General features: G+C 69.4%; 399 protein-coding genes, 1 tRNA gene, 1 pseudogene and 1 riboswitch (1 of these 402 running past the window's edge). Of the genes and pseudogenes, 256 read left to right on the top strand and 145 right to left on the bottom strand.

Going from position 1 to position 429319, the window contains the following annotated elements; translation table 11 throughout:
- Positions 1-217 carry the final stretch of a trans-sulfuration enzyme family protein gene (locus tag ACIOVG_RS08540; protein WP_400871567.1) on the top strand. 1004 nt of this gene lie to the left of the window's left edge, so only the last 217 of its 1221 coding nucleotides appear in the window; its start codon lies off the left edge, out of view; its stop codon occupies positions 215-217.
- 53 nt (positions 218-270) lie between these two features.
- The gene (locus ACIOVG_RS08545) at positions 271-819 is read left to right on the top strand and encodes a hypothetical protein (RefSeq protein ID WP_400871570.1); all 549 of its coding nucleotides are present in this window, start codon (positions 271-273) and stop codon (positions 817-819) included.
- 30 nt (positions 820-849) lie between these two features.
- On the opposite strand, the gene ACIOVG_RS08550 is transcribed toward ACIOVG_RS08545, so the two are convergent.
- Positions 850-1314 carry an acyl-CoA thioesterase gene (locus tag ACIOVG_RS08550; RefSeq protein WP_247628300.1) on the bottom strand — a complete coding sequence of 155 codons (465 nt, stop codon included), beginning with the start codon at positions 1312-1314 and terminating at the stop codon, positions 850-852.
- Between the two features lie 180 nt (positions 1315-1494).
- On the opposite strand from ACIOVG_RS08550, the gene ACIOVG_RS08555 reads away from it, so the two are divergent.
- Positions 1495-2109 carry a ClpP family protease gene (locus tag ACIOVG_RS08555; RefSeq protein WP_400871573.1) on the top strand — a complete coding sequence of 205 codons (615 nt, stop codon included), beginning with the start codon at positions 1495-1497 and terminating at the stop codon, positions 2107-2109.
- The gene (locus ACIOVG_RS08560) at positions 2106-2699 is read left to right on the top strand and encodes a ClpP family protease (RefSeq protein ID WP_400871576.1); all 594 of its coding nucleotides are present in this window, start codon (positions 2106-2108) and stop codon (positions 2697-2699) included. Before ACIOVG_RS08555 ends, ACIOVG_RS08560 begins: the two co-directional genes overlap by 4 nt.
- Before the next feature lie 163 nt (positions 2700-2862).
- Here ACIOVG_RS08560 and ACIOVG_RS08565 read toward each other — a convergent pair whose 3' ends face one another.
- The 5 genes from ACIOVG_RS08565 to ACIOVG_RS08585 all read right to left on the bottom strand — a co-directional run bounded on the left by ACIOVG_RS08565 (position 2863) and on the right by ACIOVG_RS08585 (position 6357).
- Positions 2863-3222 (bottom strand): helix-turn-helix domain-containing protein, encoded by a 360-nt coding sequence (locus ACIOVG_RS08565; protein WP_400871578.1) that lies wholly within the window; start codon positions 3220-3222, stop codon positions 2863-2865.
- A gap of 81 nt (positions 3223-3303) precedes the next feature.
- Positions 3304-4203 (bottom strand): helix-turn-helix transcriptional regulator, encoded by a 900-nt coding sequence (locus ACIOVG_RS08570; RefSeq protein ID WP_400871581.1) that lies wholly within the window; start codon positions 4201-4203, stop codon positions 3304-3306.
- Between the two features lie 56 nt (positions 4204-4259).
- Complete coding sequence (locus ACIOVG_RS08575; protein WP_400871584.1) at positions 4260-4754, bottom strand: MarR family winged helix-turn-helix transcriptional regulator; 495 nt, start codon at positions 4752-4754, stop codon at positions 4260-4262.
- Positions 4751-5410, bottom strand: a complete 660-nt coding sequence (gene ribA / locus ACIOVG_RS08580; protein WP_400871587.1) for a GTP cyclohydrolase II — start codon at positions 5408-5410, stop codon at positions 4751-4753. The genes ACIOVG_RS08575 and ribA overlap by 4 nt, the downstream gene beginning before the upstream one ends.
- A 56-nt stretch (positions 5411-5466) precedes the next feature.
- On the bottom strand, positions 5467-6357 hold the full coding sequence (locus tag ACIOVG_RS08585) for a DMT family transporter (RefSeq protein ID WP_400871590.1): 891 nt from the start codon (positions 6355-6357) through the stop codon (positions 5467-5469).
- A gap of 117 nt (positions 6358-6474) precedes the next feature.
- Between ACIOVG_RS08585 and ACIOVG_RS08590 the strand changes: the two genes are divergently transcribed.
- On the top strand, positions 6475-7311 hold the full coding sequence (locus ACIOVG_RS08590) for a sulfurtransferase (protein WP_400871592.1): 837 nt from the start codon (positions 6475-6477) through the stop codon (positions 7309-7311).
- Between the two features lie 13 nt (positions 7312-7324).
- On the opposite strand, the gene ACIOVG_RS08595 is transcribed toward ACIOVG_RS08590, so the two are convergent.
- The gene (locus tag ACIOVG_RS08595) at positions 7325-8236 is read right to left on the bottom strand and encodes a hypothetical protein (protein ID WP_400871594.1); all 912 of its coding nucleotides are present in this window, start codon (positions 8234-8236) and stop codon (positions 7325-7327) included.
- 327 nt (positions 8237-8563) lie between these two features.
- Here ACIOVG_RS08595 and ACIOVG_RS08600 point away from each other — a divergent pair, with 327 nt between their 5' ends.
- On the top strand, positions 8564-9235 hold the full coding sequence (locus ACIOVG_RS08600; RefSeq protein WP_400871597.1) for an acyl-CoA synthetase: 672 nt from the start codon (positions 8564-8566) through the stop codon (positions 9233-9235).
- Positions 9232-9594, top strand: coding sequence for a hypothetical protein (locus ACIOVG_RS08605; protein ID WP_400871600.1), 363 nt, complete (start codon positions 9232-9234; stop codon positions 9592-9594). The genes ACIOVG_RS08600 and ACIOVG_RS08605 overlap by 4 nt, the downstream gene beginning before the upstream one ends.
- A gap of 218 nt (positions 9595-9812) precedes the next feature.
- Here ACIOVG_RS08605 and purB read toward each other — a convergent pair whose 3' ends face one another.
- Together purB and ACIOVG_RS08615 are read right to left on the bottom strand one after the other, a co-directional pair.
- A complete protein-coding gene (purB, locus tag ACIOVG_RS08610; RefSeq protein WP_400872716.1) occupies positions 9813-11195 on the bottom strand; it encodes an adenylosuccinate lyase in 1383 nt (460 codons plus the stop codon).
- Positions 11196-11218: 23 nt separating this feature from the next.
- On the bottom strand, positions 11219-11668 hold the full coding sequence (locus ACIOVG_RS08615) for a low molecular weight protein-tyrosine-phosphatase (protein WP_400872719.1): 450 nt from the start codon (positions 11666-11668) through the stop codon (positions 11219-11221).
- A 200-nt stretch (positions 11669-11868) separates the two neighbouring features.
- On the opposite strand from ACIOVG_RS08615, the gene ACIOVG_RS08620 reads away from it, so the two are divergent.
- Positions 11869-12132, top strand: coding sequence for a hypothetical protein (locus ACIOVG_RS08620; RefSeq protein WP_400871603.1), 264 nt, complete (start codon positions 11869-11871; stop codon positions 12130-12132).
- On the top strand, positions 12129-13484 hold the full coding sequence (locus tag ACIOVG_RS08625) for a hypothetical protein (protein WP_400871606.1): 1356 nt from the start codon (positions 12129-12131) through the stop codon (positions 13482-13484). Before ACIOVG_RS08620 ends, ACIOVG_RS08625 begins: the two co-directional genes overlap by 4 nt.
- Here ACIOVG_RS08625 and ACIOVG_RS08630 read toward each other — a convergent pair.
- A complete protein-coding gene (locus ACIOVG_RS08630; RefSeq protein ID WP_400871609.1) occupies positions 13444-13848 on the bottom strand; it encodes a phage holin family protein in 405 nt (134 codons plus the stop codon). The genes ACIOVG_RS08625 and ACIOVG_RS08630 overlap by 41 nt on opposite strands.
- A gap of 124 nt (positions 13849-13972) precedes the next feature.
- Here ACIOVG_RS08630 and ACIOVG_RS08635 point away from each other — a divergent pair, with 124 nt between their 5' ends.
- The 4 genes from ACIOVG_RS08635 to ACIOVG_RS08650 all read left to right on the top strand — a co-directional run bounded on the left by ACIOVG_RS08635 (position 13973) and on the right by ACIOVG_RS08650 (position 18662).
- Entirely contained in the window at positions 13973-15055 is a 1083-nt protein-coding gene (locus tag ACIOVG_RS08635; protein WP_400871612.1) for a histidinol-phosphate transaminase, read from the top strand.
- Positions 15056-15082: 27 nt separating this feature from the next.
- A complete protein-coding gene (locus tag ACIOVG_RS08640) occupies positions 15083-16210 on the top strand; it encodes a thiamine pyrophosphate-dependent dehydrogenase E1 component subunit alpha (protein ID WP_400871615.1) in 1128 nt (375 codons plus the stop codon).
- Positions 16207-17187 carry an alpha-ketoacid dehydrogenase subunit beta gene (locus tag ACIOVG_RS08645; RefSeq protein WP_247628284.1) on the top strand — a complete coding sequence of 327 codons (981 nt, stop codon included), beginning with the start codon at positions 16207-16209 and terminating at the stop codon, positions 17185-17187. Before ACIOVG_RS08640 ends, ACIOVG_RS08645 begins: the two co-directional genes overlap by 4 nt.
- Positions 17188-17312: 125 nt before the next feature.
- Positions 17313-18662, top strand: a complete 1350-nt coding sequence (locus tag ACIOVG_RS08650) for a dihydrolipoamide acetyltransferase family protein (protein ID WP_400871619.1) — start codon at positions 17313-17315, stop codon at positions 18660-18662.
- Positions 18663-18812: 150 nt separating this feature from the next.
- On the opposite strand, the gene ACIOVG_RS08655 is transcribed toward ACIOVG_RS08650, so the two are convergent.
- Positions 18813-20033 carry an ROK family protein gene (locus ACIOVG_RS08655; protein ID WP_400871622.1) on the bottom strand — a complete coding sequence of 407 codons (1221 nt, stop codon included), beginning with the start codon at positions 20031-20033 and terminating at the stop codon, positions 18813-18815.
- Between the two features lie 100 nt (positions 20034-20133).
- Between ACIOVG_RS08655 and ACIOVG_RS08660 the strand changes: the two genes are divergently transcribed.
- The 16 genes from ACIOVG_RS08660 (at position 20134) to ACIOVG_RS08735 (ending at position 34931) form a co-directional block, all read left to right on the top strand.
- Positions 20134-21465, top strand: a complete 1332-nt coding sequence (locus tag ACIOVG_RS08660) for an ABC transporter substrate-binding protein (RefSeq protein WP_400871625.1) — start codon at positions 20134-20136, stop codon at positions 21463-21465.
- On the top strand, positions 21462-22433 hold the full coding sequence (locus tag ACIOVG_RS08665; RefSeq protein WP_400871628.1) for a carbohydrate ABC transporter permease: 972 nt from the start codon (positions 21462-21464) through the stop codon (positions 22431-22433). The genes ACIOVG_RS08660 and ACIOVG_RS08665 overlap by 4 nt, the downstream gene beginning before the upstream one ends.
- Positions 22433-23311, top strand: a complete 879-nt coding sequence (locus tag ACIOVG_RS08670; protein WP_247628279.1) for a carbohydrate ABC transporter permease — start codon at positions 22433-22435, stop codon at positions 23309-23311. The genes ACIOVG_RS08665 and ACIOVG_RS08670 overlap by 1 nt, the downstream gene beginning before the upstream one ends.
- A gap of 45 nt (positions 23312-23356) precedes the next feature.
- Positions 23357-25036 (top strand): glycoside hydrolase family 13 protein, encoded by a 1680-nt coding sequence (locus tag ACIOVG_RS08675; protein ID WP_400871631.1) that lies wholly within the window; start codon positions 23357-23359, stop codon positions 25034-25036.
- 122 nt (positions 25037-25158) lie between these two features.
- Positions 25159-26145: a metal ABC transporter solute-binding protein, Zn/Mn family gene (locus ACIOVG_RS08680; protein WP_400871634.1), complete on the top strand. Its 987-nt coding sequence runs from the start codon at positions 25159-25161 to the stop codon at positions 26143-26145.
- Entirely contained in the window at positions 26142-27005 is an 864-nt protein-coding gene (locus ACIOVG_RS08685) for a metal ABC transporter ATP-binding protein (RefSeq protein WP_400871637.1), read from the top strand. The genes ACIOVG_RS08680 and ACIOVG_RS08685 overlap by 4 nt, the downstream gene beginning before the upstream one ends.
- 23 nt (positions 27006-27028) lie before the next feature.
- Positions 27029-27880, top strand: a complete 852-nt coding sequence (locus ACIOVG_RS08690; RefSeq protein ID WP_400872722.1) for a metal ABC transporter permease — start codon at positions 27029-27031, stop codon at positions 27878-27880.
- A gap of 164 nt (positions 27881-28044) precedes the next feature.
- Positions 28045-28461: a Fur family transcriptional regulator gene (locus ACIOVG_RS08695; protein ID WP_141873431.1), complete on the top strand. Its 417-nt coding sequence runs from the start codon at positions 28045-28047 to the stop codon at positions 28459-28461.
- Positions 28462-28493: 32 nt separating this feature from the next.
- On the top strand, positions 28494-29513 hold the full coding sequence (locus tag ACIOVG_RS08700; protein WP_400871641.1) for a permease: 1020 nt from the start codon (positions 28494-28496) through the stop codon (positions 29511-29513).
- Complete coding sequence (locus tag ACIOVG_RS08705; RefSeq protein ID WP_400871644.1) at positions 29506-30297, top strand: TIGR03943 family putative permease subunit; 792 nt, start codon at positions 29506-29508, stop codon at positions 30295-30297. Before ACIOVG_RS08700 ends, ACIOVG_RS08705 begins: the two co-directional genes overlap by 8 nt.
- Positions 30287-32239 (top strand): hypothetical protein, encoded by a 1953-nt coding sequence (locus ACIOVG_RS08710; protein ID WP_400871647.1) that lies wholly within the window; start codon positions 30287-30289, stop codon positions 32237-32239. Before ACIOVG_RS08705 ends, ACIOVG_RS08710 begins: the two co-directional genes overlap by 11 nt.
- Before the next feature lies 1 nt (position 32240).
- Positions 32241-32990: a DNA-3-methyladenine glycosylase gene (locus ACIOVG_RS08715; protein WP_400871650.1), complete on the top strand. Its 750-nt coding sequence runs from the start codon at positions 32241-32243 to the stop codon at positions 32988-32990.
- 135 nt (positions 32991-33125) lie between these two features.
- Positions 33126-33362 (top strand): 50S ribosomal protein L28, encoded by a 237-nt coding sequence (gene rpmB, locus ACIOVG_RS08720; RefSeq protein ID WP_017203559.1) that lies wholly within the window; start codon positions 33126-33128, stop codon positions 33360-33362.
- Positions 33362-33532: a 50S ribosomal protein L33 gene (gene rpmG, locus ACIOVG_RS08725; RefSeq protein ID WP_017203558.1), complete on the top strand. Its 171-nt coding sequence runs from the start codon at positions 33362-33364 to the stop codon at positions 33530-33532. The genes rpmB and rpmG overlap by 1 nt, the downstream gene beginning before the upstream one ends.
- Positions 33533-33535: 3 nt before the next feature.
- Positions 33536-33841 carry a 30S ribosomal protein S14 gene (gene rpsN, locus ACIOVG_RS08730; RefSeq protein ID WP_017829734.1) on the top strand — a complete coding sequence of 102 codons (306 nt, stop codon included), beginning with the start codon at positions 33536-33538 and terminating at the stop codon, positions 33839-33841.
- A 400-nt stretch (positions 33842-34241) separates the two neighbouring features.
- Complete coding sequence (locus tag ACIOVG_RS08735; RefSeq protein WP_400871653.1) at positions 34242-34931, top strand: endonuclease domain-containing protein; 690 nt, start codon at positions 34242-34244, stop codon at positions 34929-34931.
- A 112-nt stretch (positions 34932-35043) separates the two neighbouring features.
- Here ACIOVG_RS08735 and ACIOVG_RS08740 read toward each other — a convergent pair whose 3' ends face one another.
- A complete protein-coding gene (locus tag ACIOVG_RS08740; protein ID WP_400871656.1) occupies positions 35044-35877 on the bottom strand; it encodes an alpha/beta hydrolase in 834 nt (277 codons plus the stop codon).
- Between the two features lie 178 nt (positions 35878-36055).
- On the opposite strand from ACIOVG_RS08740, the gene ACIOVG_RS08745 reads away from it, so the two are divergent.
- The 3 genes from ACIOVG_RS08745 (at position 36056) to ACIOVG_RS08755 (ending at position 39224) form a co-directional block, all read left to right on the top strand.
- Complete coding sequence (locus ACIOVG_RS08745) at positions 36056-36640, top strand: TetR/AcrR family transcriptional regulator (RefSeq protein ID WP_400871659.1); 585 nt, start codon at positions 36056-36058, stop codon at positions 36638-36640.
- A 181-nt stretch (positions 36641-36821) separates the two neighbouring features.
- Positions 36822-37109 (top strand): HU family DNA-binding protein, encoded by a 288-nt coding sequence (locus tag ACIOVG_RS08750; RefSeq protein ID WP_017203554.1) that lies wholly within the window; start codon positions 36822-36824, stop codon positions 37107-37109.
- Between the two features lie 114 nt (positions 37110-37223).
- Positions 37224-39224, top strand: a complete 2001-nt coding sequence (locus ACIOVG_RS08755; RefSeq protein WP_400871662.1) for a cytochrome c oxidase assembly protein — start codon at positions 37224-37226, stop codon at positions 39222-39224.
- 17 nt (positions 39225-39241) lie between these two features.
- Here the strand turns inward: ACIOVG_RS08755 and ACIOVG_RS08760 are convergent, their stop codons facing one another.
- Entirely contained in the window at positions 39242-40312 is a 1071-nt protein-coding gene (locus ACIOVG_RS08760) for a hypothetical protein (protein WP_400871664.1), read from the bottom strand.
- Between the two features lie 115 nt (positions 40313-40427).
- On the opposite strand from ACIOVG_RS08760, the gene ACIOVG_RS08765 reads away from it, so the two are divergent.
- Positions 40428-41840 (top strand): ATP-dependent RecD-like DNA helicase, encoded by a 1413-nt coding sequence (locus ACIOVG_RS08765; protein WP_400871667.1) that lies wholly within the window; start codon positions 40428-40430, stop codon positions 41838-41840.
- A 33-nt stretch (positions 41841-41873) separates the two neighbouring features.
- Here the strand turns inward: ACIOVG_RS08765 and ACIOVG_RS08770 are convergent, their stop codons facing one another.
- Both ACIOVG_RS08770 and ACIOVG_RS08775 read right to left on the bottom strand, forming a co-directional pair.
- Entirely contained in the window at positions 41874-42521 is a 648-nt protein-coding gene (locus ACIOVG_RS08770) for a heme oxygenase (biliverdin-producing) (RefSeq protein WP_400871670.1), read from the bottom strand.
- Between the two features lie 74 nt (positions 42522-42595).
- Positions 42596-42910: a DUF2470 domain-containing protein gene (locus ACIOVG_RS08775; RefSeq protein ID WP_400871673.1), complete on the bottom strand. Its 315-nt coding sequence runs from the start codon at positions 42908-42910 to the stop codon at positions 42596-42598.
- Positions 42911-42996: 86 nt separating this feature from the next.
- On the opposite strand from ACIOVG_RS08775, the gene ACIOVG_RS08780 reads away from it, so the two are divergent.
- Both ACIOVG_RS08780 and corA read left to right on the top strand, forming a co-directional pair.
- Positions 42997-44277, top strand: a complete 1281-nt coding sequence (locus ACIOVG_RS08780; RefSeq protein WP_400871679.1) for a serine hydrolase domain-containing protein — start codon at positions 42997-42999, stop codon at positions 44275-44277.
- A gap of 39 nt (positions 44278-44316) precedes the next feature.
- Positions 44317-45333, top strand: a complete 1017-nt coding sequence (gene corA, locus ACIOVG_RS08785) for a magnesium/cobalt transporter CorA (protein ID WP_400871682.1) — start codon at positions 44317-44319, stop codon at positions 45331-45333.
- A 30-nt stretch (positions 45334-45363) separates the two neighbouring features.
- Here the strand turns inward: corA and ACIOVG_RS08790 are convergent, their stop codons facing one another.
- Positions 45364-45591, bottom strand: a complete 228-nt coding sequence (locus tag ACIOVG_RS08790; protein WP_400871685.1) for a multidrug transporter — start codon at positions 45589-45591, stop codon at positions 45364-45366.
- A gap of 263 nt (positions 45592-45854) precedes the next feature.
- Here ACIOVG_RS08790 and ACIOVG_RS08795 point away from each other — a divergent pair, with 263 nt between their 5' ends.
- Together ACIOVG_RS08795 and ACIOVG_RS08800 are read left to right on the top strand one after the other, a co-directional pair.
- Complete coding sequence (locus ACIOVG_RS08795; protein WP_400871688.1) at positions 45855-46505, top strand: MIP/aquaporin family protein; 651 nt, start codon at positions 45855-45857, stop codon at positions 46503-46505.
- 129 nt (positions 46506-46634) lie between these two features.
- Positions 46635-47306, top strand: coding sequence for a GPP34 family phosphoprotein (locus tag ACIOVG_RS08800; protein WP_400871691.1), 672 nt, complete (start codon positions 46635-46637; stop codon positions 47304-47306).
- Positions 47307-47333: 27 nt separating this feature from the next.
- Here ACIOVG_RS08800 and ACIOVG_RS08805 read toward each other — a convergent pair whose 3' ends face one another.
- Positions 47334-48284, bottom strand: coding sequence for an NADP-dependent oxidoreductase (locus ACIOVG_RS08805; protein WP_400871694.1), 951 nt, complete (start codon positions 48282-48284; stop codon positions 47334-47336).
- A gap of 118 nt (positions 48285-48402) precedes the next feature.
- Between ACIOVG_RS08805 and ACIOVG_RS08810 the strand changes: the two genes are divergently transcribed.
- The 5 genes from ACIOVG_RS08810 to ACIOVG_RS08830 all read left to right on the top strand — a co-directional run bounded on the left by ACIOVG_RS08810 (position 48403) and on the right by ACIOVG_RS08830 (position 51812).
- Positions 48403-48996, top strand: a complete 594-nt coding sequence (locus ACIOVG_RS08810; protein ID WP_400871697.1) for a sulfite oxidase-like oxidoreductase — start codon at positions 48403-48405, stop codon at positions 48994-48996.
- The gene (locus tag ACIOVG_RS08815; RefSeq protein WP_400871700.1) at positions 48993-49718 is read left to right on the top strand and encodes a ferredoxin reductase; all 726 of its coding nucleotides are present in this window, start codon (positions 48993-48995) and stop codon (positions 49716-49718) included. The genes ACIOVG_RS08810 and ACIOVG_RS08815 overlap by 4 nt, the downstream gene beginning before the upstream one ends.
- Positions 49718-49993, top strand: a complete 276-nt coding sequence (locus ACIOVG_RS08820) for a DUF6510 family protein (RefSeq protein WP_400871703.1) — start codon at positions 49718-49720, stop codon at positions 49991-49993. Before ACIOVG_RS08815 ends, ACIOVG_RS08820 begins: the two co-directional genes overlap by 1 nt.
- Before the next feature lie 65 nt (positions 49994-50058).
- Positions 50059-50727 carry a TetR/AcrR family transcriptional regulator gene (locus ACIOVG_RS08825; protein ID WP_400871706.1) on the top strand — a complete coding sequence of 223 codons (669 nt, stop codon included), beginning with the start codon at positions 50059-50061 and terminating at the stop codon, positions 50725-50727.
- Positions 50724-51812 (top strand): zinc-binding dehydrogenase, encoded by a 1089-nt coding sequence (locus ACIOVG_RS08830; RefSeq protein WP_400871709.1) that lies wholly within the window; start codon positions 50724-50726, stop codon positions 51810-51812. Before ACIOVG_RS08825 ends, ACIOVG_RS08830 begins: the two co-directional genes overlap by 4 nt.
- Positions 51813-51899: 87 nt before the next feature.
- Here ACIOVG_RS08830 and ACIOVG_RS08835 read toward each other — a convergent pair whose 3' ends face one another.
- A complete protein-coding gene (locus tag ACIOVG_RS08835; RefSeq protein ID WP_400871711.1) occupies positions 51900-52901 on the bottom strand; it encodes an ROK family protein in 1002 nt (333 codons plus the stop codon).
- Here ACIOVG_RS08835 and ACIOVG_RS08840 point away from each other — a divergent pair.
- From ACIOVG_RS08840 to ACIOVG_RS08875, 8 genes are all read left to right on the top strand, one after another.
- On the top strand, positions 52891-53013 hold the full coding sequence (locus ACIOVG_RS08840; RefSeq protein ID WP_400871714.1) for a hypothetical protein: 123 nt from the start codon (positions 52891-52893) through the stop codon (positions 53011-53013). The two genes, ACIOVG_RS08835 and ACIOVG_RS08840, sit on opposite strands and share 11 nt — an antisense overlap.
- Before the next feature lie 172 nt (positions 53014-53185).
- Positions 53186-54346, top strand: a complete 1161-nt coding sequence (locus ACIOVG_RS08845) for a serine hydrolase domain-containing protein (RefSeq protein ID WP_400871717.1) — start codon at positions 53186-53188, stop codon at positions 54344-54346.
- 39 nt (positions 54347-54385) lie between these two features.
- The gene (locus tag ACIOVG_RS08850) at positions 54386-55396 is read left to right on the top strand and encodes a sugar ABC transporter substrate-binding protein (RefSeq protein WP_400871720.1); all 1011 of its coding nucleotides are present in this window, start codon (positions 54386-54388) and stop codon (positions 55394-55396) included.
- A 27-nt stretch (positions 55397-55423) separates the two neighbouring features.
- On the top strand, positions 55424-56500 hold the full coding sequence (locus ACIOVG_RS08855; RefSeq protein WP_400871723.1) for an ABC transporter permease: 1077 nt from the start codon (positions 55424-55426) through the stop codon (positions 56498-56500).
- Entirely contained in the window at positions 56500-57297 is a 798-nt protein-coding gene (locus ACIOVG_RS08860; RefSeq protein ID WP_400871726.1) for an ATP-binding cassette domain-containing protein, read from the top strand. Before ACIOVG_RS08855 ends, ACIOVG_RS08860 begins: the two co-directional genes overlap by 1 nt.
- A 60-nt stretch (positions 57298-57357) precedes the next feature.
- Positions 57358-58854 (top strand): hypothetical protein, encoded by a 1497-nt coding sequence (locus tag ACIOVG_RS08865; protein WP_400871729.1) that lies wholly within the window; start codon positions 57358-57360, stop codon positions 58852-58854.
- 84 nt (positions 58855-58938) lie between these two features.
- On the top strand, positions 58939-59751 hold the full coding sequence (locus ACIOVG_RS08870; protein ID WP_400871732.1) for a hypothetical protein: 813 nt from the start codon (positions 58939-58941) through the stop codon (positions 59749-59751).
- Between the two features lie 104 nt (positions 59752-59855).
- Positions 59856-60281, top strand: coding sequence for a cupin domain-containing protein (locus ACIOVG_RS08875; RefSeq protein ID WP_400871735.1), 426 nt, complete (start codon positions 59856-59858; stop codon positions 60279-60281).
- Here the strand turns inward: ACIOVG_RS08875 and ACIOVG_RS08880 are convergent.
- Entirely contained in the window at positions 60239-61216 is a 978-nt protein-coding gene (locus ACIOVG_RS08880) for an alpha/beta fold hydrolase (protein WP_400871738.1), read from the bottom strand. The two genes, ACIOVG_RS08875 and ACIOVG_RS08880, sit on opposite strands and share 43 nt — an antisense overlap.
- A gap of 63 nt (positions 61217-61279) precedes the next feature.
- Positions 61280-62758 (bottom strand): PucR family transcriptional regulator, encoded by a 1479-nt coding sequence (locus ACIOVG_RS08885; protein ID WP_400871741.1) that lies wholly within the window; start codon positions 62756-62758, stop codon positions 61280-61282.
- A 73-nt stretch (positions 62759-62831) separates the two neighbouring features.
- On the opposite strand from ACIOVG_RS08885, the gene ACIOVG_RS08890 reads away from it, so the two are divergent.
- Genes ACIOVG_RS08890 through ACIOVG_RS08920 form a run of 7 tightly spaced genes read left to right on the top strand, consistent with a single transcriptional unit; the run spans position 62832 to position 71920 of the window.
- Positions 62832-63938 (top strand): DUF917 domain-containing protein, encoded by a 1107-nt coding sequence (locus tag ACIOVG_RS08890; RefSeq protein ID WP_400871744.1) that lies wholly within the window; start codon positions 62832-62834, stop codon positions 63936-63938.
- Complete coding sequence (locus tag ACIOVG_RS08895) at positions 63935-65509, top strand: hydantoinase/oxoprolinase N-terminal domain-containing protein (protein ID WP_400871747.1); 1575 nt, start codon at positions 63935-63937, stop codon at positions 65507-65509. Before ACIOVG_RS08890 ends, ACIOVG_RS08895 begins: the two co-directional genes overlap by 4 nt.
- Before the next feature lie 41 nt (positions 65510-65550).
- A complete protein-coding gene (locus tag ACIOVG_RS08900) occupies positions 65551-67140 on the top strand; it encodes an ABC transporter substrate-binding protein (RefSeq protein WP_400871750.1) in 1590 nt (529 codons plus the stop codon).
- Between the two features lie 4 nt (positions 67141-67144).
- Entirely contained in the window at positions 67145-68188 is a 1044-nt protein-coding gene (locus ACIOVG_RS08905) for an ABC transporter permease (protein ID WP_400871754.1), read from the top strand.
- A 3-nt stretch (positions 68189-68191) separates the two neighbouring features.
- Positions 68192-69955 (top strand): dipeptide/oligopeptide/nickel ABC transporter permease/ATP-binding protein, encoded by a 1764-nt coding sequence (locus ACIOVG_RS08910; protein WP_400871757.1) that lies wholly within the window; start codon positions 68192-68194, stop codon positions 69953-69955.
- The gene (locus ACIOVG_RS08915; protein ID WP_400871760.1) at positions 69952-70722 is read left to right on the top strand and encodes an ABC transporter ATP-binding protein; all 771 of its coding nucleotides are present in this window, start codon (positions 69952-69954) and stop codon (positions 70720-70722) included. Before ACIOVG_RS08910 ends, ACIOVG_RS08915 begins: the two co-directional genes overlap by 4 nt.
- 13 nt (positions 70723-70735) lie before the next feature.
- On the top strand, positions 70736-71920 hold the full coding sequence (locus ACIOVG_RS08920; protein ID WP_400871763.1) for a M20 family metallopeptidase: 1185 nt from the start codon (positions 70736-70738) through the stop codon (positions 71918-71920).
- Between the two features lie 16 nt (positions 71921-71936).
- Here the strand turns inward: ACIOVG_RS08920 and ACIOVG_RS08925 are convergent, their stop codons facing one another.
- The gene (locus ACIOVG_RS08925; RefSeq protein ID WP_400871766.1) at positions 71937-72764 is read right to left on the bottom strand and encodes an SDR family NAD(P)-dependent oxidoreductase; all 828 of its coding nucleotides are present in this window, start codon (positions 72762-72764) and stop codon (positions 71937-71939) included.
- Positions 72765-72863: 99 nt separating this feature from the next.
- On the opposite strand from ACIOVG_RS08925, the gene ACIOVG_RS08930 reads away from it, so the two are divergent.
- The 7 genes from ACIOVG_RS08930 (at position 72864) to ACIOVG_RS08960 (ending at position 84580) form a co-directional block, all read left to right on the top strand.
- Complete coding sequence (locus ACIOVG_RS08930) at positions 72864-73124, top strand: hypothetical protein (protein WP_400871769.1); 261 nt, start codon at positions 72864-72866, stop codon at positions 73122-73124.
- Positions 73121-73567, top strand: a complete 447-nt coding sequence (locus ACIOVG_RS08935; protein WP_400871771.1) for a BLUF domain-containing protein — start codon at positions 73121-73123, stop codon at positions 73565-73567. The genes ACIOVG_RS08930 and ACIOVG_RS08935 overlap by 4 nt, the downstream gene beginning before the upstream one ends.
- Positions 73568-73878: 311 nt before the next feature.
- A complete protein-coding gene (locus ACIOVG_RS08940; RefSeq protein ID WP_400871774.1) occupies positions 73879-75399 on the top strand; it encodes a SpaH/EbpB family LPXTG-anchored major pilin in 1521 nt (506 codons plus the stop codon).
- Positions 75400-75478: 79 nt separating this feature from the next.
- Positions 75479-76471, top strand: coding sequence for a class C sortase (locus tag ACIOVG_RS08945; RefSeq protein ID WP_400871777.1), 993 nt, complete (start codon positions 75479-75481; stop codon positions 76469-76471).
- A gap of 124 nt (positions 76472-76595) precedes the next feature.
- A complete protein-coding gene (locus ACIOVG_RS08950) occupies positions 76596-80009 on the top strand; it encodes a SpaA isopeptide-forming pilin-related protein (RefSeq protein ID WP_400871780.1) in 3414 nt (1137 codons plus the stop codon).
- 141 nt (positions 80010-80150) lie between these two features.
- The gene (locus tag ACIOVG_RS08955) at positions 80151-81872 is read left to right on the top strand and encodes a sigma-70 family RNA polymerase sigma factor (protein ID WP_400871783.1); all 1722 of its coding nucleotides are present in this window, start codon (positions 80151-80153) and stop codon (positions 81870-81872) included.
- A gap of 164 nt (positions 81873-82036) precedes the next feature.
- Positions 82037-84580 (top strand): DUF6923 family protein, encoded by a 2544-nt coding sequence (locus ACIOVG_RS08960; protein ID WP_400871786.1) that lies wholly within the window; start codon positions 82037-82039, stop codon positions 84578-84580.
- A 12-nt stretch (positions 84581-84592) separates the two neighbouring features.
- Here ACIOVG_RS08960 and ACIOVG_RS08965 read toward each other — a convergent pair whose 3' ends face one another.
- Positions 84593-85276 carry an SGNH/GDSL hydrolase family protein gene (locus ACIOVG_RS08965; RefSeq protein WP_400871789.1) on the bottom strand — a complete coding sequence of 228 codons (684 nt, stop codon included), beginning with the start codon at positions 85274-85276 and terminating at the stop codon, positions 84593-84595.
- Between the two features lie 106 nt (positions 85277-85382).
- Between ACIOVG_RS08965 and ACIOVG_RS08970 the strand changes: the two genes are divergently transcribed.
- From ACIOVG_RS08970 to ACIOVG_RS08980, 3 genes are read left to right on the top strand one after another with little or no spacing between them, the layout of a single operon-like run.
- Complete coding sequence (locus ACIOVG_RS08970) at positions 85383-86555, top strand: MalY/PatB family protein (RefSeq protein WP_400871792.1); 1173 nt, start codon at positions 85383-85385, stop codon at positions 86553-86555.
- A 27-nt stretch (positions 86556-86582) separates the two neighbouring features.
- Entirely contained in the window at positions 86583-87383 is an 801-nt protein-coding gene (locus ACIOVG_RS08975; RefSeq protein WP_400871795.1) for a GAP family protein, read from the top strand.
- A gap of 50 nt (positions 87384-87433) precedes the next feature.
- The gene (locus tag ACIOVG_RS08980) at positions 87434-87892 is read left to right on the top strand and encodes a hypothetical protein (protein WP_400871798.1); all 459 of its coding nucleotides are present in this window, start codon (positions 87434-87436) and stop codon (positions 87890-87892) included.
- A 27-nt stretch (positions 87893-87919) separates the two neighbouring features.
- On the opposite strand, the gene ACIOVG_RS08985 is transcribed toward ACIOVG_RS08980, so the two are convergent.
- Positions 87920-88843, bottom strand: a complete 924-nt coding sequence (locus ACIOVG_RS08985; protein WP_400871801.1) for a DUF1295 domain-containing protein — start codon at positions 88841-88843, stop codon at positions 87920-87922.
- A 16-nt stretch (positions 88844-88859) separates the two neighbouring features.
- A complete protein-coding gene (locus ACIOVG_RS08990) occupies positions 88860-90722 on the bottom strand; it encodes an AMP-dependent synthetase/ligase (protein WP_400871804.1) in 1863 nt (620 codons plus the stop codon).
- Between the two features lie 175 nt (positions 90723-90897).
- On the opposite strand from ACIOVG_RS08990, the gene ACIOVG_RS08995 reads away from it, so the two are divergent.
- Positions 90898-91134, top strand: a complete 237-nt coding sequence (locus tag ACIOVG_RS08995; RefSeq protein ID WP_400871806.1) for a hypothetical protein — start codon at positions 90898-90900, stop codon at positions 91132-91134.
- Positions 91135-91455: 321 nt separating this feature from the next.
- Here ACIOVG_RS08995 and ACIOVG_RS09000 read toward each other — a convergent pair whose 3' ends face one another.
- A complete protein-coding gene (locus tag ACIOVG_RS09000) occupies positions 91456-92019 on the bottom strand; it encodes a TetR/AcrR family transcriptional regulator (protein ID WP_400871809.1) in 564 nt (187 codons plus the stop codon).
- A gap of 38 nt (positions 92020-92057) precedes the next feature.
- Between ACIOVG_RS09000 and ACIOVG_RS09005 the strand changes: the two genes are divergently transcribed.
- On the top strand, positions 92058-93230 hold the full coding sequence (locus ACIOVG_RS09005) for a zinc-binding alcohol dehydrogenase family protein (RefSeq protein ID WP_400871812.1): 1173 nt from the start codon (positions 92058-92060) through the stop codon (positions 93228-93230).
- 36 nt (positions 93231-93266) lie between these two features.
- Here the strand turns inward: ACIOVG_RS09005 and ACIOVG_RS09010 are convergent.
- Positions 93267-93340 (bottom strand) — tRNA-Gly (locus ACIOVG_RS09010).
- Positions 93341-93435: 95 nt separating this feature from the next.
- On the opposite strand from ACIOVG_RS09010, the gene dcd reads away from it, so the two are divergent.
- Genes dcd through ACIOVG_RS09025 form a run of 3 tightly spaced genes read left to right on the top strand, consistent with a single transcriptional unit; the run spans position 93436 to position 95076 of the window.
- Positions 93436-94041, top strand: coding sequence for a dCTP deaminase (dcd, locus tag ACIOVG_RS09015; RefSeq protein WP_247628231.1), 606 nt, complete (start codon positions 93436-93438; stop codon positions 94039-94041).
- A gap of 1 nt (position 94042) precedes the next feature.
- Positions 94043-94636, top strand: coding sequence for a hypothetical protein (locus ACIOVG_RS09020; protein WP_400871816.1), 594 nt, complete (start codon positions 94043-94045; stop codon positions 94634-94636).
- Positions 94637-94644: 8 nt separating this feature from the next.
- Positions 94645-95076, top strand: coding sequence for a GNAT family N-acetyltransferase (locus ACIOVG_RS09025; protein ID WP_400872725.1), 432 nt, complete (start codon positions 94645-94647; stop codon positions 95074-95076).
- Positions 95077-95138: 62 nt separating this feature from the next.
- On the opposite strand, the gene ACIOVG_RS09030 is transcribed toward ACIOVG_RS09025, so the two are convergent.
- Entirely contained in the window at positions 95139-95882 is a 744-nt protein-coding gene (locus ACIOVG_RS09030; protein ID WP_400871819.1) for a hypothetical protein, read from the bottom strand.
- 103 nt (positions 95883-95985) lie between these two features.
- On the opposite strand from ACIOVG_RS09030, the gene ACIOVG_RS09035 reads away from it, so the two are divergent.
- Complete coding sequence (locus ACIOVG_RS09035; RefSeq protein ID WP_400871822.1) at positions 95986-96540, top strand: MarR family winged helix-turn-helix transcriptional regulator; 555 nt, start codon at positions 95986-95988, stop codon at positions 96538-96540.
- Positions 96541-96699: 159 nt separating this feature from the next.
- Here ACIOVG_RS09035 and ACIOVG_RS09040 read toward each other — a convergent pair whose 3' ends face one another.
- Positions 96700-98106 carry an MFS transporter gene (locus tag ACIOVG_RS09040; RefSeq protein ID WP_400871825.1) on the bottom strand — a complete coding sequence of 469 codons (1407 nt, stop codon included), beginning with the start codon at positions 98104-98106 and terminating at the stop codon, positions 96700-96702.
- A gap of 182 nt (positions 98107-98288) precedes the next feature.
- Positions 98289-99176 carry an Lrp/AsnC family transcriptional regulator gene (locus ACIOVG_RS09045; protein ID WP_400871828.1) on the bottom strand — a complete coding sequence of 296 codons (888 nt, stop codon included), beginning with the start codon at positions 99174-99176 and terminating at the stop codon, positions 98289-98291.
- Positions 99177-99399: 223 nt separating this feature from the next.
- On the opposite strand from ACIOVG_RS09045, the gene ACIOVG_RS09050 reads away from it, so the two are divergent.
- The 5 genes from ACIOVG_RS09050 (at position 99400) to ACIOVG_RS09070 (ending at position 106416) form a co-directional block, all read left to right on the top strand.
- The gene (locus ACIOVG_RS09050; protein ID WP_400871831.1) at positions 99400-100722 is read left to right on the top strand and encodes an MFS transporter; all 1323 of its coding nucleotides are present in this window, start codon (positions 99400-99402) and stop codon (positions 100720-100722) included.
- Complete coding sequence (locus tag ACIOVG_RS09055; RefSeq protein WP_400871834.1) at positions 100719-102386, top strand: amidohydrolase; 1668 nt, start codon at positions 100719-100721, stop codon at positions 102384-102386. Before ACIOVG_RS09050 ends, ACIOVG_RS09055 begins: the two co-directional genes overlap by 4 nt.
- Complete coding sequence (locus ACIOVG_RS09060) at positions 102379-104022, top strand: thiamine pyrophosphate-binding protein (protein ID WP_400871837.1); 1644 nt, start codon at positions 102379-102381, stop codon at positions 104020-104022. Before ACIOVG_RS09055 ends, ACIOVG_RS09060 begins: the two co-directional genes overlap by 8 nt.
- A 54-nt stretch (positions 104023-104076) precedes the next feature.
- Positions 104077-105027 carry an agmatinase gene (speB, locus tag ACIOVG_RS09065; protein ID WP_400872728.1) on the top strand — a complete coding sequence of 317 codons (951 nt, stop codon included), beginning with the start codon at positions 104077-104079 and terminating at the stop codon, positions 105025-105027.
- Positions 105028-105228: 201 nt separating this feature from the next.
- Complete coding sequence (locus ACIOVG_RS09070; protein WP_400871839.1) at positions 105229-106416, top strand: MFS transporter; 1188 nt, start codon at positions 105229-105231, stop codon at positions 106414-106416.
- A 140-nt stretch (positions 106417-106556) separates the two neighbouring features.
- Here the strand turns inward: ACIOVG_RS09070 and ACIOVG_RS09075 are convergent, their stop codons facing one another.
- On the bottom strand, positions 106557-107462 hold the full coding sequence (locus ACIOVG_RS09075) for a helix-turn-helix domain-containing protein (RefSeq protein WP_400871842.1): 906 nt from the start codon (positions 107460-107462) through the stop codon (positions 106557-106559).
- Between the two features lie 100 nt (positions 107463-107562).
- On the opposite strand from ACIOVG_RS09075, the gene ACIOVG_RS09080 reads away from it, so the two are divergent.
- Positions 107563-108024, top strand: a complete 462-nt coding sequence (locus ACIOVG_RS09080) for a DUF3817 domain-containing protein (protein WP_400871845.1) — start codon at positions 107563-107565, stop codon at positions 108022-108024.
- Positions 108025-108050: 26 nt separating this feature from the next.
- Here ACIOVG_RS09080 and ACIOVG_RS09085 read toward each other — a convergent pair whose 3' ends face one another.
- The 4 genes from ACIOVG_RS09085 to ACIOVG_RS09100 all read right to left on the bottom strand — a co-directional run bounded on the left by ACIOVG_RS09085 (position 108051) and on the right by ACIOVG_RS09100 (position 111330).
- Complete coding sequence (locus tag ACIOVG_RS09085; RefSeq protein WP_400871848.1) at positions 108051-108719, bottom strand: hypothetical protein; 669 nt, start codon at positions 108717-108719, stop codon at positions 108051-108053.
- A gap of 71 nt (positions 108720-108790) precedes the next feature.
- Entirely contained in the window at positions 108791-109720 is a 930-nt protein-coding gene (locus ACIOVG_RS09090) for an NAD(P)/FAD-dependent oxidoreductase (protein WP_400871851.1), read from the bottom strand.
- 111 nt (positions 109721-109831) lie between these two features.
- Complete coding sequence (gene cobA / locus ACIOVG_RS09095) at positions 109832-110593, bottom strand: uroporphyrinogen-III C-methyltransferase (protein WP_400871854.1); 762 nt, start codon at positions 110591-110593, stop codon at positions 109832-109834.
- Positions 110593-111330: a sirohydrochlorin chelatase gene (locus ACIOVG_RS09100; protein ID WP_400871857.1), complete on the bottom strand. Its 738-nt coding sequence runs from the start codon at positions 111328-111330 to the stop codon at positions 110593-110595. Before ACIOVG_RS09100 ends, cobA begins: the two co-directional genes overlap by 1 nt.
- Before the next feature lie 392 nt (positions 111331-111722).
- Here ACIOVG_RS09100 and ACIOVG_RS09105 point away from each other — a divergent pair, with 392 nt between their 5' ends.
- The 17 genes from ACIOVG_RS09105 to ACIOVG_RS09185 all read left to right on the top strand — a co-directional run bounded on the left by ACIOVG_RS09105 (position 111723) and on the right by ACIOVG_RS09185 (position 129230).
- Positions 111723-113087, top strand: a complete 1365-nt coding sequence (locus tag ACIOVG_RS09105) for a DUF222 domain-containing protein (RefSeq protein WP_400871860.1) — start codon at positions 111723-111725, stop codon at positions 113085-113087.
- 134 nt (positions 113088-113221) lie between these two features.
- The gene (gene dnaK, locus ACIOVG_RS09110) at positions 113222-115087 is read left to right on the top strand and encodes a molecular chaperone DnaK (RefSeq protein WP_400871863.1); all 1866 of its coding nucleotides are present in this window, start codon (positions 113222-113224) and stop codon (positions 115085-115087) included.
- Positions 115088-115089: 2 nt separating this feature from the next.
- On the top strand, positions 115090-115728 hold the full coding sequence (locus tag ACIOVG_RS09115) for a nucleotide exchange factor GrpE (protein WP_400871866.1): 639 nt from the start codon (positions 115090-115092) through the stop codon (positions 115726-115728).
- Positions 115729-115735: 7 nt separating this feature from the next.
- Positions 115736-116719, top strand: coding sequence for a DnaJ C-terminal domain-containing protein (locus tag ACIOVG_RS09120; protein WP_400871869.1), 984 nt, complete (start codon positions 115736-115738; stop codon positions 116717-116719).
- Positions 116720-116752: 33 nt separating this feature from the next.
- Positions 116753-117181 carry a heat shock protein transcriptional repressor HspR gene (locus tag ACIOVG_RS09125; protein ID WP_400871872.1) on the top strand — a complete coding sequence of 143 codons (429 nt, stop codon included), beginning with the start codon at positions 116753-116755 and terminating at the stop codon, positions 117179-117181.
- A 61-nt stretch (positions 117182-117242) separates the two neighbouring features.
- A complete protein-coding gene (locus ACIOVG_RS09130; RefSeq protein WP_400871875.1) occupies positions 117243-117908 on the top strand; it encodes a GntR family transcriptional regulator in 666 nt (221 codons plus the stop codon).
- An 82-nt stretch (positions 117909-117990) separates the two neighbouring features.
- Positions 117991-118959, top strand: a complete 969-nt coding sequence (locus tag ACIOVG_RS09135; protein ID WP_400871878.1) for a tripartite tricarboxylate transporter substrate binding protein — start codon at positions 117991-117993, stop codon at positions 118957-118959.
- 82 nt (positions 118960-119041) lie between these two features.
- Positions 119042-119581, top strand: coding sequence for a tripartite tricarboxylate transporter TctB family protein (locus ACIOVG_RS09140; protein WP_400871881.1), 540 nt, complete (start codon positions 119042-119044; stop codon positions 119579-119581).
- Complete coding sequence (locus ACIOVG_RS09145; RefSeq protein WP_400871884.1) at positions 119578-121233, top strand: tripartite tricarboxylate transporter permease; 1656 nt, start codon at positions 119578-119580, stop codon at positions 121231-121233. The genes ACIOVG_RS09140 and ACIOVG_RS09145 overlap by 4 nt, the downstream gene beginning before the upstream one ends.
- Positions 121230-122099 carry a dihydrodipicolinate synthase family protein gene (locus ACIOVG_RS09150; RefSeq protein ID WP_400871887.1) on the top strand — a complete coding sequence of 290 codons (870 nt, stop codon included), beginning with the start codon at positions 121230-121232 and terminating at the stop codon, positions 122097-122099. Before ACIOVG_RS09145 ends, ACIOVG_RS09150 begins: the two co-directional genes overlap by 4 nt.
- A gap of 127 nt (positions 122100-122226) precedes the next feature.
- A complete protein-coding gene (locus tag ACIOVG_RS09155) occupies positions 122227-122667 on the top strand; it encodes a DoxX family protein (protein WP_400871889.1) in 441 nt (146 codons plus the stop codon).
- Positions 122668-122955: 288 nt separating this feature from the next.
- Complete coding sequence (locus ACIOVG_RS09160) at positions 122956-124272, top strand: ABC transporter substrate-binding protein (protein ID WP_400871892.1); 1317 nt, start codon at positions 122956-122958, stop codon at positions 124270-124272.
- 60 nt (positions 124273-124332) lie between these two features.
- On the top strand, positions 124333-125223 hold the full coding sequence (locus tag ACIOVG_RS09165) for a carbohydrate ABC transporter permease (protein WP_400871895.1): 891 nt from the start codon (positions 124333-124335) through the stop codon (positions 125221-125223).
- Complete coding sequence (locus ACIOVG_RS09170; RefSeq protein ID WP_400871898.1) at positions 125220-126110, top strand: carbohydrate ABC transporter permease; 891 nt, start codon at positions 125220-125222, stop codon at positions 126108-126110. Before ACIOVG_RS09165 ends, ACIOVG_RS09170 begins: the two co-directional genes overlap by 4 nt.
- The gene (locus ACIOVG_RS09175; RefSeq protein WP_400871901.1) at positions 126107-127609 is read left to right on the top strand and encodes an L-fuculokinase; all 1503 of its coding nucleotides are present in this window, start codon (positions 126107-126109) and stop codon (positions 127607-127609) included. The genes ACIOVG_RS09170 and ACIOVG_RS09175 overlap by 4 nt, the downstream gene beginning before the upstream one ends.
- The gene (locus ACIOVG_RS09180; RefSeq protein ID WP_400871904.1) at positions 127606-128262 is read left to right on the top strand and encodes a class II aldolase/adducin family protein; all 657 of its coding nucleotides are present in this window, start codon (positions 127606-127608) and stop codon (positions 128260-128262) included. The genes ACIOVG_RS09175 and ACIOVG_RS09180 overlap by 4 nt, the downstream gene beginning before the upstream one ends.
- An 8-nt stretch (positions 128263-128270) precedes the next feature.
- Positions 128271-129230, top strand: coding sequence for a ketose-bisphosphate aldolase (locus ACIOVG_RS09185; protein ID WP_400871907.1), 960 nt, complete (start codon positions 128271-128273; stop codon positions 129228-129230).
- A gap of 22 nt (positions 129231-129252) precedes the next feature.
- Here ACIOVG_RS09185 and ACIOVG_RS09190 read toward each other — a convergent pair whose 3' ends face one another.
- A complete protein-coding gene (locus ACIOVG_RS09190) occupies positions 129253-130050 on the bottom strand; it encodes a DeoR/GlpR family DNA-binding transcription regulator (RefSeq protein WP_400871910.1) in 798 nt (265 codons plus the stop codon).
- 202 nt (positions 130051-130252) lie between these two features.
- On the opposite strand from ACIOVG_RS09190, the gene ACIOVG_RS09195 reads away from it, so the two are divergent.
- From ACIOVG_RS09195 to ACIOVG_RS09215, 5 genes are all read left to right on the top strand, one after another.
- A complete protein-coding gene (locus ACIOVG_RS09195; protein ID WP_400871913.1) occupies positions 130253-131545 on the top strand; it encodes an ABC transporter substrate-binding protein in 1293 nt (430 codons plus the stop codon).
- 80 nt (positions 131546-131625) lie between these two features.
- Positions 131626-132591: a carbohydrate ABC transporter permease gene (locus ACIOVG_RS09200; protein WP_400871916.1), complete on the top strand. Its 966-nt coding sequence runs from the start codon at positions 131626-131628 to the stop codon at positions 132589-132591.
- Positions 132588-133460 (top strand): carbohydrate ABC transporter permease, encoded by an 873-nt coding sequence (locus tag ACIOVG_RS09205; RefSeq protein ID WP_400871919.1) that lies wholly within the window; start codon positions 132588-132590, stop codon positions 133458-133460. The genes ACIOVG_RS09200 and ACIOVG_RS09205 overlap by 4 nt, the downstream gene beginning before the upstream one ends.
- 27 nt (positions 133461-133487) lie before the next feature.
- Positions 133488-134321 carry an SDR family oxidoreductase gene (locus ACIOVG_RS09210; protein WP_400871922.1) on the top strand — a complete coding sequence of 278 codons (834 nt, stop codon included), beginning with the start codon at positions 133488-133490 and terminating at the stop codon, positions 134319-134321.
- On the top strand, positions 134315-135238 hold the full coding sequence (locus ACIOVG_RS09215; protein ID WP_400871925.1) for a dihydrodipicolinate synthase family protein: 924 nt from the start codon (positions 134315-134317) through the stop codon (positions 135236-135238). Before ACIOVG_RS09210 ends, ACIOVG_RS09215 begins: the two co-directional genes overlap by 7 nt.
- Before the next feature lie 22 nt (positions 135239-135260).
- On the opposite strand, the gene ACIOVG_RS09220 is transcribed toward ACIOVG_RS09215, so the two are convergent.
- Positions 135261-135851, bottom strand: a complete 591-nt coding sequence (locus tag ACIOVG_RS09220; protein WP_400871928.1) for a hypothetical protein — start codon at positions 135849-135851, stop codon at positions 135261-135263.
- An 83-nt stretch (positions 135852-135934) separates the two neighbouring features.
- Here ACIOVG_RS09220 and ACIOVG_RS09225 point away from each other — a divergent pair, with 83 nt between their 5' ends.
- The 4 genes from ACIOVG_RS09225 (at position 135935) to ACIOVG_RS09240 (ending at position 141421) form a co-directional block, all read left to right on the top strand.
- The gene (locus tag ACIOVG_RS09225) at positions 135935-136921 is read left to right on the top strand and encodes a LacI family DNA-binding transcriptional regulator (protein ID WP_400871931.1); all 987 of its coding nucleotides are present in this window, start codon (positions 135935-135937) and stop codon (positions 136919-136921) included.
- Positions 136922-137083: 162 nt separating this feature from the next.
- The gene (locus ACIOVG_RS09230) at positions 137084-138652 is read left to right on the top strand and encodes an FGGY-family carbohydrate kinase (protein WP_400871934.1); all 1569 of its coding nucleotides are present in this window, start codon (positions 137084-137086) and stop codon (positions 138650-138652) included.
- On the top strand, positions 138649-140280 hold the full coding sequence (locus tag ACIOVG_RS09235) for a fucose isomerase (protein WP_400871937.1): 1632 nt from the start codon (positions 138649-138651) through the stop codon (positions 140278-140280). The genes ACIOVG_RS09230 and ACIOVG_RS09235 overlap by 4 nt, the downstream gene beginning before the upstream one ends.
- A gap of 112 nt (positions 140281-140392) precedes the next feature.
- A complete protein-coding gene (locus tag ACIOVG_RS09240; RefSeq protein ID WP_400871940.1) occupies positions 140393-141421 on the top strand; it encodes a LacI family DNA-binding transcriptional regulator in 1029 nt (342 codons plus the stop codon).
- Here ACIOVG_RS09240 and ACIOVG_RS09245 read toward each other — a convergent pair.
- From ACIOVG_RS09245 to ACIOVG_RS09255, 3 genes are all read right to left on the bottom strand, one after another.
- Positions 141418-142710 (bottom strand): glycosyl hydrolase, encoded by a 1293-nt coding sequence (locus tag ACIOVG_RS09245; protein WP_400871943.1) that lies wholly within the window; start codon positions 142708-142710, stop codon positions 141418-141420. The genes ACIOVG_RS09240 and ACIOVG_RS09245 overlap by 4 nt on opposite strands.
- Before the next feature lie 31 nt (positions 142711-142741).
- Positions 142742-144094 carry a DUF2252 domain-containing protein gene (locus ACIOVG_RS09250; protein ID WP_400871946.1) on the bottom strand — a complete coding sequence of 451 codons (1353 nt, stop codon included), beginning with the start codon at positions 144092-144094 and terminating at the stop codon, positions 142742-142744.
- A 140-nt stretch (positions 144095-144234) separates the two neighbouring features.
- Complete coding sequence (locus ACIOVG_RS09255) at positions 144235-144822, bottom strand: hypothetical protein (RefSeq protein WP_400871949.1); 588 nt, start codon at positions 144820-144822, stop codon at positions 144235-144237.
- 131 nt (positions 144823-144953) lie between these two features.
- Here ACIOVG_RS09255 and ACIOVG_RS09260 point away from each other — a divergent pair, with 131 nt between their 5' ends.
- On the top strand, positions 144954-145604 hold the full coding sequence (locus tag ACIOVG_RS09260) for a GntR family transcriptional regulator (RefSeq protein WP_400871951.1): 651 nt from the start codon (positions 144954-144956) through the stop codon (positions 145602-145604).
- A 24-nt stretch (positions 145605-145628) separates the two neighbouring features.
- On the opposite strand, the gene ACIOVG_RS09265 is transcribed toward ACIOVG_RS09260, so the two are convergent.
- Complete coding sequence (locus ACIOVG_RS09265; protein WP_400871954.1) at positions 145629-146696, bottom strand: zinc-binding dehydrogenase; 1068 nt, start codon at positions 146694-146696, stop codon at positions 145629-145631.
- A 134-nt stretch (positions 146697-146830) separates the two neighbouring features.
- On the opposite strand from ACIOVG_RS09265, the gene ACIOVG_RS09270 reads away from it, so the two are divergent.
- From ACIOVG_RS09270 to ACIOVG_RS09305, 8 genes are all read left to right on the top strand, one after another.
- Positions 146831-147814, top strand: coding sequence for a phosphoglycerate dehydrogenase (locus ACIOVG_RS09270; RefSeq protein ID WP_400871957.1), 984 nt, complete (start codon positions 146831-146833; stop codon positions 147812-147814).
- A gap of 81 nt (positions 147815-147895) precedes the next feature.
- Positions 147896-149197, top strand: a complete 1302-nt coding sequence (locus tag ACIOVG_RS09275) for an ABC transporter substrate-binding protein (protein WP_400871960.1) — start codon at positions 147896-147898, stop codon at positions 149195-149197.
- A gap of 78 nt (positions 149198-149275) precedes the next feature.
- Entirely contained in the window at positions 149276-150214 is a 939-nt protein-coding gene (locus ACIOVG_RS09280; RefSeq protein ID WP_400871963.1) for a carbohydrate ABC transporter permease, read from the top strand.
- Positions 150211-151065 carry a carbohydrate ABC transporter permease gene (locus ACIOVG_RS09285; protein ID WP_400871966.1) on the top strand — a complete coding sequence of 285 codons (855 nt, stop codon included), beginning with the start codon at positions 150211-150213 and terminating at the stop codon, positions 151063-151065. Before ACIOVG_RS09280 ends, ACIOVG_RS09285 begins: the two co-directional genes overlap by 4 nt.
- Complete coding sequence (locus ACIOVG_RS09290; protein WP_400871969.1) at positions 151062-151802, top strand: SDR family oxidoreductase; 741 nt, start codon at positions 151062-151064, stop codon at positions 151800-151802. Before ACIOVG_RS09285 ends, ACIOVG_RS09290 begins: the two co-directional genes overlap by 4 nt.
- A gap of 39 nt (positions 151803-151841) precedes the next feature.
- Positions 151842-152711: a dihydrodipicolinate synthase family protein gene (locus ACIOVG_RS09295; RefSeq protein WP_400871972.1), complete on the top strand. Its 870-nt coding sequence runs from the start codon at positions 151842-151844 to the stop codon at positions 152709-152711.
- A 126-nt stretch (positions 152712-152837) separates the two neighbouring features.
- Positions 152838-154049: a glycosyltransferase gene (locus tag ACIOVG_RS09300; protein WP_400871975.1), complete on the top strand. Its 1212-nt coding sequence runs from the start codon at positions 152838-152840 to the stop codon at positions 154047-154049.
- Between the two features lie 2 nt (positions 154050-154051).
- Positions 154052-155287 carry a glycosyltransferase gene (locus tag ACIOVG_RS09305; RefSeq protein WP_400872730.1) on the top strand — a complete coding sequence of 412 codons (1236 nt, stop codon included), beginning with the start codon at positions 154052-154054 and terminating at the stop codon, positions 155285-155287.
- 16 nt (positions 155288-155303) lie between these two features.
- Here ACIOVG_RS09305 and ACIOVG_RS09310 read toward each other — a convergent pair whose 3' ends face one another.
- The 3 genes from ACIOVG_RS09310 to ACIOVG_RS09320 are packed head-to-tail and all read right to left on the bottom strand — an operon-like array spanning position 155304 to position 156588.
- On the bottom strand, positions 155304-155774 hold the full coding sequence (locus tag ACIOVG_RS09310) for a hypothetical protein (RefSeq protein ID WP_400871978.1): 471 nt from the start codon (positions 155772-155774) through the stop codon (positions 155304-155306).
- A gap of 37 nt (positions 155775-155811) precedes the next feature.
- Positions 155812-156444, bottom strand: coding sequence for a LysE family translocator (locus tag ACIOVG_RS09315; RefSeq protein ID WP_400871981.1), 633 nt, complete (start codon positions 156442-156444; stop codon positions 155812-155814).
- A gap of 9 nt (positions 156445-156453) precedes the next feature.
- On the bottom strand, positions 156454-156588 hold the full coding sequence (locus tag ACIOVG_RS09320) for a hypothetical protein (RefSeq protein WP_400871984.1): 135 nt from the start codon (positions 156586-156588) through the stop codon (positions 156454-156456).
- A gap of 87 nt (positions 156589-156675) precedes the next feature.
- Between ACIOVG_RS09320 and ACIOVG_RS09325 the strand changes: the two genes are divergently transcribed.
- Positions 156676-157641: a GlxA family transcriptional regulator gene (locus ACIOVG_RS09325; RefSeq protein ID WP_400871987.1), complete on the top strand. Its 966-nt coding sequence runs from the start codon at positions 156676-156678 to the stop codon at positions 157639-157641.
- Between the two features lies 1 nt (position 157642).
- Here the strand turns inward: ACIOVG_RS09325 and ACIOVG_RS09330 are convergent, their stop codons facing one another.
- On the bottom strand, positions 157643-158650 hold the full coding sequence (locus ACIOVG_RS09330; protein ID WP_400871990.1) for a LacI family DNA-binding transcriptional regulator: 1008 nt from the start codon (positions 158648-158650) through the stop codon (positions 157643-157645).
- 56 nt (positions 158651-158706) lie between these two features.
- The gene (locus ACIOVG_RS09335) at positions 158707-159426 is read right to left on the bottom strand and encodes an NRDE family protein (RefSeq protein ID WP_400871993.1); all 720 of its coding nucleotides are present in this window, start codon (positions 159424-159426) and stop codon (positions 158707-158709) included.
- A gap of 67 nt (positions 159427-159493) precedes the next feature.
- Between ACIOVG_RS09335 and coaBC the strand changes: the two genes are divergently transcribed.
- Together coaBC and ACIOVG_RS09345 are read left to right on the top strand one after the other, a co-directional pair.
- Positions 159494-160708 (top strand): bifunctional phosphopantothenoylcysteine decarboxylase/phosphopantothenate--cysteine ligase CoaBC, encoded by a 1215-nt coding sequence (gene coaBC, locus ACIOVG_RS09340; protein ID WP_400871996.1) that lies wholly within the window; start codon positions 159494-159496, stop codon positions 160706-160708.
- Between the two features lie 124 nt (positions 160709-160832).
- Positions 160833-163040 carry an ATP-dependent Clp protease ATP-binding subunit gene (locus ACIOVG_RS09345; RefSeq protein WP_400871998.1) on the top strand — a complete coding sequence of 736 codons (2208 nt, stop codon included), beginning with the start codon at positions 160833-160835 and terminating at the stop codon, positions 163038-163040.
- A 74-nt stretch (positions 163041-163114) separates the two neighbouring features.
- Here the strand turns inward: ACIOVG_RS09345 and ACIOVG_RS09350 are convergent, their stop codons facing one another.
- Positions 163115-163702 (bottom strand): nitroreductase family protein, encoded by a 588-nt coding sequence (locus ACIOVG_RS09350; protein ID WP_400872001.1) that lies wholly within the window; start codon positions 163700-163702, stop codon positions 163115-163117.
- 96 nt (positions 163703-163798) lie between these two features.
- The gene (locus tag ACIOVG_RS09355; RefSeq protein WP_400872004.1) at positions 163799-164707 is read right to left on the bottom strand and encodes a LysR substrate-binding domain-containing protein; all 909 of its coding nucleotides are present in this window, start codon (positions 164705-164707) and stop codon (positions 163799-163801) included.
- Between the two features lie 153 nt (positions 164708-164860).
- Here ACIOVG_RS09355 and ACIOVG_RS09360 point away from each other — a divergent pair, with 153 nt between their 5' ends.
- Positions 164861-168322 carry a proline dehydrogenase family protein gene (locus tag ACIOVG_RS09360; protein ID WP_400872007.1) on the top strand — a complete coding sequence of 1154 codons (3462 nt, stop codon included), beginning with the start codon at positions 164861-164863 and terminating at the stop codon, positions 168320-168322.
- A gap of 69 nt (positions 168323-168391) precedes the next feature.
- Here the strand turns inward: ACIOVG_RS09360 and ACIOVG_RS09365 are convergent, their stop codons facing one another.
- From ACIOVG_RS09365 to ACIOVG_RS09385, 5 genes are all read right to left on the bottom strand, one after another.
- A complete protein-coding gene (locus ACIOVG_RS09365) occupies positions 168392-169468 on the bottom strand; it encodes an ABC transporter permease (protein WP_400872733.1) in 1077 nt (358 codons plus the stop codon).
- 50 nt (positions 169469-169518) lie between these two features.
- A complete protein-coding gene (locus ACIOVG_RS09370) occupies positions 169519-170415 on the bottom strand; it encodes an ABC transporter ATP-binding protein (protein ID WP_400872010.1) in 897 nt (298 codons plus the stop codon).
- Positions 170416-170596: 181 nt separating this feature from the next.
- On the bottom strand, positions 170597-171787 hold the full coding sequence (locus ACIOVG_RS09375; RefSeq protein ID WP_400872013.1) for a benzoate/H(+) symporter BenE family transporter: 1191 nt from the start codon (positions 171785-171787) through the stop codon (positions 170597-170599).
- Positions 171788-171828: 41 nt separating this feature from the next.
- Positions 171829-172518 (bottom strand): response regulator, encoded by a 690-nt coding sequence (locus ACIOVG_RS09380; protein ID WP_400872016.1) that lies wholly within the window; start codon positions 172516-172518, stop codon positions 171829-171831.
- A complete protein-coding gene (locus tag ACIOVG_RS09385; RefSeq protein WP_400872019.1) occupies positions 172515-173789 on the bottom strand; it encodes a sensor histidine kinase in 1275 nt (424 codons plus the stop codon). The genes ACIOVG_RS09380 and ACIOVG_RS09385 overlap by 4 nt, the downstream gene beginning before the upstream one ends.
- A gap of 150 nt (positions 173790-173939) precedes the next feature.
- Here ACIOVG_RS09385 and ACIOVG_RS09390 point away from each other — a divergent pair, with 150 nt between their 5' ends.
- The 3 genes from ACIOVG_RS09390 (at position 173940) to ACIOVG_RS09400 (ending at position 177159) form a co-directional block, all read left to right on the top strand.
- Entirely contained in the window at positions 173940-174359 is a 420-nt protein-coding gene (locus tag ACIOVG_RS09390) for a VOC family protein (protein ID WP_400872022.1), read from the top strand.
- 10 nt (positions 174360-174369) lie between these two features.
- Positions 174370-175017: a dihydrofolate reductase family protein gene (locus ACIOVG_RS09395; protein WP_400872025.1), complete on the top strand. Its 648-nt coding sequence runs from the start codon at positions 174370-174372 to the stop codon at positions 175015-175017.
- 168 nt (positions 175018-175185) lie between these two features.
- Positions 175186-177159 (top strand): carboxypeptidase regulatory-like domain-containing protein, encoded by a 1974-nt coding sequence (locus ACIOVG_RS09400; protein ID WP_400872028.1) that lies wholly within the window; start codon positions 175186-175188, stop codon positions 177157-177159.
- Positions 177160-177175: 16 nt separating this feature from the next.
- On the opposite strand, the gene ACIOVG_RS09405 is transcribed toward ACIOVG_RS09400, so the two are convergent.
- Together ACIOVG_RS09405 and ACIOVG_RS09410 are read right to left on the bottom strand one after the other, a co-directional pair.
- Positions 177176-177985, bottom strand: coding sequence for a Cof-type HAD-IIB family hydrolase (locus tag ACIOVG_RS09405; RefSeq protein ID WP_400872031.1), 810 nt, complete (start codon positions 177983-177985; stop codon positions 177176-177178).
- Between the two features lie 22 nt (positions 177986-178007).
- Positions 178008-178856 (bottom strand): exodeoxyribonuclease III, encoded by an 849-nt coding sequence (locus ACIOVG_RS09410; protein ID WP_400872034.1) that lies wholly within the window; start codon positions 178854-178856, stop codon positions 178008-178010.
- 77 nt (positions 178857-178933) lie between these two features.
- Between ACIOVG_RS09410 and pyrE the strand changes: the two genes are divergently transcribed.
- Together pyrE and ACIOVG_RS09420 are read left to right on the top strand one after the other, a co-directional pair.
- Positions 178934-179494 (top strand): orotate phosphoribosyltransferase, encoded by a 561-nt coding sequence (gene pyrE / locus ACIOVG_RS09415; RefSeq protein WP_400872037.1) that lies wholly within the window; start codon positions 178934-178936, stop codon positions 179492-179494.
- The gene (locus tag ACIOVG_RS09420; RefSeq protein ID WP_247628168.1) at positions 179491-180393 is read left to right on the top strand and encodes an ROK family protein; all 903 of its coding nucleotides are present in this window, start codon (positions 179491-179493) and stop codon (positions 180391-180393) included. Before pyrE ends, ACIOVG_RS09420 begins: the two co-directional genes overlap by 4 nt.
- Positions 180394-180447: 54 nt before the next feature.
- Here ACIOVG_RS09420 and ACIOVG_RS09425 read toward each other — a convergent pair whose 3' ends face one another.
- Positions 180448-180744 carry a hypothetical protein gene (locus tag ACIOVG_RS09425; protein ID WP_400872040.1) on the bottom strand — a complete coding sequence of 99 codons (297 nt, stop codon included), beginning with the start codon at positions 180742-180744 and terminating at the stop codon, positions 180448-180450.
- A 200-nt stretch (positions 180745-180944) separates the two neighbouring features.
- On the opposite strand from ACIOVG_RS09425, the gene ACIOVG_RS09430 reads away from it, so the two are divergent.
- Positions 180945-182093: an anhydro-N-acetylmuramic acid kinase gene (locus ACIOVG_RS09430; RefSeq protein WP_400872043.1), complete on the top strand. Its 1149-nt coding sequence runs from the start codon at positions 180945-180947 to the stop codon at positions 182091-182093.
- A gap of 124 nt (positions 182094-182217) precedes the next feature.
- Here ACIOVG_RS09430 and ACIOVG_RS09435 read toward each other — a convergent pair whose 3' ends face one another.
- The 9 genes from ACIOVG_RS09435 to ACIOVG_RS09475 form a co-directional block, all read right to left on the bottom strand.
- Positions 182218-182388, bottom strand: coding sequence for a hypothetical protein (locus ACIOVG_RS09435; RefSeq protein ID WP_247628165.1), 171 nt, complete (start codon positions 182386-182388; stop codon positions 182218-182220).
- Complete coding sequence (locus tag ACIOVG_RS09440; RefSeq protein ID WP_400872045.1) at positions 182385-182951, bottom strand: YdeI family protein; 567 nt, start codon at positions 182949-182951, stop codon at positions 182385-182387. The genes ACIOVG_RS09435 and ACIOVG_RS09440 overlap by 4 nt, the downstream gene beginning before the upstream one ends.
- A 1-nt stretch (position 182952) precedes the next feature.
- The gene (locus ACIOVG_RS09445; protein ID WP_400872051.1) at positions 182953-183762 is read right to left on the bottom strand and encodes an HAD-IIA family hydrolase; all 810 of its coding nucleotides are present in this window, start codon (positions 183760-183762) and stop codon (positions 182953-182955) included.
- Positions 183763-183806: 44 nt separating this feature from the next.
- The gene (locus tag ACIOVG_RS09450; RefSeq protein WP_400872054.1) at positions 183807-184388 is read right to left on the bottom strand and encodes a hypothetical protein; all 582 of its coding nucleotides are present in this window, start codon (positions 184386-184388) and stop codon (positions 183807-183809) included.
- Positions 184389-184456: 68 nt separating this feature from the next.
- The gene (locus ACIOVG_RS09455; RefSeq protein WP_400872057.1) at positions 184457-186256 is read right to left on the bottom strand and encodes an alpha/beta hydrolase; all 1800 of its coding nucleotides are present in this window, start codon (positions 186254-186256) and stop codon (positions 184457-184459) included.
- Positions 186253-186558: a hypothetical protein gene (locus tag ACIOVG_RS09460; protein ID WP_400872060.1), complete on the bottom strand. Its 306-nt coding sequence runs from the start codon at positions 186556-186558 to the stop codon at positions 186253-186255. The genes ACIOVG_RS09455 and ACIOVG_RS09460 overlap by 4 nt, the downstream gene beginning before the upstream one ends.
- A gap of 105 nt (positions 186559-186663) precedes the next feature.
- Positions 186664-187293 (bottom strand): metal-dependent transcriptional regulator, encoded by a 630-nt coding sequence (locus ACIOVG_RS09465; RefSeq protein ID WP_400872063.1) that lies wholly within the window; start codon positions 187291-187293, stop codon positions 186664-186666.
- A 37-nt stretch (positions 187294-187330) separates the two neighbouring features.
- The gene (locus ACIOVG_RS09470; protein WP_141870490.1) at positions 187331-187633 is read right to left on the bottom strand and encodes a hypothetical protein; all 303 of its coding nucleotides are present in this window, start codon (positions 187631-187633) and stop codon (positions 187331-187333) included.
- 21 nt (positions 187634-187654) lie between these two features.
- Entirely contained in the window at positions 187655-189031 is a 1377-nt protein-coding gene (locus ACIOVG_RS09475) for an Nramp family divalent metal transporter (RefSeq protein ID WP_400872066.1), read from the bottom strand.
- Positions 189032-189101: 70 nt separating this feature from the next.
- Here ACIOVG_RS09475 and ACIOVG_RS09480 point away from each other — a divergent pair, with 70 nt between their 5' ends.
- The gene (locus ACIOVG_RS09480; RefSeq protein WP_400872069.1) at positions 189102-189746 is read left to right on the top strand and encodes a TrmH family RNA methyltransferase; all 645 of its coding nucleotides are present in this window, start codon (positions 189102-189104) and stop codon (positions 189744-189746) included.
- Between the two features lie 45 nt (positions 189747-189791).
- Here the strand turns inward: ACIOVG_RS09480 and ACIOVG_RS09485 are convergent, their stop codons facing one another.
- Entirely contained in the window at positions 189792-191114 is a 1323-nt protein-coding gene (locus tag ACIOVG_RS09485; protein WP_400872072.1) for an MATE family efflux transporter, read from the bottom strand.
- A 103-nt stretch (positions 191115-191217) separates the two neighbouring features.
- On the opposite strand from ACIOVG_RS09485, the gene ACIOVG_RS09490 reads away from it, so the two are divergent.
- The 3 genes from ACIOVG_RS09490 (at position 191218) to ACIOVG_RS09500 (ending at position 195036) form a co-directional block, all read left to right on the top strand.
- Positions 191218-191769: a DUF1992 domain-containing protein gene (locus tag ACIOVG_RS09490; protein WP_400872074.1), complete on the top strand. Its 552-nt coding sequence runs from the start codon at positions 191218-191220 to the stop codon at positions 191767-191769.
- Positions 191770-191823: 54 nt separating this feature from the next.
- A complete protein-coding gene (locus ACIOVG_RS09495; RefSeq protein WP_400872077.1) occupies positions 191824-193788 on the top strand; it encodes a M13 family metallopeptidase in 1965 nt (654 codons plus the stop codon).
- Positions 193789-194100: 312 nt separating this feature from the next.
- A complete protein-coding gene (locus ACIOVG_RS09500) occupies positions 194101-195036 on the top strand; it encodes a serine hydrolase (RefSeq protein WP_400872080.1) in 936 nt (311 codons plus the stop codon).
- Positions 195037-195064: 28 nt separating this feature from the next.
- Here the strand turns inward: ACIOVG_RS09500 and ACIOVG_RS09505 are convergent, their stop codons facing one another.
- Positions 195065-195481: a MarR family winged helix-turn-helix transcriptional regulator gene (locus tag ACIOVG_RS09505; protein WP_400872083.1), complete on the bottom strand. Its 417-nt coding sequence runs from the start codon at positions 195479-195481 to the stop codon at positions 195065-195067.
- A gap of 73 nt (positions 195482-195554) precedes the next feature.
- Between ACIOVG_RS09505 and ACIOVG_RS09510 the strand changes: the two genes are divergently transcribed.
- Both ACIOVG_RS09510 and ACIOVG_RS09515 read left to right on the top strand, forming a co-directional pair.
- Positions 195555-196499: a zinc-binding dehydrogenase gene (locus ACIOVG_RS09510; protein WP_400872086.1), complete on the top strand. Its 945-nt coding sequence runs from the start codon at positions 195555-195557 to the stop codon at positions 196497-196499.
- Between the two features lie 17 nt (positions 196500-196516).
- Entirely contained in the window at positions 196517-196918 is a 402-nt protein-coding gene (locus ACIOVG_RS09515; protein ID WP_400872089.1) for a hypothetical protein, read from the top strand.
- Between the two features lie 18 nt (positions 196919-196936).
- Here ACIOVG_RS09515 and ACIOVG_RS09520 read toward each other — a convergent pair whose 3' ends face one another.
- Positions 196937-198379, bottom strand: coding sequence for an MFS transporter (locus ACIOVG_RS09520; RefSeq protein ID WP_400872092.1), 1443 nt, complete (start codon positions 198377-198379; stop codon positions 196937-196939).
- 101 nt (positions 198380-198480) lie between these two features.
- Here ACIOVG_RS09520 and ACIOVG_RS09525 point away from each other — a divergent pair, with 101 nt between their 5' ends.
- Positions 198481-199170, top strand: coding sequence for a GNAT family N-acetyltransferase (locus tag ACIOVG_RS09525; protein ID WP_400872095.1), 690 nt, complete (start codon positions 198481-198483; stop codon positions 199168-199170).
- 6 nt (positions 199171-199176) lie between these two features.
- Here the strand turns inward: ACIOVG_RS09525 and ACIOVG_RS09530 are convergent, their stop codons facing one another.
- Both ACIOVG_RS09530 and ACIOVG_RS09535 read right to left on the bottom strand, forming a co-directional pair.
- On the bottom strand, positions 199177-199302 hold the full coding sequence (locus ACIOVG_RS09530) for a hypothetical protein (protein WP_400872098.1): 126 nt from the start codon (positions 199300-199302) through the stop codon (positions 199177-199179).
- A 30-nt stretch (positions 199303-199332) separates the two neighbouring features.
- Positions 199333-200803: pseudogene (locus ACIOVG_RS09535) on the bottom strand (peptide MFS transporter).
- 118 nt (positions 200804-200921) lie between these two features.
- On the opposite strand from ACIOVG_RS09535, the gene ACIOVG_RS09540 reads away from it, so the two are divergent.
- The gene (locus tag ACIOVG_RS09540; protein WP_400872101.1) at positions 200922-202307 is read left to right on the top strand and encodes a glycine--tRNA ligase; all 1386 of its coding nucleotides are present in this window, start codon (positions 200922-200924) and stop codon (positions 202305-202307) included.
- 119 nt (positions 202308-202426) lie between these two features.
- On the opposite strand, the gene ACIOVG_RS09545 is transcribed toward ACIOVG_RS09540, so the two are convergent.
- The 3 genes from ACIOVG_RS09545 to ACIOVG_RS09555 are packed head-to-tail and all read right to left on the bottom strand — an operon-like array spanning position 202427 to position 204801.
- Entirely contained in the window at positions 202427-202855 is a 429-nt protein-coding gene (locus tag ACIOVG_RS09545) for a DUF1801 domain-containing protein (RefSeq protein WP_400872104.1), read from the bottom strand.
- 2 nt (positions 202856-202857) lie between these two features.
- Positions 202858-203445 (bottom strand): HhH-GPD-type base excision DNA repair protein, encoded by a 588-nt coding sequence (locus ACIOVG_RS09550; protein ID WP_400872106.1) that lies wholly within the window; start codon positions 203443-203445, stop codon positions 202858-202860.
- Positions 203446-203496: 51 nt separating this feature from the next.
- A complete protein-coding gene (locus ACIOVG_RS09555; protein WP_400872109.1) occupies positions 203497-204801 on the bottom strand; it encodes a glutamyl-tRNA reductase in 1305 nt (434 codons plus the stop codon).
- A gap of 71 nt (positions 204802-204872) precedes the next feature.
- On the opposite strand from ACIOVG_RS09555, the gene hemE reads away from it, so the two are divergent.
- The 10 genes from hemE to ACIOVG_RS09605 all read left to right on the top strand — a co-directional run bounded on the left by hemE (position 204873) and on the right by ACIOVG_RS09605 (position 213585).
- The gene (gene hemE, locus ACIOVG_RS09560; protein ID WP_400872112.1) at positions 204873-205898 is read left to right on the top strand and encodes a uroporphyrinogen decarboxylase; all 1026 of its coding nucleotides are present in this window, start codon (positions 204873-204875) and stop codon (positions 205896-205898) included.
- Complete coding sequence (locus ACIOVG_RS09565) at positions 205891-207438, top strand: protoporphyrinogen/coproporphyrinogen oxidase (RefSeq protein ID WP_400872115.1); 1548 nt, start codon at positions 205891-205893, stop codon at positions 207436-207438. The genes hemE and ACIOVG_RS09565 overlap by 8 nt, the downstream gene beginning before the upstream one ends.
- 123 nt (positions 207439-207561) lie before the next feature.
- Positions 207562-208023, top strand: a complete 462-nt coding sequence (locus ACIOVG_RS09570; protein WP_400872117.1) for a hypothetical protein — start codon at positions 207562-207564, stop codon at positions 208021-208023.
- 1 nt (position 208024) lies between these two features.
- Positions 208025-208432, top strand: a complete 408-nt coding sequence (locus ACIOVG_RS09575) for a phage holin family protein (RefSeq protein ID WP_400872120.1) — start codon at positions 208025-208027, stop codon at positions 208430-208432.
- Positions 208419-208691, top strand: a complete 273-nt coding sequence (locus tag ACIOVG_RS09580; protein WP_247628142.1) for a hypothetical protein — start codon at positions 208419-208421, stop codon at positions 208689-208691. The genes ACIOVG_RS09575 and ACIOVG_RS09580 overlap by 14 nt, the downstream gene beginning before the upstream one ends.
- Positions 208692-208781: 90 nt before the next feature.
- Positions 208782-209459 (top strand): hydrogen peroxide-dependent heme synthase, encoded by a 678-nt coding sequence (gene hemQ / locus ACIOVG_RS09585; RefSeq protein WP_400872124.1) that lies wholly within the window; start codon positions 208782-208784, stop codon positions 209457-209459.
- 8 nt (positions 209460-209467) lie between these two features.
- Entirely contained in the window at positions 209468-210466 is a 999-nt protein-coding gene (gene hemC, locus ACIOVG_RS09590) for a hydroxymethylbilane synthase (RefSeq protein WP_400872127.1), read from the top strand.
- Positions 210463-211257 (top strand): uroporphyrinogen-III synthase, encoded by a 795-nt coding sequence (locus ACIOVG_RS09595; protein ID WP_400872130.1) that lies wholly within the window; start codon positions 210463-210465, stop codon positions 211255-211257. Before hemC ends, ACIOVG_RS09595 begins: the two co-directional genes overlap by 4 nt.
- On the top strand, positions 211254-212231 hold the full coding sequence (hemB, locus tag ACIOVG_RS09600) for a porphobilinogen synthase (protein WP_400872133.1): 978 nt from the start codon (positions 211254-211256) through the stop codon (positions 212229-212231). Before ACIOVG_RS09595 ends, hemB begins: the two co-directional genes overlap by 4 nt.
- Positions 212232-212262: 31 nt before the next feature.
- Positions 212263-213585 carry a glutamate-1-semialdehyde 2,1-aminomutase gene (locus ACIOVG_RS09605; protein WP_400872135.1) on the top strand — a complete coding sequence of 441 codons (1323 nt, stop codon included), beginning with the start codon at positions 212263-212265 and terminating at the stop codon, positions 213583-213585.
- A 6-nt stretch (positions 213586-213591) separates the two neighbouring features.
- On the opposite strand, the gene ACIOVG_RS09610 is transcribed toward ACIOVG_RS09605, so the two are convergent.
- Positions 213592-215007, bottom strand: coding sequence for a DUF222 domain-containing protein (locus tag ACIOVG_RS09610; RefSeq protein WP_400872137.1), 1416 nt, complete (start codon positions 215005-215007; stop codon positions 213592-213594).
- 158 nt (positions 215008-215165) lie between these two features.
- Here ACIOVG_RS09610 and ACIOVG_RS09615 point away from each other — a divergent pair, with 158 nt between their 5' ends.
- Positions 215166-215615, top strand: coding sequence for a hypothetical protein (locus ACIOVG_RS09615; RefSeq protein ID WP_400872139.1), 450 nt, complete (start codon positions 215166-215168; stop codon positions 215613-215615).
- A 78-nt stretch (positions 215616-215693) separates the two neighbouring features.
- Here the strand turns inward: ACIOVG_RS09615 and ACIOVG_RS09620 are convergent, their stop codons facing one another.
- Positions 215694-217769: an ATP-binding cassette domain-containing protein gene (locus ACIOVG_RS09620; protein ID WP_400872142.1), complete on the bottom strand. Its 2076-nt coding sequence runs from the start codon at positions 217767-217769 to the stop codon at positions 215694-215696.
- 110 nt (positions 217770-217879) lie between these two features.
- On the opposite strand from ACIOVG_RS09620, the gene ACIOVG_RS09625 reads away from it, so the two are divergent.
- From ACIOVG_RS09625 to ACIOVG_RS09635, 3 genes are all read left to right on the top strand, one after another.
- Positions 217880-218941: an enoyl-CoA hydratase/isomerase family protein gene (locus tag ACIOVG_RS09625; RefSeq protein WP_400872145.1), complete on the top strand. Its 1062-nt coding sequence runs from the start codon at positions 217880-217882 to the stop codon at positions 218939-218941.
- A 203-nt stretch (positions 218942-219144) separates the two neighbouring features.
- The gene (locus tag ACIOVG_RS09630; protein ID WP_400872148.1) at positions 219145-220872 is read left to right on the top strand and encodes an ABC transporter ATP-binding protein; all 1728 of its coding nucleotides are present in this window, start codon (positions 219145-219147) and stop codon (positions 220870-220872) included.
- The gene (locus tag ACIOVG_RS09635; protein WP_400872151.1) at positions 220869-223124 is read left to right on the top strand and encodes an ABC transporter ATP-binding protein; all 2256 of its coding nucleotides are present in this window, start codon (positions 220869-220871) and stop codon (positions 223122-223124) included. The genes ACIOVG_RS09630 and ACIOVG_RS09635 overlap by 4 nt, the downstream gene beginning before the upstream one ends.
- Positions 223125-223486: 362 nt before the next feature.
- On the opposite strand, the gene ACIOVG_RS09640 is transcribed toward ACIOVG_RS09635, so the two are convergent.
- The gene (locus ACIOVG_RS09640; RefSeq protein ID WP_400872154.1) at positions 223487-225067 is read right to left on the bottom strand and encodes a D-alanyl-D-alanine carboxypeptidase; all 1581 of its coding nucleotides are present in this window, start codon (positions 225065-225067) and stop codon (positions 223487-223489) included.
- 82 nt (positions 225068-225149) lie between these two features.
- A riboswitch (TPP riboswitch) is annotated at positions 225150-225261 on the top strand.
- Here ACIOVG_RS09640 and ACIOVG_RS09645 point away from each other — a divergent pair.
- From ACIOVG_RS09645 to ACIOVG_RS09655, 3 genes are all read left to right on the top strand, one after another.
- A complete protein-coding gene (locus ACIOVG_RS09645; protein WP_400872157.1) occupies positions 225252-225908 on the top strand; it encodes an ECF transporter S component in 657 nt (218 codons plus the stop codon). (Overlaps the previous riboswitch by 10 nt.)
- A gap of 2 nt (positions 225909-225910) precedes the next feature.
- Complete coding sequence (locus tag ACIOVG_RS09650) at positions 225911-227362, top strand: ABC transporter ATP-binding protein (protein ID WP_400872160.1); 1452 nt, start codon at positions 225911-225913, stop codon at positions 227360-227362.
- Entirely contained in the window at positions 227359-228138 is a 780-nt protein-coding gene (locus ACIOVG_RS09655) for an energy-coupling factor transporter transmembrane component T family protein (RefSeq protein ID WP_400872163.1), read from the top strand. Before ACIOVG_RS09650 ends, ACIOVG_RS09655 begins: the two co-directional genes overlap by 4 nt.
- On the opposite strand, the gene ACIOVG_RS09660 is transcribed toward ACIOVG_RS09655, so the two are convergent.
- On the bottom strand, positions 228135-228473 hold the full coding sequence (locus ACIOVG_RS09660) for a CHY zinc finger protein (protein ID WP_400872166.1): 339 nt from the start codon (positions 228471-228473) through the stop codon (positions 228135-228137). The two genes, ACIOVG_RS09655 and ACIOVG_RS09660, sit on opposite strands and share 4 nt — an antisense overlap.
- Positions 228474-228475: 2 nt before the next feature.
- Entirely contained in the window at positions 228476-229201 is a 726-nt protein-coding gene (locus ACIOVG_RS09665) for a phosphotransferase (RefSeq protein ID WP_400872169.1), read from the bottom strand.
- Positions 229202-229377: 176 nt separating this feature from the next.
- Between ACIOVG_RS09665 and ACIOVG_RS09670 the strand changes: the two genes are divergently transcribed.
- Both ACIOVG_RS09670 and ACIOVG_RS09675 read left to right on the top strand, forming a co-directional pair.
- Positions 229378-230136 (top strand): SDR family NAD(P)-dependent oxidoreductase, encoded by a 759-nt coding sequence (locus ACIOVG_RS09670; protein WP_400872172.1) that lies wholly within the window; start codon positions 229378-229380, stop codon positions 230134-230136.
- 46 nt (positions 230137-230182) lie between these two features.
- On the top strand, positions 230183-231013 hold the full coding sequence (locus ACIOVG_RS09675; protein ID WP_400872174.1) for an SDR family oxidoreductase: 831 nt from the start codon (positions 230183-230185) through the stop codon (positions 231011-231013).
- A gap of 182 nt (positions 231014-231195) precedes the next feature.
- Here ACIOVG_RS09675 and ACIOVG_RS09680 read toward each other — a convergent pair whose 3' ends face one another.
- The 3 genes from ACIOVG_RS09680 to ACIOVG_RS09690 form a co-directional block, all read right to left on the bottom strand.
- Positions 231196-231945, bottom strand: coding sequence for a sulfite exporter TauE/SafE family protein (locus tag ACIOVG_RS09680; protein WP_400872177.1), 750 nt, complete (start codon positions 231943-231945; stop codon positions 231196-231198).
- A 17-nt stretch (positions 231946-231962) separates the two neighbouring features.
- Positions 231963-232601 carry a bifunctional 4-hydroxy-2-oxoglutarate aldolase/2-dehydro-3-deoxy-phosphogluconate aldolase gene (locus ACIOVG_RS09685; RefSeq protein ID WP_400872180.1) on the bottom strand — a complete coding sequence of 213 codons (639 nt, stop codon included), beginning with the start codon at positions 232599-232601 and terminating at the stop codon, positions 231963-231965.
- A gap of 81 nt (positions 232602-232682) precedes the next feature.
- Positions 232683-233270: a hypothetical protein gene (locus ACIOVG_RS09690; protein ID WP_400872183.1), complete on the bottom strand. Its 588-nt coding sequence runs from the start codon at positions 233268-233270 to the stop codon at positions 232683-232685.
- Positions 233271-233341: 71 nt separating this feature from the next.
- On the opposite strand from ACIOVG_RS09690, the gene rlmN reads away from it, so the two are divergent.
- Positions 233342-234601 carry a 23S rRNA (adenine(2503)-C(2))-methyltransferase RlmN gene (gene rlmN / locus ACIOVG_RS09695; protein WP_400872186.1) on the top strand — a complete coding sequence of 420 codons (1260 nt, stop codon included), beginning with the start codon at positions 233342-233344 and terminating at the stop codon, positions 234599-234601.
- A 16-nt stretch (positions 234602-234617) separates the two neighbouring features.
- Here the strand turns inward: rlmN and ACIOVG_RS09700 are convergent, their stop codons facing one another.
- Positions 234618-235526 carry a LysR family transcriptional regulator gene (locus ACIOVG_RS09700; protein ID WP_400872189.1) on the bottom strand — a complete coding sequence of 303 codons (909 nt, stop codon included), beginning with the start codon at positions 235524-235526 and terminating at the stop codon, positions 234618-234620.
- Between the two features lie 92 nt (positions 235527-235618).
- Here ACIOVG_RS09700 and ACIOVG_RS09705 point away from each other — a divergent pair, with 92 nt between their 5' ends.
- From ACIOVG_RS09705 to ACIOVG_RS09715, 3 genes are read left to right on the top strand one after another with little or no spacing between them, the layout of a single operon-like run.
- Positions 235619-236389, top strand: coding sequence for a 3-hydroxybutyrate dehydrogenase (locus tag ACIOVG_RS09705; protein WP_400872192.1), 771 nt, complete (start codon positions 235619-235621; stop codon positions 236387-236389).
- On the top strand, positions 236386-237252 hold the full coding sequence (locus ACIOVG_RS09710; RefSeq protein ID WP_400872195.1) for an alpha/beta fold hydrolase: 867 nt from the start codon (positions 236386-236388) through the stop codon (positions 237250-237252). The genes ACIOVG_RS09705 and ACIOVG_RS09710 overlap by 4 nt, the downstream gene beginning before the upstream one ends.
- Positions 237249-238316: an alpha/beta fold hydrolase gene (locus ACIOVG_RS09715; RefSeq protein WP_400872198.1), complete on the top strand. Its 1068-nt coding sequence runs from the start codon at positions 237249-237251 to the stop codon at positions 238314-238316. Before ACIOVG_RS09710 ends, ACIOVG_RS09715 begins: the two co-directional genes overlap by 4 nt.
- A gap of 18 nt (positions 238317-238334) precedes the next feature.
- Here the strand turns inward: ACIOVG_RS09715 and ACIOVG_RS09720 are convergent, their stop codons facing one another.
- Positions 238335-238895: an NAD(P)H-dependent oxidoreductase gene (locus ACIOVG_RS09720; protein ID WP_400872201.1), complete on the bottom strand. Its 561-nt coding sequence runs from the start codon at positions 238893-238895 to the stop codon at positions 238335-238337.
- Positions 238896-238960: 65 nt separating this feature from the next.
- On the opposite strand from ACIOVG_RS09720, the gene ACIOVG_RS09725 reads away from it, so the two are divergent.
- Together ACIOVG_RS09725 and ACIOVG_RS09730 are read left to right on the top strand one after the other, a co-directional pair.
- Complete coding sequence (locus tag ACIOVG_RS09725; RefSeq protein ID WP_400872203.1) at positions 238961-239527, top strand: TetR/AcrR family transcriptional regulator; 567 nt, start codon at positions 238961-238963, stop codon at positions 239525-239527.
- 92 nt (positions 239528-239619) lie between these two features.
- Positions 239620-241254, top strand: a complete 1635-nt coding sequence (locus ACIOVG_RS09730) for a DUF4407 domain-containing protein (RefSeq protein WP_400872206.1) — start codon at positions 239620-239622, stop codon at positions 241252-241254.
- 37 nt (positions 241255-241291) lie between these two features.
- Here ACIOVG_RS09730 and ACIOVG_RS09735 read toward each other — a convergent pair whose 3' ends face one another.
- Positions 241292-241609 (bottom strand): hypothetical protein, encoded by a 318-nt coding sequence (locus tag ACIOVG_RS09735; RefSeq protein ID WP_400872209.1) that lies wholly within the window; start codon positions 241607-241609, stop codon positions 241292-241294.
- A gap of 52 nt (positions 241610-241661) precedes the next feature.
- Here ACIOVG_RS09735 and ACIOVG_RS09740 point away from each other — a divergent pair, with 52 nt between their 5' ends.
- The 3 genes from ACIOVG_RS09740 (at position 241662) to ACIOVG_RS09750 (ending at position 244756) form a co-directional block, all read left to right on the top strand.
- A complete protein-coding gene (locus ACIOVG_RS09740) occupies positions 241662-243119 on the top strand; it encodes a PLP-dependent aminotransferase family protein (RefSeq protein ID WP_400872211.1) in 1458 nt (485 codons plus the stop codon).
- A gap of 78 nt (positions 243120-243197) precedes the next feature.
- Complete coding sequence (locus ACIOVG_RS09745) at positions 243198-243689, top strand: hypothetical protein (RefSeq protein ID WP_400872214.1); 492 nt, start codon at positions 243198-243200, stop codon at positions 243687-243689.
- Positions 243690-243742: 53 nt separating this feature from the next.
- The gene (locus ACIOVG_RS09750) at positions 243743-244756 is read left to right on the top strand and encodes an aldo/keto reductase family protein (protein ID WP_247628111.1); all 1014 of its coding nucleotides are present in this window, start codon (positions 243743-243745) and stop codon (positions 244754-244756) included.
- Between the two features lie 66 nt (positions 244757-244822).
- On the opposite strand, the gene ACIOVG_RS09755 is transcribed toward ACIOVG_RS09750, so the two are convergent.
- From ACIOVG_RS09755 to ACIOVG_RS09770, 4 genes are read right to left on the bottom strand one after another with little or no spacing between them, the layout of a single operon-like run.
- Positions 244823-245728: a carbohydrate ABC transporter permease gene (locus ACIOVG_RS09755; RefSeq protein WP_400872218.1), complete on the bottom strand. Its 906-nt coding sequence runs from the start codon at positions 245726-245728 to the stop codon at positions 244823-244825.
- Complete coding sequence (locus ACIOVG_RS09760) at positions 245725-246672, bottom strand: carbohydrate ABC transporter permease (protein ID WP_400872221.1); 948 nt, start codon at positions 246670-246672, stop codon at positions 245725-245727. Before ACIOVG_RS09760 ends, ACIOVG_RS09755 begins: the two co-directional genes overlap by 4 nt.
- A 3-nt stretch (positions 246673-246675) precedes the next feature.
- Positions 246676-247986, bottom strand: a complete 1311-nt coding sequence (locus ACIOVG_RS09765) for an ABC transporter substrate-binding protein (protein ID WP_400872224.1) — start codon at positions 247984-247986, stop codon at positions 246676-246678.
- A gap of 54 nt (positions 247987-248040) precedes the next feature.
- Complete coding sequence (locus tag ACIOVG_RS09770) at positions 248041-249276, bottom strand: aminotransferase class V-fold PLP-dependent enzyme (RefSeq protein ID WP_400872226.1); 1236 nt, start codon at positions 249274-249276, stop codon at positions 248041-248043.
- Between the two features lie 164 nt (positions 249277-249440).
- Between ACIOVG_RS09770 and ACIOVG_RS09775 the strand changes: the two genes are divergently transcribed.
- Complete coding sequence (locus ACIOVG_RS09775; RefSeq protein WP_400872229.1) at positions 249441-250124, top strand: FadR/GntR family transcriptional regulator; 684 nt, start codon at positions 249441-249443, stop codon at positions 250122-250124.
- 108 nt (positions 250125-250232) lie between these two features.
- Here ACIOVG_RS09775 and ACIOVG_RS09780 read toward each other — a convergent pair whose 3' ends face one another.
- The 6 genes from ACIOVG_RS09780 to ACIOVG_RS09805 form a co-directional block, all read right to left on the bottom strand.
- Positions 250233-250748 (bottom strand): glycine cleavage system protein R, encoded by a 516-nt coding sequence (locus ACIOVG_RS09780; protein WP_400872232.1) that lies wholly within the window; start codon positions 250746-250748, stop codon positions 250233-250235.
- Positions 250749-250909: 161 nt separating this feature from the next.
- Positions 250910-251968 carry a PLP-dependent cysteine synthase family protein gene (locus tag ACIOVG_RS09785; RefSeq protein ID WP_400872235.1) on the bottom strand — a complete coding sequence of 353 codons (1059 nt, stop codon included), beginning with the start codon at positions 251966-251968 and terminating at the stop codon, positions 250910-250912.
- Positions 251969-251991: 23 nt separating this feature from the next.
- Positions 251992-252345 carry a cupin domain-containing protein gene (locus ACIOVG_RS09790; protein WP_247628103.1) on the bottom strand — a complete coding sequence of 118 codons (354 nt, stop codon included), beginning with the start codon at positions 252343-252345 and terminating at the stop codon, positions 251992-251994.
- 65 nt (positions 252346-252410) lie between these two features.
- Positions 252411-253259: a GntR family transcriptional regulator gene (locus tag ACIOVG_RS09795; RefSeq protein ID WP_400872238.1), complete on the bottom strand. Its 849-nt coding sequence runs from the start codon at positions 253257-253259 to the stop codon at positions 252411-252413.
- Position 253260: 1 nt separating this feature from the next.
- Positions 253261-253665 (bottom strand): D-ribose pyranase, encoded by a 405-nt coding sequence (rbsD, locus tag ACIOVG_RS09800; protein WP_247628101.1) that lies wholly within the window; start codon positions 253663-253665, stop codon positions 253261-253263.
- A 31-nt stretch (positions 253666-253696) separates the two neighbouring features.
- Positions 253697-254659, bottom strand: coding sequence for a ribokinase (locus ACIOVG_RS09805; protein ID WP_400872242.1), 963 nt, complete (start codon positions 254657-254659; stop codon positions 253697-253699).
- 123 nt (positions 254660-254782) lie between these two features.
- Between ACIOVG_RS09805 and ACIOVG_RS09810 the strand changes: the two genes are divergently transcribed.
- Complete coding sequence (locus ACIOVG_RS09810) at positions 254783-255445, top strand: transaldolase family protein (RefSeq protein ID WP_400872245.1); 663 nt, start codon at positions 254783-254785, stop codon at positions 255443-255445.
- Between the two features lie 114 nt (positions 255446-255559).
- Here ACIOVG_RS09810 and ACIOVG_RS09815 read toward each other — a convergent pair whose 3' ends face one another.
- Positions 255560-256237 (bottom strand): FadR/GntR family transcriptional regulator, encoded by a 678-nt coding sequence (locus ACIOVG_RS09815; RefSeq protein ID WP_247628098.1) that lies wholly within the window; start codon positions 256235-256237, stop codon positions 255560-255562.
- Between the two features lie 46 nt (positions 256238-256283).
- On the opposite strand from ACIOVG_RS09815, the gene ACIOVG_RS09820 reads away from it, so the two are divergent.
- Positions 256284-257252 carry an amidohydrolase family protein gene (locus ACIOVG_RS09820; RefSeq protein ID WP_400872248.1) on the top strand — a complete coding sequence of 323 codons (969 nt, stop codon included), beginning with the start codon at positions 256284-256286 and terminating at the stop codon, positions 257250-257252.
- 21 nt (positions 257253-257273) lie between these two features.
- On the opposite strand, the gene ACIOVG_RS09825 is transcribed toward ACIOVG_RS09820, so the two are convergent.
- Positions 257274-258056, bottom strand: a complete 783-nt coding sequence (locus ACIOVG_RS09825; protein ID WP_400872251.1) for an SDR family NAD(P)-dependent oxidoreductase — start codon at positions 258054-258056, stop codon at positions 257274-257276.
- Positions 258053-258913: a fumarylacetoacetate hydrolase family protein gene (locus tag ACIOVG_RS09830; protein WP_400872254.1), complete on the bottom strand. Its 861-nt coding sequence runs from the start codon at positions 258911-258913 to the stop codon at positions 258053-258055. Before ACIOVG_RS09830 ends, ACIOVG_RS09825 begins: the two co-directional genes overlap by 4 nt.
- A gap of 121 nt (positions 258914-259034) precedes the next feature.
- Here ACIOVG_RS09830 and ACIOVG_RS09835 point away from each other — a divergent pair, with 121 nt between their 5' ends.
- Genes ACIOVG_RS09835 through ACIOVG_RS09845 form a run of 3 tightly spaced genes read left to right on the top strand, consistent with a single transcriptional unit; the run spans position 259035 to position 261758 of the window.
- On the top strand, positions 259035-260330 hold the full coding sequence (locus tag ACIOVG_RS09835) for an L-fuconate dehydratase (protein ID WP_247628094.1): 1296 nt from the start codon (positions 259035-259037) through the stop codon (positions 260328-260330).
- The gene (locus ACIOVG_RS09840; protein ID WP_400872257.1) at positions 260317-261297 is read left to right on the top strand and encodes an aldo/keto reductase; all 981 of its coding nucleotides are present in this window, start codon (positions 260317-260319) and stop codon (positions 261295-261297) included. Before ACIOVG_RS09835 ends, ACIOVG_RS09840 begins: the two co-directional genes overlap by 14 nt.
- A 41-nt stretch (positions 261298-261338) precedes the next feature.
- A complete protein-coding gene (locus ACIOVG_RS09845; RefSeq protein WP_247628092.1) occupies positions 261339-261758 on the top strand; it encodes an RbsD/FucU domain-containing protein in 420 nt (139 codons plus the stop codon).
- A gap of 148 nt (positions 261759-261906) precedes the next feature.
- Here ACIOVG_RS09845 and ACIOVG_RS09850 read toward each other — a convergent pair whose 3' ends face one another.
- Positions 261907-262908: a LacI family DNA-binding transcriptional regulator gene (locus ACIOVG_RS09850; protein ID WP_400872260.1), complete on the bottom strand. Its 1002-nt coding sequence runs from the start codon at positions 262906-262908 to the stop codon at positions 261907-261909.
- Positions 262909-263101: 193 nt separating this feature from the next.
- On the opposite strand from ACIOVG_RS09850, the gene ACIOVG_RS09855 reads away from it, so the two are divergent.
- The 4 genes from ACIOVG_RS09855 to ACIOVG_RS09870 all read left to right on the top strand — a co-directional run bounded on the left by ACIOVG_RS09855 (position 263102) and on the right by ACIOVG_RS09870 (position 267850).
- Positions 263102-263971 carry a sugar phosphate isomerase/epimerase family protein gene (locus ACIOVG_RS09855; RefSeq protein WP_400872263.1) on the top strand — a complete coding sequence of 290 codons (870 nt, stop codon included), beginning with the start codon at positions 263102-263104 and terminating at the stop codon, positions 263969-263971.
- A gap of 202 nt (positions 263972-264173) precedes the next feature.
- Complete coding sequence (locus ACIOVG_RS09860; protein ID WP_247628089.1) at positions 264174-265676, top strand: sugar ABC transporter ATP-binding protein; 1503 nt, start codon at positions 264174-264176, stop codon at positions 265674-265676.
- Entirely contained in the window at positions 265676-266710 is a 1035-nt protein-coding gene (locus tag ACIOVG_RS09865) for an ABC transporter permease (protein WP_247628088.1), read from the top strand. Before ACIOVG_RS09860 ends, ACIOVG_RS09865 begins: the two co-directional genes overlap by 1 nt.
- A 144-nt stretch (positions 266711-266854) precedes the next feature.
- A complete protein-coding gene (locus tag ACIOVG_RS09870) occupies positions 266855-267850 on the top strand; it encodes an ABC transporter substrate-binding protein (RefSeq protein ID WP_247628087.1) in 996 nt (331 codons plus the stop codon).
- Between the two features lie 295 nt (positions 267851-268145).
- On the opposite strand, the gene ACIOVG_RS09875 is transcribed toward ACIOVG_RS09870, so the two are convergent.
- From ACIOVG_RS09875 to ACIOVG_RS09900, 6 genes are read right to left on the bottom strand one after another with little or no spacing between them, the layout of a single operon-like run.
- Positions 268146-268442 (bottom strand): putative quinol monooxygenase, encoded by a 297-nt coding sequence (locus ACIOVG_RS09875; protein ID WP_247628086.1) that lies wholly within the window; start codon positions 268440-268442, stop codon positions 268146-268148.
- 59 nt (positions 268443-268501) lie between these two features.
- Positions 268502-269449, bottom strand: a complete 948-nt coding sequence (locus ACIOVG_RS09880) for a phosphotriesterase (protein ID WP_400872268.1) — start codon at positions 269447-269449, stop codon at positions 268502-268504.
- Entirely contained in the window at positions 269446-270411 is a 966-nt protein-coding gene (locus ACIOVG_RS09885; RefSeq protein WP_400872271.1) for a shikimate dehydrogenase, read from the bottom strand. Before ACIOVG_RS09885 ends, ACIOVG_RS09880 begins: the two co-directional genes overlap by 4 nt.
- 9 nt (positions 270412-270420) lie before the next feature.
- Positions 270421-271374 (bottom strand): phosphoglycerate dehydrogenase, encoded by a 954-nt coding sequence (locus ACIOVG_RS09890; protein WP_400872274.1) that lies wholly within the window; start codon positions 271372-271374, stop codon positions 270421-270423.
- Complete coding sequence (gene xylB / locus ACIOVG_RS09895) at positions 271374-272864, bottom strand: xylulokinase (RefSeq protein WP_400872277.1); 1491 nt, start codon at positions 272862-272864, stop codon at positions 271374-271376. Before xylB (ACIOVG_RS09895) ends, ACIOVG_RS09890 begins: the two co-directional genes overlap by 1 nt.
- Before the next feature lie 9 nt (positions 272865-272873).
- On the bottom strand, positions 272874-273482 hold the full coding sequence (locus ACIOVG_RS09900; protein ID WP_400872280.1) for a glucose-6-phosphate isomerase family protein: 609 nt from the start codon (positions 273480-273482) through the stop codon (positions 272874-272876).
- 230 nt (positions 273483-273712) lie between these two features.
- Here ACIOVG_RS09900 and ACIOVG_RS09905 point away from each other — a divergent pair, with 230 nt between their 5' ends.
- Positions 273713-274078: a VOC family protein gene (locus tag ACIOVG_RS09905; protein ID WP_247628080.1), complete on the top strand. Its 366-nt coding sequence runs from the start codon at positions 273713-273715 to the stop codon at positions 274076-274078.
- A gap of 24 nt (positions 274079-274102) precedes the next feature.
- Here the strand turns inward: ACIOVG_RS09905 and ACIOVG_RS09910 are convergent, their stop codons facing one another.
- Positions 274103-274639, bottom strand: a complete 537-nt coding sequence (locus tag ACIOVG_RS09910) for a CGNR zinc finger domain-containing protein (protein WP_400872283.1) — start codon at positions 274637-274639, stop codon at positions 274103-274105.
- A 39-nt stretch (positions 274640-274678) separates the two neighbouring features.
- Here ACIOVG_RS09910 and ACIOVG_RS09915 point away from each other — a divergent pair, with 39 nt between their 5' ends.
- From ACIOVG_RS09915 to ACIOVG_RS09950, 8 genes are all read left to right on the top strand, one after another.
- A complete protein-coding gene (locus ACIOVG_RS09915) occupies positions 274679-275680 on the top strand; it encodes an EamA family transporter (protein WP_400872285.1) in 1002 nt (333 codons plus the stop codon).
- A 162-nt stretch (positions 275681-275842) separates the two neighbouring features.
- On the top strand, positions 275843-276685 hold the full coding sequence (locus ACIOVG_RS09920) for a hypothetical protein (RefSeq protein WP_400872288.1): 843 nt from the start codon (positions 275843-275845) through the stop codon (positions 276683-276685).
- A gap of 81 nt (positions 276686-276766) precedes the next feature.
- Positions 276767-277435 carry a GntR family transcriptional regulator gene (locus tag ACIOVG_RS09925; RefSeq protein WP_400872290.1) on the top strand — a complete coding sequence of 223 codons (669 nt, stop codon included), beginning with the start codon at positions 276767-276769 and terminating at the stop codon, positions 277433-277435.
- Positions 277432-278958 (top strand): MmgE/PrpD family protein, encoded by a 1527-nt coding sequence (locus ACIOVG_RS09930; protein ID WP_400872293.1) that lies wholly within the window; start codon positions 277432-277434, stop codon positions 278956-278958. The genes ACIOVG_RS09925 and ACIOVG_RS09930 overlap by 4 nt, the downstream gene beginning before the upstream one ends.
- Before the next feature lie 145 nt (positions 278959-279103).
- Positions 279104-280012, top strand: a complete 909-nt coding sequence (gene prpB / locus ACIOVG_RS09935) for a methylisocitrate lyase (RefSeq protein ID WP_400872296.1) — start codon at positions 279104-279106, stop codon at positions 280010-280012.
- 68 nt (positions 280013-280080) lie between these two features.
- On the top strand, positions 280081-281271 hold the full coding sequence (locus ACIOVG_RS09940; protein WP_400872299.1) for a bifunctional 2-methylcitrate synthase/citrate synthase: 1191 nt from the start codon (positions 280081-280083) through the stop codon (positions 281269-281271).
- Positions 281272-281542: 271 nt separating this feature from the next.
- A complete protein-coding gene (locus ACIOVG_RS09945) occupies positions 281543-284257 on the top strand; it encodes an alpha/beta hydrolase-fold protein (protein ID WP_400872736.1) in 2715 nt (904 codons plus the stop codon).
- Between the two features lie 64 nt (positions 284258-284321).
- A complete protein-coding gene (locus tag ACIOVG_RS09950; protein WP_400872302.1) occupies positions 284322-285413 on the top strand; it encodes a hypothetical protein in 1092 nt (363 codons plus the stop codon).
- Positions 285414-285447: 34 nt separating this feature from the next.
- Here ACIOVG_RS09950 and ACIOVG_RS09955 read toward each other — a convergent pair whose 3' ends face one another.
- Positions 285448-286467, bottom strand: a complete 1020-nt coding sequence (locus ACIOVG_RS09955) for a LacI family DNA-binding transcriptional regulator (protein WP_400872305.1) — start codon at positions 286465-286467, stop codon at positions 285448-285450.
- Between the two features lie 141 nt (positions 286468-286608).
- On the opposite strand from ACIOVG_RS09955, the gene ACIOVG_RS09960 reads away from it, so the two are divergent.
- The 12 genes from ACIOVG_RS09960 to ACIOVG_RS10015 all read left to right on the top strand — a co-directional run bounded on the left by ACIOVG_RS09960 (position 286609) and on the right by ACIOVG_RS10015 (position 303192).
- Positions 286609-287304, top strand: a complete 696-nt coding sequence (locus tag ACIOVG_RS09960) for a GntR family transcriptional regulator (protein ID WP_400872308.1) — start codon at positions 286609-286611, stop codon at positions 287302-287304.
- A gap of 237 nt (positions 287305-287541) precedes the next feature.
- Positions 287542-288522 (top strand): sugar phosphate isomerase/epimerase family protein, encoded by a 981-nt coding sequence (locus ACIOVG_RS09965; RefSeq protein ID WP_400872739.1) that lies wholly within the window; start codon positions 287542-287544, stop codon positions 288520-288522.
- Entirely contained in the window at positions 288519-290261 is a 1743-nt protein-coding gene (locus ACIOVG_RS09970) for a dihydroxyacetone kinase family protein (protein ID WP_400872311.1), read from the top strand. The genes ACIOVG_RS09965 and ACIOVG_RS09970 overlap by 4 nt, the downstream gene beginning before the upstream one ends.
- The gene (locus ACIOVG_RS09975) at positions 290258-290725 is read left to right on the top strand and encodes a ribose-5-phosphate isomerase (RefSeq protein ID WP_400872313.1); all 468 of its coding nucleotides are present in this window, start codon (positions 290258-290260) and stop codon (positions 290723-290725) included. Before ACIOVG_RS09970 ends, ACIOVG_RS09975 begins: the two co-directional genes overlap by 4 nt.
- Positions 290722-291675 (top strand): 3-hydroxyacyl-CoA dehydrogenase family protein, encoded by a 954-nt coding sequence (locus ACIOVG_RS09980; protein ID WP_400872316.1) that lies wholly within the window; start codon positions 290722-290724, stop codon positions 291673-291675. The genes ACIOVG_RS09975 and ACIOVG_RS09980 overlap by 4 nt, the downstream gene beginning before the upstream one ends.
- Positions 291676-291837: 162 nt before the next feature.
- On the top strand, positions 291838-293193 hold the full coding sequence (locus ACIOVG_RS09985; RefSeq protein WP_400872319.1) for an ABC transporter substrate-binding protein: 1356 nt from the start codon (positions 291838-291840) through the stop codon (positions 293191-293193).
- Positions 293194-293267: 74 nt separating this feature from the next.
- Complete coding sequence (locus ACIOVG_RS09990; RefSeq protein WP_400872322.1) at positions 293268-294212, top strand: carbohydrate ABC transporter permease; 945 nt, start codon at positions 293268-293270, stop codon at positions 294210-294212.
- Positions 294209-295087, top strand: coding sequence for a carbohydrate ABC transporter permease (locus ACIOVG_RS09995; protein WP_247628059.1), 879 nt, complete (start codon positions 294209-294211; stop codon positions 295085-295087). The genes ACIOVG_RS09990 and ACIOVG_RS09995 overlap by 4 nt, the downstream gene beginning before the upstream one ends.
- Positions 295088-295131: 44 nt before the next feature.
- Entirely contained in the window at positions 295132-296643 is a 1512-nt protein-coding gene (locus ACIOVG_RS10000; protein WP_400872326.1) for an alpha-N-arabinofuranosidase, read from the top strand.
- On the top strand, positions 296640-298040 hold the full coding sequence (locus ACIOVG_RS10005; RefSeq protein WP_400872329.1) for a glycoside hydrolase family 5 protein: 1401 nt from the start codon (positions 296640-296642) through the stop codon (positions 298038-298040). The genes ACIOVG_RS10000 and ACIOVG_RS10005 overlap by 4 nt, the downstream gene beginning before the upstream one ends.
- A gap of 53 nt (positions 298041-298093) precedes the next feature.
- The gene (locus tag ACIOVG_RS10010) at positions 298094-299350 is read left to right on the top strand and encodes an FAD-binding protein (RefSeq protein ID WP_400872332.1); all 1257 of its coding nucleotides are present in this window, start codon (positions 298094-298096) and stop codon (positions 299348-299350) included.
- Positions 299351-300078: 728 nt separating this feature from the next.
- Complete coding sequence (locus ACIOVG_RS10015) at positions 300079-303192, top strand: carbohydrate binding domain-containing protein (protein WP_400872334.1); 3114 nt, start codon at positions 300079-300081, stop codon at positions 303190-303192.
- A 461-nt stretch (positions 303193-303653) separates the two neighbouring features.
- Here ACIOVG_RS10015 and ACIOVG_RS10020 read toward each other — a convergent pair whose 3' ends face one another.
- Positions 303654-306557 (bottom strand): immunoglobulin-like domain-containing protein, encoded by a 2904-nt coding sequence (locus ACIOVG_RS10020; protein WP_400872337.1) that lies wholly within the window; start codon positions 306555-306557, stop codon positions 303654-303656.
- A gap of 14 nt (positions 306558-306571) precedes the next feature.
- Complete coding sequence (locus ACIOVG_RS10025) at positions 306572-309535, bottom strand: immunoglobulin-like domain-containing protein (RefSeq protein ID WP_400872340.1); 2964 nt, start codon at positions 309533-309535, stop codon at positions 306572-306574.
- A gap of 355 nt (positions 309536-309890) precedes the next feature.
- Between ACIOVG_RS10025 and ACIOVG_RS10030 the strand changes: the two genes are divergently transcribed.
- The 12 genes from ACIOVG_RS10030 to ACIOVG_RS10085 all read left to right on the top strand — a co-directional run bounded on the left by ACIOVG_RS10030 (position 309891) and on the right by ACIOVG_RS10085 (position 329272).
- Complete coding sequence (locus ACIOVG_RS10030) at positions 309891-310517, top strand: hypothetical protein (RefSeq protein WP_400872343.1); 627 nt, start codon at positions 309891-309893, stop codon at positions 310515-310517.
- A gap of 21 nt (positions 310518-310538) precedes the next feature.
- Entirely contained in the window at positions 310539-311618 is a 1080-nt protein-coding gene (locus ACIOVG_RS10035; RefSeq protein ID WP_400872346.1) for a hypothetical protein, read from the top strand.
- On the top strand, positions 311615-311845 hold the full coding sequence (locus ACIOVG_RS10040) for an LPXTG cell wall anchor domain-containing protein (protein WP_400872349.1): 231 nt from the start codon (positions 311615-311617) through the stop codon (positions 311843-311845). The genes ACIOVG_RS10035 and ACIOVG_RS10040 overlap by 4 nt, the downstream gene beginning before the upstream one ends.
- A gap of 113 nt (positions 311846-311958) precedes the next feature.
- Positions 311959-312984: a LacI family DNA-binding transcriptional regulator gene (locus ACIOVG_RS10045; RefSeq protein WP_400872352.1), complete on the top strand. Its 1026-nt coding sequence runs from the start codon at positions 311959-311961 to the stop codon at positions 312982-312984.
- Between the two features lie 513 nt (positions 312985-313497).
- Complete coding sequence (locus tag ACIOVG_RS10050; protein ID WP_400872355.1) at positions 313498-317070, top strand: RICIN domain-containing protein; 3573 nt, start codon at positions 313498-313500, stop codon at positions 317068-317070.
- 154 nt (positions 317071-317224) lie between these two features.
- Positions 317225-321589 carry a family 43 glycosylhydrolase gene (locus ACIOVG_RS10055; protein WP_400872358.1) on the top strand — a complete coding sequence of 1455 codons (4365 nt, stop codon included), beginning with the start codon at positions 317225-317227 and terminating at the stop codon, positions 321587-321589.
- Between the two features lie 126 nt (positions 321590-321715).
- Positions 321716-322735 carry a LacI family DNA-binding transcriptional regulator gene (locus ACIOVG_RS10060; protein ID WP_400872361.1) on the top strand — a complete coding sequence of 340 codons (1020 nt, stop codon included), beginning with the start codon at positions 321716-321718 and terminating at the stop codon, positions 322733-322735.
- Positions 322732-324276: a sugar ABC transporter ATP-binding protein gene (locus ACIOVG_RS10065; RefSeq protein ID WP_400872364.1), complete on the top strand. Its 1545-nt coding sequence runs from the start codon at positions 322732-322734 to the stop codon at positions 324274-324276. The genes ACIOVG_RS10060 and ACIOVG_RS10065 overlap by 4 nt, the downstream gene beginning before the upstream one ends.
- A gap of 181 nt (positions 324277-324457) precedes the next feature.
- Positions 324458-325459, top strand: coding sequence for a substrate-binding domain-containing protein (locus ACIOVG_RS10070; protein ID WP_400872367.1), 1002 nt, complete (start codon positions 324458-324460; stop codon positions 325457-325459).
- A 71-nt stretch (positions 325460-325530) separates the two neighbouring features.
- Positions 325531-327165: a sugar ABC transporter ATP-binding protein gene (locus tag ACIOVG_RS10075; protein ID WP_400872369.1), complete on the top strand. Its 1635-nt coding sequence runs from the start codon at positions 325531-325533 to the stop codon at positions 327163-327165.
- Complete coding sequence (locus ACIOVG_RS10080) at positions 327162-328238, top strand: ABC transporter permease (protein ID WP_400872372.1); 1077 nt, start codon at positions 327162-327164, stop codon at positions 328236-328238. Before ACIOVG_RS10075 ends, ACIOVG_RS10080 begins: the two co-directional genes overlap by 4 nt.
- The gene (locus ACIOVG_RS10085) at positions 328235-329272 is read left to right on the top strand and encodes a sugar ABC transporter permease (protein WP_400872374.1); all 1038 of its coding nucleotides are present in this window, start codon (positions 328235-328237) and stop codon (positions 329270-329272) included. The genes ACIOVG_RS10080 and ACIOVG_RS10085 overlap by 4 nt, the downstream gene beginning before the upstream one ends.
- Positions 329273-329392: 120 nt before the next feature.
- Here the strand turns inward: ACIOVG_RS10085 and ACIOVG_RS10090 are convergent, their stop codons facing one another.
- From ACIOVG_RS10090 to ACIOVG_RS10120, 7 genes are all read right to left on the bottom strand, one after another.
- On the bottom strand, positions 329393-329896 hold the full coding sequence (locus ACIOVG_RS10090; RefSeq protein WP_400872377.1) for a ClbS/DfsB family four-helix bundle protein: 504 nt from the start codon (positions 329894-329896) through the stop codon (positions 329393-329395).
- Between the two features lie 10 nt (positions 329897-329906).
- The gene (locus ACIOVG_RS10095; RefSeq protein ID WP_400872380.1) at positions 329907-330344 is read right to left on the bottom strand and encodes a hypothetical protein; all 438 of its coding nucleotides are present in this window, start codon (positions 330342-330344) and stop codon (positions 329907-329909) included.
- 84 nt (positions 330345-330428) lie between these two features.
- Positions 330429-331274 (bottom strand): NAD-dependent epimerase/dehydratase family protein, encoded by an 846-nt coding sequence (locus ACIOVG_RS10100; RefSeq protein ID WP_400872382.1) that lies wholly within the window; start codon positions 331272-331274, stop codon positions 330429-330431.
- A gap of 26 nt (positions 331275-331300) precedes the next feature.
- A complete protein-coding gene (locus tag ACIOVG_RS10105; RefSeq protein WP_400872384.1) occupies positions 331301-332479 on the bottom strand; it encodes a mandelate racemase/muconate lactonizing enzyme family protein in 1179 nt (392 codons plus the stop codon).
- A gap of 14 nt (positions 332480-332493) precedes the next feature.
- The gene (locus ACIOVG_RS10110) at positions 332494-333327 is read right to left on the bottom strand and encodes a carbohydrate ABC transporter permease (RefSeq protein ID WP_400872387.1); all 834 of its coding nucleotides are present in this window, start codon (positions 333325-333327) and stop codon (positions 332494-332496) included.
- Positions 333324-334244, bottom strand: a complete 921-nt coding sequence (locus tag ACIOVG_RS10115; protein WP_400872390.1) for a carbohydrate ABC transporter permease — start codon at positions 334242-334244, stop codon at positions 333324-333326. The genes ACIOVG_RS10110 and ACIOVG_RS10115 overlap by 4 nt, the downstream gene beginning before the upstream one ends.
- 74 nt (positions 334245-334318) lie before the next feature.
- Positions 334319-335575 carry an ABC transporter substrate-binding protein gene (locus ACIOVG_RS10120; RefSeq protein WP_400872392.1) on the bottom strand — a complete coding sequence of 419 codons (1257 nt, stop codon included), beginning with the start codon at positions 335573-335575 and terminating at the stop codon, positions 334319-334321.
- A gap of 128 nt (positions 335576-335703) precedes the next feature.
- Between ACIOVG_RS10120 and ACIOVG_RS10125 the strand changes: the two genes are divergently transcribed.
- The 8 genes from ACIOVG_RS10125 (at position 335704) to ACIOVG_RS10160 (ending at position 345245) form a co-directional block, all read left to right on the top strand.
- Positions 335704-336426, top strand: coding sequence for a FadR/GntR family transcriptional regulator (locus ACIOVG_RS10125; protein WP_400872395.1), 723 nt, complete (start codon positions 335704-335706; stop codon positions 336424-336426).
- Between the two features lie 80 nt (positions 336427-336506).
- Complete coding sequence (locus ACIOVG_RS10130) at positions 336507-337958, top strand: aldehyde dehydrogenase (NADP(+)) (protein ID WP_400872397.1); 1452 nt, start codon at positions 336507-336509, stop codon at positions 337956-337958.
- A 173-nt stretch (positions 337959-338131) separates the two neighbouring features.
- Positions 338132-339100 carry a fumarylacetoacetate hydrolase family protein gene (locus ACIOVG_RS10135; protein WP_400872399.1) on the top strand — a complete coding sequence of 323 codons (969 nt, stop codon included), beginning with the start codon at positions 338132-338134 and terminating at the stop codon, positions 339098-339100.
- Positions 339101-339179: 79 nt separating this feature from the next.
- Entirely contained in the window at positions 339180-340184 is a 1005-nt protein-coding gene (locus ACIOVG_RS10140) for a LacI family DNA-binding transcriptional regulator (RefSeq protein ID WP_400872402.1), read from the top strand.
- 232 nt (positions 340185-340416) lie between these two features.
- Positions 340417-341136 (top strand): L-ribulose-5-phosphate 4-epimerase, encoded by a 720-nt coding sequence (locus ACIOVG_RS10145; RefSeq protein ID WP_400872404.1) that lies wholly within the window; start codon positions 340417-340419, stop codon positions 341134-341136.
- Positions 341133-342734: a xylulokinase gene (locus ACIOVG_RS10150; RefSeq protein WP_400872407.1), complete on the top strand. Its 1602-nt coding sequence runs from the start codon at positions 341133-341135 to the stop codon at positions 342732-342734. The genes ACIOVG_RS10145 and ACIOVG_RS10150 overlap by 4 nt, the downstream gene beginning before the upstream one ends.
- Positions 342735-342763: 29 nt before the next feature.
- Positions 342764-344278 (top strand): L-arabinose isomerase, encoded by a 1515-nt coding sequence (gene araA, locus ACIOVG_RS10155; protein ID WP_400872410.1) that lies wholly within the window; start codon positions 342764-342766, stop codon positions 344276-344278.
- Positions 344279-344330: 52 nt separating this feature from the next.
- Entirely contained in the window at positions 344331-345245 is a 915-nt protein-coding gene (locus tag ACIOVG_RS10160; RefSeq protein ID WP_400872412.1) for an aldose 1-epimerase family protein, read from the top strand.
- Between the two features lie 133 nt (positions 345246-345378).
- On the opposite strand, the gene xylB (ACIOVG_RS10165) is transcribed toward ACIOVG_RS10160, so the two are convergent.
- Together xylB (ACIOVG_RS10165) and xylA are read right to left on the bottom strand one after the other, a co-directional pair.
- A complete protein-coding gene (gene xylB / locus ACIOVG_RS10165) occupies positions 345379-346686 on the bottom strand; it encodes a xylulokinase (RefSeq protein ID WP_400872414.1) in 1308 nt (435 codons plus the stop codon).
- 8 nt (positions 346687-346694) lie between these two features.
- Positions 346695-347885 carry a xylose isomerase gene (xylA, locus tag ACIOVG_RS10170; protein WP_400872416.1) on the bottom strand — a complete coding sequence of 397 codons (1191 nt, stop codon included), beginning with the start codon at positions 347883-347885 and terminating at the stop codon, positions 346695-346697.
- Positions 347886-348009: 124 nt separating this feature from the next.
- Between xylA and ACIOVG_RS10175 the strand changes: the two genes are divergently transcribed.
- Positions 348010-349173: an ROK family protein gene (locus ACIOVG_RS10175; protein ID WP_400872419.1), complete on the top strand. Its 1164-nt coding sequence runs from the start codon at positions 348010-348012 to the stop codon at positions 349171-349173.
- Between the two features lie 6 nt (positions 349174-349179).
- On the opposite strand, the gene ACIOVG_RS10180 is transcribed toward ACIOVG_RS10175, so the two are convergent.
- Positions 349180-349764, bottom strand: coding sequence for an antibiotic biosynthesis monooxygenase (locus tag ACIOVG_RS10180; protein ID WP_400872422.1), 585 nt, complete (start codon positions 349762-349764; stop codon positions 349180-349182).
- A 229-nt stretch (positions 349765-349993) separates the two neighbouring features.
- Between ACIOVG_RS10180 and ACIOVG_RS10185 the strand changes: the two genes are divergently transcribed.
- The 9 genes from ACIOVG_RS10185 (at position 349994) to ACIOVG_RS10225 (ending at position 364056) form a co-directional block, all read left to right on the top strand.
- Entirely contained in the window at positions 349994-354361 is a 4368-nt protein-coding gene (locus tag ACIOVG_RS10185; protein ID WP_400872425.1) for an isopeptide-forming domain-containing fimbrial protein, read from the top strand.
- Between the two features lie 107 nt (positions 354362-354468).
- A complete protein-coding gene (locus ACIOVG_RS10190; RefSeq protein WP_400872428.1) occupies positions 354469-356064 on the top strand; it encodes a SpaH/EbpB family LPXTG-anchored major pilin in 1596 nt (531 codons plus the stop codon).
- A gap of 180 nt (positions 356065-356244) precedes the next feature.
- Positions 356245-357213 (top strand): class C sortase, encoded by a 969-nt coding sequence (locus tag ACIOVG_RS10195; protein ID WP_400872431.1) that lies wholly within the window; start codon positions 356245-356247, stop codon positions 357211-357213.
- 284 nt (positions 357214-357497) lie between these two features.
- Complete coding sequence (locus ACIOVG_RS10200) at positions 357498-358097, top strand: LuxR C-terminal-related transcriptional regulator (RefSeq protein WP_400872434.1); 600 nt, start codon at positions 357498-357500, stop codon at positions 358095-358097.
- Positions 358098-358138: 41 nt separating this feature from the next.
- On the top strand, positions 358139-359323 hold the full coding sequence (locus tag ACIOVG_RS10205; RefSeq protein ID WP_400872437.1) for a thiolase family protein: 1185 nt from the start codon (positions 358139-358141) through the stop codon (positions 359321-359323).
- A 303-nt stretch (positions 359324-359626) separates the two neighbouring features.
- On the top strand, positions 359627-361126 hold the full coding sequence (locus ACIOVG_RS10210; RefSeq protein WP_400872440.1) for a CoA-acylating methylmalonate-semialdehyde dehydrogenase: 1500 nt from the start codon (positions 359627-359629) through the stop codon (positions 361124-361126).
- A gap of 26 nt (positions 361127-361152) precedes the next feature.
- Positions 361153-362334: an acyl-CoA dehydrogenase family protein gene (locus ACIOVG_RS10215; protein ID WP_400872441.1), complete on the top strand. Its 1182-nt coding sequence runs from the start codon at positions 361153-361155 to the stop codon at positions 362332-362334.
- Positions 362331-363218, top strand: a complete 888-nt coding sequence (mmsB, locus tag ACIOVG_RS10220; RefSeq protein WP_400872444.1) for a 3-hydroxyisobutyrate dehydrogenase — start codon at positions 362331-362333, stop codon at positions 363216-363218. The genes ACIOVG_RS10215 and mmsB overlap by 4 nt, the downstream gene beginning before the upstream one ends.
- A 61-nt stretch (positions 363219-363279) precedes the next feature.
- On the top strand, positions 363280-364056 hold the full coding sequence (locus tag ACIOVG_RS10225; protein WP_400872447.1) for an enoyl-CoA hydratase-related protein: 777 nt from the start codon (positions 363280-363282) through the stop codon (positions 364054-364056).
- Between the two features lie 94 nt (positions 364057-364150).
- On the opposite strand, the gene ACIOVG_RS10230 is transcribed toward ACIOVG_RS10225, so the two are convergent.
- The 3 genes from ACIOVG_RS10230 to ACIOVG_RS10240 are packed head-to-tail and all read right to left on the bottom strand — an operon-like array spanning position 364151 to position 365599.
- Positions 364151-364594, bottom strand: a complete 444-nt coding sequence (locus ACIOVG_RS10230) for a YdeI/OmpD-associated family protein (RefSeq protein WP_400872450.1) — start codon at positions 364592-364594, stop codon at positions 364151-364153.
- Positions 364591-365061 carry an SRPBCC family protein gene (locus tag ACIOVG_RS10235; protein ID WP_400872453.1) on the bottom strand — a complete coding sequence of 157 codons (471 nt, stop codon included), beginning with the start codon at positions 365059-365061 and terminating at the stop codon, positions 364591-364593. The genes ACIOVG_RS10230 and ACIOVG_RS10235 overlap by 4 nt, the downstream gene beginning before the upstream one ends.
- Before the next feature lies 1 nt (position 365062).
- Entirely contained in the window at positions 365063-365599 is a 537-nt protein-coding gene (locus ACIOVG_RS10240) for a MarR family winged helix-turn-helix transcriptional regulator (protein ID WP_400872456.1), read from the bottom strand.
- A gap of 140 nt (positions 365600-365739) precedes the next feature.
- Between ACIOVG_RS10240 and ACIOVG_RS10245 the strand changes: the two genes are divergently transcribed.
- Together ACIOVG_RS10245 and ACIOVG_RS10250 are read left to right on the top strand one after the other, a co-directional pair.
- Positions 365740-366516: an electron transfer flavoprotein subunit beta/FixA family protein gene (locus ACIOVG_RS10245; protein ID WP_400872459.1), complete on the top strand. Its 777-nt coding sequence runs from the start codon at positions 365740-365742 to the stop codon at positions 366514-366516.
- 1 nt (position 366517) lies between these two features.
- Positions 366518-367489 (top strand): electron transfer flavoprotein subunit alpha/FixB family protein, encoded by a 972-nt coding sequence (locus ACIOVG_RS10250; RefSeq protein WP_400872462.1) that lies wholly within the window; start codon positions 366518-366520, stop codon positions 367487-367489.
- A gap of 122 nt (positions 367490-367611) precedes the next feature.
- On the opposite strand, the gene ACIOVG_RS10255 is transcribed toward ACIOVG_RS10250, so the two are convergent.
- A complete protein-coding gene (locus ACIOVG_RS10255; protein WP_400872465.1) occupies positions 367612-367803 on the bottom strand; it encodes a hypothetical protein in 192 nt (63 codons plus the stop codon).
- 297 nt (positions 367804-368100) lie between these two features.
- Between ACIOVG_RS10255 and ACIOVG_RS10260 the strand changes: the two genes are divergently transcribed.
- A complete protein-coding gene (locus tag ACIOVG_RS10260) occupies positions 368101-369246 on the top strand; it encodes a cytochrome b/b6 domain-containing protein (protein WP_400872468.1) in 1146 nt (381 codons plus the stop codon).
- 163 nt (positions 369247-369409) lie between these two features.
- On the opposite strand, the gene ACIOVG_RS10265 is transcribed toward ACIOVG_RS10260, so the two are convergent.
- Positions 369410-369916 (bottom strand): GNAT family N-acetyltransferase, encoded by a 507-nt coding sequence (locus tag ACIOVG_RS10265; protein ID WP_400872471.1) that lies wholly within the window; start codon positions 369914-369916, stop codon positions 369410-369412.
- Between the two features lie 103 nt (positions 369917-370019).
- On the opposite strand from ACIOVG_RS10265, the gene ACIOVG_RS10270 reads away from it, so the two are divergent.
- A complete protein-coding gene (locus ACIOVG_RS10270) occupies positions 370020-370607 on the top strand; it encodes an acyl-CoA thioesterase (protein ID WP_400872473.1) in 588 nt (195 codons plus the stop codon).
- 36 nt (positions 370608-370643) lie between these two features.
- Positions 370644-372044, top strand: a complete 1401-nt coding sequence (locus ACIOVG_RS10275; RefSeq protein ID WP_400872476.1) for a hypothetical protein — start codon at positions 370644-370646, stop codon at positions 372042-372044.
- On the opposite strand, the gene ACIOVG_RS10280 is transcribed toward ACIOVG_RS10275, so the two are convergent.
- The 3 genes from ACIOVG_RS10280 to ACIOVG_RS10290 are packed head-to-tail and all read right to left on the bottom strand — an operon-like array spanning position 371999 to position 373844.
- Entirely contained in the window at positions 371999-372589 is a 591-nt protein-coding gene (locus ACIOVG_RS10280; RefSeq protein WP_400872479.1) for a hypothetical protein, read from the bottom strand. The two genes, ACIOVG_RS10275 and ACIOVG_RS10280, sit on opposite strands and share 46 nt — an antisense overlap.
- A complete protein-coding gene (locus ACIOVG_RS10285; protein WP_400872481.1) occupies positions 372589-373152 on the bottom strand; it encodes a hypothetical protein in 564 nt (187 codons plus the stop codon). The genes ACIOVG_RS10280 and ACIOVG_RS10285 overlap by 1 nt, the downstream gene beginning before the upstream one ends.
- On the bottom strand, positions 373149-373844 hold the full coding sequence (locus ACIOVG_RS10290; RefSeq protein WP_400872484.1) for a hypothetical protein: 696 nt from the start codon (positions 373842-373844) through the stop codon (positions 373149-373151). Before ACIOVG_RS10290 ends, ACIOVG_RS10285 begins: the two co-directional genes overlap by 4 nt.
- Positions 373845-374036: 192 nt before the next feature.
- Between ACIOVG_RS10290 and ACIOVG_RS10295 the strand changes: the two genes are divergently transcribed.
- The 6 genes from ACIOVG_RS10295 (at position 374037) to rocD (ending at position 381734) form a co-directional block, all read left to right on the top strand.
- The gene (locus tag ACIOVG_RS10295; RefSeq protein WP_400872487.1) at positions 374037-377741 is read left to right on the top strand and encodes a proline dehydrogenase family protein; all 3705 of its coding nucleotides are present in this window, start codon (positions 374037-374039) and stop codon (positions 377739-377741) included.
- Between the two features lie 82 nt (positions 377742-377823).
- Positions 377824-378258 (top strand): hypothetical protein, encoded by a 435-nt coding sequence (locus tag ACIOVG_RS10300; protein WP_400872490.1) that lies wholly within the window; start codon positions 377824-377826, stop codon positions 378256-378258.
- Positions 378258-378473 carry a helix-turn-helix transcriptional regulator gene (locus tag ACIOVG_RS10305; RefSeq protein WP_400872493.1) on the top strand — a complete coding sequence of 72 codons (216 nt, stop codon included), beginning with the start codon at positions 378258-378260 and terminating at the stop codon, positions 378471-378473. Before ACIOVG_RS10300 ends, ACIOVG_RS10305 begins: the two co-directional genes overlap by 1 nt.
- Before the next feature lie 35 nt (positions 378474-378508).
- Positions 378509-379507, top strand: coding sequence for an NAD(P)-dependent alcohol dehydrogenase (locus tag ACIOVG_RS10310; RefSeq protein WP_400872496.1), 999 nt, complete (start codon positions 378509-378511; stop codon positions 379505-379507).
- Between the two features lie 158 nt (positions 379508-379665).
- Positions 379666-380544 (top strand): dimethylargininase, encoded by an 879-nt coding sequence (gene ddaH, locus ACIOVG_RS10315; protein ID WP_400872499.1) that lies wholly within the window; start codon positions 379666-379668, stop codon positions 380542-380544.
- Positions 380541-381734: an ornithine--oxo-acid transaminase gene (gene rocD, locus ACIOVG_RS10320; protein ID WP_400872502.1), complete on the top strand. Its 1194-nt coding sequence runs from the start codon at positions 380541-380543 to the stop codon at positions 381732-381734. The genes ddaH and rocD overlap by 4 nt, the downstream gene beginning before the upstream one ends.
- Positions 381735-381926: 192 nt before the next feature.
- Here rocD and ACIOVG_RS10325 read toward each other — a convergent pair whose 3' ends face one another.
- From ACIOVG_RS10325 to ACIOVG_RS10340, 4 genes are all read right to left on the bottom strand, one after another.
- Positions 381927-382262: a hypothetical protein gene (locus tag ACIOVG_RS10325; protein ID WP_400872505.1), complete on the bottom strand. Its 336-nt coding sequence runs from the start codon at positions 382260-382262 to the stop codon at positions 381927-381929.
- A gap of 62 nt (positions 382263-382324) precedes the next feature.
- Positions 382325-384235 (bottom strand): BCCT family transporter, encoded by a 1911-nt coding sequence (locus ACIOVG_RS10330; protein ID WP_400872508.1) that lies wholly within the window; start codon positions 384233-384235, stop codon positions 382325-382327.
- A 31-nt stretch (positions 384236-384266) separates the two neighbouring features.
- Entirely contained in the window at positions 384267-385595 is a 1329-nt protein-coding gene (locus ACIOVG_RS10335; protein WP_400872511.1) for an MFS transporter, read from the bottom strand.
- 5 nt (positions 385596-385600) lie between these two features.
- Positions 385601-386041 carry a MarR family winged helix-turn-helix transcriptional regulator gene (locus tag ACIOVG_RS10340; RefSeq protein WP_400872514.1) on the bottom strand — a complete coding sequence of 147 codons (441 nt, stop codon included), beginning with the start codon at positions 386039-386041 and terminating at the stop codon, positions 385601-385603.
- A gap of 83 nt (positions 386042-386124) precedes the next feature.
- On the opposite strand from ACIOVG_RS10340, the gene ACIOVG_RS10345 reads away from it, so the two are divergent.
- From ACIOVG_RS10345 to ACIOVG_RS10365, 5 genes are all read left to right on the top strand, one after another.
- Complete coding sequence (locus tag ACIOVG_RS10345) at positions 386125-386862, top strand: copper homeostasis protein CutC (RefSeq protein WP_400872516.1); 738 nt, start codon at positions 386125-386127, stop codon at positions 386860-386862.
- Positions 386863-386894: 32 nt separating this feature from the next.
- Positions 386895-387764, top strand: coding sequence for an alpha/beta fold hydrolase (locus ACIOVG_RS10350; RefSeq protein WP_400872519.1), 870 nt, complete (start codon positions 386895-386897; stop codon positions 387762-387764).
- Positions 387765-387938: 174 nt separating this feature from the next.
- Positions 387939-388676, top strand: a complete 738-nt coding sequence (locus tag ACIOVG_RS10355; protein WP_400872522.1) for a DUF1684 domain-containing protein — start codon at positions 387939-387941, stop codon at positions 388674-388676.
- A gap of 44 nt (positions 388677-388720) precedes the next feature.
- Positions 388721-389770, top strand: a complete 1050-nt coding sequence (locus tag ACIOVG_RS10360; protein WP_400872525.1) for a lipoyl protein ligase domain-containing protein — start codon at positions 388721-388723, stop codon at positions 389768-389770.
- Between the two features lie 110 nt (positions 389771-389880).
- Positions 389881-390828 carry a DNA-methyltransferase gene (locus tag ACIOVG_RS10365; protein WP_400872528.1) on the top strand — a complete coding sequence of 316 codons (948 nt, stop codon included), beginning with the start codon at positions 389881-389883 and terminating at the stop codon, positions 390826-390828.
- 35 nt (positions 390829-390863) lie between these two features.
- Here the strand turns inward: ACIOVG_RS10365 and ACIOVG_RS10370 are convergent, their stop codons facing one another.
- The 3 genes from ACIOVG_RS10370 to ACIOVG_RS10380 are packed head-to-tail and all read right to left on the bottom strand — an operon-like array spanning position 390864 to position 393108.
- Entirely contained in the window at positions 390864-391211 is a 348-nt protein-coding gene (locus ACIOVG_RS10370; RefSeq protein ID WP_400872531.1) for a cupin domain-containing protein, read from the bottom strand.
- The gene (locus ACIOVG_RS10375) at positions 391208-392611 is read right to left on the bottom strand and encodes an NAD(P)/FAD-dependent oxidoreductase (RefSeq protein WP_400872534.1); all 1404 of its coding nucleotides are present in this window, start codon (positions 392609-392611) and stop codon (positions 391208-391210) included. The genes ACIOVG_RS10370 and ACIOVG_RS10375 overlap by 4 nt, the downstream gene beginning before the upstream one ends.
- Positions 392612-392640: 29 nt before the next feature.
- Complete coding sequence (locus ACIOVG_RS10380) at positions 392641-393108, bottom strand: Lrp/AsnC family transcriptional regulator (protein WP_141870660.1); 468 nt, start codon at positions 393106-393108, stop codon at positions 392641-392643.
- Between the two features lie 99 nt (positions 393109-393207).
- Between ACIOVG_RS10380 and ACIOVG_RS10385 the strand changes: the two genes are divergently transcribed.
- The 4 genes from ACIOVG_RS10385 (at position 393208) to ACIOVG_RS10400 (ending at position 398260) form a co-directional block, all read left to right on the top strand.
- The gene (locus tag ACIOVG_RS10385) at positions 393208-394641 is read left to right on the top strand and encodes a gamma-aminobutyraldehyde dehydrogenase (protein WP_400872538.1); all 1434 of its coding nucleotides are present in this window, start codon (positions 393208-393210) and stop codon (positions 394639-394641) included.
- Between the two features lie 220 nt (positions 394642-394861).
- Positions 394862-396004 (top strand): ROK family transcriptional regulator, encoded by a 1143-nt coding sequence (locus tag ACIOVG_RS10390; RefSeq protein WP_400872541.1) that lies wholly within the window; start codon positions 394862-394864, stop codon positions 396002-396004.
- A gap of 22 nt (positions 396005-396026) precedes the next feature.
- Positions 396027-396938: a polysaccharide deacetylase family protein gene (locus ACIOVG_RS10395; RefSeq protein WP_400872544.1), complete on the top strand. Its 912-nt coding sequence runs from the start codon at positions 396027-396029 to the stop codon at positions 396936-396938.
- Complete coding sequence (locus ACIOVG_RS10400; RefSeq protein ID WP_400872547.1) at positions 396935-398260, top strand: MFS transporter; 1326 nt, start codon at positions 396935-396937, stop codon at positions 398258-398260. The genes ACIOVG_RS10395 and ACIOVG_RS10400 overlap by 4 nt, the downstream gene beginning before the upstream one ends.
- A 3-nt stretch (positions 398261-398263) precedes the next feature.
- Here the strand turns inward: ACIOVG_RS10400 and galE are convergent, their stop codons facing one another.
- The 3 genes from galE to galT all read right to left on the bottom strand — a co-directional run bounded on the left by galE (position 398264) and on the right by galT (position 401729).
- On the bottom strand, positions 398264-399241 hold the full coding sequence (gene galE / locus ACIOVG_RS10405) for a UDP-glucose 4-epimerase GalE (protein ID WP_400872549.1): 978 nt from the start codon (positions 399239-399241) through the stop codon (positions 398264-398266).
- Between the two features lie 152 nt (positions 399242-399393).
- Complete coding sequence (galK, locus tag ACIOVG_RS10410; protein ID WP_400872552.1) at positions 399394-400572, bottom strand: galactokinase; 1179 nt, start codon at positions 400570-400572, stop codon at positions 399394-399396.
- Positions 400569-401729, bottom strand: coding sequence for a galactose-1-phosphate uridylyltransferase (gene galT / locus ACIOVG_RS10415; protein ID WP_400872742.1), 1161 nt, complete (start codon positions 401727-401729; stop codon positions 400569-400571). Before galT ends, galK begins: the two co-directional genes overlap by 4 nt.
- 164 nt (positions 401730-401893) lie before the next feature.
- Here galT and ACIOVG_RS10420 point away from each other — a divergent pair, with 164 nt between their 5' ends.
- Positions 401894-402850, top strand: coding sequence for a LacI family DNA-binding transcriptional regulator (locus tag ACIOVG_RS10420; RefSeq protein ID WP_400872745.1), 957 nt, complete (start codon positions 401894-401896; stop codon positions 402848-402850).
- A gap of 50 nt (positions 402851-402900) precedes the next feature.
- Positions 402901-404007 carry a glycerate kinase gene (locus tag ACIOVG_RS10425; RefSeq protein WP_400872555.1) on the top strand — a complete coding sequence of 369 codons (1107 nt, stop codon included), beginning with the start codon at positions 402901-402903 and terminating at the stop codon, positions 404005-404007.
- A gap of 55 nt (positions 404008-404062) precedes the next feature.
- Here ACIOVG_RS10425 and pgm read toward each other — a convergent pair whose 3' ends face one another.
- The gene (gene pgm, locus ACIOVG_RS10430; protein WP_400872558.1) at positions 404063-405724 is read right to left on the bottom strand and encodes a phosphoglucomutase (alpha-D-glucose-1,6-bisphosphate-dependent); all 1662 of its coding nucleotides are present in this window, start codon (positions 405722-405724) and stop codon (positions 404063-404065) included.
- A 67-nt stretch (positions 405725-405791) separates the two neighbouring features.
- Between pgm and pheA the strand changes: the two genes are divergently transcribed.
- Positions 405792-406742 carry a prephenate dehydratase gene (pheA, locus tag ACIOVG_RS10435; protein ID WP_400872561.1) on the top strand — a complete coding sequence of 317 codons (951 nt, stop codon included), beginning with the start codon at positions 405792-405794 and terminating at the stop codon, positions 406740-406742.
- Positions 406743-406764: 22 nt separating this feature from the next.
- Here the strand turns inward: pheA and ACIOVG_RS10440 are convergent, their stop codons facing one another.
- The 3 genes from ACIOVG_RS10440 to ACIOVG_RS10450 form a co-directional block, all read right to left on the bottom strand.
- A complete protein-coding gene (locus tag ACIOVG_RS10440) occupies positions 406765-406974 on the bottom strand; it encodes a methyltransferase (RefSeq protein ID WP_400872563.1) in 210 nt (69 codons plus the stop codon).
- 183 nt (positions 406975-407157) lie between these two features.
- Complete coding sequence (locus tag ACIOVG_RS10445; protein ID WP_400872566.1) at positions 407158-408207, bottom strand: LLM class flavin-dependent oxidoreductase; 1050 nt, start codon at positions 408205-408207, stop codon at positions 407158-407160.
- 58 nt (positions 408208-408265) lie between these two features.
- Positions 408266-408751, bottom strand: a complete 486-nt coding sequence (locus ACIOVG_RS10450; protein WP_400872569.1) for a MarR family winged helix-turn-helix transcriptional regulator — start codon at positions 408749-408751, stop codon at positions 408266-408268.
- Positions 408752-408829: 78 nt separating this feature from the next.
- Between ACIOVG_RS10450 and ACIOVG_RS10455 the strand changes: the two genes are divergently transcribed.
- From ACIOVG_RS10455 to ACIOVG_RS10465, 3 genes are all read left to right on the top strand, one after another.
- Positions 408830-410014: an FAD-dependent oxidoreductase gene (locus ACIOVG_RS10455; RefSeq protein WP_400872571.1), complete on the top strand. Its 1185-nt coding sequence runs from the start codon at positions 408830-408832 to the stop codon at positions 410012-410014.
- A gap of 47 nt (positions 410015-410061) precedes the next feature.
- The gene (locus tag ACIOVG_RS10460; protein WP_400872574.1) at positions 410062-411792 is read left to right on the top strand and encodes a cation:proton antiporter; all 1731 of its coding nucleotides are present in this window, start codon (positions 410062-410064) and stop codon (positions 411790-411792) included.
- Positions 411793-411971: 179 nt separating this feature from the next.
- Positions 411972-412322, top strand: a complete 351-nt coding sequence (locus tag ACIOVG_RS10465) for a YbjQ family protein (RefSeq protein ID WP_400872577.1) — start codon at positions 411972-411974, stop codon at positions 412320-412322.
- A gap of 189 nt (positions 412323-412511) precedes the next feature.
- On the opposite strand, the gene ACIOVG_RS10470 is transcribed toward ACIOVG_RS10465, so the two are convergent.
- Genes ACIOVG_RS10470 through ACIOVG_RS10485 form a run of 4 tightly spaced genes read right to left on the bottom strand, consistent with a single transcriptional unit; the run spans position 412512 to position 414773 of the window.
- Entirely contained in the window at positions 412512-412748 is a 237-nt protein-coding gene (locus ACIOVG_RS10470; RefSeq protein ID WP_247627986.1) for a helix-turn-helix transcriptional regulator, read from the bottom strand.
- Entirely contained in the window at positions 412745-413515 is a 771-nt protein-coding gene (locus tag ACIOVG_RS10475) for a hypothetical protein (RefSeq protein ID WP_400872581.1), read from the bottom strand. Before ACIOVG_RS10475 ends, ACIOVG_RS10470 begins: the two co-directional genes overlap by 4 nt.
- Positions 413515-414156, bottom strand: a complete 642-nt coding sequence (locus ACIOVG_RS10480) for a hypothetical protein (RefSeq protein WP_400872584.1) — start codon at positions 414154-414156, stop codon at positions 413515-413517. Before ACIOVG_RS10480 ends, ACIOVG_RS10475 begins: the two co-directional genes overlap by 1 nt.
- On the bottom strand, positions 414156-414773 hold the full coding sequence (locus ACIOVG_RS10485) for a hypothetical protein (RefSeq protein WP_400872587.1): 618 nt from the start codon (positions 414771-414773) through the stop codon (positions 414156-414158). The genes ACIOVG_RS10480 and ACIOVG_RS10485 overlap by 1 nt, the downstream gene beginning before the upstream one ends.
- Positions 414774-415005: 232 nt before the next feature.
- Here ACIOVG_RS10485 and ACIOVG_RS10490 point away from each other — a divergent pair, with 232 nt between their 5' ends.
- The 4 genes from ACIOVG_RS10490 to ACIOVG_RS10505 all read left to right on the top strand — a co-directional run bounded on the left by ACIOVG_RS10490 (position 415006) and on the right by ACIOVG_RS10505 (position 419547).
- The gene (locus tag ACIOVG_RS10490; protein WP_400872590.1) at positions 415006-417534 is read left to right on the top strand and encodes an ATP-dependent Clp protease ATP-binding subunit; all 2529 of its coding nucleotides are present in this window, start codon (positions 415006-415008) and stop codon (positions 417532-417534) included.
- A 95-nt stretch (positions 417535-417629) separates the two neighbouring features.
- Positions 417630-418133 carry an amino-acid N-acetyltransferase gene (locus ACIOVG_RS10495; RefSeq protein ID WP_400872593.1) on the top strand — a complete coding sequence of 168 codons (504 nt, stop codon included), beginning with the start codon at positions 417630-417632 and terminating at the stop codon, positions 418131-418133.
- 9 nt (positions 418134-418142) lie between these two features.
- Positions 418143-418793, top strand: a complete 651-nt coding sequence (locus ACIOVG_RS10500; protein WP_400872595.1) for a hypothetical protein — start codon at positions 418143-418145, stop codon at positions 418791-418793.
- Positions 418794-419136: 343 nt separating this feature from the next.
- The gene (locus ACIOVG_RS10505; RefSeq protein WP_363555984.1) at positions 419137-419547 is read left to right on the top strand and encodes a dehydrogenase; all 411 of its coding nucleotides are present in this window, start codon (positions 419137-419139) and stop codon (positions 419545-419547) included.
- 108 nt (positions 419548-419655) lie between these two features.
- Here the strand turns inward: ACIOVG_RS10505 and radA are convergent, their stop codons facing one another.
- Positions 419656-421023 carry a DNA repair protein RadA gene (gene radA / locus ACIOVG_RS10510; protein WP_400872599.1) on the bottom strand — a complete coding sequence of 456 codons (1368 nt, stop codon included), beginning with the start codon at positions 421021-421023 and terminating at the stop codon, positions 419656-419658.
- Positions 421024-421123: 100 nt separating this feature from the next.
- Here radA and ACIOVG_RS10515 point away from each other — a divergent pair, with 100 nt between their 5' ends.
- The 5 genes from ACIOVG_RS10515 (at position 421124) to cydC (ending at position 427684) form a co-directional block, all read left to right on the top strand.
- Positions 421124-421768, top strand: coding sequence for a helix-turn-helix transcriptional regulator (locus tag ACIOVG_RS10515; protein WP_400872602.1), 645 nt, complete (start codon positions 421124-421126; stop codon positions 421766-421768).
- Positions 421769-421858: 90 nt separating this feature from the next.
- Positions 421859-423274: a cytochrome ubiquinol oxidase subunit I gene (locus ACIOVG_RS10520; RefSeq protein ID WP_400872605.1), complete on the top strand. Its 1416-nt coding sequence runs from the start codon at positions 421859-421861 to the stop codon at positions 423272-423274.
- A gap of 14 nt (positions 423275-423288) precedes the next feature.
- Positions 423289-424317, top strand: coding sequence for a cytochrome d ubiquinol oxidase subunit II (gene cydB / locus ACIOVG_RS10525; RefSeq protein ID WP_400872607.1), 1029 nt, complete (start codon positions 423289-423291; stop codon positions 424315-424317).
- A complete protein-coding gene (gene cydD / locus ACIOVG_RS10530; protein WP_400872610.1) occupies positions 424314-426017 on the top strand; it encodes a thiol reductant ABC exporter subunit CydD in 1704 nt (567 codons plus the stop codon). The genes cydB and cydD overlap by 4 nt, the downstream gene beginning before the upstream one ends.
- Complete coding sequence (gene cydC, locus ACIOVG_RS10535; RefSeq protein WP_400872612.1) at positions 426014-427684, top strand: thiol reductant ABC exporter subunit CydC; 1671 nt, start codon at positions 426014-426016, stop codon at positions 427682-427684. Before cydD ends, cydC begins: the two co-directional genes overlap by 4 nt.
- 253 nt (positions 427685-427937) lie before the next feature.
- Here the strand turns inward: cydC and ACIOVG_RS10540 are convergent, their stop codons facing one another.
- Positions 427938-428714 (bottom strand): hypothetical protein, encoded by a 777-nt coding sequence (locus ACIOVG_RS10540; protein ID WP_400872614.1) that lies wholly within the window; start codon positions 428712-428714, stop codon positions 427938-427940.
- Positions 428715-429319: the final 605 nt, after the last annotated feature.

Here is a 429319-nt window from a genome sequence, read left to right on the forward strand (position 1 = left end):
GGTGTCGCTGGGAGGCGTGGACTCGCTGATCCAGCATCCGGCGGCGCTGACCCACCGGCCCGTGCCGCCGGAGGCGCGACCGGCCGCGGATGTGCTGCGCCTGTCGATCGGTCTCGAGAACGTCGACGACCTGATCGCCGACCTCGCGCAGGCGTTCGCGGCGCTGCCCGCCGCCGTCGGCACTTCGCCGCTGTCGGACGAGGTCGTGCGGGCCTGAGTGCCCGTTCGGCGGTCTTGTTGCTCCCTGCAGACCTCGCCTAGGGTCGGACCGTGCCCCACCAGCCTTTCGCCGACCTGCGGGTAGCCGGGCGGCCATCGCTCTCCCATGTCGACCTCGTGGAGCTCGACGGCCTCCGCTTCGCAGACGGACTCGGTTTCCCGCCGTCGTACCGGGGATACATCCGTCACGCGGGCTGGGCGCGTCTCGTCGGACTGTGGTTGATCTACCCGCCCGTGCTCGCCGGCTGGGCCGATGGTCTGTCCGGGCGCGGCGGCGTGCTGACGCGGCGGTTCCACGAGGCCTATGAGGACGGCCGCGTCGAGGAGTTCGATTGGATGATCGAGCCGGACGGTTCGTGGGGGCTCGTCGCCTCCCTCGAAGTGTTCGGGTGGAGCGAGAACGGCGACTACCTGCTGTGGGATACCTCCTCGCGCACACCAGACGGTGAGTTCCCCGTCTGGGTGTCGTGGGGCGGCAACGCGCTTCACCGCGCGGGTGCGGATCTCCGCGAGGCTCTCCTCATGATCTGCGGTCGCGTTGCGGGCCGGACGAGCGCATCCGGGGACGAACTGCACCCGCTGGAGCCGTCGCCTCTGTGACGGGCCGCTCGACGACACGCCGATTCCGCGTCAGCCGGGAAGGCGGATGGTGCCCGTCGCCAGACGCTCGGTGGGCATGCGGTCGCGGTTGTAGGTGATGTCGCTGTAGCCGTGCGGGGTCGGCACGCCATCCTCGTCGAGGCTCACGAACACGATCTTCTCGATCGTGAGGATGCGCTTGCGCGTGATCATGTTCCGCGCCACCGCCCGCATCGTGAGCGAGGTGTTCCCGAAGTGCGTGGCCTGCAGGCCGATCTCGATCAGGTCGCCCTGCACCGCCGACGCCTCGAAGTTGATCTCGGAGATGTGCTTGGTGACCGCGCGGTAGTTGCCCAGCTGCACGATCGCGTAGATCGCGGCTTCCTCGTCGATCCATTTCAGCAGGCTGCCGCCGAACAGCGACCCGTTCGCGTTGAGGTCCTCGGGGCGCACCCACTTGCGGGTGCGGAAGTTGAGTCCGTCTTCCGACCACGCCGGTGCCTTCTGCTTCGCCATGCGTCCGAGCGTAGGAGCGGCATGAGTCCACGGTGTTACGACGAGTTTTCGCGGAGGTGCGCGGGCGCGCGCGGGGTGCGCGGGGGTGAGGGGGCAGGGGTCGGCACCCGTCTGCTGGGGGCAGAACAGCCCAGGGCAGAATCGGGTGCGCTGTCGCTGATGGCGGCGGATGCTGAGGGCATGAGCGAAGACAACCCCATCCCGCAGTTCGGGCCCGAGGCCCGCCGCGCACTCTTCCACGAGCGGGTGCTCGTGCTCGACGGCGCCCTCGACGACGACAACGGCACGCTGCTCATGACGCAGCTGCTCACGCTCTCGGCCGAGGACCCCGCCACCGACATCGCACTCTGGATCCACTCGCCCGGCGGCTCCGTGCCGTCGATGCTGGCGATCCGCGACATCATGCGGCTGATCCCCAACGACGTCGCCACCCTCGCGCTCGGTCTCGCGTGCAGCGCCGGTCAGTTCCTGCTGTCGGCCGGCACGCACGGCAAGCGGCGGGCGCTGCCGCATGCGCGCATCCTGATGCACCAGGGCTCGGCGGGCATCGGCGGCTCGGCCGGCGAGATCGAGACCCAGGCCGATGACCTCCGCCACATGCGCGACACCGTGCTCGGACTCATCGCCGCCGATACCGGACAGCCGGTGGAGCGCATCTTCGAGGACTCGCTGCACGACCGCTGGTACACGGCGGGGCAGGCGCAGGACTACGGGTTCATCGACGGGATCGTCACATCGATCGACGAGGTCATGCCGCGACGGCGAGCCCGCGTCGGACTGGGGGTCGGCGCATGAGCGGCTACACGATCCCGAACGTGATCGCGCAGCATCCGCGTGGGGAACGCATCATGGACGTCTACTCGCACCTGCTCGCCGAGCGGGTCATCTACCTGGGCACCGGCATCGACGCGGGGGTCGCGAACGCCCTGATCGCCCAGCTGCTGCACCTCGACGCCGACAGCCCCGAGGTCGGCATCCAGTTCTACATCAACAGCGAGGGCGGCGATCCCGGTGCCGCGCTCGCGATCTACGACACGATGCAGCACATCCGTCCGGCCGTCGCGACGACCTGCGTCGGGCAGGCGATCGGGCCTGCGGCGCTGCTGGTCGCGGCGGGTGCGCCGGGGGAGCGGGCGGCGCTCGCCCATGCCCGGATCGTGCTGCACCAGCCGGCCGGTCAGTCGCGCGGCGCGATCCCCGACCTGATCCTCGCGGCCGACGAGGTGGTGCGGGTGCGCAGCGACATGGAGGAGATCCTCGCCAGGCACAGCGGGCGCACGGCGGCAGAGCTGCGGGCCGACACCGACCGCGACCGGGTGTTCACGGCGGCGGCGGCGCGGGAGTACGGGCTGATCGACACGGTGCTCGGCGTGCGGGGGGCCTGACGTCTCGCCGATCGACGCCGTGCCGTGCGCGACCTGCAGGACCGTTCGCGACGTGCAGGACGACTCGCCGGGGATCGGTCCTGCACGTGGCCGATGGTCCTGCAGGTCGCGCGCCGGTACCCCGCCGAGAAGCCCGCGAGAGGCGGAGAGCGGATGCCGTGGCTCAGGCCGCGAGTGCGAACGCCCCGCGCGACACCGACACCGACACCGCAGCGGACGCCGGGACCGCGGTGGATCGCAGCTCGTCCGCCACGGCGCTGGTCAGCTCGATCAGGCTGGTGTCGAGCGCTCCGGCGATGGCGGCGATCATCTCGCTCGATGGCTCCTTGCGGCCGCGCTCGACCTCCGAGAGGTACTGCGGCGAGACGCCGGCTTTCTCGGCGGTCTCGGTGAGCGTCTCGTCGCGGTCGTGTCGTCGACGGCGCAGCTGGTCGCCGAGCAGGTGGCGCCACAGCGGCTCGGGATCGCTGAGGCGGGGGCGAGCGGGGTGCGGTGCGCGGGAGAACGGGACGATGTCGGCCATGCCTCACGATAATCCGCGGTATCCGGCGGGTTCGAGGGTTTCTGCTCAGAGCAGAACGACCGCGGCGCCAGCGCAGAACGCTCAGACCTCGGAGCGATCCGGGGTGGACTCTGCCTGGCCGGCGGACGAGGCCGTCGCGGTATCCGTCGCCGCCCAGCTCGCGAGCATCTTCAGCTTGTCGGCTGAGGCGCTGCCGGGCTCTGCCGTGTAGGTCGACAACTGCAGACCGGGGTCGGCCGGCAGTTCGAACGCCTCGTAGGTCAGCTCCATTTCGCCCACCACCGGGTGGTTGATGCGCTTGACGCCGGAACGGTGATAGCGCACATTGTGCGCGGCCCACAGTGTGCGGAAGCGCTCGCTGCGGGTCGACAGCTCTCCGACCAGATCGCTGAGCTTGCGGTCGTAGGGGTTGCGTCCTGCCTCGCCCCGCATCGCCGCGACGAGCTCCTGGGTGTTGCGGTCCCACTCGGGATAGAAGTCCTTCGCGGCCGGGCTCAGGAATGCGAAGCGTGCGCTGTTGGGATGCGGCTCCGCGAGCAGCGGCGCATACAGGGCGCGGCCCAGCGCGTTGGCGGCGAGGTAGTCGAAGTAGTTGTTGCGCACGGCGGCCGGCGCTTCGGTGATGGCGTCGAGCAGGCGGAGGATGCTGGGCCGCAGCTCCTCCGACTTCTTCCGCGGTTTGCGGGCCATCGGCGAGGTGTTCGCGGCACGAGCCAGGTCGAACAGGTGCGCGGTCTCGGCGTCATCCAGCTGGAGTGCCCGCGCCAGCGCGTCGAGCACGCTCTCGGAGGCGCCGGACAGGTCGCCGCGCTCGAGGCGCGTGTAGTAGTCGACGCTCACGCCGGCGAGCAGCGACACCTCCTCACGGCGCAGGCCGGGGACCCGGCGGTTCCCGCCGAACGCGGGGAGTCCCGCCTGGTCAGGGGTGAGGCGTGCGCGCCGCGTCGAGAGGAACTCGCGCACTTCGCTCCGGGTGTCCATGGCTTCGACGGTACGCGGTTAGGCCGCGCGAAGGGAGGTACTGCCAGTACCGGGGATCACAGCGCCGCGGCCACGCCGGGCAGCAGCTTGCCGAGGATCGCGCCGAGCTGGTCGCGCTCGTCCTGGCTGAGGGGGTCGAGCACCAGCTCCCGCACCTGGTCCACATGCACGGGCGCGGCCGTGCGCAGCATCTCCCTGCCCTCCGGCGTCAGGGTCGCCGAGAGCGTGCGCTTGTCGGTGCTGCACGACGCGCGGCTGACCCAGCCGCGCTCCTCGAGCGAGTCCAGCGCGTGGCTCAGGCGCGACCTGCTCAGCCCGGCGATGCGGGCGAGCTCGGTCATGGTCACGACGCCGTCGTTCTGCCCGGCGAGGGTCACCATGATCGCGTAGCGGGCGTGGTTCAGGCCCACCTCGTCCTTGAGCGTGCGGTCGAGCACCTGCGGCAGCAGCTGGACGAAGCGGATGACGGGGAGCCAGGTCGCCATCTCGGTGTCGTCGAGGCGACGCGGGTGCCGCGGCTCCGCGATCATGGTCTCCTCCAGAAGTGTCACGCTGCTGACAGGTCGAGCGTGTGTGCCGTGTGGTCCCGCTTGGCCTGCAGGTAGCGGGAGTTCGACTCGGACAGGTGCACCTCGGTGCGCACCCGCTCGGTGACCTGGATGCCGAGCGCCTCGAGCTGCACGGCCTTGTCGGGGTTGTTACTCAGCAGGCGGATCGCGTCGGTGCCCACCGCACGCAGCATCTGCGCGGCGACCGTGTAGTCGCGCTCGTCCTCGCCGTGCCCGAGGGCGACGTTCGCCTCGTAGGTGTCGAGGCCCGCATCCTGCAGTGCGTACGCGTCGAGCTTCGCGTACAGGCCGATGCCGCGTCCCTCCTGACGGAGGTAGAGCAGGAAGCCGCCATCTGCCGCGATCCGCTCCACGGCTTCGCGGAGCTGGGGGCCGCAGTCGCAGCGCTCTGAGCCGAAGACGTCGCCGGTCAGGCACTCGCTGTGGGGGCGCACGAGGGGTGCGTCGCCGCCGTCGGCCGCGCGATCGAGCGCGGCGCGCCAGTCGCCGAGTCCGAGCAGCAGGTGCTCACGTCCGTCGACCAGTCCGTCGAAGGTCACGACGTCGGCCGTGGTGGAGAAGCCATCGCCGAAACGCAGCGGCACGCGGACGCGGGTGCGCTCCGTGGCGACCGGAGCGACGGTTGAAGTTTCAATCATGTGGGGTGAAACGCGGCATCCGCCGGAGTATTCCCGGACGCGCCGAGATTCGGAGGCTACTCCCGCGCGCGCCGACGCACGAGCTTCAGCTCGCTGGCGAGGATGCCGAGCACCACGAGCGCCCCGCCGATCAGCGCCGTGGCGGGCAGGCGCTCGCCCGCGATGCGGCCGATGATGCCCGCCCACACCGGTTCCCCGGCATAGATGATGGTGGCCCGCGTGGGCGAGACCGACTTCTGCGCCCAGTTCATCGTGAGCTGGATGATGCAGCTCGCCGCCCCCAGCCCCACCGCGCAGCCGACCCAGATCCACGAGAACTCCGGCACGCTCTCACCCGCCACCGGCATCGTGAGCAGACCCAGGACTCCCGCCGTGAGCAGCTGGATGATCGTGATGCGCCCGAGGTCGATCCTGCCGGCGAAGACGCTGATCAGGATGATCTCCGCGGCGATCGGCAGCGTGCTGAGCATGGTCGCGATCTCGCCGGCGCCCAGCGTCAGGGTGACGAGGGCGTCGGGCCCGGCGATGAGCACCAGCCCGACGAACGCGAGCGCGGCGCCGACGAAGGCCATGGCCGGTGGGCGCTTGCGGAACACCGCCCACTGCGCGAGCGGCACCAGCGGCACGTACATCGCGGTGATGAAGGCGGAGGTGCTGCTGTCGATCGTCTGCAGGCCGACGGTCTGCAACCCGTAGCCGAGATAGATCATCACGCCGATCGCGACGCCGGCGCCGATGTCGCGCCAGCGGATGCCGCGCAGCACCCGTCGGAAGACCACGACGCTGATGAGACCGGCGACGAGGAACCGGATGCCGACGAAGAACCAGGGGCCGGAATGCTGCATCGCCCAGTGCACGAGCAGGAAGGTGCTGCCCCAGATCGCGGTGATCGCGATGAGCGCGGTCTCCTGGGGGCGCAGACGCATCCAACGCAGAGTGGAGGGCATGGAAGGGGCCCTTTCTCGACGGTGCCGAATCGAGCCTACATCCGCGGAAAACACCGCATCGACGTCAGAAAGGGTCATGCAGGCCGGATGTCGGCGGCGACTGGGTAGCCTCGCAGCATGAGCAACTTCACGACCGTCGATGAGCTGAACGCACTGCTGACCGAGGGCGCATCCGTGCGCGTGCTCGACGTGCGCTGGCGACTGGATCGCCCAGATGGGCACGCGGAGTATCTCGAAGGACACATCCCCGGAGCCGTGTACGTCCCGCTGGACACCGAGCTGTCCACGCACGGCGAACCCTCCGAGGGACGCCATCCGCTGCCGTCGACCGAGACCCTGCAGACCGCAGCGCGGCGATGGGGCGTCCGGGCGGGCGACATCGTGGTCGCGTACGACGACGCGAAGGGGCTCGCGGCGGCACGTGCCTGGTGGCTCCTGCGGCAGGGCGGCGTCGACGTCCGCGTGCTCGCGGGCGGTATCCGCTCGTGGAAGGCGGCAGGCCTCGCGGTCGACACCGACGACGTGACCCCCGAACCCGGAGACGTCGTGCTCGACGAGATCGGCGGCGAGGCGCTGACGATCGACGAAGCCGCCGCTTTCCCGGCATCCGGTGTGCTGCTCGACGTCCGCGCTCCCGAGCGCTACAGCGGCGAGACCGAGCCGCTCGACCCGGTGGCGGGGCACATCCCCGGTGCGGTGAACCTGCCCACAGGGCTGCACCTCGACCCGGAGGGCAAGATCCTCGACCGCACCACGGTGCTGAAGACGTTCGCGAGCGTCGGCGTGACCCCGGGATCCTCGGTCGCGGCGTACTGCGGCTCGGGCATCACGGCCGCGCACACCGCGCTCGTGCTCGACGAGGTCGGCATCCGGGCGCAGGTCTTCCCCGGATCGTGGAGCCAATGGTCGAACACGCCCGGTCGCCCGGTCGCGACCGGCGACCAGCCCGGCTGAGCGGCATGCGCGGTCAGTCCCGCGGACCGTACCCCCACGCCAGCTCGATCGCGCCGGGACCGAAGGCCCGTCGTACCTGATGCACGGAGGTGCGGCCGTCGAGGGGCATCTCCGCGACCGTCGCACCGGCGGGAGTCTCGATGCGCTCCTCGCACCAGTCCGGCACGGCGTCGGGGTGGAAGCGGGTCCACACCAGCAGCTCGCGGCACTGACGCGCCACCGCGTGGCCCGTCTCGCGCATCGTCGGATAGCCGGGCGGGTACGAGATCGACCACTCCACCACGGTCGTGTTCGGCGCGGTCACCGGGGCGTCGAACTCGAACAGCACGCCGTGCACCTGGCCGTTCGGGTGCGAGTACCGCGCCGAGATCCGTCCGCCCGACACCGCGGAGATGAAGGGTGCGGGAGTGCTCACCCCCGGAGTGAGTTCCAGGAACGGCGTCGCGGTGATCGTGCCGCTCGTGGCCTGCACGATGCTGCGCGTGATGCAGAACGCCACGTTGCCGTCGGCGCCCACATCCGTCACCGAGTGCGTCGTCACCTCCCGGGACAGGTCGGGGTAGGGGGCGCCGAGCGCGGCATAGGCGTCGCGCACCGCCCGCTCGATCGCCTGCTCGTCGATCGGGAACCGGACGGGGCCGAGCGGGCCGGTGCGGTTCGTCGGTCCGAGGAACCTCGTCAGGGAGCCGGGATCCAGATCGAGCAGGTCCTCGAGGTCCGTCACGGCAGCGAGAGACTGCGCGCCTTCCGGACGACGCGCGCCCGAGCGCCAATAGCTCAGCGTCGCGAGTGAGACCCGGTTGCCGCGTTCGCGCAGCTTGTCCTGCAGCCGCGACAGCGTCATTCGCTTCGCGCTGATCGCGTCCCGGAGCGCGCCGGCGAAAGCGTCGGTGCCGGTCTCCTTCGAGTCGCTTCCGATACTCATCACAGACCCCCTCCGGTATGTGAAGACAACGTCGTTAGAGTGAGCTTACGACCGCACACATGCACCTCAAGGGACGGGGTGGAGGTGTGGGGTCGCTGGGCTGACTCGACGCAGGCAGGGTGCCCGACCTTGCGAACGATCAGTCTGACGCAGCGACGCCCCCCTTGCTGCGTATTTCGTGAGGCCTGGCGATCCTTCTGGGGAGTGATCGGCCGGGCCTCACGAACAGCCCCGCGCGGCGCCCCGCAGCCGGACCCGGCTCCGGGCGGATGCGCCCCGTGCCCCCGCGTAGACTGAGGGGAACACCCCGGAGGACTCCGCATCGTCATGTCTGCCCCTGCCAGCACGTTCACCGTGCGTCACATCCAGCTGTTGCGCGCGCTGATCGCCGCCGCCGCGGCGCTGATGATCACCTTTTCTTCCGACCACTCGGCTCCGGTCGGGCTGGCGGTGTTCAGCGGCTTCGTGTTCGTGACCTCGCTGGTGCAGATCCTGGCCGCCTGGCTCGTGTTGCCCGCAGGGGCCCGCTGGTCCTCGATCCTCCAGGCCGCGTTCGGTCTCATCGCGGGCATGGTCACCGGCATCCCGATGTGGCGCACGGATGACCTCTTCTTCATCGTCGTGGTCACGTGGGCGCTGCTCACCGGCGGCATCGAGCTGCTCGCCGGCATCCGCGCCCGTCGTACGTCCGACCCGCTCGCACGCGACGCCATCACCGTGGGCGCCTTCGGCATCCTGCTCGCGGGGGCGCTGCTGCTGATCCCCGCCGGGTTCCTCCAGGAGTACACGATCGACAAGGCCGGCACCTTCCTGCTGTCCGGCATCATCCTCGGTGTGGGACTGTTCGGCGGATACGCGGCGATCGTCGCGGTCTTCCTCGGGATCGCCGGCCTGACCCCGCGTCGCACCGACGCCGCGGCGGGACCCGCAGCGGACGACACCCCTGACACGGCACAGCGCGCGGCCTCGACGCCGGCTGAGCTCGGAGGAGACCGATGAGCGACGAGAAACCGACCCGGCGCGACATCCTGCGTCCGCTGCACCTGCTGGGCATCGCCCTGGCATGCGGCGTCTTCGCGATGATCGTGACGCTGGTCTCCACCGGCGCCTTCACGTCACGGGTCAACACCGCGATCGCGAACGGCACCTACGACGGATTGACCCCGGTCGTGCTCGGGCTCGTGGTCGGTGGCGGTGCGTTCATCGCCACGCTGCTGATCCTGGCCATGCTGATCCTCGCCGTCGACCCGGCCGACGTGACCAAGACTGTCGACCGACCGGTGCTCTACGACCCCGAGCCCGAGGGCGACGCGGGCACTTCGGCCTCCGGCGACGCCGGATCCGGTCGCACAGACTGACTCCGGATCCGCGGTCAGCCGCGGGCGGCGTTCACAACTCCTCAAGAATCGCGGTCGGCGCGGACAGGCTCCGCGTCATGTCTCGAGCGGGGTGCTCGACGTGCACGGCTTTTGAGGAGTAATGAACGGCCGACGCCGGTGCCGGCGCCTCAGATACACAGAAAACGCACCTGCGCGGTCGGCGCGAGGTGCGTTTTTCTGTTCTGCCGGGTTGGCGTCTAGCGGGCCAGCCGCTCGGCGATACCGGTGTAGGTCGCAGGCGTGAGGGCGAGCAGCCGCTGCTTGGCCGCGTCGCCGATCTCCAGACCCTGCACGAACTCGGCGAGCTCGGCCGCACCCACCCGGTGTCCGCGGGTGAGCTCCTTGAGGAGGGCGTAGGGGTCGGTGATCGTGGAGCGCCCGGCGACGACCTCGGCACGGATGACGGTCTGGATGGCCTCGGCGAGCACCTCCCAGTTCACGTCGAGGTCGGCGAGCAGTACGTGGCGCGAGAGCGAGATCTCGTTGAGGCCCCGGCGCAGGTTGTCGAGCGCGAGCAGCGAATGCCCGAACGCGACGCCGATGTTGCGCTGCGTCGTGGAGTCGGTGAGGTCGCGCTGCAGGCGGCTCGTGACGAGCGTCTGCGACAGCGAGCCGAGCAGGGCGCCTGCGAGCTCGAGGTTCGCCTCGGCGTTCTCGAACCGGATCGGGTTGATCTTGTGCGGCATGGTCGACGAGCCCGTCGCCCCGGCGACCGGGATCTGCGCGAAGTAGCCGAGCGAGATGTAGGTCCAGATGTCGGTGGCGAGGTTGTGCAGGATGCCGCCGGCGTGACGCACGCGGTCGTAGAGCTCGACCTGCCAGTCGTGCGACTCGATCTGCGTGGTCAGGATGTTGAAGCCCAGGCCCAGTCCCTCGACGTACTCGCGGGCGATGGTCGGCCAGTCGGCGTCGGGGTCTGCCGACAGGTGCGCCGACCAGGTGCCGGTCGCGCCGGAGAACTTGGCCAGGTACTCGGATGCCGCGATCTGGTCGCGCACGCGCTCCAGGCGCCATGCGAACACGGCGATCTCCTTGCCCATGGTCGACGGCGTCGCCGGCTGTCCGTGGGTGCGCGAGAGCATGGGGGCGTCCGCGTGCTCCACGGCGAGTTCGCGCAGCTTGGCGATCACGCCGTCGAGCGCGGGCAGCCAGACGCTCTCGACCGCGCGCTTCACGGTGAGGGCGTAGGAGACCGAGTTGATGTCCTCACTGGTGCAGGCGAAGTGGGTGAGCTCGGCGATCGCGTCGAGTCCGAGCGTCGAGAGGCGGTCGCGCACGAGGTACTCGATGGCCTTGACGTCGTGACGGGTGACGGCTTCCTTCTCGGCGAGCCAGTCGATCTCGTTCTGGCCGAAGTCGCGGTAGAGCGCACGCAGGCGCTCCTTGTCGGCATCCGACAGGGGGGACGTCTCGAACAGCGACCGGTCGGTGAGAGCGATCAGCCACTCCACCTCCACCTCGACCCGGGCCCGGTTGAGTCCGGCCTCCGAGAGGAAGTCGGCGAGTCCGGTGACGGCGGCGCGGTAGCGGCCGTCGAGGGGGCTCAGGGGCTGCGGCGGAAGCGAAGGCTGGAAAGTCAGGGGAGTCCTCCTGATCGGGCCCCTCAGATGCGGGGCGTGCGGGGGAGACGAAGAGCGGGTTCGAGCTGGCGGAACAGGCCCCGCGTCGCCGTCTCAATCATACCGAGCACCGAATCGAACATGTCGGTGCCGGCGTAGTACGGGTCGGGCACGTCGTGCGTCGACGCGTCGGGGTCGAAGGCCAGCAGGAGCGTGACCTTGCCCTCCTGATCCTCGTCCATCGCCCATTCGCGCAGGATGCGCTCGTGCGTGCGGTCGAGCGCGACGATCAGGTCGTTCTCGGCGAACGATGCCAGCGTGAACTGCTTGGCGCGGTGCTGGGAGCCGTCGTACCCGCGGCGTGACAGCGAATCGATCGTCCGGTGGTCGGCGCGTTCGCCGAGGTGCCAGTCGCCGGTGCCGGCGCTGCGCGAGATGATGCGCGAGCCGAGTCCCTGCCTTTCGGCGAGATCGCGGAACACCACCTCGGCCATGGGCGAGCGGCAGATGTTCCCCGTGCAGACGAAGATCACGCGGAAGGGATCCGGGGATGTCACTCACCCATTCTGCCCGTACCGGCCGATCCTGCACAGTTCCGGGAACTGTTCCTGCACGACTCGGAGTCCTGCGGGAAGCTCCACAGGGGCCGCGAACCCGTCGATCGCCGGGTGTGCCGAAGGCGGATGCTGGTCGCATGTACTCCTTCACGACTGCGGAATCCTGGTCCTCTCCGGGGCTCTGGTCCTGGCTCGTCGCGGGCCGGGAGACCCGTGCCGCGCTGGATGCCGTCGAGGAGGCTGCGGGTGGTCTCCAACGACTCGCGGTCGACGCCGACTGGCAGGCCCAGGGTGTGCGCGCGCTGCACGCGCTGCTCACGGAGTTCCAGCGCCGGGCGGAGGCAGTGATGGCCGAGCTCTACGTGCGCGACTGGGAGATCACGCGGGCGGGCGCGTCATGAGCGACGACCTCGACATCCGCCACGGCGGCGCGATCGCGGTCGACACGGCTGCTCTGCGCGACGTCGGCAGGCGCCTCGCGGCGGTGGGAGTGCGCTTCGATGATGCACACGCGGCGATCACGCGGGCGCATGCAGTGGTCATCGCGGACCCTGCCCTTGTGACGGTCGATGCCGCTGCCCTGTCGGCGGCCGGGGGTCGGGCCGCAGCGTTGGGAGTGGAATGCGCTGACGCAGCGGCCCGCACGGCGCTCATGGCCGACGCCTTCGAGCTGGTCGAGCTGCGCGCGCAGGCGCAGGCGATGGGGACCGCCGACACTGCGGAGGCCGCGGCTCTGCAGCGGCGGATCGAGCGTCTGATCGCATCCGATGACCGGGTCGCGAGGATCGCGGACCGGCTCGTCGCCGAGTGGAAGGACGGTCGGTTCGAGGGCCTGGGGGACCAGTACGACCTCGGCGGACTGGTGGCGCCGCTGTTCTGGGGCGGACCGCTCGCGGGCACCGTGCTCGGTCTCGGAAAGGTGCGGCCGGGGATGACGTTGCGGGGCGTCGCCGACCCGGTGACCGTCACGGCTGTGCGCACCTCGACCCCGACCGGTGCGCCAACGAGCCTGGCCGACGCGTTGCGCCGGTTCCCCACCACGGCGGGGGCCCAGGTGAAAGTCGAGCAGCTCGTGATGGCCGACGGGTCGAAGCGGTACATCGCCTATGTCAAGGGGTCGCAGTCCGTGGCACTCGGCGGGGCGGAGCCGTGGGACATGCGGTCGAACACGCAGCTGTACGCGGGGGAGAAGTCGGCGTCGTATCAGGCGACACTCGACGCGCTGCGGGCGGCAGGGGCGGAGCCGGGGGACCGGGTCGATGTCGTCGCGCACTCGCAGGGCGGGATGATCGCGGCGCACCTCGCGATGGAGAGCGAGTACGACGTGCGGGTGCAGCTGACCGCGGGCAGTCCGGTGGAGCCGACGCTCGACGACGATCAGCTGATCGTCCAACTGCGTCACACCGATGACGTCGTGTCGTCGCTGGCGGCAGGAGGCTCGCCGGAAGGAACGGGATCACCCGACAGCTTCACCGCGGAGCGGGAGGGAGATCCGGCACGGGGCCCCCAGGATCTGCTGCTTGCCCCGCACCAGCTCGATGCGTACATCGAGACCGCCGAGCAGGTCGATGCGTCGGACGATCCTCGGGCGGCGGCGCTCGGTGAGTACTGGTCGGAGCTCGACGGAGCGGTGGAGATCACGGCGACCGAGTATCACGCGGAGCGCGAAGGTGCAGAGTCCGGCGCTGAGCTCCGCGGCGTGCGGAGCCGATTCAGTCGCGCCGGGCCTTCTTACTCTGCGGACGGAGGATGAAGCCGAAGAAGCCGTTGATCACCGAGATGATGAGCGCCGCCACGACGCCCCACCAGAAGTCGCCGACCGTGAGCCCCCAGCCGAAGCCGCTCGTGATCCAGGCCGTGAGCCACAGCAGGAAGCCGTTGATCAGGAATCCGATGAGCCCGAACGTGATGATGTAGAGCGGGAACGCGACGATCTTCACCACGGTGCCGATGATCGTGTTCACGAGCGCGAAGATCGCGGCCACCGCGAGCAGCGTCAGCACGAGCTGCAGCGTCTCGGCGGGTGGGAACGCGGTGATCTGCACCTGCAGGGCGGGGATCAGTGTCACGACCCACAGGGCGAACGCATTGACGACGACTCGGATGATGAAGCGCATGGTCCGTCCAGTCTTCCACGATCGCCGCGCGATGTCAGCGGTTCGGTCCGGGCTCGACAGGGAAGGACGGTACTCCCTCGGGTCTCGGGGCACCGGCCCCGCGTCGGCTTCTAGACTCAAGACTGTGACCGAGCCGATCCTGCCCCGCATCCGTCCCGCCATCGCCGCCCTCGCGCCGTATCGCCAGGGCAAGCAGGCGGGGCCGGACGCGTTCAAGCTGTCGAGCAACGAGAATCCGTTCGATCCGCTGCCCTCCGTGGTCGCGGCGCTGCAGCACACGACGCCGATCAACCGCTATCCGGATGCCACCGCGACCCGTCTGCGCGAACGTCTGGGCGCGCGTTACGGCGTCCAGCCCGACGAGGTGCACGTCGCCGCGGGCAGCGTGTCGATCCTGCACCAGCTGATCCTCGCGACCGCATCGGTCGACGACGAGGTCATCTACGCGTGGCGCTCGTTCGAGGCGTACCCCAGCCTTCCGCTCGTCGCGGGTGCGACCGGAGTGCCGGTGCCCCTCACGTCGGAATCGCGCCACGACCTCGACGCGATGGCGGATGCGGTGACCGACCGCACGCGCGCGATCATCCTCTGCACGCCAAACAACCCCACCGGCCCCATCATCACGAGCGCCGAGTTCGCCGCCTTCGCCGAGCGCGTGCCGTCCGACATCCTGATCATTCTCGATGAGGCATATGCCGAGTTCGTGACGGCCGCCGACGCGGTCGACGGACTGGCGGAGCGTGTGTTCGAGCGCCACCCGAACGTGGTCGTGCTGCGCACCTTCTCCAAGGCGTACGGGCTGGCCGGCCTGCGCATCGGCTACGCGGTCGGAAACGAGAAGGTGCTCGACGCCGCTCGCACCACCGGCATCCCGCTGTCGGTCACGTCCGCCGCCGAGAATGCGGCGATCGCGAGCCTCGACGCCGAAGCCGAACTCCTCGAGCGGGTCGCCGTGATCGTCGAGCGCCGCACGCTCCTCGTCGACGGCCTCCGGGCGCAGGGCTGGGACGTGCCCGATGCCCAGGCGAACTTCGTCTGGCTGCCCACCGGGGCGGGCACGGACGACGCGGCTGCGGCCTTCGTCGCGGCGGACCTGATCGTGCGTCCGTTCTCGGGCGACGGCATCCGCATATCCGTCGGAGAGCATGAGTCGGTGGAGAAGGTCCTACAGGTTTCGGAATCCATTGTGCGGACCCTCCAGCCCTAGGACCCGTTCCTCGGATAGCGTGGAACGGTGACCTCGTCAGAGACTGAACTCGTCCGCGTCCTCGAGGCGGATGGCCGCTTCGCGCCCAGTCCGGCTGCCGAACAGTACCTGCCGTTGATCGACGCGATCAGCGACGCAGAGCTCGAGCAGTTCTACCGGGACATGGTCGTGATCCGTGCCATCGACACCCAGGCGACCAACCTGCAGCGTCAGGGGCAGCTCGCCCTGTGGCCGCCGAGCCGCGGGCAGGAGGCGGCTCAGGTCGGCTCCGGCCGTGCCGCCCGTGCCCAGGACACGATCTTCCCGTCGTACCGCGAGCACGCGGTCACGCGCATCCGCGGGGTCGACCCCGTCGACATCATCAAGCTGATGCGCGGCGTCTCGCACGGCGGGTGGGACCCCAGCGATCCCAAGAACGGCAACACGCGGCTGTACACACTGGTTCTCGGCTCGCAGGCTCTGCACGCCACCGGCTATGCCATGGGCCTCGCGTTCGACGGCAGGTCCGGTACCGGCGACCTCGATCGCGACGAGGCCGTCATCGTCTACTACGGCGACGGCGCGTCCAGCCAGGGCGATGTGCACGAGGCGATGGTCTTCGCCGCGAGCTATCAGGCGCCGACCGTCTTCTTCCTGCAGAACAACCAGTGGGCCATCTCGGTGCCGGTCGCGACCCAGTCGCGTGTCCCGCTCGTGCAGCGCAGCGCCGGCTACGGCATCCCGAGCGTCCGCGTCGACGGCAACGACGTGCTCGCCAGCTATGCCGTGTCGCGCGTCGCGCTCGACGAGGCCCGCAACGGCAAGGGACCGCGGGCGATCGAGGCGGTCACCTACCGGCTCGGCGCGCACACCACCAGTGACGACCCCACCAAGTACCGCGGCAGCGACGAGGAGGAGTCCTGGGCGCTGCGCGACCCGATCGTCCGCATGCGCGCGTTCCTCGAGGGCAAGGGCGCGGCGGCATCCTTCTTCACGGACGTCGAGACCGAGGCGGCCGATGCCGCGGAGGATCTGCGTGCCCGCTCCGTGGCGCTCGGCCCGCCTCCCGCCGGCAAGATCTTCGACCACGTCTACAGCGAACCGCATCCGCTGATCGACGAGCAGAAGGCATGGCGCGCGCAGTACGAGGCGTCGTTCGAAGGAGACCAGGCATGACCCTCGAGACGATGCCGTTCAGCCGCGCGCTGAACGCCGGTATGCGCAAGGCCATGGAGGACGACCCGAAGGTGCTCCTCATGGGCGAGGACATCGGCAAGCTCGGCGGGGTCTTCCGCGTGACCGAGCACCTGCAGCGCGACTTCGGCGACCGCCGTGTGCTCGACACCCCGCTGGCGGAATCCGGCATCGTCGGCACCGCGATCGGACTGGCCATGACGGGTTTCCGTCCGGTCATCGAGATCCAGTTCGACGGCTTCGTGTTCCCGGCGTTCGACCAGATCACCACGCAGCTGGCCAAGCTGACCAACCGGCACGAGGGCGCGCTGAGCCTGCCGATCGTGATCCGAATCCCCTACGGCGGGCACATCGGCGCGGTCGAGCACCACCAGGAGAGCCCGGAGGCGTACTTCGCGCACACCCCGGGTCTGCGCGTGGTGTCGCCGTCGACCCCGAACGACGCGTACTGGATGATCCAGGAGGCGATCGCGTCGAAGGACCCGGTCATCTTCATGGAGCCGAAGAGCCGCTACTGGCAGAAGGGCGAGGTCGAGCTCGACGCGTCCGCGGCTCCTCTGCATGCCTCCCGCGTCGTGCGCACAGGTACCGACGTCACGCTCGTCGGACACGGGGCCATGGTCACGGTGCTGCTGCAGGCGGCCGCGCTCGCCGAGGCCGAAGGCACCAGCTGCGAGGTCGTCGACGTGCGCTCGCTGTCGCCGATCGACTACGCGCCGATCCTCGACTCCGTGCGCAAGACCGGGCACATGGTCTACGCGCAGGAGGCTCCAGGCTTCACCAGCATCGGCAGCGAGGTCGCGGCGACCGTGATGGAGCGTGCGTTCTACGCGCTCGAGGCACCGGTGCTGCGCGTCTCCGGCTACGACACCCCGTTCCCGCCCGCGAAGCTCGAGGGCGCGTATCTGCCGGATGCCGACCGCATCCTCGAAGCCGTCGATCGCTCGCTGGCCTACTGACACCGCCGTTCCATGTCCATAACTCCTCAAACCCGGGCCGCAGAAGAGCTGAATCTGCGTCAGAGTGGGGTTCGCCCCGCATTTCTGAGGAGTTATGAACGAGGCACCTTCCGAAAGGACCGCTCATGAGCACGCAGAACTTCAACCTCCCCGACGTCGGCGAGGGTCTGACCGAGGCCGAGGTCGTGACCTGGAAGGTCGCGCCCGGCGACACCGTCGCCATCAACGACGTGATCTGCGAGATCGAGACCGCGAAGTCGCTCGTGGAGCTGCCGTCGCCGCACGCCGGTGTCGTGGGTGAGCTGCTGGTCGCGGAGGGGACGACGGTCGAGGTCGGCACCCCGATCATCACCTTCGTCACCGCCCCTTCGTCAGGCTCAGGAAGCGATTCGGCGGTGGCCGTGGCGCCAGCCCCGGAAGAGGGCGGTGGCTCGGTGCTCGTCGGCTACGGCACAGGCGGTGGGGCGACCTCGCGCCGCAAGCGTGCGGCCGCGCGCCCGGTGCGTTCCTCGGTCGGTGTGATCGCGAAGCCGCCGATCCGCAAGCTCGCGCGTGACCTCGGTGTCGACCTCACGACCGTCACGCCCACGGGCGCCGACGGCGAGGTCACCCGGGATGACGTCATGAAGCACGCCTCGCAGGCGAGCGTGTTCCGCAACATCGAGACGCCCGAGTGGGGTGCCGTCCGTGAGGAGACCGTGCCGGCGCCGCAGAGCGCCCCGGTCGGTCTTGCGCGCGGCATCGCCGCCCCGGCAGCCGCGGCCGGTGATGACAGCCGCACCGAGTCGATCCCGGTCAAGGGCGTGCGCAAGGCCACGTCTTCGGCCATGGTGCAGAGCGCGTACTCCGCGCCCCACGTGACGGTGTGGAAGGAGATCGACGCGAGCCGCACCATGGAGCTCGTGAAGCGCCTCAAGGCCTCGCCGGACTACGCCGACATCCGCGTCTCCCCGCTGCTGATCATGGCCCGCGCCGTGATCTGGGCTGCGCGCCGCACGCCGATGGTCAACGCCGCCTGGATCGAGACGGATGCCGGTGCCGAGATCGCCGTGCGCCACTACGTGAACCTCGGCATCGCGGCGGCCACACCCCGCGGTCTGCTCGTGCCGAACATCAAGGACGCGCAGGACCTCGGCATGAAGGAGCTCGCCCGCGCGCTGAACCGTCTCACGCTCACCGCGCGCGAGGGCAAGACCAGCCCGGCCGACCAGCAGGGCGGCACCATCACGATCACCAACATCGGTGTGTTCGGGATGGACGCAGGAACCCCGATCATCAACCCCGGCGAGGCGGGCATCGTGGCCATGGGCACGATCAGCCAGAAGCCGTGGGTCGTCGACGGCGAGGTGCGTCCGCGCTGGGTGACCACGGTCGCCGGCTCCTTCGACCACCGCGTGATCGACGGCGACGGCATGAGCCGCTTCATCGCCGACGTGGCATCGGTGCTGGAGGAGCCCGCGCTGCTCGTCGACTGAGTTCTGCAGGCGGAGGTGCTTCGCAGCGTAGGCGATTACTCCTGCGTAGGTCGTCAGGGGAGGCCTCGGCCTACGCCCGGGTGATCGCCTACGTCCGTGATAGCCGGATGGATGCCAGGGGCCCTTCGTCTCGCTCCGCTCGCTCAGGGGCTACGCCGTCGCCCGCAACCGCTGCTCGGCCAGCAGGGGCACAGCGTGCGCGCGGGCGGCCTGGCGTGCGGTGGCGACGGCTCCGCGGGAGACGACCTCCGCGCCGAGGCTCGAGGCGAGGATCTCCGGAGCGGGCAGGTGCAGCTCGTCCGGCAGGATGCGCCGCGCGGCGGCCAGCACCGGCTCGATGCTCTCGGCCACGGCCCCGCACACGATCACGCGGGCGGGGTCGTACATGCTGCCGAGCACGCCGACGATGCGGGCAACGGTCGCGCCGACGCGTGAGGTGACGAGCAGGGCGTCCGGATCGCCGGACGCGGCGAGCGTCAGCACGAGCCGAGGGTCGACGCGGTCGCCGTCGGCGAGCAGGCCGACCGCGCTGTCGGAGGCGATCTCGCCGGCATCCACGGCCAGCCGCACCTGATCCTGCACGGCGTAGCGGAGGCCGAACGCGGAACCGACGCCGACGATGTGGTCGAACACCACGCCCTCGCCCACGCCGCCGTGCGCGCCGTGCAACACGTGTCCGTCGACAACCACGCCTCCGCCGAAGCGCTCGCTCGCGAGCAGGGCGACATAGTCGCGGCATCCGATCGCGGCGCCCTCTGCCCCCTCCGCGATGGCGGCGAGCTGTGCGTCGTTCTTGATCTGCACGACCGGGGCCCACCCCTGCAGGGCCTCGGCGAGACCAGGGTTGGTGCGCTCCCAGAAGCCCTCGGGGTGCGGGGGAGAGACGCCGTTGCGGTTCACCGGCGCGGCCACGCCGACGCACAGCGCCAGCACGTCGTCCCGGGTGACGCCGGCTTCGGTCAGGGCGTCGGCCAAGCGGTCGAGGATGGTCGCACGGCGTGCGGACGCCGTCTGCTCGGGTTCGAGGTCCGTGCGGTGGTGCACGAGCGTGCGGTCGAGCGGATCGGCGACGGTCACGGCGAGGTGGGTGTCACCCGCGTCGACGCCGACGACCACCCCGAGATCCGACGACAGCACGAAGCGTCGGGAGGGGCGTCCGGAGCGGTAGCTGCCGGCCGCGCGCGCGTTCGGGAGCTCGCGCAGGATCGCGGCGCCGAGGAGCGTGTCGATCGCGTCGATCGCGGTGGAACGGGTCAGCGAGGTGCTCGCCATCGCCTCGGTCGCGGTGAACTCGCCGGCCGTCCAGGCGAAGTCGAGGACGGCACCGACGCTCGCACGTCCGGTGCCCAGGTCTGCGGAGACTTCTGTCACAGCACTTGACCTCCCTGTCATCCAATGAGAGAGTACCGTTCGACAGAGTAAATTCGCTCACTAGATTTAGTACGCGGATCTACATATCGAAAGGACGACGGTGTCTGTGAATCGAGTACGCGCGGTGCGACTGGTCGCCGGGGCTCTGGGGCTCACGCTGGTCGGGGCCGCCCTCACGAGCTGCGCAGCCGGCTCCGGAGCGGAGACCATCCGCTTCACCTTCAGCAAGCGCGAGGCGATCGCGTTCATGACCGAGCTGGTCGCCGAGTACAACGCCTCCCAGGACGACGTGGAGGTCGTGATCGACACCTCGGGTGTCGACGTCGTCTCGGCGAGCTTCGTGCGGGGGAACCCGCCCGACATCATGCTCGCCAACTACAACTACGAGATCGCCCGCTTCGTGCAGCGCTGCGCGCTCACCGACCTCTCCGAGACGGATGCGGCGGCCACCATCCGCGACGATCTGCAGCCGCTCATGGATCAGTACGGCTCCTGCGCTGGCCGCACGAGTGCGCTGCCGTACTCGGTGATGGCGGCATCCGTCATCTACAACAAGGAGATCTTCGATGCCCAGGGGCTCGAGGTCCCGCAGACCTGGGACGAGCTGATCGCGGTCTGCGACCAGCTGAAGGAAGCCGGCATCGACCCGTTCTACGGCACGTTCAAGGACGACTGGACCGTGGGTCAGGGCTGGTACGACTACACCGCCGGCGGCTCCGTCGACGTGATCGACTTCTTCGATGCGCTCGCCCAGGAGGGGGCAGAGGTCGGCCCCGACTCCGAGGTCTCGTTCCAGAAGGACTTCGCCGAGCCGATGGACCGGATGATGCTGCTCGCCGACGAGTACACGAATGCGGATGCCGCGAGCCGCGGCTACGGTGACGGCAACCTCGCCTTCGCGAAGGGCGAGGCGGCCATGTACCTGCAGGGCCCGTGGGCGTTCAGCGAGATCGCGAAGACCGCGCCCGACCTCGAACTCGGCACCTTCCCCCTGCCGATGACCGACGACCCCGCCGACCTCGGCGTGCGCGTCAACATGGACCTCGCCGCGATGATCCCCGAGGGGTCGCGCCACCAGGAGGCCGCCCGTGACTTCCTGGAGTTCCTGTACCAGCCGGAGCGGATCCAGGAGTACAACGCCTCCCAGCTCGGGTTCACCCCGACGAAGGATGCCCCCGCGCCCGACGACCCCCGCATCGAGGGGATGATCGAGTACTACGACAACGGGCAGATCTATCAGGGCCCGTCGGTGCTGGTGCCCAAGACCCTCCCGATCTTCAACTACGCGCAGGCCATGGTGCTCGGCGCGTCCACCACCTCCACGCTGCGCACCATGGATGCCGACTGGGCCAGGATCGCGTTCCGCGCCCCCCTCCCGTCGACCCAGGACACCGCATCAGCATCCGGCGAGACAGAGGAGTCCGCGCCATGACGAACACCGCACTGCCGAACCCGGCAGCCTCCCGCATCACCAAGCCGAGTGCCCCGACGACCGACACCACGGCGATCGTCACGGGCGGGAAGCGCACGCTCGGTCGGCGCACACGCCGGGTCGAGCCGATCTACTACCTGTTCCTGCTGCCCACGCTCGTGCTCTTCACGCTCGCCATCACGGTGCCCGGCGTCGTGGGCATCTTCTTCAGCTTCACCGATTCCATCGGCATCGGCGAGTGGAACTTCAACGGCCTCACGAACTACATCGCGATGTTCAGCGATCCGGCCATCCTGCAGAGCTACCTGTTCACCTTCGGCTTCTCGATCGCCACGGTGATCGTCGTGAACGTGGTCGCGTTCCTGCTCGCGGTCGGGCTGACGTCCCGCATCCGCTTCAAGACCGGGCTGCGCACCGTCTTCGTGATCCCGATGGTCATCTCGGGCATCATCATCGCCTACGTCTTCAACTTCCTGTTCTCGAACTCGATCCCCGCTGCGGGTGCGGCCACCGGCATCCCGTGGCTGTCGACGAGCCTGCTCGCGAACCCGGATCTGGCGTGGATCGCGATCGTGATCGTGACCGCGTGGCAGGCCGTGCCCGGCACGCTGCTGATCTACATCGCCGGTCTGCTCTCGGTGCCAGGGGAGGTCTACGAGGCTGCGAGCATCGACGGGGCGAGCAAGACGCAGCAGCTGACACGCATCACGCTCCCGCTCGTCGCCGGCTACGTGGTGATCAACGTCATCCTCGGGTTCAAGGGCTTCCTCAACGCCTACGACATCATCGTCGGACTCACGAACGGCGGCCCTGGAACCTCCACCCGCAGCGTCGCGATGACGATCATCGCGGGCTTCAACGGCGGCGACTACGCCTACCAGATGGCCAACGCGACGATCTTCTTCATCGTCGCCGTGCTCATCTCCCTGCTGCAGCTCTCGCTGACCCGCGGAAGGAACGCACTCTGATGTCGACGCAGACCATCACCACCGTCACCGCCTCCGGAAAGAAGCCGCGCATCCGCATGGAGCGCGTGAACTGGTCGGGCACCATCATCCTGATCCTGTGTGCCGTCACGGTGCTGCTGCCGCTGTACGTCACGATCTCGATGGCGTTCAAGACCACGGCGCAGGCCGTCGACGGCAACGCCTTCTCGCTCCCCGCCCCGTTCAGCCTGGACGGATTCGTCGAGGCCTGGAACCTCACCAAGTTCCCGGTCGGCGCGGGCATCTCGCTGCTCGTCACCGCCGGCACCGTGATCGCGACGATCGTGCTCGCGGCGTTCGCCTCCTACGCGATCGTGCGCAACTGGGACCGCAAGCTGTTCCGCTACTCCTTCTTCTACCTGCTGGCGGCGATGTTCATCCCGTTCCCGGTGGTGGCGCTGCCGCAGATCCAGCTCACCGGACGCGTCGGACTCGACAACCCCTTCGGCGTGATCATCCTCGCCACCATGTTCCAGCTCAGCTTCAGCGTGCTGCTGTTCACGGCGTTCCTGCGGTCGATCCCGCTGGAGCTCGAGGAGAGCGCGCGCATCGACGGCGCCACCACCTGGCAGACGTTCTGGCAGCTGATCTTCCCGCTGCTCGCGCCGATGAGCGCCACGGTCGGCATCTTCGCGTTCCTCTACGCCTGGAACGACTTCATGATGCCGTCGCTGATCATCTCGGATCCGGCGCTGCAGACGCTGCCCGTGCGGCAGAACCTGTTCCAGAACCAGTTCAGCAACAACTACAACGTGTCGTTCGCCTCGTACCTGATGGCGATGGCCCCGGCGATCCTGGCGTATCTGTTCACGCAGCGCTTCGTCATGGAGGGCGTCACGCAGGGCGCCGTCAAGGGTTGACCCCACACGCACAAGACCGCAACAAGAAAAGGAGCACCACCCCTCATGACCGATGCGCTTCTCACGGAGTCCCGCGAAGACGAGAAGACGGCGGCATGGTGGCGTCAGGCCGCCGTGTACCAGATCTACCCCCGCAGCTTTGCCGATGCGAACGGCGATGGACTGGGCGACATCCCCGGCATCCTCTCCCGCGTCGACTATCTCGCCGAGCTCGGGATCGATGCGGTCTGGCTCAGCCCGTTCTACCCCTCGGCGCTCGCAGACGGTGGATACGACGTCGCTGATTACCGCAACGTGGATCCGCGACTGGGAACCCTCGACGACTTCGACGCGATGGTGGCGGCGCTGCACGCGAAGGGCATCAACGTCGTCGTCGACATCGTGCCGAACCACACCTCGGACCTGCACGAGTGGTTCCAGGAGGCGCTCGCCGCCGGGCGCGGCTCGGCCGCACGCGAGCGGTACATCTTCCGCGAGGGCACGGGGCCCGATGGCGCGGAGCCGCCCACGGACTGGGTCTCGGTCTTCGGCGGCAGCGCCTGGGAGCGCGTCGACGACGGCCAGTGGTACTTCCACAACTTCGCGGTCGAGCAGCCGGACCTGAACTGGGACCACCCCGAGGTGCGCGCGGATTTCCTGAAGACGCTGCGCTTCTGGTCGGACCGCGGCGTCGACGGGTTCCGCATCGACGTGGCCCACATGCTCACCAAGGACCTCAGCGAGCCGCTGCCTTCGCGTGCGGAGCTCGACGCGATGGACCGCACCTCGGGCACGCATCCGCTGCTCGACCGCGACGATGTGCACGAGATCTATGCCGAGTGGCGTGAGGTGTTCAACTCCTACGACCCGCCGCGCACCGCCGTGGCGGAGGCGTGGGTCGAGACGCCGGAGCGCCGTGCCCGCTACGCCTCGGCCGAGGGCCTGGGGCAGGCGTTCAACTTCGATCTGCTGGTGGCCGACTTCGACGCCGGGCAGTTCCGGAGCATCATCGACGACAACCTGCAGCAGTCCGCGCGCACCGGCTCATCGACCACCTGGGTGCTGTCGAACCACGACGTCACCCGGCACGCGACGCGTTACGGACTCGCACCGCTGAACGGACGCCCGGTCAAGCAGGGGACGGAGTGGGTCATCGCGGGCGGTCCGGCGGACCAGCTCGATCGCGCGCAGGGGCTGCGTCGTGCGCGGGCGGCATCGCTGCTGCTGTTCGGCCTCCCCGGCAGCGCCTACCTGTATCAGGGCGAGGAGCTCGGCCTCCACGAGGTGGCCGAGATCACCCCGGAGCAGCGCCAGGACCCCGGGTTCTTCCGTCAGGCCGAGTTCGACGGGTTCGGTCGGGACGGATGCCGCGTGCCGCTGCCTTGGACGGCGGAGGGCGTCTCGTTCGGATTCGGTGACGCCGAGGCCCACCTGCCGCAGCCGGACTGGTTCGCATCGGCCGCAGTCGACGTCGAGGCTGCCGACCCCTCGTCGACGCTGTCGCTGTACCGCGAGGCGCTGCGCCTGCGTCACGTGCTGCAGGCGGACGAGAAGCTGGAGTGGATCGAGACCGGGCGGGCGGACGTGCTGCGGTTCGCGCGCCCGAACGGCTGGCAGATCGTGACGAACTTCGGCGCCGAGCCGTTCGACCTGGGCGCGGATGCGGCCGATGCGGTGCTCTCGAGCAGCGCGCTCGAAGGCTCCGCGCTGCCCGGCGACGCCACGGTCTGGCTCGCACGAGTGTAGGCGGTGGAGCGGAGGTAGGCCGATCTGGGTGAGATCGGCCTACCTCCGCGTCGTCTCCTACCTCCGATGAAGGAGAAGACGCCGATTTGATAATGGTTCTCATTAGCGTTTAGAGTGGGGGCATGAAGAAGCCCGTGATCGCCCTCGCCCTCGCATCCGTCGCCGCCCTGACGCTGGCCGGATGTTCCACCACTCCCGCGGCGGGAGAGGGCGGCGACGACACGATCACGGTCGTCGCGAGCACCAACGTCTACGGCGACATCGCGGCGCAGATCGGCGGCGACCGGGTCGACGTGACGTCGATCATCTCGTCGGCGACGCAGGACCCGCACTCCTACGAGGCCACCGCGCGTGACCGCCTCACCGTGCAGAAGGCCGACCTCGTGATCGAGAACGGCGGCGGATACGACGCGTTCATCGACACGCTGCTCCAGGACGCGAAGGACCCGCACGTGGTGACCGCGGTCGAGTACTCGCACGACTTCCCCGGCAACGAGGGGCACGAGGCGGAGGGCGACGAGGCCGAGCACGACCACGATCACGCCGAAGACGCCGAGGGGCACGAGGGCCACAACCACATCGAGGGCTTCAACGAGCACGTCTGGTTCGACCCGCACACGATGGTCCACGTCGTCGAGGCGATCGCCGACGAGCTGACCGAGCTCGAACCCGACGGCAAGGCCGATTTCGAAGCCAACGCCGCGAAGCTCACCGCCGACCTGGAAGGCTTCGAGGCCGACCTCGCCGGTCTGCAGGCGGATGCCGAGGGCGTCAACGTCTTCATCACCGAGCCCCTTCCCGGCTACCTCGCCGCCGCGGCCGGTCTCACGGACGTCACCCCTGAAGGATTCGCCGAGTCGGTCGAGGAGGGGACGGATGTCGCCCCCGCCGTGCTGCTCGAGGCGCTGAACGTGATCGACAGCGGGGAGGTCGGCGCGGTGCTCACCAATGCGCAGACCGGCGGCTCCGAGACCGAGCGCGTCGAGGCCGCCGCGAAGGACGCCGGCATCCCCGTGGTCGCCTTCACGGAGCTGCTGGAGGACGGATCGTCGTACTCTGAGTGGATGAGTGACGCGATCCAGAGCCTCGCCGCCGCGATCCAGTCGTGAGTCGGGCCCTTCGACAGGCTCAGGGACCCAGCGAAGGATCCGCGGCGAGCCCCGTCCTCGAGATCGCGAACGCGTCGCTGCATCGCGACGACCGTGAACTCTGGTCGGGGCTCGACCTCACGGTGCAGCCCGGCGAGTTCATCGCCGTGCTCGGGCCGTCCGGCTCCGGCAAGACCACGCTGCTGCGCAGCATCCTGGGGCTGCAGCCGCTGTCGTCCGGCACGATCCGCGTCGCCGGTGAGCCCGTGCACCGGGGCAACTCGCGCATCGGCTACATCCCGCAGCAGCGCTCCCTCGCCCCCGACACCAGCATGCGCGCGCGCGACCTCGTGGCTCTCGGCGTGCAGGGCAGCCGCTTCGGCTTCCCGATCCCGCACCGCGGCGACCGCGCCAAGGTCGATCGGCTGCTCGAGGCCGTCGGCGCCGCGCACTACGCCGAACGTCGGGTCGGGATGCTGTCGGGCGGCGAGCAGCAGCGGCTGCGGGTCGGACAGGCTCTTGCCGATGAACCATCGCTGCTGCTGTGCGACGAGCCCCTGTCGAACCTCGACCTCGCCAACCAGGTCGGAGTGACCGACATCATCGACCGCCAGCGCCGTGAGCGCGGGGCCGCGGTGCTGTTCGTGACGCACGACATCAACCCGATCCTCGGTCGCGTCGACCGCATCCTCTACATCGCGGGCGGCCGCTTCCTGCTGGGCACTCCCGACGAGGTGCTGCAGACGCGGGTGCTCACCGAGCTCTACGGCACCCCGGTCTTCGTGCTCCGCGCCGGCGACCGCCTGGTAGTCGTGGGCGTGCCGGATGCCGAGCCCCACCACTTCCACGACCACGACCACGACCACGGCGGTGCCGCATGAACGTCCTCACCGGCATCGTCCCGATGGTCGACTGGGGCGACGTCTTCTCCTTCCAGGACTACGGCGAGCTCGTCGCCCTGCTCGCGAACTCGATCGTCGCCGGTGCCGTGCTCGGCATCGTCGGCGGTCTGATCGGCGTCTTCGTGATGCAGCGCGACCTCGCGTTCGCGGTGCACGGGGTGAGCGAGCTGTCGTTCGCCGGCGCCGCGGCCGCGCTCCTGTTCGGGGGCAGCGTGGTGGTCGGATCGCTCGGCGGCGCCCTGGTCGCCGCGATCCTGATCGGGCTGCTCGGGGCCAAAGCCCGCGACCGCAACTCGATCGTCGGCGTGCTGATGCCGTTCGGCCTCGGCCTCGGCATCCTGTTCCTCTCGCTCTACGACGGACGCAGCGCGAACCGCTTCAGTCTGCTCACCGGCCAGATCGTCTCGGTCTCGAGCCCGGATCTCGGTTGGCTCATCGGCATCAGCGGCGTCGTGCTGGTCGGGCTGCTGGTGATGTGGAACCCGCTGCGGTTCGACTCGCTCGACCCGGAGTCCGCCGCCGCGCGCGGTGTGCCGACCCGCGCGGTGAGCCTGCTGTTCATGGTGCTGCTCGGACTCATCGTCGCGGTCAGCGTGCACATCATCGGCGCACTGCTGGTGATGGCGCTGCTGGTGACGCCGGCCGCCGCGGCCATGCGGGTCACCGCCGGTCCGGTGGCGGTGCCGCTGCTGGCCGCTCTCTTCGGGTTCGTCTCCGCCGTGGGCGGCATCCTGCTCGCTCTCGCCGGAACCCTCCCGGTCAGCCCCTACATCACGACCCTGTCGTTCACGATCTACGTGGTGTGCTGGCTCGTGCAGCGGTCGCGGGCGCGCGTGCGGCGCGTGGCGGCGTGACCTCGGCCCGACGGATCGCGGAGCTTCGGACGGATCACGGACCTTTCTGCGGCATCCGTTCCTCGATTCGTCATGAACTCCGTGATCCGTCGGACGGAACGGCCCGAGGGGCCGGCGTCGTCCGTTCCCAGCCCTCGGCAATGCCCGCCGTTTAGACTCTCGGTATGGCTCAGCGGAACACCTGGCAGCGCGAACGCGTGCGCGAAGCACTCGCCGACGCTCGCGGTTTCGTGAGCGCGCAGAGTCTGCACGCCTCGCTGCGCGACGACAACACCGGCATCGGACTGGCCACGGTCTACCGTGCCCTTGCCGGACTCGCCGCCTCCGGCGATGCCGACTCGCTGCAGAGCCCCGAGGGAGAAGCGCTGTATCGCGCCTGCACCACGCAGGGCCACCACCATCATCTGATCTGCCGCTCGTGTGGTCTGACGGTCGAGATCGAGGCGAAGGACGTCGAGCAGTGGGCGCACCGCACGGCGGCCCTCCACGGATTCACGGATGCCGCGCACGTCGTCGACATCTTCGGGCTGTGCACTCCCTGCGCCAACAAGCGTGACGCCGAGAGGGCTGCGACGGCGTGATCCTCCGGACGGACTCAGGAACCCGGCCTGGGGTGTCGCATTCAGGTCATTCGCATCGTCCCACCGCATCCCCGCGTTCGCCGTGGATCGGCGTCGGGCTCGGCGTCGTCGTCATCGCGGCGCTGTTCCTGATCGACCAGTTCCTCCCGACGCTCTTCCCCGCCTCCCTGCCCACGCGTGCGCAGGACGGGCTGACCCTCGCGCTCAGCGTGCTGATCGAGGCGCTGCCGTTCGTGATCCTGGGTGTGGTCCTGTCGATCGTGGTGCAGGTGTGGCTGCCGCCGGATGCGATCCAGCGCTGGCTGCCGAAGCGGGCCTGGGCACGGCGAGCCGTGCTGTCGCTGCTGGGCATGCTGATCCCGGTGTGCGAGTGCGGGAACGTGCCGTTCGCCCGCGGCCTCATGATGCGCGGACTCGCCCCGGCCGAGGCGCTCACCTTCCTGATCGCGGCGCCGATCGTGAACCCGATCGTGATCCTCACCACGCACGCGGCCTTCGGATGGGATGGCGGCATTCTGGTCGCGCGCCTGGTCGGCGGCTACCTCATCGCCAACCTCATCGGCTGGATCTACAGCCGTCACCCCTCGCCCGACGCCCTGCTCACCCAGCGCTTCGTCGAGACCTGCGACCGCGTCACGCACGAGCACGGCACCCCCGTGAAGCGCAGCCTGACGCAGTTCCTCGTCGAGCTGCGGGCCGTGATGCCGGCGCTGGTGATCGGCTCCGCGCTCGCCGGTGCCGTGCAGGTGCTCATTCCGCGCGACATGCTGCTGGCGATCGGCTCGAACCCCGTGCTCTCGATCGTCACCATGATGGTGCTCGCGATGACGGTCGCCATCTGCTCCAACGTCGACGCCTTCTTCGCGCTGTCGTTCGCCTCGACTTTCTCGTCGGGTGCGCTGGTCGCCTTCCTGCTGGTCGGGCCGCTGGTCGACATCAAGATGCTCGCGCTCATGCGCACCACATTCACGGCCAGGACTCTCGCCGGCATCGTGGGCATCGTGCTGACCGCGGCATTCGTGATCGGGATCGGGGTGAACGTCCTTGTCTGAGCAGGCTCCCTCGCGCGCCCGTGCGCTGGGCACCCGGTGGCTGGGCGTCGGTCTGGCCTCGGTCATCGCGGTCGTCACCCTCGGCCTCGCGTTCACCGGCCGGCTCACGCTCTACATCAGCCCCGAGTCGATCTGGTTCGCCTGCGCCGCCGCCGTCGTGACCCTTGCGGGCGCGATCTGGTCGTGCACGCTGCCCATCGGGGCGGAGGGTGATCACGGTCATGACCACGGGGTTGCCGCGGACGCCGAGAGCGACGAGACACCCGCGGTGCCGCGGCGACGCACGCTCGCGACGGTCGGCGCGGTGACCGGAGGGGTCGTCGCTACGGGCGTCGTCGCCGCGGCTCTCGTGCTGCCCCCTGCATCACTGTCGGTGGAGCTGGCGATGTCGCGCGCGGGGGAATCGACCGCGCTGTTCGCCGGTGCAGACACCGTCTCGCTCGGCATCGCCGACACCACGACCTTCGGCATCGGCGACTGGGCCAGTGTGTTCGCCACCGCGACCAACACCGCGGCCTACGACGGCGCCGATGTCACGCTCACCGGCTTCGTGACGCCCGGCTCGGGGTCGGATGGCGTGAATCTGACGCGCCTGGTCATCACGCACTGCGTGATCGACGCGCAGACCGCCACGCTCCCGGTCGAGGTCGACCCCGGGAAGTACAAGACCGGCCAGTGGGTCGAGATCACCGGAACCGTGCGCGCGGATGCCGACGGCGCCCTGCACATCGAGCCGACCGACGTCGTCGCGATCGACGAGCCGGGAGACCCGTATGAGTACTGACGACGAGCGCCCGGAGGTACCCGCGGTGCCGCGCACCCGCGCCGAGATGCGGGCCGCCCGTGAGGCTGCAGAGCAGGAGGAGGCCGAACGCATCAGTCGTGCGGTCGCTCCCGCGGACCAGTCCGAGCCGGATGCCGACCGAGCGGAAGATGCGGCTGCGCGTGAGGCGGCCGTGCGTGATGCGGCTGCGCGTGACGCGGCCGTGCGCCGGGCGGGCGAACGCGAGATCGCGGAGCAGGAGGCCGCCGCGCGCAAGATGGCCGCCTTCGAGGCGTCCGCACGAGCGGATGTCGAGGCGACCGCGCTGCCCGCGATCCCCCGCGCCCCCGAGCCTGTGATCCTCGGCGCTCGGCCGGGGAATCCGGAGACCGGGGTTGCCGAGCCGGAGACCCCGGGAGCGGCGCCGGAGACCTGGGTTGCTGAGCTTGTCGAAGCACCCCCGACCGTGGAGGGCGCCCTTCGACAAGCTCAGGGACCCAGTTCCGCTCAGGGCTCCGGTTCCGCGCAGGGGCCCGGTTCCGCTCAGGGGTCCAGTTCCGCTCAACGACCCGCGCCGGGCGCTCCCACGCGCACGCTGCCGTCGCGACGCTTCGTGCTCACGCTGGTCGCCGTGCTCGGCGTGCTGGTCCTCGTCGGCACCGGGCTCGGGATCGTCAGCCTGCTGCAGGGGCCACGTGTCACGAAGGTGCAGTCCGATGCCGCCCAGGCGATCGAGTCGTCCGGCAGCCGCGTCATCCTCACGGCGAATCAGTCGCTCGCCGCGATCGATCCCGCACAGGTCACGGTCGAGCCCGAGGCTCCGTTCACGGTCGACGCCTCCGGCCGCAGCATCGGCATCCGCTTCACGGTGCCGCTCGACGACGACACCGAGTACACGATCCGCGTGTCCGACGTCGTCGGCGCCGGCGGTGGGCCGAAGGCGGACCTGACCACCACCATCACGACTCCGCCGTCGAGCTTCTTCCTGCTGCGCCGCGATGTCGACGGCGAAGACAAGATCTTCCGCACCGACCTCACCGGTGAGGGAAGCGTCGTCTTCTCCGCCGACAAGATCAACGACTTCCGGGCGACGTCCGCGCAGCTCGTGGTCGCGGTCGAGGAGGACGAGGGCTCGAAGCTGTTGGTGATGAACCGCGACGGGTCCGAACCGCGGGAGCTCGAGCTGCCGGGAGTGGGCTACGTCGGGGCGGTCCAGGTCTCCGAACGGGGAGGGCTCGTCGGGTACAGCTATTCCGACCGCGAGCTCAGCGACACCGAAGGGCGTGCGAGCGTGCTGGTCACGCAATCGCTGAAGGGCGACGACGAGCCGCAGGTCATCGAGGTCGCCGACAAGGAGGCCAGCGTCTTCGCCTGGCAGTTCGTGCCCGACAGCGCGGCGGTGCTGTTCATCGACTTCGACGGCGCGCTGTCGCTCGTCGACCGCTCCAGCGACGCCGGAGTGCAATCCCTCGGTCTGGCGGCCAACATCCAGGGCGTCTCACGCGGCACGTACACCGCGATCGTCGAGCGACTCGACGGATCCGTCGTCGAGCTCAATCTCACCGACGGGTCGGAGGCGCCGCTCGCGGCATCCGATCCGGACTACGGTCCGGCGACCACCATCACGCCGTTCCCCGGCGGCACATTGCGGCATGTCGTCGCGCGCGATGACAACGGCATCCCGTCGGGCCAGGCGATCATCCGGGTCGATGACGACGGCGCGGCGGAACCCCTCGTCGAGGTCGCGTCCACCGACTCGATCCTGCAGGCGTGCGCGTCGCCGAGCGGTCAGTACGCCGCCGTCGTGATCGCGCCGGACATGTCGAACAACCCCTACGACGAGATGCTGCTGCCGCTCCCGCAGAACATGGAGGCGCATCTGATCGATCTGCGCACCGGCAAGGAGATCGTCGCGCTCACGGGCTTCGACGTGTCATGGTGCCAGACGGCTCCGCGGTTCTGAGATGGCCGGGTCGGACGGCGCTCTCCGCCGAGCGGTCCGCACCGCACTGAGCGGATCCGCGGTCGAGGTCGCCCCGCGGCTGCTGGGCGCCGAGCTGCGCACGGTCGTCGACGGGAAGGACGGCGGTGCAGTCGAGGTGCGGTTGCGGATCACCGAGGTCGAGGCGTACCACGGGCAGGGCACGGGCGAGCTCGCCGATCCCGGCTCGCACGCACGCATGGGGCGCACGAACCGCAACGCCACGATGTGGGGAGAGCCGGGGCACCTGTACGTGTACCTCAGCCACGGCATCCACTCCTGCGTCAACGTGGTGTGCGGGCCCGAGGGGCAGGGCGACGGCGTGCTGCTGCGGGCGGGCGAGGTGGTCTTCGGCGAGGAGGCCGCGGCGCGTCGGCGGGGGGCCGCGCTGCCTCTCGGCTCGACGGCACGGCGCGACCTCGCTCGCGGACCCGGTCGTCTGGGGCAGGCGGTGGGGCTGCGGCATCCGCTCCACGACGGCATCGATGCGGTCACGGGGGAGGAGTGTCGCGGCGCGCGCGCCGAGCTCTGGGTGGGCGATCCTCTCGCGGAGGTGGCGACCGGGCCACGGGTGGGTGTCGCGGGCATCGCCGGAACGGATGCCTTCCCCTGGCGCTTCTGGATTCCAGGCGACCGCACGGTCTCGCCGTTCCGCTGGGGGCGTGGTGCGGCCGATGCGGCATCCGCGCTCCTGGCCGGCGACACGCCCGGTGCGTCGTCCGTGCTAAACTGACTCCTTGTCTGCGCACACTCCTGTGCGCAGTTCGTGTGCTGTATGGTCCTCGCGCCTGTCGAGGGGGCTGTGGCACGCAGACAAGGGATCTTGGGTGAGGCCGTCCGGCCTCACGGTATAGAAGGAGTCACCACCATGGCAGCAGTGTGCCAGGTGACCGGAGCTGTTCCCGGTTTCGGTCACAACGTCTCGCACTCGCACCGCCGGACGAAGCGCCGCTTCGACCCGAACGTGCAGAAGAAGACCTATTTCGTTCCGTCGCTCGGTCGTAAGATCACGCTCAACGTGTCCGCCAAGGGCATCAAGGTGATCGACGTCCGCGGCATCGAGAACGTGGTCAAGGACCTCCAGGCGAAGGGTGTGAAGCTCTAATGGCCAAGAAGGCTCAGGACGTACGTCCGATCATCAAGCTGCGTTCCACGGCAGGTACGGGATACACGTACGTGACCAAGAAGAACCGCCGCAACACCCCCGACCGTCTCGTGCTCAAGAAGTACGACCCGGTCATCCGTCAGCACGTCGAATTCCGAGAGGAGCGTTGATCAATGGCTAAGAAGAGCAAGATCGCTCGCAACGAGCAGCGCAAGGTCATCGTCGAGCGTTACGCAGAGCGTCGCGCAGAGCTGAAGAAGACCCTGGTCGACCCGAACGCCACCGACGAGGCCCGCGAGGCCGCACGCGTCGGCCTGCAGAAGCTGCCGCGCAACGCGTCGCCGGCTCGGGTGCGTTCGCGCGACGTCATCGACGGCCGCCCCCGCGGTGTCCTCACGAAGTTCGGCATCTCGCGTGTCCGCTTCCGTGACATGGCACACCGCGGCGAGCTGCCCGGCGTGACCAAGTCCAGCTGGTAAGTCTCAGCAGACGAAAGGGGCGAGGATCTTCGGATCCTCGCCCCTTTCGCGTGCGTGGGGTGTTGGGTGACCTGGCGTACAGCGGAGTTCTCGCCCTCGGGAGGAGCTTCGGGCCGGCATCCTCCTCCCGAACGGGAGTACTCCTCCCGAAGCGGGGAGCCAGTGGGGCTTGGCTTCTCCTGCACAGGTGGATGCCATGGAGAGGCATCCCCTGATTGCGGGATGCGGAGACCGGGCAGACACGGGCATCTTCGATGATCGGTGGATGGATGCGGTCACGTCGCTCTCACGACGGCACGGAGTTGCGCGCGTCGCGGCTCTTCAGCGTGACGGGGTGACGGAACATGGATTGCGGGTAGCGATCCGGAGTGGTCGAGTGCTCGCGGTGCGACGGGGGTGGGTGGCGCTATCGGATGCTGATGCGTCGCTGGTGGCCGCCGCCCGCTCCGGAGTCGTCCTCAGCTGCATCACGCTCGCGGCCCGCAGAGGACTTTGGGTGCTCGACTCATCCGAACCGCACCTCGCCGCCCCCGCGAAATCCGGGCATGTGAAGACGGCGCGGGGTGTGATCCACTGGAGCCGGCCGATCTTCCCGCGCGACCCGGATGCCTGTGAGGACTCGCTCGAGAACGCTCTCGTGCTCATCGCGCGATGTCAACCGTATGAGAGCGCTCGTGCGACTTGGGAGTCTGCTCTGCGACAGAGGCTCATCGATCCGGGGATGCTCGCACGGGCGCCGCTCCCGCCGGCGGCGCGTCAGATGCTTGCGGATGCCCGTCCGTTCGCGGATTCCGGCACCGAGACGATCTTCCACACGCGGCTCGGCTGGCTGAAGGTGCCGATCACGCCGCAGGTGTGGCTGCTGGGGCACCGAGTGGACTTCCTGATCGGCGAGCGGCTCGTCGTGCAGATCGATGGTGGGCATCACATCGGCACGCAGCGTACGAGCGATATCGCGCATGATGCGCTCCTCAAGCTCCATGGCTATCACGTGATCCGGATCGGCTACGACCAGCTGATCAACCAGTGGCCCGGGGTGCAGCGGGTGATCCTGGCCGCCATCGGCCAGCGTCTCCACCTCGCCAGTTGATGCGGGAGGAGAACTCGGCTTCGGGAGGAGAGATCTGGCGAGATTCTCCTCCCGAAGGGGAGTTCTCCTCCCGAACCCACCGAACCCACCGACCCCCCGGGGCCCCCGGGCATCAGGCCGCGGGAGTGGCGGATGCGGCGTGGGAGAGGGCCCAGCCGAGGGCGTCGTCGGCGATCTGCTCCCAGCCGTCCTGACTGACGAGGCGGTGGGTGCGGCCGGCGTACTCCTTGCGCTCGACGACGGCGGGGCTGCCGGACGACCGGTACTTCTTCTCGATCGCGCGGACGATGGTCGGCGGCACGACGTGGTCGATCTCGCCGGCGATGAGCAGCAGCGGGGCGCGGTCCGTGCGGGCGTAGTCGACGTGTGTGACGCCGCCCTTCTCGTTGAGCACGGAGGTCACTCCTTCGAAGAAGACCCGGTTGTACGAGTTGACCGCGTACTCCTCCCAGAGGGCGTCGGATGCCGCACGGGGCAGGTCGTTGCCGAACGTGAAGTGGAAGTGGCGCTTCGACAGCGGTTTGGCGCCGTTGCGGCCGAACGGGTTCGAGAGGATCGGAGTGCCGGTCCACAGCGTCGAGAGGGGGAGGGTGGTGACGCCGGCGGTCTGTCCGGGGGCGACGCCGACGTAGGCGACACCGAGGCCGCGGTCGGCGAGCATCTGCGTGATGACGCCGCCGAAGGAGTGGCCCATGATGATCGGCTTCACGGGGAGCGCGCGGATGATGCGCTCGTAGTGGTCGGTGATCTGCTTCAGTCCGATGCCCTTGAGGGCGGACGGATCGCGGCGGATGTCGGCGACGGTGCGGTCGTCGATTCCGGGCCAGCCCGGGACGATGACCTCGTGGCCCTGTGCGCGGAAGCGCTCGGCCCAGGTGTCCCAGCTGGTGGGGGTCATCCAGAGTCCGTGGATGAGGACGATGGGAGTCTTGGCGGTGGTGCTCATGATCTTCTTCTCTCTATCAGGGCCGGGCGATATGCCCGGAAGGGGAGTGCGCTGCACTGATAGTAGACCGAACGTTCTATCTACCGCAACCTATTCCCGAGAAGAAGATCGGATGCCGGAAACCGGGGTACGCTTGAAGTAGACCAATCGTTCTGTCTATCCGTGCAGGGGGAGCCTCATGACCACCACCACGTCGAAGCGTCCGAGCCCCGCGCGCGCTCGCCTGATCGACACCGCCACTCGCCTGTTCTATGCCGAGGGCATCCACTCGGTGGGCGTCGACCGCGTGATCGCCGAGGCCGAGGTCACCAGGGCCACGCTGTACAAGCAGTTCGGCGGCAAGGAGAACCTCGTCCTCGCGTACCTGCACAACGAGGACGAGAACCTCCGCGCGATGTTCGCCGCGGCGGGAGCAGAGGTCGCGGATCCGGACGGACTCCTCGATGCCGTGATCGAGGGCATCGCGGCCGACATCCGCCTGCGTCACACCCGCGGATGTCCGTTCATCAACGCCGCGGCGGAATACCCGGATGCCGAAGGCCCGGTGCGCAGACTCATCGACGAGCACCGGGAGTGGTTCCGCGGCACGCTGCAGTCCGTGGCGGAGACGGCGGGATTGGAGCATCCCGCCGAGGTCGCGGCATCTCTCGTGCTACTGCGCGACGCCGCTCTCGTGGGCGGATATCTCGACGGAGAGGAGCGCGTGGCCCCCGCCTTCGAGCGCACGGCGCGTGCGGTGATCGACGCTCATCGGCCGCTTTGAGGGCCCGAAACCTGTGAACAGAGTGACAAAAGTGGTGCGACACGCCCTGGATATCGCCAAAACCCGCGAAATGACGCGGAAATGAGGGTGGTGGTTGATACATTCAAGGCGGTCACTCGACCAGGAGCATCCGCTCCGACACCCACAACGATGCGACGGGATCTCGTCGCTGGAGGATGACATGGCTGACAAGTCCATCACCAAGACCGAGCTCGTCGCGAGCATCGCAAGCGCCACGGGCCAGAGCCAGGCCACCGTCTCCGGTGTCCTCGACTCGCTGTTCGCCACGGTGTCCGACGCTGTTGCCAAGGGCAGCAAGGTCTCGATCCCGGGCTGGATCTCGTTCGAGCAGGTCGACACCGCTGCCCGCACCGGTCGCAACCCGCAGACCGGCGCCGAGATCAAGATCCCGGCCGGCAAGCGCGTCAAGGTCACCGCTGGCTCCAAGCTGAAGGCTGCCGTCAAGTAATCTGACCGCACCTCGTCGAAGGCCGCCGCCCCTGTGGGTGGCGGCCTTCGTGCATCCCCGACGGATGCCGCCGGGCAGGTCGGGCGCCGGGGATCCGCGGCTTAGGCTGGAGGGGTGAGTTCCCGCGCCGCTACGACCAGCCGGAGTTCGGCGTATCGTCTCGCCGGCGTGGCGATCCTGATCGTCGCCGCGCTCGTGGCCGTGGTCATCGCCCTCATCATCGGCGGCGGCGCCAAGACGCCGCTGCTGCAGGATCCGGGGCCCTTCGTGCTCTGGGGCACGCCGATCGCCAAGCTGCTCATGAACATGGCCGGCGCCGCAATGCTCGGCTCCCTGGTGCTCGCGCTGTTCGCACTGCGCAGCGGGGACAAGTCCTTCGACACCGCCCTCAACGTCGCATCGATCGGAGCAGCGGTCTTCACGGTCGCCGCAGGTCTCGCCGGGTTCCTCGCGTTCATGTCGGCGTTCAACCCCCAGCTCAGCCTCGAGCGGGAGTTCGGGGCGCAGCTCGGCCGCTTCCTGCTCACACTGCCGCTGGGCCAGTCCTGGCTCATCACGACCGTGTTCGGTGCAGTCATCACGGTGCTGGCCTTCGCGTGGCGCAGCTGGACCACGACGCTGCTCACCGCGATCCTCGCCGCCGCATCGTTCCTGCCCCTGGCCACCCAGGGTCACGCGGGTGATCTCGCGGGCCACAACGTCGCGGTCAACTCGATCCTGCTGCACACCATCGGTGCTGCGGTGTGGCTCGGCGGACTGCTGCTGCTGGTGGTGCTCCGCGGTCGGCCGGATGTCGACACCTCGCGCCTCGTGGCCCGGTACTCCACCCTCGCGATCGCCGCGTTCGTGGTGGTCGCGGTCTCGGGCGTCGCGCGCTCGGTCGTCGCGCTCGGCGACTGGGGTGCCCTGTGGACGCCGTACGGCGCCATCCTGATCGCCAAAGTCGTGCTGCTCGGTGGCATGGGCCTGCTCGGCGCCTGGTATCGCACGCGGCTGATCCCGAAGCTCGCGGGCGATCGCGCCGCGCGCTGGTTCTGGATGCTGGTGCTGTGCGAGGTCGCGCTCATGGGTCTGGCATCCGGCGCCGCTGCCGCTCTCGCGCGCACTCCTCCGCCGACCGGCGAGGTGGCGTTCGCCCAGACGCCGGCCGAGGTGCTGACCCGCACCGCTCTGCCGCCGGAGTTCACGATCGACCGCTGGTTCACGGCGTGGGACCTCGACATCCTGTGGCTGGTCGCTGCCGGGTTCGGGCTGTTCTTCTACCTCGCCGGTGTCGTCCGTCTGCACCGCCGCGGTGACCGCTGGCCGATCTACCGCACCGTCTTCTGGGTGCTGGGCTTGCTGCTGCTCGTCTGGGTCACGGGCGGTCCGATCAACGCCTATCAGGAGTACCTGTTCAGCGTGCACATGCTCGGGCACATGATGCTGTCGATGGCGATCCCGCTGCTGCTCGTCAGCGGAGCCCCCGTCACGCTCGCGCTGCGGGCGATCCACAAACGCGACGACGACACCCGCGGTGGCCGCGAGTGGATCATGTGGGCGGTGCACTCACCGTTCTCCCGCGTGGTCACGCATCCGTTCGTCGCGGCGGCGATCTTCATCCTGTCGCTGTGGGCGTTCTACTTCACCGACCTCGTGCGCTGGTCGATGTACGAGCACCTCGGCCACGAGTGGATGGTCACGCACTTCCTGATCTCCGGCTACCTCTTCGTGCTGAGCCTGATCGGCGCGGACCCGGTGCCCTACCGCCTGCCCTATGCCGGCCGCCTGATCACCCTGATCGCGGTGATGGCCATGCACGCCTTCTTCGGCATGGCGATCATGATGCAGGAGGGCCTGATGGTCGCCGACTGGTTCGGTTCCATGGGTCGCACCTGGGGTCCTGAGCCGATGGACGATCAATACATCGGCGGTGGCGTCGCCTGGTCGATCGGTGAGATCCCGACACTCATCCTCGCGATCACCGTCGCGATCCAGTGGAGCCGTGACGACACCAAGGTGCAGCGCCGCGGAGATCGGCACGCCGACCGCACGGGCGACGCCGAGCTCGAGGAGTACAACGCGAAGCTCGCTGCTCTCGCCGAGCGCGACCGCCGTGAGGCCGAGCGCGGCTGATCGGGTGACCGCGGCGTTCAGTCGCCTGCGGCTTCTCCGGGTGAGCCGACGCGGATCGACGCCGAGCCGTTGGGCAGGATCACGATGGATCCGTTGACCTGGAACGGCACGTCCTCCGAGACGGGCTCGACCGAACCGTCGAACAGGGATTTGATCTCGACCTCGACGTGCGCCACGGCGTCGGTGGGAGGGATCTGCCAGTGCCCGCCGTCGGGCACCACTGTCACCCGGGGCTGCTCGGCGATCGACCACTTCGGGAGCGATGCGATGCGGTTGCTGACCTGCAGTCCGAACGGACATGCCGTGGGTTGGAGGACCTCCTGCGACGTGCACTGCGTGAGGAACTCCTCCACGCGCTCCTGCACCACGCCGACGAACTCCTTCGTCGGCTTCGTCTGCACGTCGAGGGGAGTGATCGCGAGCGGGGTGTCGGCGAGCACGCCGATGCCGGATGCCTCGGCGATCGCGGTGTCGACGGTGACCGAGTAGATGCCCGGTGTGAACACGAGGAGGGAGAGGGGATCGAGCGCGCCGGCATCGACACCGTCCGCCGAGATCTGGCGGCGATCCACCTCGAACCCGTTGACGGCGAACTGATCCGCGCCGCGGAGCGTGAGGTCGACGACGGCGAGAGGGCTGGTCATGAACCGCCAGTTCGGAGTGACGCCGACCCAGCCGTCCTGGGCGACGAGGAAGGTCGTGGTCCCCTCGTGGCCGCCGGCCTGGTAGCTGACGGTCACGGCGGTTCCGCCGTCGACGGGCTTCTCGGCGTCGACGTGCACGTCGGTCAGCGGCGCCAGGGCGGCATGGCGGAGCATCGCCTCCGATGCCCCCGCGCCGACGCCCGCCTGAGCGAGGGTCTCGCGGTCGATGGCGACGCCGGGGATGCGCAGCGCATCGGCCGCCCGCCCGGCCGACAGCAGGTCGAGGTAGCGCGTGACGAACGCGGACGGACCGTAGAACTGCTGGTACAGCGTGGAGCCGCCCGCACCGATGGCGGCGACCAGGAGCAGTCCGACGACGGTCAGCATGGCAAGGTCGACGGCGAGACGAGCGCGCCGAGGCGCCTTCGTCTCCACCTGGTTCATGGCGCCAGTCTAGGAGTGCGTCCTGAGACGATGCCGAGCGCCACGAGGCGCTGGCCGATACCGGGCCGTAGCATGGGGGAGCGTCTGCATCCATCCGCTTCCCCGTGAGAGATCCGTGTCCATTCCCGCCCTGTCCGACGAACAGCACGAGCTGTTCCGTCTCATCGAGGACACCAGCGAGCACGTGTTCATCACCGGACGAGCCGGCACGGGAAAGTCGACACTGCTGCAGTACTTCGCCTGGAACACGAAGAAGCAGATCGCGATCTGCGCGCCCACCGGGGTCGCAGCGCTCAACGTCGAGGGGCAGACGATCCACTCGCTGTTCCGCCTGCCGATCGGCCTGATCGGTGACGGCGACATCGATCAGAACGACGCCACCCGTCGCATCCTGAACGCGATCGAGACCCTGGTCATCGACGAGATCTCGATGGTCAACGCCGACCTGATGGATGCGATCGACCGGTCGCTCCGCCAGGCGCGGGGGCGGCGCGGAGAACCGTTCGGCGGGGTGCAGGTCGTGATGTTCGGCGATCCGTATCAGCTGGCCCCTGTGCCTCCGCGCGGCGACGAGGCCCGCTACGTGCAGGACCACTACCGCTCGTTCTGGTTCTTCGATGCGAAGGTGTGGGCGGGTCCTTCGTCGGGCTCAGGAGCCGGATCGGGAAGAGGGTCCTCCGACCAGCAGGGCCTCTTCGAGGTCGACACCAGGGCGAAGCTCCACGTGCGCGAACTGGTGCAGATCCACCGGCAGTCCGACGACGGCTTCAAGGCCATGCTCAACGCCGTGCGCTACGGACGGGTCACGGCCGAGATCGCCGGAGTGCTCAACACCCAGGGTGCCCGCAAGCCCCCTGAGCCCGAGCCCGGAGAGGTGCCGATGATCACCTTGGCCACGCGCAACGACATCGTGAACAGCATCAACAGCCGCCACCTCGCCGCGCTCGCCGGCAAGGAGCAGACCGCGCGCGCCGAGGTCAGCGGCGACTTCGGACGCGGAGAGGCGTCGCTACCCGCCGAGGCGGAGCTGAAGCTCAAGGTCGGCGCGCAGGTGATGTTCCTCCGCAACGACACCGCCATGTCGGGCGAGCCTCCGCGCTGGGTGAACGGCACGATCGGCACGGTGCTGCGCATCCTCGGCAGCTCCGTGCGCGTCGACATCGACGGCGAGGAGGTCGACGTCGAACCGGCCGTCTGGGAGCGGTTCCGCTACGCGTACGACCAGAACACCAAGAAGCTCAGTCGTGACGTCGTCGCCGAGTTCACGCAGTTCCCGCTGCGGTTGGCGTGGGCCGTGACGATCCACAAGTCGCAGGGCAAGACGTACGAGCGCGCGATCATCGATCTCGGCTCCGGGGCGTTCGCGCCGGGGCAGACCTATGTCGCGCTGAGTCGGCTGACCTCGCTGGAGGGGCTGTATCTGTCGCGTGCGCTGCGTCCCCGCGACATCCGTGTCGACGAGGATGTGCGGCGGTTCATGCGCGATGCCTGGCTGGCGGCATCCACCCCGGAGATCCCGAAGAGCTGACGCTTCGACGGGCTCAGCGGCCCAGGTGGGGTGTCAGGCCGCGGCGCGCGCCCGGTCGAGGTCCTCGAACAGCTCCGTGTTGAAGCGGTAGGCCAGCAGAACCTCGTCGATCACGCGCTCCCGCTCGGCCTCATCCCACGGAGCGGAGTCGAGCTGCTCACGGTAGACGTCCTTGAACGCGGCGGGGTCGGCGATGTCGTCGAACAGGTAGAAGCCGATGCCGTTGGTCTCGAAGCCGAACCGGCGTGCCATCACCCGACCGATGAAGATGCCGCCGGACAGGTCGCCGAGGTAGCGGGTGTAGTGGTGCGCGACGAATCCGCCGGGCCAGGTCGCGCCGACCTGGCGGATGCGGTCCACGTAGCGCTGAGTCGTCGGCAGCGCGACGATCTGCTCGCGCCAGTCGGAGCCGAGCAGGAATTCCAGATCGGCCTCGAGCGCGGGAAGGCGCGTGAGCTTGTCGCTGAGGAACACGGAGGCGACCGGGTCCTGGCGCATGCGGTCGCCGACGCCCTCGAGTGCGTCGTAGATGAAGTAGTGCTGCGCGACGAGGGCGATGTAGTCCTCGCGAGACCCCTCGCCCTTGAGGAGGTCGGACATGAAGCCGGCGGTCTCGCTGCGCGAGTGGGATCCGGACGAGCGCTCCCGGAGGGCGGCGGAGAAGGAGAGGATCTCGGACATGACCTCAGTGTAAGGGTTACCTAACTCGTCATGAAACCCGAGGACACATGAATTCCCGGTGCGAATCCTGGGGATCAGTCGTGCGGACGCGGCTCGATGCCCAGACGCTCGCACGCGGCATCGTAGAGGGCGACGACTTCGCGGCGCACCGCCGGGCGATCGGCGATGGGGCCTCCCGGCCACGCCACGGTCAGCGGTGAGGTGACCCCGCCGCGTGTGACGTCCCACGTCCCGCCGTCACCGTCGAACCCGGTCATCACGGATGCGGTGATCGTGCCGCCGTCGGCCGGGGAGAAGGCGCGGGCGATCAGCAGATTGTCGTCGGTGTGGTCGCCGTTCATGTGACGCAGCACGGCGGCGATCACGTCGGCATCGAAGGAGTGAGGCACATTCACACCCTAGGGGGCTTCGCGCGGGGTGGTCTTTCAGCATCCGCGTTCTAGACTCGGGAGACATCTTCTCGGGGGTTCCTTCCATGCAGCTTCTCTCGTCGCGCCGGTGGCGCGCCGCCGCGGCCAGTGCGGTCGCGCTCGGTCTCGTCCTCACCGGTTGTACTGCGGAGGACACCTTCAGCTATGAGCCGCCCGCTCAGGTCGAGGGATCCCTCCCCGACGACACGGTCGCCGCGATGCAGGAAGCAGTCGAGCATGCGCTGGCCGCTTCCGGGACATCGGGCGCGATCGTGGGCGTATGGGCGCCCTGGGCCGGTTCCTGGGTCACCGGCGTCGGCACGCAGGTGCCGGACGGCGAGGCGGTCGACACCGACATGTCGTTCCGCATCGCGGATGTGACCAGGCTCATGACCTGCGACGTCCTCTACGCCCTCGTCGACGAGGGCACGCTCGAACTCGACGCCCCGGTGACCCAGTACGTGTCCGGCGTCGCCGATATGAAGGACATCACCCTCCTCGATCTCTGCAACGGGACCAGCGGTGCCGGCTCATCGGAGTCGACGGTGAAGGGCGCGTGGCTGAACACGCCGGGTCGCGTCTGGGCCCCCCTGGAACTGGCCGGCTACGGTCTGGGACGCGAGCGCGTGGCCCCGCACACCACCTACCGGGACTCCGACGCCGGCTATCTGCTGCTGGGACTCGCGCTCGAGCGCGCCTCCGGCATGACGGCATCCGAGCTCATCGCGGAGTACGTCACCGAGCCCCTGGGCCTGCCGAACACCTCGTTGCCCGCGGCGGCTGCAGCGCCGCCGTCCAGCGGTCCGGTCCTGGAGGGGAAGTACCTGCCGAAGGTGGAGGGCGGCTACGAGTGCGCCGCCCCCGTCGACATCACGACGCTGTCGTCGAGCTCCGGGTACACGGACTCGGGGGTCGTGTCGACGATCGACGACCTCGGGCGCTACGCCCGCGCCGAGGCTGCGCAGGTCCTGCGTACCAAGGAGACGCCTGATCGCTTCGGCTCCCCGCTGCCGTCCGGCTCGAAGGCGCCGTCCTGGTACCAGGCGACCGGCGGAGCCCTTCTGGTCGGGTCCATGGTCGGTCAGCACGGCTGGACTCCCGGCTACGCCACGGCGGCCTACGCGGACCCCGAATCCGGTTTCACGGTGGCTGTCGTGCTGAACAACTCGACCTCGGGCGCACGTTTTGCGCAGTACCTGGCCTGGGAGCTCGCGGCGATCGCCTCGAAGACGCCTGCGGCGGACGGTCAGACCGCCCCCGAGTTCGGGTTGCCCTTCACCGCGGAGCAGTACCACCAGGAGATCTCCGACGCCGCGATCACGTGCGTCGCGCCTCCGGCGGAGTGATCCCGGCCTGACCTGCGGCGACGCTCGGAAGGAGCGGTGATGACCATCATCGACAACGCGATCTACGTCGACGGCATCCGCACGGAGAATCCGCAGAGTCTCAGCGAGACGTTCGAGCGGATGCGCGAGCGGCAGGGCATGAGCTGGATCGGCCTGTACCGGCCCAGCGAGGAGGAGATCCGCGAGGTCGCGGACGAGTTCGGCATCCACGCGCTCGTCGTGGAGGATGCGCTCGCCGGACACCAGCGCTCCAAGCTCGAGCGCTACGGGGACGTGTTGTTCATGGTGCTGCGGCCGGCGCGCTATCTCGACGAAGCGGAGGAGGTCGAGTTCGGCGAGGTGCACGTCGTGGTCGGACCCGACTTCGTCGTGACGATCCGGCACGCGGAGTCACCGGATCTCGGACGCGTGCGTCGTCGCCTCGAGGGCGACCCGGCGCTGCTGGCGCGCGGGCCGGAGGCCGTGCTGTACGCGATCCTCGATGAGGTCGTCGACGAGTACGCTCCCGTGCTGGCGGGTCTCGAGAACGACATCGACGAGATCGAGAGCCAGCTGTTCGAGGACGACGTGGACGCGACGCAGCGCATCTACGAGCTCGGTCGCGAGGTCATCGACTTCCAGCGCGCGACGCAGCCGCTGTCGGGGATGCTGGAGGCGCTGCTGCGCGGCTCCGAGAAGTACCTGGTCGACGAGGAGCTGCAGCGCTACCTGCGCGACGTGCTCGATCACACACTGCGCGTCGCCGACCGGGCGAACACGTTCCGCACGGTGCTCGACAACGCCCTGACGGTGGAGTCGACGATCGTCGCCCGCCGCCAGAACGAGGAGATGCGGCGGATGACCGAGCTGAGCATCCGCCAGAACGACGAGGTCAAGAAGATCTCCGGATGGGCGGCGATCCTGTTCGCGCCCACCCTGGTCGGGACCGTCTACGGCATGAACTTCGACCACATGCCGGAACTGCACTGGGTGCTGGGGTACCCCATGGCGATCGCGATGATGCTCGCGATGGGTCTCGGGCTGTACGCCGTGTTCAAGCGCAAGGGCTGGCTCTGACGCCTCGACGGCAGAGATGAGCCGGAGCGCTCAGCCCTCGTCGGCGGCGGCCATGCCGGGACCGGGACCGGGGCGCACGGCGGCATCCGGGGCGACGTCGATGCGGGTGACGCCGTCGCGCTCGGTCACCTCGATGCGCGGGGCCGCGTCGGCCTCGGTCGCATCGGGCGCGGCGGTCAGCTGGTCGTGACGCTTCTCCTCGCTCGTCATCTCGGGCACGGGCGTCGTGTCTGCGGCGGTCTCATCGGGCTTCGTCATCGAGCCAGGCTAGGAGCGCTCCGCAGGTAGCGCGACGGGGTTGACACCGCCTCGCGGAACGGCAGCGCTTCCCTTCCGCCGCGCAGTCCGTTGATTTTCCGGGCTCCGTCACATTCAGCCTTCTCACAGAAATCCCGCGCGTCCCCCGCGTGGCGGCCTCTCGGAGTCGATAGATTGTGGTCGCGCGAGAGGCGGGGGAGCCGGCCGAGTGCGCGGGCGATCATGCGGATCGCTCCACAACCTCACGAGAAATGAGTTCACTCATGACCGGTACCGCACGCAAGGCGCTCGCCGAAGCGCTCGCGACCTTCCTGTTCGTCCTCGCGATCATCGCCGCGGTCAACAGCGGCAGCCCGCTGACTCCGCTGGCCATCGGTTTCACGCTCGCCGTCCTCGTCTACGCCACGGGCCACATCTCGGGCGCGCACCTGAACCCGGCCGTCTCGATCGGTGTCTTCCTGCGCGGCGGGCTCAGCGTCGCCGACCTCATCGCCTACCTCATCGCCCAGCTCGTCGGTGGCGTGCTCGCCGCGCTGGTCAGCCTGACCGTGTGGCCGGCCGGCGAGAAGGCCATGGTCATCGAGGTCGGCCCCGCCTTCCTCGTCGAGGCGCTGTTCACTCTGATCCTGGTCTACGTCGTGCTGAACGTCGCGACCTCGAAGGACACCGCGGGTAACTCCTTCTACGGCCTCGCGATCGGTGGTGTCGTGTTCGTCGGTGCGACCACGGTCGGCTCGATCTCGGGCGGCGGCTTCAACCCGGCCGTCGCTCTCGGCCTCTCCGTCAGCGGTCACTTCGCCTGGAGCTCGCTGTGGCTCTACTTCGTCGCCCCGATCGTCGGCGCCGTGATCGCCGCGATCCTGTTCCGCGTGCTCAACACGGAGGACGCGAAGAAGATCGCCGCCGGCGACTAACACCCTCTCTCCGAACGCCGCGCATCCCACCCGGGGTGCGCGGCGTTCTCGCGTGTGCGGGGCGCTGAGTGTCCGGCATCCGTCCTGCGGGGGATGCGGCGGGTGGAGCGGGCGTCGTACCGTGGCGTCATGCTGATCGTCGAAGAGCTCCACCTGCTGCTGCTGCGTCCGGACGGTCGCCTCGAGACCTCCGCCGCGTCGTACCGTCTGTTCGGCGAGGTCGCCGCTGTACTCGTCGACCTCACGCTGCACGGTCGGGTGACCGTGACCGAGGGCAAGAAGTCCGTGGTGCAGGTCGTCTCGGCCGATCCGACCGGACACCCCGTGCTCGACGCCGCGCTCGCCCGACTGGTCCCGCTGAGCGGCAAGCGTCTGCAATCGCTGGTCCACTCGACGAAGCTCGACCCGCTCGACGAGGTCGTCGCCTCACTGGTCGCGCAGGGCGTGCTCGCTCGCGGCGAGCGGGGGTTCTTCGGCTGGGGTGCGGAGCGCACTCCGGAGTCCGATCCCGGCCCTGAGGCGCTGCTGCGCTCCCGGCTCGCCGCGGTGATCGCCGGCACCGCCGCGCCCACTCCTGCCGACCTCACGCTGCTCGCCATCTTGCAGGGGCTCAATGCCGCCCATCCGCTTCTCCGCCACGACGTCGGAGAGCTCTCGTCCGGTCAGCTGCGCAGGCGCATCGAAGCGCTCACGACCGGATCGCCCGCGGGCGACGCCGTCTCGCTGGCCGTGACCTCGGCGATCGCCGCGACCATGATGGCGGTCATGACCCCGGTCATCGTCGCGACGACCATCACCTGAGCGGTCGACGCCGGGCGCCTGTCGTCGTCACCCCTGCGCCGTGGTGATCACGATCTTGCCCGTGGCATGACCGGCGATGGATCGTGCGTACGCCTCTCGCACGCTCCCGAGCTGATGCACCGAATCGATGGGCAGTTCGAGCGCCCGATCCGCGAGCAGCTGGGCGACGAGCGCGAGCTCACGGGGACCGGCGGACGCCCCGCCGACCCCGGCTATCGGATGCCGCTGCCGCGCCTCATAGTCGGCGACGGAGTTGATGCGCTCCGGGGAGACGCCGAGCGCGAGGGCGAGGTCGACCGTGCCGTGCCCGACCGTGTCGAACACGACGGTGACTCCCTCGGGCGCTGCGGCACGCAGGTGATCGCGCAGCGCGTCGTCGTAGGACAGCGGGTGGATGCCGAGCCGGCGCAGCAGTGCATGATGGCGGGGACTCGCCGTGCCGAAGACGCGGGCCCCGGTGCGGACGGCGAGCTGCGCGGTGAGGATGCCGACGCCGCCGGCCGCGCCGCTGACCAGCACCACGTCGTCTGCGGCGAGCTGTTGCGACTCGACACTCGCGTACGCCGTGCGTCCGACCACGTTCAACGATCCGGCCACGAGGAGCGACAGCCCCTGCGGTACGCGTACCAGCAGGCGGGGGTCGATCACCAGGTGGTCGGCCTGCGCCTGGTAGCGGAGTCCGCCGAACACCCGGTCGCCGACGCGCCAGCCCTCGACGTCCGCCCCGGTCGCGGCGATGGTGCCCGCGAAGTCGTAGCCGTTGCCGGAGGGGAGGCTGCGCTCGTAGGAGTCGTGCAGCGGCTGCCCGCTGAACAGCTTCCAGTCGACCGGGTTCACCCCGGCCGCGGCTACCCGCACGAGCACCTCGTCCGGTGCCGGCACGGGGATCGGGCGCAGCTCGACCTCGAGCACCTCCGGCCCGCCGAAGCGGCGGAACACCACGCGGCGGGACACAGCATCCGGATCATCCACGATCATGCGCTCAGCATAGGGCTACGGATCGGGCAGGACGGTCGCAGCCGCGGCGCACGATTTTCCTGCAGCGTCCGCGAAGGCGATGTGGTGGAATGGGCTCGACGAGCGAAAGAAGACGCCCATGAGTGTGATCTCCCGCGGTTTCGGCGCACGCAGAAGAGAGTCGAACGACCGGCTTCCTCCCGGCCAGTACCTCACCGAGGACTTCCCCGTGCTGTCGGCGGGGCCGACGCCGCACGTGTCGACGGACGACTGGGAGTTCGCGGTCGTCGGGCTCGACGGCCAGCGGTACACCTGGTCGTGGGACGAACTGCAGGCGCTCCCCGTCGACGCCATCACCACCGACATCCACTGCGTCACCCGCTGGTCCAAGCTGGGCACGCAGTGGCGTGGCGTCGCGGTGGACCACCTGCTGGAACGCGTCGGCGCGGATGGCGCCTTCACCCAGGTGCACTCGTACGGCGGCTACACGACCAACGTGCCCAGGGCCGACCTCACGGGAGGGAAGGCCTGGATCGCGTTCGAGTTCGACGGACAGCCGCTCGCCGCCGAACATGGTGGCCCTGCCCGGCTCCTGGTCCCTCACCTGTACTTCTGGAAATCCGCGAAGTGGGTGCGCGGGCTGACCCTGATGGCGGCGGACGAGCCGGGGTTCTGGGAGCAGAACGGCTACAACATGTACGGCGATCCGTGGAAAGAGCAGCGGTACTGGTGACCGACGGGTCATCGTGGCGGACCGCCACCGTGGTGGAGGCGCGACAGGCCGGCTCGCACGGCCGGATACTCCACCTGCGCGTCTCGGAGTGGCCGGGGAACCTCGCCGGCCAGCATGTCGACGTGCGTCTGACCGCCGAGGATGGCTATCAGGCTGTTCGCTCCTATTCGCTGGCATCCGCGGGGTCCGCGACCACGCTCGAGCTCGCCGTGGACGAGGTGCCAGACGGGGAGGTGTCTCCCTACCTCGTCGAAGATGTGCGCCCCGGCGACCAGCTGGAGGTGCGCGGACCGATCGGGGGCTACTTCGTGTGGACTCCGGAGCGCGAGGGGCCGGTGCAGCTGATCGCGGGCGGCTCCGGCATCGTCCCCCTCATCGCCATGGCCAGAGTCCACGCGCGCTCTGCGAGCGCTGTGCCGATGCGATTGCTCTATTCGGTGCGCGGCCCCGCGGATGCGTTCTACGCCGATGAGCTCGACGGTCTGGCCGGCGACGCGTTCACGCTGGACTGGGCCTACACGCGCACGGTGCCAGAAGGCTTCTCTCGTGCGGCGGGCAGGGTCGACGCTGCAACCATCGCGGCGTCGACGATCGCCCCTGTCGAGCGGCCGACGGTGTTCGTCTGCGGCCCGACGGGGTTCGTCGAGACCGTGGCGGATCTGCTCGTGGCGGCGGGGCATCCGCCGGAGCGGATCCGCACCGAGCGGTTCGGAGGAACCTGATGAGCGATATCCATCCTGGTCGACGCTCCCGTGTCGACGGCAACGCCGCGGGCGGTCGTCTGTGGGAGCTGTTCGGTCGTGACATGACGACCGCTCTGGCGCAGTGCGGGCAGTGCGACAGGGTGGCCGAGCTCGCCGATGCGATCGCCGAGGTGGACGACGCGGGCGTGATCCTGCTCTGCCGCGGATGCTCCCGCATGCTGCTGACCTGTCTGCGCTCAGGTGACGGAGAGCAGCTCGTGATCGGTGCCCTCGCCCGGCTCGAGCTCCGCTGAGAGCGGGAGGCGCTGCGCGCCTGCGTTTCTGGACACCTGTCTAGAAACGGGCGTAGGATCGAACCATGACCCGCGCTGACGCGAACCCCGACCTCGCTGCCGTGCGAGACGGGATCCGGTCCTCGTCCGACCGCCGTGTGACCGCTACGCGCAGCCGCCTGTTCGATGCGGTCCGCGATCTCGCTGCGGAGGGCGCGGAGATCACGGTCCGCAGCGTCACCGAGCGCGCAGGGGTCAGCCGCGCCACCTTCTACACGCATTTCTCCGGCGTCGACGACCTCGCCCTGCACCTGCAGGAGCAGGCGTTCCACGACATCGCGGAAGAGTCCAGGCCGAGGGATGGCGCCGCACTCGATGCGACCCTCATGGAGCGGTCCCAGCGTGCGCTGATCGCGCACTACGCCGCCTACCGCTCTCTCTACGCGGCGGCTTTCGCGGTTGCGGTGCCGCGCGGCGCCGAATCCCGCGTCGCCGAGCTGATGAAGATCGAGATCCTCGCGCACGTGCGCGGCTTCGCGCAGCCGCCCGTGGGGATCGACACCGACATCGCCGCGACCTACATCGCCCACGCAGCCACCGGGGTCATCGCCTCGTGGGTGCTGGGAGAGATCGAAGCGACGGAGGATGAGCTCGCGCGCCACCTGACGCAGCTCATGCCCCGCTGGATGCACACCGGCATCCCTGCGGTCACCGGAGATGCCGATGGCCGACGTCCTGAAGGAGAGAAGCAATGAAGGCAACGCTCGTCCGCGAGATCGGTGCAGGATTCGTCAGCGCAGACATCGACATCGCCGCGCCGATCGGCCGCGAGGTGCTCGTCGATGTCAAGGCCTCCGGCCTGTGCCACACCGACCTCACGATGTCGAAGTACGACCTGGGCAACGCCCTTCCCGGCGTCTTCGGGCATGAGCTCGCCGGCGTCGTCACGCAGGTGGGACCCGCCGTGACGGAGATCGCCGTGGGCGACCATGTCGTCGGCTGCCTGGTGCAGTACTGCGGCGCCTGTGAGAAGTGCCTGTCGGGCAAGGTGTTCCAGTGCCTGCACCCGGAGACGACGCTGCGTGCCGAGGGCGATGCTCCTCGTCTCAGCGAGAACGGTGCCCCTGTCGGTCAGGCCTTCGGGCTGGGCGGCTTCGCGCAGCAGGCCCTGGTGCACGAGAACCAGCTCGTGAAGGTGCCGGACGAGGTGCCCTTCGCGCAGGCCGCGCTGCTCGGCTGCGGTGTCGTCACCGGTGCGGGCTCGGTGCTCAACACCGCCGACGTGCAGGCCGGCGACTCGATCGTCGTGATCGGTGCGGGCGGTGTGGGACTCAACGCCATCAACGGCGCCCTCGTCGCGGGGGCCACCACGATCATCGCGGTCGACATCGCCGACGACAAGCTCGACAAGGCCCGCGAGTTCGGCGCCACTCACGTCGTGAACTCGAAGGAGGTCGACCCGGTCGCCGCGGTGCTCGAGATCACCGGACGTGGCGCCGATGCCGTGTTCGACTTCGTCGGCACCAAGGCCGTCGCCGAGCAGGGCCTCGAGATGGCGGCGCCCGGTGGCGGGCTGTACCTGATCGGCGTGATCGACCCGACATCGCACATCGACGTGCACCAGGTCGGCCTGATCGGATCTCAGAAGCGCATCCAGGGCGTCTACATGGGCTCGACCACGGCCAAGCGCGACATCCCGATGTACGCGAAGCTCTACCTCGAGGGCCGCTTCGAGCTCGACTCGCTGCTGTCGAAGGAGATCGCCCTCGACGAGGTCAACGAGGGCTACGAGTCGCTGCGCGACCCGAACATCACGCGCGTGGTCATCACCTCGTTCTGACGGATTCTGTCGCCGCCTCTCGGCGGGCGCGGGGGCGACAGCCCCTCGCCCGCCGAGACCGTCAAGGCTGTGTTCGCACCTCGACGGTCATGCGATTCCGTGGGTCAGCACCAGCCCGACAGCGCCGAGGGCGGCGGCGTCTCGTCCGAGCGAGCCGACCTGAACGGTGACGCCCGCGTTCGCCGGGAGGGTATGCCTCGCGAAGCTCTCCTCGACAGAGAGTGCGACTCCCTCACGGGCTCTGCTCAATGCTCCGCCGAGGATGATCGCTTCCGGATTGAAGATGTTCGCGAGGGAGCCGGCGGCTCGGCCGACGCTCCGGTACGCATCGTCGAACGCGCGGACCACGGCGGATTCGCCCCGGGCGAGCCGCGCTACCGTATCGCTCCAGGTGAGGCCCTCGGGGTACGGCGACGCCAGTGTGGCGAGAATGGCAGGAACCCCCACCACTGTCTCGAGGCACCCGCGGCTGCCGCATCGACAGATGTTCCCTGGCGATTCGACCACCATATGGCCGAGCTCGCCCGCTGCCCCGGTGGCCCCGGTGACGATCTTTCGATTGAGCACGAGACAACCGCCGATGCCGGAGTGGAGCTTCATGTAGATGAAGCTCGAGTACCCGCGACCGGCGCCCCACAGCATCTCCGAGTAGCAGGACAGGCGGGAGTCGTTGCCGAGGTAGACGGGGCAGGGGAAATGAGACGCTGCGATCTCGAGGAGGTTTCCCGGCCACGGCTGCAGCAGGCTCTCGAGAATCACCGAGTTGGAGGCCTCGTCCACCGGCCCGCCGATGGCGATGCCCAACCCGACGATCTGCTCCCATCCGATCGACCTCTGACGCAGCAGCTGATCGATCATCTCGCGGGCGGCATCGAACCCGTCATCCGATCCGTACGCCGGATAGAGGACGCGCTCCTCCGAATCGAGAACCGCATGGTCCACGGTGGCCAGGATGACGCGAAGCGAACGGAACCCGAAGTCGACGCCGATGACGATTCCTGCGGACGCGTCGAGGTGGAGTGAGGCCGTCGGTCGACCACGCGCACCGACCGCCTCGACCGCCTCGACGAGGATCCCGATGTCGATCAACGCGGAGACCGCACGGGAGGCGGTCGTCCTCGACCACCCGAGGGACTTCATCAAGTCGGCCCTCGTCTGGGCGCCGTTCACGGCGATGTGGTTGACGAGCGTCGTGGCCTGACGACGTGCGCCTTCCGGCAGGGTCGCGAGGGCGGCAATTCCTTTCTGTCGCGACTCATACATAAAGAATCACCATTCTCCGCTTTTCCTGGATGCTCATCGCGCAATTTTGATCCTTGTGGCGCATAAATAGCAACCCTAGGTTGTGATTTGTGTCAACGACGATGAGCAACGTGAACGTACTCGAATCCCGAGATGGGATCGGGGTGCGCGGTCATGTCGGTGCCGGCTTCGAACCCATGGCGACCGCGGTGCTCGCCAATCTCACCGCGGGGGAGGACATCGGGCTGCAGGTCGCGGCCTTCCGCGACGGCGAACTGCTGTTCGACCTGCGTGGTGGATACCTCGACGCGACGCGCACGCGGCTCTATCCGGGCGGGGCGCTCCACCTCACGTTCTCCGTGTCGAAGGCGATGCTCGCCCTGTGTGTGGCGCGCCTGGTCGAAGAATCGCGGCTCTCGCTCGACGTCACAGTCGCCAGCTACTGGCCGGAGTTCGCGCAGTCCGGAAAAGACGCCATCACGGTGCGACAGTTACTCAACCATCAGGCGGGCCTTCCGACCTTCACGCGTGCGATGTCGTTGGAGGACCTGTCGGATTGGCAGCTGTGCGTCGAATCCCTCGCGGCCCAGCCGCCGACGTGGAAGCCGGGCCACGCGCTCGGGTATCACGCGCTCACCATCGGTTTCCTTGCGGGGGAGCTCGTGAACCGCGTGAGTGGAAGCCGACCGCGAGAGTTCTTCGCACGGGAGATCGCTGGACCGCTCGACGCCGACGCATGGTTCGGTGCCCCCGAGGATCGCCTCGCAGATGTGCTCCCGCATATCCCCGGCGGAGCAGCGGAGGACATCGCACGGTGGCGACAGGATCGACTCGACGCCGCACAGACTTTCGTCAGCCAGAGCTACTCGAACCCGCTCATCAGCCTGGCGACGATGGATACTCCCGCCGTGTGGCAGGCCGAGATTCCGGCGGCATCCGTCGTCGCAGATGCGCGTTCGCTGGCTCTGTGCATGTCGGTGGCTCTGCCGGGGCCGACGCAGCTGATCTCGGAAGCGACCGTGTCCGCGCTCACCGGTGCGAGCGCCCAGGGGACGGACCTCGTTCTGGTCGAGCAGCCGTCGCGCTTCGCATCGCTCTTCATGCTGAGCTCGCCGCGCGAGCCGATGCTGAGCCCCTCGAGCTTCGGACACAACGGATTCACGGGATCGCTGGTTTTCGCCGATCGTGAATCCGGTATCTCCTTCGCCTATCTCGGCAACCGCGCCGAACCGGCGTCCACACCTCATTCCCGAGTGTCACGGCTCATGGCCGCGCTTCGTGAGTGTGCCTGAAAGCACCACCAATCCCTCGCAGAAACTCAAAGGAGAGCAATGAACATCACCAGGAAAGCAGCCGTCACCGCGGCAGTACTCAGCGCAGCGGCGCTGGTGCTGAGCGGTTGCGCGGCGGGAAGCAACAGCAGTGACGGCGCGGCATCGGAGACGGAGAAGCTCACGATCATCAACATCTCGGGGCCGGTATCCGATCCGTTCTTCGGCTCGTTCAAGCAGGGCAGCGATGCCGCCGCCGCGGATCTCGGCATCGACTACGAGTACAGCGCATCGAAGGACAACGCCGACCTCGTTCCGACGTACTCGAAGCTCACCGAAGCCGCCATCGCGAAGAAGCCTGACGCGATCGTGATCGGGAACTACTTCCCCGACACCCTCGAGCCGCTGATCGAGAAGGCGGTCGCGGCCGGCATCCCGGTCTTCGTCACCAACTCGGGCCGCGCATCCTGGCGCGAGATCGGCGCACTGGGATTCGTGGGTGAGAATCCTGAGGCGATGGGTCGTGAAGCAGGTAAGGCGGCGGTCGAGGCCGGCGCGACGAACGCGGTCTGCGTCAATCAGATCGCAGGAAACCCGGTGGCGGAGCAGCGGTGCCAGGGGTTCTCGGACGAGATCATCGCCGCCGGCGGCACCGTGCAGGATCTCGTGATCCCCAGCGAAGACGCCACCAACGATCAGAAGGTGCAGCAGGCCATCGCCGGAGTGCTCAACTCGGATCCGGATGTCGACATGATCTTCACGCTCGGCTCCTCGATCGCCACGGCCGCGATCGCAGCCACGAAGCAGGCAGGATCCGAGGCGCAGGTCGGCACGACTGACGTGTCGACGAACGTGCTGAAGTCGATCCAGTCGGGCGAGCTGCTCTTCTCCCTCGACCAGCAGCCGTATCTCCAGGGCTATTACGGGATGCTCATGGCCTACCAGTACCTGAACTACGGTGTGCTGCCCGCCAACGAAGTCGACTCCGGCCCTTTCCTGATCACGAAGGACAACGTCGATGCTGTCCTCGAGGTCAACACCACCTACCCGGGCATCCGCGGCGCTTCCTGAGCCCCGCCCCACTCCTAAGGACGAATCATGACCAACACTCCGGTCGCTCACGTGGATGTCGCGGAGCGGAACTCCTTCACTGGCGCACGCGCACCGTCCAGGATCTATCGCTCGCCGCAGTTCGGGGCTCTCATCGCCGCGATCGGGGTGTTGGTCTTCTTCGCGGCCGTCGCCGGACAGAACGGCTTCCTGACGCCTGCCGCCACCGCGGGCTGGATCAACGCGACCGCCGAACTGGCGCTCGTCGCGATTCCTGTCGGCCTGCTCATGATCGCGGGGGAGTTCGACCTCTCCGTCGGGTCGGTGGTCGGTGCCTCGAGCATCACGGTCGCGCTCGGATCGACGGTCTTCGGATTGCCGTTCCCCGTCGTCGTCGTCGCCGCGCTCGGCGTGGGCGCCCTCACCGGCCTTGTCAACGGTCTCATCGTGAACGCCACGCGGTTGCCCTCTTTCATCGTCACGCTGGCGTCGAACTACATCCTGCTCGGCGTCGCACTCGGCCTCTCCCGCACTCTCGCAGGCGTGAGCACGGTGTCCGTCACGTTCGAGGAACCGTGGGCGACCATGTTCGCCTGGACGTTCCTCGATCTGAACATCACCGTCGTGTGGTGCATCGCGGTGGGACTCGTCGCCTACTGGGTGCTCGCCCGCACCCGCACGGGCGGCTGGATCTACGCCACGGGTGGCAATCTCGACGGCGCGATCAAAGCAGGAGTGCCGACGAACAGGGTCAGACTGACGCTGTTCATCACCTCCGGACTCGGCGCGGCACTCGTCGGCGTGCTCCAAGCCGGCCTCTACCACTCGGGCAACGCGGTCCAGGGCCAGGGATTCGTCTTCCAGGCGCCCATCGTCGCGGTCATCGGTGGGGTGCTGCTCGTGGGAGGGTACGGATCCGTGCAGGGGATCCTCCTCGGCGCCGTGACCTACGGCGTGGTCAGCATCGGCCTGTTCTACACCGGATGGTCTTCCGACTGGCTCTCCGCCTTCATCGGAGGCCTGCTCATCGTCGCCGTGCTCGCGAACGACGCCATCCGCAAATCCGCACTCAAGAGCGGGGGCCGCCTTCGTGCACCCCGCGCAACCTCGAAGGAAGCGCTCTGATGACCACCGCGACGATTCCGGTCCTCGAACTCGAGAACGTCGGCAAGAGCTTCGGCGGCACGCATGCTCTCACCGATGCCACCATCCGCGTCTTCGCGGGCGAAGTGCACTGCCTTCTCGGCGACAACGGCGCGGGCAAATCCACGCTCATCAAGGTCATGTCCGGCATCCATCAGCCCACCTCGGGACGGGTGCTCCTCGACGGCGTCGAGACACCGCTCGTGTCGGCGCGGTTCACGCAGGACCGCGGAATCGCGACGGTGCACCAGGACGTAGGGATGATCCCGCTCATGAGCGTCGCCCGCAACTTCTTCCTCGGTCGGGAGCTGACCCGCGCGCGCGGCCTGTTCCGGCGGATCGATATGAAGCGCGCGCGGGAGATCTCGCTGGAGCAGGTGCAGTCGATGGGCATTCGTCGCGTTCAGGATGCGGATCAGATGGTCGGAACGCTCTCCGGTGGAGAACGACAGGCCCTCGCCATCGCACGAGCCATGTACTTCGGCGCCAAGGTGCTGATTCTCGATGAACCGACCTCGGCGCTGGGAGTGAAGGAAGCGAGCATCGTCCTGAACCAGATCGAAGTGGCGAGAGCGCGCGGTCTCGGGGTCGTCTTCATCACGCACAACGCCAGTCATGCGCTGGCGATCGGTGATCGTTTCACCGTGCTCATTCAGGGTCGCGTCGCCGCCGCGTGGACGCGAGGTCAACGCTCTCGAAACGAAGTCCTCGACCTGATGGCGGGCGGTGAAGTGCTGGATGACCTCTTCGAGAAGGTCACCGGAGAGACACCCGCCTGAGTCGGGCGAACTCCAGGCCAACGGATCTCAACGGTGAGATCCGTGAGAAAGGAAAGATCGATGACACTCACAACCAGGCGCCGGACCTCGTCCATCGCCGTCATACTCAGCGCCAGCCTGGCGGTGGGACTGGGGGCGGCCGCACCGGCGTTCGCGGTCGACAACCAGGTCGTTCCCATCGCGTCGAACATCATCACGACCTATCCGACGGATCCCCTCACGCAGCAGCTCAAGCAGATTCTGGCCAACTCCAACAAGTTCGCCGTGACGACCTGGTGGAACACGACGAAGAACTACGACAGTCAGGTCGCGAACCAGTACCTGAGTTTCGGCGGGACAGATGAGGCCAGCATCCGCCCCGCTGCGGCCGAGGCGATGGCGCTCGCCACCGCCTTGCGCTTCGGCGCCTACGACCCCGTCGCAACGGGGGTGTCGACGGCGGATGCGACGGCGATAACCGTGAAGCTGGCGACCTCGGTGGCCTATCGGCACTTCTCGAACAGTTCCGGTGGGTGGGGGACGAGTTCCGCGCCGACGAGTTGGGGCGGGAACGGATGGCAGTCCTCCCTGTGGGCCAACGCCGCAGGGACCGCCGCATGGTTGTCGTGGGATTCCCTCACGACGACCGACCGCGCCTATGTGCGCACGATGATCGAAGCGGAGGCCAACCGCTACCTCACCTTCTCCCCGCACTACTACCGCAACCTCGCCGGCACTGTGCTCATCCCCGGCGACACCAAGGCGGAGGAGATGGCGTGGGACGGCAACATCCTGCAGTTGGCCACGGCGATGATGCCCAACCATGCGAACTACTCGCAGTGGATGAACAAGAGGGTTCAGCTGTCTCTCGCCGCAGTCGCTCGCCCCGAAGACGTCGACGCGACCAACGGCCCGAAGGTCATCAACGGCAAGCGACTCGACGTCTGGCTCAACGGTTCGAACGCCTTCAACGACGGAACCGTCGTCAACCACGGCATCGTTCACCCGGAGTACCAGACGTTCCCGAGCATCATCCTGTACGGCGCGGTCGACCAGGCGCTCGCCGGACGCCCGGTTCCTTATGCCGACCTGCGGGGATTCCCGGCGTTCTACACCTCGATCGTGAACCAGACGTGGACGGCGGGACCCAAGCCCGCGCAGTACAACGTCGACTCGAGCATCACGCACGCGATCAATGCCCCGGGCGGCAAGGTGTATTCGAGTACGGCGACCGGAGCGACGGATATCACCGACATCTACTTCCCCATGGGCAATGACTGGGGCAACGGCAATCGCGTCAACTTCTTGCAGATGGATGTCTTCGCAGCGACCATTCCGTCGCTCTATGGGCCTCTCGATGCCGGGCTCACCCAGGGCGGGGACTATTGGGCTGCCGTGCACGCTCAGAAGATCCTCAATCAGCAGGCGCGATTCACCGACGGGCACACGTACCTGAACGCGAGTGAGAACAGCTACAGCGGCCGAGAGGAGATGGTGGGGCAGATCGCCGCCTACACCTACCTCGCGCGGCTCCTCGACGCGAACTCGCGATTCTCCGTCACGAACACCGGGTACTGAGCCCACGCACGGGGCCCGAGCGTCTTCACGAGCTCGGGCTTCGTGTGCCGTCATCCCGATCGCGGGCGTGAGAGATTGGGACGGATGACTTCCTCCCACGCGACCGCCCCCGCCCGCACGCTCCTCGTCGGATACGGCAAGCTCGGAGCGCTCCTCGCGCCCCGACTGCACGCTGACGGCGGGGAGGTCATCGCGCTGCGGCGGAGCGACGGGGCACTCCCCGATGGTGTCACCGGAGTCCGGGCCGATCTCTCGGCTCCGCTGTCCGACCCGCTGCCGTCGGTGGAGGCGATGGTGGTGACGCTGCCGCCGAGCGGCCCCTCCGGCTACCGCACGGCCCTGACGCACCTCGCCCGGGTCCTCCCCGCAGCGCCGGCTCGCACGGTCTTCGTGTCGTCCACCGGGGTGTTCGAAGGCTGGGGCGCCGAGCGCCCGATCACCGAACGCGACGATCCGGCGCCCACGTCCGACCGCGCCCTGGAGCTGCGCGACGGCGAGCTCGCGGCCGTCGAGCTCTTCGACGCCGTCATCGTGCGCCCCGCGGGCATCTACGGCCCGGGGCGCGAGTTCCTGATCCGGCAGGTGCGGGAGCACGCGACCGTGAACCACCGCCGCCGCACGAACCGCATCCACGACGCCGACCTCGTGCGCACGCTCGACCTGCTGCTGCGGATGCCGGAACCGCCGCGCGTGCTGCACGCGGTCGACGCCGCCCCGGCTCCTCTCGGAGATGTGGTCGGCTTCATCGCGCGGACCCTCGGGGTGGAGGTGCCGCCGGACGACCCCTCCGCTGCGGCGACCGGCACGGTGCTCGACGGTTCGCTGCTGCGTGCCGTGCTGGGTGAGCTGGAGCACCCGACCTACCGGGAGGGGTACGCCGCGATGCTCGGGCGCTGACACGCGCGATGTGCGCAGGTGCGGTGCGAGGGCACACGCACCCGCAGGACCGATGGGGGATCGCCCCATACCCTCGGGCCTGTCGGCCGCGCACACTGGTCGACATGCGCGTGCAGAAGCGGGGCGACGACAGCCATGACTGGGAGCTCTACCGGGGTCAGGGGCGTGTGGGCATCGAGTGGTACTTCCGGCAGACCACGGCGCTGCCGACCTCGGTGATGCTCTATCACCTCGAACCGGGAGCGGAGGAGGGGCAGCATCATCACTTGGCCGGTGACCCCGACAGCTGCTCGACGACCAGCTCCGATGAGATGTACATCGTGACGCAGGGGGAGGTCGTCGTCACCGCGGGCGCGGAGCGCAGAGCCCTCCGTTCCGGGGATGCGTTCTACGCGCCGGAGGGCATGCCGCACGGCGTGCGGAACGAATCGGATGCCGCGGCGGAGCTCGTGCTCGTGTTCGGTCCGCGCGGACCGCATCCGTTCCCTCAGTCCGGTGTGGAGTCGTTCGATGCCGAGGCGGATCGCTGAGACGCCTCGTCGGCGCGAGCCGCGGTGCGCAGCAGGGCGGTGGCGAGGTCGGGCCACAGCTCGTGAGGGATCAGATGCCCCATGTCGGGGTGCACCTGCAGTTCGGCGCCCGGGATGGCCTCGGCGATGTCGACCGCCGACGCCCAGTGCAGCACGCCGTCGTCTCGGCCGTGGAAGACGAGCGTCGGCACGGTCACGGACGTGAGTGCCTCCAGCCGCTCGGGTGCGCGGAGCAGGGCGGCCCACTGCCGTGCGTAGCCCTCGGGATAGTTGCCCCGGTCGTAGGCCTCACCCGCCTTCGCACGATGCCATTCGACCTGCGGGTCGTACCGACCGCGGGTATCGGCGCGCACGGCGGCTTCCGCGAGGTCCATCGACTGGGCGCGCGTGAGGCGCACCGGAGCCTCGCCGAGTTCGGGCCGTTCGCCGTGGAGCACGTACCGAGGGGACTGTCCGGGGATGGTCGACAGCAGTCCCAGACTGCGGATGCGCTCGGGATGCTCGATCGCCAGCATCTGCGCCATCATCCCGCCCATCGAGTGCCCGGCGACGTGGGCGGAGTCGACACCGAGGTCGTCGAGGATGCGCAGCACGTCTTCCGCCATGTCGGACAGCGTGTAGCCGCCGTCGACCTCGTCGGCGCTGCCGAACAGCGCCGAGTATCCGGTGTCCCGGTTGTCGAAGCGCACCACCCGCAGACCGCCGTCGGTGAGCATCGCGATGAAGCGCTCGTCCCAGCTGAGCAGCTGGGCTCCGCCCCCCGATACGAGCACGAGCACCGGCGCATCCTCGGCGCCGAAGACCTCGTAGTACAGGCGCACGTCGGCGGAATCGGTGTAGGGCATGCTCTCTCCTCGCGCGCCGGGGACTCGGGGTCCGCGCTTCGATCGGTGGTGCGAGCCTAGGTCGCAGCGGCGCATCCGGTCATGTGACATCGCCCTACTGCGTATCGTCCGCGGTGTGCGCTGGCTCCATTCTGGCGGTGCGGGGTCGAGGACTCAGCTGCTGCCGAGCAGGCGCACGCGGCAGGCGAGCTCCACGGCGAAGCGGGCGTCGGGGTCGCTGAGATCGATGCCCAGCAGCTCCCGGATGCGGCGCAGGCGATACGCCACCCCGTTCGGGTGCAGCATCAGCTCCCTGCCGGCGCCGACGAGCGAGCCCTCATGCGCGAGGTACACCAGCAGCGTGCGCACCGAGGTCAGGGCCCGTTCGGGGCCGAGCTCATCGAGCGGGCGGAGCACGTCGTGCAGCAGCTCTCGGCTGATCGGCGAGGCGTACACGTCGAGCAGCACACGACGCAGCCCGGTCACGTCGGTGAGCTCGACACCGCCGAAGCGTCCGGCAGCGATCGCCGACTCCGCGGCGATGCGGGCCTCGGCGGCTGAGTGCCGCACGCCGAGGGCGCCCAGCTGCGGGGTGCCCAGCCCGAGCGTGTAGGTCCAGTCGCCGCCCGCGAGCTCCTGCGCCTGTCGTTGGATGAGCATCGCGACCTCGCGCACACGGCGCTGGTGGTCCCCAGCGCCGTGTTCCTCCGTGCACACGAGCATCAGGTCGTCCTGCAGGAACGCGGCGTGCCACATCTCCTCGCGCGCCTCGACCAGCTGCAGCGTGAACAGCTCCAGCGCGGGTTGGACGCTGCGCGGCGCGCGCGCCTCCGGGTCGCTCGGGCGGGTCGGAGCGAGCCAGGCGACCACGTGCGACTGCGGCAGCGGCAGGCCGAGCCGGGCCGCGCGGCCGACGAAGCCCTCCGCCCTGGTCGAATCGGCGAGCACCAGCTCCACCAGCAGATCGGCGCGCGACTGCGTGGGTGCGTAGCGGTCTCTGCTCTGGCGCTGCGCCACACGGGAGAGCAGTGACGCGATCACGGGCAGCGAGACCTCGGTGGCGGCATCCGTGCTGCGGGCGACGAGGCGGCCGATCGGCACTTCGCCGATGAAGACCGCGTCGGTGTCCGTCCACGACACGGCGGGGTCGGATTCGAGGGAGAGCTCGGTTCCCAGCACGCCGCCGGCGGCCGCGAGGATGCTCTCGGTCGTGCTGTCGGTCTGCGATGCGGCGGCGGTGGCCGCCGTCACGGCCTGCGCTCCCCGCATCATCGCCTCGGACGCGCCTCCCGAGATCGCGCGGTCGATGATCTTCGCGAGATCGGCGGCGCCGAGACCGGAGGCGGAGAAGACGGGCACCCCGCCGCGGTCGGCGAGCACCGTCGCCGTCTCGGCCAGGGCGAGCGAGGCGATGAACACGATGCCGGCCAGCCCGCGCGCGCTGGCCTGACGCAGAGCGACGTCGATGCGGAAGGGCGGTGGCTGCTCCTCGCCGGGGATGATCGCCAGAGTGCCGGCGGCGACCGCGTCGAGTCGATCGACGGCGGCGAGGTCCACGCGGGCGATGGCGCGGTCGTCGACAGGGCCGGCGACGAGGCGGAGCCCCAACCGGTCCGCGTCATCATGAAGATCTCGCAGCGAGTACTGTGCCATCCGCACAGTATCGCTCGAATCACTGGATTCTGGGAACATTGTCTGGACGTCGAGGCCTCCGTACGGTGAACACATGGCCCAGATATCTCCCGCCGCACGCACGTCGGCGCCGATCACCCGGATCACCGCGGAGGACGTCGCCGCACTCGGGGTCGGCACCGCGATCTTCGGCACCGGTGGTGGCGGCGCCGTGTACACCTCGCAGATCATGGTCGAGAAGGCCCTGCGCGAGCACGGCCCCGTCCCGCTGGTGACGGTGGATGACCTCGGACCCGATGACGTCGTCATCCTGATGTCGGGGATCGGCGCTCCCACCGTGGGGATCGAGATGCTCTCGGCCACGGGGCAGATCCACGCGCTGCTCGCCGAGGCGGAGCAGCTGCTCGGGCGTCGGGTGACCACGCTGATGGCGGCGGAGATCGGCGGCGGCAACGGCGTGCAGCCGATCGGCTGGGCGGCACGACTGGGACTCCAGGTGCTCGACGCCGACGGCATGGGCCGGGCGTTCCCCGATGCCGCGATGGTCGCCATGAACGTCGCCGGCGTCCCCTGCGCCTGGGCGGTGCAGAGCGACGTCGTCGGCAACATCTCGGTCATGAAGACCGTCGACCTCCACTGGCTGGAGCGGCACGCCCGCGCCCTCACCGTCGCCAGCGGCTCCATCTGCATCGGCGCGCACTACCCGATGACCGCGGACACCGTGCGCGGGGCCGTCATCGAGGGAACCGTGAGCGCCTCGATCCGGGTCGGCCACGCGCTGATGTCGTCGTCCGATCCGGTCGCCGCTGTCGCGGAGGAGCTCGATGCGCGCGTGCTGATGACCGGCAAGATCACCGACCTCGACCGCCGCACCGCCGGAGGTTTCGTGCGCGGCTCGGTGACGATCACCGGCACGGGCGCCGACCGCGGCCGCCTGCAGAGGCTGGAGCTGCAGAACGAGAACCTCCTCGTGCTCGAAGACGGGGAGGTGCTGGTCAGCGTTCCCGACCTCATCACCATCATCGATGCCGAGACCGGGCACGCGATCACCACCGAGATGCTCCGCTTCGGCCAGCGCGTCTCGGTGCTCGCGTGGGCCTGCGATCCGATCTGGCGCACGCCGCGGGGGATCGAACTCGCCGGCCCCGCCGCCTTCGGCTACGACCTCCCCTACGTCCCGTTCGAAGGAGCCGTCCGATGACCGCGCGTGACCTCTCCATCGGCGTCGACGTCGGCGGCACCAACACCGACGCCGTCGTGCTCGACGGCGACGGCGCGGTGCTCGCCTGGACGAAGCGCGCCACCACGGATGACATCACCGGCGGCATCCGCGCCGGCATCCGCGATGTGCTCGCCACGCTCGGTGACGACCGTTCGCGCGTCTCCCGGGTCATGCTCGGCACCACGCACGCGACGAACGCGATCGTGCAGCGTCGCCACCTCGACCGGGTGGCGATGATCCGGCTCGGCGCACCGGCGGCCACCGAGTATCCGCCCCTGACCGGCTGGCCGGACGACCTCGTGCGCATGGTGCTCGCGGGCTCGGCGATGCTCGGCGGCGGCCACATGGTGGACGGTACCCCGATCTCGCCACTCGACCGCGACGGCATCCTGCGCTTCGTCGACGGTCTCGACGGCTTCGATGCCATCGCCGTCGCAGGGATCTTCAGCCCGTCGTCGCCCGAGCAGGAGCTGGAGGTCGCCGAGCTGCTCCGTGCGCACCTCGGGCAGGACACCCGCGTGTTCCTCAGCCAGGACATCGGGCCGATCGGCCTGCTCGAGCGGGAGAACGCCACGCTGCTGAACGCCGCGCTGTACAGCGTCGCCCGCTCGGTCACCGAGGCGCTGGTCACCGTCGTGGCCGAGGAGGGCCTGAACGCCACGACCTTCTTCGCCCAGAACGACGGCACGCTCATGTCGCTCGACTTCGCCGCCCAGTACCCGGTCCTGACCATCGGCTCGGGGCCGGCCAACTCCATCCGGGGCGCCGCCTACCTGTCGGGCCACGACGACGCGATCGTGATCGACGTCGGCGGCACGACCTCCGACCTCGGTGTCGTCGTCGGAGGATTTCCGCGCGAGTCGACCCTGCCGCGCGACATCGGCGGAGTGCGCACGAACTTCCGCATGCCGGACGTGCTCAGCGTCGGCATCGGCGGCGGCACCGTGATCGACGTCGCCTCCGGGCGGGTCGGACCCGACTCGGTGGGATACCGCATCGACCGGGAGGGGCTGCTGTTCGGCGGCTCGACCCCCACGCTCACCGATGCCGCGGCGCTCCTCGGCTCTCCGGTCGCCGGGCGCACCCTGCCCGCGCTCGACGGCACGATGACCGCCGCCCTGGAGAACGCGCTCGCCGTCGTCGCCGACCGTCTCGAGGAAGCGGTCGAGCGCCTGTCGCTCGGGCGGATGGACATCCCCCTGGTCGTGGTCGGCGGGGGCGGGTTCCTCGTGCCCGATCGCCTCGCGAGCGCCGGACGCATCCTGCGCCCCGACCACGGCGGCGTCGCCAACGCCGTCGGGGCCGCGATCTCGCTGGCGGGAGGACGCGCCGACCAGATGGCCCCGATGGGGGACCGCGAATCCGCGATCGAACAGGCATCCGAGGCGGCCATCGCGAAGGCGATCCAAGCCGGTGCCGATCCGCTGCAGGTGTCGATCGTCGACGTGCTCGAGACGCATGTGCCGTACACCGCCCGCCCGACCGTCAACGTGACCGTCAAGGCCGCCGGACCCCTGGCCCGGCTCTCCGCCGACGCCGTGGTCCGTTGACCGCTCTGCTTCATCCCCGCACCCGATAAGAGGAGATCGCTATGAAACGCAGTACCGCAGTACCCGTGGCCGCCGTTCTCTCTGCGCTCGCGCTGACACTGACGTCCTGCGCGGGTTCGACCGATCCGTCGACCCCGTCCGAGGGGGACTTCGTCTCCGGCGGCACCTTCGTGACCGCGGTCGGCGACGACCCCGGCGACCTGAACCCGTTCACGGCGGTGTCACCCGACACCCTCGCTGTCGTCAGCCTCGCCTACGAGTCGCTGATCGCCGTCACCTCGGACGGGGAGCTCGTGCCCTGGCTCGCCGAGAGCTGGGAGGAGACGGGCACCGAGGTCGTCTTCACCCTGAAGGACGGCATCACCTGCTCCGACGGCTCCGAGTTCACCGGGCAGACCGTCGCCGACAACCTGAACTACAACGCGGACCCCGCCAACGCGACGTTCTCGTACGGGTCGGTCATCGACGAGAAGATCTCCGCTACGGCCGACGGCGCCACCGTCACGGTCACGAGCACCGAGAACAACCCGTTCCTCGCCGTCAACGTCGGCACCATCATGCTGGTCTGCGACGCCGGGCTCGCCGATCCGACGACCCTCTCCGATGCGTCCGACGGCACCGGCCTGTTCAGCCTCGACGACGTCAAGCCCGGCGACACGTACACGTTCGCCAAGCGCGACGACTACACGTGGGGCCCCGGTGACGTCACCAGCGAGACGGCCGGGCTGCCCGACACGATCCAGGCGCGCGTCGTCACCGACGAGAGCACCGCGGCCAACCTGCTGGTCTCCGGCGAGATCAACGCCGCGACCATCTCGGGCGCGGACCGGTCGCGTCTCGACGGGGCCGGCCTCACCCACACGGGCGTGCGCAACCCGGTCGGCATGATCCTGTTCAACGAGAAGGAGGGGCGTCCGTTCGCCGACCCGCTCGTGCGTGAGGCGCTGTCCATCGCGATCGACCGCGACGAGGTCGGCACGGTCATCGCCGACGGCGAAGGTCTGGAGTCGATCTCGCTCGTGACCAAGAACCCGCTGCTGTGCGTCGCCGACAAGCCGGAATGGACCCTGCCTGACACCGACCTGGATCGTGCCGCTGAGCTGCTCGACGAGGCCGGCTGGGCGCTCGGGTCCGACGGCCTCCGCTACAAGGACGGTGCGCCGCTCACCATCAAGTTCGTCTACAACGCGCCGACCTCGACGCACGCCGCAGCGGCGGAACTCGTCAAGCAGACGTGGGACGGCCTGGGTGTGACGACGGAGCTCTCCGCCAACGACGCAGCGGCCTGGTCCGAGCAGCTCTGGTCGACCTTCGACTGGGACACCGGCTGGGTGCAGATCGCGCCCGGCGGGCCCGTGGTGCTGTCGACCTTCTTCGACGGAGCCACCCCCGACCAGGGCGGTCTGAACTTCATGTGGGTGGACAACCCGGAGTACTCGGCTCTCGCCGCCGAAGCCTCCAGCGCCACCCCGGATGACACCTGCGGGATCTGGCAGGATGCCGAGAAGGAACTCATCGAGCGCTTCGACGTGTTCCCGGTGATCGACAACATCCTGCCGACCTACCAGGCCGGTGCGATCTTCGATCAGCCGAACTTCATCCAGCCGACCTCGATCCGGATGCTGGGCTGACATCATGACGACGACTCCTCCTCTCGCGACCGCCGGAGTGGCCGACACCAGCACGGCCGCCCTGGCGGCGCGGGTGGAGGAGCGCCGCCTGCGGCGGGGACTCTCCCCGCGGACAGCCTTCCTGCTGCGCCGACTCGGCCGACTGGTCATCTCGCTCGCCGTCGTGATCGTCGCGTCCTTCCTGCTGATGTACCTCGTGCCGGGCGACCCCGTGCGCGCTGCGCTCGGGCAGAGCGCGACACCGCAGCTGGTCGAGGCCACGCGTGCGCAGCTCGGGCTGGACCGGCCGATGTGGGAGCAGTTCTTCCGCTTCATCGGCGGGCTCTTCACCGGTGACCTGGGCACCTCGGTGCGGCTGCAGCGCCCGGTGGCCGATGTCATCGCGCAGCGGTTCCCCACCACCCTGCTGCTCGCCGTGCTCGCATTCGTGATCGCGGTCGTCGGCGCGCTGCCCGCCGGGATCGGCGCCGCGGTGCTCGCCCGCTCCGGTCGGCGCCGCGGACTGTCGCTGGCCGTCTCCGCCGTGCTCGGCATCCTGATCGCCGTCCCCAGCTTCCTGGTGGCGGTCGGGCTGATCTCGCTGTTCGCGGTGCGGCTGGGGTGGCTCCCCGCGGCGGGCTGGGGGAGTCCGGCCGAGGCCGTGCTGCCGGTGATCGCGCTGGCGATCGGCCCCATGGCCTACCTGGTGCGCATCGTCCAGGTCGAGATGCTCGCGGTGCTCGACACCACCTACATGACCACGGCGCGGGCCAAGCGCCTGCCGCGGCGGGTGATCCACCTGCGCCACGCGCTGCCGAACATCGTCACCGCGACGCTGACGGTCGGCGGTCTGATCCTCGCCGGTCTCACCGCGGCGACCGTGCTGATCGAGACGGTGTTCTCGATACCGGGGCTCGGCACGATCATGGTCTCCTCGGTCGGCGCGAAGGACTATCCCATGGTGCAGGGCGTCGTCATCGTCTACGCACTCATCGTGCTCGGGGTGAACCTCGTCGTCGACGTGACCCTCGCCACCATCGACCCCCGTTCCTCGATCACGGAGGGCTGAGTCATGTCACCGCGCAAGAAGCTCCTGAACCCGACGGCGATCGCCGCCATCGCCGGCAGCGCGCTGCTGGTCTTCCTCGCCGTCGCCGGCCCCGCGATCTGGGGAGCGGCCGCCGAGACCACCGACGTCTCCTCCCGACTGCTCCCCGCCAGCGCGGCGCATCCGTTCGGCACCGACGAACTCGGCCGCGACGTGCTCGCCCGCGTGCTCACGGCCACTCGGCTCACGCTGCTGCTGACCCTCGGCGCCACCGCCATCGCACTGATCGGCGGCATCGTGTTCGGCCTGGTCGCCAGCATCCTGCCGAAGCATCCGCGGCGGTGGTTCACCGGTCTGCTCGACATCCTGCTCGCCTTCCCGTGGCTGCTGATGGTGCTGTTCTTCACCGTCATCTGGGGCGCGACGGCGACCGGTGCGATGCTCGCGATCGGCTTCGCCGGCATCCCCTCGTTCGCGAGGCTCGTCTACAACCTCGCCGCCTCCGTATCGGGGCGCGACTACGTGCGCGCCGCCCGTGTCGTCGGCGTCGGGCCGATCGGCATCCTCGTGCGTCACGTGCTGCCGAACATCGCGAACCCGTTCTTCGTCAACGCGGCGGCGACCGCGAGCGTCACGCTGCTGTCGTTCGCGGGGCTCTCGTTCCTCGGGCTGGGGGTGCAGGCCCCGGAGTACGACTGGGGACGGATGCTGCAGGAGGGCATCCTGCGCATCTACGTCAACCCGCTCGCCGCGATCGGCCCCGGCATCGCGGTCGTGCTCGCCGGGCTGGTGTTCACGATGCTCAGCGAGGCGGTCGCCGGCTCGCGCGGGCAGGGCTGGCGTGCCGTCGCCGCCAGGGCGACGGGTGCGGTGACCCTCACCCCGCGCCGCCGCCAGGGGACGGTGGCGCCGACGTCGTCCGCCACCGGGACGATCGCCGAGATCACCGACCTGCGGATCGCCTTCCCCACGGACGACGGCGTCGTCGAGCGGGTGCACGGGGTCGACCTGCGGATCGCTCCCGGCGAGGTCATCGGCATCGTCGGGGAGTCCGGGTCCGGGAAGTCGCTCACCGCGATGGCGCTCGCCGGGCTGCTCGGCGACGATGCCCGCATCACCTGCTCCTCCCACCGCTTCGACGACCTCGACATGACAGGCGCGCTCACCGCGTCCGATCGCGCGCGGCTGGGGGTCGAGCTGGGCATGATCTTCCAGGATCCGCTCACCTCGCTGAACCCGGCGCTCACGATCGGTCGGCAGCTCACCGAAGTGCCAGAGGTGCACATGGGCATGCGGCCGCGCGAGGCCAGGGCCCGGGCGGCCGCGGCGCTCGACGCGGTCGGGATCGCGGATGCCGCTGCGCGACTGACGCAGTATCCGCACGAGTTCTCCGGCGGCATGCGTCAGCGGGCGATGATCGGCATGGCGCTCACCGGTCGCCCGCGGCTGATCATCGCCGACGAACCCACCACCGCGCTCGACGTCACGGTGCAGCGGCAGGTCATGGGCGTGCTGCGGAGGGCGCAGGAGGAGACCGGCGCGGCCATCGTCTTCATCTCGCACGACATCGCCTTGGTCTCGGCCTTCTGCGACCGGGTGATCGTGATGAAGGACGGTCGGATCGTGGAGACCCTCTCCGCCGGTCGCATCCGCGACGAGGCACAGCATCCGTACACGAAGGCGTTGATCGCGTGCCTTCCCGACATGACCAGCGACCGCACGAAACCGCTCCCGGTGATCCCGGCGGAACTGCTCCCCGAGGCGCTCGAACAGGAGGTGTCCGCATGAACGCACTCGAGATCGAGGACCTCAGCGTCCGCTACGGCCGCACGCGGGTGGTCGAGCGGGTGAGTCTCGCGGTACCCCAGGGCCGCACCGTGGGGTTGGTCGGGGAGTCCGGGTCGGGCAAGAGCACGATCGCGGCGGCCGCCGTCGGTCTCGTGAAGCCCGAGTCGGGGTCGATCCGCGTCGACGGCGCCGAGGCGACCGGCGGGAGCGGGGCCGCGCGCGCCGCACGTCGCCGGATGCAGCTCGTGTTCCAGGATCCGTTCTCCGCGCTGGACCCGCTCATGCCGATCGGCGATTCGATCGCCGAAGCGCTGCGGGCCACCGGACGTCGTTGGACGCGTGCCGAGCGGGTGGCCCGGGTGCGGGAACTCCTCGCCATCGTGCATCTCGACCCCGACCGCGCTGACGAACCGCCCGCCGCGTTCTCGGGCGGGCAGCGGCAGCGGATCACGATCGCCAGGGCGCTGGCGGGCGAGCCCTCCGTGCTCATCGCCGACGAGGTGACCAGCGCGCTCGACGTCTCGGTGCAGGGGGCGATCCTCAACCTGCTGCGCGAACTGCAGGACCGACTCGGACTGTCGATCCTGTTCATCTCGCACAACCTCGCCGTCGTGCGGTACATCAGCGACGAGGTGTGCGTGATGCGTCACGGCCGGCTCGTCGAAGCCGGCCCGACCGAGACGCTGCTTGCGAATCCCGCCGACCCCTATACGAAGGAGCTGCTCGACGCGGTTCCGGTGCTGGGCGAGCGGATGCGCTTCGGATGACCGGGCGCTTCGGATGACCGGTCGCTTCGACGACGCGGCCGCCGCGCTCGGCGATGAGTTGATCGCCGTACGTCGCGAACTGCACCGCGCGGTGGAGGTCGGCCTCGACCTGCCCCGCACGCAGCGGATCCTGCTGCGGGAGCTCGAGGGCCTCGGGCTGGAGATCACGCGCGGAGAGTCGTCGACCGCGGTCACCGCCGTGCTGCGGGGCGGACGTCCCGGCCCGGTCGTCCTGCTCCGCGGCGACATGGACGGGCTGCCGCTGACGGAGGCGACCGGGCTGCCGTTCGCCGCCCCCTCCGGGGCGATGCACGCGTGCGGACACGATCTGCACATGGCAGGGCTCCTGGGCGCCGCGAAGGTGCTGGCGGCGCGGCGCGCACAGCTGCCGGGGACGATCGTGTTCATGTTCCAGCCCGGTGAAGAGGGGTATGCCGGGGCACAGCTCATGATCGAGGAGGGCGTGCTCGACGCGGCGGGGGAGCGGGCGGTCGCGGCCTACGCCGTGCACGTCGACAGCGCGACCCCGTTCGGACAGCTCGTCACGCGCGTGGGGGCGATGATGGCGAGCGCGAGTGCGCTGCGCCTCACCCTGCACGGCACCGGCGGTCACGCCGCCTTCCCGCAGCTCGCGATCGACCCGGTGCCCGTCGCGGCCCAGCTGATCCTCGCGGTGCAGGCCTTCACCGCCCGCCGTCTCCCGGCGACGGATCAGGCGGTCATCTCCGTCACCCGGCTGCGCAGCGACTCGGCCGCGAGCAACGTGCTCGCGGCGAGCGTCGACATCGAGGCGAACATCCGCACGCTGTCGATGGCCACGCTCGAGACCGTGCGCACGCAGCTCCCGCCCCTCCTCGCGGGGATCGCGGAGGCGAACGGATGCCGACTCGACACGGAGTTCCTCTCGTCGTACCCGGTGACCTACAACGATCCGGCCGAGACGGCGCAGGTGCTCGCGGTGCTCGACGAGCTCGTGGGCGCCGAGCGGGTCACGCGGCTGCCGGAGCCGTCGATGGCATCGGAGGACTTCTCCTACGTGCTGCAGGAGGTGCCGGGCACGCTGGTGTTCGTGGGGGCGGCGCCCGCGAGCGGTGCCGTGCCGATGCACGCCGAGATCACCGCCTTCGATGATGCGGTTCTGCCACTGCAGGTGTCGGTGCTCTCCGAACTCGCGTGGCGCCGCCTCGAACGGGGCTGAGTCCAGCGACCCCGGCTCAGCCCGCCGCGATCCACCCCCGCGTGAAGCCGAGCACGCGGCTGCCGTCGGTGTCGGCCAGCGAGGCGCTGACGAACGCGGTGGCGCCGTCGGAGGTCTGCCAGCGGAACCGGTACTCGTCCGAGAGCACGGCCGCGGCGATGGCCGCTCCCGCGGATTCCGCCGACTGCGCGTTCGCGAACGCCCCGGCGGTGCGGGCGATGTACGCGTCGAGCAGCGCGGCGTAGGGGCCGTCGGCGTCTGGGCGCTCGGCGTTGCTGACGAAGTCGCTCGCGACCGCGGCGGGCTCGATCACGCTGACGCGGATGCCGAAGCGCTCGGCGACCGGGGCGAGCGACTGCATGAATCCCTCCACCGCGAACTTCGCCCCGCAGTAGGTGTCGGCGAAGGGCTGGCCGACCGCGCCGCCCACGCTCGTGATCGTGAGGATCTGCCCGCTGCCGCGCTCGCGCATGCCGGGCAGTACGAGCTTGGCGAGGTTGACCGGCGCCAGGTAGTTCACCTCGAGCTGATCGCGCACCTGCTCCATGCTCGCCTGTTCGGCGGTCGCCACGCTGCCGCGGCCGGCGTTGTTCAGCAGCACGTCGATGCCGCCGAGTTCGGCCTCGATCTCGGCGACCAGGGTGGCGGCTGCCGCGTGGTCGACCACGTCGAGGGCGCGGACATCGATCGTCACCCCCGCGGCGGAGGCGGCCGCGTGCAGACGGTCGGCGCGGGCGACGTCGCGCATCGTGGCGACGACGTGCAGCCCATGACGGGCGAGTTCGACGGCGGCGTGCAGCCCCATGCCAGAGGAGGTTCCGGTGATCAGTGCGACATCAGTCATGAGAGCACAGTACGCCGGTTCCGTCCCGCCCCCTTGCGTACCGGACCGCGCCGGCGCAAGCCCCGAGACGGAACTCGGTCCGCGCCCTACGCTTCACACGTGAACGACTCCTCCGACCATCATCCTGATGTGCTGTGGGCCTGCGTCGAAGACGGCTTCCATGTCGGAAGCCGCGTCGGCGAGTTCCTCGGCTACGTCGATCGTCAGCCCGACGGCTCCTACGCGGCATTCGATGCCCGTGCGCAGAGCATCGGCCGTTTCGACACTCTGCACGACGCCACCTCGGCCGTCAGCTCGTCCGACTCCGCGCCCGCACAGCCGGATGACGCGGTCGACCAGAAGGACGGTGTCGTCCTGTGAGCGCCGTGTCCGAAGACGACCTGGTCTCCCTCGTCTACACGAGCACGGCGGTGCGTCCCCTCGGTGACGATGCGTTGTCCGGCCTGCTCGCCCAGTCGCGCGACGCCAACGGAGCCCGCGACGTGACGGGGATGCTGCTCTACCGTGACGGCCGCTTCATCCAGGTGCTCGAAGGAGCGCGGGCCGTCGTCACCGCGCTCGCCGCGGCCATCGCACGGGACGGCCGTCATCGCGGCATGAGGATCCTGCTGCTGGAGGGCATCTCGGCACGACAGTTCCCGGACTGGACCATGGGATACCAGGGCCTCTCGCAGCTGACGGATCCGCGACCTGACGGATACCGGGACTCGTTCGCCGACCTCGACGTCGATTCCGACCGCTCCACCACGCTGCGCGCGCTCTCCGAGTTGTCGCTCTGGTTCCGCGTGCGCGCCCGTCGCTGAACGACACGGGGGATCGGGAACCTCTTCGGGGAGGGAATAGCGCCCCCGATCCCACCGCGGATGCGCGCGCATCCCGACGAGCGACGGGGAGGGCGCTCGTCACATGCATGACCCTTTCGCGGCCGGAACGTGACGCGACCCCGCTGAGCCGGTGCGCATCAGCGGGGTCGACAGCGCCGCGAAAAGTTTTTCGGCAACCCGCGTCACGATCGCCCTCGGCATGAGTCCGGTATGGCGAAGAGGTCACTGTGGGCGAAAACCCCGGTGTGCCATAGGGGGCCACATGGCCATACAGGGAGGGAGACGTTCAGGTGGCTGAACGCAACAAGACACGGCGAGTGTTGTCGCTCATGGGGGTGACGGCACTCGGCCTGGGCGCAGTGATGGGCGCAGGCACGGCCGCATACGCGGCTCCGCAGGACTACGGCAACATCGACCCCGACCGCACGGGGTCGCTCACGGTGCACAAGTATCTGCACCAGGACGGGGATGTCGAGGGCGATATCAGTCAGGCCCCGGCCGCGGGCGACTTCACCGATCCGGTGGCTGGTGTGGTCTTCACCGCGTACCCGCTGCTCGAGAGCGGCACGCCGATCGACCTGAGCGTCCCGGAGAACTGGAACGACCTGAGCGACCTCGCCGCCGGTGCCTCGTGCACGGCGCCCGCGGGCTACACGCTGGGCGCGCCGATCGCGCTCCCTGCGACGGATGCCCAGGGTGCGGCGAGCATCGATCTCGCGGTCGGTGTCTACCAGGTGTGCGAGACGTCGGCTCCGGCGATCATCGTCGACCGGGCGACCCCGTTCATCCTCACCGTTCCGATGCCGCACGAGAGCGGCTGGGTGTACGACGTGCACGCCTACCCGAAGAACGGCGAGGGTGTCGTCGAGAAGACGGTCGAGCCGCAGCAGGACACCGGACTCGGAGCGGTGATCCGCTTCCCCGTGACGGTGCCCGTGCCCACGATGCAGCAGACGTGGACCGGCTTCGCGATCCGCGACACGCTGGACGACCGGCTCGAGCCGATCGCTGCCGCTGACGTGGAGGTCACGGCGGGCGGCACGGCGCTCGACCCGTCGTTCTACGAGGTCACGGTCGTCGGCCAGCAGGTGACGATGAACTTCACCGCGGCCGGCATCGCCTGGCTGAACGAGGGCCCGAACGCCCACGTCGGCACCGGCATCCAGGTCGTGTTCGCGGGAACCGTCGTCGCGGTCGGCGACGGTGCGATCACCAACCAGGCCGAGCTCTGGCCGAACAACCCGGGCTTCGACCCGGACGGTCAGCCGCCGCTGCCCTCCAACGAGGTGCAGACCTACTGGGGAAACCTCGAGGTGCAGAAGCGCAGCGCCGGGACCACCGGTTCTGAGGGCCGCCTGAACGGAGCGACGTTCGAGGTGTACAACGCCGCGGACCCGTACGCCGAGGACTGCACGGCCGCCGTGGCTGCCGGTGACCCCGTCGCCGTCAACGGCCAGACCGAGTTCACCTCGGCGGGCACCGGAGTCATCTCCATCGCCGGGCTCTTCGTGAGCGACAGCGTCAACCCGGCCATCGACGCCACGCAGCGCTGCTACGTGCTCAAGGAGATCGCCGCGCCGGCCGGGTACGTGCTGCCCGCTGACCCGTTCACCTCGGTGGCGGTGCTGGTCGGAGCGACCACCACCTCCGACAACGTCGAGATCGTGAACACCCAGCAGGAGGTGCCGCCGCTGCCTCTGACGGGTGCGAACGGTCAGCTCATCCTGATCACCGCTGGTGCGGGTGCGCTCATCGTGGCCGTCGGACTGCTGCTGATGAAGCACCGCCGTCGCGTGGTCGCCGGCGAGTAACACCGAGCTGTTCCGGGCTGAGGGGCGCTCAGGCACCTCAGCCCGGAACACCTTCGCCGACAGGAGGGGAGAGAGCGGCATGCAGACACGGGAAGCGCCGGAGATGGCGGAGTCGGCCATCGGCATCGCGCTGCGCGGCGACCGCCGCTCGGCGGCTGCACGGCGGTGGAGGCCCGGCGGGCTGACCATCGTCATCGCCGTGCTCGCCCTCGGCGGACTCGGCGCCGGACTCTACCCGATGACGGCGGCATGGATCACGTCCTACAACCAGTCGAGGGTGCTGGTCGGCTACGAGACGGCGATCGCCGATGTCGAGCCCAGCGCAGACGAGCAGCTGCGGCAGGCGCGGGAGTACAACGACGCCCTCAGTGCCGGAGTCGTGCTCGGCGAGAATGCGAACATCCCGGTCGGTGACGGCACGCTCTCGGACGACTCGCTGGACTACACCAAGATCCTCAGCGCGAACGCGGCCGGCCTGATGGCGCGGGTGAAGATCCCTCGTATCGATGTGGACCTGCCGGTCTACCACGGCACCAGCGACGCCGTCCTCGCCCGTGGTGCCGGCCACCTCGAAGGGTCGCACCTGCCCGTCGGCGGGATCGGGACGCGCTCGGTGATCACGGCGCACCGCGGTCTCGCCAACGCGGCGATGTTCACCGACCTCGACCGGGTCGAGGTCGGCGACACGATCACCGTGGAGACCTTCGGGCGGGTGCTGACCTATCGGGTCAGGGAGACCAAGGTGATCGAGCCCGACCAGACCGACACCTTGCGCGCAGAGCCGGGCGAAGACCTGGTGACGCTGATCACCTGCACGCCGCTGGGGATCAACACGCACCGCATCCTCGTCACCGGGGAGCGGATCACGCCGACACCGGAGGCCGACCTCTCGGCAGCCGGACAGGCCCCGGTGATTCCCGGCTTCCCGTGGTGGGCGGTGCTCGGCGGCGGAGGGACCCTTCTCGTCGCGGCATACGTGGTCCGGCAGGGCTTCGCCGACGCGCGGATGCGGATGCCACGACACACAGCAACACACGAGACCACGAAGGGGACTCACGGCGATGGTGCCTGAGTTCAGCGAAGACGACGCAATGACGACACACACCACAGGGGGAGAGATGCGGGAGAAGAGCATGTTCGGGCCGCGGCGTTCGCGCCGTGCGTTCGGAGGATGGGCGCGGAGAGCCGGAGCGGTCATGGCCACTCTGGCTGTCGTCGGAAGCCTCGGCATCGTGTACGGCGATGCCGCGCAGGCGGCGACCGTGTACGAGATCGAGGGGCAGTGGCAGGCTCCGGTGCCCGCACAGGTCTCTTCAGGAGACGCGCTCGTCTCCGAGTGGCGGTTCAACATCAACGATGACTCGGCCGCGCCCACGAACGATCCCGTGGACAACGTCACGGTCACCTTCACCGCGCAGAACGCGAAGTTCACCGCGCTGCCGTCCGTCTGTCTGACCGAGGGCGTGGATCCGATCTCGTCGATCTCGGCCGACGGTCACACGCTCGTCTGCAACCTGGGGACGCGCGAGCAGGGGACGGCGGAGCTCATGCTGGCCGGGCTGAAAGTCGATGGCTCCACCGGCTCTGGCGTGACGATCTCCGGATCGGTCGGTGGCGTGCAGGCGGCACTCCCGGCGATTCCCATCCTGAACGAGTTCGCGATGGACATGAAGTTCGATGCCGGCCGCCCCTCGAGCACGGGGGTAGGCGCTCGGCAGGAACTCTCCTTCCCCTGGTCGCTGCGCCACGCGCCTGGTTCGGCGGCAGGTCCGAACAGCGTGAGCTACGACCTCACCTTCTCGTCGACCGTCGGCAACACGATCACTGCGATGGCGCCGGGGTGCGTCGTCCAGAGCTCCACCCAGGCGGGGCACCCGCATTCGGGTACGGGACACCCGGCGGCCGAGACGGCGCCGTTCCCTGCGACGTGCACACTCACTGCGATCAGCGCGAACCGTGTGCGCCTCACCCTGACGGGCATCGACTACTCCAAGACCCTGCGCCCGAGTCTCGACTCGGGCGGCACTGCTCTCCCCGCTGAGTGGGATGTGGTCGCCGCCGGTCTCATCAAGCTCCAGTTCACCTACACGGACCCGACCTCGACCTCCTTCCAGGCGAGTGCACCCACGTACACGTCCCAGCTCGGGACCACATCGGTCGACGACGCGTCGAACAACGCCAACAGCGTCGCCTCGACGCGAGGAGTCTGGTCGGGCGGGTGGAGCCTGGGCAACCTCGACCCGCCCGCGAAGGGGTCGCAGTGGACGGACACCTTCCGCACACTCGCCGGTCAGCCCGCGCTGTCCAGCTCAGGAGTGCGCCCTCCGCTGGCCGGGGCGACGCAGAGCACACAGGTCTGCACGATCGTCGATTCGCGCTACATCGACGTCACCGACGCGGCGATGGGAACCATATCGGCGGGGCAGGTCACTGCCTACCCGGGTGTGCAGTACCAGTACTACACAGGCACCGGAACATCGAACAACATGAACCCGCTGCACGCCAACTACAACCCCAACACCTTCACGTGCAACGGTACGGGGTGGACGACCACACGTCCCGCCGACATGAGCACCGTGCGTGCGGTGAAGGCGATCATCACGCCGGCGGTGGGTCTGACCATTTCCGAGGCGGTCCCGCGTCTGTTCGTGAAGTCCGTGATCAAGCCCACCGTGGCCGTCGGCCAGGACATCTGGACGTGGACCTCCTACACGCTCGACGGTGGAACGACGTGGTTCAACCAGACCCGTTCCATGAACCCGGCGGACGTATCGGCAGTCGGCGTTCTGACTCCGAACTCGCGATATCCCTTCACCGCCGGTGGGCGCGACGTGCTCCGCATCATCGCCGCGACACCGCAGATCCATAAGACCGTCGATCAGCAGGAGACCATTCCGGGCGCCACGGTGAACTACACGCTCACCTATCGCGCAGAGGCGCCGGCGAACACGGTGATCGGCCAGATGACCGTGCGCGATCTGCTGCCGGCGGGCATGGAGTACGTGGCCGGTAGTGCCTCGACGGCGCCGACCTCGATCACCGGGCAGAACATCGAGTGGGCCCTGAGCAACGTGCCGACGAACACGGAGTTCGTCATCACGTTCAGTGCCCGCATCCCCGCCGACGCGAAGCCCGGAGACGTGTTCGCGAACACGGCGACGGCATCGGTCGGGGGTGTCACGGTCGATTCGAGCGCCTCGACGCAGATCCGCGACGGCGGATACACCATGCTCACCAAGACCGCCGCGCAGGCGAAGGTCCCCCATGACCACGGTGTGGCCCAGGACTCGTGGACCGTGCGCATCTCGTCGAAGGACACCCGCACGCAGGCGTTCACCGACACCGTCGACATCCTCCCGTACAACGGCGACGGACGCGGCACCGACTTCACCGGCGACTACGTCCTGAGCGCACCGGTGCAGGCTGCCGCCGGAGCCACGGTGTACTACACGACCGCTGACCCCGCGACCCTCGTCGACGATCCTGCGGACGCGTCGAACGGTGCGGCCGGCACCGTCACGGGGAACACCGTCGGATGGTCCACGACGTTCGCCGCGAACGCCACGGCCGTGCGCGTGATCGGGCCCGCCCTCGCCCCCTCCGGGACGCAGGAGTTCACGATCGCCGTCGTCACGAGCGGCGCGACGTTCGAGGACGTCTACGTCAACCGGGCCGAGGCGCGATCCGACCGCACGAAACTGGCCATGCGCACCTCGAGCCGCTTCGAGATCGGCGCGGTGAACTCCGTCGCGCTGAAGAAGTACGTGCAGGACGCGGAGGGGGAGTGGCATGACGCCAACGACGTCGACGACTACCCCCGCTTCCACACGGGCTCGACGCTCACGTACCGTCTGGTGGTCACCAACACCGGCGACCAGACGCTGCGCGACCTCGTGATCACGGATGACCGTGTCGATCTGGCCGCCCTCGATCCCCTTCCGGCCGGCCTCGCTGCGGGAGCGGTGCTCCCGGAGCTGCTGCCGGGTGAGGCGAACGCGGTGACCATCGAGTACCAGGTCGACCTCACCGACCGGCCCGATGGCGGGTACCTCGTCAACACCGCGTGCGTCGCCCCTGGGGATGCGCCGGCGCCGGCACCGGGCGAGCCCGCACCGGTCGAGGAGTCGTGCGATCCCGCCGGCATCGAGGTGCTGCCGTCGAGCCTCTCGTGGGAGAAGGTCAGCGTCGAGAACGGTACTCGGCTCGAAGGATCCGAGTGGGAGCTCACGCCCGTCGATGCGAATGACCAGCCCACCGGAGCATCCGTCGCGGTGGTCGACTGCGTGGCGGCAGATGCTGCGGAGTGCACCGGGCCGGACGTGGATCCCGAGGCGGGTCTGATCCGGGTGGAGCCGCTGGAGGACGGTCGCTACCGCCTGGTGGAGACGCGCGCCCCTGCGGGGTTCCAGCTCGATCCGACGCCGCGATTCGTCGACGTGCAGGGCGTGACCGCGCTGTCGGAGGCGATCGAGAACGAGCTCTCCGAGGTGCCGTCGATACCGTTCACCGGCGGAGTCGGAAGCTTCAGCTTCTGGGTCGGTTCCGGGGCGATGGTCGCGCTGATGAGCGCCGGTCTGCTGTGGCAGCGGCGGCGGCGGATGATCGCCTGAGTCCCGCCGTCAGAGGGGTGTCACTGCCGTAGCGGCGGGTGGCACCCCTCCGTCCGGCAGGCAGTATTCCAATATGCTGGACTAAATCGCGCTCTCCGGGGGGTGGAGCGTCCGTGCCGTCCGGGGAAGGGAAGGCTGACGATGAGCGCAGGGGAGACTCCCGACTCCCTCTCTGATCAGGAGCTCGTGGAGCGCGTCCGCGATCAGGACTCAGGGGCCTACGCAGAGCTGTGGCGGCGTCACGCCGGGCCCGCGTACTCCGTGGCTCGGACCTTCGACTACCTCGACGCCGACGACATCGTCTCGGAGGCGTTCGCTCGCGTTCTGCGCTCGATCAAGGCCGGCGGCGGCCCCACGACCGGATTCCGCCCGTACCTCATCATGGCGGTGCGCAACGTCGGACGACGGTGGTACGTGCGCGAGTCCTCCATCGCGGTGGGCGATTTCGAGTACGTCATCGACCCGGCCGCTCCTGAGGGGGAGCTCTCCGCGGTGGAGAACTTCGAGGGCGGGGCAGCCCTGGAGGCCTTCCGTGGCCTGCCGGCCCGCTGGCAGGAGGTGCTCTGGTACAGCGAGGTCGACGGCATGAAGCCGCGGGACATCAGCGTGCTCCTGGGGGTGGCCCCCAACGCCGTGTCGGCATTGATCGTGCGTGCGAAGCGGGGCCTGCGCGACGGATGGATCACTGCACAGCTCTCCGGGGCGAAGACGCCGGAGTGCCGAGACGCGCTGAAGGACATGGGAGCGCACACGCGCGACGGGCTGTCCGCGCGAGCGCGCGCCACGCTGGAGTCGCACCTGTCTTCGTGCCCCACCTGTCCTCAGGCGCTGGAGGAGGCGAAGAACCTCTCGAACCTGACCATGTCGGTGCTCCCCGCAGTGGCGGGAGTCTCGGGCGCGGCGGGTTACATCTCCACGCTGGGGCCGCCTCCGCTCTCGGTGGCCATGGCCTCCGGGGTCGAGGCCATGGTCTCGGAGACGCCTGCGGGTGCGAGCGCGACGTCGCGGCGGCGTAGGCTCGTCCTCCTCGCGCTGCTGCTTCTGCTCCTGCTCGCCCTCGCAGCGTTCGGCGCCTATGCCGCGCTCACCTCGCCGTCGCCGTCGGATGCCGGAGGGCAGCCGTCGACCGCGCAACCGGCGCCGTCGTCCGGGCCGCCGGGCTCCACCCCGCCGGCTTCCCCGCCTCCGGGTGAGACCCCGTCGCCGATCCCGTCGCCGCAGCTCTCCTCTCGTCCGCTCCTGCCGGGCGCTGAGCCCGTCTCCGATGATCCCGGGGGCGGCGGAGCGGGACGGCCCGCTCAGGATCCCCCGGAACAGGGCGAGACCCCGTCGACCCCGGCGGCGCCCGGAGCCACGATCGCCCAGTTCGACTCGCGGATGTATCCGAAGGTCTCGGGTGATGACGCGGCACCACGCGCCCTGGTCGAGATCCTCGACAGCGGGGGTGCGACGATCGCGCACGCGGTCGCCCGAGCGGACGGCACGTGGACCGCGCATCTGACCTCCGCTGACGCCGGCACGCGATCCGTCACCGCACGGCAGATCGTCTCGGGCACGACCTCGCCCGGGAGCGCACCGCTGACCTACACCGTGTCATCGCCGCCGTCGGCGGCGACGCCGGTGCCCGGCACGACGGTGGCCGCCAGCCGGTTCCGCTTCGCGTTCACCGCGGAGGCGGGCACGGTCCTCCAGCGGCAGATCGTCGGCGCGACTCCCATCCACACCATCCGAGTACCACGCAGCGGAGCATGGAATGAATACCTCTCAGTGGCACCAGGATCGCACTCGATGCGCCTCCGCTACGCGAACCCGGCGACGGGAGACTACGGGCCGTGGATGACATGGGACTTCACCGCGGAGTGAACTCCGGCCCGCGCTGCGATGCGCGGGCCGGAGGTGGGGAATCGGGGGAGGGCGGCGTTCGCGGCCCTTCCCCCCTCCCGGCCTGGGGAGACCGGGAGCATCCGACCTGGGTCGGTCAGGTGGTGGGGAACCTGTACACATCCGGACCCCGGCGTAGCGCTTTCATGACGCGGATCACCGAACTGTTTCCCTGGGGCTTCTTCCGTCCTCACAGTCAGCGCGGACAGCGCGGACAGCGCGGCAGGCGGCCGCGACCGGCCGCGACCTTCGGTGCAGTGCTGGCCGTCGCCGCCGGACTCCTCGCGGCCGTGGGCCCGGTGACAGGGTCGGTTCCCGCCTCGGCCGCTCCGGGCGACGCATTCGATCCGACCGCCCCTGTGGTCTTCATCGCGCAGAACAGCCCGTCGCAGCTCCAGCGTGCGCAGTCGCTCGAGGACGGCTCCTTCGTGTTCGGCGATGAAGGCGGCCCGGCTCCGGTCGGCTACAACGCGATCGGCTTCAACGAGGCGGACAACTTCATCTACGCGATGGTCACGGGGAATGCGACCCCGGGCATCCCGCTCGGATCGCTGGTCCGCGTCGGGGAGGGAGGCACCGTCACGCGCGTCGGCACCACGGTGTACACGCATCCGGCGACCGGCTCGATCCGCTTCTTCTCCGGGGCGTTCAACCCCGCAGACGGCTTGTTCTACATCTCCGATTCCGGTCCCAACACCACGGTGCACGCGCTGGATGTGGCCACAGGGGCCGTGATGAGCACCATCGACCTCGGTGTGCAGCCGGGCGTGCAGGACTTCGCATTCGCGGACGGGTTCGCATGGGGCGCGAACAACGCCGGCGACCTGCGCCGCATCGACGTGGTGACGGGCAGCATCACCGTCTTCCCCGGCGTGATGCCGACCACGACCGGCGGGTACGGCGGGGTGTGGAACTTCGGAAACGGCAACCTGGGCTTCTCGGCGAACGCGACGGGTGATGTCATCCAGCTCGAGATCACCGACGGCGCCACGGCGACGCCCGGCTTCCAGATCATCTCGACCGTGCCCGGCCCCGGATCCGACTTCAACGACGGCACGGCCATTCCGGGACTGCCCACCGATCTCGCGATCGCCAAGGCCGTCCCTGCGACGCATGAGTCGGGCGAGCGCATCAGCTACGAGATCACGATCACCAACAACGGTGCGGGGGAGTCGAGCGGCTGGACGGTCTCCGACACGCTCCCTGCCGAGCTCAGCAACCCCGCGGTGGTCGGGGACCTCACGGTCGACGTGAGCGGGAACACCGTGACCGTCAGCGGCGGTCGTCTCCTTCCGGGGGAGTCGACCACCTTCCAGATCGAGGCCGACTCCGCCGCGCCCGCCGGTTCCTGCCTGTCGAACACCGCGACGGTCCTCGGCAACGAACAGGATCCGGTGGCGGGCAACGACACGGCGACGGCCGTCACGTGCGTGGCTGCGCTGCCGGTCGCGTCGTTCGCCATCGAGAAGTCCGTCGAGCCCGAGGTGGCGCTCCCGGGCGACGTCGTCACCTACAACATCACGGTCGAGAACACCGGGGAGGTCGCCTACACCGACGATGATCCTGCGTCTTTCGCAGACGACCTCTCGAACGTGCTCGACGACGCGGTGTACAACGATGATGTCTCGGCCGGTGGAGCGATCGATGGCGACCTGCTCACGTGGGCAGGGCCGCTCGATGTGGGCGAGACGCTCCAGGTCACCTACTCCGTGACGGTGGACGACTCCGTCGGCGGCGACTTCTCGCTGCGCAACGTGGTCACTCCCGTGGCGCCCGGCGGGGTGTGCGTCGATGACGGATGCGGCACCGATACCGCGGTTGCGGCGTACTCGGTCGAGAAGACCGCGGACGTGCATGATGTGGTGGGCGGAGGAGAGGTCGGCTACGAGGTCACGGTGACCAATATCGGGCAGCTCCCGTACACCGCGGACGCCCCGGCGTCGTTCATCGACGACCTCTCCGGGGTGTTGGACGACGCGACCTACAACGGCGATGCCTCCGCCGGTGCTGTCGTGATCGGCGACGAGCTGTCGTGGAGCGGAGCGCTCGGCATCGGTGAATCCGTCACGGTGACGTACTCCGTGACCGTCGACCGGCCGGAGAGCGGCGATCGGATCCTGCGCAACACCGTGGTCACCGATGGGCCCGGTGGCACCTGCGCAGAGCCCGGTGCCTGCCTCACGGAGACGTCGGTCGCGACCTACGAGGTGCGTAAACACGCGTCGGCCGAGCGCGCCGCAGTCGGCGACTCCGTGCGTTTCACGATCACCGTGACGAACACCGGAGATGTTCCCTTCACGGCGGACACGCCCGCGTCGTTCACCGACGACCTGACCGACGCGCTCCGCCTCGGCAGGTACGACGGCTTCGCCAGCGGTGGTGCCGACTACGACGAGCCGATGCTGTCCTGGGAGGGAGCGTTGGACGTGGGAGAGACGGCGACCGTGACGTACTCGGTGACCGTGGAGCGAGCCGGAGAGCTCCGCAACGTCGTGACGACTCCGAAGGGAGCGGGGGCGAACTGCGCGGCGGGCTCGCTCGACGACGACTGCGCTGCCGTGACCACGGTGTTCCCCTCGGGCCTCGCCGCGACAGGGGGCGCCGCGTGGGTCGGAGGCGGGGTGCTCGGCGCGGTGCTTCTCGGAGCGGGGCTGTGGTTCACCGGCCGCCGCACCGTGCGGAAGGGCTAGAGCGGGCGGCGGTCACAGCGCCGGATCGAGGCGCGCGAGCGCGGCATCCATCTGCTCGGCCAGGTGCCGGTACCCGATGTCGGAGGGGTGGATGCCGTCGGCCGCCATCCAGCTCTCGTCGGCTCCGGCGTGGTGCCCGTCGAGCCAGCGGCTCGCGCCGGGGATCCAGTCCGCATCGATCGCGGAGGCGGCATCCTCGACCCAGTCGATGATCGTCGCGACGGAGTCGGGGCGCTCGTCGGTGTACCAGAACGGCTCGACCACGATGATCCGCGCGGCGGGTAGGGCGTCGCGGAGGCGGGTGAGATCCGCCGTGATGGTCTCGTGGATGAGGTCGGCGCGTCCGGGGAAGCTGAAGTTGTCGTTCAGCCCCATCGTCACGAAGACGATGTCGGGGCGCTGGGCGATGACGAGCGCGGGGAGGTCGTTCTCGCCGAAGTCGGAGCGGTGATTCACGAACCCGAGTCCGTTCACGCTCGGGTTGAACTCGTTCCAGCCCCGCTCGTCGCTGATGAGGGTGGACCAGCGCAGCGACGGGTCGCTGGCCCCGGTGCCGAGCGTGTAGGAGTCGCCGTAGAAGGCGACCAGCGGACCGGCTCCCGGCGTCGCCGCGGTGTCGGGAGCGGGCGCGGCGCTGCAGGCCGTGAGCCCCAGGGCGAGGGCGACCACGGACGCGAGGGAGCGGAGACGGCGCATGGTGCTTGTTCGATGCCGACGCCGTGATGGATGGGACCGCCCCGGGCAGGTGATCCCGGGTGATGATGGAGGGATGCCCCCGCAGTCCCCGATGACAGGAGCCCGGATGTCTCTCGCCGCCACCTTCGACGCGATCGAGGTCGACCATCTCCGCAGGCTCGGCGGCCTGAAGTGGTCGGCCTTCCCCGACACGCTGGGCGCGTTCGTTGCCGAGATGGACTTCGGAGTGGCGCCGGGCATCTCCCGCGCCCTGCACGAGGCCGTGGACCGCGGCGCCTTCGGCTATCTCCCCGCCGCCGTCTCCGCCGAGATGTCCGAGGCGGCATCCGGGTGGCTTCATGATGTGTACGGCTGGGGAGTGCCGGCATCCGATGTGCATCCGATCGCCGACGTCATCCACGCGCTCGAGCTGGCGATGACCCATTTCTCCCGTGCCGGGAGCCCCGTCATCGTTCCGACGCCCGCGTACATGCCCTTCCTCTCGGTGCCGCCGGCGGCCGGACGCGATGTCATCCAGGTGCCGATGACCGTGGCCGACGGCCGCTACTCGCTCGACCTCGACGGCATCGATGCGGCCTTCCGGGCTGGTGCGAACCTGCTCGTGCTCTGCAATCCGTACAACCCGGTCGGCCGGGTGTTCGATCGTGATGAGCTGCTCGCCGTCAGCGAGGTCGTGGAGCGGCACGGCGGACGTGTGTTCTCGGACGAGATCCACGCCCCGCTGGTCTATGCGCCGGCCGCCCACATCCCGTACGCCTCGATCTCGGATGCCGCCGCCTCCCACACCGTCACGGCGATGTCGGCCTCCAAGGCGTGGAACCTCCCCGGTCTGAAGACCGCGCAGATCATCATCACGAACGACGCGGACCGCGAGGTCTGGGAGCGCATCGGCATGATGGCGTCCCACGGGGCGAGCAACCTGGGCGTGATCGCGAACACCGCCGCCTATCGTGACGACCGGGAGTGGCTCGCCGAGGTGGTGCAGTACCTCGACGGCAATCGTCGGTTCCTCGGCGACGCCCTCGCCGCCCGGATTCCCGAGCTCGCCTATCGCGCACCCGAGGGCACGTACATCGGCTGGCTCGACGCGCGCGCCCTCGCCCTCGGCGAACAGCCCGCCGACTTCTTCCGTGAGCACGCGGGCGTCGCGATGACCGACGGGTCGGCGACCGGCCTCGCGGGCGTCGGATTCCTACGATTCGTGTTCGCGACCCCGCGGCCGGTCATCGAGCAGGCCGTCGATCGGATGGCGGACGCGCTCGCTCGCCGTCGGGTGTGAGGCGGCTCCGCAGATCATCCGCGGAGGATGAGAGCCGCGTTCCCCGGGCGCGGGATCGGTGAGCATGACGGGGAAGGATGCCGAACCTCGGCCCTTCGTCGCCGAGAGCTCGCGGCCAGCTGCCGTGCTGCGTCAGAGAGGAACGAGACCATTCTGGGTACGGTCATCGGGGAGACGCTTCCCCTCACGCTCGCCATCGCCATCAGTCCGCTGACGATCGTCGCGATCATCCTCATGCTGCTGTCCCCGAACGCGCGCCGTACCGGCCCGGGGTTCCTGATCGGATGGGTCGTCGGGATCAGCGTCCCGGTGGTCGTGTTCGTGTTGCTCGCCGGGGCTCTTCCGCCCGCTGGCGAGTCCGGTGGGCCCGACGTCGTGCGCGCGATCGTGCAGTTCGTCCTCGCGGTACTGCTGCTCCTGCTCGCCGTGAAGCAGTGGCGGGGGCGACCGGCCCCGGGGGAGGGCCCGACGCTTCCGAAGTGGATGGCCGCGATCGACTCGTTCACGTTCGGGCGCGCTCTCGGACTCGGGTTGCTGCTCTCGGCCCCTCGCCCGAAGAACCTCCTGGTCGCCGCCAGTGCGGGCATGCTGATCGGAGGGGCGGGACTGTCTCCGTCGTCGCAGGCCATCGCAGCCGCCGTCTTCATCGCGTGCGCAGTCTCGACGGTCGTGATCCCCGTCGTGGCGTTCCTGTTCGCCGCCGACCAGCTCCGCGCACCGATGGAGCGGTTCCACCGCTGGCTCGCCCGCGAGAACGTGGTGATCACGACCGTGCTGCTCGTCGTGATCGCCGTGATCATGGTCGGCAAGGGCATCGGCTCCCTCTGACGCGCCGCGGCGGGTCGCCGTCGGCCGGGGAGCATCGGTAGCCTTCGAGCGTGGGCTTCTCGCTGTTCGGACTGATCGTGAGCATCGTCGTGCTCGCTCCCAACCTGCTGCTGCTGTGGTTCCCCCCGCGCGGGCGGAACATCGTCGCGCAGGTGCCGCAGCCCCTCGGATGGGTCGAGCGGGCGGGGCAGGCGCTGTGCCTCGTGGTGCCGGCGATCACGCAGCCCGGTGCGATCGTGTGGTGGTGGGTGGCACCCGCGGCTGTTGCGCTGGCGACCTACTACGGACTGTGGGGGCGGTACCTCGTCGGTCGCGAGCAGGCTCTGCTCTACGCCTCGCTCTGGCGCGTTCCGGTGCCGATGGCGGTCACCCCGGTCGTCGTCTTCCTCAGCGCGGCAGCCTGGCTCGGCAATCCGTGGATCGCGCTCGCCGCCGTCATCCTCGCCGCCGGGCACATCCCGGTCGCGCTCCTCACCCGACGCGCGATCCGCTCGGCCCCGCCGGAGTGACGCGCGGCGGCCGCTTTCGCCGGCTCTCTACGCGGCGCGCTCCCGCACCGTCGCCCGCGTGAGCCGAGGGATCAGCGCCGGCGTGCTCTCGCGGTACGCGATGTAGTCGGCGCGATCGCCCCACTTCTTCTCGGCGCGGGCCTCCAGCAGCGGGATGCCGCTGACCCGCGTGAGCAGCAGGATGACGAACAGCGGCGAGAGCAGAGCGACCCACTGCCATCCGACGAGCACCGGGGCGGCGGTGAGGAACACACCCACCCAGATCACGATCTCGCCGAAGTAGTTGGGGTGGCGCGAGCGCGACCACAGTCCGCTGCGGATGAACTCGTCCTTGTTGCGCGGGTCTGCGCGGAACGCCGACTTCTGTGCGTCGGCGACGATCTCGATCACCATGCCGACCACCCACACGATGATGCCGAGAATGCTCAGCCATCCGATGGGGGTGCGGGCGCCGGCATCCGTGCTGATCGCGATCCAGGCTGCCGCAGCGGTGAGCGACACCCACGCGCCCTGGATCACCCACACCTGCAGGAACCGCAGCGGCGACCCCTTGATCTCGTCGAATCGTCCGTCGGATCCGGCCTTGTGCACGCGCAGCGCCAGGAAGGAACCGAGACGCACGGCCCACAGCATCACCATCGCCGCGAGGATCCAGCTGCGCGCGTCGGGCATCGGGGTCAGCAGCACGAGGCCCGCCGAGATCGCGAAGAAGGTGAGGCTGCCGGTGAGGTCGAAGAACCGCTCGGTGCGCAGGATCATCGCCGGGATGAACGCGATGACCTGGATCGCGAACGCCGCGGCCACGGCGAGGGCGAACAGCGGGATGCCGCCGAGCGTCGCGCTGTTCTGGCTGCCGGCGAGTGCGACGAGGGCTCCGATCACGAGGGCGGCGATGATCGCGATGAGGGAGGAGCGCGAGGACGTGGGGCTGGAGGGTGTCGGGGAGGACATGGTGTTCTTTCTGTTCTCAGAGGTAGAGGTCTTCGACGGTGACGGCTGCGCGATCCAGCACGACGCTCCGCTTCAGTTTCATGGTGGGGGTGACGAGCGCGCGGTCCTCGAGGTCGGCGAAGACGACGCTGAAGCGGCGCACCTGCTCGCTGCGCGCGACGAGCGCGTTGGCGGCGTCGACCGACTTCTGCAGGTGGGCGCGCAGCGTCGGATCGGTCACGGCGCGGATGTCGGGCTGCACCGACATGGGGATGATGATGCCTGCAGCTGTCGCCCACTCCCTGGTCTGCTCCGGGTCGAGCACCAGGAGCGCGGAGAGGTACGGCTTTCCCTCGCCGACCATGACGGCATGCGACACGAGCGGATCCGCTTCCACCGCGCTCTCCCAGCGGGTCGGCACGATCGTCTTGCCGTTCGAGGTGACGATCACGTCTTTCAGCCGGCCGTCGAGGATGAGCTTGCCCTGCTCGTCGAGTCGTCCGAGGTCGCCGGTGCGGAAGAAGCCGTCGATGAAGGCGCCGTCGTCGTGGGCGGGGTTGCGATAGCCGTCGAACACGCCGACGCCGCGGGCGAGCACCTCGCCGTCATCGCTGATGCGCACGGTGAGTCCCGGGAGCGGTGACCCGACGGTGCCCGATGTGATGCGGCCGGGCAGGTTGCCGGTGAGCGGTGCGGTCGTCTCGGTCAGCCCGTAGCCCTCGATGACGGGCACGCCGATGCCGCGGAAGAAGAGCGAGAGCTCCGGGTCGAGGGCGGCGCCACCCGACAGGATGTAGCCGACGCGCCCGCCCATCACGCTGCGCAGACGCCCGAAGAAGACCGCGTCGAAGAGACGGTGGCGCAGACGGAGCCCGAGGTCCCGGCGCGCGCGGCGGCGCCCGGCGTCGATCCGCTCGGCGCGACGGCCCCACGCGATGGCCGTCGACCGCGCGGCGGTCCACACGCGGGTCAGACCCTTGTCGGCGGCCTTGGTGGCGGCGGCCGCCTGGATCTTCTCGAGCACCCGCGGCACGACGACCAGGAAGGTCGGGCGCAGGGTGTCGAGGGTGGCGACGACCGTCGACGGGTCGGACAGGTGCGCGATGCGCATGCCGCTGGCCAGGCAGATCAGCTGCAGCCCGCGTGCCAGCACATGCGCGAGCGGCAGGAAGATGACGGTGTTGCCGTCTTCGTTCACGATCTCGCGATACGCGGCGGCGATGTTCAGCACCTGGCCGAGGAAGTTCCGGTGCGTGAGCACGACGCCCTTGGGCTCGCCGGTGGTGCCCGAGGTGTAGACGATGGTCGCGGGATCGTCCTGGGAAGCGGATGCTCGACGTGCCTCGAGCTCCTCGTCGGAGACGTCGGCGCCCCGTGTCACCAGGTCGAGGAGAGAGCCGGATGCCGCGGCGCCGGTGTCGGGGGAGTCTCCGGTATCCATCGTCCACGCGCCGAGCGTGACCCCCGGCGTCTGCGCGAGGGCTGCCTGCAGGAGGGACGCGTGCCTCCAGGTGCCGCCGATGCCGAGACGCACCTCGGCGTCGGCGACGATCGCGTCCACCTGCGAGGGCGAGGAGGTGTCGTAGATCGGCACGACGACCGCTCCGGCGTACCAGGCGGCCAGGTCGGCGACGGCCCATTCGTAGCGCGTCGGCGCCATGATCGCGATCGCATCGCCCGCCTCGATCCCCTGGGCGATGAACCCCTTCGCGAGGGCCCGCACCGAGTCCGCGAACACAGCCGTGGTGACCGGATGCCAGCTGCCGGAGGATCCGGCATCCGCTCCCTCGACCTCGAAGGCGACATGATCGGGAGCCGTGTGCACGCGTGCGACCAGCAGATCGGTGACGTTGCGGTAGCCGTCGAGGTCGGCGAGCGGCGGGGTCGATGACTCGATCATCGGGGCTCCTCTCGGGTCATGGTGCCAGGTCGCGGGCGCGCGAATACCGCCCTATCTGTTTTGTTCGGAGCCGATGTGGATTCGGATGGGATTCATTTCGACGAGAGGTGATGTCGGGATGTCTCGGCGGGAGAAGGGATTGTCCGGGCGCTCGGCAGCTGGAATCGTGGGGGAGATGATCCCACAGATACGCAGCACGACCTCCTACTGGTGGGCGCTCGGAATCGTCGGGACGTTCGCCGTCGTTCTGGTGATCCTGCTTCTGGCCGGCGTCCTCGGATCGACCGTATGGTGGACCGCCGTGGCGATGATCCTGCTCGCGATCTCGCAGGTCCTGAGCATCCTCCGCATCCGGCGCAATAACCGAAGGCTCGTGGCGAGTTCCACCTCGCTTCCGCCGGAGAATCTCTAGAAAGACAGGCAGGCTCGGGTGCGCAACACTGCACGGCCTGGCTGACGTCGAGAAGTACGGTGCGGGCGATATGGAACGGCACGCTCAAGGGCATGTTCACCAACCAGGAAACCATCGACGCCGTCCAAAAGGTGGTCGACTCCGGCGACCTCGACGCGCTTCGCCAGCTCTTCTCCTGACGCTGCTTCGGTCACACGCTCCCGCGTCGACCTGACGTTCAAAGAAGCGTCCGCTGCCTCTCGAAGCCGAGGCTAGGGTCGACGACGGAGCTCCCATGATCGCCGGCGGGTGTGTCCAACGCGTGCGATCAAGGGGCGGATGTCATTCGTTGAGCCATCCCTGCAGGTCTGTCCACACCGCCGTCAGGGCATCCTCGAGTGGGAGATCGGATGGCCCTTCCAGCCATCTGTCCATCGCAAGGTCGAAACAGGTCACGGCGAGGGCTGCCAAGGTGTGTGCGAGCACAGGGTCGATGCCGCGTTGGGTCAATGACTGTTCGATGGCGAGCGCGAGGTGATGACTGCGCAGAAGATCGCGCTCGTGCAGCGCGGGCTCGCTGCGGATGATGCCGCGTCGGCGTGCGATCTCTTCTCGCCAGCCCTGGATGCCTCGGCATGCGGCTGCGAGGCCTGCGCGCACGGTGGCCGTTCCGCCGCGTTCTTGTGGGATGGACGCCATGAAGTCGCTCACCGCTTGAGGGAACTCGCGATCGCGGAGGAACAGCACATCGCGTTTGTCGGAGAAGTGGCGAAAGAACGTCCGTGTGGTCAGCCCCGCCGCCTCGGCGATCTGGGGAACCGTGGTTCCCGCGTACCCCTGCTCCGCGAACAGGGTCATCGCGGCAGCTTCCAGCCGCAACGCGGCATCCGGTGACCAACGAGGCATAGATCCATGATGACACGAACTGTCGTAAGCTGAGCGTGATGACACGAGATGCCATCAGGAGCAGAGAGCGGATGATGATGAGCGACAACATGGCGGCGTGGATCGATTCTCCCTATGCGGAACTGACGATCCGAGAGGCTCCGATGCCGAAGCCGGGGTCGGGGCAGCTGGTGATCGAGGTGCGCGCGGTGGCGGTGAATCCGCTCGATGCGATCATCCAGTCCAACGGCACCGTCATGTACGGGTGGTTGCGTTACCCGGTGATCCTCGGGGAGGACGTCGCGGGCGTCGTCGTCGACACCGGTGCCGGCGTGAACGACTTCGCCATCGGCGACCGGGTCGTGGCGTACGCGATGGGTCTGGAGAAGGGCCGGGACGCCGTCTCGGAGAGCGGCTTCCAGTCCTACGTCGCGGTCGACGCGAGCCTGGCCGCCATTCTGCCGGCCACGACCGCGTTCGAGGATGCCGCCGTCCTGCCGCTGGCGGTGTCCACAGCGTCGGCCGGCTTGTTCGAGAAGGAGCAATTGGGACTGGACTACTCCCGTCTCGGAAGCGCGGCACCTCGCGACGAGGTCGTCGTGATCTGGGGAGGTGCGACGGCGGTCGGAGGCAATGCGATCCAACTCGCCCGCGCCGCCGGCTATCGCGTCATCACGACAGCATCTGCGAAGAACCACCAACGGATGAGGCAGCTGGGAGCGGAAGCCGTCTTCGACTACCACGACCCGCAGACTCCGAATCGGATCATCGAAGCGGTCGGCGGCTCCGTGGTGGCGGGGATCCTCGCGGTCGCGGTGGGATCGGCCGAGCCCTGTCTCAGGATCGCGCGCGCCACCGGTGCCACGCAGATCGCGATGGCGAGCCCTCCCGTCTCGTTCTACGAACAACCGCGCCGTCGCGGCCTCTCCCTCGCCCGCATCCGCCTCTTCCTGAAGCTCGGAACGCGCACCGCGCTCCTGCAGGGGCGCAGCCGCGCCCGCGGCATCAGAGCGACATTCATCTGGGGGAGCGCCATCGCCACTTCTCCCGTGGGCCCGGCCGTCTGGGCCGGGTATCTCCCTGCCGCCCTCGCCTCGGGCAGCCACCGTCTCTACCCGGAAGCCCACATCACAGGGCACGGACTTCCGGCGATCCAGGAGGCCATCGACGACCTTCGCCGCGGCGTATCGGCGCGGAAACTCGTCATCACGCTCGACCACGCAGCGGAGTAGCTCGCGGATGTCCGGAAGGGCTCCGGACGTCACATCTGGAGGGACTGACGGGAATCGAACCCGCGCTATCTGCTTGGGAAGCAGAAGTTCTGCCATTGAACTACAGTCCCGAACCTGCGCCGGGAGGAACAGGTGAACGCCAGCCTACCTGCCGACCGCCGTATGGCAAAAGCGCCGAGTCGGCCGGGGCAACTAGGCTGAACCCGTGCTTCTCAGCGACCGCGACATCAGGGCAGAACTCGCATCGGGCCGTATCGGCCTGGAACCGCACGCGCCGGAGATGATCCAACCTTCGAGCATCGACGTGCGTCTCGACCGGTACTTCCGGTTGTTCGACAACCACAAGTACCCGTTCATCGATCCCTCGGTCGACCAGCCCGAGCTCACGCGGCTGATCGAGGTCGACCCCGACGAGCCGTTCATCCTGCACCCCGGCGAGTTCGCGCTCGGTGCGACGTTCGAGCAGGTCACCCTGCCCGACGACGTCGCCGCACGACTGGAGGGCAAGTCCTCGCTCGGACGCCTCGGACTCATCACGCACTCGACGGCCGGCTTCATCGACCCGGGCTTCACGGGGCACGTGACCCTCGAGCTCGCGAACGTCGCGACCCTGCCGATCAAGCTGTGGCCGGGCATGAAGATCGGGCAGCTCTGCTTCTTCCGCCTGACCTCGCCGACCGAGAACCCCTACGGCTCCGGTCCCTACGGCAACCGCTACCAGGGGCAGCGGGGCCCGACGGCATCCCGCTCCTTCCAGAACTTCCACCGGACGGATGTCGGCACGACGGACGTCGGAGCCGTCGGAGGCTGACATGAGCGACGACAGCGCCACCCCGCACGACCCGGAGACCCCGCCGGCGCCGGCGGACGCGCCGTCGCCCGCCGACTCGCCTCTCGCGATCCCGGAGCCGGTGATCCCTCCGCCTCCGCCCGAGATCCCGATCCCGGACGGACTCATTCCGTCGGCCTCCTCCGATGCGCCGGACGCGGTGATCCCGCCGCCGCCGCTCGACATCCCGTCGGCCGATTCCGTGATCCCTCCGCCTCCGCCCGAGGCGATGGTCCCGTCGCGGCGCAGCACGCGGCCCGCCAGCCCCGCCGACGCACCGGCCGCCGTGTCCGAGGAATGGTCACAGCCGACGATGACGCCCGAGGCGTCGTCCGGCGGCTACCGCGGACTGACGGCGGCGATCTTCGTGTTCCTGCTCGTGCTCTTCGCGGGCGCGATCGCGCTGGTCATCTACCTCGCCACGAGCACACGTCTCGAGTTTCCGACGTTCGGTCAAGAGGCGCCGGTGAGCGCGCCATCCGGGGCGTCCACGACCGACGATGAAGCGTCGACCGTGGCGGTGGGAGCACTCACCGACGACGCGGTGCGGCAGTTCTACCTGTCGCTGCCGATCTGAGCGTGGCCATGGAATGGACGCTGCGCCCGAGCGCGCCCGCGGATGCGACCTGGATCGCCGAGCTGCGCGCCGTCGTGCTGCGTGATGACCTGACGCGTCTCGGACGTTACGACGAGGTGCGCGTGCGGCGGCGCTTCCTCGACTCGTTCGTCGCGGAGGCGACCCGGGTGATCGTGGTCGACGGGGCGGATGCGGGGTCGATCGCGGTGCGGTCCGACGACGACGTGCAGTGGATCGAGCACTTCTATCTCGACCCGGCGTTGCAAGGGAGAGGCATCGGCGGTGCCGTGCTGGAGCGGGTGCTGTCGGATGCCCGGGGCCAGACATTCCGGCTCAACGTGCTGCAGGGCAGCCCCGCGCTCCAGCTGTATCTCCGTGCCGGTTTCGTGCTCGACAGCGAGGACCCGGTCGACATGTTCTTGACGCGGCCCGCGCGCTGAGACGAGAAGAGGGACGGATGCCGAAGCATCCGTCCCTCTCGTCAAGTGCGCACCGGGGAGCGTCAGGCGTCGCGTCCGCGGGAGTATCCCGCGTCGAAACCGCGCTCGTACGCGTGCTGCGCGAAGCGGACCGCGCGCTGCGAGCCGTGGTGGCCGCGCTCGCCGTGGCTGTGGTCGCCGTATCCGTGGTGGCCGCGCTCGCCGTGCTCGTGTCCAGCGTCACCGCGCGGGCCGAAGCCGTGCCGGGGATCGAAACCGTGCCGACGGCCATGGCCGCGCTCGCGGCGGCATTCGCCATCATGTGCATCCGGACCGAACGGGCGACCGAAGCCGCGCGGGAAGCCGTGGCCGCGTGCGTGTCCGCGCTCGCCGAAGCCGTGCCGGCGTCCGCGGGGGAGAGGAGCCTCCTCGTCCCAGCCGAACGCCCGCGCGATCTTCTCGAGCGATGCGAGGGTGGTGGCCATCTCTTCTTCGGAGACGGCGTCGGTGACCTTCGAGCGGATGCCGTCGACGATCGCACCGAGGCGATCCTTCGCGGCATGTCCGTCGTCGGTGAGCGTCCAGCCCTCGCCTTCGCGGGCGATCCAGCCGCGCTCGACGAGGCGATGCAGCTTGTGGTCGTTCAGGGGGCGGCGGGCCGGGACGGTGCCGTCGACGATGTTGAGCAGTCGCCAGTCGCGGCGACTCGCGTGCTCGCTCTCGAAGGCGGTGGCGAACTCGGCCGCCATCAGGCGGTCGGCGGCCTTCAGCCAGTAGCCGAAGGGGCGGGATGTGTGGTCGGGGTTCTGTGATTCAGAGGTGTTCATGAGAAGTCCTTAGTTGTCAGTGTGCATGTGTATGTCACAGTGCATGTACATGTAGTGTGACATGCGATGTGAATGCATGTCAAGTCGCATGTAAAATCGAAGCGTGACCTCCGAAGAGATCGACCCGTCCGAAGCCATCGCCCAGGCGCTGTCCCGTCTGCGCGGTCGGCGACCCGGCGACCGCGGCGGCGGAGGGCGCGGGCACGGCGGCCCGCACGGCTGGCACGGCGGTCCGCACGGACACGAGCACGGACCCGGCGATCCCTTCGGGCACGGCCACCCCGGCATGCCGCCGTGGATGGCGGACCCCTCCGGACGCCTCGGAGGGCCAGCACGCATGCGGATGCTCGAGGCACTGGCCGCGGCATCCGCTCCGCTCAGCGTCAGCGCGCTCGGCGAAGCCATCGGCGTGGACCAGCCTCGCGCCTCACGGCTCGTGCAGCAGGGCGTCGATCGCGGCTACGTGCGCCGCGAGGCCGACCCCGACGACGCCCGGCGCACACGTATCGCCCTGACCGACGAGGGCCGCAAGGTCGCCAGGGGGATGCGCGGCGAGCGCCGCGAGATGCTCGGTCGTGCGCTGGCGGCCTTCACCCCTGAGGAGAGCGCCGAGCTGGCGCGCCTGCTCAACAAGCTCGCCGACAACTGGCAGCGCTGACTCTCAGTGGTTGGTGCGCGGAGCGCGTGCGCCCAGCGCCCGTGCACAACTTCGGAGATCGTGTTCGACACCCCGCGGCGGCGGATGCTCCGACGGCGTGTCGCGCGCGGCATCCGAAGTTGTGTCCGGCCCGAACCCCGGGCCGGGCCGGGTTTCAGCTCAGCGCGGAGCCTTGACCGGAAGCAGCAGCAGGAAGCCGGCGATCAGCACGATCATGATGCCCAGGATGCCGTAGGCGGTCTGGCTGGTCAGCACGATCAGCAGCGTCCAGGCTCCCGAGGCCATCCAGCTCGCCGCGCGCCCGGTGGTGGCGTAGAGGCCGAAGATCTCGCCTTCGCGCCCGGCCGGGGTGACTCTGGCCAGGAACGAGCGCGCCGCCGCCTGCGCCGGACCCACGAACGCGCACAGGATGAGTCCGCCGACCCAGAACACCATCGCCCCGCCGTCGCGCAGCAGGAACACCGCGAGGCCGGCGACGATCATCGACCCGATCGAGGCGAGGATGATGCGCTTCGGCCCGAGCCGGTCGTCGAGGCGCCCGGCGAGGATGGTCGAGACGCCGGCGATCAGGTTCGCCGCGATGCCGAAGATGATGATGTCCTGCGTGCCGAACTTGAACACCGCGGTGCCGATGATCGCACCGAAGGCGAACACGCCGCCGAGGCCGTCGCGGAACACGGCGCTCGAGAGCAGATACCAGAACGTGGGGCGCGTCTCGGGGTCGCGGTAGAGCCCGCGGATGTCGGTGACGAGCAGCGCGTAGGAGCGGAAGAACCCGACCTTGCGCTCGGGGCGGCCCAGCGACGGCTCCGGCACGTTGAGGAAGATCGGGATGCTGAAGATGATGGCCCAGACCGCGCAGCCGACGGCGATCAGGCGGTAGGCGAGACCGTTGTCTGTCGACATGCCGAACCAGTCGAAGGTGTCGAGCACCACCACGATCACGAGGGCGATGATGCCGCCGAGATACCCGAAGCCCCAGCCGAGGCCCGAGATGCGGCCGACGTTCTTCGGGGTGGCGATGCCGATCAGCATGGCGTTCGAGTTGACGGCGGCGATCTCCTGGAACACCGTGGCCGCGGAGATCAGGGCGACGCCCAGCCAGAACAGGCTCGGGGTCGGGGTCACGAACCAGAGTCCGAGCATGCAGAACACCAGTGCGCCGGTGCCGATGCCGAGCCAGAGCTTCTGGCGCCCCGCGGCATCCGCCCGCTGTCCGAGCACAGGGGCGAGCAGCAGGATGCCGAACGCGGCGATGGTCGAGCCGAGCCCGAGGCCGGAGGCGAGGTCGGCCTCGGCCGCGAGGCGCACCGGGTCGTCCTCGCCGAGCGCGGCGATCTCCGGCGGCAGGAACCCGGTGCCCACCAGGTAGAGCGCGGTGAAGACGAAGGTGAGGATGACGGTGTTGAAGGGCTGCGTCGCCCAGTCCCACAGTGCCCACGAGTAGACCTGCTTCTTCGGCGCCGGTGTCTCGCCGCGGAGGTCGAGGCCGACCACGCCGACGGCGCCGCTGTTCGCGATCGCCGGGGGCTCGGGAACGGCGGGGCGAGAATCGGGTTCGCTCATGCTCGCAGTCTGGCGGTGCCCGGTGAACGCGCGGTGACGGCGCGCCGCGCGCGCAGCCCGCTTCATGTTCTGCGGCCGACTTCACCTTCTGCGGCGCGGATGCGCGCGTGAGGCCGCAGAACGTGCGGTTGGCCGCAGGAGTTGCGGTTCAGTCCGTGCGCAGTGGCCGCAGAAGTTGGGGTTCAGTCCGTGCGCAGGGTGCGGGCGTAGTCCTCTTTCAGCACCGCGAGGTGCAACCAGGCCTCGATACGCGTGACGCCGGGGAGGGCCCGCAGTCGCTCGAGGCTCGCGTAGAGCGCGCCGGCCGAGGGCTCGACGAGGGTGGCGACCGCATCGAACCGCCCGAGCGTGCGGGCGGCGAAGTCGACACCGCGGCCGCTGCGCAGCGCCTCGATCACGCTCTCGTCGTCGTGGTCGAGGTTCAGTCCGACGCCCATCGACAGCTGCCGATGCGCGAGGCCGCGGGCCTCGACGGCGCTGATCTTGATGACGCCGCCGTCGATCAGACGCTGCACGCGGGTGGCGACCGCGGAGGGGGAGAGGCGCACGGCCTCGCCCAGCGCGCGGAAACTGGTGCGGCCGTCGGCCTGCAGCTGCTCGATCAGGGCTTCATCGATCCCGTCGAGCGTGACATCGCCGTGGTACTCCGAGACGAAGAAGCCCTTCACGACGGTGGAGTAGATGATCGTGTTGATGTCGAGCACACCGGTGATCGCCCGGATCTGGGCGAGCAGGTCGTGCAACTCCTCCATCGACCCCAGCCGCACCTCGGTGACCAGGTCGTGCGACCCGCCGACGGCCGACACCAGCACGGTCTCGTGCATGTCGCGCAGGTGCTCGGCGACGGCCTCGACCGTGCCGTCGGTGCGGATCGACACGTGCGCGAGCACGTGCTGACCGAGGAACACCGGATCGACGGCGGCGACCACGCGCACGGTGCGGTCATCGAGCATGGTGCGCAGCCTGGCGGCGACGGCGGCGCGCGACTGCCCCAGGCGGAGAGAGAGGGAGCGGATGCTGGCGCGCCCGTCCTCCTGGAGCGCGCGGATGAGTTCGGCGTCGAAATCCATGGCTTCCGTCCGTTTCGTCAGTTTCCCCGGAACGCACGCCCTCGGGAACACATCTTCAGCTTAAGAGTCGTGAGCGCCGATGGGAAGGTGAGCATTGCGCGAGCATGCACTCATAACTCCAGTGAATGAGCATTCTCGCTGGAGTTCTGTCCTTGCCTGAGGTGGCCGCGCAGCCGTAGCATCCATCGCTATCCGACATCTTCCGCAAAGGAGCGGGTCTCACATGACTTCCACCCACACCAAGGCGCGACGCGCAGGCTTCGCCGCCTTCGTCGGCACCACCATCGAGTGGTACGACTTCTACGTCTACGCGACAGCCGCCGCCCTCGTGTTCGGTCCGCTGTTCTTCCCGAGCGGCGATCGGCTCGCCGAGACGGCCGCGGCGTTCGCGACCTTCGCGGTCGCCTTCCTCGTCCGTCCCCTCGGTGGCATCATCTTCGGCCACATCGGTGACAAGCTCGGTCGGCGCACCTCGCTCGTCATCACGCTGCTGCTCATGGGCGCGGCGACCGTGCTGGTCGGCTGCCTGCCCACCTACGAGAACATCGGCATCCTGGCGCCGATCCTGCTGATCCTCCTGCGCGCGGTGCAGGGCCTCGCGGTCGGCGGCGAGTGGGGCGGGGCGGTGCTGATGAGCGTCGAGCACGCCCCCGAGAAGTCCAAGACCTTCTACGGCGGCTTCACGCAGCTGGGCAACCCGGCCGGTGCGCTGCTCGCCTCCGGCATCTTCGCGATCATGTCGCGCGTCGGCGACGACTTCATCATGAACGGCGGATGGCGCATCCCCTTCCTGCTGTCGATCGTGCTGGTCGGCGTCGGATTCTGGGTCCGCTACCGCGTCGAGGAGACCCCGGTCTTCGAGGCGAAGGTCGAGGGACGCAAGCAGTCGATGCCGCTCGCGTTCGCCCTCCGCACCAACTGGCGCCCGATCCTCCTCGGCATCGGCATCCTGCCGATCTCGACCGGCGGCTACTACCTCGCGACCACCTTCGCGACGGCCTATGCGACCGGCGACACGATCGCGATCAGCGAGCAGGTGATCCTCGACGCGATGACCATCGCCTCGTTCGTGGAGTTCGTGGTGACGCTCCCCGTCGCCTGGCTCGGCGACAAGTGGGGCCGCAAGAACGTGATGTACATCGGTCTGATCACCTCGGTGCTCACCTTCGTGCCGTTCCTGCTGATCATGCCCGGACGCGTCGAACCCCTGATCTTCCTGTTCGCCTCGCTGGTGCGCATCGCGATGAGCGCGACCTACGCACCGATCGCGGCGCTGCTGGCGCAGATGTTCCGTCCGCAGTCGCGCTACACCTCGATCGCGCTGTCCTATGGCGTGGGCGCAGCGATCTGGGCCGGATTCTCGCCGTGGTTCGCCACGCAGCTCATCGCCTGGACCGGCAGCATCTGGTCAGTCATCGCGATGTTCATCGGCATGGCCGTCATCGCCGGCGTCTGCACCCGAGTCGCGCCGCAGCATTCCGATGAGGCGCCCGTCACCGGCTCGTTCACCGCCCGCACCGACACGACCGCGAACAGGCTGCCATGAGAAAGCTCACTCCCTTCGACCGCTCCTCCCAGACGGAGCCGCGGCTCCTGACGGCCAGGGCGATCCACACGGCGGATGCCACGTCATCCACGGCGACCGCGCTGCTGACCGACCGCGGGCGAATCGTCGCGATCGGCACCGCCGCCGAGTGCGAGGCGGCCGCGGAGCGCGCGGGCCTCGACCCGGAGCGGATCGACCTCGGCGACGCGGTGATCGTCCCCGGCTTCATCGACGCCCACGCCCACCCGCTGATGTACGGGCAGCTGATGACCTGGGTCGACTGCGGTCCGGAGAAGGCCGGCAGCATCCCCGAGATCGTGGCGCTGCTGCGCGCTGCCGCAGCCGACCTTCCCGAGGGGCGTCCGGTGCGCGGCTACGGCTACGAGCAGCGCAACCTCGCCGAGAAGCGCCACCCCACCCGGTTCGAGCTCGATGAGGTCTCCTCGGAGCGCGAGGTCTATCTGATGAACGCCTCGGGTCACGGCGGCGTCGTGAACTCGTACACGTTGACGCTCAACGGCGTGGACCGCGACACCCCGAACCCCGACGGCGGCGAGTATTTCCACGACGCAGACGGGGAGCTGACGGGAGAGATCTCGGATGCCGCCTGCAACATGCTCACGGGTGTGCACGGCGTGAAGATCGGCCACCACGGCCCGAACTTCCACCTCGCCGACGAGCCGGAGGAGCACCTGCGCCAACTGGATGCCGCGACCAGACGCTTCCTCGCCGGCGGGGTCACCTCGATCGGCGACGCCCAGGTCACGCGGCGCGAGTTCGACATGTACCTGCGCCTCGCCGAAGCCGGTCGCCTGGAGCTGCGCGTCTCGATGTACCTGTTGTCGCACCTGCTCGACGAGGCGCTCGAGATGGGATTGGTCGGCCAGTTCGGCAACGCGCATCTGAGCTTCGCGGGCATCAAGCTCTACGCCGACGGCACGCTCGGCGGCTGGACGGCGTACTTCCCCGACGGCTACGTCGGCGACCCCTGCCGCACCGGGCAGCTGTACCACGAGCCCGCCGAGTACACGGAGCTGATCCGCAAGGCGCACGCCGCAGGTCTGCAGACCGCGACGCACGCGCAGTCGCCGACGGCGATCGAGATGGTCGTGTCGGCGATCGAGGCCGCGCTCGCCGAGCATCCTGACGCCGACGCCCGCCACCGCATCGAACACTGCGGGCTGCCCACTCCGGAGCAGATCGAGCGGATGGCCGCCTCCGGCATCCGTCCGGTCAACCAGACCCAGCACTACTACAACTGGGGTGAGGGGGTGGAGGAGGCCATCGGCACTCCGGGCGAGCGCTTCAACCCGCTCGGCGAGTTCGAGCGGGCGGGTGTGCCGTTCACGATCTCCTCGGATGCCCCGGTCGCCGAGCCCATCCCGCTCGAGGCCATCCAGACCGCCGTCACCCGCGTCACGCGCCGTGGGCACAAGCTCGGCCCCGACGATCTGCGGGTCTCGGCGCTCGCCGCCCTGCGTGCGCACACCATCGAGGGGGCGATCTCGATCGGCCGCGAAGACGATCTCGGCTCGCTGGAGGTCGGCAAGTACGCCGACTTCGCGGTGCTCTCGGACGATCCGCTCGCGGTGCCCGGCGAGGACATCGCCGCGATCACCGTGCGCGAGACCTGGGTCGACGGGGAGCGCCGCCACCATGTCTGACACCGCTGCATACATCGATACGGCGTCTGACATCGCTGGCGCCGAGCAGTATGCGGACACCGCGGGCCGTGCTGTGCTGGAGACGATTCGCGCCTATGGCGTGACAGCGGTCTTCGGCATCCCCGGCACGCACAACCTCGAGCTCTACCGTCCGCTCCCAGGTCTCGGCATCCGCGCCGTCACGAACCGGCACGAGCAGGGGTCGGGCTACGGTGCCGACGGGTGGGCGCAGCAGACCGGGCTGCCCGGGGTCGTCATCACCACCTCGGGGCCGGGGCTGCAGAACGCGATGAGCGCGATCGGCACGGCGTTCTGCGAGTCGCGTCCACTTCTCGTGCTCTCACCGGGTGTGCCGCTCGGGGCGGAGTTCGCGGATGTCGGCACCCTGCATGAGACGAAGGATGCCACGGCGATGGTCGGCGCGATCGCCGAGTGGTCGCGCCGGGTCGGCAGCGCGGCGGAGGCCGTCGAGGCCGTGCACGATGCGTTCGCGCTGTTCCGCACCGGGCGTCCGCGCCCCGTGCACATCGAGATCCCGCTCGACGTGCTGGAGGCCACGGCCGCGGTGCCGGCCGCAGACCGCCGTGCCCGCGCGCTGCCGCCCCGGGCATCCGGCGATGCCGCCGCGATCGCCGAGGCCGCACGGCTGCTGTCGGCCGCGCGCACGCCCGTGATCGTGGCGGGAGGCGGCGCGACCGCTGCCGCCGCCGAAGTCACCGCGCTCGCCGAGCGGCTCGGGGCCCCGGTGCTCACCACCCTCAACGGCAAGGGCATCGTCGACGAGCGGCATCCGCTCGCGCTCGGCTCGAACCTGCGCCTCGCCGCCGCGCGTGAGGTCGCCGAGGCGGCCGATGTGCTGCTGGTGATCGGGTCGAAGCTGGGGGAGGCCGAGCTCTGGGCTCCTCGGCTCGAGGCCCGCGGCGCCGTGGTGCGCGTGGACATCTCGCCCGCGCAGATCGACAAGAACCTCGCGGCCACGGTCGGGATCGTCGGCGATGCCGCGGTCGTCACCGGGGCCCTGCGGGCGGCGCTGCCCTCCGGCGACGCCGCCGAGCCCGCACTCGACGCCGCCCGCGCCGCGATCGATGCCGAGATGCGCGCGACCGCGCCCGACACCGTGGCCCTCGCCGAGCTCATCGCGTCGGGTCTGCCGGATGACGTGATCGTCGCCGGGGACTCCTCGCAGATCGTCTACCTTGCACTGGGCAGCGTGCTGCGCCCGCGGCATCCGCACTCCCTGCTCTACACGCCCACCTACGCCACCCTCGGCTACGGGCTGCCGGCTGCGATCGGTGCTCGCGTGGCGCAGACCGAGCGCCCGGTCGTGACCGTGATCGGCGACGGTGCGCTGATGTTCTGCGTGAACGAGCTCGTCACCGCGATCGAACAGCGCCTCGACATCACGATCGTGTGTGTCGACAACGGCGGCTACGCCGAGATCCGCCAGAACGAGGTCGACCGCGGCATGGCGCCGATCGGCGTCGACCTCGTGCAGCCCGACTGGGCGGCGCTCGCGCGGGCGTTCGGCGGCGTCGGCCGTCGGGTCGACCGGCGCGACGACATCGCCTCGAGCATCCGTGCCGCGATCGCCGAGGGCGGCGTGCAGCTCGTGCACATCCCCCAGGCCGCTCTCTGACCATCCCGCCCGACAGCAGAACCTCCCCGCCCCGACAGTAGAACAGGACCGATGATGACCGACAACGTGGGCCCGATCGACGCCTCCGCGAACCCCCGCTACTCGGGGATCGCGACCTTCGCGCGACTGCCGCGTATCGAAGACGTGCCGCGCGCCGACATCGCCGTCGTCGGCATCCCGTTCGACTCGGGGGTGAGCTACCGGCCGGGCACCCGGTTCGGCCCGTCGCACGTGCGCGAGTCCTCGCGGCTGCTGCGCCCGTACAACCCCGCGCAGGACGTCTCGCCGTTCGAGCTCGCGCAGGTGGTGGATGCCGGAGACATCCCGGTGAACCCGTTCGACCTCACTGCGGCGGTGGACGAGGTGGAGCGCGCGGCGCTGGCCCTCGGCGAGCAGGTCTCGCGCATCGTCACGATCGGCGGTGACCACACGGTCGCGCTGCCACTGCTGCGCGCCGTCGCCGCGAAGCACGGCCCCGTCGCGGTGCTGCACTTCGACGCGCACCTCGACACCTGGGACACCTACTTCGGCGCACCCATCACGCACGGGACGCCCTTCCGCCGTGCCAGCGAGGAGGGGCTGATCGACCTCACCGCCAGCTGCCACGTCGGCACGCGCGGACCGCTGTACTCGAAGCAGGACCTCGAGGACGACGAGCGCCTCGGCTTCTCGATCGTGTCGAGCGAGTACATCGAGGAGCACGGCGTCGAGGCCGCGATCGCGCGGATCCTGCAGCGCATCGGCGACAAGCCGCTGTACGTGTCGATCGACATCGACGTGCTCGACCCCGCGCATGCGCCGGGCACCGGGACCCCCGAGGCCGGAGGGCTCACCAGCCGCGAGCTGCTGCGCATCCTGCGGGCGCTGCGCACGCAGCACATCGTGGGTGCCGACGTGGTCGAGGTCTCCCCGGCCTACGACCACGCGCAGATGACCGGCATCGCGGCCAGCCACGCGGTGTACGAGTTGGTGTGCCTGCTCGCCGCGCAGGTCGCGCAGCCGTAGTCCACGCATCCGTAGTCCGGGCATCCGTAGGTCATTTTCTGCGGCCGACTCGAACTTCTGCGGCCGGATCAGCCCCAGCTGGCCGCAGAAGATGCTGTCGGCCGCAGAAGTTGAGGCCGGCCAGGGTGGCCGCGGACGAATGGTCGGATGCCGCGGACGCCTGGTCGGGCGACGACCGGCGGATGCCGCGAGGCTGGGAACATGACAACAACCGCGCCCATCCCGACGGCCGTCCCGCGTGCGGAGCGCATCCGCTACGGCGCTCTCATCGTGCTCATGCTCATGGGCTTCCTGCTCGTCACGGCCGAGTTCCTCCCCAACGGCGTGCTCACCGAGATGGCCGAGGCGCTCGGCGTCACCCCGGGCCAGGCGGGGCAGACCGTCACCGTGACCGCGCTGGTCGGCCTGATCGTCGCCCCGACCGTGGGGCTGATGTTCCCCCGGCTCGACCGCCGGTCGCTGCTGGTGTGGATGGCGCTGGCCGCCGCCGTGTCGAACCTGATCGTGGCGATCGCGCCGAACCTCATCATCGTCCTGCTCGCGCGCTTCCTGCTGGGCGCGGCGATCAGTGCCTTCTGGGCGATGTCGATCACGGTCGCCGCCCGGCTCGCCGGTCCGGAGCACCTGGGCAGGGGCGTCATGTTCACCTCCGCGGGTGTCTCGCTCGCAACCGTCGCCGGTGTTCCGCTCGGCGTGATGCTGAGCGAGCTCGTGGACTGGCGGATGGTCTTCGCGATCGCGGGTGTGCTGATGGTGCTGCTCGCCGCAGCCCTGCGGCTGTCGCTGCCCTCGGTTCCGGCGGCTCAGGCCTCGAGCCTGCGGCTGCTGGTCGACACGCTGCGTCGTCCGGGCATCGGCCTCGGCATGATCGGCCACATGCTCGTGGTGCTCGGACACTTCTCGGCCTACACGTACGTGCGTCTCGCGCTCGAGCGCATCCCGGATGTCGACGCGTCGACGATCGTGGTGCTGCTCGCCCTGTTCGGCCTCGGGGGTCTGGCCGGCAACATCACGATCGGCCTGGTCATCGACCGCTCCTTCGCGTTCTTCGCCGTCTTCGCCCCGCTCGTGATCGCGGCCGCCGTGATCTCGATGATCCTGCTGTCCGGCACCGTGATCGGCGTCGCGATCGTGGTGCTCGTCTGGGGCTTCTTCTTCTCGTCGTGGCTGATCGTCGCGAACACCTGGGTCGGGCACCGGATGCCGGATCGGCTCGAGGCCGGCGGCAGCCTGGTCGTCGTGGGGTTCCAGGGCGCGATCACGATCGCCGCCGGCGTGGGCGGCCTGCTCGTCGACACCCTCAGCATCGAGCTGGTCTACGTGATCGGCGCCGCATCACTGCTTGCGGGAGCGGCGTTCTTCGGGGCCTCGAACCGCGTCAAGAACTGAGCCCGCGAGGCGTCGCCTCCAGCGCTCCGTGCACAACTTCGGAGATCGGGTCGGACACGCCGACGGGACGGGCGTTCTGGCGGCGTGTCATCCGTCAGCTCCGAAGTTGTGCTCGCCAAGCGGGCGGATGCCGGCGAACGCTAGGCGGGGACGGTGGTGCGCTGACGCCACGCCGACGGGGTCATGCCCGTGCGGCGGCGGAAGGCGCGGCTGAAGCCCTCGTCCGAGGCGTAGCCCAGCTCACGCGAGGTCTCCGAGACCGATCGGCCCGCTTCGAGCATCCGCTTGGCCGTATCGATGCGCACCTCGGTGACGTAGTCGGCGGGGGAGCGGCCCAGGGCAGAGCGGAAGCGCGCCGCGAACGCCGAACGCGACATGGCGCCGACGCTCGCGAGCCGCTCGACGGTCCACTCCCGACCCGGGTCCTCGTGGATCGCATCGACCACGCGGTCGAGGAAGGGGTCGTTCGACATCGACGGCCATCCGGCCGGCGCGCAGCCGTTCGCCGCCCAGGCACGGATCACGGAGAGCAGCACGGTCGTGGCCATCATCCGGCAGATCAGCGGGTCGCCCTGGCGCACGGGGCAGGCGGCCGGGTCGACCAGCCCCATGTTCTCGGCCAGCGCGGCGGCGGCGGGCTCGAGCGCGTCGAACCCGGTCACGGTGATGACGTCGGGGAGCACGGCGCTGAGCCGGGAGGTGGTGTCCGACAGCACGAGGTCGACGACCATGACGCTCGCCCCGGCATCCGCCTGCAGCAGGAACGCGGTGTCTCCCAGGGTCAGGAACGCGTCGCCGGCGCGCAGGCGGTCGGATCCGGTCGTGACCGCGAGGCTCTGGGAAGTGCGGTCGACGCTGAGACTGCAGGCGGACGTGAGCGGCGGATGCCCCTGCACGCTGCCGCCGGCGACGTAGACGAGGGTCACGGCGCCGGCGGCCAGCGGAAGCAGCCCGCCGGCCGGGAGCGTGACTCGACGCGCGACGCCGACCTGGAGGTCGACGGAGCTGAGCACCTGCGACAGCGCATCCGCGTCCACGATCGTCATGCCTTCGGCAACGCCGCCTCGGGGCCCGGTATTCCGCCGTCGGCACAGGAACGGCATCGGCGGCCCCGATACGCTGGGAGGACGCCACCCGAGGAGTCCCGTGTTCCGTTCACCCGACCGCCTGTTCCGAGTTCTCGCGATCGCGGAGGCGATCACCTGGACGATCCTGATCTCCGCGATCATCGCCAGGGCGGTGGGAGCGTCGGGCGTCGTCGTCACGATCGGCGGCGGCATCCACGGCTTCGTGTTCCTCGCGTACGCCGCCACCGCCGTGCTGGTCGCGCTGAACCAGCGGTGGCATGTCGGTGTCGCCGCGCTCGCCGTGGTCAGCGCCGTGATCCCCTACGCCACGATCCCCACCGAGATCTGGTTGCACCGCACGGGCCGACTCGACGGAGCCTGGCGTCTCGACGCCACGGACGATCCCCGCGACGGACGCTGGTACGACCGACTGATGCGCTGGTTCCTGCGGCGTCCGTGGGTGCTGGCGGTGCTGCTCGCCGTCGGGATCGTGGCGCTCTACGTCATCCTGCTGCTCGTGGGACCGCCCGGCGGCAAGTGACCGCACCGGTCACGCGGTGAGATCCGTCAGGGTGTGACGACGACCGCGTTGCGTTCGACCACCTCGGCCAGGATGCTGTTCGCATCGCTCCCGGTGCAGTCGACGATCACGTACAGTCCGACCCCGGTGGCGGTGAAGGCGCGCGTCGCGATGATCCAGCTGCGGTCGCCGTCCCCTCCGGTGACCTGCCGGTTCTCGACACCTCCCGATCCGCCGACCTGGTAGCTGAACTCGCCCGTGGTGGCCAGCGGCGTGACCTCCTCGGTCGTCGACTGCAGCAGCACGCCCAGGATCGCGTCCGACGACGCGCTGTCGTCGCCGGGGACCACGGGGACGTCGGGAGTGAGCCCCTGCCAGAACTGCGCCGTGCACGTGCCGTCGGTCGTGCCGTAGGTCCAGCCGCCGGCGCCGTCGTCCGGCGTGACGGTCTCCCACCCGTCGGCGGTCATGAACCCGTCGCCCCATTCGATGTACGCGGTGGCGGGCAGGTCCTGCCCTGCCTCGAACGTCAGCTCGGCGGGGAGATCGCCGGCGGGCTCGTCGATCGGCGCATCGGATGCGGATGCCGTCGGCTTCGCGTCACCGTCGGCCGGGATCTGGGCGTACAGGCATCCGCTGAGCGGGATCACCGACACGGCCACGATCGCGGTCGCAGCGAGGCGGAACAGCGGAGCGGCCGAGCGGGAGCGGGTCATGCCGGTCAGCCTAGCCCGCGGGGTCGTCCGACTCGATGGGTACTTCTGCCCTGCGGATCAGTGGTCGTCGGTCAGTGAGCGGTCGCGACGCCGACCGCGTCGTGCACCATGACGGCGGCCACCCTGGCCCCTGCCCCTGCGGCGACGATCAGTTGCTGCGGCCCGGGGATCGCCGCATCGCCCGCGGCGTAGAGACCGGGCACATCGGTGCGCCCGGAGCGGTCGGTGACGAGGTTGCCGTCGTCGTCGAGCGCCGGAGCGATGCCGTCGAGGAACGACAGTTCGGTCTGCCACTCCGGCCGCACGAAGCCGCCGTCGAGCGCGACCTCGGTGCCGTCGGCCAGTCGGACGGCCTCCAGCGTGCCGCGCTCACCCACGAGTTCGGTGATCGGATGCCGCTGCACCCCGACCCCCGCGGCCTCGAGCTCGGCCTGCTGTGCGGCGGTCACGGCATCCGATCCGAGCGTGAACACCGTGAGGCTGTCGGTCCAGCGGGCGATGAGCCGCGCGCGGTCGGCGAGATCGGCGGACTCGCCGATGAGGGCGAGACGGCGGTCGCGCAGCTCCCACGCGTCGCACGCGGCGCAGCTGAACAGGCTGATGCCGTAGAAGCCGCGCAGGTTCGGCACGTCGGGCAGGGTCTCGCGCAGACCGGTGGCCAGCAGCACGGAGCGGGCGGTGACCGAAGCGGCGGGCTCGCGCCGCCCGACCTCGGCGGTGAATCCGGCATCCGTCGTGCGGAGGGCGAAGACGCGCTGACGCGAGCGGATCTCGATGTTCGGGTAGGCGGCGAGTTCCGCGCGGGCGAGCCGGCGCAGCTCGTGCGGCGGCAGGCCGTCGCGTGTCAGGAAGCCGTGGGACTGCAACGTCGCGGCGTTGCGGGGCCGGTCGGCGTCGACCACCAGCACACGCATCAGGGAGCGGCCGAGGTTGAGGGCGGCGGAGAGGCCGGCCGGGCCTCCGCCGATGATCAGCACGTCGTAGGGAGCCTCATCCGTCATGCGCATCCTCCTGCGGGCAAGGGCGGCGACGAGGGGGGAACGCGCGCGGGAGCGGCGATCATGGCGGCGCCGCCGGGCGGGCCGAATGCGGGAGTAAGGCTCGCCTTACTCCTATCCTGCCAGTTCTGCGAGGGGGGTGAGCGCGCTTTCCGGCCCGTCGTGCGCACAGAGTGTCACGACATCGCCGATCACGATCACAGCGGGGGAGCGCACCTGCCGGGTCGCGGCGACCCCGGCGATGGTTCCCAACGTCCCGATCGTGACGCGCTGGCGCTCGCCGTAGCCGTCCTCGATGATCGCCACCGGGCAGTCGACGCCCCGGGTCGCGGCGAGCACGTGCGCCGAGTGGCCGAGCGTGGTGACGCCCATGAGCAGCACGACGGTGTGATCGCGTCCGCCGGGGAGCTCCTCGATCTGGTCGTGCCCGGTGACGACGGTGAAGGCTGTGGCGATGCCGATGTGGGTGAGCGGGATGCCCGCCACCGCGGGCACCGCGATCGCGCTGGTGATGCCGGGGACGACGTCGACCGGTACCCCTGCCGCTTCGCAGAACAGCTGCTCCTCCCGGCCGCGCCCGAAGATGAAGGGGTCCCCGCCTTTCAGGCGCACCACGTCGCGTCCTTCGTTCGCGAGCTGCACGAGCAGCGCGTTGATGCCGTCCTGTGGCACGGGATGGTGACCGGGGAGCTTGCCGACATCGATCACCTCGGCCGCGAGCGCGACGCCGTCGGCGGCGAGCTGGGCGAGCACGGATCGGGCGCCCAGTCGATCGGCGACGATCACATCGGCCCGCTGCAGGGCGCGCAGGCCGTGGAGGGTGAGCAGGCCCGCATCACCGGGACCGGCGCCGACCAGGGTGACCCGTCCGGTCATCAGACGGCCCCGGCGCCGCACGGCTGCGCGGCGTGCACCGCGTGCCCTGCCTGCACGGCATCGCCCCCGAGCTCGGCCGCGGCCTCTTCATAGCGCGCGACCACGAGTGCGATGAGGGGCTCCGGCACGCTGATGCCGTTCAGGAGCGGGAGCGTCAGGCTGCGTCCGGCGGAGTGACGCACGGCGAGGTCGAAGAAGTAGCCCCGGGCGAGCAGGTAGGTCGACACGACCGCGTCGGGGTGCGCGGCCAGGGTGGTCGGCAGGTCGGGCTCGCGAGCGGCCAGGTAGGCGAGGTGCACGGGGCGGCCCAGCTGCGCGTGGAGCTGGGTGGCCATGCCCTCGGCGTCGGTCAGCGACCGGGGGTCGCGCGACCCCGCCACCGCCAGGATCACCGGATGGTCGGACGCCCCGGACAGCCGCTGCGCCAGCACCTGCGCGAGCCTCGGGTCGGGGCCGAGCGGGTCGGCGACGACTGCGTCGATCCGGTCGGCCACCATGCCGTGCAGGTCGTGGTGCACGTGGAACCCCGACGACAGCAGCAGCGGCACGACCACGACCGGCCCCTCGATCGCCGCGAGGGCGCCGGGGGCGTCGGGCTGCTGCACGTCGACGAAGGCGCTGCGCACCTCCACATCCGGCAGGCGAGCCGCGACCTGGACGACGAGGTCGGCGATCGCGCGGGCACCTTCGACGTCATCGGTACCGTGCGACACGGCGAGCAGCGTGGGGCGGGCCATGAAGGCGACTGTAGGCGTGGTCTGTGACCGGGATGTTTCGGGCGTGTGAGATGTCGGTTCACAACTCCTCAAGATCTGAGCCCGCCGTCGTGTGTGCGACGGATTGACGCGGCTGATCCGGGGCTGCGCCCGGGTGCTTGAGGAGTTGTGAACGAATGCGCGCCGGGATCGTGGTCGAAGTGGCGGATCACTCCGTCGAGGTCGACGAGCACGGCACGGATCATGGGGCCATTGTTCCGCGGGGCGAACGGCACGGCCGCATGCCTCGTCCGCCACGGTATCGATGTCGACCTCCGGCACCAGGACGCCGACCTCCGAACCGTATGCCAATATTTCAGATTTGCGACCTGATCAGGGATTCGAATGTCGGTGGACCCTGGTGTACTGAGGGCATGACGGCACTGATGGATGCGACACGCGAACAGATGGCCACGCTCGATGAGCTGGTCGACCTGCTGCAGTCCGTCGAGTGCACGATCAGCAGTCTGCAGGCGGCTCGAGATGGGATCCTCTCGCTGGGCTCGCGGTGGGCGGTCGAGGTCGCCGATCAGGCGCAGCATCCTGACGCAGCGGATATGACGGCGCGCTCCGTGGCGGCCGAGATGGCCACTGCTCTGCGCCTGAGCGACCGCACGATCCAGCGGCGCATGGCCGACGCCGACTGGCTGGTGACCCGATTTCCGCTGGTCTGGGCGGCCCAGGGCTCCGGTCGCATCAGTGCGGCGCACGCGCGAGTGATCGTCGACGCGGCCGAGCACCTCGATGTGGCGGAGGATCGCGACGCCTACTCGACTCAGATGATCGCCCTCGCCGAGGTGGAGTCACCGAACCGGCTGGGGCGGATGGCTCGTCGTACTGCCGAGCGCTTCCAGCCGCGGTCACTCGACGAGCGTCATCGCGATGCGCGCGAGCAACGCGGCGTCTGGGTGACGGACGCGGCCGACGGCATGGCGAAGCTGGGGCTGCTGGGCCCGGCCGCGCTGGTGCACGGGGTATTCGATCGGCTGACGGGCATGGCCGACGCGGTGAAGGCTGCGAACGCCGCAGATCGTGATGGCGGTCGTTCCGCTGAAGCCGAGGCGGCCGCCGAGCCCGCCGAGCCCGATGCGCCCGCCGAGCCCGCTGAACTCGATGCGCCCGCTGCGACGGTCGACGGGCGCACGGTGGATCAGCTCCGCGCCGACCTCGCGCTCGACCTGTTGCTCACCGGTGCTCCTGCCGGACATGACGGGCACGCGGGGGTGCTCGGCGCCATCGCGGCTCATGTCTCCGTGACCATCCCCGTGATGACGATGTTCGGGCGCGACGATGTCGCCGCCGAACTCGACGGATGCGTGCCGATCGACATCGACACGGCGCGGCGGCTGGTGGGTGCGGCATCCGGGTGGGATCGGGTGCTCACCGATCCTGTCGACGGATCGGTCCTCGCGGTGGATCGCTATCGACCGAGTGCGCACTTGCGGCGGCACCTCCGAGCCAGGGATCAGCGATGCCGATTCCCGGGGTGCGGGCGATCTCCGAGCGAGAGCGACATCGACCACACGCACGATGCGGCCCTCGGCGGGGCGACGCGCGAAGAGAACCTCGCGCACCTCTGTCGCCGACACCACATGCTGAAGCATCACACCCCGTGGCACGTGGAGCGCCTCGACGGCGGGGTTCTGTCGTGGACGAGTCCTGCCGGGCGAACCTATGTCGACAGGCCGCAGCCGCCGAACACCGTGAGGTTCCGGGACTCGATCGCACCGCCGTTCTAAAGTTGAGCCAATTCATATCAACTTTGTTTGACAGCATTCGAGGGTCGGAGTACAGTTGAGTCATCGCGACTCAGGTTTCCCTGGTCGCCGCAGGTTTCTGAACCGATCAACGTCCTCAACAAAGGAGAAAACACATGGCACGTGCTGTGGGAATCGACCTCGGAACGACGAACTCCGTCGTCAGTGTCCTCGAGGGTGGCGAGCCGAAGGTCATCGCCAACGCAGAAGGCTTCCGTACGACCCCGTCTGTGGTCGCATTCACGAAGGACGGCGAGGTGCTCGTCGGCGAGACCGCGAAGCGCCAGGCCGTCACCAACGTCGACCGCACGATCTCTTCCGTCAAGCGCCACATGGGCACCGACTGGAGCTTCGACATCGACGGCAAGAAGTGGACGCCGCAGGAGATCTCCGCGCGCATCCTCATGAAGCTGAAGCGCGACGCCGAGTCGTACCTGGGTGACACGGTGACCGACGCGGTCATCACCGTCCCGGCGTACTTCAACGACGCCGAGCGTCAGGCCACGAAGGAAGCCGGCGAGATCGCGGGCCTCAACGTGCTCCGCATCATCAACGAGCCCACCGCTGCCGCGCTCGCCTACGGTCTCGACCGCGGCAAGGAGGACGAGCTCATCCTCGTCTTCGACCTCGGTGGTGGAACGTTCGACGTCTCCCTCCTCGAAGTGGGCAAGGACGACGACTTCTCGACCATCCAGGTGCGCTCGACCGCCGGTGACAACCGCCTCGGTGGAGACGACTGGGACCAGCGTCTCGTCGACTACCTGATCAAGCAGTTCAAGGAGACCACGGGCGTCGACGTCTCGGGTGACAAGATCGCCCTGCAGCGTCTGAAGGAAGCGGCGGAGCAGGCGAAGAAGGAGCTCTCCAGCTCCACGAGCACCAGCATCAACCTGCCGTACCTGTCGCTCACCGACTCCGGCCCCGTCTCGCTCAGCGAGACCATCACCCGCGCGAAGTTCGAGGACCTGACCAAGGACCTGCTCGACCGCACCAAGAAGCCGTTCGAGGATGTCATCCGCGAAGCCGGCATCAAGGTCGCCGACATCGACCACATCGTGCTCGTGGGTGGATCGACCCGTATGCCCGCCGTCGCCGAGCTCGTCAAGCGCGAGACCGGCAAGGACGCGAACAAGGGTGTCAACCCCGATGAGGTCGTCGCCGTCGGCGCTGCGCTCCAGGCCGGTGTGCTGAAGGGCGAGCGCAAGGACGTCCTGCTCATCGACGTCACCCCGCTGAGCCTCGGCATCGAGACCAAGGGCGGCATGATGACCAAGCTCATCGAGCGCAACACCGCGATCCCGACCAAGCGCAGCGAGACCTTCACCACGGCAGACGACAACCAGCCGTCCGTCGCGATCCAGGTCTTCCAGGGCGAGCGCGAGTTCACGCGTGACAACAAGCCGCTGGGCACGTTCGAGCTCACCGGCATCGCGCCGGCTCCTCGGGGCATCCCGCAGGTCGAGGTCACCTTCGACATCGACGCGAACGGCATCGTGCACGTGTCCGCCAAGGACAAGGGCACCGGCAAGGAGCAGTCGATGACGATCACGGGCGGCTCCTCGCTGTCCAAGGACGACATCGAGCGCATGGTGCGCGAGGCCGAGGAGAACGCCGCTGAGGACAAGAAGCGCCGTGAGGCCGCCGAGGTCCGCAACCAGGCCGAGACCCTCGCCTACTCGATCGACAAGCTGATCAAGGAGAACGAGGACAAGCTCCCCTCCGACGTCAAGGAGTCGGTCCAGGCCGATGTCGACGCCCTCAAGACGGCTCTCGCCGGCGAGGACGACGACGCCGTGAAGAGCGCGTTCGACAAGCTCAACGAGTCGCAGACGAAGCTGGGCGAGGCGATCTACGCGCAGTCCCAGGCGGATGCCGCAGCCGGCGCTCCGGCTGACGGCGAGGCTCCCGCGGCCGACGGCGCATCCTCCGACGAGGATGTCGTCGACGCCGAGGTCGTCGACGACGAAGAAGACAAGAAGTAATCATGACGGACAAGAACTTCGACGAAGTGCCTGACAAGGATCAGCACGCGGCCGGGGTTCACGGTGAGGGGTCGGATGCTCAGGCATCCGGCCCCGCGCCGCAGAACCCCGACTCCACCGAGGCTGCCGCGGCCGAGGGCTCTGACGACGACCTCACGGTCGACGACATCCTCGGAGCGACGCAGACCGGTGAGGCCGCTGCGGAGGACGCCGTGCTCGCCGACCTCGAGTCGACGCTGCTGAACGACCTCAAGCGCCTCCAGGCCGAGTACGCCAACTACCGTCGCCGCACCGAGGATCAGCGTCAGCTGGAGGTCGAGCGCGCGAAGGGCGAGGCGGCCAAGGGCCTGGTGCCGGTGCTCGACGATCTCGATCGTGCTGCTCAGCACGGCGACCTCGTGGAGGGCACACCCTTCGCGGCGATCGCCGAGAAGGTGCGTGCGGTCGTGGAGCGCCTCGGTGTCGTCTCGTACGGCGAGATGGGTGAGGAGTTCGACCCTCAGCGCCACGAGGCGATCTTCCAGCAGCCCACGCCCGGTGCCGAGAAGACCACGATCCTCGAGGTCATCGAGGTGGGCTACCGCCTCGGAGACGTCGAGCTGCGTCCTGCGAAGGTCGTCGTCGCTGTCCCTGCAGAGTAGGTGATCAATGGCTAGCCAGGATTGGTTCGACAAGGACTTCTACAAGACCCTCGGGGTCTCGAAGGACGTCAGCGAGGCCGAGCTGAAGAAGGCGTATCGCAAGCTCGCCCGCAAGTACCACCCCGACTCCAATCAGGGTGATGCCAAGGCCGAGGCGACGTTCAAGGAGATCAGCGAGGCGTATTCGGTGCTCTCCGACGCCGACCAGCGCAAGGAGTATGACGAGATCCGCGCCATGGGCTCGGGCGCTCGCTTCACGGCGGGCGGCTCGGGTGCCGGCGGGTTCGAAGACGTCTTCAGCCGCTTCGGTCAGGGGCGTGCGGGTCAGGCCGCCGACTTCGAGGACATCTTCGCGATGTTCAACCAGGGTCAGGGTGGTTCGTTCGGCTCTGGTCGGTTCGGGCAGACGTCCGGCGGATTCCGCGGGTACGGCGGTCCGCAGCGCGGCGCCGACGTCACCGCGCGCACCACGCTCGACTTCGTCACCGCCGTGCAGGGGGAGACCATCTCCCTGCAGGGCGAGGACGGCAAGCCGTTCAAGGTGAAGATCCCCGCCGGCGTCGCCGACGGTCAGAAGATCCGTCTGCGCGGACGCGGCCGCCCCTCGCCGGACGGCGGGGACAACGGCGACATCGTCGTGCAGATCTCGGTGCGCCCGCATCCGGTGTTCACCCGCGACGGGCTGAACCTCCGGGTGACGGTCCCGGTGACCTTCACCGAGGCCACGCTCGGCGCGACGATCGAGGTGCCCACGCTCGGTGGCGACTCGGTCAAGCTCCGGGTCGCACCGGGCACCCCCTCGGGGCGCGTACTGCGCGTCAAGGGGCGCGGTGTCAAGACCTCGAAGGGCACCGGCGACCTGCTCGCCGAGCTTCAGGTCGCGGTACCTTCGCACCTCGACGACGCCGCCCGTGAAGCACTGGAGAAGTTCCAGGCGCTCGAGCCCACGGAGAACCCGCGGGCCGAGCTGATGGCGAAGGCGCGACGGTGATGAACGCGACACCGGGGCAGGAGGTGCAGGACCATGGCTGAACGGCGAATGGATGCCGACACCCCGGTGTTCGCGATCGCCGCCGCGGCCGAGCTCGCGGGCATGCATCCGCAGACCCTGCGCCAGTACGACCGCATGGGCCTGGTGGTACCCGGCCGCACATCGGGCGGTTCGCGTCGCTACTCCACCCACGACATCGAGCAGCTACGCCAGGTCGCCCAGCTCTCGGCCGAGGGAGTGAGCCTGCCCGCGATCGCGCGGCTGCTCGACCTCGAAGACGAGAACCGGATGCTGCGCCGCCGCGTCGCCGAACTCGAGACCGCCGTCCGTACCGAGCGCGAGAGCCGCCCCGGAGTGCGCGTGTTCGCCGCCGGTTCTGCCGGTGTCGTGCCGATGCCGAGCGGGCGACGTCTGCGCCGCTCGACCGAGATCGTGCTCTGGAACCCGCGCGACGGTCGCTGAACCGCATCCTGCCGCGCAGCGGCGACGTGTGTATCCTGTCAACAGTCAACAGGAGGTCGCCGTGACGCAGACTGTCAAGCGCGGAGAATCCCTCGGAGCCCAAGTGGCTCAGGTGCTCAGGCACCGTATCGTGCGCGGAGAGCTCGCGCCGGGGGCCCGTATCACCGAGGAGGCGCTCGCCGAGGAGTTCGCCGTGAGCCGCGGACCGATCCGCGACGCCCTCACGCAGCTCAGCTTCGAGAAGCTGATCGAGGTGCATCGCCCGCGCGGCGTGTACATCGTCGGCCTCACGCAGGACGACGTCGATCAGCTCTACAGCCTGCGCGGCGCGCTCGAGCAGCTCGCGCTCTCGCGGGCCATGCGCGTCGACGATGCCGCTCGCTGGGCGCCGATGGCCGCTGCGGTGGGGCGCATGGGGGCGGCGGCCGACGCGGGTGATCACGCGGCGTTCGTGGCTGCCGACCTCGAGTTCCACTCGCAGATCTATGCGCTCGCCGATCATCCGCGTCTGGAAGGCGCATGGGCGCAGTACCTCCCCACCTTCACCGCACTCCTCGAGGTGACCATCAACCACGACGAGGACCTGCACGAGTCCTCGGGCGATCACGTGAAGCTCATGGACGTGATGCGCAGCGGCACGCCGGAGCAGGCGGCGGCGGTGCTCACGGCGCACCTCGACGGTGCGCGCGATCGGATGCTGAGCGAGCTCGAAGACCGGCCGGCGTGATGCACCAGTGTTGACTGTTAACAGTAAACACTGCTAGCCTCGCGGTGTCGACAACACGGTCGACCCACGTAGAGGAGCAAAGATGCCCCGCAAGCGCATCACCAGGGCGGCCGCCGCGATCGCCGCCCTCGCAGCCACCGCTCTCATCGTCTCGGCCTGCACCAAGGTCGAAGAGGGCGAAACCGCAGAGTCGGCCTTCCCCGAGAGCGACATCCGCCTGATCATCCAGGCGAACCCCGGCGGAGGCTCCGACCTCTCGTCGCGTGCACTGGCCACCGAGCTCGAGAAGATCCTCGGCGTCAGCATCATCCCCGAGAACATGCCCGGCGCCGCCGGCGCGCTCGCGATGGAGTACGTCGGCGCACAGGACCCGGATGGCTACGTCATCGGTTTCGCACCCGTCGAGATCGCGATGCTGAACACCACGCAGGGCGCGAACGTGCTCCCGGAGGACTTCGACCTGCTCGGCCAGATCATGCTCGCGCCGGGTGTCATTACGGTCGGCGCGAACAGCGGCATCGAGTCGCTGGAAGACCTCGTCGCCCAGGCGAAGTCCGGCGCCGTCACGGTCGCGAACTCCGGCGCCGGCTCCATCTGGGAAGCCGCGACGGTCGGCCTCGGAACCGCCACCGACGCCACCTTCACCCCGGTCCCCTACGACGGCGGTGCGACCGCGGTCGCCGCGGCCGCCTCGGGCGAGACCGTCGCCGCCGTCTCCGGACTCGGCGAGGCGCTCGCGCAGGGTGAGGCCGTGCGCATCCTCGCGGTCATGAACGACGAGCGGCACCCCGACGCGGAAGACGTGCCCACGGTCGATGAGGCCATCGGCGAAGAGGTCGTGTTCGGCGGCTGGGGCGGCATCTACGCCCCGAAGGGTCTGCCGGACGACGTGAAGAGCGAGCTCGAGGCCGCCGTCAAGGAAGCCGTCGAGTCCGACACCTACCAGCAGTTCCAGAAGGACGCAGGGAACCTGGTCGTCTACCGCGACTCCGCCGAGTGGACCACCTTCGTCGACGAGCAGTTCACGCTGTTCAAGGACCTGTTGGGCTGAGAGCCGGGATCCTGACGCTGCGGGGCCGGACTCATCGCCGGCCCCGCAGCGCGACCCGCACTCAGCTCACGCAAGGAGCATCATGTCCCCCTCTGAGACCCCGGTGGAGACCGCGGACCAGGATGAGTACCAGGGCGCCCCCGCCTCGCGGAGCCTGGAGATCGCGTTCGCCGTCGTCGCCCTGGCGTTCACCGCCGGCTACCTGTTCCTCACCACGCAGATCTCGCTGCGTCGCGATGCCGCCCCCGGACAGATCGACGCCCGCTTCTGGCCGCTCGTGATCGGCGTCACCGGCGTCGTCGTCGCGATCGCCCTGCTCGCCATAGCCCTCACCCGCCCTGCGCCCACTCGGGAGGACCTCGAGCGCATCCAGCCGGGCGGCTACGTCCGCGTCATCGCCACGCTCGCCATCACCGGTGCCTTCATCGCCGTGTGGTCGCTCAGCACCGTCATCCTCTTCGGGTACCGCATCGAGGTCTTCCCCGTCGCCGCCGCCCTGCTGATGGCCGCCCTCATGCTCCTCTACGGCCACCGTCGCTGGCTGAGCCTGATCATCTACTCCGCCTCCGTCACGGCGTTCGTCTACGTCGTGTTCGGCATGCTCCTGAGGATTCCCCTGTGAACGCGCTCATGGAGGGGCTGAACTCGCTCCTCGACATCTCGATCCTGCTCTACATGCTCGTCGGCCTCGTGCTCGGCTTCATGGTGGGGGCCTTCCCCGGTATCACCGCGACCATGGCGGTCGCCCTCGCCGCCGGATTCACGATGACCCTCGAGCCCGTGCAGGGCCTCGCAGTGCTGCTGACCATCTACGTCGCCGCGAACTTCGGCGACCGGGTGCCCTCGATCCTCATCAACACGCCTGGAACCCCGGCCTCGATCGCGACCACCCTCGACGGCTACCCCATGGCCAAGCAGGGGCGGGCCGGCCTCGCGCTGACGATCTCCGCGATCGTCTCGGCCGTCGGCATCCTCGCCTCGCTCGTGCTGTTCTCGGTCGCGGCCGTGCCGATCGCCAGCTTCGCCCGCGACTACTTCAAATCGCCCGAGCTCTTCGCCCTGGTCGTCTTCGGCATCTCGATTATGATCGGCATCTCGTCGAAGTCGATGCTCAAGGGCATCCTGGCCGGACTCTTCGGCCTCATGCTCGGCACGGTCGGCACGTACGCCGCGACTGCGGATCAGCGCTTCACGTTCGGCGTGCTCGAACTGGTCGAGGGCGTGAACTTCATCGCCGTGATCATCGGTCTCTTCGGGATCGCCGAGCTGTTCGACCAGCTGCTCACGTACCGCAAGTCGCACGTGCGCCCCATCTCGAGCCTCGGCCGCTGGTGGCCGAACCGGTCCGAGCTGAAGCAGAGCGGTCGCGCCACCGCGGTCGGCGGCGCCGTCGGGCTCGGCGTCGGCCTCATCCCCGCAGCCGGCGGCGACATCGCCGGACTCATCGGGTGGGAGCGCGCCCGCAAGGTCTCGAAGCACCCCGAGATGTTCGGCAAGGGATCCATCGAGGGCGTCGCCGCCTCCGACACCGCCTCCAGTGCCACCCTCGGCGGATCGCTCACCACGACCATGGCGCTCGGCATCCCCGGCGACTCGGTCATGGCGGTCATGATCGGCTCGATGATCATCTGGGGCATCACCCCCGGTCCGACGCTGTTCACCAACCGTCCTGACCTCGTCGTCTCGATCGTCGGCATCATGCTGGTCGCCACGATCCTGTCGCTGGCGCTGAGCCTGGTGCGCATGAAGGGCATGGTGAAGCTGCTCGATGTACCGCAGCCGTACCTGTGGAGCGGCATCCTGATCTTCTGCATCATCGGCACCTACGCCACCTCGAACAGCCTCTCGACCGTGGTCACCATGCTGGTCTTCGGCGTCGTCGGCGTGCTGCTCAAGCGCATGCAGGTGCCGGCCGGTCCCGTGGTGCTCGGTCTTCTCCTCGGCCCGCTCGCCGAGGAGAACCTCGCCCGTACGCTCGCGATCCTGCCGACGCGTCCGTTCTTCGAGGTCGTCAGCCCGATCGCCCTCGTGCTGCTGGCGCTCGCGGTGCTGTCGATCGTGATGCCCGCGATCCGCGCTGCCCGCAAGCCCCGCGACCAGCGCGCCTCGCTCGAGGATTCGATCCTGCACGACGAGAGCATCGTGCAGATCGAGAAGGCGCACGACGAACTCGCCGCGAACCCCGACCTGCTGACCTCGACGGTCCGCAACGTCGACACATCTGCCCGCGCGACCCGCAAGGCGCGCAAGAACTCCAAGGAGAACGAGAAGTGACCCGCTACGACATCCTGACCGCCGTCCCCACCGCGTTCCACCGCGACGGGAGCCTCGACCTCGAGGGTTCGCGGGCGATCTTCCGCTTCGTCGGGCAGTCGGGCAACGAGGGTGCCTTCATCCTCGGCACGACGGGCGAGTTCCCGGCGGTCGACGCTGTGGAGTTCGCCGCGTTGGTCGAGGCGGCGCTCGAGGAGCTGGCCGACCGGATGCGCGTGATCGTGCACGTCGGCCAGCCCAGCACGTTCGAGGCCGTGCGGCTCACACGAATCGCCCGAGAGCTGGGGGCGACCGAGTTCGCCGCCCTCACCCCGTACTACCTCAAGGCCACGGACGACTCGATCTTCGAGTACTACCGCGCGCTGTCGGACGCCGTCGGCGACGGGCGGATGTACGTCTACATCTACCCCGCCCGCAGTGGCAACCCGGTGTCGCCGGAGCTGCTCGTGCGGCTGTCGGCCCTGCCCGGAATCATCGGCGCCAAGGTCAGCGAGCTCTCGCTCGACGAGATCGCCGCCTACCGCGCGGTGGTGCCGGAGGACTTCGAGCTCTACACCGGCGCCGACCGCGACCTGATCGCCGCCGTCGCCGCGGGCGCGCAGGGCGTCATCTCGGGTGTCTCCTCGGTCACGCCCAAGCCCTTCCGTGCCCTCGCGGATGCCGGACGCACGGGGGATGCCGACGCCATCGCCCGCGCGCAGGTCGCGGTCGACGCCGTGGTGTCGCTGATCGGCGGCGACATGGCGCGCATGAAGGAGGGGTACCGCGTGCTCGACGTGGTCGACACCTACTGCCGCATGGCGATCGCCGACCCGACGGATGCCGAGCGCACCGCCGTCGCCGAGGTCGTGGCCGCGCACCGCTGAGTGCCGGGCCGGCCCTGGTCCGGAGCGGCACAGGAGAGGGAAAGGTCGGCTCCTTAGCGTGGAATCAGGGAACGACCCTGCTCCGCGCCTGGCGCGCGGGTGTCCTGCCACGAAGGAAGAACTCCTCATGACGAACACCAAAGCCCCCTCTTCCGCCGCGTCGCTGGGACTCCTCGTCCTCCGCGTCGTCGTCGGTGCGATCTTCGCCGCGCACGGTGCGCAGAAGATCTTCGAGTACACGATCCCCGGCACCATCGGCAGCTTCGCCGACATGGGCGTGCCCCTGGCGGAGATCGCCGCGCCCGTCGTCGCATTCGTCGAGCTGATCGGCGGCATCCTGCTCGTCCTCGGACTGCTCACGCGTCCGGTCGGCATCATCCTGGCGATCGACATGGTCGTGGCGCTGATCCTGGTGCACCTGCCCGCCGGCCTCTGGGTCGGAGAGGGAGGGTACGAGTTCGTCGCCGTGCTCGGCGTCGCGGCCCTCGCGCTGGCTCTCACCGGTGCCGGGCGCTTCTCGATCGACGGGGCCGTGCTGCGCGGCCGTGCGCCCGCCTGGCTGAGCTGAACAGGGCAGCGCTGAGCTGCACGCACGACGACGGATGCCGTGGCCGACAGGGTCACGGCATCCGTCGTTCCCGGGGTGTTGCGGAAGGGAAACCGTGAGACCGCGACATTTCGGCCCGCCGAGGGCGGGGCACTTTCGTTTACGTAAGCCGAAGCATATGAAAACACAAAAGGAGAAAGACTTTCACCGAGGTGCCCTGTGATCCTGGCTCTCAATACGCAAATAAACCTAAACTGAGCGCAGCCGGCATCCGCCGCGGACTTTTACAGCGAAGTAAGGGGATTGCAGATGAAGCTCAAGAGGAGCCTGGCAGGAGTGGCGACAGTCATCACTGCACTCGGGGTCACCGCATGCGCCGGCGGCGCCGCGCCGGTGGAATCGGGAAACGCGTCCGGGGATGCGATCACGTTCCGTTCCTGGAGCCCGATCGAACAGACCACGCGTCAGATGATCGACGCATTCCAGGCCGAGAACGACGGCGCGAAGATCGACGCGACGATCTTCAACTACCCGGAGTACCTCGTCGACCTGCAGAGCCGCGCGAGCTCGAACACGATGCCCGACGTGCTCGGCCTGCAGCCGGGTGCGCTCACCCAGCAGTACCGCGAGAACCTGATGCCGCTGCAGGACTGCGCCGCCGAGACCTGGGGCGATGACTGGCAGAGCAAGTTCTACCCGATCGGCATCGAGCAGGCCCGGATGGGCAACCCCGAGGGCGACGACAACTTCTACTCCCTGCCGATCCTCACCCAGACGGTCAACCTGTGGGCCAACTCCGAGATCTTCGACGAGGCGGGCCTGAGCGTTCCGAAGACGTGGGATGACCTCGTCCAGACCACGAAGGACCTCAGCGGGGGCGACGCCGCGCCGTTCCTGCTCCCGGCCAAGGACTCCTGGCTGCGCAACGTGGTCTTCCTGCAGATCGCCAACAACGTCTCTCCCGGCACCGTGTACGAGGCGGAGGACGGCACCAAGGACTGGACCGATCCCGCGATCGTGAAGGCGTTCGAGTACTGGGGCAAGCTCTTCTCCGACGGCATCGCCCAGGACGGCGCGATCGGTCTCGACGCGTACCCCTCGGCCGTGAACCAGTTCGAGGCGGGCAACGCCGCCATGATCCCGCTCGGCGCCTGGTGGATCCAGCAGTCCGACCCCACCAAGTCCGACATCCCGCCGCTCTCGGAGGGCATGGCCGGCTATGAGCCGTTCCTGTTCCCGACCATCCCCGGAGGGGCAGCGGAGTCGCAGTTCGTCGGCGGCATCGACGTGAGCCTCGGCATCTCGAAGAACACCGCCAACCCCGACCTCGCCTGCAAGGTGCTCACGGACTTCATCGCCGGCTCTGCCGCACAGAAGCTCGTCAACACGATGAACGACGTGCCCGCCGTCACCGGCCTCGCCCCCGAGAAGTTCACGAGCGAGAAGCAGGAGCAGATCTGGAACCTCTTCGTCGACGAGTGGCTGCCCCAGGTGAAGTGGTCGCGTTACTTCGAGTCGCCCAAGCTCGACCAGGCCGTCGCCGACGCGCTGGCCGCGATCGCGACCGGCGACGCCACTCCGCAGGAGGCCGCGGAATCCGTACAGGCTGTCCAGGACACTCTGTAACAACCGGATTCGTGCGGGGTTCGGGGCCTCATCCCCGAACCCTGCCTGAGAGGAGCGCGCATGAAGATCCTGACGAGAGAGAGGCTGGTGGGACTGGCCTTCCTGGCCCCGACCCTCATCCTTTTCGGCGTATTCGTCGTCTACCCCATCTTCTACAACGTGCAGGCGAGCACGTTGCGGTGGGATGGCGTGAACGTCGGCACCGCAGTCGGGATCGACAACTACCTGGAGCTGTTCCAGGATCCGACGTTCCTCATCACACTCCGCAACTCGGCCTTCTGGATCGTGCTGACGATCATCCCGCAGGGGGTGATCGGCTTCCTCCTGGCGGTCGCCCTCAACCAGGGGCTGCGGGGCAGCACGATCTACCGGGCGATCTTCTTCATCCCCGCGATCCTCTCGCCGGTGGTCGTCGGCATCGTCTGGCAGCGGATCCTCGACCCGTTCAACGGCGTGCTCACGGAGATCGGCAAAGCCACCGGGCTCGAATTCCTCGGCGGCAACTACCTCGCCGACCCCCAGACCGCGATCTTCGCCGTGATCTTCGTGAACGTCTGGATGTGGACAGGGTTCTCGATGCTGTTCTACCTCGCGGGACTGCAGCTGATCGACCCCAGCCTCATGGAGGCGGCGCGGATCGACGGGGCGAACGGATTCCAGACCATGGTGCGGATCACCTTCCCGCTCCTGAAGACCACGACGCTCTCGCTCGTGCTGCTCGGGATCATCGGCTCGCTCAAGACCTTCGAACTCGTCTACGTGCTCACGCAGGGCGGGCCCAATCACGCATCCGAGATGCTGCCGACGTTCGCGTTCCTCGAGGCCTTCCAGTTGCAGAACGTGGGCTACGCGTCGGCGATCAGCGTGGTGCTGCTCGTGATCGCCGTCGTGAGCTCGCTCTCGATGGTGCGGGTGTTCGGCGCCGGATTCATCACAGGAGACGAGAAATGACCGCGATGAACGAGACCCGCAACCTCATCGTCCCGAAGGAGGCGGCGAAGACCCGCTCCCGGCATGGCGCCCCGGGGCGCCGCGTGGGCTGGCTCCACGTCGTGCTCGTGCCGCTCTCGGTGCTCTGGCTCGTGCCGATCATCATGGTCGTCGGGCTGTCGATGATGCCGCCGAACAACCCCGGCACCCAGTTCTTCGGGATCTTCCCGGAGGAGTTCAGCATCAAGAACTACCTCACGATCTGGGCGCAGAACCCGATCCTGCTGCATCTGCTCAACAGCCTCCTGATCACCGTGCCCTCCGTGCTCCTGGTGTGCCTGCTCGGGTCGATGACGGCGTTCGCGCTGGCCCGGCTGCGTGTGCCGTTGAAGGCGCTGATCTTCGGCATCCTGATCCTCGCGCTGATCCTGCCGATGTCGAGCATCGTGGTCGCGACCTTCCGCATCCTGCAGTCGATGCAGCTCTACAACAACCTCCTCGGGCTCGTGCTGGTCTACACCGCGCTCGGACTGCCGTTCGCCGTGATCATCATCCGCACCTCCTACCTCGCGATCCCGCTCGAGACCTACGAGGCTGCGCGGCTGGACGGTGCGAGCGCGTGGCAGATCTTCTGGCGCATCTACCTGCCGCTGGGCAAACCCGCCCTCGCGGTGGTCGCGGTCTGGCAGACGATGATGAGCTGGAACGACTTCCTGCTGCCGCTGGTGACGCTGGGCGACAACGCCCTCAAGCCGCTCACCCTCGTGCCGCTCGCGTACCGGGGCATGTACCTGTCGCAGCCGGGTGCGCTCTTCGCGATCCTGGTGCTGATCTCGATCCCGGTCGTGCTGCTGTTCCTCTTCATCCAGAAGTACCTGGTGAACGGCCTCTCGGGGGCGATCAAATGAGCGTCATCGGACTCGACCTCGGCACCAGCGGCGTCCGCGCCGTGGCCTTCTCCGCCGGCGGCGATGTGCGCGGTTCCGCCTCCGCGGCGCTCACGCTGCTGCGAGACGGCACCGGCCGCGTGGAGCTCGAAGCCGCGGAGATCATCACGGCGGCGGAGGACGTGGTTCGCCGCGCCGCCCGGCAGGCCGCCGCCGCCGGCGATCCGGTGCAGGCGATCGGCTTCAGCGTTCTCGGCGAAGCGGTCGTCCCGATAGACGAGACCGGCGCGCCCGTGGCGCGGGTCGCCGTGAGCATGGACACCCGGGGGACCGAGGCCGCCGCCGCGGTCGGCGAGATCCTGGGCGAGGGACGCTTCACGGCGATCACCGGTCAGCCGCTGCACGGCATGTTCTCGCTGTTCAAGATCATGGCCGGAGGCCCCGCCTGGGCGGGAGCCGCCGGCTACCGCTGCGTCGGCGACCTGCTGGCCGAACGATGGAGCGGTGTCGCCGCGATCGACCTGGGCCAGGCAGCGCGCACCGGCATCCTCGATGTCGACAGCGGCGAGTGGAGCGCGGAGATCCTTCGTGCCGCCGCAGTCTCGGCGCCGTGGGTGCGGGCCGAGAGCCTCCCGGTCCCGGTGGCGTCAGGCAGCATCATCGGGGCCGTGCGTGAAGAAGCCGCGGATGCTCTCGGCCTCGCACCGGGCACTCCGCTGGTAGCGGGCACGCACGACCAGGCCGCAGCCTTCCTCGGTGCCGGGGGAGAACCCGGGGTGCGCTCGGTGATCGCGCTCGGGTCGAGCGACTGTCTGACCGTCGGTTCCCGCGTGCGCCCCCAGGGGCTCGAGGCCACCGGGTTCGCGAGCTACCGCGTCGACGACGAGCTGTGGGTGACCCTCGCCGGCACTGCGGCGGGCGGGTGGGCGCTGGAATGGCTCGCCGGTCTGCTGAACCGCGAGGTCGCGGACGTGTTCGGAGCGCTCGCCGACACGCCCCCCGCGCTGCTCGTGCTGCCCTACCTCGCCGGTTCGGGCACGCTCGACAACGACCCCTCCGCACGCGGCACGATCCACGGACTGACCCTCGACACCACGGTGCCCGAGCTCGCCCGCGCGGTCGTCGAAGCGGCGGGGTTCGAGTTCCACAAGATCATCGCCGCGCTGAGTGCGCACGGAGTCGAGGTGTCCGACCTCCACGTCACCGGTGCAGGAGCGGAGAACACGGATGCCCTCGCCGCCCGCGCTGCGGCCGCCGGCGCGTCGCTGACCCCGGTCGGCAGGGATGCTTCGGCCCGGGGCGCCGCGATGCTCGCACTGCGCGGCATCGGCGGAGACCCGGCGCCGGTGCGGCTCGGGCCCTCTGGAGCTGCACCGGCCGGTGCGGGCGCCGACGACGCCTTCGCCGAATGGTACGCGGATCAACGTGCCGCCTACATCGCGCTGTACGAGGCGACCCGCTCCCTCAATCCCCACTTGACCTCACGACCCCAGCCACATCAGAAGGAGAACATGACATGACCGAGACCACGCTGCAGGTCGACTTCGACATCGCGGCCGCGAAGCAGGAGATCCTCGACTACTGCCTGCGCTCGATGGAGTACGGGCTCAACTTCAACACGCAGGGCAACATCAGCATCCGCGTGCCCGGAGTCGAGGACCGCTTCCTCATCACGCCCACCGATCTCGAGTACGACAAGATGACCCCCGAGGACATCGTCCTGGTCAACGGCGACAGCGAACTGATCGAGGGGCGCCTCGGCCCGTCGAGCGAGGTCACCGTGCACATGGCGGTCTACAAGCGCCGCCCCGACGTCAACGCGATCGTGCACTCCGAGCCCATCTACTCCAACGTCTGGGGCGTCGTCGGCTCCCCGATCCTGGGCACCCTGGTCAACATGGTGATCTACACCAAGGGCGACGTGCCGATCATGCCGTTCGAGCTCAGCAACAACACCGAGTTCGGCGAGCACATGTGCGACGCGATGGGCGACCTGAACGCGGTCGTCTGGGCCAACCACGGTCTGCTCACCGTCGGACCGAACCTGCGCGACGCCTTCAAGACGAGCGTGGCCGTGGAGTCCGCCGCGAAGGTGCAGGCCTACGCCCGCGCCCTCACCGACACCCCGATCGTGCTCGACTACGACACCCTCGGCATCACCGAGTCGCTCTGAGGCTCGGGATGACTCTTCAGACGCTGCGGGCCGCGCTCGCCGAGGCCGAAGCGGGCGAGTACGCCGTCGGCGCCTTCAACGTGTCGAGCATCGATCAGGCCATCGCGGTACTCGATGCCGCAGAAGCCGAACGCTCGCCCGTGATCGTGCAGTCGATCGCCGGCATGTCGGCCTATGACGACGAGTCGCGCTGGTGGACGCGGCTCCGCGGCCTGGTCGAGGAGTACTCCGAGGTGCCGGTCGTGCTGCACCTCGACCACGGCCGCACCTACGACGACTGCGTGCGCGCGATCGACCACGGATTCACGAGCGTCATGATCGATGCGTCCCGGTCGACCGACACGGACGAACCGGCCTCGTTCGACGAGAACGTGGGGGCGACCCGACGAGTCGTCGACACCGCAGCGCCGGCCGGGGTGAGCGTCGAAGGCGAGCTCGGCACGATCGGCGGCGCGGAGGCGGGGGTCAGCGGCATCGTCGAGGAGATCGTCTTCGCCGACCCGGATCAGGCCGTCGCATTCGTGGCGCAGACCGGGGTGGATGCGCTCGCCGTGGCCGTCGGCACCAGCCACGGCTCGGTCAAGTTCACGGATGCTGCGGGGGGACAGCGCCTGCGCCTCGAGCTCATCGCCGAGATCAAGAGCCGCCTCCCCGACACGTTCCTCGTGCTGCACGGCTCATCCTCGGTGCCGGCGGACGCCGTCTCGGTCATCAATGCGCACGGCGGCGAGGTGCGCCCGTCGTACGGGATCTCTCCGGCGCAGAAGTCGCAGGGCGTCGCCGCCGGCATCCGCAAGATCAATCAGGGCACCGACTCCCACCTCGCCTGGAGCGCGGAACTGCGACGCTTCCTGCAGGAGAACCCCGCCGTGGTCGAGCCGAGCGAGCAGCTGCGCCCGGCGATCGGCGGCTTCCAAGCGATGGTCGCGCAGCGCATGCGCGAGTTCGGATCATCCGGACGGGCCTGATCCCGATCGGGCCTGATCCGGGTCAGGCGAGCTCGATCGTCAACCCGGCCTCTCGAAGCGCCTCCAGCTCTGCCGGGGGCGCTTCGACGCCTGTCACGAGGGTGTCGATGCGGTCGAGCGGGGCGACCTGGATCATCTGGCTCTTGCCGATCTTGGAGCTGTCGGCGACCACGATGCGGCGGGCTGCCGAGTCGAGGTAGCGGCGCTTCATCGTGACCTCGGGAAGGCTCGAGTTCGTGAAGCCGGTGGTCGACACCCCGTTGCATCCGATGAAGCACAGATCGCTGTGCACCGAGCCGAGGAACATGTCGCCGAGCGGATCGATCAGCGAGCGCTGCTTGTAGCTCACGGTTCCGCCGGTGACGACGACCGTGATGTGGTGCGGCTCCGCGACGCCCAGCTCGAGGGCGATCGTGAGCGAGTTGGTGAAGACCACGACGCCGCGCAGGTCCTCCCGTGCCCGCAGCGCACGGGCGAGCGCGAGCGTCGTGGTGCCCGCGTCGAGGAGGATGGCCATCTCGCTCTCGACGAGCGCCGCCGCGGCGTTGCCGATCCGCCGCTTCTCGGTGACCGCCCTGGTCAGCGCGCGCTCGTAGTCGGGGGAGTGGGCCGTGGACTTGATGCCCGACATCGCCCCGCCGTGCACGCGCTGGATGATGTTCTCCTCGGCGAGCAGATCGAGGTCGCTGCGCACCGTGACCTCGGAGACGCTGAGCGCGCGGCTCAGCTCCTGCACGCGGGCGAAACCCTGGCGCTCGATGATCGACACGATCTGCTCGCGCCGCACTGCGGCGGGGACCGTCTGCGACCACTCTGGCATCCCCTCAGCGTACTCGGCGGGGGAAGGTCGTGATCAGTGCCGTGCGCCGTCGTGTAGGTTTCAGATATCAGAATAGTTACGTAACCATTTTTGCTTGACACCGCTCAAACAGGCGGGTTACGGTAGCGAAATCGATTTCAGATACCCGACCGGGAAATCGACTGCATCGTCGCAAAGAACTTGCTGCCCAAAGGAGTGAACAGTGAAGTTGAACCACGCACACCCGTCCCGCCGTGCTCGTGCACTGCGGATGACCGGTATCGCCGCCGTCGCCGCCCTCGCCCTCGCTGGATGCTCCGCATCCGGTGACGCGGGTGACGGCGCAGACGCCGGAGGAGAGCTCACGTTCTCCAACTGGCAGTTCCTGGAAGACGGCAAGGGCCCGATCATCTGGGATGCCGTCAAGGGCTACACCGGTCCGAACGAGAACATCGAGCTGACCAAGGTCGAGATCCCCTTCGCCAACTACGCCGACAAGCTCAGCACCGAGCTCGGCGCCGGCGGCGGACCCGACGTCATGGTCCTGCAGGACAGCCAGTTCGCGTCGCTCGTCGACGCGGGTGTGCTGGAGCCGCTCGACGACATCGCCGACGAGCTCGGCGACAGCCTCAACAACACCAACGAGGCCGGCTTCTTCCAGGACGGCCAGTACGGCTTCAACTGGGAGCGCCCGACCTACAACACGGTCATCTACAACAAGGACATCTTCGCCGAGCTCGACCTCCAGGTCCCGACCACGTTCGAGGAATTCCTGACCACGGCCGAGACGATCAAGAGCGAGCTCGGCATCGCCGGATTCGCTGGTCGCCACCAGACCGCCGAGATCGACGGCTGGACGCTCGAGATGGCCAACTGGATCTACGGATTCGGCGGCGAGCTCAGCGACGGCAAGAAGCTGACGATCGACAAGGCCGAGAACGTCGAGGCCGTCGAGGCGTTCCTCGAGACCTTCGAGTCGGGCGTCGCACCGATCGGCGACGACGCCTCGACCTTCCGCGCCAAGTTCGGCCAGGGCCAGGTCGGGATGCTGTTCGAGAACTCGGGCGTCGCGACCACCATCACCAGCAACCCCGACAACGTCGTCAACGGCGAGAACATGGGCGCCGCCCCGCTCCCGCTCGCGAATGCCGGATCGAACTCGCAGCTCATCATCGCCGTCAACGCGAACAGCGACAACGTCGAGGCCGCGAAGGACTTCGTGCGCTGGGTGCTGGGCGAAGAGGGCCAGACCGCGATCCGCGCCGGCCTCGGCGCCTCCGCCATGGCGACCGATGTCGAGCCCGACGCCGAGTTCCTCGCCAAGAACCCTTGGGCCACGCAGTTCCTCGAGGCGGCGAAGACCTCGAAGTCGACCCTGGTCGAGGGCTTCGAGACCGAGAGCAAGCCGATCTGGCGCGAGGTGCTGACCGCGGTCGAGGACCTGCGCGTCAACGGCGGTGACGTGAAGAGCACGCTCGCCGAGGTGCAGAAGTCCCTCGAAGCCGAACTCGGCTGAGCGGCGCAGACCCGACTGCGCATCCGAGGGGCGGGAACCCCCATCCCGCCCCTCGCCCCCTCTCCTGAAAGGACCTCAGCATGGCCACCCGCACACTCGAGGCGCCCCGGTCGACGCCTCGCGCTGCGCCTCCGAAGCGGCCGCGAGGCAGCGGAGCCGTCGGACGCTTCATCGAGCGCAACGGCGCCTACCTCTTCCTCTTCCCGGCGATCGTGTACCTCGCGATCTTCACGGTCTTCCCGCTGATCCGTGGGCTGTTGCTGTCGTTCACCGCGACCAAGCTCGTGAACCCGGCGGGCGGCAAGCCGGTCGGCGTCGAGAACTACGAGTACCTGCTCTCCAGCGACAAGTTCTGGACCTCGGTCATCACGACCCTGCTCTACACGCTGTTCACGGTCGTCTTCTCGGTGGGCATCGGCACCGCGGGCGCCCTGCTGCTGAACACCGCCTTCAAGGGCCGGGGCATCATCCGCGCGATCGCCACGATCCCGTGGGCGGTGCCGACCGTGGCCGCGGCACTGATCTTCGTCTGGATCTACAACAACGAGCAGGGCATCCTCAACCGCACCACCGCCGCGCTCGGCATGGGCCAGCACGGGTGGCTGGTCGATCCGCAGTACGGGCTGTTCGCCGTGACGCTCGCCACCGTGTGGAAGCTCACCCCGCTCGTGATGCTCGTCATGCTGAGCGCGCTGCAGAGCGTGCCGCAGGAGCTGCGCGAGGCGACCTGGGTCGACGGTGCCACGCGGTTCCAGTCGTTCCTCGCGGTCACGCTGCCGCACCTGATGCCCACACTGCGGGTGATCACCCTGCTCATGACGATCTGGTCGATCCGCCGCTTCGAGATCATCTTCCTCATCACCGGCGGCGGTCCGCTCGACGTGACGAACACGCTGGTCGTGAACGTCTACCGCACCGCCTTCCAGGATCAGAACCTGGGTCGTGCCGCGGCGATCGGCGCCCTCGGGCTCGTGCTCTCGCTGCTGGTCACGGTCGTCTACTTCATCGTCGAGCAGATCCAGGAACGTCAGGAGAGCCAGCGATGACCACCATGCGCATCCCCACCGATCTGCCGCGTCGTCGTGGCGTCGCCGCCAAGTTCGGCAGCCTCGGCAAAGCCGTGCTCATCACCCTGCTCGTGGTGTTCGCCGGCTTCCCGGTCTACTGGATGCTGGGCACCTCGCTCGGCACCGAGGCCTCGCTCTACGGGGGCAGCCAGCCGCTGATCCCCGAGTTCCAGAACATCGGCCAGTGGGGCGGCTTCCTCTCGGACATCCCGATCTTCCGCTGGCTCGGCAACTCGTTCGTAATCGCGGCGGGCACCACGGTCCTCAGCCTGGTGCTCGCGACCATGGCCGCCTACGCGCTCAGCCGCTACCGGTTCCACGGCCGCGGCGTCGCCGGGTTCATCTTCTTCAGCACGCAGATGCTGCCGGAGGCGCTCATCATCGTGCCGCTGTACGCGATCTTCGCGGGCGCAGGACTGCTCAACAGCCACTGGGGACTCGTCCTCGCCGACACCGCGTTCGTGATGCCGGTCGCCATGTTCATCATCAAGAGCGGCATCGACAAGATCCCCTACGAGATCGAGGAGTCGGCGCGCATCGACGGATGCTCGCGTCTGCGCATCCTGACCACCATCGTGCTGCCGCTGATCATGCCGAGCATCGCGGCCGCCGCCGTCATCGCGTTCTTCGACGGCTGGAACGAGTTCATGTTCGCGAACACCTTCATCTCGTCGTCCGACCTGTGGCCGGCATCCGTGGGGCTGTCGTCGTTCCTCGGCCAGTTCTACACGCCGATGAACGTGGTCATGTTCTGCGCGCTGCTGTTCGCACTCCCGGCCATCATCTTCTTCCTGTGGGCGCAGCGGGGCATCGTCTCCGGCCTCACCGCAGGATCCGTCAAGGGCTGAACGCCCTGCAATCTGGAGTTCTCCTCTATGTCTGAAGTACTCGATCCGCTGTTCTCCGTCCGGGACAAGGTGGTGATCGTCACCGGCGGCTTCGGCCAGATCGGTGCGGAGTTCGTGCGCTCGCTGCACGAACGCGGTGCCCGCGTCGCCGTCACCTCCCGCAGCGAGGTGGCCGACCCGGCTGCCCGGCTCGGACTCGACGACCCCGACGGCCGGCTGCTGGCGGTCGCGATGGACATCACCGATCAGGCGAGCGTGGATGCCGGCTTCGACCGGGTGCTCGCGACCTGGGGTGTGCCGACCGTGGTCGTGAACAACGCCGGACTCGACACGCAGCCCAGCGCCCCGCCCGAGGTGTCAGGACCGTTCGAGGAGTTCCCGGTGGAGGTGTTCCGCGAGGTCGTCGATACCAACCTCGTCGGCACCTTCCTCGTGACGCAGGCCGCAGGGCGGCGGATGCGGGATGCCGGCGTCGGAGGGTCGATCGTGAACGTGGGCTCGATCTACGGCATGGTCTCACCGGTGCAGGACATCTACGCGTACAAGGCCGAGGACACCGGCATCCCGTTCATCAAGCCGGTCGCGTACTCGGCCGCCAAGTCGGGGCTGTACAACCTCACGCGCTACTGCGCCACGTACTGGGGACGTGCCGGCATCCGCGTCAACACGCTCACCCCCTCCGGTGTGCGCCGTGACACGCAGGATGCGAAGTTCCAGGCGAACTACATCGAGCGCATGCCGATCGGCCGCATGGCCGAGGCCGACGACTACAACGGCGCCCTGGTGTTCCTCGCCTCCGACGCCTCGGCGTACATGACCGGGTCCAACGTGGTCGTCGACGGAGGGTGGACCGCATGGTGACCGACGTCCTCGGCGACCGCCTCTTCACGGCGGCCGTCACCCCGATGCGCGCCGATGAGAGCATCGATCACACGGCACTGTCGGCGATGCTCGACAGCGACATCCGCCGCGGGGTCGAGGGCCTGTACGTGTGCGGGTCGTCGGGGGAGGGCGTGCTGCTCTCCGAGGGCGAGCGCATCGCCGTCGCCGAGACCGCGGTGTCCGCGGCTGCGGGGCGGGTGCCCGTGGTGTCGCACGTCGGCGCCATGTCGACCGGTGAGGCGATCCGCATCGCCGCCGCCGCGAAGGATGCGGGAGTCGCGGCGATCTCGATGATCCCGCCGCTGTACTACGGCTACTCGACCCCCGACGTGGTGCGGCACTTCCGCTCCGTGATCGACGCGGTCGACCTGCCGTTCGTGCTCTACAACATCCCCCAGTTCACCGGTCGCGACATCTCCGAGGGCGGCTTCGACGAACTGCTCGCGCTGCCGCAGGTGGTCGGCGTCAAGCACACCTCGCGCAACCTCTACGGAGCCGAGCGCATCATCCGTCGCTACCCGCACCTGACGCTCGTGAACGGCTTCGACGAGTTCTACCTGCCGGCGCTCTCGATCGGCGCGCGCGGGGCGATCGGCACGACCGTGAGCCTGCAGATCGAGCTGTTCCTCTCGCTGCGCCGCCGCTTCGCCCAGGGCGACCTCGACGGGGCACGCGCGGTGCAGGTGCGCATCAACGACACGGTCGAGGGCATGGTCGAGGTCGGGGTCTTCGGTGCCGCGAAGTATCTCAGCGGCCGGTCGTCCGTGCCCCTGGGCGACTGCCGCGCTCCGCTGCCCGCGCTGGATGACGACGGGCGCGCGCGTCTGGATGCGGTGTTCTCCCGGCTGCAGGAGCACATCGCCGTCACGGCCGAGGAGGACGCCCGCGTCGCCTGACCTGACGTCGGTGCGCGTGCCGTCAGTCCGCGTCGAGGTGCGACTCCCACGTCCAGGCGTCATCCGGCTGCGTGGAGACGCGGGCGGTGGCGGCCTGGATCTCTCGGACGTACGCGCGCATCGAGATCGGCAGCGCCGCGGTGAACACGGTCTGCGCGGTCAGCCGGGTGTCGAGGGATTCGAGGGAGCCGGCGACCGTGCGGAGGACATCGGCGAGGAGCTCGACCGATTCGAGCGTGGTCGCTGTCGTGGTCGAGGTGGTGGTGGTGACTCCGCCGCCGTGCCCGGTGAGGATGCTTCGTCCCGCCGAATCGTGAGCCGTCGGGGGCGTCCATCGCGTATCGGTGAGCCGGTTGTGCAGGGTCACGAGAAGGCGGAGGGAGTCAGCGATGTCCTTCTGTGCGCCGGGGCTGATGACCTCGCCGAGATCCGCCCGCGCGAACACGTCGACGCGTCGCCACAGCGGCTGATTCGCCGGCGGCTGCGGGCTCGTCAGCGCGATGATGCCGCCCAGGGCCTGCGTGATCCGCACAGCCGAGGACGTCGCGGAGCTCTGCGCCTTCGCCAGTCGCGCACGGGAGTCTCCCGGTGCTGCGTGCGACTCCGGTTCCATGCCTCCAGCATGTCAGATCCGATGCCCGCTCCTGCGTGATCGGACCTCCGCAGTCATACTGAAATCGGTTACAGTGAGTGCCCATGACGACGATCTACGATGTCGCGGAACGTGCGGGCGTCTCGCCGGCGACGGTTTCACGGGTGTTCAACGGCACCAGCGTCTCGGCCGAGAAGGTCGCCGCGGTGCGCAAGGCTGCTGCCGAGCTGAACTTCACCCCGAACCGCACGGCGCGCTCCCTGCGCACGCAGAGCTCCGAGGTCATCGCCCTCGTCATCCCCGACATCGAGAACCCGTACTTCACCGAGATGGCGCGCGGGGTCGAGGATGTCGCCTCCGAGGCCGGATACTCGGTCGTGCTGTGCAACTCCGACTCGCAGACCGAGAAGGAGGCGACGTACCTGCAGATCGCGATCGCCGAGCACATGTCGGGCGTGATCATCGCGACGGCATCCGAGGCGACGAGTCTCGACAGCATCCTCGCCACGGGGCGTCCCGTCGTCGCCGTAGACCGGGCCACCCGGTATGACGTCGACGGCGTCGTGATCGCGAACAGGGCGGCCGGCATCGCGGCGACCGAGTCGCTGATCGAGGCAGGGTACCGGCGCATCGCGTACATCGGCGGCCCGGAGGACATCGACACCGCCGCCGACCGTGCGGCCGGGTGGCGGGCCGCACTCGCCGCCGCCGACACTCACACCGACATCGGCGCGCTGCAGCGCTTCGCGACCTTCCGCGTCGACGGTGCCCGTGCGGCGATGGAGGAGCTGCTGGACCTCCCCGAACCGCCGGATGCCGTCGTCGCCGGCAACAACCTCATCGGCGTCGGGGCGATCCAGGTGCTCACCGAGCGGGGGCTCACGCCACCGCAGATCGGCGTGGCCGTCGTGGGCTCGCTGCCGTTCACCACGCTGTCGCCGACCGCGGTCACCATGGTGCGGCTGCCTGCCCGGCACATGGGCGTCACGGCGGCGCGCATGCTGCTCGAGCGCATCGGCGGAGACGCCCAGCCCGCGCGCACGGTCGTGCTGCGCGGCGAGGTGCAGCACGCCAGCGCTGTGCGCGCCTGAGTAGTTCCTCCTGCGGTATCTCGGAGATCTGCGTCATCTCGGACCTCGCTGACTGAATCGCTCCGAGATTCCGCTGATCTCCGAGGCGCCGCATCCGTAGTTGCACTCTGAAATCGATTTCAGCTACGCTTTCGGAGAGCCAGCGCGATCGAGGAGGACGCCATGCGATGCACTCTCGGAGTGGATGTCGGCACGTCGAGCACCAAAGGCGTGCTGGTCGCCGCTGACGGCGCGATCATCGCCTCGGCCACCCGCGCGCATGACGTCGCCCGCCCCCGCACCGGCTGGGTCGAGATGGATGCCGCGATCTGGTGGGACGAGTTCGTCTCGATCACCCGTGAACTCCTGAGCGCCCACCCCGACGCCGATGTGACCGCGGTCGGCGTGAGCGGCATGGGGCCTTGCGTGCTGCTCGCGGATGAGGACGACGAGCCCGTGCGCCCCGCGATCCTCTACGGCGTCGACACCCGCGCCGGCGCGCAGATCGAGCGGATGATCGCCGAACTCGGCGTCGAGGAGATCACCCGCGTGGGTGGCTCGACACTGACCTCGCAGGCCGGCGGGCCGAAGATCGCCTGGGTCGCCGACGAGGAGCCGGACGCCTGGGCTCGCGCGCGCCGACTGTTCATGCCCGCATCCTGGCTTGCCCGCAAGCTCACCGGCGCCTACGTGCTCGACCACCAGTCGGCCAGCCAGGTCTCACCGCTCTACGACATCGAGAACGAGCAGTGGCATGCCCCGTTCTGGGAGCAGTACGCCGCGACCATCGCGCAGCCACGGCTCGCCTGGGCGGGCGACGTCGCCGGCTCCGTCACCGACGACGCGGCGGCCCTCACCGGCCTCGCAGCGGGAACCCCCGTGATCGCCGGCACGATCGACGCCTGGACCGAGGCCGTCAGCGTCGGCGCGCACGACGCGGGCGACCTCATGCTCATGTACGGCACCACGATGTTCATGGTCTTCACGAACAGCGTGGCGACCGGCGAGGAGACGCTGCGCACCCCCTCGATGTGGACCACGGCCGGTGCGTTCCCCGGCACCCGCAACCTCGCCGGTGGCCTCTCGACCTCCGGCGCCCTGACCGCCTGGCTCACGGACCTCACGGACGCCGACTATCCCCAGTTGCTCGCCGAGGCCGAGGCATCGGGCCCCGGCGCACGCGGTCTGCTGATGCTGCCCTACTTCGCCGGTGAACGCACACCGATCCAGGACCCGGACGCCCGCGGCGTGATCGCGGGTCTGACGCTCGAGCACGGTCGCGGCGACCTGTATCGCGCGGCGCTCGAGGCGACCGCGCTGGGTGTGCGTCACAACGTCGAGACCATGCGCGCGGCCGGTGCTGACATCCGCCGCATCGTCGCGGTCGGCGGGGGAACCCAGGGGCAGCTCTGGCTCCAGGTGGTCTCCGATGTGACCGGGCTGGTGCAGGAGGTGCCGGCCACGACCATCGGCGCGAGCTACGGCGCCGCGTTCCTCGCCGCCACTGCAGTCGCCGCCAGTGCGGTCGACGCCATCGCCGAGGTCCCGCTCATCACCGACTGGAACCCGATCGCGCAGACCATCACCCCGAACGCCGCCCTGCGCGCGACCTACGACACCCTGTTCGACCGGTACGTGCGTCTGTACGCGGCGACCGCGGATGTCGTCCACGAACTCGCCGCCGACCAGCGGGCGGCGACAGGCTCAGCAGCCCACACCCGCCCCACGACGTCATCAACGGAGGAATCATGACCTACACACTGCCGACCCTGGCATCCCGTCCGGCATCCGCACCCAAGACCGCGTACCTGATCGCTTCGGGCGACCTGCGCGAGGCCGCCAACACCGGCGGCTGGCCCGTGCAGGTCGAGCTCGAGGCGGGCGTCACCGGCGTCTTCAACGACCTCGGCTGGACCGTCATCCGCGCCAACGACGTCGACCCTGAGACCGGCCACGGCTTCATCTCGAGCCAGCGCATGGGGCTCGAGGTCTTCAAGAACATCCCCGTCGACGCGCCGCTCATCGTGGCCGAGGCCGTGTGGCAGTACTCGCACCACGTGCTCGCCGGTCTGCGCACGCACCAGGGTCCGATCCTCACGGTCGCGAACTTCGCGGGCGACTGGCCCGGACTCGTCGGACTGCTCGGTCTGAACGCCGGCCTCACCAAGATGGACAAGCCGTACGCGACGATCTGGTCGGTCGACTTCACCGACGAGTGGTTCCGTGCCGGCATCAAGGAGTGGACCGAGACCGGCGCCATCACGCATGACGCCTCGCACGTGCGCGCCCTGCCCGAGCTGCCCGACAGCCCCGAGAAGCAGCTGGGTGAGGCGCTCGCCGCCGAGCTCCTGGCGGAGAAGGCCATCATCGGCGTCTTCGACGAGGGCTGCATGGGCATGTACAACGCGATCTTCGACGACGAGCTGCTCAACAAGACCGGCATCTACAAGGAGCGTCTGTCGCAGTCCGCTCTGTACGCCGAGATGCTGAACGTCCGCGAGGACGAGGCGGATGCCGCCTACGACTGGCTCATCGACGCGGGCATGACCTTCGTCTACGGCGAGGACGCCGCCACCGAGCTCACGCGCGAGCAGGTGCAGTGGCAGTTGAAGATGTACATCGCCGCTCTCCGCATCGCCGACGACTTCGGCCTCGACGCGGTCGGCATCCAGTACCAGCAGGGTCTGAAGGACCTGGTGCCGGCATCCGACCTGGCCGAGGGCATCCTGAACTCCACCGAGCGTCCTCCCGTGACCTCGCGCGACGGCTCGCGCGTGCTGCACGAGGGCCGCGCGTTCCCGCACTTCAACGAGGCCGACGAGGGCGTCGCGGTCGACGCGCTCGTGACCGATCGCGTGTGGCGCGCCATGGGCCTGGTGCCCGACAACACCCTGCACGACGTGCGCTGGGGCGAGGACTACGACGGACAGTTCGTGTGGGTCTACGAGATCTCCGGCTCGGTTCCGGCATCGCACCTGGGCGGATGGCAGAACGCCGAAGGATGGCGTCAGGGCCACGTGTTCTTCCCGGCCGGCGGCGCCACGATCAACGGCGTCTCGAAGCCCGGCGAGCTCGTGCTGTCGCGCGTCTTCATCGCCGACGGCATCCTGCAGGCCGACATCTTCCGCGCCTCGGTGGTCGAGCTGCCGGCGGAGGAGACTCAGCGCCGCAAGGACGCGACCAACCCGGAGTGGCCGATCGCCCACGTGGTGCTGCACGGCATCTCGCGCGACCAGTTCATGGCCCGCCACAAGGCCAACCACGCCCAGACGGTCTACGCGCCCGACGCCGAGACCGCCGACAAGGCCCTGATCGCGAAGGCCGCGATGTTCGCCGGCATGGGCATCAAGGTCAACCTGGTGGGTGACGTCGCGGTCTGAGCCGTCGGCAGGGAAGGTGAATGCCCCGGTGTAGGAGGATCCTCAGCGGATCGGCCTACGCCGGGGTGAACGCCTACCTGGGCGAGCCCGACCCCTCGAATACAGTGAGGGGATGCCCCCGGTGAAGCGCGTCACGATCACGGATATCGCGCGCCTGGCCGGAGTCTCACCCGGGGCGGTGTCGTTCGCGTTGAACGGCCGCCCCGGGGTGAGCGAGCAGACGCGGCAGCGCATCCTCGCGATCGCCGAGGAGCATGACTGGCTGCCCAGCTCCACCGCCCGCGCGCTCACCGGAGCGCGGGCGGGGGTGATCGGTTTCGCGGTCAACCGCCCCGCCCGCACGCTCGGAGCCGAGGCGTTCTTCACCGACCTGATCGCCGGCATCCAGTCGGCGCTCGCGGCGCAGCGCATCGCGCTGCAGACCGTGCTGGTCTCCTCGGTCGATGACGAGGTGGCGACGTATCGCCGCTGGCGCAGCGCGCACCAGGTCGACGGCGTGATCGTGATCGACCCGCGCGACGACGATCCGCGGCTGCCGACGCTGCGCGAACTCGGACTTCCCGCGGTCGTGATCGGCAGCATCGCCTCGCGCGCGAGCGACCCGGCCACCCTCTGGATCGACGATCGCCAGGTCGCGCGCACCGTGTTCGGCCATCTCGCGGCACTCGGCCACCGCTCCATCGCCTACGTGGCGGGGCCGGAGGAGTTCCAGCACACCCGCCTGCGCGCCGAGGAGCTCGCGGCGCTCGCGGATCGCGGGGTTGCCGGCGAGGTCATCCCGACCGACTCGTCGCCGTCCGCGGCATCCGCGGTGCTCCGCCGGCTGCTCGACGCCTCAAAGCCGCCGACCGCGGTCGTGTTCGACAACGACGTGATGGCGATCGCCGGGCTGCGCACGGCGCAGGAGCGGGGAGTGCCGGTGCCGCAGGACCTGTCGCTGGCGTCGTTCGACGACTCGGTCGTGGCGGCGCTCGTGCATCCGTCGATCACCTGCGCCACGCGCGACACCTTCGGGCTCGGAGCGGATGCCGCCGCATTCCTACTCGCCCAGATCGAGTCGCCAGAGGTGCTGCCCGACCGCGCCGCCGCGGTGCCGCAGATCACGGTGCGCGACAGCACCGCCGCGCCCCCACCGCGCTAGACCGCGCGGTGCTCGACGACCGTGTTCTGCGAGGCGTAGTTCCACGGCTCGACGGCGGGGCGAACCAGCTCGGTGATGCCGCGCGCGGCGAGCACATCGGGGTTCGCGGCATCCCGTGAGGTCACGAAGGCCGGATCCGCTCCGGCGGCGCACGCGTCGACCCAGGCCTGGAAGATCGCCCCGCCGGGGCTCATCGCCCCGCGGCTGATCGGGGTATCGGCGTCATCGACCTCGACCACGATGCCGAGCGGGCGCGCCGGAGCGGGCCGGCGCTCGCGCAACTCGGGGATCAGCTCGGCGAAGCGGCGGCCGATCGGCTTCGCCTCGCCGTTCTGGTCGACCAGCCCGAGGGTGTACTCCAGCTCCGGGAAATCGGCGAGGCTGCGACTCACGTCGTGCGAGCACCACCACGTGACGCCCCACAGGTCGTCGGTGCGCACGACCGAGCGCAGTGTCGCCTCGAGGAAGTCCGGCGTCTGCTCTGGCGTCAGGCAGTTCGACGGGGCGCCGACCTCCTGCAGCCAGATGGGCTTGTGCGGATCGGTGGCGAATGCGCGTGCGAGCTCGATCATGTACTCGGCATGGCGGTCGGAGGCGACGGACCGGCCGCCGTAGCGCTGCGCGGTGCCGTTGAAGATCCAGGAGTGCACGGTCGTGATGTCGCCCAGGCGCGAGGCGAGTGCGGGGGTGAAGCCGTGGCCGTCCATGTACCAGGCGGCGTCGTACTCGCTGTGCACGTGCTGCTGCGCCGGGGCGGAGGCGTGCGCCGCGTCGAGCAGGGTCGCGATCCAGTTCGCCGCCTCGGCCTCGGTGACCGGCCAGGGGGAGGGATGGGTCTGCGCCGAGAACTGGTTCGTCTCGTTGCCCAGCGTGAAGCCGAGGAAGTTGGAGGCGTCGCCCAGGCGCTCGCCGAGGCGGGTGACCAGTTCGGCCTGACCGCTGAGAGCGTCCGGGTGCGTGAACATGTTCTTGTCGTGCCACGTGAACAGCCACGAGGGGATGAAGTCGAAGCTCGACAGGTGCCCCTGGATCACGTCGACGCTCGTATCGAGCCCGAACTCGGCGGCGACGTCGACCACGGCGCGCACGTCGTCGACGGCCTCGGCACGGATCAGTGTGCGGTTCGGCTGCAGCACCGTCCACAGCGGGAAGATGCGCAGATGGTCGAGGCCGAGCTCGGCGAGGGCCGCGAAGTCACGGCGCACCTCATCGAGGTCGAGCGACATCCAGGCGTGCATCCACTGCGAGCGCGGGGTGTAGTTGGCGCCGAAGCGCAGCGGAGCGTTCATGCGGCAACTATACCGATTTAGTTCGGGAAGATCACGACTCGGCGGATGCCGCCAGGAAGGCCCGATAGTCGGCGAGCGAGACCTCGGCGTACGCGCGAGCCCAGTCGAGCAGGGCCTGCCCGACCACGCGTCCGCTGCCGATGTAGCCGGCCACCTCGGATGCCGTCACGGACTGGCTGTGCGCACGGGCGATCGTCGCCGCACACGCCTGGGCATACGTGATGAACGGCCCGTCCTCGAGCTCCTCGACGTCGATGCTCCCCTTCATGTCGTGGAACTGCCGCACGTAGAAGTCGGCGTTCGGACCGCGCAGGTGACCGAGGAACGGATCCGAGAGGGCCTGCAGGATGCGCTGCATCGAGGTGACGCGGGCGCCTTCGCCGGAGGCCTCGATCACCTCCTGCAGGGCTGCGGGCTGCGCGATGCGGCCGTACTCCTCGAGCACGCTGCGAGAGGCCTGCTTCGGCTGCATCAACAGCGTGTGGCCCTCGCCGTCCTGGAACAGCACGAGGTAGCAGCGGGTGCCCACGCTGCCGACGCCGACCACGCGCCGGGCGATGTCGCTCACGGCGAAGTGCTCGAAGAGGAGGGCGACATCGGCGCTCGCTGTGCGGCGGTACTGCGCGACCAGGTCCTGGACCAGGTCGTGCACCTCCGCGCCGACCGGGGTCGTGGTGGGCGCCTGCGGCAGGAAGCGCCGTCGGCCGTCGGCATCCACCTCGGTGAGCCTTCGCACCGCGCGCTCGCCGGTGCGACGCTCGGCCTGCTTGACGGCGCCGCGGATCACCTTCTGCGATGCCTTGTCGAGCAGACCCTTGGCCGAGTCGACGCTGAAGTGCGTGAAGTAGCGCGCCGTGGGGCTCAGCTCGGTCGCTCGCGCGATTCCCCGCGCATAGGTCGCGACCGCTCCGCGAACGGCCTCGTCGATCACGTCATCCGGTCGACCGGACGCCTGCCCGCCGACGACGATGCTGGCGACCAGCCGCTTGACGTCCCACTCCCAGGGGGCCCACGCCGCCTCGTCGAAGTCGTTGAGGTCGAACATCAGGCTGCGTTCCGCCGAGGCGTAGAACCCGAAGTTCGACACGTGCGCGTCTCCGCAGGAGGCGACGAGGATGCCGCTGTGCGGGGCATCGGCCAGATCTGCGGCCATCAGCGCCGCGGTTCCCCGGTAGAACGTGAAGGGGCTGACCGCCATCCGCTCCGCCCGCAGCGGGACCAGGTCGGGGATGCGATCGCGGTTCTGCGCGGCGAGGATGCCGAGGGGGTTGCGGGCGCCGCCGGCCAGCTCGGCCAGGGCGCGGCGGGGCGTGCGCTTGCGGGCGGCGATGCCGCGGTCGAGGAGGTCGCGGTGCGAGGCCGGTGCGGCCCACTCGGAGTTCATGGGGTCATTGTGGCAGGTGGGCAGGTGGGCAGGTGGGCGGGTGCGCCGACGGAGTTCGCGGCGGTAGGTGAATGCACGGAGGCAGGACGATTCGGGGAGAATCTGCCTACGCTCGAGTGATCGCCTACCCTGGCGCCAGCTCAGGCGGGCGGAAGCCGCAGCACGTCGGGGGACTCGCCGCCCGTGAGGTCGTCGGCGATGCGGATGCTGCGCGCCAGGTCGTCGAGCGCTCCGATCACGGTGCCGAACCGCTCGCGGTCGCTGCACACCGCCGTCACGGTGATCAGGTGCGTGCCGGTGTCCCAGGTGTAGGTCGCGAACGGCGGCGCCGAAGGAGACGCGGGCACCGGTACGACGAGCTTCTCGCCCACGCCGAGACGTGAGGGGAACGAGACGGTGTCGTCGTAGTCCATCGGCATCGACGCGCGGGCGATGCGCACGTCGGGCGTGAGCTGCTGCGCGGTCGCCATGGCCACGATGAGCTCCGGTTCCGCCTTCCAGGTCCACACCAGCACGCGGCCGTCGGCCTGGCGCATCATGAAGGGCGCGGCCTGGCTCATCGCCCAGGCGCCGAAGCGCGAACCGGGGCGCTCTGTCGCGCCGAGGGCCGAGTTCGCCTGGCCCAGCAGCATCCGGATCGCCGCCTTGCGGTGGCGACGTCCTCGCCATCCGAGCGAGTCCGTCACGGGAATCCACAGGGCGGGATCGGCGTCGGCAGTCAGTCGCATGCCTCCACGGTACGGGGTGATCGTCGCGCGTCGCGAGCCTCCGGCCTCGGCGACTTGACGGGGTCCGCACTCGTGAGTGACACTCAGTTCACCGACAACTGTTAACTGTCAGATGAATTTGGGGGAACGCGGTGGATGTACGCCCGTTGGCCATGGGGGAGCAGATCGCTCATCGCCTGCGGGTCGAGATCATCACCGGGGTCGTCCCGCAGGGCACTCATCTCGCCGAGGATGCCCTGGCGACACGATTCGACGTGAGCCGCGGCCCCATCCGCGATGCGCTCCGCCAGCTCGAGAGCGAAGGCCTGCTGGAGAGCCGCCGCAAGCGCCTGTACGCGCGAGGCCTGGGTCTGGAGGGTGTCGAAGAGCTCTATGAGCTGCGCGAGGCGCTCGAGACCCTCGCCATCCGGTTGGCGGTCTCGCGCGCCAGCGCCAAGGAGTGGGACGGCGTGCAGGCGATCGTCGATCGGATGCGCGCGGCCGGCGAGCTCGGCGATGTCGAGATGTTCACGGACGCCGACATGGACTTCCATACGTCGTTCTACACGCTCTCGCGCAATCGTCGGCTGATCGAGGCGTGGAGACCGTATCAGCGCACCTTCGCGATCTTGTTCGAGATGAGTGACACTCCGGACATCCCCGCCGCGACCGTCGACCATCAGGGCTTCCTCGACATCGTCAGGACGGGAGACGCCGATGCGGCAGTCAAGCGCCTGCAACTGCACCTGACGCTCGCCAAGGCGCACGTGCGCGACGCGCTGCCCGTCCCGCCGGAGGACTGACGGCGCATCCGCTCGCTGCGCCGGTCAGGTGACCGGCTCGTTCACGGCGATGGCGACCTTCCCCACCACGGCGGGGTCCGTCACGGCCTCGAACGCGAGTGCGGCCTGAGCGAAGGGGATCACGGTCGTCACGATCCGGGCCGCGTTCGGCGTCGATGCCAAGAGCTGGACGGCCGCGTCGAGCTCGCCGAGGAATCGGTGCGAGCCGAAGAGCCGGAGCTCCTTCGTCACGAGAGCGGAGAGCGACAGGGGGCGCGGATCGCGGGGCAGCATGCCGAGCTGGACGATCCGACCGCCGGGCCGGGTCGCCGCGATCGCGTTCGCCAGCGCGGCGGGAACTCCGGTCGCCTCGATCGCGATGTCGACGGATGACTCCGGCACGGGCGTGTGCGACGCGTCGACGATCGCATCGGCACCGAGTCGACGGGCGAGCTGGAGTGCGGCGGGCCGGACGTCCGAGACGGTCACGCGTGCCGCGCCCGCGCGCTGCAGCGCCAGCACGGTCAGCAGGCCGATCGGTCCCGCGCCGCAGACGAACGCCTCCGCTCCGCTGACGTCGCCCGCCTTCCCGAGCGCGTGCAGCACCACCGCGGTCGGCTCTGCCAGGACCGCGGTGGTGGGAGGCAGGGCCTCGGGGAGGACGCGAAGTCGTTCCACGCGTACCGAGAGGTATTCCTGCAGCCCGCCATCGCTGTGCGGTCGAGTGGAGGCGGTGCCGAGGAAGGAGGGGCGTTCGAGTGCGAGATCCGCGGCGACACTGCTCTCGCCCTGGCGCGGCGACGGCCATGCCGGGTGCACCGCCACGCGGTCGCCGACCCGGGGCGCGCCGGAACTCCCTGTGCCGATCTCGGTGACAGCGCCGATCTCGGTGACGGCGCCGATCTCGGTCACGGTGCCGATCACCTCGTGACCGAGGACGAGCGGCTCTGACACCACGAAGTCTCCGTTCGCCCCTCGCGTGAAGTAGCTCGCATCCGATCCGCAGAGTCCCACCAGGTCGACGCGGACCAGGGCGTGGCCAGCGGGCACGGTGGGCACATCGCGCTCGATCGCGGTGAGGATGCCGGGTGCGGAGAGCTGTATCGCCTGCATGAGAGGTCCCTTCCTTGCGACGTCTTGACCCGATCTTCAGTCTGGCATATGTTGATTGTTAACAGTTTTACAGTTTCAGTTTTCGTCGACGGTGACAGACAGGACATCCTGCGCACCTCGAGAAGGGCAGCAGGATGAGCGACAGACCAGCACCCGTCGGTGCCGGACGCACCGTGATCGTCGGAGCGGTGCGCTACGCGGAACTCTGCGGGCGAGGGCGACAGCTCTTGATCGACAACGGCTTCACGCTGATCGAGAACCAGACCACCGTGCCGTGGACCGCGTCGGAGCTGCACGAGCTCATCCGCTCCGCAGACGCCGCGGTCGCCGGGGTCGAGGTCTTCGACCAGCCGGCGCTCGCCGAAGCCGCATCGCTGCGCATCGTGTCGCGTCTGGGCGTCGGGCTCGACAACGTCGATCTCGCGGAGGCCCGTGCGCGCGGGATCGACGTGGTCAATGTGCCCGGCGGCAACGCCGAGGCGGTCGCCGAGCTGGCCCTCGGATTCATCCTGTCGCTTCTGCGACGGCTGCCCGAGATGAATGAGGCGGCGCGCGCGGGGCGCTGGGATCGCTATGTCGGACGGGAGCTGGCCGGCACGCGCATCGGCCTTCTCGGATTCGGCGCGATCGCGCGCCTGCTCTCCGCCAGGCTCTCCGGGTTCGATGTCACGATCAAGGCATACGACCCCTACGCCGACCCCGCGCACGCAGCCGCGCTCGGCGTCGCCCTCGTTCCGCTCGAGGACGCGGTCGCCGACGTCGACATCGTCAGCGTGCACGTGCCTCATCTTCCGGCGACCCATCATCTCGTGAACGACGAGCTCATCACGAGGATGAGCGAAGGGACTCTGCTCATCAACACCAGCCGCGGGGGCCTGGTCGACGAGGCCGCGCTGGTGCGGGGCCTCGAGTCCGGGCGTATCGGCGGGGCCGGACTCGACGTCTTCGAGCACGAGCCGGTCGATCCGCGGAACCCCTTGTTCGCCCACTCGGGTGTCGTCACCGCTCCGCACGCCGGTGCCGACACCGTCGAGGCGTACGACCGGATCGGCTGGGCCACCGCCGAGGCGATCGTCGACGTCTTCTCGGGTCGCCGGCCGGCGAACCTCGCCAACTGACTCTCCTCCCGATCACCCTCCCGCATCAGAGATCACCCTCCCGCATCAGTAATCACCCTCCCGCATCAGAAAGGAACAAAGATGTTCAGCAGCAACCCAAAACGCATCGCCCTCGCCGTCCCGGTCGTCGGCGCGCTGGTTCTCGGCCTCGCGGCCTGCAACGGCGCCCCCTCTGCCGGAGGCGATGACGAGGTCACCGAACTCACGGTGATCGCGGCCAACAGCCCGTGGACAGAAGGGCTCAAGACCCTCGCAGGAAAGTACGAGGACGAGACCGGCATCAAGGTCAACATCGAGGCGTACGGCAACGAGCAGCTCAACGACACGCTCAAGGTCAAGCTCAACGCCCAGTCCTCGGACTTCGACATCTTCGGCTACCAGGTACAGGACGTCATGCGCGAGTTCTCGCGCAACGGCTGGCTCACCGACATGACCGAATACGTCGAGTCGGACGCCGAATGGAACTGGGAGGACTTCCAGCCCGCGGCCCGCGATGCCGTCGAGCTCGACGGCGTCGTCTACGGCGTGCCCGTGATGACCGAGCGTCACATCGTGTACTACCGTTCGGACCTGCTCGAGCAGGCGGGGATCACCCCTCCGACCACTCTCGATGAGCTCGAAGCAGCCGCCGCACAGCTCGACGACCCGGACAACGGCTTCTACGGCATCGCGATGCGCGGGGCGCGGGTGCCGCTGGTCACGCAGCTGTCCTCCTTCATCTACAGCTACGGCGGAGATTTCCAGGACGAGGACGGCAACGCGACGATCGACAGCCCCGAAGCGATCGAGGCGACCGAGTTCTATGGCGACCTCCTGAAGAACTACGGTCCTCCCGGTGCGGCGAACATGGGATGGGTCGAGGCCTCCGCGATCTTCGCCCAGGGCAACGCCGCCTTCTACCTGGATGCCGACAGCCAGGCCTACACGTTCCTCGACGAGTCGAACTCCGCGGTCGTGGACTCGGTGGCCTTCGCCCGCTTCCCGGCGGGGCCGGCCGGCTCGAAGTTCTACAACATCGTTCCGCAGACCGTGGGCATCAACGCCTTCTCTCAGAAGAAGGACGCCGCCTGGGAGTTCATCAAGTGGGTCTCCGATGAGGCCAACACCAAGTGGCTGCTCTCGGAGGGCACCGTCCCCGTCGCGCGTCAATCGGCGTGGGATGACGACGACGCGGCGGCGAGCTTCCCCGCCGGCCTGGTGGAGATCATCCGCAACGTCGGGGATGACGGTGTCGGACACGACCGTCCGCAGCTCGAGCAGGTCGCCGCGGCCCGAGAGATCATCGGCGGTCCTGCCATCGCCGCGATCGAGGGCGGCGATGTGGCCTCCGCGGCGAAATCCGCGAACGCCGAGTTCCAGGACCTCCTGGACTCGGAGAAGTAATCCGCAGAGGATGCCGGAGCGCGCATGTGCCTCTGCTCCGGCATCCTCCCGGTCTCCCACTGGTCGAGGAGGACCAAGATGTCGAGCACATCGCTCACGCCCCTGTCGCCGGCGAGAGGTTATCGCCGCAAGCCCATCGATTGGGTCGACGCCCACCTGAAGTGGATCCTGATCGCGCCGTCGATCGTGTTCATCACCCTGCTGATCGCGTTCCCCGTCGGCTACACGATCTTCCTGTCGCTGACGAACGCGCAGGGTGCGGTCACCCGCCCCTTCGACTTCGTCGGCTTCGAGAACTATGCGCACTGGCTCGGCGATACGTCGCGATTCTGGCCAGCGGCCGCGCGCACCGCCTACTTCACCGTCATGGCCCTCGCGATCGAGCTCGTGCTCGGTCTCGCGATCGCCCTGCTGCTGCGCAAGACGTTCCGCGGTCAGGGGATCGTGCGCGTCTTCATCCTCCTGCCGCTCGTCGCCACGCCGGTGGCGGTCGGCATGATGTGGCTGGTGATCTTCGAGCCCAGCATCGGATTCGCCAATGTCCTGATGAAGTTCTTGGGGCTGCCGGCGCAGGGGTGGCTCTCCGACAAGGACACGGCACTCAACACGCTGATCTTCATCGACGTCTGGCAGTGGACACCCATGGTGATCCTCATCCTGCTCGCCGGTCTGTCCACCCTTCCGGAGGAGCCGGACGAAGCCGCGCGCGTGGATGGGGCGAACGCCTGGCAGCGCTTCTGGCACATCACGCTGCCGCTGCTCTCGCCGGTCATCGGTGCGGCGGCGATCCTGCGCTCGATCGATGCGCTCAAGACGTTCGACATCATCTACGCCACCAAGGGGCGCGGCGGCGGATCCAGCCACGAGGCCGAGACGCTCAACATCCTGGCCTACAGCGATGCGTTCGAGTACTCGCGCTACGGAAGGGCCTCGGCACTGCTGATGCTGTTCTTCCTGCTCATCATCCTCGTCCTCCTCGTCCTCGCGATCCTGCGCAAGAGAGCGGAGAAGCTGTGAACCCCTCATCCGTCGTGGCCACCCGCCGCCGTCGTCGTCCCGCACAGATCATCGCGGGAGGTATACGCGCATTCGGCATCCTCGTGGTCGTCCTCGCCTTCATCGCGCCGCTGATCTGGATGCTGCTGGCCAGCCTCAAGACGAACCTCGAGATCATCGACCCGAGCAAGACCTTCTCGTTCACGCCCACTCTGAAGAACTTCGACACCGTGTTCGGTGCCCAGGCCTTCGGACCGATCATCCTGAACAGCATCGTCGTGGGTGTGGGAGCGACGCTGTTCGCGCTGATCATCGGGGTCCCCGCCGCGTACGGCATCGCACGGTACAAGACGAAGAACGCCACCGCCTATCTCCTCATGGCGCGCATCATCCCGGGAGTCAGCCTGCTGATCCCGTGGTACTTCCTGTTCTCGCAGGTGCAGCTGGTCGGCTCGTACACGGTGCTGATCCTGACCCACATCTTCGTGACCATGCCCCTCGTGGTCGCGATCATGTCGAGCTTCTTCGAGGGCATCCCCGAGGAGTTGGAGGAGGCGGCGCAGATCGACGGATCGAGCAAGCTCGGGGCCTTCGTGCGCGTCGTCCTGCCCCTGTCGGTGCCGGGGATCGCCACGGCGACGATCCTCTCGTTCATCTTCAGCTGGAACAACTTCCTGTTCGCGCTCGTGCTCTCCAACCAGTACACGCGCACCCTGCCGGTGGCGATCGTCAACTTCACCAGCTACGCCGCCGTGGACTGGGGCGGCCTGATGGCGGCTGCCGTGGTGATCACCGTGCCCGTCATGATCATCGCGTTGCTGGCACAGCGCTACGTGGTGAGCGGTCTGACGGCGGGGGCGACGAAGGGATGAGCGTGGCGCAGGTCGGAGTCGTCTGGGTTCTCGGGGGCGGATCCGGAATCGGTCGCGGTGCCGCCGTCGCCCTCGCGGCATCCGCATCGACCGTCGTCGTCTCCGGGCGCCGCCGCGCGGAGCTCGTGACGACGGTGGAGGAGATCACCGCCGCGGGAGGGAGAGGCGTGGTTCTGCCGCTGGACGTCTCCGATGCGGATGCCGTCCAGAGCGCCGCCGACCGGATCCGTGAGGAGCACGGCGGAGTCGGCGTGCTGATCTACAGCGCGGGGACCAACGTACGCAACCGCTTCTGGGCCGACACCACCCCGGAGGACTACGCGCGGGTGGTCGACATCAATCTCACCGGCGCGATGAGGGCCGTCCATGCCGTGCTCCCCGGTATGCGCGAGCGCGGCGGGGGCCTCGTGATGCTGGTGTCGTCGTGGGCGGGCTGGCGCTTCGCCCCTGGCGTGGGCGCCGGATACTCGACCAGCAAGACGGCTCTCGGCGCACTCGCCGAGACCATCAACGCGCAGGAACGGCTGCAGGGCATCCGCGCCACCCATTTCTGCCCCGGTGAGGTGGCCACCGAGATCCTCGACACCCGACCGAACCCTCCCAGCGCCACGGAGCGCGAGCTCATGCTCACCGCGGACGACGTGGGCGGTGCCATCCGCTGGATCGCCGAGCTGCCTGCGCGCGTCTGCGTCAACGAGATCGTGTTCACGCCGACCACCAACACCTCATACGCCTGAGTCGAACGCTCAGGATCCCTTCCACACACCAGGAGAGACATGTCCCGTCGTGACATCATCACCGCCGTCCCCGTTGCCTTCGCGGGCGACGGATCACTCGACCTGGAGGGTTCGCGCGAGATCCTCCGCTTCGTCGCCGCCTCGGGCAACGAAGGTGCCTTCGTGCTCGGCACCACGGGAGAATTCCCCGCGCTGTCCTTCGAGGAGCGCGTCGCGCTCACCCAGGCGAGCATGCAGGAGCTCGGCGGGCGCATGCGGGTCATCGTGCACGTGGGTGCGCCCAGCCTCTACGAGGTGCGGCGGCTGATCGACGCCGCGCGTGACGCGGGGGCCACCGAGATCGCTGTCATCACCCCGTATTACCTGCGGGCCAGCGACGAGGGGCTCTTCGACTTCTACCGGGCGGTCTCCGATGCGGCAGCCGGTCTCGACGTCTACGTCTACGTCTTCCGCGCGCGCACGGGGAACTTCGTCTCGGCCGAGCTCCTGGCGCGCATCGCGCAGCTGCCGCACATCGTGGGGGCGAAGATCAGCGATGAGCCGCTCGCGCAGATCGCGGCGTACCGCGCGGAGGTCCCGGACGACTTCATCCTGTACACCGGCAGCGATCGCGATCTGGCGGTCGCCGCGGATCACGGGGCACAGGGGGTGGTGTCCGGCATCTCGTCGGTGCTCCCCAAGCCGTTCAGGGCGCTCCGGTCCGCGGCCGAGAGCGGCGACGCCTCCGCACTCGCGCAGGCGCAGGCGGATGTCGACGAGGCGGTCGACGCGATCCGCGGAGACATGGGCCGCATGAAGTCCGCGTACGCCGAGCTCGGTGTGGCGGCCGGGGTCGTGCGCATGGCCATCGACGCCCCTGACGCCGAGGAGGCGGCTCTCGTCGCTCGCGCGGTGGCGCGCCTGGGCTGACCGCGGCGCTCGGGCGTACCGCTTCCGGAGGATGCCGGTACGCCTGGGCCGTGCGCGCAGACCCCTCGGGTAGAGTGGCCAGCGCCCCGACCAGGGCTTTCCTTGGCCGCCGTACCGTAAGGCAGCATGTCTTCTTCCTCCTCCGATCCGAGTGCTCCCGAGACCGGGAAGCGACCGTTGCGCATCCTGATCGGCTGCGACACCTTCGCGCCCGACATCAACGGCGCCGCCCGTTTCGCCGAGCGCCTCGCCGCCGGTCTCGTGCAGCGCGGCCACGACGTGCACGTCGTGGCGCCCAATCAGGCCTACCGCCGCGCCCAGCCGCACACCGAGGTGATCGAGGGTGAGCCGATGACGCTGCACCGCCTGCCGTCGGTGCGCTGGGCTCCGCACGACTGGCTGCGTTTCGTGTGGCCGTGGCGCAGCAAGCACTACGCGCGCGCGGTGCTCGACCGGGTCAAGCCCGATGTCGTGCACATCCAGTCGCACATCGTGATCGGCCGCGGCCTGGCGTACATCGCGCACGAGCGCGGTATCCCGGTGATCGCGACGAACCACGTGATGGCCGAGAACATCCTCGACCACAGCACGTTCCCGAAGTTCATCGACGACCAGATCCTGAAGTGGGCCTGGGGCGACGCCAAGCGCACCCTCGACCTCACGCGCGCGATCACCACCCCCACCCGGCGCGCGGCGGACTTCCTCGAGAGCTCGATCGACGTCTCGGGTGTGATCCCGGTCAGCTGCGGCATCGACGCCTCGCAGTACACGCCCGTGCTCGGGGCGCGCGAGCAGAACCGCATCATCTTCGTCGGCCGGCTCACGGCCGAGAAGCAGGTCGAGGTCATCCTGCAGGCGATGACCAAGCTCGACCCGGCACTCGGCACCACATTCGACATCGTCGGCGGCGGCGACCAGCGCAAGCAGCTCGAATCCCTTGCGGCGAAGCTCGGACTCGCCGACCGCGTGACCTTCCATGGACGCACCACCGACGAGGAACTGCGCGCGCTGCTGTCGCGGGCGAGCCTGTTCGTGATCGCCTCGATCGCCGAGCTGCAGTCGATCGCGACCATGGAGGCCATGGCCTCGGCGTTGCCGATCGTGGCGGCGGATGCGGTCGCCCTCCCGCACCTCGTGCACGACGGCGAGAACGGGTACCTCTTCCCGCCGGGTGACGTGGATGCACTCGCGGCCCGCATGACGGATGTGCTGACGGCCGAGCCTGCGGAGTTCGAGCGGATGCAGCAGGCCTCCCTCGACGGCGTGGCGATCCACGACATCAACCGCACGCTCGACACCTTCGAGGCGCTGTACCGCGACGAGCCCCTGCCCGAGTGACGATGCACATCGTCTTCTTCGGCGATCAGCACCTCGACTCGCTCGGCGGGGCGCAGGTGTCGATGCGGCTGCAGCGGGAGTTCCTCGAGCGCGCCGGCCACACCGTGACCGTCGTGGCGCCGAGGATGCACGGGCCGCGTGCGGCCGCGCCGTCGGAGCGGCCGGCGGGGAACATCGATCTGCCGTCGGTGCCGATCACGACCGACCGCGAGTACTCGATGAGCTGGCCCGGCCGTGCGACCGACCGCTTCCTCGACCGGGCGATGACGCACCGCCCTCCGGTCGACATCGTGCACGTGCAGGCGGACTTCTGGGGCGCCTACATCGGCCACCGCTACGCCGCGCGCCACGGCATCCCCGTCGTGCACACCATGCACAACCGCGTCGACGTCGGCATCGCCGCGGTCACTCCGCTGCACAAGCCGGTGCTCGCGGTGCTCAACACCTGGCGGCGTGCGGCCCTGCGCGGCATCGGCGCTCCGGTCCGGGGCGCCGACGGCTGGGCGTTCCTGCGCGGCCTCGCGGTCGGTGCGTCGGCGGTGACCGCCCCCTCCACCCACTTCGCGCGTCGGCTCGAGGAGCACGGCGTGTTCACGCCCGTCGACGTCATCTGGAACGGCATCGACGATGAGGTGCGCGATGCCACGCTCGCGGCGGCTCCGGCCGAGCGCGAGCCCGGTCGTCCGCGCTTCGTGTGGCTCGGGCGGATGAGTCCGGAGAAGCGGCTGCTCCCGTTCCTCGAGGCATTCGTGGCCTCGGGGGTGGATGCCGACCTGGAGATCATCGGCGGCGGAGCGCAGCGTGCCGCGGCGGAGAAGATCGTCGCCGACCATGCGCACGTGCGGTTCTCGGGACGGCTCACCTACCCGCAGACGCTGGCGCGCATCGCCGCCGCGGATGCGCTCGTGCAGACCTCGATCGGTTTCGAGACGCAGGGCATGACGCCGTTCGAGGCGGCGACCCTCGGCACCCCATCCGTCATCTGCGACCCCGACATCGCCGCCGAGCTCGGCGGCGGTCTGTGGGCGGTGGCGGAGTCGTCCGCCGCGCCGGGGTCGCGTGAGCAGGAGGCGCAGCGGATCGCAGCCCTCGCGCACACGCTGCGCGATGCCGTGGCCGACATCGCCGCAGGAACCGCGCCGACGCCGGTGCCCGCCGTGGTCGAGGGCTTCCGCCAGTCGTCACGCACCGCGGCGATGGTCGAGGTCTACGAGCGGGTGCTCGCGGCGGCGCACTGAGCGTCGTGCCGGGGCTTTACAGGAAGCGGTAGAGCATCGACGAGGCCCACTCGATCGCGAGCGTGATGAGGTACGCCGCGGAGAGTCCGATCGCGATGCCTGCCCAGAGGTGCGGCCCCGGGCGACGGGCGGCGATCACGCCGAGCACGAGTGCCGTGATGTACCCGAGGAGGGCGATTCCGGTGGACCCCGCGGTGAAGACACCGATCGTCCAGTCGGCGCCCGGATAGACGAGCGGGTAGAGCAGCGAGGTCAGCAGTCGCATCCCCGCCGAGAGCAGTGCGACGATCAGTGCGACGCGGCCGAGCGTGTTGCCGGTGCGCTGTGCGGGGGCGGAAGGGGCAGCCGGGTGCTGAGCCGGGGTCGGGTAATGCGGAGCTGGCGGGTAGGGGGCGGCAGCCGGCTGCTGCCCGGATGCCGGGTACTGGGGCTGAGCCGGGAGTGGCTGCACGGACGGCGGAACAGGGGGCTGCTGCGGCTCGCTCATGAGGTCGAGCGTAGTCTCGCCGCAGAACCGAGCAGCGTCAGCTCTTCGCGCCGGTGAACGCGAGTGTGCCGCCGAGTCCGATCATCATGACTCCGCCGGTGCCGGACAGGGTCGACATGCGTCGCGGCGACCGCGCGAACCAGGTGCGGGCCGTGCCGGCGGCGAGGGCCCACACGCTGTCGCATGCCAGTGCGAGGGTGGGGAAGATCAGGCCGAGCAGCAGGAGCTGTGCCCACACCGGCCCCGCGGACGGGGTGACGAACTGGGGGAGCACCGCGACGAAGAACGCGATGGTCTTGGGGTTCGTGACGCCCACGATGAAGCCCTGACGCAGGAGCTTCCCGGCGGAGGCGGGCATCTGCGCTGCGGCGGTGCGGTGGTCGTGTCGGTGACGAATCGCCTGGATGCCGAGCCACACGAGGTAGGCCGCACCCACGAGCTTGATGACGGTGAAGGCGGCGACGGAGGAGGCCACGATCGCGCCGACGCCGAAGGCCACGGCCAGGACCGCGGGTACCGTGCCCAGGGCGTTGCCGACGACGCTCAGCACTCCGGCGCGACGACCGAGTGCGAGGGAGCGGCCGATCACGAACAGCACGCTGGGACCGGGGATGACGATGATCACGACAGAGGCGATGACGAACGCGACCAGGGCGTCGGGAGGGATCATGAGCCGACGCTACACCCGCTGGTCGTCGCCGACGACTCTGCTCCAATCCGTGGGTGTGGGGCGGTATCCGTCACGGCGGACCACTATGGCGGTGGCGATGATGGCCCAGATCACCAGGGCGGCGAGTGCGATGAGGAGTATCATGGCAGAAACGCTACGATCGATGTCGATCGGCCACGAGTGGCAGAAATGACTGCTATCGTGTGAAAACTGCCAAGCTCGGGAGCGCGCATGAAGACGGTCGCCTGCATCATCCAGGACGGGTTCGCCCCGTTCGAGTTCGGAGTGGCATGCGAGGCCTTCGGTCTCGATCGCTCGGATGACGGGGTGCCGAACTTCGACTTCCGCATCGTGGCGCCCCGGGCCGGCGTCGTCGAGTCGAAGATGGGGTTCTCAGTGAACGTGGAGCACGACCTCTCGTTCGCCTACGAGGCCGACCTGGTGGTGTTCTGCCCGCTCCCGCGCGCGTACTGGGACCGGATCGACCCGCTGCTGCTCGATGTCGCCCGTGACGCCGTCGCCCGCGGCGCGTGGGTCATGAGCGTGTGCAGCGGGTCGTTCATCCTGGCCGCCGCGGGCGTGCTCGACGGGCGCAGGGCGACCACGCACTGGATGTACTCCGATGTCATGGCGCAGATGTACCCGCAGGTCGACATCGATGCGGACGTGCTCTTCGTGCAGGACGACAAGATCATCACCAGTGCCGGCACGGCCGCGGGCATCGACGCCTGCCTCCACCTGCTCCGGCAGGAGCTGGGTGCCGAGATCACCAACCGCATCGCCCGTCGTATGGTGGTGCCGCCGCAGCGCGACGGCGGTCAGGCGCAGTTCATCGATCGCCCCATCCCCGTGGTGCCGAGCGACTCGCTCGCGGCCGTGGCCGACTGGGCGGTGGCGCACCTGCGCGATGACCTCGGCGTCGATCAGCTCGCGGCCAAAGCGCTGATGTCGCCGCGCACCTTCGCGCGTCGGTTCAAGGCGGAGTACGGTGCGACCCCGGCCGCGTGGCTCGCACGTCAGCGCATCATCCACGCCCAGCGGCTGCTGGAGCGCACCGACATGGCGCTGGAGCAGATCGCGGACGAGTGCGGCTTCGGCTCGGCGGCCGTGCTGCGACAGAACTTCGGGCGTGTGCTCGGCCTCACGCCGACCGCCTACCGCGCGCGCTTCTCCTGTGCGGAGGAGTCAGCGGCCTGACTCAGAGCGCGCGGGTCGTCGAGCGCTCGACCAGGGTGCACGGCAGCACCAGGTGCTCCCGCTCCTGCTCCGGCTCGTCGAGCAGGGCCAACGTCATCTCGACCGCTCCCCGTGCCATCTCGAGGATGGGCTGGCGCACGGTCGTGAGGTCGAACGCCTCCCACGACGACATGGCCACGTCGTCGAAGCCCAGGATCGACACGTCCTCCGGCACCGCGACGCGCAGCGCCTTCGCGGCGTTCAGCGCGCCGAAGGCGACGAGGTCGTTGTGGCAGAAGAGTGCGGTGGGCGGGTCGGCACGCTGCAGCAGGCGGGTGGCCGCCTCGAAGGCGCGGGTGTAGTCGAGGTCCGCGACCTCGAGCAGATCGTCGTCGAAGGCGACATCGGCGGCGGCCAGCTCCTGCAGGAAGCCGTCGTGGCGGTCGCGCACCGAGGTCGCGCCCAGCGGGCCGGCGATCACCCCGATGCGTCGGTGCCCGAGCGAGACCAGATGGCGCCCGGCGATCCGGCCGCCTTCGAGGTTGTCCGGCGAGATCGTCGCGGTCTCCGGTGCGGTGCCCGGACCCATCGTGACCGAGGGGACGCCCAGCGAGACGATGCGCCCCTCGTCATCCGGCGGCAGCAGAGTGGTCGTCAGGATGACCGCGTCGACGTTCGTCTCCCACAGCGTCCTGGCCAGGTCCTCGGTGGTGTCGGCGCGTCCGCTGAGGATGAGCGCGCGGTAGCCGGCGCGGGTGAGCTCGTCGCTGATCGTGTGCAGCAGTTCCGCGTAGTAGCTGTTGCGCGGGTCGCCGAGCACGACGCCGATCGTGTGGGTGCGACTGGTGACCAGGCTGCGCGCGCTGAGGTTCGGGCGGTATCCCAGCTGCTGGATGGCGTTCTCGACCTTGGTGCGGACGCGCTCCGAGACCCCCTCGTGGCCGTTCACGATGCGCGATACGGTCGTCTGCGACACGCCGGCCGCCTTGGCGACGTCGATGCTCGTCACTCCGCGAGATCTGGGCGGCATGGTCTCCCTCTTCCGTCCGGAACTCCCATCGTAGACGGACGCGAACGCGCGGATGACTACGCAGTCGCGCCGGTGTCCGCACTCCAGTGCGCAGGAGAGGGCAGCGCGCGGTCGTGCACGTCGACGCCTGCACCGGTGACGGATGCCACGCAGTACAGCAGCGACTGGGTGGGGTAGCCGTGCGGACGGTTGTCGCGGATGATCGCCCTGTCGTCCTCGGGGGAGAGGGTCGTGGTCTCGGCTAGCAGCGCGATCCATTCATCCGCCCACGCGGCGCTCGCGGCAGCGGGGCCGAGCGCACGGAAGCGGGGCAGCCAGGCGTGGATGCGCGGCGTCGCATCGTCATCCAGATCATCGTGCGCGATCATGTGGGTGCCCGCGTCGACCGGCGTCTCGCGCAGCGTCGCACCATCCCACGAGAGCACCCTGGCACCCTCCGGTCGCACCTCGAGCAGGTTGAAGCCGTGCATCGGCAGCGGGCCCTGCGGTGAGCGTCCGGCGACGGACTCGAGGGCGAGCGACCCTCGTGAGACGGCGCGGTCCTCGGTCAGATCTCCCACGTCGGCGCGGTTGAGCAGCACGGCCAGCCGGCGCTCCGCGGCGTTCACGGCGAGCCAGGCGCCACCCGCGCGACGATCACGGACGCCGGTGACGCCGGGGTACTGCTCCGGCCACCACGGGCCGAGTCCGTCCCACTCGCGCTGCGGGTCCTCGTCGCGGACGGCGAGCAACCGAGCGGATCCGGCATCCTCGACATCGATCACGACTGTGCACACGCGTCTCAGTCTAGAAGCGCGCACGGATGCCGGCCCCGGCGCGGCCCCGCTGCGGCAGAATCGGAATGTGAACATCGTCGTCGGAGTCACCGGTGGTATCGCCGCCTACAAGTCCGTGCACCTGGTGCGCCTGCTCACGAAGGCCGGTCACGATGTGACCGTGGTGCCGACCGAAGACGCGCTGCGTTTCGTGGGACTCCCCACCTGGGAGGCGATCAGTCGGCATCCGGTCACCACGAGCGTGCATGACGACGTCGCGAAGGTGCGCCACGTCGCGCTCGGGCAGGCGGCGGAGCTCGTGATCGTCGCCCCGGCGACCGCGAACACGATCGCCTCGATGACGGCGGGCCTCGCGAGCGACCTGCTCGGCACGACGCTGCTCGCCACGCTCGCCCCGGTCGTGATCGCCCCCGCCATGCACACCGAGATGTGGCGGCACCCGGCCACCCAGGCGAACATCGCGACCCTGCGCGCGCGCGGCGTGCACATCGTCGGCCCCGCCGAGGGCGAGCTCGCGGGCGGAGACACCGGACCAGGACGGATGTCGGAACCGGAGGAGATCGTCTCGGCCGCACTGGCGGTCGTCGCCCCGCAGGATCTCGCCGGCCTCCGCGTCGCCGTCTCCGCGGGCGGCACCAGGGAGCCGATCGACCCGGTGCGCTTCCTCGGCAACCGCTCCAGCGGACGCCAGGGAGCCGCGCTCGCCGCGGAGGCCGCCGCGCGCGGGGCCGAGGTCGTGCTGGTCGCCGCTCATGTCGAGCAGGCCGTCCATGCTGCCGCGACGCACCCTGCGATCCGTGTGCACGACGTCGGGACCGCCGCCGAGCTCGCCTCCGCGATGAAGGATGCCGCCGCCACGGCCGACGTCGTGATCATGGCCGCCGCGGTCGCCGACTACCGCCCGGCCCAGGCGTCCGAGCACAAGCTCACGAAGGAGGAGGGGGTGCTCACCCGCATCGACCTCGTCGAGAACGAGGATGTGGTCGCGGCGCTCGCCGTCGCACGCGCCGAGGGGCGGGCGCCGTCCGGGCAGACCATCGTGGCGTTCGCGGCGGAGACCCTGCGTGACGCCGAGCAGCGCAGGGAGCGCGCGCGGCGCAAGCGCGAGCGCAAGGGCGTCGACCTGCTCGCGGTGAATCTCGCCGACGCCGAGCACGGTTTCGAGCGGGCGGAGAACGCCGTCGAGATCATCGGGGCGGACGGCGCGGTGGTGGCGACGTCGTCCGGAACAAAACGCCAGGTCGCGGCCGTGATCTGGGATGCGGTTCTCGCCGCGCGCTGATCCGAAGGGCATTGCCGAGGGAGGGGTCGCCTGGTAAACTTGAGTCAACAGAACTCAACTTTTACCGTTCGGCCTGAGAGGCGCGGACGGATCCGGCCAGAAGGAGTCTCCTCAGGAGGGACAGATGACGAACCCGCAGAACAGTTCGCAGAACCAAGATCAGCAGTCCGCCCTCGAGCAGTTCGGTATCAACCTCACCGACCGCGCACGCCAGGGCAAGCTCGACCCCGTGATCGGGCGCGACAGCGAGATCCGTCGCGTGAGTCAGGTGCTCACCCGCCGCACCAAGAACAACCCGGTGCTGATCGGCGAGCCCGGCGTCGGAAAGACCGCGGTCGTCGAGGGACTCGCCCAGCGCATCGTCGCGGGTGACGTCGCCGAGTCCCTCAAGGACAAGGAGCTGATCACGCTCGACATCTCCGCGCTCGTCGCCGGCGCGATGTACCGCGGGCAGTTCGAGGAGCGTCTGAAGCAGGTCCTCAAGGAGATCACCGAGTCCGACGGGCAGATCATCACCTTCATCGACGAGCTGCACGTGCTGATGGGTGCCGGCGGCGGAGAGGGCTCGGTCGCGGCATCCAACATGCTCAAGCCGATGCTGGCCCGTGGCGAGCTGCGCCTGATCGGCGCGACCACGCTCAACGAGTACCGCGAGTTCATCGAGAAGGATGCCGCCCTGGAGCGCCGCTTCCAGCAGGTGTACGTGGGCGAGCCGACGGTCGAGGACACGATCGCCATCCTGCGCGGGTTGAAGGGCCGCTACGAAGCGCATCACGGTGTCACGATCTCCGACAGCGCCCTCGTCGCCGCCGCTGCACTGTCGAGTCGCTACCTCCCGTCCCGTCAGCTGCCGGACAAGGCGATCGACCTGATCGACGAGTCGATGTCGCGGCTCAAGATGGAGATCGACTCCTCGCCCGTCGAGATCGACCAGCTCAAGCGGCAGGTCGATCGGATGAAGCTCGAAGAGCTCGCTCTGAAGCGCGAGAAGGACGCGGCCTCGAAGGAGCGCCTCGGCGCGCTGCGCGAACAGCTCGTCGGCCTGGAGACCCAGCTCGCCGAACTCGAAGCCCGCTGGGCGCGGGAGCGTCAGAGCCTGAACCGTGTCGGTGAGTTGAAGAAGCAGCTCGACGACGCGATCACGCAGCGCGACCAGGCGATGCGCAACGCCGACTACACGAAGGCGTCGAAGCTCGAGTACGAGACGATCAAGCGCCTGGAGCGCGACATCGCCGAGGCCGAGCAGGCGGAGGCGGCCACCCCCGCCGAACCGCGCATGGTCAACGAGCAGGTCACGGAAGAGGACATCGCCGCCGTCATCGCGGCGTGGACCGGCATCCCCGTCGGTCGGCTGCTGCAGGGAGAGTCCGAGAAGCTGCTGCACCTCGAAGCCGAGCTGGGAAAGCGACTGATCGGACAGAAGGATGCCGTCAAGGCGGTGTCCGATGCGGTGCGCCGCTCCCGTGCGGGCATCAGCGACCCCGGTCGGCCGACCGGTTCGTTCCTGTTCCTCGGCCCGACCGGTGTGGGCAAGACGGAGCTGGCCAAGGCGCTCGCGGAGTTCCTCTTCGACGACGAGCACGCCATGGTGCGCATCGACATGTCGGAGTACGGCGAGAAGCACTCGGTCTCGCGTCTCGTCGGCGCCCCTCCGGGGTACGTCGGCTACGAGCAGGGCGGTCAGCTGACCGAGGCCGTGCGGCGTCGTCCGTACAGCGTGATCCTGCTCGACGAGGTGGAGAAGGCGCACCCGGAGGTCTTCGACGCGCTGCTGCAGGTGCTCGATGACGGTCGGCTCACCGACGGTCAGGGCCGCACGGTCGACTTCTCGAACGTGATCCTGATCCTGACGTCGAACCTGGGATCGCCGATCCTGATCGACCCGGTGCTCGCGCCGGAGGAGAAGCGCGATCAGGTCATGGCGCTCGTGCGGCAGGCGTTCCGCCCGGAGTTCCTGAACCGCCTCGACGACATCGTGATGTTCCAGGCTCTCAGCGAGGACGACCTCGCGCAGATCGTGGAGCTGTCGGTCGATCAGCTGCACGCGCGACTGCACGACCGTCGACTCACGCTGGCGGTCACCCCCGACGCGCGGGCGTGGCTCGCCGAGCGCGGGTACGACCCGATGTTCGGTGCGCGTCCGCTGCGGCGACTGATCCAGTCCGAGGTGCAGAACAAGCTGGCGACGGCGCTGCTCTCCGGCGGTGTGCGCGACGGCGACACCGTGCGGGTCGACATGGCCGCAGACGGCTCCGGCCTGGTGCTCACCAGCGCCACCCCAGAGCCCGACCTCGATGACGACGTGATCGAGGCGGAACTGCTCGACGACTGAGAGTCGCACTCCGCAGCAACACAAGAGCGCCGCCCCGGAATCCCGGGGCGGCGCTCTTCGTGTGTGCGAGAAGCTCAGGCGCTGAGGATCACGGACTCGGCGATCGGGCGGCGCACGCGCGGGGCGACCTCGCGCTCCTGCAACACCTCGGGCAGGGCCTCGACGTCACCGAACTCGCCGACCGCGAAGACGGTGGCGGGAACGAAGCGCTCCTCCAGGTCGGCGAACTCGCGCACGACCTCGGGGTCGAAACCGCTCATCTGGTGCACGAGGAGACCGTCGTGGTGCGCCTGCACCGAGAAGTGCGCGACGGCCTGACCGAGGTCGTAGAAGGCGTGCGTGATCGGGGTGCCGTCCGCGGTCGCGGTCTCGGCGATCGCGACGACGAGCACGGCGGCGTTCGCGGCCCAGGCCTGGTTGAAGCCGACGAGCGCGTCGACGACCTGCGCGTGCAGGGCGGTTCCGCGACGGGCGACGATGAAGCGCCACGGCTGCGAGTTGTTCGCGGAGGGGCTCCAGCGGGCCGCTTCGAGAGCGGTGGCGAGCTTGCCCTCGTCGATCGAGTTCTGCGCGTCGTAGGCGCGGGGGCTCCAGCGTCCGGCGAGGACGTCGAGGACGGGGTGCTCGGTCGGTGCGGTGCGATCGATGACGGGAGTGCTCACGGTGATGCCCTTTCAGAAGGAGTGGATCGGACTCCTTCGTCCGGCTACACGGGACTCAACGGATGCATGTGCATGCATATTCCCGATGTGTCCCTGTCAGTCGAGCAGGTTGTGCGAGGCAGCGGATGCCAGGGCGCGACGCACTGCGCGGATCGACGGCGCTGCGGCCGACACCCGCCGCGCGGACGAGAAGATCTCGCGCCGCGGTTGCTCGGGCAGTGCGGTGAGCGCGACGGTCGGGTTCTCCCCGGCCCAGACCAGTTCCGGCAGGAGTCCGGTGGCGAGGCCGGCGCGGATCAGGCGCACGTGGGCGGTGAGGTCGGCGACCTCGAAGCGCACGTCCGGTTCGAACCCGGCCGTGCGGCACAGCTGCTCGGCCCAGGCCCGCGACGCGGTGCCGGCCGGCTCGAGTACCCACGGCTGCTCGCGCGTCGACCAGAGAGCGGCGACGGCATCCGCGGTGTCGGGGGTGCCGGGGCGTCGGGCCAGGGCGATCGCGTCGTGGGCGAGCGCGACGCGGTCCAGGTCGGCGTGGATCGGACGGGTGACGCCGGGATACTGCTCGGCGAGGATCAGGTCGAAGTCGCGGCTGGAGACGCCGACCAGCCCGGTCTCGGGGTCGCACTCGGTCACCTCGACGCGCAGTGCCGGATGGTCGGCCTTGAGCGACTCGAGCGCCCGGGGGAGCAGCGAGTGCGCGGCGGACTGGAACACCGCGATGCGCACGGTGCCGGTCACCTCGGTCAGCGATTCCGCCACGGCGACCTGGGCGTGCTCGAGCTGGTCCAGGATGCCGATCGCCTCGGCCACCAGCACGTTGCCCTGCGGGGTGAACTGCACACCGCGGCCCACCCGACGCAGCAGCGGCACGCCCACGTCGCGCTCCAGCGCGCTCAGCTGCTGCGAGACCGACGCCTTGCTGTACGAGAGGGCGTCGGCGACGGCCGACAGCGTGCCGCGGCGACTGAGCTCGACGAGCATCCGCAGGCGGTTGACGTCGAGCACGGTGGATCCTTTCGAGGTGGTGAAGTTCGTTCAGCTTGAGTGAACAGAATCCACTCGAATCGGTTGATAGACGGAGCCTACCGCCGCGGATGACAATGATCCAGCCGCACACGATCCCGAGGTGTGCGCTCCCGACCTGGAGGTTTCCCGCCGATGACTGCCGTCGACACCACTCCCCGCACCTCGGACGTCGCCGCCGTCGTGCAGCGCTGGCTCGCCGAGAGCGAGACGCACCCCGTCGAACCCGCCGCCCAGCGTCTCGCCGAGGTGCTGAAGGACCCGAACGGTCTCGACTTCACGGTCGGCTTCGTCGACGGTGTCATGCGCCCCGAGGACCTGAGCGTCGCGGGTCGCAAGCTCTCCGAGATCTCGGAGATCACCCCCACGCTGCTGCCCTGGTACCTGCGCGCCGCGATCAAGACCGGCGGCTTCATGGCCCCGAAGCTCCCCGGCGTCGTGGTGCCGATCTCCCGCCGCGTGCTGCGCGCGATGGTCGGCCACCTGGTGCTCGACGCCACGCCGGCCAAGCTCGGCCCGGCGATCGCGAAGCTGCGCAAGGGCGGCAACCGTCTGAACCTCAACCTGCTCGGCGAGGCCGTGCTCGGGGAGCGCGAGGCCGGACGCCGCCTGCAGGGCACCAGCGACTTCCTCGCCCGCGACGACGTCGACTACGTCTCGATCAAGGTGTCCAGCGTGGTCAGCCAGCTGTCGATGTGGTCGTTCGACGAGGCCGTCGCCGACGTCGTGACCCGCCTCACCCCGCTGTACGAGCTCGCGGCACGTTCCGAGGCCGCCGGCAAGGCGAAGTTCATCAACCTCGACATGGAGGAGTTCCGCGACCTCGACCTGACGATCGCGGCGTTCACCAGCATCCTCGACCAGCCGGGACTCGAGAACCTCGAAGCCGGCATCGTGCTGCAGGCCTACCTGCCCGACGCCCTCGGCGCGATGCAGCACCTGCAGGAGTGGGCGACCGCGCGGCGGGCGAAGGGCGGAGCGCCCATCAAGGTGCGCGTCGTGAAGGGCGCGAACCTCGCGATGGAGCACGTCGACGCCGCCGTGCACGGCTGGCCGCTCGCGACCTACTCGACCAAGCAGGACTCCGACACCAACTACAAGCGCGTGCTCGATTGGGCGCTGACCCCCGAGCGCCTGGACGCCGTGCGCATCGGCGTCGCCGGGCACAACCTCTTCGACATCGCCTACACGTGGCTGCTCTCGCAGGCGCGCGGTGTCGACGGCGGCGAGCTCGTCGAGTACGAGATGCTGCTGGGCATGGCGACAGGTCAGGCGGAGGCCGTGCGCAAGGACGTCGGCCGCCTGCTGCTGTACACGCCGGTCGTGAACCCGGCGGAGTTCGACGTGGCGATCGCCTACCTCGTGCGCCGCCTGGAGGAGAACGCCAGCCCGGAGAACTTCATGTCGGCCGTCTTCGAGCTGGCCTCGAACCCGACACTGCTCAGGCGGGAGCGGGAGCGCTTCGAGCGTTCGCTCGCCGGGCTCGAAGCCGACCGCTCGGTGCCCACGTCGAACCGCGTGCAGAACCGGCAGACGGAGGCGGATGCCGCCACCCCGACGACCGCGTTCCACAACCAGCCCGACACCGACCCCGCCCTCGGCGCCAACCGCGCCTGGGGCCGCGCGATCCTGCAGCGCTCGGTGCACACGACTCTCGGTGTCGACGCGATCGCCGCCGCCCGCGTCGAGACGGCCGAGCAGCTCGACGCCATCTTCTCCGCCGCCACCGCCGCGGCGGAGAAGTGGGCCGCTCTTCCCGCCGCCGAGCGCGCCGCCGTGCTCCACCGTGCGGGCGATGAGCTCTCCGCACGTCGCGGCCAGCTGCTCGAGATCATGGCGCACGAGGCGGGCAAGACCCTCGCCGAGGCCGACCCCGAGGTCAGTGAGGCGATCGACTTCGCGCACTACTACGCCGAGCGCGCGAAGGACCTCGAGACCGTCTCGGGCGCCGAGTTCCTCCCCTCGAAGGTCACGGTCGTGACCCCGCCGTGGAACTTCCCCGTCGCCATCCCCGCCGGCGGTGTGCTGGCCGGGCTCGCCTCCGGCTCCGGTGTGATCATCAAGCCCGCCAAGCTCACGCAGCGCTGCGGCGCCGTGATGATCGAGGCGCTGTGGGCCGCCGGCGTGCCGCGCGACCTGCTCGCCCTGGTCGACCTCGCCTCGCGCGACCTGGGCACCCGCCTGGTCGCGAGCCCGGAGGTGGACCGCGTGATCCTCACCGGCGCCTACGAGACCGCCCAGCTGTTCCGCTCGTTCCGGTCCGACCTGCCGCTGCTCGCCGAGACCAGCGGCAAGAACGCGATCATCGTGACGCCGTCGGCCGACCTCGACCTCGCCGCCGCCGACGTCGCCCGCAGCGCCTTCGGCCACGCAGGGCAGAAGTGCTCCGCGGCGTCGCTCGCGATCCTCGTCGGCTCTGTCGCGGACTCGAAGCGGTTCGAGCGTCAGCTCGTCGACGCGGTCGCCTCGATGCGCGTCGGCCTGCCCGACGACCCGAGCACCCAGATGGGGCCGATCATCGAGCCGGCCGACGGCAAGCTGCTCGCCGCGCTGACCGAGCTCGGCAAGGGCGAGAAGTGGCTCGTGAAGCCGCGCAAGCTCGACGCCGAGGGCACGCAGTGGACCCCCGGTGTGAAGACCGGCGTCGCCGAGGGCTCGTACTTCCACATGACGGAGTTCTTCGGCCCGGTGCTCGGCGTCATGCACGCCAAGGACCTGGATGAGGCCATCCGTCTGCAGAACGCGGTGGACTACGGCCTCACCGCCGGCCTGCACTCGCTCGACTCGGCCGAGGTCGCCACCTGGCTCGACCGCGTCGAAGCGGGCAACCTGTACGTGAACCGCGGCATCACCGGCGCGATCGTGCAGCGTCAGCCGTTCGGCGGCTGGAAGCGCTCGGCCGTCGGCGCCGGCGCGAAGGCCGGTGGCCCGAACTACCTGTTCGGCCTCGGCGAGTGGGCGGCCTCCGAGCTGCCGGCCGCGGTGCCGGGTGCAGCGATGGCGCCCGCGATCGAGGGGCTGCTGCGTGCGGCCGCCGGCGAGCTCGACGATGCGCAGGGCGACTGGCTGCGACGGGCCGCCGCATCCGACGAGCACGCCTGGACCTCCGAGTTCGGCGCCGTCTCCGATAAGTCGGGTCTGGGGGTCGAGCGCAACCTGTTCCGCTACCGTCCTGTCGCCGTCGACGTGCGCCTGTCGGAGGACGCGCCGCTGGTGGAGGGCGTGCGCGTGCTCGCTGCGGCCCTGCGCAGCGGCAGCCCGTTCACGGTCTCGGCCGCGAGCCTGCCGAGCGGCATCGAGAAGGCCCTGCGTGCGCAGGGCGTGACCGTGACGCACGAGAAGGATGCGGCCTGGGTGAAGCACTACGCCAAGGCGGTGTCGAAGGGCAAGAGCAGCTGGCAGCGGGTGCGTCTGGTCGGCGGCGACGCCTCGGCGCTGTTCGCCGCGCTGGGCGGAAGCCCCGACGTGGCCGTGTGGTCGCACGCCGTGACCGGTGCCGGACGCGTCGAGATGCTGCCGTTCCTGCACGAGCAGGCCGTGTCGATCACGAACCACCGCTTCGGCAACCCGACCGGGCTGACGGACGGCGTGATCTGAGTCTCGGTCAGTGACGACGAAACCCCCTGCCGCGGGTCGCGACAGGGGGTTTCGTGTCCGGCGTGCGCGTCAGCCGCGCAGCGCCTCCTTCAGCTTCACGCGCGTCCCCATGCGCAGGAGCGAGTTCTCGTAGATCTTCGCGCCGATCACGATCGCCGCCACACAGCTCGCCAAGAGGATCACGAGGCTCAGCAGCGGCTCCCACCACTGCGCCTCGCCGACGAACAGGCGCATCGGCATCCCGACCGGAGCCGAGAACGGCACGTACGACATGATCGTCAGCACCAGCGGGTTGTCGTTGAAGACGATGACCAGGATGTACGGGGCCATGATCAGCATCGTGATCGGGGTCGTGGTGGATCCGATGTCCTCCTGGCGGGAGACCATGGATGCCGCGGCGGCGAACATCGACGCCAGCAGGATGAACCCGAACAGGAAGAACACCGCGAACCAGATGATCGGGGACCCGAGGGTGGCGAGGATCTCGTTCTGGCCCGTGATGATCAGCCCGACCGTGGCGATCGCGGCGAGGGCCAGGATCTGTCCCATCGCGAGCACCGTGTTGCCGATCACCTTGCCGGCGAGCAGCGTGCGAGCCGGGATCGCCGACAGCAGCACCTCCACGACGCGGGTCTGCTTCTCCTCGACCACGCTCTGCGCGATCGTGCCGCCGAAGGTCGCCGCGGCCATCATGAACACGAGACCGAAGCCGATCGCGATGAAGTAGCGCAGCAGCGGGTTGGTGGTCGCGGGGTCGAGGATCACGACGTCCGGCGACTGCGACAGCGCCGAGACGAGCGAGCCGGGAGCGTCCTTCAGCGCGATGATCGTGTAACCGGAGGGGCCGTCACCGGGGATCACCGCGGCGTCGACCTTCTCGGAGCGCACGAGCTCCTCGGCCGCCGCTTCGTCCGCGACCGCGGTCACGGTGACGTTCGGCAGAGCCGAGACGGCTGCCTCGGTCTGCGATGTCGCCGCCACCGGCATCTTCTCGTCCGCCGCACCCTTGCTCGCGAATCCCGAGAGCAGGATGCCGACCAGGGCGATCAGCAGCAGGATGCCGGTCGAGATGAGGAACGCCTTGCTGCGCAGCTTCGAACCGATCTCGCGCTCGGCGACGAGCCAGATGCCGTTCGAGGTCTGCATGCTCCGCTGGTCCCCTGAGCCGCGCTGGGTCCCTGAGCCTGTCGAAGGGTTCACTGGATGACCTCCTTGAAGATCTGGGCGAGAGAGGGATGCTTGGGGGCGAAGCTCGCGACATCGCCGCGGTCGACGGCGGACCGCAGCACGCGCTGCGCGGTGTCCGGACCGTCGGCGTCGAAGAGCGCGTAGCCGCCCTCGAAGTCGACGACCGTGACGCCTGGTTCGGTGCGCAGCCAGCCGGCGTCGCCCGCCGAGACCAGTTCATAGCGGTTGCCCGCGTGCTCGGAGCGCAGTGCATCCCGCGAGCCCGCTGCGCGGATCGTGCCGCCGGCGAGGATCACGAGGTCATCGCACAGGCGCTCGACCACGTCGAGCTGGTGCGAGGAGAACAGGATGGCCGCGCCTTTCGCGGCGCTGGACTGCAGCACGCCGGCGACCACATCGACCGCGAGGGGGTCGAGGCCGGAGAACGGCTCGTCGAGGATGAGCACCTCGGGGTCGTGCACCAGGGAGGCCGCGATCTGCGCCCGCTGCTGGTTGCCCAGCGAGAGGGACTCGATCGTGTCGTTCAGGCGCTCGCCCAGGCCCAGCTCGGTGAGCAGCTCGGTCGCGCGCTCGGTGGCCTCGGGCTTGCCGAAGCCGTGCAGCCGCGCCAGGTACACGATCTGCTCGAGCACCTTCATCTTGGGGTAGAGGCCGCGCTCCTCCGGCATGTAGCCGAAGCGGCGCCGGTCGGCCGTGGTGAGCGGCCTGCCGTTCAGGTCGACGCTCCCCCCATCGGCGGACAGCAGCCCGAGCACGATCCGCATGGTCGTGGTCTTGCCGGCGCCGTTGCCGCCGACGAAGCCGGTGAGTCGTCCAGGGGTCACGGTGAAGGAGACGTCGTCGAGCACGCGCCGAGAGCCGTAGCTCTTGGTGATACCCGTCAGTTCCAGGGGTCCAGTGGTCATGCCCCCACGCTACGGACACGCCCCTGCCCCGGCATCCCCCCTGCGGCGGACTCTCCCGCTGTCATCCGCTCGGCGGATGCTGTTGCCGAGTGCACGGGATGCTGCCGAGTGCACGACGTATCCACGCGCGGATGTCGTGCAGTCGATGCTAAGCCGTGCACTCGACGAACCCGGAGGCGCCTCAGTGCCGCCGGGCGTGCAGCACCGTGCGTACCAGGAGTCCGGCGATGAGCGCCCAGAACGCGGCGCTGACGCCCAGCACCGCGACGCCGGATGCGGCGACCAGGAAGGTCACCACGGCGGGGAGCCGCTCGCCGGGGTCGTCGATCGCCTGCTGCACCGATGATCCGAACGCGGCGAACAGCGCGAGACCGGCCACCGCGGGGATCACGGCCTCCGGCGCGAGGAGCACGAGGGCGGCGAACGCGGCCGAGAACCCGCCGAGCACCAGGTAGGACGCGCCCGTGGAGACTCCGGCGACCCAGCGTCGTCGCGGGTCGGGGTCGGCATCCGGCCCTGCGGCGAGGGCCGCGCTGATCGCGGCGAGGTTGATCGCGTGCCCGCCGGCCGGTGCGCCGAGCGCGGTGCCGAGTCCGGTGACCAGCATCGCCGGGCGCCAGGGCACCTCGTACCCGAAGCTGCGCATGATCGCGACACCGGGGACGTTCTGCGAGGCCATCGTCACGATGAACAGCGGCAGCGCCAGGCCGACCAGCGCGCCCACCGTGAAGGTCGGAGCCGTGAGCTCGAATCGCGGCAGCAGCAGCGCGGGATCGACGGGCGCCCCCGCCTGCACGAGCGAGACGGCGACCACCACGGCGGCCGTGACGAAGGCGAGCGGAACCGCCCACCGCGGCGCGAACCGGGCGAAGATCAGCCAGGTCACCACGACAGGCACGACGCCCCAGGGGTTCGCCACGAGGCCGGTGATCGGTGCGAGGCACAGCGGCAGCAGAACTCCGGCGAGCATCGCCTGGGCGATCGACGGCGGGATGCGGGCGATCAGCGCGCCCAGTGCCGGCCAGAGCGCGGTCAGCAGGATGAGTGCTGACGCCACGAGGAAGGCGCCCACCGCGGCCGGCCATCCGCCCTCCACCGCACCGGTCGCGGCGAGCAGCGCGGCACCGGGGGTCGACCACGCCGCGGTGATCGGCATCCGATACCGCCAGGCCAGCACGACGCAGGCGAGGCCCATCGTGAGGCTCAGGGCGAGAAGCCCGCTGGCCGCCTGCGCGGGCGTCGCGCCCACGGCGTGGAGGCCGGTGAGCACCACGGCGAAGGAGCTCGTGAATCCCACCAGCGCCGTGACGACGCCGGCCAGGATCGGGCGGGACACCCCGTTCGGGCGAGTGAGGGGAGTGGTGCCGGGCATGCTCCGAGGCTAGCGCTCGGGCGGGGTCGTTCCGCGGATCGTTAGGCGAGCCCGAGGCGGTGCGCCAGCACGACGGCCTGCACGCGGTCGCGTGCGCCGAGCTTCTGCAGGATGCGCGACACATGCGTCTTGACCGTGGCCTCGCCGATGTACAGCGCTCCGGCGATCTCGGCGTTGCTGCGGGCGTCGGCGAGCAGCGTCAGCACCTCGGCCTCGCGCTCGGTCAGCGGGTCGGCGAGCACGGTCGCGGGGCGTGCGGGTGCCTCCGGGGCCGCAGCCGCGACCGGGGCGGCCGGCGTCGCGGCGAACCGGGCGAGCACGCGGCGCGTGACCTCGGGTGCGAGCATCCCGTCGCCGGCGGCGAGAGCGCGCACGGCGGCGATCAGGTCCTCGGCGTCGGCGTTCTTGAGCAGGAACCCGCTGGCTCCGGCCTCGAGCGCCCTGTGCAGGTAGTCGTCGCGGTCGAAGGTCGTGACGATCGCGATCGCGGCGGCGACCTCGGGGTCGGCCACGATGAGTCTGGTCGCCTCGATGCCGTCCATGTCGGGCATCTGCACATCCATCGTGATGACGTCGGGGTGCAGAGCGGATGCCTGCGCGACGGCATCCGCTCCGGTCGCCGCCTCGCCGACCACCGTGATGTCGGGCTGCGTCTCGAGGATCGTGCGGAAGCCCGCGCGGAGCATCGCGTGGTCGTCGACGAGCAGCACGCGGATGGGGGTGGCAGTCATGCGTGCTCCTGGGCGACGGGGCTGACAGGGGAGACGGAGACGGCGGGCAGCGGCACGCGGGCCCGCACCCGCACTCCGCCGTGCGGCCGCGGCGACACCTCGATGGTGCCGCCGGAGGCGATCGCACGCTCGCGCATGCCGAGCTGTCCGAGCCCAGGGCGCAGCTGACCGACCGTGCGGCCGGTGTTGACGATCTCGACCTCGACGCCGTCGTGGTCGTAGCGCACCCGCACATCCGCCGTCGCTCCGACACCCGCGTGCCGGCGGGCATTCGTGAGCGACTCCTGCGCGATCCGATACAGGTTCACGGCGACCACCGAGGGCACCCGCACGGGGTCGCCGATCACCGTGTACTCCGTGGGCAGCCCGGCCTCCGTGGAGGACGCGGTGAGCTCGGCGATGTCGTCGAGCGTCAGGGTGGATGCCGGCTCCGCCGTGTCGCCGCCGGGCGTGCGCAGCGTCTCCAGCAGCTGGCGCAGCTCGCCGATCGCGTCGCGCGCGGAGGACTCGATCCCGGTCAGGATCCGTGTCGACTCCGCCGGATCACGGTCGATCACCAGGCGGGCGGCTCCTGCCTGCACCCCCATGACCGACACGTGGTGGGCGACCACGTCGTGCAGCTCCCGCGCGATGCGCACCCGGTCCAGCGCCACGGCCTGCGCGGCCGTGACCTCGCGCTCGCGCTCCAGCTCGATCGTGCGCTGCTCCAGCACCGTCCGCTCCGCTGCCGAGGCCCACGCGCGCTCGCCGAAGTAATACGCCCCGCCGAAGTAGAGCGCGTTCAGCAGGATCTGGAGCATCATGAAGGCGATGTAGGGGGAGAAGGCGCCGGCGACCACGTCGGCCTCGTCCGCCTGCTTGATGGCTTCGTAGTACATGGTGATCAGCAGCCAGGCGAACATGCCGATGATGATCGCGGTGCGCACGATCATGGCGCGGCGGCGGTCGTTCATCCAGGCGCCGACCGAGTACAGGCCGATGAACATGGCGATGTTGCCGACGTAGAGCTCCGGCACCTTCACGGTCACCGCGACGAAGTAGGCCGTCGAGGTCACGACGGCGACGATGCCGGGCCAGCGGCGACGGTATACGAGGGGGGTGGTCACGACCACGGCGTAGATCAGCGCGGTCCACAGGGGTGCCTGCTCATCGCCGTAGATCTGCGCGATCGACGACAGGGCGGCGCTGATGACGGCTCCGACGAACAGCACGCCCGCCAGCAGCGCGTCATTGCGGCGGTCGCGGTCGGTCGGCGTGCGGGTGAACGGCATCCTCCCACCGTAGGGCGGAGGGGGATGCCGGGGCATCCCCCGTGAGACGGACGAACCCCGCAGAAGAGGGGTTGACCGGGGTTGCGCGAGAGACGAGCATCGACTTCGGAGGTCGACGGGGATCGGCTCCGCACCGACAGAGGAGTCACCATGACACAGGTCTTCGTCAATCTGCCCACCACCGATCTCGAGCGCAGCAAGGCGTTCTACACCGCGATCGGATGCGAGATCAATCCGCTGTTCACCGATGAGAACGCGGCCTGCGTGGTGTGGTCGGAGGACATCTTCTTCATGATCCTCAAGCGCGAGTTCTTCGCCACATTCACCGACAAGCCCATCGCCGACCCGAACGAGGTCGCCCAGGTGTCGGTCTCGTTCAGCCGAGCCTCGCGTGAGGATGTCGATGAGATCGTCGACAAGGCCCTCGCCGCCGGTGGCACCGAGCCGAAGCCCGCACAGGACTACGGCTTCATGTACTCGCGAGACATCGACGACCCCGACGGAAACTCGCTGGGCTTCCTCTACATGACCCCGGAGGCCGTCGAGAACGGCCCGGAGCACGTCGGCTGAGGGCGATCTCATGAGCGAGCAGCCCACAGGCGAGGCCTCCGGTCGCATCCTGATCGACCTGTTCATGAGCCTCGACGGCGTGGCTCAGGGGCCGGGCGGCACGGATGAAGACACCTCGGGTGGTTTCCGTTTCAGCGGATGGCAGGCCGGGTATCCGTCCGAGGGCGTGGGGCCCGAGATCGAGAAAGGCATGCGGCAGCTCGACGCTCTGCTGCTCGGCCGCCGCACGTACGACATCTTCGCCGGGTACTGGCCGCATCACACCGAGGGGCCGGAAGGTGGCATCGGACAACTCTTCAACCGGGTGCCCAAGTACGTCGCGACGCGGGACGCCGGCATTGTGCTCGACTGGGCGGGCAGCACTCGCGTGGGCGGCGATCTGGCCGCCGAGATCGCGCTCATGCGGGAGGCCCACCGCGAGGTGCACGTGATCGGCAGTATCGACTTCGTGCACACGCTCCTCGCCGATGGGCTCTTCGACGAGCTCAACCTCTGGGTCTACCCCCTGCTGCTCGGCGCGGGCAAGAAGGTCTTCGACGACGACGCGCTCCCCGCGGTGCTGCGGCTGCTCGCCCCGCCGATCACCGACGAGGGCGGAGTGACGCTTCTGCGCTACGGCCGCACAGACCGGGTGCCGGAGGTCGCCTCGTTCGGCTGATCCTCCCCTTCTGATCGCCCTATTGCGCGAGTCCGGAAATCCTGACACACGAGTTCGACACGTGATCTGCTGTTGCGCGTCCGTACAGCGGACCCATAGCTTCAGCGTGTGACTTTCTCTTCTTCATCGCGCCTTGCGCGCCGTCGGACCATTCGCAGCTGGATCAGCATGATCGGCGCAGCCGTCCTGGTGCTGGGCGGGGGTGCACTCACCGCGGCGGCGGATGCCGAGGCGACGACGGCGACCATCACCGGCAGCATCACCCGGGAGGCGGGCGGTGCGCCCGTCGAAGGCGTCGGCGTCTTCATCTCCCCCACCGCGGGCGGCTTCTCCTTCAACGGCTCCTCGGATGCGACCGGCGGCTACACCGTCACCGATCTGCCCGCAGGCGAATACATCGTGCGGTTCGCTCCGGATGGCGCCGCACCGGATCTCCTCACCGAGTACTGGGACGGCGCGTCCGACAGGGAGGCCGCCCAGCGCCTCACCGTCGTCGCCGGCGAGACCCTCACCGGCATCGACGCCTCGCTGCAGGCCGCCGGATCGATCACGGGATCCGTGACCCGCGACGGCGACGGAACGCCGGTGGCGGGCGCGACCGTCGCGGTCTCTGCCGTCGACGGATCGTGGACTGCCGAACTGGCGTGGACGCAGGAGGACGGCTCATTCCTCGTCGGCGGCCTGCCCTCCGGCCAGTACACGGTGCGCTTCGACGGTCCCGCAGACAGCGGCCTGACCGGAGAGTACTGGGATGACGCCGTCGACAGCGCGAGCGCCACTCCTGTGACCGTCGTCGCGGGCGAGAGTGCCTCGGGCATCGACGCGGGGCTCGCGCAGGCAGCTGTCATCAGCGGCCAGGTCACGCGAGAATCCGACGGATCTCCGGTCGCAGGCACGGTCGACATCTGGCCGCTCGGCCAGATGGGCGGCCCGAGCGTGACGATCGAGGAGGACGGCTCGTACCGGGCCGAGGTCGCACCCGGCTCCTACACGCTGCGCTTCCGCCCGACCGATGCGCGGCTCTTCACCGAGTTCTGGGATGACGCCTCCACTGTCCAGGAGGCGACGGCGATCACCGTCGCATCCGGGGAGCAGCGCCAGGGCGTCGATGCGGAGCTGGCGGCGGGGACGGCCATCACCGGCACCGTCCGGTCGGACGGCGAGGCTCTCGCCGGCATCAGCGTGATGGCGTTCATCGGCGACCTGCCCGTGGGGTCCGCCACGAGCGCCGACGACGGCTCCTACGCGCTCACCCTTCCGGCGGGAGATTACGTGCTGCGCGCGCAGGCATCCGTCGTCGAGCCCGTGTACGCGAGCGAGTACTACGAGAACGCCGTGACGGCAGACGACGCCACCGTGCTGACCCTCGGGGACGACGTCGACCTCAGCGGCATCGGCTTCGCGCTGGACCTGGGCGTGGACATCCGCGGCAACGTGACGCTCGAGGGTGCCGGTGCCCCCGGTGGTGAAGGGGCGACCGTCGTCGCCTATCGCTGGGATGGCGAGAAATGGGTCGAGGCGCTGCGAGTTCCCTCTTGGGGTGCCTTCGCCTTCAGCCCCGACTCCTCGCAGGACGGCGGCATCCTTCCGGCAGGGCGCTACACGATCGGGGTCGAGATGCCCGGGTACTGCTCGCAGTACTCCGGCGGCGCGCTGCGACTCGAGGATGCGGAGTCGTTCGAACTCGCTCCCGGCGATACCGCGATCGGGGCAGACGTGTCGCTGACCATGGAGTGCGACGCACCCGCGTCGAAGCCGCGGCTCACGCTCGCCGCGGACTCGGTGCGCGCCGGCGGACAGCTCGCACTCTCGGGCACCGGATTCGTCCCGGGCGAGGAGGTGTCGTTCGAGCTCCACTCCGACCCGCTGGCGCTGGGGACCCTCACCGCTGACGCCGGAGGGGCACTGAAGGGCACCCTCCGCATTCCGGCCGGCGCATCCGTCGGTGCGCACACGATCGTGGCGCTGAACGCGCAGTCCGAGGTCGTCGCGAGCGCGGCGATCCGCGTGACCGCGGCGACCGGTGCCGGAGGCGCGCTCGCGAGCACCGGTGCTGACGCGCCGGTCGCCGCGGTGGCGGCCGCCTTCGCCGCCGTCGTGCTCGGGCTGCTGCTGGTGCGTCGACGCCGCGTCGAGAGCTGACCGGAGGTGGCGCGGGTCAGCCGAGCAGTCGCTCGATGACCTGCGCCACTCCGTCGTCGGCGTTCGACGCGGTCGTCTCGTCGGCGGCATCCTGCACGAGGGGCTCCGCATCGGCCATCGCCACACCGCGTCCTGCCCACCGCAGCATCTCGACGTCGTTGAGGGCGTCGCCGAACGCCACGACCTCGGCGCGGTCGATACCGAGGTGCATGCACAGCCGGGCGAGGCCGGTGGCCTTCGTTACGCCCTCGGCCATCACCTCGACGAACGGGGCACCGGACAGCGTCGCCTCGAAGCCGGTGAGTCCCAGCGAGCGCAAAGCGTCGAACAGCGCGGCGGGAGCGAGCTCCGGATGCCGGATCACGAGCTTGAGGCTCGGAGCGGCCAGGACCTGCTCCAGCGGCACGCCGCCCATGGTCTGGGGGTCGCGCTTGTGGTCGCTGAGGTCGGCGATCTCGGCGTAGCCATGCTGTGCGACGAACGTCTCGCCGCCTTCCCGCACGCTCGCGAACAGCAGTCCGGGGATGCTGGCGCGCAGCGCCTCGGCGAGGGTGCGGATGGTCTCGGCCGGAAGCTCCTCGGCGAACAGCATCCGGCCGTCGGCGAGATGGATCGCATACGCGCCGTTGCTGCACAGCGCCCACCCGTCGAATGCGGCATCGGCGGCGATCGCGCGCAGGCCGATCGGTTGACGCGCAGTGACGGGAACGACGTGGATGCCGCGACTGCGAGCGGCATCCAGCGCCGCACGCGTGCGCGGGGTGACGGCTGACGATGGGTCGAGGAGTGTGCCGTCGAGGTCCGTCGCGATCAGCCGGATGGCCACAGCGCTGAAATCGATCGGGGCGTCACGAGAAGATCATCGGCAGATCGTCGTCGTCTTCGTCGGCACCGGCGAGATCGAACTCGACGACCACCGGCACGTGGTCGCTGGGCTGCTCGCCCTTGCGCTCGTCGCGGTGGATGGATGCGCCGCTGACCCCGTCGGCAAGCGCGCGGGAGCCGAGGATGAAGTCGATGCGGATGCCCTCGTTGCGCGGGAACTTGAGGCGCTGGTAGTCCCAGTAGGTGAAGCCCTCGGGCAGCAGGGGGCGGACGACGTCGGTGACCCCGGCGTCCTGGAACGCGAAGAACGCCTGCCGCTCCGCCGGGGAGACGTGCGTGGAGACGCCCTCGACGATGTCGGGGTCGTTGTTGTCGGAGTCGAACGGGATGATGTTGAAGTCGCCGACCAGGGCCAACGGCAGATCGGGGTTCGCGGCGAGCTCGGCCGCGGTGGAGTTCTTCAGCGCCTCGAGCCAGTGCAGCTTGTAGGCGTAGTGCGGGTCGTCGAGCGAACGGCCGTTCGGCACGTACAGGCTCCACACCCGCACGCCCTCGACCATCACCCCGAGCGCGCGGGCCTCGAGCGGAGCATCCGGACCCTCATGGCCCTTGGCGAAACCCGGCATCCCGTCGAACGCGGTGCGCACGTCGGTGATCGGCAGGCGGCTCGCGATCGCGACGCCGTTCCACTGGTTCAGCCCGTGCACCTCGACGTGGTACCCGGCCTCTTCGAACGGTCCGTAGGGGAACTGCTCGGGTTTGCACTTGATCTCCTGCATCGCCAGCACGTCGATGTCTTCGCGCACGGCGAATTCGACGGTGCGGGTGACGCGGGTGCGGATGGAGTTGACGTTCCAGGTGGCCAAGCGCATGCCTCCAGCCTAGTTGCGGCATCGGACACGCAGACTTCCCGCGGAACACGACGCCCGCGCCTTCTACACTGGATGCCGTGACCGCACTCGACGCAGACCGCCAGACACTTCTCGACCTCATCACGGACGAGGCGGTGTTCCACGGCGACTTCACTCTCTCCAGCGGCAAGAAGGCGACGTACTACGTCGACATGCGCAAGCTCACCCTCGACCACAGGGCCGCACCGGCGATCGGCCGGATCATGCTCGACCTGATCGGCGACCTGGATGTCGTGGCGGTCGGTGGCCTCACGCTCGGCGCCGACCCGATCGCGAACTCGGTGCTGCACGCCTCGGTCGCCACCGAGCGCCCGCTCGACGCGTTCGTCGTGCGCAAGGAGCCGAAGGATCACGGCCGCGGCCGCCAGATCGAGGGCGCTGACGTCAAGGGCAAGCGCGTCGTGGTGCTGGAGGACACCTCCACGACCGGCCAGTCCGCGCTCAAGGCCGTCGAGGTTCTGCGCCGGGAGGGGGCCGAGGTCGTCGCCGTCGCCGTGATCGTCGACCGCAAGACCGGGGCCCAGGCCGCGATCGAAGCCGAGGGTCTCGAATGGCGCGCCGCGTTCGACCTCGACGACCTCGGACTCGACCCGCAGTGAACCGCTACGCGCTGGCCGTCGATGTGGGCGGCACGAAGCTGGAGGCCGCGCTCGTGGCCGACGACGGCACCCTCGTGCCGGGAAGCCGCAGCCGCCGGGCGACGGGCCGGGACGCGACGCCCGCGTCGCTCGACGAGGCGATCGCGACAGTGATCGCCCACGCGCTCGCCCGTCTCCCCGCCGACGCCGAGCTCATCGGTGCCGGCATCGGCAGTGCCGGACCGATCGACCGGAACGTCGGGCAGATCCTCCCCGTGAACATGCCCGCAGCCCGTGGATACGGTCTCGCGGATGCGGTGCGCACGACCGCCTCCGGGCTTCTCGGTCGCGAGCTGCCGACCGTCTTCGGCCACGACGGCGGTGCCCTCGCGCTCGCCGAGTCCTGGCTCGGTGCGACGAAGGACGCCCGCTCTTCGCTCGCGATCGTCGTGTCGACGGGCGTCGGCGGCGGTTTCGTCGCGAACGGCGCCTACATCCCCGGTGCCACGGGCAATGCCGGACACCTCGGCCAGGTCCGTCGCGAAGGCGGGTTGACGCTCGAGGAGATCGCCTCCGGTCCGGCGAGTGCCGCCTGGGCACAGCAGCAGGGGTGGACCGGCGCGACCGGCGAGGACCTGGCGCGGGATGCTGCGGCCGGCGACGCGATCGCCCGCGCGGCCATCGAGCGCTCGGCGAAGGCCGTCGGCGAGGCGCTGGCGGACGCCGCCACGCTCGTCGACCTGGACATGGTCGCGATCGGCGGCGGATTCTCGCGCGTTTCCGAGGACTACATCGACCTGGTGCAGCAGGCTCTCACCGCGAGCGCGGCACACGAGTACTCGCGGCGCGCCCGCGTCGTACGCTCGGGTCTCGGCGACGAGGGGCCGCTGATCGGCGCCGCGGCGCTCGTCATCCGCTGAGTGCGGGCGCTGAGTCCAGGCGCTGAGTCCAGGCGCTGCGTCCGCCGTCCGCTGTCAGTGGCCGGGCAGGACGAGATGCCGTACCGGACCCTCCCACCGAGCGACGGCGATCTTGAGTGCGGTCGTGTCGTCGATGACGGTATCGATCCGTGCGGTCAGTCGGTGGTCCAGTTTGTCGATGCGTGCGGTCAGTCGGTGGTCGAGTTCGTCGATGCGTGCGCCGAGCCTCTGGTCGACGGCATCGATGCGCCGCACGCACCAGGCGAAGCCCGCGAGCATGGTCGTACCGAGGGTGAGCACGATGCCGACCGCACTCACCACGATCGCCAGGATCTCTGCGGACACGAACATGCCTCCATTCTGTTCTGGGTGTGGGGAGGGCACCAGCGAAACTACTCGAAGTGGGGGCTGGGGCAGAGCGCGCAGACCGCGCGCACCGGAGGCTGTGGAGACTCGCTCGATTCGCCGGGCGGTGCAGGGGAGATCCCCATTCCGTACACTCTCCTAACAAATACGTCGTAGGCTCGGGGGAGACGACGGAAGGACTGCGCATGCGCGTACTCGGCCTGCTCTCGGGCACCTCACACGACGGCATCGACGTCACGGTGGTCGACTTCGATGAGACCGACGGGGCGCTCCACGGCGCCGTGCTGCTCGAAGACAGCATCCCCTACGCCCCGGAACTGCGCGCACGACTGGTCGCCGCGCTCCCTCCTGCCCAGACGACCCTCGCGGAGGTATGTGAGCTCGACACCCTGATCGGACAGGCGTTCGCCGAGGTCGCCGCCACCGCCGCGGCATCCGTCGGGGGAGTCGAAGCCGTCTGCACGCATGGCCAGACCGTGTACCACTGGGTCGACGCCGGACACGCTCTCGGCACTCTGCAGATCGGGCAGCCCGCGTGGATCGCCGAGCGTGTGGGCGCTCCGGTGGTCTCGGATGTGCGCATCCGCGACATCACCGTCGGAGGCCACGGCGCCCCGCTGGTGTCGTTCCTCGATGAGCTGCTGCTGCGCGGACGCCCCGGCACCTCGGCCGCGCTGAACCTGGGCGGCATCGCGAACATCACGGTCGTCGGGGACGGCATATCGGCCTACGACGTCGGCCCGGCCAACGCCCTGGTCGACGCCGTGGTCGTGGACCAGGGGCTGAACGACCTCGGCTACGACGAGGACGCCGCGATCGCCCGCACCGGCGCTGTCGACGAGACGCTGCTCACCGCGCTGCTCGCCGACCCGTACTACGCGCTCCCCGCCCCGAAGAGCACCGGCAAGGAGCACTTCCACCTCGACTACGTGCGGGCGCTGCTGTTCGGACGCGAGATCTCGACGCCCGACCTCGTGCGCACGCTCACCGAGCTCACGGTGCAGACGGTCGCGCAGGATGTGCGGGCGGCGGGCATCGGCTACCTCGCGGTGTCAGGAGGCGGATGCCGCAACCCGCTCATCATGGAGGGATTGCGCACCGCGTTGCCCGAGGTCGAGGTGGTGCTGGCGGACGAGCTCGGCGCCTCGGCCGACAACAAGGAAGCCGTGCTGTTCGCGCTGATCGGCTGGTGCACGATGCACGGCGTGCCCGCGGTGATCCCGGGAGGAACCGGCGCGAGCGCTCCGCGCATCCTCGGCACCATCACGCCGGGAACCGGTCCGCTGCGGCTACCGGAGCCCGTCCCCGTCCTGCGCAGCCTGACCCTGCGCTGACGCTGCGCTGACGCCGGCGCGAATCGCCGAGTGCACGGCATCCGCTCGAGTGCACGGTCCAGCGACGCGATTTCCCCGTGCACTCGGCGACATCCCGTGCACTCGGCGCACTCGGCGCCCCCGGTCAGCGCGGAGGGCGCTGGTCGTCGTCCCAGGGGCCTTCCCACCAGCCGGCGCGGCCGTCGCCCTCGTCGGAACCGCGGCGGCGCGAGCGCACGAACTGCACGATGAAGATCGTGAGCGAACTCAGCAGGATCAGGAACACCACCAGGAACAGCACGTCGGACTGGTTCATGGGCGCTTCCCCTCTGCCGCATCCGAGACGATCTTGGCGATGCGGGCGCTGCGCGTCTCGGGACGCTTCGCCATCGCGATGTGGGTGAGGCCGAACTTCTTGACCGACTTGGGGAACGCATCCCAGTTCGCGCGCGCGGCAGGAGAGGCGTCGAGCGCTGCGGCGAACTCGTCCGGTTCGATCCCCGCCTCCGGGCCGTCGAGCATCTCCCACGCTCCGTTGGCCTTGGCCACGTCGAGCGCGCGGATGCCGGCCGGTGCCAGCAGGCCGGCCTGCTCGAGCTCGGCGATCCGCGCCTTGTTCGTCGCCGCCCAGCCGCTGGTCGCCCGGCGCGGCGAGAACCACTGCGCGTTGACGCCCTCGAACGTCCGCACCGGCCCGTCGATCCACCCGAAGCAGAGCGCCTGGCGTACGGCATCCTCGTAGCCGAGGCCGTCGACGGTGCCTCCGCGCACGTTCAGCAGCCAGACGCCGGCGGTACGCCCGTGGTGCTCCTCGAGCCAGGCGCGCCAGGCCGCGGCATCCGCTGCCGTCAGCCGCTCGCCCTCGTCGAGTGCGCCCATATCAGTCCTCGTCGAGCGTCGGGATCGTGCCGGTGACGGTGGGGAGCAGGTCGGCGACCGAGTCCACGATCTCGTCGGGGCGGAACGGGTACTTCTCGATCTCGGCTTGGTCGCTGATGCCGGTGAGCACCAGAATCGTGTGCAGACCGGCCTCGATGCCGGCGACGATGTCGGTGTCCATGCGGTCGCCGATCATGCCGGTCTTCTTCGAGTGCGCACCGATCTTGTTGAGCGCCGAACGGAACATCATCGGGTTCGGCTTGCCGACCACGTACGGCTCCTTGCCGGTGGCCTTGGTGATGAGCGCGGCGATCGCACCGGTGGCCGGCATCGGACCCTCGGCGCTGGGGCCGGTGGCATCGGGGTTCGTCACGATGAAGCGCGAGCCCGCGTTGATGTGGCGGATGGCCTTGGTGATCGCCTCGAACGAGTAGTTGCGCGTCTCGCCGACCACCACGAAGTCCGGGTTCGTCTCGGTCATGATGAACCCGGCCTCGTGCAGAGCGGTGAGGATGCCGGCCTCGCCGATCACGAACGCGGACCCGCCGGGCAGTTGCTGCGCGAGGAAGTCGGCGGTGGCGAGCGCCGAGGTCCAGATGCGCTCCTCGGGCACGACCAGCCCGCTCGATCGCAGGCGGGCCGAGAGGTCGCGCGCGGTGAAGATCGAGTTGTTGGTGAGAACCAGGTAGGGGATGCTGTTGCGCTCCCACCCGGCGAGCATCTCGGACGCGCCGGGGATGGCGTCGTTCTCATGGACGAGCACGCCGTCCATGTCGGTGAGCCAGCATTCGATGTCGTCGCGGTGTGCCATGTGCACAGCCTATTGCGCGGAGGTGTCCGGCACGGTGACAGGTGCTACGGGGAGGGCGTCTCGCGGACGAACTGCGGGTCGCCGGGCGTGATGCCGAAGAACAGCGGGTCGGTGGGGGACTCCACGTCGGTGGGAAGGTAGCCGCCGAGGAAGACCTCGTCACCGAACAGCATGTCGGAGAGTTCATGGGCGTTGCCGGGGCGGCAGGTGGTGGCAGCCGAGACGAGGGCGTTGCCGTTCTTGCCGAACTCGATCAGGAGCAGTTCGAACCCGCGTTCGTCGGCGACGGCGATCTGGACGAGGGAGTCGGGTGCGTCGCCGAGGGTGCGTCGGCTGGGAGTCAGACCTGCGTCGGTGAGGTACTGCTCGATGGCGTCGGCATGCTGCTCGCGATCTGCGAGGTCCATCTCGAGTCGCCGACCCAGGTTGAACTGGTACCCATTCCCGTCGTCACAACTGCCCGGTTGCATGCCGTAGTCACCGAGTTGCCCGACGATCCACGGGCCGGTGGAAAGGACCGACTGCACACCGTTCACGAACTCGCGATAGTCCATGTACGTCTGCTCTGCGTCCGCACGCAGTGCCTCTCCCGTCGGGGCGGGCTCCGCGGTGTCACATCCGGTCATGATCATCACTCCTGTCAATGCCAATGCGAGAACTCCCAGTACTCGACTGCGCGTGCGCGTGCGTCGGATCACCACAGCCACCAATCGTCACTTCCGTACCCGCCCGGAGTCGTCAGCGGTTCGCCGGTCTCGATGATGTTCACGATGTTCGCGAACGATTCGGACCCTTCTTGAAGGTACCCGCCTGAGTGACCGGTCGAGCCGATGGGGAAATCGCCTTCGTCGTGCGTTCCGTGCCCGGGAGTCTGCAGCAAGGGCTCGCCGTCGTGATGCTGCGCCGTGGGGGCGGTGCCGTCTTGGTTCGGTGCGTAGCCGCCGTTGCTGTCGAACGACACCGCGCCGTCGAGGGCGCCAGGATCGATGGGATGAGTTCCCCAGCTGAACGGGTTCTCCGGAGCCCAGCGGCCCTTTCGTGCCCAGGCGTCCTCGGGAGACGTCGATGCATAGATGTTCGTGCCGGTGTAGTCGACGCGCGCGTCTGGGTCGTCGCCGAGAGCATGATCGGTGAGTCCCGCCGAGCCGATGGCGATCAGGTTGTCGACGCCCAGGTTGTCGGCGGCGCTGCCGACGGCGAGAAAGGCGGTGGTACTGCCGTACGAGTGGCCGATCACTGTGGTGACGGCATCGCGAGGAGCGACCTGATCGAGCCCGCGCAGGAAGCCGGTCAGGGTCTCCGCCCCGACGACGGCTTGGTCTGTGCTGCTGACGGTCGCCAGATTCGGGGTGTCGTAGCCGAACCACACGATCGTGGCACCTGACCCGCCATCGTTCGTGATGCGCTTGTTGATGTCGATGGACGTCTCTCCCCAGTCGCCCATCTGGTTCAGTTCGGTCATCATGCCGCCGAGCAGGACTGTGACGTTGGTCACGCCGGTGAGCGGATCGACGATCCGGTCGGGGTCATAGGTGAAGCCGTCGACGTAGAGCATCGCTGCCGTTGCCTGGTTCTTGTCGAAGAGGTTGAGGGAGACGGGCACGCCACCTCGGCGTAGCTCCTCCCGCAGTACATCGATCTCCGTGTCGCGCGGATCGCCCCACTCCACGGCATCCGCATCCATGAGCGTCTTCACGTTCGCGGCGATCCGGTACTCATACGGCACTCCCTCGAGGTTCCCGACGAACCCCGGATACCTCTCGATGTAGTGCTCCTTCTGCGTATCCGTCAGCGTGTCCCAGATCGCCGCGACCTCGGCTGGCGAGTCCGCGTCGGCGAGGGATGCGAGGGTCGCGGCATCGGCGGCGGAGACGTAGGTCTCGTCTACGCTCGCGAGGGCCGCGACAGCCCTGGCGTATGCGTCATCCCAAGACTCGTATGCGCTCTCCCAGGCGCTCCACGCGTCTTCGAGGTCGGATGCGGCGGTGATGCTCCCGGTCTGAGCGGTCTCGACGGCATCGCGGAAGCGCTCGTCCTTGGCGTGAAGAGTCCGAGTCGGAGTCGTCGTGTCTTCCCCGGAGCTCCACGCTTCGTAGTCGTCGCTGCCCTCCCACGTGGTCAATGCGGTCTGGGCATCGGCCAGATCTGCGTTCGCAGTATCGACCGCGGCCTGCGCCTCGGTCACCGACGCCATGAGCCGGTTCGCGCGTCCGCCGTGCTCTTCCGCGCCCTGGCCGTACGTGAGGACGATCCCCTTGATGCGGCGGATGCGAGCGGCAGGCGCGGCGAACATGGTGGCGACGTCGCTCGCCATGCTCTTGGCCTGATCCAGCGCCTGTCCGCGCCCTTCGAGGTTGTCGGTCAGGTTGCGCAGCACGAGCTGCATCGTGCCGACCTCTTCCGCCGCATCCTCGAGATGCCCGTGCAGGCTGTTCATCTGGCCCACGTCGTAGTCGATGTGCTCGAACGGGTAGCCCTTCGGTGACGCCGTCACAGCGGGAGATCCTCCCAGCCCGAGCCGAGCTGCAGGTCGAGATCGGCCGTCTGCGTCTCCAGCGCCATGATGCGCCCTGTGACCTTCAGCACGTCGTCCTGCCCGATCTGCACGAGCGCATGCGTCTCGCCGATCGCGCCTTCGAGCATCTCGCGCAGGGATGACCGCCCCAGCGGCGCCTGCACCCCGGTCTCTGCGGAGTGGGCCGTGCTCATCTTCGCGTCGAGCTCGCGCGCGGAGACTTCGAGCTCCGTGCGCTGCGTGGAGAGCACCAACTGCGTGATGCTGAAGTCCTTTGACATGAATCTGTCCCCCCCGGGTCGACTCCACAGTACGAGATCCGAGACGATGCTCGGACGATGACCCCTATTAGTGGTGGTTCAGCGCGGTGGGTTCAGCGCGGAGGGTCAGGCCGTGAGCCAGATCACGTCCGCCGCGTGCGCGATCTCCGCCTGCGTGCCGTCGACCGAGAAGCCGCCGGGGGTCACCGACACGTCGACGCCCACGGCGATCCCCGCGGCCTCGACCGCGCGCAGGATCTCGGGGTCGCGGTCGTCGACGCGCAGCACGCGCCCGACGTGCCCCACCGCGGCATCAGCGAGCAGCACGAACGGCTCGCGTTCGACATGGCCGTCGGCATCGGGGATGGCGTCGCCGTGCGGGTCGAACCGCGGGCGCCCCAGGCGGGCGTCGATGCCTTCGAGCAGCCGGTCGCTGATGGTGTGCTCCAGCACCTCGGCCTCGTCGTGCACCTCGTGCCAGCCGTAGTCGAACTCGCGCACCAGCCAGGTCTCGATGAGCCGGTGGCGCCGCACCATCGCGAGGGCACGGCGCGTGCCAGCATCCGTCAAACGCACTGCGCCGTAGGGCACATGAGAGACGAGACCGGCGGCGGCGAGCTTCTTCACCATCTCGGTGACCGAGGACGGAGCGATGCCGAGCTTCGCGGCGAGCACCGACGGGGTGATCGGGGCATCCTGCCATTCGGTGTGCGCGTAGACGGTCTTGAGGTAGTCGTCTGCTGCCGGGGATGCCACGCGACCAGTCTAGGTCAGCGCCGTTCCGGGGCTCGCGTCACGGGTTGGCGACGGCGACCAGGATGCCGAACGCGGCCTGTCCGGCGAAGAACACCACCAGGAACCCGAGCAGGGCGGCGAGGAGCGACAGGCGTCCGTCGAAGCCCTCGATGTCGGCGATGCCGATCTTGCGCGCGCGGAACGCGAGCACCAGCGTCGCGATGCCGAGCGCGAGCTGCACCCAGGGGCTGGCGAGATCGATGGTCTTCGGGAACGCGACCAGGAGGCCGCCGATCACGCCGGTCGCGATGCCGATCCAGGTGAGGATGCGGACAGTGCGGCGGGCGTGATCGGCAGACATGACTCCGAGCCTATCCGCGGCTCAGGCGCCCGTGAGCACCAGCCAGAGCAGGGCGCCGTTGAGGGCGATCAGCAGCACCGAGGCGATGACACCGGCGGCGGTGGTCCAGACCCGGTTCGCCCACACACCCAGCGTGCGCCGCTGCGCCGTGAGCGCGACCAGCGGGATCAGCGCGAACGGGATGCCGAACGACAGCACGACCTGGCTGAGCACGAGCGCGAGCGTCGGGTCGACGCCGACGCCGAGGATCACGAGCGCGGGGATGAGGGTCACCAGGCGCCGGGCCAGCAGAGGCACGCGCACGTGCAGCAGCCCGTGCATGATCTCGGCCCCGGCGTACGCGCCCACCGAGGTCGAGGCGAGACCGGAGGCCAGCAGCCCGACCGCGAAGAACGTGGCGACGACGGGGCCGAGTCCGGCGGCCAGTGCGGCATGGGCGCCCTCGAGCGAGTCCGTCCCCTCGACGCCGGCGAGGTTCGCGGCGGCCAGCAGCAGGATGCCGAGGTTCACCGACCCGGCGATGATCATAGCGATCGACACGTCCCACCGGGTCGCGGTGAGCAGGCGGCGGATGCGCGGGACATCGGTGCGCACGGCCTCGGCGGCGGCATGCTCCTGCTGTCGGACTGCGGAGATCTGCGCATTCGCGGACCCGGCGGCGGCATCCGATCCTGAATTCGGCAGATCTCCGGAATGATGCAGAGGCGACGACGAGCCGAACCGGTCGCGGCTCAGCGCGGAGTGCGCGTAGATGGCGTGCGGCATGATCGTCGCGCCGAGGATGGATGCGGCGAGCAGCACGGATCCGGTGCCCTCGAAGCGCGGCACCAGGCCGCCCACCACGCCGGCGGGGTCCGGCGGCGCGACGAAGACGCCGGCGACGAAACCGATCGTGATGATCGCCATGAGGCCGATGATCACGAACTCGAAGTGCCGCGGTCCCCGGCGGCTCTGCACGGCGAGGAGGATCATCGACACGGCCCCGGTGATCAGGCCGCCGAGCAGCAGCGGAACGTCGAACAGCAGGTTCAGCGCGACCGCGCCGCCGATCACCTCGGCGAGGTCGGTGGCCATCGCGACCAGTTCGGCCTGCAGCCAGTAGGAGCGTCGCGCCCAGCGGCTGCGGATGCGCGAGCCCAGCACCTCGGGAAGGCTCTGCCCGGTGACCACTCCCAGCTTGGCCGACAGGTACTGGATCAGCCACGCCATCACGTTGCCGGCGACGACGATCCAGACCAGCAGGTAGCCGTATTGCGCGCCGGCCGTCATGTTGCTGGCGACGTTGCCGGGGTCGAGGTACGCGACGCCCGCCACGAGCGCGGGTCCGAGCAGCCACAGGCTGCGGGGTGGGGTGGTGCGTGTCACGGGCGCCTCGGCGAGCTCGGAATTTTTAGGCATGCCGAAATCGTAGCGGATATTTCGGTGTACCTAAATATCTGGCGTCAAGATGTCCGGATAGCCTGGCGGGATGGATGAGCAGACGCCCGAGAGCGGCACGCCCGAGCGCACCACCCATGGCGTCGGTCCCTGGCCGGGCGGCGCGGACGCCTGGCCGGAAGGCGACCAGTACGACCCCGAACTGCTCGAGCTCGGGGATACCCGCAACGTGATCGACCGCTACCGCTACTGGCGGATGGAGGCCATCGTCGCGGACCTCGACACGCAGCGGCATCCGTTCCACGTCGCGATCGAGAACTGGCAGCACGACATGAACATCGGTTCGATCGTGCGCAGCGCCAATGCGTTCCTCGCCGACACCGTGCACATCATCGGCCGCCGCCGCTGGAACAAGCGCGGCGCGATGGTCACCGACCGCTACCAGCACGTCGTGCACCACGACGACGTCGCCACCTTCGCGGCCTGGGCGGCAGGGGAGGGCATCCCGATCATCGCGGTCGACAACGTCGCAGGCTCGGTGCCCGTCGACAGGGCCGAGCTCCCCGAGCGCTGCGTGCTTCTGTTCGGTCAGGAGGGGCCGGGGCTGTCGGCCGAAGCGCTCGCCGCGGCATCCGGCCATGTCGAGATCACCCAGTACGGCTCGACGCGGTCGATCAACGCCAGCGCCGCCGCCGCCGTGATCATGTACGAATGGTGCCGCCGCTTCGCTCGCTGAGCCCTCTCGACCGTCGGCTCGTCAGGCAGCTCGTCAGGCGGCTCGTCAGGCGGCGGCGGACAGCCAGCGGCCGGAGCGCACCCGCCAGCCCAGCGTGGCCAGGCGGGCGAGCAGGTACACGCCGAAGAAGGCCAGCGAGAGCCAGACGAGCCCGGCGCTGCCGTCGACGCCCACGGCGGCGATGATCCACAGCGCGGGCAGGAACGGCACGAGGTTCAGTCCGCCGGCGATCGCGAGGTAGCGCACGTCGTTCGCTCCCATGAGCACGCCGTCGAGCACGAACACCACGCCGGCGATGGGCTGGGCGACCGCGAGCACGATCAGCGCCGGCTGCACGAGCGCCGCGACCTCGGCGTCCCCCGTGAACACGATGCCGAGCACACCGGAGAGCGCCGCGATGAGACCGCCGACGACGATGCCGAACCAGGCGCCCCAGGCCACGGTCCGCCCGAGCACGCGGTGCACGCGCTGCTCGTCGCCGGCGCCGAGCTCCTTGCCGATCAGGGCCTGCGCGGCGATCGCGAGTGCGTCGAGGGCGAACGCCGCCGCCGAGAAGATCGTGAAGACGATCTGCCAGCCCGCGAGCTCCTGGGTGCCGAGGCCGGTGGCGATGCCGACGGTGACGAGCAGCGCGATCCGCAGACTCACGGTGCGCAGGAACAGCCACCCACCGGAGCGGGCGGTGTTGCGCAGGCCGTCGCGCTGGGCTCGGAGCGAGGCGCTGTGCGTCGTGGCCAGACGGCGGATGACGAGCGCGTACGCGGCGACCATCCCCCATTGCGCCGTGATCGTGCCGGCTGCCGATCCGGCGATGCCCCAGCCGAAGCCGTAGATGAAGAGCAGGTTCAGCAGGGCGTTCGCCCCGAAGCCGAGTCCCGCGATCCACAGCGGCGTGACCGTGTCCTGCATGCCGCGCAGCAGGCCGGTCGCTGCGAACACGATGAGCATCGCGGGCAGGCCCCACATCGAGATCACCAGGTAGTCGTTCGCCTGGGCCGAGACCGCGTCACCCGCGCCGAACAGCGACACGAGCCAGGGGGAGGACACCGCGCCGATCACCGCGAGCACGGCTCCCAGCCCGAGCGCGAGCCACATGCCGTTGATGCCGACCGAGACCGCGTCTCCCGGCTGCCCTGCACCGAAGCGGCGAGCCACGGCTGGCGTCGTCGAGTAGGCGAGGAACACCATGAGCCCGACGATCGTCTGCAGGATCGCGCCGGCGATGCCGAGGCCGGCCAGTGGGGTGGTGCCGAGATGCCCGACCAGTGCGGCGTCGACGATCAGAAACGCCGGTTCCGCGATCAGCGCGCCGAGTGCGGGAACGGCGAGCCGCAGGATCTCTCGGTTGAGGGAGATGCGCGCGGTCATCCTCAGAGCCTATGGGCTGGCGCCGACGTCGCGCCTCCCTGCCGGCGCCGGCATTCCCGCGCGGTCGTAGGGTGGAGGGAATCGGATGCCACGGAGGTGCGTCATGACCGATCCCCGCGAAGCCGCAGCCCGGTACCGTGCGCAGCAGCGGCACGGCGAGGACGTCGATGATGAGGGCGCTGCGCCGCCGGGGAGCGCCGCTGCCGTCGACAAGGCCGCGTTCATCGAGACCGCGATCCAGGTGGCGATCCGCCGCGGGGACTTCGACGATCTGCCCGGCGCGGGCAAGCCGCTCGAGGGACTCGGCACGCATCACGACCCGGACTGGTGGATCCGCCGCAAGATCGAGACCGAGAACCTCACCGGTCTCGGACCGCCGGCGATCCTGCTGCGCTCGGAGGACAAGGGGCTGGACGCCGAGCTCGATCTGCTGGGCCGCGAAGCCGATGTGCGCACGGTGCTGGAGGACTTCAACAGCCGGGTGCGCGAGGCCAGACGTCAGCTGCAGGGCGGCCCGCCCGTCGTGACCTCGCCGCGCGACGTCGATGCCGAGGTCGCCGCCTGGGCGGCACGACGCGCTGCCCGATCGGCCGCCGCGTCTGCAGAGGAGCCCGCGCGACCGCGCCGCCGCTTCGGCATCCGTCGCCGGGTCTGACTCCCCGGGTCCGCGTTCCGCGCCAGCGGGGGAGGCGGGTCATAGGGTGGACGCATGACTGACGTTCTCCCCGCAGGCCTGGCCACCGACGAGTTCAGCTCCGACATCCGTCCGCAGGACGATCTGTACCGCCACGTCAACGGCGCGTGGCTCGCGCGCACCGAGATCCCGGGCGACAAGGCCCGTTGGGGCTCGTTCCATCTGCTCGCCGAGCAGGCGGAGGCCGACGTCCGCGCCATCATCGAGGAGTCGCAGGATGCCGAGGCCGACACCCTCGCCGGCAAGATCGGCGGGCTGTTCGCGAGCTTCATGGACACCGAGCGCATCGCCGCAGCCGGGGTGACCCCGCTCGCGGAGACCCTCGCCGAGATCGAGGCGATCGACGGCATCCCCGCCTTCCTCCGCACCGTGGGCGCCTATGACCGCGACGGTCGCGCACACCTGATCGGCTTCTACGTCGACGGCGACCCCGGCGACCCCGAGCGCTACGTGCCGGTGGTCGTGCAGTCCGGTCTGTCGCTCCCCGATGAGAGCTACTTCCGCCTCGAGACGTTCGCCGACACCCGCGCCGCCTACCGCGCGCACCTCGAGCGCCTGTTGACGCTGGCCGGGATCCCCGATGCGGCGTCGACGGCCGACCGTGCGATCGCGCTCGAGACCGAGCTCGCGGGGCACCACTGGGACAACGTGCGCAGCCGCGACGCGGTCGCCACCTACAACCTCAAGACCTGGGACGAGCTGCAGGCGCTCGCCGGCGTCGACCTCACGCCGTGGCGTGACGCGGTCGCGCCGTCGAACCCCGCCGCCTTCGCGGAGATCGTGGTGTCGCAGCCGAGCTTCCTCGAGGGACTCGGCTCGCTGCTGACCCCCGAGCGCCTCGACGACTGGAAGGCATGGCTGCGTGCGCAGGTGGTGCACGCTGCGGCTCCCTACCTGACCGACGACTTCGTGCAGGAGAACTTCTCGTTCTACGGTACCGAGCTCACCGGCGTCCCCTCGATCCGGGAACGCTGGAAGCGCGGCGTCTCGGTCACCGAGAGCGCCCTCGGTGAGGCGATCGGCAAGGTCTACGTCGAGCGGCACTACCCGCCGACGGCGAAGGCCGCGATGGACGAACTGGTCGCGAACCTGATCGAGGCCTACCGCCAGAGCATCACCGACCTCGAGTGGATGACCGCCGAGACGCGCGAGCGCGCGCTCGCCAAGCTCGACTCCTTCACGCCCAAGATCGGACACCCCGAGGTGTGGCGCGACTACTCCAGCCTCGTGATCGACCGCGACGATCTGTTCGGCAACGTGCGCCGCGCCGCGATCTTCGAGCACGACCGCCACGTCGACAAGGTCGGCAAGCCGATCGACCGCACCGAGTGGCACATGCCTCCGCAGATGGTGAACGCGTACTACAACCCGTCCATGAACGAGATCGTGTTCCCCGCGGCGATCCTGCAGTACCCGTTCTTCGACGCCGACCGCGATGCCGCAGCCAACTACGGCGGCATCGGCGCGGTCATCGGCCACGAGATCGGCCACGGCTTCGACGACCAGGGCAGCCGCTACGACGGCGACGGACGCCTGCAGGACTGGTGGACGGATGCCGACCGCGCCGCGTTCGAGGAGCGCACCAAGGCGCTGATCGCCCAGTACGACGAGCTGGTCCCCGAGGGACTCGACCCGGAGCATCACGTCAACGGTGCGCTCACGATCGGCGAGAACATCGGCGACCTGGGTGGCCTGGGCATCGCGCTCAAGGCGTACGAGCTCTCGCTCGGCGGCGCGGAGGCCCCGGTGATCGACGGGTACACCGGTGTGCAGCGTCTGCTGCTGTCCTGGGCGCAGGTCTGGCAGCAGAAGAGCCGCGACGCCGAGACGCTGCGTCTGCTCACCATCGACCCGCATTCGCCCAACGAGTTCCGCTGCAACCAGATCGTCCGCAACATCGACGCCTTCTACGAGGCCTTCGACGTGGCTGAGAACGATGCGCTGTGGCTGCCCGCGGAGTCGCGGGTGACGATCTGGTGATGAGATCGCCGGGGGTGTGAGGGAGCTGCGCTGTGGCTACCTGCGGAGTCGCGGGTGACGATCTGGTGATGAGATCGCCGGGGGTGTGAGGGAGCTGCGCTGTGGCTGCCCGCGGAGTCGCGGGTGACGATCTGGTGATGATCCTCGGGGCTCCGGTGACCATCTGGTGATGATCCTCGGGGCTCCGATGACCATCCGATGACCATTCTCCGGAGTCTGGGAGAGAACCTCATCGAGCGGGGTTACGATATCGGTGCCGCTGGGGAACGTGCCCCTCGGCGTCCCCTTCCACCTCCTCGGTAAGGATCCTGCGTGGGCGCGCCCAAACCCTCGGTCCCTGACCCCGCCAACGGGTCTGACGCCGCCCTGCGCCGCTCTCAGCGCACCGGTCGGCGCCTTCCGCGGCGGGCCGCCGTGGGGCGTCGATCGTTCACCTCGACCCTGCGTGCGCTGGAAGCTCTCGTGGACTCCGGGGCCCAGGTCTCGGTGCATGTCGTCGACCTCGACAGCCACGAGCACGTGCTGTCGGGCGACGATCACGTCACCATGCCGATCGCGGGGCTCGGGGTGGTGCCGCTGCTGATCGAGGTCGCGTCCGGCTTCGAGAGCGGCCAGCTCGATCCGCTCGAGATCGTTGAGCGCACCAGCATCGACGCGGTGTCGACCTCGGGACTGTGGCGGCATCTGCACGCACCCGCGTTGCCGCTCGAGGACCTCGCCGTGCTGGCCGCGACGGCCGGCGACCCGATCGCCGTGAACGCGCTGCTGCAGAAGGTCGGGCACGAGCGGGTGCGCGAGCGCATCGAGTCCCTCGGTCTGCGCCGCACGGCGCTGCTCGACCGGTTCCGCGACCAGCGCGGGCCGGATGACGCACCCCAGGTCGCCGTGGGCACCACGCGGGAGCTGGCCGGGCTGTTCTCGGCCCTCGTGAACTCCGCGGTAGTCGACGCCGCCGTGAGCGCCCAGGTGTCGGAGTGGCTCAGCCTCAACCAGGACCTGAGCCTGGTCGCGGCCTCGACGGGGCTCGACCCCTTCGCGCACGACCACGACGCGCACGGGCTGCTGTTCGTGAACAAGACAGGGCGCGACCGCGGAGTGCGTGCCGAGGCCGGCGTGCTGGCCGGGCCCCGCGCCGGCATCGCGTACTCGCTCATCGTCTGCTTCGACGACCTGTCGATCACGCACCGGCTGCGCGCGCACGACGCGTTCCGCGTGCTGGGTGTCGAGCTCATGGAGTACACGCACTGAGCCGCGGCTCCTGAGTGGGACGGCGATCTCAGGGCAGCATGCGTCGCAGCAGATCGGTCAACGCGCGGCGATCGGCGACGGGCAGCCGTGCGGTGAACGGGAGCAGCGCCTCCCGAAGGGCGAGGCCGAGCGCATCGGCGACGGCCCGCCCCTGATCGGTGAGCACGACGTCGACAGCGCGCGCATCCTGCTCGTTCGCGACGCGGGCGAGCAGCTCCTTGCGCTCGGCCCGTGCCACGAGTCCGGTCATCGTCGACTTCTCCAGCCCGAGGTACTCGGCGAGATCGCTCATGCGCAGTCGCCGGTCGCGCAGGATCGCCAGCACGCGCAGCTGGGTGAGGGAGAGTCCGGCATCGGCTGCGAGTCCGGTCAGCGCCCCCATCGTCGTGAACGCCGTCTGCCCGAGGGCATCGATGAGGTCGTCGTCGGAGGTCTCAGCGGGCATGGTCCCAGGATAGTTGACGATGTTCGTATTGCGAACTAGATTGCTTCGTAATACGAATTAAAAGGAGAGCATCATGCAGGCAGCAGTCGTCACCTCGTTCGGTGCCGCACCCGTCTGGCAGTCGTTTCCCGAGCCGGAGCCCCGCAACGGCGAAGTCGTCGTCGAGGTTCTCGCGGCCGGGGTGCATCCGCGGGTTCGTTCGCAGGCGGACGGTTCGCACTACACGAGCGAGGGCTCGCTCCCGCTCATTCCGGGCGTGGACGGAGTCGGCCGCTTCCCCGACGGGACGACGCGGTACTTCGCGGTGGCCAGCGACATCCGAGGTTCGATGGCCGAGCGTGTGGCGGTCGATCCGCGCGCCAGCGTGGTGATCCCTGACGGAGCGGATGCTGTCGCGGTGGCAGCTGCGGCGAACCCGGTGATGTCGTCGTGGGTGGCTCTGCGCCATCGCATCGCGCTCCCAGATGACGCGCGAGTGCTGATCCTCGGAGCGACGGGCGCTGCGGGAACGGCGGCAGTGCAGGTCGCGAAGCACTTCGGCGCTGCGCGCGTGATCGCCAGCGGTCGCAACGCCGCCCAGCTCGCGCGGTTGACCGAGCTCGGTGCCGACGAGATCGTGCGGCTCGGAGACGACGACGCCCTCGGGCAAGCCGCCGCCGACGTCGACGTCGTGCTCGACTACGTCTGGGGGAGCCCCGCCGCCGATGCCATGCGCGCCCTCGTGATCGCCAGGACGAGCCGAGACGCGCGGCTCGACTGGGTCACGATCGGATCGTCCGCCGGCCTCGACGCGGAGATCCCGTCGGCAGCGCTCCGGTCCTCCGGCCTCACGATCGTGGGCAGCGGCCAAGGATCGGTCGGCCGTGCCGCTTTCGTCGCCGAGCTCCCGGCGATCGTCGAGGCGATCGCAGACGGGGTGATCGTGAGCGCATCCCACGCCGTTCCTGCATCCCGGGTCGAGACGGCATGGAACGCCGAGGGCGCTCCGGGCGGAGGTCGGCTGGTGCTCACGTTCTGACTGGGTAGGCTCATCGCATGACCCGCTCCGACTGGACCCCGCACCGCCGTGACGACGGCGAGCTGCTCGGGTGGATCCACCCGGTGGGGGAGCTGTGGGCGGCCGTCGACGTGCTGGGGCGTCCGGCATCTCCCGCCACCGAGTGGCTCGACGCCGAGGCGGCGCTGGACGACCGTGGCATCGCCTGGCTCGCCGACCCGTGGATGCTGGAGGGCGAGGCCGAGCGCCCGCTGCGGGTGCGCATCCTCGAGGTGACACCGGACGACGACGGCGTGCCGGGGCGCATCGTGGTGAAGGTCGACGACTTCGGCGACATGACGCGGCCCGCGACCGCGCAGTTCGTGGTGGAGTGGCCGATCCCCGCGCGGCTCCGGCCGCCGCGGGCGGGCGATCCGGATCCGCGGACCTTCTCGCGCTGAGCCCTCAGCCTGCCGCGCTCACCCTGGCAAGGACGGGTGCAGTTCGCTCGCGCGCTGCCTCGGGATGAAGAGCGACAGCACGACAGCCACGATGCCGGCGGCGATCGCCAGCCAGAAGCACACCTCGAACGCGGCCCGCGTGGGGACCGAGACGCCGTCGACGTCGATGCTCATCGCGGCGAGCACGCCGCCCATCACGGCGGAGGCGCTCGACGTGCCGACCGAGCGGAACAGCGCGTTCAGCCCGTTGGACGCGCCGGTCTCGTTCGCGGGCACGGAGCGCATGATGATCATCGGCATCGCGGCGAAGGTGAAGCCGATGCCGACGCCGATCAGCAGGTTGGCGACCAGGATGTGCCAGACCTCGCTCGACCACAGCAGCACGAACACGTAGGCGAGCACGATGGCGGTGGCGCCGACCGTGAAGAGCGGCCGAGGGCCCACGGTGCGCTCGAGCCAGCCTGAGAGCGGCGAGATGACCATCATCACGAGTCCCGCCGGCATGATGATCAGCGACGCGGCGACCATGTCGAGCCCGAAGCCCGAGCCGGAGGAGACCGGCATCTCGAGGAGCTGAGGGAAGGTCACGTTCGACGCGAACAGGGCGAAGCCCATACCGATCGCCGCGATGTTCGTGAACAGCACGGCGGGGCGTGCGGCGACGCGGAGATCGAGCAGCGGGTCGTCGGTGCGCAGCTGGTACCAGCCCCACACCAGCAGCACCACGACGCCGCCGATGATGCAGGTGAGCGTGAGCGGTGCGGTCCAGCCCCACTCGGCGCCGCGCGAGACGAACAGCAGGATGCCGGTGAGGCCGATCGCGAGACCGATGGCCCCGAGCACATCGAGCCGTCCGGGGAAGCGGAGCACGTCTTCGGGGATGACGGCGAGCACGAGAGCGAGACCGATCACGCCGAGCCCGGCGGCCAGCCAGAACAGCCAGTGCCAGTCGGCGTTCTGGGCGAGCAGCGCGGCCACCGGCATCCCGATCGCGCCGCCCACGCCCATCGTGGCGCTCATCAGCGCGACGGCGGTGCCGAGGCGTTCGGTCGGCAGCACATCGCGCATGATCGCGATGCCGAGGGGCACGACACCGGTCACGGCACCCTGGAGCGCGCGACCGATGATGACGCCGACGATCGACCCCGACAGCGCGGCGATCAGCGAGCCGAGGATGAGCAGGGCCAGCAGCACGATCACGACGCGGCGCTTGCCGTACATGTCGCCCAGGCGGCCCGAGATCGGCGTCGCCACCGCCGCCACGAGCAGCGTGATGGTGACGACCCAGGTGGTGTCTTCGCGCGAGGCGTTCAGCAGCTGTGGAAGCTCGGCCTGCAGCGGCACGACGAGCGTGAACATGAACGAGGAGCAGAGACCCGCGAACGCGAGCACCGCCACGATCGCCCACTTCGGTGGGGTGCGCGAGAGCCGTCTCCTGGTCCTGTCCTCGTTCGCACCCACTGCCCAAGGCTATCGGCGTCCGCAGACACCGGGGCCGCCACGAGGGGGCTTCTGCGCGTTGCCGATTCTGCGATCGGGCGAAGGAGGGGCAAACTAGGCGCGTGCGAACCATCCGTGATCTCGACACCGTTGAACTCATCCTCGATGCCCAGGGCATCCTCGATTCCATCCGAGGCCCCGAGCGCGTCATCGATGCCGGCACCCTGCGCGCGCTGCAGCAATCGGGCAACTACGTCGTCGGATTGTTCGACGGAGAGGGCGACCAGGAGCGCATGGTCGGCGCCTCGATCGCGTTCTTCGGTGCGCCGGCGCAGCGGGCGATGCACTCGCACATCACCGCGCTGCTCCCCGAATACCGCGGGCGCGGCTGGGGGCGCGAGCTCAAGGAGCACCAGCGCCAGTGGGCGTTCTCCCGCGATGTCGGCCGCATCACCTGGACGTTCGACCCGCTCGTGGCGCGCAACGCCCACTTCTTCCTCACGGTGCTCGGTGCACGCGTGACGGGGTATGCGGTGAACGTGTACGGCATCTTCGGTGGCGGCGACGCGGGCGACGAGAGCGACCGCCTCGACGTCGAGTGGGCGCTCGCCGACATCGCCAAGCCTCCGGCCGCCGACCTCGTGGTCGAGACCCTGGAGATCCCCTCCGACATCGAGTCGTTGCGCGAATCCGACGCGGCCGCCGCCCACGAGTGGCGCACGCGTCTGCGCGCCGAGATGGAGGAGCGGCTCGGGCGCGGCCTCCGCATCGCCGGCTTCGACGTGGAGCGCGGCTACCTCTTCACCGCCTGAGGGCTCTCAGCGCGGGGGCAGCACGAAGTCCCCGGTCTCACCGGGGTTGACCGCGATCTCCCAACGGAAGCCGTCGGGGTCGGTGAAGTACCCGGAATAGCCGCCCCACACGCGCTGCCGGCCAGGGCTCACGCAGGAGCCTCGCCGAGTTGTCCCTCCGGGTCAGCGCACGCCCTTCATGAGTCGCAGCACGGGGTTGACCGAGAGCAGCAGTCCGACGCCGACGAGGATCGCGATCGCGCCCAGCGTCGAGAAGTACGGCACCTCGTTCTTCGGGTCGTAGAACTGCACCAGCCAGCCGGAGATCGCGGTGCCGAGGGCGATCGACAGGAAGAACAGCGCGACCATCTGTGTGCGGAATGCCGCGGGAGCGAGCTTGGTCGCGACGGAGAGGCCGACGGGCGAGAGCAGCAGCTCGGCGACCGTGAACACGAACAGGATGCCGACGATCGCGAGCAGCGGCGTGGAGTTCGCCGCCCCGTTCGCGAACGGCAGGAACAGCAGGAACGCGCAGCCCATCACGATCGCGCTGATGCCGAACTTCATCGGCGTCGACGGCTGCCGGCTGCCGAGCCGGGTCCAGATCGCCGCGAAGACACCCGAGAGGATGATGATGAAGACCGGGTTGATGGATTGCACCGTGGACACCGGGATCTCGATGCCGAACAGCATCCGGTCCAGCCGCTTGTCGGAGTAGACGGTGAGCACCGTGAACTGCTGCTGGTACAGCGACCAGAACGCGACGCTGGTCACGAACAGCGGCAGGAACCCCCACACGCGAGAGCGCTCGGTGCCGTCGATGCGACGGCTGCTCAGGATCACCGCGAAGTACGCGATGCTGGCGATCACGGTCAGTCCGATCACGATCACGGCGAGGTTGTCGTCGCGGATGACGCCGGTGAGCACCAGCACGGCGATGAGCACCACGGCGGCGACCGCGATGCCGATCACCAGCGGGTAGCGGGCGGAGGGGAGCGGGTTCGGCACCGCCCTCGCGGACTCTGGCAGCGCCCTGCGGCCGAACGAGTACTGCACCAGACCCAGCGTCATGCCGATCGCGGCGAGGCCGAAGCCGTAGTGGAAGCCGAGCGTGGACTGCAGGATGCCGGTGAGGATCGGTCCCAGGAACGCCCCGAGGTTGATGCCGAGGTAGAACAGCGAGAAGCCCGCATCGCGACGGGGGTCGTCGGCGGCATAGAGCGTGCCGACCACGGAGGTCGCATTGGCCTTGAGGCCCCCGGAGCCGAGCGCGACCAGCACCAGACCCACGCCCACGCCGAGGAGGCCGGGGAGCAGCGCGAGCGCGATGTGCCCGGCGACGATCACGATCGCGCTCACGAACAGCACGCGCTCCGAGCCGAAGAGCCGGTCGGCGAGCCAGGCGCCGAGGATCGTCGAGAGGTACACCGACCCGCCGTACGCGCCGACGATGCCGCCGGCGACCGCCTCGGGGATGCCCAGTCCGCCCTGCGTCGCGGAGTAGTACAGGTAGATCAGCAGGATGCCCTGCATGCCGTAGAAGCTGAACCGCTTCCCACATCTCCACGCCGAAGATATGCACCAGCGACCACGGTTGACCGAAGAAGCGGGTGTCCTCGTCGCGGGCGGGACGAGTGGGCTGCGCTGCGCTCATGCCTCGACGGTACTCCTCGACCGTGCTCCCGGTGGGCTCAGAGGTCCCGGTCGCCCGCGGATAGAATGGGGACGCCCGTGTTCACGGGTCCCTCCCGCATCCGACCATTGGAGCCACCATGGCCGAACAGTCCCGCCTCGACAAGGTCATCGCCCTCGCCCGCCACCGCGGGTTCGTGTTCCAAGCAGGTGAGATCTACGGCGGTTCCCGGTCGGCCTGGGACTACGGCCCCCTCGGCACGGAGCTCAAGGAGAACATCCGCCGGCAGTGGTGGCAGACGTTCGTGCGCGGTCGTGGCGACATGGTCGGGCTGGACTCCAGCATCATCCTGCCCAAGCGCGTGTGGGAGGCATCCGGTCACGTCGCGACCTTCACCGATCCGCTCGTCGAGTGTCTGCAGTGCCACAAGCGGTTCCGCGCCGACAATCTGATCGAGGACTTCGAGGCGCGCAAGGGTCGCACGGCCGAGAACGGTCTCGCCGACATCCCCTGCCCGAACTGCGGCACCAAGGGGCAGTACACCGAGCCCAAGGCGTTCTCCGGTCTGGTGAAGACCTACCTCGGCGTCGTCGACGACGAATCGTGTCTCTACTACCTGCGCCCCGAGACGGCGCAGGGCATCTTCGTGAACTTCTCGAACGTGCTCACCGCCAGCCGCAAGAAGCCGCCGTTCGGCATCGGCCAGGTCGGCAAGGCGTTCCGCAACGAGATCACCCCCGGCAACTTCATCTTCCGCACCCGCGAGTTCGAGCAGATGGAGATCGAGTTCTTCACGCCTCCCGCCGAGGCTCAGGAGTGGTTCGAGCACTGGGTCGAGGCCTGCTGGAGCTGGTTCATCGATCTGGGCATCGACCCCGAGAACATGCGCCAGTTCGACGTGCCGGAAGACGACCGCGCGCACTACTCGGCCGGCACGATCGACGTCGAGTACAAGTTCGGCTTCGCGGGCAAGGAGTGGGGCGAGCTCATGGGTGTCGCCAACCGCACCGACTACGACCTCTCCAGCCACAGCGAGGCATCCGGCCAGAGCCTGACCTACTTCGACCAGGCCACGGGCGAGCGCTACACGCCGTACGTGATCGAGCCGTCGTTCGGCCTCACGCGCGCCATGATGGCGTTCCTCGTCGACGCCTATGTCGAGGAGCAGGTGCCCAACGCCAAGGGCGGCACCGACGTGCGCACCGTGCTCAAGCTCGACCCGCGCCTCGCCCCGGTCAAGGCCGCCGTGCTGCCGCTGTCGCGCAACGAGAAGCTCTCGCCGCTCGCCCGCGAGGTCGCCGACACGCTGCGCGCCTCCTGGGCCGTCGACTTCGACGACGCGGGGGCGATCGGTCGCCGCTACCGTCGCCAGGACGAGATCGGCACCCCGTTCTGCGTCACGGTCGACTTCGACTCGCTCGAGGACCGCGCCGTCACGGTGCGCGACCGCGACACCATGGCGCAGGAGCGCGTCTCGATCGACGAGCTGCACGCCTACCTCGCGGAGCGCCTGCGCGGCGCCTGAGGCCGCCCGGGGAACTGGATCCGCGCAACTTCTGCGGCCCTCTGCACGTTCTGCGGCCACATCCTGATGGTGTGGCCGCAGAAGGTGCGTGTGGCCGCAGGAGTTGCAGGGGCAGCCGCTCAGTCGACGATCGTGAGGATGGCGGCGTCGGAGCCGCCCTCGAGCATCCAGTCATAGGAGCGCTGCAGGATCCCGCGCAGGATGTCGAGATCGACCTTCGACAGATCCTTGATGTACAGGCACGAGACACTCGTGGTGTGCGGGCCGAGCTGTGCGAGGGCCTCTCGATGCGTGTCGAAACCTTCGAAGACGTAGACCGTGAGCGACGTCTTGCGCGGCGCGAAAGCGAGGATGCCGGTGAGACCTTCGGTGCCGGTGGGGTAGCGGTAGTGGCAGGTGCCGAAGCCGACGATTCCGCTGGACCACATCTCCGGTTCGCGGCCGGTGATCTCGCGCATGATGTCGAGCACGACCAGCGCATCGTCGCGCCGCCGTGCGGGCGTCACCGCAGCGAGGTACTCCTGGACGTCCTGACCCGTCTTCTCCATAGTCAGCTCTTCTTGGCCGCGGCCTTCATCGCCTTCTTGTGCTCGCGCACCTGGGCGAGCGACTCGGGCGAGACGATGTCGGCGACGCTGCGGAACGAACCCTCCTCTCCGTAGGCGCCGGCGGCCTCGCGCCAGCCCTCGCCGGTGAACCCGTACTGCTTGCCGAGGAGCGCGAGGAAGATCTTCGCCTTCTGCTCTCCGAACCCGGGCAGAGCCTTCAGGCGCTTCAGCACCTCGGCGCCCGATGGGGTGTCTCCTGAGCCTGACGAAGGGCGCGTCCAGAGCGCGGCGGCATCCCCGCCCCAGTCGTCGACGAGCGTCTGGCACAGCGTCTGCACGCGGGTGGCCATCGACCCGGGGAACCGGTGCACGGCCGGAGTCTGCTTGAAGGCCTCGAGGAACTCGTCCGGAGCCATGCCGGCGATCGCGGTGGCGTCGGTCGCACCGGTGCGCTGCTCGATCTTCAGAGGCCCGGCGAAGGCGGTCTCCATGGGCACCTGCTGGTCCAGCAGCATCCCGATCAGCAGCGCCAGCGGGTTGTCGGTGAGCAGGGCGTCAGCGGCGGTGTCTCCGGTGATGTGAAGGGCCATGCCTCCAGTGTGCCACCCGCGTCACGCGCGTGTGGCGCCGGATGCCGAGCGTCAGGCCGAGGCGGGTGCGGCGTCGTCGGCCGCACTCTCGACTTCCGGCACGATGCCGTACAGCGCGCCGATCGCTGCGGTGAACTCGTCGGCGCGACCGGCGGCGGCGAGCTCGTGCGCGCGGGTCGTGGGGGTGTGCAGCAGCACCGCGGAGAGGTGGCGCAGCGCCTGCTCGACGCGTCCGTCCTCGTCACCGCGTGCGCGGGCGCGGTCGATCTCGGACTCGAGCAGCGAGAAGACGTGCGACCGCAGTGCGACGACGGCCGGGGTCACGCTCTGGCGCTCACCCACCACGTGGAAGGTGTCAGCGGCCTCGCGCACGACGCTGCGTGCGGCATCCGTGGCCTGCAGCTCCTCGAGCGGGGCGTGCAGGCGGATGGTCTCGAGGTCGAGCAGTGCGACGCCCTCCAGCGTGGCGACGGCGGGGTCGACGTTGCGCGGCATGCCGAGGTCGACGACGAGCTGGTTGTGCGCGCCGACCGGGCATCCGATCGCTGCGGGTCCGGTCGGGGCCTGGAGCTGCTCCGGCCCGAGCACCGGCTCCGTGGCGGTGGTGCAGGTGATCAGCAGGCTCGACCGCGCCGCCGTGCGGGCGTAGTCGTCTGCGGCGACGGGACGGATGCCGTGCTTCGCGGCGAAGGCCTCTGCGCGACCGGAGGGGGAGTACACCGAGATGTTCACGGCGCCGCGCTCGCGGAGCGTGGCGAGGGTGACGGCGGCGTAGGCGCCCGTGCCCACGAGCAGCACGCGCTCGGCGGACCAGTCGGCGATGCGGCTGTCGGCGAGTTCGAGCGCGAGGCGTACGAGCGAGCGTCCGGCGCGGCCGAGGGCGGTGACGTTCTTGACCTTGCGCTGCGCCTGGCTGGCGCGCTGGAACAGGCGCTCCAGCTCGGGGGAGGTCGTGCCCTCCTTGCGGGCGGACTTCAGTGCGCGACGCACCTGGCCGGCGATCTCGCCCTCGCCGGAGACGACGGACTCGAGCCCGGAGGCGACGGAGAACAGGTGCTCTGCCACGCGACGGCCGGAGTGCACGGCGTACGCGCCGTCGAGCTCGGCGGCAGGGACGCCGGTGACGGCCTCGACCGCTTCCAGCACGGCTTCGACGCCGATCGCGCCGGCCGCGGTGACGGGCTCGTCCATCTCCACGTACGCCTCGAACCGATTGCACGTCGCGAGAACGACCGCACCCTGCACGCACGGAGCCATCTCCACGAGAGTGGGGGCGACGCCGTCGGGGGTGCGGCTCAGGCGTTCGAGCAGATCGAATGTGGCGGTCTTGTGACTCGCCGTGACACACAGCAGCACCCGACAATCCTACCCGAGCCTGTGCCGGCCATCTCCGCACACTCATAGAAGCCGGATGGGAGGATGGAGGCATGGCCCTCTCCGATGCTCCTCTCTTGCGCGCCCTCGCCGGTGACCGCCCGGCCCAGACCCCGGTCTGGTTCATGCGTCAGGCGGGTCGGTCGCTGCCGGAGTACCGCGAGCTGCGCGTCGGAACGCGGATGCTGGATGCCTGCCTGACGCCCGACCTCGCGGCCGAGATCACCTTGCAGCCGGTGCGCCGGCACGGAGTGGACGCCGCGGTGTTCTTCAGCGACATCGTCATCCCGCTGCGGCTCGCGGGCGTCGATGTGGAGATCGAGCCGGGCCGTGGTCCGGTGTTCGCGAACCCGGTGCGCTCGGTCGCCGATGTGGACCGGATCACCGCGATCGACCCCGCCTCGCTGGACTCGACCGCGATCGCCGAGGCCGTGCGCCTGGTCACGGCCGAGCTCGGCGACGTCCCCCTCATCGGCTTCGCCGGAGCTCCCTTCACGCTCGCCGCCTATCTCGTCGAGGGCGGTCCTTCCAAGGAGCACCTGCGGGCCAGGGCCATGATGCACGCCGACCCCGATTCGTGGAACCGTCTGGCCGGCTGGCTGGCGCAGATCTCCCGCGCGTTCCTGATCGCTCAGCGCGACGCCGGAGCATCGGCCGTGCAGCTCTTCGACTCGTGGGCCGGTTCCCTCAACCCCGCCGACTACCGCGCCTTCGTCGCGCCCCACTCCCGCGCCGCGCTCGACGGCATCGACATCCCGAAGATCCACTTCGGCGTGGGCACCGGGCCCTTCCTCGCCGACATGCGACTCGACGGCGCGGTCGACGGCGTCGGCGTCGACTGGCGTCAGCCGCTCGACGAGGCAGCCGCCCTCCTCGGCCCCGACACCACGGTGCAGGGGAACATCGACCCGGCGCTGCTGTCGGCGCCGTGGCCCGTGCTCGAGGCTCATGTGCGCGATGTGCTGGCCCGTGGCCGTGCCGCGCGGGCCCACATCCTCAACCTCGGCCACGGCGTCCCGCCGGAGACCGACCCCGATCAGCTCACGCGCATCGTCGAGCTGGTGCACTCCCATGGCTGAGGCGCCGGCACCCGCTGTGCTCGCAGCCCGCGCCGCCGAGACGCGCATCGTCGTGATCGGCGGCGGCATCGGCGGGCTGCTGGCCGCGCGTGAATGCGCGAAGGTCGGCATGCGGGTGACGCTGCTGGAAGCCGCAGAAACCGTCGGCGGAGCGATCCGCCGCACCGAGCTCGACGGCATCGTGCTGGATGCCGGAGCGGAGAGCTTCGCGACCCGTGGCGGCCACGTGCGCGCCCTGCTGGAGGAGCTGGACCTCACCGACAGGATCGTCGCCCCGGCCGCGGGGCCGGCCTGGCTGTCCGGCATCCCCGGTGTCGGCGCGGCGCCGCTGCCCGTCGGAGGTCTGCTCGGCATCCCCGCGAATCCGTTCCAGGATGACGTGCGCCGCATCATCGGCTGGTCCGGAGCGTGGCGCGCCTATGTGGACCGCGTGCGACCGCCGCTGACGATCGGCCACCAGCTCAGCCTCGGGCGTCTGGTCGCGTCGCGCATGGGGGCCAAGGTGCGCGACCGCCTCGTGGCTCCCGTCACGACCGGGGTCTACTCGGCATCGCCGGATGACGTCGACGTGGATGTCGCCGCGCCGGGCCTCAACGCCGCGCTCACCCGGGTGGGGTCGCTGTCCGGCGCCGTCCAGGCGCTGCGCGACACGGCGGCCGCGGGGGCGGCGAAGGCTCCGGGCGCCGCGGTCGAGGGCCTGGTCGGCGGGATGACGGTGCTGATCGACGCCCTCGTCGCCGAGCTCGCCCGCCTCGAGGTCGAGGTGCGCGTCGGCACCCCGGTGGAGCGGGTGGCGCGAGACGGAGCCGGTTGGCGCGTGGTCGCGGTGGATGATTCCGACGAGCCGACTGACGACGAGCCGACTGAGGACGAGCCGGCCGAGGGTGAGCCGGCCGTGGACGCGCCGGCCGAGACCGACTCGCCTGAGAACGAGTTCCTCGCCGACGCGGTGATCGTCGCGACCGAGGAATCCGTCGCGCGCGCCCTGCTCGCCGAGACCGTACCCGCGCTCGCGGCGACGGACGCGGCAGAGGCCCCGCAGATCGAGCTCGTGACGCTTCTGCTCGACGCCCCCGCGCTCGACGCCGTGCCGCGCGGCACCGGAGTGCTCACGGTGCCCGGCAGCCACACGGCGAAGGCACTCACGCACTCGACCGCCAAGTGGGACTGGGTGCGTGAGGCCGCCGGAGGCCGCCACGTCGTGCGCGTCTCGTTCGGCGCGCAGGGGGAGCCGGCTGCGACCGCCGCGCTCGACGATGACGCCGCCGTGACCCTGGCCTTGAGCGAGGCCTCCGCCCTGCTGGGCGTGCCGCTGCCGGCCTCGTCGCTCGTCGCCGCCGAGCGTTCGCGCTACATCCAGTCGCAGCCCGCGTCGATCATCGGCTCGGGGGAGCGGCGGTCTGCGGCGCGCTCCGCGGTGCAGAGGACGCCGGGGTTGGCGGTCGTCGGCGCGTGGCTGGCTGGCACCGGGCTCGCGCAGGTCGTGCCGGACGCGGTGACCGAAGCAGATCGACTTCGCCGCGACCTGCTGTGGGATTGACGCGGTCCTGTCTGTCAACCCCCTGACGTTTAGATGCCGAAATCGGCATACGGGGTTACGCTGGGTACCTGGCCGACGGGGATCGAAGCCTGCGGCTCGACCGGAACAACGTGAGGAGACCCCATGAAGGGGAAGATCGGACTCGTCGTCGGACTCGGCGTGGGGTACGTCCTCGGCACACGTGCCGGACGCGAGCGTTATGAGCAGATCAAGACGCAATGGCTCAAGGTCTGGGAGCTCGACCCCGTGCAGGACCGCGTCGAGCAGGCGAAGAGCTTCCTCGGCGACAAGGCTGCTGCCGTACCGGGCGTGATCTGGAACGGCGCGGTGAAGATCGTCAAGTCGGTGCAGGGCAACGGAACGCCCGGCCAGAAGCTCGACTCCGCCATCGCGAAGAGCAAGGACGCCGCCGCCGAGGTGGCGGATGCGGCTGAGGACGCGGTGGACGCCGCCAAGGACGCGGCCAAGACCGCCGCAAAGAAGCCCGCGGCGAAGAAGCCGGCGGCCAAGACCGCGGCATCCAAGAGCACGGCCTCGAAGACCACTGCGACCAAGAGCGCGACCACCAAGAAGGCCGGCGCCTGAGATGCCTCGCGGATACCGGGATCGAGCCGACGACAGTCTGCTGACGCTCCTCGGCGACCTCCCCGAACTCGTCACGAACCTCGTCAAAGCCGAGATCGACGCGGCGAAGGCGTGGGTCTCGCGGACGGCCAAGGACGCCGGTATCGGTTCGGTCTGGTTCCTGGTCGCGCTGTTCTTCCTGTTCTGGGCGGTGCCGGTCGTGCTCGTGTTCGCGATCGCCGGGCTGTCGTCGTGGTGGCCCGTGTGGCTCTCGGCGATCGCCGTGTTCGGCATCCTGATCCTCGCCGTGCTGCTGTTCGCCCTGCTCGGCATCCTCAAGTTCCGCAAGGTCCTCGCCCGGCAGAACCCCGCGCAGGCGGTGGCCGAGGACATCCGACTCGTGAAGGACGCCGGCGATGACCGTATCTGACAACCTCCCCCGCACGGTCGTCCCCGCGGGGATCGTCGACCCCGTCGCCTCGGCGCGCGCGGAGCTGAAGGCCGCTCTCGCCGCGATCGAGGTCAAGGGGAACATTCCCCGACGCGTCGAGAAGGCATCGGCTAGGGCTGCGGCCAAGGCCCGCGTCTTCGCGGACCGCAACCCGATCGGCGCCGTCGCGGCGGCTGTCGGACTCGCCGCCGTGGTCGGCGGTGCGGTCTGGGCGATCGCCCGCGCGCTCTCGCGCTAGTCGACGTTTCGGGGTAAGCGCCCCTGGGGTCCCTGAGCCTGTCGAAGGGCCGCATTCGCGGGCGCTCCGCAAAGAGGGCAGACTGGGGTCATGTCCGAAGTGCGCGAAGAGAACCCGTCCGGCTTCACCCTCTGGGCCGTGTGGCGACGCAATCCCGATGTCGCTGTCACCGAGTCCGACTCGACCGAGCTGGAGACCATCGTCTCCTACGTCGAGGACTCCGGAGTGACCGTGCGCGGCTTCTACGACGTCTCCGGGCTCAAGGCCGACGCCGATCTCATGGTCTGGCTGCACGGCGACACTGCCGAGGAACTGCAGCGCGCGTTGCGCCGACTCCGCCGCACCGAGCTGCTGCGCTCGCTCCTGCCGGTGTGGAACGTCATGGGTGTGCACCGCGACGCCGAGTTCAACCGTTCCCACGTGCCCGGGTTCCTGCGCGGCATCGAGCCCAAGGACTGGCTCTGCCTGTACCCGTTCGTGCGCACGCCGGAGTGGTACCTGGCCCCCGAGGACGAGCGCCGCAAGATGCTCGCCGACCACGGACGCAAGGGTGCGGCGTTCACGGGCGTCATCGCGAACACCGTCGCGGCCTTCGCGCTCGGCGACTACGAGTGGGTCCTGCCCCTCGAAGCGGATGACGTGACCGAGCTCGTCGACCTCATGCGCGACCTGCGGTACACCGACGCGCGGATGTACGTGAAGGAGGAGCTGCCCTTCTACACCGGACGCAGGCTCCGGTTCGACGAGATCGCGGACGTGCTGCAGTAGGCCGCGCGATGACGACTCCGATCCGCTTGGGGACTCGGCGCAGCGCACTCGCGCAGGCGCAGTCCGGTCATGTCGCGACCGCACTCGAGAGAGTTGCAGGGCGTCCGGTCGAACTCGTGCCGATCACCTCGGAGGGCGACACGAACCGTGCGTCGCTGTCCGAGATCGGCGGCCAGGGCATCTTCGCGACTCGGCTGCGTGAGGCACTGCTGGCGGGCGAATGCGACTTCCTCGTCCATTCGCTCAAGGATCTGCCGACGGCGATCCCCGCAGGTCTCGTGATCGCAGCGACCCCGGAACGCGAAGACGCCCGGGATGTCGTGCTCACCCGCGACGGCATCCCGCTGCACGAGCTCCGCTCGGGCAGCACCGTGGGCACGGGTGCGCCGCGCCGGATCGCCCAGGTGCGCCGTCGCGCGCCGTATGCAGAGGTCGTCGACATCCGCGGCAACGTCGACTCGCGTCTGGCGCGCGTCGCATCCGGAGAGCTGGATGCCGTCATCCTCGCCGCCGCCGGGCTGTCGCGTCTCGACGCGAACTCGCCGCTGCGACGAGAGGAGCTGGGGCTCGCCGAGTGGCCGACCGCTCCGGGGCAGGGTTCCCTCGCGGTGGAGACGACGGAGGATGCCCCGGCCGAGCTGCTCGCAGCCCTCGCCGCTCTCGACCATGGACCGACTCGTCTGGCCATCACGGTCGAGCGCGCGATCCTGGAGGGTCTCGACGCCGGATGCCAGGCGCCGATGGCCGCTCACGCCGTGGTCGAAGGGTCGTCGGTACGGGTCAGAACCGTCGTCTACTCGGCCGAAGGAGACCGCCGGATCGGCCTCGACGTCACGGAAGACCTGAACGGGGAGTATATTCGTCGGAACGGCAGTGGCAATGGAGCGGATGCTGCCGATGGTGCAGGCCCGATGCACGCAGCGCGCGAGCTCGGGTTGACTGTTGCCCGTCGGTTGCTCGATCAAGGGGCGGCCGACCTCGTCTCCCGAGAGCATCTTTCCTCATGACATCCGATATGAAGCAGGACCGACCACTGGACGGCTGGCGCATCCTCGTGCCCCGCGGAGGGCCGTGGGGCGACGGCGTCGCCGCCAGTCTGCGCGCCCAGGGAGCGATCCCCGTCGTCGCGCCGCTGATCAACTTCGCCCCCACCACCGACCAGGCGGCGCTCGATGTCGCCCTGGAGCAGTTGGCGGCCGGCGAGTTCGACTGGCTCACCGTCACCAGCGCGACCACGGTCGACGTGCTGTTCGCACATCGCGCGGCCGTGCCGCCGACGACCCGCATCGCGGCCGTCGGCGAGACGACCGCCGCGGCACTGCAGGCCGTCGGCTACGAAGTGGCCCTGGTGCCGGCGCAGGACAACTCCGCCGAAGGCATGGCCGAGCAGCTCGTCGCCCTCGAGACCGAGCCCCGGCGCATCCTGGCGCTGCGCAGCGAGATCGCGAAGCCCGTGCTGAGCCGCCTACTGTCGGAGGCCGGGCACGACGTGCACAGCGTCGTGGCCTACCGCACGGTCGGCGTACCGGTGACGGACCGCATCAAGCGCGATGTCGAGAACGGACGCATCAACGCGATCCTCATCACGAGTGGTTCGGTCGCGGAGCAGGTGCGCGAGCAGTTCCCCGAGATCCCCGACGAGACGCTGCTCGCCGCGATCGGTCCTCGCACCGCACGTGACGCGCAGAAGGCCGGCCTTCCGGTCTCGGTCGTCGCCGATCGGCAGACGGTCGACGCCCTGATCGACGCGGTCTCGCACTTCACGCTTCCGCACGCGGCGGACGAGTTCGCGCCGTGAGCTTCCCCGAGGTCCGGTTGAGGCGTCTGCGCCAGTCGCCGGCGGTACGCGATCTCGTGCGCGAGACCTCGCTGCAGCCGCGGCAGCTCGTGCTGCCGATGTTCGTGCGCGAAGGTCTTAGCGAGCCGGTCGCGATCGGTTCCATGCCCGGAGTCGCCCAGCATTCGCTCGACTCCTTGCGCGCGGCGGCGGTCGAGGCCGCCGAAGCCGGTGTGGGCGGTGTGATGCTGTTCGGCGTTCCCGCGGTGCGCGATGCCCGCGGTTCGGGCGCGGATGACCCGCACGGGATCCTGAATGTGGCGACCGAGGCGCTGGCGGCAGAGGTCGGCGACGCCCTGGTCGTGCAGACCGACCTGTGCCTGGACGAGTTCACCGACCACGGGCACTGCGGCGTGCTTGCTGCCGACGGGTCCGTCGACAACGATGCGACGCTCGAGCGGTACACGTCGATGGCGCTCGCGCAAGCGCGCGCAGGGTCGCAGCTGCTCGGGCTGTCGGGGATGATGGACGGCCAGGTCGCCGTCATCCGCGCCGCACTCGACGCCGAGGGCTTCACGCAGACCCTGATCCTCGCCTACGCCGCGAAGTACGCCAGCGCCTTCTACGGACCGTTCCGTGAGGCTGTCGACTCGCAACTGACCGGCGACCGCCGCACGTATCAGCTCGACCCGGGCAACCGCCGCGAGGGCGTGCGCGAGGCCGTCGTCGACGAGGCCGAGGGCGCCGACATCGTGATGGTGAAACCCGCCATGGCCTTCCTCGATGTGCTGCGCGAGGTGCGCGACACCGTCAGCATTCCGGTCTGGGCATACCAGGTGTCCGGCGAGTACGCCATGATCGAGGCCGCCGCCGCGAACGGGTGGATCGATCGTCGTGCCGCCATCCTGGAGTCCCTGCTGTCGATCCGCCGCGCCGGAGCCGACGCGGTCCTGACCTACTGGGCGACCGAGGCCGCCCGCTGGCTGCGCGGCTGAGCCGCACCCCTCTCTTCTTCGGAGCATCATCATGACCGACCGCAACGACGACCTGTTCTCTGCTGCCCGGGCGGTGATCCCCGGCGGAGTCAACTCCCCGGTGCGCGCCTACGGCTCCGTCGGCGGAACGCCGCGCTTCCTCGCCTCTGCGAAGGGCGCCACCGTCACGGATGCCGCGGGCGTCGAGTACATCGACCTCGTCGCCTCGTGGGGTCCCGCGCTCCTCGGTCACGCCCACCCCGAGGTCGTCGCCGCCGTGCAGGAGGCAGCCACCCGCGGTCTCTCGTTCGGCGCACCGACTGAGGGCGAGGTCGAGCTCGCCGCCGTGATCGCGGAGCGGGTGCGCGTCGGCGAGACGCGGCCGATCGAGCGCGTGCGGCTGGTGTCCACCGGAACCGAGGCGACCATGACCGCGATCCGTCTGGCGCGCGGCGCCACGGGGCGCGACCTGCTGGTGAAGTTCGCCGGGCACTACCACGGCCACTCGGACGGGCTCCTCGCGGAGGCCGGTTCCGGTGTCGCGACGCTCGCGCTGCCCGGCTCGGCGGGAGTGCCCGCACCGATCGCCGCGCAGACGCTCGTGATCGGCTACAACGACCCTGATGCGCTCGCGGCGGTCTTCGCCGAGCACGGCCCCCGCATCGCGGCGGTCATCGTGGAGGCATCCGCGGCGAACATGGGCGTGGTCGCCCCGCTGCCCGGCTTCAACCGTCTGATCGCCGATACGGCGCACGCGCATGGCGCACTCATGATCCTCGACGAGGTGCTCACCGGCTTCCGCGTGCACCCCGCCGGGTTCTGGGGTCTGCAGGCCGCTGCGGGGGAGGAGTACCTTCCCGACATCGTCACCTTCGGCAAGGTCGTCGGCGGAGGGATGCCGTTGGCCGCGCTCGGAGGGCGTGCTGAGGTCATGGACCTGCTCGCGCCCCTGGGGCCGGTGTACCAGGCCGGAACCCTGTCGGGGAACCCGCTCTCGGTCGCGGCCGGCCTGGCCACGCTGCGACTGGCGACGCCCGAGGTCTACGCGACGGTGGACGCCGCCGCGGACCGGCTCTCCGCCGCGCTGGACGCGGCGCTTGCGGGTGCCGGTGTGACCCACGCGGTCGCGAAGGCCGGCAGCCTGTTCAACGCCTCGTTCCGTGCCTCCGCCCCGCGCGACTACGCCGAGGCTCAGGCTCAGGAGTCGTTCCGCTACGCGCCGTTCTTCCACTCGCTGCGGGAGCAGGGCATCGCGCTTCCGCCGAGCGTCTTCGAGGCCTGGTTCCTCACCGCCGCTCACGGTGAAGACGAGCTCCAGCGCATCGAGGCCGCGCTTCCGATCGCGGCAGAAGCTGCGGCCGCCGCCCGGCCCTGAGCGCACTCAGACGAACATGACCCGACGCGGCGGCGCATCGCTGTAGTGCCGACCGAGCGGACTGACCCAGTCCAGGCTCCGATCGGGAAGCTGTCGCGCCGTCCACCGATGACGCTCGTCGATATCTGGGTGCTTCAGCACGTGGTGTCCTGCGCAGAAGTGACTGAGGTTGGACAGACTCGTGCGCCCGCCCCGCGCGTGGTCGTGATTGTGATCGATCTGACAGCGGTGCACCGGCATCCGACAGCCGGGGAACCGGCAGTGCTGGTCGCGCGCCCGCAGGAATCGGCGCATGCCCTCGGTCGGACTGTACGTGTCGGTCTGGGTGACCATTCCGGTCGGGTCGAGGAAGAGCCGGGACCAGCCGCCATTGCGTCCGGCGAGGTCGCGGGCGATGTCAGGATCGATCGGCCCGAAGCCGTCGAGCTCGGCGGGGCGGTCATCGGCTCCGGCCAGCGTCGTCGCGGCGATCGTCACCTGGACGTGGGCCCGGACCCGGTCGAGGCCCGCCCCGGCCGCCTCACTGGGAGCGGACGCGAGCAGGAGATCGGTCAGCAGGTCCGTACGCACCTGGTCGATCGTCCGCGTATCGGCCGGGACCTCGACAGGGCACGGCTCGGGCAGCGGGTCGGTGGTGAACGTGTCCCGTTCGCCGAAGATGACCCACTCGTCGAGCCCGGGCGCGCTCCAGTCCAGGTCTTCCGGGAAGATCGGGTTCTCCCCGGAGTCGAGCTCTTCGGGGTCGAGCACCGGCTCGACGTCGTGGCGCGCCGCGATGACCCCGCGGGCGAGTTGCGTGAGCCGGTCCATGATCGCGACCCCCAGGTGCTCGGGCACCACCACGGTGATCAGCGCGAGCCCGTCGTCGACGGAGCGCATCGTGACGCGCCGCTCCGAGGCTGCGCGGCGGTGTCGACCGACCAGTGTCTCGCCCGCGAGGGCCGCGGCGATCTGGCGCACGAGGGTGCGAGTGCGCGCCGGAGTGTCGTGCTCGGCGACGACCACGGCTGCGGTGTCGTACAGCTCCAGAGCCGCGGCATCCGCCCTCCCCTCGCGGACGGCCTCGCGCACGACCGCACCGGCGCGGACGATCTCGCGCACATGCGCCGCCGTGATCCCGCCCTGACGGAACGACGCGCGGGCCACGGGGTGATCGGAGCCGAGGAACGCAGCGTCGGAGAACGCGTACTCGACGCTGCCCTGCGAGATGTGGCCGGCGGCGGAGTACTCGGCGATCATCGACCGGTGGACCGTGTCGCGGTGGTAGGGGCTCTCCTGTGTCTCCGCATCGCGCAGGAGCAGACGATCGACGAGCAGCTCCATGGATTCCGCCTCGAGCCGGGCGATCTGGCGCCGCTTCCCCACCCATGCATCGAGCAGCGCGGCGCGCTGCTCGATGTGGTCGGAGGGGGTCTGTGACATGCTGCTAGCCTAGAACATATGTACGACACTCGGACGAAGTTATCCACAGGCGCGGGTACCGCGCGCGTCGCCCGGATGGTGGGTTCCGACAACGGATCGTTGCGTTCCTGTGAGCAACTTCCAGACAACTGGCAGGACCGCGCTGGCAGACTGGAGTCATGGTGACGTTGCTGTTGGATCAGACGCAACTGGAGGTCGTGCTCTCGCCGATCGAACGTGCCGCGACCTTCCACCGCGAGAATCTGCGGATCGCGCGCGAGACCATCACCAAGGTGCAGTTGACCGACGACGCATGGACCTGGTTGAGGGGTGTGCCGAACCCCGGCACCCACATCCCCGGTGTCCTCGCTGCCGGCAGCTGGAAGGCCGCGGGCAGCCTCGATTTCGTGCTGATCCGTCGCCGCCGTCCGAGCGTCGTGATCGACCTCGACGGCGATGCGCAGTATCGGCGCCTGATCCTCACGACCCGACACGGACTCTCGCTCACCCAGGCCCTGCGCCTCGAGGTCTCCAGCGAGGCCGCCGACGTCGAGGAGATCGTAGCGACATCGCCGACGCCGGTGACGAAGGGCAGCCGTCGTCCGGTCATCCGCCCTCGGCCGGCCTGAAAGCCCGATGACATGTGAGAAGCCCTCCGCGACCGAAAGGTCGGGGAGGGCTTCTCGCCTGTAGGAGCGCCGCGCCCGTCAGTCCTGACGGTGCTCGTGGTCGCCGTGGTGCTCACCGTCGTGGTGGTCACCGTCGTGGTGCTCGTGGTGCTCGTGGTCGCCGTCGTCGTGGTGCTCGTCGGATGCCGGAGCGTCGCCCGCCTCCTGCTCGACGGAGTCCGCGACGGGCACGGTGTCGATGACGCCAGTGGAGGCGACGCTCCACGTGGAGCCCTCGGAGCCCTCGGGGCCCTCGGGGCCCTCGGGGCCGAGCGGGTAGTCCTTCGGTTCGTCCTCGTAGTAGGCGCGGGCGGCGGCAGCGAGCATCGAGCTCACGGCAGCGGAGCGAGGGTCCTCATCGGACTGCTCGCCCTCGGACTGCTCGCCATCGGACTGCTCGCCCTCGGACACCCGATCGCTCTCGCCATCGAGGTCGGCGAAGATCTCGAGTCCCGCGGAAGTGTCGTCTGCAGCATCCTCGTCGGACGCGTCACGGGCTTCGACCGGCTCGTCGACCGGCGCCGCCTCTTCCTCGGGGGTCCCGGTCGTGTCGCGGTCGTCCTCGGAGGATTCCGTCTCATCGCCGCGGTCCGCGAAGATCTGGCTGATGTCGTGCACGGGCTCGTCCTCCACGCCGGAGGAAGCCGGTGCGGCGGCGGGAGCCGCAGTGCCGAACAGGATCTCGTCGAACGAGGGGGCAGGCGTGTCGGTCTCGCCGTCGCCGGACGAGGCGAGCGCTGCGGCGGCCGCGGCGTCCTCGTCGACGGCGATCTGTGCGATCGCGTCCTCCTCGTCGGTGTCGGAGTCGGCGGGCGGGCGGGCGCTCTCCGACGCGCGGATGCTCTCCGCGACCTCCGCGACAGCTGCGGCGGCGACGGCGTCCTCGTCGGAGGGCGCCTGTACGTCGTGAGCGGATTCGACGCCGGCGGCGATCGCCGCGGCAGCCGCTGGATCCGACGGCGCCGATTCGGACACCGCAGCCGACACCGCCGAGGCCTCGGCGATCTCGGCGATCAGGGTCTCATCAGCGGCATCCGTCGCGACGGCATCCGGTGCCCCTGTGTCAGCGGCGGCATCCGCAGCGACGGCATCCGGTGTCCCCGTGTCAGCGGCGGCATCCGTCGCGACGGCATCCGTCGACGCGGCGGCGTCATCGGCTGCGACAGCGAAGGCGGGGGCGAGCGTGAGCTGCGAGGCGGCGGCCGACGCGCGGGGCTCCAGCTTGCCGCCGCGGACCAGCTCGATGAAGACGTCTTCCAGCGTCGGACCGCGCTGCACGAGAGTGCTCAGCGCGATGCCGGCCTGGGCGGCGACGGCGCCAACGGTGCCGGCATCCCCGCCGCGCACGGTGAGGCCGGAGCGCAGCACCTCGACGTCGAAACCGGCGGTCGAGAGTGCGGTCGTGAGTGCGGCGCGGTCCACCGCATCCACGACGACCGAGCCGGCGGCCGGGTCGGCGAGCTTCTCGATGCCGCTGGAGAGCACCAGCTGGCCCTTCGAGAGCACCAGGACGTTGTCGGCGACCTGCTCGACCTCGCTGAGCACGTGCGAGGAGACGAGCACGGTGCGGCCCTCATCCGCCAGGCGACGCATCAGCAGTCGCATCCACCGGATCCCCTCGGGATCGAGACCGTTCGCCGGCTCGTCGAAGACGAGCGCGCCGGGGTCTCCGAGCAGCGCGTGCGCGACGCTCAGCCGCTGGCGCATGCCGAGCGAGAAGCCGCCGATGCGCGAATCGCCCTCGCCGTCGAGCCCGACCAGCGCGAGCACCTCGTCGACACGGGAGAGCGGGATGCCGTTGGCCTTCGCGGCGATCGTCAGCTGTCGGCTGGCCGTGCGGCGAGGGCGGTAGGCCGTCTCCTCGAGCACGGAGCCGATGGTGCGCAGCGGCTGACGGAGCTCTGCGTACGCCGTCCCGCCGATCGTGGCGGTACCTGATGTGGCACGCACCTGACCGAGCAGGATGCGCAGCGTCGTGGTCTTGCCGGCCCCATTCGGGCCGAGGAAAGCAGTGACTGCACCCGGCTCGACACGGGCAGAGAGGTCCGAGACGGCGGTCACCTCATTGAAGCGCTTCGTCACATGTGTGAACTCGAGCACCTGTCCGTCGGGCATCCGCGACCTCTCCTTGCATTGGGCACTTCCCTCTATCCTGCCGGAAAAGCGGTCGGATCGCGTATTTCATGCGGATTCCGGCGTCGGGGGATCGGAGTAGCCTGGCTCCCGTGACCGATTCCACGCCTGCTCCCCGCGTCCTCGTCCGCACGGAAGGAGCCCTCGGTCGACTCACCCTCAACCGCCCAGAGGCGATCAACGCCCTCGATCTGGGCATGATCGAGATCCTCACGCAGACGCTCGACGCCTGGCGCGACGACACCGATGTGCAGATCGTGCTGATCGACGGGGCGGGCGAGCGCGGCATGTGCGCGGGCGGAGACGTGCGCGCACTGCACGCCCAGATCGTGGGCGGTCGCGCAGAGGAGACCGCGGAGTTCTTCCGCGCCGAGTACTCGCTCAACGCTCTGATCGCCGAGTACCCCAAGCCGGTCGTCGCCCTCGCCGACGGCATCACGATGGGCGGCGGCATCGGTCTCGCCGGTCACGCGGCGATCCGCATCGTCACCGAGCGCTCGAAGCTGGCGATGCCCGAGACGCGCATCGGCTTCACGCCCGACGTCGGCGGCACCTGGCTGCTCGGCCGTGCGCCCGGACGGTTCGGCGAGTACTTCGGACTCACCGGTCAGACGATGAACGGAGCGGATGCCGTGTACATGGGCTTCGCCGACCACTTCGTGCCGTCCGATCGACTCGACGCGCTGCGCGAGGCCCTCGCCTTCCGGGCCGACCCCACCGGTCCCAGTGAGATCGTGCTGCTGTTCGACGAGACCCCCGAGCCGACGACGCTGCCCGCGCTCCGCCCCGCGATCGACGAGGCCTTCTCGGCGCCGACCGTCGAGGAGATCGTCGACCGGCTCCACGCGCAGGGCACCACGGATGCGGCTGCCATCGCCGACCTGCTCGAAGGGCTCGCCCCGACCGGCCTCGTCGTGACGCTCGACGCGGTGCGCGAGGCCCGTGAGGCGTCCGGCCTCCGCGCCGCGCTGGAGGGCGAATACCGCCGAGTGCTGTGGTTCGTGAACGAGCATCCCGACCTCGTCGAGGGCATCCGCGCGCAGCTGGTCGACAAGGACCGCAATCCGCGCTGGCAGCCCGCCACGCTCGCCGAGCTGGGCCCGGATGCCGGTGCGGACGCGCGGGCGTACGTGCCCCGGCATCCGCTCTTCTGAGCCGTCCGCAGGCTCAGGACGGATTCTTCGGCAGGGTGCAGAAACCGCTGGCCGGGCCGCGGAACGGTTCGCTGTGAGCGAAGGTCCCCCGACAGGGGGATACGAATGTCGGCGCTTCGTGGCACTCTTTCTTGTGGCCGATTGTCGGTCGGCATCCGTCAGCCGAGAAATCCGCCGATTCATCCTTCCTAGAAAGTCCGCCTGTGCTGGGAAAAATCCTCCTCCGTTATCTGTCTCGATACCGATGGCTGCTGCTCGCCGTGCTGGTCTTCCAGCTCGCGAGCGTGGCAGCGACGCTCTACCTTCCGCGCCTCAACGCCGACATCATCGACAAGGGCGTCGCCCGCGGCGACACCGGCTACATCTGGAGCACCGGTCTGTTCATGCTGGCCGTGTCACTGGGCCAGATCATCGCCTCGGTCACCGCGACCTACTTCGCCGCGCGCGCCGCGATGGGCGCCGGCCGCGACATCCGTGCCGACGTCTTCGGCAAGGTCAGCGGCTTCTCCGAGCGTGAGGTGTCGCAGTTCGGCGCCGGCTCGCTCATCACCCGCAACACGAACGACGTGCAGCAGGTGCAGATGCTCGCCATGATGGGCGCGACCATGCTCGTCACGGCGCCGCTGCTGGCGATCGGCGGCATCATCTTCGCCATCCAGACCAATGTCGGCCTGAGCTGGCTCATCGCCGTCTCGGTGCCGCTGCTCCTGATCCTCGCCGCACTGGTGATCGGGCGCATGGTGCCCCTGTTCCGCAAGTACCAGGGCCGTCTCGACAACGTCAACCGCATCATGCGAGAGCAGCTCACCGGCGTCCGCGTCGTGCGCGCCTTCGTGCGCGAGCGCATCGAGGAGGAGCGCTTCCGCGGCGCGAACACCGACATCATGGACGTCGGGCGCAGGGTCGGCTCGCTGTTCGTGCTGCTGTTCCCGCTGTTCATGCTCATCCTCAACGTCACGGTCGTCTCCGTCATCTGGTTCGGCGGCATCGAGGTCAACAACGGCACGGTCCAGGTCGGCACGCTGTTCGCCTTCATGCAGTACATCGGCCAGATCATGGGCGGCGTGATCATGGCGAGCTTCATGGCGATGATGATCCCGCGCGCTGCGGTCTCGGCCGAGCGCATCGGCGAGGTCCTCGACTCCGAGTCGACCCTCGTGCGCCCGGAGAACGGCGTCACCGAGTTCCCCGTCCCCGGATCCGTGGCGCTCGACGACGTCGAGTTCACCTACCCCGGGGCCGATTCCCCGGTGCTCACCGGCATCAGCTTCGCGGCAGAGCCGGGTGAGACGGTCGCGATCGTCGGGTCCACCGGTTCCGGCAAGACGACGCTCGTCTCGCTCATCCCGCGTCTGTTCGATGTCTCGGGTGGCGCGGTGCACGTCGGCGGCACCGATGTGCGCGAGGCGGATGTCGAGGCGTTGTGGGACAGCATCGGCCTGGTGCCGCAGCGTCCGTTCCTGTTCACCGGCACCGTGGCGTCCAACCTGCGCTACGGCCGCGAGGAGGCGACGGACGAAGAACTCTGGCAGGCGCTCGAGATCGCCCAGGGGCGCGACTTCGTCGAGGAGATGCCCGATGGGCTCGACTCGCGCATCGCTCAGGGCGGCACGAACGTCTCCGGCGGGCAGCGTCAGCGTCTGGCGATCGCCCGCGCGATCGTGCACAAGCCGCAGATCCTCGTCTTCGACGACTCGTTCTCGGCGCTCGACCTCACCACGGATGCCCGGCTGCGCCAGGCGCTGTGGCGCGAGCTTCCGCACGTCACGAAGATCGTGGTCGCGCAGCGCATCTCCACCATCACCGACGCGGACCGCATCGTCGTGCTCGACGGCGGGACCATGGTCGGCGTCGGCACGCATGAGGAGCTGCTCGAGACGAGCGATACCTACCGAGAGATCGTCGAGTCGCAGCTGGGGGTGGACGCATGAGCGAGCAGAGCAACCCTTCGACAGGCTCAGGGCCCGATGCCCGAAAGCAGCGCGGCCGCGGCAAGACCGCGACGATCGAACGTGAACTGACCGCCGAGGAGAAGTACGAGGCGGAGCTCGCGGAGCAGGCACGTCAGAACTCCGGCGACTGGGACAGCGTCGCGCCGGGCAAGGCCGACAACTTCGGTCCGAGCTTCGCGCGGATGATCGGCCTCCTCAAGCCCTCGGCGCTCTGGTTCGTCTTCGTGTCGATTCTGGGAGCCATCGGCGTCGTGCTGACCGTCGCAGCACCCAAGGTGCTCGCCGAGGCGACCAACCTCGTCTACAAGGGGTTCATCTCCATCCAGCTCGGGCAGCCCAGCGACGGCTTCCCCGGCTTCCCGGCCGGTACCTCGCAGGATGCCGTCGTCGAGGCGCTGCGGGCAGGCGGTCAGGACGACTTCGCGAACCAGGTCGGAGCGCTGGGCGACTTCACGGTGGGCCAGGGGATCGACTTCGACGCCCTGCGGCTGGTCATCGCCGCGGTTCTGAGCATCTACGTGGCTGCCGCGTTCCTCACCTGGATCCAGGGCTACGTGATCAACGTGATCATGGTGCGCACCATGTGGCGGCTGCGCGAGTCGGTCGAGGCGAAGATCAACCGCCTGCCGCTGGCGTACTTCGACAAGGTGCAGCGCGGTGAGCTGATCTCGCGTGTCACCAACGACATCGACAACATCACACAGACGATGCAGCAGTCGCTGTCGGGTGCGCTCACCTCGGTGCTCACCGTGATCGGCGTGCTCGTGATGATGTTCTCGATCTCGTGGCAGCTCGCGCTCGTCGCGCTGATCACGCTGCCGCTCATGGGCGTGATCTTCGGCATCATCGGGCCCCGGTCGCAGAAGGCCTTCGGCAGCCAGTGGCGCAAGGTCGGCAGGCTCAACGCCCGCGTCGAGGAGGCGTTCTCCGGTCACGCGCTGGTGAAGGTCTTCGGTCGCGAGAAGGATGCGCTGGCGAAGTTCCAGGACGAGAACGAAGAGCTGTTCCAGGCGAGCTTCAAGGCCCAGTTCCTGTCCGGCATCATCATGCCGGCCATGATGTTCGTCGGGAACCTCAGCTACGTGGGCATCGCGGTGCTCGGCGGTCTGATGGTCGCGAACGGGCAGCTCCGACTGGGCGACGTGCAGGCGTTCATCCAGTACTCGCAGCAGTTCACGCAGCCGCTGTCTGAGCTGGGTGGCATGGCGGCCGTGGTCCAGTCCGGCACCGCGTCGGCCGAGCGGGTCTTCGAGCTGCTCGACGCCGACGAGCAGGAGGCCGATGACGCCGATGCCCCCGAGCTGGTGGAGGGCAAGGGCGTGATCGAGTTCGAGAACGTCGCGTTCTCGTACACGCCGGAGCGTCCGCTCATCCGCGACCTGTCGTTCCGGGTGGAGCCCGGTCAGACCGTCGCGATCGTGGGACCGACCGGTGCGGGCAAGACCACCCTGGTCAACCTGATCATGCGGTTCTACGAGCTCAGCGGCGGGCGGATCATGCTCGACGGGCAGGACATCGCCGAGGTGACCCGCGACGAGCTGCGCGCACGCACGGGCATGGTGCTCCAGGACCCGTGGCTGTTCGCCGGCAGCATCCGCGAGAACATCCGCTACGGCCGCTCGACCGCGACCGATGAGGAGGTCCAGGAAGCCGCCGCGGCGACCTACGTCGACCGTTTCGTGCACGCTCTCCCCGAGGGGTACGACACCGTGCTCGACGAGGACGCCGCGAACGTCTCGGCCGGTGAGCGCCAGCTGATCACGATCGCGCGGGCGTTCGTCGCGAAGCCGTCGATCCTCATCCTCGACGAGGCGACGTCGGCTGTCGACACCCGCACCGAGCTGCTGCTCCAGAAGGCGATGGCTGCTCTGCGTGAGGGTCGCACCTCGTTCGTGATCGCCCACCGTCTGTCGACCATCCGCGACGCCGACCTCATCCTGGTGATGGAGCACGGTGACATCGTTGAGAAGGGCACGCACGACGAGCTCATCGCGGCGCAGGGTGCCTACTGGCGGCTCTACCAGTCGCAGTTCGAGCAGGCGGCCACCGACATCGACGCGGAAGACGCCCTCACCGGGTCGACGCCCGTCGTCGTCAGCGGCGATGCGGACGATGCGGCGGCGGCCGTGGTCGGTGCTTCCGTGGGCGCGCAGGTGCCCGCCGCCGAAGTGGCGGCCGCGCAAGCCGTGGTCGAGAAGCCCTCCGCGGATGGCTCGGACCGCAGTGCCTGACCGCCGCGCGTGAGAGCGCGCCAGACCTAGAGGCCCCGTCCGGATCGTCCGGGCGGGGCCTCTCGCTGTCTGCTGCTGCTGGGTGGTGGGGGTGCGGGTGCTGGTGCTGGTGCTGGACCTGGGGGCAGGTGCGGACTCGTGGGCTCGAGGAGATTGTGAGGGCGAGACGTCGCATCGTGTCGCAATCAGGCGGGGGTAGCGGCCATCAGCGACCTCCGCGCGAACGGAGAGGTCGCATCTGGTCGCCTCGCCATGTCGGATGCGACCATTCGCGGCGTGTGGCGCACGGGGCGCGACGCGCGGAAGCAGGGGGCGCACGCGCGGAAGCACGGGGCGCGGGCGCCGGGGTGCGGCCCGCGGGGTCAGCTCCGGGCGGAGTCGATGCCCAGCAGCTCGATCGGGTGGGTCAGCCGCCACCATGGGCTCGGGCCTTCGATGTCGTCGGCGAGCACCAGGGGCGTCGTGGTCGTGTTGAGTGGTCCCGTGGTGGTGAGGGTGCCGATCCGGTCTCCGGCATCCCGCTCCGCGTCCAGCGTGAACTCGGGGGTTACCTGCGGCGCGGCGCCGTTCCAGAGGATGACGTCGGCGTCGGCATCCGCGATCACGTCGATCTTCTCGCCCCACACGGTGCGCACCTCGCCGACGACCGTGCCCTCGGTGACGGCAGGTTCCTGCGCCTGCAGGGCTGCCTCGGCCTCGGCGAACAGACTCCGCGTCGCGGCGAGGCGCTGCGCATCGTCGTCCTGCGTGAGCACCGCGGCGAAGAGGTGCACGGTGGTGTCGCCGACGGTGATGTCCTTGGCGGTCAGCAGGTTCCACCCGACCAGGGTGCCGGTCTTGATCCCGACCACGCCGGGATCGGCGAGCATCCCGTTCGTGTTCTCGACGGTGCCCGCTCCCGGCAGGTCCACCGACCTCGTGCCCACGATCTCGGCGAAGACCGGGTTCTTCATCGCGTACTCGCCCAGTGCGACGAGGGACTCGGGTGTGGAGACGTTGCGTTCGTCGAAACCGGACGGCGTGACCACCGTGATACCCGAAAGTCCGCGGTCGCGCAGCCACACCGTCGCCGCCTCGGCGAAGGCCTGATCGGACCCCCAGATCTCCGACGCGAGACGATCGATGTAGTTGTTGGCGGATCCCAGCAGCGTCCCCTGGAGGAGCTGATACTCGGTCAGCACTCCGCCGACGGGGACGTCGAGCGCGGACTGATCGGACCGTCGGTACGACCAGTACTCCAGGCTGTCGCCGTAGGTGAAGGAGAACTCGGGACCCTGCTCACCGGGGGCCAGCGGCAACCGGTCGAGCACCATGAGGCTGCTGACCACTTTGGTGATGCTGGCGATGCTCACCGCGTCGGGCGTCGAGGCCGAGGTCGTCATCCCGTCGATTCCCACGGCGGCGCTGCCCTGTGCCGGCCACGTCACAGCCGCGGCCGGGGCCGCCGTGGTGGTGAACTCCACCGACTCCACGGTCGGGGCGACCTCGTGCAACGGCCACAGCAGAGCGCCCCCGACGTACGTCGCGACCAGCCCGACCAGCACGCCGAGCGGCACCAGCACGCCGGGGCGGGCGATCGCCGGACGCAGTCTCGCTCCGCGCATCAGCGCGTCGCCGGGCTCGATGTCGGGGGCCTGGTCGAACGTCGGTGCCGGAGAGCTGCCGGCGACCGTCTCGGTATCGACCCACGTCAGTGCCGTGGCGTGCGCCTTCTCATCAGCCCACTGCGCGGCGGCGGGAGCGAGGACGTCGGTGGCATCTGCAGCGTCGTCGGAGACGGGAGCGTCGTCGGCGAGAGGCTCCGGTGCGACCACCGCTTCGTGCTCGTCCGCCGCCGATTCTGGCGCGGCCACCTCGGGCGCGCCCTCCTGCGGAGCATCGCCGATGGTGTCGGCGCCGGGGGCGTCTGCGGCGGTGGCCTCGGCAGGGTCAGAAGCGGTCACTTGCCTACGCTACCGAATTCATCGACCGATTCGCGGTCATGCGACGAGGAGCCACGGTGGCGCCGCGACTGGGTAAGATCGGAAACACAACCACGGGAGTCCGGCGAGCCGGGCTGAGAGGGAGCGAATCGCGCTTCGACCGTCGAACCTGATCTGGGTCATGCCAGCGCAGGGAGGAGTTCAGATGAGTACGTCCACGTCCACATCCGCACAGCAGGCATCCGCCGCGTCGAAGGATCTTCATCGCGCCCCGGTCTGGCGCTGGCGCGTCGTCGACATCGTCGTCGCCGCTGTCCTCGGTGTCGCGATCGGTCTGGTCTTCTGGGGCTGGAACACGATCGGCTACGCCTGGTTCGGCGCGGCGGATGCGCTGACCCCCGGCCTCGGCGGCATCGCCGTCGGCATCTGGCTGCTCGGCGGCGTGGTGGGCGGTCTCGTGATCCGCAAGCCCGGCGCCGCCCTGGTGGTCGAGCTCGTCGCCGCGATCGTGTCGATGCTGATCGGCAACGTGTGGGGCATCTCGACCGTCCTCTCCGGACTCGTGCAGGGACTGGGAGCGGAGATCATCTTCGCGCTGTTCTTCTACCGTCGCTTCGGCATCGCGGTGGCCGCTCTCGCGGGAGTCGGCGCTGCGGTCGCCGCCTGGGTGTTCGAGCTGTTCTACGGCAGCTCGCCGAACATCCTGAAGTCGATCGAGTTCAACACGATCTACCTGGTCAGCGTCGTGGTGTCGGGTGCGATCCTGGCCGGTGTCGTCGGCTGGCTGCTCGTGCGCGCCCTCGCGGTCACCGGCGCCCTCAGCCGCTTCGCCGCCGGGCGAGAGCACGTGCGCGAGGTCTGAGCGTGACATTCGCCGCCCCGGCCCGCGTGCAGGCTGCGGGCTGGGGGTGGCGGTACGCCGGGCGGAAGCGGCCGGCTGTCGCCGACGTGACCTTCACGATCGAGCCGGGCGAGAGGGTGCTGCTGCTCGGCGCTTCCGGTGCGGGCAAGTCGACACTGCTCGCGGGGCTCGCCGGGGTGCTCGGCGACGACGACGAAGGTGAGCGCACCGGCTCCCTCCGCGTGGATGGCGCCGCCCCCGAGTCCCGACGCGGACAGGTGGGTCTGGTGCTGCAGGACCCGGATGCCGGGATCGTGCTGTCCAAGGTCGGCGACGACGTGGCATTCGGCTGCGAGAACCTCGGAGTCCCCGCATCCGACATCCCCGGCCGAGTGGCCGAGGCGCTGGAGGCGGTCGGTCTCGACGTGCCGCTGCAGCGACCGACCAAGGCGCTGTCGGGAGGGCAGAAGCAGCGACTGGTGCTCGCCGGCGTGCTGGCGATGCGCCCCGGACTGCTGCTGCTCGACGAACCGACCGCGAACCTCGACCCCGAGGGTGTGCGCGAGGTGCGCTCGAGCGTGGAACGGGCCGTCACCGCGAGCGGAGCGACGCTGATCGTGGTGGAGCATCGCACTCCCGTGTGGGTCGACCTGATGACGCGGGTGATCGTGCTCGCCGCCGACGGCGGCCTGCTCGCGGATGGATCCCCCGAGCGGGTGTTCGCCGAGCACGGCGCCGCACTCGCCGACGCTGGGGTCTGGGTGCCCGACCGGGGCATCGACCTTCCCCTGCTCGAACAGGTGGCGGCATCCGATGTGCTCACGGCATCCGGTCTCGCGGTCGCCCGCGATCCGCACGTGGTCGTGCAGTCAGGACTCGACCTGCACGTGCCGCGTGCCAATGCGACGGTCATCACCGGCCCGAACGGTGCGGGCAAGTCCACGTTGGCCCTGACGCTGGCCGGTCTCATCCCCGAGCAGGCGGGGGAGGTGCGCGCCGCCCCCGAGCTCGCAGGGCGCCGCGGAGTGCGTCCGATCCGATGGACATCGCGCGAACTGCTCACCCGCATCGGCATGGTGTTCCAGGAGCCGGAGCATCAGTTCCTCGCCCAGACCCTGCGGGATGAGCTCGCGGTCGGTCCGCGCGCGCTCGGCTGGGACCAGGCGCGCACGGATGCCGTCGTCGACGGGCTGCTGGAGCGGTTGGGGCTCGCCCCGCTCGCCCTCGCCAACCCGTTCACGCTCTCGGGCGGACAGAAGCGGCGGCTGTCGGTGGCGACCGTGCTCGCGGGAGCGCCGGAGGTGATCGTGCTCGACGAGCCGACGTTCGGGCAGGACCGGCGCGGGTGGATCTCGCTCGTGGCGCTGCTGCAGGAGGAGATCGCGCGTGGTCGGTCGATCATCGCGGTCACGCACGACGACGCCGTGATCCGGCATCTGGGCGGGCATCGCATCGAGTTGGCGGCGGCCTCATGACCACCGCCGAGACCACGCGGACCGTCTGGCTCGACGGCGTGAACCCCGTGACCAAGCTGGTGCTCGCGGTGCTGCTGTCGGTGCCGCTGTTCGCATCGATCGACGTCACGAGTGCTCTGGCCGCGATCGCACTGCAGCTGCTCTGCCTCCCGCTGACCGGGCTGCGGTTGCGCACGGTGCTGAAACGGCTGTTGCCGATCGTGATCTTCGCGCCGATCGCCGGCGTCAGCATGCTGCTCTACGCCGAGCCGGCCGGGCACATCTACTTCACGTTCGGGTTCGCGACGATCAGCGACGATTCGATCACGCTGGCGATCGCGGTCAGCCTGCGCGTCATCGCGCTCGGGTTGCCCACGATCCTCTTGTTCGGTGGCACGGATCCCACCCAGCTCGCGGATGCCCTCGCTCAGGTCGCGAGGATGCCGAGCCGCTTCGTGCTCGGCATCCTCGCCGGCACGCGGATGCTGGGACTGTTCCTCGACGACTGGCGCACCATGAGCCTGGCTCGCCGGGCGCGCGGCGTGGGCGACCGCGGGGTGCTGCGCCGGTTCTTCTCGATGGCGTTCGTGCTGCTGGTGTTCGCGGTGCGCCGCGGCTCGAAGCTGGCGCTGGCGATGGAGGCGCGCGGCTTCGGCTCCGGCATCCCGCGCACCTGGTCGCGGCCGTCGCGACTGCATCCGCGCGACGCCGTCGCCCTGTTCGGAGGCATCGCGATCATGGCGCTCGCCCTCACGGCTGCGGTGGTGGCAGGCACGTTCCGCTTCGTCTGGAGCTAGCTCGGGTCCGGCTGGAAGTAGTACTCGCGGTGCAGTCTGCACCCCTCGTTGAAGAGTGCCGCACATCGGGGGCAGGCCGTGGCAGCGAAGTACTCGGCGATCGTGAGCTCGTGCCCGCATGCCCCGCAGAGAATCGCCTCCCTGTCATGCTGATCCGTCGCCCACTGCTGCGCGGGGTGCCCGGCAGATTCCTCGTGGCAGAGGTGGCACGGATAGTACTCGCCGCAGCAGGCGAAGCGGATCGCGATGATGTCGGTCGCGCCGCGGTAATGCACGCAGCGGGTCATCTCGTCGACGACAGGGCCGAGCACCCGCGGCCGTTCGGGAGAGGTCACGCTCAGCTCTCGTTCCAGAGTCGGCGGTAGTAGGCGAGACGTTCGCGGTCGGGCTCGACGCCATAGGCCTCGATCAGCGTGTCCTCCCAGCCCGGTCCGAAGTTCCAGGCGGTGCTCATCGAGGCGACGGCGATGTCCGCCCAGCGGTCCGCTGTGCCGAGGGCGGCGAGATCGACGAACCCGACAGGGCGGCCGGCGTCGTCGAGCAGGGTGTTCGGCATGCAGGCGTCGCCGTGGCAGACGACCAGCCGGTCGATCGGCGGAGCATCGTGCAGGTCGTCGGGGACGACGACGTCGCGCGTTGCCGCGTTGGCCAGCCTCTCCGCGACGCTCCACTCCCATGGGCACTCTTGCACCGGGAGGGCGTCGTGCAGGGCGCGCAGGCCTTCGCCGACGGCGCGCACGGAGAGCTCGGGGTCCTCGGCCCAGCGCGGGTCGACCGCGCTGCGGGCATCCAGGGCGACGGTCACGAGCCACTCGTGCGTATCGTCCTGTTCCTGTGCGATCACCTCGGGGGTGGCGATCCAGCGCCGTGCCCAGTTCATCCGCTCGGCTTCATCGCGCATGGACGCTTCGAGGTCGAGCAGGCCCCACTTGATGTAGCGTCCGTCGTCGGTGCGGAACGTCAGCCCACCGATGCCGTTCCGCCAGACCGGCGTCAGGGCGGCGCCGGCGGCGAGCTCGCGCACGCGGTGCGGCACGGCGATGTCGTCGGCGGGGATGCTCATGGCCCCATCCTGGCATCCCGGCCCGTGGCGGGGTGTCGTCCGCCGGTCTCTGAAGCTGTGCACACTCGGAAACCGGGACCCGCGCGGGCATCTGCCACTCAGGTTCACGTTGGCTGAGACTGCGTCGCGCGACTATCCTCGGACAGAGCAGCCGACGACGTTCAAGGGAGAACACGATGCAGATCAGCGGTCAGGGCGCGCTCATCACCGGAGGCGCCTCCGGGCTCGGGCTGGCCACCGCCAAGCGGATCGTCGCAGCCGGCGGACATGTGACGATCATCGACCTCGCCTCATCGCAGGGCGCGGCGATCGCCGAGGAGCTCGGCGGTGTGTTTGTCGCCGCCGACGTGACCAGCGTCGACGAGGTGCAGGCCGCCGTCGCCACCGCTCAGGCCGCCGCGCCGCTGCGCATCGTCGTGAACTGCGCCGGCATCGCCCCGCCGGCCAAGGTGCTCGACCGCGAGGGCAACCCCGCGGTGCTCGCCGACTTCGAGCGCATCGTGCGCATCAACCTGGTCGGCACCTTCAACGTGCTCTCGCAGGCGTCGGCCGTGATCGCCAAGAACGAGCTGATCGACGGCGACCGCGGCGTCATCGTGAACACCGCCAGTGTCGCCGCCTTCGACGGACAGATCGGCCAGCCCGCGTACTCGGCCTCCAAGGGCGGCGTGCACGCGATGACCCTCCCCGTGGCGCGCGAGCTCGCCCGCTACGGCATCCGGGTCTGCACGATCGCTCCCGGCATCATGGAGACGCCGATGCTGATGGGGCTGCCGCAGGCTGCGCAGGACTCGCTCGGACAGCAGGTGCCGCACCCCTCGCGCCTCGGCCGCCCCGACGAGTACGCCGCTCTCGTGCAGCACATCGTCGAGAACGGCTACCTCAACGGCGAGACGATCCGCCTCGACGGCGCCATCCGCATGGCGCCGCGCTGACCCCGCGGCCGTCTTTCCCTTCGCGATCGAGAACCAAGGAGAACCCATGTCCCTTGCAGGCAAGACCATCCTGATGTCGGGCGGCAGCCGCGGCATCGGCCTCGCGATCGCGCTGCGTGCCGCGGCAGACGGTGCGAACATCGCGATGCTCGCGAAGACCGACACCCCGCATCCGAAGCTCGAGGGCACGATCCACACCGCCGCCGAGCAGATCCGTGCCGCGGGAGGCCAGGCCCTGCCGATCGTGGGCGACGTGCGCGACGACGACGACATCACCGAAGCGGTGCTGAAGACGCAGGGCGAGTTCGGCGGCATCGACATCGTCATCAACAACGCCAGCGTGATCGACCTCTCGCGCTCGCTCGAACTCGGCGCGAAGAAGTACGACCTCATGCAGGACGTCAACGTGCGCGGGACGTTCATGCTCTCGCGCGCCGCGGTGCCGATCCTCAAGGATGCCGAGAACCCGCACATCCTGTCGCTCTCGCCGCCGCTCAACCCCACGCCGAAGTGGCTCGGCGCGCACACTGGCTACACGCTTGCGAAGTTCGGGATGACCATGGCCACGCTCGGTCTCGCGGCGGAGTTCGCGCGCGACGGCATCGCGGCGAACACGCTGTGGCCGCGCACCACGATCGCGACAGCGGCGGTGCAGAACCTGCTCGGCGGAGACAAGGTCATGGCCGCGAGCCGTACTCCCGACATCTACGCGGATGCCGCCTACGCGGTGCTGCTCAAGCCGGCGCGCGAGTACACCGGGCAGACGCTGATCGTGGAGGACGTGCTCGAAGCCGACGGTGTGACCGACTTCTCGGGCTACGCCGCGATCCCCGGCACACCGGATAGCGCGCTGTTCCCCGACATCTTCCTGGACTGAACGCGCGCCGATGTCATCTCGTCGCCGCGGCGCCGGGGAGACGTCGCGAATTGCCGCATCCGTTTTCTTGAAGCGCCCTTTTGCGACCTCTTGTCGTGGGGAAGCGTCGCGAATTGTCGCATCAGGCGCCGGGATGCGACCAGATGCGACCACCCGTTTCGATCCCTCGCGCGGCTGGCTGCTCAGAACAGCAGATACAGCGCGCCCGCGATGGTCAGGGCGATCACGATGCGGTCGAACAGGCGCTGATCCATGCGCCGGGCCAGGTGGATGCCGGCGAGCGCGCCGATGACCACGAGCGGGGCCAGCACGGCATCCATCAGCAGTACGTGTCCCTCGAAGAGACCGAGGCCCGCCAGGAACGGCACCTTGATCAGGTTGATGATCGCGAAGAACCAGGCCGAGGTGCCCAGGAACACCTGCACCGGAGTGCGAGTGGCGAGGAAGTACATCGACATCACGGGGCCGCCCGCGTTCGCGACCATCGTGGTGAAGCCGCCGAGCGTGCCGTAGACGCCGGAGAGCACCAGGCCACCGGGCGCGGGAGCGGGGGCCTCGACGCGATTCTGCCGCCACCGGCGCCACAGCGTGACCGCGATCATCAGCAGCAGGATCACGCCGATCGCACGGCGGACGATGCCGTCGCCGGCGAGGGCCAGGAACGCGAATCCCGCGATCAGTCCCGCGATGACGGCGGGCGCCAGGCGCAGCAGGGTCGGCCAGTGCGCATGGCGTCGGTAGGTGATGAGCGCGAACGCGTCGCCGACGATCAGCAGGAGCAGCATCGCGGCCGTGGAGGTGCGCGCGGGCAGCACGGTCGCGAACAGCGCGATCGCGAGGATGCTGCCGCCGGGCAGCGCGGTCTTGGAGATGCCGATCGTCACCGCGGCGAGGGCGAGCGCCGCCCAGGCCCAGGGCTCGAGCCCGATCACCGGTGCAGGGTCATGGGTCAGCCGCGCGCGGCGGCGAGCGCAGCGGTGAAGCGGGCCGCGCGCTGCTCGATGTCGGCCCAGTCGGCGGCGGCGATCGATGCGCCGTTCGCCAGGTCTCCGCCCGCCCCCACGGCGACAGCGCCCGCCGCGAACCAGGCGGCGAGGTTGTCGGGGCTCACGCCGCCGGTCGGCATGAGGGGAGCGTCGGGGAACGGACCGCGCAGCGCGCCGAGGTACGAAGGGCCGCCGAGGGACGCCGGGAAGATCTTCACGACGTCGACGCCGAGCTCGAGCGCGCCCATGACCTCGGTGGGGGTCATCGCCCCGGTCATCACGACACGACCGGTGTCGAGCATCGACCGGGTGAGGGCGGGGAGCGTGCCGGGGCTGACCAGGAACTCGGCTCCGGCGTCGGCGGCGAGGGCGGCCTGCTCCGGAGTCGTCACGGTACCCGCGCCGATGTAGGCCGCGTCGCCGTGGCGGGTGATGAGCTCGCGGATCACGGCGGGGGCGTCGGGGGTCGAGAAGGTGACCTCGATGCCGGTGACGCCGCCGCGGATGATCGCCTCGGATGCCTCGAGCGCGAGCTCGGGGGAGGGCGCGCGGAGCACCGCGAGAATGCCGGTGGTGCGGGCGCGGTCGAGACGATCAGACATGGAGCTCCTTCACGGGGTGGGCAAGGTCCATTCTCCCTGACCGCAACCTGTAGTTACAAGTTGCGCGATCTCGCGAGTCGTTCAGCGGATGCGGTGCGGGCCCCAGGCGTCGATCACGTTCTTGGACTCCTTCAGCCCCAGGCCCGTGTGCTCGCGCACCAGCTTGATCGCGACGATCGGCTGGCCTTCGGCGACCAGCCTGTCGATATCCGCCACCACGGATGCCGGGAGCGCTGCCCGCACCGACGACGGGGTCGCCGCCGCCGGGGTGATCGAGGAGTACGCGGCGCCGGCGTTCGAGACGGCGGCGAGGTGGGGCGCGGTGGTGCTGACCGACCAGTGCTCGATGCGGTCCTTCGCCTCCTTCAGGCCGAGGTCGGAGTGGTCGCGCAGCACCTTGATGGCGTTGATCTTCTGCCCGGCGGCCACCAGTCGATCGATCTCGGCGATCACGGGCGGGGTGAGGCCGGAGACGGTCGACATCGCAGAGGTCGCGGGAGCGGACCGTGATGTCGTCGGTGCAGCGATGAAGACCTGCGGCGCGGGGGGCTGAGGCCGGGTGTTACGCACGGCGATCACGATGATCCAGATCCCACCGACGATGATGCCGACGGTGAACAGGAGGAACCCCAGGAAAAGCCACGGGAGACTGTCCCATCCGTCCATCATGGGGGGAGTCTACGTGAGCAGCGTCCTGCACCACAGGGCCTTCCCACCCGCCACCCCGTACCCTGGAGGGTATGACTGAGCCCACTCGCATCCGATCCACGGGTCCCGCCACGCCGCAGGTGCGCCCGGCGACGGAGGGATGGACCCAGCAGAAGGATGCCGAAGGGCGTCCGCTCCTGCAGTTCGCCAGCCCCAAGCGCGGCAAGCCGCCGGTGCACCTGGCCGACCTCACGCCCGCCGAACGCGTCGAGAAGGTCAAGGAGCTCGGGCTGCCCGGCTTCCGCGCCAAGCAGCTGTCGACCCACTACTTCCGGCACTACACGTCCGACCCCGAGCAGATGACCGACCTCCCGGCCGACACCAGGGAGCAGCTCGTCGCCGGGATGCTGCCGCCGTTGCTCACCGAGGTGCGCCGCCTCGAGACCGACCGTGGCGACACCATCAAGTTCCTGTGGCGCCTGCACGACGGTGCGCTGGTCGAGTCCGTGCTCATGCGCTACCCCGGCCGCATCACGCTGTGCGTGTCGAGCCAGGCCGGTTGCGGCATGAACTGCCCGTTCTGCGCCACCGGCCAGGCCGGACTGACGCGCAACATGTCGACGGCCGAGATCGTCGAGCAGATCGTGCGCGCGAACCGGCTGATCGCCGAGGGCGGCCTCGGCGGCAAGACCCTTCGACAGGCTCAGGGACCGGGTCAGACGCCGGAACGCGTCTCCAACATCGTCTTCATGGGAATGGGCGAGCCGCTCGCCAACTACAAACGCGTCATGGACGCGGTGCGCAGCATGGTCGCCCCGCAGCCCGACGGCCTGGGAATGAGCGCGCGCGGCATCACGGTCTCGACCGTCGGTCTGGTGCCCGCGATCAAGAAGCTCGCAGACGAAGGCATCCCCGTCACCTTCGCACTGTCGCTGCACGCCCCGGACGACCACCTGCGCGACGAGCTCATCCCGGTGAACTCGCGCTGGAAGGTCGACGAGGCCCTCGACGCCGCCCGGGACTACTACGAGAAGACCGGTCGCCGCGTCTCGATCGAGTACGCGCTGATCAAGGACATGAACGATCACGCGTGGCGTGCCGACCTGCTCGCCGAGAAGCTCAACGAGCGCGGCCGCGGCTGGGTGCACGTGAACCCGATCCCGCTGAACCCGACGCCCGGATCGATCTGGACGGCATCCGAGAAGGATGTCACCAACGAGTTCGTGCGTCGGCTCAACGACGCCGGCATCCCGACGACCCTGCGCGACACCCGCGGCAAGGAGATCGACGGGGCCTGCGGTCAGCTCGTCGCGACCACCGAGGACGAGGCGGCTTCCGCCACGATGGCCTGAGTCCGGAACTCCCGACTCAGCGCTCGCCGAGGAGCTGGGGGCGAACCGCCTGCAGTCGGCGATCGAGCGCCTCCAGGAACGCGGCGACCGCGGGCTGACGCAGCGCCTCCGGGCGAGCGACCAGCCAGTACGGCAGACGCTGCGCGACGAGATCGGGCAGCAGCCGCACGAGGTCGTCGTGCGCATCGGCGAGGAACGCGGGCAGCAGTCCGAACCCGGCGCCACCGCGCGTTGCATCCACGTGCACGTACACGTTGGTGCTGGCGACGGCATCCGTCATCCCCGGCACGGCGCGACGCGCATCGTCGAGCGAGTCGACGTGCAGCATCGATTCGATGAAGTAGACGAGGGGCTTTCCGGCGAGGTCGTCGAGCGTCCGCGGCGTCGGATGCCGGCGCAGATAGTCGCGGCTCGCATACAGCCCCAGCGCGTAGTCGGCGAGATGCACGGCGCGGGCGCGGCGCACCTGCGGACGGCCCACCACGACCTCGAGGTCGGCTCCGGCACGCTGCTGCGAGGCCTGCCGCGTGCCGGTGATGATCTCGAGGCGCACATCGGGATGCCGCTCCTGCAGCGCCGCCATCGCCGGTGCGGCGACGAAGCCGCTGAAGCCGTCGGTCGCGGACAGGCGGATGAGCCCCTCCACGCGCTCGTCGTCGCGGGCGTCGAGGCCGCCGAGCGCGCGCTCCACGCTCTCCGCCGCGGCGAGGGCGCGGGTGCCGAGCGGGGTCAGCTCCCATCCGCCGTCTTCGCGCGAGAGCACCCGCCCACCCAGCTGCGCCTCGAGCGCGGCGATGCGTCGGGCGATCGTGGTGTGGTTGAGCCCCAGCTGCTGGCCGGCGGTCGTGTAGCGGCCGGTGCGCGCGACCGCGAGCAGCACTAGCAGGTCATCCGCGCTCAGCGGCGGTGCGGGGAAATGCGCCATCACATCTGCAGTTTTGCATATCCGCCCCCCTGGCGCCTGTGCTGGAAGCTGAACTACTCTCCCCTCATGGCGACGGCGCAGGGGCACAGACGATGACGCTGTCGGCGACCGCACGCGGCACGGATCTGAAGGGCAGGACCGCTCTCATCACGGGAGCGGCCAGTGGGATCGGTGCCGCGTGCGCCATGTCGTTCGCGGAGGCGGGCGCGCACGTGCTGGTCGCGGATCGCGACGCCGACGGCGCCGCACGCGTGGCCGCCGCGGTCGGCGGGGAAGCCCTCGTGATCGACCTCGGCGATCTCGATGCCCTCGCCGCCGGCACGTTCGACGCGGACATCCTGGTCAACAACGCCGGCATCCAGACGGTCGCGCCGATCGTCGACTTCGACCCGCTGATCTTCCGCCGGATGCTCGACATCATGGTCACCGCGCCGTTCCTGCTCACCAGGGCGGTGCTGCCGGGCATGTATGCCCGCGGCTGGGGGCGCATCGTGAACATCAGCTCGGTGCACGGCATCCGCGCGAGCGAGTTCAAGTCCGCCTACGTGACCGCCAAGCACGCGCTGGAGGGCCTCTCGAAGGTCACCGCCCTGGAGGGCGCGATGCACGGCGTCACCAGCAACTGCCTCAATCCCGGGTATGTGCGCACGCCCCTGGTCGAGAAGCAGATCGCCGACCAGGCGCGCGTGCACGGCATCCCCGAATCCGAGGTGATCGAGAAGGTCATGCTCGTCGAGTCCGCCATCAAGCGACTGCTGGAACCGGGCGAGGTCGCGGATCTCGCGCTCTGGCTCTGCGGCGACACCGCCGCCTCGGTGACCGGAGCCTCGTACGCGATGGACGGCGGATGGAGCGCGCGATGAGCGGGCTCGCGGTCTCGGCCTTCGGACCCGCGGATGCCGGGCCGGCGCTGCTGGCGATCCACGGCATCACGGCGAACGGCCTCTCGTGGCAGAGGGTCGCCGCGCACCTGCCGCAGGATCGTCTGCTCGCGCCGGACCTGCGTGGGCGTGGCCGCAGCAACGATCTTCCCGGACCCTACGGACTCCGGCAGCACGCGCTCGACCTCGCCGCGGTGCTCGACGCCGACGGTGGCGGCGCGCGTATCGTGCTCGGGCACTCCATGGGCGCGTTCGTCGCGGTCGCTCTGGCCGCCGCGCGCCCCGACCTCGTCGCCCGACTGGTGCTGGTCGACGGCGGGTTCCCCCTGGCGCTGCCGGCGGGCGCGACCAGTGCCGAAGACCTCGACATCGCCGCGCTGCTGGGACCGGCGGCGCAGCGGCTGTCGATGGAGTTCGCCGACGACGAGGCCTACCTCGGCTTCTGGCGACAGCATCCGGCGTTCGTGCGGGACTGGTCGCCCGCGGTCGAGGACTATGCGCGCTACGACCTCGACGGCGAGCCGCCGCACCGCAGGCCCTCCACCGTGGCCGACGCGATGCTCCAGGACGGGGCCGAGCTCTACGGACCCGGCTGGTACCTCGACGCGCTCCGCTCGCTGCGGATGCCGGTGACCGTGTTGCGCGCCCCGCGCGGCCTGACCGACGCCGAGCCGCTGTATCCCGCCGGTGCTCTCGAGGCCTTCCGCGCGCTGGTACCCCAGCTCGCGATCGTCGAGGTCGACGACGTGAACCACTACACGATCCTGTTCGCCGACCGGGGAGCTTCCCGGGTCGCGGCGGCGATCGCATCCGCACCTGAGATCTCGGCGAAGGAGTCGACATGACCACTGCCCTGTTCGACGGCATCGATGCCCACCGCATCGAGACCGCCCGCTACACCGCGAACGTGCTGGAGCGCGCGGCCGCCGACCCTGCGGCGCCGACCGCCACCGTGGTGTTCGTGCACGGCAATGTCTCGTCGTCGCACTTCTACCAGCCGACGATGCTCGCACTGCCGGATGACGTGCGCGCCCTCGCGATCGACCTGCGCGGATTCGGCGACAGCGAGACCAAGCCGGTCGATGCCACGCGCGGACTGCGCGACTTCGCCGACGACGTGCGGGCCGTGCTCGACGCGCTCGGCCTCGATGCGGTGCATCTCGTGGGGTGGAGCATGGGCGGCGGCGTCGTGCTGCAGGTCGCGCTCGACGCTCCCGAACGCGTGCAGTCGCTGACACTCGAGTCGCCGGTGTCTCCGTACGGCTTCGGTGGCACGCACGGCCCCGACGGCGTGCGCAACGATGCCGACGGCGCCGGCACGGGTGGCGGCGGCGCGAACCCCGACTTCGTGGCCCGGCTCGCGGGTGGGGACACCACGGCAGAGGAGCAGACCTCTCCGCGCACCGTGTATCGCACCGCCTATGTCGCCCAGCCGGAGCGGCAGGCCGAGAACGAAGACGCCTGGGTGGCGTCGATGCTCACCACCAAGACCGGTGTCGACAACTACCCGGGCGACGGCGTGGCCTCGGAGAACTGGCCGGGATTCGCCGCCGGCACCCGAGGGGTGCTCAACACGATGGCCCCGCAGCACCTCGATCTGTCCGGCATCGTCGACCTCGCGGTGAAGCCGCCGATCCTCTGGGTGCGCGGCGAGAAGGACGCGATCGTGTCGGATGCCTCGTTCTTCGACCTCAACCAGCTGGGGCTGCTCGGAGTGATCCCCGGATGGCCGGGTGCTGATGTCGCGCCCCCGCAGCCCATGGTCACCCAGACGCGCGCCGTGCTCGACCGCTATGCGGCTGCGGGTGGCACATACCGCGAAGTCACGCTCGCCGAGGCCGGGCACGCGCCGCACCTCGACGAGCCGCAGACCTTCGACCGCGAGCTGGCGGCGCACCTCGGGGTGTGAGGGCGCGGCCTCCAGAGTTCAGCGTGAGTCGGAGGCGCCGAGGCGTTCGGCACGGTCGAGCCACCGGGTGACGGTGGGTTCCGCGGCCGTCTTGACCCCGAGCATCCGATGCGTGCGCACGGAGCGGATGCCGCAGAGGCGCATGGTGTTGCGAGCGACCTGGGTCTGCGCGGGCAGGCCGGTGAAGGGCACGGCGAACCACGGGGTGTCGGCGAGCAGGAGCAGGCGTCCACGCCGTGCCGGCAGCAGTCCCTCCGGGAGGCCGAGCTTCGTGTAGCGGTACTCCTGCTGGGGGAGCAGAGCTCGATCGAAGAAGCCTTTCAGCACCGCGGGCACCGACCCCCACCACAGCGGCGTCGCGACCACGACCGTGTCGGCCTCGCTGAGCGCGCGCTTGGCGTCGACGAGGTCGGGCTCGAGGGTCATCCGCTCGCGGTAGCCGAAGCGCAGGTGGGGATCGAATTCGAGATCCCGCAGCGCGAGCACGCGGGCGTCGCCGTGCCCCTCGGCATAGCGCTGTGCGAGTGCGGCGGTCAGGGAGCGGGCGTCGGGATGGCCGTCGATCACGAGAGCGGACATGCGGGATTCCAATCTGGACACTGTCAAGTAGGTGGACACTGTCAAGATAGGAGAGGATGTTGCGCATGTCAAGTTCGAAGGACGGCTACCACCACGGCGACCTCGCCCGGGCGCTGGAGGATGCCGCGATGCAGCTGCTGGAGCGGATGCCGGCGGCCGACATCAGCCTGCGCGAAGTCGCCAGAGCTGCGAACGTGAGCCACAACGCGCCCTACCACCACTTCGCCGATCGACTCGGTCTGCTCAAGGCGATCGCCGAACGCAGCATGGCCGATCTCCTGGCGCAGGTGCGGGCCGCGGCATCCGAGTCGAAGACGCCCAGGGAGCTGCTGATCGACGGGGGCTCCGCGTACATCCGCTTCGCCGTGGAGCATCCGCACGCCTTCGACGCCGTCTACGACCCGACCGTGTGCGTGCCGGGTTCGCCGACCGCGACCATGGCGCCGCTGATCGAGGGGCTCGAATCCGTGCTCGCCGAGGCGGCCGTCGCGGCAGGGCTCGAGCGCCCTGGCGACGTCGTCGCGCTGTGGGGACTGATCCACGGGCTGGGCACGCTCGCCGCCGCCGGCCACTTCACGCTCGACGACGCTCTCGCAGCGCACGCCTCGACCGTGGACCGACTGCTGGGCTGAGCCACCCGCGCCGACGGGAGCGACTCATTCCTGTGAATGGTTCGCAGGACTCTTCCAACGGATGCACAGGGATGCTTCCCTACATTGGTCTGATGCCCTATTCCGCCCACCGACCGGGTCGCTTCGACTCGCAGGGTCGGATCATCCTCGACAGCGACCCGAACGCCGACACGGATGACCTCGACTTCCTGCGCGAGTTCGAGCCCACCGGCGCCGACGATCAGGCTGCGGAGACACCGGTCTCCGAGCCGTCCGACGTGACCCCGGCTGAGGAGTCCGCCCTTCGACAGGCTCAGGGACCCGATGCGGAAGCGCCCAGCGGACGCAAGCCGCGTCAGCCGCGCGCTCGCCGCGTGCGCACGCCCCGCACGCCCGGATCCCGCGCCAGGACCCTCGCGATCCTCGGCGGAGCGGAGGGCGAGATCCTCGACCGCGTGCCCGGCGAGACGCCGCGCTTCGTGCAGATGTTCTTCGTGTTGGCCGGCACCGCGCTGGTCTCGGCGATCTCGATGCTGTTCGCCCTGACGACCGGGGTGCAGGCCGCGATGTGGCTGGCCGTGCCGCTCGCGATCGTATGGGCGCTGATCATCTTCAACCTCGACCGCTTCCTGACCTCGACCATGAGCTCGACCAGGAACGTCTGGCGCCTCATCGGTCTCGCCATCCCGCGAGTGATCATGGCCGCGATCATCGGCTTCGTGGTCGCCGAACCCCTGGTGCTCCAGATCTTCCACAACGACATCGCGCGCGAGGTGGCCTCGACCAACATCACGCAAGCGCAGTCTGACCAGGAGGCGCTCGAGAGCGGTCCCGAGAAGATCGCGCTGGACGCCGCTACCGCCCGCGTCGCCGAGCTGGAGAACCAGGCGGCGACCGGCATCGTCGCCGGCACCGACTCGTCGTCGGCGACCGAAGCGGCCGCACAGGCCACGGTCGACGACGTCACCGCGAAGATGACTGCGCAGCAGGAGGTCATCGACCAGGCCCGCACGCTCTACCAGTGCGAGCTCACCGGAGAAGGTGCCGGCACCGTCCCGGGCTGCACAGGGGTGAACGGCGAGGGCGCGAGCTCGGACGCCGCGAAGGCCCAGCTGGCCGAAGCGCAGCAGACCTACGACGCCCTGGCCGCCCAGCTGCGCACCGCCAATGAGGAGCTCGCCGCTGCCGGGACCGCGGCCAAGGAGAACACCACCTCATCCGAGTCGCAGAACCGTGAGCAGGCGAAGGCGCAGCTGCCGGCCGCGCGCGACACCTACGATCAGGCGCTCGCCGCGTACAACGCCAGAGCCGATGCCGTCGCGCAGGGCAACGCCGGTGCGATCGGACTCCTCAGCCAGATCAGCGGACTGAACAGGCTGAGCGAGAAGGAGCCGACGATCCTGTGGGCGCACATCCTGATCGCGGCGCTGTTCTTCATGATCGAGCTGCTGCCCGTGCTGGTGAAGGTGCTCACGAGCTACGGCGACCCGAGCCTGTACGAGAAGGCCGCCGCCATCCGCAAGCAGGTCGCCCTCGACAAGGTCACCGCGGAGGGCTTCCGCGACCGCGCGGCGATCGTGACCTCGCAATCGCAGGAGATGCAGGCGGATGCCGGCTCGGGCGAGCCGCAGACGCGTGCGGAGCGCCGCGAGGCGGCAGAGGCGCAGGAGCGCGAGCGGGCGGAGAAGCGGGCACAGGCGCAGACGCTCGAGGAGCAGGAGCAGCTGGTCCAGCCGACCGCCGGCTGATCAGGGCAGCACTCGTCCCGGATCCGGTGGCGGCGCGTCACGCGAGCTGAGGAACCCGTTCCGCCGAGTCGTGCGGCTCGGCGACGTCGTACGGGTCGAGGTCGCGGATCCGCGTGCGCGGAAGCGCCGCGTCGGAACGCGCGGCCGCCGCGAGCGAACGGATCAGCGAGACGGTCGAGGGGGCGCCCCGCCAGCGCGTGCCGGTGATCAGGGCCTCGATGCGGGTGAGCGGCTGGTGCAGCGCCGCGTCGTGCTGACGGATGTCGTCGCTGAGCCACTGGAGGAGCTCGCTGATGGTCCAATCAGGGTCTATTGGTCCAAGATCGCGGGGTTCGCTGGCGAGGAAGGTGTCCATTGGTCCAGAATCAGGTCTCATGAGCGCGGATGGCAGGGCCAATGTGCGGCCAGTGGACCATCGATCGACCACGGATGGCTCGGTCGCACTGGTGCGGGCCGGCGAGGTCTCGTCGGAGGGGCTGTCGGTGCGCCTCGGGCGCTGGACGCACGGCGACGGCACGCTCGCGGCACGGCTGTCCCGCGGGATCGCCGACCTCATCGCCGGGGGCGAGCTGCGACCGGGAGACCGGCTGCCCGCCGAGCGGGCACTCGCCGCGGCGTGCTCGGTCTCACGCGGCACCGTGGTCGCCGCCTACGCCGATCTGGCCGAGAACGGTCTGGTCGAGCGGCGGCAGGGCAGCGGCACCCGTATCGCCGGAAACGCGGCGCCGGCATCGCCCGGACAGCGTCCCGGTCGCGGCGAGGCGCTGTTCTCGGCGCTCCCCAACGCGATCGACCTGCTGCGCACGGTGCCGCAGATCCCTGCGCTCGCGGTGCAGCTGATCCGCGACCATCAGCCCCGGCTCGACCTGGCGCTGCTGCCGGAGACCGACCCGGCGGGGCTCCCCGTGCTGCGCGAGCTGATCGCCGACATGTACCGCTCCGAGGGCACCCCCACCACGCCGGAGCAGATCCTGGTGACGCACGGCGCGCAGCAGGCGATCAGCCTCGTGGTCAACGCGCTGGTGGGACCTGGAGACGTCGTGCTCGCCGAAGAGGTCACCTGGCCCGGTGTCACGGACTCGGTCGGGCTGCGCGGGGGCACCGTGCACGGCATCCCGATGGGGGAGGACGGCATGGATGTCGAGGCGCTCGAGGTCGCCATCGCACGGCTGCGCCCCGTGCTCATCGCGGTCAACCCGCACCATCAGAACCCCACGGGCACGCGCCTGCCCGCCGCCGCTCGGCACCGCCTCGCCACGCTCGCCGCGCGGTACGGAGTGCCGGTGATCGAGGACCGGGTGGTCGCTGGCATCTCCTTCGACGGCGTCGTGCCGCCCACGCTCGCCGCCGAGCGGGCGGACGCCCCGGTGATCGTTGTCGAGTCCGTGTCGAAGTGGGCGTGGGCGGGGCTGCGGATCGGCTGGCTGCGGGCCGACCCCGTGCTCGTGCGGCGCCTGCGCGGCGCTCGGCAGCTCGCCGACCAGTCCACGAGCGTGCCGGGGCAGCTGATCGCGCTCGACCTCATCGCCCGCGCCGACGAACTGCGCAGGGAGAACAGCAGGGTTCACCAGGAACGGTTACGGCTGCTGGAGCAGCTGATGGCGGAGCACCTCCCCGACTGGCGCTACGACCCTCCTCGCGGTGGGCTGTCGCTGTGGGTGGCGCTGCCGGTCGGCTCGTCCGCCGCACTCGTGCGGGTCGCGGCGACCCACGGCGTCTCGATCGCGGGGAGTGCGGCGTTCGCGGCATCCGCGTCGCCCGACGACCACATCCGCATCCCGTTCACGGCTCCGGACGACGTGCTCGCCGAGGGCATCCGGCGCCTCGGCGCCGCCTGGCGGGAGTATCGGGATGCTCTCTCCTGAGGAGTCACGCCACGCCGCGCCGGAGGGGTGGGGCGCGGCGTTCCGTGACCTCTCAGCGAGCGTGTCTAAGGTGTGGGCATGAGTCGACGTCGACAGACCGTGTGGGTGGCACTCGCGGGGGTGGCGGCGGTGACGCTGTACGCCGCGTTCGCGGCCGTGCAGATCCTCGTGCTGAATCCCCTCGCCGCCGCTCCGGGACTCACGCTCGACGAGATCCACGCGCGGATGTCGGACGAGGGGGAGTCGCTCGGTCCGTCGATGGTCCTCGGCATCCTCGGTGCGGGCGTCGTGCTCGCGATCGGCGTCGCAGTGGTCGCGATCCTGCAGAAATCGCGTCCGCTCGTCACGGCGATGTGCTTCCTCGCGGTGCTGACCGGGGGAACGCCGGCGTACTTCGTCGCCTCCTTCGGGCCGGGGATGGCACTCGCCGACACCTTCATGATCAGCGGCGCCGACGCCTCGCACTGGGCCCTCGTGCTCCACCTGACCAGTGCGCTGTCGCTGCTGGTCGCGGTCATCGGCGCGGTCGTCATCACCCTCCGATCTCCTGCCGCGCCGGCACTCGCCTGAGACCGGTCACGGAATCCGCCCCGGAGGAGTTCACGAGCAAGTAGCGTTGGACCATGGTCAACTATCGCTATCTCGGAAACAGCGGCCTCAAGGTCTCGGAGATCACCTACGGCAACTGGGTCACGCACGCCTCTCAGGTCGGCGACGACGCCGCCGTCAAGACGGTCCACGCAGCACTCGACGCGGGCATCACCACGTTCGACACCGCCGACACCTACGCCAACACCGCCGCCGAGGTCGTGCTCGGCAAGGCCCTCGCCGGCCAGCGTCGCGAAGGCCTGGAGATCTTCACGAAGGTCTACTTCCCGACCGGTGCCAAGGGCCCCAACGACACCGGCCTGAGCCGCAAGCACATCCTCGAGTCGATCAACGGCTCGCTCTCCCGCCTCGGCACCGACTACGTCGACCTGTACCAGGCGCACCGCTTCGACTACGAGACCCCGCTCGAGGAGACGTTCCAGGCCTTCGCCGACATCGTCCGCCAGGGCAAGGCGCTCTACATCGGTGTCTCGGAGTGGACCGCGGAGCAGCTTCGCGAGGGGCACGCGCTGGCGAAGCAGCTCGGCATCCAGCTCATCTCGAACCAGCCCCAGTACTCGATGCTGTGGCGTGTGATCGAGGGCAAGGTCGTGCCGGCCTCCGAGGAGCTCGGCATCTCGCAGATCGTCTGGTCGCCGATGGCACAGGGCGTGCTCAGCGGCAAGTACCTCCCCGGCCAGCCGGTGCCGGAGGGCTCGCGCGCGACCGACCCGCACAGCGGCGCCGACTTCATCAAGAGCTTCCTGCAGGACGACATCCTCACCGCCGTGCAGCGCCTGAAGCCCATCGCCGACGAGGCGGGGCTGTCGATGCCGCAGCTCGCGATCGCGTGGGTGCTGCAGAACCCGAACGTCGCCGCCGCACTGGTCGGAGCATCCCGTCCGGAGCAGCTCGCCGAGACCGTCAAGGCCTCGGGCGTGAAGCTCGACGCCGACACCCTGGCCGCGATCGACGCGGCACTGGGCGACACGGTCAACCGCGACGCCGAGGCCACGTACTCGACCTCGCCGAAGTCGCGCCTGGTCTGAGGGCTCTCACGAAGAAGGCCGCCGTTCCTCGGAACGGCGGCCTTCTTGCTGCGCGGTGCGGCCGTATTACTCCTTCACGGCGCCCGCGGTCAGCCCCTGCACGATCCAGCGGCTCGCGAGCGCGAACATCACCATGGTCGGCAGGATCGTCAGCACGGCGGCGGCGCTCATGGAGCCCCAGTCGATGTTGAACGTCGAGATGAAGCCGTTCAGCGCCGAGGGCACGGTGCGGTTCGCATCGGTGTTCATCAGCACGACCGACAGGAACAGCTCGTTCCAGCAGTTGACGAAGTTGAAGATGAACGCCGCGATGATGCCGGGGGTCATGACCGGCACCAGCACCCGGAACAGGGCGCCCAGGCGGGAGCATCCGTCGATCATGGCGGCCTCCTCCAGCGCGTCGGGCACGTTCTCGAAGAAGCCCCGCAACATCACGGTCGAGAACGGGATGCAGACCGCGATGTAGACCAGGATCAATCCGGGCTTGGTGTCGACGAGCCCGAGGTCGGTCATCATCGAGTACAGCGGTCCGAGTGCGATGAACGCCGGGATCATCTGCGTCAGCAGGAACGCGATCAGCACCGCCCCCTTGCCGCGGAACTCGAAGCGGGCGATCACGTAGGCGCTCAGCAGGGCGATCAGCGTCGCCACGGCGCCGGCGATGATCGCGACCAGCGCCGAGTTGCCCAGGAACACCCCGAACGAGCTCTGCTGGAACAGGCTGACGTAGTTCTCGAGTGACGGCTCGCTCGGCCAGTACTCGAGAGGGAAGCTGTTGATCGTCCCCGGAGATTTGAACGAGGTCAGGGCGATCCAGTACAGCGGGAACAGCGTGATGACGAGCCAGAGGCCGAGGCCGACGACGCGCACCACACCGCCCGCGGTGAACCTCCGCTTCGGGCGAGGGGCCCTGGCCAGATCGGGGACGGTCAGACGTCGTGTCTCCGTGACGGTGGTTCCGGTGATCGTCATCGCTGAGCCCTCCGCATCGCCATCAGGTAGAACGCGCAGAACACGAACAGGAATGCGACCACGATGAGGCCGATCGCGCTCGCGATGCCGTAGTTGCCCTGCTGGGTGTAGTTGATCATCCACGTCGTGATGATGTGGGTCTGGTTGGCCGGTCCGCCGCCCGTCATCGCGTAGATGATGTCGGGGAAGTTGAAGATCCAGATCACGCGCAGCAGCACCGTGAGCAGGAGCGTCACGGAGATGTACGGGATGATGATCGAGAACAGCTGGCGTGCCTTGCCGGCGCCGTCGAGGCTCGCCGCCTCGAGCATCTCGTCCGGCACGGACTGGAGCGCCGCGAGGATCATGATCGCGAAGAACGTCACGCCGTACCAGATGTTCGCCACGATGACCGCGAACATCGCGAGCTTCGGATCCGCCAGCCAGGGCAGCGGTGCGTCGATCAGCCCGACCTTCATCAGCAGGTCGTTGACCACACCGAACTCGGCGTTGAACATCCAGCGGAACAGCATCCCGATCAGGAAGCCCGACACCGCCCACGGGAAGAACACGAGCGCCTGGTAGAGCCCGCGGAAGCGGAACCGCTTGCGCAAGGCCAGGGCGATCAGGAACCCGATCACGAGCTGCGGCACGAGCGAGCCGACCACCCAGAGGATCGAGTTCCACGCCACGACCGGGAAGGCGGGGTCCTGGAACACGGCAGCGAAGTTGTCGAAGCCCACGAACGGGGTCGACGTGAGGTCCCACAGGTTCCAGTCGTGGAACGCCATGCGGGCGCCCTGCAGCATCGGCCAGTACGTGAACCAGCACACGAACACGATCGCCGGGGCCATGAAGGCCAGCAGCGTCAGCGCGTGGCGTCCGCGGAACGGCCGGCGGCGCGGGCCGCGGGGGGCTCCGCCGGACGTGCCGACGGAGCCCCCTTCACGAAGTGCGGATGCCACGGATCACCCCTTCTCCGCGGCGTACTTCTCGGTCCAGAAGGTGTCCCAGGAGGCGAGCAGGTCGCTCGTCGACATGTTGCCGAGCAGCACGTTCTGCACATCCTGGTCGGACTTCTGGATCCACTCGGTCCACCAGCTGACCCCGCGCGGCTGACGTACGTTGACGTAGGTCTCGGGGTCTTCCGTCATGGTGACGTAGCTCGTCCAGGGGCCGGTCGAGTAGAAGTCGTCATCCGCGGCGGAGGCGATGATCGGCACCAGGCTGTTCGCCTGCGCGAACTCGGTCGCAGGATCGGCGGACGACAGGAACTCGACCAGCTTCACCGCCGCCTCCTTGTTCTCGCTCTTCTCGGCGACGCCCCAGCCGGCGACGGCCAGCGGCTGCGCGGCCTTGCCGGAGGGGCCGACGAGCAGAGGAGCGGTGTCCCACTGGTCCTCGGTCAGCGAGGAGTCCTGCACGGTCGCGATGACCTCGGGGTCCTGCAGCAGGAACGCGGTGGTGCCGTTCGTGAAGCCGGCGACCATCTCGGGGTATCCCCACGACACGGCCGAGGGCGGGGAGGCCTGGGTGAACAGGTCGAAGTAGTCGTCGACGGCATCCTGCGCCTCGGGGGCGGCGAAGATCGTCGAACCGTCCTCCATCAGGAACGCGTCGTCGACGTCGAGCCCGTCGATCGTGTACGCCTCGATCGCGGCGACCACGTTGCTGTTGGCGTTCGCGCCGCCACGGAAGGCGTAGCCGTAGATGTTGTTCGACGGATCCTGGATCGCGCTGGCCTGCTCGAGTAGATCCTTCCAGCTGTGCGGAGGGCCGTCGAAGCCCGCATCCTTCACGAGGTCGGTGCGGTAGAACAGCGACAGGCCGTAGAAGCCGTAGGGGACGAAGTAGCTCTTGCCGTCTGCGGCGACCGAGGCGGACTGCGCGTTGTCGGTCAGCGCATCCCAGCCGTCCCACTTCTCGAGGTCGGGACCGAGGTCGTAGAGCCAGCCGTTGTTCGCGAACGGGCCGACCGTGATGTCGCGGACCTCGAGGAGGTCGACACCCTTGCCGGACTGCAGCATCTGCTGGATCTTCTGGTCCGCCTGCTCGGTGGGAGGGGAGACCAGGTTGACCTTGATCTTCGGGTTCTCCTTCTCGAACTCGTCGAGCAGGCCGCGGATCAGCTCCGTGCGGGCGGGATTGGTCAGGCTCTCGACCATCTGCAGGGTGACGGTGCCGTCGGCGGACGGACCGCCTCCTGCCGAACAGCCGGTGAGCGCGAGGACGGCGACGGTGCCGAACCCCGCGGCGGTCGTCAAGATCTTGTGCTTCACGATGTGCCTCTCAGTTGGGTGGGTGGTGCGGGTCTGGGTGCGCGATGACGCGCGTCAGGGGATGACGAGGGAGGGGGCAGGGCGGATGCCGGCGCGCTGCAGGATCTGCGGGATGCAGCGCTCCACGAAGGCCTCGAAGTCGGAGGCCTCGGTGTACAGGTGCGCCGACAGGCGGAAGTAGCCGATGCCGCGGAAGCTGGTGAACGCCGTCTCGACCCCGGTCTCGTCGAGCAGCTGCATGCGCAGCTCGTCGGCCTCTTCGCGGGAGGCGCCGAGTCCGAGCGGGAGTCGCACGAGGCGCATCGACGGCACAGGGGAGGGCAGCGGCGTCAGCGGGTCCTCGTCGCCGTACGGGCGCAGGGCCTCGGCGATGATCTCGGCACCGGCGAACGCCCGTTCCGCCATCGCCGTGCGGGCGTTCGCCCAGCCGAACTCGCCCTCGATGTAGTCGATCGCCACCGGTGTGCTCAGATACGTCGTCGCGTCGATCGTGCCCTGGGTGTCGAAGCGCACGGGATAGGGCTCGTTCGCGGCCCAGGAGTCGATCAGCGGCCACAGTTCGTCGCGGTCGGGGGCGTTCGTGACGAGGAGCGCCGAGCCTCGCGGGGCGCAGGGCCACTTGTGCAGGTTGCCGAACCACCAGTCACCACCGGCGACCGCGGCCGCATCGGCGATGAGGCCGGGGGCGTGCGCGCCGTCGACGAGCGTGCGCACTCCGCGGGTGGCCGCGAGCTCGGCGATGCGGCGGGTGGGCAGCAGGCGGGCCGTGGGGGAGGTGATCTGGTCGACCACGATCAGCCGGGTGCGCGGGGTGAGGGCGTCGTCGAAGCGCTGCACCACCTCGTCGTCGGAGGCGAGCAGCGGAAGCTCGACCGTGCGGACGGTCGCACCGAAGCGGCGGGCGAGGCGCTGCGCGCCCATCGTGATCGCCCCGTAGCCCTGGTCGGTCACCAGGATCTCGTCGTCGCGCTCCAGCTGCAGCGCGTTGTACACCACGGTCGCGGCAGCAGAGGCGTTCGGCACGAACACGCTGTCATCGGCACGTGCGCCGACGAAGGGGGCGGTCCGCTCGCGGGCTTCGCGCACGCGCTCGCCGATACGGGGGAACCACTCGACGGGGCTCAGGTCGGCCTGACGACGCAGCGCGTCCTGGTGGGTGACGACGGCGGTGGGCACCGCGCCGAACGACCCGTGGTTGAGGTGGATCACACCGGGATCCAGCGGCCACGCATCCCGCGCCCTGACGCCGGAGTGCAGCGTGAGCGGAGCGGGGAAGGGGGAGACGGGCATAGGTCCTCATCGGGGAGAGTGGCGAGTTGTTGCACAACTTTGCCATAGAGGTTCCGAAATCGCCATGAAAAGGTCAAGATGAAACATAGTTGTCATACGAATTGGTCGCCGCGACGGCATCCGACAGACTCGCAGAGAGGTCGAGGGCATCGGGGAGGATGACGATGAGCGCACTGGACACAGCGCTGCACGGGTTGCGGGCGCTGATCGCCGACGGTGCGCTGCGCCCGGGCGACCGCCTGCCGAGCGAAGGTGAGCTCTGCGAACGGCTCGGAGTCTCGCGCGGATCACTGCGCGAGGCGATCCGGATGCTCGCGGCGCTCGGGGTGCTCGACACCCGCCACGGATCGGGAAGCTACGTCAGCGAACTCAGGGCCGCGGATCTGATCGGCAGCCTCTCGCTCACGGTCGGGCTGCTGCCCATGGCCGGGGTGTTGGAGCTCACCGAGCTGCGCCGGGTGCTCGAGCCGCATGCCGCCGCGCTCGCCGCGGCCCGCATCGACGCCGAGACTATCGAGCGCCTCGACGGCATCCTGACTGAGATCGAGGCGAGCGACGACTTCGAGGATCACTCACGGCTCGACCACGACTTCCACATGACGATCTCGCGCGTCGCCGGCAATGAGGCGCTCACGAGCCTGATCGATGTGCTGCGCTCCCGATCGCGGGCGTACCGCATCCCCGACGCGCACGATGCCGCCGAGCTCAAGCTGCATTCGGACGCGGGGCACCGCGCCATCCTGCGCGGACTCGCCGCCGCCGACCCTGTTGCCGCGAGTGCCGCGGCCTCCTCGCACGTGGCGTACACCGAGTACTGGGTGCGTCAGTACACCGACGTCGAGGACTGAGGAGCTTCTCGCCGGGGCGCGCGAAAACCCAGACGAGGTGCGATGAGGTCGGCGCGCCGACCGGATGCGGGATCGTCTGGGTTGCGGTGCGCTGAGCGCGGAGGCGGCTCAGCCGAGCGTGATGTCGACCTGGATCTCGGCCGCGAGGCGCTCGAGGTCGTCGCGCAGCGCGTCGAGGTCGACCGACGAGGGAACGCGCGCTGTGACGGATGCCTCGAACAGGCGCCCACCGGCCATCGCGGCATCCCGGGTCTCGGTGGCCAGCTCCTCGATGCTGAGGGCATGGGCGCTCAGCACGCCGGAGACCTCGCGCACGATGCCGGGGCGGTCGTTGCCGAGCACCTGGATCTCGAGCAGCTGGTCGTCGGCGCCCGCGGCGTCGGCGGTGCCGGTGAGAACGGCGAGGGTCAGCAGTCCCTGTCCCTGCAGCCCGCGCAGCGCCGACTGCAGCTCGGCGGAGCGCTCGGCCGGGACCGAGACCTCGATCACCCCGGCGAACGTGCCGGCGAGCTCGGCCAGCGAGCTGTTCTCCCAGTTTCCACCGTGCGCGTCGACGACATCGGCGACGGCTGCGACCAGGCCGGGGCGGTCGGCGCCGGCGACGGTGAGGATCAGAGTAGTCATGCGGCCAGCGTAGCCCGCGGGTCGCTGTTCATAACTCCTCAAGGACGGAGGTTCAGGGACCTCAGTTGCCCGCAAGCGGTTCGATCCGACGCGGTCTTGAGGAGTTGTGAACGGGCGGGACGCGAGCCCGTCGACAGGCTCAGGGAGCCAGGGGCGCGCGGCTACTCGGTCCAGACGCCGGACTCCAGGAACGCGTCCAGGCGCGCGCGGTGCGGGGCGAGGTCCCAGCCCTGACCGGCGACCCATTCGTCGTTGAAGTAGGTGCCGGCGTAGCGGATGCCGCTGTCGCAGATGAGCGTCACGACGCTGCCCGTCTCTCCGGCCGCCCGCATCCGCGCGATCAGCTGGAACGCACCGTACAGGTTGGTGCCGGTCGAGCCGCCCGCCCAGTGCAGCGTGCGCTCCCGCAGCAGGCGGATGGCGGCGATGGAGCCGGCGTCGGGCACCTGGATCATCTCGTCGATCACGCTCGGCACGAACGACGCCTCCACCCGCGGTCGGCCGATGCCCTCGATGCGGCTCGGCCGTCCCGCCGGAGCATCCGGCGTGCCCTTCCAGCCGTCGTAGAAGGCGGAGCCCTCCGGGTCGACCACGGCGATCTGCGTCTCGTGGCGGCGGTACCTCACGTACCGGCCGAAGGTCGCGCTCGTGCCGCCGGTGCCCGCGCCCACGACGATCCAGCGCGGGATCGGATGCCGCTCCTGCGCCAGCTGGCTGAACACGCTCTCGGCGATGTTGTTGTTGCCGCGCCAGTCGGTCGCGCGCTCGGCGAACGTGAACTGGTCGAGGTAGTGGCCGTGGCAGTCGGCGGCGAGCCGCTGGGCCTCGGGCGACATGTCCTCCGCGCGGTCGACGAAGTGGCAGCGGCCGCCGTAGAACTCGATGAGGTCGATCTTCTCCTGGCTGGTCGAGCGGGGGACGACCGTCACGAACGGCAGTCCCAGCATCCGTGCGAAGTACGCCTCGGACACGGCCGTGGAGCCGCTGGACGACTCGACCAGCGTGGTGTCCTCGCGGATGCGGCCGTTCACCAGGCCGTACAGCAGCAGCGAGCGGGCGAGCCGGTGCTTGAGCGAGCCGGTGGGATGCACCGACTCGTCCTTCAGATACAGGTCGATGCCCCACTCGGGTGGCAGCGGGAACAGATGCAGGTGCGTGTCGGCGCTGCGGTTGGCGTCGGCCTCCAGCAGGGCGATCGCGGTGCTGGTCCAGGAGGTCATGATCTCGAGGGTAACGCGCCCGCTCACTCCCGCGGGTGCTCGGGTCCCAGCACCGCGGCGCTCGGCTCGCCCGCCGCATCGCCCTTGAGCTCGATGAGGATCGTGTGGGTGGGCGTGGTGCCGGTGTTCTCTCCGGAATGGCGCTGCGCCGCGAGCCACACGGCCTGCCCGGCGGTGAGCGCGGTGTCGAAGGTGCGCTCGCCCGCACTGAGTCGGCGGGAGAAGTCGCTGAGGGTGACCATCACACTGTTCGGATGGTCGTGCGGCGTCGTCCTGTCGCCGGGCTGGTCGGTGTATTCGAGCACGCGGACGTGCTCGTTCTCCCAGAGAGTGCGGTAGTGATCGGGGTTGGTGAGGGTGGGATCGTCGGTGATCATGCGGCGACGGTACACCCGCGACGGCGCGATGGTCAGGGGTACTTGGAGCGCGTGCAGTCGACCGCTCAGCTCACCGTGCCGGCGCGCGAGGTGCCGCCGTCGCCGTCGATGTGCAGCAGCGAGGCCTGCGACTGCTCCTGCTGCAGCTGGAACTCGAAGCGCGAGCGATCGCCGCGGTGGTAGGCCACGAAGTACTCGATCGGCGCGCCGTCCTCGCCGCGGCTGACACTGCGCAGGCGGAGCAGGGCCGAGCCGGCGCTGACGCCGAGGTGCTGCGCCTGCTCGTGCGTGGCCACGGTGGCCTCTGCCGAGCGCACGCCGCTCGTCGCGACGATGCCGTTCTCGGCCAGCAGTCGGTACAGCGAGCGCTCGGCGAGGTCGACGCCGAGGGTGAGGGTGCCGACGGCTTCCGGCATCCAGGTCGTGGAGAGCGACCACGGCTCGCCGTCGACGTGCCGCAGGCGTTCGAGCACGACGACCGGAGATCCGACCGGCACGTCGAGGGCCAGGGCGATCTCCTCGTCGGCGGTCGTGCGCTCGTGGCGCAGCACGTCGCTGTGCACGTGGCCGCCGCGCCGCTCGACGTCGTCGTACAGGCCGACCAGCGTGTGCACCAGGCTCTCGCTCGTGCGCGGGCGCGACACGAAGGTGCCCTTGCCCTTCACGCGCTCGACCAGGCCCTCGTGCTCCAGCTGCGCGAGGGCCTGACGCACGACCGTGCGCGAGATGCCGTAGCGCTCGCAGAGCCGGTGCTCCCCGGGCAGCGGGTCGCCCGGCTGCAGACCGTCACGGGCGATGCCGTCGATGATGAGCTGGCGCAGCTGGTCGTACATCGGGGCCGCCGAGTGGCGGTCGATCGCGTCGACGCCGGTGGCGTCGGTCACGGTGTCGCTCCTGGTGATCGTCTCGCTCATGTCAGTACGCGACCCCCGCGTGGAGTATCACGTTCGCATAGGGGGTGAACTCCCCCGAGCGCACGAACGCGCGGGCCTGGTGGGTCAGCTTCTTGAACTCGACGTGCGGGATGAGCTCGATCTCGAACCCCATGCCGGCGAAGCGCTCGCGCAGCGCTTCGAGCACCTCTGGGCTCTTCTCCGCGACTTCGGCCGAGACCGTCGCGCCCTCGACCACGAGCTCGGCGAGCACAGTGTCGAGGACGTCGAGGAACGCCGGTGCGCCAGGGCGGTAGGCGAGGTCGATCCGCTCCGACGACGGGGGGATCGGCAGGCCGGCATCCGTCACGACCAGCAGGTCGGTGTGTCCGGTCTCACTGATCACGCGCGAGAGCGCCGGGTTGATCGTCGTGGCTGTCTTGCGCATCGGGTGTTCCTCCGTCGGCCGCGTATGCGGATCAGTTCGCCACGGGCGCGGATTCGCGCGCGGCGAGGAAGGCGTCGACCTCGGCCCGCAGCGGCAGGCTGGGCGAGGCTCCCTGCTTGGTCACCGTGAGCGCGCCGGCGGCGGTCGCGAGGCGCACGGCATCCGTGAGCGTGCTCCCGTTCGCAAGGGCGGCGCCGAGGTAGCCCGCGTAGGCGTCGCCGGCGGCGGTCGTGTCGACGGCCTCCACCGGGAACGGCGGCACCACGGTCGAGCCGTCGGCCGTCACGACGCACGAGCCCTGACCGGCGAGGGTGATGACCGCGGCGCCGACGCCCTGCTCCAGGAACCAGCGGCCCGCGCGCTCGGCGGAGTCCGCATCGGTGACCTCGATGCCGCTGATGAGCGTGGCCTCGGTCTCGTTCGGCGTGACGATGTCGATGCTGCTCCAGACCTCCACGGGGAGGGGAGCCGCCGGTGCGGGATCGAGGATCACGGTCATGCCGTGCTCGCGTCCGCGCGCGGTGATGTGGGCCGTCAGCGCCGAGGGGGTCTCGAGCTGGGTGAGCAGTACAGAGGTGGTCGAGGAGAGGGCGGCGAGCGCGGTGTCGATCTGCTCGGTGCTCAGCGCGGCGTTCGCGAGCGGCACCATGACGATGTCGTTCTGCGCGGAGGAGTCGACGCGGATGTGGGCGATGCCGGTCGGACCCGGCACGGTGCGCAGGTGGGCCAGGTCGACACCGGCGTCGCTGAGCCCGTTCACGACGAGGTCGTGGAACAGATCGTCTCCGACGCAGCCGACGAAGCTCGTGCGTGCCCCGGAGCGCCCGGCCGCGACGGCCTGGTTCGCGCCCTTGCCGCCCAGCATCAGGGTGAACTCATCGCCCAGGATGGTCTCTCCGCGAGCGGGGAGCCGCTGCGAGAAGGTGGTCACATCGGCGGTGACGCTTCCGATGATGACGACGCCTGAGCGGTCGGCGGGGTGTGCGAGAGACATGTCGCTCCTGATCTTCTTCGACAGCATGCGGGTACGCCATCTGTGTCTTTGACATCGTCGGCGGCTGTCATTACATTAGCCGAAGCTGAACCTGTAACGACAGGTTGCTCGCAAGGAGACCCGATGACCGCGATCGCGCCCCGCCTCTATGTCGACAGCGCAGACGTCGATCGCGTCTCCCGGCTCCTCAGGGCAGGGGTCGTTCACGGTGTGACGACCAACCCCACGATCCTCGAGCGCGGCGGACGCGCTGCCGCCGAGATCCCCGACCTCTATGCGCGTTGGGCGGAGGAGGGAGCGCGCGAGATCTTCTTCCAGACCTGGGGAGGGGACACCGCCTCCTTCCTGCGCAACGCCGAGGGAATCCGCGCGCTCGGCGACCGGGTGGCCGTGAAGGTGCCGGCGACCGCCGACGGTTTCGCCGCGGCATCCGCTCTGGTCGGTGACGGCGCCACGGTGCTCGTCACCGCCGTCTACTCGATCGCGCAGGCGCTGGCGTGCGCCTCGATCGGAGCGCACTACATCGCGCCCTACCTCGGTCGCATGCGGGATGCCGGCATCGACGGGGACTTCGTGATCGCCCGGATGCAGGAGGTGTGCGCGGGCAGCGGATCGAACGTGCTCGCGGCATCGCTGCGCTCGGCGGATGACATCACCGGACTGCGTCTGGCCGGAGTGCCCTATTTCACCGCGGCCCCCGACGTGATCGACCAGGTGATGTTCCACGGGGTCAGCGACAGCTCGGCCGCCGAGTTCGACGCGGCCATGGTGCGTCTCGGGGCCTGAGGAGCGCAGCTCGCGTTCATAACTCCGCAAAGATCGGGCGGTTCGCTCGGATCGGTGCCGGAACCGCGCGGCGCGGGGCAACCCGGTGCGGATTCTGGAGGAGTTGTGAACCGGCTATGCGGATGCCGCTTGCCTCAGCCAGCGCTCGACACCGGCGATGTGGGCCGTGGCGAGCGAGGTCGCGAGCGAGGGGTCGCGCAGTGCGATCGCGTCGGCGATGGCGCGATGCTCCGAGAGTGTGCGCTCCACCACGCCACCCTCGGTGAGCCCGCGCCACACCCGCGCGCGGACGGTCTGGCTGCTCAGGTGCTCGATCAGGCTCGCGAGGTAGGAGTTGCCCGCCATGCGCACGATCTCGCGGTGGAAGCGGATGTCGTGCTCGACCAGTGCCTCGATGCTGACCGAGGCATCGATGCTGGCCACCTCCTGCACCAGGGCCGCGATCTCGTCATCGCTGCCCAGCGTCGCGGCGAGGCCGGTGGCCTGCGACTCCAGCATGCGCCGCACGGCGAAGATCTCGAGCATCGAGTCGTCGTCGTGCATGTCGACCACGAACGAGATCGCCTCGAGCAGCAGGTGCGGCTCCAGGCTCGTCACATAAGTGCCGTCGCCGCGGCGCACGTCGAGGATGCGGATGACTTCGAGCGCCTTCACGGCCTCGCGCATCGAGTTGCGCGAGAGGCCGAGGCGTTCGGACAGCTCCTTCTCCGGCGGCAGCCGATCGCCGGGGGCCAGCTCGCCCGACACGATCATCGCCTTGATCTTCTCGATCGCATCGTCTGTGACAGCCATGGCGTCATCCTAGCGATTGATCGGATGTCTGGGGCAGGATGGTCGCATGCGCGTTCTCGATTCACACCTGCACCTCTGGGATCCGGAGCTTCTCGCGTATGACTGGTTGGAAGGTCCGCTCGCTTTCCGATTCGCCGACACCGAGCTCGCGCACGCCCGCGTGGAGCGCGCCGCGACCGAGAGGGCGGTGTTCGTGCAGGCGGAGACGGTCGAGGACCGCTTCCTCGACGAGGTGCGCTGGGTGGCGGACATGGCGGAGGCGGTGGGTGTCGTCGGGATCGTCGCCGGGGCGCGGCTCGATCGCGGTTCCGATACGGTCGCGCATCTCGACGGTCTGGCCGCCGAGCCGCTCGTGGTCGGCGTGCGGCACAACCTGCAGGGTGAGCCGGACGGGATGGCGGTGTCGGCCGCGTTCGTCACAGGTGCCCGTGAGGTGGCGAACCGCGGGTGGAGCTTCGACGCCTGCGTCCGCGCCGAGCAGCTGCCCGAGATCGCGCGCTTGGCCGGAGCGATCCCCGAGCTGCGGATGGTGCTCGACCACCTCGGCAAGCCCGCGGTGGGCACGGCCGCGGCTCCGCTCGCGCCGACGACCGAGTGGGTGCGCGACCTCGACGAGCTGTCGCGGCATGCGGAGGTGTTCTGCAAGCTCTCCGGCCTTCCCGGCGAGGCCGGCGGCGACTGGGATGCCCCGCAGCTGGAGCCGTTCCTCGATGCCGCAGCCGACGCCTTCGGTCCGGAGCGGCTGATGTGGGGGAGCGACTGGCCCGTCTCCGTCATCGGCCCCGCGGAAGACGGAGACCCGCACGCCCCGGCCGACGGCTCGCCGACCTACCAGTACACGGCGAGGTCGCGCTGGGCCGATGCCGTCGTCGCGTGGGCCGCAGAGCGGGGTCATGACGTCGACGCGATCATGTGGTCGAACGCCGAGAGCTTCTACCGCACGGACGCGCGTCCGACGATCCTCACCGATCCGGCACCGCGCCGCCGGGGCATCCTGAGGTGGCTCCGCGGCTGAGCGCATCCGCTCCGGGGCGTCTTACTCCGGTCGCGGTCGCAGCGACGCCATGCCGCCGTCGACCTCGAGGAAGGTGCCGGTCGTCGAACCCGATGCCGGCGACACCAGGTAGGCGACGGCTCCGGCGACCTCGTCCGGACTGACCAGACGGCCGTGCGGCTGACGGGCGGCGAGCGCGGCACGTTCGGCGGCGGGGTCGGTGGCCGAGTCCAGCAGGCGTCCGACCCACGGGGTGTCGGCGGTGCCGGGGTTCACGGCGTTGACGCGGATGCCCTCGCGCAGGTGGTCGGTGGCCATCGCGCGGGTGAGTGCCGACACGGCCCCCTTCGACGCGCTGTAGAGGGCACGCTGCGGGAGTCCGGTCGTCGACGCGATGGATGCGGTGTTGCAGATCGCCGCGGAGGGCGACTCGCGCAACCAGGGCAGTGCGGCCGCGGTGACCCGGGCGATGCCGGTGACGTTGATCGACAGCACGCGGGCCCACTCGTCGTCATCATTCGCGGCGATGTCGCCCTGCGCGCCGATGCCGGCGTTGTTGACGACGATGTCGATGCGGCCGAACTGCGCGGCGACCGCGGCGACCGCGGCCTCGACGCTGCTCCGGTCGGAGACGTCGGCGGTGAACGCGGCGAACTTCTCATCCGCGTGGGTGGTGTCCCGGTCGAGCACGGCGATCTGCGCGCCGTCGTCGTGCAGGCGCTGCGCGATCGCGGCTCCGAGCCCGGATGCCCCGCCCGTGACGATCGCCACGAGTCCGTCCAGCCCTTCGTCTCGCTTCGCTCGCTCAGGAACCGAACCGGTCATCTCTGTGCCTCCCATGCCACGAACTCCTGGCGCTGACGGCCGAGGCCGTCGATCTCGATCTCGACCACGTCGCCGGCGGCGAGGTAGGGGTACTTGCCCGACAGCGCGACGCCCTGCGGGGTGCCGGTGAGGATGAGGTCGCCCGGCTCCAGGGTCACGTACTGCGACAGATGGTGCACGATGTGCTCGACCGGGAAGATCATGTCGCTCGTGTTCGAGTCCTGCCGCGGCTCGCCGTTCACGAAGCTGCGCAGGCCGAGGGAGTGGTGGTCCACCTCGTCGGGGGTGACCAGCCAGGGGCCGGTCGGGTTGAACCCGGGAGCGATCTTGCCCTTGGACCACTGGCCGCCGGAGACCTCCATCTGGAAGGCGCGCTCGGAGACGTCGTTCGCGGCGACGAAGCCGGCGACATGGGCCAGAGACTCCTCGGGGGAGTCGAGGTAGGCGGCACGGGCGCCGATCACGATGCCGAGCTCGACCTCCCAGTCCGTCTTCTCGCTGCCGCGCGGGATCGTCACCGCGTCGTTGGGCCCTGTGACCGTGTTCGGGGTCTTCAGGAAGATGATCGGGATGGTCGGCGGCTCCGAGCCCGACTCGGCCGCGTGGGCCGCATAGTTCATGCCGATGCAGATCACGGCGCTCGGTCGCGCGATGGGGGCGCCGATGCGGAGGGATGCGGCTTCCTCGAGTTCGGGGAGCTCATCGGCGGCCAGCGCGGCAGCGACGCGAGCGCGGAAGTCGCCGGCGAGGAAATCGCCATCTACATCGGATGTCAGAGGGCGGAGGTCGAGGTGGCGATCGCCCTCGATGAGGACGGGAATCTCGCTCCCTGGGTCGCCAAGCCGCGCGAACTTCATGATTCTCCTGATTCGTCGGGGAGCCGCCGTGCGACGGCCTGTCTCGTTGACAGTATAGACATCGGATGTTTACACTCCAAGAGGTCTGCACGGGATTTCTCCGTGCATGGAGAGGAACCCCGTGAGCCGTATCGTCGCACTCGACACCACCGACATCCGCTTCCCCACGTCGCTCAGTCTCGACGGCTCGGATGCCATGAACCCCGACCCCGACTACTCCGCGGCCTACGTGATCGTGCGCACCGATGCCGCCGACGGCATCGAAGGACACGCGTTCGTGTTCACGATCGGCCGCGGCAACGATGTGCAGGTCGCCGCGATCGACGCGCTGGCCGGGCACCTGGTCGGGCGCGAGATCGAGCCGCTGCTGGATGACATGGGCGGCACCTTCCGCGACATCATCGGCGACTCGCAGCTTCGCTGGCTCGGACCGGAGAAGGGCGTCATGCACATGGCCATCGGCGCGGTCATCAACGCGCTGTGGGACATCAAGGCCAAGCGCGCCGGGCTGCCGCTGTGGCAGCTCCTCGCTCGGATGACGCCGGAGGAGCTCGTCGACCTGGTCGACTTCCGCTACCTCACCAACGCGCTGACCCGCGAGGACGCGCTCGAGATCCTGCGCGCGGCCGAACCCGGCCGCGCCGCGCGCGAGCAGGAGCTGCTCGCCACCGGCTACCCCGGCTACACCACCAGCCCCGGCTGGCTCGGCTACTCCGACGAGAAGCTCGAACGACTCGCCCGCGAGGCCATGGCCGACGGCTTCACGCAGATCAAGCTCAAGGTCGGCGCCGACCTCGACGACGACATCCGCCGTTTCCGCAAGGCGCGTGAGGTGTGCGGCCCCGACTTCCCCATCGCGATCGACGCGAACCAGCGCTGGGAGGTGTCCGAGGCGATCGAGTGGGTGAACGCGCTCGCCGAGTTCCACCCCGCCTGGATCGAGGAGCCCACCAGTCCAGACGACGTGCTCGGCCATGCCGAGATCGCCCGCGGCATCGCGCCGATCCGCGTCGCCACCGGCGAGCACGCGCAGAACCGCGTGATCTTCAAGCAGCTGCTGCAGGCCGACGCGATCTCGGTGATGCAGATCGACGCGGTGCGCGTCGCCGGCGTGAACGAGAACATCGCCAACCTGCTGCTCGCCGCGAAGTTCGGGGTGCCGGTGTGCCCGCACGCGGGCGGCGTCGGTCTGTGCGAAGCCGTGCAGCACCTGTCGATGTTCGACTTCGTCGCCGTCACCGGCACGCGCGAAGGCCGCATGATCGAGTTCGTCGACCACCTGCACGAGCACTTCGTCGTCCCCACCGACATCCAGGGCGGCTCCTACATGGCGCCGACCGCGCCCGGCGCGAGCATGCAGATGAAGGCCGAGAGCATCGCCGCCTACACGTGGACGGGTGCGCATGTCGTCGCCTGAGTCCGGTACGCCCCGCCTTCGCATCCCGACGCTCGGCTACGGCGCCGCGAACGTCGGCAACCTCTTCCGCCCGCTCAGCGACGAGGAATCCTGGGCCGTGCTGGACGCGGCGTGGGAGAGCGGCATCCGCTACTACGACACCGCCCCGCACTACGGACTCGGGCTGTCCGAGCGTCGGCTCGGCGCGTTCCTGCAGACCAAGCCCCGCGAGGAGTACGTGCTGTCGACCAAGGCCGGGCGTCTGCTGCGGCCGAACCCGGAGCACGCGGGCGGCCTCGACACCGCGAACGACTTCCACGTGCCGGACGACCTGCAGCGCGTCTGGGACTTCTCAGCCGACGGCATCCGCGCCAGCGTCGAGGAGTCGCGCGAGCGTCTGGGGATCGAGCGCATCGACCTGCTCTACCTGCACGACCCGGAGCGGCACGACCTCGACCTCGCGCTCGCCGAGGCGCTGCCCGCGATGCAGCAACTGCGCGACGAGGGCGGCGTGACCGCGATCGGCATCGGCTCGATGGTGTCGGAGGCGCTCGCCGCGGCCGTGCGCTCGGCCGACCTCGACCTGATCATGGTCGCCGGCCGGTACACGCTGCTCGAACAGCCCGCCGCGGTCGACGTGCTGCCGGCCTGCCGGGAGACCGGGACCGGGATCGTCGCGGCATCCGTCTTCAACTCCGGACTGCTCGCCTCGAGCGAGCCCCGCCGCGACGGGCGCTACGAGTACGGCCAGCTGCCCGACGAGCTGTGGGACCGGCTGGTGCGCATCGCCGCGATCTGCGCCGCACACGACGTGCCCCTGCCGGCGGCGGCGATCCAGTTCCCGCTGCAGGCCGCCGAGGTGCGCGCGGTGGTCGTCGGCGGCAGCCGTCCGGCGCAGCTGGTGCAGAATGCGGAGTACGCGGCACTCGATATCCCGACCGCGCTCTGGCAGGAGCTGGCGGCCGAGGGACTGATCCCCGCGCGCTGAGGCCGCATCCGACCAGACCGACCCGACCGAGAGGAGCCGTCGTGCTCGAAGGAATCAATCCGCTGCTCACCGGCGAGCTTCTGCTGCACCTGGACCGGATGGGGCACTCCGACTCCGTGGTGATCGCCGACGCGCACTTCCCGGCCTGGGCGCTCGGCGCGCGGGTGGTCGATCTGCCCGGCACGTCGACGCCGGAGGTCGTGGCCGCGATCCGCAGCGTGCTGCCGCTCGACGACGCGCCGGGCATCGACCTGATGACCTCGGCCGACGGCGCCGTGCTCGACGTGCAGCACGAGCTCATGGCGGCCGCGGGAACCACTCTCGACACGACCCGTTTCGTCGAGCGCTTCGCGTACTACGAGGTGGCGAAGAGCGCGTACCTCATGGTGCGCACGGGCGAGACCCGCAAATACGGCAACGCGCTGCTGCGCAAGGGCGTCGTGGGGCACGCCTCGGCCTGAGTGCTGGCGGGCGGTGTTCACAACTCCTCAATAGTCCCGGGGCGCTCGGCCCGTCGGCTCGGAGTCGTGCCCTGCGGCGGAGCCCTGACGGCTGGGTGGCAGAGTTCTTGAGGAGTTGTGAACGCGCGGCGCGGGCACCCCGGCGGGGTCAGCGCCCGACGGTCGACTCGCGCACCACGAGCTCGGCCGAGAACGGCGTCGGCGCGGGCGGCGGCGCGGTCGGATCGGCGAGCTGCTGCAGCAGGGCGGCGCCCGCCGCGCGGCCGATCGCGTAGCCGGGCTGACGCACGCTCGTCAGCGGCACCACGCCCTGGTGCGCCTGGTCCACGTCGTCGAACCCGACGAGGGCGATGTCCTCCGGCACGCGGATGCCGTGGCGCAGGAACTGCGTGAGCACGCCGACGGCCACCATGTCGTTCGCGGCGAACACGGCATCGGGGCGGTCTTCGGGCGCCATCGCGACGATCTGCTCGGCGACGCGCAGCCCGTCCTCGGTGATGAGGTGCGGCACGTCGAGCACGGTGATCGAGGCGTCGGAGCCCGCGACGGCCTCGCGCAGGCCCTGCAGCCGGTCGTTCGACTGGCTCACGGTCGGGCTGCCGAGGAACACGATCCGTCGGCGCCCGATCGACAGCAGGTGCTCGCCGGCGAGGCGTCCGCCGCCGACGTCGTCGAAGAGCACCGAGGCCACCTTCGACGAGGGCCGGATGGGACCGACGACCACCGAGCGGATGCCGCGGTCGGCGAGGCGCTCGAGCTGCGGCACCACGTCGTCGAGCGGGTAGATCACGATTCCCTGCACCCGGTGCGCCTCGAACATCTCGATGTTGCGCCGCTCCTGCGCGCTGTCGCGGTTGCTGTTGCTGAAGAACAGCGACCAGCCGCCCTCGCGGGTGACGTCCTCGACCCCGCGTGACAGGTCGTGGAAGTAGGGCAGCCAGGCGTCGAGCAGGATCAGCGCGAGCGCCTTGCTGGAACCGGCGCGCAGCTGGCGCGCCGACTCGTTGGGGACGTAGCCGAGCTGCGCGATCGCGGCACGCACGCGCTCCCTGCTGGCCTCGCCGAGCACGTGCGGGTGGTTGAGGTAGTTCGACACGGTCGAGGAGGAGACCCCGGCGAGCGCGGCGACGTCTTTGACGCTGGCGGGCATCGGAACTCCTTCGTCTCGGTGGCCGCACGTGCGCAGATGAGCGGTCCGCATCACACTATCGCGCAGACTTGGCACGTGCCAAGAAAGTTCTTGACACGTCGATACGGGTCGACGTAGCGTGTGACCCAGCTCAACTTGGCACGTGCCAATTGATCGAGGCGACGGTGCCGCACACCCGCCTCCGAGGGATCTCATGAACATCGGCTGCCACGGGCTCGTCTGGACGGGGAACTTCGACGCCGACGGCATCCGTCTCTCGGTGGAGAAGACCAGAGAGGCCGGTTTCGACCTCATCGAGTTCCCGCTCATGGACCCGTTCGCCTTCGACGTGCAGGCGGCGAAGGAGTCGCTCGAGGAGCACGACCTCGCCGTCAGCGCGTCGCTCGGACTCTCCGAGGCGACCGATGTCACCAGTTCCGATCCGGCCGTCGTCGCGGCGGGTGAGGCGCTGCTGCTGCGGGCTGTGGACGTGCTCGCCGACCTGGGCGGACAGCACTTCTGCGGAGTGATCTACAGCGCCATGAAGAAGTACATGGAGCCGGTCACGCCCGCGGGGCTCGAGAGCAGTCGCCGGGCGATCGCCAAGGTCGCCGATCATGCAGCCGAGCGAGGGGTGTCCGTCGCCCTGGAGGTCGTGAACCGCTACGAGACCAATGTGCTGAACACCGCGCGGCAGGCGATCGAGTACCTCGCCGAGGTCGATCGTCCGAACCTCGGCATCCACCTCGACACGTACCACATGAACATCGAGGAGTCGGATATGTTCGCGCCGGTCCTGGATGCCGAGCCGAGCCTGCATTACGTGCACATCGGCGAGAGCCACCGCGGCTACCTCGGTACGGGAACCGTCGACTTCGACACGTTCTTCAAGGCGCTCGGTCGGATCGGCTACGACGGTCCGATCGTGTTCGAGTCGTTCTCGTCGGCCGTGGTCGCCCCGGACCTGAGTCGGATGCTCGGCATCTGGCGCAACCTCTGGACGGACAACGCCGAACTGGGGGCGCACGCGAACGCGTTCATCCGCGACAAGCTCGTCGCGGTGGACTCGATCCGACTGCACTGAGTTCGCCGGAAGCGGCGGAAACCGGTCCGGATCGGAACCTGTGGCCAAGATGTTATTACAGGTCTTCCCATCCGACCCGACGTTAGATACATTTAGATACAACTTGCGCATGATGCGGCGTAGGCTACAGAATTGATCCGATGTTTACGGCAGCCCGAACTGCCGGCATCACAACAGAACCTCCAAGGAAGCAGGTGAGCACATGAGCGATCCCATTCTCAGAGTCGAGGGAATCAGCAAGGGCTTCCCCGGTGTGCAGGCGCTGAAGGATGTGCACCTCGAGGTGCGCGCCGGCGAGGTGCTCGTGCTCGTGGGCGAGAACGGCGCCGGCAAGTCGACGCTCATGAAGATCCTCTCCGGGATCTACACCAAGGACGAGGGCACGATCACGTTCGAGGGCCAGGAGGTCGAGCTCACCAGCCCGCTCCAGGCGCAGGAGCTGGGGGTCACGATCATCCATCAGGAGCTCAACCTGATGCCGGATCTGACCGTCGCGCAGAACATCTTCGTAGGCCGTGAGCCCAAGACGGGCCCGTTCCTGTCGGAGCGCAAGCTCAACGCGCAGACCACGGAGCTGCTCACGCGCCTCGACATCCGCCTGAACCCCCGTCAGCTCGTCGGGGAGCTCACGGTCGCCGAGCAGCAGATGGTCGAGATCGCCAAGGCGCTGTCGTTCAACGCCAAGGTCCTGATCATGGATGAGCCGACATCCGCGCTCACCGACTCCGAGGTCGAGACGCTGTTCGTACTGATCGAGCAGCTCAAGGCGCGCGGGACGGGCATCGTCTACATCTCGCACCGCATGGACGAGCTGCGTCGCCTCGCCGACCGGGTCACCGTGCTCCGCGATGGCACATACATCGGATCACTCGACAAGTCCGAGGTCAGCATCCCGAAGATCATCGAGATGATGGTCGGACGCCCGATCGACGAGGGAACGCGTCCGCAGGCGCGCGAACATGAAGGCGACCCCGTCGTGCTGAAGGTCGAAGGGCTCTCCACCAAGGCGCTGCTCAAGGACGTCTCCTTCGAGCTGCACAAGGGGGAGATCCTCGGCTTCGCCGGTCTCATGGGCGCCGGTCGCACCGAGACCGCTCGTGCGGTGATCGGCGCCGACCCCCGCGACGGAGGCACGGTCACGATCGGCGGGCGGGCGACCAAGATCAGCCAGCCCGCGGATGCCGTCAAGCACGGCGTCGGCTACCTCTCCGAGGACCGCAAGCTCCTCGGCCTCATGCTCGAGCAGGACGTCACCTTCAACACGGTGCTCGCCTCGCTCGGCTCCTACGCCAACGCCATCGGCTGGATGGGCGACGGCAAGGCGAAGAACCGCACCAAGGAGTACGTCCAGCAGCTGCGGGTAAAGACGCCCTCGGTCAACCAGGTCGTCAAGCTGCTCTCCGGCGGCAACCAGCAGAAGGTCGTCATCGCCCGCTGGCTGATGCGCGACTGCGACGTCCTGATCTTCGACGAGCCGACCCGAGGGATCGACGTCGGCGCGAAGGAAGAGATCTACCGCCTCATGCAGCTGCTCGCCGAGCAGGGCAAATCCATCATCGTCATCTCGTCGGAGCTGCCGGAGATCCTTCGCGTGGCGAACCGCATCGCGGTCTTCGCCAACGGCCGGATCACCGGAACCCTCCGCAACGAGGAAGCAAGCCAGGAGAAGATCATGCAACTCGCAGCACACGGGGAGGAAGACTGATGAGCGCTCCACAGCAGCCCGGATCGTCGACGACGACGATCATCCAGACGGCGGTCTCGGAGAACACCGACAAGCGCGACATCGTCGGGTTCCTCAAGAAGCAGGCCCAGCAGTCGCTCGCCTTCGGCACGCTCGTCGTGCTGGTGGTCTTCTTCGCGATCGCCAGCCCCAGCTTCTTCACGGTGAGCAACATCACCACCGTTCTGCTCTCGACAGCCGTGATCGCGATCCTCGCGCTCGGCACCACCTTCGTCATCATCACCGGCGGCATCGACCTGTCGCTGGGCACCGGCATGGCGCTGGCCGCCGTGATGACCGGTGTCTTCGTCACCAAGATGGGGTTGCCCGTGTGGGTCGGCGTGATCGGCGGCATCGCGACAGGTGTGCTGATGGGCCTGATCAACGGCGTCAACATCACCTTCCTCCGGCTGCCCCCGTTCATCGCGACGCTCGCGATGATGATGATCGCCGGTGGCCTTGCCCTCGTGATCTCGGGCGTCGCGCCGATCTACTTCGCGGCGGACAACGGATTCCAGCAGGCGTTCGCCATCGGCACGCTGATCCCCGGCCTCCCCAACGCGGTGCTCATCACCGGCATCCTCGCGGTCGTCGCCTGGCTCGTGCTGTCGAAGACGCTGCTGGGGCGCTACACGTTCGCGATCGGCTCCAACGAAGAGGCGACCCGCCTCTCCGGCGTGAACACGCGTCGCTGGACGATCCTCGTCTATATGTTCGCCGGCGCCTTCACCGGCATCGCGGGCGTCGTGATCGCCGCCCGACTCGGCTCAGCACAGCCGCAGATCGGCACCGGCTACGAGCTGCAGGCGATCGCGGCCGTCATCATCGGCGGCACATCGCTGCTCGGCGGCCGCGGATCCATCCTCGGCACCGTGATCGGCGCCCTCATCATGAGCGTGCTCGTCAACGGCCTGCGCATCCTGTCGATCCAGTCCGAGTGGCAGAACATCGTCGTCGGCATCGTCGTGCTGATCGCCGTCTTCTTCGACTCGCTGCGCAACCGCACCCGCACCTGACCCTCTGAACCACGGAGCGTGGCACCCGTGCCCGCCACCCTCCGATCGGCACCAGCCGAGACCGCGGAGCGATCCGCACGGCACACAGCACCAGGTATGTCCACACCGTCGACGCAGTCGGCACTCACAAACAACGGAGTTTCCATGAAGTTCGGCAAGAAGACCGCATTCGCGGCACTCGTCGCCTCGGCGGCACTCGTCATGGCCGGATGCGCGGGCGACACGGGCGGCGGCGACGCCGGCAGTGGCGACGGCGGCAGCGGCGACAAGATGTACATCGCACTCGTCTCGAAGGGCTTCCAGCACCAGTTCTGGCAGGCCGTCAAGAAGGGCGCGGAGGAGCGCGCCGCCGAGCTCGGCGTCGACATCACCTTCGAAGGCCCCGCCGCCGAGACCGAGATCGACGCGCAGCTGCAGATGTTGCAGACCGCGATCGACAAGGGACCGGATGCCATCGCGTACGCCGCCCTCGACCCCGAGGCCTGCGTCACCCCGCTCGAGCAGGCCAAGGCCAAGGACATCCCCGTGGTGTACTTCGACGCACCGTGCGACGGCGACGTGGGGCTGAGCCTCTCCGCCACCGACAGCAAGGTCGCCGGCGCGCTGGCGGCAGAGCACATGGCCGAGCTCATCGGCGGCAAGGGCGAGGTCGGCATCGTCGGTCACTCGCAGATCAACTCGACCGGTGTCGAGCGTCGTGACGGCTTCGTCGAGAAGATCGAGGCGGACTACCCCGACATCAAGATCGTCGACATCCAGTACGGCGACGGCGACCACCTGAAGTCGGCGGACATCGCGAAGGCCATGATCGCGGCGCACCCTGACCTCAAGGGCATCTACGGCACCAACGAGGGTTCCGCGATCGGCGTCGTGAACGCGGTCAACGAGCTCGGCCTCGAGAAGGGCAAGCTCACGATCGTCGGCTTCGACTCCGGCGCAGCGCAGATCAACGCGATCAAGGACGGCACGATGGCCGGCGCCATCACGCAGGACCCGATCGGCATCGGCGCACAGGTGGTGCAGGCAGCGTACGACGCCGCCAACGGCAAGGACGTCGAGGAGTTCTACGACACCGGTTCGTACTGGTACGACAAGACGAACATCGACGACCCGAAGATCGCCGCAGTTCTCTACGAGTGATCTGAGTGGATGAAGAAGCCCCTCACCTTCGGGTGGGGGGCTTCTTCTGTGTGGGGGGTGGTGTGTGTGGAGGCGTGGGCGGGGTTCGGGCGCGCGGTTTGCAGGAGGGGATGCCGGTTGCAGGAGCGGATGCGGGGGTTCGGTCCTGCACGTGGCGGATCGTCCTGCACGTGGGCAGAGGGCGGTGCAGGGGGCTGGGGCCGGGCCAGGCCGCGGGGCGCGGGCCGCGGGCCAGAGGGGCAGAGGGCCGGGCCGAGCCGGGCCGTTGGGCCGGAGGCCGAGCCCGCGCCGCGACTCAGATGCGGCGGAGGAAGGTGAGCTGCGACGAGGGCTCGACGATGAGCTCCTGCAGCGCGGCGTTGAAGGGCACGCCAGCGGGAGAGGCCAGGTGCGCCTGGAACGCCGCGTCGTCACGGTAGACCTCATAGACGAAGAAGCGGTCGGAGTCGTCGACCAGGCGGGTGGCGTCGAAGACGATGTTGCCCTCCTCCGCGCGCACGCCCTCGGCGAAGTCGCGCAGGAGTGCGGCGACCTGATCCCCGGCTCCGGGGCGTGCGGTGAACGTCGCGTGCAGGATGGTCGGCTCGGACATGAGGCTCCTCGTGGTGGCTCGAGCGGGCAGGGGAGGGAGGCAGGGGACGGATGCGGGGGTCAGGACAGCGTCAACAGGCGTGCCGGATTGGTGATGAGCATCCGTTCCACCGCCGCACCGCCGATCAGGTCGCGCAGGCGAGGCAGGTAGCGTTCGCCGAGGTAGGCGAGTCCGGGCATGCCGCCGTAGGCGCTGTACCGCGTGCGGCGCGCGACGTCGCCGCCGAGCACGATCCGCTCGCCGGCACCCCGGTCGACCGCCGCGGCGGTGAGCGCGAGCAGCTCGGCGTCGGAGCGGGTGCGCGGCCGCGCGAATCCGTCGTAGCCGAGGTAGGCGCCGCGCTCCGCGAGCGAGGCATGCAGCCCGGCGTCGGGGTCGCGGTCGGCGTGGGCGAGCACCACCCGCTCTGCGGCCACACCCTCGGCCGCGAGCAGGACGAGCACCTCGTGCGCGGCCGTGCAGAACTCCAGGTGCACCATGATCGCGGCGCCGGTCGCGCGGTGAGCCGTGGCCAGTGCCCGCAGGGTCGTGCGCTCGAAGTCGCTGATGCGCCAGTAGTCGATGCCGCCCTTGAGGATGCCGGCGCGCACGGTCGAGCCGTCCGGTGCCTGGGCGCGGGGGCCGTGCGCTGCGGCATCCGTCTGCGGCATCCCCGCCGTGATCTCGGTGATGAACTGCTGCGCGAGCTGATCGGCGTCCTGCGACCGGGTCGGATGGTGCGCGCCGTAGTGCGCCTCACGGTGGCGCCCGGTCGTCGCCACCACATGCAGGCCGGTCGTGGCACTGATGCGCGCGACCGCCTCTGGATCTCGGCCGAGCCCGAACGGGGTCGCGTCGACCAGGGCGGCGAATCCGCTGTCGCGCAGCAGTCCGGCCTCGGTCGTCGACCGCGTCTCGTCGTCGAGCTCGTCACCCGGTAGGAGCGGGCTGATCTGGAACAGGTGCTCGTGGTAGTTCGTCGGCCCGAGCAGCGTCGGGTCGATGTCTCCGAGGACCGTGCGGATCATCGGCGGGCGAACTCCGCGGCGTCGGCGAGCTGTTCGACGATCTCGGGGGTGAGCTCGAGCTCGAACACGTCGGCGACGACCTGCGACCAGCCGTGGATGAAGTAGCGCCATCCGTCGACCACGTGCAGCGCACGCGCGGCCTCCTGCGCGCGGGCCTGGTGCAGGAACTCCAGCGATCCGCGGTAGTTGAACTCCCACACGACCGCGTTCTCGGGGAACACCACGTCATCCGTCAGAGGAGAGCCGGGGCGGTCCTTTCCGAGGCCGGTGGCGTTGACGATCAGCGAGCCGGCCGGAGCCGCGGCGACGAGGGCGGCTGCGTGCTCCGCGGTGTCGGTGCGGACGTAGGTGATGAATCCATCGGGGGTGCCGTGCTGCGCGTGGACCTCGCGGAGGTGCGTGAGCTTCTCGTCGTCGCGGGCCGTGACGGTGACCTTCGAGGGGGCATCCGCCCGCTCGGCGAGGGCCCAGCTCAGCGCGGTGCCCGAGCCGCCGGCACCGAGGATGACGACCTCCGCTCCGGTGCGGGCGAAGTGGTCCGCCGGCAGGAAGTCGTTCAGGGCGAGATCGACCGTGAGGGGATCCTTGGCGCGTCCGATCAGCCGGTCGCCGCGCTTGGAGATGCTGGAGATCTCGCTGCACGACACGGCGAACGGGTCGAGCTCGTCGAACAGGCCGGATGCCGCGGCGAACACGTTCATCTTGTGCGTGGTGACCAGGGCGCCGCGGTGACGGGGGTCGTCGCGGATCTGCTCGACCATCGCGATGTATTGCGCCGGGGGCGCGTCCATCGGCAGATCGTGTCCGACGAGGTTGCGCGTGGGAAGGCCCAGCACCTCGGCCCAGCGCGGGAACACCTGCATGATCGACGAGGAGCCGGTGCTGACGCCGACGAAGCCCATGTAGTCGGCGGTCGCGGCATCCGGCGCCGGGGGCGCGTCGGTGGTGAGAGAAGAGGACATCGGGGACTCCTAGCGAGCGGTCACGGGGTGGGCGGGCTCGGCGCCCTTGAGCACGGCGATGACGTCGTCGAGCGAGAGGGAGCCCATGTTGTCGACGGCCTGGGTGGTCTGCGCACCGAGGTGCGGCGTGACGATCACGCGGTCGACGAGGTCGGCGGCCAGCAGCGGACTGTGGATCGCGGCGGTGTCTCCGTAGAGCGTGTCGGCGGCGAACCCGGCGAGGATGCCGTCGCGCAGAGCGTCGGCGATCGCCGCCTCCTCGACGAGGTCGCCGCGGGCCGTGTTCACCAGCACCGTGCCGCGGCGCATGCCGCTGAGGCGACCGGCGTCGACGAGCAGCTGACCGCCGGGGGCGTGCAGCGTGATGACGTCGGCGATGCGGAACAGCTCGTCGAGCTCGACCGGCTCGGCACCGTTCGCGCGTACGAGGTCGGCGGGGAGGTACGGGTCGGCCGCGACGATGCGCGATCCGAAACCGCTCAGCCGCTTCGCGACGCCCTGGCCGATGCGCCCGAACCCGACGATGCCGACCGTCGCCGCGCCCAGCTCGCGCCCTCGTCGTACGGACCAGTCGCCGTCGCGCACGCGGCGGTCGCCGTCGGGGATGAAGCGCAGCATCGAGAGCATGAGGCCGACCGCGTGGTCGGCGACGGCATCCGCATTCGCCCCGGGGGTGTTGGTGACCGGGATGCCGCGGCGACGCGCCGCGTCGAGGTCGACGGCCTCGGTGCCCACGCCGTAGCGGGCGATGACCTTGAGCCTGGGGGCGACGGCGAGATGCGCCTCTGCGACTTCGCCGGTGCCCGCGATCCACGCATCGGCGCCGTGGAGCAGGGAGCGGAGTTCGTCGAGGTCGTGGTGGGCCGGCCCGCGCAGGATCCGGTGCCCGGCGCGGCTGGCGCGCTCGACCAGATCGAGGTCGCCGTCGGAGAAGGAGCGGCTGGTGACCAGGATGACGCCCATCAGCGCGACCCGCCGGCGAACCAGGGCGCGAGTGCCGTGTAGGCGTCGGCGAACCGGGCGTGACGCTCGGCGTAGACCGCGTGGCGCCCGGCATCCGGGGTGAACTCATCGGTCACCTCGCTGAGAGCGCGCGCGGCCGCGAAGTCCGCCAGCCCGAGCCCGACCGCGCCCGTGACGGCGGCGCCGAGGCTGTTGGCCTCCTCCACGATCGTGCGTCGACGCACGGGAACGCCCCACACATCGGCGAGCACCGAGAGGTACACGTCACTCTGCGCGCCGCCGCCGACCGCATCGATGCGGTCGATCACGGCGCCGGACGCCCGGAAGGCCTGGATGCAGGTGAACAGATTGAACGCCGTGCCCTCCAGGACCGCGCGCAGGAGGTGCGCCCTGGTGTGGTGGCGCGCGAGGCCGACGAAGGCGCCGCGGGCGTCGGGGTCCCAGAGCGGAGAGCGCTCGCCCAGCAGATAGGGGAGGAAGTACAGGCCCTCGGTGTCGACGTCCGCCGAGGCCTCGGCGGTGAGGCGGCCAGTGTCGGGATGGGCGGGATCGGCCGAGAGGGCCTCGGCGATCCACTGCACGGATGCTCCGCCGGCCTGCATCGTGGCGGTCGGCACGAACGAGCCGGGCACCACGTTGTCGAACGTGAAGGTGCGCATCGCAGGGTCGTGGAGGGGCTGGTCGGCGGCGAACGAGATCCACGACGAGGTGCCCAGGCACACGTAGGCGCCGTCCTCGGGTGCGACCACGCCGGAGCCCACCGCCGCGATGGGGCCGTCGCCGCCGCCCATCACCACGCGCACGCCGGTGTGCAGTCCGAGGGCAGCGGCCGCGGCATCCGTCAGGGTCCCGGCGATCGCGGTGGACTCCCGCACCTCGGGGAACAGCGACGGGTCGAGACGGGCGGCCTGCAGCACCTCGTCCGACCAGGTGCCGGCCTGCTGGTCGTAGGCATTGGTACCCGAGGCATCGGAGCGGTCGGTCGCCAGCCGGCCGGTGAGCCGCAGCACGATGAAGTCCTTCGCCACGCAGACGCGACGCACGCGTGCCCAGACGTCGGGCTCGTTGTCGCGCACCCACATGATCTTCTCGACCGAGTACGTCGGGTTCAGCCGGTGGCCGAGGATGCCGTACGCGTGCTCGGCGCCGAGGGCGGCCTCGAGCTCGCGCTGCTGCGCGCCGGCGCGTGTGTCGGCCCAGATGATCGCCGGGCGCGCGGGCTCGCCGTCGGCGTCGAGCAGCACGGCGCCCATCATCTGCCCGCTCACCACGAGACCGGCGACCGCGCTCGGCGCCGTGTCCGTGCGGGCGAGCAGGTCGCGGGTGGCGGCGACGACGGCCTCCCACCAGTCGGTCGGGTTCTGCTCGGCGATGCCGCCGGCCGCGAAGTGCGCAGGGTAGGGGACCGTGACCGCAGCGATCAGACGGCCGTCGTCATGGTGGAGCGAGGCCTTGTTCCCGGTCGTGCCGAGGTCGTGCGCGATGAGCATGGCCGCAGGCTATGCCGTGGGGGCGGGGGCTGAGTCGGCCGGGGCCGAGTACGGACGCAGGTCGACGGCGCCCTCTGCGCCGCGGTAGGCGCGGGAACCCATGCCGTGATCGAGCACCCAGCCGTAGTCGTGGCCGGCGCCTCCGGGGTAGACCGCGAGGAACGCGTAGGGCTCGTCGCCCGTGTTGACCGAGCGGTGCGCCCAGCCCGGCGGGATGTAGCCGATCGTGCCGGGGAGCATGTCGAGCCATTCGGTGCGCTCGCCGTCGAACATCAGCAGTCCGCCGCGGCCCTTCAGCGCCAGATAGATCTCGCCCTGGTGGTTCGGGTGCTGGTGGCCCTTCGTCATCCACAGCTCGCCGGAGGTGTCGCCCGGCATGATCGTGGTGATCGACTGGGGGAGCTCGCGGTCGATCTCGGGCACCGGCGAGCTGACCACGGTGTACACGACCGGGTTGTCGCCTGCGGATGCCGCAGCCCACGCGTCGCCGTCGAGGAAGAGCCCTTCGAGGTCGGACATCCGCCGTGTGAGCGTGGGTCCTTCGGGGGAGAGCGTGAGCCTCTCGGCGTCGAAGGCGATCGCCATCGGGGAGATCGGCGGGGTGTGGAACTCGGGCATGCGGTGCTCCTCGTGGCGGATGCTGCGGCGCTGCGCAACCTGTAATAACAAGTGAGCATACCTGTTATGACAGGTGCCGTCCAGACAGAAGCGCACATCCGCGCAGACGGCGGTGCGCACCTGCGCGGTGCGCGGCATCCGCTCTGCGCGAGGGGCGTGCGGAGAAGGGGGTTTCGAGAGTCGGAGGGGCGGCGCATACTGACTGCGTCGGTTCGGCGAAAGGGAGCATCATGGCGCACGGAGACATCACCCACATCGACATCCCGGTGAGCGATCTGGGAGCGGCGACGGCGTTCTACAGTCAGCTGTTCGGCTGGAGCATCTCCGAGCCGCCCGGCTTCGAGGGGTATCCCATGTGGCGGGCGCCCAACGAGCTCTCGGGTGGCGGCCTCGCGCCCCGGAGTGAGGGCTTCACGCAGCCCCGCTCCTACGTCGAGGTCGATTCGATCGACGACACGATCGCCGCCGCGCTCGCTGCGGGGGGATCGGTCGCGATGCAGAAGCAGCCCATCACCGAGACGAGCGCCTGGGCCGTGATCGTCGACCCCGACGGCAATCACATCGGATTGTTCGACGGCGTCGTGTCGATGGACTGACCGCGGGTTCCGTCTGCGAGCGGGCTAGGCCTCGGCGCGACGGGCGCGGTAGGCGGCGACGGCGTTGCGGTTCGCGCACGCGGTCGAGCAGTAGCGCTTCGAGCGGTTGCGCGAGAGGTCGAGTGCGAGTGCCTCGCAGGTATCGTCGGCGCACACCGAGATGCGCGAGCCCTCGTCGGCACGGATGACGTCGATCAGTGCCATCGCGGTCTCGATCAGCACGCGCTCCGAGAGCGGACGCTCGTCGGCGACCGCGTGCAGGTGCCAGTCCATGTCGCCGTGGCGCACCAGGTGGGGGGAGAGATGTGCGGCGGCGAGGGCGCGGTTGACGTGCGCGGCCATCTCGTCGCGGGGTGCCAACAGCATGGCGCGCAGGTGTGGACGCAGGTCGCGCAGTGATGCGAGCTCCGCCTCATCGCGGTCGAGACGGCCGGTGTAGGGGAACTCCTCGAGGAACGCGCGCTCCTCGGCGAGGTCGGCGAGCGTGTCGGGATCCTCCGCGGAGTTCACGAGCCAGACGGCGGCCCGGAGTCCTTCCTCCGTGTCATCGGTGAAGATCATGTTGACATCTTACATCCGCCGCGAGTAGCGTCACATGCCATGAGCATGGTGAGCGATGACATCGCTGCGCGGCGGGGCGTGCGCCTCGGACTGCCGCTCGCGATCGGCGCCGCGTTCGCCTTCGGGATGTCGGGCGGGTGGGCACGGGGCCTGATCGACGCCGGCTGGACGCCCGGCGCCGCCGTCACGGCGCGCATCTGGGTGGCGGCCCTCGTGCTGCTGATCCCCGCGATCCTCTCGCTCCGCGGACGCTGGGGCGTGCTCCGGCACAACATCGGCATGATCGCCGCATACGGACTCCTCGCCGTCGCCGCCACGCAGCTCTGCTACTTCCAGGCGGTCGCCGTGATGGACGTGGGCATCGCCCTGCTCATCGAGTACACGGCCCCGATCGCGGTCGTGCTGTGGCTGTGGCTCCGCCGCGGCGAACGTCCCAGCCGCCGCAGCATCCTGGGCGCGGCGATCGCGTTCGTCGGGCTCGTGCTGATGCTCGACATCCTCACCGGCGCGACCGTGAACGGCGCCGGCATCCTCTGGGCGCTCGGCGCGATGGTCGGCGCCGCGACCTACTTCCTCCTCTCCGCCAGGGCCGACACCGGACTCCCACCCATCGCCCTCGCCGGCGGCGGATTGCTGCTCGGTGCGAGCGGGCTCACCGTCGCAGGGCTCGTGGGCGTGCTGCCGATCGCCTGGACCACGGATGACATCACCTATCGCTTCGGCAGCGTGCCGTGGTTCGTGCCGGTGCTGGCGATCGGCCTCATCGCCACCGCGCTCGCGTACATGCTGGGGATCGTCTCGACCCGGATGCTCGGCTCGCGCCTGGCCTCGTTCATCGCGCTGGCCGAGGTCGTCGCCGCGCTGCTGTTCGGATGGCTGCTGCTCGGTCAGCTCCCCGACCTGCTGCAGATGTTCGGCGGCGTGCTCGTGCTCGCCGGGGTCGTGGTCGTGAAGCTCGGGGAGCCTGCGCCGGCGGAGTTCGTGGAGCCGCTGCCGGAGGCGCGCCTGTCGGACGTGGAGCCGGAGGGCACCGCGGTCTGATCGAGGGGCCGCGATGGGTCCTTCTCTCCATCGCGGGCGTTCGGAGGCACCACTTATGCTGGCCTCGGCAGTACGGAGGGGGCGACATGGCAGATGGAGTGGATGGGGGGATCATCACCGTGATCCTGGGGACCTGGATACCCGAGGTGCTCCGAGGATCGGATGCCTGAGGAGCTCACCGAGCAGGTCGCGCGTACGCGCTCGAATCTGCCGACCAATCGCGCGCACATCGATGCGAAAGAGGTCGAGCGCGCGGTCTTCGGCGTCGTCGGGCACAGGGACCTCGCGCTCCGGATCTGGGCGGACGCGAATGAGGCGGCCGTCGAAGCCTGGCGCGAGTGCCGACGTCGGATGAGGCGGGAGTACGGCGCCCGGAGTCCGCATGGCGGCTGGACGGTCCCGGTGCTGTTCGTCGCACTCCTCGCGGGAGCTGTGTCCGCCGCGGTCGCCAGCGGGTTCCGCAGCGAACCAGCGCAGACGGAGGTGCTGCTCGCGGTGCTCGTGGGCTTCCCTGCGCTGGCGGATCTCGTCGTCCTCGTCGTCGCCGGGTGGCGCCCGTGGAACTGGGCCGCCGTGCGCATGCAGATCGGGCTCGCGATCACCCTCGGCGCGGCGGCGGTGTTCCAACTCGGGCGTCCGGAGATGTGGGTGATGCCGCTGGTGATCAGCGGGGGAGCCATCGGCGTGGGCGGAATGGTGCTGGTGCTGGTCGTGCGGGCTGTCCGGCCGGAGGAGAGGACCGAGATCGACGCGGTGATCAACGTCGCGGTCGAGCGCATGCAGCCAGAGCTCGATGCGCGGGCCGCTGAACTCCAGGCCGAGGCATCCGCCGCCCTGGGCGCCGACGACAGCGCGCGCATCGTTGCACTGCGGGCGGCGGTGCTCGCCGATCTCGCCGCTGACGGGATCGTCTTCGAGCCCGTGCCCGCGGCGACGCCGGCTGGCGGGGTGATGATCTCGGCGCTCATGGAGCACTGGCATCCGTACTCGCGGCAGAAAGCATGATCGCGTTCTGAATGTATACGGCATGGGGTAATTGTCAGACCGCAACCCCCTGATGGGCGCCATTGTGTATACACTGAGGGAATGGCCCTTCCCATCGAGCGCACCACGGCCGGTGATCGCGCATACGCGGCGCTGCTCGACGGCATCCAGTCCGGAGCGCTCGCCGCCGGTGTCGTGCTGGGTGAGGTCGAGCAGGCCGAACGACTCGGGATCAGCCGCACCCCGATGCGCGAGGCGCTGCGCCGGCTCGCCGCCGACGGGCTGGTCGTGCAGCAGTCGCCGCGGGTCACGGTGGTCGCGGATCTGGATGCCGACGACATCCGCGCCCTCTTCGAGATCCGCCGTGCGCTCGAGGAGACCTCTGCCCGCCTCGCCGCCGCACGCGGTGATGCCGCGCACTTCGCGGCGCTCGCCGCCGAGTTCGCGCACGTGGACCTCACAGCCGCCGAGGGGCGCGACGCCTACTACGCCCTGATCGCGCGCTTCGATGCGGCTCTCGATGCCGCGGTCGCGAACGACTACATCGCCTCGGCCCTGCGCACCGTGCGCACGCACCTCGTGCGGGTGCGACGCATGGCGCGAGACAAGCCCGACCGACTCGCGGCATCCGCCGCCGAGCATCGCACGATCGCCCAGGCACTCGCCGCCCGCGACGGCGACCTCGCCGCCCACGCCACGCACGTGCACCTGCACAACGCGCTCACAGGCATCCTCGACTCCCTGACAGCCAACCCAGAAGGTGTGAAATGACCGTCACGCATCACGTCCGCGTCCACCGCAGCGACGAGAACCTGTCCCGCGAAGACCAGCTCGCCTGGAAGATCGCCGAGGTCGCTGCCGACCAGGTCGAGGTCGAGCAGCCGGTGGTCGACATGATCATCAACCGCATCATCGACAACGCCGCGGTGGCGGCGGCGTCTCTCACCCGTGGCCCGATCAACGCGGCGCGTGCGCAGGCGTTCAGCCACCCGGTCTCGACGGGTGGCGTGGGAGCGAACCTGTTCGGTGCCGCGCTCGACCACCGCACCAGCCCCGAGTGGGCGGCCTGGGCGAACGGCGTGGCCGTGCGCGAGCTCGACTACCACGACACGTTCCTCGCGGCCGAATACTCGCACCCCGGCGACAACATCCCGCCGATCCTCGCGGTCGCGCAGCACGCAGGCAAGGACGGCCGGGCGCTCGTGCGCGGCATCGCCACCGGCTACGAGATCCAGATGGACCTGGTCCGCGCGATCTGCCTGCACAAGCACAAGATCGACCACGTCGCACACCTCGGCCCGTCGGCTGCAGCCGGCATCGGCACGCTGCTCGGGCTCGACGTCGAGACGATCTACCAGGCCGTCGGCCAGGGCCTGCACACCACGACCGCCACGCGCCAGAGCCGCAAGGGCGAGATCTCGACCTGGAAGGCGCACGCCCCCGCCTTCGCCGGCAAGATGGCCGTCGAAGCGGTCGACAGGGCGATGCGCGGACAGACCAGCCCCGCCCCGATCTACGAGGGCGAAGACGGCGTGATCGCCTGGATGCTCGACGGCAAGGATGCCACGTACGAGGTGCCGCTGCCCGCGGCCGGTGAGCCCAAGCGCGCGATCCTCGACTCGTACACGAAGGAGCACTCGGCCGAGTACCAGGCGCAGGCGTGGATCGACCTGGCCCGCAAGCTCGGCACCGAGAACCCGGCGCTGCGCGACCCCGCGAACATCGCACAGGTCGTGCTGCACACCAGCCACCACACGCACTACGTGATCGGCTCGGGCGCCAACGACCCGCAGAAGTACGACCCCACGGCGTCGCGCGAGACCCTCGACCACTCGATCCCGTACATCTTCGCGGTCGCGCTGCAGGACGGCGGCTGGCACCACGTCGACTCCTACGCCCCGTCTCGCGCGGCGCGGCCCGACACGGTCGCCCTCTGGCACAAGATCACCACGGCCGAGGATGCCGAGTGGACCCGCCGGTACCACTCGGAGGACCCCGACGTGAAGGCGTTCGGCGGCCGGGTGGAGTTCCGCCTCACCGACGGCTCGACCGTGGTCGACGAGATCGCGGTGGCGGACGCGCATCCGCTCGGCGCCCGTCCGTTCGCCCGCGAGAACTACATCGCGAAGTTCCGTCTGCTCGCCGAGCCGGTGCTGGAGCCCGCCGAGATCGAGCGGTTCCTCGCGCTCGTGCAGCGCCTGCCCGAGCTGACGGCCGCAGAGGTCGGCGAGCTGTCGATCGTCGCGAAGCCCGGCCTGCTCGAGGCCGCCCCGGCGCCGTCCGGACTGTTCTGATGTCGGCGCGGATCGGGGAGCTGTTCACAACTCCTCAAAGATCGGCGTGCAGCGCGCATGATCCGCGTGATCTCGTCGTCGCTCTCCTCGTAGGCAGTGATTCTTGCGGAGTTGTGAACCGAGCCGCACCGAGAGGAGAGAACTGATGCTGTACTCCACCACCACCCCGGCCGAGAAGCGACGGCTGTTCCGCGAACGGCTCGCGAGCGGGGAGCTGCTGCGATTCCCTGGTGCGTTCAATCCGCTGAGCGCCCGCCTCATCGAGCAGAAGGGCTTCGACGGCGTCTACATCTCCGGCGCCGTGCTCTCCGCCGACCTCGGGCTCCCCGACATCGGCCTCACGACCCTGACCGAGGTCGCCGGTCGCGCGAAGCAGATCGCCCGCATGACCGACCTGCCCGCGATCGTCGATGCCGACACCGGCTTCGGTGAACCGATGAACGTCGCGCGCACGATCCAGGAGCTCGAGGATGCGGGCCTCGCCGGCATGCACATCGAGGACCAGGTCAACCCCAAGCGCTGCGGGCACCTCGACGGCAAGAGCGTGGTCGACGAGGACACGGCGGTCAAGCGCATCCGTGCCGCCGCCGACGCGCGCCGCGACGAGAACTTCCTGCTGATGGCGCGCACCGACATCCGCGCGGTGGAGGGACTGGGCGCCGCGATCGACCGTGCCAAGGCGCTGGTGGAAGCCGGGGCGGATGCGATCTTCCCCGAGGCCATGCGCACGCTCGACGAGTTCGAGGCCATGGCGACCGCGCTGGACGTGCCGATCCTGGCCAACATGACCGAGTTCGGCAAGAGCGAGCTGTTCTCGAGCGCGCAGTTGCAGAGCGCCGGAGTGCGGATCGTGATCTGGCCGGTGTCGCTGCTGCGCATCGCGATGGGCGCGGCGGGCCGTGCTCTCGATACTCTGAACGACGAGGGGCATCTGACCTCGAAGCTCGGCGAGATGCAGCACCGCGCCGATCTCTACGACCTCATCGACTACGAGTCGTACAACCACTTCGACTCCGGGGTCTTCAACTTCACACTCGAGAACAACGGTCGCTGAGTGCCCTCTCGCTTCGCGGACCCTGTTCGAGGAGCGCAGCGACGAGACGAAGTACACGAAGGAGTGACATGACCGAGCCGGACATCAAGAAGGGCCTCGCGGGCGTCGTCGTCGACACGACGGCGATCTCGAAGGTCAACCCCGAGACGAACAGCCTGCTCTACCGCGGCTATCCCGTGCAGGAGCTGGCGGCGACGCAGTCCTTCGAGGCGGTGGCGTACCTGCTGTGGAACGGCGAACTGCCCACACCGGAAGAGCTGGCCGCGTTCCGGCTCACTGAGCGGCAGCACCGCGCCCTCTCGCCCGAGGTCAAGGACGCGATCGACCGGCTGCCCCTGGACTCGCACCCGATGGACGAGGTGCGCACCGCGGTGAGCGTGATCGGTGCGATCGAGACCGCGGGAATCGCCAATGTGCTCGATGCCGTCGGCACGCCGGAGGAGAACCAGGAACGCAGCCTGACGCTGTTCGCCGCGCTCCCGGCGATCGTGGCGTACGGTCAGCGCCGTCGCCGGGGACTCGACGCGCTCGAGCCGCGTGACGACCTCGACTACGCCGCGAACTTCCTCTGGCTCACGTTCGGCGAGGAGCCCGACCCGGTGGTGGTCGATGCGTTCAACCGCTCGATGATCCTCTACGCGGAGCACTCGTTCAACGCCTCCACGTTCACGGCCCGCGTGATCACGTCGACCCTCAGCGACCTGTACTCGGCGGTCGTCGGTGCGATCGGCGCGCTCAAGGGCCCGCTGCACGGAGGCGCGAATGAGGCCGTCATGCACATCTTCGACGAGATCGGCACGGCCGACCAGGTCGAGGGCTGGCTCGATGCAGCGCTCACCGAGAAGCGCAAGATCATGGGCTTCGGCCACCGCGTGTACAAGCGCGGTGACTCGCGGGTGCCGACCATGAAGGCCGCGCTGGACTCGCTCGTCGCGCATTACGACAAGCCGGCCGTCGGGGAGCTGTACGACAGGCTCGAGAGCGAGTTCGTCGGGCGTAAGGGCATCTACCCGAACCTCGACTACCCCTCGGGTCCGGCGTACAACCTCATCGGCTTCGACACGCTCACCTTCACTCCGCTGTTCGTGGCGGCGCGCATCACCGGATGGACCGCGCACATCATCGAACAGCAGGCGTCGAACGCGCTGATCCGCCCGCTGTCGCTGTACGACGGTCCGGACGAGCGGCACATCGACGAGTACGAGCCCGATACCGCGGCGGTCGAGGTGCTCGAGCGTCCGGAGGAAGCAGCCGGCTGAGCATCCGCTGACGCCGTGGCGAAAGGGCCCCGATATCGATGGATATCGGGGCCCTTTCGCCACCTGAGCGTCGACGCTGCTGGTTTACAACGTCGTAAATTTGCCTTGACACCGGAATATCGGCGCGACATGCTGTCAGGCAGCGGTGTTACGACGTTGTAAATCTGCTCTCCTCGCGGCGTCGTGATCTCGCGAAGGACTCGGCTCCTCGGAGCACGGTCCGCACCGTGCGCGGTTCTGCGCGCGGATGACACGAGAGGAATCAAAGGTGATGAGAACTCGAACGAGTGCCTCCCCCCGCGGCGGTCGAAGCCGCTGGGTCGCACTGCTGGCGGCGACGGCGGTGGGGGCCGGCTCGCTGCTGGCCGCGCAGCCTGCTGCTGCTGCCGACACCCCGGCGGATCCATGGATATCCCAACCTGCCGACGGTCTCTACCGGTTCACGGTGCCGGACTCGGTGGTGCGCAGCCAGGTCGGCAGTGCGCCGGCATCCCTGGCGGTGGAGGGGAACTTCGGCCCCGGCAACAGCTGGTCGCAGCTCAACCTCGGGCTCAGCGGCGGCTCCTGGACCGCCACGATCGGGCCGCTCGAGCCCGGACAGTACTCCTTCCAGTACAAGGCGACGATCGCGGGCACTGAACAGCTCGTCACGTTCCGCAACCCGGCCACCGAGCAGCCCGTCACCGCGAAGCCCTCATACAACACGTTCTTCGTGGGCGGAGCATCGGCGGCATGGCAGGCGGACGTCCCCGCGGGCGGCGAGCTGCACACGCTGACCTACGACAGCGCCACGGCCGGCGAGGAGCGCTCCGCCCAGGTGTGGACGCCTCCGAGCTACGACGCGAACCGCGCCGACGAGTACCCGGTGCTCTACCTGCTGCAGGATGCCGGCCAGGCGTACAGCGAGTGGACCGAGCTCGGGCGCGCCGCTCAGATCCTCGACAACCTCGCGGTCGAAGGCGCCATGGAGCCGATGGTCGTCGTGATGGGCGACGGGAACTCGACCGATGTGCGCTCCGAGGTGCTCGACAGCCTGCTGCCTGCGGCGCGCGAGGAGTTCCACATCTCGGATGACGCCGCGGACCAGGCCATCGCCGGAATCGGTCGTGGCGCTTCGCAGGCGCTGAACCTCATGGTCACCGACCCCGGGGAGTTCTCGAAGGTCGGATCGTTCTCGGGGAACCTGGTGAGCAGCATCAGCGCGGCCAAGGCCGCCCAGATCAACGACGGCACCGACCTGATCCGACTCTATGTCGGCAACACCACGGACCGGTCGTACAACCAGAACGTCGCGCTGACCTCGAAGCTCGACGCCGCCGGCGTGGAGTACGAGTTCGACGGAGTGAACCCGAGCTACGGCGGCATCTGGGAGACCTGGCAGGAGTCGCTGCACGACTTCGCCTCCCGGCTCTTCCGCGATGTCGACGATCACGGCATGAGCGAGGGGCACCGCGCCCTGAACGGAGTGCACACCCTCCCCGCCACCGGCACGACGCCCACTCCCTGGGTCGACGAGCACGGCGTCGTGACCTTCGAGACCGGCACGGAGTTCAGCGCCGCGAAGAACGTGACGATCTGGGCGAACTGGGCCCCGGCGGGCAACTGGCTGCGCATTCCGATGGAGAAGGTCGGCGACCGCTGGCGACTCACCCTCGGACCGCTCGACGGCGGCTCGTACTACTACAAGTTCGTCGTGGACCGCGTCGATCACAAGGACGCAGGCAACCCGACCGTGGTGACCTCCGAGTCCAAGTGGAGCACGTTCTTCGTGGCCGGAAGCGGCGTACGCGGCGAGTTCACCGGTGACGTGGCGCCCGAGCTGCGCGGCGCGGTCGAGACCATGAACTATCCGACTCTTGCCGGCGCGCAGGATCGCTCGGCCTACGTCTGGACGCCGCCGGGATATGACCCCGACCGTGAGGAGCCGTACCCGGTGTTCTTCCTCCAGCATGGCGGCGGGCAGACGTGGAGCGACTGGATCCAGGTCGGACGAGCTGCGCAGATCCTCGACAACCACTACGCCAAGGGCACCATCCGTCCGATGGTCGTCGTGATGGCGAACGGCAACGGCGTCGACTATCCGAAGGAGATCCTGCAGAACATCGTTCCGGCCACCGAGGCGGCGTACAACGTCAGCTCCGATCCGGCGCAGCGCGCGCTGGCCGGTCTCTCGATGGGCTCCGGTCACGCGCTGAGCACGCTCTACGCACACCCCGGAGAGTTCGCGTACATCGGCGCCTTCTCGGCATTCAGCGCCCCGCCGGCCAGCGCCGACGTCGACGCGATCAACGCCGGCACGAAGCTCCTGGCCGTGTACACCGGCGACATCCAGGACTTCACGTACCAGAACACGATGTCGCTCATCAGTGCGCTCGAGACCCGTGGCATCACGCATGAGTTCCATGCGCCGATTCCCGGGCCGCACAGCTGGGACGTCTGGCAGAAGGCGTTGATCGACTTCGTGCCGAAGCTGTTCGCCGCCGACACGGCATCCGGCATCCCCGTGACCGCGGCGATCGCCGAGGGTGAGAACGGCGTGCTCGCGATGACCGTCGCGGAGTTCGGCGCCGGGATCGCCCTGTCCGCTCCGCAGAACGTGGGTGACCGGCTCCGGTTCACCGGCGAACTGCCGGAGGTCGCGGTGACGGACTCCCGCACGGCGCAGCAGGCGGGCCTGGGCGGATGGACCGTCGCGGCGCAGGCGCAGCCGTTCACCTCGAGCGGCCAGACGATCCAGGCCGATCATCTGGGCTGGGTGCCGAAGGTGCTCACACCGCGTGCCGGTCTCGCGGCCGGCGCCGCGCTGGCGACCGCACTCGATGGCGGCTCGGGTCTCTCGACCGCCGGTGAGCTGGCCAGTGCCTCCACCGAGGGGCGCTTCGGTTCCGCGAAGCTCGGTGCGGGCCTGCAGCTGGAGGTTCCGGTTGACACACAGCCCGGGTCGTACTCCAGCGTTCTGTCCATCTCCCTGTTCCCGGTCGACTGACCCGGAACCTCACCCCGTGCGGCCGGTCGGTTCCTCGACCGGCCGCACGACGGCTTGGAGCACCATGAACCTGCATCCTCTATCTCTGCTCGGCGCGACCGCACTGGCGCTGTTGCTCGCTGTCGGACAGCCGACCGCTGCGGGCGCGCATCCCCTGCCCGTTCCCGCTGAGACCGACACCGCGCCCGATCCTGCGGCGGGAATCACCTGGGCGCTGCAACCGGCCGTCGACGGCGCACCGGACGGGCGGGTCTCCCTGCGGCACCGGGTCGATCCCGGTGCGTCGGTGGAGGAGAGCCTCGCGCTGTCGAACTTCAGCGCCCAGGCAGCGACCTTCGCGGTCTATGCGAGCGACGGAACGGTCGGCGGCGACGGCAGCTTCGACCTCATCCCCGCCGGCCAGGAGTCGACGGGCGGTGGCGCGTGGGTGGCGCTCGGCGCCGTCGATGGCGCGGCGCCGCGCGACGACGGCGGCTTCGCCGTGAGCGTTCCCGCGGGGGAGAGCGTCGTCTTCCCCGTGCACATCGAGGTCCCCGCGGATGCTGCGCCGGGCGACCATCCGGCGGGAATCGTCGCCGAGCTGCTGCCGGATGCCGCCTCGGAGGTGCAGCTCGCCTCGCGCGTCGGCGTGCGGGTGCATCTGCGGGTGTCCGGCGACATCGTGGCGGGAGTGCGTCCCGATGGGGTGCAGGCGACGTACGAGCCCTCGTGGAATCCCTTCGCCCCCGGAACGCTGGTGGTGCGCTACGACCTGGCCAACACGGGCAACGTGCGGCTGGGGGCCGAGACGGTGGTCGGGACGGCGGGGCCGTTCGGTCTGCTGCCAGACGAGTCGCCCGCGCTCGCGCAGCGGGAGCTGCTGCCGGGCCAGTCGAGCCCCGCAGAGGTCAGGGTCCCGGTGTGGCCGCTGTTCCTCGCGGACGGTCGGGTCATCGCGTCCCCTGCCGCGGTCGGAGACGATGAGATCGAGGGCGCGCTCGTTGCCTCGGAGGAGACGTTCACGGTGTGGACCGTGCCGTGGGCGCAGCTGGCGCTGATCGTGCTCGTCGTCGGGGGCGTGCTGCTGTTCCGGCGCCTTCGCATCCGCTCGGCTGCGCGCGTGCAGGCGCGCATCGACGAGGCCGTCGCGGCGGCACAGGGCGCTGATCGCGTCTGAACGGCGTCTGCACCGGGAGCAACGCGGAGGAAGGTTAGCGGCGGGTGCCGGGGAATCCGGTGGACTCGCGGCGCACGATGCGGAAGTCGGGCGTGATGGTGCGCGGCGGCCGCCGCGCACCCTTCTCCTCGATGCGCTCGATCAGCAGGTCGACCGCGGCGAGGGCGATCTGCTCGCGACCGACGTCGACGCTCGACAGCGACGGCACCGAGAAGCGCGCCTCGTCGGTGTTGTCGAAGCCGATCACGGCGATGTCCTGGGGAACGCGCAGGCCGGCTTCGCCGAGCGCGCGCAGCGCGCCGAGACCCATGGTGTCGTTGAGCGCGAAGACGGCGTCGAACGCGACGCCCTCCTCGATGAGCTGCCGAGTGGTGTCGGCGCCCGCCGCATGGTTCCAGTGGATGCTGGGGCGGATGAGGCGCGGATCGACCGGGATGCCCGCCTGATCGAGCGCTTCGAGGTACCCGTCCAGACGCAGGCTCGCCGAACTGACCTCGGCACCTCGCTGCTCCTCTGCCCCGATGATCGCGATGCGCCGCCGTCCGGTGTCGATGAGGTGCTCGACGGCTGCCCGCGCCGAGGTCGTGTTGTGCATGGCCACATGGTCGGTGGGACCGTTGAAGATCCGCTCACCGAGCAGCACCAGAGGGAAGTCGGTGCCGAGCGCGTCGGCGTCGCTCTGCCCGAGCGCCGACGGGCTGAACAGCAGTCCGTCGGTCAGGCGCAGCCGCCCTCCGCTGACGGCCTGGAGCTCGCGGGTGCGCTCGCCGCTGGTCTGCTCGACCACGACGCCGAGGCCTCGCACATCGGCGACGCGGATCACCGCATCCGCCAGCTCGGCGAAGTAGTTCTCCCGGAGCGCCGGCACCGCGAGGCCGATCACCCCCGTCTTCCCCGACCGCAGCCCACGGGCCGAGAGGTTCGGACGGTAGTCGAGCTCGTCGATCGCGGCCTGCACGCGCTCGCGTGTGTCCGGCCGCACGTGCGGGAAGTCGTTGATGACGTTCGACACGGTCTTGATCGACACGCCGGCGAGGCGCGCGACGTCGTGCATCGTCGAACCCATCACCCCGCCCATCCCGCGTCGCGTCGCTGCTGCGGCACGTTCTCCATACTCTAGCTTCCGCGCTGCTCGGCGCCGCGGAGCGTGATCCGGTCGATGCCGCAGCCCCCCTGGTGACCGTAGGATGGCGCAATGCCGACCGAGCCGCGCCGACCCGTCCGCCCCGAGCGGATCAGTCCCCGACTGGTCGTCGACGACGTTCACGATCAGCTGCTGCGTCTGATCATCGACGGGCACCTGCCTGCCGACTCTCCGCTGAGCATCGACGCGCTCGCCCGCGAGTTCGGGGTCTCGTCCAGCCCGGTGCGCGAGGCGCTCACCCGGCTGGAGTCGACGGGGCTGGTGCAGCGTCTGGCATTGCGGGGCTACCGCGTCGCCCCCGCCCTCACGGCGGATGAACTGGCCGACCTGATCGACGCGCGTCTGCTTCTGGAGCCGGCAGTGGCGGCGGCGGCCGCGCTCCGTCCGGCCAGGGAGGGGCTGGTCGACGAACTCGAGGCGAGCGTCGTCGCACTGGCGGCAGCGCCGCACGGTGAGCAGTTCGACTCGTTCCGCGCCTACTACGACGCCGATCGCGAGTTCCACAGGGCGATCGTCGCGGGCACCCACAACCGCTTCCTGGTGCACGCCTACGACGCGCTCGGCAGCCACGTGCAGCGATTCCGCCTCTTCTCCGGCACGGGCGTGACGGACGCCGAGACGACCGTGGCCGAGCACCGCGCCATCGCGCTCGCGATCTCGGCAGGGGATGCGGACGCGGCTTCACAGGCCATGCGTGCGCACCTCGTCGGCGTGCGGACCCGCGCTCTCGCCGAGATCCAGGACTGACGCGCCCCGACCATCGGTCGCGGCGACTCCTGCTGCGCGGTTCCGCGCCCGCCGGGTGGCGGCGACCCCCGGTAGCGGGGAGGCGCCTCCGCGGCCGGTCGATGGTGCGCGCCGCGGACGCGCTGTGCGTCTCCCGACACGATCGCCGTCCGGTGCGCCCGCTCACGAGAAAACACTCGTCGATTCTCTAAAACCGTGTATCGTGCATGATACCGGATTCAATGGAGTTGATGGATGATGGCGTTCACTGCCGAAGACTGGCCGATCGCGGCTGCCATGCTGCCTTTCGCGGCGCACCTGCCCTTCGGCGCAGGGGAAGACGCGCTGCGGCGCGAGTGGTCGACCACGTTGCAGGAGGTCGCCGACGCGGGGTTCGCGCACGTCGATCTCACCGATTCGTGGCTGCGTTACGGCGACCTGGATGCGCGAGGTCGCGAGGCGCTGCGCGCGGCTCTGGCAGACGCGGGTCTGGGCGCGAGCTCGGTCTCGGCGATCCGGCGCAGCGTGATCGAGCAGGGCGCCGGGGAGGAGAACCTCGCCTACAGCCACCGCACGCTCGAGTTCGCTGCCGAGTTCGGGATCGGCGTCGTCTCGGTCGGGCTGCATCAGGCGCTGACGCCCCGGCAGCGAGAGCAGCTGTGGTTCTGGACGGTCGAGGGTCACCGCGATCGTCCGGATGACGCCGAGGCGTGGGCGCTGGCCGTCCGTCGATTCCGCGAGCTCGGCGCACACGCCGCCGACCTCGGCATCCTGCTCTCTCTCGAGATGTACGAGCACACGTTCCTGGGCACGGCGGCATCGGCCGTGCGCATGGTCGAGGAGATCGGCATGCGCGAGGTCGGATTGAACCCCGACGTGGGAAACCTGATCCGGCTGCACGAGCCGATCGAGGATTGGCGGGAGGTCGTGGCATTGACCGCGCCGTTCACCAACTTCTGGCACGTCAAGAACTACACGCGCGATGAGGACCCGATCTCCGGGCTCGTCACCACGGCGCCCGCATACCTGGAGAGCGGGCTCATCGACTACCGCGCCGCGTTCCGCATCGCGATCGCGAGCGGCTTCCAGGGAGTCATCTGCACCGAGCACTACGGCGGTGACGGGCTGAGCATGAGCGCGGCGAATCGTGACTATCTGCGGGGCCGGATCCTGCCGCGCCGCCCGTACGAGCCCGGAACGAGCCGGGTCGCCCAGCACGCGGAGAGGGTCGCATCATGACGCGCATCGTCTCGGATCCGGACACCTTCGTCGCCGAGGCGCTGGACGGCCTCGTGCTCGCGCACTCGCAGGAGCTGCGGCGGGTGGAGGGCGGGGTCGCTCGCCGTTCATCGCTCGCGCCCGGCCAGGTCGCGGTCGTCGTCGGCGGCGGATCCGGTCACTACCCGGCATTCGCGGGAATCGTCGGAGTCGGGATGCCGGCGGCGGCCGTGTGCGGCAACATCTTCTCGTCGCCATCGGCGGGCCAAGCGGTGCGCGTCGCCCACGCGGTCGAGGCGGGCGGGGGAGTGCTCTTCAGCTACGGCAACTACGCCGGTGATGTCATCCACTTCGGCGAGGCCGAGCGTCGGCTGCGCGACGAGGGTCTCGACGTGCGCACCGTGCTGGTGACCGATGACATCGCCAGTGCACCCCCGACGGAGGCCGCGCAGCGCCGGGGCATCGCCGGTGACCTGTGCGTTTTCCGGATCGCCGGTGCGGCGGCGGAACGCGGTGATTCCCTCGACGCGGTCGAGCGGCTCGCGCGGCATGCGAACGACCGCACCCGCACGATCGGCGTCGCCGTCTCCGGATGCACGGTGCCGGGTGCGAGCGAGCCGTTGTTCGAGGTGCCGGAGGGGATGATGTCGATCGGGCTCGGCATCCACGGCGAACCCGGCATCCGCGACATCCCCGTGCAGAGCGCGCCGGAGCTGGCGCGCACGCTTCTGGAGCCTCTGCTAGCAGAGCGTCCGCAGGGCGCGGAGTCGCGTGTCGCGCTTCTGGTGAACGGGTTGGGAACCGTCAAGTACGAGGAGCTCTTCGTGCTCTTCGGGCACCTGCATCGCGAGCTCGAGCAGGCGGGCATCGCGGTGACGAGTCCGCTCTGCGGCGAGTTGGTCACGAGTCTCGACATGGGGGGCGTCTCGGTCACGCTGCTCTGGCTGGATGACGAGCTGGAGGAGCTGTGGGATGCTCCCGCGGCGTCGCCCGCCTTCCGGCGCGGCGCGGTCGTCGATGCGAAGAAGCCGGATGACGCGGAGCGCCCTGACCCCATCGCGGTCGACGCGGTCATCGAGCCCCGCGAGGCATCCGCGTCGTCCCGGCGAGCCGCCGAGACCGCGCGCGATCTGCTGTCCCTGGCCCGCGGCGCCGTCGTGGCCCAGGCGGACAGCCTGGGGGCGCTCGACGCCATCGCCGGAGACGGCGACCACGGCATCGGCATGAGCCGAGGCCTCGCGGCGGCGGTCGCCGCGGCATCCTCCCTTCCGGACGGCGCCGGGCTCTCGACACTGCTCGCCGCGGCGGGAGAAGCGTGGTCGGAGACCGCCGGCGGCACCTCGGGGGCGCTCTGGGGCGCCGCGCTGACGGAGTTCGGTCGGGTCGCCGACAGTGCGGGAGCGCAGAGCGGAGAGGCGGTCGCCGCGGCGGTGACGGCTGCTCGCGAACGGATCGCCCAGCTGGGCGGAGCCGAGGCGGGGGACAAGACCATGCTCGACGCGCTGCTGCCGTTCGACGTGGCGCTGCGGAGCGCAATCGCCGAGGGGGCACCCGTCGCGACCGCCCTTCGGCAGGCCGCGTCGGCGGCGAGCGGGGCGGCGCAGGAGACCGCGAGTCTGCGTCCGCGGAAGGGGCGTGCGCGTCCGCTGGCGGAGAAGAGCCTCGGCCACCCCGATCCGGGCGCCGTGTCGTTCGCGTTGATCGTGGAGACGCTCGCGGACTGGGCCGATGCGGATGAGCACACAGAGGAGCAGCGATGACCGGATGGAAGATCGTGATCGGCGCGGATGACGCGGGCTACGAGTACAAGGAGATCCTCCGCGGTCTGCTCGAGGCCGACCCGCGGGTGGACAGTGTGGTCGACGTCGGCGTCGGCGCAGACGGTCACACCCCGTATCCCCGTGTCGCGTCGGAAGCGGCGAGGATGGTCGCGGACGGTCGGACGGATCGGGCGCTGCTCGTGTGCGGCACGGGGCTGGGCATGGCGATCGCGGCGAACAAGGTCCGCGGAGTGCGGGCGGTGACGGCGCACGATGCCTACTCGGTCGCGCGGTCGGTGCTCAGCAACAACGCGCAGGTGCTCACGCTGGGAGCCAGGGTGATCGGACCGGAGCTGGCCAAGACGCTGGTCGACGAATGGCTGGGGCTGACATTCGATCCTCGGTCGGCATCGTCGGCCAAGGTGGAACTGATCGAGCAGATGGACGCGGAGGAGTCGGCATGACGGAGCAGGTCGCAGTGGTGGGATCCGGCTACATGGGCGGAGGGATCGCGCAGGTGATCGCCCTGTCCGGTCGCCGCGTCGTCCTCGCGGACGTGACGGCGGAACAGGCCGCCCTGAGTCGAGAGCGCATCATCCGCGAAGCGCAGGACTTCGAGGCGAAGGCCCTGTTCCCTGCGGGCGCTGCCGCGCGTATCGCGGAGGGCGTGCACGCCGCCGACTCGATCGAGGAGGCGGTGGCCGCAGCCGACATCGTCGAGGAGGCGGTGCCGGAGATCCTCGCCGTCAAGCACGAGACCCTGCGCCGGATCAGCGCGGCGGCTCCCTCGACCGCGGTCATCGGCAGCAACACCTCGACGATCTCGATCGCATCGCTCGCAGAGGCCGTCGAGCGGCCGGAGCGCTTCCTGGGCGTGCACTTCAGCAACCCGGCGACCTTCATCCCCGGTGTCGAGGTGATCCCGCACGCGGGCACCGACCCTGCCGTCGTCCCCCGCATGATCGCGTTGCTCGCCGAGTGCGGCAAGGCCGGGGTCGAGGTTCCGGATGTCACGGGCTTCGTGCTCAACCGGCTGCAGTACGCGCTGTTCACGGAGGCCGCGCGCCTCGTGGAGGAGGGAGTCGCGACAGCGGAGTCCATCGACACCATCGCGAGGACGACCTTCGGTTTCCGGCTGCCGTTCTTCGGGCCGTTCGCGATCGCCGACATCGCCGGTCTCGACGTCTACGAGTTCTGCTACGGCTCGCTGGGGGAGGCATATCCCGACCGGTTCGTGGAGCCGGACGTGCTGCGAGACCGGGTGCAGCGGGGAGAGCTCGGAGTGAAGAGCGGGCGGGGCTTCCTGGCGACTCCGCCCGAGCGCAGCGCCGAGCTGGTCGCCTACCGCGACAGGGCCTATGCGGCGATGGCGAAGCTGCTCGACGAGATCGGCCCGGCACCGATCGACTACTAGACGCGATGCCGGTATTCCGGTGGCGTCTTCCTTGACACCGCAGGCAACGTCTGCGGTAAAATTACAACGTTAGAAATACAACGTTGTAATCCTAACCATCTCGCGTCCCGACGACCGGATGGGGCATTGAACAATGAAGTCCAGTATCCGAAGGGAAACACAGTGAAGACGAAGCACGCTCTCGCTGCGGCACTCACTCTCGTCCTCGCCGGCGGCCTCGCTTCGTGCGCCGACAGCGGCGGCACGGAAGCGAACGGCGGCAACGCAGCCACCAACTGCACAAACACGATCGAGAAGAAGGATCTTCCGGTCGTCACGATGTGGGCCTGGTACCCGAACATGGAGCTCGTCGTCGACAACTTCAACAAGGAGAGCGACGACGTCCAGGTCTGCTGGACGAACGCGGGACAGGGTGGTGACGAGTACGACAAGTTCCAGACCGCGATCACCGCGGGCACCGGAGCCCCGGATGTGATCATGATCGAGGCCGACCGCATCCCCACCTTCCAGGTGCAGAACGCGATCGTCGACATCGCCGCGTTCGGCTATGACGATGTCAAGGACAACTACAGCGAAGGCGCCTGGAAGGACGTCTCGGTCGGCGAGGGCGTCTACGGCGTTCCGGTCGACGGCGGCCCGATGGGGATGATCTACCGCAAGGACATCTTCGACACCTACGGCATCACCCCTCCGACCACCTGGGCGGAGTACGAGGCCGCGGCGCAGAAGGTCAAGGACGCCGGCGGTCCGCTGTTCGGAGACCTCGGCGCGAACGTGCCGGCGGTCATGATGGCGCTGCAGTACCAGAACGGTGCGGAGCCGTTCACCTACGACTCCGCTGACCCGGAGAAGATCTCGATCAACCTCAACGACGACGCGTCCAAGGAGGTCCTGGACTACTGGGACGGCCTGGTCGAGAAGGGACTGGTCGGCACGCAGGATCAGTTCACTCCCGAGTACATCGCCGGTGTCATCGGCGGCGACTACGCGACCTACATCTCCGCGGCCTGGGCCCCGGGGTACCTGACGGGCGCAGGCGTCGGTGAAGGAGAGGACGCCGGTGTCTGGGCGACCGCTCCGCTGCCGCAGTGGGATGCCTCCGACCCGACCTATGTCAACTGGGGCGGTTCCGCCTTCTCCGTCACGAGCCAGGCGTCGAACCCCGAGCTCGCGGCCAAGGTCGCCTTCGGCGTCTACGCCGATGAGGCATCGCTGACCGACGGATGGCAGAACCAGGTGATCTTCCCACTCAACCTCACCGCTCTCAACTCGCCCGACTTCGAGAACTACGAAGTGCCGTTCTTCGGCGGGCAGCTGGCGAACAAGGAGGTGTACGTCCCCGCGGCGAACGGGTACACGGGTATGACCTACACGCCGTTCGGCGCGTACTACTTCGACGCGTTCAACGAACAGCTCGCGTCGATCAACGAGGGGTCGGTCTCCGGTTCGGAGGCGGCCGACGGCCTGCAGGAATCGGTCGTCAAGTATGCCGAGGAGCAGGGCTTCACCGTCGAGTGATCGCCCCGCGGTGGGTCGCCCCTCGTGCGGGCGGCCCACCGCGTCCCCCCTCCCTCTCAACCCAGGAGTCATCCATGACTGTCGATATCGCGGTTCGTCCGCAGGCGACGAAGACGAAGAAGCGCAGCGCGCGGCGCGGTGGCGCGTCCACGCACGGCCGCGTCGGGTGGGCGTTCGTCGCCCCCTTCGCGATCGTCTTCCTCGCACTGCTCGTCACCCCCCTGCTCTATGCGCTCTACCTGAGCCTGTTCCAGACACGCCTGATCGGCGGGACGACGTTCGTCCTGTTCGACAACTACATCAAGGCCTTCACCGACCCGAACTTCCTCGACGGCATCCGCTTCGTCATCGGCTTCTCCGCCATCCTGATCCCGCTGCAGATGGCGGTGTCGCTCGGGGTGGCTCTGATCCTCGACGCGGTGGTGACCCGATTCGCCCGCTTCTCGCGTCTGATGATCTTCCTGCCGTACGCGATCCCCGCCGTCATCGGCGCCCTCATGTGGGGATTCCTGTACAGCAAGAGCTTCGGCCCGATGGCCGAGATCTTCGGCCTGTTCGGCATGGCCGGTCCCGACATGCTCAGCCGCGACCTCGTCTTCTTCGGCCTGCTCAACATCGTGACCTGGCAGTGGGCCGGGTACTACATGATCATCATCTACGCGGCGCTGCAGGGCATCGATCCGACGCTGTACGAAGCGGCGCGCATCGACGGGGCGAGCGGATGGCAGATCACGCTGCGCATCAAGATCCCGCTGATCGCCCCCGCGCTCCTGCTGATCCTCGTGTTCGCCCTGATCGGCACTCTGCAGTTCTTCAACGAGCCGCAGATCCTGCGATATCTGGCATCCGGAGCGATCCCCGCCGACCTCACGCCGAACATGTACGCCTATCAACAGGCATTCGCACTGGCCAACTACAACTACGGATCGGCCATCTCCTTCGCGCTCGGCGCCGTGGTGTTCGTCTGCGTCTACCTCTTCATGTTCATCACCCGAAAGCGCGGGAGCTTCCTGTCATGACGACTCTCACCGACTCCACCCGTGCGGCGCGTCGCCGGCACCTGCCTCTTCAGGTGCTCCTCGGCTTCCTGGTCGTCTACTTCCTGATCCCCTTCTGGTGGGTCATCGTGAACAGCTCCAAAGATGCCGCCGGACTCTTCGGCGGCGGGAGCTCCCTGTGGTTCTCCTCGGACATCGACTACTGGGGAAACCTCGTCGACCTGTTCACGTACCAGAACGGCATCTACGCGCGGTGGATGCTGAACTCCGCCCTGTACGCCTTCGTCGGCGGCATCGGTGCGACAGTGCTCGCCGTGACCGCGGGCTACGGATTCGCCAAGTTCCGCTTCCGTGGCCGGAGCTTCAGCTTCGCGGTGCTGCTGGGGTCGGTCATGGTGCCCACGACGGCGCTCGTCATCCCGACGTTCATCCTGTTCTCGCAGGTGGGCCTGACGAACACGATCTGGGCGGTGATCCTGCCTACGCTGCTGAACCCGTTCGGGGTGTATCTCATGAACATCTACACCCGGGAAGCCGTGCCCGATGAGCTGCTCGACGCTGCCCGTGTCGATGGCGCGGGGGAGCTGCGCACGTTCCTCCAGGTGTCGATCCCGCTGATGCGCCCCGCGATCGTCACGGTCCTGCTGCTGTCGGTCGTGGCCTCGTGGAACAACTACTTCCTGCCGCTCGCGATGCTGTCCGACAACCGACTCTTCCCCGTCACGGTCGGCATCGGCATGTGGCAGGGCATCGCCTCGGCGAACAACGCCGGCGGCACCTCGCTCTGGAGCATCATCATCCTCGGCTCCCTCGTCTCGGTGATCCCGCTGATCATCGCGTTCCTCACCCTGCAGAAGTACTGGCAGGGCGGGCTCTCCATCGGAAGTCTCAAGTAGTCCCGACTGCTCGTGACCTCCTCTCTCCCCATGCAAAGGTGAAAATGATCAACGCACGACTCGCCATCGACCCGCACTTCACGGTCGGCGACATCAACCGACGACTCTTCGGGTCCTTCGTCGAGCACCTCGGACGGTCCGTCTACGGAGGAATCTACGAACCCGGCCACCCCACGGCCGATGCCGACGGATTCCGCGGCGACGTCATCGAGTTGGTCAAGGAGCTGGGGGTCTCCACGATCCGGTACCCCGGCGGGAACTTCATCTCCGGGTATCGCTGGGAAGACGGCATCGGCCCGCGCGAAGAGCGCCCTCGGCGGCTGGACCTGGCGTGGCACTCGATCGAGACCAACGAGATCGGCCTCGACGAGTTCGCCGCATGGGCGGATGGCATCGGCAGCGAGCTCATGTACGCGGTGAACCTCGGCACCAGGGGGATCGAGTCCGCGCTCGACGTGCTCGAATACACGAACGTCGCCTCGGGCACGTTCTGGTCGGAGAAGCGCATCGCCAACGGCAAGAAGGATCCGTACAACGTGCGGATGTGGTGCCTGGGCAACGAGATGGACGGCCCCTGGCAGGTCGGTCACTCCACCGCGCACGAGTACGGGCGTCTGGCGGTCAAGACGGCACGGGCGATGCGCATGGTCGATCCCGATCTCGAGCTCGTCGCGTGCGGCAGTTCGAGCGCGTCGATGCCGACCTTCGGCGAGTGGGAGCGGATCGTCCTCGAGGAGACCTACGACGAGGTCGACTTCATCTCCTGCCACGCGTACTACGAGCCCAAAGGCGGGGACTACGAGAGCTTCCTGGCTTCGGCCGTGGACATGGACCGCTTCATCGAGGCGGTCGTGGCGACGGCGGACCACGTGAAGGCGCTGCGACGGAGCGACAAGACGCTCAACATCTCGTTCGACGAATGGAACGTCTGGTACCAGTCGCGGTTCAACGACGTCGAGAAGATCACCGCGGCCGACGAATGGCCGATCGCTCCGCGCCTGCTGGAGGATTCGTACTCGGTCGTGGACGCCGTCGTGTTCGGCAACCTGCTCATCTCCCTGCTGCGTCACGCCGATCGCGTGACGGCCGCGAGTCTCGCCCAGCTGGTGAACGTGATCGCGCCGATCATGACCGAGCCGAACGGCACCTCCTGGCGTCAGACGACGTTCTTCCCCTTCGCCATCACCTCGCGTCTGGCACGCGGGCGCGCTCTGGAGGTGCGGCTGGAGGCGCCGACGTACGCGACGGAGGTCTACGGCGACGTGTCTCTCGTCGATGCGGTCGCCACTCACGACGAGGAGAGCGGTGACACGGCGGTGTTCCTCGTGAACCGCAGCCTGACCGAGGAGGTCACGGTGCAGATCGATGTCAGCCGTCTCGGCGACGTGTCGGTGACCTCGGCGCAGACCCTGCAGGACGACGACATCCACGCACGCAACACGATCGACGACCCGGAGCGGGTCGGCATGCAGGAGAACACCTCGGCCCGGGTGGCCGACGGCACGATCTCCATCACGCTGCCCGCCGTGTCGTGGACGGCGGTGACGGTGCGATGACCCTCGCGGATGCGGGTGGCCCGACGGCTGCGATCCTGCGGGTCGAGGGTCCCCGCATCCTCGACGGGGAGGCGCCGGTGTTGCTGCGCGGGTTCGGCCTCGGCGGCTGGATGAACATGGAGAACTTCATCACCGGCTACGCGGGAACCGAGACGCAGCACCGCAAGGCCCTGCGCCGGGTGCTCGGCGACGAAGCCTACGACAGCTACTTCGCGCGCTTCCTCTCGGTGTTCTTCACGGATGCCGATGCGGCGCATGTGCGCAGCCTCGGCATGAACTCGGTGCGCATCCCCTTCAACTACCGGCACTTCGAGGACGACGCCGAGCCGTTCGTGCTGAAAGAGGAGGGGTTCGCGCTGCTCGACCGGGCTGTGGACGCGTGTGCGCGGCACGGGATCTACGCGATCCTCGACCTGCACGCCGTGCCGGGCGCGCAGAATCAGCACTGGCACAGCGACAACCCGACCCAGTGGGCGCACTTCTGGTCGCAGCGGCAGTTCCAGGACCGTGTCGTGCACCTGTGGGAGCGCATCGCGGAGCGCTACCGGGGCAACCCCTGGGTCGCCGGCTACAACCCGATCAACGAGCCGGGGGATGCCGAGGGGACGACGATCGGGCCGTTCTATCGACGGCTGGAGGCGGCGATCCGTGCGGTCGACCCGGAGCACATCCTGTTCCTCGACGGCAACCGCTACTCGACGCAGTTCGACCAGCTCGGGGATCCGCTGCCGAACTGCGTCTACACCGCGCACGACTACGCGCTCCCCGGTTTCGTGGACGGCGGGCCGTACCCCGGTGTCAGTCGTGGACAGTACATCGACCGCGACCGGGTCGAGGAGACCTTCCTGCAGCGCACCGCCTACATGCGCGAGACCGGGACCCCGATCTGGGTCGGGGAGTTCGGACCGGTGTACACGGGCGACCCGGCGCGCGACGAGCAGCGCTATCAGCTGCTCGACGACCAGCTCGAGATCTACGCGCGCCATGACGCCAGCTGGGCGCTGTGGACGTACAAGGACATCGGACTGCAGGGAGCCGTCAGCACCGATCCGAACTCGGAGTACATGCGGCGCATCGCCCCCGTGCTGGAGAAGAAGAGCCGCCTCGGCGTCGACTCGTGGGGATCGACCGACGCCGGCGTGCGCGACGTGCTCGAGCCGCTCGAGAGACTGTTCGAGACGGAGTTCCCGGATTTCGCGCCGTTCCCGTGGGGAGCGCGACGGTGGATCCACGGCCACGTGCGTCACGTGATGCTCGCCGAGGCCATGGTGGGGGAGTACGCACGCGCATTCGCCGGGGTGAGCGCGCAGGAGGCGGAATCGCTCGCGGATGCCTTCGCGTTCGAGAACAGCGTGCGCCGCGAGCGGTTGGAACGGATCATCTCGACGCCGCGGTGAGCCCCGCGCATAGACTGCGACAGGACCACGGCGGGCGGCGAAGGAGTCTCGGCATGAACGAACGCAACTGGGCGGGCAACCTCACGTATCGTGCGGCGTCGCTCACGCATCCGACCTCGGTCGACGAGGTGCGCGCGCTGCTCGCACAGGGCGGACCGGTGCGGGTGCTCGGATCTCGGCACTGCTTCAACGACATCGCCGACACCGACGGCACGCTGATCGCGCTCGATCGCCTGCCCGTGGTGTTCGAGGTCAACGCCGAGCGGGATGCCGTGCGCGTCTCGGCCGGCCTGCGCTACGGCGACATCGCGCCGCTGCTGGAGGCGGAGGGGCTCGCGCTGGCGAACCTCGCCTCGCTGCCGCACATCTCGGTGGCCGGGGCCGTCGCCACCGGCACGCACGGTTCGGGCGACGCGATCGGCTCGCTGGCGAGTGCGGTCCGCTCCCTCACGATCCTCACCGCCGCGGGTGAGATCCGCCGCCTGCAGCGAGGAGACGACGGCTTCGACGGCGCGGTGGTGAGCCTCGGTGCGCTCGGCGTCGTGCTCGACGTCACGCTCGACGTGGAGCCGACCTACCAGGTGTCCCAGTACGTGTTCGAGCACCCGAGCTGGGATGCCGTGCTCGCCGACTTCGACGAGGTCACCTCGATCGGCACCAGCGTGAGCCTGTTCTCGACCTGGGAGCGCACCGACTTCGTGGACCAGATCTGGGTCAAGCAACGCCAGCCCGAAGCGCGGGAAGCCGCACGGGAGTCGCTGTTCGAGCGCTTGGGTGCGGAGCCGGCGGCGTCGAAGCGGCATCCGATCCTCGGCGTCGACCCCATCGCCTGCACCGAGCAGCTCGGGGCGCCGGGGCCGTGGTTCGAGCGCCTCACCCACTTCAAGCTCGAATACACCCCGTCGGCCGGCGCCGAGCTGCAGAGCGAATACCTCGTGCCCCGTGCGGATGCCGTCGCGGCGATCCAGTCGGTGCGGATGCTCGCCGGGCAGATCGCGCCACTGCTGCTCGTCAACGAGATCCGCACCGTGCGCGCCGATGACCTCTGGCTGAGCTCCTCGTCCGGCACGGATGCCGTCGGCATCCACTTCACCTGGAAGCCCGAAGAAGAGGCCGTCAGGGCGCTGCTCCCCACGATCGAGGCGGCCCTGCCCGAGACCGCGCGCCCGCACTGGGGCAAGGTGTTCACACTCGATGCGTCCGAGGTGCGCTCGCGCTACCCGCGCTGGCAGGACTTCGCCGCGCTCGCGGGCGCGTACGACCCCGAGCGCCGGTTCGTGAACCCGTACCTGGAGCGCCTGGGGCTGTAGGGGCAGCTGGCCTGTAGGGCGCCGTCACTGTGCGCCGCGGTGGCCGTAGGACGACGTCGCGCGCCCCGGGTGGTCGCTCATTGTCGTATCCCCGCGCCTGATGCGGCAGTTCGCGCCGACTCTTTCCGCGCAGGGGGCGCAGATGGTCGCTTTCGAAGCGCGGATGCGGCCATTCGTGACGCATCCGGCGGCGCGGCGCACGCGGCGAGTCGCACTTCGGCGAGCTGTGTGGGGAACAGGTCTTGTGTTCATGAATCTGTTACCGGTAACATGCGGGTAGCAGTGATGTGGTGCGGCTCGACAAGGTCCGCCGCGCTCGCGCTGCTCGACGTTCCGGTATCTCAAGGAGGAGAGTGCATGAGCAGCATCGCCGGTATCCGACTCTGTCGACACGGTCACCGTGCCGCACGCCGTCGTCCGGCGCGCGAACCCGGGCAAGGGCAGCCTCGGCAGCCGCGCTGAGAGCGGTTGCCGCCAGCAGCCCCGCCGCCGCTCGACGCGACATGACTGAGCGGTCGCGGCGTTCTGCGCCGAACCCCATCTACCCCACAAGGGGACCGAAGTCCGCCCTGCGGCGATCCGCCGCGGCGCGAGCCCTCGGTCGCATCCCCACCCTCGCCTGAGGTCAGCACCCTCGACGGCCTTCTCCTTGAGGAGGCCGTGATCGGTGCGCGCCCGCGCGCCCTCACGCGAATCGATCCGCAAATCGATCCACAAGGAGAACACCAGTGAAACCACAGCCCAGATCCACCGATCGGCACCGCAGCCGATCCGTATCGCGCCCCGCAGCGCTGCTGGGAGTCGCGGCTCTCATCGCGTCGTCGGTGACCGCCGTCGGCGCGCCGGTCGCGGCCTTCGCCGCTCCGTCCGACCTCATCCAGAACGGCACCTTCGAGAGCGGGCTGTCGGGCTGGACCGCACCGCTGGGCGGCACGCTCACCGAGAGCACGGATGCGCGCACCGGTGCCAAGGCGCTCGCGATCAGCGATCGTTCCAGCTTCCAGTCCGGCCCCGCCGCCACGGTGACCGGGCTGCTGAAGACCGATCAGTCCTACGACCTGTCGCTCTCGCTGAAGTTCGATGCCGGCCGCGCCACGCAGAACTTCAACGTGGTGCTGTGCACCTCGACGCGCAGCCGCTGCGACGTCGTGGCATCGACGACGGCGACGGCGGGCGCATGGTCCACGGTCGAGAAGACCTTCACGCCGCTGTCGGCCGACTACGACATCATGTTCGTCGAGACGCCCTGGAACACCGACATCCAGTCGTTCGTGATCGACGACGTCTCGCTGACCACGGACGACGGAGCCCCTGCGGTCACCGAGCCGCCGGCGGTACCGGGCAACCTCCTGCCGGACGGTCGCTTCGTCTCCGGATTCACGGGATGGACGAACACCCGCGGCGGCACGCTGGCGCTCAGCGATGACGCGGCGAGCGGCGCCCACTCCCTGAAGGTCACGGGCCGTGAGAACACGCAGTCCGGTCCGTTCGCGAATGTCGCGGACAAGATCGAGCTGGGTGCGTCCTACCGCCTCACCGGCAAGCTCAAGTACGACGAGGGCAACGCCACGCAGCAGTTCAACTTCACCTTCTGCCCCACGAACTTCAACGGGTGCGCCGACTACGGGCACACGTTCACGAAGGGCGAATGGGGGACGTTCTCGCAGGAGTTCACCGCCGAAGCCAAGCACGTCGCCGCAGGGTGGCTGTTCGTCGAGACCCCGTGGGGTTCCGACGCCCTGCAGGACTTCTCTGTCGATGAGCTGTCGCTCGTGAAGATCGCGGACGCTCCCGAGGGGCCGGAGTTCACCAGCCTCGAGAAGGTGCAGACCAAGCCGGTGGGCGATCACAACCCGCTCGTCGGCCACAAGTTCGGCGCCGACCCGCACCACCTCGTCTACAACGGTCGCCTCTACATCTACTCGACCGATGACACCCAGCAGTACGACCTGAACAGCAAGGACGAGAACGGCCTGCCGACGCAGTCGAACGGCTACGGCGGCATCACCCGCCTCAACGTGATGTCCACGACCGACATGGTCAACTGGGTCGACCACGGCTCGGTGCCGATCGCCCGCGAAGGCGGCGCCGCTCCCTGGGCGCGCAACTCCTGGGCTCCGGCCGCGATCGAGAAGGACGGCAAGGTCTACCTCTACTTCTGCGACAGCGGAACCGGCACGGCGGTCGTCGTCGGCGGCTCGCCGCTGGGCCCGTGGGAGGACCCGCTGGGCAAGAAGATCATCCCCGACACGGTGTCGCGCGACTACATCGCCGAAGGCGGCTTCCCCGCCGGCATGTGGCTCTTCGACCCCGAGGTCTTCATCGACGACGACGGCCAGGGCTACCTGTACTTCGGCGGCAACTCGCAGATCGGCACCTCGCCGAACGTGCAGGGACCGCAGAACCCGAAGTCCACGCGCGTCGTGAAGCTCAAGGACGACATGGTCACCCTCGACGGCGACCCGGTCGAGATCGACGCCCCCGGCATGTTCGAAGCCTCGAGCATGTTCAAGCGCGACGGCAAGTACTACTACTCGTACTCGTCGAACTTCCAGGTGAACGAGGCGCCGGGGCTGTACCCGTCGCGCGGTGCGATCGCGTACATGATGACCGATGACCCGATGAAGCTCGGCTCCTCGGAGTACGCGGGTGTGGCGTTCCAGAACCAGGGCACGTTCTTCGGAGCGGGCAACGGCGGCAACAACCACTCCGACATGTTCACCTACAAGGGCGAGACGTACTTCACGTACCACGCGCAGACGCGCGGGGCGGCGTGGGCGGCGGCGCTCGGAACCCCGGGCTCGACGCAGGGCTACCGCTCGGTGCACATCGACAAGCTCGAGTTCAACGAGGACGGCACCATCAAGCCGATCGTCGGGACCAAGGCCGGTGTCGCCCAGGTCGAGAGCTTCGACCCGTACCGCACCTTCGAGGCGGAGACCCTGGCCTGGCAGCTCGGCATCACCACGACCAAGACGGATGCCGCCTCGGTCGAGTTCCCGGAGCACAACGGTTCGGGCAACATGGTGCTCTCCGGCGTCGATGACGGGGACTTCTCCGGCATCTCCGGTGTCGACTTCGGTTCCGGCGCGCAGAAGGTGTCGGCGAAGGTGAAGCCGCTGGTCGAAGGAAGCAGCATCCAGGTGCGTCTGGATGACGTCGACGGCCCCGTCGTGGCGGAGATCCCCGTCGACGGCACGGTCGGAGAGTGGACCACGGTCGAGGCCGAGGTCACCGGCGCCACCGGAGAGCACGACGTGTTCTTCGTGTTCGCCGGTGCCGAGGGAACGGATGCCGAGACCGACCTGTTCGAGGTCGACAACTGGGCGTTCACCGCGATCGATGACGAGGGTCCCGGAGAGCAGCTCAGCGCTCAGCTCTCCGTCTCGACGGTCGCCGCGGGGGGCAAGGTCACCGTGACCGCCACCGGCGTGACGGCCGACGAGGTCGAGATCGGCATCGAGAGCACCTACCGTGCGCTCGCGACCGCGACCACCGCGGACGGCCGGATCGAGGCGACCGTCACGGTCCCCGCCGACACGACGGCGGGTGCACACCACATCGTGCTGCGTGACGGTGAGACGGAGCTCGCGCGGCTGCCGCTCACGGTGACCAGGACGAGCACCGATGGTGGCACCGATGGCGGTACCGACGGCGGTACCGACGGTCCCTCCACCGGGGGCGGAACGGGCGGAACCGACGGTTCCCTCGCCAACACCGGAGGCGATGCGAGTGCGTCGCTGACGGCGGCGTGGCTCGGTGCCCTGCTGTTGGCGCTCGGATCCGGGTTCTGGATCCTGCGTCGCCGAGGCCGCTCGGTCCTGGAGACCGAGACGGAGTGAGGTGAGGTCACCGCCCTCCCTGCGGTGACCGCCTCTCCCACAGCCCGCCCCTTCCTGCTGCCCCCACAGCAGGGAGGGGCGGGCTTTCGTGTGCGCCCCGGTCAGCGACGGCATACGATCGCAGGCTCCCCGTGGGGCGAGTGGGCACCCCAGGGTGGGCATTCCAGTGGGCATCCCTGCGTGGGCATCCCTGCGTGGGCAACCCTGCGTGGGAAACCCAGCGTGGGCACCCTCAGCGTGGCGCTGGATCCGCCGCCCCCTCGCCCCGGAGTGGTCGCATCTCGTCGCCTCGCGGCGCGTGAAGCGTCCATTCGCGACCGCTCGGCCCGGGAAGAGGGCGCAGATGGTCGCTGTCCTGGCGCGGATGCGTCAACATGCGACGACTCCCGCCGCGATACGAGAGTGGAGACGAGGTCTCACTGACGTATCGCGACGGGAGTCGTCGCGGGGTGGGGAGGGAATCAGCAGGTCTTGGCGGCGAACGCTCCCGTGACCGTCGAGCCCGAGACCGTCGCCTGTACCTCGCCCGCGGCCACCGCAGCGGCACGCGTGCTGAAGCTCACCGTCTTGGTCTGGCCCCCGGCGAGGTCGACCACCTGCGTGCCGTACGCGGACGACACCGTGACGCGTGCGGCATCCGTGCCGGCATTGGACACCTTCACCGTGAGCACGACCTTGCCCGCCACGCAGCGTGTCGACAGATCGAGTCCGATGCCGGGGGTGACGGTGACCGTCGCCGTGACCGGCATCCGCGAGGCGTCCTGGGCGACACCGCGCACGGTGAACGTGCCGGCGGTCGCGTAGTCGGCAGGGTCGACTCCCTCCCAGGCGACGTCGACCGTCGCGGTGTCACCGTTCGCCGTCGTCAGCGTCGCCTTCGGCAGCACGGGGGCGGTACCGGCGCGGGTGGATGCGGCGATCGGGGCGACGTCGGCCACCGCGATCTCGGGCGCGAAGCCCTCGAGCACCGTCTGGTACTCGGCGCGCGTCACCGGGATCACCGTGCCGTGCCGGGGCTTGCCGCCGTCGCTGTTCTGCGGCAGGTTCGCGCGCAGGGTCGAGCCGAGTGCCTGCCACGACGAGCCGTCCGTGATGTCGTCGGATCCGAACGGGATGTAGTGGTTCGGCCCTCCGTGATACGACGGCTGATCGATGAACAGGTACCACGAGAGGCCGTTCACGTCGCCGGGGTTCGCCGCGAAGATGTTCGGTCCCTCGCCGCTGGAGTATGTGCCTCCCGGTTCGCCGTTCGGGAGGCCGGTCGCGATCCGCTCCTTCACGAGGGTCCACTCGTCGGCGCTGCCGCTGGTGCCGGGCAGTGCACCGCTGATCGTGGCGAGCAGGTCGGTCGACTTCTCCTCGCGGATCGTCATCGACGCCTCGTCCTTGGTGAAGCGGTAGTACACGCCGTCTTCCTCGGCGACGGTCGAGTCGATCAGGCCGAGGCCCGTCCCCCGCCGCACGTCCGACCAGATCTGCGGCTCCGAGAACGTCACGAAGTCATCGGTGGTGGCGTACATCATGCGGTTGTAGGTGACGGCGGTGCGGGTGGAGGCATCCGTCGTCGGGTAGAGGTTCGACGCCCAGAAGACGACGTAGCGCTGGATCTCCTCGTCCCAGTACGCCTCCGGCGCCCAGGTGTTGCCCGCGTACGCCGACGACACCTTCACGTGGCGCTGCGCGGACCAGTTCACGAGGTCGGTGGATTCCCACACCTCGATGTACTGCGATCCCGAGATCTGCGCGGTCGTGAAGCCGCCGGCCAAGCCGTCGATCTTCAGGTCGGTCGCGAGCATGTAGAACTTGTCGCCCTCGTGCGAGCGGATGATGAACGGATCGCGCAGACCCTGCGTGCCCTGCGTCGAGGTGAAGATCGGCTCGCCGCCGTTCAGCGTGTTCCAGCGCAGCGCGTCGTCGCCCTTCGAGGCGGCCAGGCTCACGCGCTCTGCTCCTGCACCCTCGCCCGTGAAGAAGGCCCAGACGTAGGCCTCCGGGTCGGCGTCGCCCGCCGGCTGCGGGCGCACGGTCAGCGCGAACGTGCGCGTCGCCGTGGCGTCGCCGACGGATGCCGTGACCGAGAGCGTCGCGGATGCCGGCGCCGAGTCGGCGGAAGGGCGGGTGATCGACACGGTCGCCGACCCGTCGCGCACGCCGTCGCGGAGAGCGGCGGACGCGGCTCCGCTCGTGACGCTCCAGCTCATGGCCGATCCGTTGGCGCCGGTCGTCGGCACCGAGAACGATGCCCTGAGGTCATCGGCATCGGCCACCGTGACGGCAGCCAGATCGGCGTCGACCTTCGCCTGGTCGGAGAGCTCAGCGGGCACCGTGACCGCGAACGTCCGGGTGGTCAGCGCCCCGCCGACCGTGAAGGTCGCGGTGAGGGTGGCCACGGCATCCGCCGACCCCGGAGCGGGGCGCTGCACGGCGGCGGCGCCTCCGGTGATCTGCACGGCGGGGCTGTCGGAGGCCCACGAGATCGCGACGCCGCTGGTGGTGGTCGGCAGAGTGAACGCCGTCGTCGCGGTCGACGGCACGGTGACCGAGGCCACGGCCCGCTCGAGCGCCTGATCCGTGAAGAGCTGCTGCACCTGCGTGGAGCTGAGCGCGCTCTCGTAGACGGCGAAGTCGTCGACATCGCCCGCCCAGCCGGCGTCGTTGTAGGTCGAGCGGCCGAGGTAGCCGACCAGGGACGAGCCGAATGACGACACGTCGCGCCCGATCGCGACCGACGAGATCTGCGCACCGTTGACGTACGTCGTCAGGGTGCCGGCGGTGCCGTCGATCACGGTCGTGTACAACGACATCCCGGCGGGTGTGCGTGCCCCCGTCGTCGCGGCGTTCGTCGCGCCGGCACCGACCTCGGTGCCCCACGGGGCGCCCGCATTCGTGCCGTTCGTCACCACCGACTTCACGTAGCCGCTCGGGTTGGCCGGGTTGAGCAGCCAATAGCCGCTCGAATAGCTCGCACCCGACGCGACAGGAGCGCCGATGAACGCCGCCGCCGTGTTGGCCGGCCCCGTCCGTCCGCTCAACCAGGTCGAGACCGTCAGCGTCTTCTTGCCGATCAGACCCGCGGTCGGGACCTCGAGGTAGCCCGCGCTCGACGCGCTGCCTCCGGGCAGCGAGAGCTGCCCGTTCTCGACCTTCGCGCCGTTCTGCCGGATCGTGGCGTCGTAGCCGTTGCCGGTGGCGTCAGCGACCGTCGCGCCGGAGGCCGCGTCGAAGGTGTAGTGGATGAGGGGCGTCGGCCCCTCGGCGGCGACCGAGGCCGTGTGCGTCGACACGGCTCCGATCGCCACCACGGTCGCGGCGGCGGCGGCCACGGCCGTCGCCTTCCGGATGCTCCTGGTGAACAGATTCGTCATGGTGGCTTCTCCGATCAGTTGCAGGTGCCGGCGGCGATCGGGGCGGATCCCGTGAAGGTCTGCCCCTCTGGACCGGTCGCCTTCACCGTGATCGTCCCGGCCGGGACGGCCGCCAGACGGGTGGTGAACGATGTCGAGGCGGATGCCCCTGCGGCCAGAGACAGCGTCTTCGCGCCGTAGGGGGTCGTGACCGTCACGGATGCGGCCACCGCCGCCGTGTTGTGCACGGTGACCACGACCTGTGCCTTGCCGAGCACGCAGCGCAGGCTCGACGTGGTGGTGACGGTCAGCGTGCTGACGGGGACCTCGGCCGAGGCGGAGGTGGTGACCAGGCCGTCGCGGTACCCGTCGTAGGTCGCGGTGACGGCGGTGACCTCGGTGGGGATGTCGACCGCGGCCCTGCCGCCCGCGAGGGGGACCGTCGCGCTCCAGTCGCCACCGGTGAAGGTGACGGTACCGGCCACGTCGCCGTCGTCGGCCGCGGTGACGGTCGCCGTGGCGCGGCCGCCGTCGACCTGCAGCGCGGTGGTCGAGGAGACCGCCTCGATCGAGGTCCAGTCGTGCATCGCGGTGAGCACGGTCTGGGGGACGCTGACGAAGGCACCGTGACGCGGGCTCGCCGGGAGCCCGCCCGCCGGACGGACGTTCCAGGACGAGCGCTGCGAGAGGCGGTCGGACTGACGGCTCGACGCGATCTCCGCACCCGTGGTGAGGAAGGCCCGGTAGCCGCCCGCGCTGTAGTTGTCGACGAGGAAGACGTAGCCGTCGCCCGAGGTGTTGTTCGGGTCGCCCTCGTTGAGCTTGATGATCTCGGGGCCCTCGCCCGCCTGACCGGTCTCGAGCGTGGTCATCCGGGTGTCGGTGAGCTGCCAGGTCGACGTCGGATCGGCGTTCCAGTTCGACGAGGTCGTCGGTGCGGTCAGCACGGTCGAGCGCTCGAGGAAGATGTCCTTGCCGGCCTCGAGGGTGCCGGCGGCTCCGGACTCCTCGTTCTTGGTGAAGCGGTAGTAGTAGTCGCCGATCTTGGTGACGGTCGAGTCGATGCGCGCGTAGCCGGTGTCCTGCCAGCTGGTGGGCGGGTAGGTGAACGTCTTGAAGTCGCGGGTGGTGACGTAGAACATGCGGGCGTACAGGTTGTCGCTGTTGCTGTGGCTCGCGTCGGAGTACATCCGCGAGGCGAAGAACACCACGTACGACTCCAGGTCGTCGTCCCAGTACGCTTCGGGCGCCCAGGTCATGCCCGCCTCGGGCTGGTTGATCGTGATGCCGGTGTCCTCTCCGTTGGTGCGCGTCCAGGAGACCATGTCGGTCGACTCCCAGACCTCGACCTTCAGGCTGCCCTGGGACTGGGCGGGTCCCCAGCCGGTGCCGCAGCTGATGCAGAGGTCGGTGGCGATCATGTAGTACTTGTCGCCGTCGTGCGAGCGCAGGATGTACGGGTCGCGCAGACCGGTGGTGTCGGCGGTCGACGTGATCACCGCCTTGCCGTCGTTCACGGGGGAGAAGGTGAAGAAGTCGTTGCCGCTGGTCGCGGCCTGGTAGATCTTCTCGTCGCCGTCCGACTTGAAGTAGGCGCTGGCGTACCCGGCATCCGGGGCGGTGCGGGCGTGCTCGGCGACCGTCACCGTGAACTCGCGCGACAGGGTCGTGCCGTTCAGCGTGGCGCTGGCGGTGAGGGTGACGTCGCGGTCGCCCGTGCCGTACGCCGGGCGCTCCACGATGCCGCCACCGCGGTAGGGGTCGGCCGCGCCGACGGAGGGGGCGACGTAGGCGGCATCCGTGGCGGTGACCAGGTCTTCATCCGACGAGGACCAGGTGATGGTCGAGCCGTCGACAGCGCCCTTCGTCACCAGTGCGAGGTTCTCGGTGGTGCGCTCGGCGAGGTCGATCGCGTCGAGATCGGCCGATGCGGATGCCGCGGCCACGGTCACCGTGAAGGTGATCGGCGATCCGGATGCCGGCGTCGCCGTGATCGTGACCGTGGTGTCGGTGGAGATCGCCCGTGAGACCACCCCGGTGTTCGAGATCACCGAGGTGTCGGACGACGACCAGGTGAGGGCCACGCCGTTCGATGATGCGGGGAAGGTGAGGTTGCTGCGCACCGCGTCGAGGGTGGCGTTGGCTCCCGTGATCACGGGCAGCAGGTCACCGCGGAGCAGCGCCTGGGTGGTCGCGGACTTCTCCGACGAGGTCGGCATGCTCGCCGTCACCTGGTCGGCGGTCAGCGAGGTGTCCCAGAAGCGCACGTCGGTGACGTCGGCGGCGAGCAGCGCGTCTCCCGTGTAGAGCGAGCGCCCCAGGTAGCCGAGGGTGCCGGTCGTGGGAACGATCGAGCTGAGGGTGGAGGAGTGGGTGGTCGTCGAGATCACCTGGCCGTCGCGGTACAGCGTGAGGGTGTTTCCGCTGCCGACCATCGTGAGCGTCGTGAAGCCGGGGTTGAGACCGCCGCCGGCGGGCAGACGTGTCTCGCCGTTGCTGGTGGGGATCTTGACCCGGATGCCGGAGAGCACCTGGTTGCTGTAGCCACCCTCGCCGGAGCGCGGGTTCACGAAGATGTGGTTGCCGAGCGCGGTGGTGTTCCACGCGCCGACGCCGTTGCCGATCACCCAGCCGAACTGATTCGCCGCGGTCTGGGTCGCGACGGTGTACTCGACCGTGAAGTCGTTGTCGGCACTCGTGACGAGGCCCTGGGGGAGCGCGGCGTAGCCGTCCTTCTTGAAGCGCAGCACGTCGTCGCCGCCTGCATCGACGAAGGAGGCGTCCGTGAAGCCGGTGAGCGTCGCGTCGCGACCGTTGCCGGAGACGTCGAGCAGTGTGGTGCCCGAGTGCGACATGTCGTAGTGCGCGGTGGGCGTCGGCACCTCGGCGGCGAAGGCCGCCGAGGGAGCGAACGCGCACAGCGACGCGGCGAGGGTTCCGACGATACCTGCGGCCATCAGCCGCCTGCGTGGGGGTGGGGAGGGGCGGGACGCGCTCATGGCGGGATCTCCTGTCGTCGTTGACTGAATGCCCCGCTGACGCGGTCATCCGGGGGTGCCCTTCGGGTGGGCTCCCCGGAATGTTAGCGGACACATCCCCGGAAATACAGGGGTTCGCGGAAAACCGGGAGTGAAGGCCTCCCGGTCGCCCGTCGACACTTGACGCGCCGGGGGCGGAACCGTAGGGTATCGATGTTCCCGCTAACAATCTGGGGACGGCTGCACTCCACTGGGGGAGTGCGCCGGGCAAGGGCGCCCACGCAGTTCCTGCCCGATGCCTGAAGCGAACCCGACAGCCACAGGCTGATCATCGATTCGGCGCGGTACCCGCCGGCCGAGGAACTGGAGAGACCACATGAGCAAGAAGAGCATGGCCGCGCGCTGCGCAGCCGGAGTCGTCGGCGGGCTGATGCTTGCCGGCGTGGGCGTCGCGGCTTTCGCCGACCCCAGCGAGAACGGATCCGGTGACGTCGATGTCACGGTCGACATCGCCTCCACCGAGACCGGCGCGCTGAGCCTCACGGTCGCGGGAACCGAGACCTCGCTCACGGAGACCGGGTCGACCGCGTCGTTCCGTCAGTTCACCGGCGCCCTGCCGAACGTCACGGTGACGGACACCCGCGAGGATGTCGACGCCGGGGTGTTCTGGTACGTCACCGGACAGGCGAGCGACTTCGTCGGTGATGCCGGCCAGGCGAGCATCACCCCCGACCACCTCGGCTGGACGCCGAGCATCGTGACGGCCAACGACGGCGAGGTCGCCGAGGGCGACACGGTCGGCACCTCGATCGACGGCGGCGCGAACGGCGTCGGCCTGGTCGGGCAGGAGCTGCTCGCGCTCGCCCTCGATTCGGCTGAGGCGCAGGCGACCTCCGGACAGTGGACCGCGACCGCGAACCTCGTTCTGAAGACCCCGGTCACCGTCGCTCCCGGCTCGTACACCTCGACGCTCACGCTGTCGCTGTTCGAAGACTCGTACTGAGCTTCCTCTTCCGCCGGAGACATGATGATCACCCACCCCCGCACTCGGATCGCGTCGAGCGCCGCAGCTCTGCTCGCGGTGCTCGGAGGCCTTGCGCTCCCCTCGGCGGCGATCGCCGCTGAGGCGCAGGGCGACGCGGTCTCGTGGTCGGTGTCTCCGGCGGACGCCACGGGCGAAGACGGTCGTGTCGCGATCGAGCACGAGCTGGACCCCGGCGAGAGCGTCGAGGAGCGCGTCGTCGTGCGCAACCTCGGAGCCGGCGACGTCGTCTTCGCGCTGTCCGCTGCGGACGGCTTCTACACGGAGGCCGGCAGGTTCGACATGCTCGCCTCCGACCAGGAATCGACGGATGCCGGCACCTGGATCGCCATCCCGGACGCGGTCGAGATCCCGGCCGGCGGCTCGGCCGTCGTCCCGTTCACGATCACCGTGCCGGAGAACGCGGAGCCAGGAGACCACGCGGCCGGAGTCGCCGCATCCGTCATCTCGGTCAAGACCGACGCCTCGGGGGCGACCGGTGTCGGCGTCGAGAGTCGCGTCGGGGTCAAGGTCATCACCCGCGTGGCCGGTGAGATCGCACCGGCCTTCACAGTCGGCGACGTGCAGAGCGACTTCCGGGTCGATCCGAACCCGTTCGAGGCGGGAGAGCTCACGGTCACCTTCGACGTGGAGAACACCGGGAACGCGCGGATGGATGCCGCCGGCACCCTGGACATCGCCGGACAGCAGGTCGCCTTCCCCGCCGAGGGGCAGCGCCCGCAGGTGCTGCTCCCCGGCGAGACGCGCTCGTTCACGCTCACGCTGACGGGGGTCTGGCCGCTCTTCCTCCTCTCGGGCGATCTGGCGGTCGCCCCGGTCGCCGCATCGCTCGACGGAGAGGCGCTCACCGTGGCGCCCTCGACGATGCCGGTCACGGTGTGGGCGATGCCGTGGCCGCAGCTGCTCGTCGTCGGCGGGGTCGTGTTGCTCGTCTGCGCGCTGCTCTGGAACCGCATCCGCTCCCGCCGCCGCGTCGAGACCCTGATCTCGCAGGCCGTCGAGCGCGGCCGTGAAGAGGCACTGGCCCTTCCGGACAACGGACGAGAGAAGGTCGCCGGATGACGTTCCCTCTCGCGCTCGTCGACGACACGGATGCCGATGTCGCAGGCGTCAGCGGCGGCGTTCAGATCCACGTCGAGATCCTGCCGCTCAGCACTCCGCCGCCCATCGACGGCCTCGCCGGTACCGGTGCGGATCTGCCGATGCTGTTGATCGCGGCCGGTGTCGCACTGCTCGTCGTCGGCGCTGTCCTCCTCGCGCGACGGGTTCGGAGGCGATCCGCGGGCTGACCTCTTCTTCTCGGCCTGCGGGCCCGACCGGACACCTTCGCGAATGGCATCCGGCGAACGCGCCCCTCGCGCACTATCGTTGTACCGTTCGGTCATCGTGCGAGGGGGGTTCCATGACCACCGATTCCGCATCCGGCGGCGCGTCACGCAAGCCGAGCATCTACGACGTCGCCGATCGTGCGGGCGTCTCGCACATGACGGTGTCGCGCGTGCTCAACGGCCACCCGAACATCCGCGCCTCCACCAGGGACAGGGTGATGAGGGCGATAGACGAGATGCACTTCACGCGCAGCTCGATCGCCCGCGCCCTCGCGACCAACCGGGCGATGCGGATCGGCGTGATCGTCGACAATCCGGGCTTCTACGGACCGAGCAGCGTGCTGCGGGCGATCGAGGTCGCCGCCAGGCAGAACGGCTACGCCGTGAGCAGCTTCTCGGTGGGCGATGCCGACGGTCGCCGAGTCGACGCCGGCGTCGTCGAGCTGGTCACGCAGGGCGTCGACGCCCTGTGCGTGATCGCACCGCGCGCCTCTTCGCTCGACCTGCTGCGTCAGCAGGCGATCGCGGTGCCCACCCTGGTCGTCAAGGAGGAGTCCGACGGGCAGATGCATACGGCATCCGTCGACCAGAGGGCCGGGGCGACGGCGGCGGTGCGTCATCTGATCGACCTCGGACATCGCACGATCCTGCATATCGCTGGACCGCCCGACTGGTTCGATGCGAAGGCTCGCACCGAGGCCTGGCAGGCGGTGCTCGAGGCGGAGGGGCTGCCGGTCGTGCCGCCGCTCATCGGCGACTGGTCCTCGGACTCCGGCTACGCCTTCGGCCGCGAGCTCGAGCTCGGGGACGCGACGGCGGTCTTCGTCGCCAACGACCAGATGGCGCTCGGTCTCATGCACGGGCTCGCGGAGCGCGGCATCCGCGTGCCGGAGGACGTGAGCGTCGTCGGGTTCGACGATGTGCCGGACGCGCGGCATTACCAGCCCCCGCTCACGACGGTCCGGCAGCACTTCGCGCTGCTGGGCGAGGTCGTGATCGGCGAACTGCTGGCCGCGATCGAGGGCGAGCAGACCGAGACGCGCGAGCTGATCCAGCCCGAGCTCCGCGTCCGCGCCTCGACCGCCGCTCCTCGGGCCTGAGGGCTGGGCGCGCCCCTCGTATCGCGCCTCTCGCACGTCGCGCTCACACGTCGCGATGGTCGCTTCGGATGGGTGGATGCGGCGCTTTGCGACCTGTCCTGCGGCCTGTCCTGCGGCGCAGGCGTCGCAACTGGTCGCTTCGGGCGGGTGGATGCGGCGCTTTGCGACCTGTCCTGAGATGGAGGCGTCGCAACTGGTCGCTTCGGGCAGGCAGGCAGGTGGATGCGACGGTGGGTGCCATGTCCCGAGAGGCGAGGCGTCGCAACTGGTCGCTTCGGATGGGTGGATGCGGCGCTTTGCGACCTGACCTGCGGCGCAGAGGTCGCAGTTGGTCGCTTCGGGCGGGTGGATGCGGCACTTTGCGACCTGTCATGCGGGGCGGGGCGGGGCGGCGCGGGGGCCTGGCGTGCGACCGTGGGCGTGTCGGAACGGGACTGTTGACGTCGACACACGGCATCCCTATGCTCATTGTTACCGCTCACTGTTGACGTCAACACACTCTGAGGACAGACGATGAAGTCGAAGAGAACCATTTCCGCGCTCGGGATCGGCGTCATCGCCGCCGGCATGCTCGTCACAGGGAGTCCCGCGGCCGTCGCCGCCGCCGTCCCGCTGACGATCACGCCCAACCCGGCATACGCCTCCGAGCCGTTCGAAGGGTGGGGGACCAGCCTCGTCTGGTTCGCCAATGCCACGGGCGGCTATCCGGATGACGTCCGCCAGGACCTCCTCGACAAGGTGTTCGGCGAGGACGGACTCAACCTCAACATCGCCCGCTACAACATCGGCGGGGGCAACGCGACCGACGTGCCGGGGTACTTGCGTCCGGGCGGGGCGGTCGACGGCTGGTGGAACCCCGATCTGGCCAGCTCGACCTACGCCGACCGTGCGGACTACCGCGCGGCCTGGGATGGCGATGACCCGGCGAGCTACGACTTCGATGCGGATGCCACGCAGCGCTGGTGGATCGACGCGCTCAAGGACAAGATCACGCACTGGGAGGCGTTCAGCAACTCTCCGCCCTACTTCCTCACCCAGAGCGGCTATGTGTCTGGCGGCATCGGCAACGGGAACACCGAGCAACTGGCCCCGGCCGACATGGAGGCGTTCGCGGACTACCTCGTCACCGTGGTCGAACGCATCGAGCAGGAGCACGGGATCGACTTCGAGAGCCTCGACCCGTTCAACGAGCCCAACACGAACTACTGGTCCACGACACTGGGCGGCAACGGCTGGCCCACTTCGGCGAGCCGTCAGGAGGGCGCGCACATCGGACCCGCGGCACAGGACCAGATGATCAAGGTCCTCGCCGCGCGGCTGGCGGAGGAGGGCACCACCACCGACGTCCCCATCTCCGCGATGGATGAGACCAACCCGGGCATCTTCGCGACCAACTGGAACGCGTGGAGCGACGAGGCCAAGGACGAGGTCGCGCAGCTCAACGTGCACACCTACGGCACCTCGGGCCGACTCGTGGTGCGCGACATCGCGAAGAGCGCGGACAAGCCGCTCTGGATGAGCGAGGTCGAAGGTGACTGGGACGGCACCGGGTACAACCTCACCAATATCGAGAACGGTCTCGGCATGGCCGGCCGGATCGTCGACGACCTGCGCGAGCTCGAGCCGAGCGCCTGGGTCTTCTGGCAGCCGGTCGAGGACACATACAACATGGAGAAGGTCGAAGACAAGAACTGGGGTTCCGTGTTCGTGGACTTCGACTGCAACGCCGACGGCGACTCCGAGCGACGCATCGCCGACGGCGAGGCGGACCCGAGCTGCCAGGTGCAGACCAACGCGAAGTACAACACCGTGCGCAACTTCACGCACTACATCCACCCCGGTGACGCGCTGATCCCGACCGACAACACGCAGACCACCGCCGCAGTGGATGCCGACGGCGACGGTCTCACGCTCGTGCATGTGAACTCCGAGCCCACCGAGCGTCGGATCACGATCGACCTCTCGCGCTTCGGCACGATCGGCGCCGGTGCGACGGTGACCCCGATCGTGACCACGCAGTCGACGGCCGAGAACCCCGAGAGCAACGCACTCGTGCAGGGCGACGCGGTGGCTGTCGATGCCGCGAACCGCACCGCGACGATCACGGTGCCAGCGAAGTCGGTCACCACGCTTCTGGTCACGGACGTCTCGGGCGCCGCAGACTCCGCCACCGCGCTGCGCGACGGGCACAGCTACCAGCTGTTCGGCGTGCAGAGCGGCAAGGCTCTGGCTGCGAACGGCGCGGCTGCGGTCATCCGCACGTCCGCCACCACCTCGTCCGCCGCCTCCGCCCAGACCTGGACCGTGCAGAGCCTCGCCGGCGAGGGCACCGATCGCCATCGTTTCGCCCTGCGTGCGGGCGACGGGCGCTATCTCGCCGAGTCCGGTGGCGCGGTCACCGTGGTCAGCGCGAGCGCCGAGGATGCGGCATCCGACCCTGCGCTGCAGTGGATCTCGTCGACCACCGACGGCAAGACCTTCTCGATTCTCAGCGTCTCGAGCGAGCGGGTGCTCGACGTCAACGGCCAGAGCAGCGCCGATGGCGCGAGCGTAGGGCTGTGGACGTCGAACGACGGCTCGAATCAGCGGTGGACCCTGGCCGACACCGAGATGCTCTCGGTGAAGGATGTCGCGACGGGCACCGCGACCGGCATCGCCCCCACGCTGCCCGCCACCGTCACGCTGGTGTACCGCGGCGGCATCGAGCGCACCGCTGCGGTCTCGTGGGCGACCACGGGCGTCGACTGGTCCTCGCCGGGCACCCGCACCGTCGCCGGCTCCGGTACCGACCTGTTCGGCGCGTCCTTCCAGGCGACCGCGACGATCGAGGTCGGCAGCGTCGGCTTCACCGAGCCCGTGTCCGTCACGACCTACGCCGGCGCGCCGCTCGCCACCGTGCAGGCGTCCGCGCCGAGTGCGGTGCCCGCGGTGGTCGGCGCCACCGATCAGCGGATCGACCGGGCGGTCACCTGGAACTGGGGCGGAATCTCCGCCACGTCGTTCGCGAGCCCCGGGGTGGTCACGGTGCCAGGAACCGCGCAGGCGCCCGGCGGCACCGCTCTGACCGCGACGCTGTCGGTGATCGTCACCGAGCCGACCGCGGCGAACGTGGCACCGGCGAGCACGGCATCGGCGACGTTCACCGAGAGCTCCAGCTACAGCGTCGACCGCACCAAGAACGGTGTGACGACCGACAAGGGCTGGTCGAACTGGCGCTCCGGCACCAAGAACGCGCAGGACACGCTGACCTACGCGCTCGCCGCGAGCTCGACCATGCAGAACGCGAAGATCTTCTTCTACAAGGACGGCTCGTCGAACACGTGGCCTCAGTCGCTGTCGGTCGAGTACCGCCTGGGGACCGAGGCGTGGACGTCGCTCGGGTCGGTCGACGTGCCCGTGCCCGCTGACGGCTCGGCGCCGGTCGTCGAGGTGCCGATGAAGGGCGTGCAGGCGGATACGGTGCGCGTCGTGATGAATGCACGCTCCGCGACGCACCTGGTCGTGTCCGAGGTCGAGCTCGCCGCTTCGGCACCAGGGGTCTCGGCCGTCGCCGCGCTCGCCGCGGTGTCGCTCGACGGCACGCCGCTGGCCGGGTTCTCGTCCGAGACCACCGAGTACGAGGTGCCGTGGGCGGCGGGAGAGCGCCCCGTCGTGCGTGCCGTCGCCGTCGACCGTGCGGCGTCGGTGCAGGTCTCGCAGCCGGATGCCGACGGCGAGGCGGCGATCGTCGTCACGGCGCCGTCGGGGGCGACGCGCAGCTACACGCTCACCTTCGTGGAGGCGGCGGAGCCATCGCTCAGCGCCACCGTCGCGAGCACCGTGCGCTGCGTCGCCGGCAAGGCGCAGCTGGTGCTCTCGGTCACCAACACAGGTGACGTCGCCACCGACATCACCGTGACGACGCCGTACGGCACGAAGTCGCTCGTCGGGGTGGAGCCGGGTGCCCGCCCGGCCGCGATCGCGCAGGCCACCAGGCTCGTGTCGTTCCCCGCGGGCAGCGTGCAGGTGGACCTGGCCGCGGATGTCGCAGGCACCCGTCTCACCGAGCGCGTCCAGGTGGCGTACCTGCCCGGTTCCTGCGGCTGATCGTCGGAACGGGAAGGCCCTGCGGACGCTGTCCGTGGGGCCTTCCCGCGTCTCGAAGGTGGGCGGAGAAAAGCATCGACGCCGAGAAATGTTTCCGCTAACATTCTCGTGAAGTCGCGCTGAGGCGACTCGCACACACACCGAGGACTCATCGATGACGCTGTCTCCCGCCCCCCTCGCCCCCTCTCGCGTACGCCGCACCGGTGCGCGCAGTTCCCTCGTCGCTGGGCTCGCCCTGAGCGCCGCCGTCGCCTCCTCGCTCGCGGCGGTGGCCCCGGCATCCGCGGCGGAAGACGAGCATCTGCAGCTCCGGTACGCCTTCGACGAGACATCCGGCACGACGGCGCACGACAGCTCAGGACACGACCGCAACGGTGTCATCGCGGGTGGGGCGGCACTCACCGGCGGCGAGGGCATCTCCCTGGACGGCGTCGATGATCACGTGGCACTGCCGGCGAACGCACTCGCCGGGCTCACCTCGATCACGGTCAGCACCGAGGTGCTCGTCGCTCCTGCTCAGAAGACCGCGTACATGATCTGGGCGATGGGCAACACCGACGGCGCGGGTGTCGGCAACGGCTATCTCTTCGCGACCGGTGACGCCTACCGGGCCGCGATCGCCGCAGGGAACTGGTCGACCGAGCAGGGCGTGAACAGCACGGCGAACCTCGCCCGCGGTGTGTGGAAGACGCTCACCTACACGCTCGACGACGCCACCGACACGAGTCGGCTCTATCTCGACGGGGTGCAGGTCGCCCAGAACACCGGCGTCACGACCACACCCGCCCAGATCGGCTCCGGCGTCACCGCAGCCAACTACATCGGGCGCTCGGTGTACTCCGCCGACAAGTACCTGCTCGGCAACGTGCGCGACTTCCGCATCTACGACGTCGCGCTGTCGTCCGACGAGGTCGCCGCCCTGGTCGCCGACGACGCCGTGCGGGTGCAGCGCGACCGCGCCGCGCTGAGCATCGGCGACACCGATGCTGTCACCACCGACCTCGAGCTGCCCGCTGCCGGCGTGAACGGCGCGGCCGTCACCTGGTCGTCGAGCGACGCGGACGTCGTCTCGGATGCGGGTATCGTCACGCGCCCCGCTGCCGGCCAGGCTGATGCGGCGGTGACGCTCACGGCGACCCTGAGCCGCGGCGGATCCTCGACCACGAAGGAGTTCGTCGTCACGGTGCGGGCGCAGCCGGGAGCGGATGCCAGGGCGCAGGCCGACCTCGATGCGATCGTGATCCCCGGCGCCGCCGACATCCGCGGCAACATCACCCTGCCGACCGATGGCTCGCTGAACGGCTCGGCTGTCACCTGGAGCGCCTCGCCCGCAGGCATCATCACGACGGAGGTGCAGAACGGCAAGGCCGCAGGCGTGGTCACCCGCGGTGCCGCCGACCAGCAGGTCGTGCTGACCGCGACGGTCGCGGGAACCGCTGCGACCCGAAGCATCCCGGTGACGGTGACCGCCGCGCCGGAGGGTCTCGACACCGACTACACCGCCGGGTACCTCTGGACGCACTTCGCGACCGAGGGCGGATACGAGAAGATCTTCCTCGGGTACAGCCAGGACGGCCTCCAGTGGTCGAAGCTCAACGACGACGCCGCGGTTCTCGCGAACCTGGCCGGTGACCTGGGCGTGCGCGACCCGCACCTGGTCCGCGCCCCCGAGGGCGACAAGTACTGGATCATCGGCACCGACCTGCACGCGGAGGGCGGCGGCGCCGGCGGCTCCGGCTGGGACCAGCTCAACGCCAGCCAGAACATCGTGGTCTGGGAGTCGACCGACCTCGTGAACTGGAGCGACCAGCGCATCGTCTTCGCCGGGTTCGACCAGGCGGGATGCGTGTGGGCGCCGGAGGCGACCTACAACGAGGCGACCGGTGAGTACTACGTGTACTGGTCGGCGCGCGATCGCAGTGAGAACGGCACCGACGACTGGGCGCTGCGCGTCTACCTGACCAAGACGCGCGACTTCGTCACGTTCTCGGAGCCCGAGGTCTGGCTCTCGCTCAACGAGCAGGGCGACGCTGCCGGTGGCACGAACATCATCGACACCACCATCGCCGAGGAGGATGGCATCTTCTATCGGTTCTCGACCTCCGACTGGCAGACCGTGGTCGACACGGCCACGAGCCTCGACGGCCCGTGGACCCGCGTGATCGATCGCGGCGAGGCCGCGGAGCATGGGCTCAAGGCCTCGATGGAAGGGCTGACCGTCTACCAGCTGCCTGACGGGCGCTGGGCGGTGATGGGCGACGAGAACGGCTACTACGCACACGTCGCCGACTCGCTCGCGAGCCTCGAGTTCACCCAGCTCGCCGTCGGTACTGGTGCCGACCAGTACTCCTTCGACAAGGCGTTCCGGCACGGATCGGTGCTCCGGCTCTCGGAGCAGGAGCAGGAGCGGCTGCTGGCCGCCTACGGCGACGACCCGGTCGAGCCGGAGGAGCCGTCGGAGGAGGCGATCGCCGAGTACACGTTCGATGACGGCACGCTCCGGGACTCGGCGGGGGCGGCGGATCTGACCGCATCCGGCACCGCGGCCGTGGTCACGGATGCGGAGCGGGGCAAGGTGCTCCGTGTCGACGGATCGAGCAACGGCTTCGCGTCGTTCCCGCAGGGCTTCTTCGACGGCCGCAGCACCATGACGGTGTCGATGGATGTGAAGAGCGAGAAGTCGAGCGGCAACTTCTTCACCTTCACGTTCGGCAAGGACTCGAACGCGTACTACTTCCTCCGGGTGCGGGGCGCCGACGTGCGCAGCGCCATCACGAAGGCGTCGTACCAGAACGAGTCGGCGGTGACCGGTTCGGTCTCCTCTGGGCAATGGCACCACTACGACCTCGTCTTCGACGGAACGCGGATGACGGTGTACGTCGACGGCGTGCGGCTCGGCGAGAACGCCGCGCTGAACACCACGGTCGACGGTCTCGGCAGGAACCTCCTCGGCTACCTCGGCAAGTCGATGTACGGGGCCGACGGCTACTTCCAGGGATCCTTCGACGATGTGAAGATCTACAACCGGGCGCTCACCGCATCCGAGATCCTCACGCAGGCGGGGGCATTCGACCAGCTCACCGGCATCTCGCTCGCGGATGCGTCGGCGCTGAAGCTCGACCCGATCGCCGACGGCGCCGACCGCACCGCGGTGCTGCCGCTGGTCAAGGGCACGGATGTCATGGCTCTCGCTCCGACGTTCTCCGCGGCCGACGGTGTCACGGTCTCCCCGGCGTCCGGTACCGTCGTCGACCTGTCCTCGCCGGTCGAGTACACGCTCACGGCACCGGACGGCTCGGAGGCGATCTGGACGCTCACCGCCCAGATCGTGAACTCGCCCGTGCTCGACGGGCTGTACGCCGATCCCAACATCGCCGTCTTCGGCGACACCTACTACATCTACGCGACGACCGACGGATATGCGGGGTGGGGTGGCAAGGACTTCTATGTCTGGTCATCCAAGGACCTCGTGGACTGGACCCGTTCGGAGGAGCCCTTCCTGACCCTCGACGGAGCGAACGGCACCGTCCCGTGGGCGACGGGGAACGCCTGGGCGCCGACCATCATCGAGCGCGGAGGCAAGTACTACTTCTACTTCTCCGGACACAACCCCACCTACGACCGCAAGACCATCGGCGTGGCGGTCGCCGACAGTCCGGTCGGTCCCTTCGTCGCACAGCCGACGGCGATGATCGTCAACAACGAGTCCGTCACGTCGGGCCAGGCGATCGACCCGGCGGCGTTCCACGACCCGGTCACCGGCAAGTACTACCTCTCGTGGGGCAACGGCAGCCCGGTCATCGCCGAGCTGAACGACGACATGGTCTCGATCAAGGCGGGCAGCTACCAGCGGATCACCGGCCTGACCGACTTCCGCGAGGGCGTCTTCCTCAACTACCGCAAGGGTCTGTACCACCTGACGTACTCGATCGATGACACCGGATCGGAGAACTATCGCGTCGGCTACGCGACGGCTACGAGCATCAACGGGCCGTGGACGTATCGCGGTGTGATCCTGCAGAAGGACCCCTCTCTGGGGATCCTGGCCACCGGGCACAGCTCGATCATCAACGTGCCGGGCACCGATGACTGGTACATCGCCTATCACCGCTTCGCGATGCCGGGCGGAGACGGACAGCACCGCGAGACGACCATCGACCGGGTGACGATCGGCGCCGACGGTCTCTTCCAGACCGTACAGCCCACGCTCACGGGGGTCGCGGCGCAGACCGTCGGTGCGCGGCTCGACGTCACCGCCACGGCTGCCACCCGCTGCGTCGCGGGCAAGCTCACGCTCGTGGTCACGGTCGCGAACGGCTCGGATCGCGCGGTCACCGCGTCGATCAGTGGCGCGTACGGGAGCAAGGACGTCCCGATCGCGGCCGGCAAGTCGACGTCGGCGACGTTCGCCACGCGGCTCGCGGCGATTCCGGCGGGTGCGGTGACCATCGCCGCGACCGCGGAGGGAGCCGTGGATGCCTCCGTGACGGCGACGGTCGCTGCCGCGTCCTGCCGCTGAGCGACCGTACCCGACGACCGGGCCCCGCCGACCTGCGCGGCGGGGCCCGGCGCGTCTCGAGACCCGATTGCACGGTCGAGGCTGTTCTCGGTAACATCTCTGCAGGCGGGACCGACGGAGGTGCTCATGGCCAGCCTCGGCTCCGACAAGCCCGGCATCCGCCACGTGGCAGATCTCGCCGGCGTCTCGCACATGACCGTGTCGCGCGTGCTGAACGGTCATCCGAACATCAAGCCGGACACGCGTCGGCGCGTGCTCGAGGCGATCGAGGAGCTCGACTACCGCCCGAACATGGTGGCCAGAGCGCTCGCCACCCAGCGCACGCACCGCATCGGCGTCATCATCGAGAGCGCCGTCTCGTTCGGGCCGACCAGCATCCTCCGCGCCGTCGAGATGGCCGCGCGCACCTCGGGGTACTCGGTCAGCGCGGTCGCCCTGCATGAGGGCGACACCCTGACGCCGCAGGACGCGGTCGACAACCTCACCACCCAGGGCGTGGACGCGCTGTGCGTGATCGCTCCCCGGTCGTCATCCGTCGCCGCGCTCCGGCGGATCTCGCTGAACGTGCCCATGCTCGTGGTCAAGGCGGACGCCGACCCCACCTTCCTCACGGTCTCGATCGACCAGCACGCCGGCACCTCGCTCGTGGTCGATCATCTCGTCGCCCTCGGCCATCGAGACATCCTCCACATCGCCGGTCCGCTCGACTGGCTCGACGCCAGGGCTCGCGAACGGGCGTTCCACACCAGGGCGAAGTCGTGGGGCATCCGCGAACGCCCGATCGTGGTGGGCGACTGGACCGCCGACTTCGCCTACGACTTCGCGAAGGGGCTCACCCGGCTGCCCGACTACACCGCGGTGTTCGTCGCGAACGACGACATGGCGATCGGCCTCATCCACGGACTGCACGACCGAGGGTTCGAGGTGCCGAAGGACCTGAGCGTCGTCGGCTTCGACGACGTGCCGCTCGCCCGTCACTTCCTGCCGCCCCTGACCACCGTGAGACAGGACTTCGCCGCCCTCGGCGCCGCCGTGGTCGAGATGCTCCGCGCGGCTCTCGAGGAGCGCGAGCTGCCGAAGCTGACCCGTATCCCGACCGAACTCGTCGCACGCGGTTCCAGTGCCGCTCCCCGGCCGGTGCGATGATGGCACCGCGCACGCACACCCCGATCGTCGAACTCAGCGGCATCCGCGTGGAGTTCTCCGATGTCGTCGCGCTCGACGACATCGACTTCCGCCTGTTCCCCGGTGAGGTGCACGCGCTGATGGGCGAGAACGGCGCCGGCAAGTCGACGCTGATCGGCGTGCTCACCGGCACCCACACTCCGGTCGCCGGAACCGTCGTGGTCGCGGGGGAGGAGCGGCGGTTCTCCGGCGTCGCCGATGCGAGGGCCGCGGGCATCGCGACGGTGTTCCAGGAGACCCAGCTCGGGCCCACCCTGAGCGTGGCGGAGAACGTCATGCTCGGACGAGAGCGGCGCGGGCGCTTCGGCATCGACTGGAAGCGCACCAGGGCGGATGCCGCGGACGCGCTGGCCCGGCTCGGCCTGGACGACATGGATCCGCGGACGCCGATGGCGATGCTGTCGCCCGCTCAGAAGCAGCTGGTCGCGCTCGCCCGCTCGATCGTCGATGACCCGCGCATCCTCGTGCTCGACGAGCCGACGTCGAGCCTGGACCGGGCCGAGGTCGATCTGCTGATGCGGGTGATCAGGGGGCTCCGCGACCGCGGGGTCGCGATCCTGTTCGTCTCGCACTTCCTCGAGCAGGCCTTCGCGATCAGCGACCGGATGACGGTGCTGCGCGGTGGGCGTCGGATCGCCGAGACCCCGACCCGCGAGCTCGAGCGCGCCGATCTCATCTCGCAGATGCTGGGCAAGGATCTCGAGGCGCTGCGGGCGCTCGGTTCCGAGCGCAAGGCCCATCACTATGCGGCAGACGGAGAGCCGGCGCTGCGGGCGACGGGCGTCGGGCGCCGCGGTGAGCTCGATCCGACCGACATCGACGTGTACCGAGGAGAGATCGTCGGGCTCGCCGGTCTCCGCGGGTCCGGCCGCACGGAGCTCGCCTCCCTGCTGGGCGGGTCGATCCGTGCCGACAGCGGTCAGCTCAGGATCGACGGCGAACGGGTGCAGCTGCGGAGTCCGTCGGCCGCGCTGAAGAGCCGCATCGCGATGTCGGTCGAGAACAGGAGAGCGGACGGCATCATCGCCGACCTCAGCGCGCGCGAGAACATCGTGCTGTCGCTGCAGGCGCTGCGCGGATGGACGAGGCCGCTGTCGCCGTCGGAGATCGCCGCACTGGCCGACACCTACGTCGAGACTCTGCACCTGGACCCTGCGGATCTCGGGAGACCGGCCGGCCACCTCTCGGGCGGCACACAGCAGAAGCTACTGTTGGCGCGCGCCCTGGCGACCAGGCCGCACGTGCTGATCCTGGACGAGCCCACCCGTGGCATCGACATCGCCGCGAAGCTCGACATCCAGCGACGGGTCAGCCAGCTCGCCGGAGACGGCGTCGGCGTGGTGTTCATCTCCTCTGAGCTCGAAGAGGTCGTGCGACTGAGCGACCGGATCGTCGTGCTCAAGGACCGCGACAAGATCGGCGAGCTCAGCAACGGTCCCGCGGTGACGGTCGACAGTGTCGTGGAGCTGATCGCCGCGGAACTGGATCCGCTGGACGACTGAGGTGTGTCCGGTAACAACGAATTGATCACGAACCGCCCCCGAAACTTCAGAAGTGCTTGTGTTCCGAAAATTGTTCCCGGTAACATGATCCACGCGACGTCCCCCAGGCGTCCTGTCATCACACCCGGACCGGCACGGTCCACCCCCGGGAAACGACCCGGAATCTCGAGGAGGAGATCAAATGTCTGCAATGAAGCGCACTCGTACAGTTCTGGGACTTGCCGCCGTCGGCGCGCTCGCGCTCGGTCTGGCCGCATGCTCGACCGGAGATACCGGTGACGCCGGTGATTCGGGCGACTCGGGCGAGCTCACCACGGTCGGCTTCGTCGCCGTCGGCCCCGAGGGTGCATGGCGCCAGGCGAACGAGAGCAACATCCAGGACACGTTCACGGAGGAGGCCGGCTACAACCTGAAGTACGCGCCCGCCACCAACCTCGACCAGAAGTCGCAGATCGACGCGTTCACGTCGTTCGTCGACGAGGATGTCGACGTGATCCTCCTGTCCGCCACCGAGGCCAGCGGCTGGGAGGACTCCCTCAAGCTCGCCCAGGAGGCCGAGATCCCGGTGATCCTGCTCGACCGCGGCATCGAGCCCGACGACACGAGCCTGTACGTCACCCGCATCGCCCCCGACAACATCGAGGTCGCCAAGGAGGTCGGAACCTGGGCCGCTGCCGAGTTCCCCGACGGAGGCAACTACGTCGTCCTCGAGGGCCCTGCCGGTGTCGGCGTCGTGAACGAGCGCAACCAGGGCTTCGACGAGGGCCTCGGCGACTCGTCGCTGAACAAGGTCGACGCGCAGACGGCGAACTGGTCGGCGGAAGAGGGCAAGAGCGTCTTCGAGACCATGCTCAAGGCCAACAACAACGACATCCAGTTCGTCTTCGCCCAGAACGACGAGATGGGTCTCGGCGCCGCCCAGGCCGCAGAGGAAGCCGGTCTCGTCATCGGCACCGATGTGAAGATCGCCACGATCGACGGCACCAAGAACGCCATGCAGGCGCTCGCCGACGGTCAGCTCAGCTACGTGCACGAGTACAACCCGCTGTTCGGTGAGACCGCACTCGAGGTCGTCGAGAAGGCTCTCGCCGGCGACTCGGTCGAGTCCTACATCATCGTTCCGAGCGAGGCGTTCGACTCGGCGGAGGCGGCCAAGGCCGTACTGGCGGACCGCAAGTACTGAGCACCACCCCGTGATCCCGGGGGCGGCGCCGACCGCGTCGCCCCCGGGACCGGATAGACGGAGAGACAACGATGAACGAAGAACTGCCCATCGTCGAGATGCGCGGGATCACCATCGAATTCCCCGGAGTGAAGGCGCTCGACGGAGTCGACTTCCGCCTCTTCCAGGGTGAGGTGCACGCGCTCATGGGGGAGAACGGCGCCGGCAAGTCGACGCTGATCAAGGCCCTCACCGGTGTCTACCGCATCGACGCCGGATCGATCGTCGTCGCCGGTCAGGAGCGCAGCTTCGCCGGCACCGGTGACGCGCAGGCCGCCGGGATCTCGACCGTCTACCAGGAGGTGAACCTCGCCCCCAACCTCACCATCGGTGAGAACGTCATGCTCGGGCACGAGGTGCGCGGCGTCTTCGGCGTCAACTGGCGTGCCACCCACCGTGCCGCCACCGAGGCGCTCGCGCGACTCGGACTCGACCACCTCGACACCCGCCAGCCGCTCTCGACGCTCTCGATCGCGATGCAGCAGCTCGTCGCGATCAGCCGGGCCATGGCGATCAAGGCCAAGGTCCTCATCCTCGACGAGCCGACCTCCAGCCTCGATGCCGCGGAGGTCGAAGGTCTCTTCACCGTGATGCGCACGCTGCGCGATCAGGGCGTCGCGATCCTCTTCGTCTCGCACTTCCTCGACCAGATCTATGCGATCAGCGACCGTCTCACGGTCCTGCGCAACGGGCAGTACGAGGGCGAGTACCTCACCCGCGACCTCGACAGGCACGCCCTCATCTCCCGGATGATCGGCAAGGACCTCGACGCGCTCAAGTCCCTCGGCGGCAACCGCCGCACCACCCCGCGTGACCCCGACGAAGAGGCCTTCCTCTCGGCATCCGGCATCTCCCGCACCGGCGCCGTGCACGCGACCGACCTCGACATCCGTCCGGGAGAGGTCGTCGGGTTCGCCGGCCTCCTCGGTTCCGGGCGCACCGAGCTCGCGCGTCTGCTCTACGGCGCCGACCGCAGCGAGTCCGGCCAGATCACCATCAAGGGGCGCAAGGTCGACCTCTCCTCCCCGTCCGCCGCGCTCTCGCAGCGCATCGCGTTCTCGACCGAGAACCGTCGCGACGAGGGCATCATCGGTGACCTCACGATCCGCGAGAACATGATCCTCGCCGTCCAGGCCAAGCGCGGATGGGCGCGGCCGATGCCGCGCAAGGAGCAGGATGCGATCGTCGACAAGTACATCGCCGCGCTCAACGTGCGCCCGGCCGATCCCGAGCGGATGATCAAGAACCTCTCGGGCGGCAACCAGCAGAAGGTGCTCCTCGGGCGCTGGCTCGCCACCGAGCCGGAGCTGCTGATCCTGGACGAGCCCACCCGCGGCATCGACGTCGGTGCGAAGGCCGAGATCCAGGAGGCCGTCGCGGAGCTCGCCGACCAGGGAGTCGCCGTCGTCTTCGTCTCGTCGGAGCTCGAAGAGGTCGTGCGTCTCTCCGAGCGGATCGTCGTGCTCAAGGACCACAGCAAGATCGGTGAGATCCAGAACGGTCCCGACGTCACGGCGCAGGAGATCGTCGACGTGATCGCCGCCCATGGTGTGGAGGCCGCGGCGACGACCCTCGAGGAGGAGCTCGACGCGATCGAGGTCGTCCACGTCGCACCCGCCGCCGCTTCCGATGTGCAGCCCGAGACCCTCGAGGGGGAGACCCGATGAGCGCATCCGCTCGTGCGTCCGTGTGGCGCGACCTGATCCGCAAGCCGTTCTTCTGGGGGATCGTCGCGATCGTCGCGCTGCTGGCGCTCAACGTCCTCAAGGATCCGACCTACCTCGCGATCTCGATCAACCCGAACAACGGCAACCTCGTCGGCAACCTGGTCGACATCCTTCGCCAGGCGGCGCCCATCATGATGATCGCGATCGGCATGTCGCTCGTGATCGCGACCGGAGGCATCGACCTCTCGGTCGGCTCGCTGATGGCCGTCGCCGGAGCCGTGTCGATGGAGTTCCTCGCCGCGGCGAACGACTCCGGCTCGGTCGGCGTCGCGCTCGCGGCCGTCGGTCTGGCGCTGCTGGTCACCGCCATCCTCGGCGCGGTGAACGGCATCCTCGTCGCCTACGTCGGACTCCAACCCTTCATCGCGACGCTCGTGCTGATGCTCGCGGGGCGCGGCATCGCCAAGGTCATCACCGGTGGACAGAACACGGCCGCGTCGAGCGACCCGTTCCGCTGGATCGCGAACGGCTTCGTGATCGGCATCCCGGTGGTGTTCATCCTCGCCGTCGTCATCGTGCTGCTGGTCGCGTGGGTGGTGCGTCGCAGCGCCCTCGGCCTCATGATCGAAGCCATCGGCATCAACCCGAAGGCGAGCCGGATGGCCGGCATCAAGCCGAAGGGGCTCCTGCTGACGACCTACGTGCTCAGCGGCATCCTCGCGGGCATCGCCGGCGTGATGTCGGTCGGCAGCGTCATGACCGTCGACATCTCCCGCACCGGCTACCAGCTCGAACTCGACGCGATCCTCGCGGTGGTCATCGGCGGCGCCTCGCTCGCCGGCGGCAAGTTCTCGCTCAGCGGCGCCTTCGTCGGCGCTCTCCTGATCGCGACGCTCGACAAGACCGTGCTGTTCCTCGGTGTCTCGTCATCGGCCACCCCGGCCTTCAAGGCGATCGTGATCGTCGCCATCTGCCTGCTGCAGTCCGAGCGGGTTCGCAGCTGGTTCCAACGTCGCAAGAAGACGCAGACTCCGTCTCCGCGGGTCGAGATCGTGAAGGAGGCTGCAGCATGAGCGTCATCGCAGCGGCACCAGTCCAGGCTGCCGGGACGAGCTTCGTCGACCGGCTGCGTCGCCAGCTCACGGCGAACCCGTCGGTGGTCCCCACGATCGCGTCGGTGGTCATCTTCGTCGCCATGATCGTGTACGGCGAGATCGCGTACGGGCGGATCGTGCAGGCGAGCACCCTGTCGAACCTGCTCATCAACAACGCGCACCTCATCGTGCTCGCGGTCGCGCTCACCTTCGTGATCCTCACCGGCGGTATCGACCTGTCGGTCGGGTCCGTCATCGCGGTCTCGTCCGTCGCGGGCGTCATGCTCTCGAACGCCGGCTGGAATCCGCTTGTCGTGATCGTGCTCATGATCGCCATCGGCGGGCTCTTCGGACTCGTCTCCGGTGTGCTGATCAGGTACTTCAACGTGCAGCCGTTCATCGCGACGCTCGCCATGATGTTCCTCGGACGCGGTCTCGCGTCGCTGCTGAGCACCAAGCCGGAGCAGCTCCCTGCGGACTCGCCGATCCGCCTGATCGCCGAGAAGATCAAGATCATCGACGGACCGAAGGTGAACGATCTCGTCATCACCCCCGCGGTGATCATCGCGATCGTGGTCGTGCTCGTCGCCTTCTTCGTACTGCACCGCACCCGCACGGGGCGCACGGTCTACGCGATCGGCGGGTCCGAGAACTCCGCCCTGCTGATGGGGCTCCCCGTGCCGCGCACCAAGGTGCTCGTCTATGTGATCAGCGGCTCGCTCGCCGGCCTCGCCGCCGTGCTCTACACGGCCCGGCTCGGAACGGCGCAGAACATCACCGGAATCGGGTGGGAGCTCGACGCGATCGCGGCCGCGGTCATCGGCGGCACCGTGCTCACCGGGGCATACGGCTACGTGCTCGGCTCGGTCATCGGAGCTCTCGTGCTCGGCCTCATGACCGTGCTCATCACGCGAGACGGCGGCATCCCGCCGGAGATGACCACGATCATCACAGGCGGCATCCTGCTGGTCTTCGTGCTGCTGCAGCGCGTGGTGACCCGCAAGAAGGAGTAGCTACCGCCCGGTCAGTGCTCCGGTCGCCCGGTCACTCCGGCGGCAGAGAGGCGCTCCTGTCGACGAACAGGGGCGCCTTTCTGCCGGAACGGGGCGGTCGGGCGAGACGTCGCCGCTTCCTCAGAGCGTGCGCAGCCAGCGCCGGATGCGAGTGCGGGCGTTCCGATACGGCGACGAGGTGTTGAGCGAGATCATCCGCCCCATCGTCCAGGTGCGGTACCAGGGCGATCCGTAGAGTTCTGCGTCGGACCGAGCGTCGACGAGCGCGAGGATGCGATCCTTCGCAACGGTGAGCCGGGCGCGCAGGTGCTCCCACGATTCGTCCTCGTGCTCCCGGTAGAACTGCTGGGCGAGCGAGCCGAGATCGCCCCAGGAGTGCCCCGGGGCGGGGAACTCATCGGGCAGACCTGCCGCGCGGCGCTCCTGCCAGGTCAGCACCTGCTCGTTCCAGCCCACCAGGTACGCGACCAGGTCGGCCGGGCTCATGGTCGTGCCCTTCACGTGGCCGGGCAGCACCGACTCGCGGGCGGATGCCGGGGGTACGCGCTCGAGGTCTGCATCCAGCCGTGCGAACTCCGCGGCGATGGCATCGCGCAGCTCGGCCCGGGAGGTGGGAATCGTCATCGTCGTGGCCTCACGCCCCCGGCGGGTTCCTGGACAGGAACGGCCGGGGCCAGGCGCCGAGGGCGAGCACCGCGATGATCGTCTGGACCAGCCCGGCGACGAAGTAGATGCCGTGCAGAGGCGACCACACGAGCATGATCGCGATCTCCACGAAGATCCAGATCATCATCGTCAGACCCGCGGCGGCGTGCATGCCCCAGGCGACGCGGTAGCCGCGGGACTGGGCGATGAGTGCGAGCGCTTGCACCCCGCCGACCACGACCCCGAGGATCACGCCGGGCCAGAAGTACGAGCTGAAGATGCTCCCCTCGATCCACTCGGGCGGGAGTCCCATCCCGCCGCCGACCGTCAGGCCCACCATCCCGGCCAGCGCCGAGAGCAGGCTGAACCACGCGATGCCGATCAGGCCGAATCGGATGGTGCGCGGCGGGCGCGGAGTCGAGCGCATGGCTCCACGGTAGCGCTGCGGGTCGCGTGGCGGTGGGCTGTGGCCCGTGAGAAATCCCCGGTCCTGCTCGGGAAAGGCGTGTGGTCAGACGTGGTCGCGCCAGGAGTGCCGCGGGTCGTAGCCCAGTACGCGGCGCGCCTTGTCGATCGACAGCAGAGTCTCGTTCGGCCCGACCTCGCGCGTCAGCGGCACGTCGGGGAAGACCTCGGCGAGCAGTTCCGCGTTCGGACGCGACATCACGGTGTCGGCGGCCGCGATGATGAACCGGTCGAACCCCGGGGCGGCGACCTCGAGCGCACGCTGCACGGCCTGCGCGCCGTCGCGGGCGTCGATGTAGCCCCAGAGGTTCCACTTGCGGCGCAGGGCGTCGGCGTCGAACTCCGGGAACTCGGCGTAGTCCTCGGGGTTCATGACGTTCGAGAACCGCAGGGCCGTGATCGACACGTCGGGATGCCAGCGCACCAGCTCGCTCGCCAGTTGCTCCTCGAGCGTCTTCACGAGCGAGTACACCGACTCGGGGCGGGCGGGGTAGTCCTCGTCGACCGGGACGTAGGGCGGCGGCACGTCGAACGGCAGGCCGAGCACCGTCTCGCTGGAGGCGTAGACGATGCGGCGGATGCCGAGCCGCACCGCGGCCCAGAACACGTTGAACGTGGCGGGCATGTTGTTGTGGAAGGTCGCGACGTCGCTGCGGATGCCCGGCGCCGGGATCGCGCCGAGATGCACGACAGCGTCGATGCCGTCATGCCGGTCGCCCACGGCTGTGAAAGCGTCGATGACCTGGCCGTAGTCGGTGAGGTCGACCTGCACGAAGTCGGGGCCGCGGGTGCCGGCGACGTCCATGCCGATGACCTCGTACCCGTTCGCACGGAGCTCCCGTGCGACGACGCTGCCGAGCTTGCCGGATGAACCAGTGAGAGCGATGCGCATGTCACCAGAGTGGCACGGCTGCGAGGCTAGTCGCCCGGTTTGACGAAATAGGAGCGTGCATCATCAGGACGGATATCGGCCACGGCATCGTCGAAGATCCTCATCGGATGAGGCGTGTACGGATGCTCGGCTATCGCCTCCAGATTCAGTTCGATGCCGAACCCCACCCCGTCAGGGATCATGATGTCGCCCTCGTCGGTCAGCGTCACACGCTCATCGGAGATCTCTGTCCGCCAGGGGACGTCCGTCGCCATGATCTCGAGATAGCGGAAGTTCGGGAGCGTAGCGCCCAGCTGCAGGGTCGCTGCTGTGCTCAAGGGCCCGCTCGGGTTGTGGGGTGCGAACGGCACGTAGTACGTGGCGGCGAGCGCGGAGATGAAGCTCAGTTCGAGAAGGCCGCCCGCGTGCGTCACATCAGGCTGGATGAAGTCCACCGCCTGACGGGCGAGCACGGGGACGAACTCCCGGCGACCGAACCAGCGTTCCCCTGCCGCGATCGGCACGGGGGACTTCGAACGGATCTCCATCAACGCATCGATCCCGTCCGGTGGGCACGGCTCCTCGAAGAACACAGGGTTGAACTTCTCGATCCTGCGCGCCACCTTGATCGCCGAGGGTACGTCGAACCGCCCGTGTCCTTCGATGAAGAGTTCGATGTCATCGCCGACAGCTTCCCGCACCGCAGCCACCGGCTCGAGCATCCGGTCGAGGTCGCGATCCGAGACAGTCAGATCGGCGGCTTCGAACGGGTCCCACTTGAGACCGCGGAACCCCGTCGCCAGCGTTCGCAGCGCTGCCTCGGCGAAGTCCTCCGGGGTGACGGCGCCCGAATACCAACCGTTGGCGTATGCGCGCACCCGGTCACGGGTCTGCCCGCCGAGAAGGGCATACACCGGAACGCCCAACGACCTGGCAGTGACATCCCACATCGCCATCTCGAGAGCGCTGAGCGCAGTCATCGTCACAGGACCTCCGCGCCAATAGGCGTTGCGCTGAAGTTCGTAGATCGTCTGCGAGATACGTGTGGGATCTTTGCCCTTCACGGCTTCGCCGAGGATCGCGACCGCTCCTTGAACGGCGAGTTCCTGCCCTTCGAGGGTGGCTTCCGCGATCCCTACCAGTCCCTCGTCGGTATGCAGGCGCACGATGATGAGGTTCGTGCGGTAGAAGTCGACGGTGAGCGCATCGAGATGCGTGATCTTCATGGAAGTGTGATTCCTTATCCCTTGACAGCACCGGCGGTCATGCCGGCGACGACGTACTTCTGCGCGAACAGGTAGAACGCGACGGCAGGAAGCGTGAAGATCAGCGCGACCGCCATGATGGTCTGAATGGACGTGTCCTGTTCGCCGATGTAGCCGGCGACGCCGACGGATGCCGGCTGAAGCTCCTTGTCGTAGATGAACGTCACCGCGAAGACGTACTCGTTCCAGGCCGTGAAGAACGCGATGACCGCGCCCGCTGCGATCGCGGGAGTGATCAACGGGACGAGAATCCTGAACAGCACACCGGCAGGGCGAGCGCCGTCCACTCGAGCCGCCTCGTCCACCTCGCGGGGGATGCCGTTGAACGCCCCCATCAAGATGAGCGCGACGACCGGCAGCACGAACGCCGCATCGGCGAGGATCAACCCGAGCAGGGAGTTGAGAAGGCCGGTCTCGCGGAAGATCGCGAAGAGCGGAACGACGAGCAGCGCCTCCGGCAGCATCTGTGTGAAGAAGAGTGCCAGCGCGACGAGGAACTTCCCCGCGAAGCTGAAACGGGAGAGTGCGTAGGCCAGTGGGATGCCGAAGGCGATCGCGACGACCATGGTCCCGGTCGCGACGATGAAGCTGTTCAGCAGCCAGCGCAGCACGTCGCCCTGTGCGAGCGCGTCGGCGAACACGCCGATGCGCGAGAAGTCAGGGAGGAGCTGCGGCGTTCCGCTGAAAAGGGCTTCATCACCGGTCAGTGCCGTGACGAACATCCAGTAAAGCGGAAAGGCCACCACGCCGAGGACGACCAGGACGGCGAGCATCCTGAACGTGACGCCGAAACGGGCACGGGTTTTCATGAGTTCCTCTCCGCAGCGGTGGTGATCAGTCGCGCACCGACGACGATGATGAGCGAGATCACGATCCCGACCATCCCGATCGCGGCGGCCATACCGAGCTGTTTCGAATCGAAGGCTTGGGAGTACAGATCGATCACGAGAGTGCGCGTGGACCCGAGAGGGCCGCCCCTGGTCATCAACCAGATCAGTTCGAAACGACGGATCGACCAGATGGCCATGAGCACCGCGATGAGCCCGACCGTCGGCTTGATCACCGGCCAGGTCACCACTCGGAAGCTCCACCATCGATTCGCGCCGTCCATGTGTGCGGCCTCGACGAGTTCCTCCGGTACCGACTGCAGGGCGGAGAGCAGCACCACGGCGGTGAAGGGGAACAGCTGCCAGATCGTGGTGATCAGGATCGCCGGGAGCGCCAGGTCGGGGTTGTTCAGAACCCCGCTGTCACCGACGTCGATACCCCACGACGTCAAGAGCCGTGTCAGAACGCCGTACTGCGCGTTGAGCATCCACACCGCGATCAGGGCGATCGCAATACCCGGGGCCGCCCACGGGATCGTCACCAGTGCCCGGGCGATACCGCGCCCTGGGAAGCGGGAGTTCAGCAACAGGGCGACCAGCAGCCCGATGCCGACGCTCCCGAGCACGCACACCACAACATACACAAGGGTCACCAGGAGCGTCTGCTGGAAGGAGTCGCTCTGGAAGGCGGCGACGTAGTTGTCGAATCCCACCCACACGCTGTGGGACGGGTTGAGGAGGCTCGTCTTGGTGAAGCTCAGATAGATCTCCTGCACCAACGGAATCAGCTGGAACAGGATGATGTACGCCGCAGCCGGCGCAAGGAAGATGTACGGCGTCCACCGACTGCCGAGCGGGCTGCGCCGCCGACGGCGTCTGTGAGCGATCCCCTGGCTCATTTCGTTCTCACTCTCGAAGGGTTCGGGTGTGCGGATGATGGTGGCGCGCCGTGCGAGGCGCGCCACCATCGCGGTCAGCCACCGACGAGGGCTGTCGCCTGCTCCTGGGCTTTGTCCATCGCGGTCTTCATGTCCTGCTTGCCCTGGAGTGCGGCGAGCACCTCGGTCACCACGATCCGGCGGATGTCCGGCGTCTCCGCGCCGAACCCCAGCACGACCTGCGGGACTCCGGTCTCGGTGAGCTCATCGAGCACGGCAAGGTACGGGGCCTCCGCCAGGCTCTCAGCGCTGCGCTCGGTCACCGTTGCGACGCTGCTCGCGCCGAGGACGCTCTGCAGTTGCTGTTGCTGCTCCGGCTCGAGGAGCCAGTTGATGAATGTCATCGCCGCATCCTTGTGCGCGCTGTTGCCATTGATCACGATCGGGGCGAGGAGTGCTCCCTGCTTCTCCACGGGAAACGGGATGCGGACGACGTCGAAGTTGAGTTCCGGGTTCGCGTTGACGGTCGCGGTCGCGTACCCGCCGTTGTTGAGCTCCATACCGACCTTGCCCTGCGCGAACATCTTCCGGAACGTGGCGGCATCAGCGCCCTTGGGGATCACGTTGGCGTCGTAGAGCTGCTGGAACGCCTCCAGGCCGGCAACCACCTTCGGCGAGTTCAGCGTGAGCTTCTCGCCGTCGGACCACTCGCCTCCGAACCCGTAGACGTAGTTGAAGATGTCCTGCCAGACCCCGGCCTCCTCGGCCTGTGTCTGACGGAACGCCAGGCCATAGACGTCACCGGAGGTGGTCGAGGTGGCGACCTGCACGAACTCGTCGAATGTGGTCGGCGGGTTCGGGATGAGATCCGCGTTGTAGAACAGGCCGTAGTTGGCGGCCTCGAAGATGACGCCGTAGCGGTGGCCGTCGACCGTCATGTACTGATCGGGGCCGGAGAGCAGATCCAACGAGTCGACGTCGAGCCGCTCATCGAGGGGCTCGAGGAGCCCTGCGGATGCCGCGGCTTCGAACTCCGGCATGTCGAAGCGGATGAGGTCGGGGCCTTCTCCGCCCCCGAGCTGGGTGAGGACGGTCTGACCGAACGTGGGGTACGGCACCGATGCGGGCTCGACCTTGACCTCATCCTGGGCGGCGTTGAAATCATCGATCAGCGCCTGCAACCCGGGACCGCGGCCTGGGTCTCCCAGAGTCGAGGCGGCGAGTGTGATGGTGACCGGGCCATCGCCGCCGTCGGCGGTGGGGTCACCGGACGAGCATCCGGCGATGACGATCGTCGCGGTGACCAGCGCACCTGCGGTGGCGAGCAGTCGTCGGGCGGGACGAGAGGACATCATTTACTCCTTCGTAAATCAGTGCAGGGGAGGCGAGGAATCCGCGCCACCTAGAATAATAATGATTAATATGGAAAATACAAGTACGGATCCGCGGAAGCGACCCGCGACCGCTAGAGTCGATCTCCATGGCTGAATATCCAGGGCGGGGACTGCACGGAGAGGTCGTGGAGCAGCTCGGGCTGAGAATCGTGCGGGGAGACTATGCCCCGGGAACGCGCATCGACGTCGAGGCTCTGGAGCCGGAACTCGGCGTGAGCAAGTCTGTCGTCCGCGAGGCTCTGCGCGTGATCCGCGAGAAAGGGCTCATCGACTCCTGGCAGAAGCGCGGCACCTTCGTCACGAGCCGCGAGTCCTGGAAGCTGCTCGACACGGATGTGATGATGTGGCGCCGTGAGGCGCAGCGTGACGATGATCAGCTCCTGGTCGATCTCTCCCAACTGCGCGATGCGATCGAACCCGCCGCTGCGGGGCTCGCGGCCTCTCATCGCACCGCGGAGGACCTGGCCAGGTTGGATGCTGCCTTTGCCGCATTCCAGGCGGCCGGAGAGAACGTCGACCGTCTGGCGGAGGCGGACCTCGACTTCCATCTCCTGATCCTCGGTGCCACGCATAACGAGTTGTTCGTGCGCCTCGACACGGTCGTCATCCACGCGTTGAGCGCCCGCAATCGTATCCAGCACCACCCCGGAGCGCGGTGGCACGACCCCGTCCCCGACCATCGGGCCGTGCTCGAGGCGATCCGTCAAGGATCGGTTCCGATCGCCGAGGCTGCGATGCGCTACGCACTGCGGGAATCCGACCAGGATCTGACGAGCGGGGAACCGCCGTTTGACTTGGGTCACGCATAGGGCATACTGCTTTAATCAGAATTAATGCGTATGTGGCGTTGACGCTCCGTGGATGCCACATGGATGCGGAGGCCCGGAAAATGATCGACGTCGACGAAGCGGTCCTGGCCGCTGACAGAGCCCATCGAACACGCGGAGCCTCGTCGCCGAGGCTCCGCAGGCGGGGACTGCACGCGATCGCTGCCGGTCTCGAATCGGGTCGACGCGAGCTGGTCGAGCTCGCGCATGAAGAGACCCATCTCGCGGCGGCGCGCCTGGAGGGTGAGCTGACACGCACGATCTTTCAGCTGCGACTTCTCGGCGACGAAAGCGCACGTGGGGTGCGCCTCGGGGCAACGATCGACCATGCGGATGAAGCATGGGGGATGGGACCTCGTCCAGATCTTCGGTCCACGGCTCGGCCGGTCGGCGTCGTCGCCGTCTTCGGCGCCTCCAACTTCCCCTTCGCCTTCAGCGTCGCGGGGGGAGATACAGCGTCGGCCCTGGCAGCCGGATGCCCGGTTGTCCACAAGGCCCACCCTGCGCATCCACGTCTCGCACGCCGGACGGCGCAGATCGTCATCGAGGCGCTGGAATCCGCTGGGTTGCCCTCGGGCAGTTTCGCGCTCGTGGAGGGGCGCGAAGAAGGCATCGAGCTCGTGCGGCATCCGCTGGTCAAGGCGGTCGCTTTCACGGGCTCGACGGTCGCCGGTCGTGCCCTGTTCGACATCGCCGCCGCGCGTCCCGAACCGATCCCGTTCTTCGGCGAGCTGGGAAGCACGAACCCGGTGTTCGTCACGCAGGCCGCATGGGAGCATCGAGCGTCGACGATCGCGCAGGGGTATCTCGGGTCGGTGGCGCTCGGTCGCGGCCAGTTCTGCACGAAACCCGGCTTCCTGGTTGTCCCGACGGGCGCTGCTGAGGTCATCGTCGCTGCCGCGGAGGCGGAAGAGAGCGCGCCGTCGTTGCTGCTCACCTCCGGCATCCGTAGCAGCTTCGAGGAGTCGCTCGACGACTTCGCCGCACTTGCCGGCGTCGATGTTCTGTGCGGAGGTCCCTCGAAGGAGGAAGCGCCGCCGCTCACTCTCCTGCGTATGTCTGCGGATACGTTGCTCGAACGACCTGAACTCCTCGAACGTGAGGTCTTCGGGCCAGCGAGCGTGGTCGTCGAGTATCGCGATGCCGAGCAGCTCGACCAGATCGCCCCGCTGATCAGCGGACAGCTCACATCCACCGTGCACGCTGAGGACGACGACGACGTCGACGCGTTGCTCGGGGCGCTCGCCGACCGCAGCGGCCGGATCGTGTGGAACGGATGGCCGACGGGCGTCGCCGTCACCTTCGCACAGCATCATGGCGGGCCATATCCGGCAGCCACCAGCAGCACGACGTCGGTCGGAACCGCAGCGATCGACCGGTTCCAACGCACCGTCACATTCCAAGACGTCCCGGCGCGCTTGCTGCCGCCTGAGCTCCGAGACGAGAATCCGGACGGCGTGCCACAGAGGATCGACGGCGAACTGCGCCTTCGCGCGGATGGAGCAGGCGAATGACCGAGATGACCGTGCTTCCGCAAGATGATGCCGTTCTCGTGGGGCGAATCTTCGACCCTGCGACAGCTGGCCCTTGCGTCGTCGGGGTGCATCGAGGCCGGGTCGCGGACCTGAGCGCTCATGTGCATACCGTGTCGCAGCTCCTCGAACGACCGGACGCGGCGGAAATCGTGGTGTCAGCTTGCGCGGGATCCGACTGGGACGCGGACCTGCTGGTGCGCGCGTCGCGCTCGGACGATCAGGAGGGCGCGCGACTCCTCGCGCCGATCGATCTCCAGGTGATCAAGGCGTGCGGGGTGACCTTCGCCGGGAGTCTGGTCGAGCGCCTGATCGAGGAGCAGACCCGGGGTGACGCCGCACGCTCGGATGAGGTTCGTGAGGCGCTGCTGGCGGCGATCGGGCCCGATGCGCTCACGGTGCGACCGGGGAGCGCCGATGCGCAGCGCGTCAAATCCCTGCTCGTAGGGCGCGGCCTGTGGTCGCAGTATCTGGAGGTCGGCATCGGTCCCGATCCGGAGGTCTTCACGAAAGGCCCCGTGCTCTCTGCTGTCGGGTTCGGTCAACCGATCGGGGTGCCGCAGTTCTCTGACTGGAGCAACCCCGAACCGGAGCTGGTGCTCATCGTGGATTCTTCGGGAACTCCGCGGGGCGCCACGCTGGGGAACGACGTCAATCTGCGCGATGTCGAGGGGCGGAGCGCGTTGCTCCTGGGGGTCGCGAAAGACAACAACGGATCCACCGCGATAGGTCCATTCGTGCGACTGTTCGAAGGTGATTTCACGATCGATTCGCTGAGGGAGGAAGTCATCCATCTCGCGATTCACGGCGATGATGGATTCTCCCTCACGGACACCAGCAACATGGGGCAGATCAGTCGTTCCTTCGAGGAGCTCGTGCGCGCGGTGCACGGAGCGCACCACCAGTACCCCGATGGCTTCGCGCTGTTCACGGGAACGCTGTTCACGCCCACGGTTGATCGTGGACGCAAGGGGGAGGGGTTCACGCACAGGCTCGGTGACCTCGTCGAGATCAGCAGTCCTCACCTGGGGACTCTGTCCAACGTCGTCGGTCGGTCCGAGGAGATTCCCCGCTGGGAGTTCGGCATCGGCGCCCTGATGGAGCATCTGGGTTCCGTGCGGTGACGCGCCGGCTCCGTCCGTCCTCTCTGCGACGGGCGGAGCTGCGCCGTCGGCTCGTCTCGCACGCCGTACACTCATCGGCGTGAGTGACACGAGCAGCGAGCCCCGCCGAACCGTCGGCGTGCGTGACGTCGCCGCCCGTGCCGGGGTCTCCCGACAGACCGTGTCGCGGGTGCTGAACGACCACCCCGATGTCGCTCCCGAGACTCTGGAGCGCGTCCGCGCGGCCATGGCGGAGCTCGGCTACCGCATGAACAACGCGGCCCGTGCGCTGGGCACCCGCCGTTCCCGCACGCTCGGTGTGCTCGCCTCTGACGCGCTGCAGTACGGGCCTTCGCGCAGCATCGCCGCCCTCGAGGCCTCGGCGCGTGATGCGGGGTACTGGGTCAGCGCCGCGTTCGCTGATGCCGGGGATGCCGCGGCTGTCGTCGCCGCCGTCGACCACCTGGTCGCGCAGGGTGTCGAGGGCATCGTGGTGGTGGCTCCGCATGCCCGGACCCTGGCCGCGCTCGACGACCTGCGCATCGACGTGCCGGTGATCACGCTGCATTCCGCGGGGCGTGGTGCCCCTGGATTGTCGGTCGATCAGGCCGCCGGCGCCCGCCTGGCCGTCGCCGCTCTGGCCGACGCCGGCCACACGCGCATCGCGCACCTCGCCGGTCCTGCCGACTGGCTCGAGGCCGAGTCGCGGGCGGAGGGCTTCGCGGCCGAGCTCGCGGCTCGCGGCCTGGACGCCGGGCCCGTGATCGAGGGTGACTGGTCGGCGGGGTCGGGATATGCGGCCGTCGCCGCGGTGCGGGAGTCCGGCGCCACGGCGGTGTTCGCGGCGAACGACCAGATGGCGCTGGGGTTGCTCGGCGGACTCCACGAGGCCGGGCTCGCGGTACCCGGCGACGTCAGCGTGGTCGGGTTCGACGACATCCCGGATGCGGCGTACTACTGGCCGCAGCTCACCACGGTGCGGCAGGACTTCGACGAGCTCGCGCGCCGGGCCGTGGCCGCCGCGATCGGCGGTGCCGCGACCGAGACTCTGGCCCCGGTCGCGCCCGAGCTGATCACGCGCGCCTCGGTGGCTCCGCCCCGCTAGCGACGGCTGCCCCGGCTGTCGTCCATAACTCCTCAATTAATCGCGGAGGACCACACCGCGGCGGAGCGGCGGCCCGCAATGACGCGAGCGAGGCGGATTGTGTGTTGCGAATCTGCGGAGTTGTGAACACGCCGCCTCTGCCCGAGTGCGTGCTTGACGCACCCGAGGCCCCCGTGACACACTTCTGTGACCGGTCACAGTGACCGGGCGCGAACCCCCCCCAGAGGTACCTGTGAGCAACGACGCCCCCACGTTCGATCCCATCGTCGAGAGCGCGATCGCCACTGTCCGCGCCGACGTCGCCCGGCTGCACGGCGAACTCGTGCGCTACGGCCTCATCGTCTGGACCGGCGGCAACGTCTCGGGCCGCGTGCCCGGAGCCGACCTCTTCGTGATCAAGCCGTCCGGCGTCTCCTACGACGACCTCACGCCCGAGAACATGATCCTGTGCGACCTCGACGGCGCCGTGATCCCCGGCACTCCCGGCAGCGACCGCTCGCCCTCCAGCGACACCGCGGCGCACGCCTACGTCTACCGGAACATGCCGGAGGTCGGCGGGGTCGTGCACACGCACTCGACCTATGCGGTGGCCTGGGCGGCACGCGGCGAGGAGATCCCCTGCGTGATCACGGCCATGGCGGACGAGTTCGGCGGACCGGTGCCGATCGGCCCCTTCGCGATCATCGGCGACGACTCGATCGGACGCGGCATCGTCGAGACGCTCCGCGGTCACCGCTCGCGCGCCGTCCTGATGCAGAACCACGGCCCGTTCACGATCGGCGCGGATGCCAAGGATGCCGTGAAGGCCGCGGTCATGGTCGAGGACGTCGCCCGCACCGTGCACATCGCCCGCGAGGCCGGTCCGCTGATCCCGATCCCGCAGGAGGCGATCGACCGCCTGTACGACCGGTACCAGAACGTGTACGGCCAGAGCGCGGACGCCCGCCGATGACCCTTCGACAGGGCTCAGGGGCCCGCGACGACATCGCCGCCGGCCGCACGAGCCTCGGCATCGAGCTGGGCTCCACCCGCATCAAGGCCTGCCTGATCGGCCCCGACGCGACCGAGGTGCTCGCGACCGGCTCCTCGGCCTGGGAGAACCGCCTCGAGGACGGACTCTGGACCTACACCCTCGACGAGGTGTGGGCGGGACTGCAGGCGGCCTACGCTGCCCTCGTCGCCGACGCGGAGGCGCAGCACGGCATCCGCCCTGACACCTTCGGGGCCATCGGCATCTCGGCGATGATGCACGGCTACCTCGCGTTCGACGCGGAGGGCGAACTGCTCGTGCCCTTCCGCACGTGGCGCAACACGAACACCGGCGTCGCGGCGGCGGAGCTCAGCGAGACCCTCGGCGTGAACATCCCGCTGCGCTGGTCGATCGCGCACCTGCACCAGGCCGTGCTCGACGCCGAGCCGCACGTGCCCCAGCTCGACTTCGTCACCACCCTCGCCGGCTACGTGCACACGCAGCTCACCGGCGAACGGGTGCTCGGGGTCGGCGATGCGTCCGGTATGTTCCCGATCGACTCGGCGACCACCGACTACGACGCCGGGATGCTCGAGGCCTACGCCGCACTCGTGGGCGACCGCCTGCCCGCGCCGCTGACCGCGCTGTTCCCGACCGTGAAGCCGGCGGGAGCGGATGCCGGCACTCTCACGGCTGCCGGCGCCGCGCTGCTCGATCCCACCGGCGCGCTGCGCAGCGGCATCCCGCTCTGCCCGCCGGAGGGCGACGCAGGAACGGGCATGGTGGCGACCAACGCCGTCGCACCGCGCACCGGCAACGTGAGCGCGGGGACGAGCATCTTCGCGATGGTGGTGCTGGAACGACCGCTGTCCGAGGCGCATGAAGAGCTCGACCTCGTCACGACGCCGGCGGGCGATGCCGTCGCCATGGTGCACTGCAACAACGGGGCCAGCGAGCTCGCGGCGTGGGCGGGACTCTTCACGCGCTTCTCCGCGGCCGCCGGTCAGCCGCTCGACGACGACGCGGTGTTCGACGTGCTGTTCCGCGAAGCCCTCGCGGGCGAGACGGATGCGGGCGGACTGCTCGCGTACAACCATCTGGCGGGCGAGCCCATCGCCGGGCTCACGGCAGGGCGACCGCTGTTCGTGCGTACGCCGGACAGCGACTTCAGCCTGGCCAACTTCGTCCGCGCGCAGCTGTACGGCGTGTTCGGCACGCTCGCGCTCGGCATGCAGACCCTGACAGACGAGGGCGTCGGGCTGGACCGGATGTTCGCGCACGGAGGCATGTTCCGCACCGCGGGCGTCGCCCAGCGCTTCCTCGCCGGTGCGCTCGCCGCCCCGGTCGCGGTCGGCGAACTCGCCTCGGAGGGTGGGGCCTGGGGCATCGCGGTGCTCGCCTCCTACCTCTCGCACTCCGACGACCTCGACCTGGGTGCGTACCTCGACGAGCACGTCTTCGCCACGGCATCCGTCTCGGTCGCCGACCCCGATCCGGCCGACGTCGCCGGCTTCGCCTCCTACCTCGATCGCTACCGGGCGGGGCTGGCCGTCGAGGCCGCCGCCGTCGCATCGCTCTGACGCTTCCGCACCACCTGAAAGGCATCACCATGGCACTCACCACCTCCCTCGACGGCTACGAGGTCTGGTTCCTGACCGGCAGCCAGCACCTCTACGGCCCCGAGACGCTCGCCCAGGTGGCGGAGCAGTCCCAGCAGATCGCCCGCCTGCTCGACGAGTCGGCCGAGGTGCCGGTGAAGATCGTCTGGAAGCCCGTGCTGACGGATGCCGCCGCCATCAAGCGCACTGCGCTGGAGGCCAACGCCGACGACCGCGTGATCGGGCTCGTGGCGTGGATGCACACCTTCAGCCCCGCGAAGATGTGGATCGCCGGGCTCGACGCGCTGCAGAAGCCGCTCGCGCACCTGCACACGCAGGCGAACGTCGAGCTGCCCTGGGCCGACATCGACTTCGACTTCATGAACCTGAACCAGGCCGCGCACGGCGACCGCGAGTTCGGGTACATCCAGACCCGGCTCGGTGTGCCGCGCAAGACCATCGTCGGCCACGCGTCCGACCCGCGTCTGCGCCGCGAGCTCGGCACCTGGCAGCGTGCGGCGGCCGGCCTCGCGGCATCGCGTGACCTCAAGCTCGCCCGCTTCGGCGACAACATGCGCTTCGTCGCGGTCACCGAGGGCGACAAGACCGAGGCCGAGCTGCGATTCGGCGTGCAGGTCAACACCTGGGGGGTGAACGAGCTGGCGGAGGCCGTGGCCGCGGCATCCGACTCGGCGATCGACGCCCTGGTCGCCGAGTACGAGGAGCTGTACGAGGTCGCACCCGAACTGCGCCGCGGAGGCGAGCGGCACTCCTCGCTGCGTGACGGCGCCGCGATCGAGGTCGGACTGCGCTCCTTCTTGGAGGAGGGCGGCTTCGGCGCCTTCACGACGTCGTTCGAAGACCTGGGTGCGCTGAAGCAGCTGCCCGGTCTCGCGGTGCAGCGGCTCATGGCCGAGGGCTACGGCTTCGGCGCCGAAGGCGACTGGAAGACCGCCGTGCTCGTGCGCATCGCGAACGTCATGGGCGCAGGTCTCCCCGGTGGCGCGAGCCTCATGGAGGACTACACCTACGACATGACCCCGGGTGACGAGCTGATCCTGGGGGCGCACATGCTCGAGGTCTCGCCGTCGCTGACTACCGCGAAGCCCACGCTCGAGATCCACCCGCTCGGCATCGGCGGCAAGGACGACCCGGTGCGCCTGGTGTTCACGGCCGACCCCGGCCCCGCCGTCGTGGTCGCGCTCAGCGACATGCGCGACCGTTTCCGCCTCACCGCGAACGTGGTCGAGAACGTGCCGCCGCGGGCCTCCCTGCCCAAGCTCCCGGTCGGCCGCGCGGTGTGGAAGCCGCAGCCGGACTTCACCACCAGTGCCGCCGCCTGGCTCACCGCGGGTGCCGCCCACCACACCGTCATGTCGACCGCGGTCGGCATCGAGGCGTTCCGCGATTTCGCCGAGATGGCCGAGGTCGAGCTGCTGGTGATCGACGACAGCACCACCCTGCCGGAGTTCCAGAAGCAGGTCCGCTGGAACCAGGCGTACTACCGCCTGGCGCAGGGACTCTGATGGCGACGTCCCGACTGAGCGCTCGGTCCCTGAGCCTGTCGAAGGGCCTCTGATGGCTCCGCGCTCCGGACGCCAGCTGCGCATCACCGGCCACGGCTACGAGGCGGATATCGCGAGCGTCGGAGCAACACTGCGGGCGCTCACGTTCGACGGGCGCGACCTGGTCGTGCCGTTCGACGCGGATGAGGTGCGACCGGCCTACCGCGGCGTGACACTCGCGCCGTGGCCCAACCGCATCGTCGACGGCCGCTATCGCTTCGCCGGGGTCGAGCACCAGCTGGCCCTCACCGAGCCCGCACGCGCTCAGGCGCTGCACGGACTCCTCGCGTGGGCCGAGTTCGAGGACCGTCTCGTGCTCGACGACCGCGTCGCGCTCGCGGCCGTGATCGAGCCGCAGATCGGGTACCCGTTCCGCGTCGAGGTCGAGGTCGAGTACCGTCTGGAGGCCGACGGACTGCGACAGACCGTGACGGCCCGCAACATCGGTGCGGATGCCGCGCCCTGGGGCACCGGACCGCATCCGTACCTGGTCGCCGGTGCCGGACGCGTCGACGACTGGACGCTCACGCTCCCGGCATCCGAGGTGCTGACCGTGACTCCGGACCGGCTGAGCCCGGTGGCGGTGGAACCGGTGACGGAGCATCCGGAGTGGGACTTCCGCGAGGCGCGGCCGATCGGAGACGTGTTCATCGACCACGCCTTCACCGAGCTCGCGCGCACGGACGGCATCGCCGAGGTGCATCTGGTGACGGATGCCGGCACCGGGGTCGGACTGGCGTGGGACGAGGGATGCCCGTGGGTGCAGGTGCACACCGCCGACACCCCCGCGGTTCCGGCGACGCACCGCATCGGGCTCGCGGTCGAGCCGATGACGTGTCCGCCCGACGCCTTCAACTCCGGCGTCGACCTGGTGACCCTGGATCCCGGCGGGACGCACGCCGCGTCCTGGCGCATCTTCGCCGTCTAGCTGCGGAGGCCGGGGATCCTGGTCCCCGGCCTCCGCGCCATCTGCAGGACGTTTCGCGATCTGCAGGAGGACTCGCCGACGGATGCTCCTGCATCCGGCCGATCTTCCTGCAGGTCGCGCGCCCGCGCCCCCGCTACCGCAGCAGCCCGGCGGCCTGGCGGGCGGCGCCGAGCGCGACGTACTCGTCGGCCGGGGGGACCTCCACCGGGAGGCCGAACACCTCCGGTGCGAGCGCCCGCACCGCGGCGGACTGCGCACCGCCGCCGATCAGCAGCGCGCGCCGCAGTGGCACCCCGGCCTCGCGCAGCGCGTCGAGACCGGCACCGAGTCCGGACAGCATCCCCTCCACCGCGGCGCGCGCGAGGTTCTCGCGCGTCGTCGAGGCGAGGGTCATGCCGCTGAGCGTGGCGGTCGCATCCGGCAGATTCGGTGTCCGCTCACCCTCGAAGTAGGGGACGAGGGTGAGCCCGGTCGCACCCGCCGGGGCTGCCAGTGCGAGACGGCTCAGCTCGTCGTGGTCGACGCCGAGCAGCGCCGCGGTGACGTCGAGCACCCGTGCCGCGTTGAGCGTGCACACCAGCGGCAGGAAGTGACCGTCGGCCGAGGCGAAGCCGGCGATGATCCCGGACGGGTCGGCCGACGGATGCTCGCTCAGGGCGAAGACCGTGCCACTGGTGCCGATCGACACCACCACATCGCCGGGACCGGCGCCGAGCCCGAATGCGGCGGCGGCGTTGTCACCGGCGCCGGGGCCGACGCGCCGGCCGTCCGCATCCTGCACCTGCTCCTGCGCGCCGAGCACGCGCGGCAGCACCGCGTCGTGACCCAGTGCGGCGACCAGCAGCGCCCGGTCGTACTCGCCGGTGGCCGGGTTCCAGTACCCCGTGCCCGAGGCGTCCGAGCGGTCGGTGACGAGCTCCTCCAGCACCGGGCCGAGGGGCGCCGCCTCCGCACCGACGGGCCCGTATCCGCGCAGGCGCCAGGTGAGCCAGTCGTGCGGCAGGGCGACGGCCGCGACCCGCGCCGCGTTCTCGGGCTCGTTGTCGCGCAGCCAGCGCAGCTTCGAGATCGTGAAGGATGCCACCGGCACGACACCGGTGCGGGTGACCAGCTCCTGCGCGCCGAACTCGGCCACGAGGTCGGTCGCAGCGTCAGCGGAGCGGGTGTCGTTCCACAGCAGCGCGTCGCGGATGACGGCGCCTGCGGCATCGAGCGCCACCATCCCGTGCTGCTGTCCGCCGATGGCCCAGGCATCGACGCCGTCGAGTCCTCCGGCTTCGGCGATCGCGGACGAGAGCGCCGTCCACCACGCCTCGGGGTCGACCGCAGTGCCGTCCGGATGCGCCGCACGACCGGTGCGCACCACGGCGCCGGTCGCGGCATCCGTCACGACGACCTTGCAGGACTGGGTCGAGGAGTCGACCCCGAGTGCGAGTGCCATGGCCGGACTCAGCGGGCGCCGAGCAGGTGCTCGGTGGCGAGCTGCTGCAGCCGGACGAAGCCGAAGCCCTTGCCGCCGAGGTACGCGTCGGCGTCGAAGTCCTCGTAGGCGCTGCGGTCCGCGAGCAGATCGTCGTAGGACTCGCCCTCGTTCAGGGTCGAGGTCGCGAGCTCGGCGACCTTCGCCGCAGCCAGAGCCTCCTGCACCTCGGGGTCGGCGCGGAATGCCGCGGCCCGCTCCTTCAGCAGCAGGTAGGTGCGCATGTTGGCGGCGGCGGAGTCCCAGACCCCGGTCTCGTCCTCGGTGCGGCTCGGCTTGTAGTCGAAGTGACGGGGGCCGTCGTAGGCGGGGACGCCGTTCGGGCCGCCGTTCTCGAGCAGGTCGACGAGCGAGAACGCGTTGTGCAGGTCGCCGTGGCCGAACACCAGGTCCTGGTCGTACTTGATGCCGCGCTGGCCGTTGAGGTCGATGTGGAACAGCTTGCCGTGGAACAGCGCCTGCGCGATGCCGGCGGTGAAGTTGAGTCCAGCCATCTGCTCGTGCCCGACCTCGGGGTTCACGCCGACGAGCTCAGGGCGCTCGAGCGAGTCGATGAACGCGATCGCGTGGCCCAGCGTGGGCAGCAGGATGTCGCCGCGCGGCTCGTTCGGCTTCGGTTCGATGGCGAAGCGGATGTCGTAGCCCTTGTCGGTCACGTAGTCGCCGAGCAGGTTGACGGCCTCGCGGTAGCGCTCGAGAGCTGCGCGGACATCCTTCGCGGAGTCGTACTCCGCACCCTCGCGGCCGCCCCACATGACGAAGGTCTTGGCGCCGAGCTCGGCGGCGAGGTCGAGGTTGCGCAGCACCTTGCGCAGGGCGAAGCGGCGCACCTGGCGGTCGTTGGAGGTGAAGCCGCCGTCCTTGAAGACCGGAGCCGAGAAGAGGTTCGTCGTCACCATGGGCACGACCAGACCGGTGTCGGCGAGGGCGCCCTTCAGGCGATCGATCTGCGTCTGCCGTTCGGCGTCGGTGGATCCGAAGGCGAACAGGTCGTCGTCGTGGAACGTGAGTCCGTAGGCGCCCAGCTCCGACAGCTTCTCGACGGCGTGCACGACGTCGAGCGCCGGGCGGGTGGGTCCGCCGAACGGGTCGGTGCCGTTGTAGCCGATGGTCCACAGTCCGAACGAGAACTTGTCGGCGCGGGTGGGGGTGAGGCTCATGATGCTCCTTCGCATGGTGCCGCACGGCGGCTTCCCGTAAATTGTTGTGAGCAACAACATATAGCCTGAGGGTGCCGATGTCCAGCCTTCTAGACTGAGACGCCGAACCCCGACGGAGGACGATGTGACCACGGATGCTGCGCCGAAGGAGAACGGTGACGGCGTGCGCGCCCGCAACCTCGCCCGCATCCTGCGCCTGGTGCACCTGGGCGGCCCGCAGTCGCGTGCCCAGCTGACGACGGCGACCGGGCTGAACAGGTCGACGGTCGCTGATCTGGTCGGCGAGCTGGTCGGCGACGGCTGGGTGGTGGAGCGCGACCCCGACCCCGTCGGCCGGGTCGGTCGCCCCTCGCCCGTCGTGGAGGTGTCGTCGCAGACGGTCGTGATCGCGGTGAACCCCGAGGTCGACGCGGTCGAGATCGCCGCGGTGGACCTCGCGCGGGGGATCGCGGCGCGCGAACGGATCGAGTCCGCCGCGCTGCTGAGCGCGTCGGCGACCGCTGATCTCATCACGGAGGTGATCGCGCGCTGGCGTGGGGGAGCTCTGCGCGGCTTCCGCCTCGTCGGCATCGGCATCGCGGTGCCGGGTCTGGTGCGCGCAGCCGACGGCCTGGTACGCAACGCCCCGCACCTCGACTGGGTCGACGCGCCACTGCGCGATCTGGTCGCCGCACGCACCGGGCTGCCGGTCGCGGTGGGCAACGACGCGAGCCTCGGCGCCCTCGCCGAGCATCTGTTCGGCGCAGCGGAGGGCGCGGACGACGTCGTGTATCTGAACGGCGGGCCCTCGGGCATCGGCGGCGGGATCATCGTGCACGGGCTGCCGGTCGGGGGAGTCGGGGGTTACGCCGGCGAGTTCGGGCAGAACCGCGTGCGCGCCGCCGGAGCGGATGCAGGCACTCCCGTGGTCCTCGAGGATGCCGTCAGCCGCGCGCGGCTGCTCGCGGTGCTCGGGCTCCCGGCGGCGGATGACCCCACGCTCGCCGAGGCGCTGGCCGCGGCATCCGGATGCCCTGGCCACGCGCAGGACGAATGCCGCCGCCAGCGCGCGGTGCTCGCCCAGGCGATCGCGGATGCCGTGAACATCCTCAACCCCTCCGTGGTCGTGCTCGGCGGCTTCCTGGCGATGCTGGTCGAGAGCGACCCCGAGGGGTTCGCGGCCGCCGTCGCGACCGGCGCCATGGCCGAGAACGTCGAGGGACTGCGCATCCTCTCGGCATCCCTCGCCGCCGATCGGCTGCTGCTGGGCGCGGCCGAGCTCGCGTTCACCTCGGTCGGCGTGATCTGAACCCGGTCAGCGGGCGAGCCACGAGCGCAGGGTGCGGGTGACCCAGGGCAGCACCCAGTAGGTCATGATCGGGGTGAGCACCAGGGTGGTGCACAGCACGCGGAGCCAGATCGGCAGCGCGTCCCACCCCGGCACCGGGCTCATCGCGTAGGTGAAGGCGAGGTTCACCGGGAAGAACCCCAGCCAGATGGTGACGGCCTGCTTCCAGCGCGGCGGGGTGTTCACGACGGCGACGGTCGACGTCCCCTCCGCGGCGGGCAGCGTGATCGTGCCGGTAGCGGGCTCGTCGAACCACCCTTCGATGCCGCTGCGGCGCCGCGATCGCTCGCTGCGGATGAAGCCCTCGCCCATCGACAGCCACCACGCGCGCTCGTCCGACCGCTCCCAGGCGACGAGGGTGTCCTCGTTGGCGAAGCGGTACAGCATGTGCCACACCTGCGAGTCCTCGCCCGCGCGCACCCACCCGGAGCCGAGGAACCCCGGGTACTTGTGCGCCATGTTCACGCCGGTCTGCACCCACGCGGTCGCCTCGGCGATGCGTTCGGGATCGACCTCGCGGCGGATGGAGACGGTGATGGGTTCGCTGGACATGGCGGGTCCTCGCAGGAGTGAGGCGGGCCGGATCGCGGCGCCGAACGGAGCTGCGCCAGGGGTGCGGCGCGAGATCGATTCTACGTTCCCCAAATGTGGGGGGATTCGCGGCCAGCTGTCCCCCAGTGCTGGGGGAATCCCCGGCTATTCGGTGATGACGGAGACGTTCTGTCATCTCCTTTCAAGGGGGCGATATATCCGCCAGCCACGGATAGGGAGAAAGACCGAGATGCGAACACAGACACAGGGGATGCTCGAGCGAGCCGCGCGGCCAGGCGGTCGCGTCGGGAGAATGCTGCTCGCCATGCTGGCCATCGTCGCGCTCGGACTCGGACTGCAGACTCCCGTCATGGCCAGCGCGGATGCCACGTCGGTCCCGTCGATCTCGATCACACCGCTCACGCCGGCCAGCCAGCCCTCGGGCACGGCGTTCGGGTACCGCGTGTCATACACCTGCAGCAACGTCAACGCGTCTCCGTGCGCCGAGAGCCCGACCGTGACGATCCCGCTCGGAGCAGCGGCGAACCCCGCGTGGACGGTCAAGGTCGGAGCGAACCCCCTCATCACGTCGTGGACGGTCACCGGGGGCAACCTGGTCATCAGGCTGGCGGACCTCACCGAGGGCGTCGCGGGCACCATCGGCATCACGATCACGCCCCCGAACCACACGACGCCGAACGGCACGAGCTGGACACTCGTGCCGACGATGACGTTCACCGACGGCACCCCGACCGTGTCGGCCCCTGGGGTGACCTCGACCGCGACGGCGATCCCTTCGATCCAGGTGCAGAAGTTCGTCGAGCAGACGTTCTACAAGCCGGGCGACACCGTGAAGTACACCCTGTGGTGGACCTGCCCGCGCAGCAATCTCGGCACCCTCGGTGATGAGAACCTCGCGAGCCTGCGACTGGTCGACACGCTGCCCGCGGGCCTGACGTACCTGTCCAGCTCCCCGTCCGCAACGGTCGCGGGCCAGACGCTCACCTTCGATCTCACCGCGGCGCAGCTGGGCTCCAGCTGCTCGGCCGGAGCCGGAACGGCCGTCTCCGTGACCGTGAATGCGCGGGTCAACGCCAATGTCGCCGACAACACCGTGCTGCGCAACGTCGTCAACGGCACCGGGACGTCGATCAGCGGCGCCCCGGTCACGTCGTCGGACGAGGTCTCCGTCACCGTCGTGTCGACGCTCCCCGGCGCGACCGTCACCAAGCGAGGCTACGGCCCTCTCCTCAACACGGTGGGCGACAGCGGCACCTACGACCTCAACCTGAACGGCTACACCTCGGCCACGTACCCAGGGCCGTGGCTCGGTCGCGGCGACGCGAACGTCTCCACCGCCACGATCTACAACAGCGCTGCGCCCTCTTTTCGCATCGAGGCGCTCTACGCGCTCGACGTGCTGATGCCCGGCCCCGGCCTGCAATCCGAGGTCGTCGACCCGGTGCCGTGTACGACGAACGTGAGCGGTACGTCGTACTCCAGCAATGCTCCGGGCACCGTGTGCACGGATCCCGCCTTCCATCCGACCATGGTCACGATCTGGGCGCGTACGACGGAGAATCCGCAGAACGTCGGCATCCCCTCCGCTTTCGCTCCGCAGGCGCGCCTCACCGACGGCTCGATCGTCACCCTGACAGCCGGACCCATCCCGTCAGGAGCGGTGACGCTCGCGAGCGGACCCGACTACCGCAGCTACTTCGTGCCCGCCTCGGCGATCGGCCGCGTGGCGGAGATCATCCTGCCGCGCACGACCGGCATGACCAACACACGCATGAACGTGGTGATCGGCGGCTATGCCGACTCGCGTCGAGTCGCGGGCGACATCCTCCGCAACCAGGCGGCGATCAGCTCCTACGCCGTGGGCGCGACGACGCCCTACGCGACGGGGACCTCGTCCGTCGGCCGGATCTTCATCCTGGACGGGCCGCAGATCGGCGTGACTAAATACTGGTACGCCGCAGGGTCGGAGTTCCGAGTGAACAGCGAGGTCATGCTGAAGGGGCCGACGACCGGCGATCTGACCTTCGTCGATCGCTTCCCCGCCGGCGTCTCGTTCACCGGTCCCGCTGTTCTCGACGCATATCGCTATGGCGCCGGAGCCTGGAGCTTCAACATCCCGACGACGACGACCGTGACGGCCGACCCAGTGACCGGAGAGACCATCGTCACCGTGGTGGTCAAAGCCGCGACCGTGAACAGCCTGTTGCCGGCCTCGAAGGGTGAGCGCATCCGCTTCGAGCTCCACCTCCCGTCGAAGGTGCAGTTCCCGGGCAACTACGTGAACAGGGCGACCGTCAACCTCTCCGATCCGCAGGTGAACAACTCGATCTGCACACAGGGCACGAAGGTGGCGGGCACGACGGGGGCTGGACACCAGTGCGCCTCGTCGACGTCCTTCACCGTCAATCCCGACCCGACGTCGGACGCGGTCCGTCTGACGAAGACGGTACGAGGAAGCCTCGATACCGCGTTCAAGAGCTTCCCGGCGATCGGCTATGTCGCATCGGCGGGGGGAAACGCGACCTACCGTCTGAACTGGACGAACAAGAGCCAGCAGAACGTCGGCAACGTCGTGATGTACGACCTGCTTCCTCGGGTCGGGGACACCGGCACCGTCGCGGGAACCGTGAACCAGCAGCGCGGGAGCACGTTCCGGCCGATCCTCACCGGGCTCTCGACGCTCCCCGCAGGGGTCACGGCGTTCTACTCGACGTCGACGAACCCGTGTCGGCCCGAGGTGCTGCCGAACGCCCAGAACCCGGGCTGCGTCGACGACTGGGTCGCCATGCCTGCGTCGCCGTCGGCTGCGCTCCTGCAGACCGTGCGCGCGCTGCGCTTCGTATCCACCGCGACCTACGCGTTCGATCAGGGCCTCGCGATCGATCTGACGATGACGACGCCCGCGTTGAACAGCGCCGGTGACGTCGCGTGGAACACGGTCGCGACGGCGCAGACGAATCTGTCGAACGGACAACCGATCAAGCCGGTCGAGTCGGCGAAGGTGGGCATCGCCCGCGAGGACTTCAGCCACATCACGATCGACAAGGTCGTGGACAAGACCACGGCCAACGTCGGCGACACGCTGACCTACACCGTCACGGCCGTCAACGATGGGGGCCGCGACCTCACCGACATCACACTGCGAGACACATTGCCGGAGGGGGCGACCTTCGTCTCCGCCAGTGGGGGAGGGACGTACGCGAACGGCGTCGTGACCTGGAATCTGGCGACCATGCCACTCGGTCAACTGTTCAGCTACACCGTCACGGCGAAGGTCGCGAAGGAGGGCACCACGCTGGTGAACCGCTGGGGGGTGGACGGCCCGACCCCGGTGACCCCGCTGCATCCGTGCCCGGCGCCGAACGACGACGAGGAATCCTGTGCGACGACGACGGTCCCGTCCGTGGCGCTGACCTTCGCGAAGACCTCGGTCCCGGCGGCCGGTTCGATCGTGAAGCCCGGCGACACGGTGGCGTACACGGTCAAGGTGACCAATGCCACCGCCACCGCATCGACCGCAGGAAAGGTCACCGACGACATGTCGGACGTGCTCGACAAGGCGACGCTCGTCGCACCGCCGACCGTGACCTGCGCTCCGACCGCGAACTCGTGCGGGCAGGTCGACTACACGGCAGGAGACGACTCCTTCACGTGGTCGTCGAGCGTCGCCCGGCCGCTGGCGGCGAACACGTCCGCCACGATCACCTACACGGTGCGCGTGCGCGACGACGCCTCCGGAACGCTGCGGAACCTGCTGGTCGAACCCGACATCGCCGTCGAGCATCCGATCCTGCAGGTGGACAAGGTCGTCGACAAGGGAGCTGGTGCGCTCGTCAACCCCGGTGACGACGTGACGTACACGCTCTCGATCGCCAACACCGGCGCGGTCGCGAGCGGCTCCTTCTCGGTCTTCGACGACCTGTCCGATGTGGTCGACAACGCTACGTTCGATCCGGATTCGATCAGCATCAGCCCCGCGGTCGGGACGGCGGCCTACGACGCGGGCACGCGGCGCCTCACCTGGACAGGAGCGCTCGCCGCGGGGCAGAGCGTGCAGGTCTCGTACACCGTGACCGTCGATGACGGGGCCTTCGGAGAGCTGCGGAACGCGTTCGTGGACAAGACGGTCGTCAATCCGATCTCCGGATCCCTGCGCTGGGACAAGGTCGACGACTCCGCCGACGCGCGTCTGCTCGCGGGTGCCGAGTGGACGCTGCAAGGCCTGGACGAGAACGGGCAGCCGGCGGGCGCCACGCTGACCATCGTCGATTGCACGCAGGCTCCCTGCGGGGGGCCGGACAAGGATGCCGAGGGCGGACAGTTCCTGGTGCCTGGGCTGGTCCCCGGCGGCTACCAGCTGATCGAGACCAAAGCCCCGGTCGGCTTCGTGCGCGATGACACCCCGCGCACGGTGCTCGTGCACGGCGACACACAGGTGACCGTGCTCGACGACATCGTGAACAGCCAGCAGCCGGCACCCGTGCTCCCCTTCACCGGTGGTCTCGGCACCGAGCATCTGCTGGCCATCGGTGCCGCGCTCCTGCTCCTCACGGCAGGCCTGGCCGGTTGGCGGCGCATCCGCCGCCGCACCTCCTGACTCCGGGGCGGGTGCCTCCCACTCCCGCCCGCCTCGGACCCACCTCGGCGCGATCTCCGTCGCCCGACCACCCTCATCGCACCAGCGATGCATGAAAGGAAAGAACCATGACCGCACTCACGCACACGCGTGGCCGGCGCGCGGCCGCACTGACTGCCGCGCTCTCCCTCGGGGCGCTGAGCGTCCTCGCTACCGGCGCGGCGGCGAACGCGGCCGCGATCGATCCAGATGAGACCGGCTCGATCACCATCCACAAGTACGCCAACCCCGGCAACGGCGCGGCGAACCCCGATGGCACCGGCACGCAGCCGAACACGGATCCGATCGCCGGAGTGGTGTTCGAGTACTGCCTGGTCGACGGCATCGACCTGTTCGACGGCGGCAACGCCGGCTGGGATGCGCTGAACGCGATCACACCGGCGCAGAAGATCGCGGCGCAGACCGGATCCACCCTCGCAGGCTTCGACCTGACCGGATGCCAGACCGTGACCACGGGCGCCGACGGCACCGTGACCACGTCCACTCTGGACACCGGAGCATACTTCGTGCGGGAGATCGACGCACCGGACAACGTCGTGGCACCGGCCACGCCGTTCCTCGTCACCATCCCGACTCCCGCGGTGAACCAGGGCGTCGCCGGGGCACCCCTCGACGGCGAGTGGGTCTACGACGTGCACGTGTACCCGAAGAACACGGTCGCCGAGGGTCCGCGCAAGAACATCGTCGGTCAGGAGGAGAACGGGGCAGCCCTCGGCGCTCCGATCGACTACCAGGTGACCACGAAGATCCCGGCCCTCGGCGAAGGAGAGGTCTACGAGACCTTCTCGCTCACCGACACGCTCGACACGGCGTTGACGCCGAACACCGCACTCGACACCGTGAGCGTCGCCGTCGCGGGTGGTGCGGCCTTCGTGCAGGGCACCGACTACAGCGCGGTGTGGTCGGGGCAGACCCTGACCGTCACGTTCACCGCGGCCGGACTGGCGAAGCTGCAGGCAGGGCAGAACATCGTCGTGTCGTTCGAGGCCGCCGCGAACACCGTCGGCGAGATCAGCAACGTCGCCTACGTCAACCTCAATGGGCTCACCCTCACGCCTGGCACGCCGAACGGTCCCGGTGGGTCCCCCACCAACCAGATGACGACCCGCTGGGGCAACCTGGTGGTCGACAAGGTGAACGCCTCGGATGCGAACGACGGCCTCGCCGGTGCCGAGTTCGAGATCTACCGCGGTGAGACGGACGAAGCCGGATGCATCGCCGACATCGACGCTCTTCCCGCCGTCACCGTACCCGGCACCACGACCCCGCTCGTCGTCACCTCCGGAGCGGACGGCTCTGTGGTGTTCCCCGGCCTCTGGGTCGGCGACACCGAGCTCGAGGTCGCTGCAGACGGCACGGTCACCGATGTGAACCAGCCGGGGCACGACGTCACGCAGCGCTGCTACGTGCTCAAGGAGATCACCGCCCCCACCGGCTTCGTGCTCCCCGTGGGTGCGGCGGCGCTGACCGAGGTCATCGTCGCCGCAGGAGATAACGGCACCGCCGCGCTCCTCGACATCACCAACACGCAGCAGGGCGTTCCCACGCTGCCGTTCACGGGAGCCGACGGTCAGCTCGCGCTGACGATCGGCGGCATCGCGCTCCTCGCGATCGCCCTGGGCGGGGTGCTGATGGTTCGCCGGCGGCGGTCGATCGAATCCTGATCAGGACCGAGAGGAGTCCCCGAGCACCGGAGCGGATGGCGTCGAGCCACCGCTCCGGTCCCGGTGCGCACCGCGGAGCGGCGTCGGGTCACCGCTTCTGGGGCGTGGTGCGCGCCAGGGTGCCGGAACACAAGGCTGTGTCTCCGGCACCCGAGCGGAGTCGGGGGAGATGAGGAACAAATGCTGAGACGCAGCGGGAGCGATCGCGCCGTGGGGCCGCGGCCCGAGGCCGCCGGAGGAGCGGCGACCACTCGCCGACGCCCCGACCTGCTGCTGATCGTCATCGTGGTGGCCGCGGTGATCGGGGCCACCGTGCTGGTGTACTCGCCCGCCGCGACCTGGCTCTCGGACTACAACCAGGGCCTGATCGTCGATCAGTATCAGGATGATGTGCACGGCGCCGATCCGGGGGCCGCGGCGCAGCTCGCCGAAGCGCACCGGTACAACGCGGCGCTGTCAGCGGGTGCGCTGGTCGGGGCAGGCGAGCACGTTCCCACGAGCGACGCGGAGGCAGCGGCCGGCTTCGACTACGACCGGATCCTGCGCACCCGCACCGGGGTGATGTCGCGCATCCAGATCCCGTCCATCGCCGTCGACCTCCCCGTCTACCACGGCACGGATGACGCGACGCTGCTCCGCGGAGCGGGGCACCTGGAGGGCACGTCGCTGCCGGTCGGGGGTGCGAGCACGCATGCCGTGATCACGGCGCACCGGGGGCTCGCCGACGCGGTGATGTTCACCGACCTCGATCGGCTGCGTGAGGGTGACCGGTTCACCGTCACCACCTTCGGCGAGGTGCTCACCTACGAGGTGGTGGACATCACCGTCGTCGCGCCGTCCGACACGCTGGCCCTGCGGCAGGAAGCCGGCCGCGACCTGGTCACCCTCGTGACCTGCACCCCGCTCGGGATCAACTCGCATCGCATCCTCGTCACGGGAGAGCGCGTCACGCCGACGCCCCCGGCGTCCACGCGCGCCGCGGAGGCGGGAGCGGAGGGAGCGGGCTTCCCGTGGTGGCTCCTCGCGTACGTCGGAGCCCTGTTGCTGATCGGCGTGTACGCATGGCGGAGCTCGGCGTCCGGCGCGCGGGCGCGAGGGGGTCGCGGCGATCGGCGAGCCGAGGGATACGTGTCGCATGTCGGAGCGTGACCCCTACTTGCGGGGGATTGGCTCCGCGTTCCTTGCGGGGTCGTCCTGACGGCGAGTAGACCCGATGGTGGCGGTCACGACCGCCATGAGGGACCCTTCCTCCCCGGGGGGCCTCAGGGCTGCGGGGGAAGGCATCTCCTCGCAGCCCTCTGTCGTTGAGGGGAGGCGTATGCAGGGGAGAACGTGGGACGCATGCGGCGAAGAATGCCGGAGGAAGTAGGAGCAATTTGGGGAACGAAAGTCGTATGGTCGTGTGCGTCGGGATCATCGATGACCATCGCGCGATGCTGTTGGGCACGACCGCGATCGTCAACGGTCATCCGGGCCTGCACGTGGTCGCCGTGGGCAAGACGGTGGCCGAACTCGTCGCATTCCGGCAGCGGATGGATGTCATCCTGCTCGGCCTGACGCTGTCGGACGGGTCGACGCCTGCGCAGAACATCGCGGCGCTGTCCTGGACGGGAGCTCGCGTGCTGGCGTACGCAGCCGACGAGCAGATCGGACTCATCCGCGAGGCGGCCAGAGCAGGGGCGGTCGGGATGGTCAAGAAATCGGACGAGGCGCCGCAGCTCGTCGCCACGCTGCGGGCCGCGGCACGCGGTCAGCTCGCGGCCAGTGCGGACTGGGCGGCGAGGATCGGCAAAGGGGAGTCCGCGGTCGCGCGGGTCAACCTGTCGACGAGAGAGGGCGAGGTGCTCGCGCTGTACGCCGCGGGCGAGACGGCTGAGCGGGTGGCGCAGGCCCTGTTCGTGTCTCGGGAGACCGTGCTCGATCACATCCGGCGCATCCGGATGAAGTACGCCGCGGTGGGCCGGCCCGCGCTGACCAAGGTCGACCTGTTCCGTCGAGCCGTGGAAGACGGCTTCGTGCAGCAGGACCCCTGAGTTCTGCGCCCGCGCTGCTCCCGCGGGCGCAGAATGGGGAGATGAGCACACGCAGCGAAGCGGTCCTTGTCGACGTCGTCCGCACGCCGGTGGGGCGGGGGAAGGCAGGAGGCGCACTCTCCGGGGTGCACCCGGTCGACCTCGCCGCCGGAGTGCTCTCCGCGGTCCTCGAGCGGAGCGGGCTGGAGTCACGCCAGATCGACGACGTGCTCCTGGGCTGCGTGAGCCAGGTCGGCGAGCAGTCGATGAACATCGGGCGGCAGGCGGTGCTCGCGGCGGGCTTCGATGAGCGCGTCCCCGCCTCGACCATCGATCGGCAGTGCGGATCGAGCCAGCAGGCCGTGCACATCGCCGCCCAGGGGATCATCGCCGGCGCCTACGACATCGTGATCGCCGGCGGGGTCGAGTCGATGAGCCGCGTGCCGTTGGGGTCGTCCGCCACCGGAGGGTCCCCGCTCTCCCCGCGGTTGCGGGCGCGCTACCCCGAGGGACTCGTGAACCAGGGCGTGTCCGCCGAGCTGATCGCCCAGCGTTGGGGGCTCGGGCGGGAGCAGCTCGATGCCTACGCCGCGGAGTCGCACCGCCGCGCTGCGGCAGCGTGGGCGGAGGGGTTCTTCGACAGGACGACGGTTGCGGTCGCCGAGGCTCCGGAGGCGAAGTCCGACGAGACCGTGCGCGCGGGAACGACCGGCGAGGGCCTCGCCGCCCTCTCGCCTGCGTTCCGCACCGATGCCCTCGCCGCGCGCTTCCCCGACCTCGAATGGCGCATCACTCCCGGCAACTCCTCGCCGCTGACAGACGGGGCATCCGCGGCGCTGCTGATGAGCGCCGAGCGCGCCGAAGCTCTCGGCCTCAGGCCGCGCGCCCGGTTCCACGCCTTCTCCGTCGTCGGCGACGATCCCCTCCTGATGCTCACCGGCCCCATCCCCGCAACGCGGCGGATCCTCGAACACGCCGGCCTCACCATCGACGATCTCGACGCCTACGAGGTCAACGAGGCCTTCGCCTCGGTGCCGCTGGCCTGGGCGGCCGAGCTGCGAGCCGATCCGGCGAAGCTCAACCCGCGTGGAGGGGCGATCGCGCTCGGGCACGCGTTGGGCTCCTCCGGCACGCGGTTGCTGGGCACGCTCATCGACCACCTCGAGGCGACCGGTGGGCGCTTCGGTCTGCAGACGATGTGCGAGGGCGGCGGAATGGCGAACGCCACCATCATCGAGCGGCTGTGAGATCCGGCATCCGCCCCTGACTCCACGCAGAGAAGACCCCCGCCGACCCGATTCGGCGGGGGTCTTTGCGGTGTGGGACCGCTGCGGGAGCGTGATCCGCTCACCGCGGCGCGGAAACCGATGACTACCCGATCCGGTCTGAGTCTCTCCGCGCATCTGCAGTTGTAATCGATCGATGTGGACGCCGGGTGAACGTGCGGAGAACACCCTCGATCCGATGATTACATGGACGTCCTAGTAATTCTCCGGGTCTCAGAGTAAAGTCGACATAGTGCCAATGACGGCCCGGAGGGATCTCACAAAATGACTCGTACAATCCCGCACTTCGTGGGCGGATCGCATCTCACGCCGGATGCCGGACGCTTCGCCGACGTGTTCGACCCCAGCACCGGCGCCGTGCAGGCCCGGGTGCCGCTCGCCTCGGCCGACGAGGTCCGCGCCGTGATCGCGAACGCCGAAGCCGCACAATCGGCCTGGGCGGCGACGAACCCGCAGAAGCGCGCACGCGTGCTGCTGCGCTTCCTCGATCTCGTGCAGCGAGAGATGACGACGCTGGCCGAACTGCTCGCCAGCGAGCACGGCAAGACCGTCGACGATGCGAAGGGCGACATCCAGCGCGGACTCGAGGTCATCGAGTTCTCCGCGGGAGCTCCCCACCTGCTCAAGGGGGAGTACTCGACGGGCGCCGGGGCCGGGATCGACGTGTACTCGATGCGGCAGCCGCTCGGCGTCGTCGCCGCCATCACCCCCTTCAACTTCCCCGCGATGATCCCGCTGTGGAAGGCGGGCCCCGCGCTTGCCGCAGGCAACGCGGTCGTGCTGAAGCCCAGCGAGCGGGATCCTTCGGTGCCGGTGCGCCTGGCCGAGCTGTTCCTCGAGGCGGGACTGCCCGCGGGGGTGCTCAACGTCGTGCACGGCGACAAGGAGGCCGTCGACACGTTGCTCACGGATGACCGCATCCGCGCTGTCGGGTTCGTGGGGTCGACCCCCATCGCGGAGTACATCTACGCCACTGCCGCTGCCCACGGCAAGCGGGCGCAGTGCTTCGGCGGTGCCAAGAACCACATGATCGTGATGCCGGATGCCGACCTCGACCAGGCCGTGGACGCCCTCATCGGCGCAGGCTACGGTTCGGCGGGGGAGCGCTGCATGGCGATCTCGGTCGCGGTCCCCGTCGGCGAGCAGACCGCGGATGCGCTGGCGGCGAAGCTCACCGAACGCGTCGCGCAGCTGCGCATCGGCCCCTCCCTCGCCGCCGACGTCGACTACGGACCGCTCGTGACGCGGGCGGCCGTGGAGCGGGTCGAGAACTACATCCAGCAGGGAGTCGACGAAGGCGCGACGCTGCTCGCCGACGGACGCGGCTTCTCCGTTGCGGGACATGAGGAGGGCTTCTATCTCGGACCGACCCTGTTCGACCACGTCACGACCGACATGGCGATCTACCGCGAGGAGATCTTCGGCCCGGTGCTGGTGATCGCCCGCGCCGCCGACTACGAAGAGGCGCTGCGGATGGCCTCCGAGCACGAGTACGGCAACGGCGTGGCGATCTTCACCCGCGACGGCGACGCCGCCAGGGACTTCGCCGCCCGTGTCGAGGTCGGCATGGTCGGCGTGAACGTGCCGATCCCCGTACCCATCGCGTATTACACATTCGGCGGGTGGAAGCGCAGCGGCTTCGGCGATCTGAACCAGCACGGCGCCGACGCCTTCCGCTTCTACACCAAGACCAAGACGGTGACGAGCCGCTGGCCGTCGGGGATCAGAGACGGTGCCAGCTTCGTCATCCCCACCATGCACTGACCCCACGGAATCCAGGGACCTGAGACATGACCATGACCACCGCCACCACCACCGCTGAGGAACGCGAGGCGATCCTCGACGCCGTCCGAGAGTTCGCAGAGACCGAGCTCGCCCCCTTCGCCGCAGAGCGCGACGAGAAGCACATCTTCCCGCGCGAGTCTCTCGGCAAGGCCGGAGAGCTGGGCCTCGGCGGCATCTACGTACGCGAGGAGTCGGGTGGCACCGGGCTCGCCCGAGTCGACACGGTCGCGATCTTCGAGGAGCTCGCCAAAGGCGACCCCGCCGTCGCGGCCTACATCTCGATCCACAACATGGTGGTCTGGATGATCGACACCTACGGCAGCGATGAGCAGATCGCGCGGTGGCTGCCCGGCCTGACCGTGATGTCGGAGTTCGGCGGATACTGCCTGACCGAGCCCGGAGCCGGCTCCGACGCGGCGAACATCGCCACCAGCGCGGTCCGCGATGGCGAGGACTACGTGCTCACGGGGGTCAAACAGTTCATCTCCGGCGCGGGTGAAGCCGCGGTCTACGTCGTCATGGCTCGCACCGGCGAGCCGGGTGCCCGCGGCATCAGCGCCTTCCTGGTGCCGGGCGACGCCGAAGGGCTCAGCTTCGGCGCCCCGGAGAAGAAGATGGGGTGGCACGCGCAGCCCACCCGGCAGGTCGTGCTCGACGGGGTGCGGGTGCCGGCATCCGCCCTTCTGGGTGAGGAGGGCCACGGCTTCGCGATCGCGATGTCGGCGCTCAACGGCGGTCGCCTCAACATCGCCGCCTGCTCGCTCGGCGGCGCGCAGTGGGCGCTCGACCGGGCTGTGCAGTACGTACACGAGCGGATGGCGTTCGGGGAGCCCCTCGCCGAGAAGCAGTCGATCCTGTTCGCGATCGCCGACATGCGCACCGATCTTCAGGCCGCGCGACTCATGGTCCGCGACGGCGCCGAAGCGGTCGACGCCCATGCGCCCGACGCCACGATGCGCTGCGCGATGGCCAAGCGCTTCGCGACCGACGCCGGCTTCGACGTGGCGAACCGGGCGCTGCAGCTGCACGGCGGCTACGGCTACCTGCAGGACTACGGCATCGAGAAGGTCGTGAGAGATCTGCGGGTGCATCAGATCCTGGAGGGCACGAACGAGATCATGCGACTGATCGTCGGTCGCGAGATGCTGCGGCCCGCCGGATCGGCCTCGGCGCGGAGTGCATCATGACCCGCGTCGCGTTCCTCGGACTCGGCCACATGGGCCTGCCGATGGCGAAGAACCTCGTCGCCGCCGGGCACGAGGTGCACGGTTTCGACCTCGTGCCCGCGGCCATCACGGCGGCCCGCGACGCCGGCATACCGATCGCGGCGAGCGGGGCGGATGCCGTCGCCGACGCGGAGGTGGTCATCACGATGTTCCCCGCCGGGAAGCACGTGATCGACGCGTATCGGGGCGAGCTGCTCGCCGCGGCACGCCCCGGCACGCTCTTCATCGAGTCCTCGACGATCGCGGTCGACGAGGCGAGGGCCGCGCACGAGCTGGCGATCGCGGCCGGTCATCGCAACATCGATGCCCCCGTGTCGGGCGGGGTGGTCGGCGCCGAGAACGGCACACTGGCCTTCATGGTCGGCGGGGACGACGAGGACTTCGCTGCGGCGCTGCCGCTGCTCGAGGTGATGGGAAAGCGCATCGTGCACTGCGGAGGACCGGGCCTCGGCCAGGCCGCGAAGGTGTGCAACAACATGGTGCTCGCGGTCTCGCAGATCGCCGTCGCCGAAGCCTTCGTGCTCGGAGAGCGACTCGGGCTCGAGCATCAGGCGCTGTTCGATGTGGTCTCGCAGGCGTCGGGGCAGTGCTGGTCGATCACGACGAACTGCCCGGTTCCCGGACCCGTGCCCACGAGCCCGGCCAACCGCGACTACCAGCCGGGCTTCGCCGGAGCGCTGATGGCCAAGGACCTCGGGCTTGCGCTGCAGGCGATCGAGCAGACCGCGACGGATGCGCAGATGGGGCGGCTCGCCCAGCAGATCTATGCGGCGTTCGCTGCCGGCGACGGCGCTGGGCGGGACTTCTCGGGCATCATCACCGATATCCGCGAAGGCCGGGTGTGATGGCGTCGCCCCGCCGCTCGCGGCGATACTGAGGGGACGACGACGTGGAGGCGGGAACAACATGACCGAGTACGAGACGATCCTGGTCGAGCAGCGCGGACGCGTGGGGTGGATCACGCTGAACCGACCGGAGGCGCTGAACGCGCTGAACAGCCGGCTGGCCGACGAGGTCACCGCCGCCGCACTCGCATTCGACGCCGATGACGGGGTGGGCGCGATCGTCGTCACCGGATCCGAGAAGGCGTTCGCGGCGGGTGCCGACATCAAGGAGATGGAGGGGATGTCGGGCGCGCAGATGCTCGAGACCGACCACTTCGGTGTCTGGCATGCGTTCGCCGCGGTGCGCACCCCGGTGATCGCCGCCGTCTCCGGGTTCGCCCTCGGTGGCGGGTGCGAGCTCGCGATGATGTGCGACATCATCCTCGCGGCCGACACCGCGAAGTTCGGGCAGCCGGAGATCAACCTCGGAGTCATCCCCGGCATGGGTGGCACGCAGCGACTGATCCGCGCCGTCGGCTACTACAAGGCGGCCGAGCTCGTGCTCTCCGGTCGCTTCATGGGCGCGGAGGAAGCGGAGCGGGCGGGGCTCGTGTCGCGGGTCGTGCCGGCGGCGGATCTGCTCGCAGAGGCGACCACGCTCGCGGAGACCATCGCGTCGAAGTCCCTGCCGTCGCTGTATGCCGCGAAGGCCGCCCTGGATGCCGCGATGGAGACCACGCTCGCCGATGGTCTCGCGCACGAGAAGCGCGCCTTCGCGGCGCTGTTCGACACGTCTGATCAGAAGGAGGGGATGTCGGCCTTCCGCGAGAAGCGCGCGCCCCGGTTCGAGAACCGCTGACGTGTTGTTCACAACTCCTCAAGAATCGCGCGCACCGGGGCGTCCGGTGGGGCATATCCGCGGATCGGCCGCGATCGTGAGGAGTTGTGAACGCTCAGCCGCGCAGCGACTCGACGATCTTGGCGATGCGCCGGTCGCGCGTCTCGTCCTGCTTGGCCTCGGCGACCGTGCGGGCGTGCTCCTTGCGCGCCGAGTAGCTCAGCGCGTCGAAGGCGGTGCGCAGCGCGGGGTCGGCGTCGAGGGCCTCGGCCAGCGCGGCGGGCACCTCGACCGTGCGCTCGGCAGCGTCCACGCGGATCACGGCGTCGACCTCCTGGCCGATCTCGAGCCCCAGCTCGGCGCGGACGGCCTTGCTGAAGCCGATCATGTTCTCGCCGCCCATGCGCGCCAGCCGCAGTCGAGCGGTCTGTCCTCCGATCGTGACGACCACAGGAAAGGCCTTGCCTTCGCCGAGGGAGGCGACCTGCTCGTCACTGAGCAGGATCGCCGCGGCAGGGCCACGGCCGGTGAGGACGGTGTGCAGTCGCAGTTCGCTCATGGCGACAGGGTACGCCCGTCGCCCTCGATCTCGGAGACGATGGCCGCGTTGCGTTCGGCGATGAGTCGACGCATGTATGCGCGCAGGAACAGCGCGTCGACGGCACGACCCAGCAGCCCGAATGGCGAGCGGAATGTGACGGTGTCGCGCATCAGCGTGCCGCGCGGATGCGCGTCGAACACGTGCTCGTGCAGGAACGCGCCGAACGGACCGGCGAGCTGGCGGTCGCGGAACGCCCGCGGCGGATCGATGTCGAACACGATCGTGCGCAGCCGGAACGGGATGCCGAAATGGCGTGCTCGCCACGTCACGGTCGAGCCCTCCGCGAACCGACCGCCCGCCGGTGCCTCGATCATCGTCTCGCGGTACCGGGCCATCGACCGTACGTGCACGGCCGGGTCGAGGGAGGCCGCGAACACGACGTCTGGAGACGCGGCGACGACCGTCTCGAGCACGAACCGCGCCATGTCAGAGCGGTTCGGGGAGAGGGCGCGGGTCGGTGAAGTCGCCGGCGTCCTTGCGCAGCCGCGCCACGATCGCCACGAGCTCGGCGGCGTCGGCGGAGCTCATGCCCGGGTCCGCGAACACATCGGCGTTGAGGGCTGCCGTCGCGCGCTCGACCAGAGCGCGCCCGTCATCCGTGAGCGCGAGCAGGGCGGCCCGGCCGTCGTGCGGGTGCGGCTCGCGCACGATCAGTCCGTCGCGCACCAGCCGTTCGGCCGTGCTGGTCACCGTGGTCGCGTGCACCTGGAGCCGGGCCACCACGCTCGACAGTGGCAGGCGTCCGGCGCGGCTGAACGCCAGCAGCCGCAGCACCTCGTAGCGGGCGAAGCTCAGGGCGAACGGCTTGAGCGCAGAATCCACCCGGGCCAGCAGCAGCTGCTGCGCGCGCATGACCGAGGTGACGACCGCCATGCCGTCGGCGGCATCCGACCATCCGTGCGCGATCCACTGCCGCTTCGCCTCGGCGAGCGGGTCAACGGGCAGCGGACGGGATCGGACCACGTCTCTACGCTACCGGCGGGCGCAGGAACCTCGGCGGCGGCGCGACGGAAGCAGGCCAGTCGCCGTGTGGTTCTGCGTCGCAGGAGAGGTGGCACTCAGTGTCGCAGGACTAGAATCGGAACAGTCGTGAGGAGCAATCGATGAAGATCTTCGTCCTGGTCAAAGAGGTACCGGACACCTATGGCGATCGCACGCTGAATCTCGAGACCGGGCTCGCGGAACGTGCGGCCGGAGACGTGGTGCTCGACGAGATCACGGAGCGGGCGCTCGAGGTGGCGCTGAGCCACGCCGACAAGAACGAGGGCGTCGAGGTGGTGGCTCTCTCGATGGCTCCCGAGACGTCGACCGCGTCGATCCGTCGGGCGCTCGCGATCGGTGCGGCGTCCGCCGTGCATATCTCCGACCCCGAGCTCGCCGGTGCCGATCTCGGTCTCACCGCCGAGGTGCTGGCTGCCGCCATCCGCCGCGCCGAACCCGATCTCGTGATCACCGGCAACCTGTCGACGGACGGCTCCGGCGGGGTGCTCCCGGCGATGCTCGCCGAGCACCTGGGGTATGCGCAGGCCACGGCGCTCTCGTCCGTCGAGATCACCGCGGATGCCGTCTCCGGCAGTCGCGCTGCGGATGCCGGCGCCCAACAGGTCTCCGCGGCGCTGCCCGCCGTGATCTCGATCACCGAGGCGCTGCCCGATGCGCGCTTCCCGAACTTCAAGGGCATCATGGCGGCGAAGAAGAAGCCGCTGGAGGTGCTGTCGCTCGCCGACCTCGGCGTGTCCGCCGACCCGGCAGCGGCGCCCCGCACGATCATGACCGCGGTGGCGGAGAAGCCCCCGCGCGCTGCGGGCGTGAAGATCACCGATGAGGGCGACGCCGGCACGAAGCTGGTCGAGTACCTCGTGCAGAACAGGCTGGTGTGAGATGACGACTCCCGAGAACCCGATCCTGGTGCTGGTCGATGTCGACCCCGCCGGGAACGCTGCGAGCAGCACGGCTGCGCTGATCGGTGCCGCCGCCACGGTCGGCTCCCCGGTCGCGCTCATCGTCGGCGGCACACAGGCCGCTGTGGATCAGGCGGCGGCCGCGGGCGCTGCGCTCGTGCTCACCGCCGAGGGTGATGAGACGGCGCTCACCGTGCCGATCGTCGATGCCCTGCAGGCGGCGTTCGACCGCGTCGGACCGGATGCCGTGCTGATCTCGAACTCGATCGCAGGGCGCGACGTCGCGGGACGCTTCGCCGTGCGCACGAAGAACGCGCTCTCGGTCGACGCGATCGGACTCTCGCGCGACGACGAGGGCATCGTCGCCCACCACTCGGTGTACGGCGGCGCCTACCTCGTGGACTCCGCCCCGACCTTCGGGGTGCCCGTGATCACGGTGCGCCAGGGGGCGGTGGATGCCAGGGCGGATGCCGTCGCCTCCCCGACCGTCGAGGCGATCGAGGTCACCCCGTCCGGAGCCGTCGCCGCCACGGCCGGTGCGGTCGAGGCGGTCGAGGTCGCCTCTTCGCGGCCAGAGCTGCGCGGAGCGACCCGAGTCGTCTCGGGCGGTCGCGGCCTCGCCTCGAAGGAGAAGTTCGCGCTGGTCGAGGAGCTCGCCGATGCGCTCGGCGCCGCGGTGGGGGCCTCCCGTGCCGCGGTCGATGCGGGCTACATCCCCCAGTCGCACCAGGTCGGGCAGACCGGCGTCTCGGTATCTCCGCAGCTGTATGTAGCCCTCGGCATCTCCGGCGCGATCCAGCACCGCGCGGGCATGCAGACCTCCAAGACCATCGTCGCGATCAACAAGGACGGCGAGGCGCCGATCTTCGACGTGGCCGACTTCGGCATCGTCGGCGACCTGTTCACGGTCGTACCCCAGGTGATCGCCGCCCTCGAGGCGCGGAAGAAGTAGACATGGCGTCGCGGATGCTGAGGCGCGGACTGCCGCGCGTGGCGGGCGGGGATCCGTGGCCTCCCGCCGTGGAGGTAGAAGACGCGGCGGCCGAGGTCGTGGGCGAGGGCCCTTCGACAAGCTCAGGGACCCAGGTTTCTGTCGCTGAGTCCGTGTCGGCTGCTGAGCGCGTGTCGGCTGCCGAGCCCGTGCCGGTTGTCGAGACCGTGTCGGTCGCTGAGCGCGAGTGGGTCGCTGAGCCCGAGCGGGTCGCTGAGCCCGAGCGGGTCGCTGAGCCTGTCGAAGCGTCCGCGACCCCGCACGTCAGCGCGCATGTCCGTCGAGGCCTCCCTCGCGTTCCCGGAGGTGATGCGTGGCCACCCGTCGAAACCACGACGGCAGTCGCGCCCGTTGCGGCGGTCGCTGCCTCGGCACCGACTGCAGGTTCGACCTCGACATCAGCGACGGTTTCGGACGCAGCCCCCGACGCGCTGGTGGCCCCGGCCGCACCTGAGCGGCCCGCAGCCGCACCGGCGGTGCCTTCGGCCGCTGCCGGTGCATCCGCTGTGCGCCGCGGGCTCCCTCGTGTGGAGGGCGGCGATCTGTGGCCTCCGGCCGGAACGCTGCCCGCCGTGTCCGCACCCGTTGATGGCCCTTCGACAGGCTCAGGGACCCAGGACGTGGTGGGCCCTTCGTCAGGCTCAGGGACCCAGGACGTGGGGGAGCCTTCGACGGGCTCAGGGGCCGAGGTCACCACTCTTCCGGCAGCCCGCACGAGTGTGCTCGCGGCCGACATCGACACTCCGCTGCGCGGCGCGCGCACGGTCTGGAACGGCAGCGCTCCGCGTCACCTCCCTGCCGCACCGGCGCCGGCATCCGCTCGTCGTCGTCCGACCTGGCCGCAGGCGATCGCCGTGCTCATGGGGGCCGCCGCTCTCGGCGTGCTCGCCGGGGCCGCGATCGCGTTCGTGCGCACGCTGCTGAGCTTCCCGTTCATGCAGGACTTCCTCGCGGCCTTCCCCGGCGAGTACGAGCCGGCGATCGCAGTGGCTCCCGGGTTCGCTCCGTGGGTCGGCTGGCAGCACTTCTTCAACGTGTTCCTGATGGTGCTGATCATCCGCTCGGGTCTGCGGGTGCGCAGTGAGAAGCGGCCGACCGTCTTCTGGTCGCCGCGCAACAACCCCAAGGGCAAGATCAGTCTGACGCTGTGGTTCCACCAGGCCCTCGACATCCTGTGGCTCGTCAACGGGGTGATCTTCGTGGTGCTGCTGATCGTCACCGGGCACTGGGTGCGCATCGTGCCGACCAGCTGGGAGGTCTTCCCGAACGCGCTGTCGGCGGCGCTGCAGTACGTGTCGTTCGACTGGCCGCACGAGAACGGCTGGAACAACTACAACAGCCTGCAGCAGCTCGCCTACTTCACGACCGTGTTCCTGGCGGCGCCGCTCGCGGCGATCACCGGTTTCCGCATGTCGGGCATGTGGCCCAAGAGAGCAGAGCGCCTGTCGAAGGCATACCCGGTGGAGTGGGCCCGTGCCCTGCACTTCCCGGTGATGCTGTACTTCGTGGCGTTCATCATCGCCCACGTGGCGCTGGTGATGCTGACCGGGTTCCTGCGCAACCTCAACCACATGTACGCCTCGCAGGACGCGGTCACGTGGACCGGGTTCTGGGTGTTCGTGGCATCCCTCGTGGTGATCGCCGGAGCGTGGTTCGCCGCGCGTCCGCTGGTGCTCGCGCCGATCGCCAAGACCATGGGCACCGTCTCCGGCCGCTGAGTGCGGCATCCGCTTCGGCGCCGAGTGCGCGGCATCCGCTTCGGCGCCGAGTGCACGGCATCCTGCCGAGTGCACGGCATCGGCGCGTCAACAACCCGTGCACTCGCAGCGATCCCGTGCACTCGGCGTGCACGGGATCGGGGAAGCGGGATCGCGAAGCGGATCAGCGGGTGAAGCGCACCTCGGTCAGCGTCTCGCCGAGGAACGGCTCGGTGTGCTGCGCCCCGTCGAGGGTGAAGCCGTTGCGCGTGTAGAAGCGGTGCGCGCGGGGGTTGTCCTCGGCGACCCACAGGTACAGCGGCTCATCCTTCTCGACCGTGGCGTCGAACAGCTTCTGGCCGATGCCGGTGGAGTGCCAGGCGTCGAGCAGGTAGATGAAGTACAGCTCGCGGAGCGCGGGAGCATCCTTGTCACGGGCGGGACCGGAGCCGGCGAAGCCGACGATCTCGCCGTCGACGAGCGCGGCGTTCATCTTGAAGTCCGGACCCTGAGAAGCCCAGTGCGTCCACAGCTCCGCCATGCGGCGGGGGGACACCTTCTCGAGCGCGGCCTTGCTGATCAGGTGGTCGTACGTCTCGTGCCAGCACTGCGCGTGCACGCGACCAAGGGCTTCCGCATCCACATCACGGACCGGACGGACAATGACTTCAGGCTGGGCTTCGGCGCTCATGCGGCGACTCTACGCGTGGCTTCCGTGATCAGGAAATCGAGCGGATGCCGTACGACCCGCTCCCGCGCATGATGGAGGATTCCGACAACGGTATTCGCGAATCATGCGCTTCTGGCTACGATCGATCCTCGTGAACGTGATCTGGCGCACTCTCCTGGTGATCCTCGGCGCTCGGCGTCGCGTACGACGGGGCAAGACCCTCGATCCGAACGCCGTCGGCAGCATCCGGCTGACGACCCTCCCGACCGACATCGACATCCTGCGCCACATGAACAACGGCCGCTACCTGTCGCTGTTCGACCTCGGGCGCTGGGACCTCCTGATCCGCACCGGCCTGTTCGACGCGATGAACGCCCGCGGCTGGTACGCGGTCGTCTCCAGCGAGACCGTCACCTTCCGCAAGTCGCTCGAGCTGTGGCAGCGCTTCGACGTGCAGTCGCGCTTCGTCGGTCATGACGAGAAGGCGCTGTTCCTGGAGCACCGCGCCGTGGTGGACGGCGAGGTCTACGCCAAGGTCATCGTGCGGGCCCGGATGCTGCGCCGCAGCGGCGGCACGGTGTCGCACGAGGAGCTGTTCGGTGCCCTCGGCAAGCCGGAGGGGCTGCCGGAGATCGACGAGTGGATCCACGACTGGGCCGCCGCATCCGCTCTGCCGCCGACGCGCAGCGCCGCACCGAGCATCTGGCACTGATCCGCACGATGCCGTCGAGCGCGATAGCTTAGGCGGGTGCTGGCAATCCTGACGACCGCGGGGCGGGTGCTCTGGCGGCACTGGCCTGCGCTGATGGCGTGGTACCTGGCCGGTGTGCTGGTGCACTACGCGATCACCCAGGTCGCCGGAACAATCGGCGCGACCTCGGCCACGCTCGGGTTCCTGGTGCTGCCGCTCGCCATCCTCGCGCGGCTGGTCAGCCTCGTCGCGATGTTCCTCGTGCTGCGCGACGGGCTGCGCAACCTGCAGGAGGTCGCTCCGCTCCCGGAATCAGCCGTCGACCGGCGGCGCACGTTCCTCGCGGCGCTGCTCACCGGCATCCTCCCGTTCTTCGCGGTCTACTGGGCGCAAGGGCTCCTGGGCGAGGACGTGCGGGCGTACTCGTCGCGCGCGCTCGACGTGCGGCGCAGCCTCAGCCAGGTGGCCGGTGTCAACGGAGAGCCTCCGCTCAGCGATCAGGACACGGTGCTCAACCTGCCCCTGAACGTCTGGACGGTCGCGATCATCGTGCTCGCGTTCGCCGGCCGGTGGGCGTGGTCGAAATGGTCGTCGAAGCTGGCCTCGTGGCTGTCGCCGGTCGCGGTCTACTTCGAGGTCGTCTGGGTCTTCTTCTCGGTGCTGCTGCTCGGCGACATCTTCGACGCGATCAAGGCCTGGGTCGACAGTCGTGCCGCGATGGCGTTCCTCGAGACGGTGCGCGAACAGGTCCTCGATGCGGTCGCGCCGCTGCGGTGGCTGTGGGACGGCATCGGATGGGTGCTCTCGGAAGCCGGACCCGTGTTGATCGCACCGCTCGCCTGGCTCACCATCGCCGGCGTCGTGTTCGGACAGGCGATCGTCGCCGAGAAGCTCCGGGTCGAGAGCGAACTGGTCGCCCGCATCCGCGAGCACGCGGCAGTGATCCCGAATCCCCTGGTGCGGCGGCTGAAGGATCTCGGCGACGAGCTCGGCGCCCGCTTCCGACCGATCGGACGCGCGGTGCTGCTGATGTGGCGCGCCGGTCCTCTGCTGGTCGCCTCGTACGCACTGCTCTACGTGATCGTGAAGGCGGCGGAGTCGTACCTCGCCTTCGGCGTCACGCGCTGGATCGGCCCGCAGGACTACCTCTTCTGGGCGATCGCGACGCCCCTTGTCTCGCTCGTGCCGCTGCTGCTGATGGAGCCGGTGCGCATCGCGGTGATCAGCGGGGCATACGACGCCACGCTCGGCCGACTGCGCCGCACGCAGCAGGAGCGCTCCCAGGATGCCGGGCTCTCGCCCGCTGAGGCCGAGGTGCGTGCCGTGGCGGATGCTGCCGGTCTGCTGCCGTCGTCGGTCGATGCCATGGCCGCGGCTGTCGTCTCCGCTCCGCCGCGGGATGTCGTCGGCGGTCAGCGCTCGAGCGAGAACCTCACGAAGGAGCCGCCGGCCCTATAGGGCGTGATGTCGACCCAGAACGGGCCCTCGACGTCATCCGGCACCACGAACGGCAGGATCAGCTCGTAGGGAGCTGCCGTGTCCGATACACAGATCTCCGGTTCGTCCGGATGCGAGGACAGCCCGATCTCAGCGCGCGCCGGCTGCCACTCCCGTCCCGTCTGCTGATCGACCAGCACCGGAGTCATGCAGCCGACGCCCTCCGCCTCGGGGTCGACTGGAACGCCGACCGCGATCACTGTGGCGCCGGCTGGTACGTCGAGGCCGGTGATGTCGTCCAGCTCGCCGCCGCGCACCGGCCCCCAGGTGGCTCCGGCCAGTTCGGCGGACTCGTCTTCGTCGACAGCGACGGGGATGAACGGACGCGCGCCGTACCCGTAGTACTGGTACCACTCGTGCCAGCCGACGCCCAGCACGGTCACCGGGGCGAGCACGGCGAGGGCGATCAGCGCCAGCCGGTTGCTGCGCCACCAGGAAGCGGGCTTCGCCGGCTCGCCGGCGGGCGACGGGGGTGCGAGCGGTGCGGGTGGCACGGGAATCGTCATCAGCGGGCCCACCCGTTCTCGTCCAGGAGCACCTCGGCGTCGACGGGCAGGTCATCGAGCAGCACGGGGAGCTCGATCACGCCGTCGAGCAGGACCTCAGCTCCGGGCGCTCCGCTCGGCACGCCCAGGCGGAGCGTGGCGCGGCCGGTGAGGGCGTCGTCCGGCAGTTCGAATGCGAGGCTCCCGGAGCGGGGGACACCCGTGATCAGTCGCTGCGCGAGGAACGTGGTGCCCCGGTCGGTGGCGCTGAAGGTGCGGTCGCCGATGACCAGTTGCGCGAAGGTGAACGTGCTCAGCTCCTGCGTGACGACGGATGCGGCCTCGAGATCGACGACGAGCCAGGATCCCTCCGCACTCCATCCCTTGGCATCCGTCACCCGATGAGCGAACCGCACGTCGGTGACGGTGGCGGCGAGATTGCGGGTGTCCGCCTGCTCGCCGAGTGTCGCCGTGACGGGGAAGTTCGCGATCGTCGCGTCGTCCGGCAGCGTCACCTTCGATACGCCCCACGCGACGACGAGGAGCGCGACGGTGAGCAGCCACACGAGGATGTGCTTCTTCACGGCGTCGACACCTCCCGGATCGTGGTCGTCGCGGTCGCACCGACGCGGACATCGGTCCAGTAGTCCCCGCGCATCACGCTCTGGCCGACGTAGTGCGTCGAGTCGGGCAGGGTCAGGGTGATCTCCTCGCCGTCGCGGAAGTCGTCAGGGCCGACGATCCAGGCGACGAGCAGGCGGGCGGGCACGTCGGGTTGCAGTGTGGGGTCGATCCGGCCGTCGTCGGCGCGCGAGACCGACGCCGGCTCGTCGATCCCCTCGACGTGGATGCCGTCGGTCACCGGCGAGTTCCCGCCGGAGACGGACTTCCGCGGGGTCGGGAAGGTGTTGACCACGTCGACCGTGACGACGAGCACCCGCTCGTCCTTCTCCTCGTCGGGGTACAGGGAGGTGTTGCCGTGGTCGCTGCGCAGCTCGACCCCGACGACCGTCATCTCGAGGTCCGACCCGGCGAACATGTCGCCGGCCGCGAGCTCCGGCACCGGATCGACGGCCGCGGCTTCCAGGCCTCCGAACAGCGCCGTGGTCGCCAGGAGCACCGCGCCGCCGGCGGTGAGGAGCCACGACGTGGGGATCAGATCGATACTGCGTCGCGCCCAGCCGAGCACTTTGGCGCGGGCGTCGGCGTTGGCCGCGGTCGTCGCCGCCGACGGGTCGCGCTCGGGGGCGCTGCTCTCCGACGGGGGCGTGGTCACGGCAACAGCTTAGGGCGGCGGATGTCGGAGCGACTCGGTGCCGCCGTGCACAACGTCGGAGTTCGGAGGCGGCACCCCGCCGGGGTGGTCACTTCCGCGGCGCGTCATCCGTCGTCTCCGAAGTTGTGACCGGGCGACTGCGCCCCAGGCGAGGCGCCCGGAAGGAGAGGAGTGGAGTCATAGGCTGGGGCCATGGTCGAGTCGTCGTCATCCTCCGCTGATGCCGAGGCATCAGCGCCCCTCGCCGAACGCGCCGTCGATCTCGCTCGCCGCTGGGTGATCGAGGCCGGCGCCGTCGAGGTCGACCCCGCCGCCGAGCGCCTCGCCGGAGTCCTGCAGGATGCCGGGGGGTTGCCGTTCACGCTCGGCTTCGTCGACGGTGTGATGCGCCCCGAGAGCCTCGGCGCTGCGGCGTCGCAGCTGCACCGGATCGCCCCGGATGTTCCCGGTTTCCTGCCCTGGTATCTGCGCGGAGCCGTGCGTCTGGGCGGCGGCGTCGCGCCCCTGCTGCCATCGCCCGTGGTGCCGATCGCTCGCAGAGTGCTACGCGAGATGGTCGGCCATCTCGTGGTGGATGCGCGACCGGCCAAGCTCGGTCCTGCCCTCGCGAAGCTGCGTGAACCGGTGGACGGCGCGGAAGCCCGCGTCCGACTGAACCTCAACCTGCTGGGCGAGGCCGTGCTGGGCGAGGCCGAGGCGAAGCGCCGGCTCGACGGCATCCACGATCTGATCCGGCGTCCGGACGTCGACTACGTCTCGGTCAAGGTCTCGGCGATCATGAGCCATATCTCGATGTGGGCGTTCGACGAGGTCGTCGATCAGGTCGTCGAGCGACTGCTGCCGCTGTATCTGACGGCGGCGCACCCTTCGGCAGGCTCAGGGACCGACGAGGGCGCCGGGCACACGTTCATCAACCTCGACATGGAGGAGTACCGCGACCTCGACCTCACGATCGCGGTGTTCACCCGGCTGCTGGAGGACCCCCGGCTGCAACGTCTCGAGGCGGGTATCGTGCTGCAGGCCTATCTGCCCGACGCGCTGCCCGCGCTGCAGGAGCTGACCGCGTGGGCGCGCGAGCGCGTCGAGTACGGCGGCGCCCCCATCAAGGTGCGCCTGGTCAAGGGCGCGAACCTCGCGATGGAGCAGGTCGAGGCGAAGCTGCACGGCTGGACGCCGGCGACCTACGACACCAAGCTCGACACCGACGCGAACTACCTGCGCTGCCTCGACTGGGCACTGCAGCCCGAGAACACCGCTGCGGTGCGCTTGGGCATCGCCGGGCACAACCTGTTCGGCATCGCGTACGCCTGGCTGCTCGCCGGAGAGCGAGGCGTGCGCGAACAGATCGAGTTCGAGATGCTGCTCGGCATGGCGCAGGGGCAGGTGCAGGCGGTCTCGCGCGAGGTCGGAGCAGTGCTGTTGTACGTACCGGTGGTCGCCCCGGCCGAGTTCGACGTGGCCATCAGCTATCTGGTGCGGCGACTCGAGGAGAGCGCTTCTCCCGACAACTTCCTCTCGGCAGCGCTCCGGCTGGACGACGACGAGTCGCTCTTCGTGCGCGAACGGGACCGCTTCCTCGATGCACTGGACCGTTCGACAGAGCCGACGTTCTGGCGCGGGCCTCGACGCACCCAGAACCGGCTGGCCCCGATGCACGAGGCGGTGCGCCCCGTGCCGGCAGCCCCGGCGCCCGAGGTGGATCTCACCAAGGCGGTGCTCGGCATCTCCCGCGGATCAGACGGGGAGTCCTTCCTCGAGACGGCCGTCTACTCGGCGCGGGAACTGGATGCGGATGCCGGTGGCGCTCCCGGCTTCGTGAACGCGCCGGACACCGACCCCGCGCTGGCCGCGAACCGCGAATGGGCACAGGATGTGCGCGCCCGCATCGCGGACTCCACGGCCGGCGTCGACACGCTCGCGACCTCGCACATCGACGACGCCGAGACATTGGATGAGCTGGTTCGCCAGGTGCGCGATGCCGCACCGAGCTGGGGATCCCGCCCCGCGGCGGAGCGTGCCGAGGTGCTGCTGCGTGCGGCGGCCGCGCTCGAGTCGCGCCGAGGCGAGCTGATCGAGGTCGCGGCATCCGAGACCGGCAAGGTCTTCGCGGAGGCGGATGTCGAGGTCAGCGAGGCCGTCGACTTCGCCCGCTACTACGCCGCGAAAGCCCGGGAGCTCGACGCGATCTCGGGGGCGGCCTTCGTGCCGGCGGCGGTGACCGTGGTCGCCCCGCCGTGGAACTTCCCCGTCGCGATCCCGGCGGGGGGAGTGCTGGCGGCGCTCGCCGCAGGGTCCGGCGTCGTGTTCAAGCCTGCCCCTCAGGCGCGTCGCTGCGCCGCCGTCGTCGCCGAGGCGCTGTGGCAGGCCGGAGTTCCGCGTGACGTGCTGGCTCTCGTCGACATCGAGGAGGGGGAGCTCGGTCAGGCGCTCATCACGCACGAGGCCGTCGACCGCGTCATCCTCACCGGCTCCTGGGACACTGCGGCGCTGTTCCGCTCGTGGCGCCCCGATCTGCCACTGCTGGCCGAGACCAGCGGCAAGAACGCGATCATCATCACGCCGTCGGCCGATCTCGATCTGGCGGTCGCCGATCTCGTGAAGAGCGCGTTCGGGCACGCGGGGCAGAAGTGCTCGGCGGCGTCCCTCGCGATCCTCGTCGGTCCGGTGGGGCGTTCGCAGCGTTTCGCGCGACAGCTCGCGGATGCCGTGCGCTCGCTGCACGTGGGATGGCCGACCGACCCCCTCGCCGAGGTGGGCCCGGTCATCGAGAAGCCGCAGGGCAAGCTGGCCTGGGCGCTGACCGAGCTCGAGGGCGACGAGCAGTGGCTGATCGAGCCGGCCGTCGCGGCGGATGATGAGAGCGGGCGGCTGTGGCGCCCCGGCGTGCGCGTCGGCGTACAGGCGGGATCGCGCTTCCACACGGAGGAGTTCTTCGGTCCGGTACTGGGGATCATGCACGCGCCGACCCTCGCGCGGGCCGTCGAGATGCAGAACGCGGTCGCCTACGGTCTGACCGCAGGGTTGCACACGCAGAACCCCGACGACCTCGCGTTCTGGCTCGACCGGGTGCAGGCCGGAAACCTCTACGTGAACCGCGGCATCACCGGCGCGATCGTGCAGCGGCAGCCGTTCGGCGGCTGGAAGCGCTCATCGGTCGGGCCCGGCGCGAAAGCCGGCGGACCGAACTACCTCATCGGGCTGGGGACCTGGCGTTCGCACCCCGGCGCCGCGGCATCCAGCACGCTGCATCTGCGCGGGCTGGACTCGCGGATCACGGCGCTCATCGAGTCCGCCCAGCCGTCGCTGGAGTACGAGTCGTTCGAGTGGTTGCGCCGCGCTGCGCTGTCGGATGCCCTCGCCTGGGACCGTGAGTTCGGACAGGTGCGCGACGTCTCGCGGCTCGGGATCGAGCGGAACCTGTTCCGGTATCGGCCGCTGCCCGTCGAGATCCGCGCCGCCGCAGACGCCCCGCTGCAGGATCTGCTGCGCACGGTCATCGCCGCGGTGCGCGCGGGCGCCCGCTTCACGCTGTCGACGCCGGTCGGGCTCCCCGCCGGGGTGCGGCACGCGCTCGGCGACCTCGACGCAGCGGTGCACCTGGAGAGCGACGAGGAGTGGATACAGCGGATGCTGCGCCGCGAGGAGTCCGTCGAACCGGGCGCGGCTCCGGCGCCGCGGGTGAACCGGGTGCGTCTGGTGGGGCCGCGCGACGCTGTCGCGGAGCTGCACGGCCTGCTGGCTGCCGCGGTCCAGGGCGACCCCGACCTCGCGGTGTACGACGGCGAGGTGACCGCGGCCGGCCGCATCGAGCTGCTGCCGTTCGTGCACGAGCAGTCCATCAGCATCACCGCCCACCGCTACGGCAACCCCGACCGCACCTTCAGTGACGTGATCTGAGCACTGTGTAAAGAATTCTTGACACTCGTCTGTGCGGCGACGTACAGTAAGTGTGTCAATAATTCTTTACACGGAGGTCGTCATGGTCTACGAGGAGCGCAACGCCTGGGCCGGACTCATCGTGAGTCCGATCTCGATGATCGTCTACGTCGTGCTGGTGCTCCAGCAGGCCGGGGGTGGACCGCTGAGCGACGTCGACTGGTTCCCGCTCATGCTGTGGGTCATCGGCGCGAGCATCGTGGCGACCATCATCCTCAGCATCGCCTGGGGCATCATCGCCGGGGCGAAGGATCCGGACGGCGTGGGCCGCTCCGACATCCGCGACCGCGACATCAGCCGCATGGGCGGCCGGGTGGAGCAGGCCTTCGTGGTGATCGCGGGGCTCGGGGTGATCGGGCTGTGCGCGGTGGGCGCCGACGTGTTCTGGATCGCGAACACCATGTACGCCGGATTCGCCGTCGCCGCCCTCGTCGGGGGCATCGCCCGCGTCATCGCCTACCGCCGGGGACTGGTGTGATGGTCAAGCCCACGCTCGTCTCCAACAGCATCCGCCAGCACCGCGAGGCTGCGGGCCTCACACAGGCCGAGCTCGCCCGCACCGTCGGAGTGACCAGGCAGACCCTCATCGCGATCGAGCAGGAGAAGTACTCACCGACGCTCGAGCTCGCGTTCCAGATCGCCCGCGCTTTCGGCGTCGGGCTCGACGACCTCTTCCAGTACCCCGAGCAGTGAGAAGACCGAGCAGTGAAACGGCAGAGAGCACTGACATGACCGAGATGATGTCCGCCTGGCGCGGCGAGGCCTACGGGCCCTCCGCCGGCACGACGCTCGCCCAGATCCCCGTCCCCGTTCCTCGCCGCGGCGAGGTGCTGCTGAAGATCCGGGCGACCGCGCTGAACGCGGGCGACGTGCGCCTGATGCTCGGCGACCCGCTGCTGGTGCGTCCGATCTACGGCTTCACGCGTCCGAAGCACCCGGTGCGCGGGATGGATGTCGCCGGCACGGTCGTCGCGGTCGGGCCGGACGTGGTCGGCGCCGAGGTCGGCGAGGAGGTCATCGGGGAGCTCTCCGGTGGCGGAGGACTCGCCCCCTACGCCACGGTCGCCGCTTCCCGACTGGTGCCGCGGCCGACCGACGTCGCCCCCGAACCCGCTGCCTGCCTCCCGATCGCCGGCGGCACCGCGTGGCAGGCGCTCGATCTGGCCGGTGTCGGGCTGACCGCCGCGACCGCACCCCGAGTGCTGATCATCGGCGCATCCGGCGGCGTCGGCACGTTCGCGGTGCAGCTGGCCGCGCTCCGAGGGGCCGAGGTGTGGGCCACGTGCGGCGCGCGCAACGCCCCGCTCGTGCAGCGGCTCGGCGCGGTGCGCACGCTCGACCACCGCACGCAGCCGCTGGCAGAGCTGCCCACCGCGCACTTCGACGCGGTCATCGACATCGCCGGAGGGATGCCGCTGCGCGAACTGCAACGCCTGACGGCCCCGGGCGGCACCGTCGTGCTGGCCACCGGAGATGGCGGACACGTGCTCGGACCGGTGCCGCGGATGCTGAAGGCCGCGTTCCTGTCGATCGGCTCGCGTCGCCGCATCCGTCCGCTCGCCGCGACGACCAGGCCCGAGGTGCTGCGCACGTTGCTCGAGCTGACGGCCGAGGGGCGCATCGTGCCGGTGATCGAGCGCGAGTACCCGTTCGTCGAGGCCTCCGCCGCCCTCGCGCACATCGAGGCCGGTCACACGGTCGGCAAGGTCGTCGTCCGCGCCGCATAGCCGTGGCACCCTGGCGTCGCACAGTCGTCGGATGACACAATGGAGCGTGGCGTGCCCGAGTCGCATCTTCCCCGGCGCCGGCTCTGAACGAGCGGCGGGTCGAAGGACCGTCGGGCCCCTGGACAGCGTCCGCCGCATCCGTTCCTCGAGGAGCATCCATGTCGACGCCTGAGACCACCGTCACGTCAGCACCCACCCGCACCGCGCACCACCGCCGCTACCTGATGTGCCGCCCCGAGCACTTCACCGTCAGCTACACGATCAACCCGTGGATGGAGCCGACGAAGCCGACCGACACCGCCAAAGCGGTCGCGCAGTGGCAGAAGCTGCACGATCTGTACCTCGAGCTCGGTCACGAGGTCGAGCTGATCGAGCCGCTCGCCGACTACCCCGACATGGTCTACACCGCCAACGGCGGGTTCCTGATCGACGGCCGTGCCTACGTGCCGAAGTTCCGCTTCGTCGAGCGCGCCGGTGAGGCCCCCGCGTTCGCCGACTGGTTCCGCGCGGCCGGCTACGACACCGTCATCCCGGAAGAGGTCAACGAGGGCGAGGGCGACTTCCTGCTCGTCGGCGATGTGATCCTCGCCGGCACCGGCTTCCGCTCGACCGGCGACAGCCACCGCGAGGTGGGCGAGGTCTTCGGCCGCGAGGTCGTCTCGCTGAACCTCATCGACCCGCGTTTCTACCACCTCGACACCGCGATCGCCGTGCTCGACCCGGTGCAGGGCGCAGACAACGGCGGCCCGGAGCGCGCCAACATCGCGTACCTCCCCGGTGCCTTCGACGACGCGAGCCGCGCCATCCTCGAGGAGCGCTTCCCCGACGCGATCCTGGTGTCGGATGAGGACGGCTCGGTGTTCGGACTGAACTCCGCGAGCGACGGCTACAACGTGATCATCTCGCCCCGCGCCAAGGGCTTCGAGGCGCAGCTGCGCGAGCGCGGCTACAACCCGATCACGGTCGACCTCTCCGAGCTGCTGCTCGGCGGCGGCGGCATCAAGTGCTGCACGCTCGAACTGCGAGGTGCCGAGTGACCCTGCCTGAGGAAGCAACCCAGACGCACGTCGCACACAACTACCACCCGCTGCCCGTCAACATCGCCCGCGGCGATGGCGCCTGGGTGACGGATGTCGAGGGCAAGCGCTACCTCGACCTGCTCGCCGCGTACTCCGCGGTCAACTTCGGCCACCGGCATCCGGCGCTCGTCGCCGCCCTCACCGAACAGCTCGGCCGGGTCACGCTCACCAGCCGCGCCTTCGAGAGCGACCGGCTCGAACCGTTCGCGGCCGCCCTCGCGCAGCTGTGCGGCAAGGACCTCGTGCTGCCGATGAACACCGGGGCCGAGGCCGTCGAGACCGGCATCAAGGTCGCGCGCGCCTGGGGCTACCGGGTCAAGGGCATCGCCGACGGTCGTGCGCGCATCATCGTCGCGGCCGGCAACTTCCACGGCCGCACCACCACGATCATCAGCTTCAGCGACGACGAGTCCGCGCGCGAGGGCTTCGGTCCGTACACGCCGGGCTTCGACATCGTGCCCTATGGGGATGCGGATGCCATCGCCGCCGCCATCACCGACGACACGGCCGCCGTGCTGATCGAGCCGATCCAGGGCGAGGCCGGAGTCGTGATCCCGCCGGAGGGGTACCTGCGCCGCATCCGCGAGATCTGCGACGAGAAGAACGTGCTCTTCATCGCCGACGAGATCCAGTCGGGACTCGGCCGCGTCGGCGAGACCTTCGCGTGCGACCGCGAGGGAGTGGTGCCCGACCTGTACCTGCTCGGCAAGGCTCTCGGCGGCGGCATCCTGCCGGTGTCGGCGGTCGTCGGTGACGAGGACGTGCTCGGAGTCATCCGCCCCGGCGAGCACGGCTCGACCTTCGGCGGCAACCCGCTCGCCGCGGCCGTCGGGCTGCGCGTCGTCGAGATGCTGGAGTCCGGCGAGTTCCAGGAGCGCGCCCGTGCCCTCGGAGCCCACCTCGACCAGGGTCTGCAGCCGCTCATCGGACACGGCGTCACGGCGGTGCGCATCGCCGGACTCTGGGCCGGCGTCGACATCGACCCCGCCAAGGGCACGGGGCGCGAGATCGCCGAGAAGCTGCTCGATCGTGGTGTGCTGGTCAAGGACACGCACGGGCAGACCATCCGCATCGCGCCGCCGCTCGTGATCCGCGCGACCGAGCTCGACTGGGCTGTGGAGCAGCTGCGGGTGGTGCTCGGGGCGTAGCATCCGGCATCCGCAGGCTTAACTTCTACGGCCCTGCAGGCTGAACTATTTGCGGCCCTGCTCAAGAATCGCGGATGAATCGTGAGGATTCCTCCGCGATTCTTCACATCCTCCGAAAAAACGGAAGGCCGGCTCAGGGCAGGGCAGGGCAGGGCAGGGCAGGGCCGGGCAGGGGCAGGGTGGCGCAGGCGCTCAGGCCGGCGGGTTGTCGGGGTCGAGCAGCTTGAGCGTCTCCTCCTCAGCGGGGTTGTCGGCCTGCAGCTGCTGTTCGGTCGTCTCGTCGCCGCCGAGCGGGGCCGGGGTGTCGTCATCGCGGCTGGCATCGCCCTGGATGGCGCCGTCGGGGGAGTGGCCGTGGCTCGCGTCGCCCTGGATCGCGCCGTGCGGGGAGTCTCCGTGCGAGCTGTCGCCCTGGAGTGCGCCGCCCTGGCTGCCGCCCTGCGGGTCGTGCTCCTCGGTGCCGTCGACGTCGGATGCCCCTTCTGCGGGATCCTGGGGGTGCGGTGTGGTGTCGGTGTTCTCAGTCATGACGCGAACGTACGTCCGTCGTGCCGAGGTCGCGCACCCCCTTGACACCGCGCCGAAAGGGCTCAGCGCGGGTACTGCGGCGACTCGTCCTCGCCGTGGGACGGCACGTCCGGGTCGTCGTACCCCGAGAGCTCGTCGGACGACACGAGGTCGTCGACGTCGAGCGTGGCCGGCCCGGCATCCGCCTTCGACTCGGTGCTCAGCAGGTGCGGGGGGATCCGGATCGGCGTGGTCGGTGCGACCGGCAGGCCGAGTCGGCGCTGCAGCGAACGCATCCACCGCGGCTGGGCGCCCAGCACTCCGCGTTCGTCGCGGGCCTCGACCTCGAGACCGTAGTAGTCGCCGATCTTGTCGATCAGCTGCGCGCGCTCCGCACGGGCGTAGGCGCGTCGCTCGCGGGTGAACGCGACGACCGTCGACCAGCAGATCAGCAGCATCACGACGCTGAACGGGAGTGCGATCGTGATGGCGGCGGTCTGCAGGGCGGTCAGGCCGCCCGCCAGCAGCAGGGCGATCGCGAGGGCCGCGGTCACGGCGACGAAGAACGTGCGGATCCAGCGCTTCGGGTTCTGCTGGCCCCCGGTCGCGATCATGCCCATCACGAGGGCTCCGGAGTCGGCGGACGTCACGAAGAAGATCGCGATCAGCAGCACGGCGCCGAGGCTCACGATCGTGCTGCCCGGCACGTGCGCGAGCAGCTCGAACAGGGCACCCTGCAGATCGACGGTGCCGTCGGCCCCGGTGAGCGTGCCGGGGGACTGCAGCTCGATCGCGAGCGCGGATCCGCCCAGCACCGCGAACCACAGGATGCCGAGCAGGGTGGGCACCAGGATGACGCCGGCGACGAACTCGCGCACCGTGCGGCCCTTCGAGATGCGGGCGATGAAGATGCCGACGAACGGCGCCCACGAGATCCACCATCCCCAGTAGAACGAGGTCCACTGCGCCTGCCACGCCTCGCCGGCGGTGCCCTGGAACGCACTGACGTTGAACGAGAGCCCGACGAAGTTCTGCACGTAGTAGCCGATCGACTGCACGAACTCGCGCAGCAGGAACTCGGTCGGACCGACGGCCAGCAGATAGAGCACGAGCAGCCCGGCCATGACGAGGTTGGCGTTCGACAGCCACTTCATGCCCTTGGTGACGCCGGACAGCACCGACATCAGCACGAACACCGAGATGATCAGGATGATGATGACCTGCGTGGTCTCATCGGGTTCCGCCAGCCCCGCGGCACTGAGGCCGGCGCTGATCTGGATGACGCCGAGCCCGAGCGATGTCGCGACGCCGAACAGCGTGCCGACCAGGGCGATCACGTCGATCGCATGGCCCCATCCGCCCTCGACGCGCTTGCCGAGCAGCGGCTCGAGCGTCCAGCGGATCGAGATCGGGCGCTTGCGGCGATGGATGGCGTAGGCCAGGGCGAGACCGATCACGACGTAGATCGACCAGGCGTGCACGCCCCAGTGCAGGTAGGTCTGGCCGAGTGCGGCCTGCGCGAGTTGTTCGGGCGTGCCGGTGACGCCGGGGCGCGGGGTCGCGAAGTGCGTGAGGGGTTCGCTCACGCCGTAGAAGACCAGGCCGATGCCCATGCCGGCGGCGAACAGCAGCGAGAACCACGACATGAGCGAGAACTCCGGCTCGTCGTCATCCTTGCCGAGCTTGATGTCGCCGAAGCGGCTGAAGCCGAGGTACAGGCTGAAGGCCACGAAGAACGCGGCGATCAGCACGTAGTACCAGTTGAAGGCGTTGACGATCGTGGTCTGGATCGCGCCGAACAGCGCCTCGGCGAGGTGCGGGGCGGCGAGGGTGAACGCCACGAAGGCCACGATGATCACCGTCGCGGGCCAGAAGACCCAGCGCTGGAGCGGTGGCAGTGCGCGGCGCGCCGCCGTGCCTTCCGCGGTGTCCGCGGAGACCGGATCTGCGGCGGTGGCAGGGGTCGGCTGGGGCGTGTTCTCCGGTCCGCTCATCCCTCAACGGTATATCGCTGAGGGTGGCGGGTCAGTCCTTCGGTCGCGCGGAGCGGATCGGAGTGGTCACCGCCGCCTCATCGCTGAACTCCACGGGGTCGACCTCGTCGATGATGCTGAGCGGCCGCGTCTCGTCGAGAGTCAGCAGGAACCGGCGGTTCTCATCGCGGTGCAGTCGACCGGAGGTGAACACCCAGATCGCGCCGATCGCACACGCGATGAGGCCCGCGGTGCCGCCGAGCATGATGGCGGCGCGCGGGCCGAACGCGTCGGCCACCCAACCGGCGATCGGGGCGCCGACCGGTGTCGAGCCCATGATGACGGCCATGTAGAGGGCGAGCACGCGTCCGCGCAGCGCGGGATCGGTGGTCATCTGCACATAGCCGTTGGCCGTGGTGAGCAGGGTCACGATCATGAAGCCGGTGAACATCAGGGTCACGGCGTACGCGGCGTAGCTCGGCATCGCCGACGACACGAAGGCCGCGACGCCGAAGCCCCCGGCCGCGAAGATCACGACGCGCACTCTGGCGCGGTCGCGGCGGGCGGCCAGCAGGGCGCCCGCCAGCGAGCCGATCGCGAGGATCGAGCTGAGCACGCCGTAACCGTCGGCACCGGCGCCGAACTCGATCGCCATGGTCGAGGCGAAGATCGGGAAGTTCATGCCGAAGGCGCCGATCAGGAACACGGTCACGAACACGACGCGCAGGTCGCTGCGTCCCCAGACGTAGCGGAAGCCGGCGGCGAGGCCCCCGCGGCTGCGGTGCTTGGGGCGAGGGGCGAGCAGACTCGTGCGCAGCATCGCCAGCGCGAGGATCATCGCGAGGAAGGTCGCCGCGTTGACGATGAACACCCATCCGGAGCCGATCGCCACGATCAGCAGACCTCCGACGGCCGGTCCGATCATGCGGGCCAGGTTGAAGGATGCCGAGTTCAGTGCGACCGCGTTGGAGGTGTCGCCCGTGGACACCATGTCCGAGACGAAGGCCTGGCGGGCCGGAGCATCGAAGGCGTTCACGATGCCGAAACCGAGCGCGAAACAGAACATCATCGGCAGGGTCATGAGGCCGTTGAGCAGCAGCACGCCCACCGCGATCGCGAGTCCGAGCAGGGCGGTCTGCGTCGTGAGCAGGATGCGACGGCGTTCGAACCGGTCGGCCACCCAGCCCGTCAGGCTCACGAGCACCAGTGGCGGGCCGAACTGGAGCGCCATGGTCACGCCCATGGCGGTCGCGTCGTTGTCGGTGAGCTCGGTGAGCACGACCCAGTCCTGGGCGGTCGCCTGCATCCACCCGCCGACGTTGGACACCAGGGCCCCGGCGAACCAGATGCGGTAGTTGATGTTCGCGAACGAACGGAACATGGCACTCATCGGTCGGTCACCCGCCGCATCAGCTCGCTCGCCGCGCGCAACGTCTCGAGCTCTGCCTCGGTGTAATCGAGCTCGCGAAGCATGTCGGCGAGCAGCTCGTCACGGCGACGGACGGTCTCCACCACGATCTCGGTGCCGGCCGCGGTGATGTCGACCTGCACACGGCGGCGGTCGTCCTCGTCGGGGGTGCGCACCACGAACCCCTGCTTCTCGAGCCCGTCGACCGTGCTGGTCATCGACGGCGCGGTGACCCGCTCGTGCTCGGCGAGAGCGGAGATCGTGCGGCGGCCGTGCATGCGCAGGGTCGCCAGCACGGCGAGCTGCGCATCGCTCATCGAGTCGGCGGCGCGGGCGCACCGGAGCCGGCGAGCCAGGCGGAACGTGGCCATGCGCAGGTCTGTGGCGGTCAGGTGGAGGGCTTCTTCAGACGCAGACATTACTTAGATAGCCTATCTAATCTTCTGTGGAGGGGGAAGGGCGGATGCCGTCGTCGCCGCGCACACCCGGCAGAATGGAGGGCGTGACCCGAACTCTCGCTTTGGAACTCGCCGTACAGGACCCCGCCGGTGTCCGCATCGCCACGGAGGTCGGCGCCGCACGCGTCGAGCTCGCCACGGCTCTCGCGCTGGGCGGGCTCACCCCGTCGCAGGCGACCGTGGAGCTCGCGGTCGAGACCGCCGGTGACACCGGCCCCGAGGTGCACGTGCTGATCCGCCCCCGTGCGGGAGGGTTCCATTACGACGCCGACGAGCTTGCCGTCGCCGAGCGCGACGTGCGCCTGGCCCTCGCCTCCGGCGCCACCGGGGTCGTCATCGGCGCGCTCGACGCGGACGCGCGCCTCGACATCGACGCGATGACGCGCCTGCGCGATGCCGCGGAAGGAGCGTCGGTCACCCTGCACCGCGCCATCGATGTGACCGCCGACCCGGTGGCGACGCTCGCGGCGGCGCGGAGCCTCGGACTGCGTCGGGTGCTCACCTCGGGCGGTGCCTCCGCCGCGATCGACGGCATCGACACGTTGCGTGCCCTCGTCGCCGCCGCCGAGGGCGGGATCGAGATCATGGCCGGCAGCGGTGTGGATGCCGCCACGGCCCCGGCGCTCGCCGCGATCGGCGTCGACGCGCTGCACTTCTCGGCCAAGCGCGCCGTGCGCGAAGACGGCGGAGTGCGCATGGGGTCGGCATCCGACGGCGTCGGCGGCTACGAGGTCACGGATCGCGACATCGCGCTCGGCGTGCGGGCGGCGCTGGGCCTGTAGCCGGTGCTCTCCGCCATGGGTAGGCTCTCAGCGTGACGGATACGCGAGAGTTCACGGATGCCCACGGCATCGCCATCGTCTACGACGTCCACCCGGCTGAGGGCACGCCGCGCGGAGTCGTGCAGTTGCTGCACGGCGTCGGCGAGCACGCCGGACGCTACGGCGCGCTGATCGGCGCGCTCACCGGAGCGGGCTTCACGGTCTACGCCGACGACCACCGCGGGCACGGACGCACCGGCATCCGTCAGCACGACGGCCCGGCAGGGCTCGGCCGTCTCGGCAAGGGCGGGCTGCGCGCGGCCGAGGACGCCGTCTGGCAGCTGACCGGCATCATCCGCGACGAGAACCCCGACCTGCCACTCGTGCTGCTCGGTCACTCCTGGGGATCCTTCCTCGCGCAGATGCTCGTCAACGACCACCCCGACGCGTGGGATGCCGTCATCCTCTCGGGATCGGCGCTGCGCATGCCCGGCTCGCTGAACGCCGCGCCGTTGAACGCCCGCTGGGCCGGCCCTGATGCGACCGGGTTCGAGTGGCTCAGCCGCGACCCGGCGGTGTGGCAGGAATTCGCCGACGACCCGCTGACCACCGACGTTCCGCTGCTGAAGCTCTTCGGTCCCATCGAGGCCGCGAAGCTCTACGGGCGTCCCGCGAAGGACCTGGTCGCGAAGGGCGGACGCGACATCCCGCTGCTGCTTCTGGTCGGACGCGACGACCCGGTCGGCGGACCCCGCAGCGTGCACAAGCTGGCGGAGGAGTACCGCACCCGCTCCGGCTACACCGATGTCACGACGCTGGTCTACCCGGACGCCCGGCACGAGATCTTCAACGAGCTGCAGCAGGGAGAGGTGCGCGCCGACGTGCTCTCCTGGCTCGACAAGCGCTTCCCGCCGCGCGACTGACGGCGCTCTCCGGCGTCGCCGTGTTACGCACGATGAACGCGCATGACAGCCGGTGAAGCCGCGTGACGTGATCCTCGTCTCCGTGCGTCGCGCGCCCGTAGATTCGGGGGCAATATTCCGCGGACGAGCGAGGCGCGCCTGTGCGGTGCGCTCGCACGGGAGGGCACTGCTCCGATGAGTTTCGAGAAGGACTGGCACGACTGGCACGCGTCGCGCGAGCGCTACGCCGGCTCGGAGTATGGGCCCGCCGCGCTCGAGTCGACGAACTGGCTGATCGAGATGCCGGCCGCGGTCGACGGCATCCCGGGCCTCTGGGCGCTCACGGAGGACGGCGGCATCCGCGGCACCGACCTCGGGCAGGCCGGCGAGAGCGTGGCACTGCGCGGAGTGCAGACGTTGCGGCTCGGCAGACGGGAACTGCGACGGTTCACCCGCGACGGCACCGTCGCGCTGCGGGTCTACAACCCCGGACGGCCGGAGCGGGAGCGGTTCAGCGGAATCGACGCCTACCGCCCCGACCGTGCGTGGCGGGTGGAGGCGACGTTCGAACCGACCCCGGGCGAGAAGGTCACCATCACCGCGGTCGACGGTGCGGCGCACGAGTCCCCGCTCGCCGGTCGGCTGTCCTTCTCCCTGCGCGAGAAGGAGTACGAGCTGGCGGTCACCCGCAACGCCCAGGGGGCGCTGAGCGCGGTGTTCGGCGACGGCACCAACGGGCGTGAGACCTATCGGTTCCGGTTCCTGCCCGTCGACGAGCCCGCGGCCGACGGCGCCGCGGTGATCGACTTCAACCGGGCGTACCTGCCGCCGTGCGCGTTCTCCGACCAGTTCGTGTGCCCGCTGCCTCCGCCGGGCAACCGATACACCGTGCCCATCCGTGCGGGGGAGCGCGCGGTGGTGCTGGGCCGCTGACCTCGGACCGGGCGGTCGGCGCCCCGCGGACTTAAGCTGGAACCGTGCACGGTGAATACAAGGTCCCAGGGGGAAAGCTCGTCGTCGTCGACCTGGATGTCGAGGACGGCAGGATCGCGCGATTCCGACTGGCCGGAGACTTCTTCCTCGAGCCGGACTCCGCGCTCGACGACATCAACGCCGCGGTGACGGGGCTGCCGGTCGAGACGGATGCCACCGCGATCGCGACCGCCGTTCGTGAGGCTCTGCCGGCGGGCGCCCAGCTGCTCGGATTCACCCCCGACGCGGTCGGCACGGCTGTGCGGCGCGCGCTGGTGACGGCGCCGGGGTGGCGCGACTTCGACTGGGAGATCGTGCACGACAAGGCCGTCTCGCCTCGCATGAACCTCGCACTCGACGAGGTGCTCACCGCCCGCGTGGGCGAGGGCCGCCGCCGCCCCACTCTGCGCATCTGGGAGTGGGACGAGTCCGCCGTGGTGATCGGCTCCTTCCAGTCGTACCGCAACGAGGTCGACCCCGAGGGGGCGGCCCGCCACGGGTTCGACGTCGTGCGCCGGATCTCCGGCGGCGGGGCGATGCTCATGGCCGCGGGGCAGATCATCACCTACTCGCTGTACGTCCCGGCGTCGCTGGTGGCGGGCATGACCTTCGCCGACTCCTACGCCTTCCTCGACGACTGGGTGCTGCAGGCGCTGCGGTCCCTCGGCATCGACGCGGTCTACCAGCCGCTCAACGACATCGCGAGCCCCACCGGCAAGATCGGCGGGGCAGCGCAGAAGCGGCTCGCCAACGGGGGAGTGCTGCACCACGCGACGCTGTCGTACGACATCGACGGTCAGATGATGACCGAGGTGCTGCGCATCGGGCGGGAGAAGCTGAGCGACAAGGGCACCACGTCAGCGGCCAAGCGCGTCGATCCGCTGCGCAGCCAGACCGGACTCACCCGCGCCGAGATCATCGACCGGTTCATCGGCACCTTCCGCTCGCTGACCGATGCCGAGACCGGGGCGATCAGCGCCGAGGAGTACGCCGCCGCGGAGGCACTTGTGGAGTCGAAGTTCGCCACCGACGCGTGGCTGCACCGGGTCCCGTGACCGACCCCTCGACAGGCTCGGAGGATGGCGCATCCGAAATTCGGGAGCACGCGCCTTTTGCGGCCGCATCCGCCGAATCCGGCCGAAAAACGTGCAGCTCTCCGGCAGAGGTGACGCCCGGTGCCGTCACGATCATCGAGGGTGACAACCTCACGGCCGCGGCGACTCTGCCCGCCGCATCCTTCACCCTGATCTACCTCGATCCGCCGTTCAACACCGGCCGTACGCAGGAACGGCAGGTGGTCACGGCGCGGCGGGCGTCCACAACTCCTCAAGAATCCGAGGCCCCTGGCTCGAACAGTGCGGTCTCGCGGGACTCTGACAGGGCGGAGGTGCCGGAATTGAGGAGTTCTGAACCGGAGGCCGCCGAGACCGAGATCCGCCACGGCTTCCACGGCCACGCCTACGAGCGGGTGCGGGGGATGCTGCGCACGTACGACGACCGCTTCGACGACTACGGCACCTTCCTGATGCCGCGGCTCGAGGAGGCGTGGCGGCTGCTCGCCGACGACGGCACCCTGTACCTGCACCTCGACTACCGCGAGGCGCACTACGCCAAGGTCATGCTCGACGCGGTGTTCGGGCGGGACTCGTTCCTCAACGAGCTCATCTGGGCCTACGACTACGGGGCGAAGTCGCGCCGGCGCTGGCCCACCAAGCACGACACGATCCTCGTCTACGTGAAGAACCCGCGGACGTACGTCTTCAACGCCGACGAGATCGACCGCGAGCCGTACATGGCGCCCGGTCTCGTCACGCCGGAGAAGGCGGCGCGCGGCAAGCTGCCGACCGACGTCTGGTGGCACACGATCGTCCCCACCACGGGCCGCGAGAAGACCGGATACCCCACGCAGAAGCCCGAGGGCATCCTCCGTCGGATCATCCGCGCCTCCAGCCGCCCCGGCGATCGCGTGCTCGACCTCTTCGCCGGCAGCGGTACGACCGGCGCGGTGGCGTCGGCTCTGGGGCGGGATGCCGTGCTCGTCGACGACAACCCCGAGGCGGTCCGGGTGATGCGCGAGCGGATGCCGCACGCCGAGGTGACGGCGCTGAGCTGACGCACCGTGCGATCGACGTGTGCGCACCGCCGGCTCTACGCGATGTAGATCTTCCGCAGCGTCTCAGTGACGGTCCACGTGGTGCGCTGCCCCTCGGCCAGGCGCACCACCGCGCCGGGACCGACCGTGAGATCGGGCAGGGAAGGGTCGTCGAAGGTGATCGTGGCGTGCCCGGAGAGTACGACGAACACCTCATCCACCTCGGTGTCGGTGGCCGTACCCGGCGTCATCTCCCAGACGCCGATCTCGACGTCACCCAGAGACGCCAACGCCTGCGTGCCCGTCGTGGGAGTGCCGGAGAGGACCTCGTCGACCGGCAGTGGTTCATGGGCGAGACGGAGGGCGCCCGCATCCACGCCGGTGCCCGCGGCGAGCCCGCTCATGAGTCGAAGCCCATCCCGAGCGCATCGAGCGTCTTGAGGAACAGGTTGCGCTTGCCCTCGCGGTGGTCGGCCTGATTCATGGCCGCCCGCACCAGGTTGATGCCGATTGCGGCGGCGGGCTCCGGCGGGAACGGCACCGGCTTCTCGCGTACCATCTTCAGCGCCGTGCGCTCGGTCTCCTCACCCGACAGCTTGTCGAGCATGACGTCGGCGGCGAAGCGCGCAGCGCCGACGCCGAGCCCCGTGAACCCGGTCGCGTAGGCGACGCGGCCCTTGCGGGCGGTGCCGAAGAAGGCGCAGAAGCGGCTGGACGAGTCGATCGCTCCGGCCCAGCGGTGGGTGAAGGTGAGCCCCGCGAGCTGCGGGAACGTGGTGAAGAAGTGCGAGGCGAGGCGCCGGTGGCTCTCCATGCGGTCTTCGTACTCCGGACGCACCTTGCCGCCGAAGTGGTAGATCGCGTCGTAGCCGCCGAACAGGATGCGGTTGTCGGCGGTGAGCCGGTAGTAGTGGAATTGGTTCGCGCTGTCGGCGAGGCCCTGGCGGTTCGACCATCCGATCGACGCGAGCTGCGCGTCCGAGAGCGGCTCGGTCATCAGCACGTAGTCGTACACCGGCACGGTCATCAGGCGGTTGCGCTTCAGCAACGAGGGGAAGACGTTGGTGCCGAGTGCCACGGCATCCGCTGTCACGCGTCCGCCGTCGGTCACCAGCGTGATCGCCGAGGAGCCGTCGCCCTCGATGCCGCGCACCAGGGTGCGCTCGTGGATCTCGACGCCCAGTTCGGACGCGACGCGCGCGAGCTCCAGCCCCAGCTTCGCCGGATGCACCATCGCGCAGCCCTCGCGGTCCCAGGAGCCGGCGAGGAAGGTCTCCGAGTGCACCTCGGCCTGCACTGCGTCCTCGTCGAGGAAGCCGTCCTCGCCGCGGTACCACTCGACCTGATGCGGCTCCACCGCGACCGCCAGCTGGCCGGTGCGCTCGAAGTCGGTGTCCATGCCGTAGCGCGCGATGGTCTGCGCGATGCCGTCGAGGTTCGCCAAGCCCAGCTCCTCGAGCCGGTCGATCTCGTCGGGCCAGCGGTTCACGCCGTTCTCGTGGCCGTGGGTGAGGCTCGCCTCGCAGAACCCGCCGTTGCGGCCGGATGCGGCCCAGGCCACGCGGGATGCCTCGAGGAGCACGACCCGGCGCTCGGGGTCGCGCTCCTTGGCGCGGATCGCGGTCCACAGTCCCGTGTACCCGCCGCCGACGATCGCGAGGTCGGCGTGCACCGAGCCGGACAACGGCGGATGCACCGGCCGCTCGACGTCATCGAGCCAGAACACCCCGAAGGCGGTGGAGCGCAGGGAGTCGTCGATGACGGACTGCGGCGGCTGCTGACGCTCGAAGACGGTGGTTCCCATGATCACTCCGTTGGATGAGGGGGCGCGCCTCAGCGCGTACCCCAGTTGTAGAGGTCTTTGTAGAGACCCGCGTAGAGCAGGCTCTCGGTGTGCGCGATGCCGGGGATGGTGCGGATACGGGTGGCGATGAGGTCGATCAGGTGCTCGTCGCTCTCGCACACGGCCTCGACGAGGATGTCGAAGGTGCCGAGGGTGACGACCACGTAGGCGAGCTCGGGGATCTTCGTGAGCTCCTCGGCGATCGTGCGCGGATCGGCAGACACGCGGATGCCGATCATCGACATGCGGTGGAAGCCGAGCTGCATCGGATCGGTGACGGCGACGATCTGGATGATGCCCGCCTCGGTCATCCGCTGGACGCGCTGGCGGGCCGCTGCCTCGCTGAGTCCGACCTCGCGACCGATCTCGGCATAGGGCCGACGGCCGTCCTCCTGGAGGAGTTCGACGATCCGCTTGGAGATGTCGTCCAGGGCAGGCTGCTTCGGCGTGGTGCTCATGTGTCGATATTGACAGGTTGAACATGCTCTGGCAACTGATTCAGTTGTTTCGCCAGGAAAGTGCTTCAGATTTCGCACACTCCTCGCTACCATGTGGACATGCCTTCAGAGACGTTGCAGAACTTCATCGGCGGTCGCTACGTTCCCGTGCGCGGAGCAGGCAGTCTGCCGCTCATCGATCCGGCGACCGAGGAGGAGTACGGCGCGCTCCCCGTGTCGGACGGCAGCGACGTCGACGACGCCTACGCCGCGGCATCCGCTGCCTTCCCGCTCTGGCGCGACACCACCCCCGCCGACCGGCAGCTGGCGCTGTTCCGCATCGCCGACGACATGCTCGCCCGCGCCGAGGAGTTCGCCGACCTGGAGTCGCGCGACACCGGCAAGCCGCGCGCCACGCTCGTCGCCGACGAGATCATGCAGTCCGTCGACCAGCTGCGCTTCTTCGCCGGCGCCGCCCGCAGCCTCGAGGGCCGCGCCGCGGGGGAGTACCTCGCCGGGCACACCTCCTTCGTGCGCCGAGAGCCGATCGGCGTGATCGGTCAGGTCACCCCCTGGAACTACCCGCTCAACATGGCGGTATGGAAGATCGGCCCCGCGCTCGCCGCGGGCAACACCGTCGTGCTGAAACCGGCCGAGTCGACGCCGCTCACCACGCTGCTGCTGGCCGAGATCGTCGCGAACCACACCCCGGCGGGAACTCTGAACGTCGTGCTCGGCGACCGTGACACCGGCGTGGCACTGGTCGAGCACCCGACGCCGCAAATGGTCGCGATCACCGGATCCGTGCGCGCCGGTATGGCCGTGGCCCGCTCGGCCGCGAACGACGTCAAGCGCGTTCACCTCGAGCTGGGTGGCAAGGCCCCGGCGATCGTGTTCCCGGATGCGTCGATCGAGAAGGCCGTCGAGGGCATCATCACCGGAGCGTTCTTCAACGCCGGCCAGGACTGCACCGCCGCGACGCGGGTGCTCGTGCACGCTTCGATCCACGACGAACTGGTCGCGGCGCTGGTCGCTCGCGCCCGCACGCACGCCCGCACCGGCGGTCCGCACGAGGAGGGCGTGCTGTACGGCCCGCTCAGCAGCGCGGCGCAGCTCGCCCAGGTGTCCGGCTTCATCGAGCGGCTGCCCGCGCACGCGACGATCGAGACCGGTGGCGCGCGTCAGGGCGACCGCGGCTACTTCTGGGAGGCCACGATCGTGTCGGGTCTGCACCAGGACGACGAGGCCGTGCAGGGCGAGATCTTCGGCCCGGTGCTGACCGTGCAGTCGTTCTCCGAGGACGCGGAGGCGCTGGAGATGGCGAACGACGTTCCGTACGCGCTGGCCGCATCGGTGTGGACCACGGATCACGCGCGTGCGATGCGGTTCTCGCGCGACCTGGACTTCGGGTGTGTGTGGATCAACACCCACATCCCGTTCGTTTCGGACATGCCGCACGGCGGATTCAAGCACTCCGGCTACGGCAAGGATCTCTCGCAGTACGGCTTCGACGACTACACGCGCATCAAGCACGTGATGTCCGCGCTGGACTGACGCCCGCCCGCCCGCCCGCCCGCCGCGCCCGCCCGCCCGCCCGCCGAGTGCACGGGTTGTTGCCGAGTGCACGGGTAGTTCGCGCGGATAGGTCGTGCACTCGGGCGGATGCCGTGCACTCGGCGCACAACCGGACCCCCGCGCGTCATGTTTCCGGGCGGCGGCCCGGCGGCGCGGCGTGATGTGGGAGGCTGGGCGGAGTTGACTTGGGGGGATCGCCATGACCAGGCCACTCGCAGGACCACAGACCCTGCTCCGCGCACTCAACGGCCGCGCGATTCTCGAAGCGCTCGCGCGCACCGGCCCGCGCACCCGTGCCGAGCTGATGGCCGCGACCGGGCTGTCCCGCACCGCCGTGACGCAGGTGCTCCGCATGCTCGAGAGCGCAGGGGCCGTGGCGCCGGCCGGCGTCGACCGTGATACCCGCGGTCCCGCTGCGGGCCGGGTCGCGTTGCATCCGCGTCTCGGATTCGCCGCCGCGATCCACGCCGACCACCATGCCGCGCACGTCGTGCTCGTCGACCCGACCGGCGCCGTGCGCGCGGAACTGCACGAGGACTTCCCCCGCGTCGACGATCGCGTCACCCACATCGCGCGCCTGGTCGATCGATGCCGGCGCGCGGTGAAGGGGCCGGTGCACGCGGCGGTCGTCGGCGTCCCCGGCATCGTCACCGCCGACGGCGGCATCCGCAACGACGAGGGCCCGGATGGCGGCGCATTCCGTTGCGCGCTGGCAGCGGCTCTCGGGTGCGAGGTGCGTATCGAGAACGACGTCAACCTGGCCGCTCTCGCCGAGCTCTCCGTCGGCGCGGTCGCCGACCTCTCCAGCTTCGCGCTGCTGCTGCTGGTCGACGACGGCCTCGGTGCCGGGATCGTGATCGACGGCGCGCTGCACCGGGGCGCCTCCGGGATCGCCGGTGAGATCATGTACCTGCCGCAGAGCCCGCTGCCGATCGGCGCTCCGGTCGTGAACGACGCCGTGGTCAGCGACCTCGCGCGCGTGTACGACCTCGACCCCGACGCGCTGCTCGGCGCGCACCTCGAAGCCGCGGCCGATGGCGACGAGGCCGCGCTGCAGCTGGTCACCGAGGTCGCCAGACGTCTGGTGCTGATCGCCGGCACCATGACGCTCGTGCTCGACCCCGAGGCGTTCATCCTCAGCGGCAGCGCCGCGCACCCTGTTCTCGCCGAGGCGGTCGCCCGCATCGCCGAGGAGTATGCCCCGCTGCTGTCCGTGGGCTTCCGGGTGTCGTCGTTCGGCGTCGAAGCCCCCCTGATCGGCGCGACGGGAGAGGCGGCATCCGCTCTTCGCGCCGCGCTGTTCACCCGTATCCTGACCCCACCCGACAAGACCGCACGCTGACCCCACCCGACAGGAGTCGACGATGACTGCTCCCTCCGATCTCGCCGAACGCCTCGGACTCGCTCCCGGCGCCAGGGCGATCATCCTCAACGCCGACGACTTCGGCATGTGCCATGCGGCCAACACCGCGATCGTCGAGCTGCTGGACGCCGGTCGCGTCGACTCCACGACGCTGATGGTCCCGTGCTCCTGGGCGCCGGAGGCGCTGGCATTCGCCGCCGCGCGCCGTGACCTCGACGTCGGCGTGCACCTGGTGCTGACGAGCGAGTGGTCCCGCTACCGGTGGCGTCCGCTCACGGGCACCGCGACCACGCTGGTCGACGAAGACGGCTTCTTCCCGGTCGATGTCGCGTCGGTCGAGCAGCGCGCCGCGAACGACGACGTCGCCGCCGAGCTCGCCGCGCAGCTGCAGACCGCCCTCGACGCCGGCGTCGACGTCACGCACCTCGACAACCACATGGGGTCCGTCTACGGACTCGCGACCGGCCGGGACTTCCTCGGCGAGGTCTTCGCGCTGGCCGCGCAGCACGGGCTGCCGTTCCGCCTGCCGCGCAGCATGGATGGCGTCAGCGCCGACACCCTCGCCAGGGCGACCGGCGCGGCTGATGCGCTCGGGGTCGAGATCATCGACCGGCTCTGGTCGCACCCCTTCGAGCTGGTCGGTGAGGGCACGGATGCCGCCGAGACCTACGAGCAGGTGCGTGACGGCTTCGTGGCGCTGCTGCGTGCCGTGCCCGCCGGTGTCACGGAGATCTACCTGCATCCGATGACCGACTCGGAGGAGCTGCGTTCCGCGGTCGACTTCGCCGCCGTCAAGCGGGGTTACGAGCTGCGCCTGCTCTCCGACCCGGTCGTGACACAGGCGATCGCCGACGAAGGCCTCGTGCGCATCGGCTGGCGTGCGCTGCGCGATCTGCAACGGGGCACGCGATGACCTCGCTCCTCACCCGCCTGCGCGACCGTCGGCTCGACGCAGCACCGACCAGGGCGCAGTCGACCGCCTTCGGCCTCTCCGGGTTCCCCACCCAGCTCATGGCGCAGACGTTCTCGGCGTTCGCGGTCTACTTCTACGTCTCGCACCTCGCTGTGCCGGCGGCATGGGTGGCGGCGGCCCTGATCGCCCACGGCATCCTCAACGCCCTGCTGAACCCGGTGATCGGCGCGCTGTCGGACCGCATCCGCACGCCGTGGGGACGCCGCATCCCGTGGATCGGCTTCGGCATCGTGCCGCTGGTCGTCGGATTCGTGCTGGTCTGGATGCCGCCGGAGTTGCCGACCGCTGGGCTGATCGCCTGGTTCCTCATCGTGGTCGCGGTCTACGACATCGCCTTCGTGGTCGTGGTGCTGAACATCTCGGCGCTGTTCCCCGAGATCTTCCGCACCACGGACGAGCGAGCGCGGGGCAACGTGCCCCGGCAGATCTTCGCGATCCTCGGCATGGTGCTGGGCACCGCGGGAGCGCCGCTGCTGTACGACTCGATCGGCTGGCCGGGCATGGCGCTCGTGCTGGGTGCGGTGTGCCTGGTGCTGCTGGTCTGGTCGTTCCTCGGCGGCATGGTCGAGCGCCGCGTGCCCGAGGCGGCCTCCGAGGCGATGCGCTTCCGCGACCAGCTGACGTACACGTTCGCGAACAGGGCGTTCGTGCCCTACGTGCTCGGGTCGCTGTTCGTGCAGACGTCGATCGCGATCATCCTCGCCGCCGTGCCGTTCTACGTGCGCTACTCGCTGCATGCGGCGGAGGGCGAGAGCAGTCTGCTGCTCGGGGCGATCTTCGTCACCGCGATCCCCTCGATCGTGCTGTGGAGCGCGGTCGTGCGCCGCACGAACCCGCGCACCGCGCTGCTGTGGAGCGTTGCCGTGTTCGGCATCGCCGTGCTCGGCTACCTGGTGCCGACGAGCGTCCTCGGCGCAGCGCTGGTGGGCGTCGCGGTGGGGGTCGGCGTCGGCGGTCTGCTGCAACTGCTCGAGGTGGTGCTGGCACAGATCATCGACGAGGATGCCGGGCGCACCGGCCACCGCCGCGAGGGCGCGTACTTCGGCGTGAACGGATTCGTGGTGCGCGGCTCGGTCGTGCTGCAGGCGATCGTCGCGGCGGTGGTGCTCACGTCATCCGGCTTCGATGCCGCGCTGGAGGATGCGCAGCCCGCGACCGTCGACGGCGGCATCCGGCTCATGCTCGCGGTGATCCCGCTGCTGTTCACCGCGCTGGCGTGGCTCTGCTTCTGGCTCTACCCGATCCGCCGTCGCGACCTCTGAGGCTCAGCCGGCGTTGCGGCGGGCTTCCCAGCCCGTGCGCACCATCTCGTCGACCGTGTACCGCATGGTCCAGTCGAGGTCGCGGGCGGCGAGCTCTCCGGTGGCCACGATCCGGTCCGGGTCGCCGGGGCGACGAGGGCCGATCTCGGGGGTGAAGTCGATGCCGGTCACACGGGCGACGGCATCCATGATCTGCTTCACGCTCAGGCCGTCACCGGAGCCGAGGTTGTACGCCGGCTCGATGGCCTCACCGGACGACAGGCGCTTCGCGGCGGCGACGTGGGCCGCGGCGATGTCGCCGACGTGCACGTAGTCGCGCACGTTCGTGCCATCCTCGGTCGCGTAGTCGTCGCCGAAGATCTTGGGGGTCCTGCCCGCGATCAGCGCCTCGAACACGATCGGGAACAGGTTGTGCGGGCTGACGTCGTACACCGTCGGATCCGCCGAGCCGACCACGTTGAAGTAGCGCAGCGAGGTGTGGCGCAGCGGCGTCTCGGAGTCGGCGGTCGCGATCGCCTGGTCGCGCAGCAGCCACTCGCCGATCAGCTTGGACTCGCCGTAGGGGCTGGCCGGCTTCTTCGCAGTGTCCTCCACCACGAGCGCGACATCGGGGGTGCCGAACACGGCGGCGGACGACGAGAACACGATGTTCGCGACGCCCGCGGCCTGCATGGCCTCGAGGATCACACGGGTGCCTTCGACGTTCTGCGCGTAGGTGTGCAGCGGGCGCTGCACCGAGACCCCGGCGTACTTGTAGCCGGCGACGTGGATCACGCCCTCCGCGTCATGGTCGCGCAGCGCCTTCTCGACGAGCTCGCGATCCAGGATGCTGCCCTGCACGAACGCCACGCCCTCCGGCACGAACGACGCCACCCCGCTGGAGAGGTCGTCGAGCACCACCGGGGTCAGCCCGGCATCCGCGAGAGCGCGCACCACGTGGGCGCCGATGTAGCCGGCGCCGCCGGTGACGATCCAGGACATTGCGTTCCTCTCCTGCCGCGCGGTGCGCGACGGTTCTGTCTTCGTTCTCCGCCCTGAGGCGATCACGCCCCGCGAGCCTGCACCTGTGGGCGGAATCGTGCGCTGACTCCGCCCACAGGCGTCAGCGCTCGTGGGCTCCGTCTGTCATTCTCTCAGGCGTCGCGGTGCGCGCCCGCGGACGGGACGACCGTGAACAGGTGCGGGGCGCCGAATCCGGCCTCGGCGAAGGCGGTGTCCACCGCGGTCGACACCGCGTCCACCGCGCTCTGCTCGATCAGCGCGATCGCGGCACCGCCGAAGCCTCCGCCGGTCATCCGGGCGCCGATCGCACCCGCGGCCAGGGCGGCCTCGACCGCGGTGTCGAGCTCCGGCACCGAGATCTCGAAGTCGTCGCGCATCGAGGCGTGCGAGGCGACGAGCAGCTCGCCGATCGCCCGCGCTCCCTGTGCGCGCAGCACCCGCACGGTGTCGAGCACGCGCTGGTTCTCGGTCACGATGTGCCGCACGCGGCGGAACGTGACGTCGTCCATGAGCTCTTCGGCGCGGGGGAGGTCGGCCACCGACACATCGCGCAGGCTCTTCACGCCCATGATCGCCGCCCCCTTCTCGCACGACGCCCGGCGCTCGCCGTAGCCGCCTGTCGAGTGCGCATGCTTCACCCGTGTGTCCATCACGAGGATCGCCAGGCCGGATGCCGCGGCGCTGACGGGCACGGTCTGCGCCTCCAGCGAGCGGCAGTCGAGGAAGATCGCCTCGTCGGCCTCGCCCAGCATCGACGCCATCTGGTCCATGATCCCGGTCGGCGCTCCGACGGCCTCGTTCTCGGCGCGGCGTCCGATGCGGGCGAGCGCCACGCGGTCGAGCCCGGCGTTCCAGAGGTCGTTCAGAGCGGATGCCGTCGCGCCCTCGATCGCGGCCGACGAGGAGAGTCCGGCGCCGACAGGCACGTCGGAGGCGATCGCGATGTCGGCACCGCGACCCGTCGCTCCCGCCAGCTGCAGCGCCCAGGCGACGCCGAGCGGGTACGCGGCCCACTCGGGGACAGCAGGAGCGGAGCCCGTGGGGGTCGGGAACAGCGCAGTCAGCTCGTCGAGCGCGACCTCGACCACGTCATCCGCGAAGGTCGATGCCACGCGGATGCGGCCGTCGTCGCGCGTGCCGACCGCCGCGACCGTGCGGTGCGGGATCGCGAACGGCAGCACGAAGCCCTCGTTGTAGTCGGTGTGCTCGCCGATCAGGTTGACGCGGCCGGGTGCCGACCAGAGTCCGTCCGGCTCGTGTCCCGTCAGGGTGGAGAAGAGCGCGCGGGCGTCGTCCTGTGCGGCGGTCATGCGGAGGCCTCCTCGGCGCGGGTGATGGCTTCGCGGATGCGGGCGGCGCCCTGCTCCGGGGTGACCTCGGCGGCCCAGGCCCACATCGCGGCCTCGGAACCGGCGAGGAACTTGAGCTTGTCGGCGGCGCGGCGCGGGCTCGTGAGCTGCAGGTGCAGGCGCACGGTGTCGCGGCCCACGTGCACCGGTGCCTGGTGCCAGGCGGCGATGTACGGCGTCGGAGTGTCGTAGAGCGCATCGACGCCGCGCAGCAGACGCAGGTAGAGCGGCGCGAGCTCGTCGCGCTCGGCCTCGGAGGTCGCGGCGAAGTCGGGCACGTGGCGGTGCGGCATCAGGTGCACCTCGAGGGGCCAGCGGGCCGCGAACGGCACGAACGCGGTCCAGTGCTCACCGCGGAACACGACGCGCTCGGAGGCCTGCTCGAACTCCAGCACGCGGGCGAAGAGGTCGGGGGCGGTGCGGTCGATCGCATCGAGCAGCCGGGTGGTGCGCGGGGTCACGTAGGGGTACGCGTACAGCTGGCCGTGCGGATGCGGCAGGGTCACGCCGATCGCCTCGCCGCGGTTCTCGAACGGGAACACCTGCTCGATCCCCGGCAGCTGCGACAGCGCGGCCGTCCGGTCGGCCCAGGCCTCGATCACCGTGCGGGCGCGGGTGACGGACTGGGTGCCGAATGATCCGGAGTGCTCGGGGCTGAAGCACACGACCTCGCAGCGTCCGACCGAGGTGCGGGTGCGGCCGAGTCCGAGCGCGGCGAGGTCGTCGAGTCCGCGGGGAGGGTTGCTCGCGGCGGGAGCGGCGCCGATCGCCTCAGCGAGCGCGGGGCCGAATGCGGGGGAGCGGTTCTCGAACACGGCGACGTCGTACAGCGACGGCACCTCCGATGGGTTCGTCGGGGTCTGCGGTGCGAGCGGGTCGGCGTCGGCGCCGGGCATCATGACGCGGTTCTGTCGGTTCGCGGCGACCGTGATCCAGTCGCCGGTGAGCACGTCGAGGCGCATCGTTGCGGTGTCGGGGCGGGGGTCGAGCGTGCGGGCGTCGACCGCGCGGTCGGGGCCGAGCGTCGAGTCGCGGTCGTCGTAGTAGATGATGTCGCGGCCGTCGGCCAGCACGGTTGCGCGCTTGACGACGCCGGCGCCGAGGGTCTCGGTCCGCATCTCAGGAAGTTCGGTCGTGTTCACGTAAACATGGTACGACTTCGGCCGTGGTAACGTCAACATTGCGGAGTTATGGACGGGGGATGCCAGTGACCGAAGACGACCTCAGCCTCGCGCTCGACCGTGGACCGCGCCGTCGCCGTCCCGCCACGGGCCGGGTCTCGATGGCCGCCGTCGCCGCCCGCGCCGGGGTCTCGGGTCAGACCGTCTCCCGCGTGGTGAACGAGAGTCCGCGGGTCGACCCCGCCACGCGCGCCAGGGTCGAGCAGGCGATGTCCGAGCTCGGCTACCGTCCACACCGCGCCGCGCGTGCCCTGCGTACCGGTCGCTCGCAGACCATCGGCCTCGTCGTCACGACCCTCGCCACCGTCGGCAACTCGCGCATGCTGCAGGCGACGGCCGAAGCGGCTGCAGAACGCGGGTACGCGCTCACCCTCGTCACGGCGGGGTCGAGTGTGGCCGAAGCCTTCGAGCGGCTCGCCGAGCAGGAGGTCGACGGCGCGATCGTGCTGAACGAGGCCTCCGCCCTCGTGCCGGCCGCCGACCGCCCTGCCGGGCTCCGTCTGGTCGTGGTCGACGCGGTGGCCGGTACCGGGTTCCAGGCCGTGCACAGCGATCACGCCGGAGGGGCTGCCGCGGCGACGCGTCATCTGCTCTCGCTCGGGCATGAGGTCGTGCACCACCTCGCCGGTCCGGCCGACTCCTTCGCCGCGACCGAGCGCGAGCGCGGATGGCGCGAGGCGCTCGACGCCGCCGGCATCCGTCCGCCCTCCGTGGTGCGCGGCGACTGGAGCGCGCAGTCCGGGTTCGCCGCGGGGGAGCAGCTCTCCGCCGCCTCGGCGGTCTTCTGCGCGAACGACCAGATGGCGCTCGGGCTGCTCCGTGCGATCGCCGACGGCGGGCGGCAGGTGCCGGAGGAGGTCAGCGTCGTCGGCTTCGACGATGTGCCGGACGCGGCGAACTACCGTCCACCGCTCACCACCATCCGGCAGGACTTCACCGCGCTCGCCCATCGGGCCGTCGCGGCGCTGGTCGCCGACATCGAGGGCGAGGGTGCCGGCGCGTCGGCGTCGGTCGTCCCCACCGTACTGATCGAGCGCGCCAGCACCCATCGTCGCTAGGGCGTCGCCGCCCGGACCGCTCCGTTAGGCTCGGGACAGGAGGTCGCTCGATGACGCGAGTGGTACTGGCTCCCGACAGCTTCAAGGGCACGATCACGGCAGCCGATGCCGCGGTCGCCCTGGCTCGGGGATGGGCATCGGTCGACCAGGCTGCGGAGTTCGTGCACCGACCGATGGCGGATGGCGGTGAGGGCACGGTGGCGGCGTTCGAGGCCGCGGTCGCCGGTTCCGTGCGCATCCCGGTGACGGTCGATGGCCCCGCGGGGGTCCCGGTCGACACCTTTTGGCTGCTGCTGCCGCCCACAGCCGATGCACCGCTCGGCACCGCGGTGGTCGACCTCGGCTCCACCTCCGGCATCGAGCTGCTCGACGAGCTGCGCCCCTGGGATGCCGACACCTCCGGCTTCGGACAGGCCATCGCCGCCGCCCTCGACCACGGCGTCTCGCGGCTCGTGCTCGGCATCGGCTCGAGCGCGTCGACCGACGGCGGCACCGGCATGCTCACGGCTCTCGGCGCGCGGTTCCTCGACACCGACGGTGCGGCGATCGCCCGCGGCGCGCGGGGGCTCGCGAGCCTCATGACCGTCGACCTCAGCGCCCTGCGCCCGGCCCCTGACGTGCGGGTGCTGACCGACGTCACGAATCCGCTGACCGGTCCGCGGGGTGCCGCCGCCGTGTTCGGCCCCCAGAAGGGACTCCTCGCCGAGATCGACCGTGTCCGCGTCGACGCCGGTCTCGTCGGCCTGGCGGCACTGCTCGGCCTCGACGCCACGCTCCCCGGCACCGGCGCGGCCGGTGGCACCGGAGGAGCGCTGGTGGTGTGGGGCGGAGTGCTCGCGCCCGGTGCCGCCGAAGTCGCGGAGCTCATCGGCCTCGCCGAGGCCATCGCCGATGCGGATGTCGTCATCACCGGCGAGGGGTCGTATGACGGGCAGTCCGGCGACGGCAAGGTGCCCTCGTTCCTGGCATCCCTCGCCGTCGATGCCGGAGCGCGGGCGGTACTGGCCGCCGGTCGCATCAGTCCGGACGCGGACACCTCGCTGTTCGCGGCATCCGTGTCGCTCACCGATCTCGCCGGCTCCGCCGCCGCCGCGCTCGCCGAGCCGGCCCGCTGGTTGCGCGCGGCCGGCAGCGCATTGGCTCGCGCCGCCAGGTGACGTCGTCACCCGTCACGGACTCAGGAGTGCGTGCGCCCGTGAGCCGTCGCCGACCTCAGGCGCCGAGTGCGGCGGCCACCACGGCGCGGGCCTCGGCCTGCACCTCGGCGAGGTGCTCCGGGCCGCGCAGGCTCTCGGCGTAGAGCTTGTAGACGTCTTCGGTGCCGGACGGACGGGCGGCGAACCAGGCGTGCTCGGTCTGCACCTTCAGTCCGCCGATCGCGGCGCCGTTGCCCGGTGCGTGCGAGAGCTTCGCGGTGATCTCCTCGCCGGCCAGGGTCGTCGCCGACACCGACTCGGGGGCGAGCTTGCCGAGCGTCGCCTTCTGCTCCGGCGTCGCCGGGGCATCCACCCGCTGATAGGCGGAGGAGCCGAAGGCCGCTTCGAGCTCGGCGTACCGCTCGGACGGGGTCTTGCCGGTCACCGCGATGATCTCGGCGGCGAGCAGGCAGAGCAGGATGCCGTCCTTGTCGGTCGACCACACCGAGCCGTCCTTGCGCAGGAACGAGGCTCCGGCGGACTCCTCGCCGCCGAACGCCACCGAGCCGTCGAGCAGGCCGGGCACGAACCACTTGAACCCGACGGGCACCTCGAGCAGACGGCGACCGAGCGACTCGGCGACGCGGTCGATGATCATCGACGACACCAGAGTCTTGCCGATCGCGGCATCGCGCGGCCACTCGGCGCGATGAGAGAACAGGTAGTCGATCGCGACGGCCAGATAGTGGTTCGGGTTCATGAGGCCGGCATCCGGGGTGACGATGCCGTGCCGGTCGGCGTCGGCATCGTTGCCGGTGAGCACGTCGAAGTCGCCCTTCTTGGCGACCAGCGAGGCCATCGCCGACGGCGAGGACGGATCCATGCGGATCTTCTCGTCCCAGTCGAGCGTCATGAAGCGCCAGGTCGGGTCGACCTCGGGGTTCACGACCGTGAGGTCGAGGTCGTAGACCTCCTTGATGAGCGCCCAGTACTCGACGGATGCGCCGCCCAGGGGATCGGCGCCGATGCGCACGCCCGAGCGACGGATCGCGTCGACGTCGATGATCGTGGCGAGGTCGCGCACGTAGGCGTCGCGGAAGTCGTAGCCGGTGATGGCATCCCAGTCGACGTCGCCGAAGCGCTGACGCTTGACGCCGTCGAGCCCGTTCGCGATGAGCTCGTTCGCGCGGTCGGCGATCCAGCCCGTGGCATCCGTGTCGGCAGGTCCGCCGTGCGGAGGGTTGTACTTGAAGCCGCCGTCGCGCGGCGGGTTGTGGGAGGGCGTCACTACGATGCCGTCGGCGCGACCCGCGTTCCCCTCACCCGGTCCCTGAGCCTGTCGAAGGGCGCGGTTGTAGGTGAGGATCGCATGGCTGAGCGCCGGGGTCGGCACCCAGGAGTCGCGGGAGTCGACGCGCACGTCCACCCCGTTCGCCAGCAGCACCTCGATCGCGGTGCGCTCGGCGGGGAGCGAGAGCGCGTGCGTGTCGCGGCCGAGGAAGAGAGGACCGGTGATGCCCTGCCCTGCCCGGTAGTCGACGATCGCCTGGGTCGTGGCGAGGATGTGGTTCTCGTTGAAGCTGCCGGACAGCGATGAGCCGCGATGGCCGCTCGTGCCGAAGGCCACGCGCTCGGAGGCGACGTCGGGCTTCGGGATACGGTCGTAGTAGGCGGCGATCAACTCGTCGACATCGATGAGGTCAGTGTCCTCCGCGGGGAGGCCGGCACGGCTCGTCATGCACACAGTCTGCCCCCGATCCCGCTGGAGGCGAAACTTCGGTTTCCCCCGCGTACGGAGGGCTAAGGTGAAACGCGTGACTGAACGCCGTACCTACAGCTATCTCGGCCCTGCCGGAACCTTCACGGAAGCGGCACTCGATCAGGTCGCAGAGGCGCGCGGCCAGCAGTGGCGCCCCGTGCACAACGTCGGCGAAGCGCTGGCGGACGTGCTCGAGGGGCGCAGTTTCGCGGCCATGATCGCGATCGAGAACTCCATCGAGGGCGGCGTCTCCACCACGCAGGACGCTCTCGCGACCCTCCCCGGCCTACGCATCATCGGCGAGTACCTGGTGCCGGTCAACTTCGTGCTGGTCGCCCCCCGCGGCACCACGCTCGACCAGGTGCAGGTCATCGCGGCCCACCCCGTCGCCTATGCGCAGTGCCACGGTTGGCTCGGCGCCCATGTGCCCTCGCACTCGCACGTGCCGGCGGCGAGCAACGTGGCCTCGGCCATCGGCGTGCTCGACGGCACGCTCCCGGCGCAGGCGGCGATCGCCGCCCCCGGGATCGTGAACCACTACGACGTCGATGTGCTCGCCTCCGGCATCGGCGACAACGCGCAGGCCGTGACGCGCTTCGTGCTCGTGACCCGCACGACCACGCCGCCCGCGCCGACAGGGGCCGACAAGACCTCGCTGATCGTCGAGCTCCCGCACGACCACCCCGGATCGCTCCTCGAGATGCTCGAGCAGTTCTCGACCCGCGGCATCAACCTGTCGCTCATCGAGTCGCGGCCCATCGGCGACGAGCTCGGCCGGTACCGCTTCGTGATCGACGCCGACGGGCACATCGAGCACGAGCGGATGGCGGATGCGATGCTCGGCATCCGCCGCTTCAGCCCGCGCGTGGTGTTCCTCGGCTCGTACCCGCGCGCCGACCGTCAGATCGTGCACTACCCGGAGCGCTACGCCGACGATGTGTTCGTCGAGGCGCGCGACTGGCTGCGCGGCATCCTCAGCGGCGAACCCGCCGAGTAGCCGGGGCTCGGTGTCCGGGAGCTCAGTGCTCCTGGAACAGCGGCCAGGCGCTGCCCGGGGTCATCCGGGCGTGCAGGGCCCCCTTCGCCGAGGCGAGGCTCGGGTACGTGCCCGCTGGGCCGTCCGCTCCCGCCATCGTGACCTGATAGCCCTCGTCGTCGTGGCGGATGCTGCCGACCACACCGTTCGTGCCGTAGGCGACCCAGAGTGCGAGTGTCTTGGTGGTGCTCATCGTCGAACCCCTCTCTCGTCCCGAGGCTACGCCCGTGTTCCGCAGATGACCAGGCCCCTTGACACGGTCGCTGCGAGCGCGCGCTTCTCGCCGAGTGCACGGGATCGCGCCGAGTGCACGGGCTGTCGACGTGAGCAGGTCGTGCACTCGGCGGCAGGTCGTGCACTCGGCGGCCGCGCCGTGTCAGAGAGCGGCGGCGACGAGTTCCAAGGTCTGGGCGCGGCCCGCAGCGGATGACCTCGGCTCGGCCTCGTACGCACCCGCGACGGGGGAGAGCATGACCTCGTCGACGCCGTAGCGCGTGGCGAAGTCGCGCACCTCGGCGGCGACGGACTCCCCGGTGCCGACGAACCAGCGCGACCGAGCGCCCTGCACGACCTGGTCGGTGGCGGCATCCGCTTCGGCGATGCCCGCGGCGATCGCCTCCTCCACGGTCTCGAGCGCGGTGAGCGGCTTGTTCAGACGCAGCCGCGCCATCATCCGCAGCTGGGGGAGGGCGCGCGCCTCCGCCTCCTCGACGGTCGGCGACGCCACCACGTTCACCGTGAGGAAGGTGCGCGGCTCCGGGTGCTCCTCGCTCGGCTGGTAGCCGGTGCGATACAGGTCGAGCGCGCGCTCCAGGCCCTGGCCGGAGAAGTGGTTCGCGAACACGTACGGCAGGCCCTGGGATGCCGCGAGCTGCGCGGAGTAGTCGCTCGATCCGAGCAGCCACACCTCCGGAACTCCGGTCGCGGCCGGCGTCGCGCGCACGGTGTACTCGCCGCCCGAGGTGAAGCGCACGGTGGCGCCCTCGCCCGAGAGGAGTGCCGCGATGTCCTGCACATGCCGGGGGAACTGCTCCACGTCGCTCGTGGTGCCCGAGCCGCGCAGCAGCTGTGTGATCACGGGATCGCTGCCGGGTGCGCGGCCGAGGCCGAGGTCGATACGTCCCGGAGCAATGGCCGCGAGGGCGGCGAACTGCTCCGCCACGATCAGCGGCGCGTGGTTGGGCAGCATGACGCCGCCGGAGCCCAGGCGGATGCGGCTCGTGCGGGTCGCAGCGGCGGCGATCAGCACCGGAGGGGTCGTGGATGCCACGGCGGGCATGTTGTGGTGCTCGGCGAACCAGTAGCGCCGATAGCCGAGGCGGTCGGCCGTCTCGGCGAGGTCGAGGGAGGCGGCGATGGCCTCCGTGCTGGTCTGCCCGGTGCGCACCGGCACGAGGTCGAGGACGGAGAGAGCTGTATCGGACATCCCCCTCTGCAACGCGCGTTGCCAGCGCCGCATTCCCCACACCGCCGCGCGGGCGCTCTCAGGCGCGCGACGACTCCCGCAGGATGTCGACCTGCTCCCGGTTCAGGCGCGCGGCGCGGTCGAGGAACTCGTTCGCGAACTCGATCTGCTCGTCGGTGAGGGTCTCCAGATACTCGTTCCAGCGCTGCGAAACCCGTGCGTAGACCGGACCGACGCGGTTCATCAGGGTCTCCGGCACAGCGGTCACGATCACGCGGCGCCGATCGGATTCGTCCCGCGTGCGCGTGACGAACCCGGCCCGCTCGAGGCGGTCGATCATCGCGGTGACCGCGCCGCCGGCGGTGAGCCCGGTGCGCGCCGCCAGTTCGCCCGGCGTCGCGGGGCCTTCGCTGAGCAGCAATCCGACGGCCTGGAGGTCGCTGCCGTTGAGTCCGCCCGAGCGCGCGACCGCCTCCTGGAACAGCACTGCCCTGGCCATGAACTCACGCATCACCTCGCCCTGGCGTGCGATCGCGACAGCGCGGCTTGACGGTGTCTGCGGCATCCGATACTCTCTCTAAATCCGAGAGACTCTACAATAGAGAATCTCTGCTCTGCTTTCAGACTATCGAAGGGAACCGCAATGCCCAAGGCACTCATCATCGGTGGGGGCGTCGCCGGCCCGGCCGCCGCACTGTTCCTGCAGCGAGCGGGATGGGAGGTCGAGATCTTCGAGGCGAGGGAGGCGCCCGCGGCCTATGGGGGACTGTTCCTCAACGTGGCCACGAACGGGCTGGCCGTCCTCGACATCCTCGGTCTGCGGGCCCCGCTCGTGGCCGACGGGCACGCGTGCCCGCGCATGGTCATGTGCAGCGGTCGCGGGCGCGTGCTCGGAGTGGTGCCGAACGGACCGGCCGCCGATCCTGCGCGGGGGAGCGTCGTCGTGCGCCGCGCCCACTTGCACGAGGTGCTCCGCCGCGGCGTGGCCGATGCCGGCATCCGCTACACCTCCGGCGCGCGCCTGCAACGCATCGAGGAGCAGGGCGATCATGTCATCGCGCGGTTCGCCGACGGCACCCGCGTGGAGGGCGATGTGCTCATCGGCGCGGACGGCATCGGGTCGGTGGTGCGTACGACGATCGATCCGGATGCGCCGGCGCCGGCCCCGAGCGGACTGATCAGCATCGGCGGTTTCGCCCGCGTGCCGGGCCTGGCGCCCACGCCGGGCGAGCAGTACATGGTGTTCGGGGCGAAGTCCTTCTTCGGCTATCTGGTCCGCGACGACGGCACGGCCTACTGGTTCGCCAACGTCACCGCGTCAGCATCAGAGAACTCCCGTGGCGCCGTCGGTGCGGTCGCCGCCGAGGAGTGGGTCGCCCGGCTGCAGGCGCTGCACGCCGACGATCCGTATCCCGTGCCGCAGATCCTCGCGCACGTGGTGGGGGAGGTCGGTGCCTACCCGCTCGCGGACCTCACCCATGTGCCGCACTGGCATCGGGATCGCCTCGTGCTCCTCGGCGACGCCGTGCATGCGACCTCCCCCAGCGCGGGGCAGGGCGCATCCCTCGCCCTCGAGGACGCCATCTCGCTGGCGGCGCACCTGCGCGACGACGGCGGGTACGCGGAGGCGTTCGCGGGCTACGAGAGGGACCGGCGGCCGCGGGCGGAGGAGGTCGTCTCCTACGCGCGCGCCGTCAACCGGCACAAGCGCGTGACGAGGTCGCGCGCGGGCATCGCGCTGCGGGACGCCATGCTGCCGATGTTCCTGCGCCGCGCGGCATCCGACACCCGCAACGACCACCTGTACAACCACGTCATCCCCTGGTGAGCGCGCCCCCGGTCGGCGGGAGCGGTGCACTTCGATAACCTGGCCGGATGGAAGCCGGGATCTTCTACGTCCTCGTCGGAGCCGTCGCCGTCGCCGCCTTCGCGCGCTGGCGCGGGTGGCCGGCACCGCTGCTGGTGACGGTGGTCGCGCTGGCGGCATCCTTCCTCCCGTTCGTGCCCGATCTCGACATCGACGGCCACGTGCTCCTCAGCCTGGTGCTGCCTCCGCTGCTGTACTCGGCCGCGCTCGACGTCTCGTTCGTCGGCTTCAAGCGCAGCCTGCCGCAGATCCGTCGCCTGGGCATCTGGCTCGTGCTGCTCACGGCGGTCGCGGTGGGCTTCGTCGCGTGGTGGATCATGCCGTCGCTGACCCTGCCGGGGGCGCTGCTGCTGGGGGCGATCGTGGCCCCGCCCGACGCGGTGTCCGCAGCGGCGATCGGACGCAAGCTCGGGCTGCCCCGCCGCATCATGACCGTGCTCTCGGGGGAGAGCCTGATCAACGACGCGACCTCGCTCACGCTGTACCGGGTGTTCGCGGCGATCCTCGCCGGTCAGACGATCTCGGTCTGGGGCGGTGTCGGACAGTTCCTCTTGGCGGTCGTGATCGGCGTCGTGATCGGCCTGGTGTTCGGCATCGTGTTGCATCAGCTGCGCATGCGCATCAGCGACCCGGTCGTGATCGGCACCTTCGGACTGCTCGCCCCGTTCGGCGCCTACGCGATCGCGGAGCATCTGCTGGGCTCCGGCGTGCTGGCAGTGGTCGCGATGGGCCTCTACGTCGGCTTCAACTCTCCGCGCACGGACTACACGACACGTCAGCAGGAGAAGCCGCTGTGGCTGTCGGCCGACCTCCTGCTGGAGAGTTTCGTGTTCGCATACATCGGGCTGCAGTTCCCGCGGGTGCTGCGCGACCTGGGCAGCGAGTCCGTCGAGCAGATCCTGATGCTGTCGGGCGTCGTGCTGCTGGTCGTGCTCGTGGTGCGGCCGCTGTACATCTACCCCACGAGTGCGTGGGCGAACTTCCAGGACCGCAAGCGACTCGAGCGTTGGGACCGCGGTGTCGAGTCCGGCGAGTTCGAGAAACGGCATCGCAGGAGTCGCCGCTGGGAGAAGTACACCGCGGACGAGCTGCGATCCCACATCGTGCGCGAGCAGATGGCGGGACTGCAGCTCACCGCCAAGGACAGTGCGGTCATCTCCTGGGCCGGCATGCGAGGAGTGGTCACCCTGGCGATCGCGCTCGCCGCCGCCGACCTCGCGACGCTCGATGCCGAGGCCTCGCACGCGATCGTGGTGGTCGCGTTCATCGTGACGGTCGGCACGCTCCTGCTGCAGGGGCTGACGCTGCCGGTTCTCATCCGCCGCCTCGGGATCGAGGGTGACGTCGACCACGACGACGACGAGCGCGCACTCGCTGCGGTCAGGGAGAAGAGCCGCGAGGCCGGCAAGGCCTATCTCGCCGAGAAGCGCGTCGAGTGGGAAGAGAAGTACGGCGCCGTCGACCTCAGCGTGTTCGATGCGTTCACCAAGCGCATGAGCCGGGTGGAGAAGGACACGGATGCCGCGCAGGAGGTCGAGGACACCGTGCCGCGGCCGTCGTACGAAGACCTCGTCGCCTTGACGCGGGGGTGGTTGCAGGTGCGGCGCGAGATCCTGTTGCAGGAGCGCGACGCCGGCGAGCTCGACGAGGAGCTGATGCGCGAGCTGATCGCGGCGATGGATGCCGAGGAGCTCGCGCTCGACACCCGCGGCGCGACGCGCCAGTTCGGTCGGGCGTAGCTGCTGGCTCGCGCTCGGAGCGGCCGCGCCACGCGTGCGGCGAGTGCACGGGACAGTGCCGAGTGCACGACGTGAGTGCGGGTGCTTCTCGTGCGCTCGGCAGCTTCTCGTGCACTCGGGCGAGGAGGCGGCGGAGGCGGCGGGTGCGGACACGCGGCGGATGCTGGCACGATGGCCTCATGTTCATGGTGACGACGAACGACATCCCCGGCTATCGCATCACCCAGGTGCTGGGCGAGGTGATGGGTCTCACGGTGCGCTCGACCGATTTCGGACAGGGGTTCGCCGCGGGCTTCCGCTCGCTGGGCGGCGGGGAGATCCCCGAATACACCCAGGTGATGTACGAGGCGCGGCAGGTCGTGATGGCGCGCATGTGGGATCAGGCGCAGCAGCGCGGCGGCAACGCGATCGTCGCGATGCGGTTCGACGCCGGCTCGATTCAGAACTTCACCGAGATCTGCGCGTACGGCACCGCAGTGGTCGTGGAGCCGCTCGCGCCGGCCCCCGCTGCACCGACCCCCGCTGCGTGACGACGCCGCGTTCGCGCAGGCGGGCAGAGCCTTCGTCGAGTATTGGTCGCATATGGTCGATTCCCCCGCGATGAGGCGACGATACGCGACCTCTGCTCTCCGAGAGGAGTCGCAAATGGTCGCTTCGCGCTCAGGGTAGCGACCAGATGCGCCCACTCCCGAAGCGTCGGGAGTGGGCGCACGACGGGCTCAGCGCTCGGCGAGCACCAGGAGCTCGCCGACCTCGCAGTCCAGCGCGTCGCAGATCGCCCGCAGCGTGGAGTAGCGGATGGCGCGCGCACGGTCGTTCTTGAGCACCGAGAGGTTCACGATGCTGACGCCGACGCGGGCGCTCAGCTCGGTCAGCGTCATGCCGCGCTCGGCGAGCAGCTCGTCCAGGCGGCAGTGGATGCCGGTGAGCTCGTCCTCGTTCTCGGCAGGGCTCACACCAGGCCCTCCGTGTCCTTGAGCAGTGCGTCCTTCTCCCGCTGCAGGCGTTCCCGCTCCTGCTCGAGGCGCAGACCCTGGCGGAAGACGGCCGCGAGCGCGATGAGACCGAGCGCCGCCGCGAACGGCAGCGGTGTGACGGTGAGCTGGAACGTCATCGGGTACCACTCGCTGTCGGGCGGGAACACCTCGCGGAGTCCTGCGGTCGCCGCGATGCCGCCGAAGATGTCGGACGCGAGCCCGAACACGAGAACCCCGATCGCGCCGATCGTCAGACCGCGTGACACGGTCTGCGAGAACGCGCGCCCGCGGAGCGTCTGGAAGCAGATGACCATGATCATCGCTGCCGGCATCGTGGTGAAGGCGAGGTTGGAGAGCTGAGCCGCGCCGGCCAGCGCTCGCAATCCCAGCGAGGCGCCGCCCACGGTGATGTTCTCGATCGTGCCGCCCCCGCATCGGAGCACCGCACCGGTGGTCTCGAAATCGTCCGAGCAGGCGAGATCGCTCGGCCAGGGAACCCAGAGCGAGGTGGAGGCGATCTCGGCCCAGTCGGTCGCGAAGATCTTGATCACGATCATGATCGCGCCCAGCGCCGACAGCGTGACCCACCATCCGGAGACTGTCAGTGCAGCGTCGATCGTCAGCGTGCGGCTGCCTCTGCGCTTGCCGCGCCAGACCACGATCGCGACGATGACCGCGATGACCGCGAGTCCGGCTGCGATGAAGAGCAGCGAGGGGCCGAGCTCTCTCGATGAGTAGGCGAACATCAGACCAGTCCTTCCGTTTCCTTCTCGAGCACGTTCTTCTCCTGTTGCAGGCGGATGCCCTGGCGGAACGCGTTGGCGATCAGACCGACCGCCACACCGGTCGCGAAGACGGGCACGATCGACCAGAAATCGATCGGCTGCACGGGGTCGCCGGGACCGAGCCCGACCGCATCGAGCACGCCGTTCAATCCTCTGTTCTCGAGCATCACGATCAGCATCGGCGCGAGCACGAGCGTCCAACCGATCGCGTCGAAGGCCCGCGCGTTCCCCCGCACGAAGAAGCGGCCGCGGAGGAGGTTCCACGCCACGAGCATGACGCCGAGGATCACGATGAGCGGGGCGAGCGTCCACAGCGCGAGGGAGCCGATGATCGCCGCGGTCGAGAGCGAGTCCACGTCGGTCGCGAACACCATCACCTGCTGGGCGATGCCGTCGACCGTGATGGCCCCGGAGTCTGCCGTCGCACTGATCGGCTGCTCGTCGATCGGCACGGACCACGCGATGCCCTGGTCGCGGAAGGTGCCGAGGGTGCGCAGGACGGTGCTGATCGCGACGACCACCAGCGCAGCGGCACCGAACAGCAGCACGGTGATGGCATCCGCGGCCTGCGAGCGGGCGGTCCTGGTGGGAGTGGCAGGCATCAGACGAGTCCTTCCGTCTCGCGCTGCAGCCGGTCGCCGATCACGAACGCGGTGCCGATGACCGAGATGATGAACGCGGCCAGGATGAAGGTGAACGGCTCGATGCTCATCACCGCGTTGTTCAGGGCGTTGTCGGTCACGGCCGAGACGGCGGCGTTGGCCAGCATGTTCTCGAAGAAGCGCACGGCCGCGAACCCGATCAGTCCGACGACGCCCGCGACCATCACGAGTACGGTGTTGCGTCGGCTGAACACGGTGCCGGACAGGATGCCGCGTGCCAGCAGCATCAGGCATCCGATCACCACCACGATCGTGACGATCTGGGTGATCTGTCCGAGCACTCCCGCTCCGATCGCGACCGGTGGCAGCGAGGGGACGGTGAGGCTCGCCCGATCCAGCTCCAGGGTGATGTTCTCGCCGTTCGCGCCGAGCGGGGCCTCGATCGGCTGGTCCACGAATTCGACCAGCACCGGGATCATCGTGCCGCTGACGAGAGTGATGATGCGGATGATCGAGAAGACGGTGATGTACGCCGCGATCGCCACTCCGGCGATGCAGAAGGCGATGAGCGCGCCGGCATCGCCGCGGGACAGCGTGCCCTGTTTCGTCGAGGTCATGGTGACTCCATATCGATGATCGTTATTAGCGATAAACGATAAGGTAACGACAAACGATAACCTCGTCAACCCTCGTCTCCGCAGGAGCCCCGTCATCCGGCCGGTCGCGCCCCCACTCCGCCGACGGCGAACACGGGCATACCTGCCCTGTGCGGTGGTTACTCTCGATGTACAGGCGCAGAGAACGTCATCGGCGTCAGCGCTTCGCCCCGTGCGAATAAGGAGTCACAGCATGTTCGAGAGATTCACGGACCGAGCCCGTCGTGTGGTCGTCCTCGCCCAAGAAGAGGCGAAGATGCTCAACCACAACTACATCGGTACCGAGCACATCCTGCTCGGCCTCATCCACGAGGGCGAAGGTGTCGCTGCCAAGGCGCTCGAGTCCCTCGGCATCTCGCTCGACGCCGTGCGCGAGCAGGTGCAGGACATCATCGGCCAGGGTCAGCAGCAGCCGACCGGCCACATCCCCTTCACCCCCCGTGCCAAGAAGGTGCTCGAGCTCAGCCTCCGCGAGGCGCTCCAGCTCGGCCACAACTACATCGGCACCGAGCACATCCTGCTCGGCCTGATCCGCGAGGGCGAGGGTGTCGCCGCGCAGGTCCTGGTCAAACTCGGCGCCGACCTGAACAAGGTCCGCCAGCAGGTCATCCAGCTGCTCTCCGGTGCTCCGGGCCGTGAGCCCGCCGCCGTCGGCGCGCAGAGCAACGACTCGCCCGCCGGAACCCAGGGCGGCTCCGCTGTGCTCGACCAGTTCGGTCGCAACCTGACCCAGGCCGCGCGCGACAACAAGCTCGACCCGGTCATCGGTCGCGAGAAGGAGATCGAGCGGGTCATGCAGATCCTGTCTCGTCGCTCCAAGAACAACCCCGTCCTGATCGGCGAGCCCGGCGTCGGCAAGACCGCCGTCGTCGAGGGTCTCGCGCAGGCCATCGTCAAGGGCGATGTGCCCGAGACGCTGAAGGACAAGCAGCTCTACTCGCTCGACCTCGGCTCGCTCATCGCCGGTTCCCGCTACCGCGGTGACTTCGAGGAGCGCCTGAAGAAGGTCACCAAGGAGATCCGCACGCGCGGCGACATCATCGTCTTCATCGACGAGATCCACACCCTCGTGGGTGCGGGCGCCGCCGAGGGCGCGATCGACGCCGCCAGCATCCTGAAGCCGCTCCTCGCCCGTGGCGAGCTGCAGACGATCGGTGCGACGACGCTCGACGAGTACCGCAAGCACTTCGAGAAGGATGCCGCGCTCGAGCGTCGCTTCCAGCCGATCCAGGTCGCCGAGCCGAGCCTGCCCCACGCGATCAACATCCTCAAGGGGCTGCGCGACCGCTACGAGGCGCACCACAAGGTGCAGATCACGGACGGCGCGATCGTCGCGGCGGCGAACCTCGCCGACCGCTACGTCTCCGACCGCTTCCTGCCCGACAAGGCCATCGACCTGATCGACGAGGCCGGCGCTCGCCTGCGTCTGTCGATCCTGTCGAGCCCGCCGGAGCTGCGCGAGTTCGACGAGAAGATCGCCAAGGTCCGCGAGCAGAAGGAGATCGCCTCCGAGGAGCAGGACTTCGAGAAGGCCGCATCGCTGCGCGACGAGGAGAAGAACCTCCTCGCCGAGCGTCTGCGCCTCGAGAAGCAGTGGCGCTCGGGTGATGTCGCGACCGCAGCGGTCGTCGACGAGGGGCTGATCGCCGAGGTGCTCGCGCAGGCCACCGGCATCCCGGTCTTCAAGCTCACGGAGGAGGAGTCCAGCCGACTCGTCTTCATGGAGAAGGCCCTGCACCAGCGCGTCATCGGTCAGGAGGAGGCCATCGCCGCCCTCTCCAAGACGATCCGTCGCCAGCGTGCCGGTCTGAAGGACCCGAAGCGTCCCTCTGGTTCGTTCATCTTCGCCGGCCCCACGGGTGTCGGAAAGACCGAGCTCGCCAAGGCGCTCGCCGAGTTCCTGTTCGACGACGAAGCGGCACTGATCTCGCTCGACATGAGCGAGTTCGGTGAGAAGCACACCGTCTCGCGTCTGTTCGGCGCCCCTCCCGGATTCGTCGGATTCGAAGAGGGCGGCCAGCTCACCGAGAAGGTGCGCCGCAAGCCGTTCAGCGTCGTGCTCTTCGACGAGATCGAGAAGGCGCACCCGGACATCTTCAACTCGCTCCTGCAGATCCTGGAAGAGGGTCGTCTGACCGACGGCCAGGGTCGCGTGATCGACTTCAAGAACACCGTCATCATCATGACCACCAACCTCGGTGCGCGTGACATCGCCGGTGGACCGGTCGGCTTCCAGATCGAGGGCAGCAATGCCACGACCTACGAGCGGATGAAGGGCAAGGTCAACGAGGAGCTCAAGCGCAACTTCAAGCCCGAGTTCCTCAACCGCGTCGACGACATCATCGTGTTCCCGCAGCTGTCGAAGGACGAGCTGGTGCAGATCGTGGACCTGTTCACGAAGCGCCTGAGCGAGCGTCTGCTGGACCGCGACATGACGATCGAGCTGTCGCAGGCCGCCAAGGAGCGTCTGATCGAGATCGGCTTCGACCCGGCGCTCGGCGCCCGACCGCTGCGTCGCGCGATGCAGCACGAGGTCGAGGACCGTCTGTCGGAGAAGATCCTGCACGGTGAGCTCAACGCCGGAGACCACGTCAAGGTGGATGTCCAGGACGGCGAGTTCCAGTTCGAGCACGGTCCTCGCGGCGAGCAGGTCTCCGTCGGCGTCAACACCGGCGGCGAGATCACGGCCACTCCCGACCTGGCGGTCGCCAGCGGAGAGTGACCTGAGCCGGTCGGCAGACCGGATTCGAACGAAGGGCGGATGCTGCGGCATCCGCCCTTCGTCGTTCTACCAGCCGTGGGTTCTAGGGTGGAGGGGTGAGCGAGTACATCGTCCGACCGGCGCGCAGCGCCGACGTCATCGGTATCCGGAACCTCCTACAGCCGATGGTCGAGCAGCGCATCCTGCTCGGCAAGGACCTGGCCGTGCTCTACGGCTCCGTGCAGGAGTTCGTGGTGGCCGAGGCCGACGGCGAACTGATCGGCTGCGGCGCCCTGCACGTGATCTGGGAGGACCTCGGCGAGGTGCGCACGCTCCTGGTGCGCGACGACTGGCTGCACCATGGTGTCGGCCGCGCGATCGTGGACCGGCTCGAGACCAACGCCGTGACGCTCGGACTGTCGCGGCTGTTCTGTCTGACCTTCGAGGTCGACTTCTTCGGGCGGCGCGGATACACGCCCATCGGGGAGCAGGTCGTCGACCCCGACGTGTACTCGCAGCTGCTGCGCAGCGGTGACGCGGGTGTCGAGGAGTTCCTCGACCTCGCGCATGTGAAGCCGAACACGCTCGGCAACACCAGGATGATCAGACAGCTCAACTAACCTGGAAGCATGGTCCGCCCCTCCGCAGCTGTCTACCGCCGGCGCCGGGTGGTCCTCCTCGGCGGCCTCATCCTGTTCCTCGCCGCGATCGGCATCGGGGTGTGGCTCGTGATCGCCCAGCCGTGGGCGCAGGGAGCCGATCAGCCCACGTCGACGCCCACCACTTCCGCGAGCGAGACGCCGTCGGCGACACCGACTTCGGATGCCGAGTCGCCCTCGCCGGATCCCACGGCGCCGGCGACTCCCGCGATCGTCGCCTGCACGGCGAAGGATGTGGAGGTCGCCGCGGTCACCGACGCCGACACCTATGCGGCCGGTGTGCTGCCGAAGCTGTCGATCTCACTGACGAACAAGAGCGCGTCGGACTGCACGTTGGACGTCGGATCGACCACGCAGACGTTCACGGTGATGAGCGGATCCGACGTGTGGTGGCGGTCGACGGACTGTCAGGAGAATCCGAGCAGCATGATCGTGACGCTCAAGGCCGGCACGACCGTCACGAGCAAGGACCCGGTGACCTGGGATCGCACCCGATCGAGCGTCGAGACCTGCGCGCAGGAGAACCGTCAGCGTGCCCCCGGTGGCGGTGCGTCCTACCACGTGGAGGTCGCGATCGGCGGCTTCACCGGCGTCACCACGAAGCAGATCCTGCTGTACTGACCGCAGGATCCGGTAGATATTCGAAGCGAATCTTCGGTCACGCCTTCGAATATCGATGCATACGCCGACTTTCTGTTCGGAAGGTTCTGATTTCACCGCTATTGGGCGGCGGGGGCTGACAGGCCCGAATCTTTGGGATACCATTGACATGGCTCTCGGGATCATGCGGCACATGCCATCCCCAGTGGCGTCGAACTACAGCGTCCCCAGCGCTTCGACATCGCCGCTCGAGAGTCCGAGGGCCCTCTCGAGTACCCCAGTCCCCAATGTGGGACTCGAGAGGGCCCCAATCGTCTCCGCTCCCCTCCGGCGTGCACCCTCTTGTGGTGCCTAAGCTGGAGGCATGGCAGCGAAGAAGGCGAAGTCCGCGAAGAAGAAGCCCGCGCCCGAGGAGTTCCGCTCCGAGGCGCTCGCCCAGGCACTCGAGAAGCAGGACATCGCCGCCGTCGCGCTGGCCCTCCGCAACGGCACGACCGTGGTGCCGCTCATCGCGCCCGGCGCCCGCGACAACCCGCTCGACAGCGGCGAGGTGTGGACGTATCGCGATCGGGAGACCGGCGATCTCGCGCTGCTGCTGTTCAGCGATGCCGTGAACAAGCCGGCCAACCTTCCGCCCGGCGTGGGGATCTACGACGCGGCCTGGCTGCGCAAGTTCCTCGCCGCGCATCCGATCACCACGGTGTTCCTCGACATCGCCGGCCCGCATCCGATGCAGGCGGCTCCCGCGGATCTGCTGCAGGCGCTCGACGCCTGACCCTTCGACACGCTCAGGGGCCCAGGGGGGTTCTGCTCGGGGCCCGGGGGGTCTACTCAGGGACCCAGGGGGCCCTTCGACGAGCTCAGGGACCCAGGGGGGGCGCGCTCAGAAGGGCGGGAGATCGGGGACGGCCCGCAGCCCCGGCTTGTGTGCGCGCACATCGTCGAGCGCCGCGCGCAGAGTCTTGGAACGGTCGTCGACCACGCGTTCGTACCCGAGGCGCGCTGCCTCCGAGCGCCGCTGCGCCGCCTGCGTGACGGGACGGATCTCGCCGGCCAGGCTCAGCTCGCCGACCGCGGCGACCGACCGCGGCACCGAGAACTGCTGGATCGACCCCGCGACCGCCACCGCGATGGCGAGGTCGGCTGCGGGCTCGGTGAAGCGCACGCCGCCGACGGTGGAGACGTAGACGTCGAGCTGTCCGGTGGGGATGCGTGCCCGCTTCTCGAGGATCGCGAGCACCATCGCCACGCGGGAGGAGTCGACACCGTGCACGATGCGCCGCGGATTCGGCGAGGTGCTCGGCACCGTGAGCGCCTGCACCTCGACCGGGAGCGCACGCCGACCCTCGAGGGAGATCGCCACACACGTTCCCGGCTCGGTCGCTCCCTGCGACAGGAAGAGGCCGGAGGGGTCCGGCACCTCGGAGATGCCGTCTCCGGCCATCTCGAAGCAGCCGACCTCATCGGTGGGGCCGTAGCGGTTCTTGAGCGCGCGGATGAAGCGCAGCGATGTCTGCCGGTCGCCCTCGAAGTGGCACACGACGTCGACCAGATGCTCCAGTACACGGGGGCCGGCGACCTGCCCGTCCTTGGTGACGTGGCCGACGAGGATGACGGGAAGACCGCGTTCCTTCGCGACCCGGATCAGCGCCGATGCGACCTCGCGCACCTGGCTCGGCTGTCCGGCTGCGCCGTCGATCAGGGATGACGAGACCGTCTGCACCGAGTCGACGATCACGAGCTGGGGCTGCACCTCGTCGATGTGACCGAGGATCGTGGCCAGGTCGGTCTCGCTCGCCAGATACAGCTCGTCGTGCAGGGCGCCGGTGCGCTCTCCGCGCAGTCGTACCTGCGCCTGGGACTCCTCGGCGCTCGCGTAGAGCACCCGGCGGCCGGCGCGCGCCGCTTGCGCTGCGACCTCGAGCAGCAGCGTCGACTTGCCCACGCCGGGTTCGCCGCTGAGCAGGATCGCGGCACCGGGCACGATGCCGCCGCCGAGCACGCGGTCGAATTCGCCGACGCCGCTCGTGCGCCGCGGGGCATCGAGCGTGGTGATCTGCGTGATGGGTCGCGCCGCACGCTCGGAGGTCGGGGCGAGCGCCGTGACGCGCTGCAGGATCCCGGTCTTGGCGGCCTGCTCCTGCACCGTGCCCCACTGCTGGCACTCCCCGCAGCGGCCGACCCACTTCGCGGTCGTCCACCCGCATTCGGTGCAGACGTATGCCGGGGGAGCGGGTTTACGGGTGGCCATGCGTCCAGGCTATCGGCGGCATCTGACATCCCTATCGGGCGAGGCATTATTCACGGCCGAATGGCTCTGCGCGCAGCGATGCCCTGGCCATAATGGAGTCATGGCCAATGCCGGGCCCATCTGCGGGCCGATCTCGACGTTCTCGCGCGTGCAGCTCCTGCACCTGCTCTTCGAAGCGAGCGCAGCGGGGACGCGGCCCGAGCGCACGATCGGCGAACTGTGCGAGGCGACGGGGCTGCACCCCAACACGATCCGCGAGCACCTGCAGCGTCTGATCGAGGGTGGCTACGTCATCCAGTCCACCGAGCATCGCACCACCCGCGGTCGCCCTCGCACGCTGTACAGTGCGGCGACGGGTGCCGCCGATGCCTCCAGTCCCATCGCCCGCGACAAGGTCACGGCGGCCGCGCGCCGCGGAGACCTGCTGCGCCGGGTGCTGCCCGCGTCGGCATCCGCTCTGGGTCGCGATGCGACCTATCAGCTGGACGCCCTGATCGAACACTTGGAGGAGAGCGGCTTCGAGCCCGTCGTCGATGACGAGCAGCTCACTGTCGACCTCAGCCCCTGCCCGCATGCCGCGGGCCGCGCCGAAGACCGTCCGATGCTGTGCACCGTGCACCTCGGCCTCATGCAGGGGGTGCTCACCGAAGCCGGTGGGCCGCTCGCTGCCGAGGCTGTGCGCACCTCCGCCCTCCCGGCGGACTGCACCGTGCAGCTGCGACTGACGGAGATGACCGCCGCCTAGGCGACATCTGTCTTATTCACGGCCTGCAGCCCCACGAGGGCGGCGGGCTCGCCGTTAGCGTGGCTGCAGGCTGAGAAAGAGGAGTGGCCCATGGAATGGCTCGACCCCCTGGTCCTGTCCCGATGGCAATTCGGGCTGACGACCGTGTACCACTACCTGTTCGTGCCGCTCACGATCGGGATGGCGCTGGTCTCCGCGATCTTCCAGACCGCGTGGGTGCGCACCGGCAAGGTGCAGTACCTGCACCTGACCCGGTTCTTCGGCAAGATCTTCCTGATCAACTTCGCCATGGGCGTCGTCACCGGCATCGTGCAGGAGTTCCAGTTCGGCATGAACTGGTCGGACTACTCCCGCTTCGTCGGCGACGTGTTCGGCGCCCCGCTCGCGTTCGAGGGACTGCTCGCCTTCTTCTTCGAAGCGACCTTCATCGGTCTGTGGATCTTCGGATGGGACAAGCTCCCACAGAAGCTGCACCTGGCCACGATCTGGTGCGTCTCGATCGGCAGCATCCTGTCGGCGTACTTCATCATCGCCGCCAACGCCTTCATGCAGAACCCGGTCGGCTACACGTACAACCCCGCGACCAACCGCGCCGAGCTCACCGACTTCTGGGCTCTGCTGACCAACCCGGTCGCCCTCGCCGCGTTCCCGCACACGATCTTCGGCGCGCTGATGTTCGCCGCCGGTGTCGTGATCTCCGTCTCCGCCTGGCACCTCGCGCGCGGCCAGCACTTCGACACCATGCGCATCTCGCTCAAGTTCGGGCTGTGGGCGATGATCATCTCGACCGCGGGCGTCGTGCTCACCGGCGACCAGCTCGGGCTCGCGATGTACGACGCGCAGCCCATGAAGATGGCCGCAGCCGAGGCCACGTTCAACACGGTGTGCGGACCCGACGCCTCGTTCAGCCTCTTCACGCTCGGAACGCCGGACGGCAGCTCCGAACTCTTCTCGATCCGCGTGCCGTATCTGCTGTCGCTGCTGTCGACGCACACGCTCGACGCGTGCGTGCACGGCATCAACGACCTGAACGCCGAGTACAGCCAGACGTACGCCGCCACCGGGCTCACCGACTTCGCGCCGGTGCTCTGGATCACGTACTGGGCTTTCCGCTGGATGATCGGCCTGGGCATGGCCGCCGCGCTGGTCGCCGTCGTCGGTCTCTGGCTCACCCGCAAGGGCGCCAAGAAGCCCCCGGCGCAGTGGATGTGGAAGCTCGCGATCTGGTCGTTCCCGCTCGCACTCGTCGCCAACATCATGGGGTGGGTCTTCACCGAGATGGGCAGGCAGCCCTGGATCGTGTTCGGACTCATGACCACGCAGGACGGCGTCTCGCCGGGTGTCTCCGGCCTCGAGGTGCTGATCTCGCTGATCGCGTTCACCGCGATCTACGCCGCGCTGGCCGTGGTCGAGATCCGCCTCATCATCAAGGCCGCGCAGAAGGGCCCTGACACCACCGAGCAACCCCACGACGAGACGGCCCAGCTGCCGTCGGTCGTGTACTGAGAGGGAGGGACATCATGGATCTCGCAACAGTCTGGTTCTGGATCGTCGCCTTCCTCTTCGTGGGCTACTTCGTGCTCGACGGATTCGACTTCGGCGTCGGGATGTCGCTGCCGTTCCTCGGCAAGAACGACGTGTCGCGCCGACAGGTCATCAACACGATCGGTCCGGTCTGGGACCTCAACGAGACCTGGGTCATCGTGGCGGGGGCGTGCCTGTTCGCGTCGTTCCCCGAGTGGTACGCCACCCTGTTCAGCGGCTTCTACCTGCCGCTGCTGCTGATCCTGCTCGCGCTGATCCTGCGCGGCGTCTCGTTCGAGTACCGCCACCAGCGCGAGAGCGTGAAGTGGAAGGCGGGCTTCGACCGGATGATCGTGATCGGCTCCGCCGTGCCGGCGCTGCTGTGGGGTGTCGCCTTCGGCAACATCGTGCAGGGGGTCGCGCTGGACGAGAACCACATCTACGTGGGCGGATTCTTCGCGCTGCTGAACCCGTATGCGCTGCTGGCCGGCGTCACCACGCTGCTGCTGTTCTTCCTGCACGGGGTGCTGTTCGTCGCGCTGAAGACCGACGGTCAGGTGCATGAGGACGCGCGCAAGCTGGCGAAGAAGGCCGCGATCCCGACGATCCTCGTCGCAGCGGCCACCGTGATCTGGACGGTCGCGATCGCGATGGGCCGGGAAGCTCCACTGCTCTGGCTGGTCATCGGCACCGGGACGCTCGCGGCGGTCAGCCTCATCACCGCCGTCGGGTTCTCTCTCGCTCGACGCGACGGCTGGGCCTTCTTCTCCGGAATGCTCACGGTGCTGTTCGCCGTGGTCATGCTGTTCTCCGCGCTGTTCCCGTTCGTGATGCCCTCGACCATCGACCCGGCCTACAGCCTCACGATCGCGAACGCGTCGAGCACGCCGTACACGCTGCAGATCATGAGCTGGACCGCGCTGATCGCGCTGCCGCTCGTGATCGCGTACCAGACCTGGACGTACTGGGTGTTCCGTAAGCGGGTCAGCCGCAGCTCCATCGAGGGGGCTCCGGCGCACGCGTGAAACCCGTCGATCCGAGACTGCTGCGCTACGCGGGTGCCGCGAGGGGGTTCCTCGCGGCATCCGCGCTGATCGGGGTCGTCCAGACCGCGGTCGTGATCGTGTTCGCCTGGCTGCTGACGGATGCCGTCACCGGTGCGCTCGCGGGGCGCGATGTCACGGCATCCCTGCTCTGGCTGCTCGCCGTGGCACTGCTGCGCGGACTGCTGATCGCGGCGTCGGATGCGGCGGGCACCCGCGCGGCAGCGAAGACCGGGACGCAGCTGCGCGCGGCGCTGATCCGCGCGGTCGGACGCCTCGGCCCCGGCTGGCTCGCGCAGCGCAACCGCACGGCGCTCGCCGTCACCGCGGGGCACGGGCTGGAGGCGCTCGACTCCTACTTCGCGCGCTACATCCCGCAGCTGGTGCTGACCGTGATCGCGACGCCGGTGGTGCTCGCGGTGATGTGGTGGCAGGACTGGCCGAGCGGATTGACCGCCGCCATCACGCTGCCGCTGATCCCGCTGTTCCTGATCCTGATCGGCATCGCCACGCGCACCGTGCAGCAGAAGCAGTGGCACACGCTGCAGCGGCTCGCCGTCCGCTTCGCCGACACCGTGCAGGGGCTGGCGACGCTGCGACTGTTCGGACGCGAGCAGCGCGCCGCGGATCGGATCGAGTCGACGGCCGACGAGTACCGCCGCGAAACCATGAAGGTGCTGCGGTTCTCGTTCCTCTCCGGCTTCGCGATGGAGCTGCTCGCCTCGCTCGCGGTCGCGCTGATCGCAGTGTCGGTGGGGTTCCGGCTGCTGTCCGGCGACCTCTCGCTCGAGGTGGGGCTGTTCGTGCTGCTGCTCGCACCCGAGGCGTTCCTCCCCATCCGGCAGGTCGGCGTGCAGTTCCATGCCGCAGCCGAGGGGGTCGCGGCGACCGAGGACATCTTCGCCGTGCTGGATGAGGCCGGGGACATGTCGTCGGCACGGGGTGCCGGTGCATCCGGTGGAGTTGCCCGTCTGCAGGAGCATCCGCGACCTGCAGGAGCACACACCGGTGATTACTCCCGCATTCGGCCATCGATCCTGCAGACGGCGGATGCGGATGCGGATGCCGATGCGGGGCTCGTCGTCGACGGACTGCGCGTCCGTGACCTGCCGCCGGTCCTCTTCGCGGCCGCGCCGGGCACGATCACGCTGATCGAGGGGCCGAGCGGAGCGGGAAAGTCGAGTCTGCTCGCGGCGCTGCGAGGGGCGGAGGAGTTCGCGGGCTCCGCATCCTTCCAGGGCAGCGACGTGCGCCGGCTCGATCCAGCCGACTGGCTCGCATGGGCAGGGCAGACCCCCGGGCTCCTGCGCGGCACGGTCGGAGCGAACGTCGCGCTCGGCGATCCTTCTCCTGACATCGACGGCATCCGCTCCGCGCTCGACGCCGCATGCGCCGACACGATCGACCCCGCTCTCGAGCTCGGCGTGCAGGGGGCAGGACTCTCGGGCGGCCAGGCGCAGCGGGTCGCCGTCGCCAGGGCCCTGTATCGGCACGCGCACGATCCCCGGCGCGTGCTCGCGCTCGACGAACCGTCCAGCGCCCTCGACGTCGACACCGAGGCACGGCTGTGGGCGGCGCTGCGGGAACGGGCGGATGCCGGTGCGCTGATCCTTCTCGTCTCGCACCGCCGGTCCGCCAGGGAGATCGCCGACCAGGTCATCGCGCTGGGGGTGAGCGTATGAGCGTCGCCGAATCCCGCCGTGCACGGGTGCGTGCGGTGCTGCAGCTCGCCCAGCCGCCGGTGCGCCGTTTCCTCCCCGGGCTGCTGTGGGGTGCGCTGTCCGCCGGTGCCGCGGTCAGCCTGCTCGCGGTGAGCGGATGGCTGATCGTGAGCGCCTCGATCGTCGACTCGCTCGTGCCGCTGTCGATCGCGGTCGTCGGCGTGCGCTTCTTCGCGGTCTCGCGTGCCGTGCTGCGGTACCTCGAGCGGCTGAGCGGACACGACGCCGCGCTGCGTCAGCTCGCCACGACCCGCGCCGACATGGTGCGCCGGCTCATCCCGCTCTCGCCGGCCGGTCTCGGCGCGACCGACCGCGGCCATGTGCTGTCGGCCCTGGTCGACGACGTCGACAATCTGCAGAACCTGCCGTTGCGGGTGGTGCAGCCGCTCGCGGTGTCGGGTCTGGTCGCACTCGGTGCGGTCGGGTTCATCGCCTTCGTGTCGCCGCCGGCCGCGCTGACGCTCGCCGCCTGCCTGCTGATCGCCGCTGCGGCAGCAGTGGGGATGGGGTGGCTGTTCGGCTCGCGCGCGGAAGCACTCGTCTCTGCGTGCCGGGCCGAGCTGTCTGCCGCGCTCGTCGACTATCTCGGAAGCCTCGACGTGCTGATCGCCTACGGAGCCGAGGAGCAGGCCCGTGCCCGGATCACCGCGGCCGACGCCGCCCTGCGCCGGGTGGTCGGCAGAGCATCGCTCGCGCAGGCGGTGGCCGCAGGCGTGGTCTCGGCCGTGGCGGGAGCGGCATCGGTCTGGGCGCTCGCCGCGGCATCCCCGGGACTGGCGACCGGTGCGATCGACGGACCCTGGCTGGCCGTGGCCGTGCTGGTGCCGATGGTCGTGTTCGAGGTGTTCGGAGCGGTGCCGATCGCGGCTGCGTCGTGGCGCAGCGTGCGCGCGAGCGCCGAGCGCATCGTCGATGTGCTGCCCGAGCGGATGCCGGAACAGCTGCGCGGCGATGACGGCGCGGATGCTGTCGTCGAGGGAACGCCGACGCTGCGGTTGCGCGATGTACGGGCCACCTGGCCGGGTGGGGCCGAAGGGCTGCGCGGTGTCGACCTGGATCTGCGCCCGGGCGAACGCGTGCTCGTCGCAGGGCCCAGCGGTGCCGGCAAGAGCTCCCTCGCGGCGGCGCTCGTCGGGTTTCTGCGGGTCGAGGGGGAGTACACGCTCGACGGCGTGAGCGCGGACGAGCTGTCGGGGCCGGCGCTGCGGCGCACGATCGGCCTGTGCGAGCAGAGCCCTCAACTGTTCGATGAGGACATCCGCCAGAACCTGCTGTTCGCGCGTGACACCGCAAGCGATGCGGAGCTGGAGGACGTGCTCGACCGCGTCGGCCTGCGGGACTGGGTGCGCGAACGGGGCGGGTTGGACGCGCGCGTCGGCGACCGCGGTGCGCTGGTGTCGGGCGGCCAGGCGCAGCGCATCGCGTTGGCGCGGGCGCTGCTGCGTGGATTCCCCGTGCTGGTGCTCGACGAGCCGACCGCGGGCGTCGACCCCGCGGCATCCGATGCCTTGCTGCGCGACCTGCTCGAGGCGACCGGCGAGCAGTCGGTGCTGCTCATCTCGCACGTGGAGCCGCCGGCAGGAACAGTCGATCGCGTCGTGCGGATCGAGGCCGGCCGCACGGTCTGACCCGCCCCACGGTCGCGCGGGACCCGCCCGAAGATGCCGCTGCAACCTGCCAGAAGTCGCGAATCGTCGCTTCATCCGCTGCGATACGACGAAATGCGACCCCTCTCCCGTGGGAATGGTCGCGAGTGGTCATGATCAGACGTGCGAAGAGACCACTCGTGACGCTTCATCCGGAGCGCGCAGGGGACGAGCGCGCAGGGGACGAGCGCGCAGGGGATGAGATGAGTACGCGCCGAGGCAGGAAGCGGAGCGCTCAGCCGTAGAGCGGGGTGGGCGGTTCCATCACGATGCCCTGCGCCTCGAACGCACGGCGGCGCTCCTCGATGCGGCGGTGCAGCTCGACCTGGGCGGCGTCGACGAACCGGGCGTCGAGTTCGACGGTCGGCGGATGCGGGTCGCCATGGTTGGCGGCGATGTACGCGTCGAGCTCGGGTCCCGAGGTCCACGACGTGATGAGCGCGTAGCGCGGAGCGGTGCCCCGATGCCAGACCGCGTGCCAGAAGCGCTGCGTGTCGACGATGATGCGCGTGCCCTCGCGCAGCGGCAGGCGGATCTCGGTCGCGGGGTCGAAGCGGTCCGAGCGCAGGATGAGCATCGAGTCGGGGTCGTCCGTCAGGTTGTAGTAGCCACGCACCACCCAGCCGGTGCCCTCCTCGTTGAGACGGTTGTTGTCGTCCTGGTGGAGGTTGTAGATGGCGTCCGCATAGTCGTTCGGCTGCAGCTCGATCACGCGGCAGCGCCCGACGGCCGCCCCGGGTTCCAGCGCACGTGCCTGGAGGACCGGAGCGATGGCGACCTGCGACGGCACCCAGACGCCGTCCTTGTCAGTGCGCGGAGGAGTGTGGTTCCAGAACCCGTTGCACTCGATGTCACCCGCGTAGCTGGCCAAGGGTGCGAAGCGGGTGATGCCGGAGGAGCGCCATCCGACATACTCCAGATCGAGCCATTCGGCGGGGTCGGCCGCCTGGTCGTGGTCATCGAGGACGACGTAGCCGGTCTCTGCCAGCGCTGCGGAGGTGATGAAGCCCATGGTGAGCATCCTTCCTTCGGGTGCTTAGGCCATCCTAACCGGGCGGGACGATCACGCCCAGGGCGGGAGCACCGTGGAAAACCGCCGCGTGCAGACGCCCTCATGTGCGCACGTACGGGCTCATGCATCTCCTCCCGCGCCGGATGAGGCTCCCGTGCGGGAAGGCCGGGAAGACCGGGAACGCGGGCGACACGCCCGGCGGGCGGGCGGGATTTGCCCGATCCCGAGGATCCGCGTAACTTATTACTTGTTCGCCCCACAGGGAAGCGGAGAGGCCGAGAGCCTCACCCCCCTCAAGCGGAGAGCCACCCCCACTCGATCAGCTCCTCGGAGAAGATCGCAGACACACTTCTGTCTGACCTGGGGCATCCACACCGGATCAGCTGTCAGTTTGACAGCGAGGCCGGAACGGATAAGCTAGTGAAGTTGCCTCGGAGGCCTTGAGCCCCGAGCTGCAGATCTGGTTCTGAGCCTTCCGGTGTGTCGATTTGACAGCCTGGAAGACACGGATAAGATAGAGAAGTTGCCCTTCGGGCCTGGTTGTGATGACTGGGTCGTGGGAGCATCCGATCCTTGAGAACTCAACAGCGTGCACTTGTCAAATG

Source organism: Microbacterium sp. NPDC087591, from assembly GCF_044743625.1.
Classification (GTDB): domain Bacteria; phylum Actinomycetota; class Actinomycetes; order Actinomycetales; family Microbacteriaceae; genus Microbacterium.

Excerpts from the sequence above, each read along its gene's own strand:
- ACIOVG_RS08550 (WP_247628300.1), bottom strand. The coding sequence starts at position 1,314 with ATGGCGAAGCAGAAGGCACCGGCGTGGTCGGAAGACGGACTCAACTTC.
- ACIOVG_RS08555 (WP_400871573.1), top strand. The coding sequence starts at position 1,495 with ATGAGCGAAGACAACCCCATCCCGCAGTTCGGGCCCGAGGCCCGCCGC.
- ACIOVG_RS08560 (WP_400871576.1), top strand. The coding sequence starts at position 2,106 with ATGAGCGGCTACACGATCCCGAACGTGATCGCGCAGCATCCGCGTGGG.
- ACIOVG_RS08565 (WP_400871578.1), bottom strand. The coding sequence starts at position 3,222 with ATGGCCGACATCGTCCCGTTCTCCCGCGCACCGCACCCCGCTCGCCCC.
- ACIOVG_RS08570 (WP_400871581.1), bottom strand. The coding sequence starts at position 4,203 with ATGGACACCCGGAGCGAAGTGCGCGAGTTCCTCTCGACGCGGCGCGCA.
- ribA (WP_400871587.1), bottom strand. The coding sequence starts at position 5,410 with ATGATTGAAACTTCAACCGTCGCTCCGGTCGCCACGGAGCGCACCCGC.
- ACIOVG_RS08585 (WP_400871590.1), bottom strand. The coding sequence starts at position 6,357 with ATGCCCTCCACTCTGCGTTGGATGCGTCTGCGCCCCCAGGAGACCGCG.
- ACIOVG_RS08590 (WP_400871592.1), top strand. The coding sequence starts at position 6,475 with ATGAGCAACTTCACGACCGTCGATGAGCTGAACGCACTGCTGACCGAG.
- ACIOVG_RS08595 (WP_400871594.1), bottom strand. The coding sequence starts at position 8,236 with ATGAGTATCGGAAGCGACTCGAAGGAGACCGGCACCGACGCTTTCGCC.
- ACIOVG_RS08600 (WP_400871597.1), top strand. The coding sequence starts at position 8,564 with ATGTCTGCCCCTGCCAGCACGTTCACCGTGCGTCACATCCAGCTGTTG.
- ACIOVG_RS08605 (WP_400871600.1), top strand. The coding sequence starts at position 9,232 with ATGAGCGACGAGAAACCGACCCGGCGCGACATCCTGCGTCCGCTGCAC.
- ACIOVG_RS08615 (WP_400872719.1), bottom strand. The coding sequence starts at position 11,668 with ATGGCCGAGGTGGTGTTCCGCGATCTCGCCGAAAGGCAGGGACTCGGC.
- ACIOVG_RS08620 (WP_400871603.1), top strand. The coding sequence starts at position 11,869 with ATGTACTCCTTCACGACTGCGGAATCCTGGTCCTCTCCGGGGCTCTGG.
- ACIOVG_RS08625 (WP_400871606.1), top strand. The coding sequence starts at position 12,129 with ATGAGCGACGACCTCGACATCCGCCACGGCGGCGCGATCGCGGTCGAC.
- ACIOVG_RS08630 (WP_400871609.1), bottom strand. The coding sequence starts at position 13,848 with ATGCGCTTCATCATCCGAGTCGTCGTCAATGCGTTCGCCCTGTGGGTC.
- ACIOVG_RS08645 (WP_247628284.1), top strand. The coding sequence starts at position 16,207 with ATGACCCTCGAGACGATGCCGTTCAGCCGCGCGCTGAACGCCGGTATG.
- ACIOVG_RS08650 (WP_400871619.1), top strand. The coding sequence starts at position 17,313 with ATGAGCACGCAGAACTTCAACCTCCCCGACGTCGGCGAGGGTCTGACC.
- ACIOVG_RS08665 (WP_400871628.1), top strand. The coding sequence starts at position 21,462 with ATGACGAACACCGCACTGCCGAACCCGGCAGCCTCCCGCATCACCAAG.
- ACIOVG_RS08670 (WP_247628279.1), top strand. The coding sequence starts at position 22,433 with ATGTCGACGCAGACCATCACCACCGTCACCGCCTCCGGAAAGAAGCCG.
- ACIOVG_RS08675 (WP_400871631.1), top strand. The coding sequence starts at position 23,357 with ATGACCGATGCGCTTCTCACGGAGTCCCGCGAAGACGAGAAGACGGCG.
- ACIOVG_RS08680 (WP_400871634.1), top strand. The coding sequence starts at position 25,159 with ATGAAGAAGCCCGTGATCGCCCTCGCCCTCGCATCCGTCGCCGCCCTG.
- ACIOVG_RS08690 (WP_400872722.1), top strand. The coding sequence starts at position 27,029 with ATGGTCGACTGGGGCGACGTCTTCTCCTTCCAGGACTACGGCGAGCTC.
- ACIOVG_RS08695 (WP_141873431.1), top strand. The coding sequence starts at position 28,045 with ATGGCTCAGCGGAACACCTGGCAGCGCGAACGCGTGCGCGAAGCACTC.
- ACIOVG_RS08710 (WP_400871647.1), top strand. The coding sequence starts at position 30,287 with ATGAGTACTGACGACGAGCGCCCGGAGGTACCCGCGGTGCCGCGCACC.
- ACIOVG_RS08715 (WP_400871650.1), top strand. The coding sequence starts at position 32,241 with ATGGCCGGGTCGGACGGCGCTCTCCGCCGAGCGGTCCGCACCGCACTG.
- rpmB (WP_017203559.1), top strand. The coding sequence starts at position 33,126 with ATGGCAGCAGTGTGCCAGGTGACCGGAGCTGTTCCCGGTTTCGGTCAC.
- rpmG (WP_017203558.1), top strand. The coding sequence starts at position 33,362 with ATGGCCAAGAAGGCTCAGGACGTACGTCCGATCATCAAGCTGCGTTCC.
- rpsN (WP_017829734.1), top strand. The coding sequence starts at position 33,536 with ATGGCTAAGAAGAGCAAGATCGCTCGCAACGAGCAGCGCAAGGTCATC.
- ACIOVG_RS08740 (WP_400871656.1), bottom strand. The coding sequence starts at position 35,877 with ATGAGCACCACCGCCAAGACTCCCATCGTCCTCATCCACGGACTCTGG.
- ACIOVG_RS08745 (WP_400871659.1), top strand. The coding sequence starts at position 36,056 with ATGACCACCACCACGTCGAAGCGTCCGAGCCCCGCGCGCGCTCGCCTG.
- ACIOVG_RS08750 (WP_017203554.1), top strand. The coding sequence starts at position 36,822 with ATGGCTGACAAGTCCATCACCAAGACCGAGCTCGTCGCGAGCATCGCA.
- ACIOVG_RS08760 (WP_400871664.1), bottom strand. The coding sequence starts at position 40,312 with ATGAACCAGGTGGAGACGAAGGCGCCTCGGCGCGCTCGTCTCGCCGTC.
- ACIOVG_RS08770 (WP_400871670.1), bottom strand. The coding sequence starts at position 42,521 with ATGTCCGAGATCCTCTCCTTCTCCGCCGCCCTCCGGGAGCGCTCGTCC.
- ACIOVG_RS08780 (WP_400871679.1), top strand. The coding sequence starts at position 42,997 with ATGCAGCTTCTCTCGTCGCGCCGGTGGCGCGCCGCCGCGGCCAGTGCG.
- corA (WP_400871682.1), top strand. The coding sequence starts at position 44,317 with ATGACCATCATCGACAACGCGATCTACGTCGACGGCATCCGCACGGAG.
- ACIOVG_RS08790 (WP_400871685.1), bottom strand. The coding sequence starts at position 45,591 with ATGACGAAGCCCGATGAGACCGCCGCAGACACGACGCCCGTGCCCGAG.
- ACIOVG_RS08795 (WP_400871688.1), top strand. The coding sequence starts at position 45,855 with ATGACCGGTACCGCACGCAAGGCGCTCGCCGAAGCGCTCGCGACCTTC.
- ACIOVG_RS08800 (WP_400871691.1), top strand. The coding sequence starts at position 46,635 with ATGCTGATCGTCGAAGAGCTCCACCTGCTGCTGCTGCGTCCGGACGGT.
- ACIOVG_RS08805 (WP_400871694.1), bottom strand. The coding sequence starts at position 48,284 with ATGATCGTGGATGATCCGGATGCTGTGTCCCGCCGCGTGGTGTTCCGC.
- ACIOVG_RS08810 (WP_400871697.1), top strand. The coding sequence starts at position 48,403 with ATGAGTGTGATCTCCCGCGGTTTCGGCGCACGCAGAAGAGAGTCGAAC.
- ACIOVG_RS08820 (WP_400871703.1), top strand. The coding sequence starts at position 49,718 with ATGAGCGATATCCATCCTGGTCGACGCTCCCGTGTCGACGGCAACGCC.
- ACIOVG_RS08825 (WP_400871706.1), top strand. The coding sequence starts at position 50,059 with ATGACCCGCGCTGACGCGAACCCCGACCTCGCTGCCGTGCGAGACGGG.
- ACIOVG_RS08830 (WP_400871709.1), top strand. The coding sequence starts at position 50,724 with ATGAAGGCAACGCTCGTCCGCGAGATCGGTGCAGGATTCGTCAGCGCA.
- ACIOVG_RS08840 (WP_400871714.1), top strand. The coding sequence starts at position 52,891 with ATGTCGATCAACGCGGAGACCGCACGGGAGGCGGTCGTCCTCGACCAC.
- ACIOVG_RS08850 (WP_400871720.1), top strand. The coding sequence starts at position 54,386 with ATGAACATCACCAGGAAAGCAGCCGTCACCGCGGCAGTACTCAGCGCA.
- ACIOVG_RS08855 (WP_400871723.1), top strand. The coding sequence starts at position 55,424 with ATGACCAACACTCCGGTCGCTCACGTGGATGTCGCGGAGCGGAACTCC.
- ACIOVG_RS08860 (WP_400871726.1), top strand. The coding sequence starts at position 56,500 with ATGACCACCGCGACGATTCCGGTCCTCGAACTCGAGAACGTCGGCAAG.
- ACIOVG_RS08865 (WP_400871729.1), top strand. The coding sequence starts at position 57,358 with ATGACACTCACAACCAGGCGCCGGACCTCGTCCATCGCCGTCATACTC.
- ACIOVG_RS08870 (WP_400871732.1), top strand. The coding sequence starts at position 58,939 with ATGACTTCCTCCCACGCGACCGCCCCCGCCCGCACGCTCCTCGTCGGA.
- ACIOVG_RS08875 (WP_400871735.1), top strand. The coding sequence starts at position 59,856 with ATGCGCGTGCAGAAGCGGGGCGACGACAGCCATGACTGGGAGCTCTAC.
- ACIOVG_RS08880 (WP_400871738.1), bottom strand. The coding sequence starts at position 61,216 with ATGTCACATGACCGGATGCGCCGCTGCGACCTAGGCTCGCACCACCGA.
- ACIOVG_RS08885 (WP_400871741.1), bottom strand. The coding sequence starts at position 62,758 with ATGGCACAGTACTCGCTGCGAGATCTTCATGATGACGCGGACCGGTTG.
- ACIOVG_RS08890 (WP_400871744.1), top strand. The coding sequence starts at position 62,832 with ATGGCCCAGATATCTCCCGCCGCACGCACGTCGGCGCCGATCACCCGG.
- ACIOVG_RS08895 (WP_400871747.1), top strand. The coding sequence starts at position 63,935 with ATGACCGCGCGTGACCTCTCCATCGGCGTCGACGTCGGCGGCACCAAC.
- ACIOVG_RS08900 (WP_400871750.1), top strand. The coding sequence starts at position 65,551 with ATGAAACGCAGTACCGCAGTACCCGTGGCCGCCGTTCTCTCTGCGCTC.
- ACIOVG_RS08905 (WP_400871754.1), top strand. The coding sequence starts at position 67,145 with ATGACGACGACTCCTCCTCTCGCGACCGCCGGAGTGGCCGACACCAGC.
- ACIOVG_RS08910 (WP_400871757.1), top strand. The coding sequence starts at position 68,192 with ATGTCACCGCGCAAGAAGCTCCTGAACCCGACGGCGATCGCCGCCATC.
- ACIOVG_RS08915 (WP_400871760.1), top strand. The coding sequence starts at position 69,952 with ATGAACGCACTCGAGATCGAGGACCTCAGCGTCCGCTACGGCCGCACG.
- ACIOVG_RS08920 (WP_400871763.1), top strand. The coding sequence starts at position 70,736 with ATGACCGGTCGCTTCGACGACGCGGCCGCCGCGCTCGGCGATGAGTTG.
- ACIOVG_RS08925 (WP_400871766.1), bottom strand. The coding sequence starts at position 72,764 with ATGACTGATGTCGCACTGATCACCGGAACCTCCTCTGGCATGGGGCTG.
- ACIOVG_RS08945 (WP_400871777.1), top strand. The coding sequence starts at position 75,479 with ATGCAGACACGGGAAGCGCCGGAGATGGCGGAGTCGGCCATCGGCATC.
- ACIOVG_RS08950 (WP_400871780.1), top strand. The coding sequence starts at position 76,596 with ATGGCCACTCTGGCTGTCGTCGGAAGCCTCGGCATCGTGTACGGCGAT.
- ACIOVG_RS08955 (WP_400871783.1), top strand. The coding sequence starts at position 80,151 with ATGAGCGCAGGGGAGACTCCCGACTCCCTCTCTGATCAGGAGCTCGTG.
- ACIOVG_RS08960 (WP_400871786.1), top strand. The coding sequence starts at position 82,037 with ATGACGCGGATCACCGAACTGTTTCCCTGGGGCTTCTTCCGTCCTCAC.
- ACIOVG_RS08965 (WP_400871789.1), bottom strand. The coding sequence starts at position 85,276 with ATGCGCCGTCTCCGCTCCCTCGCGTCCGTGGTCGCCCTCGCCCTGGGG.
- ACIOVG_RS08970 (WP_400871792.1), top strand. The coding sequence starts at position 85,383 with ATGTCTCTCGCCGCCACCTTCGACGCGATCGAGGTCGACCATCTCCGC.
- ACIOVG_RS08975 (WP_400871795.1), top strand. The coding sequence starts at position 86,583 with ATGAGAGCCGCGTTCCCCGGGCGCGGGATCGGTGAGCATGACGGGGAA.
- ACIOVG_RS08985 (WP_400871801.1), bottom strand. The coding sequence starts at position 88,843 with ATGTCCTCCCCGACACCCTCCAGCCCCACGTCCTCGCGCTCCTCCCTC.
- ACIOVG_RS08990 (WP_400871804.1), bottom strand. The coding sequence starts at position 90,722 with ATGATCGAGTCATCGACCCCGCCGCTCGCCGACCTCGACGGCTACCGC.
- ACIOVG_RS08995 (WP_400871806.1), top strand. The coding sequence starts at position 90,898 with ATGATCCCACAGATACGCAGCACGACCTCCTACTGGTGGGCGCTCGGA.
- ACIOVG_RS09000 (WP_400871809.1), bottom strand. The coding sequence starts at position 92,019 with ATGCCTCGTTGGTCACCGGATGCCGCGTTGCGGCTGGAAGCTGCCGCG.
- ACIOVG_RS09005 (WP_400871812.1), top strand. The coding sequence starts at position 92,058 with ATGACACGAGATGCCATCAGGAGCAGAGAGCGGATGATGATGAGCGAC.
- ACIOVG_RS09020 (WP_400871816.1), top strand. The coding sequence starts at position 94,043 with ATGAGCGACGACAGCGCCACCCCGCACGACCCGGAGACCCCGCCGGCG.
- ACIOVG_RS09025 (WP_400872725.1), top strand. The coding sequence starts at position 94,645 with ATGGAATGGACGCTGCGCCCGAGCGCGCCCGCGGATGCGACCTGGATC.
- ACIOVG_RS09030 (WP_400871819.1), bottom strand. The coding sequence starts at position 95,882 with ATGAACACCTCTGAATCACAGAACCCCGACCACACATCCCGCCCCTTC.
- ACIOVG_RS09040 (WP_400871825.1), bottom strand. The coding sequence starts at position 98,106 with ATGAGCGAACCCGATTCTCGCCCCGCCGTTCCCGAGCCCCCGGCGATC.
- ACIOVG_RS09045 (WP_400871828.1), bottom strand. The coding sequence starts at position 99,176 with ATGGATTTCGACGCCGAACTCATCCGCGCGCTCCAGGAGGACGGGCGC.
- ACIOVG_RS09050 (WP_400871831.1), top strand. The coding sequence starts at position 99,400 with ATGACTTCCACCCACACCAAGGCGCGACGCGCAGGCTTCGCCGCCTTC.
- ACIOVG_RS09055 (WP_400871834.1), top strand. The coding sequence starts at position 100,719 with ATGAGAAAGCTCACTCCCTTCGACCGCTCCTCCCAGACGGAGCCGCGG.
- ACIOVG_RS09060 (WP_400871837.1), top strand. The coding sequence starts at position 102,379 with ATGTCTGACACCGCTGCATACATCGATACGGCGTCTGACATCGCTGGC.
- speB (WP_400872728.1), top strand. The coding sequence starts at position 104,077 with ATGACCGACAACGTGGGCCCGATCGACGCCTCCGCGAACCCCCGCTAC.
- ACIOVG_RS09070 (WP_400871839.1), top strand. The coding sequence starts at position 105,229 with ATGACAACAACCGCGCCCATCCCGACGGCCGTCCCGCGTGCGGAGCGC.
- ACIOVG_RS09075 (WP_400871842.1), bottom strand. The coding sequence starts at position 107,462 with ATGACGATCGTGGACGCGGATGCGCTGTCGCAGGTGCTCAGCTCCGTC.
- ACIOVG_RS09085 (WP_400871848.1), bottom strand. The coding sequence starts at position 108,719 with ATGACCCGCTCCCGCTCGGCCGCTCCGCTGTTCCGCCTCGCTGCGACC.
- ACIOVG_RS09090 (WP_400871851.1), bottom strand. The coding sequence starts at position 109,720 with ATGACGGATGAGGCTCCCTACGACGTGCTGATCATCGGCGGAGGCCCG.
- cobA (WP_400871854.1), bottom strand. The coding sequence starts at position 110,593 with ATGACCGGACGGGTCACCCTGGTCGGCGCCGGTCCCGGTGATGCGGGC.
- ACIOVG_RS09100 (WP_400871857.1), bottom strand. The coding sequence starts at position 111,330 with ATGGCCCGCCCCACGCTGCTCGCCGTGTCGCACGGTACCGATGACGTC.
- ACIOVG_RS09105 (WP_400871860.1), top strand. The coding sequence starts at position 111,723 with ATGACGGCACTGATGGATGCGACACGCGAACAGATGGCCACGCTCGAT.
- dnaK (WP_400871863.1), top strand. The coding sequence starts at position 113,222 with ATGGCACGTGCTGTGGGAATCGACCTCGGAACGACGAACTCCGTCGTC.
- ACIOVG_RS09115 (WP_400871866.1), top strand. The coding sequence starts at position 115,090 with ATGACGGACAAGAACTTCGACGAAGTGCCTGACAAGGATCAGCACGCG.
- ACIOVG_RS09120 (WP_400871869.1), top strand. The coding sequence starts at position 115,736 with ATGGCTAGCCAGGATTGGTTCGACAAGGACTTCTACAAGACCCTCGGG.
- ACIOVG_RS09125 (WP_400871872.1), top strand. The coding sequence starts at position 116,753 with ATGGCTGAACGGCGAATGGATGCCGACACCCCGGTGTTCGCGATCGCC.
- ACIOVG_RS09135 (WP_400871878.1), top strand. The coding sequence starts at position 117,991 with ATGCCCCGCAAGCGCATCACCAGGGCGGCCGCCGCGATCGCCGCCCTC.
- ACIOVG_RS09140 (WP_400871881.1), top strand. The coding sequence starts at position 119,042 with ATGTCCCCCTCTGAGACCCCGGTGGAGACCGCGGACCAGGATGAGTAC.
- ACIOVG_RS09155 (WP_400871889.1), top strand. The coding sequence starts at position 122,227 with ATGACGAACACCAAAGCCCCCTCTTCCGCCGCGTCGCTGGGACTCCTC.
- ACIOVG_RS09160 (WP_400871892.1), top strand. The coding sequence starts at position 122,956 with ATGAAGCTCAAGAGGAGCCTGGCAGGAGTGGCGACAGTCATCACTGCA.
- ACIOVG_RS09165 (WP_400871895.1), top strand. The coding sequence starts at position 124,333 with ATGAAGATCCTGACGAGAGAGAGGCTGGTGGGACTGGCCTTCCTGGCC.
- ACIOVG_RS09170 (WP_400871898.1), top strand. The coding sequence starts at position 125,220 with ATGACCGCGATGAACGAGACCCGCAACCTCATCGTCCCGAAGGAGGCG.
- ACIOVG_RS09175 (WP_400871901.1), top strand. The coding sequence starts at position 126,107 with ATGAGCGTCATCGGACTCGACCTCGGCACCAGCGGCGTCCGCGCCGTG.
- ACIOVG_RS09180 (WP_400871904.1), top strand. The coding sequence starts at position 127,606 with ATGACCGAGACCACGCTGCAGGTCGACTTCGACATCGCGGCCGCGAAG.
- ACIOVG_RS09185 (WP_400871907.1), top strand. The coding sequence starts at position 128,271 with ATGACTCTTCAGACGCTGCGGGCCGCGCTCGCCGAGGCCGAAGCGGGC.
- ACIOVG_RS09190 (WP_400871910.1), bottom strand. The coding sequence starts at position 130,050 with ATGCCAGAGTGGTCGCAGACGGTCCCCGCCGCAGTGCGGCGCGAGCAG.
- ACIOVG_RS09200 (WP_400871916.1), top strand. The coding sequence starts at position 131,626 with ATGGCCACCCGCACACTCGAGGCGCCCCGGTCGACGCCTCGCGCTGCG.
- ACIOVG_RS09205 (WP_400871919.1), top strand. The coding sequence starts at position 132,588 with ATGACCACCATGCGCATCCCCACCGATCTGCCGCGTCGTCGTGGCGTC.
- ACIOVG_RS09210 (WP_400871922.1), top strand. The coding sequence starts at position 133,488 with ATGTCTGAAGTACTCGATCCGCTGTTCTCCGTCCGGGACAAGGTGGTG.
- ACIOVG_RS09215 (WP_400871925.1), top strand. The coding sequence starts at position 134,315 with ATGGTGACCGACGTCCTCGGCGACCGCCTCTTCACGGCGGCCGTCACC.
- ACIOVG_RS09220 (WP_400871928.1), bottom strand. The coding sequence starts at position 135,851 with ATGGAACCGGAGTCGCACGCAGCACCGGGAGACTCCCGTGCGCGACTG.
- ACIOVG_RS09225 (WP_400871931.1), top strand. The coding sequence starts at position 135,935 with ATGACGACGATCTACGATGTCGCGGAACGTGCGGGCGTCTCGCCGGCG.
- ACIOVG_RS09230 (WP_400871934.1), top strand. The coding sequence starts at position 137,084 with ATGCGATGCACTCTCGGAGTGGATGTCGGCACGTCGAGCACCAAAGGC.
- ACIOVG_RS09235 (WP_400871937.1), top strand. The coding sequence starts at position 138,649 with ATGACCTACACACTGCCGACCCTGGCATCCCGTCCGGCATCCGCACCC.
- ACIOVG_RS09240 (WP_400871940.1), top strand. The coding sequence starts at position 140,393 with ATGCCCCCGGTGAAGCGCGTCACGATCACGGATATCGCGCGCCTGGCC.
- ACIOVG_RS09245 (WP_400871943.1), bottom strand. The coding sequence starts at position 142,710 with ATGAACGCTCCGCTGCGCTTCGGCGCCAACTACACCCCGCGCTCGCAG.
- ACIOVG_RS09250 (WP_400871946.1), bottom strand. The coding sequence starts at position 144,094 with ATGAACTCCGAGTGGGCCGCACCGGCCTCGCACCGCGACCTCCTCGAC.
- ACIOVG_RS09255 (WP_400871949.1), bottom strand. The coding sequence starts at position 144,822 with ATGCGACTGACTGCCGACGCCGATCCCGCCCTGTGGATTCCCGTGACG.
- ACIOVG_RS09265 (WP_400871954.1), bottom strand. The coding sequence starts at position 146,696 with ATGCAGGCGATACAGCTCTCCGCACCCGGCATCCTCACCGCGATCGAG.
- ACIOVG_RS09270 (WP_400871957.1), top strand. The coding sequence starts at position 146,831 with ATGAGCGACAGACCAGCACCCGTCGGTGCCGGACGCACCGTGATCGTC.
- ACIOVG_RS09275 (WP_400871960.1), top strand. The coding sequence starts at position 147,896 with ATGTTCAGCAGCAACCCAAAACGCATCGCCCTCGCCGTCCCGGTCGTC.
- ACIOVG_RS09280 (WP_400871963.1), top strand. The coding sequence starts at position 149,276 with ATGTCGAGCACATCGCTCACGCCCCTGTCGCCGGCGAGAGGTTATCGC.
- ACIOVG_RS09290 (WP_400871969.1), top strand. The coding sequence starts at position 151,062 with ATGAGCGTGGCGCAGGTCGGAGTCGTCTGGGTTCTCGGGGGCGGATCC.
- ACIOVG_RS09295 (WP_400871972.1), top strand. The coding sequence starts at position 151,842 with ATGTCCCGTCGTGACATCATCACCGCCGTCCCCGTTGCCTTCGCGGGC.
- ACIOVG_RS09300 (WP_400871975.1), top strand. The coding sequence starts at position 152,838 with ATGTCTTCTTCCTCCTCCGATCCGAGTGCTCCCGAGACCGGGAAGCGA.
- ACIOVG_RS09305 (WP_400872730.1), top strand. The coding sequence starts at position 154,052 with ATGCACATCGTCTTCTTCGGCGATCAGCACCTCGACTCGCTCGGCGGG.
- ACIOVG_RS09310 (WP_400871978.1), bottom strand. The coding sequence starts at position 155,774 with ATGAGCGAGCCGCAGCAGCCCCCTGTTCCGCCGTCCGTGCAGCCACTC.
- ACIOVG_RS09315 (WP_400871981.1), bottom strand. The coding sequence starts at position 156,444 with ATGATCCCTCCCGACGCCCTGGTCGCGTTCGTCATCGCCTCTGTCGTG.
- ACIOVG_RS09320 (WP_400871984.1), bottom strand. The coding sequence starts at position 156,588 with ATGATACTCCTCATCGCACTCGCCGCCCTGGTGATCTGGGCCATCATC.
- ACIOVG_RS09325 (WP_400871987.1), top strand. The coding sequence starts at position 156,676 with ATGAAGACGGTCGCCTGCATCATCCAGGACGGGTTCGCCCCGTTCGAG.
- ACIOVG_RS09330 (WP_400871990.1), bottom strand. The coding sequence starts at position 158,650 with ATGCCGCCCAGATCTCGCGGAGTGACGAGCATCGACGTCGCCAAGGCG.
- ACIOVG_RS09345 (WP_400871998.1), top strand. The coding sequence starts at position 160,833 with ATGACGAACCCGCAGAACAGTTCGCAGAACCAAGATCAGCAGTCCGCC.
- ACIOVG_RS09360 (WP_400872007.1), top strand. The coding sequence starts at position 164,861 with ATGACTGCCGTCGACACCACTCCCCGCACCTCGGACGTCGCCGCCGTC.
- ACIOVG_RS09365 (WP_400872733.1), bottom strand. The coding sequence starts at position 169,468 with ATGCAGACCTCGAACGGCATCTGGCTCGTCGCCGAGCGCGAGATCGGT.
- ACIOVG_RS09370 (WP_400872010.1), bottom strand. The coding sequence starts at position 170,415 with ATGACCACTGGACCCCTGGAACTGACGGGTATCACCAAGAGCTACGGC.
- ACIOVG_RS09375 (WP_400872013.1), bottom strand. The coding sequence starts at position 171,787 with ATGCCCGGCACCACTCCCCTCACTCGCCCGAACGGGGTGTCCCGCCCG.
- ACIOVG_RS09380 (WP_400872016.1), bottom strand. The coding sequence starts at position 172,518 with ATGACTGCCACCCCCATCCGCGTGCTGCTCGTCGACGACCACGCGATG.
- ACIOVG_RS09385 (WP_400872019.1), bottom strand. The coding sequence starts at position 173,789 with ATGCCGTTCACCCGCACGCCGACCGACCGCGACCGCCGCAATGACGCG.
- ACIOVG_RS09390 (WP_400872022.1), top strand. The coding sequence starts at position 173,940 with ATGACACAGGTCTTCGTCAATCTGCCCACCACCGATCTCGAGCGCAGC.
- ACIOVG_RS09395 (WP_400872025.1), top strand. The coding sequence starts at position 174,370 with ATGAGCGAGCAGCCCACAGGCGAGGCCTCCGGTCGCATCCTGATCGAC.
- ACIOVG_RS09400 (WP_400872028.1), top strand. The coding sequence starts at position 175,186 with ATGATCGGCGCAGCCGTCCTGGTGCTGGGCGGGGGTGCACTCACCGCG.
- ACIOVG_RS09410 (WP_400872034.1), bottom strand. The coding sequence starts at position 178,856 with ATGCGCTTGGCCACCTGGAACGTCAACTCCATCCGCACCCGCGTCACC.
- ACIOVG_RS09425 (WP_400872040.1), bottom strand. The coding sequence starts at position 180,744 with ATGTTCGTGTCCGCAGAGATCCTGGCGATCGTGGTGAGTGCGGTCGGC.
- ACIOVG_RS09430 (WP_400872043.1), top strand. The coding sequence starts at position 180,945 with ATGCGCGTACTCGGCCTGCTCTCGGGCACCTCACACGACGGCATCGAC.
- ACIOVG_RS09435 (WP_247628165.1), bottom strand. The coding sequence starts at position 182,388 with ATGAACCAGTCCGACGTGCTGTTCCTGGTGGTGTTCCTGATCCTGCTG.
- ACIOVG_RS09440 (WP_400872045.1), bottom strand. The coding sequence starts at position 182,951 with ATGGGCGCACTCGACGAGGGCGAGCGGCTGACGGCAGCGGATGCCGCG.
- ACIOVG_RS09445 (WP_400872051.1), bottom strand. The coding sequence starts at position 183,762 with ATGGCACACCGCGACGACATCGAATGCTGGCTCACCGACATGGACGGC.
- ACIOVG_RS09450 (WP_400872054.1), bottom strand. The coding sequence starts at position 184,388 with ATGACCGGATGTGACACCGCGGAGCCCGCCCCGACGGGAGAGGCACTG.
- ACIOVG_RS09460 (WP_400872060.1), bottom strand. The coding sequence starts at position 186,558 with ATGTCAAAGGACTTCAGCATCACGCAGTTGGTGCTCTCCACGCAGCGC.
- ACIOVG_RS09470 (WP_141870490.1), bottom strand. The coding sequence starts at position 187,633 with ATGTCTGCCGATCACGCCCGCCGCACTGTCCGCATCCTCACCTGGATC.
- ACIOVG_RS09475 (WP_400872066.1), bottom strand. The coding sequence starts at position 189,031 with ATGCCTAAAAATTCCGAGCTCGCCGAGGCGCCCGTGACACGCACCACC.
- ACIOVG_RS09480 (WP_400872069.1), top strand. The coding sequence starts at position 189,102 with ATGGATGAGCAGACGCCCGAGAGCGGCACGCCCGAGCGCACCACCCAT.
- ACIOVG_RS09485 (WP_400872072.1), bottom strand. The coding sequence starts at position 191,114 with ATGACCGCGCGCATCTCCCTCAACCGAGAGATCCTGCGGCTCGCCGTT.
- ACIOVG_RS09490 (WP_400872074.1), top strand. The coding sequence starts at position 191,218 with ATGACCGATCCCCGCGAAGCCGCAGCCCGGTACCGTGCGCAGCAGCGG.
- ACIOVG_RS09495 (WP_400872077.1), top strand. The coding sequence starts at position 191,824 with ATGACTGACGTTCTCCCCGCAGGCCTGGCCACCGACGAGTTCAGCTCC.
- ACIOVG_RS09505 (WP_400872083.1), bottom strand. The coding sequence starts at position 195,481 with ATGCCCGCTGAGACCTCCGACGACGACCTCATCGATGCCCTCGGGCAG.
- ACIOVG_RS09510 (WP_400872086.1), top strand. The coding sequence starts at position 195,555 with ATGCAGGCAGCAGTCGTCACCTCGTTCGGTGCCGCACCCGTCTGGCAG.
- ACIOVG_RS09515 (WP_400872089.1), top strand. The coding sequence starts at position 196,517 with ATGACCCGCTCCGACTGGACCCCGCACCGCCGTGACGACGGCGAGCTG.
- ACIOVG_RS09540 (WP_400872101.1), top strand. The coding sequence starts at position 200,922 with ATGGCCGAACAGTCCCGCCTCGACAAGGTCATCGCCCTCGCCCGCCAC.
- ACIOVG_RS09545 (WP_400872104.1), bottom strand. The coding sequence starts at position 202,855 with ATGGAGAAGACGGGTCAGGACGTCCAGGAGTACCTCGCTGCGGTGACG.
- ACIOVG_RS09550 (WP_400872106.1), bottom strand. The coding sequence starts at position 203,445 with ATGGCCCTTCACATCACCGGAGACACCGCCGCTGACGCCCTGCTCACC.
- hemE (WP_400872112.1), top strand. The coding sequence starts at position 204,873 with ATGGCCCTCTCCGATGCTCCTCTCTTGCGCGCCCTCGCCGGTGACCGC.
- ACIOVG_RS09565 (WP_400872115.1), top strand. The coding sequence starts at position 205,891 with ATGGCTGAGGCGCCGGCACCCGCTGTGCTCGCAGCCCGCGCCGCCGAG.
- ACIOVG_RS09570 (WP_400872117.1), top strand. The coding sequence starts at position 207,562 with ATGAAGGGGAAGATCGGACTCGTCGTCGGACTCGGCGTGGGGTACGTC.
- ACIOVG_RS09575 (WP_400872120.1), top strand. The coding sequence starts at position 208,025 with ATGCCTCGCGGATACCGGGATCGAGCCGACGACAGTCTGCTGACGCTC.
- ACIOVG_RS09580 (WP_247628142.1), top strand. The coding sequence starts at position 208,419 with ATGACCGTATCTGACAACCTCCCCCGCACGGTCGTCCCCGCGGGGATC.
- hemQ (WP_400872124.1), top strand. The coding sequence starts at position 208,782 with ATGTCCGAAGTGCGCGAAGAGAACCCGTCCGGCTTCACCCTCTGGGCC.
- hemC (WP_400872127.1), top strand. The coding sequence starts at position 209,468 with ATGACGACTCCGATCCGCTTGGGGACTCGGCGCAGCGCACTCGCGCAG.
- ACIOVG_RS09595 (WP_400872130.1), top strand. The coding sequence starts at position 210,463 with ATGACATCCGATATGAAGCAGGACCGACCACTGGACGGCTGGCGCATC.
- ACIOVG_RS09605 (WP_400872135.1), top strand. The coding sequence starts at position 212,263 with ATGACCGACCGCAACGACGACCTGTTCTCTGCTGCCCGGGCGGTGATC.
- ACIOVG_RS09610 (WP_400872137.1), bottom strand. The coding sequence starts at position 215,007 with ATGTCACAGACCCCCTCCGACCACATCGAGCAGCGCGCCGCGCTGCTC.
- ACIOVG_RS09615 (WP_400872139.1), top strand. The coding sequence starts at position 215,166 with ATGGTGACGTTGCTGTTGGATCAGACGCAACTGGAGGTCGTGCTCTCG.
- ACIOVG_RS09620 (WP_400872142.1), bottom strand. The coding sequence starts at position 217,769 with ATGCCCGACGGACAGGTGCTCGAGTTCACACATGTGACGAAGCGCTTC.
- ACIOVG_RS09635 (WP_400872151.1), top strand. The coding sequence starts at position 220,869 with ATGAGCGAGCAGAGCAACCCTTCGACAGGCTCAGGGCCCGATGCCCGA.
- ACIOVG_RS09645 (WP_400872157.1), top strand. The coding sequence starts at position 225,252 with ATGAGTACGTCCACGTCCACATCCGCACAGCAGGCATCCGCCGCGTCG.
- ACIOVG_RS09655 (WP_400872163.1), top strand. The coding sequence starts at position 227,359 with ATGACCACCGCCGAGACCACGCGGACCGTCTGGCTCGACGGCGTGAAC.
- ACIOVG_RS09665 (WP_400872169.1), bottom strand. The coding sequence starts at position 229,201 with ATGAGCATCCCCGCCGACGACATCGCCGTGCCGCACCGCGTGCGCGAG.
- ACIOVG_RS09670 (WP_400872172.1), top strand. The coding sequence starts at position 229,378 with ATGCAGATCAGCGGTCAGGGCGCGCTCATCACCGGAGGCGCCTCCGGG.
- ACIOVG_RS09675 (WP_400872174.1), top strand. The coding sequence starts at position 230,183 with ATGTCCCTTGCAGGCAAGACCATCCTGATGTCGGGCGGCAGCCGCGGC.
- ACIOVG_RS09685 (WP_400872180.1), bottom strand. The coding sequence starts at position 232,601 with ATGTCTGATCGTCTCGACCGCGCCCGCACCACCGGCATTCTCGCGGTG.
- ACIOVG_RS09690 (WP_400872183.1), bottom strand. The coding sequence starts at position 233,270 with ATGATGGACGGATGGGACAGTCTCCCGTGGCTTTTCCTGGGGTTCCTC.
- rlmN (WP_400872186.1), top strand. The coding sequence starts at position 233,342 with ATGACTGAGCCCACTCGCATCCGATCCACGGGTCCCGCCACGCCGCAG.
- ACIOVG_RS09700 (WP_400872189.1), bottom strand. The coding sequence starts at position 235,526 with ATGGCGCATTTCCCCGCACCGCCGCTGAGCGCGGATGACCTGCTAGTG.
- ACIOVG_RS09705 (WP_400872192.1), top strand. The coding sequence starts at position 235,619 with ATGACGCTGTCGGCGACCGCACGCGGCACGGATCTGAAGGGCAGGACC.
- ACIOVG_RS09710 (WP_400872195.1), top strand. The coding sequence starts at position 236,386 with ATGAGCGGGCTCGCGGTCTCGGCCTTCGGACCCGCGGATGCCGGGCCG.
- ACIOVG_RS09715 (WP_400872198.1), top strand. The coding sequence starts at position 237,249 with ATGACCACTGCCCTGTTCGACGGCATCGATGCCCACCGCATCGAGACC.
- ACIOVG_RS09720 (WP_400872201.1), bottom strand. The coding sequence starts at position 238,895 with ATGTCCGCTCTCGTGATCGACGGCCATCCCGACGCCCGCTCCCTGACC.
- ACIOVG_RS09725 (WP_400872203.1), top strand. The coding sequence starts at position 238,961 with ATGTCAAGTTCGAAGGACGGCTACCACCACGGCGACCTCGCCCGGGCG.
- ACIOVG_RS09730 (WP_400872206.1), top strand. The coding sequence starts at position 239,620 with ATGCCCTATTCCGCCCACCGACCGGGTCGCTTCGACTCGCAGGGTCGG.
- ACIOVG_RS09735 (WP_400872209.1), bottom strand. The coding sequence starts at position 241,609 with ATGGACACCTTCCTCGCCAGCGAACCCCGCGATCTTGGACCAATAGAC.
- ACIOVG_RS09745 (WP_400872214.1), top strand. The coding sequence starts at position 243,198 with ATGAGTCGACGTCGACAGACCGTGTGGGTGGCACTCGCGGGGGTGGCG.
- ACIOVG_RS09750 (WP_247628111.1), top strand. The coding sequence starts at position 243,743 with ATGGTCAACTATCGCTATCTCGGAAACAGCGGCCTCAAGGTCTCGGAG.
- ACIOVG_RS09755 (WP_400872218.1), bottom strand. The coding sequence starts at position 245,728 with ATGACGATCACCGGAACCACCGTCACGGAGACACGACGTCTGACCGTC.
- ACIOVG_RS09770 (WP_400872226.1), bottom strand. The coding sequence starts at position 249,276 with ATGCCCGTCTCCCCCTTCCCCGCTCCGCTCACGCTGCACTCCGGCGTC.
- ACIOVG_RS09775 (WP_400872229.1), top strand. The coding sequence starts at position 249,441 with ATGAGCGCACTGGACACAGCGCTGCACGGGTTGCGGGCGCTGATCGCC.
- ACIOVG_RS09780 (WP_400872232.1), bottom strand. The coding sequence starts at position 250,748 with ATGACTACTCTGATCCTCACCGTCGCCGGCGCCGACCGCCCCGGCCTG.
- ACIOVG_RS09785 (WP_400872235.1), bottom strand. The coding sequence starts at position 251,968 with ATGACCTCCTGGACCAGCACCGCGATCGCCCTGCTGGAGGCCGACGCC.
- ACIOVG_RS09790 (WP_247628103.1), bottom strand. The coding sequence starts at position 252,345 with ATGATCACCGACGATCCCACCCTCACCAACCCCGATCACTACCGCACT.
- ACIOVG_RS09795 (WP_400872238.1), bottom strand. The coding sequence starts at position 253,259 with ATGAGCGAGACGATCACCAGGAGCGACACCGTGACCGACGCCACCGGC.
- rbsD (WP_247628101.1), bottom strand. The coding sequence starts at position 253,665 with ATGCGCAAGACAGCCACGACGATCAACCCGGCGCTCTCGCGCGTGATC.
- ACIOVG_RS09805 (WP_400872242.1), bottom strand. The coding sequence starts at position 254,659 with ATGTCTCTCGCACACCCCGCCGACCGCTCAGGCGTCGTCATCATCGGA.
- ACIOVG_RS09810 (WP_400872245.1), top strand. The coding sequence starts at position 254,783 with ATGACCGCGATCGCGCCCCGCCTCTATGTCGACAGCGCAGACGTCGAT.
- ACIOVG_RS09815 (WP_247628098.1), bottom strand. The coding sequence starts at position 256,237 with ATGGCTGTCACAGACGATGCGATCGAGAAGATCAAGGCGATGATCGTG.
- ACIOVG_RS09820 (WP_400872248.1), top strand. The coding sequence starts at position 256,284 with ATGCGCGTTCTCGATTCACACCTGCACCTCTGGGATCCGGAGCTTCTC.
- ACIOVG_RS09825 (WP_400872251.1), bottom strand. The coding sequence starts at position 258,056 with ATGACCGGTTCGGTTCCTGAGCGAGCGAAGCGAGACGAAGGGCTGGAC.
- ACIOVG_RS09830 (WP_400872254.1), bottom strand. The coding sequence starts at position 258,913 with ATGAAGTTCGCGCGGCTTGGCGACCCAGGGAGCGAGATTCCCGTCCTC.
- ACIOVG_RS09840 (WP_400872257.1), top strand. The coding sequence starts at position 260,317 with ATGTCGTCGCCTGAGTCCGGTACGCCCCGCCTTCGCATCCCGACGCTC.
- ACIOVG_RS09850 (WP_400872260.1), bottom strand. The coding sequence starts at position 262,908 with ATGCCCGCCAGCGTCAAAGACGTCGCCGCGCTCGCCGGGGTCTCCTCC.
- ACIOVG_RS09855 (WP_400872263.1), top strand. The coding sequence starts at position 263,102 with ATGAACATCGGCTGCCACGGGCTCGTCTGGACGGGGAACTTCGACGCC.
- ACIOVG_RS09860 (WP_247628089.1), top strand. The coding sequence starts at position 264,174 with ATGAGCGATCCCATTCTCAGAGTCGAGGGAATCAGCAAGGGCTTCCCC.
- ACIOVG_RS09865 (WP_247628088.1), top strand. The coding sequence starts at position 265,676 with ATGAGCGCTCCACAGCAGCCCGGATCGTCGACGACGACGATCATCCAG.
- ACIOVG_RS09870 (WP_247628087.1), top strand. The coding sequence starts at position 266,855 with ATGAAGTTCGGCAAGAAGACCGCATTCGCGGCACTCGTCGCCTCGGCG.
- ACIOVG_RS09875 (WP_247628086.1), bottom strand. The coding sequence starts at position 268,442 with ATGTCCGAGCCGACCATCCTGCACGCGACGTTCACCGCACGCCCCGGA.
- ACIOVG_RS09880 (WP_400872268.1), bottom strand. The coding sequence starts at position 269,449 with ATGATCCGCACGGTCCTCGGAGACATCGACCCGACGCTGCTCGGGCCG.
- ACIOVG_RS09885 (WP_400872271.1), bottom strand. The coding sequence starts at position 270,411 with ATGTCCTCTTCTCTCACCACCGACGCGCCCCCGGCGCCGGATGCCGCG.
- ACIOVG_RS09890 (WP_400872274.1), bottom strand. The coding sequence starts at position 271,374 with ATGGGCGTCATCCTGGTCACCAGCCGCTCCTTCTCCGACGGCGACCTC.
- xylB (WP_400872277.1), bottom strand. The coding sequence starts at position 272,864 with ATGCTCATCGCGCACGACCTCGGCACGACCGGGAACAAGGCCTCGCTC.
- ACIOVG_RS09900 (WP_400872280.1), bottom strand. The coding sequence starts at position 273,482 with ATGCCCGAGTTCCACACCCCGCCGATCTCCCCGATGGCGATCGCCTTC.
- ACIOVG_RS09905 (WP_247628080.1), top strand. The coding sequence starts at position 273,713 with ATGGCGCACGGAGACATCACCCACATCGACATCCCGGTGAGCGATCTG.
- ACIOVG_RS09910 (WP_400872283.1), bottom strand. The coding sequence starts at position 274,639 with ATGATCTTCACCGATGACACGGAGGAAGGACTCCGGGCCGCCGTCTGG.
- ACIOVG_RS09915 (WP_400872285.1), top strand. The coding sequence starts at position 274,679 with ATGAGCATGGTGAGCGATGACATCGCTGCGCGGCGGGGCGTGCGCCTC.
- ACIOVG_RS09920 (WP_400872288.1), top strand. The coding sequence starts at position 275,843 with ATGCCTGAGGAGCTCACCGAGCAGGTCGCGCGTACGCGCTCGAATCTG.
- ACIOVG_RS09925 (WP_400872290.1), top strand. The coding sequence starts at position 276,767 with ATGGCCCTTCCCATCGAGCGCACCACGGCCGGTGATCGCGCATACGCG.
- ACIOVG_RS09930 (WP_400872293.1), top strand. The coding sequence starts at position 277,432 with ATGACCGTCACGCATCACGTCCGCGTCCACCGCAGCGACGAGAACCTG.
- prpB (WP_400872296.1), top strand. The coding sequence starts at position 279,104 with ATGCTGTACTCCACCACCACCCCGGCCGAGAAGCGACGGCTGTTCCGC.
- ACIOVG_RS09940 (WP_400872299.1), top strand. The coding sequence starts at position 280,081 with ATGACCGAGCCGGACATCAAGAAGGGCCTCGCGGGCGTCGTCGTCGAC.
- ACIOVG_RS09945 (WP_400872736.1), top strand. The coding sequence starts at position 281,543 with ATGAGAACTCGAACGAGTGCCTCCCCCCGCGGCGGTCGAAGCCGCTGG.
- ACIOVG_RS09950 (WP_400872302.1), top strand. The coding sequence starts at position 284,322 with ATGAACCTGCATCCTCTATCTCTGCTCGGCGCGACCGCACTGGCGCTG.
- ACIOVG_RS09955 (WP_400872305.1), bottom strand. The coding sequence starts at position 286,467 with ATGCACGACGTCGCGCGCCTCGCCGGCGTGTCGATCAAGACCGTGTCG.
- ACIOVG_RS09960 (WP_400872308.1), top strand. The coding sequence starts at position 286,609 with ATGCCGACCGAGCCGCGCCGACCCGTCCGCCCCGAGCGGATCAGTCCC.
- ACIOVG_RS09965 (WP_400872739.1), top strand. The coding sequence starts at position 287,542 with ATGGCGTTCACTGCCGAAGACTGGCCGATCGCGGCTGCCATGCTGCCT.
- ACIOVG_RS09970 (WP_400872311.1), top strand. The coding sequence starts at position 288,519 with ATGACGCGCATCGTCTCGGATCCGGACACCTTCGTCGCCGAGGCGCTG.
- ACIOVG_RS09975 (WP_400872313.1), top strand. The coding sequence starts at position 290,258 with ATGACCGGATGGAAGATCGTGATCGGCGCGGATGACGCGGGCTACGAG.
- ACIOVG_RS09980 (WP_400872316.1), top strand. The coding sequence starts at position 290,722 with ATGACGGAGCAGGTCGCAGTGGTGGGATCCGGCTACATGGGCGGAGGG.
- ACIOVG_RS09990 (WP_400872322.1), top strand. The coding sequence starts at position 293,268 with ATGACTGTCGATATCGCGGTTCGTCCGCAGGCGACGAAGACGAAGAAG.
- ACIOVG_RS09995 (WP_247628059.1), top strand. The coding sequence starts at position 294,209 with ATGACGACTCTCACCGACTCCACCCGTGCGGCGCGTCGCCGGCACCTG.
- ACIOVG_RS10000 (WP_400872326.1), top strand. The coding sequence starts at position 295,132 with ATGATCAACGCACGACTCGCCATCGACCCGCACTTCACGGTCGGCGAC.
- ACIOVG_RS10005 (WP_400872329.1), top strand. The coding sequence starts at position 296,640 with ATGACCCTCGCGGATGCGGGTGGCCCGACGGCTGCGATCCTGCGGGTC.
- ACIOVG_RS10010 (WP_400872332.1), top strand. The coding sequence starts at position 298,094 with ATGAACGAACGCAACTGGGCGGGCAACCTCACGTATCGTGCGGCGTCG.
- ACIOVG_RS10020 (WP_400872337.1), bottom strand. The coding sequence starts at position 306,557 with ATGACGAATCTGTTCACCAGGAGCATCCGGAAGGCGACGGCCGTGGCC.
- ACIOVG_RS10025 (WP_400872340.1), bottom strand. The coding sequence starts at position 309,535 with ATGAGCGCGTCCCGCCCCTCCCCACCCCCACGCAGGCGGCTGATGGCC.
- ACIOVG_RS10030 (WP_400872343.1), top strand. The coding sequence starts at position 309,891 with ATGAGCAAGAAGAGCATGGCCGCGCGCTGCGCAGCCGGAGTCGTCGGC.
- ACIOVG_RS10035 (WP_400872346.1), top strand. The coding sequence starts at position 310,539 with ATGATGATCACCCACCCCCGCACTCGGATCGCGTCGAGCGCCGCAGCT.
- ACIOVG_RS10040 (WP_400872349.1), top strand. The coding sequence starts at position 311,615 with ATGACGTTCCCTCTCGCGCTCGTCGACGACACGGATGCCGATGTCGCA.
- ACIOVG_RS10045 (WP_400872352.1), top strand. The coding sequence starts at position 311,959 with ATGACCACCGATTCCGCATCCGGCGGCGCGTCACGCAAGCCGAGCATC.
- ACIOVG_RS10050 (WP_400872355.1), top strand. The coding sequence starts at position 313,498 with ATGAAGTCGAAGAGAACCATTTCCGCGCTCGGGATCGGCGTCATCGCC.
- ACIOVG_RS10055 (WP_400872358.1), top strand. The coding sequence starts at position 317,225 with ATGACGCTGTCTCCCGCCCCCCTCGCCCCCTCTCGCGTACGCCGCACC.
- ACIOVG_RS10060 (WP_400872361.1), top strand. The coding sequence starts at position 321,716 with ATGGCCAGCCTCGGCTCCGACAAGCCCGGCATCCGCCACGTGGCAGAT.
- ACIOVG_RS10065 (WP_400872364.1), top strand. The coding sequence starts at position 322,732 with ATGATGGCACCGCGCACGCACACCCCGATCGTCGAACTCAGCGGCATC.
- ACIOVG_RS10070 (WP_400872367.1), top strand. The coding sequence starts at position 324,458 with ATGTCTGCAATGAAGCGCACTCGTACAGTTCTGGGACTTGCCGCCGTC.
- ACIOVG_RS10075 (WP_400872369.1), top strand. The coding sequence starts at position 325,531 with ATGAACGAAGAACTGCCCATCGTCGAGATGCGCGGGATCACCATCGAA.
- ACIOVG_RS10080 (WP_400872372.1), top strand. The coding sequence starts at position 327,162 with ATGAGCGCATCCGCTCGTGCGTCCGTGTGGCGCGACCTGATCCGCAAG.
- ACIOVG_RS10085 (WP_400872374.1), top strand. The coding sequence starts at position 328,235 with ATGAGCGTCATCGCAGCGGCACCAGTCCAGGCTGCCGGGACGAGCTTC.
- ACIOVG_RS10090 (WP_400872377.1), bottom strand. The coding sequence starts at position 329,896 with ATGACGATTCCCACCTCCCGGGCCGAGCTGCGCGATGCCATCGCCGCG.
- ACIOVG_RS10095 (WP_400872380.1), bottom strand. The coding sequence starts at position 330,344 with ATGCGCTCGACTCCGCGCCCGCCGCGCACCATCCGATTCGGCCTGATC.
- ACIOVG_RS10100 (WP_400872382.1), bottom strand. The coding sequence starts at position 331,274 with ATGCGCATCGCTCTCACTGGTTCATCCGGCAAGCTCGGCAGCGTCGTC.
- ACIOVG_RS10105 (WP_400872384.1), bottom strand. The coding sequence starts at position 332,479 with ATGAAGATCACGCATCTCGATGCGCTCACCGTCGACTTCTACCGCACG.
- ACIOVG_RS10110 (WP_400872387.1), bottom strand. The coding sequence starts at position 333,327 with ATGAAAACCCGTGCCCGTTTCGGCGTCACGTTCAGGATGCTCGCCGTC.
- ACIOVG_RS10115 (WP_400872390.1), bottom strand. The coding sequence starts at position 334,244 with ATGAGCCAGGGGATCGCTCACAGACGCCGTCGGCGGCGCAGCCCGCTC.
- ACIOVG_RS10120 (WP_400872392.1), bottom strand. The coding sequence starts at position 335,575 with ATGTCCTCTCGTCCCGCCCGACGACTGCTCGCCACCGCAGGTGCGCTG.
- ACIOVG_RS10125 (WP_400872395.1), top strand. The coding sequence starts at position 335,704 with ATGGCTGAATATCCAGGGCGGGGACTGCACGGAGAGGTCGTGGAGCAG.
- ACIOVG_RS10130 (WP_400872397.1), top strand. The coding sequence starts at position 336,507 with ATGATCGACGTCGACGAAGCGGTCCTGGCCGCTGACAGAGCCCATCGA.
- ACIOVG_RS10150 (WP_400872407.1), top strand. The coding sequence starts at position 341,133 with ATGACCCTTCGACAGGGCTCAGGGGCCCGCGACGACATCGCCGCCGGC.
- araA (WP_400872410.1), top strand. The coding sequence starts at position 342,764 with ATGGCACTCACCACCTCCCTCGACGGCTACGAGGTCTGGTTCCTGACC.
- ACIOVG_RS10160 (WP_400872412.1), top strand. The coding sequence starts at position 344,331 with ATGGCTCCGCGCTCCGGACGCCAGCTGCGCATCACCGGCCACGGCTAC.
- xylB (WP_400872414.1), bottom strand. The coding sequence starts at position 346,686 with ATGGCACTCGCACTCGGGGTCGACTCCTCGACCCAGTCCTGCAAGGTC.
- xylA (WP_400872416.1), bottom strand. The coding sequence starts at position 347,885 with ATGAGCCTCACCCCCACCCGCGCCGACAAGTTCTCGTTCGGACTGTGG.
- ACIOVG_RS10180 (WP_400872422.1), bottom strand. The coding sequence starts at position 349,764 with ATGTCCAGCGAACCCATCACCGTCTCCATCCGCCGCGAGGTCGATCCC.
- ACIOVG_RS10185 (WP_400872425.1), top strand. The coding sequence starts at position 349,994 with ATGCGAACACAGACACAGGGGATGCTCGAGCGAGCCGCGCGGCCAGGC.
- ACIOVG_RS10190 (WP_400872428.1), top strand. The coding sequence starts at position 354,469 with ATGACCGCACTCACGCACACGCGTGGCCGGCGCGCGGCCGCACTGACT.
- ACIOVG_RS10195 (WP_400872431.1), top strand. The coding sequence starts at position 356,245 with ATGCTGAGACGCAGCGGGAGCGATCGCGCCGTGGGGCCGCGGCCCGAG.
- ACIOVG_RS10200 (WP_400872434.1), top strand. The coding sequence starts at position 357,498 with ATGCTGTTGGGCACGACCGCGATCGTCAACGGTCATCCGGGCCTGCAC.
- ACIOVG_RS10205 (WP_400872437.1), top strand. The coding sequence starts at position 358,139 with ATGAGCACACGCAGCGAAGCGGTCCTTGTCGACGTCGTCCGCACGCCG.
- ACIOVG_RS10210 (WP_400872440.1), top strand. The coding sequence starts at position 359,627 with ATGACTCGTACAATCCCGCACTTCGTGGGCGGATCGCATCTCACGCCG.
- ACIOVG_RS10215 (WP_400872441.1), top strand. The coding sequence starts at position 361,153 with ATGACCATGACCACCGCCACCACCACCGCTGAGGAACGCGAGGCGATC.
- mmsB (WP_400872444.1), top strand. The coding sequence starts at position 362,331 with ATGACCCGCGTCGCGTTCCTCGGACTCGGCCACATGGGCCTGCCGATG.
- ACIOVG_RS10225 (WP_400872447.1), top strand. The coding sequence starts at position 363,280 with ATGACCGAGTACGAGACGATCCTGGTCGAGCAGCGCGGACGCGTGGGG.
- ACIOVG_RS10230 (WP_400872450.1), bottom strand. The coding sequence starts at position 364,594 with ATGAGCGAACTGCGACTGCACACCGTCCTCACCGGCCGTGGCCCTGCC.
- ACIOVG_RS10235 (WP_400872453.1), bottom strand. The coding sequence starts at position 365,061 with ATGGCGCGGTTCGTGCTCGAGACGGTCGTCGCCGCGTCTCCAGACGTC.
- ACIOVG_RS10245 (WP_400872459.1), top strand. The coding sequence starts at position 365,740 with ATGAAGATCTTCGTCCTGGTCAAAGAGGTACCGGACACCTATGGCGAT.
- ACIOVG_RS10250 (WP_400872462.1), top strand. The coding sequence starts at position 366,518 with ATGACGACTCCCGAGAACCCGATCCTGGTGCTGGTCGATGTCGACCCC.
- ACIOVG_RS10255 (WP_400872465.1), bottom strand. The coding sequence starts at position 367,803 with ATGCGCGCTGACGTGCGGGGTCGCGGACGCTTCGACAGGCTCAGCGAC.
- ACIOVG_RS10265 (WP_400872471.1), bottom strand. The coding sequence starts at position 369,916 with ATGAGCGCCGAAGCCCAGCCTGAAGTCATTGTCCGTCCGGTCCGTGAT.
- ACIOVG_RS10270 (WP_400872473.1), top strand. The coding sequence starts at position 370,020 with ATGCGCTTCTGGCTACGATCGATCCTCGTGAACGTGATCTGGCGCACT.
- ACIOVG_RS10280 (WP_400872479.1), bottom strand. The coding sequence starts at position 372,589 with ATGACGATTCCCGTGCCACCCGCACCGCTCGCACCCCCGTCGCCCGCC.
- ACIOVG_RS10295 (WP_400872487.1), top strand. The coding sequence starts at position 374,037 with ATGGTCGAGTCGTCGTCATCCTCCGCTGATGCCGAGGCATCAGCGCCC.
- ACIOVG_RS10300 (WP_400872490.1), top strand. The coding sequence starts at position 377,824 with ATGGTCTACGAGGAGCGCAACGCCTGGGCCGGACTCATCGTGAGTCCG.
- ACIOVG_RS10305 (WP_400872493.1), top strand. The coding sequence starts at position 378,258 with ATGGTCAAGCCCACGCTCGTCTCCAACAGCATCCGCCAGCACCGCGAG.
- ACIOVG_RS10310 (WP_400872496.1), top strand. The coding sequence starts at position 378,509 with ATGACCGAGATGATGTCCGCCTGGCGCGGCGAGGCCTACGGGCCCTCC.
- ddaH (WP_400872499.1), top strand. The coding sequence starts at position 379,666 with ATGTCGACGCCTGAGACCACCGTCACGTCAGCACCCACCCGCACCGCG.
- ACIOVG_RS10325 (WP_400872505.1), bottom strand. The coding sequence starts at position 382,262 with ATGACTGAGAACACCGACACCACACCGCACCCCCAGGATCCCGCAGAA.
- ACIOVG_RS10330 (WP_400872508.1), bottom strand. The coding sequence starts at position 384,235 with ATGAGCGGACCGGAGAACACGCCCCAGCCGACCCCTGCCACCGCCGCA.
- ACIOVG_RS10335 (WP_400872511.1), bottom strand. The coding sequence starts at position 385,595 with ATGTTCCGTTCGTTCGCGAACATCAACTACCGCATCTGGTTCGCCGGG.
- ACIOVG_RS10340 (WP_400872514.1), bottom strand. The coding sequence starts at position 386,041 with ATGTCTGCGTCTGAAGAAGCCCTCCACCTGACCGCCACAGACCTGCGC.
- ACIOVG_RS10355 (WP_400872522.1), top strand. The coding sequence starts at position 387,939 with ATGAGTTTCGAGAAGGACTGGCACGACTGGCACGCGTCGCGCGAGCGC.
- ACIOVG_RS10370 (WP_400872531.1), bottom strand. The coding sequence starts at position 391,211 with ATGAGCGGGCTCGCCGCGGGCACCGGCGTGGATGCGGGCGCCCTCCGT.
- ACIOVG_RS10375 (WP_400872534.1), bottom strand. The coding sequence starts at position 392,611 with ATGGGAACCACCGTCTTCGAGCGTCAGCAGCCGCCGCAGTCCGTCATC.
- ACIOVG_RS10380 (WP_141870660.1), bottom strand. The coding sequence starts at position 393,108 with ATGAGCACCACGCCGAAGCAGCCTGCCCTGGACGACATCTCCAAGCGG.
- ACIOVG_RS10385 (WP_400872538.1), top strand. The coding sequence starts at position 393,208 with ATGCCTTCAGAGACGTTGCAGAACTTCATCGGCGGTCGCTACGTTCCC.
- ACIOVG_RS10390 (WP_400872541.1), top strand. The coding sequence starts at position 394,862 with ATGACCAGGCCACTCGCAGGACCACAGACCCTGCTCCGCGCACTCAAC.
- ACIOVG_RS10395 (WP_400872544.1), top strand. The coding sequence starts at position 396,027 with ATGACTGCTCCCTCCGATCTCGCCGAACGCCTCGGACTCGCTCCCGGC.
- ACIOVG_RS10400 (WP_400872547.1), top strand. The coding sequence starts at position 396,935 with ATGACCTCGCTCCTCACCCGCCTGCGCGACCGTCGGCTCGACGCAGCA.
- galE (WP_400872549.1), bottom strand. The coding sequence starts at position 399,241 with ATGTCCTGGATCGTCACCGGCGGCGCCGGCTACATCGGCGCCCACGTG.
- galK (WP_400872552.1), bottom strand. The coding sequence starts at position 400,572 with ATGACCGCCGCACAGGACGACGCCCGCGCGCTCTTCTCCACCCTGACG.
- galT (WP_400872742.1), bottom strand. The coding sequence starts at position 401,729 with ATGCGGACCGAGACCCTCGGCGCCGGCGTCGTCAAGCGCGCAACCGTG.
- ACIOVG_RS10420 (WP_400872745.1), top strand. The coding sequence starts at position 401,894 with ATGGCCGCCGTCGCCGCCCGCGCCGGGGTCTCGGGTCAGACCGTCTCC.
- ACIOVG_RS10425 (WP_400872555.1), top strand. The coding sequence starts at position 402,901 with ATGACGCGAGTGGTACTGGCTCCCGACAGCTTCAAGGGCACGATCACG.
- pgm (WP_400872558.1), bottom strand. The coding sequence starts at position 405,724 with ATGACGAGCCGTGCCGGCCTCCCCGCGGAGGACACTGACCTCATCGAT.
- ACIOVG_RS10440 (WP_400872563.1), bottom strand. The coding sequence starts at position 406,974 with ATGAGCACCACCAAGACACTCGCACTCTGGGTCGCCTACGGCACGAAC.
- ACIOVG_RS10445 (WP_400872566.1), bottom strand. The coding sequence starts at position 408,207 with ATGTCCGATACAGCTCTCTCCGTCCTCGACCTCGTGCCGGTGCGCACC.
- ACIOVG_RS10450 (WP_400872569.1), bottom strand. The coding sequence starts at position 408,751 with ATGCCGCAGACACCGTCAAGCCGCGCTGTCGCGATCGCACGCCAGGGC.
- ACIOVG_RS10455 (WP_400872571.1), top strand. The coding sequence starts at position 408,830 with ATGCCCAAGGCACTCATCATCGGTGGGGGCGTCGCCGGCCCGGCCGCC.
- ACIOVG_RS10460 (WP_400872574.1), top strand. The coding sequence starts at position 410,062 with ATGGAAGCCGGGATCTTCTACGTCCTCGTCGGAGCCGTCGCCGTCGCC.
- ACIOVG_RS10465 (WP_400872577.1), top strand. The coding sequence starts at position 411,972 with ATGTTCATGGTGACGACGAACGACATCCCCGGCTATCGCATCACCCAG.
- ACIOVG_RS10475 (WP_400872581.1), bottom strand. The coding sequence starts at position 413,515 with ATGTTCGCCTACTCATCGAGAGAGCTCGGCCCCTCGCTGCTCTTCATC.
- ACIOVG_RS10480 (WP_400872584.1), bottom strand. The coding sequence starts at position 414,156 with ATGCCTGCCACTCCCACCAGGACCGCCCGCTCGCAGGCCGCGGATGCC.
- ACIOVG_RS10485 (WP_400872587.1), bottom strand. The coding sequence starts at position 414,773 with ATGACCTCGACGAAACAGGGCACGCTGTCCCGCGGCGATGCCGGCGCG.
- ACIOVG_RS10490 (WP_400872590.1), top strand. The coding sequence starts at position 415,006 with ATGTTCGAGAGATTCACGGACCGAGCCCGTCGTGTGGTCGTCCTCGCC.
- ACIOVG_RS10500 (WP_400872595.1), top strand. The coding sequence starts at position 418,143 with ATGGTCCGCCCCTCCGCAGCTGTCTACCGCCGGCGCCGGGTGGTCCTC.
- ACIOVG_RS10505 (WP_363555984.1), top strand. The coding sequence starts at position 419,137 with ATGGCAGCGAAGAAGGCGAAGTCCGCGAAGAAGAAGCCCGCGCCCGAG.
- radA (WP_400872599.1), bottom strand. The coding sequence starts at position 421,023 with ATGGCCACCCGTAAACCCGCTCCCCCGGCATACGTCTGCACCGAATGC.
- ACIOVG_RS10515 (WP_400872602.1), top strand. The coding sequence starts at position 421,124 with ATGGCCAATGCCGGGCCCATCTGCGGGCCGATCTCGACGTTCTCGCGC.
- ACIOVG_RS10520 (WP_400872605.1), top strand. The coding sequence starts at position 421,859 with ATGGAATGGCTCGACCCCCTGGTCCTGTCCCGATGGCAATTCGGGCTG.
- cydB (WP_400872607.1), top strand. The coding sequence starts at position 423,289 with ATGGATCTCGCAACAGTCTGGTTCTGGATCGTCGCCTTCCTCTTCGTG.
- cydC (WP_400872612.1), top strand. The coding sequence starts at position 426,014 with ATGAGCGTCGCCGAATCCCGCCGTGCACGGGTGCGTGCGGTGCTGCAG.
- ACIOVG_RS10540 (WP_400872614.1), bottom strand. The coding sequence starts at position 428,714 with ATGGGCTTCATCACCTCCGCAGCGCTGGCAGAGACCGGCTACGTCGTC.